A 453,956-nucleotide genomic window follows, 5' to 3' on the forward strand; every position below is an offset into this window, starting at 1 on the left:
TGCGTTCAGGTGTTATTGCACAGAAGCTGGGCATGACCCGCGTCTATAACGACGCTGGCGAACATGTACCAGTGACAGTTCTCCGCATGGAAGACTGCCACGTGGTAGCTCAGCGTACAGTTGAAAAAAACGGTTATACGGCTGTTCAGCTTGGCGTTGGACTTGCCAAGGTAAAGAACACAACTAAGGCTCTGCGCGGTCATTTCGCGAAGGCTGAAGTTGAGCCTAAGGCGAAAGTAGCGGAATTCCGCGTTTCGCCGGATAACCTTCTCGAAGTAGGCTCGGAGATTCTTGCCGAGCATTTCGTCGCCGGCCAGAAGGTCGATGTGACGGGCACTTCTATCGGTAAAGGTTTTGCCGGTGTTATGAAGCGCCACAACTTTGCTGGTCATCGTGCTTCGCACGGTAACTCAGTTACCCACCGCGCTCACGGCTCGACCGGTCAGCGTCAGGATCCGGGTAAGGTGTTCAAGGGCAAGAAGATGGCTGGTCACATGGGTCAAACCCGCGTGACGACGCAGAACATCGAAGTTGTCTCTACAGATAGCGATCGTGGCCTTATTCTGGTTCGCGGCGCGGTTCCTGGCTCCAAGGGCGCCTGGATCCTCGTTCGTGATGCAGTCAAGGTTTCGCTGCCTGAGAATGCACCTAAGCCGGCTGCCCTGCGTTCAAGCGCAAACAATGCAGCTGCGGATGCAGTCGCGACTGAGGGAGCCGAATAATGGATCTCACGATTACAACTCTTGAAGGCAAGGATGCCGGCAAGGTCAAGCTGAACGAAGAAATCTTCGGCCTCGACCCGCGCGACGACATTCTTCAGCGCGTCGTGCGCTGGCAGCTGGCTCGCCGCCAGCAGGGCTCTCATGATGCCAAGGGCCGCAGCGACATCAGCCGCACCGGTTCGAAGATGTATAAGCAGAAGGGTACGGGTCGCGCTCGTCACCATTCGGCTCGTGCACCGCAGTTCCGCGGCGGTGGTCAGGCTCACGGACCAGTAGTCCGTACGCATGATCATGATCTGCCAAAGAAGGTTCGCGCTCTCGGCTTGCGTCATGCTCTGTCGGCTAAGGCTAAGGCATCCGACCTGATCATCATCGATGATCTGGCTGCCTCTGAAGCCAAGACAAAGCAGCTTGTTTCGCAGTTCGCAAAGCTCGGTCTTGAAAATGCACTCCTCATCGGTGGTGCAGAGATCGACGTGAACTTCCAGCGCGCTGCTTCGAACATCCCGAACATCGATGTTCTGCCAGTACAGGGCATCAATGTTTACGACATCCTGCGTCGTGGCAAGCTCGTGCTTTCCAAGGCAGCTGTCGAAGCCCTCGAGGAGCGTTTTAAATGACCGATCTTCGCCATTATGACGTGATCGTCAGCCCAGTTATTACTGAGAAGTCGACCCTTGTTTCCGAACATAACCAGGTCGTCTTCAACGTAGCTCGCAAGGCGACGAAGCCGGAAATCAAGGCTGCAATCGAGGCGCTTTTCGGCGTCAAGGTAAAGGCCGTTAACACCACTGTGCGCAAAGGCAAGGTGAAGCGGTTCCGCGGCATTGTCGGGCGCCAGAGCGATGTCAAGAAAGCGATCGTTACTTTGGCTGAAGGCCAGAGCATCGACGTTTCGACAGGTCTCTGAGAGGCCATGGAGTAAAGACAATGGCACTCAAGCACTTTAATCCGACCACGCCAGGCCAGCGTCAGCTGGTCATCGTGGACCGTTCGGAACTCTACAAGGGCAAGCCGGTCAAGTCCCTGACCGAAGGTCTGTCCAAGAAGGGTGGCCGTAACAACACCGGTCGTATCACTGTTCGCTTTCAGGGCGGTGGTCACAAGCGTTCTTACCGTTTTGTTGACTTCAAGCGTCGTAAGCACGACGTCGTCGCTACGGTTGAACGCCTGGAATACGATCCAAACCGCACCGCGTTTATCGCGCTGATCCGCTATGAAGACGGCGAGCTGAGCTACATTCTGGCTCCGCAGCGTCTGGCAGCCGGCGACAAGGTCATTTCCGGCCAGTCCGTCGACGTTAAGCCAGGCAATGCAATGCCGCTTTCGTCGATGCCTGTTGGTACGATTATCCACAACGTGGAAATGAAGCCAGGCAAGGGCGGCCAGATTGCTCGTTCGGCTGGTGCATATGCACAGCTCGTCGGACGTGACCAGGGTATGGCTATCCTGCGTCTCAATTCTGGTGAACAGCGTCTGGTTCCAGGTGCATGTTTCGCAACGGTTGGCGCAGTTTCCAACCCAGAGCATAGCAACATCAATGACGGTAAGGCCGGTCGTTCGGTCTGGCGCGGTAAGCGTCCTCACGTTCGCGGTGTTGCAATGAACCCAGTTGACCACCCGCATGGTGGTGGTGAAGGCCGCACTTCCGGTGGTCGTCATCCGGTCACGCCTTGGGGCAAGCCTACGAAGGGTAAGAAGACCCGTTCGAATAAGGCGACCGATAAGTTCATCATGCGCTCGCGTCATCAGCGCAAGAAGTAAGAGAGGTAGTCTGAAGTGGCTCGTTCAGTTTGGAAAGGTCCGTTCGTCGATGGCTATCTTCTCAAGAAAGCTGAGAAGGTACGCGAGGGCGGTCGTAGTGAAGTCATCAAGATGTGGAGCCGTCGCTCCACTATCTTGCCGCAGTTCGTTGGCCTGACCTTCGGTGTTTATAACGGCAACAAGCATGTGCCGGTATCGATCTCCGAAGAAATGGTTGGACACAAGTTCGGTGAATTCGCGCCGACACGTACCTATTACGGTCACGGCGCGGACAAGAAGGCAAAGAGGAAGTAACGATGGGCAAGGCCAAGGCTCCCCGCCAGCTTAAGGATAACGAGGCGAAAGCCGTCGCCCGTACGCTTCGCGTCAGCCCGCAGAAGCTTAATCTTGTCGCGGCATTGATCCGCGGTAAGAAAGTAAATGCGGCACTTGCTGATCTGACGTTCTCGCGCAAGCGGATCGCGGAAACAGTGAAAAAGACGCTCGAATCGGCTATCGCCAACGCAGAGAACAATCATGATCTCGATGTTGACGCGCTGATCGTTGCTGAAGCTTATGTCGGCAAATCCATTGTCATGAAGCGTTTCCACGTTCGTGGACGTGGTAAGGCAAGCCGCATCGAAAAGCCGTTTTCGCATCTCACCATTGTTGTCCGCGAAGTTGCGGAAAAAGGGGAGGCCGCATAATGGGCCAGAAGATTAATCCAATCGGTCTTCGTCTCGGCATCAACCGCACCTGGGATTCGCGTTGGTACGCGAATACCGGTGAGTACGGCAAGCTTCTGCATGAAGACGTGAAGATTCGCGAATATCTTAAGAGCGAACTCAAGCAGGCTGCGATCTCCAAGATCGTAATCGAGCGTCCGCACAAGAAGTGCCGCGTGACGATTCACTCGGCTCGTCCGGGTATCATCATCGGCAAGAAGGGTGCAGACATCGAAAAGCTTCGTAAGAAGCTTTCCGAGATGACGAATTCCGATGCGTCGCTCAACATTGTTGAAGTTCGCAAGCCGGAAGTCGATGCTACGCTGATCGCTCAGTCGATCGCTCAGCAGCTCGAACGCCGTGTGGCATTCCGTCGCGCCATGAAGCGTGCTGTTCAGTCAGCAATGCGTCTGGGTGCGGAAGGTATTCGTATCAACTGCTCCGGCCGTCTGGGTGGCGCTGAAATCGCACGTATGGAATGGTACCGCGAAGGCCGCGTTCCTCTTCACACGCTGCGTGCTGATATCGACTACGGTACAGCAGAAGCGCAGACCGCTTACGGCATCTGCGGCGTGAAGGTTTGGGTATTCAAGGGCGAAATCCTTGAGCACGACCCAATGGCTTCTGAACGTCGTGCGGTTGAGGGTGACAATCAGGGTTCCCAGCAGAACCGCCGCCGCGAAAACGCTTAAAAAGCGGGCCGCGGGCGAGAAATTTGGAGTAGAGAACAATGATGCAGCCTAAGCGCACCAAGTTCCGTAAGCAGTTCAAGGGCCGTATCCACGGCAACTCGAAGGGCGGTACGGACCTTAATTTCGGTGCATTCGGTTTGAAGGCCGTTGAGCCTGACCGCGTCACAGCACGACAGATCGAAGCGGCTCGCCGCGCGATCACCCGTCACATGAAGCGTGCCGGTCGTGTATGGATCCGTATCTTCCCGGATCTGCCAGTAACATCGAAGCCTACCGAAGTCCGTATGGGTAAAGGTAAGGGTTCAGTTGACTACTGGGCATGCCGCGTAGCACCAGGTCGTATAATGTTTGAGCTTGACGGCGTACCCGAAGATGTGGCACGCGAAGCCCTGAGACTCGGCGCTGCAAAGTTGTCGGTCAAGACGCGCTTCATTCAGCGCATCGCAGAGTAAGAGAGGCAGTCATGAAAGCCGCAGACGTTCGGGCCAAAAGCCTCGATCAGATGAACGATGAGTTGGGCGCCCTGAAGAAAGAGCAGTTTAATCTGCGCTTTCAGAAGGCAACCGGCCAGCTCGAAAAAACCGCGCGCGTGAAGCAGGTTCGCCGTGACATTGCGCGTATTAAGACCATCGCCCGCCAGAAGGCGGCCGAAAGCAAGGCATAAGGAACAAGTATAATGCCTAAACGCGTTCTGCAGGGCGTTGTCGTCAGCGACAAAAACGATAAGACTGTTGTGGTTAAGGTTGAGCGTCGCTATTCGCACCCGCTCCTCCAGAAGACCGTTCGCCAGTCGAAGAAGTATAAGGCGCACGACGAAAACAACCAGTTCAAGATTGGTGATCAGGTTTCTATTGAAGAATCCAAGCCAATTTCGAAGGACAAACGCTGGGTCGTTCTTTCGAACGTAACAGCGGGCTAAATTACAAACACGCAGCTTAGGTAGGGCAGGAGCCCTTAACCAGCTGAAGGAAAAGAAGGCGGCCAGTCATGATTCAGATGCAAACAAACCTCGACGTGGCGGATAATTCCGGCGCACGTCGTGTCATGTGCATCAAGGTGCTGGGCGGCTCGAAGCGGCGTTATGCTTCCGTTGGCGACATCATTGTGGTGTCGATCAAGGAAGCTATTCCGCGCGGCCGCGTCAAAAAAGGTGACGTGATGAAGGCGGTGGTCGTACGGACCGCCAAGGACATCCGTCGCGCAGACGGTAGCGTTATTCGTTTCGATAATAACGCAGCTGTTCTCATCGATAACAAGAAAGAGCCTATCGGCACGCGTATCTTCGGACCGGTTCCGCGCGAACTTCGCGCAAAGAGCCACATGAAGATCATTTCGCTGGCTCCGGAAGTTCTGTAAGGAAGCAAGACGATGCAAAAGATTCGCAAAGGCGACAGCGTTGTCGTGCTGTCCGGTAAGGACAAGGGCCGTACAGGCGAAGTTCTTCAGGTTATGCCTAAGGACGACAAAGCCGTTGTTCGTGGCATTAATGTTGTGAAGCGTCATCAGCGCCAGACACAGACTCAGGAAGCCGGCATCATCTCGAAAGAGGCGCCGATTCATTTGTCGAACCTGGCAGTTGCTGATCCTAAGGACGGCAAGCCAACTCGCGTTGGTTTCCGCGTTGAGGACGGCAAGAAGGTTCGCGTCGCAAAGCGTTCGGGAGCAGTGATCTGATGGCTGAAGCTAAGGCACTTCCACGCTTCAAGAAAGTTTATCTGGATACGATCCGCAAGGCTCTTCTTGAAGAATTCAAATATGACAACGAGATGCAGATCCCACGCATCACCAAAGTTGTTCTCAATATGGGCGTAGGCGAAGCCACTTCTGATTCGAAGAAGCCAGCTGTTGCAGCAGAAGATCTGGGCTTGATTGCCGGTCAGAAGGCTGTCATTACTCGCGCCCGTAATTCGATCGCGACCTTCAAGTTGCGTGAAGACATGCCAATCGGTACGAAGGTAACTCTTCGTGCGGACCGCATGTACGAATTCCTTGATCGTCTGATCACGATTGCGCTTCCGCGCGTTCGAGATTTCCGCGGTCTGAATCCGAAGAGCTTTGATGGCCGCGGCAACTTCGCCATGGGTATTAAGGAACACATCGTGTTTCCAGAAATCAACTACGATAAAGTTGATCAGATCTGGGGCATGGACATCATCGTTTGCACGACCGCTAAGACGGATGATGAAGCCCGCGCTCTTCTGCGCGCCTTCAACTTCCCGTTCCGGCAGTAACGGCAAGCGTAGCGAGGTATATTAATATGGCCAAGACTAGCGCAGTCGAAAACAACAAGCGCCGCGAAAAGTTGGTTAAGCGTCATGCTGAAAAGCGTGCACGTCTGAAGGCGATCGTAATGGATCAGAGCCTTCCGCTGGATGAGCGTTTCCGCGCTACTATCCAGCTCGCCGAACTGCCGCGCAATTCTGCTAAGGTCCGTATTCGCAATCGTTGCGAAGTTTCGGGTCGCCCGCGTGGTTATTACCGTAAACTGAAGATGTCGCGTATTGCGCTTCGCCAGTTGGGTTCGCTTGGACAGATTCCAGGCATAGTTAAGTCGAGCTGGTAAGGAGTAGCATATGTCTGTGTCAGATCCTATCGGCGATATGCTGACCCGTATCCGCAACGCAGTTGGCCGCAAGAAGACCAAGGTTTCGACCCCGGCTTCGAAGCTGCGCGCTCGCGTACTGGATGTTCTTCAGTCTGAAGGTTACATCCGCGGATACACGCAGAGTGAATTCGTGAACGGCAAAGCCGAGATCGAAATCGAACTGAAGTATTATGAAGGCGTTCCAGTCATTCGTGAACTGACCCGCGTTTCGAAGCCTGGCCGTCGCGTTTACGTGTCGGTCAAGTCGATCCCGCAGGTTGCGAATGGCCTTGGCATCTCGATCCTGTCCACCCCTAAGGGTGTGATGGCTGATCATGAAGCTCGTGAACAAAACGTTGGTGGTGAGCTGCTCTGCCGCATCTTCTGATGCGGCCGACAGTGAACAGATAAAAGACAGGTATAAAAATGTCTCGTATCGGTAAAAAACCCGTGCCGGTCCCGGCGGGCGTGACCGCCAGCGTTGAAGGTCAGACCGTCAAGGCTAAGGGCGCGAAAGGCGAATTGTCTTTCGTAGTGCACGATGAAGTTCTGGTTAAGCTCGAAGACGGCGCTGTAAGCGTCGATCCTCGTGACCAGTCCAAAGAAGCTCGCTCCAAGTGGGGCATGTCGCGTTCGATGATCGTTAACATCTTCGAAGGCGTCGAAAAGGGCTTTGAAAAGAAGCTTGAGATTAGCGGCGTTGGTTACCGTGCTGCTATGCAGGGCAAGAATGTTCAGCTTTCGCTCGGCTTCAGCCACGAAGTGGTCTATGACGTGCCTGCTGGCATCACTGTTGCTGTTCCTAAGCCGACGGAAATCGTCGTCTCTGGTATCGACAAGCAACAGGTCGGTCAGGTCGCGGCTGAGATCCGCGAATATCGCGGCCCCGAGCCTTACAAGGGCAAGGGCGTCAAGTATGCTGGCGAGAAGATCGTCCGCAAAGAAGGCAAGAAGAAGTAAGGGAAGCGCGTCATGGCATCGCCAAAAGAAACTTTGCAGCGTCGCGCTGCTCGTGTACGCCGTCAGGTCAAGGCTGTCGCAAACGGCCGTCCACGTCTCAGCGTACACCGCTCTTCCAAGAACATCTACGTTCAGGTTATCGACGACGTTCGCGGTGTTACCATCGCAGCTGCTTCGACCCTGGATGGCGACCTGAAGGGCAAGCTCAAGACCGGCGCCGACTCCGCAGCAGCAGCTGCAGTTGGCAAGCTGGTTGCAGAGCGTGCTAAGAAAGCAGGCGTCAGTGAAGTAGTGTTCGACCGTGGTGCATTCATTTACCACGGCCGTGTGAAGGCTCTCGCCGAAGCTGCCCGCGAAGGCGGACTTAGCTTCTAATAATTTTGTGCTTCCGGAAAAAAATAAAGGAATAGGATATGGCACAGAAAGAACGTAACCGCGAAGATCGCGGTCGTGAGGAGCGCGACAGCGAATTCGTTGACAAGCTCGTTCACATTAATCGCGTCGCCAAGGTTGTTAAGGGTGGCCGTCGTTTTGGTTTCGCTGCGCTCGTCGTAGTTGGCGACCAGAAGGGCCGCGTTGGCTTCGGTCATGGTAAGGCACGCGAAGTGCCTGAAGCGATCCGTAAGGCAACTGAAGCTGCTAAGCGCGACATGATTTTCGTTCCGCTTCGTTCGGGCCGTACTCTGCATCACGATGTGCAGGGCCGTCACGGCGCTGGCAAGGTTCTCCTCCGTGCAGCTCCTGCCGGTAAGGGTATCATTGCTGGTGGTCCAATGCGTGCAGTGTTCGAAACGCTTGGCGTTCAGGACGTTGTTGCTAAGTCGCTCGGCTCCTCGAACCCTTACAACATGGTTCGTGCAACCTTTGACGCTCTGAAGCATCAGATGCATCCAAAGGACATCGCTGCACAGCGCGGTATCAAGTACTCGACCCTTCAGGCTCGCCGCCATGATGTGGTCGGTTCGGAAGAATAGCCGATAGTTTGTGCCAGTCCGGTGCACAAACACCGGATACGCCATAGACAAGGGATTTGAGTGATGGCTGAGAAGAAGGGTAAGACGGTTACGGTCGAACAGATCGGAAGCCCTATCCGTCGTCCAGCCGAACAGCGTGCAACGCTGATCGGACTCGGACTTAACAAAATGCACCGCCGCCGCACACTGGAGGATACTCCTTCGGTTCGTGGTATGATCGCCAAGGTTCAGCATCTCGTCCGCGTTGTGGACGAGGCCTGATAACGCAGGGGATAGAGACATGAAACTCAACGATCTGCGTGATAAGCCAGGTTCAGTAAAGGCGCGTAAGCGCGTCGGCCGTGGTATCGGCTCCGGCACCGGTAAGACCGCTGGCCGCGGCGTCAAGGGACAGAAGTCCCGTTCTGGCGTAGCGATCAACGGCTTTGAAGGCGGCCAGATGCCAATCTACCGCCGTCTGCCTAAGCGCGGCTTCACCAACATCTTTGCAAAGAGCTTCAACGTTGTTTCGCTCGGCCGTGTTCAGGCTGCGATCGACGCTGGCAAGCTGGATGCAAAGGCAGTTGTGAATAGCGATTCGCTTAAGGCTGCTGGCGTGATTCGTCGCGCTCTGGACGGTGTTCGCGTTCTTGCGGACGGCGAACTGAAGGCAAAGGTAGCCTTCGAGGTTGCTGGTGCTTCCAAGGCTGCGATCGAAAAGATCGAAAAGGCCGGTGGTAGCGTAAAGCTTCCTGAAGCTGCTGCCGAATAAGGCATCGACATAAAAATAAAAAGCGGCGGCCCTTGTGCCGCCGCTTGCACATTTATGCCAATGCGCATATCTGGGTAGGGTCTTCTTGTCCGAAGGGATGCGAGTTGGAAAAACGCGCGTCGATGGGAGTGGGGGACCGGAGACTTTTCACCGGAGAAATTTAATGGCATCGGCTGCTGAACAGCTAGTTTCCAATCTCAATTTTTCGGCTTTCTCTAAAGCTGAAGAACTCAAGAAGCGCATCTGGTTCACACTGGGCGCTTTGCTGGTGTACCGTTTCGGCACCTATATTCCGCTGCCCGGCATCAATCCTGATGCGCTTGCGCAGGCTTTCCAGCAGCATAGCCAGGGTGTGCTCGGACTTTTCAATATGTTCGCCGGTGGTGCGGTTGGCCGTATGGCTATCTTCGCTCTTGGCATCATGCCGTACATCTCTGCCTCGATCATCGTGCAGCTTATGACGTCGGTTGTTCCGACGCTTGAAGCGCTGAAGAAAGAAGGCGAGTCGGGTCGCAAAATTATCAATCAGTACACCCGCTATGGTACGGTGCTTCTTGCAATCGTACAGGCTTATGCCATTTCGGTGGGTCTGCAGTCGGGTAATGGGATTGTCACCAATCCTGGACCAATGTTCCTGATTTCGTCGGTGATTACGCTTGTTGGCGGTACCATGTTCCTGATGTGGCTTGGTGAGCAGATCACTGCTCGCGGCATCGGTAACGGTATTTCGCTCATTATCTTCGCCGGCATTGTTGCAAACCTTCCACATGCTATTTCCGGTACGCTGGAACTAGGTCGTACTGGCGCTCTGTCGACCGGTTTGATCCTCGGCGTTATCGTTCTGGCCATCGCGCTGATCGCTATCATCGTTTTCGTTGAGCGTGCGCAGCGTCGTCTTCTGATCCAGTATCCGAAGCGTCAGGTTGGCAATCGCATGTTCCAGGGCGATACTTCGCATCTGCCTCTCAAGCTCAACACGGCTGGCGTTATCCCTCCGATCTTCGCTTCGTCGCTGCTGCTTCTGCCTGCCACCGTTGCTGGCTTTGCAAATACAGCTGAAATGCCGGCTTGGGGAACAACTATTCTCAACGCTCTCGGTCATGGTCAGCCGCTTTATATGCTGTTCTATGCGGGCTTGATGGCATTCTTCTGCTTCTTCTACACGGCTATCGTGTTCAATCCCAAGGACACAGCTGACCAGCTTAAGAAGCACTCCGGCTTTATTCCGGGCATTCGTCCGGGTGAACGTACAGCTGAGTACATAGACTATGTGTTGACACGCATCACTGTTGTCGGCGCCATCTATATTGTGCTTGTCTGTCTTCTGCCGGAATTCCTGATTTCCGCGACCGGTGTACCATTCTATCTTGGCGGTACTTCGCTGTTGATCGTGGTCAGCGTAACGCTCGATACGGTTGCGCAAATTCAGGGACATCTTGTCGCTCATCAGTATGAAGGGCTGATCAAGAAGTCCAAACTCAGAGGTGGGAAACGTAATAAATGAGACTGATACTTCTTGGGCCGCCCGGAGCAGGTAAGGGGACGCAGGCTGGACTTCTTACCAAGAAGCATGGAATACCTCAGCTTTCGACTGGCGACATGCTGCGTGCAGCAGTCGCTCAGCAGAGCGAGATCGGGAAGCGCGCCAAGGCAGTGATGGATGCCGGGCAGCTGGTTTCTGATGAAATCGTCAACCAGATCGTTTCAGAGCGCATTGATGCGCCGGACTGCGCAAGCGGTTTCATTCTGGACGGTTATCCGCGTACTGTGCCTCAGGCGCAGGCCCTCGGCGAAATGCTGGTTGGCAAAGGTCTCAAGCTTGATGCGGTCATCGAGCTTAAGGTTGACGAGAATGCATTGGTCAAGCGGATGGAAAGCCGCGTGGCTGAAACGATTGCCAAGGGTGGTCAGGTTCGTTCCGACGATAACCCTGAAGCCTTCCGTAAGCGTCTCGTTGAATACCGTGAGAAGACTTCGCCTCTTTCCAGCTATTACGCTGGAACCGGTGAACTTCGCGTCATCAATGGTATGGCTCCGGTTGAAGAAGTTACTGCCGAAATTGAGAGAATTCTCGTTCCGGCTTGAGGCTTGAAAAAGTCGTTTAAAAATTGCGGACAGGAAGACGTTTAGCGTTTTTCTGTCCGCTTCTCGCTTTCAAGAGTTGCTTTTAATGTCTGTGCAGTTGCTTTGGCAGCTTTACGGACAGTTAAGAGTTGACTTTTTCGGGCGATTCCGTCAAAGACTGCCCCACTTCAATTGGTTTGAATGGTCGGTTCTGGCGGAAATAGTAAGAGGCCGGGACCGGTCAAACAATGCTGTCTGGTTGATCGCATCTGCCAGATCGATTTTTATGTAACTCAAGGAGAACAGACGTGGCACGTATCGCTGGCGTCAACATCCCGACGAACAAGCGCGTAATCATTGCGCTTCAGTACATCCACGGGATTGGACCTAAATTTGCTCGTCAAATCGTAACGAAGGTCGGCATTGCTGACGATCGTCGCGTAAACCAGCTGTCGGATGCTGAAGTACTTCAGATTCGTGAAGCTATCGATGCTGAATACCGCGTCGAAGGTGACCTGCGTCGTGAAGTTTCCATGAACATCAAGCGTCTGATGGACCTTGGCTGCTACCGCGGTCTGCGTCATCGTCGTTCGCTGCCAGTTCGTGGTCAGCGCACGCATACCAATGCACGTACCCGTAAGGGTCCTGCAAAGGCTATCGCAGGTAAGAAGAAGTAATTTTCGGCAGAACCAATCGTTCTGTCGGGCTTGCCCGATAATCGGGTGGGTTCGGTGCTGGTCCTTATCAAAGGGCCGGTGGAGCCGCTGGAATTACGGCGGTGTCGAGATCGAGTTTTGAGAGGACTATCATGGCTAAGGAAGCCCAGCGTATTCGCCGTCGCGAGCGCAAAAACATCTCGTCGGGCGTTGCCCACGTTAATTCGACGTTCAACAACACCATGATCACCATCACGGATGCACAGGGCAATGCGATTGCCTGGTCTTCTGCAGGTGCTCAGGGTTTCAAGGGTTCGCGTAAGTCGACCCCGTTTGCCGCACAGATCGCTGCTGAAGATTGCGCCAAGAAGGCTCAGGAACATGGCATGCGCTCCCTCGAAGTCGAGGTTTGCGGACCGGGTTCTGGTCGTGAATCTGCGCTGCGCGCCCTTCAGGCTGCCGGCTTTGTGATCACGTCGATCCGCGATGTTACGCCGATCCCGCACAACGGTTGCCGTCCGCGCAAGAAGCGCCGGGTCTAATTTCTTTTATATGCCGCATGAGCCTCGGACCATGTGTCCGAGGTTCCTCTGCGGTTCTTCACAAGATCGCTACGATTGGATGGTAGCGACGGTTGATAGAGGAAAATAAAATGATCCAGAAGAACTGGCAGGAACTGATTAAGCCGAACAAGGTGGATTTTATCACCAACGGCTCACGCACCCATGCAACCGTCGTTGCTGAACCGCTGGAACGCGGTTTTGGTCTGACGCTCGGTAACGCACTGCGTCGCGTGCTTCTGTCGTCGCTGCGCGGCGCTGCTGTAACCGCCATTCAGATCGATGGCGTTCTGCATGAATTCTCTTCCATTCCGGGCGTCCGCGAAGACACCACGGATATCGTTCTGAACGTCAAGGAAATCGCTATCCGTATGGAAGGCGAAGGCCCAAAGCGCATGGTTGTCCGTAAGGAAGGCCCTGGCGTTGTTACGGCTGGTGACATTCAGACTGTTGGCGATGTCGAGATCCTTAATCCGGATCACGTCATCTGCACGCTGGATGAAGGCGCTGAAATCCGCATGGAATTCACTGTCAACACCGGTAAGGGCTATGTGCCTGCCGACCGTAATCGTGCGGAAGATGCTCCAATCGGCCTTATTCCGGTTGATAGCCTTTATTCGCCGATCCGCAAGGTATCGTACAAGATCGAGAACACCCGTGAAGGTCAGGTTCTTGATTACGACAAGCTGACGCTCAACATCGAAACCAATGGTTCCGTGAGCGGTGAAGATGCAGTTGCTTATGCAGCTCGTATTCTTCAAGACCAGCTGGCGATCTTCGTCAACTTCGAAGAGCCGCAGAAGGAAGCTCCGCAGGAACAGGTTGCGGAACTGGCTTTCAATCCGGCTCTGCTCAAGAAGGTGGACGAGCTCGAACTGTCGGTACGTTCGGCAAACTGCCTGAAGAACGACAACATCGTCTATATCGGCGATCTGATCCAGAAGACGGAAGCCGAGATGCTGCGGACTCCGAATTTCGGCCGCAAGTCGCTCAACGAGATCAAGGAAGTTCTGGCGTCGATGGGTCTCCATCTTGGTATGGAAATCCCAGCCTGGCCGCCTGAAAACATCGAAGATCTCGCTAAGCGCTACGAAGACCAATATTAAGACCGGACGTTTCCGGCAGAACTGAGTTAAAAGGAGAAGGCCATGCGCCACGGTAATGGACAGCGTAAGCTGAACCGCACTGCCTCGCATCGCAAGGCAATGTTCGCCAACATGGCGGCTTCGCTCATCGAGCACGAACAGATTGTGACCACGCTTCCTAAGGCTAAGGAAATCCGTCCAATCGTAGAAAAGCTTGTCACTCTCGGCAAGCGTGGTGACCTGCATGCACGTCGTCAGGCGATTTCCGCCATCCGCGACGTCAAGCTGGTTGCTAAGCTGTTCGATACGCTGGCTGCACGTTATGCAACCCGCAACGGCGGCTACATCCGCATCATGAAGGCAGGCTTCCGCACTGGCGATAATGCGCCACTCGCAGTTGTCGAATTCGTTGAACGCGATGTTGATGCCAAGGGCAAAGCTGACCGCGCACGCGTTGAAGCTGAAGCTGCTGCAGAAGCTGACGCAGCGTAATCTACGCTTCGTACTTATTGAAAAGGGCTGCCTCGTGCGGCCCTTTTTTCGTTTGCAGATAGTTTTTATTGAATTGTTGCGAGGTTAGGAGAAGCGTAACGTAATTCATTACGAAGCTGTAATGCGCTTTGCCATATTCCAGCCCTTTATACTTGGCCTTGTTAGCTCCATATTGCCGATATTGGCTCCGAGGAATCGGATGCGAGATGAGGAAAACTGGAGTTTGCGAATGAATTGGCGGCGTTATGGAATTGCGGGTCTGCTTATCGCGTCGATCAGCACAGTCACTTTGCCTGCGATCGCGCAGGAAACAGCCGTTCCAGCTCAGGGCAAACAGATCCCTCTAAGCCGTGGCGATATGCAGCTTTCCTTCGCGCCTCTGGTGAAGGAAACAGCGCCTGCAGTCGTTAACGTCTACGCCGCGCGTCAGGTGCAGCAGCAGGCATCACCATTTGCAGGCGATCCGTTTTTTGAGCAGTTTTTCGGGAAGCAGTTTGGCGGCGGTGGCAAGTCGCGCACTGAGCAGTCGCTCGGTTCGGGCGTCATCGTTGATGCGTCTGGTATTGTTGTCACAAACAATCACGTCATTAAGGACGCCGACGAAATTAAGGTGGCGCTTTCAGATGGCCGCCAGTTCGAAAGCAAGGTGCTGCTGCGCGATGAAACGACCGATCTTGCGGTTTTAAAGATCGACGCGAATGACAAATTCCCGGTTCTGTCGCTGGGTGATTCCGATGGTGTTGAAGTTGGCGATCTTGTGCTGGCTATCGGCAATCCGTTTGGGGTAGGCCAGACCGTTACCAACGGTATTGTTTCCGCCCAATCTCGTACGCAGGTTGGCGTTTCAGATTTTGACTTCTTCATTCAGACTGATGCCGCTATCAATCCCGGAAATTCGGGCGGCGGTCTGATTGACATGCGTGGACGCCTGATTGGCATCAATACCGCAATTTATTCCCGCTCAGGTGGATCTGTCGGTATCGGATTCGCTATTCCTTCCAATATGGTACGCGCCGTTGTTGATGCCGCATTGAGCGGGAGCACGAGCTTTGAACGTCCATTTATCGGTGCGACCTTCCAGAACATCACGCCTGACGTTGCTGAAGGTCTCGGCATGGATAAGTCCTTTGGCGTGCTGGTGACAGCCGTCACCAAGGGCGGTCCTGCCGAACAAGCTAGCTTGAAAGTTGGCGATGTGGTGCTTTCGGTACAGGGTGTCAGGGCCGATAATATCGATGTGCTCGGTTATCGTCTTTCGACAGCTGGCATCGGCAATACAGTGACGCTGGATATTGTGCGTAACGGTAAGGACAGCAAACTGCCTGTTAAGCTTGCAAAAGAGCCTGAAGCCAAGCCGCAACAGAAGCAGACCATAGAGGGTGATAATCCCTTTGCAGGTGCCGTGGTTGAAGAATTAACACCACAAACGGCTTCAAAAATGCGTCTGCGTGATGGGGCGCGGGGCGTTATTGTGACTGATGTCGTCATTAATTCGCAGGCCGCACGACTTGGTTTGCGTCAACGTGATATTATCAGAGGTATCAATGGTAACCCGATCCGCACGATTAATGATCTGACTGCAGCGCTTAATGATGGCCGAGGTTTGGCCTGGAGACTGGAAGTTGAGCGTAATGGCGCGCTGATCCGACAGTTTGTTCGCTGACCTCATCGCCAAGCATTTAAAGTTGCATGTCGTTTCAGGCGGGACTATGCCTGAGACGACATCTGTTTTTCTGGCATTGAGCGAAGCGAAATGAGCGACCTTTTTTCAACTGCGGTTGATCCGAATGCGGACCGTAACAGGCCACTCGCTGATCGCTTGCGCCCGCGCCACCTTTCGGAAGTGACGGGGCAGGAACACCTGACAGGACCAGAAGGTGTGCTGACACGCATGATCGCGTCCGGCTCGCTCGGCTCGATGATCTTCTGGGGCCCTCCGGGCACTGGCAAGACAACAGTTGCCAGGCTGCTTGCCGGAGAGACTGATTTGGCTTTCGAGCAAATTTCAGCGATTTTCTCCGGTGTTGCTGACCTCAAGAAGGTTTTTGAATCAGCGCGCGCACGACGCATGTCGGGTCGCCAAACACTGCTCTTTGTAGACGAGATTCATCGTTTCAATCGCGCGCAACAGGATAGTTTTCTGCCAGTAATGGAAGACGGCACGGTCATCCTGATTGGCGCTACGACAGAAAACCCTTCGTTTGAACTCAACGCCGCTTTGTTGTCGCGGGCGAGGGTGCTGACTTTTCATCCGCATAATGGCGAAAGCATCGCTACGCTTCTCACGCGTGCAGAAGAACAGGAAGCACGTCCGCTGCCGCTGGACGAAGAAGCACGAGCAAGCCTGGTTCGCATGGCCGATGGTGACGGTCGTGCCGCGCTAACACTTGCAGAAGAAGTATGGCGTGCAGCACGGCCTGACGAGGTGTTTGACGCTGCAAAGCTTCAGGATGTTGTTCAGCGTCGCGCGCCAGTTTATGACAAGGGACAAGACGGCCACTACAATCTGATTTCCGCTTTGCATAAATCGGTGCGGGGATCTGATCCTGATGCCGCTCTTTATTATCTCAGCCGCATGTTCGATGCCGGTGAAGATCCGCTCTATCTTGGGCGTCGTCTTGTCCGCATGGCGGTTGAAGATATTGGCCTGGCTGATCCACAAGCGCTTGTTATCTGCAATGCCGCGAAAGATGCCTATGATTATCTGGGTTCACCGGAGGGGGAACTGGCGCTTGCCCAAGCCTGCGTCTATCTCGCGACAGCACCCAAATCCAATGCGGTTTACATGGCTTATAAGGCTTCGATGCGTGCCGCTAAAGAGAATGGCTCATTGTTGCCGCCGAAACACATTCTCAACGCGCCGACGAAGCTGATGAAGAATGAAGGCTATGGTGATGGTTATGCTTATGATCATGATCAACCTGACGCATTTTCGGGTCAGGATTACTTCCCGGAAGCCATGGGACGGCAGGTTTTCTATGATCCGCCGGAAAGAGGCTTTGAGCGCGATATTCGCAAGCGGCTTGATTATTGGTCACGCCTAAGGGCCGAACGTCAAACACGTCGTTGAACGGATGGTTTTTGCGTGACGTCAGAGTTGTGCTTCGATGCCTGCTTTATCGAGAACAGACCAGACCTTGCTGATTTTGTTGTCCGAAAACTCATAAAAGACGTTCTCGGAAAAACGGATATTCCTGCCATTTATGGGAAGGCCGAGAAATTGCCCGACAGGCGTGCAATCAAAATCAAATCTGCTTGCGACAACTGGTGGCTCAACAACCAACAAGCCTATCTTAAACTGTAGATCCGGTATCTGTTGATAACCTCGAATGAGCATGTCGCGATATCCGTGAACGCCCAATCTCTGACCATTATGCTGAGCATCTTCAGCCACATAAAGCTTTAACGATGGCCAATCCTGAGCATTAAGACAGGATATATATGCTTCGTAAACTTCACGCAGCTTTTGCACATTCATGAAAACTCCTCCGTTGTTGTATGCATGAACACACTCTGCAACAGACACGTTTTAACAGCGTTTTTGACTTTAGTCACAATTCGGCCTTCATCCTGCAAGCCGCAGTCAATGGGTAAGCAATCAAGGGTTGTATTCGGTGGCCGTGCTGAGATTGGTTTTACCAATGAATTCAAACGTTCAGCAACCAACGGAAGAGGCTGTAAACATTGTAGTAACCATAATGAAATCAATGCCTTAGTTTAAGTCCTCTTTAATTTTTACAATTTATCAATTTTTGTAATTGCAATGAGGTTTCCCATGACGCGCGTTTTGCTTCTCGTCGCGCTCGTTATTCTTGGCGGCTGCGCGACTGCCCCACGACAGGTCAGCAATGTTTGCGCAGTCTTTGATCAACGCGACGGTTGGATAAATAATTGGCAGAAAGACGCGACCCGCGCTTCGCGCGAGTTTGGCGTACCGGTCCATGTTCTAATGGCGACAATTTATACTGAATCCGGTTTCCGCCCTTATGCTCGTCCACCGCGTACCAAGCTGCTTGGATTTATCCCATGGAAACGCGCTTCGAGCGCCTATGGCTATTCGCAGGCACTGAACGGAACCTGGGATCGCTATAAGCGTGAGACTGGTCGCTGGACCGCTTCTCGCAGCAACTTCGGCGACGCGATCCACTTCATCGGCTGGTATCACAATCAGAGCTATCAGAAGAATGGTATCAATCGGGCTGACGCTTACAGTCTCTATCTCGCGTATTACTCGGGACATGGTGGATATTCCCGTGGAGTCTGGCGCGGCAATGCGACAGCGTTGAACGGTGCGAGACGCGCCCAATCCATGGCCAACCGTTACGCAACTCAGCTGCGTCAATGTGGGCGGATTGGCTAACGCGCGGCGATCAAATGTCGGCAAGCTGTTGTAAACAAGCCAAATTGCGTTCTAAAAGTCGCGGATGGGGATTTAAAGACACCATCCGGCCTTAATCGAAGCTATCATTCGCGACGAATCGACAATTGAGGATTACCAATACATGCTGAAGAAAATCGGGATTGCCCTAATTGGTGCCACATTTCTGGCAGGCTGCACCACCGATCCTTATACCGGTGAACAGAAGGTATCAAACACCGCCGGTGGCGCTGCAATCGGTGCCGCTGTTGGTGCGCTTGGCGGCCTCATGGTCGGCGGCTCCAGCCGCGCTCAGCGCAATGCAGTCCTGATCGGCGCCGGTATTGGTGCTTTGGGTGGCGGCGCAATCGGCAATTACATGGATCGTCAGGAATCCGAACTGCGCAATCAGCTGCAGGGCACTGGCGTTTCAGTTACGCGTAATGGCGACCAGATTATCCTGAACATGCCTTCAGCCATTACCTTCGATACAGATCAGGATCAGGTTAAGAGCCAGTTCTACCCAACGCTGAACTCGGTTGCGATTGTTCTGCGTAAGTTCAACCAGACTCTTGTTGACGTTCTCGGTCACACTGACTCGACCGGTAGTGCTAGCTACAATCAAGGTCTCTCGCAGCGCCGTGCGTCGTCTGTTGCAAGCTATCTGGGTTCGCAGGGTATCGATCCACGTCGCTTTGCGGTTATCGGTTACGGCGCTAGCCAGCCAGTTGCGACCAATGCGACGCCGGATGGCCGCGCGCAGAACCGCCGCGTTGAAATTCAGATTTCGCCGCTTCGTGGCGCAAGCTGATAAATCAAGAATCAGTCAGATTCTTTTTCAGCGCAGTCCTTCGGAAGAAGGGCTGCGTTTTGTATTTTGAAGAATCGTGTATCAAAAACTTCAGTTTTTCTTAACTAATGCGTGGATAGCGATTCACATTTGCCATTTCTAATATTATAGAACAATAATAGAACAAAAAAATTATACCTATCTAAATCAATTGCTTGACTAGGTTGCTAAATTGGAACAAAACGGATACAAATAGATATTGGCGATGAGCCCTATGGGCTTCTAGCGAGGCAAGAGGATGGTGTAAGATGTCTCAGAAATCATTGCGACTCGTTGAGGAAAATTCAGTGGACAAGACTAAGGCACTTGATGCGGCGCTGTCGCAAATTGAACGTGCGTTCGGCAAGGGCTCAATCATGCGGCTCGGTCAGAACGAGGTCGTCGATATTGAGACTGTGCCAACCGGCTCGCTTTCTCTCGATATCGCATTGGGCGTCGGCGGTCTGCCCAAGGGACGTATCGTAGAAATCTATGGCCCGGAAAGTTCGGGTAAAACCACTCTCGCACTGCATACGATTGCAGAAGCACAGAAGAAGGGTGGTATTTGCGCATTCGTGGATGCGGAACACGCACTTGATCCGGTATATGCCCGCAAGCTTGGCGTTGATCTTGAAAACCTGCTGATTTCTCAGCCTGATACTGGCGAACAGGCACTTGAAATCACGGATACGCTTGTGCGTTCCGGTGCTATCGATGTTCTGGTTGTCGACTCGGTTGCTGCTCTTACGCCGCGTGCTGAAATTGAAGGCGAAATGGGCGATTCTTTGCCGGGCCTTCAGGCGCGTCTGATGAGCCAGGCTCTGCGCAAGCTCACCGCTTCGATTTCGCGTTCAAACTGCATGGTCATCTTCATCAACCAGATTCGTATGAAGATCGGCGTTATGTTCGGTTCGCCTGAAACAACGACCGGCGGTAATGCACTGAAGTTCTATGCTTCTGTACGTCTTGATATTCGCCGTATTGGTTCGATCAAGGAACGTGACGAGGTCGTTGGTAACCAGACTCGCGTGAAGGTGGTCAAGAATAAGCTTGCCCCTCCATTCAAGCAAGTCGAGTTCGACATCATGTATGGTGCAGGTGTTTCCAAGACTGGTGAGCTGGTCGACCTTGGCGTTAAAGCCGGTGTGGTCGAGAAGTCCGGAGCATGGTTCTCCTATAATTCCCAGCGTCTCGGGCAGGGCCGCGAAAACGCCAAGCAGTACCTCAAGGATAATCCGGAAGTCGCGAAAGAAATCGAAACGACACTCCGTCAGAACGCCGGCTTGATCGCCGAGCAATTCCTTGAAGATGGTGGTCCGGAAGCAGATGACGGTCCAGACGCAGCCGAAGCATAAGTTTCCTGGCTCTATAATTTGACAAAAGCCCCGCACGAAAATGCGGGGCTTTTGTTTTTGAGCTGGGGCGCATCGCGTCAGACATTACGCGCAGCATTTACGGTGAAGCCGAATTATTGGCTCTCCTATGGTTCAACACTGTTGCATAGATGCCGTTTTCTAGGTTTCCGGGTGAAATTGCTTTTATAGCGCACACTGCTTATCTGGACAGAAAAGCAGCACGCCGCTAAAAGCGGACAACCGAAACTCTACCTTACGGACTTTCCATTATCGGGTAGTCGAAGCGTGGCGGCAAAATGTGCCGTATATCGCCGCATTCCTGCGGGTGGAGATTATATAATTGATGCGTATTGCGCATCTCATGCAGGGCAGAAAATGTCCAAGGGTGAATTATGGCTGGCGTCAACGAGATAAGGTCCACATTCCTCGACTATTTCCGCAAAAACGGACATGAAGTCGTTTCATCAAGCCCGCTCGTTCCTCGTAACGACCCGACGCTGATGTTTACCAATGCGGGTATGGTGCAGTTCAAGAACGTTTTTACTGGTCTTGAACAGCGCCCTTACAGCCGCGCGACTACTTCGCAGAAATGCGTACGCGCTGGCGGCAAGCATAACGATCTGGATAATGTGGGCTACACAGCACGCCACCACACTTTCTTTGAAATGCTCGGCAATTTCTCGTTTGGTGATTACTTCAAGGAAGAAGCGATCAGCCATGCCTGGAACCTGATCACCAAGGAATTTGGCCTTAACAAGGACAAGCTGCTCGTCACCGTCTATCACACGGATGATGATGCTGCGAATTTCTGGAAGAAGATTGCCGGTCTTTCGGATGATCGTATCATCCGCATTGCAACGAATGACAACTTCTGGGCTATGGGTGATACCGGGCCTTGCGGTCCTTGCTCGGAAATCTTCTATGATCATGGCGATCATATTTGGGGTGGACCTCCCGGATCAGCTGATGAAGACGGCGATCGTTTCATTGAAATCTGGAACCTCGTTTTCATGCAGTTCGAGCAGGTTACTCCTGATCAGCGCATTGATCTTCCACGCCCGTCGATTGACACAGGCATGGGCCTTGAGCGTGTTGCGGCCGTCCTTCAGGGCGTGCACGATAACTACGATATCGATCTGTTTAAGGCGCTTATCCGTGCTTCGGAAGAAGCAACAGGCGTTAAGGCTGAAGGCGATTTCCGCGCCAGCCATCGCGTGATTGCCGATCATCTGCGTGCATCGAGCTTCTTGATTGCCGACGGCGTTCTGCCGTCTAATGAAGGTCGCGGTTATGTTCTGCGCCGCATCATGCGTCGCGCTATGCGCCATGCGCAGCTGCTTGGCGCGAGCCAGCCATTGATGTGGCGTCTGCTGCCAGCGCTGATCCGCGAAATGGGCCAGGCCTACCCGGAACTCATCCGCGCAGAAGCGCTTATTTCCGAAACGCTCAAGCTGGAGGAAACCCGTTTCCGCAAGACGTTGGAACGCGGCCTCGGCCTGCTTTCCGATGCTTCGGAAAACTTGGTTGAAGGTGATCGTCTTGATGGCGAAACCGCGTTCAAACTTTACGATACCTATGGTTTCCCGCTTGATCTGACGCAGGACGCTTTGCGCCAGCGCGGCGTGACGGTCGATACTGATGGTTTCAATTCCGCTATGCAGCGCCAAAAGGCCGAAGCTCGTGCCAACTGGACCGGTTCGGGCGAGGCTGCAACCGAAACCATCTGGTTCGGCATCAAGGATAAGGTCGGCGCGACCGAGTTCCTCGGCTATGAAACCGAAAGTGCGGAAGGTGTTATTGCTGCCCTCGTGCGTGATGGCGCAGAAGTGGCATCGGCTGCCGAAGGCGAAACCGTGTCCGTCGTAGTCAACCAGACGCCATTCTACGGCGAATCTGGTGGTCAGCAGGGCGATACCGGAACAATCTCCGGCGAAGGCTTTGTCATCACGATCAAAGACACCCAGAAGAAGGGTGAAGGCCTCTTCGTTCATACCGGCGAAGTTACCAAGGGTTCGGCAAAGGTTGGCGAACCGGTTGAGCTGAAGGTGGATGGCGAGCGCCGCACGCGCATCCGTTCCAATCACTCGGCAACTCACCTCTTGCATGAAGCGCTGCGTGAAACTTTGGGTTCTCACGTTGCACAGAAGGGTTCGCTCGTCGCGCCTGATCGTCTGCGCTTTGACTTCTCGCACCCAAAGCCGATTTCGGCTGAGGAACTGACAGCTGTTGAAAATCTCGCCAACGAGATCATTCTGCAGAATGCGCAAGTCACCACGCGCTTGATGGCTGTGGATGATGCTATTGCCGAAGGTGCGATGGCGCTGTTCGGCGAAAAATACGGCGATGAAGTCCGCGTTGTTTCGATGGGCACGGCGAAGCACGGCGAAAAGGCTGGTAAGGCTTACTCGGTTGAGCTTTGCGGTGGTACGCATGTGCGCCAGACCGGCGATATCGGTCTCGTTCGCATTCTATCTGATAGCGGAGTTGCTGCCGGTGTTCGTCGTATGGAAGCCCTTACGGGTGAGGCGGCTCGTCTTTATCTCGAAGAACAGGACGAGCGCGTCAAGGCAATCGCCGGCGTGCTGAAAACCACGCCATCGGAAGCACTGGAGCGCGTCAATGCTCTGGTTGATGAGCGCAAGAAACTCGAACGAGAACTTACCGAAGCACGCAGACAGCTTGCGTTGAGCGGTGGTTCTTCGGACGGTGGCAGCGCTGTGGAAACCGTCAACGGTGTCAATTTCCTTGGCAAGGTTGTAACAGGTGTCTCGCCGCGTGATCTCAAGCCACTTGCCGACGAAGGCAAGAAGCAGGTTGGCTCTGGTGTTGTCCTCTTCATCGGTGTTGGTGAAGATGGAAAGGCAAGCGCAGTTGCTGCTGTGACCGAAGATCTGGTTGGTCGGTTCATTGCAGTTGATCTGGTTCGAGCTGCTTCTGGTGCGCTCGGTGGCGCGGGCGGCGGCGGTCGTCCGGATATGGCTCAGGCCGGTGGTCCCGATGGCACCAAGGCAAATGATGCAATCGCAGCGGTTAAAGCGCTGATCGTCTGATAAATTTCTTATAAGAATAAAAAGGCCGGGATTTTCCCGGCCTTTTTTTATGCTGCGTGAATCTTGCGGCTATCGTCAGGAGCTTCTTCGCGTTGATCGAGTCCGTAATCGCGAGCGACATTCGCAACACGTAGACGGTAGCTTTCAAACACACCTCCACGCCCTTTCGTCTGTGCGATCCGATGTGTTGGCAGATTACGCCACTGCTTTACGGCATCTTCGTCACGCCAGAAGGAGAGAGACAGCAGCTTTTCTGGCTCAACCAGGCTTTGAAAGCGTTCAATGGATATGAAGCCGTCAATTTTTGCCAAATCGGCGCGCAGGCTTGCGGCGATATCGAGATACTGCTCGCGCCTTTCATCATCTGCTGGCCAGACTTCAAAGATGACAGCGATCATGGCTTGATAAACTCCGCATGTGGAGCTGATTGAAGCTTAAGAAATATGCGTTCTTCAGACCGGATGAATTGCTCGCGCTTCGCGAATTCATAGTTTGCCCGGCCGATTGGGTCTGCGGCCAGACGTGCGCGAAACTGTTCATAGGCAGCAAGGTCTTCGACTGAATAAACGCCATAAGCGGTTGTGGTGGAGCCCTCATGCGGGCCGAAATAGCCAATCAGCTTCGCGCCACAACGGGGGCTTGCCTGGCCCCAGTTGCGTGCATATTCCGCGAAAGCATCGGCTTTGAACGGGTCGATTTGATAGCGGATGAAGCAGGTAATCATTCTTATCTCCTGAAATTGGCTGATTTGCTGGAGACGTTTTAGCGTATTGAACTTCATCCATGCTTCGGTTAGCATCGAAGTATGAGAGACGGACCGATCATAGCTTCTGTTGCAGCACTTTTGGGTGATCCGGCGCGCGCAAACATGCTGACTGCGCTGATGGACGGTCGTGCTTTGACGGTAAGCGAACTTGCAGCCGCCGCAGGCGTAACACTTCAGACAGCCAGTGGGCATCTTTCCAAGCTTGATGCTGCCAATTTGCTGGTGGCTGAGAAGCAGGGCAGGCATCGTTATTTCAGGCTGTCAGGTACGGATGTGGCGCAGGTGCTCGAAGGTCTGATGGGGCTTGCACAGCGAACCGGCGCCGTACGTGTTCGCACTGGCCCGAAAGATCATGCGCTGCGTAAGGCGCGGATTTGTTACGATCATCTGGCGGGCGAGCGCGGCGTGGAAATGCTTGATGCATCATATAAGCTCGGTTTGATCAATGATGCCAACGAGCCACTGCTTACTGATGAAGGAAAGTCATTCTTCTCTTGCATGGGCATCGATGTTGATACGCTGCAAAAGGGCAAACGGCCACTCTGCCGTCATTGTCTAGACTGGAGTGAGAGACGCAACCACTTGGGCGGTGCGCTCGGTGCAGCGCTTCTGAAAAACTTCATCGATAAAGGTTGGGCGCGTCGTGAGGAAGGTCGTGTTATTGCCTTCTCACTCAATGGCGCCCAGGCCTTTGCTAAGGCTTTTCAGCTTTAGAGCGGTTCCAGTTAATATTGAATCATTGAAACCGCTCTATCTATTTGTTTTTATAGCATTATCCCGCGCAAATCCGCTTCGCCCTTTTGCTGGAAATGCTTTAACTAATGTTTTGAAGCCGCTGCGGCTGCGGCGGCATCATCCAGTTCATTGGCACGTTTCATCGCAGGGCGATCTTTCAGACGATCCCAATAAGCCTTAAAGGCAGGCTTCGCTGGCAAGGTGCCAAAGCGCAAACCCCATCCGATATGTGAGCCGACATAGACATCGGCTGCATTAAAGCGTGATCCGGTAATGTAGGGATGGCGTGACACTGCATTTTCAAGCGTATTAACAACCGTATCGTAATTGCCATAGCCGACCATACCCTGCTTGTCGGCTGGCACTTCATAACCCAGCGCGTGGTTGGACAGAGCGGCTTCGACCGGGCCAGATGTGAAGAAAAGCCAGCGATAAAAATCGGCGCGCTCGTCCGGATGCGGTGCAAGGCCAGATTCAGGGAAGGTGGTCGCAAGATAGGCACAGATGGCTGCTACTTCCGTGACGATGTCGTTGCCATGACGAAGGGCAGGCACTTTGCCCATCGGATTGATGGCGCAATAGTCTGGCCCTTTCATGGGTGGGCCGTAATCCAGTATTTCAACATCATAGGGTTGCCCGATCTCTTCGAGCATCCAGCGCGCAATGCGTCCGCGTGACATGGGATTGGTGTAAAGCTTCAAATCGCTCATTGCTGATCCTCCCTGCAAGCTCTGAGCAAGGATGCTCTTTCTTGCAGCAAAAAGAAACGGGAAACCGGCTTTTTTAGAGCGCCTTGCGATATTGAATGAAACCAGACTCTTGCGCGATGCTGTCATAAAGACGACGCGCTTTCGCATTGCTTTCATGCGTAAGCCAATAGAGGCGGCCAGCACCTTCTTCACGAGCAAGATCGGCCACAGCCTCAATCAATGCGGCACCTGTGCCTTTTCCACGCTGAGAGTTTTCGACATAGAGATCCTGGAGATAGCAGGTCCATTTTGGCAACCAGCAGGAGCGGTGAAAAATCACATGGACGATGCCAACAAGGCGTCCATCGTCATCAAACGCGCCCAGTGCGTGCATGGGCTCAGACGCATCGTGAAAGCGACCCCATGTAATGTCAGTTGTCTCTACGGGAATGTCGACTTCGTAAAAGACCTGATAGGCTTTCCATAATGGCTCCCACGCAGTCCGGTCTTGTGGCGTTAACGCCCGAATTGTCGACATATCAGTTCTCCCTGTTTCTGAATCAACAGACTATCGGGGAGCACTTGCGCTTACGAGCGATAAATAGTGCGGTGCAAACAAAAAACGGCGGGAAAATCCCGCCGTTTTTATGTGACTTTGCTTGCGTTTAAGCAGCCATTGCCTTCTGAAGGTTTTCGTCGATCTTGTCGAGGAAGCCAGTGGTCGAGAGCCAAGGCTGATCTGGACCGATGAGCAGCGCCAGATCTTTGGTCATGTAGCCGCTTTCGACCGTATCGACGCAGACCTTTTCCAGCGTGTCGGCAAAGCGCTTCAGCTCAGCATTGTTGTCGAGCTTTGCACGATGTGCGAGGCCGCGGGTCCATGCGAAGATCGAAGCGATCGAGTTGGTCGAAGTTTCTTCGCCCTTCTGATGCTGGCGATAGTGACGGGTCACGGTGCCGTGTGCAGCTTCCGCTTCAACGGTCTTGCCATCTGGCGTCATCAGAACTGAGGTCATCAGACCGAGCGAGCCAAAGCCCTGTGCCACGATGTCGGACTGAACGTCGCCGTCGTAGTTCTTACAAGCCCAGACATAACCGCCCGACCACTTGAGGGCCGAAGCAACCATATCGTCGATCAGGCGATGTTCGTACCAGATCTTTGCTTCCTTGAACTTCTCAGCGAATTCAGCCTGATAAACTTCTTCGAAGATGTCCTTGAAGCGGCCGTCATAGGCCTTCAGAATGGTGTTCTTGGTCGAGAGATAGACCGGATAGTTGCGCTGCAGGCCGTAGTTCAGCGAAGCGCGTGCAAATTCGCGGATCGATTCGTCGAGATTGTACATGGCCATTGCCACGCCAGCAGCCGGAGCCTGATAGACTTCGTGCTCGATGGTTTCGCCGTCTTCACCGACGAACTTGATCGACAGCGTGCCCTTGCCAGGGAACTTGAAATCGGTCGCGCGGTACTGGTCACCAAAAGCGTGACGGCCAACGATGATTGGCTGGGTCCAGCCTGGAACCAGGCGAGGAACGTTCTTGCAGATGATTGGCTCGCGGAAGATAACGCCGCCGAGGATGTTACGGATGGTGCCGTTAGGCGACTTCCACATCTTCTTGAGCTTGAATTCTTCAACACGGGCTTCGTCCGGCGTGATGGTTGCGCACTTGACGCCAACGCCGTGTTCCTTGATGGCGTTTGCAGCATCAATGGTAACCTGGTCATTGGTAGCATCACGGTGCTCGACCGACAGATCGTAATATTTCAGATCGATGTCGAGGTATGGATGGATCAGCTTGTCCTTGATGAACTGCCAGATGATGCGGGTCATCTCATCGCCGTCGAGTTCAACGACCGGGTTTGCAACCTTGATTTTTGCCATTGATAATGCCTCTCATTTAATGCGTCGCGCTCGTATAGCATCGGTAAACGCGAAGGCAAAGCGTAAGAGGCTTATTCTTTGGCCTATAGGCACATTTTCAGGCGGCGTGATGGGTGGATTTTCGCCATTCTGAGCGCTGATCACGATAAGTTTCCTGCTCACGCAGCAGAATGGCATCTGCATCCAGCGTCGAGATCGCAGTCGATTTTTCTGTAGGTATCAAACCATTGACCTGTAGTGCCAGATAGCGCCCGCAGCAAACGCGCAGAAACGATGCGAAATTATCGAGGTCGTGGCCTTCCGTGCGGGATTCCTCATAGAGGCGACCGAGAAGGCGATTGACGGTCAGATCGTCATGCGTGGCTATATCTTCCAGCGTCCACCAGAAGAAATTTTCGAGCCGCACACTGGTTACGACGCCATCAATGCGCAGTGAGCGCGTGACGCTTTGCCAGAGTTCGGTATCCGCCCCAATGAACAATCTGCACATATGTTCCTCCCGAAATATCTCCCGTCCCAATGTCGCGCAGTTTGGAGCTGCCTGCAACCAGCTTAGCATTGCAGGCAGCTTACAATCAGGCGTGTGTGATTTTGGTGCCGAGAACGGCGAGGAATTGTGACAACCATTCCGGATGGGCCGGCCATGCGGGCGCTGTTACCAGATTGCCATCAGTGACTGCCTGATCCACCGGAATATCAGCATAAGTGCCGCCAGCCAGCTCTACCTCAGGGCGGCAGGCGGGATATGCCGAGCAGGTGCGACCTTCCAGAACGCGTGCAGCCGCGAGCAACTGTGCGCCGTGGCAGACGGCTGCAACGGGTTTGCCAGCTTCAAAGAAGTGTCTGACGATGGCGATGACCTTTTCATCAAGGCGCAGATACTCAGGGCCACGACCACCGGGAATGACGAGTGCGTCATAGCTGTCGGCTTTGACGTCCGCGAAAGTAGCGTTGAGCGTGAAATTATGGCCTGGCTTTTCGGTGTAGGTTTGATGGCCTTCAAAGTCGTGGATAGCGGTAGCAATGGCATCGCCTGCCTTTTTCCCGGGGCAGACGGCATGGACTTTGTGGCCCACAGCGAGCAGCGTCTGAAACGGAACCATGGTTTCGTAATCTTCGCAGAAGTCGCCGCAAATCATGAGAATCTTTTTGCCGGACATGATTTTCCTCCCTGTAAACGTCAATGTCGGTGCCGACAGTCTGACATGGATGGGAAGAAGACTGGTGTTATTCCGCTACTACACGCGATTTTCGATATGGAATGTAAGGGGAATCTTTGCGATTTTTCGTCAATTATGTCAGGGAAGCGCCGTGTTTATAAAGTAGTGACGGAAATTACCATGGCAGGAACAGACAAACAGCGCCCTTTGATCACCGAGGGACCGGCGATCATTCTGGTGAACCCGCAATTGCCGGAGAATATCGGCATGGTGGCGCGCGCTATGGCGAATTTTGGTCTTGCCGAATTGCGTCTGGTTGAGCCGCGCGAAGAATTTCCGAGTGAAAAGGCACGCGCAGCCGCAAGCAAGGCCGATCACATCATCGACAATGCCGTTGTTTATGACGATCTTCCATCAGCGCTTGCTGACCTCAATTTCGTTTATGCCACCACAGCACGCGAGCGCGATGGTTTTAAACAGGTACGCAGCCCTGTCGAAGCAAATGGCGAATTGCGTCGTCGTTTTACCGCTGGTGAAAAGACCGGCATCATGTTTGGGCGTGAGCGTTTTGGTCTCAGCAATGAGGAAGTTGGCCTCGCAGATGAACTGGTGACATTCCCGGTTAATCCGGCCTTTGCATCGCTCAACATCGCGCAGGCTGTACTGCTTATGTCTTATGAGTGGATGAAGTCGGGCCTTGAGAGCGATACTGACACGGTTTTCCGTGGTCCGGAAATGGAAGCAGCGCCCAAGCTGGAATTGCAGAGTCTTTTCAATCATCTGGAAGAAGCGCTTGATATTCGGGGTTATTTCCGCCCCGAGGCGAAGAAAGAAATCATGGTCAACAATCTGCGCTCGGTGCTGACGCGCGCGGGTTTTGCATCTGCAGAGCTTAAGCTTCTGCGTGGCGTCATCACTTCGCTCGATGTTTTCACACCAAAAAAGCCGCGCGGTTCAGGCGCACCGGAAAGTCGGGCCCGCAAGCCTGCAACAGAGGACAAAGCTGAATGAAACACGCGCCCGCAGCAGACGTTTCTGCCAAACCGCTGGTGACAGATGAAAGACCCGTTCTGGTCTTCGATAGCGGTATTGGCGGATTGACGGTTCTGCGCGAGTTGCGGGTGATGATGCCGGACCGGCGCTTTGTCTATATCGCCGACGATGCCGGTTTCCCTTACGGCGATTGGGAAGAGGAAGCACTGCGCGCACGCATCGTCGAGCTCTTTGGCAAGTTCATCGCCGAGTATGATCCTGAAATCGCGGTTATTGCGTGCAATACGGCCTCTACACTGGTGCTGGATGATTTGCGCCGCGCTTATCCTGCTGTGCCATTTGTTGGTACGGTGCCTGCGATCAAGCCTGCCGCTGAACGTACGTCGTCGGGGCTTGTTTCCGTTCTGGCAACGCCGGGCACAGTCAAACGCGCCTATACACGCGACCTTATCCAGTCATTCGCCACGCAATGCCATGTGCGACTGGTGGGAGCTGACAGGCTTGCAGGCGTTGCGGAAGCCCATATTCGCGGTGAAAAGATCGATGAGGCGCTGGTTGTTGAGCAGATCGCGCCATGTTTTGTCGAAAAAGATGGGGAACGGACGGATATCGTCGTGTTGGCCTGCACGCATTACCCATTCCTCGCAAATGTTTTCCGCAGGCTTGCGCCATGGCCGGTGGATTGGCTTGATCCGGCAGAAGCCATTGCGCGCCGTACTGTATCGCTATTGCAGCCAAGACAGATTGATGAGGAATTGCACCATCACGATGATCTGGCGGTGTTTACATCGCAGAATCCGGATTATGCCATTCGCCGCCTGATGCAAGGCTTTGGCTTGCAGTTCGCCTGATCTAGCCTATGTTTTTCGTAGTCGCGATTTTATGCGCTTACTGAAAGCATCATGAGGCGAACCATGACCGGACAAATCCCGCAGGTGAAACTGGCGTCGGGCACCCATGTGCCAGTGGTAGGGCAGGGCACATGGTATATGGGTGAGGATGCGCGGCAGCGGCGACTTGAAGTTGAGGCGCTGCAATGCGGTATAGAACTTGGCATGACCCTGATCGACACCGCAGAAATGTACGCAGACGGTGGAGCGGAAGAGGTGGTCGGCGACGCGATCGAAGGCCGTCGCGATGATGTATTTCTCGTCAGCAAAGTGCTTCCCTATAATGCATCTGCTCAGGGAACGATTGAAGCCTGTGAGCGCAGCCTGAAGCGCCTTGGCACAGAAAAGATCGATCTTTACCTGTTGCATTGGCGTGGCCGCTATCCATTGGAAGAAACCCTTTCTGCATTTGAAGAGCTAAAGCGGGCCGGCAAAATCGGCGCATGGGGTGTCAGCAATTTCGACACGGATGACATGCAGGAGCTGACCAATATTGCTGGCGGCAAGGCGGTCGCGACCAATCAGATTTTGTATAATCTTATCCGGCGCGGACCAGAATTCGATTTGTTGCCATGGTGTGCCGCTCGCGAAGTGCCATTGATGGCCTATTCTCCGATCGAACAGGGGAGGCTTTTGGGCAACAGCGTTCTTCATGAAGTTGCGGATGAAATCGGCGTATCGCCTGCTGCAGTCGCGCTTGCATGGACCATGCGAAATGGCAATGTCATTGCTATTCCAAAAACATCGAAGTTCAGTCATGTTCGCGAAAATCGAAATGCTGCAGATATCAGGTTAACGGAAGAACAGCTGACTTTGCTGGATCGAACTTTCGCGCCACCAACCCGGAAAACGGCATTGGAAATGCTGTAGGTAATTTTCCAAGAAAAGACTTCAATATATTGTTTTAATTGCCTCTCTCAATACGACTCCGCTCGAGAGAGGCATGGATAAGAACAGGATCAGCTGGCGGCTTCCTGTCTGGAATCGCGCTTAGCCTGAGCGACACTTGCAGCCTTTTTCAGACGGCCACGCTCCATGGGTCGGATCAAGCTATCGGTCTTTTCATTCGGTATGTTGCGCATCCCATGGCGCGCATGACGCGTGTTGAATGTCTTATCCGGCTTTTCATTGGCTTTCTTTGTTGCCAGTGCTTTTTGCGCATTTGCTATAAGTTCGTTGCTGGCTGACATGCTGCGTCGGCGATCAACTTCTGCATTGATGCGGCGCATTGCCATTGCCAGCACAGACACCTTCACATGCGAACCTTCATCAGCCTTGGATGCAGAAGCGCCTCTAGCGGCAGTTTTTCCACGCATTTCGCGACGCCGCTGGTGGGCCTGATCGCGCGCCTTGCTGCGACGGTCGCGCAATAGCTTTGCCAATTGTGATAGCTCGGAGTCTGGTACGTCCTGAAGGTGAGGGTGATGAGATTTCTCGACCAGCTCCTTCTCTTCAGCATTGAGGGCGCGGGCTTCTTCCTTTCTTGTAATGGCCATAAGACGTCCTTTCTGTTTTTGATTAATTCGTCCACATTTTGGATATAGGCACGAGTTGTTTCAGGAAAAGGCGGCTGCGTCGTTTCATTCATTCTCTTCCTGCACGGCGGCGGCAGTTGCGCGTTTTTCGCCTTCCTGTTCGAGATGTTTTAAGATCAACTTGAGCTTATCGAGTGGGAGATGCTCTGCACCAATCGTCTCGCTTCGTGTTTTGGAAACGAGGTTTAGGATTTCATCGAGCTTTGCCTGGGTGGCGCTGGCTTCGCGGTCCTGCGAATTTTGGATAAGAAACACCATCAGAAAAGTGATGATCGTGGTCGATGTGTTTATCACCAGCTGCCAGGTGTCAGAAAAATCGAAAAATGGCCCGCTGATACCCCAAACGACAATGAACAGTGTTGCCAGAATAAACGCAGCATAGTGCCCGGCAAGTTCTGCGGCTTTCTCACTCACCTGCGTGAAAAACTGAGACATCGCTTCCTCCCACAATTTGCCAGAAAACGTTTCAGCATGACACAGGTTCCTTTTCGGGAACTATCGTGGTCGTTTGCCGTTGTTTCAGCAGGTGAAACACGGAGGTAAAAGCCATGGATATCGTTGAAACCCGTGTCAGTTCGCTTGGCGGTTTCGCGACCTATATGGTCGAATTTGTAACCGAAAGCGAAGAACGCATTACCGTCAAGGTCGAGAACGACACAGGTGCCGAGCTTTCACGCGATGCTGTGATCCGCAAAGCAGCACTCAAGCTCGGTGAAGCGCTAAGCGTTGCCTGTATTGAATGCGGTATTGAACCGGCAAGCCAGATCACCATTCCAAGTGCGCGTCGCGCCGGTGATCGTACCGAGCTTGAACGACAGCTGGATGAGGGATTGGAAGATACTTTTCCGGCTAGTGACCCAGTGTCCGTGACAAGTTCTGCCATTGCAGGTTTCGCGGGACCGAAGAACTGATTGGATCTAGACAATGAGAAGCCGGACAATTCATCCGGCTTCTGAAACGGCTCATAAAATGAGTCTCATAGTGCTCGTATATTATTGATAATATTATAAATTGCGCCGCTTGCCTTCCATGAGGTCAAGCACGGCGCGCGCGCAATCAAGTACATTGCTGCCGGGGCCGAATACTGCTGATACGCCATGGTCGAAAAGATATTGATAGTCTTGGCGCGGTACGACCCCGCCACATACAACGATGATATTTTCGGCACCTTTTTTGCGAAGTGTTTCGACTAGCTGCGGCAACAGTGTCTTGTGTCCGGCTGCGAGCGAAGACACTCCAAGTACATGTACCTTGGCCTTGATTGCCATGTCTGCGGCTTCATCTGGCGTTTGGAACAGAGGTCCAGCCAGCACTTCAAAGCCGATATCGCCAAAGGCGGAAGCGATGATTTTCGCACCACGATCATGGCCGTCCTGACCGAGCTTGGCTACCATCAGACGGGGGTTGTCGCCGCTATGTCTGGAGAACTCTTCGAGACGCTCTACAAGGGTCAGATATTCCGGCTCATTTTCGTAGGCGGTGCCATAAACCTTGCTAACGACCTTCGGCACAGCTGCATGATCACCGAAGGCGCTACGCATGGCATCGGAGATTTCTCCAACGGTTGCGCGGGCACGCGATGCTTCAACTGCTGCTGCAAGGATATTGCCTTCGCCGGTTCTCGCGACCTTTTCAAGCTCAGAAAGCGCCGCTTCAACTTTCGGTTTGTTGCGGGTTTCCTTGATCCGGTTGAGGCGTGCGATCTGTGAATTGCGGACGGCGGTGTTATCGATTTCAAGAATGTCGATATTGTCTTCCTGTTCCAGACGGAACTTGTTTACGCCGACGATGACTTCCTCGCCCTTGTCGACTGCTGCCTGCCGGCGCGTGGCTGCTTCCTCAATCAGCCGCTTGGGCAAGCCGCTTTCAACGGCTTTGGTCATGCCGCCAAGACCTTCAACCTCTTCAATCAAAGCCCATGCTTTTTCGGCCAGTTCGTTAGTCAGGCTTTCGATGTAATAAGACCCTGCCAGTGGATCGACGACTTTGGTAACGCCGGTTTCGTTTTGTAGAATGAGCTGTGTGTTGCGAGCGATGCGGGCGGAAAATTCTGTCGGCAAAGCAATGGCTTCGTCAAAAGAATTGGTATGCAGCGATTGCGTGCCACCAAGTGCTGCCGACATGGCCTCAAAAGCTGTGCGGACGATGTTGTTATAAGGGTCCTGTTCCTGCAACGACACGCCGGAAGTCTGGCAATGGGTGCGCAGCATCAGCGAGCCGGGCTTCTTCGGGTCAAATTCCTTCATGATGCGCGACCAGAGCAGGCGCGCTGCACGAAGCTTGGCGATTTCCATGAAGAAATTCATGCCGATGGCGAAGAAGAACGACAGGCGCCCTGCGAACTCATCGACATTAAGGCCTTTGTTCAAAGCTGCACGCACATATTCGCGACCATCGGCCAACGTGAAAGCCAGTTCTTGGACCAGCGTCGCACCGGCTTCCTGCATGTGATAGCCGGAAATGGAAATCGAATTGAATTTCGGCATTTCTGTCGCTGTATAGGCGATAATATCCGCAATGATCCGCATTGATGGTTCCGGCGGATAGATATAGGTGTTGCGAACCATGAACTCTTTCAGAATATCATTCTGAATGGTGCCAGACAGCAGGTCGCGTGAAACGCCTTGCTCTTCACCAGCGACAATAAAATTGGCAAGGATCGGGATCACAGCGCCGTTCATCGTCATGGAGACGGAGATTTTCTCAAGTGGGATGCCGTCAAAGAGGATTTTCATATCCTCGACGGAGTCAATTGCCACGCCCGCCTTGCCGACATCGCCTTCAACGCGCGGATGATCGCTGTCATAACCGCGGTGGGTCGCAAGATCAAAGGCGACAGACACGCCCTGTTGACCAGCCGCAAGCGCCTTGCGGTAAAAGTTGTTGGACTCTTCGGCAGTCGAAAAGCCCGCATATTGGCGGATGGTCCACGGACGGCCCGCATACATGGTTGCACGCGGACCGCGCAGGAATGGCTCGAAGCCGGGCAGGGTGCCAAGGTGGTCTACCTGTTCCAAATCGTCGGCGGTATAGAGCGGCTTCACATCGATGCCTTCGGGCGTGTGCCAGACGAGGCTGTCGGCGGGACGCTTCAGTTCCTTCTCGGCCAACGCCTCCCAATCCGCGCGGGTTTTTTGCGTCATTGGCTTATTCTCCATCCCATAAAGCCTTTGTGTCCTTGAGAGGCACAAGCGCGCCTCCTCAAAGCTTATTCAAATTCCATGATCAGTTCATCGACTGCGAGGCTCGCACCTGCTTCCGTGGTAATTCGTTTGACGGTAGCGCGGCGTTCTGCACGCAGCACATTTTCCATTTTCATGGCTTCAACCGTTGCCAGTGGCTGACCGGCTTCGACGGTATCACCATCTTTGACGAGAACTGAGGTGATCACGCCCGGCATCGGGCAGAGCAGCATCTTCGACGTGTCGGGTGGCAGTTTGACGGGCATAAGCTTTGCCAGCTCCGCCACGCGTGGCCTGCGAACGTGAGCGATCACATCAATTCCGCGCCAGCGCAGACGCCAGCCCGTGCCGGAGCGCAAAACCTTGACAGCGATTGACTCGCCGTCAACCGTGAACGAGCCGAGCTGCTTCCCCGGATGCCAGTCACTGGCGACGGTGAGGCTGTTACCATCAGCGAAGTTGATTATCGTACCGCCTTCACCCTCAGCAATCCTGATAGGCAAATTGAAGCCGCCCAGGGTGACGACCCAATCGGCTGATACAGACTGAACCTGTGAAGAGATACGGTCGGAAATCAGACCATTGCGCTGTTCAATAGCCATGTTGATCTGTGCTGAAACCGCGGCCAGCACATGGGCGTCTTCTTCCGACACGGTAACGCCCGCAAAGCCGTCGGGATATTCCTCAGCGATGAAGGCTGTGGTAAGCGCGCCAGCACGAAAACGCGGATGCTCCATAACGGCGGAAAGGAATGGCAGGTTGTGACCGATGCCTTCCACTTCAAATGCATCCAATGCGTCGCCCATGGCTTCAACTGCGCTGGTCCGGTCGGGTCCCCAGCTGCAAAGTTTTGCAATCATGGGGTCATAATACATCGAGATTTCGCCCCCTTCAAAGACACCAGTGTCGTTGCGGATGACAGAGCCATTATCGCGCCGACCTTCGACCGGTGGACGATAACGGGTCAGCCTGCCAATAGAGGGCAGGAAGCTGCGATACGGGTCTTCGGCATAAAGACGGCTTTCGATGGCCCAGCCGTTGAGCGTTACATCGGCTTGGCCGATGCGCAGCTTTTCGCCCGATGCCACGCGGATCATCTCCTCGACCAGATCAATGCCGGTGATGAGTTCCGTCACTGGATGCTCGACCTGCAAGCGCGTGTTCATTTCAAGGAAGTAGAAATTGCGCTCGCCATCAACGATGAATTCCACCGTACCGGCAGAATAATAGCCGACAGCCTTGGCGAGAGCGACGGCTTGTTCGCCCATCGCCTTGCGGGTTGCTTCATCAAGAAACGGCGAGGGTGCTTCTTCAATCACCTTCTGATTGCGGCGCTGAATGGAACATTCGCGTTCGCCAAGATAAATGACATTGCCGTGCTGGTCACCGAGCACCTGAATTTCGATATGGCGCGGCTGGGTGACGAATTTTTCGATAAAAATGCGATCATCACCGAAAGAAGCTTTGGCTTCGTTGCGTGAAAGCCGGAAGCCCTCGCGGGCTTCATCATCATTCCATGCAATGCGCATTCCCTTGCCGCCGCCGCCAGCGGAAGCCTTGATCATCACCGGATAGCCGACTGTGCTTGCAATTTTTACCGCTTCGTCTGCATTCTCAATCAGCCCCATATGACCGGGAACGGTGGAGACACCAGCCTCGGAGGCGAGCTTCTTGGACGTGATCTTGTCACCCATGGCCTCAATGGCATTCACTGGCGGGCCGATGAAAGTGACATTGGCGGCTTTCAGTGCTTCGGCAAAACGAGGATTTTCTGACAGGAAGCCATAACCCGGATGTACGGCATCCGCACCAGTCTCTTTGATCGCCGCCAGTATCTTATCGATGACAATATAAGACTGGTTTGAGGGCGCTGGTCCAATATGCACGGCCTCGTCGGCCATTTTGACATGCAGCGCATTACGGTCCGCATCGGAATAGACCGCGACGGTCGCAATGCCCATTTTCTTGGCTGTTTTGATAACCCGACACGCGATTTCGCCGCGATTGGCAATGAGGATTTTCTTGATCATCTGTATCGTACCCGTGGCTATCAGAGCGGAATCGTGTCGTGTTTCTTCCATGGCGTGTTCTGGCTTTTGTTACGAAGCGCAGAGAACGCACGGGCGATACGGCGGCGGGAAGAATGCGGCATGATGACTTCGTCGATGAAGCCACGCTCGGCGGCAACGAAAGGATTGGCGAAACGCTCTTCGTATTCCTTGGTGCGGGCGGCGATCTTTTCCGTATCCCCCAGTTCTGAGCGGTAGAGAATTTCGGTCGCACCCTTAGCACCCATCACGGCGATTTCGGCTGTTGGCCATGCATAATTGATGTCGGCTCCGATATGCTTTGACGCCATCACGTCATAAGCGCCGCCATAGGCTTTGCGGGTGATGAGTGTGACCATTGGGACGGTCGCTTGTGAATATGCGAATAGCAGCTTCGCGCCGTGCTTGATGACGCCGCCATATTCCTGGCTTGTGCCAGGGAGGAAGCCAGGAACATCGACCAGCGTTAGGATCGGGATGCTGAAAGCATCGCAGAAACGCACGAACCGCGCGGCCTTGCGTGATGAATCAATATCGAGACAGCCGGCCAATACCATGGGCTGGTTTGCGACCACGCCAATAGTCTGACCATCCATTCGGATAAAGCCAGTGATGATGTTTTTAGCGAAAGCTTCCTGAATTTCAAAGAAATCGCCTTCATCCGCCAACGCGAGGATTAGTTCTTTCATGTCGTAAGGCTTGTTGGCGCTATCAGGGATGAGCGTATCAAGCCGCATTTCAAGACGCGCCGGGTCATCGAATACAGGACGAACTGGCGGCTTTTCGCGATTGTTGAGCGGCAAGAAGTCAAACAGGATGCGTACCTGTTCAAGCGTTTCGATGTCGTTTTCATATGCGCCATCGGCAACGGAAGATTTCTTCGTATGGGTCGAAGCGCCGCCGAGTTCTTCCGCCGTAACGATTTCATTGGTGACTGTTTTGACCACATCAGGGCCGGTCACGAACATGTAGGAGCTATCGCGCACCATGAAGATGAAGTCTGTCATGGCAGGCGAATAGACCGCGCCACCGGCGCATGGCCCCATGATCACGGAAATCTGCGGAATAACACCCGACGCATCGGCATTGCGTTTGAAAACATCGGCATAGCCTGCGAGCGAAGCAACGCCTTCCTGAATACGTGCACCGCCGGAATCGTTCAGACCAATGACTGGCGCACCGTTTTGCACGGCCATATCCATAATCTTACAGATTTTCTGCGCGTGCGTCTCAGACAGAGAGCCACCAAGAACAGTGAAGTCCTGACTGAAGACATAGACCTGCCGACCGTTGATCGTGCCCCAGCCAGTCACGACGCCGTCGCCTGCTACTTTCTGTTTTTCCATGCCGAAGTCGGTACAGCGATGCGTGACATACATATCGAACTCTTCGAACGAACCTTCGTCGAGAAGCACTTCGATTCTTTCGCGGGCGGTGAGCTTGCCTTTGCCGTGTTGCGCATCGATACGCTTTTGTCCGCCGCCAAGACGGGCTTCGGCGCGACGGGCTTCAAGCTGTTCGAGAAGTTCCTGCATTCGCTATAACCTTGAAAGCTATGAATTTGTCTAACTGCTTAGAGCCAGTATGCCGCATTCTGAAAGCTTGAAAAGGTGCGATTGTGTAATTTATAAATTTGCAAATAGCGAAATGCAAAGTTGCAAACATGGCACCGAAAAAACTCTATGTCGGCAGGAAGATCCGCGAAATACGTGAGCAGCATAAGACGACACAGTCGGGCTTTGCTGAACGTTTAGGTATTTCAACGAGTTATCTGAATCAAATCGAGAACAATCAGCGTCCGGTTTCGGCGGCTGTGCTGTTGGCATTGGCCGAAAACTATCAGATCGATATTGGTGCGATTTCGCTTGGCGATGATGACCGGCTGTTATCGGCAGTATCTGAGGCGCTGGCCGATCCGGTGTTCGATAATTACAAGCCGAATTTGCAGGAGCTGAAGCTCATCACGCAGAATGCGCCGGGTTTGGCTCATGCGCTGATTGCTTGTCATCAGGCCTATCGGCGTAACAGTGAGCAGCTTGCAAGTCTCGATAACCAGCTTGGGCGCGCGCCGTCAGCGGCCGAGCCAGCACCCTATGAAGAAGTGCGCGACTTCTTTCATTTTATCGATAACTATGTTCATGAACTTGATATTGCAGCGGAAAAGCTTGCCGATGAGCTGAAGATACCATCACGTGATATCGGTGTTGCCCTACCGCAATATATGGAGGAGCGCTATCGCGTTCGTGTTGCACGCGCCGATCCCGATGAAGCTATTCTGCGCCGCTTCGATCCAATTGCTCGCGTCCTTTATCTTAATCCCTATTCGCCTGCGTCCACCCGTAATTTCCAGATAGCGTTTCAGATTGCCGAACTGGAGATGGAAGAGCTTGTGACCGCAATTGCTAAGCGTGCGGATTTTCGTTCGGCGGAGGCGGTCGAGATTTGCAAAATCGGTCTGCGCAATTATTTCGCTGGTGCGCTGGTCTTGCCCTATCAGACGTTTCTTTCAGCCGCCAAAGAGCTGCGACATGATCTGGAATTGCTCGCCTCGCGCTTTGGGGCAAGTTTTGAGCAGGTTGCGCATCGTCTCAGCACATTGCAGCGTTCAGGCCAGCGCGGCGTGCCGGTGTTCTTCGCACGAATTGACCGTGCCGGAAACATCACCAAGCGGCATAGTGCGGCCAAGCTGCAATTTGCGCGTTATGGTGCGGCATGTCCGCTGTGGAATGTGCATCAGGCATTCGAGACGCCTGGGCGAATTATCCGGCAGTTGGCAGAGACACCGGACGGCGCACGTTATCTCTGCGTTGCGACCGAACTTACCAAGAGCGAGGGCGGGTTTCATGCGCCACAGCGTCGTTATGCTATCGCTTTGGGATGTGAAGTCACACACGCGCAGGATTTTGTCTATGCGGATGGGCTGGATATTGCGACACGCTCGGCATTCGATCCGATTGGTGTTTCTTGCCGTATCTGCGACCGGGCAGAATGTGTGCAGCGCGCGGTCCCGCCTTTGAAAAGCAGGCTGGCGGTCGATCACGACCGCCGTGGTATCCTGCCTTACAGACTGCTCTAAAAATCAGAAGCCGGAATGCTCTTTGAGGAATTCGGCTTCTTCCGCTGTTGTTTCGCGACCCAGAACCTTGTTACGGTGCGGGAAACGACCAAAACGCTCAATAATATCGTGATGCTGGCGGGCAAAGCCCAAAGAGAACTCATCACCCAGCTTTTCGTAAAGATCGACACAGCGTTTCTGATCGCTGAGATGCTCGCTATGCATGAATGGCAGGTAAAAGAACTGACGTTGCTCAGCTGACAGCTTGCGGTCGAAGTCATGATCGAGCGCCTGCGCTGCAACATCACGGGCGAGGCCGTCGCTTTCAAATGAGCGTGGAGAGCCGCGGAACATATTGCGTGGGAACTGGTCGAACAGGATGGTCAGCGCGAGTGCGCTTTCCGGCTGCTGTTTCCAGTCTTCCAGCTTGTCAGCGCATGCATCTTCATAAGCTGCCAGAAATTTTTCGCGAATTGCCGCATCGATTGCATCGCTTTTGATGAACCAGTTTTCGCGCATCTTTGCAGAAAACCAGAAATCGAGGACGTCTTGGGGTTGAATGGCCATTACTGCCTCTTTTCAGGTTATGGATTTTGGTTTGGACTGTCGGGCTGCGGGCAGGGCGTCTCGCCCTTCATGTTACGAGACATGCAAGCGAATCGATCAAAGCCTTTGCCTGCATCCATTGCCGCTTTTCCGGCACCACAGCCGGAAAGAACGGCCAGCGAGATCAGTAGGACGACTTTGTTCATCTGGAGCGTTTCCGGTTTCAAAATGATGCCAATCACAGGGCTTGATAATAAGCATCGTGACTTCTAGCGGCAATAGTTACAGAGATTTGTGATCAACCGCGACCGCGATAATTGGGTACAGACTGTTCAGGAATCCAGACATTCTTTGGTGTTTCGCCCGTCTGATAAAACACATCAATCGGGATGCCGCCACGCGGATACCAATAGCCGCCAATGCGCAGCCATTCCGGTTCCAGCAGTTCAACAAGCCGCTTGCCGATTGTAACCGTGCAATCCTCATGGAAAGCACCATGATTGCGGAATGAGAACAGGAAAAGCTTGAGCGACTTGCTTTCAACCAGCCACTTGCCCGGAACGTAATCTATCATCAGATGAGCGAAATCCGGCTGTCCGGTCATAGGACATAAAGAGGTGAATTCTGGTGCTGTGAAGCGAACGCAGTACGGCGTTCCTGCTTGCGGGTTTGCAACCCTTTCAAGGATGGCCTCTTCGGGAGATTGTGGTATCGTGCTGTTCGATCCAAGTTGCTTGAGATCGGAATATATCGTCTTTTCAGACATTTGCGTGCCTTTTTAAAAGCCACGGTGCAGTCTTCACGCTTGCATATCAAGCGTTTGTCCTTGTTTTGACCGGGTAGGCTGCGACCGGTGGCAGATTGCCAATGGCTTCGAGTAGCAGTCTTGTACAAGCAGGTAAAGCCCATAGAAAAACCCGCGCTGGGAGGGCGCGGGTTAGTCGGGAGGATTTTTTTTGATCAGCGGCGATCGGAGGAGATCACGCAACCAATTGCAACGCCGATCAAAATTCCGAGTACACCAGCGGTGCCGAAAAGCGTCGTTGCCGTGCCAGGGTTTTCCTTGACTGTTTCCGCGACAGCCTGACCACGCTCACGAACAACCTGTGCCGCGTGGCGAAAACGTCCGGATGCATCATCAAACGCATCTTCGGCAGAATCCCTCAGATCGCTTGAGCGGGATGCCAAGGATTTCGACAGGCGCTTCAGTTCACCACGAAGATCAGAAATCTGCTGTTCCAGAGCCTGTTGAACGTCGCTAGCAGTCTTATTGTCGGCCATTTGAAACCTCCATTGGAATTGATGCGGATAGAACGTACCGACAACCAATTGGTTCCATTAGAGGAAAGAGATTTTACCTCTTCAATTTGCTTTCAAAGAAAGGCAGGAGGCTCAAGCCTCGGCCTATACAAACGCCCGCAAGGGCACCAACCGCTTTGAAAAGGAAATCGGCAAATTCACCGTGCCGTCCGGGTGCGAGCCGCTGAAGCAGCTCAAACATGCCTGCGCAACCGACTGTCAGTAGCAGGACTGCCAGCCATTGGCGGGGGTAGGCCAGTGCAAAGAGAAAACCGACCAGAAAAAAAGCAGCAAAACGCTCCAGATCAGCAGGCTCGCCGGTGATCGGACGGAACTGGATTGGGCTGATCGTTACCACGAGGATTAAAACCAGAATCGACCAGGCAGCGATACGCAAAAGTCGCGTCATTAAGTAAAGGCCTTCTATTCTGCCGTGTAGTTGCCGACAGGTTCATCCTGACTAGGGTCACCGCAGCGCTGATACATGCGATCAGTTATTGCTTTTTTCAGCCCGTTCGCAAATGGCAATTCATAATGAGCGATGACATCGACGCCCATGCACCATTTTACGTTCTGCGGTGAGAGGCCGTAATTGGTTTCGAGGAAGCCAATGGCATAGTTTATTCCTTCTTCGCAATTCTCAGTTGTGCAGAAATTGCCATCTTTTGCCAGCTGACGGATTGAGCCTTCGCCGATCTTTTGGACGATTGGTTCGACGGCAAAGGGAGTTGCCCCGGCAAGCGCAACAATAACCAGTCCAATAAGGGTAAATTTGATAGAGCGCCGCATGAATCGCCGTCAGTTATTGATCCTATTGTCATTTCATAACGCATGGGTGGCACTATGATGGCAAGGTCATACGTTAAATGTAGTGGCTTGAATTAGCCAATGTGCGGGATTGTGACGGTTTAATATTGACTTTTACGTAAATGCGGTTGCACAACATTCGCCTGCATATTGCAAGATTGGAATATTGTGGTGCGCGAATATTATACGATCACAGAACTGACGCGGGAATTCGGGATATCGACCCGGACATTGCGTTTTTATGAGGATGAGGGGCTGATCTCGCCGGTAAGGCGTGGTCGCACACGCTTGTTCAGGCCTTCTGATCGGCATCTTCTGAAGCAGATTATGCGTGGAAAGCGTCTTGGTTTTTCAATCGCCGAGATACACGAAATCGTACAGATGTATCGCGAGCCGCCGGGTGAAACCGGCCAGCTCAAGCTATTGATGAAGCGCGTTGAGGAAAAGCGTGCCGATCTGCGCCAGAAGCGTCGCGACATTGACGAAACGCTTTCCGAACTCGATCAGGTTGAAGAAGCCTGCATTGAACGTCTTGCAGAACTTGGTGTTTCTACCTGATTTAAGGCTGATTATCCGGCACTGGTGAGCACATCTCGGCGATCTGCTGAACCGTGCTGTTATTGTTCTGGTCAGCCTTGCCGTTAAAGACGTCGTCGAACAGTTTTGCCTTGTCGAGTTCGCTCACAACACAGCCGCAGAACTGCGTGCATAGCGTTTCACTTCCATTCTGAATGCAGGATGCGACGCAGGATTGCGTAAAGGCTTGGCGTGGCGCTGGCTGTGCTGGCGGCATGATCTGCGAGAACAGATAGACAAGCGCAATCAGCACAGGCTGATGGATCAGATAGAATGCAAGACTGTGGCGACCGATAAAGGTGAGCGGCTTTTGCAGAAAGGCGGGCTTAATGCCGCCGGATAGGATCGGGAGCCAGTTAAAGCGCTTGAAAATATGTGCCGCCGCTATACCAATTAGCACAGCGCCAAACCATGGAAACAGCGGCACGTAATCGTTGGAGCGAGGCGGGACCGTCGAAAGTCCGATCCATGCAAGCCACATCTGGTTGAAAATATCTGACTGCGCATAAAACGGTGCGGTGATGACGAAAGCTGCCACGATCAGTGTAACAACAGGTGGCAGGCGCAAGAACAGTAGACCCAGCACGCTTGCCAGTGCAATCTGATGCAGAATGCCGAAGAAAATGAAGTTATCGGGCGACATATAGTATGTCACAGCGGAAATGGCTGCTGCTGCTGCTCCTATCTGCAACAGACGCTTTCCCATTGCTTCCCAGCGGATGGCTCTGTCATGCGCGAGAACAAGACTAAAACCGACCAGAAACAGGAAGCTTGATGCGATGCAGCGCGCAAAGAGCTTCCATCCGCCATGTGCTGTCGTTGCCGCTGCCATGTAGCCGAAGAACTCAAGATCCCAGCCGAAATGATAGATCGCCATCGCAATAAGCGCGACGCCGCGCGCAATATCAATGCGCGTCAGGCGCGGACGGCTTGCGGGCGTTACAGTCATTTCAGCATTGCTCTGCATGTTATTTCCTGAGCTGTGACACTAAGAGTCGAGCCGATTCCTATCACATGCGATTGCATGGCTATAGCACTGGCACGAAAATCAGAATGATTTTTGGAAAGCGCGATGCACCGAATTGAACTATGTCAAAGGACCGGATTCGTTCGGTTCGAGTTATATCGTGCAGCTTATCGGTGGAGATCGCGTTGTTTTTCAGTGTTTCCAAGCTTTTCTGGCTGTTTTTTCAGCCGCTGACAATCATCCTCGTATTTCTGTTGATCGCACTTTTGCTGATCTGGACCGGCTTTAGAAAACTCGGGCTTACAACGCTTATTGCCGCTGTATTGGTGTTGTTTATCAGCGCTTATACAACGCTTGGCACCGTGTTGCTTGCGCCGCTGGAAGATCGCTTTGCAAAACAGACCGAGCTCCCGCAACGTGTTGATGGCATTGTAGTTCTGGGCGGCTATATGAATGGTGACATCAATACAGGACGTCCCGGATTTGAATTGAATAGCGCTGCCGATCGAATTTTTGAGACGATGCGGCTTGCACGACTTTATCCCGACGCGAAAGTCATTGTGTCCGGTGGGGACGGTGCTTTTTTTGAAGACACCAAGCCCGAAGCCGATAGCACACGCACAATGTTGTCTGATCTGGGCTTTTCAGGTGATCGCTTCATTTTTGAGAACAAATCCCGCAATACAGTAGAAAATGCGGAGTTTTCCAAGGCGCTCGCTGAACCAAAGCCCGGTGAAACATGGCTTCTGGTGACGTCGGCCTATCATATGCCACGGTCTATCGGATGCTTCCGCAAAGCAGGCTTTGACGTTGTTGCATGGCCTGTCGATTATAAGACACCAGCAAAGCAGAGCCTTTCACTCTATCTTGAATCGCCGAACGAAGCCTTGTCGCGTTTTAGTGTGGCAATGCGTGAATGGGTGGGGCTTACAGCCTACTGGATGACCGGCAAGACAGATATGCTGCTGCCTCAACCCTGATGCCCCATTTCTGCCGTGACTTTAAAGCTTTTGTTAAGCATAGCTGTTGTTAAGGTTCTGATACTAAATCAGTTTTTGAATCGTGCTGTTGCGAGATGATGAAATGCGCCGCATTTCCGCCATTTTTCACAGTTGCGTTTCATCTGCGTCAGGATTATATCTCCGGTAACAGCGTTGTGAAGGACGCTGCTTATAAGAGTTGCACAACAAGGTTGTAAAAAAATCTCCATGGACGAAACCGTTCAAAAATCCTGCTGGGGCGTGACGCTCTGGGCAGTCGTTGGCCTCGCTACAATCATTCTCATGGCTTATCTTTTCTCCGCTTGATGCGGATGCATTCGGTCCCGAAAAGTTGAATGGCTTTTCGGATACGGCTTTGCATTGAAAATGGACAGAACGTGCGTTCGTATCTTAATTGAGGTTCGACGTGCTATGGAGTTGCGTAAACCGGAAATTTAATGCCGCATTTCGGCATTCTGTTGGCGTTGTTCCTCTCCTACACTATCTGTTAATGGTGTAATATTATTGCGCGTTGGCGCGTGACATTGCGCTGCCCGTTTGCGGGGTGAAATAGGTGTAGAATGTTTCTGTCGGTATTCGATCTGTATAAAATTGGTATTGGGCCTTCGAGTTCGCACACGATGGGTCCGATGACGGCTGCCCATATGTTCCTCGATGAGCTGGTCAGCGGCAATTGGCCGAAGCCCGCCAATGCGAAGGTTTATCGATTGAAGGCGAGCCTGCACGGCTCACTCGCCTATACCGGCATCGGCCACGCCACGGATCGCGCTGTGATTCTGGGCCTTTGTGGTTTCACACCTGATTCGATTGATCCGGATATTATGGATAGCGAAGTCGAAAAGGTTTCGCGTGCCAGGACGGTTCAGCCCGCTGGGCATCCGGCATATCAGTTTGATCCCAAGACCGATTTGGTTCTTGATCGTAAGACGCCTTTGCCCGGCCATGCGAATGGCATGGCTTTTGAGGCATACGACAAAAGCGACCGATTGCTCCTCCGCCGTGTGTATTTTTCGATTGGCGGCGGCTTTGTTGTGACTGCGGAAGAATTGAGTCGCGTGCAGACCAGTGGTGGAAAGCGCGAGGAAAAGGCCGATGTGCCTTATCCGTTCAACAATGCTGCTGAAATGCTCGCTATGGCACGTTCAAGTGGGCTTTCCATTGCCGACATGAAGCGCGCCAATGAAGAGTGCCATATGTCGTGTCTTGATCTCGACGAAGGTCTTGATCGCATCTGGGGTGCGATGCGCGGTTGTATCGAACGTGGCCTGAGCCGTGATGGTATCATGCCGGGGGGCTTGAAGGTCCGTCGCCGTGCGCGTCAGCTATTTGAGCGTCTGGAAGACGATTGGCGCAACAACAAGCTCAATCCGCTGCTCGCAAATGACTGGCTGTCCGTCTATGCTATGGCCGTCAACGAAGAGAATGCTTCGGGTGGGCGTGTTGTAACCGCACCGACCAATGGTGCGGCGGGTGTCGTGCCTGCTGTTCTGCGATATTACCTTCATTTCCACGACGATGCCGATGCAAAGGGCATTCGAGACTTTTTGCTGACGTCCGCGGCAATTGGTGGCGTGATCAAGCACAATGCTTCGATCTCAGGCGCAGAAGTCGGTTGTCAGGGTGAGGTCGGTTCTGCATCAGCTATGGCCGCTGCCGGTCTTGCGGCTGTTATGGGCGGCACGCCTGAGCAGATTGAAAATGCAGCTGAAATAGCCCTTGAGCATCATCTGGGCATGACCTGCGATCCGGTTGCCGGTCTCGTGCAGGTGCCTTGTATTGAACGCAATGCGCTTGGCGCTGTGAAGGCTGTTACGGCTGCATCGCTCGCTGTTAAGGGGGATGGTCAGCATTTCGTGCCGCTTGATGCCTGTATCGAAACCATGCGTCAGACGGGTCACGATATGAGCGAGCGCTACAAGGAAACCAGTCAGGGCGGACTGGCCGTCAATGTGGTTGCCTGCTGAGGATAACATTCTTATCACTTGAAGCCTGCATTCAGCTTGGCTAAATCAGCCTCATGGCACTTAATCTCGTCAAACTTTGCGTCGGCTGCGATAGCATCGAAGATCTCGCAGCCTGGATCGATTTCAGGCTTGCGGAGCAGCGCACTGCCGGGCTTGTCCCGGAACAGTTTCACACGACACGCATGGTTCCCAAACGTATTGATGAACTGCTTGAAGGCGGATCGCTTTACTGGGTGATCAAAGGCAATGTTCAATGCCGCCAGCGCTTGCTCGATATACGTCCGTTTACGGATGAGCAGGGCATCAATCGCTGCCATCTGGTGCTGGAACCGAAAATCCATCCGACTCAGTGGCAACCACGCCGCGCTTTTCAGGGCTGGCGCTATCTCAGTGAAAACGAGGTTCCGCTTGATGAAGCCGCTGGTAAGTCGGGCAGGGCAGCATTGCCGCCAGAGCTTCGACAGGAGCTTGCAGCGCTGGGATTGCTTTAGTTTATAAACAAAAAGGCCCGTCGAAATGACGGGCCTTTTTTGTTGGTGAGATATTTCAGCTCTCAATTGTGATGCGTACTGCCACTTTATCGGACGTAACCGGCAGGGTCATACGCATCATGGTGCGCGGCTGCACCATGCGGCGATTGCGAGCGGCGTGGCCAACCAGCAATCCAACCAGATCACGCGTATGGAAACCTTTTCCATGACGCACATCGGCAAGACGAATCGCAGCCTGCTTAAGAGCCTGAACGGAGAACAGTGAACCCAGTCCGGATGGGCGAGGCGCTTGTTCAGTCCATATGCTGGACTTCAGTGCATATTGTCCGATCGTTTCATTCATATTCGACATCTCGAAACCCTCTACGCAATACTATTTTCGGGTTTAAAGCGGTTACGAGAGAGCTTCCCCTCTCGCTCGGATTAATTTGCGACTGCGTAGCAGCCAAAGTTCTTCTTTTTGAGCGATGCGCATGCATCCCATGCAGCCTGCTTCGAGGAGAAGCCTACAAAGCGAGCACGGTAGAAAGTGGAGTTACCCTTCACGAATGTTTCCGTGTAAGGCGATGCGGAACGAAGTGGCGCACCGACTGATGAAGAGACCTTGGTCAACATATCGCGTGCCTGGCCTTCGCTTGGCAGCGAGCCGACCTGAATGGCCCAACCACCGGAAGCGGGTGCTGATGCTGTCGTTACAGGGTCGATATCGTGTGCTGGAGCCGATGGAACTGCGGCCTTTGGCGTTGGGCGCACAGCTGCCTGCGCTGCCATTGCAGCTGGGCGCTGTGTCGGTGCGGCGAGAGCCAGAACCTGTGGCTGGTCAATATCGCCTTCGCCGCTTTCGTTGTTGATGACATCAGCAACTTCAGTTGTCTGACGAGCAACTGGAACCGGTGCATTACGTGCCTTTGGCAGATCAACCGATGCGACAACCTGTGGAACTTCACCACGCATCGCAACAAGTGGTTCCGAAACGCGACCACGAGTGGCTGCAGGAAGATACTTGCGGATCAGCTGGGTCATGTGTGCATCGCGGCTGGCGCCGGTGTTGCCGCCCATGACAACGGCAACGAGACGACGACCGTCATAGTTGACCGATGAAGCGAGGTTGTAGCCCGATGCATTGGTGTAACCGGTTTTAATACCGTCAACGCCTTCAACACGACCGAGCAGGCGGTTGTGACCATTGATTGTCTGACCACGGAACACGAAGCTACGACGCGAGAAGTATGAAAACTCCTGCGGGAAGTGCTGACGAAGCGCAATGCTGAGGATTGCCATGTCGCGTGCAGTCGTAACCTGCGACATGTTCGGAAGGCCCGACGCGTTGCGGAAAGTGGTGTTTGCCATGCCCAGACGACGGGCTTTGGCCGTCATCATCTGTGCGAAACGCTCTTCTGAGCCGCCAAGGAATTCGCCCGAAGCAGTTGCAACGTCGTTGGCTGACTTGGTCACCATGGCGAGAATAGCATCTTCAACACGGATGGTCTGACCTGGCTTGAAGCCAATCTTTGTCGGTGGACGCGCTGCTGCATAAGAAGAGATAGGAATACGGGTATCTTTATTGATACGACCTGACTTCATGCCTTCAAATAGCATGTACATGGTCATCATCTTGGTCAGCGATGCCGGATAGCGTTTAGCGTCTGCGTTGGATGCAAACAGCGTTTTTCCGGTGTTCGCATCAATCACAATAGCGGCATATCTGTCATTTGCCACAGCAGGAACTGTCGTTGAGGCCGTAGAGCAGCCTGTTACAACAGCGAGAAGAAGTGTGGCTTGCGCCGCTCTTTTCAAGGCATATGCTACTTTGCTGAATGCGGTACGCACGATGATGACCTGCCTGTATTCCGGTTTTTTTGAACTGCGGCGCAAAGGGCACACAGCTGTCTAATTCCGTAACCTTACTGTCATCAGCGTTACCAATCCGTTTATGGTAACTACAATATTCATAAATTTCAAAAAATGTGCCCAGCGGTTTCGGGTGCTCATTCGTCTTATTGATAGCTATTTTTGATTTTGAACATCTTTCGATGGTTGCCTACTCGTAAAAGTGACTGAGATAACTGTGCCAATGCAGCACCTTGCAATAAGTCTCGGTTGCAAGTGTCGATGAAGGGCTTAAAATCAGATCATGACGCCCTACATATGAGGGCAGGCAGGCCAGATAGTTGGGCATTCGGGTGTTAGGTTTCATGAGGCATTTTAATCCAGTCATGCAGAGCAAGACCAACGGCGGGAACGGACCGGATAACGGTACGGTTGTGGTCACGCGCACGCAGCCTAAAACCAAGAAGCCAAGCCTCTATCGTGTCCTGCTTCTCAATGATGACTACACTCCTATGGAGTTTGTCATTCATGTCCTGCAGCGGTTTTTTCAAAAGAATATGGACGACGCAACGCGTATTATGTTGCATGTTCATAACCACGGTGTCGGTGAGTGCGGCGTATTCACTTACGAAGTTGCCGAAACCAAGGTTAGCCAGGTCATGGATTTTGCCCGCCAAAACCAGCATCCATTACAATGTGTAATGGAGAAAAAGTGAGGTCATATGCCATCGTTTTCTCCCAGCCTTGAAAGGGCGCTGCATCAAGCGCTTACCATCGCGAACGAGCGGCATCACGAATATGCGACGCTCGAACACCTCTTGCTTGCCCTGATCGACGATCAGGATGCGGGCGCAGTGATGCGCGCCTGTAACGTCGATCTCGAGCATCTCAAACGGATCGTGACCGATTATATCGACCGTGAACTGGACAATCTCGTCACCGGCTATGACGAGGATTCCAAGCCGACGGCAGCTTTCCAGCGCGTGATCCAGCGCGCCGTAATTCACGTCCAATCCTCCAACCGTGAAGAAGTTACCGGTGCGAATGTGCTGGTTGCCATCTTTGCAGAGCGCGAAAGCCATGCTGCCTACTTCCTGCAGGAGCAGCAGATGACGCGCTATGATGCCGTCAATTATATTTCGCACGGCATTTCAAAACGCACGCAGAGCAGCGAAACGCGTACGCCGCGTGGCGCTGAAAGCCCGAGCGAAGAACGTACGAGTGTGGAGCCGGAAGAAGGCGCAAAGAAAAAGCAGGATGCGCTTACTGCCTATTGCGTCAATCTGAACGAGAAAGCCAAGTCCGGTCGTATCGATCCGCTGATCGGTCGTGACAGCGAGATCAGCCGCACCATTCAGGTTCTCTGCCGTCGCTCCAAGAACAACCCGCTTTATGTGGGTGATCCGGGCGTTGGTAAAACCGCGATTGCTGAAGGTCTGGCAAAGCGAATCGTGGAAGGCGATGTGCCTGAAGCGCTTGCTGATGCCACGATCTTCTCGCTCGACATGGGTACGCTGCTTGCAGGTACACGTTATCGCGGTGATTTCGAAGAGCGTCTGAAGCAGGTCGTAAAAGAGCTCGAAGAATTTCCGGGTGCGGTTCTATTCATCGACGAAATTCACACCGTCATCGGTGCCGGCGCCACTTCGGGCGGTGCGATGGATGCATCGAACCTGCTAAAGCCAGCGCTTTCTTCGGGTGCAATCCGTTGCATTGGTTCGACGACATATAAAGAATATCGTCAGTTCTTCGAGAAGGACCGCGCTCTGGTGCGTCGTTTCCAGAAGATTGATGTCAATGAGCCGTCGATTCCGGATGCGATTGAGATCATGAAGGGTCTGAAGCCGTATTTTGAAGACTTCCATAAAGTCAAATATACGGTTGATGCCATCAAGTCGGCTGTGGAGCTTTCCGCACGCTATATCTCCGACCGCAAGTTGCCCGACAAAGCCATCGACGTGATCGATGAAACTGGTGCAAGCCAGATGCTTCTGCCGGAAAACAAGCGCAAGAAGACCATTGGCGTCAAGGAAATCGAAGCAACCATTGCCACCATGGCGCGGATACCGCCGAAATCTGTTTCGAAGGATGACGAGCAGGTGCTCGCACATCTTGAATCGGAACTGAAGCGCGTTGTGTATGGTCAGGATCTGGCGATTGAAGCGCTTTCCTCTGCAATCAAACTTGCCCGCGCAGGTTTGCGGGAAGCAGACAAGCCAATCGGCTCCTATCTGTTCTCCGGCCCAACAGGTGTCGGTAAGACGGAAGTCGCCAAGCAGCTTGCTTCTTCGCTGGGCGTCGAACTGCTTCGTTTCGACATGTCGGAATATATGGAGCGTCACACCGTATCGCGTTTGATCGGTGCCCCTCCAGGATATGTCGGCTTCGATCAGGGTGGCCTTCTGACCGATGGTGTCGATCAGCATCCGCATTGCGTGCTGTTGCTCGACGAAATCGAAAAGGCGCATCCAGACCTCTACAACATTCTGTTGCAGGTTATGGATCATGGCTCGCTCACCGATCACAACGGCAAGAAGATCGATTTCCGCAATGTGATTCTGATCATGACCACCAATGCCGGTGCCGCCGATATGGCAAAGGCTGCGATTGGTTTCGGTTCGACACGGCGCGAAGGCGACGACATGGAAGCGATCAACCGGCTATTCACGCCGGAGTTCCGCAACCGTCTCGACGCAATCGTTCCATTCGGTCCGCTGCCGGTTCCGGTCATTCATCAGGTCGTTCAGAAGTTCGTGCTGCAGCTCGAGGCACAGCTTGCAGAACGTGGCGTGACATTCGAACTGACCGAGCCTGCTATCGCATGGCTTGCTGACAAGGGTTATGACGAGCGCATGGGCGCGCGTCCGCTGGCTCGCGTGATTCAGGAACACATCAAGAAGCCATTGGCCAATGAAGTGCTGTTCGGCAAGCTCAAGCATGGCGGTACGGTTCGCGTCGATGTGACGACAAAGGACGACGGTAAGACCGATCTTGCTCTTGAGACTGTTTCCGACAAGCCGGTTACTCCGAAGAAGGATATTCCGGCAGAAAAGAAGCAGCCCGTGCGCAAGAAGGCAGCACCGAAGAAGGCTGAAAAGGAAAAGGTTCTGGCTGGCAAGGATGAGGCCGCGCCAAAACCTGCCACCAAGGCTTCGACGGCGAAATCGTCGGTTCCTAAAGTGCCGCGTAAGAAATAAGAGCTTAAAGAGGCCCTTCACATGAAGGGCCTTTTTTATTGACCGCATTTGCGGCTGAAAAACCGCTTCGCACTTTTGCTGGAAATGCTTTAGTTTGAAGCATGTCTTCGAGTCTTTCCCCCAGTTCCGACCAACAGTCAGCAGAGCAATCTGGCCATCTTGGCTGGTTTTTTCGCGGTACGCGTCGAATCGTGAGCGTACCTGCCATTTTGCTGATGAGTTCTTTTATTGGCTTTTCAGGGCTGGCAATTGAAAGTGGCATAACAGCCGGGCAGGCGGTGTTTATGACACTGACCATTTGGGCTCTCCCTGCAAAGGTGGTGCTCATTGGCGCGATCAGCGCCGGGGTATCAATCCCAGCAGCGGCCTTGGCTGTCGGATTGTCGTCTGTTCGCCTCATGCCGATGGTGGTGGCGCTTTTACCGGAATTGAAAGGCCCAAAGACACGCAAGCTGACGCTTGCGGCCCTATGCCATTTTGTGGCGGTGACGGCCTGGGTCATGGCAATGGAAGAGCTGCGTAATGTGCCGCGCAATATGCGGACCAGCTATTTTGCAGGCATCGGCACCGTTCTTGTCGGCACGAATGCGCTTGTGGTCGCCCTGGTTTATATGCTGTCGGCATCTTTTCCGCCTGTCGTGTTTGCAGCGCTTTTCATGCTCACGCCGATGTATTTTCTAACGTCGCTCTGGAGATCGGCGCGCGAACGGGCAGGGCAGATTGCGATGGTTTCGGGCATCGTGCTGTTCCCGATCTTCCACCAGTTTACACCGGGCTATGATCTGCTTCTGACTGGTATTTTCGGCGGGCTGATTTCATTCGCCTTTCACCGCTCGCGCAAGGCGAGCAAGGAGGCTCTGCAATGAATTGGGGCAGCTATTCCGATTGGTGGTGGCCGTTTGTATTCATCCTGCTTGCAGGAGCACTTCCAACATACATCTTCCGCGTTATGGGAGTGGTTGTCGGTGGCCGGGTACGTGAGGATTCGGAGGTTCTGGTGTTTGTGCGCTGTGTTGCGACGGCACTGGTTGCAGGCGTGATCGCACAGCTTATTCTGTATCCGAACGGGGAGCTCGCAAACTCCCCGATGTGGCTTCGTGTTGGATCGGCAGCCGCCGGATTCGTCGCTTATCTTATCGCGGGTAAGCGCTTGCTTGTCGGTATTGTGGTGGCAGAAGCGCTGCTGATTGCCGGATTGTTGAGCTTATAAAGACGATTCTTATCAAAGTGCTGCGCGGATTTTCTCAGCATTTGCTGTAAGAACGGCTGCGTCTTCCATTTTTCCGGTGTGAGGCTTCAGTTCTACGCCTTCAAAACGCGGAATGACGTGGAAGTGCAGGTGGTAAACTGTCTGGCCTGCTGCCGGTTCGTTAAACTGAATGACAGTAACGCCATCCGCGTCAAAAGCCTTCTTCACGGCATTTGCGATCTTCTGCACGGCTTTGATGGCTTCGGCGAGCGCTTCCGGCTTTGCATCAAGCAGGTTGCGTGAAGGGGCTTTTGGAACAACCAGTGTGTGGCCGGTTCCCTGCGGCATGACATCCATGAATGCCACAACATCATCCGTTTCATAAACGCGCGTTGACGGAATCTCGCCGCGCAGGATTTTTGCAAAGATGTTGTTGTCATCATAGGTGGCGGACATGCTGTTCTCTCCAGTTCAGTCTCTTATTCGGTTGTTATCGTCATGCCTGCTTGAAGGGCGTGTGCTCTTCCAGTGCTGCATGTATCTGATCGACTTCTCGCCGTTCACGTTCCAGATAATCGCTGACAGCGCGGCGGAAACCTTCATGCGCAATATAATGCGCGGAATGGGTCGTAACAGGCACATAGCCACGCGCAAGCTTGTGCTCGCCCTGTGCACCTGCTTCCACAACCCGTAATTTGCGATCAATCGCGAAGTCTATTGCCTGATGGTAGCAAACCTCAAAATGGAGGTATGGGTGATCCTCGATACAGCCCCAGTGACGTCCATAAAGTGTATCGCTACCGATGAAATTGATCGCACCGGCAATGTAACGACCATTACGTTTCGCCATGACCAGCAGGATATCCTGCGCCATTGTTTCGCCAATCAGCGAGAAAAACTTGCGGTTGAGATAGGGGCGTCCCCACTTGCGGCTGCCTGTATCAACATAGAATTCATAAAAGTCATCCCAGACCGCTTCCGTCAACTCCTTGCCGGTCAGCCAGTCGATTTCGATGCCTTCTGAAAGCGCCTCTCGGCGTTCTTTTTTGAGAGCTTTGCGTTTTCTTGACACAAGCTCATTTAGAAAATCATCATAATTAGAAAAGCCATTGTTTATAAAATGAAACTGCTGATCGGTTCGATGCAGAAAACCGGCTGCTTCGAGCGATGAAATCTCGATCTGAGGCGCGAATGTAACGTGAGCAGAAGAAGCGCCTGTTTGATCAGTGAGTTGCCGCAGCCCCGTCGCGAGAGCAACCTGGATGGCTTCGGGTTCAAACTCCCGATGGTGAAGCAGGCGCGGGCCAGTTGCGGGTGTGAACGGAACTGATGCCTGAAACTTGGGGTAGTAACGCCCGCCTGCGCGTTCAAAAGCATCTGCCCAGCCGTGGTCGAATACATATTCGCCCTGACTATGGCCTTTCAGGTAATTGGGAATTGCCCCGATAAGATACCCCTGATCGTCCTCGAGGCGGAGATAGTGAGGCAACCAGCCAGCCTGTTGTGACACGGAGCCTGATTGTTCCAGCGCCAGAAGAAATGCGCGGGAAATAAACGGATTATAATTGCCATCCTGCCGGGAAGTTCCGGCAAGATGGTTCCATTCGTCTTCCGAAAAGTCGCCAACGCTTTCAACGATGCGAAGAGCGAAGCTTTGCTCAGTCTGCTTCTCGTCGTCACTCATGGCGAAATGTCCTGTTAAGCGACTAATGTGCGCGGATCGAAGCCTTCAAAGGTGATCTGATCCACGTTGAGATCGCTATGCTTTTTCATTTCTGTATCGCGTACTGTCCAGCTGATGACCGGAAGGGCGAGCTTTTCACGAACGAAGCTGACGAATGGGTTCGGCAGGTGATGCACATTATAGGATACGAAGGAAATCTGATGCGCTAGCATTGAGAAATGCGCTTCGAAATCCTTTGTACGTGTGCCTTCTGCGGTCAGGCCTCCCGGGATGCCGGGAGCGTCGCTTGCAAACAGTCGAACCAGATGATGGTCGAAAGACATGATTGCAGCTTCGCCTTTATAAGAAGCGAGTTCTTTTGCAACAGCCGCCACGAGACCATCATCGCGGCCTTCAATGCCCTTCAGCTCAATCACGACAGGCACGCGGCCAGCAATCAGATCAAGCATCTGTTTGAGCGTTGGCGCGCGATCAGCAGTGCCGCCAATATGAAGCTCAGTAGCCTCTGCGAGCGTCAGATCGCTGATACGGCCTTCGCGCCCGGTAAGGCGCTTGAGGTCGTCATCATGAAACACGATGACGCCGCCGTCTTTGGTCAGATGCACGTCGCATTCAATTGCAAAGCCAGCTTTCGCTGCTGCATCAAAGGCTGCGAGTGTGTTTTCCCACCGCTCTTTATTGAGATCGTGGAGGCCACGATGCGCAATTGGCTGTTTCTTGAGCCATTCAGGAGATGACATTATGCAACCTCGATGATTGCTTCGATTTCAACCGGTGCATTCAACGGCAGGCTTGCAACGCCGACAGCTGAGCGGGCGTGTTTGCCAGCATCGCCGAGGACAGCGACGAGAAGATCTGATGCGCCATTGGCAACCAGATGCTGTTCAACAAAATCGGCTGTCGAGGAAACGAATACGGTGATCTTTACGATGCGCTTGATCTCGTTCAGATCGCCAAGAGCTGCCTTTGCCTGTGCGAGAATATTGACGGCGCAGGCGCGTGCTGCGGCCTGGCCGTGAGCAACCGTCAGCGCATCGCCGATCTGACCAGTGTGAATGAGCTTGCCGTTTTCCAATGGAAGCTGGCCCGAAGTCAGCAACAGAGGGCCGGTTTGCGCGAAAGGCACATAGTTTGCAGCCGGTGCTGCAGCTTCCGGTAAAGATATACCCAGATTTTTAAGACGGCTGTCGATTGTGTCGGTCATTCCATTAATCCTTGCTAACTTAATGCCTTTCGCACCCGATACATTAAATAGAATCGGTGAAGCTTTGGGGAGGGTGCGTTTTTTGCCTCGCTTCCGCCACGAGTTTTTTTATCATGCTCCTCAATAGATCGGGAGATTCATGTATGCGTTTTTTGAGAATGACATTTGTGGCGACTGGAGCGGCAGTTTGTGTTTGGGGTGGTTCGGCAACGATTGCCAATGCTGCTTCGACGGTAACGTTGGTTCCGCATCGCGCAGTGTATGATCTCACATTGGATCGTGCCGATGAGAAATCCGGGATTAGTGGCCTGACGGGGCGTATGGTCTATGAGTTCAATGGCTCGGCTTGCGAAGGCTATACGACGAATTTTCGCTTTGTGACGCGCATCGATATGGATGAGCAGCCGCAACGCGTGACCGATCAGCAGACGACAACGTTTGAAAGCGGCAACGGCAAGGATTTCCGTTTCGTCAACAAAACCTTCGTTGACAAGGAACTGGTCAAAGAAGTTCGTGGCGATGCCAAGGTTGCAGATGGCAAGACCCTTGTTGAACTGACCAAGCCGAAGGAGAACAAGCTCGATCTCAAGGCGACGCAGTTTCCGACGATGCATATGGAAGAGCTGATCGCCAAAGCGGCAGCTGGTGAAAAGTTCTATCAGACGTCTCTTTATGATGCGTCGGAAGATGCGGACCGCGTTGTCTCGACGACGGTTGTCGTTGGTAAGGAGCAGGAAGCCAAGAACGACGAAACCAAAGCCATGGGCAAGTTCACGAAGGACAATGTCTGGCCGGTGACGATCTCCTACTTTGACGACAAGGAAAAGCAGGACGGTCTTCCAATCTATCGCATCAACTTCAAGCTTTACAAAAACGGCATCACCCGCGACTTGACTATGGATTACGGTGATTTCGCCATGCGTGGAAAGCTGGTTAAGCTTGATGTCTATGATGACAAAGCACCCAAAGCGGATTGCAAATAGGTCGTTTGCCACAGCCTTTGGCGTTATAATGGTCGCAAGGCTTGCATTTATTGGCGTGTTGGTTTAACAGCGCGCCTATTCCACACACGGGATTGGGCTTTTGCAGGGAGAAATCCTGCCTCAGCCTCCGGTGGCGAGCAATCGCCTCAGCCCGTGGAGGTTCAACCGGAAAAGGAAAATACAGATGGCATTGCCTGAATTCAGCATGCGTCAGCTTCTGGAAGCTGGTGTTCACTTCGGTCACCAGACCCACCGCTGGAACCCAAAGATGGCTCCTTACATCTATGGCGACCGCAACAACATCCACATTCTTGATCTGTCCCAGACCGTTCCTCTGCTGCACAACGCGCTGAAGATCGTTTCGGACACCGTTGCTCGCGGCGGTCGCGTTCTGTTCGTTGGTACGAAGCGCCAGGCTTCGGACATCATCGCTGACGCAGCAGCTCGTTCGGCTCAGTACTACGTCAATGCACGCTGGCTCGGCGGCATGATGACCAACTGGAAGACGATCTCAAACTCGATCCAGCGTCTGCGCAAGCTCGACGAAATTCTCGCTGGCGACGCTCAGGGTTACTCGAAGAAGGAACGCCTGAACCTCGAACGCGAACGCGAAAAGCTTGACCGCGCTCTCGGCGGCATCAAGGACATGGGTTCGGTTCCTGACCTGATGTTCATCATTGACACCAACAAGGAAGCAATTGCTATCCAGGAAGCCAAGCGTCTTGGTATTCCAGTTGTTGCGGTTATCGATTCGAACTGCGATCCAGACCAGATCGACTTCCCAATCCCAGGCAACGACGACGCTGCACGCGCTATTTCGCTCTATTGCGATCTGGTTGCTCGCGCTGCTCTCGACGGTATTGCACGTCAGCAGGGCGCTCTCGGCATCGACGTTGGCGCACAGGCTGAAGCTCCTATCGAGCCAGCTCTCGAAGCTCCAGCTGAAGGCGCATAATCAGCGCTCATGAATTTCATCCATCCGTCACATGACGGGTGGATAACTTCATTCGTTCCGATGCAATGAGCGTCGGTTAAAAGTTGGCACACCCATTCGGTGTGCCTTCGCTTTCGTGAAAGGCGACACAATGAGCATTTCCGCATCACAGGTTAAAGAACTCCGCGAACTGACCGGCGCAGGCATGATGGACTGCAAGGCAGCGCTTGCTGAAACCAACGGCGACGTAGAAGCCGCTGTTGATTGGCTGCGCGCCAAGGGTATCGCTAAGGCTGACAAGAAGGCTGGCCGTACGGCTGCTGAAGGTCTGGTTGGCGTTGCTGCTTCCGGCAACAAGGCTGTTGTCGTTGAAGTCAACTCCGAAACCGACTTCGTTGCTCGTAACGACGCTTTCCAGGATCTCGTCCGCAAGATCGCTCAGGCTGCTCTTTCGACCGACGGTTCGTCTGAAGCTGTTGCTGAAGCAAACATCGACGGCAAGTCCGTTACGCAGGTTGCTAAGGACGCAGTTGCGACCATTGGTGAAAACATCAGCTTCCGTCGTTCGGCAGCTCTTGAAGTTTCCAAGGGTGCAGTTGCTACCTACATCCACAACGGTGTTTCGGATGGCCTCGGCAAGCTCGGCGTTCTCGTTGCAATCGAAACCGAAGGCAATGCAGAAGCTGCAACAGCGTTCGGTCGTCAGGTTGCGATGCACGTTGCTGCTATCAACCCACTCGCTCTGACCGCTGCTGACGTTGATCCAGCTGCTGCAGAACGCGAAAAGGCGATCTTCATCGAGCAGGCTCGTGAATCGGGCAAGCCAGATGCAATCATCGAAAAGATGATCGAAGGCCGTATGCGCAAGTTCTATGAAGAAGTTGTTCTTCTTTCGCAGGCTTTCGTTATCAATCCTGATCTGACTGTTGAAGCTGCCCTCAAGGAAGCTGAAAAGTCGATCGGCGCTCCTGCTAAGATCACTGGCTTTGCACGTATCGCTCTCGGTGAAGGCATCGAGAAGGAAGAAAGCGATTTCGCTGCTGAAGTTGCTGCTGCAGCCAAGGGCTAATTCGTCTTTTCATCTGAAAAGGCTTTTGATTATGAAGGGCATCGCGTGACAACGCGGTGCCCTTCGTGTATCGGAACCCCAATACTAACAGTTGATCACAATCTGCGGAGAACACTCCATGTCCGTTAAGTCCGCCTATAAACGCGTTCTTTTGAAAGCCTCGGGCGAGGCATTGATGGGCAGTCAGGGCTTTGGCATCGATGTTTCGGTTGCTGACCGCATTGCCAATGATATCAAACAAGCGCGGGAGCTTGGTGTTGAGGTGGGCGTCGTTATTGGCGGCGGAAATATTTTCCGTGGCGTAGCGGTTGCATCCAAGGGCGGCGATCGCGTGACAGGCGACCATATGGGGATGCTTGCCACCGTGATCAATTCGCTGGCGCTGCGTACTTCGCTTCACAAGATCGGCGTGGATGCGGTTGTTCTCTCCGCCATAGCAATGCCTGAAATTTGCGAGAGTTTCTCGCAGCGACAGGCAACTGCTTATATGGACGAGGGCAAGGTTGTGATCTTTGCAGGCGGCACGGGCAATCCTTTCTTCACGACAGATTCTGCGGCAGCTCTGCGTGCAGCTGAAGTGGGCGCCGATGCGCTTCTTAAAGGTACTCAGGTTGACGGCATCTATTCCGCCGATCCGAAGAAAGACCCAACCGCAACGCGATTTGACGCGCTTACGCACAAGGAAGTTCTTGATCGCGGGCTTGCCGTCATGGATACAACGGCGGTCGCCCTTGCACGCGAGAACAACATTCCGATAATAGTCTATTCCATCCATGAAAACGGCGGCTTGGCCGAAATTCTACAAGGCAAAGGACGCTGCACGATCGTTTCCGATAATTGATCGGCGTATTGATCGTTTGTCTTGTCGCGCACTGAAGGAGAACATGCATGAGCGATGTTTTTGACATCAACGACCTGAAGCGACGCATGGAAGGCGCTGTTAATGCCCTGAAGCATGACCTTGGTGGTCTGCGTACGGGTCGCGCTTCTGCAAGCTTGCTCGAACCAATCACGATTACGGCTTACGGATCTGAAATGCCGATCAATCAGGTTGCCAATATTACGGTACCTGAATCGCGTATGCTGTCAGTTTCCGTATGGGATAAGACCATGGTTGGCGCTGTAGAGCGTGCGATTCGTGATTCCGGTCTCGGCCTTAATCCGATTACTGACGGTATGACGTTGCGTATTCCTTTGCCGGAGCTCAACGAACAGCGCCGCAAGGAACTGGTCAAGATTGCGCATCAGTATGCTGAACAGGGTCGTATTGCAGTCCGTCACGTTCGTCGTGACGGTATGGATACGCTGAAGAAGCTCGAGAAAGACGGCGATATCAGCCAGGATGACAGTCGTGGTCTTTCTGAGAAGGTTCAGAAGCTCACCGATGATACGATCGCTGAAATGGATAAGATCGTTTCGGTCAAGGAAGGTGAGATCATGCAGGTCTAGTTTCCTGATTTTGGAGCGCGCGAATTCTTTTTTCAGAAAAGTGCGGCTTTGAAAGCATGGGCTACTAGAAACAAGTTGTTGCCAGTGTCTGGTAAGTTATGAAATTCTGATTGTGTTTTTCAAAGCGCTACAGATTTATGACGTTAGGCACTGGCTGTGCATGATTTACCAATGAGGAGAGCTTCGCCATGTCCGATCCGCGCCACATAGCCATTATTATGGATGGCAATGGCCGTTGGGCGAAGGCACGCGGTTTGCCGCGCAGCGCCGGTCACAGGGCCGGTGTCGAAGCTTTGCGTGAGACGGTGAGGGGCGCTGGCGACCGCGGCCTTGGCTATCTTACCCTCTTTGCATTCTCGTCAGAAAACTGGTCGCGCCCAAGCGGTGAAGTCGGCGATCTCATGGGATTGCTGAAGCTTTTTATCCGCCGCGATCTTGCCGAACTGCATCGTAATAATGTGCGCGTGCGCATTATTGGTGAGCGCGAAGGGCTGGCCGCAGACATTTGCAGCCTGCTTGGCGAAGCAGAATCTCTGACCCGCCATAATAGCGGCCTTAACCTCATTATCGCTTTCAACTATGGTTCTCGCGATGAAATCGTCCGCGCGGTGCAAAGCCTTGCGCGTGATGTGGCGGCTGGCCGTCTTGACCCATCATCGATTTCTGCGGAGCTGATCTCCGCCAATCTGGACACGGCCGGTATTCCCGATCCGGATTTGATTATCCGTACCAGTGGCGAAATGCGCCTGTCTAATTTTCTGCTTTGGCAGGCAGCCTATGCAGAATTTCTGTTCGTTCCTGGCCACTGGCCAGACTTCAAGCCTGCCGATCTTGATGCGGCTTATGAGGTCTTCCGTCAGCGCGAGCGCCGTTTTGGTGGTGTAGAGGTGCGTGACAAGCTCGAAGAGTGTTCACCTGCAATCGAATGCACTTCAGCAAAAGGTGCAGCGGTTTGATGCGGCCTGGCCGCATAGAGTGCCGTGCGGCCGGTGGGGCGCACAAAGGCCGCTCTAACAGTTTAGGTTAGCCGAAAGGTATCAATGTCAAATCTGCAAACTCGCATTCTGACCGCCATCGTTCTCGGCGCTGCAGCTCTCTGGCTGACCTGGGTAGGCGGACTGGGTTTCACGCTTTTTTCCATCGCGATCGGTTTGGCGATGTTTTATGAGTGGACGGAACTCAGTGCGACAAAGCAGACGTCCTTTTCCCGCCTCTTTGGCTGGGCTTGGCTTATTCTCACATTTATTCTTCTTGTGCTTGATCGTAGCGCGCTGCTGACTATCGGGGCGCTGCTTGCAGGTTCAATTCTTCTTCTCGTAACTCAGTGGAAGACCGGGCGTGGTTGGCCTGCTGCAGGCCTCTTTTACGCCGGTTTTTCTGCAATTTCGCTTTCGCTGCTTCGAGGCGATGAGCCGTTCGGTTTCACAGCTATCTGCTTTCTTTTTGCCGTCGTATGGTCCACCGACATCGCAGCCTATTTCAATGGGCGCGCTCTGGGCGGACCGAAACTGGCGCCGCGTTTTTCACCAAACAAGACATGGTCTGGTGCTTTAGGCGGAGCCGCTGCTGCAGTTGCGGGTGGTATTCTGGTTGCATCGCTCGTTGCACCTCCCGGAAGCTGGGTTGTGCCATTGCTGGCATTGCTGCTGTCGATTGTTTCGCAGATTGGCGATCTCGCAGAATCATGGGTGAAGCGTCAGTTCGGTGCAAAGGATTCGGGCCGCCTTCTGCCAGGACACGGCGGCGTTCTGGATCGGGTTGACGGACTTGTTGCGGCTGCTGCACTTTTGTACATCTTTGGTGCGATTATTGCCGAGCCAGATGTTCCGTCTGCAATTTTCTTTAGTTTCTGATGCGTGTGAATTCGTAGGAGTGGTGCTTTGCAGGAGGCTCTGGCCTTTTTTATCGGCAGCGAAAGTCTGCTTGTAGGAACGATAATTCCATTTCTATTTGTACTGACGGTTGTCGTCTTTGTGCATGAAATGGGCCACTATCTCGTTGGACGCTGGTGCGGCATCGGTGCGAGTGCCTTTTCCATCGGCTTCGGACCCGAACTGATCGGTTTCACCGACAAGCATGGCACGCGTTGGAAGCTTTCTGCGATTCCGCTCGGCGGCTACGTGAAGTTTTTGGGTGATGAAAGCGCCACAAGCTCACCTGTGGGTGTGGATAACTCCAATCTCAGTGCAGAAGAACAGAGCAGGGCATTTCATACCCAGCCGGTCTGGAAACGTGCCGCGACTGTTTTTGCAGGTCCCGCCTTCAACATCATTCTTACGGTTGTCATCTTCAGCGTGTTCTTTGCGCTTTATGGTCGGCAGATCGCTGATCCGCTTGTTGCTGGTGTTCAGCCCGGTAGCCCGGCTGCCGAAGCTGGTTTTGAGCCAGGCGACCGTTTTATCAGTGTTGAGGGACAGAAAATCACAACTTTCTCCGATGTTCAGCGGATAGTTTCTGGTCGCTCAGGTGATGAGTTGGACTTTACCGTTGAACGCGGCGGCAAGATGGTCGATTTGAAAGCGACACCTGCCCTTGTCGAACGCACTGATCCGCTGGGTAACAAGGTCAAGATGGGTGCTATCGGCGTGGAAACTACGCAGGCGGTCGGTAATTTTCGACGCATTGAGTATGGTCCGCTCGAATCAGTGGGGCAGGCGATTGTCGAAACCGGTCACATCATCAGCCGGACTGGTGAGTTTTTTCAACGCTTTGCCGTTGGCCGTGAAGATAAGTGCCAACTCGGCGGTCCAGTGAAAATTGCCAATATGGCTGGCAAAGCTGCAAGTCAGGGATTCGACTGGCTTATCCAGCTGACAGCCATGCTTTCCATTGGTATTGGGCTTTTGAACCTGTTTCCGTTGCCACCATTGGATGGCGGACATTTGGTTTTTTATGCTGTTGAAGCAATCAAAGGCAGCCCAGTGTCTGTTGGGGCACAGGAAATTTTTTATCGTGTTGGGTTCCTCGTTGTGATGGGATTCATGGGGTTCGTACTTTTCAACGACCTGTTTGCCTGCTAGATCACTGTCCGGCTGGCAAACGGGGAGCCGGGTCGCGCTGCTGATTGGCGAGACTCTCCACCGTAAGGAGCGCAACGTGTGGCGGAAGCCGTACGGAGGCGTTAATCAGAAATGAACATTGGGAGTGAGGACTGGAAAAGCGTAGTGATCTGTTTACCATAACAGTTAAATCGCGTGGCGCGGATGCCACGCCGGTTGTTTAAGTAAACAGTTTTTAACCGCGACGCTTGCTTGTATAGAAAAACCGGCTATTACGGTTGTATCTATACGTGCATTTCTGGGAAATTCGCCCCGGGGACAGAAAGAAACGAAGGTTCGGAAAGCCTATGACGGCAAGTTCTAAATTCTTTGGCGCCGCTTCAGCGCTCGCCATGTCGGTGGCTCTTGTAGCTTCGGGTACTGCTGCGCTCTCTCTGGCATCGATCAATGCTGCTGAGGCTGCGGTCGTCAATCGCATTGAAGTTCGCGGTAATACGCGCGTCGATGCTCAGACAATCCGTGACAACATCGACATTCGCCCGGGCAAAGCTTTCAACAGCAATGATATTGATGCTGCTGTTAAGCGCTTGTTCGCAATGGGGCTGTTCTCGGACGTGCGCATCAACCAGTCAGGTGGTTCGCTGATCGTTCAGGTGAACGAGCGCCAGGTTGTGAACAATGTTCTCTTTCAGGGCAACAAGAAGGTCAAAGATCCTGATCTGGCTCGTGCTGTTCAGCTTAAAGCCCGTTCGCCGTTTGATGCGGCAACGATGGAAGCTGATAAGGAAGCCATCAAGGGTGCATATGCTCATATCGGCCGCAGCGATGCGACTGTAAATGCTCGCACTGTTGATCTCGGTCAGGGTCGCGTGAACGTGGTTTATGAAATCACAGAAGGTTCGCGCACGAAGATCGCCAGCATCAATTTCGTTGGTAACAGTGCATACAGCGCCCGTCGTCTGCGTGACGTGATCTCCACAAAGCGTTCGAACCCGCTATCGTGGCTGACCCGTAATGACGTTTACGATGAAGGCCGTCTGCAGGCTGACGAAGAAACGCTACGCCGCTTCTACTACAATCGCGGTTATGCAGATTTCCGTGTACTGTCGTCTAATGCGGTTCTGAATCCATCGACCAACGAATACGACATCACCGTTACGGTTGATGAAGGTCAGCGCTATACCTTTGGTAATGTCAGCGTCGAAAGCACCGTTGATGGTGTTGATACGCAGTCGCTCGGTCATTTGGTCAAGACCCGCGAAGGTAAGCCTTACAGCGCCAAGGAAATCGAAGACTCCGTTCTTGCGGTTACCGAAAACGTTGCTGGTAGCGGTTACGCTTTCGCTAAGGTTGAGCCACGCGGCGACCGCGACTTCGACAATCACACAATCTCGGTTGTTTATAGCGTTGATCAGGGTCCACGCGCTTACGTTCAGCGCATTGAAATCCGCGGCAACGACAAGACGCGCGACTACGTGATTCGTCGTGAATTCGACATGAACGAAGGCGACGCCTTCAATCAGGTTATGGTTCAGCGCGCTAAGCGCCGTCTTGAAGCTCTCGACTTCTTCCAGACCGTCAATATTTCGACGGCTCCAGGCTCCGAGCCCGATCAGGTTATCCTGGTGGTTGATGTTGTCGAAAAGTCGACCGGTGAATTCTCGATCGGTGGTGGTTACACGACCGGCGGTGAATCGCCAGGTGCGCAGGTTGAAGCTGCGATTACCGAGCGTAACTTCCTCGGCCGTGGTCAGTTTATCCGAATCAGTGCTGGTGCAGGTCAGGACGAAATGCGTAACTACGCACTGTCGTTCACTGAGCCTTACTTCCTCGGTTATCGCATGTCGGCCGGTTTTGACGTATTCCGTCGTTCGTACCGCGTAGACAACGGTGGTCGTTATGACGTTCAGCAGACGGGTGGTACGATCCGCTTCGGCCTGCCGATTACTGACAACTTCTCGGCTGGTCTGGCCTATAACCTGGTTCAGGAAAAGTACGACCTGTACGTTTCTGACCAGAATGGCAATCCAGATCCTAACTATTATGCTCCAGCACTTATTGAAGCTGCTGAGCATAGCCCATGGCTGCGTTCGTCGATCAGCTACTCGCTGACGTATAACTCGATCGACGACATGAAGAACCCACATGAAGGTCTTTATGCCAAGTTCACGCAGGAATTCGCAGGTCTTGGTGGCGACGCGAAGTATCTGAAGACGACTTTCAAGGGTAACTACTACACCACGCTTATGCAGGAAGCTGACATTGTCGGTATGCTGGGTGTCGGCGGTGGTTACATCCACGAATTTGGTAGTGACGGCGTTCGTATCTTCGATCTGTTCAAGAACAACACCGACATTATCCGCGGCTTCAAGTTCAACGGTATTGGTCCTTATCAGGATGCTGCTAACGGCAATCGTTACTGGATGGGTGGCACCACCTACTTCAGCGGTACTGCTGAAGTTCAGTTCCCGATGCCGCTCGTTCCAGAAAGCCTTGGTATCCGTGGTGCTCTGTTCGCAGACGCTGCAACCTTGTACGGAAACGATACCCCGGGCGTCTTGGGCGATGACAAGAAACTCCGCGCTTCGGCTGGTGTGAGCTTGATGTGGGCTTCTCCATTCGGTCCGCTGCGCTTCGACTATGCGTTCCCGATTGCAAAGGCTGACACCGATAAGGTTCAGAATTTCAACTTTGGTGTTTCGACCAAGTTCTAATAGATTTGCCTTTTCCCGGGGCAGACATGCCCCGGGCAAGAAAGTGCTTTGATGGCAGATCCCATTTTCTTCAAGCCTTCTCGTGACCTCACGATTGGCGATATTGCTGATTTTACCGGTGCAAGCCTTCGCAACCCGAAGCTTGCACCGCGTTCTGTTGCGCGTCTGGCGTCATTGAATGACGCGAGTGATGATGCCCTCGTATTTGTCGATGGTAAGAAGAACGCACAGGCTCTTGCTGGTATAAAAGCCGCGGGTGTTTTGTGTTCTGAAGATGTTGCTGACAGCGTGCCTTCCAATGTTGCTACGCTTGTAACCAGAAATCCACAACGCGATTTTTCGTCCGTTGGGCGAATGCTGTTTCCTGTTTCTGTGCGGCCTGAAAGCTGGCTAGGTGAAACGGGCGTTTCGCCAGCTGCTTATGTGCATCCTACTGCATCGATTGAGGCGGGTGCTACGATTGAAGCAGGCGCAGTCATCGGCAAAGGTGTGAGCGTAGGCACAGGAACGCTTATTGCGGCGACAGCTGTGGTCGGTGAAGGCTGCCAGATCGGCCGCGATAGCTATATTGCGCCGGGCGTTGCTGTTCAGTTCGCTATGATCGGTAATCGCGTATCCCTGCATCCGGGTGTCCGTATAGGGCAGGACGGATTCGGCTATGTTCCCGGTCCTAGAGGCCTTGAAAAAGTCCCTCAACTTGGCCGCGTCATCCTTCAGGATGACGTTGAGATTGGTGCGAACACCACGATCGACCGTGGCGCTTTGAGCGACACTGTTATCGGTGAGGGCACCAAGATCGATAATCTGGTGCAAATCGCACACAATGTGCGTATTGGCCGGTTTTGTATCGTTGCCGCGCATTGCGGTATTTCGGGAAGTTGCGTGATCGGTGACCAGACGATGCTCGGAGGCCGCGTTGGTCTTGCGGATCATCTGGTTATTGGTTCGCGCGTGCAGATTGCCGCAGCAAGCGGTGTGATGAATGACATACCCGATGGCGAGCGTTGGGGGGGCTTCCCCGCTCGTCCTATTAAACAATGGTTCAGGGATATCGCAAATATCCGGAGCATCGGGAAACCAAAAAAGGAGCAATCCTCTGATGAGTGAAACTAATCAGAAGCTGGAAGTTGCAGATATTCAGGCTGTTCTGCGTGCGCTCCCGCATCGTTATCCATTTTTGCTGATTGATCGCATCATCAATATCAATGGTGATGAGTCTGCGACTGGCATCAAGAATGTCACGATCAATGAGCCACATTTTACCGGTCATTTTCCCGACAAGCCGATTATGCCAGGTGTTCTCATCATTGAGGCCATGGCGCAGACGGCAGGCGCGATCACTGTTCTCAATCAGGGCTCTGACGCGCCAAGCCTCGTCTATTTCATGACAATCGACAAAGCCAAGTTCCGCCGTCCAGTTGTTCCTGGTGATCAGCTTCACCTTCACGTGAAGAAGGTTAAACAACGCGGAAATATCTCTAAATTTGAGTGCGTGGCTGAAGTTGATGGCGTAAAGGTTGCCGAAGCTGAAGTCGCCGCAATGGTTGGCGTAGCCGAAGAGAAGGCATGAGTACTTCAATGAAGGAAACTTTTATCCACCCTACCGCTCTCGTGGAGCCGGGTGTGGAACTTGGACAGGGCGTTTCCGTCGGTCCTTTTTGTCACGTTCAGTCCGGCGCCGTCATCGGCGATAATTCTGAACTGATGAGCCATGTTGTTATTAGCGATGCTGTTCGTCTTGGCGCCAATGCCAAGGTTTATCCGCACGCTGTTTTGGGTTGCGATCCACAGAACGGTAAGCACAAGGGTGGCCCGACGACGCTAGTTGTTGGCGATAACTGCCTTGTCCGCGAAGGTGTTACTATGCACCGCGGTTCTGACAGTAGCCGTGGTTACACGAGCGTTGGCAACAATTGCCAGTTTCTCGCCTATGCACACGTCGCTCATGATTGCGATGTCGGCGATCACGTCACGTTTGCTAACAACGTTATGATTGGTGGCCACGTCGAAATCGGTCATCACGCCATTCTCGGCGGCGGTTCTGCTGTTCACCAGTTCACGCGTGTTGGCCATCATGCTTTTGTTGGCGGTATGGCGGCACTGGCCCATGATCTCATTCCTTACGGCAGTGCGATCGGCAACCATGCTTATCTCGGCGGTCTGAACATCATCGGAATGAAGCGTTCCGGTATGCAGCGCAAGGATATCCATAATCTGCGTCATGCAGTCCACATGCTCTTTGACCGCACCAAGCCGGTGCGTGAGCGTGCACAGGATGTGCTTAAGGCTATTCCTGATTCTGATGGTGTGGCTGATCTTATCTCCTTCATTCTGGTGGAAAATAAGCGCGCTTATTGCACGCCGCCGCTTGGCTCATCGGTAGGTGGAGCGATGGATGACGGCGACGACGATTGATAGCGCGGTAAAGCGTCAACGCACAGCCATTATTGCTGGCAATGGCCTTTTGCCGATAAAAGTGGCTGAAGCTCTGAAGGCGGATGGAAATCCGCCTTTTATGCTTCCACTGCGTGGTGAGGCTGATGCCTCGCTCTATGAATATGAACATCAGGAAATCGCAGCGATTGATTTTGGTATGCTCATCCGTGCCATGCGGTCGGCTGGCGTCACTCAAGTTGTCCTTGCCGGTGGCCTTCGTAACCGTCCGCATCTGAGTGACCTCAAACTCAATCTTCCGACGATAAGGGCTGTGCGCTATGTTCTGACCGCGCTCGGTCAAGGCGATGATGCGTTACTGCGTGCATTCATGCGCCTGCTTGAGCGCTATGGCTTCAAGATGGTCGGAGCGCATGAAGTTGTTCCTGATCTTCTCTCACCGACACCGCCGAGAGCGATCACGCGTCTGACGCCCGATTCCCGCGAACGCCGGAACGTTTTGCTCGCTATGGAAGCTGCGCTTCGTCTTGGCGAATTGGATGTCGGGCAGGGTGCAATTGCTGCAGGTGGCCGTGTTGTGGCGCTTGAAGGTGCAGAAGGCACCGATCAGATGATCGAGCGTGTTTACGCGCTTCGTCAGGCAGGTCGTATTCCCAAGCGTGGCGGCGTACTTGTCAAAATGGCCAAGCCAAGACAGGATGAGCGGGCAGATTTGCCGGCAATCGGCGTATCGACAGTGGAGAACGCAGCCCGTGCTGGCTTGTCCGGTATTGCGATTGAAGCTGGTCGCACTTTCATTCTCGGTCTTGGTGAAACCATGGCTGCGGCCAATGAAAAAGGTCTTTTCATTGAGACGATCAGTCGAAACCAAAGGGACTTAGCACGTTGAGCAAAACCAGCCGGCCATTGAAAATTGCGATCGTGGCCGGAGAGGAATCCGGCGATCTCCTCGGTGCTGATTTGGTTGATGCTCTTCGCGGCCAGACAGATCGGCTCGTCGATATCGTTGGTGTTGGTGGTGACCATCTTGCTGAACGTGGATTGAAAACCTTCTTTGACCCGCATGAAATAGCCTTGATGGGGCTTGGTGCTATTCTCAAGAATCTGCCTGGGCTTATTCTGCGTATAAATCAGACAGCAAAGCGGATCGTTACAGAAAAGCCTGATTGTGTTCTGCTCATCGACAGCCCGGAATTCACGCATCGTGTTGCGAAAAAAATCCGCGCGGCCAGCCCTTCAATTCCAATCGTGAAATATATCGCTCCGAGTGTCTGGGCCTGGCGTCCGCAGCGCGCCAAAGCGATGCGTGCCTATGTCGACCATGTGCTCACGGTATTACCGTTTGAAGTTGAGGTCATGAAGCGGCTTAACGGCCCGCAATCAACCTATGTCGGACATCGTCTCAGCAGCTACGCGCCGATTGTAAAAGTACAGGCTGCGCAGCGCGCCGCTGAAGCGCAACGCTGGCCTGATGGCTCACGCTGCCTGTTGTTGCTTCCCGGATCGCGCCGTGACGAAATCCAGACGCTTATGGAACCCTTCGGCAAGGCTGTAGAAGAGCTTTCAAAGCGGATCGAAAAGCTTGAGGTCATTTTACCTACATTGCCGCGCATTGAGGAAATGGTGCGTGAGCTTTCCAAGGATTGGGCCGTTAAGCCGCTTATCGTGACCGGTGATGAAGCCAAGTGGGATGCCTTTGCGCGTGCAGATGCAGCACTGGCTGCGTCGGGTACTGTCTCGCTGGAGCTTGCACTGTCGCGCATCCCGACCATTTTGTCATACAAGGCTGATTGGTTTGCACGCCAGTTTCTGCTGTCCAAGATCACGATCTGGAGTGCGGCTCTTCCGAACATTATCGCTGATGAACCCGTTGTGCCGGAGTTTTTCAATGAATCGGTAAGGCCAGGTAATCTTGCTCGTTATGTCGATAAACTTATGCAGAAAAGTGCGTCGCGTCAGGCGCAGCTTGATGGCTTTGATAAAGTGATATCAATAATGGCCACGGAGCGACCTTCCGGCGAGATCGGAGCAAAGGTCTTGCTCGATCTGGCCGAGAACGGCAGAAAAACGCTGAACTCAAATTGAGAACAAACAAAAACCCCGGCAAATGGCCGGGGTTTTCTGCATTCTGGGATAGGATTATTTGCGCTTTGCAACTGGCACGTAATCGCGTTCTGGAGCACCAGTATAGAGCTGGCGCGGACGACCGATCTTCTGCTGTGGATCTTCGATCATTTCCTTCCACTGAGCGACCCAGCCGACGGTGCGGGCGAGGGCGAACAGAACCGTAAACATTTCGGTTGGGAAGCCGAGAGCCTTCAGCGTGATGCCGGAGTAGAAGTCGATGTTTGGATAGAGCTTCTTTTCGATGAAATATTCATCGGTAAGAGCGATCTTTTCGAGTTCCAGAGCAACGTCGAGAAGCGGATCGTCCTTGATGCCGAGTTCGCCGAGAACTTCATGGCAGGTCTTCTGCATGATCTTGGCGCGCGGATCGTAGTTCTTGTAAACGCGATGGCCGAAGCCCATCAGACGGAACGGATCGTTCTTGTCCTTGGCGCGTGCAATGAATTCTGGAATGCGGTCGACAGAACCGATTTCAGCCAGCATGTTGAGCGCTGCTTCATTTGCGCCGCCATGTGCAGGGCCCCAGAGGCAGGCAACGCCAGCAGCGATACATGCAAATGGGTTTGCGCCTGACGAACCAGCGAGACGAACGGTCGATGTCGAAGCGTTCTGTTCGTGGTCAGCATGCAGGATGAAGATGCGGTCCATGGCGCGTGCCAGAACCGGATTGACCTTGTAATCTTCGCAAGGAACGCCAAAGCACATGTGCAGGAAGTTCGACGCGAAATCGAGGTCGTTCTTCGGATACATGAATGGCTGGCCGATGTGGTACTTATAGGCCATTGCAGCGAGCGTAGGCAGCTTGGCGATCAGACGGATCGAAGCAACCATGCGCTGATGCGGATCCGTGATGTCGGTCGAGTCGTGATAGAATGCTGACATTGCGCCGACACAGCCGACGATGACAGCCATTGGATGCGCGTCACGACGGAAGCCGGTGAAGAACTTCGTCATCTGCTCGTGGATCATCGTGTGACGGGTCACGCGGTAATCGAAATCGGCCTTCTGGGTTGCTGTAGGCAGTTCACCGTAAAGCAGCAGGTAGCAGGTTTCGAGGAAGTCGCCATGTTCAGCAAGCTGATCAATCGGATAGCCACGATACAGCAGCACGCCTTCATCGCCGTCGATATAGGTGATCTTGGATTCGCATGAAGCGGTCGAAGTGAAACCTGGATCGTAAGTGAAAGCGTGGGCGTTCTTGTAAAGTGGACCGATGTCGACGACGTCCGGCCCGACAGTGCCTTGTCGTACAGGCAGGTCGAACGTTTTGCCGTCGAGGGTAAAGCTAGCTGTCTTATCTGACATCGTGTTTCCTTTCGTGTCCACTTTGCCGCCCGTGTGGCGGCTGAATTTTAATCGTCGTTATAACTTGTCTCTTGTAACATCTATGTGTTTCCCGCCAACGCGGGAAACCGCATTATTTTTATGTGTTAGCCGTTCCCGTAGAAGAACGAATTTTCAACGCATTATCCAAACGATTTCGCCCGCCAAACTATCCCAATGATTTTGCGATGCAATGCGTAATTTGGTCTAATTAAGTCCGATTTGTCACGTCAGCGTGAATGCTAACAGTTCAAACGATTTGATCTTTTATGCGTGCAAGTGACTCTTCACGGCCGAGCACAAACAGTACGTCGAATACACCCGGAGATGTAGCCCGACCCGTAAGGGCAGCGCGCAGTGGTTGTGCTACCTTGCCAAGTTTGAGGCCTACTGTTTCTGCATGGGCCCGAACAGCCGCATCGAGCGCGTCTACGGTCCAATCGCTGACTGATTCCAAATGCGGAAGGACAGCTTTCAGAACTTCGCGACCTTCGTCGTTAAGCAGAGATGCGGCCTTCTCATCAAATGCAAGCGGGCGCTTTGCGAAGATAAACTTCGCACCATCAGCAAGCTCCACCAGTGTCTTTGCACGATCTTTAAGGCCCGGCATTGCGGTGAGAAGCTGAGCGCGACCCTTTTCATCAAGGGAGGCTTCCAGTTCTTTGCCGCCTTCGATTTCCGGCAATACGGCAATCAGCGCATCAAACAGAGCCTTGTCGTCGCTTGCGCGCATGTAAAGGCCGTTGATGGCTTCGAGCTTCTGGAAGTCAAAGCGCGCAGCACCTTTGTTGATGTCGGTGACGTCAAACCACTCGATCATTTGTTCGGTCGACATGATTTCGTCGTCGCCATGGCTCCAGCCAAGACGGACGAGATAGTTGCGAAGCGCTTCCGGCAGATAACCCATGGCGCGATAGGCATCGACGCCCAGCGCACCATGACGCTTGGAGAGCTTAGCTCCGTCTGCACCATGAATAAGCGGAATATGCGACATCTGAGGGACTTCCCAGCCCATCGCATCGTAGATCACGGTCTGGCGTGCCGCATTGGTCAGATGGTCGTCGCCACGAATGATGTGGGTGACGCCCATGTCGTGGTCGTCCACGACAACCGCGTGCATATAGGTCGGTGTGCCGTCGGAACGCAGGATGATGAAATCATCAAGGTCTTTGTTCGGGAAGCGAACATCGCCCTGAACAGCATCGCGTACAAGGGTTTCACCTTCGCGTGGTGCCTTGATTCTAATAACGGGCTTTACGCCTGCAGGTGCCTCCGAAGGATCGCGGTCACGCCAGCGGCCATCATAGCGCGGCGGACGACCTTCAGCGCGTGCCTTTTCGCGCATTTCTTCGAGCTCTTCCGGCGTTGCATAGCAATAATAGGCTTTGCCATCTGCAACCAGTTCTTCGGCCACTTCACGGTGGCGTGGAGCGCGCTCAAACTGAGAAATTGCATCGCCATCCCAATCGAGACCAAGCCAGTTCAGGCCGTCCAGAATTGCGGCTGTGGCTGCATCGGTGGAGCGTTCGCGATCGGTATCTTCGATGCGCAGCAGCATCTTGCCGCCGGTGTGCTTTGCGTAAAGCCAGTTAAAAAGAGCCGTGCGAGCTCCGCCAATATGCAGATAACCCGTGGGCGAAGGGGCAAAACGGGTGACGACCGGTTTCGACATGACAGCTCCACTGTGTCAGAGCCTCGTGGGACTGCGGCAGGACGCCGAGGGCGAGGCAGAATTAGAGTATATAGTGCCCGTTTGATTGTGTTCTACAGGCAATCGGGGTTCTCGACGCGAACCCTCTCGATTTTGGCTGGCGTTCATGTAGCATAGGTAGCACAGCGCGCAAGGGCTTGACGTCCCTTTCGCACCGATCCGCTATTCTTCTTTAGGTTAGCGGGGAGCACTTTTGCAGTCAGGCGGGGGCATGACGGGCACAAGGGAAGCACAGGAGATCAGCGAACGGGCATTTGTCAAAGACATGCCCGATGGTTTGGCTCGCGCTTTGATGCCCGCTCCGTGGGCTCCGGATGAACACGAAGAAATTTATCCTACTGCCCTGCCAGAGCGAGTTCTAACGCCTTCTGAACGCGCGCGCGTTCTACTAGACGCCGCGTGGTTGAACTTAAGCAGAGCGCTGAGTCGGGAAGTGGGTCGCGGGATATTCTTCCTTCTGTTTCCCGTGATGATGGGTGTGGGAGCAGTTGTCTATTTTACGCTTTCTTTCGAGCCTGACTGGGTGCCGCTCCTTTCGACCCTGACAACGGTCTTTATATTGCGTTTTTTTGTGCGCAAACGCTTCTTGCTATCGCAATTGCTGACGCTCGTCGTGGCTCTGCAGCTTGGCATGATAGCGGGGAAATTTGAGACTGAACGAAGAAGCACGCAATTGTTGGGTTCAGAGGTTGCAACGCGCGTTACCGGCCGAGTGGCTGGTCTCGAATATCGCGACAATGGCAGTTGGCGTGTGACGCTTGATCTGCTTGAAACGCAAAGGCCGAAACTTCGCTACGCACCGCAACGCATCCGCATTACTGCGCGCGACATACCGGCCAAGACGACGATTGGTAGCGGGCTAACCGGCTTTGCGCGCATGAGGGTGCCTTCGGGACCTGTGCGGCCGGGGAATTACGATTTTGCCTTCCATGCCTATTTCGGCGGTATCGGTGCCAACGGTTTCTTTCTTGGAACACCAAAGATTGCCGATGTGCCAGGACCGACCGACATGACGGCAAAAATTGCGAGTTCCATTGCTCAGTTACGCGTGCATGTTTCCGAACGTATTGCGGAAGTGCTCTCTGGTGAGGATGGCAGTGTTGCCGCTGCGCTCATAGCGGGTGAGCGAGCAGGGATCAGCGAAGAAACGAATGAGGATCTGCGCAAGGCAGGTCTGGCGCATATCCTGTCGATTTCCGGCCTGCATATGGTGCTGGCCGCTGGCGTTGTGATGATGTCGCTGAGGTCGATGTTTGCTCTGATGCCGGGGTTTAGCGCCCGATATCCGGTCAAAAAGTTTGCGGCTTTTCTCTCGCTTCTAAGCTGCACATTTTATCTCGCCATGTCGGGTGCGGATGTTGCAGCACAGCGCAGTTACGTCATGATTGTTGTGATGCTCTGCGCATTGCTGGCGGACCGTGCTGCCATCAGTATGCGCAATCTTGCGATTGCGTCTGTCGCGATGATTGCAATTTCTCCGCATGAAATTCTGGGTCCGAGTTTTCAAATGTCTTTTTCGGCGACTGCGGGATTGATTGCTGCATTTGCATGGTGGAGCGACAGGAAAGCACGCAATCAAACGGCCAATGAAAATCGACGTTCAAATCCACGCGGGTTTGTATCAAAAATGCTTATTCCTGCGGTGGCGACAGGAGCAACATCGATTGTTGCCGGTATAGCGAGCGGAATATTCGCCGCCTATCATTTCAACAACACCGCACCCTTAGGCCTTGTCGGAAACGTATTGGCCTTGCCGGTTATCTCGATCCTTGTGATGCCCTTTGCAGTGCTGAGCTTGGTGTTGATGCCATTGCAGCTTGATTGGCTGCCACTACAGATCATGGGATTTGGTGTCCTATTGGTCAGGCATATTGCAAGTCTGGTCGCTAGCTTTTCTCCTGACGGTAATCCCGGCGTCATGCCTGCAAGCACGCTTATCCTCTGGACTGTAGCGCTTGTTATCGCGGTTGTTTCCACGACCCGGTTGCGATGGCTGGCTTTACCTTTTGTCATTGCCGGGCTTATCGTTTTTATACGAACGCCATTGCCGGACATTCTCGTTAGTGAAGATGCAAAATTTGTGGCCGTGCGCCTGCCCGATGGCAATTTCGCAGCCAATCGCAGCAGGCCGCCAAAATTCACAGGTCAAAACTGGCAGACTGCCTATTTGATCGAAACGTTTATTCCGCCGCAGATTGTAAAAAAGCAGAAGCCGATATCCGACATTAATGCGTTTGTCTGCGAAGAGGGACTGTGCACGATTCCATTGCGGGACGGACGCATGTTTGCATATACCGCGCAGGAAGAGATGAAGGACATCGCCTGCAATATTGGCGATATTGTCGTTCTTGCGATAGCAGGCAAAAATCTGAGCTGCGAGCGCCCTGATGTGCTCGTGGTGGATCGTAAAGAGCTTGCCTTAAAAGGAACGCTTGAACTCAGGCTGGGGCAGAAGAATTCCTCGAAAGGTGAAGCTGCAACAGTTTCGGCTGTCCACCAAGTCGACAACGAAGATAAAATCTACCGCTTCGAACCGACAAAACCTCGTAAATTAGCCGGCTATGCAGATGATCTGAGCTTTGCCATTGATGCGCCCGCGAGGCCTTGGCACCTTCATCGTCTTTATTCGCGAGCAGCGCGGGGGCTAGCTGATCGCGAATATCAAAAGAAGGAGGCTCCTGACAAAAACTCCAAGCTCCATACGACTCCAGCTTTTACAGATAAATCAGAGCCACTCTAGTTCATGGTTTTCTGGCAGACTTACAGCCATTCCAGCTAAGAATGAATCGTTGGAACCGCTATAACTGATTGTTTTTACGCATTATCCGACGCATCGCAGCAGGAAAAGAAATCAGTCCGGCGAACTAATTTTCCCTGCGGAGACGTTTCGCACTTTTGTTGGAAATGTTATGAACGTCAACCGCCACATATCTCACGGAAGTGCAGCGGTTATGTGTAAGATTTAATAGCGTCGGATCAGACCAATAAGCTTGCCCTGAACGCGCACGCGGTCAGGTCCGAAGATGCGGGTTTCGTAAGCCGGGTTTGCTGCTTCCAATGCGATGGAAGCGCCTTTGCGGCGAAAACGCTTCAATGTCGCTTCTTCGTCGTCCACCAGTGCGACGACAATTTCACCCGGATTGGCTGTATCACCGCGTTTAATGATGACTGTGTCGCCGTCAAAAATACCGGCGTCGATCATCGAATCGCCTTTGACTTCCAAAGCGTAGTGTTCACCGGCGCCCAGCATTTCCGGAGGAAGGCTCAGTGAGTGTGTCTGATTCTGGATTGCCGAGATCGGCACACCGGCAGCGATGCGTCCCATCATAGGCACAGAGACCATTGTTGAGGAATCATTGTCCGCCATGACCGGAGCAGGGCGCGCCGGTGGAGGAGGGGGAGCTTTACCAAGGCTTCCTTCGATTACGCTCGGAGCGAACTTCTTTTGCGCGTTCAAGCCCGGTGCTATCGAATCTGGCAACCGCAGGACTTCCAGAGCGCGTGCTCTGTTAGGAAGTCTGCGGATAAAGCCACGTTCTTCCAATGCCGTGATGAGGCGATGAATGCCCGATTTCGAGGCTAGATCGAGAGCCTCTTTCATCTCGTCAAAAGACGGAGGGATGCCCGTCTCTTTAAGACGTTCATGAATGAACAGCAGAAGCTCGTGCTGCTTACGGGTCAACATGCGCTACACCCTCCAAACCAGAATCAAATAAAAACAAAACCAGAACGAACACTATATGTTCCAGTCTTGTTCTGCAATGGTTTTAAAATGATTAACGAGGGCGGGAATTGATGCCGCTCGTTACAGCATCAATATTGTGCAAGGATCTCCAAGCGCTGCAGCTGGCGCATTTTCTTCTCTGATCAGTAGTGCATTGGAACGCACAAGAGCAGAAAGCATCGAAGAATCCTGAACTGGAAATGGCTTTACAATCAATGTGCCGTCGATTGCCTTTTCTACCGTCGCACGAACAAAGTCCCTACGATGATCGTTTGCATTCATTGGCTGACCCAATTTCGCGGGACGAATATCTGCAGTTAAGTCAGTGCCCGATAGCTTTGCCACCAATGGGCGCAGAAATACGAGACTGCAGACGATGCTTGAAACCGGATTACCCGGCAGGCCGATGACATGCACGGTTTTACCCGAAACCGTCTTGCGGCCATACATCAGTGGTTTACCCGGGCGCATGGCGATCTTCCAGAAGTCGAGATCGACACCACAATTCTGCAAAGCCCCGTGAACGTAATCGCGATCTCCAACCGACGCGCCGCCAATCGTCACAAGAACATCGATGCCATCTTCGAGAACGGCACCAATTGCGGATTCGATCTTTTCGGGATCGTCGATAATAATGCCCATATCTTCAGGCCTGCCGCCTGCGCGGCGAACGATTTCGGCGATGCCGACGCTGTTGGAGGCGACAATCTGGTCCGGGCCGGGAACTGTACCGGGCGGGACGAGCTCGTCTCCGGTCGCGAGTATTGCAATGCGGGGCTGTTTGAAAACGGAGATGGCTGCGTTGCCACTGGCCGCAGCAAGGGAAAGTGCCGGGGCGTCGAGTGCTTTTCCAACTGGAAGAACAACATCGGCAGGTGCAAAATCGAGGCCCGCGCGACGAATGTGCCGACCTTTATCGAGGCCTTGCCGGATCGTCAGCTTGTCGTCGGAGCGCTCCGTGTCTTCCTGGATAACGATGCTATCTGCACCTGCTGGCATTGGTGCGCCGGTGAAAATGCGGACCGCCTGACCTTCGCCTAGCTGCCCATCGAAACGCTTACCGGCTGCTGATTCGCCAATTACGGTGAGTTCAAGCGGATAGCTGATATTTTCAGGTGAGATCAGCGCATAGCCATCCATAGCAGAGCAATCAAAGGGAGGTTGCAGAAGGTGAGCTTTCACAGGTTCAGCAACGACGCGTCCACCGGCTGAAGTCAAAGGAACCTGCTCAGAACCGTGTGGCTCTGCCGAGCTCAGGATACGTGCAAGGGCTTCATCGACCAGGAGAAGGGACATTGGCTTCCTCTCGTAGAAAATAATCTCGTTATTTCGCTTGTTCTGCGCATTATCTCACACAGGCTGCTAAATGCTCATGCCGGAAATGCTTCGCTGCTTAAAGCAGATTAACTGCGGCCATGAATTGATTTGCCGCAAGTACGTTTGAAAATCAGGCTTTCCAGTCGCCCGATTTGCCACCACTTTTTGCGGAAACGCGAATATCGGTAATTTCCATGTGGCGATCAACGGCCTTTGCCATGTCATAGATGGTCAGGCAGGTGACTGATACGGCAGTCAGCGCTTCCATCTCAACTCCCGTGCGACCTTTCAGCTTCGCAGTCGCAGAGACGCGAAGGCCGGGAAGTGATTGATCCGGTTCGATGTCCACCGAGACCTTTGTCAGCATCAATGGGTGGCAAAGCGGAATGAGATCGGCAGTCTTCTTCGCGGCCATAATGCCTGCCAGGCGGGCAGCACCGATAACGTCGCCTTTGGCAGCATTGCCTTCCAGAATGAGGGCCAGAGTTTCTGGCTTCATTTTGACTGCACCTTCAGCCGTTGCCTGGCGTTCAGTCTCAGCCTTATCGCCGACATCGACCATATGGGCGGCGCCAGTCTGGTCGATATGGGTGAGTTTGGCTGTCATGGCTTACACCTTGCCGGTCAGAAGTTCGCGGGTCGCCTGAGCAACGTCATCCTGGCGCATCAGGCTTTCGCCGATGAGGAATGTTCCGATATCCGACTTTTCAAGACGGAGGCAATCATCATGGGTGAAGATGCCGCTTTCGCCAACCAGAAGACGGTCCGAAGGCACCATCTTTGAGAGGCGTTCGGAAACAGCAAGATCGACTTCAAAAGTGCGCAGATTGCGATTGTTGACGCCAACGAGACGCGATGAAAGCTTCAGCGCGCGTTCGGTTTCTTCTTCGTCATGGACTTCAATGAGAGCATCCATACCGAGTTCGAAAGCGGTTTCTTCGAGCGCTTTGGCCAGATCATCATCGACGCTTGCCAGAATGATGAGGATACAATCTGCACCCCAGCTGCGCGCTTCATAGACCTGATAGGTGTCGAAAAGGAAATCCTTGCGCAAGGCGGGCAGCGAGCAGGCATTGCGTGCCGCTGTCAGAAATTCCGGTGCGCCCTGAAAAGATGGCGTATCCGTGAGAACGGACAGGCAGGCCGCGCCGCCGTCTTCATAAGCCTTGGCCAGCGCTGGCGGATCAAAATCAGGGCGGATAAGGCCTTTGGAAGGGCTCGCCTTCTTGATTTCAGCAATCAGCGCGAACTTGTTGGCTGCGCGCTTGGCTTCCAGTGCCTTGAGAAAACCGCGTGTTGCAGGCTGATCCTTGGCCTGCGCCTTCACTTCTTCGAGTGGAAGACGAGCCTTGGCAGCAGCGATTTCCTCGCGCTTGTAAGCTTCGATTTTCCGCAAAATGTCGGTGGACATGGTTTGATCCTCTCCGTCAGAGCGGGTTATCGTTTGACACAGCAATGACCTTTTGCAGAACGGCTAAAGCTGCTCCGCTGTCGATGGACTGCGCTGCAAGAGCAATGCCGTCCTTCAGGTCTTTCGCCTTGCCGGAAATCACCAGAGCTGCGGCAGAGTTCAAGAGCACAATATCGCGATATGCGTTCTGTGCACCTTCAAGAACACCAAGCAGCGCCTTTGCGTTAACTTCGGCCTCTCCGCCCTTGAGCTCCGACATATCGACGCGACGAAGGCCAACGTCTTCTGGTGTAATCTCAAAAGTACGAATAGTGCCGTTTTCAAGTGCTGCAACCTTTGTGGTGCCTGCTGTGGTCATCTCATCGAGTCCATCGCCATAGACCACCCAGGCGGTTTCAGAGCCCAGTTCTTTGAGAACCTGAGCCAAAGGCTCAACCCATTCCGCCGAGAACACGCCAACCAGCTGGCGCTTGACGCTTGCCGGGTTTGAAAGCGGACCGAGCAGATTGAAAATCGTTCGGGTGCCGAGTTCAACGCGCGATGGTCCGACATGACGCATCGCAGAATGGTGCATCGGCGCAAACATGAAGCCAAGACCAGCTTCATTGATGCTGCGGCCAATCGTGTTCGCATCGGCTTCGATGTTCACACCAAGGGCTGCCAGCGCATCTGCTGCACCTGATTTGGAAGAGAGAGCGCGATTACCATGCTTTGCAACCGGAACGCCTGCGCCGGCCACGACAAAGGCGGAACAGCTGGAAACGTTGTAGGAGCCGGACTGATCTCCGCCAGTGCCGACAATATCTACAGCGCCCGCCGGAGCGGAAACTGGAAGCATTCGTGAGCGCATAGATGATACAGCACCGGCTATTTCCGGCACAGTTTCACCACGAACACGCAGAGCCATCAGAAAGCCGCCGATCTGTGACGGCGTAGCCTGTCCGGACATCATGATGTCGAAAGCTGCCTTGGAATCCTCGAGCGACAACGGATTGCCGGAGGCAGCCTTGGCGATATAGGGTTTTAAGTCAGCCATTATTCCATGTCCGCCGCTGATCAGAAGGCCAATGCATTGTTGATGACGGTCTGGTTGATCCGCACCGGATACTGCTTCTGCAGTTCGCCAACCATCTGTTCAAGAACATCATCTGTGAGTGTCGTCGACAGATAGGTCTGCTGCTGTTCAGGAATTGCTTCCGGACCTGCAGCGGTTGGTTCGGTGACTTCAACAACCTTGAACAAGATCTGTGCATCGTCAGATGCCGCAGCCGCTGTACCGGTGTGGTCGTTTGCGCCACGGAATACCTGAGCGGTTGCAGCCGAGCCAAAATCCGCATCGTTAGTGTTGCGGGTGATGCCGCGCTTGGTCTGCTTTTCTAGACCAGCTTCAGCAGCAATCGCATCGAGCGTCTCACCGCCATCCAGGCGCTTCTTCAGCTCTTCCAGACGCTGGTTCAAACGCTTGACGGCTTCTTCGCCCTTCCATGCTGCAACGACCTTGTCCTTAACTTCATCAAGGGTGCGGTCGCGAGCAGGGGTGGTGCCATCAATCTGGTACCAGAGATAGCCGGTGTTACCCATGGTGAGCGCGTCGTTGTCGAAGCCCTGTTCTGCCTGGAATGCGGCAGCGAGAAGCGCTTCGGAGTTTGGCAGTTCAACCGCTTTTCCGGCTGGATCGTTGCCTTCGGCATCGACAGCGTCAATGGTTACGGTCTTGAGGCTGAGACCCTTGGCAACATCGGCCATGCTTGCGCCGTCCGAACGCTGCTGTTCATAGGAATCGTGAATGCCGTTGATGCTGCTGATTGCAATGTTGGTGGCAACGGTATCGCGAATTTCGCCTTCAACATCCGACAGCGACTTGGTGTTTGCCGGATTAACTTTGGTAACGCGGAGAATGACCGGGCCGAATGCGCCCTTAACAACGTCACTTACGCCGCCTTCATTAAGGCCAAATGCTGCTTCTGCGATAATTGCATCTGGAAGAGCGGTCTTTTCGAAGGTTCCGAGAACCAGATCAGCTTCGCTCTTGCCCTGTTCTTTGCCGATATCGACAAAGCTTGTGCCTGCTGCGATTTTCTGCTGTGCGGCCGTAGCAGCTGCTTCATCAGCAAAGTTCAGCTGTTCGATGGTGCGCGTTTCAGTGGTGCTGAAACGGCTCTGGTTCTTTTCGTAATATTCCTTGATCTCATCCTGCGTGACAGCAGTAGCATCGGCAATGTCCGACGGCTCAAGCTTCACATAGGTGATCTTGCGGTATTCCGGAGCCTTATATTCATCCTTGTGCTCTTCAAAGTAAGCCTTGAGAGCGTCATCGGAAGGCGCTGGAACAGCATCGGCCTTCTCAGCCGGGATTGTGATGTAATCCGCGCTGCGGCTTTCACCCTGATAAAGAGCAAGCGCCTTGAGCATGGTGTTCGGCATTTTCATGCCGTCGGTTGCTGCTTCAACGATCTGCTGGCGACGAGCAACTTTCGCGCGGTTATCGAGATAGTCCTGCGCACGAATGTTTGACTGGCGCAGAACTGCATCGAACTGGGCGCGGCTGAAGTTGCCGCTGGCATCCTGGAACGATGGATCTTCGCCGGTCAGACGCGCAATGCCATCCTTGGAAAGACCAAGCTGCATGTTGCGTGCTTCTTCATCCAGAACAACGCCAGCTGCGAGCTGTGCAAGAACCTGATTGTCGACGCCGAACTGTTGTGCCTGTTCGCGGGTCAGTCGCTGACGAAACTGCTGCGACAGACGCATCAGCTGCTGCTCGTAAGCAAAGCGATAATCTGTTGCGCTCACTTCCGACTTGCCAGCGCTCAGCGCTGCATTGCCAGACATGTCGCCTCGGAATGCATCAGCGATGCCCCAGACTGCAAAACTCAGAACGAGCAGACCGAGGAGAAGCTTAGCAACCCAGGATTTGGCGGCATCACGCATACTGTCGAGCATTGGAAACCCTTTAAGAACAAAACAAAGCCCGGCTATCGATAAAGATAACCCGTGTGAGGGGATAACCTTAAGCTAGGCCATGATGCAAGTTCTCATTGAGCGTCGACCACCAAGAACATTGCCAAGAACGTTGCATTGCGTGACGAATACGCTTAGTCAATGGCAAAATTTGGCGCCGCTCACGCAAAAATATGCGGCCCGGCGTTCTTTAAGGCGAGGAGAATGAAATGACTCCGGGAATCCGTCCTCTGGTTGCTGGCAACTGGAAAATGAATGGTACAGGAGAATCCCTCACGGAATTGCGCGCGATTTCTGCGGGCCTGAGTTCCGATCTGGGTCGTAAGCTTGATGCCGTGATCTGCGTTCCGGCGACATTGTTGTCGCGCGCTGCTGAAACGCTTGAAGGTGAAACAGTTGCGCTTGGCGGTCAGGATTGTCACCAGAAAGCGTCTGGCGCACATACCGGCGATGTTTCGGCAGAAATGCTGAAAGAAGCAGGCGCAAGCCACGTTATCCTCGGCCACTCGGAACGTCGTACCGATCATCGCGAAGCCAGCGAGCTGGTGCGCAGCAAGACTGAAGCCGCCTGGGCTGCTGGTCTTATTGCGATTGTCTGCGTTGGCGAAACCGCTGATGAGCGCAAGTCAGATCGCACACTTGATGTGATTGGCGACCAGCTTGCAGCTTCGCTTCCCGAAGGTGTGAAGGCTGAAAACACGATTGTTGCTTATGAGCCAGTTTGGGCCATTGGTACTGGTCTGACGCCAACTGTTCAGGATGTGCGCGCAGCCCACGCATTCATGCGTGACAAGCTCACCGAACGTTTTGGCACCAGCGGCGCGCATCTGCGACTCCTCTATGGTGGTTCGGTCAAACCGGCCAATGCCATTGAATTGTTGAGCGTGCCGGATGTCGATGGTGCATTGGTTGGCGGAGCCAGCTTGAAAGCAACAGACTTCCTCGCCATATGCGAAACCTATCGTAATCTGTGATGAGCATCTGCGTCCTTTAATCTATATCGGGTGCAGGGCTTGGATTATCATGCAATAGCGTGTAAAGAGCCGCTCTATCTATTTGTATCATCGCTATCCGGGGCGGAAATCGCTTGGTTTTTCCCGGTTATGCATTAGTCCAGAGATATAAAGACCGTAACCTATGCAGACCATAGTCATTGTCATTCATTTGTTGATCGTTCTGGCGCTTGTTGGCGTTGTGCTCATCCAGCGTTCCGAAGGCGGTGGCCTTGGTATCGGCGGTGGTTCGGGCTTCATGACGGCACGCGGCGCGGCTAACGCGCTGACCCGCACGACAGCTATTCTTGCGATTGGCTTCTTCGCCACTTCGCTCGTTCTCGGCATCATGGCCCGTTATGGCGAAAAGCCAACGGACATTCTGAACCGTATTCCTGCAGCTGGCAGCACGCAGAACCCTCCTGCTGGTGGAACTGGTACCGGTACCGGCGGTGGCATTCTCAATCAGCTGGGTGGTGAGTCTTCGCGCACCAATGAAGCTGAAACACCTGCTTCGGGCGAAGCTCCAGCAACTGCACCAGCGCAGCCTGACAGCACTCAGCCACAGGCTCCACAGGTTCCAAGCTCACAATAAGAGCTTTGTAATTGCTGAAAATTTGAAAACCGGCTCGAAAGGGCCGGTTTTCTTTTTGTTAAGCATCAGATTGCAAAGTGTTGCACACGGGCAATAGCCCCTCTCGAATCGTGAGGGATAGCTATTGTGGATAATTGAGTAGTGCTGCCCTTTGCAGTATGGAGAGCGAAAGCCTGAACGCGATACTGCGACAGGTGTTTTCCGCACTGCTTGGGTTTTCGGGAACAGATCATGTCTTCACGTTTTATTTTGATGGCTGGCATTGCAAGCCTTTGCATTGGACTTACGGGCCCAAGTTTTGCAGCTGGTGCTGAAGCTGAACTTACGGCTGCGGCAACGGGTGTTCAGCAGGTCGCTATGGCAAACGATGCCAAGGAAAAGCCTGCAAAGAAGAAAAAGAAGAGCGCTTCGAACGCAGGTGCTGCGAAGAAGGTTGCCCTCAACCGCTACAATATCGACCCGCGCTATCAGGCGCAGACCGTATCCTTTACCGGTTACGAAGCTGGCACGATCGTCATCGATCCTGCGAAGTATTTCCTTTATCTCGTCGAAAGCTCGACCACTGCGCGCCGTTACGGCATTGCGGTCGGTAAAGTAGGACTTGAGTTCAAGGGAACAGCAACTGTCAGCGCAAAGCGCGAATGGCCACGCTGGATTCCGACCAAGGAAATGATTGAACGCAATCCTGCTCAGTATGGTCGCTACAAGAACGGTATGGACGGCGGTCCAGGCAATCCACTTGGTTCGCGCGCCATGTATCTGTTCCAGGGCAACAAGGATACGTATATCCGTATTCACGGTACCACTCAGCCATGGACAATCGGCAGCCCGGCTTCGAACGGTTGCTTTCGTATGACCAATGACGACATTCTGGATCTCTATGATCGCGTCGGCATGGGCGCAAAAGTCGTCGTTCTCTAATTTTTTGTAGAAATACCCGAAAGGCCGGGATCTTCCCGGCCTTTTTTCGTGCGCGTGTAACAAACAACGCTACATGCTGCGAGCAGGACTGAACTTGGTGGAAGCATCCGGTTATCCCATATGGGAGGCTGAACGGGTGTGATTTTGATGGAAAAAACGCTGGTCACACTTTTTTTAGTGGCGGAATCAGCAAGAAGGGTCTAACGACATAAGCCCATGGCGCGATATGTATTCATCACAGGCGGCGTGGTTTCTTCCCTTGGAAAAGGCATTGCCGCAGCAGCATTGGCTGCACTCCTTCAGGCACGCGGTTACCGCGTGCGTATCCGTAAACTCGACCCTTATCTGAACGTCGACCCCGGCACGATGTCGCCTTACCAGCACGGTGAGGTGTTCGTCACTGACGATGGTGCCGAAACAGACCTTGATCTGGGCCATTACGAGCGGTTCACCGGTCGTCCTGCAAATCAGCGGGATAACATCACCACCGGTCGCATCTACCGCAACATCATCGAAAAAGAACGCCGCGGCGATTATCTCGGTGCGACGGTTCAGGTCATTCCTCACGTCACGGATGAAATCAAGAACTTCATTCTTGAAGGCAATGACGATTATGATTTCGTGCTGTGCGAAATCGGCGGTACGGTTGGCGATATCGAAGCCATGCCGTTCCTCGAAGCTATTCGTCAGCTCGGCAACGAACTGCCACGCAACAGCGCAGTCTATATCCATCTGACATTGATGCCGTATATTCCAGCGGCAGGTGAACTCAAGACCAAGCCGACGCAGCATTCGGTCAAGGAACTGCGTTCGATCGGTATTGCTCCGGATATTCTTCTGGTTCGTGCAGATCGCGAGATTCCGGCTTCCGAACGCCGCAAGCTGTCGCTGTTCTGTAATGTGCGGGAAAGCGCGGTTATTCAGGCGCTCGACGTCTCGACCATTTATGATGTGCCGATTGCCTATCATAAGGAAGGTCTCGACAACGAAGTGCTTGCAGCATTCGGTATCGAACCGGCACCGAAGCCACGTATGGAACGCTGGGAAGGTATTTCCCATCTTCTGCACAACCCTGAAGGTGAAGTTACCATTGCCGTTGTCGGCAAATATACCGAGCTGAAGGATGCTTATAAGTCGCTGATCGAAGCGCTGCAGCACGGTGGCATTGCCAACAAGGTCAAGGTCAATCTCGACTGGATCGAAGCTGAAGTCTTTGAAAGCGAAGACCCTTCGCCATATCTCGAAAAAGTCCATGGCATTCTGGTGCCAGGCGGCTTTGGTGAGCGTGGTGCGGAAGGCAAGATCCTTGCGGCCAAGTTCGCACGCGAACACAAGGTCCCTTATTTCGGCATCTGCTTCGGTATGCAGATGGCATGTCTCGAAGCCGCGCGTAATCTCGCCGGTATCGAAAATGCCTCTTCGACCGAGTTTGGCCCGACCAAGGAACCTGTTGTTGGTCTGATGACCGAGTGGCTCAAGGGCAATATGCTCGAAAAGCGCACGAAGTCGGGTGATCTGGGCGGCACGATGCGCCTTGGTGCATATGATTCCACGCTCAAGGCTGGAACACGTATTGCCGAGATTTACGGTTCGACCGAGATTTCTGAACGTCATCGTCACCGCTATGAAGTGAACGTTGATTATAAGGACCGCCTCGAAGCTAGCGGCTTGGTATTCTCGGGCATGTCACCTGACGGCGTTCTGCCGGAAACGGTTGAATACGCTGACCATCCTTGGTTCATCGGCGTTCAGTACCATCCGGAACTGAAGTCGCGTCCGTTTGAGCCACACCCACTATTCTCTTCCTTCATCGCAGCTGCGATGGAACAGGGCAGACTGGTTTGATGCATGACAAATGATCTTGCGCGCAAAGCTCGTTCAGTTGACCATCTGGTGCTTCCAGTTTCTCAACTGAGTGAGGCGCGCAGGAGACTTTCCCTTCTGGGATTTACAGTGGCGCCGGACGCACAACATCCGTTCGGCACCGCTAATGTCTGCAGTTTCTTTGCAGACGATACTTATCTCGAAATGTTGGCTGTAGACCGTTCGCCGCTTTATGAAGCCGCCGCACAGCGAAACAACAGCTTTATCCAGCGTGACTTATCTTACCGTTTTCGAAACGGTGATGATGGTTTTTCCGGCATAGCCTTCAAGACTGACGATTCGCGTGGCGATCATGCGGAGTTCAAGCGGCGCGGTATTTCCGGCGGTCGCATGGTCGAGTTTTCGCGCAGCTTCATCTCGTCGGAGGGAAAACGTGAGAAAGGCAGCTTCCGGCTGGCTTTTGCAGCGGACTTGCGCGCGCCCGACGCATTCTTCTTCACCTGTCAGCGTTTGGCATACCCCAAGACTGACCGTTCGCACCTGATCACACATGAAAATGGCGTATCAGGCTTACGCGAGATATTGCTGTGCGAAGAACAACCGGAAGACTTCTCCGATCTCTTGCAGGGTGTATTTCATGCAGCTGCTCGGAGACGTGAAGATGGCTCCCTGGCAATCACGGTTAAAAATTCCAATATAGAGGTCATGACGCCGACACAGTTTAATAGCTGTTTCGGCTGGTCGCCGGAACTGCATGGTCGTGGCTTGCGACTATCAGGACTGGTTTTCTCGGTTGCTTCGCTTTATGCCGTTGAGCAACTCCTCACTCGTAACGGAATCGCTTTTACAAAGAGCGATGGTCGTGTTCTCATCCATCCTGCCGTAGGTCAGGGGACATTGTTTGTATTTGAAGGTTCACAATCATGACGACCGCTAATTCTGCCGTGAAAATCGGCAATGTTACGATCTCCAACAGCGCGCCACTGGCTTTGATTGCCGGGCCTTGCCAGATGGAAAGCCGTGAACATGCGTTCGACATGGCCGGACGTCTGGTGGAGATCACCAACAAGCTCGGCATGGGCCTCGTCTATAAGTCGAGCTTCGACAAGGCCAACCGCACCTCGCTTGGCGCACAGCGCGGCATTGGTCTGGATAAGGCACTCGAAGTTTTTGCCGATCTCAAGAAAGGGTTCGGCTTTCCTGTTCTCACTGACATCCATACTGAAGAGCAATGCGCAACTGTTGCTGAAGTTGTCGATGTTCTGCAGATTCCAGCGTTCCTTTGCCGCCAGACTGACCTTTTGGTCGCCGCTGCAAAGACAGGCCGTGCGGTTAATGTGAAGAAGGGCCAGTTTCTGGCGCCCTGGGACATGAAAAACGTGCTGGCCAAGATCACTGAGAATGGCAATCCGAATGTTCTGGCCACTGAACGCGGCGCGTCTTTCGGTTATAACACACTTGTTTCCGACATGCGTTCGCTGCCTATCATGGCAGGCTTCGGCTCGCCGGTGATTTTCGATGCAACCCATTCCGTGCAGCAGCCTGGCGGGCAGGGTGGTTCGTCCGGTGGCCAGCGCGAATTCGTTGAAACGCTTGCAAGCGCTGCGGTTGCTGTGGGTGTAGCTGGTGTATTCATCGAAACGCATGAAGACCCGGATAATGCACCATCTGACGGTCCAAACATGGTTCAGATTGATAAAATGCCTGCACTTCTCGAAAAGCTCATGGCTTTCGACAGGATTTCTAAATCGATTTAAAATTTCATTAGAAATTCACAGGCGGGGGATGTTCCTCCGCCTTTTATTTCTGTAATGAAGTCTCACATCGGATTTCTTCAATGTGCCTCGCGGCAGGAGCGGGGCTATCTACAGGGAAGGACTTGCCCCTATGACTGCAATCATCGACATCGTTGGTCGCGAAATTCTCGACAGCCGCGGTAACCCGACTGTTGAAGTCGACGTCGTACTCGAAGACGGCTCTTTTGGCCGCGCAGCTGTGCCATCGGGCGCTTCTACTGGCGCACATGAGGCTGTTGAGCTTCGTGACGGCGGCAGCCGCTATCTCGGCAAGGGCGTTGAAAAGGCTGTTGAAGCAGTCAATGGCAAGATTTTCGACGCAATCGCCGGCATCGATGCTGAAAATCAGCTTCTCGTTGACCAGGCTCTGATTGAACTTGATGGCACGCCAAACAAGGGCAATCTCGGTGCAAACGCAATTCTCGGCGTTTCGCTTGCTGTTGCCAAGGCTGCTGCACAGTCGACCGGCCTGCCGCTTTATCGTTACGTTGGCGGTGCTAACGCCCATGTTCTGCCAGTTCCAATGATGAACATCATCAATGGTGGCGCTCATGCCGACAATCCAATCGACTTCCAGGAATTCATGATCCTGCCAGTTGGTGCTCCATCGCTGCGCGAAGCTGTTCGTTATGGCGCGGAAGTTTTCCACACGCTCAAGAAGCGTCTGAAAGATGCTGGCCACAACACCAATGTTGGTGATGAAGGCGGTTTTGCTCCGAACCTGCTGAGCGCAGAAGCTGCTCTCGATTTCGTTGTAGAATCGATCGAAAAGGCTGGCTTCAAGCCGGGCGAAGATATTGCTATCGGTCTCGATTGCGCTGCGACTGAGTTCTTCAAGGACGGTAACTACGTCTATGAAGGCGAGAACAAGACCCGGGATCCAAAGGCTCAGGCTGAGTATCTCGCGAAGCTTGCTGCTGATTACCCAATCGTTTCGATTGAAGACGGCATGGCTGAAGACGATTGGGAAGGCTGGAAGTATCTGACCGACCTGATTGGCAAGAAGTGCCAGCTCGTTGGCGACGATCTTTTCGTAACGAACTCGGCTCGTCTGCGCGATGGTATCAAGATGGGCGTTGCCAACTCGATCCTCGTCAAGGTCAACCAGATCGGTTCGCTCAGCGAAACGCTGGATGCCGTCGAAACCGCACACAAGGCTGGTTACACTTCGGTCATGTCGCACCGTTCGGGCGAAACCGAAGATTCGACCATTGCCGATCTCGCAGTTGCAACCAACTGCGGTCAGATCAAGACCGGCTCGCTGGCTCGTTCAGACCGTACTGCAAAGTACAACCAGCTCATCCGCATTGAAGAAGAACTTGGCAAGCAGGCTCGCTATGCAGGCCGCAGCGCATTGAAGTTCCTCTAAGATCGAATTGATATCTGAATTAAAAAAGGCGGGCTTCGGCTCGCCTTTTTCTTTGTGTCTTCGTGCGGACACATTTGCTTGTTCTCTAAGATTACAAACGGGGAGCAAAGTCATGTCGAACGATACGCTGGGTTTTTACGCCAATAACGCCGCGACTTATGCTGCGAGTTCCAGCATTAATCGCAAACTCGATAGCTTTCTCAAGCATGTTCGTCCAACTGGGCGCATTCTCGAACTTGGTACGGGAAGCGGGCAGGATGCGAAGGCAATGCTTTCGCGTGGCTTCGATGTCGATCCGACCGACGGTTCACCCGAACTTGCTCAGGAAGCCTCGGCGCTGTTGCAGCGTCCTGTTAGGCAGCTGCTTTTTCACGAGCTTGATGCAGTTGACCGCTACGATGGCATTTATGCTTCGGCGTCGCTCCTTCATGCAAAGCGTGCCGATTTACCGAATATCGTGAAACATATGCATCGTGCATTAAAACCCGGCGGCTGGCTGTGGGCCAGTTTCAAAGACGGCCCCGGTGAGGGCTATGACGCATTGGGACGTTACTATAATTATATGAGTGCTGAAGAGATCGCCCGCATCTGGAACGACAATGCAGCTTGGAATTTTTTGTCACTGGAGAGCTGGCAGGGCGGTGGGTACGATCAGAAGCCGACTTTGTGGCATTCGGTGCTTTCACAGCGCTGAGCTTCCTCGTAAACCATTCGAACTAAATCACGCAGAGCCTTTATCTTATAGTTGTCTTCCATTCCTCTTATGGCCTTTGCAGCCGTTATAGTCGATTTGACAAAACAAATTACATTGATATCAATATAAGTGCGGTTGCCCGTTTCATTCGGTGTCCTATTTCTAGGGAATGCTGACCGAGGGCAGACGCATCTAATCAAAAATGGGTGGGCCAAAATGGGAGAGAGAAATGGCTTACATAGAAGGATTTGTCGTCGCAGTTCCTAAGGCGAACAAGGAAACCTATCAGAAACACGCAGCCAAGGCTTCGGCCTTGTTCAAGGAATTCGGTGTGACGCGGATGGTGGAAGCCTGGGGCGACGATGTGCCTGATGGCAAAGTTACCGATTTCCGCCGTGCGGTACAGGCCAAGGACGACGAAGAGGTTGTCTTCTCGTGGTTCGAATATCCGGACAAAGCCACGCGCGATGCTGCCAATGAAAAAATGATGAGCGATCCGCGCATGAAGGACATGGGAGATACCATGCCATTTGATGGCAAGCGCATGATCATGGGGGGCTTCTCAACCATTCTTGATGTGTGATTTGCACAGGATTCGTTGATGAGATGGCGGCTTCGGCCGCCATTTCTGATTCAGACGAAAGCCATATGTCGTAAAAATTCTACGCCTGAAGTGTCCTGTCATCACTCCGCGGTAAAGCTCTGTTAAGCAAAATAATGCTTCATGGTGGAAATCGGATTGACGTGGTCAGAACGCGTGCGATCTGATTCTAACGGATCGGCACTCTGACTATCTTTATTAATGCGCAACCTGTTCCGAAGACTGGTTCCCGTTTTCCGGGGTGCGCTTTAATTCAGAATCAAAGCCGCTCTGAATGTCCGGGAAGGAAGTCGAAATGTGGACCAAGCAGAAACGTAAATCTATCCGCGGCCGTTTTGTGCTGCCTATTCTGACAGCTGCGTTTCTTAGCTATTTCGGCTTTCACGCCTATCATGGCGAATTCGGTCTTTATTCCCGCATCCAGCTTGAAGAACAGAAGAGCTTGCTGACGCAGCAGCTCGATAAGGTGACTGCCGACAGAGCAGCACTTGAAAAGCGAGTCACGCTTTTACGTGATGGTTCGATTGAAAAGGACATGCTTGACGAGCAGGCCCGCAGAGCGCTTAATCTCTCTCATCCCGATGAAATGACAATTATCGTTTCTCGGGAGGATCGATCGAATTAACTAAATCCTGGTTAATTGTCTTTTTGTGATATGTTTTTAAGGGCTTGGCGGCATAGCAGCTATGCTCTACGCGCATATTGTATCTTGTAAATTGCCCGTATAACGTCACAATAGAACGACAATCGTAGAGCGCCGCGCGTCCTTCGTGTGCGTGAATGTGCTCTGATAATTTGAATCGACGCATGTTGCTTTCAAAATCGATCCCGATTTTGGGTGCATGCTGTAGGGAGCGAGATATGGCACCGAAGGCTAATAAGGCGTCGGCTGGAAAATCGCAGGCGTCTTTTGGGAATGTTCCCAAGACTCCAGCGCCAGCTGATTTCACTAAAGAGCAGGAACTGAACGCTTACCGTGAAATGCTGTTGATCCGCCGTTTCGAAGAAAAGGCAGGACAGCTTTACGGTATGGGCTTTATTGGTGGCTTCTGTCACCTTTATATCGGTCAGGAAGCTGTCGTCGTTGGTATGCAGAGTGCGCTCAAGGAAGGTGATCAGATCATCACTTCCTATCGTGACCATGGTCACATGCTGGCAACCGGCATGGAAGCGCGTGGCGTTATGGCCGAGCTTACCGGCCGCCGTGGAGGTTACTCCAAGGGCAAGGGCGGCTCCATGCACATGTTCTCGAAGGAAAAGGGCTTTTACGGCGGTCATGGTATCGTCGGCGCTCAGGTTCCTCTTGGCACTGGTCTTGCCTTTGCGAACAAGTATCGCGGCAATGACAATATCTCCGTCACCTATTTCGGTGATGGCGCGGCCAATCAGGGCCAGGTCTATGAAGCTTTCAACATGGCATCGCTGTGGAAGCTTCCGGTGATCTACGTGATCGAAAACAACCGCTATGCAATGGGCACGTCGGTTTCGCGTTCTTCCGCTGAAACAGATTTCTCCAAGCGCGGCGTTTCGTTCAACGTTCCGGGCATCAAGGTTGACGGCATGGACGTTCGCGCCGTTGCTGCTGCTGCTGAAGCCGCTGCTGAATGGGCGCGTGCTGGCAAGGGTCCATTGATTCTTGAAATGGAAACCTATCGTTATCGCGGTCACTCGATGTCCGATCCTGCGAAGTATCGTTCGAAGGACGAAGTGCAGAAGATGCGCTCCGAGCACGATCCGATTGAACAGGTCAAACAGCGCCTGATTGAAAATAACTGGGCCACTGAAGAAGAGCTGAAGGAAATCGACAAGGAAGTCCGCGACATCGTCGCTGATTCGGCCGATTTCGCTCAAAACGATCCGGAGCCGGATGTTTCCGAGCTCTACACGGATATTCTGCTCTAATTCAGGAAAGGTATTGTCATGCCCGTAGAAATTCTCATGCCTGCCCTTTCCCCGACGATGGAAGAAGGCAAACTGTCCAAGTGGCTGAAAAAAGAAGGCGACAAGGTCACATCCGGTGACGTGATCGCTGAAATCGAAACCGATAAGGCGACGATGGAAGTCGAAGCTGTTGACGAAGGCACCGTCGGTAAAATTCTCATCGCAGAAGGAACCGAAGGCGTGAAGGTCAACACGCCAATTGCTGTTCTGCTCGGCGATGGCGAAAGCGCCTCCGACATCGGTTCTGCTCCTGCTGCAAAAGCAGAAGCACCGAAAGAAGAAGCAAAAGAAGCACCAAAGGCTGAAGAAAAGAAGGCCGATAGCGTGCCTGCTGCTCCGAAAGTTGAAGTTGCTTCCGATCCGGACATTCCAGCCGGTACAGAAATGGTTTCGATGACTGTGCGTGAAGCACTGCGCGACGCCATGGCTGAAGAAATGCGCCGCGACGAGAACGTCTTCATCATGGGTGAAGAAGTTGCCGAATATCAGGGCGCCTACAAGATCACGCAGGGCCTTCTCGACGAATTCGGCGCACGCCGCGTTGTCGATACCCCGATCACCGAGCATGGTTTTGCCGGCGTCGGCGTTGGTGCTGCAATGGCTGGCCTGAAGCCGATTGTCGAATTCATGACCTTCAACTTCGCCATGCAGGCGATTGACCAGATCATCAATTCGGCTGCGAAGACGCTTTATATGTCGGGTGGCCAGATGGGCGCACCGATGGTGTTCCGCGGTCCTTCGGGCGCTGCTGCCCGCGTTGCTGCCCAGCACTCCCAGTGCTATGCCGCTTGGTACAGCCAGATCCCAGGCCTGAAGGTCGTTATGCCTTACTCGGCTGCTGATGCGAAGGGTCTCCTCAAGGCTGCTATCCGCGATCCGAATCCGGTCATCTTCCTTGAAAACGAAATTCTCTACGGTCATCATTTCGATGTGCCGAAGCTTGACGATTTCGTTCTGCCAATCGGCAAGGCCCGCATTCACAAGCAGGGCAAGGACGCGACCATCGTTTCGTTCGGTATCGGCATGACTTATGCGGTCAAGGCTGCTGAAGAGCTGGCTGCACAGGGCATCGATGTCGAAATCATCGATCTGCGCACCATCCGCCCAATGGATATTCCAACGGTCGTTGAATCGGTAAAGAAGACCGGTCGTCTCGTCACCGTTGAAGAAGGCTACCCACAGTCTTCCGTTGGCACTGAAATTGCCACCCGCGTCATGCAGCAGGCTTTCGATTATCTCGATGCGCCGATCCTGACGATCGCTGGCAAGGACGTTCCGATGCCATATGCGGCAAATCTCGAAAAGCTGGCTCTGCCAACTGTTGCAGAAGTGGTGGAAGCGGTGAAAGCCGTGACCTACACCGCCTGAGGAGGTACTGGACATGCCGATTAAAATCACCATGCCAGCACTTTCACCAACCATGGAAGAGGGCAATCTCTCCAAGTGGCTGGTCAAAGAAGGCGACAAGGTTACGTCCGGCGATGTGATCGCTGAGATCGAAACCGACAAGGCGACGATGGAAGTCGAAGCTGTCGATGAAGGTGTTGTTGCCAAGCTCGTCGTTCCTGCTGGAACCGAAGGCGTCAAGGTCAATGCGCTGATCGCAATCCTCGCCGAAGACGGCGAGGATGTTGCAGAAGCAGCCAAAGGCGGCGATTCCGCTCCTGCACCAAAGGCAGTAGCTAAGGCTGAAACGCCTAAGGAAGAGCCAAAGAAGGAAGCTGCACCCGCAGCAACCCCGGCGCCTGCAAAGGCTGAAGCCCCAGCGGCTGCTCCTGCTACTAATAGTGGCGCCGAAAACAAGGGAGATCGCGTTTTCGCATCGCCGCTTGCTCGTCGTATCGCAAAGGATGCAGGCGTTGATGTTTCCGCTGTTAAAGGCACTGGTCCTCATGGCCGTGTCGTTCAGCGTGACGTTGAAGCTGCAATCAAGTCTGGCGGCACTAAGGCTGCTGCGGCTGCACCGCAGGCAGCTGCATCGGCACCAAAGCCTCAGTCGGATGATGCCATCCTCAAGCTCTTTGAAGAGGGCACATACGAAATCGTTCCTCACGACGGTATGCGCAAGACCATTGCCCGCCGTCTGGTTGAATCGAAGCAGACTGTTCCGCATTTCTATCTGACGATCGATTGCGAACTCGATGCGCTTCTGGCTCTGCGTTCGCAGATCAATTCGGCTGCACCACTGACCAAGACGGAGAAGGGCGAGGTTCCGGCCTACAAGCTTTCTGTCAACGATCTGGTGATCAAGGCTGTTGCTCTTGCGCTGCGTGACATTCCTGAAGCCAACGTCTCCTGGACTGAAGGCGGCATGATCAAGCACAAGCGTGCGGATGTCGGCGTTGCTGTGTCGATCCCTGGCGGTCTGATTACGCCAATCGTGCGTCAGTCGGAATCCAAAACGCTGTCCGCCATCTCCAACGAGATGAAGGACCTTGCCAAGCGTGCGCGTGATCGCAAGCTCAAGCCTGATGAATATCAGGGTGGTTCGACCTCTGTGTCCAACCTCGGCATGTTCGGCGTGAAGGACTTTGCAGCAATCATCAACCCACCTCATGCGACGATCTTCGCAATCGGTGCGGGCGAACAGCGCGCAGTGGTCAAGAACGGTGAAATCAAGGTTGCGACGGTTATGTCCGTAACCCTTTCCACCGATCACCGTGCTGTCGATGGTGCTCTGGCTGCTGAACTTGCACAGGCCTTCAAGCGTCACATCGAAAACCCGATGGGTATGCTGGTCTGATTGGATGGCCTTTAAATGCGCCGCATTCTCAGAATGCGGCGCTTGAGGTTTTGAATGGCAGGACTACTCAAGCTTCGCCCGGCTGAACGCCATGATGCTGCCGAGATAGCCATTTTGGTCGATATCTCTTCTCATGGCTTCGCACATTGGTTGTGGCAAAGTGTTATGCATGATTGCGACGCTGAGACCGTGATGGAGGCGGGCTTACGTCAGATGCAGGAAGCTGGCATGGAGGGCTGGCAAGGAACGACCATCGCCGAGTGGGATGGCGTTACAGCTGGATTATCCATCGGTTTTACTCTGGACGAAAGCTTGCATGAGCTAAAGCCACAGAACGAGGTTCTGGCTCAAATTATTGCACTTCAATGCAAGGTGATCGGCAGTCGTTTTATAGACAGCGTTGCCGTTTATCAGAAATTTCGTGGCAAGAGCATCGGTCGCGCACTCGTTGCAAATGAAATCGAGCAGGCAAAACTGAGCGGGAACGCCAGTCTCAGCCTGATAACAGAAAGCCATAATAGCGTAGCGCTTTCGCTTTATCGCGGTTATGGATTTGAAGAAATGGAACGGCTCGAAGCTGTGAAGCGTATCGGGCAGGACAAAGTTCATGACTGGGTATTGCTTACCCGGAATGTGAACTGAGCAAAGGCAGGAACAATATGGCCGACACTTACGACGTTATTGTTATCGGATCCGGTCCTGGAGGCTATGTTGCGGCGATCCGCGCAGCACAGCTCGGGCTCAAGACGGCTGTTGTAGAGCGCGAACATCTCGCTGGCATCTGCTCCAACTGGGGTTGTATCCCGACCAAAGCGCTTCTGCGTTCGGCTGAAGTGAAGCACCTCGCTGATCATGCCAAAAATTATGGTCTGAAGCTTGAAGGTTCAATCACTGCCGATATCAAGGCTGTTGTTTCCCGTTCGCGCGGCATTGCCGAGCGCATGAACGGTGGCGTCGGCTTCCTGATGAAGAAGAACAAGATCGATGTGATCTGGGGCGAAGCAAAGCTTTCCAAGCCGGGTGAAATCGTCGTTTCCAAGACTTCCAAGGCGCCGATGTTGCCACAGGCACCTCAGCCGAAGAACACACTTGGCGAGGGCACTTACAAGGCTAAGCACATCATCGTTGCAACAGGTGCGCGTCCGCGTGCGCTTCCAGGCATTGAGCCAGATGGCAAGCTGATCTGGACTTACTTTGAAGCGATGGTGCCGCAGGAACTGCCGAAAACCATGCTGGTCATGGGTTCGGGCGCAATCGGCATTGAGTTTGCCTCGTTCTATAACGACATGGGCGTTGATGTTACCGTCGTTGAACTGATGTCGCAGATCATGCCTGTTGAAGATGCGGAAATTTCGGCTTTCGCACGCAAGCAGCTGGAAAAGCGCGGTCTCAAGATCATCACCGAAGCCAAGGTTTCCAAAGTTGAGAAGGGCGCAAACAATGTGACCGCTCATATCGAAACCAAGGATGGCAAGGTTCAGACACTCACCGTTGATCGCATGATTTCGGCTGTTGGCGTTCAGGGCAATATCGAAAATATTGGCCTTGAAGCACTTGGCGTTAAGACTGATCGTGGTTGCATTGCCATCGACGCTTATTGCAAGACCAATGTTGACGGCATTTATGCGATTGGTGACGTTGCTGGTCCGCCGATGCTCGCTCACAAGGCTGAGCATGAAGCTGTGATCTGCGTTGAAAAGATTGCTGGTCTGCCAAATGTTCATCCGCTTGACCGCAATATGGTCCCAGGCTGCACCTATTGTAACCCACAGGTTGCATCGGTTGGTTTGACTGAAGCCAAGGCAAAGGAAAAAGGCCTCGACATTCGTGTCGGTCGTTTCCCATTTGTAGCAAACGGTAAAGCGATTGCACTTGGTGAAGATCAGGGACTGGTCAAGACGATCTTCGACAAGAAGACCGGACAGCTGCTGGGCGCGCATCTTGTTGGCGCCGAAGTGACCGAACTTATTCAGGGCTTCGTCGTTGCGATGAACCTTGAAACCACTGAAGAAGAACTGATGCACTCGGTCTTCCCGCATCCAACGATTTCCGAAACGATGAAGGAAAGCGTACTGGATGCATATGGCCGCGCGCTGAATATGTAATTCAGAGATCTGATTCCGACATTTGCACCTCTTCACAACAAGTGTTGTGCAAATGTCGGTTTTCAAACTTTGAATTCAATTCACGAGGAAACGCTCTTAAAGGAGTGAACTCATTCCGCTGATTGAAAATGGAGGGCCATGGCGGCGTGCCGCTTGGCCCATGATTAAATGGTGTACGACAGGCGGTCTTGCTTTAGGCTTTCTGGCAGGAAGCTTGAGCTTGCTCGGCGGAAACACCATATCGGTCAACGGAATGGCTATCGCTGGCTGGTACGGCGTCTGGATACTGACATTCGCTCTCGGATTAGGCGGCTTTCTGTTTGGCCTCATCTGGGCGTTGGTTTTCAGAGCATTAGGTATGGCAGCGAGACGGTAAGCCGCAGCAAATGCCATTGCATTGCAGCGTATCAAATTGTTAGGGCAAGCGTTAAGTCAGGGGTCTACCCATTATTGGAACAGATCAGCTCTCAGGCATTTGTTTCAGATAGGCAGGAAACAGCATGGTTACAGTTCTCGATACAGTGAACCAGAGACGTCAGCGGCACCCTGAAAAGGCTCACCGTCCAGACACCGAAATTCTGAAGAAGCCGGACTGGATCCGCGTCAAGGCCCCGGTTTCGCGCGGCTATAACGAGACGCGCGAGATCGTCCGCTCGAACAAGCTTGTGACCGTTTGCGAAGAAGCAGGTTGCCCGAACATTGGCGAGTGCTGGGAAAAGAAGCACGCGACCTTCATGATCATGGGCGAAATCTGCACCCGCGCCTGTGCTTTCTGTAACGTATCGACCGGTATCCCAACGGCTCTTGATCCAAATGAGCCGGAAAATGTCGCTAAGGCTGTCAAGCAGATGGGCCTTACGCACGTCGTTATTACCTCTGTTGACCGTGACGATCTGGCCGATGGCGGAGCACAGCATTTTGCCGAGGTTATTCGCGCGATCCGCGCGGCGACTCCGAAGACGACGATTGAAATCCTTACGCCAGACTTCCTGCGCAAGGAAGGCGCGCTTGAGATCGTGGTCAAGGCACGCCCTGACGTGTTTAATCACAATCTGGAAACGGTTCCGTCGAAGTATCTCAAGGTTCGCCCGGGCGCTCGTTATTTCCATTCGATCCGCCTGTTGCAGCGCGTGAAGGAACTCGACCCGACAATCTTCACGAAGTCCGGCATCATGGTTGGTCTTGGCGAAGAGCGGAACGAAATCCTTCAGCTGATGGACGACCTTCGTTCTGCTGAAGTGGATTTCATGACCATCGGTCAGTATCTCCAGCCAACCCGCAAGCACCATCCGGTGATCCGTTTCGTGACGCCAGACGAATTCAAGTCTTTCGAGACGATTGGTCGTACCAAGGGCTTTGCGCTCGTTGCGTCCAGCCCGCTGACGCGTTCATCGCACCATGCCGGTGACGATTTCGCAAAGCTTAAGGCTGCTCGCGAAGCGCAGGTTGCAGCACAGGCTTAAATTCGCATGCCGCAATTTACGAATGTCAGACGCGTTCATCACAGGGCAGACCAGATGTTTGCCCTGGTATCGGATGTTGAAAAATATCCGCAATTCCTGCCGATGTGCGAAGCACTCTCAATTCGCTCCCGAAAGGAGCGGGAAGGCAAGACGCTTCTGATCGCCGACATGACGGTTGGGTATAAGCTGATCCGCGAGACATTCACCAGTCAGGTGCTTCTGAAGCCAGACGAAAACGTCATCGACGTGAAATATGTCGATGGCCCGTTCCGCTATCTCGACAATAGCTGGACATTTAAGCCGGTGAGCGATGGTTATGAATGTGACGTCGAATTCTTCATCGACTATGAATTCAAAAGTCGCACGCTTGGGCTGTTGATGGGATCAATGTTCGATCTGGCTTTCCGCAAGTTCTCAGAAGCCTTTGAGAAGCGTGCTGACGCGATTTACGGTCTGGCTTAGGCTTTAGAGTTCAGCGCCTCAAGGACCAGTGCCAGCGCAGAAAGCACGGTTTCGTGCCGAATGTCTTCGCGTGACTTTTCACCAAAACGGCATTCTTTGTGTAGCGTGGCAAAACCTTTGCGCGCGCTGGCAATGTGCACAAGACCGACCGGCTTTTCTGCTGACCCGCCACCGGGGCCGGCAATACCGGTAACGGCAATGCTGATGCCGGCGCGTGAATTGTTCAGCGCGCCTTCTGCCATGGCTATTGCCACTTCTTTTGAAACCGCACCCACCTGGTTGATCAGCTCCATCGGGACGCCGATCATCTCATTCTTGGCTTCATTGGAGTAGGTGACAAAGCCGCGGTCCACAACATCAGACGAACCCGCAATATCGGTGAGTGCTGCCGCGATAAGCCCGCCTGTGCAGGATTCTGCTGTCGCAATCATGATGCCGTGTTTGCGGCAAGCGTTGAGTACGTCGATTGCCTGGGCTTCCGCAACAAGTGTCATTCTGGAACCTCACCGGGATAGATCACTGTTGCCGTAACGATAGCAGCAATGCCTTCGCCGCGACCAACAAAGCCCATTTTCTCGTTGGTGGTCGCTTTGACGGAAACACGGTCATGCGAAATGCCGAGCATATTGGCCATGGCTTCCATCATTGCGGGGCGATGCGGACCGATCTTAGGTTCTTCAGCGATGATTGTCACATCCGCGTTGGCGATACGACCACCGGCTTCACGCACGATCTTGACCGCATGTTCAACGAAGATATGCGATGCAGCGCCCTTCCACTGCGGATCGGAAGGCGGGAAATGTGTGCCAATATCGCCTGCGCCGCGTGTGGCAAGCAGGGCATCGGTCAGTGCGTGGAGGGCCACGTCGGCATCCGAATGACCGTTCAGTTTCCTGTTGTGCGGAATGGCCACGCCGCAAAGCGTGACATGATCGCCCGGCTCGAAACTGTGAACGTCATAGCCATTGCCGGTGCGGATATCTGGAAATGAAGTCATGCCATGCCTCAAGCGTTTGTCGGCCATTTCAATATCTTTGGCCCATGTGAGTTTGGTATTGTCTGCCGAACCCTCGATAATACGCACGGAAAGTCCATAAGCTTCCGCAATCGAGGCATCGTCGGTAAAATCCGACCGGCCGCTGAGATAAGCTTTTTCGTGGGCGTCCAGGATCGGATTAAATGGAAAGGCCTGTGGCGTCTGTGCTGCAAAAAGACCAGCACGAGGGACAGTTGTTCTGACAGTGCCATCACTGGCCGATTGCTTCAGCGTGTCCGAAACGGCAAGGGCAGGCAGCACGCCTTCCTGCGGTGTCAGATTGTCGAATATGCGTGCAAGCAATTCCTGCTCAATGAATGGACGCACACCATCATGGATGAGGACATAGTCAGGGGCGTTCTTGTTGAGCGCCAGCAATCCAAGTCGCGTGGATTCCTGTCGCGTCGGTCCACCGGTGACAACGCGCACATTCTCATAATATTCGGTAACGGCATTTTCATAAAGTGCCGCATCATCGGCATGGATGACCACGATGATCTGGTCGATCTCAGCGCAATGCGCAAAAGCACGCAGCGTGCGCGAAAGCACTGCTTCGCCGCCGATCCGCCGATATTGCTTCGGCCCTTCAGTGCTCTGTCCCGCCCGTTCGCCGCGTCCTGCGGCTACGATGACTGCTGCTGCCCGTGAAATGTCGGTCGCCTTCGCCAAAAGATTCATCTAGTTACATGCGGAATAATGCCTTGCGCAAATAATTGCCAGACGGCAATCGATTTATCATCGCAGCTACGCGCTTTTCCTTGCGTTCAATGCATTGAGTGATTAAAGTGTGTGCTAATTGCATCATGCACATCAAATGGGCATTTCTTGGTGGCTACCCTTGAACAACCTCTGAATATACGCGGTGTGACACTGCCAAACCGCGTATTTCTCGCGCCCATGTCAGGCGTTTCCGATCTTCCGTTCCGAAAGCGCGCCGCCGAGGCTGGCGCGGGCATGGTTGTTTCGGAAATGGTGGCAAGTGCTGAACTCTGCAATCGCCATAGGGAAAGCATGTTGCGCTTATCCGGCGAAGGGCTTGGCACGCATGTCGTGCAGCTTGCAGGCAGCGAAGCGCACTGGATGGGCGAAGCTGCCATCATCGCCGAAGGCGAGGGCGCGGATATTATCGACATCAATATGGGCTGCCCTGCCAAGAAAGTGACAGGCGGCTATTCGGGTTCAGCCCTTATGCGCGATCTTGATCATGCCATGACGTTGATTGAAGCAACCGTTAATGCCGTGAAAGTGCCTGTTACGCTGAAAATGCGTCTTGGCTGGGACGAAAACAGTATCAACGCACCGGAACTCGCAAAGCGTGCCGAAGATGCCGGTATTGCGATGGTGACGGTTCATGGACGCACACGCTGCCAGTTTTATGAAGGCACAGCCGACTGGGACGCCATTCATGCGGTACGCGATGTCGTGAAGATTCCACTTGTCGCCAATGGCGATGTGTCGTCACGCGAGGATGCGGAAGAATTGCTGCGTCGCTCAGGCGCTGATGCCGTGATGGTCGGACGCGCTTCCTATGGTCAGCCCTGGCTTGCAGGCTTGATCGCAGGCAGCGATTTCGCACCGCGGTCGCAGGGTGGCATTCTTTCTTATATTATAAGACATTACGAAGATATGCTCGACCATTATGGCAGCAAGACGGGTATTCGCCATTCAAGAAAGCATCTTGGCTGGTATCTGGATCGCCATGCAGTCGAAGCATTTTCTCCCGCAGACAAGGCTGAAATCATGACGCTCATCGACCCGGAAGCGGTTGTCGCGGCATTGACCCGCGTTTTTCTGCGTGAAGCAGACAGAAAGGTCGCGTGATGGGCGTTAGAGGTGAAACGAACGGCATTCCAGCAATCATTCTGGATGCAATCAATCAGCCTGTCATTATGGTCAGCGCCGACAATCATATTGTTTATGCCAATATGGATGCGGAGCAGTTTTTCCGCTCGGGTTCGTCCATTCTGGCGCGTAACCGTCTTGAATCTTTTTTGCCTTTCGGCAGTCCGTTGCTCGCTCTTGTCGATCAGGTTCGCACCGCTCAGGTTCCGGTGAACGAGTATCGCGTCGATATTTCATCGCCAAAACTCGGTGCCGAACGCATTGTCGATCTTTACGTGGCGCCGGTCATCGAAACGCCGGGTGCTGTGGTTATTCTGTTTAAAGAAAAGACCATGGCGGAGAAGATCGACCGTCAGATGACCCATCGCGGAGCCGCACGTTCGGTGACGGGGCTTGCTTCCATGCTGGCGCATGAGATCAAAAACCCGCTTTCAGGCATTCGCGGGGCCGCTCAACTGCTTGAACAGGTGGTTGGTGATGAAGATCGCGCATTGGCACGGTTGATTACCGATGAAACAGATCGCATCGTGAAGCTCGTTGATCGTATGGAAGTGTTTTCCGATGAGCGGCCTATCGAGCGCACGGCGGTCAATATCTATTCGGTGCTGGATCATGTGAAGACGTTGGCGCGAAACGGTTTCGCGCGGCATATCCGCTTTGTCGAGGAATATGATCCGTCGCTGCCGCCGGTTTATGCCAATCGCGATCAGCTTGTGCAGGTTTTCCTCAATCTGGTGAAAAATGCTGCCGAGGCGCTTGGCGACCGTGAAGGTGCCGAGATCACGCTCTCGACGGCTTATCGTCCGGGCATTCGCCTGCAAGTGCCGGGCGCCAGTGATCGTGTTGCGCTGCCACTTGAGTTCTGCGTCCATGATAATGGTCCGGGCGTGCCGGAAGATATGCTGCCGCACCTGTTTGATCCGTTTGTGACGACCAAGACCAACGGGTCAGGTCTCGGACTGGCGCTTGTGGCCAAAATCATTGGAGATCATGGCGGTGTGATCGAGTGCGACAGTCATCCATCGCGCACCACATTCCGCATTCTGATGCCTGCATGGAAAAGTTCTGCTGATAACACGGGCTCCAAGAGCCCAAGCATGTCTGCAAAGACAGGAGATAACGCATGATTGCCGGACGTCCGACAGGTACGATTCTCGTTGCGGATGACGATGCTGCAATTCGCACAGTGCTTAATCAGGCACTTTCGCGTGCTGGCTACGATGTTCGGGTTACATCCAACGCGACCTCGCTGTGGCGCTGGGTGGCGGCTGGCGATGGCGATCTGGTGATTACCGACGTCAATATGCCAGACGAAAATGCGTTTGATCTGCTGCCACGCATCAAGAAAATGCGCCCCGATCTGCCGATTGTGGTGATGAGCGCGCAAAATACATTCATGACCGCGATCCGGGCTTCGGAAGCGGGAGCTTATGAATATCTGCCAAAGCCGTTCGATCTGACAGAGCTCATCAATATTGTTGGCCGTGCGCTTTCAGAGCCAAAGCATAAGCCAGCTGCCGTGTTGCAGGATGAGCAGGCAGAAAATATGCCGCTCGTTGGCCGTTCGCCAGCCATGCAGGAAATCTATCGCGTCTTGGCCCGTATGATGCAAACCGACCTGACCATGATGGTCACAGGTGAGTCGGGCACAGGCAAGGAACTGGTCGCGCGTGCGCTGCACGAATATGGTCGCCGTCGCAAAGGACCGTTTGTTGCCATCAATATGGCTGCAATTCCGCGTGATCTGATCGAATCCGAACTGTTTGGTCATGAAAAGGGTGCCTTTACCGGCGCGCAGAACCGTTCAAGCGGACGTTTTGAGCAGGCCAATGGTGGTACGCTGTTCCTTGACGAAATCGGCGACATGCCGATGGAAGCGCAGACGCGCTTGCTGCGCGTGTTGCAGCAGGGCGAATATATGACGGTTGGTGGCCGCACGCCGATCAAGACTGATGTGCGCATCGTGGCCGCGACCAACAAGGATTTGCGCCAGCTCATCGCACAGGGTCTGTTCCGCGAAGACCTTTATTATCGTCTGAATGTGGTACCACTGCGCTTGCCACCACTTCGTGAGCGCAGCGAAGATGTGCCTGATCTGGTTCGTCATTTCTTCAAGCGCGCTGCCGAAGAAGGCCTGCCAGAGAAACGCATTACGCCCGCTGGCATTGAAATGATGCGTCGCTATCCGTGGCCGGGTAACGTGCGCGAACTCGAAAATCTCGTGCGCAGGCTTTCAGCGCTTTATCCGCAGGATGAGATTTCGCCGGAAATCATCGAGACCGAGCTGAAATCAGAGCTTTCAAAGCCTGATATTCCAATTGCGGTTGCGGGCGACATTGAAAACATCACCATATCGCAGGTGGTTGAGCAGAATATGCAGCGATACTTCGCATCGTTTGGTGCTGATTTGCCCCCACCAGGGCTTTATCATCGCGTGCTGGCGGAACTGGAATATCCGCTGATTCTTGCTTGTCTGACCGCAACGCGGGGTAATCAGATCAAGGCTGCTGAGATTCTTGGACTTAATCGCAATACGTTGCGTAAGAAGATCAGAGAGCTTGGCGTGAACATCTATCGGGGCACAAAGCAGTAGAAACCGGGCAGTAAGACCGCTCACAGTTTCGCGAAGTCTTATTTAAGCTGTAAACAATCGTTGCATTTTCGCCACAATGCGTTGCATAGATGCAACGCTATTGGGTAACATGGTTAACATGAATACAGCGAATCTGACGACGGATATGGATAAGGTGGGGCGATCATCGCAAGGCGGTGAGGGGCGCAGGCTTCTTGCATTGCCCGGTATTATTACCGTTGTGTTGGCGCTGGTTACAGCGTCAATTTCTTTTGCCATCCTTATCGGTATCACGCCAATCACGCCTGATCGCAACGTGACGATTGCGTTGGTTATCGTCAATGTTGCGCTAATTGTTTTTCTTATCCTGCTGATTTGCCGCGAGATTTTCCGTATCGTATCGGCTCGCAGATCGGGAAAAGCAGCTTCTCGTCTGCATGTCCGCATCGTCGCGCTGTTCTCATTGATTGCGGCCGTTCCGGCAATCGTGGTGGCAATTGTCGCTTCCGTGACGCTTAATCTCGGACTTGATCGGTGGTTTGATACGAATACACGCGATATCGTGAGTTCGTCCCAGAGTTTGGCCGACTCCTATCTCCGCGATACGGCACTTAACTTGCAGAGCACGTCTTTTTCGATGCTGCAGGAGCTGGATGCTCAACGCACGCTTTACAGTCTCGATAGGGGTGGGTTCATCCGCTATATGACGCTGCAAGCCGGTGGCCGCGGGCTGCTCGGTGCATTTCTGGTTCGTGAAGACGGCACTGTTATCGTTAAAAGCGAAACTGGTGTGGAAACACGACTTCCACCTCCTACCGAAGATGCTCTGCAAACAGCCTCTGACGGTAAGCCGGTTATCATCCCCCCGGGTGATCTGAACTTCGTCGGCGCTGTTATCAAGATGCGCGAAATACCGGATCTGTATCTTTATACGGTTCGGGCTATCGATCAGCAGATATTGGACGCAATGCGTCTGATGAAAGCCAATACAGAACGCTATCAGGAGATGGATGCTACGCGCATTCCGACCCAGATCGCTTTTGCTCTTCTCTATTTTGGTCTGACTCTCATTGTCCTGTTATCGGCTATTTGGACCGGTATTGCCGTTGCTGACCGTCTGGTTCGCCCGATCAGGCTTCTGATTGGTGCTGCTGATGATGTGGCTGCTGGCAATCTCGATATTTCTGTGCCGGTACGCTCGTCGGATGGTGACGTTGGTGCGCTTTCGGGCACCTTCAACAACATGGTCGCCGAGCTTAAGAGCCAGCGTAACGAACTTCTGTCGGCGAAAGACCAGATCGATGAACGCCGTCGCTTCTCCGAAGCCGTGCTTTCGGGCGTTACAGCCGGTGTTATCGGCATCGAAACGGATGGCTCGATTTCGATCCTCAATCGCTCTGCCGAGCATATGTTCGGGGTCAGCTCAGAGGATGCAATTGGCAAGAGTCTAAGCAGCATTGCTCCTGAAATCGGGCAGGCTTTTGAAGTTGCCCGCACGACGGGTCGCACTGTTCATCGCGAGCAGGTCAGCATGACTCGTGGTGGTGTTGCGCGTACCTTCAACGTGCAGGTAACTGTTGAGGATGCGGAATCCGATGATCACTCTTATGTCGTCACCGTTGATGACATTACCGATCTCGTTCAGGCACAGCGTTCGTCTGCATGGGCTGATGTTGCGCGCCGCATTGCACATGAGATCAAAAACCCGCTCACACCGATCCAGCTTTCGGCTGAACGCATTCGTCGTCGTTATGGCAAGGTGATTACCGAGGATCGCGAAGTCTTCGATCAATGCACCGATACGATCATTCGTCAGGTCGGCGATATTGGTCGTATGGTCGATGAATTCTCCGCTTTTGCGCGTATGCCCAAGCCTGAAATGAAGGCCATGGATATGCGCGAGGCGCTGCGGGAAGCATCGTTCCTCATTGAAGTCAGCCGTCAGGATATTCAGTTCGCCAATGAATATGGTTCTGAAAAGCTGATTGGTTCGTTTGATAGCCGCTTGCTCGGTCAGGCATTTGGCAACGTCATCAAGAATGCCAGTGAAGCAATTGATGCTGTGCCCAAGGAAGAGCGCGGCGAGGGGCATATTCTTGTGCGCTCAATGAAGGCGGACGGGAACCTGATCGTCGATGTCATCGATAACGGCAAAGGTCTGCCGGGTGATGATCGTCAGAAGCTCCTGGAGCCTTATATGACGACGCGAGAAAAAGGCACGGGTCTTGGCCTCGCTATCGTCCGCAAGATCGTGGAAGACCACGGCGGACATTTGGAATTGCATGATGCGCCAGCAGATTTCCACGGAGGACGTGGCGCAATGATACGTATGATCTTTCCTGAGGTTTCCGCCGGTCCATCCGGTGTGGAAGAGGGAAATCCCGGAAACGAGATAATTGGACAGGTGAACTGATATGGCAGCCGATATTCTTGTAGTTGATGACGAAGCGGATATTCGGGAACTCGTTGCAGGTATCCTCAGCGACGAAGGCTATGAAACCCGCACAGCCTTTGATGCCGATAGTGCGCTTGCGGCGATTGATGATCGCGTGCCACGTTTGGTGTTTCTCGATATCTGGTTGCAGGGCAGCCGTCTTGATGGTCTTGCACTGCTCGATGAAATCAAGAAGCAGCATCCCGATCTGCCAGTGGTGATGATTTCCGGTCACGGCAATATTGAAACGGCTGTGTCTGCGATCCGTCGCGGTGCTTATGATTTTATCGAAAAGCCTTTCAAGGCGGATCGTCTCATTCTGGTTGCCGAACGTGCGCTGGAAACGTCGAAGCTGAAGCGTGAGGTTTCAAATCTGCGCAAGCGCGGCGGCAACAGTATGGAACTCATTGGCGCGTCACTTGCGATCAACCAGCTGCGCCAGACCATCGAGCGCGTTGCACCAACCAATAGCCGCATCATGATCACCGGCCCTTCGGGTGCGGGTAAAGAGCTGGCGGCACGCGCCATTCATGCGCAATCGAGCCGCGCCAATGGCCCATTCGTGACCGTCAATGCTGCAACCATTACGCCGGAGCGTATGGAAATCGAGCTTTTCGGCACCGAAATGGATGGTGGTGAACGCAAGGTCGGTGCGCTTGAGGAAGCGCATGGCGGCATTCTTTATCTTGATGAAGTCGCCGACATGCCGCGCGAAACGCAGAACAAGATTTTGCGCGTTCTCGTCGATCAGCAGTTTGAACGCGTTGGCGGAACCAAGCGCGTGAAGGTGGATGTCCGCATCATTTCCTCTACGGCACAGAACCTTGAAGGCATGATTGCCGAGGGTACTTTCCGCGAAGACCTTTTCCATCGCCTTTCTGTGGTGCCTGTGCATGTGCCACCGCTTGCAGCGCGCCGCGAAGACATTCCATCGCTGGTCGAGTATTTCATGACGCAGATTGCCGAGCAGGCCGGTATCAAGCCGCGCAAGATCGGATCTGACGCCATGGCAGTTCTGCAGGCGCATAGCTGGCCGGGCAATATTCGCCAGCTGCGCAACAATGTTGAACGCCTGATGATTCTGGCGCGTGGCGATGATCCGGAAGCACCTGTAACCGCTGATCTTCTGCCTGCAGAAATTGGCGACACGCTGCCGCGCGCGCCGACTGAATCCGATCAGCACATCATGGCATTGCCGTTGCGTGAGGCGCGCGAGCGTTTCGAGAAGGAATATCTCATCGCGCAGATCAATCGCTTTGGTGGCAATATCTCGCGTACGGCTGAATTTGTCGGCATGGAACGCTCGGCATTGCATCGCAAGCTGAAGTCGCTCGGCGTTTAATATTCAAGTAGGCGGGATGATATGCGTGTAATCGTATGCGGAGCAGGGCAGGTCGGCTATGGTATTGCCGAGCGGCTTGCTGCCGAAGAAAATGACGTCTCCGTCATTGATACGTCCGCGCGCCATATCGAGATTGTCCGCGACACACTGGATGTGCGTGGCTTCGTCGGCCATGGCTCGCAACCAGATGTGCTCGCCGCCGCCGGTGCCAACGAAGCCGATATGATTATTGCGGTGACGCTGTCTGACGAAGTCAACATGGTGGCCTGTCAGGTGGCGCATTCGGTTTTCAATGTGCCGACCAAGATTGCGCGCATTCGCGCACAGTCTTATCTCAAGGCCGAATATCAGGACCTGTTCCTGCGCGAAAACCTGCCCATTGATGTGATTATCTCGCCGGAGCTTGAGGTCGGTGAAGTGGTTTTGCGGCGCATCGCCTTACAGGGCGCGACCGATGTGCTGCGATTTGCCGATGATAAGATCATCGGTCTCGCCATCGAATGTCTGGAAGAATGCCCGGTTATCAATACGCCGCTGAAACAGCTGTCCGACCTTTTTCCTGGACTGGCTGCGACAGTCGTGGGCGTTGTGCGCAATGGTAGCCTGTTTATTCCACGCTCCAACGATCAACTACATGCCGGTGATCTTGCCTATGTCGTCACGACCCGCGAGCAGGTCCGCAGAACGCTGTCATTGTTCGGGCATGAGAAGCCGGAAGCGCATCGTATTGTTATCGCAGGCGGTGGCAATATCGGGCTTTATGTCGCCAAGGCTATTGAAGAGCGTAAGTGGCAGACGCGTATCAAGATGATCGAGAGCGAGCACGAGCGCGCCTTCGCGATTGCCGACCAGCTCAACCGGACCATGGTTCTGCATGGCAGTGCGCTTGACCAGGCACTTTTGCAGGAAGCCGATATCGAGGACGCCGATCTTTTTGTGGCGCTGACCAATCAGGATCAGGTCAATATCCTCTCCAGTATCATGGCCAAGCGCCTTGGCTGTAAGGCCAATATGGCTTTGATCAATACGGTTGCGTATCAGGATTTCACCCACATGGTGGGGATTGACGCCTATATCAATCCGAAAGCCGTTACCGTATCGAAGATATTGCAGCATGTCCGGCGTGGTCGTATCCGTGCCGTCTATAGTGTCTATCGGGACATGGCGGAAATCATTGAGGCGGAAGCGCTTGAGACGTCGTCGCTGGTCGGTGCGCCTCTGCGCGATCTCGATCTGCCGGAAGGCCTGCGAATCGGCGCAATCTATCGCGACGGACAGGTTATCCAGCCCAATGGCAATGTTCGCATCAAGCCGAAAGACCGTGTTGTGATCTTTGCGACCGCTGATGCTATCAAGCATGTGGAGCAAATGTTCCGCGTAAGCCTCGAGTTCTTCTAGCTAGCAATTTGATGTATCTATTTTATTAGCTGATCTTTATATGATGCCGCAGTTCTTCTTCCTCGGTGTCATTCATGGATATCTGCACTTTCTGGTATGGGCCGCGGCTGCGCGATGTTGATCGCATCTGTCTGGCATCGATGGTGATGACCGGTCAGCGTGTGAAGCTGTTTTCATACGCGCCGATCGAGAACGTGCCAGCGGGCGTCGAACTACACGATGCCAGCAGCATTCTGCCTGAGCTGGTGTTTAAGCGTCTTGATCCCGGCTATCCGAATTTCCACAGCCGGACGACGATCGTTCAGTTCAGCGATATTTTCCGTATAATGCTGATGAAGCATCAGCAGGGTGTGTGGCTCGATACGGATGTTTACCTGCTCAAGCAGTTTCATCCCGACCCGTCAAAGCCATATCTCGCGCGCGAGAATCGATTCCGCGTTGGCGTGTCCGCGCTTTATCTGCCGCATGACCATCCGATTATCCGCGAATTTGAAGCTTATGTGGCTGCCAGCTATCCGTTGCCGCGTTGGCTTGGATTGCGACGTGGAAAGCTGCGCCCGCTTTATTATCGCGTGATCGGTAAGGAAGTTACGCCCGCCGCCATTGGAATCACTATTTTTGGAAATGACGGCATATCCCGGCTGGCGCGCAAGTATGGCATCTTCAGAAATGCAGCTCCGCAGGAGAATTTCTATTACTGGGTCGGTAAGGAAGCGACGCGGATTTACGATCCGGCTTATGGGATTGAACCTACCAAACATCCTGATTTCATTGGCTTTCATATCCATAAGAAGCATAAGGAAGTCGTCTCGATGCAACCGGGAAGCTTCTATATGTGGGCGATTGACCGCGTGAGACCGCTGCTTGGTGAGCCACTTTCTTTCGAGCAAAATCAGTGCTCATCCGTTGGTGCCTAGAAAGAATTGCTTGCCTGCATTTGAATTTGCTGGTTGCGCAAAGATTCCCATCCTGTTAACCGAAGCTAAAGAGCGAAGCAGTTGTCTTTCCACAGCAATTGCGATCAGTGCCAGGCTTTGCGCAATCCGGGTGCTTGATTTATGTGTGTGCGCGTGTTCGTCTGGCATTAAACGAACAAACTGCTGATCGATTAAAGGAATAAAAACAATGGCTGAACGATCGCAAAATCTTCAAGACCTTTTCCTCAATTCTGTACGCAAGCAGAAAATTTCACTGACCATCTTCCTTATTAATGGCGTGAAGCTCACGGGTATCGTGACGTCCTTTGACAATTTCTGCGTATTGCTGCGTCGCGATGGTCATTCGCAGCTTGTTTACAAGCATGCAATTTCGACCATCATGCCGAGCCAGCCGGTACAGATGTTCGAGGGTGAGGAAGTCTGACGCTTATCAGTTTATAACTGACCAGTTTTATACTGGAGCGTGGTGATCTCTTGAAACTGTCACACCGCTCCAGTTTTTTCGATTCCGATCCACGTCCGGTTTGGGCAATATGGATCATGATTTGATTAGCCGGGGCGTCTTCTGTTTGAAACCGCAAGTGCGGAGACCTATCTGCTGGATAGTTCGTTTCCGTATCCCGGAGTAAGTTTATTTGTCGAAATTCAAGGGTAAGAACGTATCGCCTGCCGATGAAAACAAGGGATTTGGTGTGTCTGAACCAGAACCCACAAGAGCGGCGGTTATCGTTCCAATTTTGCCAGAGCGGCACAATACAAGCACTGCAAGTGAAGAAGGCGAGAGACCCCAGTTCCAGCGCTCCAATGAAGCGCGGCTGGAAGAAGCCGTCGGTCTTGCGCGTGCGATCAATCTCGAAATTGCCCATGCCGAAAACGTGATCGTCAATCAGCCGAGGCCTGCGACCCTTCTGGGAACCGGCAAGGTTGAAGCTGTTGCTGAAGTCGTCAAAGAAAAGGCGATTGGCCTTGTTATCGTTGATCATGCGCTGACGCCTGTGCAGCAGCGCAATCTTGAAAAGGAGTGGAACGTCAAGGTTATTGACCGTACCGGCCTCATTCTCGAGATTTTCGGCGAGAGAGCGCGCACCAAGGAAGGTGCGTTGCAGGTAGAGCTTGCGCATCTGAACTATCAGAAGGGCCGTCTTGTACGAAGCTGGACCCACCTTGAGCGTCAGCGCGGCGGTAGCGGCTTCCTCGGTGGTCCGGGTGAAACGCAGATCGAAGCCGACAGACGTATGCTTCAAGACAAGATTTTGAAGATCAAGCGTGAGCTTGAAACGGTTGTGCGTACGCGTACGCTGCACCGGCAGAAGCGCCGCAAGGTGCCGCATCCGGTTGTCGCGCTCGTTGGTTATACGAATGCGGGCAAATCAACGCTGTTCAATCGTATGACGGGCGCGGATGTGCTGGCGGAAGATATGCTGTTCGCCACGCTCGACCCGACATTGCGTCGTATTCGTTTGCCGCATGGCGAGACGGTTATTCTGTCGGATACTGTGGGTTTCATTTCGAACCTTCCGCACCATCTGGTTGCTGCATTCCGTGCAACACTGGAAGAAGTGGTTGAGGCCGATCTGATTCTGCATGTCCGCGACATTTCTGACCCCGACAATGCAGCACAGGCCGAGGATGTCGAAAGCATTCTGGCTGGTCTCGACGTCGAGCCGCATGATCATAAGCGCGTGATCCAGATATGGAACAAGATCGACAATCTGGACGAAGCTGGCCGTGAAGCGGCTTCCCGTCTGGCTGCTGCAGGCAGCGAGGAGGGACGTCCGATCCCGCTTTCAGCCTGGACGGGTGAAGGCGTTGACAGGTTGCTTTCTTTGATCGAGACCCGCATTGCAGGCGCGCTTGGCACTGTTGATGTTGTGCTTTCTCCGTCCGAGCTTCGTATCCTCGACTGGATGTACCAGCATGGCAGCGACGTGAAGCGCGAAGATCTGGAAGATGGCTCTGTTCGTATTCAGGCACGCCTGACTGAAACGGCACGCAAAATGCTCGATGAGAAACGCGGCATTAAGCCTGTCGAACAGGATTCCGACTGGGATTGATCGGCATCTTGCGGAACAGGGCTGCAAAGCCCTATGTATGGAATATCCGTACGATTCATATTCGCCATAAATATGCAGAGGCCCATTATGAGAGATCCCATTGAAACCGTCATGAACCTCGTGCCGATGGTGGTCGAGCAGACCAACCGTGGCGAGCGGGCCTATGATATTTTCTCGCGCTTGCTGAAAGAACGCATCATCTTCGTCAACGGTCCTGTCGAAGATGGCATGTCGATGCTGATTTGCGCGCAGTTGCTCTTCCTCGAGTCTGAAAACCCGAAGAAAGAGATCAACATGTACATCAATTCGCCAGGTGGCGTTGTTACGTCCGGCATGGCGATCTACGACACGATGCAGTTCATCAAGCCTCCTGTTTCCACGCTCTGCATGGGCCAGGCTGCTTCCATGGGCTCGCTGCTTCTGACTGCAGGCGCCACTGGCCAGCGTTATGCGTTGCCAAATGCCCGCATCATGGTTCACCAGCCTTCGGGCGGCTTCCAGGGGCAGGCGTCGGATATCGAGCGTCATGCGCAGGACATCATCAAGATGAAGCGCCGTCTGAATGAAACCTACGTCAAGCACACCGGTCGCGATTATGAGACGATTGAGCGTACCCTTGATCGCGATCATTTCATGACCGCACAGGAAGCTCTCGAGTTCGGTTTGATCGATAAGGTGATCGAATCGCGCGACGCAGGCACTGAAGAAGCCAAGTAATTTTGAGGAGGCAGTTTGACTGCCTCTCCATATTTTGGCGCTCTTTGCCACAAAAGCGGCTTATTTGTTGTTCGTACCTGAAGGTTAACGAGTGGCGTTAAGCATCTGTTGGGGTTCAGGGCGCTAAAATCACTCAGATTGTGCAGAAACTGGCAGGAATGGCGATTTTTCAATTGTTCCCCGCCTAAGGTTCTGCAAAAGTCGCCAAAACAGGCTTCTTCGGTCGGGAAGCCTGCGGTGACTGGAATCCAGAGAATGTAAGCAGTGCGTTTTGACTGCTGATACGACCATTGAGGCGACGGTGTATTGTTCCCTCAATTGGATCCGAACCGGAAGAAACGATTGAAGTGGGCGCATCGCGGAATAGCGTTCAATTCAGTCAATTGAAAGGAAACTGCAATGAGCAAAGTCAGCAACAGCGGCGGCGATTCAAAGAATACGCTTTATTGCTCGTTCTGTGGCAAAAGCCAGCATGAAGTTCGTAAGCTGATTGCAGGCCCGACCGTATTTATCTGCGACGAGTGCGTCGAACTTTGCATGGACATCATCCGCGAGGAAAACAAAACCTCGATGGTGAAATCGCGCGAAGGTGTACCTACGCCGCAGGAAATTATGGACGTTCTTGACGATTATGTCATCGGCCAGAAGGGCGCCAAGCGCGTTCTCGCTGTAGCCGTGCACAATCACTACAAGCGTCTCGCGCATCAGACGAAGAGCAGCGACATCGAACTGGCGAAGTCCAACATTCTGTTGGTTGGCCCTACGGGTTGCGGCAAGACCTATCTTGCTCAGACACTCGCACGCATTATCGATGTTCCGTTCACCATGGCTGATGCCACGACGCTCACAGAAGCCGGCTATGTCGGTGAAGACGTCGAAAACATCATTCTAAAGCTGCTTCAGTCGGCTGATTACAACGTTGAACGCGCACAGCGCGGCATCGTTTATATCGACGAAGTCGATAAGATCAGCCGCAAGTCGGACAATCCTTCGATCACCCGCGACGTGTCGGGCGAAGGCGTTCAGCAGGCGCTTCTGAAGATCATGGAAGGCACCGTTGCTTCCGTACCGCCGCAGGGCGGTCGCAAGCATCCGCAGCAGGAATTCCTGCAGGTGGATACGACGAACATCCTGTTCATCTGCGGCGGCGCTTTTGCTGGTCTCGACAAGATCATCTCGGCACGCGGCGAGAAGACATCGATTGGTTTCGGTGCAAACGTGAAGTCGGTTGATGAGCGTCGTATCGGTGACGTGTTCAAGGAACTGGAACCCGAAGATCTGCTGAAATTCGGTCTCATTCCGGAATTCGTCGGTCGTCTGCCTGTTATCGCCACTCTGGAAGATCTGGATGTGGATGCGCTGGTACAGATCCTGACCGAGCCAAAGAACGCGCTCGTGAAGCAGTATCAGCGTCTGTTCGACATGGAAAGTGTCGAGCTGAGCTTCCACGACGACGCTCTGCGCGCGATTGCCAACAAGGCAGTTGAACGCAAGACCGGTGCTCGCGGCCTGCGCTCGATCATGGAAAAGATCCTGCTCGACACGATGTTCGAGCTTCCAACGCTGGAAGGCGTGCAGGAAGTGGTCATTTCCGGTGATGTTGTGGATGGCAGCGCTCGTCCGCTCTATATCTACGCTGAGCGGCAGGAAGAAAAGGGCAATGCGTCGGCCTGACGATTGCGAGAACTTTTGGAAAAGGCCGCGCAAGCGGCCTTTTTCTTGTCTATGTCTTGGCTGATGCTGAATACAACGAGCGCTTGTTATTGTACAAATTCCCGTGACGGCGCAGGATAGATGACGATTCTATGAATGCTGCCCCTTAAAGCAGCTTGAATTAAGGAGTTCGACACTCCAATTATGGACCGAAGCACTGGTTGTGGACTGCCTCATAATGAAAGGGGCCACAGCCTGTGGCAATCGGGTCGAATGACCTGAGAAAGGACTGAATAATGACGGGTATTGAACAGAAGACCCCAGCGGGTGGCGAAGACGGGCTGTATGCCGTTCTGCCGTTGCGCGATATCGTAGTCTTCCCCCATATGATTGTTCCGCTGTTTGTTGGACGTGAAAAGTCGATCAAAGCACTTGAAGAAGTGATGGGTGTCGACAAGCAGATTCTGCTCGCAACGCAGAAGAATGCGGCTGACGACGATCCGGCACCGGATGCAATCTATGAAATCGGCACGATCGCCAATGTGCTGCAGCTCCTCAAGCTGCCAGACGGTACCGTAAAGGTTCTCGTCGAAGGCACTGCGCGCGCCAAGGTTTCCAAGTTTACCGATCGTGAGGATTATCACGAAGCTTACGCAACGGCTCTGCCTGAGCCGGAAGAAGATGCTGTTGAAGTTGAGGCTCTGGCCCGCTCGGTGGTTTCCGACTTCGAAAACTACGTCAAGCTGAACAAGAAGATTTCGCCGGAAGTGGTTGGTGCTGCCAGCCAGATCGACGACTATTCCAAGCTCGCCGATACGGTTGCTTCGCATCTCGCTATCAAGATTCCTGAAAAGCAGGAAATGCTGTCGATTCTCTCGGTGCGTGAGCGTCTTGAGAAGGCACTTGCCTTCATGGAATCCGAGATTTCGGTTCTGCAGGTTGAGAAGCGCATCCGTGGCCGCGTTAAGCGCCAGATGGAAAAGACGCAGCGCGAATACTACCTCAACGAACAGATGAAGGCGATCCAGAAGGAACTTGGTGATGGTGAGGATGGTCGCGATGAAGCGGCTGAACTCGAAGAACGCATCAACAAGACCAAGCTTTCCAAGGAAGCTCGCGAAAAGGCACAGGCTGAGCTGAAGAAGCTGCGCAGCATGAGCCCGATGTCGGCAGAAGCGACTGTTGTTCGCAACTATCTCGACTGGCTGCTGTCTATTCCTTGGGGCAAGAAGTCGAAGATCAAGCAGGATCTGAACTTTGCCGAAGGCGTACTCGGTGACGATCACTTTGGTCTGGAAAAGGTCAAGGAGCGCATTGTCGAGTATCTCGCGGTGCAGGCTCGCTCGACCAAGATCAAGGGTCCGATCCTCTGTCTCGTTGGACCTCCCGGTGTTGGTAAGACCTCGCTTGCACGTTCGATTGCCAAGGCTACCGGCCGTGAATATGTCCGTATGTCGCTCGGCGGCGTGCGTGACGAGGCTGAAATCCGCGGTCATCGCCGCACCTATATCGGTTCGATGCCCGGCAAGGTCATCCAGTCGATGAAGAAGGCGAAGAAGTCCAACCCGCTCTTCCTGCTCGATGAAATCGACAAGATGGGCCAGGATTTCCGTGGCGATCCGTCATCGGCAATGCTTGAGGTACTGGACCCAGAACAGAACTCGACCTTCATGGATCATTACCTTGAGGTTGAATATGATCTGTCGAACGTCATGTTCGTAACGACTGCCAATACGCTGAACATTCCTGGTCCACTTCTGGACCGTATGGAAGTCATCCGTATTGCCGGTTACACCGAAGATGAAAAGCTCGAGATTGCCAAACGGCACCTGCTGCCAAAGGCGATCAAGGATCATGCTCTGCAGCCGAAGGAGTTTTCGGTCACGGACGATGCGCTGCGTAACGTTATCCGTCTTTACACGCGTGAAGCCGGTGTTCGTAGCCTTGAACGTGAGATGATGACTCTGGCACGTAAGGCCGTGACCGAGATTCTGAAGTCGAAGAAGAAGTCGGTGAAGATCACTGACAAGAACCTCTCCGATTATCTCGGTGTCGAGCGCTTCCGTTATGGTCAGATTGATGGCGAAGATCAGGTCGGTGTTGTCACAGGCCTGGCATGGACTGAAGTGGGCGGCGAATTGCTGACCATCGAAGGTGTCATGATGCCTGGTAAGGGTCGCATGACTGTCACGGGTAATCTCCGTGATGTGATGAAGGAATCGATTTCTGCGGCGGCATCTTATGTTCGCTCGCGTGCGGTTGATTTCGGCATCGAACCTCCGTTGTTCGACAAGCGCGACATCCACGTTCACGTACCGGAAGGTGCGACGCCAAAGGATGGCCCGTCGGCTGGTATCGCCATGGTCACGGCAATTGTCTCTGTTATGACCGGTATTCCGGTTCGTAAGGACGTTGCGATGACCGGTGAAGTGACGTTGCGTGGCCGTGTGCTTCCTATCGGCGGTCTCAAGGAAAAGCTGCTTGCTGCATTGCGTGGCGGCATCAAGAAGGTTCTGATCCCGGAAGAAAACGCCAAGGATCTGGCGGATATTCCGGACAATGTGAAGAACAATCTTGAGATCGTTCCAGTGTCGCGAGTCGGTGAAGTGCTGAAACATGCACTGGTTCGTGAGCCGCAGCCGATCGAGTGGACAGAGCCTGAAACGCCTGTTGCATCCGCTCCTGTGGACGACGATGCAGGTGTTTCAACAGCACATTAGTCATTGCTAGTGGCTAATAAGCATACAATGCCGGGCTAAATGCCCGGCATTTCTGTGTTTAACCCCGGTTTTCCGGGGTTTTTTCGTGTTGACAGGCTTGGTTTGTCAACCGATTTGAATAAACTGCACCCAATCCGGTCGCGTTATTCGTTCCGGTAGATAAAGAAAGGAAATGCCTATGAACAAGAACGAATTGGTCGCCGCAGTAGCGGAAAAGGGCGGTTTGACTAAGGCCGACGCAGGAACTGCTGTTGACGCTGTACTCGCAGCTGTCACCGGTGCTCTCAAGGCTGGCGAAGAAGTACGCCTGCCAGGCTTCGGCGTTTTCTCCGTTTCGCATCGCGCAGCTTCGACTGGCCGTAACCCTTCGACCGGTATGGAAGTTGCTATTCCTGCCCGCAACGTGCCGAAGTTCTCGGCTGGCAAGGGCCTGAAGGATGCCGTTAACGGCTAATCCTTATGAACTGGCGCGGCATGATCGCGATCAGTTATGCGAGAAGGCCCGGTTTGACCGGGCTTTTTTCATTTCTACGGTCTATGATTTCGATTGGGAGGTTTCGCGATGCGCTTTCGTAAAATGAGTATGGCTCTCCCGGTTATTGGCTTCGCAGGGCTCCTTTTCGGTATCCAATCCTCGCAAGCGGAAAGCTGTGGCGAGCAGGTCTTTCAGGACACCAAATTCATCATCTGTACGGTGAAGGCCAAAGAAAACCTGCGTCTGTTCTGGAAGGGCGCAGATGGCGAGCCTTATCGCAATTTCTCGAAAGTTGCGGATGCTGAGGCTGCACAAGGCAAAACGCTGTCGTTCGCGTTTAATGCGGGAATGTACAGGGAAGATTTCGCGCCTATGGGGCTCTATGTCGAGGACGGGCAGGAACTGGTTGCTGCCGATACGAAAGTGCCTCAGCGCGCGTCTGGCCCAGTTCCGAACTTCTATAAAAAGCCCAATGGTGTTTTCTATTTTGATAATGACAGCGCCGGCATTGTTTCGACTGACAGGTTTTTGAAACGTCGGCCGCAGGCGCGCTTTGCGACTCAATCCGGACCGATGCTGGTCATTCAGAACAAGCTCAATCCGATTCTGATCAAAGGATCGACGGACCGGACCCGCAGAAGCGGCGTTGGTGTTTGCGCCGATGAGACCATCCACTTTGCGATTAGCGAAGATGCGGTGAATTTCTATGACTTCGCGTCACTGTTTCGAGATGAGCTGAAATGCGCGAACGCACTGTTCCTCGACGGTGGTGGCGGTGCTGGAATTTACAATCCAGCCATGGGGAGAAACGATATCTCGTGGCATGGCGGATATGGCCCGATTGTGGGATTTGTTGAATAGCAAAGCGCTGCATAGTTCTGTCACGAATTTAACGCGCTGAGCTAGTGTAGAAAACATAAGTGCCTGTTGTCCGTCCATCAAAATCGAGAATGTATATAAGCTTTCATAGCTTCTCGCAAATTTAGACTACACAGCTTCGTATAGTTGGCATTTATCGTATATAAAAACGCGCAGTGAGTTTTTAAGGGGGAAACATGGCACGTAAACGAATGCCGACCGAGAGCGAAACAAACGCTTTGGTCGAAAGCAGAAGACGCTGTTGTCTCTGTTTTGCTCTTGAGAGAAAAACAGAGATGAATGCTGGTCAAATTGCGCACCTAGATGGCAATAGTTCCAATCACTCTCCCACAAACCTAGCGTTCTTGTGTTTGAAACACCATGATGAATACGATTCTTCAACTTCTCAAAGCAAAGGGTTTAAGATTCAAGAAGTTAAAGCCTACAAACAAGAACTTCTAGAGTGGTTAGGCTCAGCGCTTTCTCAAAAAGTTTATTACGGCATCTTGTCTCTTCCACCAGATGATCCATACGCGGGACAGTGGATTAGATTAGAAACTGATGAGTCTCCGGCAGAGGTTCGAATTATTCCTCTACCTGAAAGTCCTGAAGGACAAGCTCGATATTTCGTCTGTGGGGAAACTTATCACGGTGTATCTCGGGATCTTGGACCCAACTTGGGTTTTCTGGAATTTTACTCAGAAATAACAGAAGAAAATTCGCTTCATTACAGTCGACCTTCATTTAGTGGCAGTGCAGTTACCGAACTTACATTCACACAAGACGGATATATGAGGTTGCAAGAAGACGATGTATTTGGCCAGTACGGCGTGGGAGTGACTTTTGCAGGTGTTTACCAGCGAGTCTCGTAAGACATTTTTTAATGTAAGATAAATATAACCACTTACAGATCGATGTGATCAAATGATTAAGCCGGGCACTAGGGCCCGGCTCTGATATATACACTTACTCAGCAGCTTCTGCTTTGCCCTTTGGGCGCCGCTCCAGCAGTTCTTTCAGGAACTGGCCTGTATAAGAGCGCTTTTCCTTCACGATGTCTTCCGGACGTCCAACGGCCACGATCTCGCCGCCGCCATCACCACCTTCCGGACCAAGATCGATAACCCAGTCGGCAGTCTTGATGACTTCGAGATTGTGCTCGATGACCACAACCGTATTGCCCTGTTCGACCAGCTCGTGCAGCACTTCGAGAAGCTTTGCAACGTCGTGGAAATGCAGGCCGGTCGTCGGCTCGTCAAGAATATAGAGCGTGCGACCCGTTGCGCGGCGCGACAGTTCCTTGGCGAGTTTCACGCGCTGCGCTTCACCACCCGAAAGTGTCGTTGCCTGCTGACCGACCTTGATATAGCCGAGGCCAACCTTCACCAGCGTTTCAAGCTTGTCACGCACGGCTGGAACTGCGGAGAAGAACTCAGCGCCTTCCTCAACCGTCATGTCGAGAACATCGGCAATCGACTTGCCTTTGAACTGCACTTCCAGCGTTTCGCGGTTGTAGCGCTTGCCGTGACAGACATCACAGGTGACATAGACATCCGGCAGGAAGTGCATCTCAATCTTGATGACGCCATCGCCTTGGCAGGCCTCACAGCGTCCACCTTTCACGTTGAACGAGAAGCGTCCGGGCTGATAACCGCGAGCCTTGGCTTCCGGCAGGCCGGCGAACCAATCGCGCATCGGTGTAAACGCGCCGGTATAGGTCGCCGGGTTGGAACGCGGCGTGCGGCCAATCGGCGACTGATCGATGTCGATGACTTTATCGAGGAATTCCAGTCCTTCGATGCGGTCATGCTCCGCGGGATGTTCGCGCGAGCCCATGATACGGCGCGAAGCGGCCTTGAACAGCGTTTCGATCAGGAAGGTGGACTTGCCACCACCGGATACGCCTGTAACTGCCGTGAATGTGCCAAGCGGAATATCCGCTGAAACATCCTTCAGATTGTTGCCACGCGCGCCGACAACGCGGATGCGCTTGTTCTTGGTGAGCTTGCGGCGCTCAGCGGGAACAGCTACTTCCATCGCACCCGACAGATATTTGCCGGTGAGCGAATTCGGGTTGGACATAACGTCTTTCGGCGTGCCCTGCGCGATGATCTTGCCGCCATGAACACCAGCAGCCGGGCCGATATCGACCACATAGTCTGCTGTCAGGATCGCATCTTCATCGTGTTCGACGACGATAACGGTATTGCCGAGATCGCGTAGGTGACGGAGCGTGTCGAGAAGGCGGGCATTGTCGCGCTGATGCAAGCCAATGGACGGCTCATCGAGCACGTAAAGCACGCCAGTCAGACCGGAGCCGATTTGTGAGGCAAGGCGAATACGCTGGCTTTCACCACCCGACAGCGTGCCGGAATTGCGTGCCAGTGTCAGATAGTCGAGACCAACATCGTTGAGGAACTCCAGACGTTCGCGGATTTCCTTGAGAATACGGGCAGCAATTTCGCGCTGCTTGTCGTTGAATGTGCCATCGACATCGCGGAACCACTGATCCGCATTACGGATCGACATGCTGGTGATTTCACCGATATGTTTCATGCCAACCTTCACCGCCAGCGCTTCCGGCTTCAGGCGAAAGCCTTTACAGGCCGGGCAGGGCGTCGAAGACATAAAGCGTTCGATTTCCTCACGCGACCATGCCGAATCGGTTTCTTTCCAGCGGCGCTCGAGATTGGGAATCACACCTTCAAAAGCCTTGGTGGTCTGATAGGACCGCAGGCCATCATCATACTGGAAGGTGATTTCCTTGCCCTTGGTGCCATAGAGAATGGCGTCCTGTGCTTCATCGGAAAGATCCGACCACTTGGCACTGACCTTAAAACCATAGGCTTTGCCCAGCGCTTCGAGCGTCTGATTATAATAAGGCGAAGACGAGCGAGCCCAGGGCGCAATCGCTCCATCTTTCAGGGCTGCATTCACATCTGGAACGATCAGGTTTGGATCGATTGCCTGCTGGGTTCCCAGGCCGTCACAGGTCGGACAGGCGCCAAACGGATTGTTGAAGGAAAACAGGCGCGGCTCGATTTCCGGGATTGTAAAGCCGGAAACAGGGCAGGCGAATTTTTCCGAGAACATCACGCGTTCATGCGTCTCGTTGGCCGATTTGTTCGCGGCACCACCTCCGGCAGTTTCTTCAGGCGGCAGTGGCTTGTCGGCAAATTCGGCGATCGCCAGACCTTCAGCGAGCTTGAGGCAGGTTTCAAGGCTGTCGGCGAGGCGGGTCGAGAGATCAGCGCGTACCACAACACGGTCCACGACCACATCAATATCGTGCTTGTACTTCTTGTCGAGGGCCGGAACATCAGCGATTTCATAGAAGGTGCCATCGACCTTCACACGCTGAAACCCTTTTTTCTGAAGCTCGGCCAGCTCTTTCTTGTATTCGCCTTTACGACCGCGAACGATAGGCGCGAGGATATAAAGTCGCGTGCCTTCCTCAAATGCCAGAACCCGATCAACCATCTGGCTGACTGTCTGGCTCTCAATCGGCAGGCCGGTGGCTGGCGAATAAGGCACACCCACACGCGCGAAAAGCAGGCGCATATAGTCGTAGATTTCAGTAACGGTGCCGACAGTCGAGCGCGGATTGCGGCTTGTCGTCTTCTGTTCGATGGAGATGGCAGGGGACAGACCGTCGATCTGATCGACATCTGGCTTCTGCATCATCTCAAGGAACTGGCGCGCATAAGCCGAAAGGCTTTCGACATAGCGGCGCTGACCTTCCGCATAGATCGTATCGAAGGCCAGCGATGATTTGCCGGAGCCTGAAAGGCCTGTCATCACGATCAGCTTGTCGCGTGGCAGATCTAGGTCGACATTTTTCAGATTGTGTTCACGCGCGCCACGTATGGAAATGAATTTCTGATCGCTCATTCCGCGTCCTGCCTGTTTGGTCATGTCATGGAGTGTTCGGGCGCCGATATACGTCGCGCCGCTCCATAATATGGGGATGAACCCCTTCCAGGGAAAGGGGGCCGGTCAATCGTTCGGTGCAGATTTAGCACCAGAACAAAGATCGAACAACCAACCTTCTGATAGGCGATACGAAATGTGAACGCAAGAGCGTTGACTGTTACTCCTGACAGGAGCAGACTACATTTACTCGCTGAATGGGGAGATATCGGAAGGGATGAAACGATATCGACAAGAGGTCCCAGTCAGTCGAGCCAACGCAACAGGGAGGTAAAGGAGCATGAGTCCACCTGACTACGTTGCCTAGCTTTCATATTGATGAAAGCACAATTGCTTGCGGTCATAGCTGCCTCATCTGCAAGGAATGATGCATTTTTGATTGAAACAGGTAATTGCAGAAAATTTAAAACATGCGCGGAAATATGGTGTCGCACCTCAGATTTCCGATTAGATTTATCGGCGAAGTACTGTCGATATAAGAGCATTGCTCAACCTCAAGCCCTGCGCGCCTAATAAACAGTGAGCGGCAGGGCTTATCTCTGTTCTCTCAGGAATTATCTGCTGAAAATTGTCAGTAGTTATTGCATTTTGAACAAAACAAGAACATAACTTCTGTGGAACACTATTAAAATAGCCCCTCCAATGAGAGCGCATGGAGAGTGGCTGTTGTAGAGTGTTTGCTGAGTTTCTGGTGATGGCGCATGGTTGCGCCTGATCTTTATTTTGGAAAGCACCCCTTGTCTGGATAAATCTGGATGAAGTCTGGATGAAGACGTGCGGGAAGGCGTGCTTGCGAGACCCGGAGTAAGTTTTCGATGGCTGGTAGCGTCAACAAAGTCATTCTGGTCGGCAATCTTGGTGCCGATCCTGAAATTCGTCGCCTCAATTCAGGCGATCAGATCGCCAATCTGCGCATTGCAACTTCGGAAAGCTGGCGCGACCGTCAGACCGGCGAACGCAAGGATCGTACCGAATGGCACAGCGTTGTCATTTTCAACGAAAATCTTGCCAAGGTTGCCGAGCAGTATCTGAAAAAGGGTGCTAAGGTTTATATCGAAGGCGCACTGCAGACCCGCAAGTGGCAGGACCAGAACGGCAACGACCGCTACAGCACCGAAATCGTGTTGCAGAAGTTCCGCGGCGAGCTTCAGATGCTCGATGGCCGTGGTGAAGGCGGCGGTGAAGGTCGCTCATTCGGCGGTGGTGGCGGTGGCAATCGCAACCAGATGTCGGATTATTCCGGCGGCGGCGGTGATTTCGGTTCCTCCGGCCCATCCAATCAGGGTGGCGGCGGCGGTGGTTTCTCCCGCGATCTCGACGACGAAATTCCATTCTAAGAGCGGATATAATCTGCTTTATAAGATAAGCACGATAAGGCGCTGTTTTTACAGCGCCTTTTCTATTGGTTGTTAGCTGCTAAAATCAAAGAAAGCCAAACTAGGAGCGCATTTAAAGCGCATCCTCACAAATGCGAACCGGTTTTCGGAACAAGATGCGCGTACAAACAAAGAGATAGAGCAGTTCCAATGATTCGGTTTTAACAGAAACCGCACTAAGGAGGCTTATCAGCGTGGTCCATCCGGATATGTGATCTGCTCGCCGTCTTCTTTCGTGAATGAAGCAACGGGATTTTCCAGAAGAGGCAGAACCAGTTCTGAAGGGCGGCATAGTCTCGTGCCGAGCGGTGTTTCTACAATAGGCCGATTGATCAGGATTGGATGAGCCATCATGAAGTCGATCAGCGCGTCATCGCTCCATTTCGGGTCAGACAAGTTGAGTTCGACATAAGGTGTGCCTTTCTCGCGCAACAATTCCCGCGGCTTTACATTCATAGCCGCCAGAAGCCCTGTCAGACGTTCCCGTGTAGGCGGGTTTTGTACATATTCGATGATGACTGGTTCTTCACCGCTGGCACGGATGATTGCCAACGTATTGCGCGAAGTGCCGCATTTCGGGTTGTGAAAAATAGTCACTGTCATCGGCGTCTTCCTGCCTGAATTAGTTACAGAATAATTCCTTAAACTTGAATCAGTTTAAGGTAAAATTATGCTGTAAATATAAAGTGTTAGAGCGACTTTTGTGCGCCAAAAAGGGCGCACGGCGCACTCGTGGATTGAGTTTATCGTTTGAATCCCGGCTGACACTTATGCTGAGCAAATGTTAGAATCAGACCACCAGTGCGTGATTAAAGCCGCCTCTGGGCCGCTTTTAGCAGTATCTGAATTAGTATGATCTAGTTCATGTCATTCATCTGAGGATCGCCGGGATAAGTCTCGATTGAGAATTCCATATTGTCGGCAGAGAACCGGGTGAGCGAATATTGGATCGGTTCCCCATCCGTGTTCACATTGATAGCTTTGGCTGTCAGCACAATGGCGCCTGGCGAAAGTTTTAAATGTTTCAGATCATCAGAATCTGCATGTCGGGCGGATATGATTGTCGATTTGCGGAAATAATCCGTAAGACCTGCTTTTCTGAAAGCCACGGTGACAGAACCACTCTCTGCATAGTCCGTGGTGATTTCCGGAAATTTTTCGGCGCTGATCCAAAGTGTAGCGCGCGACACAGGGCGTCCGTCGGCACTGTGTAAGGTTTCCAGTTGCGTAACAGGTGAACCGATCTCAATCGCAAGAGCTTCGGCTATGTCTTGAGAAGCGGGCACTGTGTCGGAAGCGAGCAATGCGCCCTTCATGTCTCGTACCTGCGAAGCCAGCGATTGCGAAATACGCGTGCGGCGCCCGATCTGGTAGGTAAGGCGTTTTGCATTGGCGATAAAAGTGCCGCGTCCTTGTTCCGCGCGCAATACGCCTTCCTGCGTAAGAGCCGCAATTGCGCTGCGCACCGTATGGCGATTGACGCCAAATCGTTCTGCCAGGTCCATTTCGGCTGGCATACGCGCGCCCGTAGCAAGTTTCCCGGCCATGATGTCGCCGCGTATCTCGTCGGCAATCTGCCGCCAGATGGCTACACCGCTGTTTCTCTCAATCCGCCCGCTCTTTTTCATCTGCGCCTTTGTCATCAATTGTCATCGTCCTGTCATTGGCAGGGTGTATTCATTCTGGTATTGTATAGTTGTCTATATGAATAGACAATTAAGGCGATCAAGTCAACCGGATTAGATAGGGCGGATAAGCTCATGAACACTACGGGGCATACTACGCGGCACAGCACAGTTGAAAGTGGAGGTGGCTCCACCGCTGGAAGCAATTTGGCGCCGGATGCAACGCAAGCAGCACGTCAGGCCAGTATGGCGCTCCTCGCTCGCGCAAGCGGCGAAGAATTGAAAACGTTCTGGCAGAACTGGGCAGACAAGCCTGAATTTGAAGTTTTGCGTGGTCCGGAAACCGGACTTGTTATGATGCGCGGTCGTATTGGCGGTGGCGGTGCTCCGTTCAATGTTGGCGAGGCAACCGTCACCCGCGCAACTGTTCGTCTGGCGAATGGCTCGGTTGGGCACTCCTATGCGCTGGGACGTGATCAGGAAAAGGCGAAGCTGGCTGCACTGTTTGATGCGCTCTGGCTCGATGAGGCCACCCGCGATGCGATCGAAAGCAGCGTGCTCAATGCATTGCGTGGTCGTGTCGATACTGCGGATGCAAAACGGCGCGGCGAAGCTGCTGCCACGAAGGTCGATTTCTTCACAATGGTTCGGGGAGATAACTGATGCTCCATTCTTCTTCTGCATTTGAAGGCGGACTGGCTGATCCAGTCAATGAAGCGCAGTCGGCGTTTCATGCAGTCATGCACGCAATGGCCAATCCTGGTCGTATCCATTCGCTGCCTAGTGCGGCTGTGCCATCAAAGCCGCTTACGCCTGAGCTTGGCCTGATCGCAGCAACGCTTCTTGATCACGACGCAAGCGTCTGGGTCGATGCTGAAATAGCAGCCAATCAGGACGCAACGGCATGGCTGACATTCCATACCGGTGCACCAATCGTCGGCGATCAGTCGAAAGCGCAGTTCGCACTTGTAACTGATGCGCAATCGTTGCCGGCACTTGCTTCCTTCGCGCAGGGAGACCCTGAATTTCCGGATCGTTCGACGACTGTTGTTCTAGCAGTTTCGTCGTTGACGAGTGGGCAGGGTTTCAGCCTCAAAGGCCCGGGCATCAAGGATGAAACTGTGCTGACTGTTGATGGTTTGCCGCAGGATTTTGCTGCGCAGTGGCGTGAAAATGGCGTGTTGTTTCCGCTGGGTATCGATCTGGTGCTCGTCGCTGATGGCAAAGTCGCAGCGCTTCCCCGCACCACGCGTATAGCAAGTTTGGAGGATTGATCCATGTATGTTGCTGTAAAGGGCGGTGAAACCGCCATCCGCAATGCCCACCGTCTGCTTGATGATCGCCGTCGTGGTGACCGCTCGGTTCCAGCGTTGCGTCTTGACCAAATTGCCGAACAGCTGGGTCTCGCCGTTGATCGCGTCATGGCCGAAGGTTCGCTTTATGACCGCGAACTCGCAGCACTTGCCGTGCGCCAGTCGCGGGGCGATCTGATTGAGGCAATCTTTCTGGTTCGTGCCTACCGAACAACCTTGCCGCGTTTCGGCTATTCGCTACCACTTGAGACCGCGAATATGCATATCGAACGCCGCATTTCGGCTACCTATAAAGATCTGCCCGGCGGGCAGCTGCTGGGACCGACATTTGACTACACGCATCGTCTGCTTGATCCGGAACTGGCGGGTGATGTCAGTGTTCCCGAGCCGGAAGTGCGAGCGACTGAGCCTGAAGAAACGCCACGCGTGACCGATATTCTCGGTGTCAACGGCATGATCGAAGAAGATGGTGCGATGCCGGAAGGGCATGAGCCGGGCGATCTTACCCGCGAACCGTGGACGTTCCCGATGCCGCGCGATCTGCGCTTGCAGGCTTTGGCGCGCGGTGATGAAGGCTTCCTGCTGGCTCTGGGTTATTCCACGCAACGCGGTTATGGCAACACGCATCCATTTGTCGGTGAAATCCGCATTGGCGAGGTGGAGGTTGAGTTTGATGTGCCTGAGCTCGGCTTTTCCGTTTCGCTTGGCCGTGTTCAGCTGACCGAATGCCAGATGGTGAGCCAGTTCAAAGGCTCGTCCAAGCAGGCACCACAGTTCACCCGTGGCTACGGTCTGGTGTTCGGACAAAGCGAGCGCAAAGCCATGTCGATGTCGCTTTGCGACCGGGCGCTGCGTGTCCGCGAATTCGATGCGGATGTGACAGCACCCGCGCAGGACGAAGAATTCGTCATTTCCCATTCCGACAATGTGCAGTCGACAGGCTTCGTTGAGCATCTGAAATTGCCCCATTACGTGGACTTTCAGGCCGAGCTTGATCTCATCCGCCGTATGCGTGCGGAATATGAACAAGCGAACAACGAGACTGAAGTTTTGGCAACCGAAGCAGCAGCCAATATCGGCACAGGCAAGGAAGCAGCAGCCAATATTGCCGCAGGCAAGGAAGCAGCAGAATGAGCGATCTAGCCAATTACAATTTCGCCTATCTGGACGAGCAGACAAAGCGGATGATCCGTCGTGCTATCCTGAAAGCCATTGCTATTCCGGGCTATCAGGTTCCGTTCGCAAGCCGTGAAATGCCGATGCCTTATGGCTGGGGCACAGGCGGCGTCCAGGTGACGGCGGCAATTCTCGGTCAGGATGATGTGCTCAAAGTTATCGATCAGGGCGCTGATGATACGACCAATGCCGTTTCCATCCGGGCATTCTTCCAGAAAACTGCAGATGTTGCCGTGACCACCCATACGGGTGAGGCGACTATCATCCAGACACGTCACCGCATTCCGGAATATCCGCTGACTGAAGGGCAGGTGATTGTCTATCAAGTGCCAATTCCTGAGCCGCTGCGTTTTCTGGAACCGCGTGAAACCGAAACGCGCAAGATGCACGCGCTTGCCGAATATGGCCTCATGCATGTGAAGCTTTACGAAGATATCGCGCGCCACGGCCATATCGCCAAGACCTATGATTATCCGGTGATGATCGAAGGGCGCTATGTCATGGCACCGTCGCCGACGCCCAAGTTCGACAATCCAAAGATGCATATGTCGCCTGCTTTGCAGCTTTTTGGTGCTGGTCGTGAAAAGCGCATCTATGCCGTACCGCCTTATACGGATGTCGTGAGCCTCGATTTCGAGGATCATCCATTTGAGGTGCAGAAATTCAAACAGCCTTGCGCATTGTGTGGCGCACGCGGCGTCTATCTCGACGAAGTCGTGCTCGATGACCGTGGCGGCTCGATGTTTGTCTGCTCCGACACCGATTATTGTGAAGATCGTCAGGCGAATGGCCACTTTGGTCATCTGGCAGCGAACAATGAGGCCGCAGCCAAGGGAGCCCTGAAATGAGCATTGAAATGAGCATCGAACCTCTGCTGAAAGTCAGCAATCTCTCGAAGTTTTATGGCAGTCGTCGCGGTTGTGCAGATATCGATTTCTCGCTGTGGCCGGGCGAAGTGCTGGCCATCGTCGGCGAATCCGGTTCGGGCAAGACGACTTTGCTCAACTGTCTGGCGACACGTCTGGAACCAACATCGGGCAGCGTGGAATATCGAATGCGTGATGGCGAATTCCGCGATCTTTACAAGATCGGAGAGGCTGAACGCCGCTTCCTGATGCGTACCGACTGGGGCTTCGTGCATCAGAACCCTTCGGATGGCCTGCGCATGACCGTTTCGGCGGGTGCCAATGTCGGTGAGCGGCTGATGGCTGTTGGCGAGCGCCATTATGGCAATATTCGCAACACGGCAACTGAATGGCTCGGACGTGTCGAAATCGCTGCTGACCGCATCGACGACCAGCCCCGCGCTTTCTCCGGCGGTATGCGTCAGCGTCTGCAGATTGCGCGCAATCTCGTCACGGCTCCGCGTCTTGTTTTCATGGATGAACCGACTGGCGGTCTCGACGTGTCCGTGCAGGCACGTCTTCTCGACCTGCTGCGCGGTTTGGTGAGCGATCTCGGCCTTTCGGTTGTCATCGTGACCCACGACCTCGCAGTGGCGCGTCTTCTGTCCCATCGCATCATGGTCATGAAAGACGGCCATATTGTCGAACAGGGCCTGACAGACCGCGTTCTGGATGACCCGCAAGCGCCTTACACGCAGCTGCTCGTGTCGTCTATTCTGCAGGTTTAGTAAATTAAAACAGATGTTTGCAGCGTGTTGTTCGTAAATTAGCGAAACTTCATGCGTGAGGTGAGAAATGACACAAGTTAGAACATCCTCTCCGCTGGCCGTATCGGGTCTGGCGAAGACGTTCACGATGCATTTGCAGGGTGGCATTCAGTTGCCAGTCGTAAGTGGCGTGGACTTCAATCTGGAAGCAGGCGAATGCGCCGTGCTTGGCGGACCTTCCGGTGCCGGTAAAAGCTCCATTCTCAAGATGGTCTATGGCAATTACGCCGTGAATGCAGGTTCAATCCTCATTCGTCACGAAGACCGTATGGTGGATCTGGCAACAGCCGATCCGCGCGAAGTGCTGGCCGTTCGGCGTGATACGATTGGTTATGTCAGCCAGTTCCTGCGCACATTGCCACGCGTGGCGGCAATCGACGTCGTTGCGGAGCCATTGGTGGCTCGTGGTGTTGATCGCGATGCTGCTCGCAATCGTGCAAGCGAATTGCTCGCGCAGCTCAACCTGCCGGAACGGCTCTGGGTATTGCCACCAGCAACCTTCTCCGGCGGTGAGCAGCAGCGCGTGAATATTGCGCGTGGTTTCATCACGGATCATCCGGTGTTGCTTCTCGATGAGCCGACCGCTTCGCTCGATGCCAAAAACAGGGCAGTCGTTGTTGATCTCATCAAGGCCAAGAAGGCGCAAGGCGTCGCAATGCTTGGCATTTTCCATGATGAAGATGTGCGTGAACAGGTTGCCGATCGCATTATCGACGTAACCGCTTTCTCGCCGAGGGCGGCAGCATGACCAAGCTCTCGGTAGAACCACTGGTTCACGAAACGGCTGAAGTAAACGGTAGCAAGCTTGGTCGATATACCGAGATTGGCGCGCGCAGCCGTGTTTCGGAGACTGTGCTGGACGACTATTCCTATCTCGGTATCGATTGCGAAATCTGGTGTGCTGAGATCGGCAAGTTTTCCAATATCGCCAGCCATGTGCGTATCAACGCCACCAATCATCCGACATGGCGTCCGACGTTGCATCATTTCACCTATCGCGCCGGTGATTACTGGCCGGAAGAAAAGGATGAGACGGAGTTCTTTGATTGGCGTCGCGGCAATGCTGTGAAAATCGGTCACGACACATGGCTCGGGCATGGCTCTACCATCTTGCCGGGTGTGACGGTTGGCAACGGTGCGGTTGTCGGTGCCGGAGCTGTCGTGAGCAAGGACGTGGCGCCCTATACGATTGTTGGTGGTGTCCCGGCGCGTCTCATTCGCGAACGCTTCGACGCTGCGACCGGCAATCGGCTGGATCGACTGGCCTGGTGGGACTGGAGCCATGATCGTCTGCGTCAGGCGCTCGATGATTTCCGCGCGCTCGATATCGAAGCATTCCTCTCGAAATATGAAACGGCCGCCAATGCGAATGCGGTCATGAAAGAGCTATCCAATGGCTAATGAAACCGTTCTGAAAAATGCGCAGATCGTGCTTGCTGATGAGATTGTTACCGGTTCTATCCTGATCCGTGATGGCAAAATTGCCGCCATCGATCAGGGCAATACCAACGGCGGCGATGACATGGATGGCGATTATGTCATTCCGGGCCTTATCGAGCTGCATACCGATCAGCTGGAAAGCCATTACGCGCCGCGTCCAAAGGTGCGCTGGAATGTCGATGCAGCGGTTCAGGCGCATGATGCGCAGGTTGCAGCATCGGGCATCACGACAGTTTTCGATGCGATGCGCGTTGGTTCCGATTATGACCGTGACTTCGTGGGTAAGGATATGCGGATGCTTGCTGACGCCATCGAAAGCGGTGTTCGGGAAAATCGCCTGCGTGCAGACCACTTTCTGCACCTGCGCTGCGAAGTATCCTCAGCAGATTGCCTTGAAACATTCGAGCTTTTCGCAGGTGATGACCGCGTTAAACTCGCTTCGCTGATGGATCATGCACCGGGACAGCGTCAATTCGTTGATCTTAATACGTATCGCACTTATTACATGCGCAAGATGAAGCTCACGGATGAGGAGTTCCGGGTGCATTGTGAGAAGCGTATGGCGGATTCGGACGCCTATTCGGCCAAACATCGTCGCGCCATTGCCGAACTGGCAGCAGCGCGCAGCATCGTGCTGGCCAGCCATGATGATGCGACCAGCGCGCATGTCGATGAATCACTTGACCATGGTGTGCGGATCGCCGAGTTTCCGACCACGATGGAAGCAGCCAGTGCTTCAAAAGGTGCAGGCCTTTCCATTCTGATGGGCGCCCCCAATATTGTGCGTGGTGGCTCGCATTCCGGCAATATCGCTGCACGCGATCTCGTCGATAATGGCAGCCTCGACATTCTGTCATCGGATTACATTCCGTTCAGCCTCATTCAGTCGGCTTTCGGCCTTGCTTCGGGGGAGCGTCCGATTGCGCTGCCACAGGCTGTCCGCCTCGTAACCAAGAACCCGGCTGATGCCATGGCTATGGATGATCGCGGCGAAATCGCTATCGGAAAGCGTGCCGATCTGGTTCGCGTGCGTCCGAAAGGTGCAATTCCGGTTGTGCGCACTGTCTGGCGCGAAGGCGAACGGGTGCTTTGATGCAGATGCAATCCGATACGCCGAAAGGCTGTTTCGTTGCCGTTGTCGGCCCCAGTGGGGCCGGCAAAGACACGATTATGGATGCAGCGCGTGTGGCTCTTGCGGGCGACACGCGGTTTCATTTTGTGCGCCGGATCATCACGCGTCCGCAAATGCCGGGCACGGAAGATCACGACAGTCTGGATGAAGCAGCATTTACTAAAGCCGCAGGCGAGGGTGCTTTCGCGCTGCACTGGCAGGCACATGGCCTGAGCTATGGATTGCCGAAATCGCTTGATGATAAAATCGCCGACGGTATCGTCGTGATTGCGAATGTCTCGCGGCGTGTACTTGGCGATATCCGCAGGCTGTATTCGGAACGGTGCGTGGTCGTCATTTCGGCTAGGCCGGAAGTACTCGCAGAGCGGCTTGCATCGCGTGGACGTGAAAGTCGAGAAGAAATCGCTTTGCGACTTAAGCGCGAAGTGAGCTTCGATGACGGTGCAGACGATGTCGTCATAATAGACAATTCGGGTGAAGTGGCTGCTTCCACAGATGCCTTCCTGCGTCACCTGCAGGAAATGAGCATTAAAACAATTGTCTAAATTAAAATCTTAAAGCGGAATGTAAGTTTACACAAACGTCATGGTCCGTTCATTGCAGTGTCATTGAACGGATCAATAGTGAGCATGAATGGAGACGAATTCATGCTTCAACTAAAAAACGTAACGCGCCGCTATAATGATAAGGTGGCGGTTTCGGGTGTTGACCTCGAGATCGAGCCGGGCTCGTTTGTTGGAATTATTGGTCGCTCGGGCGCGGGGAAGTCGACGCTGCTGCGTATGATCAATCGCCTGGTTGAGCCTTCAGAGGGAACAATTCACTGGGATGGTCGCGACGTTACCGGGCTCAAGGGTTCGGGATTGCGCGATTGGCGCGCACAATGCGCGATGATTTTCCAGCATTTCAATCTGGTTGATCGTCTTGATGTTCTGACCAATGTTTTGATGGGGCGTCTCAACTATGTTTCGACGCCTAAGTCGCTCCTGCGTATCTGGAGCGATGAAGAGCGTTTGATCGCTCTTTCGGCGTTGCAGCAATTCGATATTGCGCATCTTGCAGCGCATCGCGCTGATGAGCTTTCGGGTGGTCAGCAGCAGCGCGTCGCCATTGCCCGTGCGCTTGTTCAGCAGCCGCGCATCATTCTCGCAGACGAGCCGATTGCATCGCTCGATCCGCGCAATACCCGCAGCGTCATGGACGCTCTGCGTCGCATCAATCGCGAATATGGCATCACGGTTCTCTGCAATCTGCACTCGCTCGATATTGCGCGCAGCTATTGCGACCGTCTCGTCGGCATGTCTGCCGGCAAGATCGTATTCCGCGGCACACCGTCGATGCTGACCGATATGGCATCACGCGACCTTTACGGCATGGAAGCCGATGACGTCATCGATGCCGATGAACAGGCTGAAACAATGCCAATGCCAGTTCCGCAGTCGGCCGAAGCCGTTCTGCGCCAGCTTTCCGCTTGAGCGCACAAAGCTCCGGAAAAAATTACGCTCCAAAATCAGGGATTAACAGGAGATACCTATGCTTAACCGTAGAAACTTTCTGGCGGCTGCTGCGCTTACCGCTACGCTGACCATGCCGATGATGGCTTCCACTGCACAGGCTGCAGACTGGAGCAAGGATTATCCAGAAATCGTTCTGGGCGTGATCCCAGCTGAAAACGCTTCGACCACTTCCGACCGTTATGCGCCTCTGGCAGCTTACCTCGGTAAGGAACTCGGCACGAAGGTTACGCTGCGCGTTGCTAACGACTATGCGGCTGTTATCGAAGGTCAGCGCGCTGGCAACATTCAGATCGCATTCTATGGCCCGGCTTCTTACGCCCGCGCTGTGATGACTGGCGTTGAAACCACTCCGCTCGTCAACCAGCGTCATGACACTGGTGTAAACGGCTATTATTCGGTTGTTTATGTTCGCGCCGACAGCCCGTACCAGAAGATGGATGACCTCAAGGGCAAAGCGATTGCTCTCGTCGATCCTAACTCGACATCGGGCAACAACGCACCACGCTTCTTCTTGAACCGCGATGGCTATAGCGTTGATACGTTCTTTGGTAAGAACTTCTTTGCTGGCAGCCACGAAAACGCAGTTCTTGCTCTCGCGCAGGGCACCGCAGACGCTGCTGCAAACTCCTGGAACTCGGAAGACGATTCCAACCTGACCCGCATGGTCAGCCGCGGCGTTCTCAAGGATGCAAACGGCAAGGCAATGACGAAGGATGATTTCCGCATCATCTTCAAGTCGGACTTCCTTCCAGAAGGCCCATTTGCGGTTCTCAGCACACTGCCAGATCAGCTCAAGGCTGACATCAAGCAGGCTTTCCTCGACATGCCAACCAAGGACAAGGCTGGCTTTGACGCTCTTTCCGACGGCAAGGATAAGGAATTCGTAGCGACCGAAGCCAAGGAATATGAGCCAATCATCGAGATGCTCAAGTTCAACGACAAGGCTCGCAAGTCTTAATCCGTAGAACAATTGAAGTGCCCGGAACGTAACCCGTTCCGGGCATTTTTATAGGAAAGATCGCATGACGGTATCCTCACTCGACGGCAACGGAGCAAAAAGCCTGCTTGCCGATTATCGGAGAGAAGTCGGCAAACGGCGTCTCTACGGTATCGCGCTCCTCCTTGCGCTCGTCGTTGTCGCCATTGCTGCCTCCGTCGTTGCCGATGTTCGGCCGGGCACTCTGGTCGAAAATCTCTTTCGCTTTACAAGCTATCTTGGCCGCATCCTGCCGGATCTGACGATTGCCAATTTCTGGGGCGATCTCGCTGCCTGGTACTGGAATCTCGGCGGCTGGCTCAAGATGCTGTTTGAGACGCTGCTCATTGCCTATCTGGCAACATTGATTGGCGGCATCATCGCTTTTGCCGCGTCATTTGCGGCGTCATCCAACATGGCTCCCAATTCGACGGTGCGTTTCGTCGTTCGCCGCGGGCTTGAGCTGCTGCGTACGGTTCCCGAAATCGTCTTCGCGCTGCTTTTCGTCATCGCTTTCGGTCTTGGGCCGATGGCCGGTGTGCTGGCGCTGATGCTTCATACAACGGGAGCGCTGGGCAAATTGTTCTCCGAAGTTGTTGAGAACATCGATATGCGTCCGGTGGAAGGCATTCGTGCATCGGGTGGTTCCGGCTTTCAGGTCATCCGCTTTGCCGTGCTTCCACAAGTGGCGGCAAATTTTGCGTCCTATGGCCTGCTGCGCTTTGAAATCAACGTGCGCGGTGCTTCGGTTATGGGCTTTGTGGGTGCGGGCGGTATCGGGCAGGAACTGCTGACTTCGATCCGCCAGTTCTATTACAGCGATGTCAGTGCCATTCTGCTTCTGATTATCGTGACCATTGTTGCCATCGATCTCATTACACAGCGTATTCGCCATGCGCTTCTGGGCCGTATTGGTTGAGGAGCGTGATCCCGAAAAGTGAGAACCGGTTTTCGGAAAAGATCATGCTCAAACAAAAGAGAGAATTATGACCGATATTGCACAAAGTCTCTCCCGTGAGGCGCACGCGCATGAAAAGGAACTTCGGGCAGAACATGCCGAATTGTTCGGAAACGCGCGTGCCTGGCGAAATCTGGCGATTTTAACCGTAGCGTTGATTGCTTCCGTCTGGTTCGCTTTCTACTGGCTCGATTTTTCGCTGCTGCGCATTCTCAATGGCCTGGGTCGCCTCGGCGATTTCACGCTTATGATGATGCCGCCTTCGTCCGGTGGGCGTTTCAGCCTTTATCTGTGGTCGATGATGGAAACGCTGGCAATCGCCTATCTCGGCACATTGCTCGCGGCAATTCTCGCTTTCCCATTCGGCTTTCTAGCTGCCAAGAACATCATCCCGAATGTGTTCCTGCATTTCGGCATCCGTCGCTTCCTCGATACCATTCGCGGCGTCGATACGCTGATCTGGGCACTGATCTGGGTGTCGGTTGTGGGTCTCGGACCGTTTGCCGGTATTCTCGCAATTGCCTGCTCGGATTTCGGAGCATTCGGCAAGCTGTTCTCGGAAGCCATTGAAGGCGCTGACAAGAAGCCGGTGGAGGGCGTTGTCTCATCAGGCGGCAGCAAACTGCACGGCTATCGCTTCGGCGTGCTGCCGCAGGTTTTGCCGCTGATCGGAAGTCAGGTGCTTTACTTCTTTGAGTCAAACACCCGTTCGGCAACCATCATCGGCATCGTTGGGGCAGGCGGCATCGGCGCGCATCTGGCTGAGCAGATCAAGGTTCTCAATCTTCAGGACGTTTCCTTCCTGATCATCATGATCCTGATCGCTGTCGCTGTTATCGACTGGTTCTCGTCCAAGCTTCGCCACGCGATGATTGGCAAGAAGGCGATGAAATCGGCCTAAAGCACATCCCGAAAACCGCTTCGCACTTTTCGGGATGTGCTCTAACCATTGATGAGCGTCTTAACGCCATCTGCCACAAACTGAACCGCAAGTGCTGCGAGGATCACACCGAGCAGACGGGTCAGAATAGAACGGCCGGTTTCGCCAAGAAACCGGTCGACGCGTTCTGCGAGCAGCAACACGAAATAGGTAATCAGCAAACAGACGGCTATGACGCCGAGAAGGGCGGCACGGGGACCAATGCCGTCAAAAGAATCTGATGTCAGTACGATAGCCGAAATAGCACCCGGACCTGCGATCAGCGGAATGGCCAGCGGGAATGCCGCGATATTACGGATATGGTCCTTGGTAATGGCAACTTCGGCGCTCTTTTCCTTACGCTCGGTTCGCTTTTCGAAAATCATCTCGAAAGCGATCCAGAAGAGAAGCAGGCCACCTGCAACACGGAAGGCGCCGATGCTGATGCCGAACATGCCGAGTATCTGCGCGCCAGCAATCGCAAACAGCGCCATAACGATGAAGCCGATGATGGATGCGCGCAGCGCGACCTGTCCGCGATGGTTGCGATCCATGCCGGGTGTGAGTGCCAGAAACAGTGGCGCGAGACCGGGCGGATCAATGGTGACGAGGAGGGTGACGAAGGCGCTGAAAACCGTATCGTAGAACCCCATGCTAAACTCGCCCCTTTTGTTGGTATTCTTTGCCTGATTTGCGAAACGGATTGTAGCCGATGAGTGGCGCTCGGTCGACGCAAAGCGCACGCTCAGGCAACATCATTGCGCGATCTTTATGTGAATATCTTTCAAGTTATTGATTCGATGAATGAAATTTGCCGGTTGAAATAGCCCCGAAATTGGCGTTTTGTGACGTTTTATTCTATAAAGTGACTTTATCGATTCTGTTGAGAAAGATATCTGAATAGTGTCAGATCAAACACCTCCACCCGGTTCCGAAGATATGGATGGCGGCCCAAGCGGCCCTACAGGTATCGAACCGATTTCCATTATTGAGGAGATGCAGCGCTCCTATCTCGATTACGCAATGAGCGTTATCGTGAGCCGTGCTCTGCCTGATGTGCGCGACGGCTTGAAGCCCGTACATCGCCGTATTCTCCACGCCATGAACGAGATGAACCTCGCTTACAATCGCCCCTACCGAAAGTCGGCAGGTGTGATCGGTGAAGTGATGGGTAAATACCATCCACACGGCGACTCTTCTATTTATGACGCCTTGGTGCGTATGGCGCAGGACTTCTCCTTGCGCGATCCACTTGTGGACGGACAGGGCAATTTCGGTTCCATCGATGGCGATCCGCCAGCGGCGATGCGTTATACCGAATGCCGTCTGGAAAAAGTCACCGAATCCCTTCTGTCGGATATCGACAAGGATACGGTTGATTTTCAGGACAACTATGATGGCCGCGAGCGGGAACCTATGGTTCTGCCTGCCCGCTTTCCAAACCTGCTTGTCAATGGTTCAGGCGGTATTGCGGTTGGTATGGCAACCAATATTCCGCCGCACAATCTTGGCGAAGTCATTGATGGCTGCGTAGCGCTGATCGACAATCCGGCTCTTGAGCTGGAAGAAGTCATGGAAATCATTCCTGGTCCGGATTTCCCGACCGGTGGTATTATCCTTGGGCGTGCCGGCATCAACTCGGCCTACAGCACGGGTCGTGGTTCCGTTATTATGCGTGGTCGCGTGGCGATTGAGCCAATGCGCGGCGACCGTGAAGCTATCATCATCACCGAGATACCGTATCAGGTGAACAAGGCTTCGATGATCGAGAAAATGGCCGAACTGGTGCGCGACAAGCGTATCGAGGGCATTTCTGATCTGCGCGATGAATCGGACCGCGATGGCTATCGCGTTGTGGTCGAGCTCAAGCGTGATGCTGTTGCCGATGTCGTACTGAACCAGCTTTATCGCTACACGCCGCTGCAGACCTCTTTCGGCTGCAACATGGTGGCGCTGAATGGCGGCAAGCCGGAACAGCTCAATCTTCTCGACATGCTGCGCGCTTTCGTGGCGTTCCGTGAAGAAGTGGTAACGCGCCGCACCAAGTTCCTGCTCAATAAGGCGCGTGATCGCGCGCATGTGTTGGTTGGTCTTGCGATTGCAGTTGCCAATATTGACGAGATTATCGCTCTCATTCGTCGTGCGCCGGATCCGGCAACCGCGCGTGAGCAGTTGATGGAACGTCGTTGGCCTGCCGCCGATGTGGCACCGCTGATCCGTCTTATCGATGATCCGCGTCATGCGATCAACGACGATAACACGTATAACCTCTCGGAAGAGCAGGCGCGTGCTATTCTTGATCTTCGCTTGCAGCGCCTGACAGCACTTGGACGCGATGAAGTTGCGGACGAGCTGAACAAGATCGGCGAAGAAATCCGCGATTATCTGGAGATTCTTGGCTCGCGCATTCGTGTCATGACAATCGTCAAGGAAGAGATGATTGCTGTTCGTGACGAGTTCGCCACGCCGCGCCGTACCGAGTTTGGTCTTGGCGGCGCTGAAATGGACGATGAAGACCTCATCGCTCGCGAAGATATGGTCGTCACCGTCAGCCATGCCGGTTATATCAAGCGTGTACCGCTGGCGACCTATCGTGCGCAGCGTCGTGGCGGCAAGGGTCGCTCCGGCATGGCAACGAAGGACGAGGATTTCGTAACCCGTCTGTTCGTCGCCAATACGCATACGCCGGTGCTGTTCTTCTCCTCGCGCGGCATCGTCTACAAGGAAAAGGTCTGGCGTCTGCCAGTCGGTAATCCGCAGTCGCGTGGCAAGGCACTCATCAATATGCTGCCATTGCAGCAGGGCGAGCGCATTACCACGATCATGCCGCTGCCGGAGGATGAAGAATCCTGGGCAAACCTCGACGTCATGTTCTCGACCACGCGCGGTACGGTTCGCCGTAACAAGCTGTCGGACTTCGTTCAGGTCAACCGCAACGGCAAGATCGCGATGAAGCTCGAAGACGAGGGCGATGAAATCCTCTCGGTCGATACCTGTACGGAATTCGACGACGTACTTCTGACCTGTGCTGGTGGCCAGTGCATTCGCTTCCCTGTCACGGATGTTCGCGTCTTTGCTGGTCGTAACTCGATCGGCGTACGCGGTATCAATCTGGCGGAAGGCGATAAGGTCATCTCGATGGCAATTCTGCATCACGTTGATGCAGACGCTTCGCAGCGCGCCGCTTATCTCAAGCGCTCGATTGCTGAACGTCGGGCACAGGGTGCAGACGACGCCGATGATATCGTTGTCGTCGGTGAAGAAGTTGCGGTGGAAGCCGAGCTGAATGAAGAACTCTATCAGGAGTTGAAGGCTCGCGAGCAGACCGTTCTCACGGTTAGTGAGTATGGTTACGGCAAGCGTTCCTCGTCTTATGAGTTCCGCGTTTCTGGCCGTGGCGGTAAGGGTATCCGTGCAACCGATACGTCGAAAACCGACGAAATCGGCAAGCTGGTAGCTCTGTTCCCGGTCGAGGCAAGCGATCAGATCCTGCTGGTTTCCGATGGTGGTCAGCTGATCCGCGTGCCGGTTGGCGGCATTCGTATCGCTGGACGCTCGACCAAGGGTGTCACGATCTTCAATACGGCTGACGGCGAAAAGGTCGTCTCGGTCGAGCGCATTTCGGAAACCGAAAGCGATGAAGAGAATGGCGCTGCCGAGGTTGATGAAACCGCAGCTGAAGGTGATGCACCTGCAGCTGGTGGCGAAGAATAAAGGAAATCCCCTGATGCAAGCAGTATCAGGGGATTTCACATTCCAAATAAAAAGGCCGATGGTTCACCATCGGCCTTTTTCAGATGCCAGGACTGGAGGGAACTGGCGATCTCTGGAAACTCAAAACTGTACTTAATGCGAACTCAGTTTACGCATGGCGCTTAGACTAAAAGCGGCGGGACGTACGCGTTGGCGCTTCGCTTCATTCTCTTCCAGAAGCAAAACAATCGCCGATGCAGCCATTGCTACCATCATGGATAATGCCAGAAGAAATATCATCATCGCGGTATCCTTTCGTTATAGATACGCTTCAGAAGCGAAAAGGTTGCACCAAACTTGCGCCTATCTTGGTAAATCGGTTGTGAACTTCTCGTGAAATCGTTGTTCATATCGCATTCATCTATTTTCTTGGTTTCTGATTTCTTTCAATTGTGGTTGTTGTTGAAAATCTGATTAGAAAAGGCTAGCTGGAAGAAATGACGATCGCGATTTATGCGGGTTCATTCGACCCGGTCACCAATGGCCATATGGATGTTCTGAAAGGCACGCTGCGTCTTGCCGATCAGGTTATCGTCGCTATTGGCGTGCATCCGGGCAAGAAGCCGCTGTTCAGTTTTGAAGAACGTGTCGAGCTTATCAATGCAAGCGCCAAGGCTTTGCTTGGGGCTGACGCGAAGCGCGTTTCCGTGATTTCGTTTGATGCCCTTGTCATTGATGCTGCGCGTAAGCATGGCGCCAAGCTCATGGTGCGTGGTCTGCGCGATGGCACCGATCTCGATTATGAAATGCAGATGGCGGGCATGAATGGAACGATGGCGCCGGAATTGCAAACCGTCTTTCTGCCAGCCGATCCTGCTGTGCGCACGATTACTGCCACATTGGTTCGCCAGATTGCCTCAATGGGAGGCGATATAAAGCCCTTCGTTCCTGCAGCTGTTGCGGCTGCGCTGGAAGCAAAATTCAAATCCTGATTCAGGGAGTTTCTCGATTATGTCATTCGTTCGTTCGGCGCTTGTCGCAGCCAGCATTGTTGCGTTTTCTCAAGGTGCGGCCTTTGCTGCTGACATCCTCAATCTGCAGCTTAAAGACGGCAATGTCGCTATTGAGCTGAGTCCAAACCTTGCGCCAAAGCATGTCGCACAGATTGAAAAGCTGGCTCAGGAAGGCGCTTACAACGGCGTGGCTTTCCATCGCGTGATTCCCGGCTTCATGGCTCAGACCGGTGATGTGAAGTTCGGTAACGTTGACAAGGGCTTCAATGCATCGCGCGTTGGTACCGGTGGTTCTGAACTGCCGAACATTCCGGCTGAATTTTCGCAGGAACCATTTGTGCGTGGCACGGTTGGTATGGCGCGCAGCCAGGACCCGAATTCCGCCAACTCGCAGTTCTTCATCATGTTCAATGACGGCGCATTCCTGAACGGCCAGTACACGGTTGTTGGTAAGGTTGTCAGTGGCATGGACGTGGTTGATAAGATCAAAAAGGGAAGTGAATCCGATAATGGTTCGGTCGAAAGCCCTGACAAGATCATCAAAGCCACGATCGAAAAGAAATGAGTTTTAGAGCGCTTTTCGATCTGATTGAAACAGATCGGCGCTCTAAATATCTGTTCTAACGCGCATCTTATCCGAAAACCGTTTCACACTTTTCGGGATGCGCTCTAAATTCAACACGTATCCCTGTCCCAAAAAATGATTCAAACTTTTGGGGATACGCTCAATAGGAGAGGCCCGATGGCTTACAAAGACCCGGAAAACACGCTCGTTCTTGAAACCACCAAGGGCAATGTCGTTCTCGAACTCTTCCCTGATCTGGCTCCTGGCCATGTCGAACGCATCAAGGAACTGGCACGCGAAGGCGCTTATGACGGCGTTGTGTTCCACCGCGTTATCGACGGCTTCATGGCGCAGACCGGCGACGTGAAGTTCGGCAAGACGGGCGGCGCGCATTTCAATGGCTCGCGTGCTGGTATGGGCGGTTCGGACAAGCCTGACCTCAAGGCTGAATTCTCGAACACCTCGCACAAGCGCGGCACTGCTTCGATGGCTCGTTCGCAGAACCCGAACTCGGCTAATTCGCAGTTCTTCATCTGCTTCACCGACGCTCCATGGCTTGACCGTCAGTACTCCGTATGGGGTCAGGTTATCGAAGGCATGGACAATGTCGACAAGATCAAGCGCGGCGAACCTGTTACCGATCCAGACGTGATCGTAACTGCACGCATCGCTGCAGACATCTAATTCAGTCGTTTCTATAGAAATATAGCGGCTCCGGTTTTGCCGGGGCCGCTCTTGCTTTGATGCATTTCTGAAATTTGAAATGCTCTGATGAGGTTTATGATGCGTGTTGATCTTTTCGATTTCGATTTGCCGGAAGAGAGCATTGCTCTGCGTCCAGCCGAACCGCGCGACCACGCCAAGCTTTTGCGCGTGCGTCCCGGTCAGCCATTCGAAGATCGACAGGTATTCGAGCTGCCTGATCTGTTGCAGCCGGGCGATGCGCTCGTTTTCAACGATACAAAAGTCATTCCTGCACAACTTGAAGGTATGCGCGAGCGCGATGGCAATATTTCGCAGGTGAGTGCGACGCTTCACATGCGTACCGGCCCTGATCGCTGGAAGGCATTCCTGCGTCCTGCCAAGCGCGTGAAGGAAGGCGACCGCATCCGTTTCGGTCATTCCGGTTCAAGCTGCTTCCTCGGAACACTCGACGCAACCGTTGCCGAAAAGGGTGACGCTGGCGAAGTTCTGCTGGTGTTCGACCTCTCTGGCGCAATGCTGGATGAAGCAATTGCTTCGGTCGGCCATATTCCTTTGCCGCCTTATATCGCATCCAAGCGCGCAGAAGATGAGCGCGACCGCAGCGATTATCAGACTGTTTATGCGCGTGAGGAAGGGGCTGTTGCAGCCCCGACTGCAGGGCTGCATTTCACACCCGATCTGCTCAAAAAAATCCGTGATCGTGGCATCGAAGAACATTTCGTGACGTTGCATGTAGGGGCGGGCACATTTCTGCCCGTCAAAGCCGACGATACGACGGACCACAAGATGCATTCGGAGATCGGATACGTTTCCCAGGAAACTGCGGATGCGTTGAATGCCGTTCATGCCCGAGGTGGCCGGGTGATCTGTGTCGGCACAACATCGCTGCGCCTGATTGAGAGCGCTGCCGGTGAAGATGGCATCATTCGCCCATGGGCGGGTCCGACCGATATTTTCATCACACCGGGCTATAAGTTCCGTGCAGTCGATCTGCTGATGACTAATTTCCATCTGCCGCGCTCGACGCTCTTCATGCTTGTTTCGGCCTTTAGTGGCTTTGAGACGATGCAGGACGCTTATAAACGCGCCATTGAAACCGGGTATCGCTTCTATTCCTATGGAGATTCCAGTCTTCTTGAGAGGAAATGAAACGGTTCCCTTTTTCGGCATAATTCATTAGAGACACGGCATGACCAGCGAAAATTTTGAATTCAAAGTGCTTGCGCGTGATGGCGCAGCCCGTCAGGGCGAAATCTCCATGCCGCGCGGCGTGGTGCGTACGCCTGCCTTCATGCCAGTTGGCACAGCCGGAACCGTCAAGGCCATGTATATGGATCAGGTGAAGGATTTGGGAGCCGACATCATTCTCGGCAACACCTATCATCTGATGCTGCGTCCGGGTGCGGAACGCGTTGCTCGTCTTGGTGGTCTGCATGAATTCGGCGGCTGGAAAGGCCCAATTCTGACCGATTCCGGCGGCTTTCAGGTCATGTCGCTCGCGCAGCTCCGCAAGCTTAACGAAAACGGTGTGACTTTCCGCTCGCATATCGACGGCAAGCCTTATGAAATGACGCCGGAGCGCTCCATCGAAATTCAGGGGCTGCTTGATAGCGATATTCAGATGCAGCTCGATGAATGCGTAGCGCTGCCATCGCCTGAAAAGAACACCGAGCGCGCAATGGAATTGTCGCTGCGCTGGGCAGAACGCTGCAAGGTGGCGTTCGGCACACAGGCTGGAAAGGCGATGTTCGGCATCGTGCAGGGCGGTGACAATGCGCGCCTGCGTGAGCGCTCGGCTGAAGCATTGAAGGCGATGGACCTCAAAGGCTATTCCGTTGGTGGTCTGGCGGTTGGTGAACCGCAGAATGTCATGCTCGAGATGCTCGAAGTGGTTTGCCCCATTCTGCCTACAGAAAAGCCACGCTATCTGATGGGCGTTGGCACGCCGGATGACATTCTGAAATCGGTCGCCCGCGGTATCGACATGTTTGATTGTGTGATGCCGACGCGTGCTGGTCGTCATGGTCTGGCGTTCACGCGCTTTGGCAAGGTGAACCTGCGCAATGCGCGTCATGCCGATGATCATCGTCCGCTTGATCCAGAATCAAACTGCCCGGCGACGCGTGATTACAGCCGCGCTTATCTGCATCATCTGGTCAAATCGGGTGAAGCACTGGGCGGGATGCTGCTGACATGGAACAATCTGGCCTATTACCAGTATCTCATGCAGGGCATTCGGGCGGCAATCGCTGAAGGTCGTTTTGAAGACTTCGCGGCTGAAACAACAGCCGGATGGGAGAGGGGCGACATACCAGTCCTTTGATTTTCATCTCTGTTAGAGTTGTAAAGCGCGCCTCTAAGGCGCGTTTTTTGTATCTATTACAGCGGTTTCAGTTAAAAATGAATCGTTGAAACCGCTGTAACTGTTTGTTTTTACGCATTATCCGACGCAAAACTACTTCGGACTTTTGCTGGAAATGCTATAAACCTATCCAGCTTCGAGCAGCTTTTCCAGACGACAGATAACGGAATGACGCTCTTCTTCGCTTACGATGTCACAATCAAGCAAGCGGCCGCATTCAAGTCCGGAAAGCGCAAGATAAGTAATCAAAACGAGATTGGAGTCGGAAGCGTCTTTTAGCATCCGATCAAGTACGGCCCGGTGATAATGTCTGACCGGGATCATGAAATCCGGGTTCTCGACCAGCGCAGCAAGAATTCCGCTGGCTGGGGGCTCATCGTCAGCCTGAACGCGATAAACATCAAAAAAAGCACGTGCGACACGGTTTTTATCTCCGCTCTGCAGGCGTTCCTGAACCTCCATCGCACGTTCATGCTCTTTCATATACTCTTCGACCACGCCCTCAAGCAGCTTTGCTTTCGTTGGAAACGAGTAAAGCAATCCTCCTTTTGAGAGGCCCGCGCGGGCGGCAACCGCGTCGAGAGATATATGTGCTGGTCCGACCTCTTGGGCGAGTTCCACTGCTGCGCGCAAAATGCGCTCTCGCGAAGAGACCTTATTCTTTGTGTGCAATTCCTATGGTCTCCTGACAGTTCGATAGTTGACAATACCGTCCAGACGGTACAGTTATTTTCATCTGATATTCAAGTAAAATACGTGCGACCAAATTGTGAGGAACATAAAGGAAGCACGCCAACGACACCCTGGAGTGCATCCGCAATGATCAAACGCCTCATTCTGGCAATAATTTTTCTCGTGATCGTCGTGGGGGGGCTCGTTGGTTTCAACCTGTTCAGAACGCAGGCGATCAAGGATTTCTTCGCGAATATGCAGCAGCCTGCCAAGACGGTTTCGACTGTCACGCTTGAGCCGGGCGTCTGGACTCCAGGCATTGAAGCGATTGGTTCTGCCAATGCAATCAATGGTGTCGATCTGACAGTTCAGGTCAATGGTATCGTTGATAAAATCGAATTCACCGCCAATCAGGAAGTAAAGAAGGGCACTGTCCTTCTTCAGCTGGAAAACAGCATTGAGACTGCCGATCTGGTGGCTGCTCAGGCTGAAGCTGTGCTTGCTGATCAGAACCTGAAGCGCGCTGAAACCTTGCGCACGCGTGGCGTGGGTGCAGTTTCTGACGTTGACACAACAGCTGCTGCTGCCAGCGCCAAGAAGGCCGCTGTTGCCAAGATGCAGGCAGTGCTTGATCAGAAGACCGTAACGGCGCCATTTGACGGTGTTATCGGTATTTCCAAGGTCGATCTCGGTCAGTACCTGACGCCGGGCACGGTTATCGGCACTTTGCAGGAAACCGACAAGATGCGTATCGACTTCTCTGTACCGGAGCAGTCGCTTTCTTCCCTGAAGCTTGGACAGCCTGTGAAGGTTGGCCCAAACATGGACGCATTGAAATATAACGGCACGATTGTTGGTATTGATCCAAAGATCGACCCTGCAAGCCGTCTGGTCTCCGTGCGTGCCGAAGTGCAGAATGATGAACCACGCCTGACACCAGGTCAGTTTGTTCAGGTTCGCGTTGAGCTTCCACAGGAAGACAATATTCTGGCTTTGCCACAAACGACAATCGTGACAAGCCTTTACGGTGACTATGTTTATGCTGTTCGTCCCGAGCAGCCAAAAGAAGGCGAAAAAGCTCCTGAAGGAAAGGCTGCAAAGCAGGTCGCGCAGCAGGTTTTCGTCAAGGTCGGTCGTCGTTATGGCGGCGTTGCTGAAATCACCGATGGCCTGAAGGCTGGTGATATCGTGATCACTGCAGGTCAGAACCGGCTTTCGCCGGGTGCTGCTGTTACGATCGACAACACAGTCAATCCGCTGCCTGCGGCTGACAAGTAATAGGCGAGCAAGATGAGTTTTTCCGATATTTTCATCCGGCGACCCGTACTTGCTACAGTGGTCGCTCTCATGATCATTCTCCTTGGCCTTCAGGGTATCGCGCAGCTTTCGGTGCGTGAATATCCAAAGGTCGATGAAACCGTTATTACCGTCACCACTGCTTATGCGGGTGCGAGTGCGGAGCTTATTCAGGGCTTTATCACATCGCCAATCGCGGAATCCGTGGCGACCACTGAAAACATCGATTACGTCACTTCATCCAGCCGTCCATCGTCGAGCACGGTGACGGTGCAGATGAAACTTGGGGCAAATCCTGATGCGGCACTGACCGAGGTGATTGCAAAGGTTAATCAGGTTCGCGGCAATCTGCCGTCTGAATCCGATGACCCTGTTATCGTCAAGGGAACGGGCCAGAGCTTTGCTACCATGTATCTGGCAGCACAGAACCCGAACATGACGAGCGAGCAGATCACTGAATATCTGGAACGCGTCATGCAGCCGCGCATCTCCACGGTGCAGGGTGTGGCCAAGGCCGAAATTCTGGGTGGTCAGGTCTATTCGATGCGCGTGTGGCTTGATCCAATTCAGCTCGCCGCACGCCAGATCACCGCACCGGAAGTTCTGGCTGCGATCAATGCGTCGAACTTCCTGTCGGCACCGGGTACGACAAAAAACCAGTTTGTTGCCTCTTCGATTACGCTTGAATCGACCTTGCAGACACCGGAAGCTTTCGGTGCGATGCCGATCAAGACTTCCGGCGATGAAGTTGTTCGTCTGCGCGATGTTGCCAAGGTGGAACTGGCGGCGAAAAGCAAGGACACGATCGTTTCGTTCAATGGTTCTGCGGGTACATTCCTTGCAATCTACCCAACGCCTTCAGCGAACCCTATCGATGTTGCGACAGCGTTCAGGAAAGAACTCCCGGCCATTCAGGCATCCTTGCCTGAAGGCATGACGCTTGATCTGGTCTATGATGCGACCGAACAGATCAGCTCATCGATCAACGAAGTGTTCACGACCATCGGCGAAGCAGTCGCTATCGTTATTCTGGTCATTATCGTGTTCCTGGGTTCGTTCCGGTCGGTGCTTATCCCGATTGTAACAATCCCGATTTCGCTGATTGGCGTCTGTTTCTTCCTGTATATTCTGGGCTTCTCAATCAACCTTCTGTCACTTCTGGCAATGGTTCTGGCGATTGGTCTGGTGGTGGATGACGCCATCGTGGTTCTGGAGAACATTCACCGACATATCGAAGAGGGATTGCGTCCTATGGATGCGGCCTTCAAGGGTATGAAGGAAATCACAGGCTCCATTATCGCGATGACGATCACGCTGGCTGCGGTGTTTGCGCCTCTCGGATTTACGGGTGGTTTGACCGGATCGCTGTTCCGCGAGTTTGCCTTCACGCTTGCAGGTGCGGTTATCATTTCCGGCGTTGCCGCTTTGACAATCTCGCCGATGATGTGCGCGCGTATGTTGAAACATGGCGAGGCATCGCGCTTCCAGAAGTTCATTGATACGAACTTCAAGAAGCTCGAAAAGGGATATCATCGTCTGGTATCGGGGTCGCTCAATTATCGCCCGATTACGCTGATGATCGTTATTGCTCTGGTTGGTCTCACAGGCTTCTTGTTTGTGAACACATCGAGCGAACTGGCACCGGAAGAAGATTCAGGCGCATTGTTCTCGATGTTCCAGGCTCCGCAATATGCAACCTCTGCCTATACCAACCTCTATGCCGAGCAGATCGATGGTCTGACCAAGGATCTGCCGGAACTCGACACACGCTTCCAGATCGTCGGCATGGATGGTGGTACAACCTCCGGTATCGCCCTTTGGGTGCTGAAGGACTGGTCTGAGCGTACGCGTTCGCAGAAGCAGATTCAGGAAGACCTGACTGCCCGACTGACCAAGGTTGCCGGCGTTGACGCATTCATCTTTGCGCCTCCGTCGCTGCCGGGTGCTGGTGGTGGCTTGCCAATTTCGATTGCTCTTCAGTCGACGGGGCCATCAAGTCAGGTGTTCGAGCTTGCTGAGGAAATCAAAAACGAAGCACAGGCGACCGGCCAGTTCATTATCGTTCAGAACTCCATGTCCTATAATGCGCCGCAGACCACCATCACAATTGATCGTGACCGGGCTGCAACGCTTGGTGTGCAGGTGAGTGATATTGGCTCGACGCTCGGTCTTCTGACCGGTGGTGCAAAGATTGCTCAGTTCGACCGCGATTCAAACAGCTATGACATCATCAGTCAGGTGCCGGACATCTATCGTTCCAATCCTGAAAAGCTCGGTGATTTCTATGTTCGCAGTGTTTCGGGCGAGATGGTTCCTCTGTCTTCTGTCATCCAGATCAAGACGAACTCTTCGCCTGCCGCTATCGAGCAGTTCAACCAGCTGAATTCGGCAACGATTTCCGCTCTGCCAATGCCGAGTGTCACCACAGGTCAGGGCCTGCAAACACTCGTCAATCTGGCGCAGCAGAAGATGCCGGAAGGCTTCTTCCTTGACTATTCCGGTCAGTCGCGTCTGGAAGTCGAGCAGGGCAACACGATCATGATCGCCTTCGGCCTTGCCGTTATCGTGATCTATCTGGTGCTTGCGGCGCAGTTCGAAAGCTTCCGCGATCCGTTCATCATCATGATGTCGGTTCCGCTTTCGATCTTCGGTGCTATCGTTCCGCTGAACCTGGGACTTGGCACGCTCAACATCTATACGCAGGTTGGTATGATTACCCTTGTCGGGTTGATAACCAAGCACGGTATTCTGATGGTGGAGTTTGCCAATCAGCAGCGTCGCCTGCATGGTCATTCGCGTCGTGAGGCCATCATCCTCTCGGCAGAAACCCGCCTGCGTCCGATTCTGATGACCACGGCTGCAATGGCGCTTGGCGTTGTTCCCCTGATCATCGCAAGTGGTGCGGGTGCGGCGGCTCGTTACTCGATGGGTCTGGTGATCTTCACCGGTATCACGATCGGTACAGTCTTCACGCTCTTCGTGGTTCCGATGTTCTATACGTTCATTGCCAAGAAAGACGTGGAAGGTGAGTTCGTACCATCGCAGGAAGATGGCAAGGAGCCAGCAACGGTAGCCCATCACTGAAACTTGTATTGAATAATCAGATTAAGGGCGGCCACATGTGGGCCGCCCTTTTTGTTGGGAATTAATCGCTTTTCGATCTGATTTTATCAGATCGGCGCTCTGATTTCTTTCCAGCATAATCTTGTCGATCCTCGTTTCACTCCGGTCGGATTACGCTCTGTTGCATTCCAACCGTTCCACACCATATGAGCAGGCATGATACCTTTATCCGTACTCGATCTTTCACCCGTCCCTGAAGGCAGCGATGCAGGACAGTCTCTGCGCAACACGCTAGAATTGGCCCAGCAGGCCGAAAAACTGGGCTTTACGCGCTATTGGCTGGCGGAGCATCACAACATGCCCGGTATTGCCAGTGCGGCTACCTCGGTCGTCATCGGCCATGTGGCAGCGGGCACGTCCACCATTCGCGTTGGTGCGGGCGGCATCATGTTGCCGAACCATTCGCCATTGGTGATCGCCGAACAGTTCGGCACGCTGGCTTCGCTGTTTCCGGGCCGTATCGATCTGGGCCTTGGTCGTGCGCCCGGCACCGATCAGTTGACGGCTCATGCGCTTCGCCGGAATCTTGAAAGCAGCGCCAATGATTTTCCGCGCGATGTCGTAGAGCTTCTCAATTATTTCAAGCCGGGCGATCCTGCACAGCGCGTTCAGGCTGTGCCGGGCGCGGGGCTGAATGTCCCGGTCTGGATTCTCGGTTCGAGCCTGTTTGGCGCGCAACTGGCTGCGATGTTGGGACTGCCTTATGGCTTCGCCTCCCATTTCGCACCTGCTGACATGGAACGCGCTGTAGAGCTTTATCGCGAACGATTTGAGCCGTCCGAATATCTGCAGAAGCCTTATGTCATGCTTGGGCTTAATGTCATTGCAGCGGATACGGATGAAGAAGCACATCATCTGTTCACGTCGCAATTGCAGGCATTTGTGAACTTGCGCAGCGGCCGTCCGGGCAAGTTGCCTGCGCCCGTTGTGGGCTATCAGGAGCAGCTTGATCCTTCCGCACAGGCACTGGTTCGCCAGATGCTATCATGTCGTGTGGTGGGCGGTCCTGAAACCGTCGACAAGGGCATTCGCGAATTTGCCGAACGCACTGGTGCGGACGAATTGATGGTGACGGGCATGATCTATGACCATCAGAAGCGTCTTCGCTCTTATGAGATCGTCAGCAACTCGATGGCGTGAGGATCGAACTCGCGATTGACCTCAGTAAGAAGCCAATCGCGGAAAGCTTTGACTGCAGGCGTATTTGCACGCGCCTGCGGTGTCACAAAGTAATAGCTGCTCGGACTTTTGACTGTGTGCTGATAGGCCACCACAAGCTGCCCGCTTTCAATTTCCGCACTGATCAAAAATAGCGGCATCAGTGCAATCCCAAGACCTGCGACACAAGCCTGAGAAACATTTGAGAACTGCTCAAAGCGCATTCCGCCCGCAACAGGTGCTGCAATGTCGAGGCTTTTGAACCAGTGGCTCCATGCGCCGGGGCGTGATGCCATGTTGAAAAGCGGCAGGCGCAACAGGTCATTCGGCTCGGTGATGGCGTGCTGTTTCAGAAAAACTGGACTGCAAACAGGCGCAACCGTTTCCTCCATCAGAAATGTGCAATCGGCATTCGACCAGTCCGGTTGGCCAATATGGATTGCCGCATCAAGGCCCTCGCGTTCAAAGTCGAACTGGCCAATGCGGGTGGCAAAATTCAGAATAATATCCGGATATTGCGCGACGAAACGCGGGATTCTCGGGATCAGCCAGCGGGTGCCGAAGGTCGGCAGAAATGCAAGATTGAGCGTTGTCCCACGCATTTGGGACATGACCTGCAATGAGGCCGCGCGAATGGAGGCAAGGGCAGGGCTGATCCCACTCAGATAGGCACGTCCGGCATCGGTCAGTAAAACATGGCGGCTGGTGCGGTCAAACAGAGCAGCGCCAAGCTGTTCTTCCAATGCTGCTATTTGACGGCTGACAGCCCCTTGCGTCAGAGACAGCTCTTCCGCCGCACTCGAAAAGCTCTCGTGTCGCGCCACTGCATCAAAGGCAGCAAGCGCGCTTGTCGAAGGAAGCAGGCGTCTCGATAGTGATGTCATCATCTATTACTAAACGGAATAGATCGATGAGTAAACGTTCATTGCATGATTCCGCTTTTCCAGTCACATTTGGGCACCTGAATTTGAGGAGATTATTCATGTCGCGTGCCGCATTTAACTGGGAAGATCCGTTTCTGCTTGATGAGCAGCTGACCGAAGACGAGCGGATGATCCGCGACTCGGCGCAGGCTTTCGCGAGCGATGTCCTGCTGCCGCGCATTGAAAAAGCTTATCTTGATGAAACGACCGATCCGGACCTGTTTCGTCTGATGGGGCAGGCTGGCCTTCTTGGTGTAACGCTTCCCGAAGAATACGGCGCAGCCAATGCTGGCTATGTTTCCTATGGTCTGGTGGCACGCGAAGTCGAGCGCATCGATTCCGGCTATCGTTCGATGATGAGCGTTCAGTCGTCGCTCGTCATGTATCCGATCTATGCTTATGGCTCGGACGAACAGCGCAAGAAATATCTGCCGGGTCTTGTTTCCGGCGAATTGATCGGCTGCTTTGGCCTCACTGAGCCTGATGCCGGTTCCGATCCTGCTGGCATGAAAACCCGCGCCGATAAGATCGATGGCGGCTATCGCATCAGCGGTTCCAAAATGTGGATTTCCAATTCGCCGATTGCCGACGTTTTCGTGGTCTGGGCCAAGTCGACTGCCCATGACGGTGCGATCCGTGGCTTTGTGCTTGAAAAGGGCATGAAGGGTCTTTCTGCCCCCAAGATTGGCGGAAAGCTTTCGTTGCGTGCTTCGATCACTGGCGAAATCGTCATGGATGGCGTGGAAGTATCGGAAGATGCATTGTTGCCGAATGTATCGGGTCTCAAGGGTCCGTTCGGCTGTCTCAACCGTGCGCGCTATGGCATTTCATGGGGTGTGCTGGGCGCGGCAGAGGATTGCTGGTTCCGTGCGCGTCAGTATGGTCTTGATCGCAAGCAGTTCGACAAGCCGCTGGCTGGAACACAGCTTTATCAGAAGAAGCTTGCCGATATGCAGACAGAAATAGCGCTGGGCTTGCAGGCAAGCTTACGCGTTGGTCGTCTGTTTGACGAAGGCAAAATGGCGCCCGAAATGATTTCCATCGTCAAGCGCAACAATTGCGGTAAGGCGCTCGATATTGCGCGTCAGGCTCGCGACATGCATGGCGGCAACGGCATTCAAATCGAATATCACGTTATGCGCCACGCTCAGAATCTTGAAACCGTCAACACCTATGAAGGTACGCATGATGTTCATGCGCTGATTCTCGGACGTGCGCAGACCGGCATTCAGGCGTTCTTCTGATCGCCGGAAAGGTTTTGAGAAATGCAGAATACACCGCTTGCGGGTCTTAAAGTCATTGAGCTGGCCCGCATTCTGGCAGGTCCATGGGTCGGACAGACACTGTCCGACCTTGGTGCCGACGTCATTAAGGTCGAAAGCCCTGAAGGTGACGATACCCGCACATGGGGCCCGCCCTTTATCGAGGTCGAAGGCGAAAAGTCGGCCGCCTATTTCCATGCCTGCAATCGCGGCAAGCAATCCATCATTGCCGACTTTCGTACTGACGAGGGCAGAGAGCTTGTGCGCAAGCTGGTTGCCGATGCGGATGTGGTGATTGAGAATTTCAAGCTCGGCGGTCTTGATAAATACGGTCTCGACTATGAAAGCCTGAAAGCGATCAATCCGCGGCTGATCTATTGCTCAATTACGGGTTTTGGCCACACCGGGCCTTATGCAGAGCGTGCGGGTTATGATTTCATGATCCAGGGCATGGGCGGTATTATGGACCTGACCGGCGAGCCGGACGGACAACCGCAAAAGATTGGTGTCGCCTTCGCAGACATATTTACCGGGCTTTACAGCGTGGTCGCCATTCAATCGGCTCTCATCATGCGTGAGCGCACGGGCAAAGGTCAGCACATTGATATGGCACTGTTTGATTGCATGTCGGCGGTTCTTGCCAATCAGGCGATGAATTATCTAGCATCCGGCGTTTCGCCCAAGCGTATGGGCAATGCGCATCCCAATATCGCGCCTTATCAGACGCTGCCTGTATCGGACGGTTATTTCATTATCGCCTGCGGCAATGACGGGCAGTTTGCAAAACTGACGGCGTTGCTGGGAATCGGTGAAATCGCGCGCGATTCCCGCTTCCTCACCAATGCATCGCGCGTCGCCAATCGCGATGCACTGACAGCAATGCTTGAAGAGCGTACAACGCAATGGTTACGGGATGATCTTCTGGCAGCGCTTGCTAAAGCAGGGGTGCCCGCCGGGCCTATCAACACGGTTGAAGATGTGTTTGCTGATCCGCAATTCATCGCGCGGCAGATGAGAATCGATCCCGATGGTGTGCCGGGCTTGCGTACGCCAATCCGATTCTCGGACGCCGAACTGAAGCTCGACAGGCGATCACCGAAACTGGGCGAGCATAAGAATGATATGTAACAAAAACCCCGCTTTAAGCGGGGTTTTTAGTAGGTCAGTCGTCGGTGGCGACCATCACGTCTGATGCTTTCACCACTGCATAGGCTGTCTTGCCAACCTTGAGGTCAAGTTCATCCACGGCTTCATTGGTGATGGATGAGGTAACAACGACACCGTTTCCGATATCAATGCGGATATGCGCCGTAGTTGCACCTTTGGTGACATCGACGATTGTGCCTTTGAGGCGATTGCGTGCGCTGATTTTCATAGTTTCTTCCCGTCGTTGATTGGCGTCTGCACGATGCAATAAAGCATTTTAGCACGTTGGATAACATCCCAAATTCGAGAAGCTATTCATTGCTGCAGCACAAAAAAATCAAATTTTTTAAGGGAAGAGAATGGTGCGGTCGAGAAGACTCGAACTTCCACGGGTTGCCCCACAGCGACCTCAACGCTGCGCGTCTACCAATTCCGCCACGACCGCACTGTGTGGTAGAAGCTGAACAATGTCAGCGAGAGGGCATTTAGCAAATCAATCTGGACTGCACAAGGCCATTCTTCCAGTTGAGCACAATTGAATGAAATTATTTTATGTTGGGCTTAAATATCTGATTTTAAAACGCAAAAAATCCCTGCTTCATCTGGTGTTTAACCAGATCGCAGAGCTGCGTCTAAAAAGAAATCATAACTCTTGAGAGAGAATGGTGCGGTCGAGAAGACTCGAACTTCCACGGGTTGCCCCACAGCGACCTCAACGCTGCGCGTCTACCAATTCCGCCACGACCGCACTGTGTGGTAGAAGCTGAACTTGTCAGCGAGGAGGCATCTAGCAAATCGATCAGACAGGCACAAGCCCGATCTTGTGCTTCTGCCGATCTTTTTCAAAAAAGAGTGCCTAAAAGTCGTAATACTGCAATTTAAGGCGCTTAAAACTTCAGTTTTCGTGGCTTCTTGGTGTCAAGATTGTGGCCATTCTGCGGCTTTCGGCGTCAATCTATGCGGATTTGCCATAGATTGACGCCGAATCTGCTGCACCCATTAACCGCTTATTCCCTGCAATCTTTTAATGTCTTCCAGCCGCTTTACGGTTTCCGCATAGCCAATATCGATTGCTTCTGATGCCCGGTGAAAGTCGGCCAGGCCGATTTGCCCGACAGTGGGCATCAGCGAAACATCGGGTGGGTCGCCAGCCATGCGCGCGCGGGAAATACGGTCCTGAATGATGTTGAAGGCTTCCATCATCACGCCGGTAATACCGAGGCGGCTTTCCTTCTCGCCGTGAATCGTTTCGCTCAATGTGTCCTGACGAGACTGAGCGTGTTTGATGACGGCAGCACGTCCAAACTGGTCGTAATGCAGGTTTACAGCCAGAACGAGGCGTTGCTCATAGGCGCGGCAGACCGAGACCGGAACTGGATTGACCAGTGCACCATCGACCAGCACGCGCTCCTGCCAGCGAACGGGTTCAAACACGCCGGGCAGGGCGTAGGATGCCCGCATGGCTTCAACCAGTGGACCTGTAGAGAGCCAGATTTCATGGCCTGTGCGCAGTTCGGTACAAACGGCAACGAATGGGCGATCCAGATCTTCAAGACGCAAGCCGTCGAGGTGCTCGCGCATACGGCTATCAAGCTTCATGCCGCCAAACAGGCCGCTGCCGCGAAATGTGATGTCGAGAAGGTTGAACATGCGGCGGCGTGTGAGACTGCGCGCAAATTCTTCAAGCTGATCGAGCTTGCCCGCAAGATAGCAGCCACCAACCAGTGCGCCGATTGAGGTGCCGGCGATCATTTCGATTTCGATGCCTGCTTCATCAAGCGCACGTAGCACACCGATATGTGCCCAGCCACGCGCCGCACCGCCGCCAAGCGCAAGCGCAATGCGGCGTGGTTCATGCCGTACCTGCGGCAGTTCGATGACTTCTTCTTCCGGCTTCAAGGGTTGCGTATTGGCTGCCTTGCGCCTTTGACCCCATGCGAGCATATCGACCAAGCACCTTTCATTTCGGTGAGTGTATCAAAACACTGTATCGAAACAATAAATGCTGCAAATTGAAGGCGCGAGAGAAAATCACGCCTTCACATCGATTTGAGAGGGGTCACAGACCGTGAGAGAATTTAGTGATCGTGGTCGCAGGAACCATTCAGAGACAGGCTAACCTGACCATCTTCTGACTGAACCTGCCGGTAAAAACATGAGCGCCGACCGGTGTGGCAAGTTGGACCATCACCAGCAACACGGACTTTCAGCCAAAGCGCATCCTGGTCGCAGTCTGTACGCAGCTCGATCACGCTTTGCAGATTGCCAGAGGTTTCGCCCTTTTTCCAAAGCGTATTGCGGGAGCGCGACCAGTAATGCGCGATCCCGGTTTCGAGCGTCAGGCGCAGTGCTTCCTCGTTCATATGAGCGACCATCAACAACTCGCCATCACGTTCGTCGGTGACGACTGCCGTGATCAAACCTGATGCGTCAAAGCGCGGCATGAAAACCGCGCCTTCTTCAATCGCCTTCTTGTCAGAAGGCTGGACGGGAAAAATGCTCATTGTTGCGCCTGGATGTCTTTTTACTGACGGATAAGGCTCATGAAGCGAACCTGTTCGTTCACTTCTTCCTGAAACGTGCCGGTAAAGGTCGTCGTGATTGTGCTTGAACCCTGCTTGCGAATGCCACGCATCGCCATGCACATATGTTCTGCATCAATCATTACTGCAACGCCGCGCGGTTTCAGAATGCGCTGAATGCTTTCAGCGATCTGGGCAGTGATGCTTTCCTGCGTTTGTAGACGGCGCGCAAAAATATCGACAACGCGTGCAATCTTCGACAGGCCAAGCACCTTGCCATCTGGCAGATAAGCGACATGCGCCTTGCCGATGATCGGAACCATATGGTGTTCACAATGCGAGAAGAAGGAAATGTCCTTCACCAACACCATGTCATTATAGCCGGATACTTCTTCAAAAGTGGTGCCGAGCACATCCTCAGGGCTTTCGGCATAGCCGCCGAAAAGTTCGCTGTAGGATTTGGCAACGCGTTTTGGTGTATCCAGCAGGCCTTCGCGGTCAGGATTGTCTCCTGCCCAAAGAAGAAGCGTGCGCACAGCAGCTTCTGCTTCGGCCTGAGTTGGCCGTGACAGGTCTGCAGACGGATTGGATTCGTCATCAATCTTGAGGATGCGAGCGTCCATCAGTATTCTCCAGTAGTCTCCTTCAAGGAGGAGACGAGTTAAACGGACAATACAACGATGCGCCCCATAGTCTGATTTGCGAGCGTGCGATGTATTGATCCGGCAACACCAAGCTGCCGGACGGGCATTTCCGCGGCTACTCATCACCATGTGATAATCTACCCATGGCGCAGTCGCTACTTGCCTATTATATAGACAGGAAATTGCAACTTCAAACCGTAACCGGACGACAATTTTACATTTTTCTCCGGAAAGGCGGAAGGTTTCCCTCAATGATCGACGATGTTTATAACAAACGTATCCTTGAATTTGCAGGGAATATTGAAAGACTCGGACGAATTGCTGACCCCGATGCGGTCGCAACTGTTCACTCCAAATTATGTGGGTCCAAAGTTACCGTCTATCTGCGCATGTCAGACGGCGTGGTTACAGACTTCGCGCATGAGGTGAAGGCCTGCGCATTGGGGCAGGCGTCATCGTCGGTCATGGCGCGCAATGTGGTTGGCTGCACGTCGGAAGACCTGCGCGCCGTGCGCGATTCGATGTATAAGATGCTCAAGGAAAACGGCCCCGCGCCGGAAGGCCGTTTTGAGGATCTCAAATATTTTGAACCGGTTCGTGAATATAAAGCCCGTCACGCATCGACGCTTCTGACATTCGACGCGGTTATCGATTGCATTCGCCAGATCGAAGAAAAGGTGCAGGCGGCTTAGGATAGCATATGTGCAGTTGCGGGAAAGATCATTCGGGCGGTGCGACGGCAACCGGAAAGCGCCAGACCCGCAATTTTACCGATCCATGGCGCAAAACGCCGGGCAGGTTGCTCGGCACCAGTCTGATAAGGCTTTATCAGCTCACGCTGTCCTCCTTTATAGGCAATTCCTGCCGACATATGCCGACCTGTTCTGAATATACCTACGAATCTGTGGCCCGTTACGGATTGTGGAACGGCAGCTGGATGGGACTGTTCCGGATCATGCGTTGCGGCCCCATGGGAACTCACGGATTCGATCCTGTTCCGCAAGAATTGTCGGCCTATTATCGCTGGTATTTGCCTTGGCGCTACTGGCGGGTCTCGTCACCCACAAGCTAAGTGTTTGTTTTTAAAAGATTGCAACAAATCTGTTAGTTTATTGCCCGTTGATTAGAATTCGTTAATGATAATTCTGTTTTATCGGGAAAAGGAAATCAGGTCGGCCCGGCGTCTTTTTCGCGCCGCAATTCGGCTTCATTTGCATCTAGTTTTCTTTTCATGTGAGCCAATATGCATAAATCGTTGTCCCGCACCTCCCAGCTGATTGCCGGTGTTGCGCTTGGTGCCAGCATCTTCTGCGCTACCAACGCCATGGCGAATGTTTCATGGGTGGTTTTTGATGCCGATACTGGCGTCGTTTTGGGACAAGACGATGCAACCGAGCAGCACGCGCCTGCTTCATTGGCCAAGATGATGACGCTCTATCTGACCTTTGAGGCTCTCAAGACTGGCAGGCTGAATTGGGATGATCAAATGCCGATCTCCAAGAACGCATCTGCCAAAGTCAGAATGAAGCTGTATCTGAAAGCTGGCGAAACAATTTCTGTTCGTGATGCCGTCATGGGTATGGTTATCGTTTCGGCAAATGATGCCGCAACGGTTGTTGGCGAATATCTCGGTGGATCGGAAGCGGGCTTTGGCCGCCTGATGACGCAAAGAGCCCGAAACCTCGGCATGAAAAGCACTTATTTCGCTAATCCATCGGGTTTGACGGCGAAGATGACCCAGCTGACAACTGCGCGCGATATGGCTGTGCTTGGCATGTCGCTGCGTCGCGATTTTCCAAAAGAGTATGCGCTGTTTTCGGAGCGCTCCTTTACCTATAAGGGCCGTCCGTTCAACGGCCACAACAATCTGATGTATCGCTATCAGGGAGTAGACGGCATCAAGACCGGCTATACAGATGTTTCCGGCTATAACCTCGTTTCGTCAGCAATCATCAATGACAAGCATCTCGTGGGCGTTGTGCTTGGCGCTGGCTCATCGCGCGAGCGTGATGACCGCATGGCGAAACTCCTGACGCGCTTCGGCACGGAAGGCGCTGGAAAGTCCACAGACGAAATCGTTACAGCTTCGGTTCAGACACCTTTGCCCGTTATCTCGCCGCTCAAGCCACAGAAGCCAAAGGTTGATGCTGTTGCCGATATGATCGACGACAACAAGATCGAGCAGGGTGACGGCGGCTTTCTGGTGAAGTCTGCCATGTCTGCATGGCGTGTTCAGGTTGGTGTAACGCCATCCCGCAAGGGTGCAGACGAGCTGCAAGCCAAGTATTTGCCGGTTGTAAGCAGCCTGGTGCCGGGTACAAAGGCTGAAATTTCGACCGCTCCGCGTGGTCGCAAGATGTACCGCGTTCGCTTCTCCGGATTCAAGGATTCGGATGCAGCTGAAAAGACTTGTGCGAAGCTCAAGCAGCAGGGCGTTCCCTGCCTCGCCATCCGCAACTGAGTTCATCCAGTTTCCAGAATGCTGAAGACGCCGTGATGCAGTTTGCCACGGCGCTTTTGCTTTACCTATTAATCAAAAAAGATTAATACCCAACCGTTACAGCGGGTCCAGTTAAGACTGAATCTTTGGAGCCGCTGTAACTGTTTGTTTTTACGCATTATCCGACGCAGAACCGCTCGCGCTTTTGCTGGAATGCTATAATTCCTGTTGTGGAAGCAACATATAGGCGGTTCTGACAGCTTGAGCAGGATCGTTTCATGCAAAACCACCCGCAATCGTTGGCGGGACTGGATAAGGAAGAAAATGATGTCGAATGTATCTATGCAGTTTCCTGATGGCTCGGTGCGCGAATATGATGCCGCAACAACCGGTGCCGAATTAGCTGAATCAATCTCCAAATCACTTGCAAAGAAGGCCGTGGCTTACGCCGTTGACGGTACCGTGCGCGATCTCTCCGATCCGCTTGGCGCTTCCGGTGCAATCGAAATTCTGACCCGCGAAGACCCGCGCGCGCTGGAACTGATCCGTCACGATACGGCTCACGTTCTCGCTGAAGCTGTGCAGGAACTCTTTCCGGGAACGCAGGTAACGATCGGTCCAGTCATCGAGAACGGTTTCTATTACGACTTTGCACGTAATGAGCCTTTTACGCCCGATGATCTGCCGGTGATCGAAAAGAAGATGCGCGAAATCATTCAGCGCAACAAGCCGTTCACCAAGCAGGTGTGGTCGCGCGAGAAGGCCAAGCAGGTTTTTGCCGATAAGGGCGAGAGCTACAAGGTCGAACTTGTTGATGCGATCCCTGAAGGTCAGGATCTGAAGATCTACAATCAGGGCGAATGGTTCGATCTTTGCCGTGGCCCGCATATGGCATCCACTGGCCAGATCGGCAATTCATTCAAGCTGATGAAGGTTGCCGGCGCTTACTGGCGCGGTGATGCCAACAACCCGATGCTGACCCGCATTTACGGTACGGCATTCGCCAATGACGCCGATCTCAATGCTTATCTTCATATGCTTGAAGAAGCTGAGAAGCGCGATCACCGCCGTTTGGGTCGTGAAATGGACCTGTTCCATTTTCAGGAAGAAGGTCCGGGCGTTGTGTTCTGGCACGCCAAAGGCTGGCGCATGTTCCAGACGCTGGTCGCCTATATGCGTCGTCGTCTCGACAGCCACGGCTATCAGGAAGTCAATGCACCACAGGTTCTGGACAAGTCCCTTTGGGAGACATCCGGTCACTGGGGCTGGTATCGCGACAACATGTTCAAGGTGACTGTTGCCGGTGACGATACCGACGATGATCGCGTGTTCGCGTTGAAGCCGATGAACTGCCCAGGTCACGTTCAGATATTTAAGCATGGTCTTAAGTCTTACCGCGATCTGCCTATAAAGCTTGCAGAATTTGGTAATGTGCATCGCTACGAACCATCGGGCGCATTGCATGGCCTGATGCGTGTGCGTGGCTTCACGCAGGACGACGCGCATGTGTTCTGCACCGAAGAGCAGATGGCTGCCGAATGCCTTCGCATCAACGATCTCATTCTGTCAGTCTATAAGGACTTCGGCTTTAAAGGGATCACGATCAAGCTTTCGACACGCCCTGAAAAGCGTGTGGGTTCGGATGAATTGTGGGATCGCGCTGAAAGCGTGATGATGACGGTTCTGGAACAAATCGCGGAACAGTCGGAAGACATCAAGACCGGAATTCTGCCGGGCGAAGGTGCTTTCTACGGACCTAAGTTCGAATACACGTTGAAGGATGCGATCGGCCGTGAATGGCAGTGCGGAACGACACAGGTTGACTTTAACCTGCCGGAACGTTTTGGCGCATTCTATATCGACAGCAATTCGGAAAAGACGCAGCCGGTGATGATCCATCGCGCGATCTGCGGTTCGATGGAACGCTTCCTTGGCATTCTGATCGAAAACTTCGCCGGTCACATGCCACTTTGGTTTGCACCGATTCAGGTTGTCGTTGCGACGATTACCTCGGAAGCCGATGGCTATGCTGCTGAAGTTGCGGCAAAGCTCAAGGCTGCTGGCCTCCAGGTCGTGACTGACGTTCGTAACGAGAAGATCAACTACAAGGTTCGCGAACATTCGTTACAGAAGGTTCCGGTCATTCTCGTCTGCGGTATGCGTGAAGCGGAAGAAAAGACGGTCAATATGCGCCGTCTCGGATCGCGCGATCAGGAAGCCATGACGCTGGACGAAGCTATTGCTCGTCTGACGGAAGAGGCGACACCGCCAGATCTTCTTCGTCTGAAGAAATAATCAAATAAAACCGCGCTTAGGCGCGGTTTTTTTATGCATCCATACGCAGAACGATAATTCTTACGGGCTGAATTTGACAGGCGTAGCGAAGCCTTGCGCTATAGATGGGTGAGAAATCAATCTACAGTGTCGTCGGATGCTTCGAATTCCTTGCTTGTGACGACCTCGACATCTTCATTCTTGCCCGATGAAACCTTGAAATCACGCTGATAAATCCGGTCCTTGTTCTTGGCAACGGCGACATAGTCCCCCTCGATGAGAACGAGTGAAGAATAGGCGCCGGCGCTTTCGCGAACGACGTCACCGGAAGCGTTCAAGATTGACCAAGAGGTATCGGCGAGCGCTTCGCCACCTTTTTCGCGAACAAGCTTCAGCACAACTTCGGCCGCACGATGCTGAACGGTGGCTTCCGTCAGCTTGCCTGCTTCGACGCGAATATCTGCGCGAATGATGGCATTTGCAGAACCGTAGTTGGAAACGACATGATAGGTGCCGCTGTTCAGACGGATGATCGTGTCTGGTTTTACATCCGGCACGATGAGCGAGCGGTCATTGTTGTCTTCGTCGGCATAAATCGAGAATCGCACCAGGTCGCTTTTGATTTTGCCTTCATCTGGCAGAACTGCACTGAGCTTCATGCCGCCTGCATCGAGCGTCATTATTTCATGGCGGCTGGCATTGGTCAGTGTGATGCGCTTGGTTGCTCCCGCACGGCCATAGGCGGCGTGTACGAGATAACTACCTTCAGGAAGATTGAAAACTGTGCTGCCGCCCTTTGAAGAAGCGATGAGCGCGAGTTGTCCGTCTGCCCCAACCTCCGGTGCGAAGACGCGCCAGACAAGTCCGGTCGAAATATCCGGACCGTCTTGTTTGAGACGTGCCTTGAGATCCAGTTCGCTTGTTTTCACAAGAGGATTGTTTTCAGGGCTTATTGGGCTTGCGTAGGGGCTGAGCGTTGGCAAATTAAGCTTTGGCTCTGGAAAATTTGGCAAGCCGCTAGTGCTGTTGGTCTGAACTGATCCATTTCCGCCGGAAGGGGCCTGCATGGCAGGTGGGGCAGCTGGTGCCGGTGCTGGTGGCTCAAGCTGGAAATTCGGTAATTTGAAGCCGCCGCCGGGACCTCCCTGCGGACCGCCGCCAAATCCACCGCCCATTCCGCCGCCGGGACCGCCCGGGCCACCGGGGCCTTGAGCTAAAGCAGACGAAGCAATCAGGACAAAAGAAAGGGTCGCGGCAAGTGTCTTGCTGCGCGATGATTTTGCACTGTTTGCTCGAAACAGACCCATAGTATCTGACATGGACATGTTTTGACCCCAAGCGGGTGGCGAATTCAAGGCCAAATCGACCATAGACATGGCAATTTATATGGGCGCTCCATGCGTTGTCACAGATTCTTGGCTTTACAGGCCAACAATGACAGGTGAGAAGCAGTCACATTCCATTTCCAGCATAATCTTGGCGATCTCCATTTCACTCTGGTCGCATTATGCTTTAAGTGGAATGACATATGCAGATTTTAGCGATGAGGTTTCCTCCCGTGACACATCCGGTGTTTGATTTTCTGGCTCAGCGCAGCTCCACACCTATTTCGGCTATTTCAGAACCAGCACCCGAAGGCGCTGAACTGGACGAATTGCTGAAAGTGGCAGCACGCGTGCCGGATCATGGTCGTCTGACACCTTGGCGTTTCATTCTTTATCGTGGTGATGTTCGTCACAAGGTTGGTGAATATCTTGCCAAGCGCGCAGAAGAGCGGGAAGGCCCATTGCCGGACAGTCGGAAGGATCAGGAGAGGGCGCGTTTTGCGCGCGCACCACTGGTAATCGGTGTGGTTTCTTCGCCGGTCGCTCACGAGCGCATTCCGGAATGGGAGCAGTTTCTGTCGGCAGGCGCTGCTGCAATGAACCTTTGCACCGCAGCAAATGCGCTTGGTTATGCCACCAACTGGATCACCAATTGGTATTCCGACGATGCGCCTGCACGCGCTCATCTGGGGATTGCTCCGAATGAACGGGTTGCCGGTTTCGTGCATATCGGGACAGCAGAAAACAAGATGCCTGAGCGTCCGCGCGCCGATATGGAAAAGATCGTTTCCGACTATAGTGGACCTTGGACTGAATAAACTAGGTTAGTTTTCTCTGATAAACTACGGAAAACAAGATGTTTTATAAGCCAGAAGATGGTCACGGACTGCCTCACAATCCGTTCAAGGCAATTGTTGCTCCGCGTCCGATTGGCTGGATTGGTACGCGTTCGGCATCAGGAAGCGTCAATCTGGCTCCGTATTCGTTTTTCAATGCCATCTGCGATACGCCACCTATGGTGATGTTTTCGTCTTCAGGTGTGAAAGACAGCGTTACATTCATCGAGGAAACAGGTGAGTTTACCGCCAGTCTGGTCAGTGACCATCTGAAAGAGAAGATGAATGCTTCTTCGGTCAATGCGCCACGCAGTGTGAGCGAGTTTGAATATGCAGGCCTTGGTATTGCCCACAGCAAGGTCATTGCAGCACCATATGTAAAAGAAGCTTATGCAGCACTCGAATGCGTTGCAGTCGAGACCAAACGTCTACAGGACAAAGAGGGCAGGCCGACCGACAATTATATGGTCATCGGTGAAGTTGTCGGCGTTCACATTGATGAAAGCGTGCTGACTGATGGACTGTTTGACATAAGAAAAGCCAAACCCGTCACACGGCTTGGCTATATGGATTATGCGACGACCGAGGACGTCTATCAAATGTTCCGACCGAAGTGGGACGATTAGAGCGCCGTGCACCCTTCCGGGCGCGCAATTGCCGCTATAAAATTTTGATTTTAAAGCATAATTTCATTTTAAGCTGATTCAAGTTTTAGAAATTATGCTGTAGATTTGAAGGGCTGATTACAGCCCCTTTTTCTTTGCTTCGATCCAGATATTTTCCATCTCGTCGAGTTCTGCGGCCTCAAGACTACTGCCTGTATCCTTCAATGATTTCTCAATGAAATCAAAGCGGCGCTTGAATTTGTCATTCGCCGCGATCAGGGCTGTTTCGGCATCTATTTCCAGATGTCGACCCAGATTGACCATCGCGAAAAGCAGATCACCGTATTCTTCGGCGATATTAGCTTTGTCTTCAGCGGCCATTGCTTCTTTGAGTTCGGCAGTTTCTTCAGCGATCTTGTCGAGAATCGGCGCTGCTTCCGACCAGTCGAACCCCACCTTGGCGGCTTTCTGCTGGAGTTTCAGCGCGCGTAGAAGGGCAGGGAAGGCATTTGGAATATCATCGAGATAACGTGTTTTCTCAACGGTTTCCAAACCAAGTTTAGCGCGTCGTTCTGCACGCTCGGCCTTCTCTTCCGCCTTGATGCGATTCCACGAGCCCTTCGCCATGCCAGCGCTTCTGGCCTCAGTATCGCCAAAGACATGCGGATGACGGCGGATCATTTTGTGTGTGATGGCTTCCACGACATCACCGAAACCGAACTTTCCCTGTTCTTCCGACATGCGTGCGTGAAATACGACTTGTAGCAACAGATCGCCAAGCTCTTCGCGCAGATCATCCACATCGTCACGTTCAATGGCATCCAGTACCTCATAGACTTCCTCCAGCGTGTAAGGTGCGATGGATTTTGAAGTCTGCTCGACATCCCATGGGCAGCCAGTTTCAGGATCGCGCAGAGCGACCATGATTTCGAGAAGACGGTCGATATTGCGGGAGGGTTCCATCTTCGCTCCATTAAATTGATGTCGCATTGTTGAGGCAATCTGCGAGAATCGAAGGGTTTGGGTTGCAGTCCGCTATGGTTTTTGCATAGTCAGCCAATAAACGCCTTTGGGGGATCGCACATTGGGGCAGTATGTTCAACAAGCAGGTATTTAAAGAATGACGATTCTTGTAACTGGTGGTGCCGGATATATCGGTTCTCATACATGCGTACAGCTGATTGAGGCTGGCCACGACGTGGTTGTGGTCGATAATTTTGATAATAGTAATCCGGAAGCTCTCCATCGTGTGGAAAAGATCACGGGGCGCGCGCCAATTCGCGAACCTGGTGATATTCGCGACCGTACCCTGCTGGAACAGATCATTACACGTCACAAATGCACGGCTGTTATTCATTTTGCCGGGCTGAAAGCCGTAGGTGAGTCGAGCGAAAAGCCGCTGCATTACTATGATTGCAATGTGCTAGGTACGCTACGCTTGTTGCAGGCGATGGAAACTACAGGCATCAAAACGCTGGTTTTCAGCTCTTCGGCTACGGTTTATGGCGATCCGGAAAAACTCCCCATCACCGAAGACCAGCCACTGTCCGCAACAAATCCTTATGGACGCACGAAGCTCGTCATCGAAGATATGCTGCGCGATCTCTATAACAGCGATAACAGCTGGAAAATTGCGATCCTGCGCTATTTCAATCCAGTTGGCGCACATGAAAGCGGTCTGATTGGGGAAGATCCAAAGGGTATCCCAAACAATCTGATGCCAATCATCGCGCAGGTTGCGACGGGCCGTCGCGAGAAGCTCAACATCTGGGGCAATGATTATGATACGCCGGATGGCACAGGTGTCCGCGATTATATCCATGTTGTTGATCTTGCAGCCGGGCATCTGAAAGCGCTTAAAAAGCTTGATGAACCGAAGTGCTTTTCAGTCAATCTGGGTACAGGGCAGGGCTACAGCGTTCTTGATGTGGTCAAGGCTTTCGAGCATGTGTCAAACCGTGAGATCAAATACGAGATCGCGCCGCGCCGCCCAGGTGATATTGCCGAATGCTATGCCGATCCTGCTTTCGCGCGTGATTTTCTGGGCTGGACCGCTGAAAAAGACCTTCGTGAAATGTGTCAGGACATGTGGAACTGGCAGTCTAAAAATCCAAACGGATATGAATAAAGCGGCAGAGTAGGGCTGTTGTATTTCAGTCCTGTTCTCCCGGAAAAGTGAACCGGCTATATGCGCCACCTATCCTTAAGTATTGTACCAAAGTCTGATTGGACTATTACAACTGGAGGGATGGCTGGCCGGTTTACGGCCCGAAGTAATGAAGGACTACCGAGATAATGCGTTTTCTGCCCGATAAGTTCACTTGCATGTTGATTGCAACCATTTTGCTTGCGTCATTCCTTCCGGTGCAGGGCGATTTCGCTGAGTGGTTCGGGATTGCTACTAAAATCGCGGTTGGACTTCTGTTCTTCCTGCATGGCGCACGTTTGTCGCGTGAAGCGGTTGTTGCGGGTGTTACGCACTGGCGACTGCATTTGGCGGTCGTATGCTCGACATTCGTCTTGTTCCCGATTTTGGGACTTGCCGCAGGCTGGACAATTCCGGGACTGGCACAATCGCCGTTCTATCTCGGCATTCTCTATCTCTGCGTTCTGCCTTCTACGGTTCAATCGTCAATCGCCTTTACCTCGATGGCAGGCGGTAATGTTTCCGCTGCCATTGTTTCGGCCTCTGCATCCAACATTTTCGGTATGTTCCTAACGCCATTGCTTGTCGGCCTGCTTTTCGCAGTGAAAGGTGGCGGCGGTATTTCTGTCGATGCGCTTGAATCTATTCTGCTTCAATTGCTTGCACCGTTTGTTCTTGGGCAAATTTTGCAGCCGTGGATCGGCAATTTCATGCGTCGTCACAACAAATCGCTCGGATTTGTCGATCGGGGCTCGATCCTGATGGTTGTCTATCTGGCGTTCAGTGAAGCGATTGTCGAAGGTCTATGGCATACAGTTTCCTGGAATGATCTCGGTGTAATGATCGGCGTGAATATTCTGCTTCTGGCGATTGTCATGCTGGCGACTTGGTATGGCAGCAAGGCGCTGGGCTTTAATCACGCCGACCGTATCACGATCATGTTCTGTGGCTCCAAGAAGAGCCTTGCCAGTGGTGCGCCGATGGCCAGTGCTATATTTGCAGGCGCAAATGTCGGTAGCGTGGTGTTGCCGCTGATGCTTTTCCACCAAATCCAGCTGATGGCTTGCGCAGTGATTGCGCGTAAACTTGCCGATCATAAGCCTGCTGCAAATACGGCGACTGCAGCAGCTGAATAGAACTGGTTCTTGCTGTGATCCTCATATGAGGGTAGGAGGGTAGGCGAGTGGTTTCGCCTCGCCCTCTCCTTTTATGGAGCAGACGGCCCTAACCCAGTTATTTGCTTTCTAGTGGCTATCCGCGTTCACTAAGGGCTCAAGAAAAGGCAATTGATATGTCCAAGCAGAACGGCAAATCCGGCAAGACGGATTCATTTGATCAGGAGGCTTTGGCCGAGGCTTATAACCATGCGCTTGCGCTGGAAAAAGCCGGTGATCTGGATGCTGCTGAAAAGGCATATCAGGCCGTTCTGGAACTCGACCCGGAAGACCATGGTGGCGCTGCGGTGCGCCTTGCCAGCATGGGGCGCGGAAACGTGCCGCCAAAAGCGCCAGACGCTTATGTTGCAACGCTGTTTGATCAACACGCCGAGATGTTTGACACGATCCTTGTCGATCAGCTTGGTTACGATGTGCCATTGCAGCTGCGCGAAATGCTTCTTGAAATGGACGAAGAGTTTCAGGCTGAGCGTATGCTTGATCTTGGCTGCGGTACTGGCCTTTCTGCCGATGCGCTGGACGATATGGCAGACCACAAAACGGGCGTCGACATTTCTGAAAACATGATCGAAGTGTCGTATGAAAAAGGCGATTACGACGCGCTGTTCGTTGGAGAAGCTGTTCGCTTTCTTGAGACCACTGAAGAAGACAATTGGGATCTGATCGTCGCGACCGACGTGCTGCCTTATATGGGCGGGCTGGATGAGTTCTTTTCAGGCGTAGCCAATCATCTGCAAGCCGGAGGCTATTTCGGCTTCTCCAGTGAAACGCAGCCTGACGAGCGTTTTGCCGGACGTGATTTCATGGTGGGTGATTATCAGCGCTTTGCCCATGCACAATCCTATGTGCGTGCGCTTTTATCTGCGCATGGCATGGAATGCATACGTTGTGAGGATATTGTCGTCCGTAGCGAGCAAGGTTCGCCAGTTCCAGGACATTTATATATCGCTCAGCGCCGATAATATCGGCGTATGCTGGCTCCAAATCACAGAGTTACGTTCCATAATCTATCTTATGCGATCGATGTGCTGGGTTTAGGTTGGGTCCGTTGTGCGTGCTGTAACCGACTGACGATTGCGACGCCTGCTCTCTTTTGAAGAGCCAACCGATGTTTACGCTGGCTCATAAACGAAACCGGATGAAACAGTGCTCATCCGGTTTCAGCCTAAGCTTTAGATCTTCTGCCCGACATCGATACGATTGCCGTCCGGATCTTCAAACACAAAAGCCCGCAAGCCGTAATCCTTGTCTTGCAAGCCTTTTATGATCCGCATACCGTTCTGTTTGCAGATTGTATGCAGAGCATCAACATTATCGACCAGCATATGTGCAATGTTGAAGTTTGCAGCTTTGTGATCTTTCTGCAGTGAAAGATGCAGTTCACCTTTCTCATTTCGCAAGATCATAAAGCCAACAGGATTTCCGTTTTCGAAGACTTTTTCGAAACCAAGAATTTCACCGTAAAAATGATAGGCTCGGGCCATGTCTTTAACAGGAATCATAGCCGCAATTCGTCCAAAACCGACATTCTGATTAGCGATATCGTTCATCGCATAACCTCTGTTTGCGAAGGCTCAATCTCCAGCCAGACGGTGCTTCTGAAAGAAATGCGCTTCAGTGTTTTTGTGAGAAGGACGGTGCCAACACATCTACATTTATGCTGTTTTTATCGGGATGGGAACTGTTTCCGTTTGATTGTAATCATTTCCCTGATGCTCCATTTCAATGTAGCTGCTGATTGTCGATCTAAGATCACGATGTAAGACCCCAATCTAAGACCAAAGCATGCGTGTAATAGTTGTCTGCTTAGGCTATTACCTCCATGCGCCGACTCCGATCGTCAGCCTAAGCGCTTCACGTACTGGAGAGCGTTGTTTCCGGCCTAAAGCCGGTCTGCAAGGAAGGTAGATACCATGTTGGAAGCACGTATCAGGAACACGTCTCTGCGTGATAAGATCATCACTGCGGAAGAAGCTGCAAGCCTGATAAAAGATGGCATGATTGTCGGCATGAGTGGATTTACCCGCGCTGGTGATGCGAAAGCTGTCCCACTCGCAATGGCCGCACGCGCTGCCGATGATCCATTTCAGATTACGCTGATTACCGGTGCCTCCCTTGGCCATGATGTCGATAAGCTGCTGACTGAAGCGCATGTTCTGGCGCGCCGTATGCCTTTTCAGGTGGATCGCACATTGCGTGCAGCGATCAACCGCGGCGAAGTCATGTTCATTGATCAGCACCTGTCCGAGACTGTCGAACAACTGCGCTCCAATCAGATCGGCCCTATCGATTATGCTGTGGTCGAAGCGCTGGCCATCACAGAGAATGGCGGCATTATCCCGACAACGTCGATTGGAAATTCAGCGAGCTTCGCAATTCTGGCCGAGAAGGTCATTGTCGAGGTCAACCTGAACCAGCCATTGGCGCTGGAAGGGCTTCACGACATCTATATTCCAACCAAGCGCCCTTCCCGTGATCCAATCCCGGTGACGGCTTCCGACAGCCGTGTCGGCCTGCCCTATATTCCGATTCCACCTGAAAAAATCGCCGGCATTGTTATTACGCATGAGAACGACAGCGCCTCAACGGTCGAACCTGCTGATGGCGAAACCGTTGCGATTGCGTCGCACCTTATCAAGTTCCTGTTGAATGAGGTCGAGGCTGGTCGTCTCGATCTGACGCTTAACCCGCTGCAAGCTGGTATTGGTACTATTGCAAATGCAGTTCTGAACGGTTTTGCCGAAAGCCCGTTCCATAATCTTCGCATGTATAGCGAAGTGCTGCAGGACAGCACCTTCGATCTGTTCGATGCGGGCAAACTTGATTATGCGTCCGGCTCGTCGATCACACTCAGTCCTGCCTGCGGCGAGCGCGTTTTCAACAATATCGACCGTTATCGTGACAAGCTGATCCTGCGTCCGCAGGAAATCAGCAATCACCCCGAGGTCATTCGCCGCCTGGGCATTATTGGCATCAATACCGCGCTTGAGTTCGACATTTACGGCAACGTGAATTCGACCCATGTCGATGGCACCCATATGATGAACGGAATTGGCGGTTCCGGTGATTTTGCGCGCAACGCCTATATCTCGATCTTCGTGAGCAAGTCCGAAGCCAAAAACGGTGCCATATCGTCAATCGTGCCGATGGTGACGCATGTTGATCATACTGAGCACGATGTTGATATTCTGGTCACTGAACAAGGCCTCGCCGATTTGCGCGGCCTCGCGCCGCGTGAGCGCGCAAGCCTGATTATCAACAATTGCGCGCATCCGGATTACCGGGATCAGTTGAACGACTATTATGAACGTGCCTGTGAGCGCGGAGGTCACACCCCTCACCTGCTGGAAGAAGCATTCAGCTGGCATAGCCGCCGCAAGCAGACAGGCACGATGCTGAAATAGTGGCTTGCTTGAAATTAGATGTATGAAACGGCGGCGGAAGCCGCCGTTTTGCTTTGCAATTAAGTGGAACCTTATTCTCATTGGAACGTTAACCGGCACATCATTTCTGCAAAGAAACGATGGAGATCGGGGACAGTCTCTGGCTTTATCGAGCCGTGCTTCCCAAGGTTTTGAAGACTGAATTCGGTGCAGCGATGGAACAGCCGCCGAGTGACACAAATAACAGCCGTTCCGGGAAGGGTCCGACTGCCTATGTCTATCCTCATTAGTCTGCTGATAACAATTCTGGTTATCTTCCTCGTTCTTTACCTTATCAACATGCTGCCGCTTGATGGGAAAGTGAAACAGATTGCCCAGATCATCGTCATTATTATCGGTATCATATCGCTTCTGAAGTACCTGGCAGTCTTCTAATCGCCCGCGATATCTAGGTTTCAAAGCTGAAGGACGCCCAAAAGGCGTCCTTCAGTTGTTTTACGTTGTTGATCTCCAACATTGTAAATTAGTAACGTGTTAAAAATTTCATCGAGTGTTATTTCTTTTAAAGATAGTTGTCGTAGAGCTAATCTATGAGTAATATATTTTGGCTGCACTACTTTAGATTGTGTCAATAATGGCACGCATATATAAAAAATTGCATAAGTGCAGGAACATGCCTTTAATCGCTAAAATGTTCGGCCTATAAGGCCCACGGCGATCAGGCCTGTTCACAGAGGGTTCAGAGACAGGCACCTAAAAACATCTTCATCGGGGTTTGGGGGAGTTCATCGGCATGAAGGCAGCTTTATGGAAGGCAGCGTTGATAACGTTGTCTGTTGTGCTGTTTTCCGTTGGCTCCAGTTTAGCCGTCGGATTCTTTTCCGGATCGAAGCCGGGCGTTATTGCTATCAGCCTTAGCGCCGCTATCCCATTGGCCACGGCCTTCCCTTCACTTCTCTATATTTTTCTGCAGCATAGCAAACTTGGTGAAGCCTATACGCAGCTTGAAAAAGCGCATAGTGAGCTGCAGGCGCGCTCGCGCGTCGATCACATGACCGGGCTGCTCAACCGCGAAGCATTGTTTGATGCAATGAAGATTAGCCGTTCACGTATTGAAAGCGGGACGCTTCTCGTTATTGACGCTGATCACTTCAAAGCGATCAATGATACGTTTGGGCATAGCGTTGGTGATCGCGCACTCAAGCTGATTGCTTTCGCACTGCAGAATGTGACGCGTAAAGGCGATCTCGTGGGGCGTATTGGCGGCGAAGAATTCTGCGTTTTTCTTCCGGGTGCAACGGGGGAAACCGGTATTCGTGTCGCACAGAGAATACGCGCGGAAGTAGAGAACACACCATTCCACGCTACTGAATATCAGGTATATCCGCTGACGATCAGTATCGGCGTGGCATCTGCACCGAAGAATGAAACCAACTCGCAGGTGTTAAGCCGCGCTGATCGTTGCCTTTATATGGCCAAGCAGCGCGGTCGAAACTGCGTCGTCTTTGATGAAGAAAGCGGTCGTATTACGAGTGCGTCCGTCGTTTCGATCACCAACGGACGCGAAGTCGCGCGCGGATAATTTAGTCCCAGGGCGTGACTTCTTCTTCGGACCAGCCGACAGGCACAAATCCCATCCTTTGATAAAGCTGTAATGCACGCGGGCTATCGAGCGTGTTGGTGTGGATAGCCACTTTCTGCGGGCTATGGGACCAGGCCGTGGAAATTGCTTCATTGAGGAAGAACTTACCCAATCCCCTGCCCTGATAGTCGGGAATCAGGCCGAAATAGAGAATTTCAGCCGTTTCAGGCAATGCAGACAGGTCGAGTTCGAGAAGGCCAGCCGGGTTGCCGTCAGCGTAGAGAACGTGAATCTCGGCGGTTTCAGCGTGAATGGCCTCGGCCACTTCCGCATCGCTCTGCACGCGACGCATCATCCAGTGATGCTGGCGTCCAACCTGTTCATAGAGATAACGATAGAAATGCACCGGCATTTCGGTCGAGCGCATTATGGCAAGGCGCAGGCTGGAGGGAACCGGAACCGACAGCGCAGGACGCGCTGTCATTTCCAGATGGGTCACTCTGGCCATCATTTTTTCAGTCATGCTTAGTCTGCTTCGCCGGTCACTACAGGCGTATCCTGCCTGCTGCCCCATTCGCTCCATGAGCCATCATAAAGCCGATTGTCTTCATGGCCAAGCGAGGTCAATGCCAGTGTGATAACGGCAGCGGTTACGCCGGAACCGCAGCTGGTGACGACTGGTTTATTGAGGTCTACACCAGCACTTGCGAAGATTTCGCGAAGGCTGTCGAGGCTTTTTAGCTGACCGTTTTCAGACAGAGAACCGACCGGAACGTTGCGAGCGCCCGGCATGTGACCGGAGCGCATACCTTCACGCGGTTCTGCATCGCGGCCTGTGAAACGGCCAGCTGCACGAGCATCAGCAATCTGAGAGCTGCGTCCATCCACGATTTTGCTCATTTCGGCAAAATCAACGACCTTTGCCGCATTGAATGAAGGCGTGAAAAGTGTTGCAGCAATTTTTGTGACTTCATCCGTGACGGGGAAGTTTGCTGCCTTCCAACCATCAAAACCGCCATCGAGAACCAGAACGTTCTTCACGCCCATCACGCGGAACATCCACCAGACGCGCGGTGCTGAGAACATGCCGGGGCCATCATAGACGACAATGGTTTCATTGGCCGTAATACCCATTGCGCCAACATGGCGTGCAAAAAGCTCCGGCGATGGCAAAGTATGCGGGAGACCCGAATCCTTATCTGCAATCACATCCTGATCAAAGAAGACTGCGCCCGGAATGTGCGCTGCATCATATTCATCGCGTCCATTGCGACCGGCCGCGGGCAAATACCAGGATGCATCCACGATTGCGAGACCCGGCTCGCCCAGACGAGCTTTCAGATCATCGCGGGAGATAACAAATGCGCTTTTGTCGGACATGATTGCTCCTGAACTTAAACTAATGGTGCATTGCCAAATCGAATGCGGAAGCGGCGGTTTTCCTTGCCCTTCTTTTCGATTTTGCCGATGTGGATTTCACCCACTTCCTGCGTTTCAGAAACGTGTGTTCCGCCGCAAGGTTGCGAATCCACCGAACCATTTTCGCCGATAACCACCAGACGAAGACGGCCTGCACCCACAGGTGGGCGCACGTTCTTCGACTTGACAATATCCGGATTGGCCAGAAACTCTTCGTCGCTGATCCAGCGAAGTGTAACTGGATCATTGGCTTTCACCATTTCCATGAGTTTTTCGGTCACGGATTCCTTAGTGTAGCTCGCATCTGGAAGATCAAAATCGACGCGACTTTCCTCTTCACCAACCGCAGCACCGGTGATTGGAAACGGGCACGCGACAGAAAGAAGATGGCAGGCTGTATGCATACGCATCAGCTTGTAGCGGCGCTCCCAATTGATATGCAGAACCAGCTTCTCACCAATAGCAGGGAGCGCCTGCCCTTCGGCTGGCACATGGACGATTTCGTTTTTGCTTTCGCCGGTAACGGTTGCAGCAATTTCAATACGAGAGCCATCGGCGCGCTCAAAAAAGCCGGTATCTCCCGGCTGACCGCCGGAAGTGGCATAAAAATTTGTCTGATTAAGAATAATCCCGCCGGTATCTGTCAGGGCAATGACCGAACCCTCCGCGGTTGAAAGATATGCATCTTCGCGGAACAGAGCTTCAGTCTCGTATGCCATGATTATCCCTCGTACGGTATGTGAACATCAGTTTTCGTTTCCAACCAACCCGGCACAGGCAAATCTTTGCCGCGCAGGAAAGCAGGATTGAACAGCTTGGACTGGTAACGATTACCATAGTCGCAAAGCACGGTCACGATTGTGTGGCCCGGCCCGAGATCTTTTGCAAGGCGGATTGCACCGGCAATATTGATGCCCGAAGAACCGCCCAAGCAGAGTCCTTCCTCCTGAACCAAATCAAACAGAATATCGAGTGCATCGGCATCGCCAACACGGTAGGAAAAATCGGGTGTGAAGCCTTCGAGATTGGCCGTGATGCGCCCCTGCCCGATGCCTTCAGTGATGGAATCACCTTCTGATTTCAACTCGCCTGTCGTGTAGAAGGAATGAAGTGCTGCGCCATGCGGATCAGCGAGAGCGATCTTGATATCCGCATTCTTATCCTTGAGGCCAAATGCCGTGCCTGCGAGCGTGCCACCTGAACCTACAGCCGAGACGAAACCATCGACCTTGCCATTGGTATCACGCCAGATTTCCTGCGCTGTGGTTTCAATATGCGCGATGCGATTGGCGACATTATCGAACTGATTGGCCCAGATTGCGCCGTTTGGTTCGCTTTTGGCCAGTTGCTCGGCCAGACGCCCGGAAAGACGCACATAATTATTCGGATTGCGATAAGGCGCGGCAGGAACCTCAATCAGTTCAGCACCAAGAAGACGCAGCGCATCCTTCTTTTCCTGGCTTTGGGTTTCCGGAATAACAATAACGGTGCGATAGCCAAGCGCCTTGGCAACAAAGGTAAGGCCGATGCCGGTGTTTCCTGCTGTACCTTCAACGATAACGCCGCCGGGCTTGAGCAGTCCGCGTTTTTCGGCATCACGGATGATGTAAAGCGCTGCGCGGTCCTTGACCGACTGTCCGGGATTGAGAAATTCGGCTTTGCCATAGATTTCGCAACCGGTGATTTCAGAAGCCTTTTTCAAGCGGATCAGTGGTGTATTGCCGATTGCATCGAGTGCCGAATTGAGCATGGCTTCCGTTCCTTCTGGTTGACAGGAAACTATGTGGAAGCACGACGTTCTTCAAGCAAGCGGGGAATAATTTTCCAACTGAAATTGCAAGCACTAACTCACCAATCCAGCTAAAACGAAAAAACCGCCCCGTTAAGGGCGGCTTTTAGAAAAAGTAGTGCTGCGATTAAGCAGCGCGTTGGCCGCCACCGCCGCCACCTGGACGACGCTTGCGATGGAATGGACGCTTTGGCTTTGCTGTGCCTTCTGCACCTGCAGGCTTTGAACCTTGGGAACCCTGGCCCGAACGATGTTCGCCAGACTTTGCCATCTTGTTTGCAGGACGGCGATGCTTCTGCGGCACGGAATGCGAACCTGGCTTGCGGTCCGAACGTGGACGGTCTTCTGCATCATCGAACTTTGGAGCCGGTGCTGGTGCAAGCTTAACCGGAGCTTCCTTGATGGTCAGCTTGTTGCGTGTAACGCGTTCAACGGCGCGCAGCTTTGAATCTTCCGTTGCTGCATCGTAAAGCGTGATCGAAGCGCCGCTTGCACCGTTACGACCGGTACGGCCAATACGGTGCACATAGGTTTCAGGCTCATCCGGCAGATCGTAGTTGACGACGTGGCTGATGCCCGGAACGTCAATGCCGCGTGCGGCGATGTCGGTTGCAACCAGAATGCGCAATGTACCATCTCGGAAGCCGTTCAGCGCGCGCTGACGAGCATTCTGCGATTTATTGCCGTGGATCGCAGCAACGTCAAAGCCATCACGTTCGAGATGACGAACGACCGCATCCGCTCCATGCTTGGTACGGGTGAAGACGATGACCGACTTCATGCCCTTGTCGCCTAAAAGGCCGGAGAGCAGACGGCGCTTTTCCTTGGTTGGAACAGGATGCACGACCTGCGTGATTTCAGCAGCCGTCGTGCCCTGTGGAGCAACTTCAACGCGAATTGGATCGCGCAGCAGGCTCTGAGCGAGTGCCGCGATTTCCTTTGGCATGGTTGCCGAGAAAAGTGCTGTCTGACGGTTCTTGTGCGTGCCCTTGGCAATGCGCTTCACATCGTTGATGAAACCCATGTCGAGCATACGATCAGCTTCATCGAGAACCAGCCAGCGGGTTTCCGACAGATCGACGCAGTTTTCGCGGACCAGATCGGTCAGACGACCCGGCGTTGCAATAAGAACGTCCACACCACCCTGCATACGCTTGATCTGGCTCAGACGCGAAACGCCGCCGAGAACAAGTGCGGTGGAGATATGGGCCTGCTTGGCAACGGTGCGGATTGTTTCTTCAATCTGCACGGCCAGTTCGCGGGTTGGCGCGAGGATCAGCGCGCGTGCGGTCTTGCCCTTGCGCTTGTCACCAAGTGCGATGATTTTCTGCAGGATCGGCAGGCTGAATGCAGCGGTTTTGCCAGAGCCGGTCTGTGCGATACCCAGAATGTCGCGGCCTTCCAGCTGGTGCGGAATAGCCTGTGTCTGGATTGGCTTTGGCTCAGTCATGCCAGCAGCTTCAACGCCTTTGAGCAGCACACCGGTAACGCCAAGAGCGGCAAAGCCGCCAGTGTGTTCAATATTCTCAGTAGTCAATTTAAACTCTTTCGGCGGCACCGCAAAGTTGCGGTCCGCTTTAAAACTTCGGACAAGCGCAACTTGCCGAACGGGAATATCTTGGATGTACGACGGGACGCCGGAATACTCCGGTCGACTTGCGCTGCCGTGCCCGAAACCAGTCGGGTCTCCCCTGCTATCAGACCATTCTGACTGCAAGAGGCGAGACGCAACAAGTCCGATTCCGGGAAGACTGAAATTGTTCAGCCCATGCGCCTAAGCCGCCATATGGGGTATTGTGCCCCAAAAAGCAAATGAATTTTGCCTTTGGTTCTATCAGATAATGAAGTCTGCCAGCACCTGATTGTCGGTAATATCCTGATAGGCCCAGCCTGCTTCCGCAAATTTCTTTTCGAGAATTTTGAAGTTTGCAGCGTCCTTGGTTTCAATACCGATCAGAACGGAACCAAAATTGCGTGCGGATTTCTTCAGATATTCAAAGCGTGCAACGTCATCTTCCGGACCGAGCAGATCAAGGAATGAGCGCAGCGCACCGGGACGCTGCGGGAAGCGGAAAATGAAATATTTCTTTAGACCTTCATAGCGAAGCGCGCGTTCTTTAACGTCTGGCAGACGTTCAAAATCGAAATTACCGCCGGATACGACGATAACAATACGCTTGCCTTTGAGTTCGCTTTTTTTGAAATCCTTAAGCGCATCAATACCGAGTGCACCGGCAGGCTCAAGGACGACGCCCTCAATATTCAGCATCTCGACGATGGTTGAACAGAGGCGATTTTCCGGAATCGTGATGACAATATTCTTGTCGAAGCCCTTGAGAAGTTTGAAGTTTTCCTTGCCGATTTCTGCGACGGCTGCGCCGTCGACAAAATTATCGACTTGGCTAAGCTTGATACGCTTGCCTGCTTCAAGGCTGCCCTTGAGGCTTGCAGCGCCCTGTGGCTCAATGAAGCGATAGGCAGTCTTCCAGCCCAGGGCAGTGAAATATTGCGTGACACCGCCCGAAAGGCCGCCGCCGCCAACTGGAAGGAAGACAAAATCCGGCTTCTTGCCATCCGGCAGCTGGCGTTCGATTTCGAGTGCAACAGTCGCCTGCCCTTCGATAATGCCAGCATGGTCAAATGGCGGCACCATCACGCCCTTGTTTGCCTCTGCATATTCTTGCGATGCAGCATAGCAAACATCGAAAATATCGCCGACGAGCTTGATCTCGATAAATTCCGCACCGAAAGCACGGGTCTTGTCGATTTTTTGCTGTGGCGTTGTTACAGGCATGAACACCACACCCTTGCGGCCAAAGTGGCGACAGGCGAAGGCAAAACCCTGCGCGTGATTGCCAGCCGATGCGCAAACGAAGACCGCATTTTCGTCAGCAGTTTTTACCGCGCGCGAAATGAAGTTGAAGGCGCCACGTATTTTATAAGAGCGAACTGGTGTCAGATCTTCGCGCTTGAGCCAAATTTCCGCGCCGTATTTCCGTGAAAGATAGTCATTGAGCTGCAAAGGTGTCTCTGGAAAGAGCGCGCGCATGGCAGTTTCAGCTTGAGCTACGGCTTTAACGAAGGCGTTCATCGGTCAGCTTTCTGCATTCATAACAATATTTGCGCATGGCTACATGGCTTTGAGAGCGCAAACAAGCTTGAAACGATAAACTTGAGTAAAATCGTAATGTTTTATCTAGGAGAATGGGTGGTGCGGTCGGCGGGACTTGAACCCGCAAGCCTAAAAGGCGACGGATTTTAAGTCCGTTGCGTATACCAATTTCGCCACGACCGCAGCTGAGGAATTCTATGTCATGATTTGTGAAGCAAATTCAAGCTGTTTCCGGCGTTTTAATAACTGGATTTAATGACAGTGGAAATTGTCGCGAGAGTGCCGCCAAAAATAATCAACAAATTACCCGCAACGATTTCGGAGAATGAAAGTTATAGTGAAAACAATCAGTCGCATGCGGGGTCTCCAGTTTGAAAAACACAGAAAACCAGTTGCAGCATTCTTCTGCCGGGGATTAACTGTGCGTACACAGAATGGAGTCTGAGCATGACGAATACCCCGCAGCAGGCCGTTACGGCTGCAATGCTTGCCATCGGCGATGAACTTCTCTCAGGACGAACGAAAGACAAGAATATCGGCCACTTGGCTGATGTTTTGACAGCTGCCGGCATTGATCTCAAAGAGGTCCGGATTGTGCCTGACGACGAAGATGCGATCGTTTCTGCACTCAATGCGTTGCGGCCGGGCTATGACTATGTTTTCACGTCCGGCGGCATCGGTCCAACCCATGATGACATCACTGCAGACGCCGTATCACGCGCTTTTGAAGTGCCATGCATTTATGATGAAAAGGCGATGAAGCTGCTGGGTGACAATTACGCCAAGCGTGATCTGGAGTTTACGGACTCACGCAAGCGCATGGCGCGTATGCCGCAGGGCTCGGAACATATCGACAATCCGGTATCCGCTGCGCCAGGCTTTCATATCGGCAATGTCTATGTGATGGCTGGCGTGCCGTCTGTGTTTCAGGCGATGCTCGACAATGTTCTCCCAACCTTGAAAACTGGCCGCAAGCTTTTGTCGAAGGCCGTGCGCTGCCCGTTTGGTGAAGGCGTCATTGGAGCACCGCTCACCGCGATCCAGAAAGAGAATCCTGAAACGATCATCGGGTCTTATCCGAAGTTTGAAAATGGCCGGTTCAGTACGGAACTGGTGGTGCGCGGCAGTGATGTTGCCAAGATCGATATTGCTGTTGCTGCAATCGAAGCGATGATTACAACGTTGCAAAATCAGGGAGCCGCTTGAAATAGGGTGGTTTTGCCTGCTCGCGCAATCGCATTATATGCTAAAATAGAAGTATAGCCGGAAGGAGATCTGATATGTCCTACAAGACGGTGGTAGCCTATTCCCGCAGTGAAGCCGAGTTGAAGCGGGTTCTGTCTGCAGTTGGGCTTTTGATGCGAAAGTTTCCCGACATTCACGTCATCGGACTTTACTCTATTCCCTCTCCTATTGTGTATGCGGACCCGAACGGATTTATCGATCCGGGCATGTTTGAGCTGCACGACAAGCAGCACAAGGAAATCTCCGAGAGGCTACAAGAACGCTTTGAGGAAGAAATGCGCCGTCAGGGTGCAAATCATGAGTTCCGCATAACTCGTTCGGAAACCGGAACGGCAGCTGATGGCGTTCTCACATCCTGTCTTGGTGCAGAACTTCTTGTGGCTGGGCAGCCAGATCCTGAAGATGCGGCAACCAATGACGAAACTGCTGATACGCTGGTGTTTAATTCCAGCTGCCCGGTTCTTCTCGTTCCGCACACACCCGTTATTGCAATGGAAGCGCTGGACCGCATTGTTGTGGCATTTAATGGCAAACGAGAAGCGGCACGCGCCACTTTCGACGCGCTTCCTTTGATGAGGAATGCAAGCCGAACTGAAATTGTCTGGATTGATCCGCCTGAGCGCGAAGGTGAGGATGAAGCACTTGCAGGGAGCGATCTTGCTGAATCCATTTCTCGTCATGGACTTGCTGTAAGCGTAACGCCATTGGCATCCCATAATCGTTATGCGCAGGATGTCTTGCGAGAACACATCATAGCGCAGCGTGCCGACCTGTTGGTCATGGGCGCCTATAGCCACTCAAGGCTCCGTGAGCTGGTTTTCGGCGGTGTAACCCGCGCGATGCTCAATGACCTCCCTATCCTCACGCTTTTCTCGCGTTAGAGCGGTTCTAGTTAATATTGAATCATTGGAGCCGTTCTATTTTTTGTTTTATCGCATTATCCCACGCAAAACCGCTTCGCACTTTTGCTGGAAATGCTCTGAACAGTTGCTTGATACGCCGATTTTGATCGGCGTATCATTTTTTTGCTTCTAATTTAGCGATCTATAGGCGTGCGATCTCACGCCGCTCTTGCACAATAGGCATTTTTGCGGTTATCAGCATCACCCGGCGCTGACTGTGCCGGGATAAAGCCTTTCTGCATTGTGCTGCATGTGAAAACTTCACTGTGCGCGAATAAAGAAAGCCTAAACAGTTCAGCGCGAATGGCACCCGTCATCGCGCATTTTTGGTTTGATAGGTCCGGCATATCTCGACCGGACTCTCCATGGAGCGTTTCGATGTCGTTGCCCGATAAAGCCTTTCCCGTTTCCTGGGATCAGTTCCACCGTGATGCCCGCGCGCTTGCCTGGCGTATTGCAGATATGGACCGCGAATGGCGTGCCATCGTTGCAATCACCCGCGGTGGTCTGGTTCCTGCTGCCATCGTTTGCCGTGAACTCGGCATCCGCCTCATCGAAACGGTCTGCGTTGCGTCCTATCACGATTATACATCGCAGGGCGAAATGGAAATTCTGAAAGGAATCAGCGCTCCGCTTCTCGAAAATGGCGGCGAAGGCGTAATCGTGGTCGATGATCTGACCGATACTGGCAAAACCGCAGCCATCGTTCGTGAAATGATGCCAAAGGCACATTTTGCAACTGTTTATGCAAAGCCAAAAGGCCGCCCGCTGGTCGATACATTCGTAACGGAAGTCTCTCAGGACACCTGGATCTACTTCCCATGGGATATGGGCTTCACATATCAGGAACCGATCGCTGGCGGAAAACGCGGATAAACGAAAATAAATGAAAGACGATTGCGGTGGTAAATTCGCCGCAATCGCACTATATTGAAAGTCAGCCGAAATGAGATGGAGGCATGTCACCAAGCTTTTGAGTTAAAGCGATGTGGCTGCTAATTTCAGCAAAACCTTAAAAATAAAAGCATTTTCAGCTTCTTATTCTGAGGCTCTGTTAAACAAATCCATTGTCATTTTGGCGAATCAATCCATTCTGTTTGGAAAATGGTGGGACTTTCGCGGTGAAAACACAGGCCAAAAAATTTGTTGCGACAGAGAAGCGTATTTTGACGCCTTCTGGTCGTTTGCAACAAGTTGCGGCACTGGTGTACCGCTATGAAGCTCATGAATTGCAGATACTTGTGATCACCAGTCGTGGAACGGGTCGCTGGATTATCCCAAAGGGATGGCCGCAGGTCGGTCGCACGCTTGCAGATACTGCCGCTCGTGAAGCTTATGAAGAAGCTGGCGTTCGCGGTGAGATATCGTCTCAGCCAATCGGCAGCTTTGATTATTGTAAAAATGATCTGCCACCTGAGTGCATCAACCAGTTTACGGTTGCAGTCTATGCGTTGCACTTTGTCGAACGCGCGAAAGATTGGCCGGAACGCGAACAGCGCGTTTGCGAATGGGTCTCACCCCGTGAAGCTGCTGCGCGTGTGGATGAAGTCGACCTGAAACGCATTCTTCTCGACTTTGGCGACTCGCCTATCGCGATTGCTGCCGAGTAACCTTCTGCTTATAAACGATTTTTGAACCGTCATGCATCAGTCGTGAGTGGCTTTTGCGATGTCCGGTGTTCTGTATTTTGTTTTTCCGGCTAATTTTTTTGTCTTTCACATAACCGTCATTCTCCCCGTTATCCACATTTGCCCCCAGAGCTTTCCCACAATATCTAGCGTCTGCGGCCTTATGGTAAACCAATGCTTGACGCTCATGTCCGAGTCGTTTTTTATGAGCCTGTCGTTGCGTGAGTGGCGTGGCCGAGCGTAGTCAATTTAGTCGGTCTTTTCTTCAAACTAGTTGAATTCCTAGCGGGCGTTGCGTCGAAAAGACGTGTATCGCGCGGGGTTTTTTGCGTCTGAAACTCAGGCCGACTAGGTGTGACGGAAAGCTGGATTTATTGATGGCGGCGTCGCATTAATACTAGATTTAGTATTTTCAATCATGGTAACATACCAGATGGGGAAATCCTGATCTGAAAGCTTGCTCGACTTCGAATAAGTTCGGCCACTGGCCGGAGCGCTGATACGCCTCTCATGAGGATGTTTGGCCAGATGAATTTCCGAGGAGTTCGCTCCTCAATACGATTGCCCTCTCACCTGTTGGGAGGACGTTCGAAACAAATCGACGCGATGCGTACCGTGGCTGGCAGGCCGAGGCTGAAATTTATCGGTCTGGCCACTATATATAGAACGTTTGGATGGGACAGATGAAGATCGAACGCCGTTTCACGAAAGAGAATCAGTCGGCCTATGCCGATATTGAGTTCCGCACAGCGACCAGCGAGATCAAGAATCCCGATGGCTCTGTGGTGTTCCGCCTTGAGAACATCCATGTTCCTGCGCAGTTCAGTCAGGTTGCTGCTGATATTCTCGCGCAGAAGTATTTCCGCAAGGCTGGCGTTCCCGCCAATCTCAAGAAGGTTGAGGAAAACGACGTTCCTTCCTGGCTTTGGCGTTCGGTAGCGGACGAAGACAAGCTTGCGAAGCTCCCTGAAGGTGAGCGCTTCGGTTCCGAAATGGATGCGCGTCAGGTTTTTGATCGTCTCGCCGGCACCTGGACCTATTGGGGCTGGAAGGGCGGCTATTTCGATACGGAAGAAGATGCGAGTGCTTTCCGCGATGAACTCGCTTACATGCTGGCGACGCAGCGCGTGGCGCCAAACAGCCCGCAATGGTTTAACACCGGCCTGCATTGGGCCTATGGTATCGACGGTCCTGGTCAGGGCCACTTCTATGTTGACTGGCAGACCGGCAAGTTGACGAAATCAAAGTCCGCTTACGAACATCCGCAGCCACATGCCTGCTTCATTCAGTCCGTCGGCGATGATCTCGTCAATGAAGGCGGCATCATGGATCTCTGGGTTCGTGAAGCGCGTCTCTTCAAATATGGCTCGGGCACCGGCTCGAATTTCTCCTATCTGCGTGGCGAAGGTGAAAAACTTTCGGGCGGCGGCAAGTCGTCAGGTCTGATGAGCTTCCTCAAGATCGGCGACCGTGCAGCGGGTGCGATCAAGTCCGGCGGCACGACCCGTCGCGCGGCCAAGATGGTTGTCGTCGACGTCGATCATCCAGATATCGAAGAATATATCGACTGGAAGGTAAAGGAAGAGCAGAAGGTTGCTGCTCTCGTAACGGGTTCCAAGATCGTCAAGCAGCATCTGGCTGCCATCATGAAGGCTTGCGTCAATTGCGAAGCCGGCTCGGCAGAAACCCGGGATGATTGCTTCGATCCATCAAAGAACCCTGCCCTCAAGCGCGAAGTTCGTGCTGCCAAGAAGAATCAGGTTCCTGAAAACTACATCAAGCGCGTTATCCAGTTCGCACGTCAGGGCTACACGGACATTCAGTTCAAGACCTATGACACCGACTGGGATTCGGAAGCCTATCTGACAGTCGCAGGTCAGAATTCGAACAATTCGGTATCGCTCAAGGATGAATTCCTGCGCGCCGTTGAAGAAGATGGCGACTGGAACCTGACTGCACGCCGCGATGGTCGCGTCATGAAGACGCTCAAGGCGCGCGATCTTTGGGAAAAGATTGGTTATGCTGCCTGGGCTTCGGCTGATCCGGGCCTGCACTTCAACACCACGATGAATGATTGGCACACCTGCCCGACCGCAGGCCCAATCCGTGCATCCAATCCGTGCTCGGAATACATGTTCCTTGATGACACGGCTTGTAATCTGGCATCGATCAACCTGCTGACCTATCGCAATAAGGACGGCTCGTTCGACATTAACGCATATGAGCATACTGCTCGTCTGTGGACGATGGTTCTCGAAATCTCGGTGATGATGGCGCAGTTCCCTTCGAAGGAAATTGCCCGTCTCTCCTACGAATACCGTACGCTCGGCCTCGGCTATGCCAATATTGGCGGCCTGCTGATGACCAATGGTATTCCTTATGACTCTGATGAAGGTCGCGCCATCGGCGGCGCCCTCACCGCGATCATGACCGGTGTTGCCTATGCCACGTCAGCTGAAATGGCGCGTGAACTTGGCGCGTTCCCAAGCTATGAGCCAAACGCTGAGCATATGCTGCGCGTTATCCGCAACCATCGTCGCGCCGCTCATGGTGAAACTGAAGGTTACGAAGGCCTTGCCGTCAATCCGGTTGCACTGATTGCTGAGGATTGCCCAGATCAGGACATGATTACCCACGCACGCGCTGCATGGGACAAGGCACTGGAGCTCGGTGAAAAGCACGGCTACCGCAATGCACAGGCAACCGTTATCGCGCCAACCGGCACGATCGGCCTTGTCATGGATTGCGACACAACCGGTATTGAACCAGATTTCGCGCTGGTAAAGTTCAAGAAGCTTGCCGGCGGTGGTTACTTCAAGATCATCAACCGCGCAGTTCCTGAAGCGCTTCGCACACTTGGTTACGCTGAAAGCCAGATCGCTGAAATCGAAGCTTATGCAGTCGGTCACGGCAACATCAATCAGGCTCCAGGCGTCAATCCATCATCGCTGAAGTCGAAGGGCTTTACCGATGAGAAGATTGAAGCGCTGAATGCTGCTCTGAAGAGCGCATTCGACATCAAGTTTGCTTTCAATAAGTGGACGCTGGGCGAAGATTTCTGCAAGGACGTGTTGAAGCTTACCGATGAGCAGCTCAACGACTTCTCGTTTGAAATGCTGCCAGCACTTGGCTTTGCCAAGAAGGACATCGAAGCAGCCAACGTTCACGTTTGCGGTGCAATGACCCTTGAAGGTGCGCCTTTCCTGAAGGAAGAGCATTACGCAGTGTTCGATTGCGCCAATCCTTGCGGCAAGATCGGCAAGCGTTACCTCTCGGTCGACAGCCACATCCGCATGATGGCCGCTGCCCAGCCGTTTATTTCGGGTGCGATCTCCAAGACGATCAACATGCCGAACGAAGCAACGGTTGAAGATTGCAAGAGCGCTTACCTCCTTTCCTGGAAGCTGGCCCTCAAGGCGAATGCACTTTATCGCGATGGTTCCAAGCTTTCGCAGCCGCTCAATGCGTCGCTCATCTCCGACGATGAAGACGAGGATGATGCAGTTGAAGCGCTGATCGAAGCACCAGCTGCAGCGCGCGCCGTTCAGATTACCGAACGCGTTGTCGAGAAGGTCATCGAAAAGATCGTTCACGAGCGTGAAAAACTGCCGAACCGTCGTCAGGGTTACACGCAGAAGGCAGTCGTTGGTGGCCACAAGGTTTACCTGCGCACCGGTGAATTTGGTGATGGTCGTCTCGGCGAAATCTTCATCGATATGCACAAGGAAGGCGCTGCTTTCCGTGCGATGATGAACAACTTTGCCATCGCTGTGTCGCTTGGCCTGCAATATGGTGTGCCGCTCGAAGAATATGTCGAGGCTTTCACCTTCACGAAGTTCGAGCCTGCCGGCATGGTTATCGGTAACGATGCCATCAAGACGGCAACGTCGATCATCGATTATGTATTCCGCGAACTGGCAGTGTCTTACCTTGGCCGCAACGATCTCGCTCATGTTGATACGAGCGATTTCTCCAACACGGCACTCGGCAAGGGTATCAAGGAAGGCAAGACCAACCTCGTTTCCACTGGCTGGACCCGTGGCTACAAGCCAACGCTGGTTTCAAACAGCCCTTCGGGTAACGAATCCAAGGGTTCGGCACAAACGGCTCCATCGGTTTCGAATGTAACGACACTCAAGTCTTCGTCCCCGCGCCCCGCGACTGTTGGTCTCGTGACGGATGGTGCAACTGCATTCAAGCGCGAGTTTGAAGAGCAGCCAGCAGCAGCGCCACAGCAGGACAATGTTGCTGCGACTGAACTGTTCTCGGATAAGGCGGCGTCTGACGCGGCATCTGCCCGTGCAGAAACTGCTAATGCTGCGAAGAAGCTTGAAGCTGACCGTCGCATCAAGTCGATGATGCAGGGCTATACCGGCGACAGCTGCACGGAGTGTCAGAACTTCACGATGGTTCGCAACGGCACATGCCTTAAGTGCGACACCTGCGGCGCGACAAGCGGCTGCAGCTGATCTTTAGAGCGCTACCTGTTTTGATTGAATCATAGGTAACGCTCGAATTATTCGTCTATTCGTATTATTCTACGCAAAACCGCTACAAACATTTGCTGAAAATACTTTAAAGATCAGAGATGATATAAAAGACAGGCCGGATTTTTCCGGCCTGTCTTATTTTATATTAGAGATTATTAGCCGGTTGTCGGTTAAATTAGTTAGTGTTCTTTCTAAGAAGAAAATTAAAAATATTGGAACTCAATTGTCTTCTCTACGTTCAACTAATGCAACCGAGCGTATAAAGGAGATAATTATGCTTAGAACAGCACTTCTGACAACGACGTGTGCATTGTTTATTGGTGGCACAGCCTTCGCGCAGACTGCGACACCCGCCCCCACGGATGCGCCCGCCGCAGCACCGGAAATGCCGGTTTCGTCCCAGAACATGTTTGGCAGCCCGCCAGCGGAAAATGCTGATCAGGTTGGCTTTATGGAAGCCAAGGATGGCCAGATGCTCGTTTCGAGCTTCATCGGACAGAGTGTTTATGAGAGTGATGCACCTGACGCAGCCTCAGTCGGTAAGTTGAACGATCTGATTGCAAGTCCGGAAGGTGAGATTGAAGCAGCCGTGATCGGCGTCGGTGGTTTCCTTGGCGTCGGTGAAAAGGATGTCGCGGTAAGCCCGGATCAGCTTCAGCTTGCAACGCGTAGTGATGGTAAAAAGTGGCTTGTCATCAAGGCTTCAAAGGAGCAGCTGACAGAAGCTCCTGCTTTTGATCGATCCGCCCTCTTTGCGGACGGTGTTGCTGATAAAACAGCGACTGGCGAAACCAATGCGCCTGCAGCAGATACACCAGCAGCTGACCCTGCACCGGCACCAGCCACACCTGCCCCCGCGCAGTAACTTAAAAATCCTTGTGTCCTGTATGGTAAAAGTCCTGGCCTTTGGCCGGGGCTTTTATTTGAAATGAGGCTCGAAGGTTGATTTCAGAAACTCATCCACGTACCAGTGTTTCACAATCACCAGATCATTTGGCTTAGTTTATTCGGGAAAGTCTATTGTCGGAATTCTTTATTGCCCATCCCTGGGCGCAAACGGTTGCATCCCTTGGCGGTCTTTTTCTTGCGGCGTTTGTCGCAAACTTCCTTATCAAAGCGATACTACTGAAGGTTCTCGACAGGATCGTTCAACGGACGGCATTTGGTCAGGATGAAGAGCTTAAGCAGAATGGCGTGATTGGCCATCTGGCTAATATCGTTCCGGCGTTGATTATTTCGTCGGGCATCGCCGCTGTACCTGAACTGCCGCAGACTGCACTGACAGTAATCAGCAATGTGGCGACGGCATTCATTATTCTGACACTGGCTTTCACGGTAAGCGCTGTTCTGAGCGTGGTTGATACGCTTTACAGCCGCCGCGAAGAGTCCAAAGATCGCCCGATCAAAGGTTATATTCAGGTCAGCAAGCTCGTAATCTACATTATTGCGATCGTGTTGATCATCGCGACGCTTCTTGATCGATCACCTGTGATCTTGCTGTCTGGTGTGGGTGCCATGGCTGCGGTTCTTATTCTGGTGTTTCAGGATACGCTGCTCTCGCTCGTTGCCAGTATGCAGATTGCTTCATCGAACATGGTTCGCGTCGGCGACTGGATCGAGATGAAAAATCTCGACGCCAATGGCGATGTGGTCGAGATCGCGCTTTATACGGTCAAGGTGCAGAATTTCGATAAGACAATCACCACGATTCCGATCCGCAAGCTCATCACTGAGCCAATGAAAAATTATCGCGGAATGCAGCAATCCGGTGGCCGACGCATTAAACGCGCGCTGTTTATCGATCAGGCGACCATCCGCTTTCTGAACGAAAATGAACTCCAGAGCCTTGCCTCGATCGATCAGCTCACAGGCTATCTTTCAAAGAAGGAAAAGGAAATCGCCGACTGGAATGCAAAGCTGGGCGACAAGGCAAAGAACCCGGTCAATACGCGCCGCTTCACCAATATCGGAACGTTCCGCGCCTATGTGGAAACCTATTTGCGAAACCATCCTGGCGTTCATAAAGGCATGACGCTTCTCGTGCGCCAGATGGACCCGACACCGGATGGTTTGCCGCTCGAAATCTACTGCTTCACCAATACGACCGTCTGGGCGTCTTATGAACAGATCCAGTCCGATATTTTCGACCATCTCTATGCAGTGATGCCGGAATTCGGCCTCTATCCGTTCCAGAACCCAAGCGGCGGTGATTTCCGCAAGCTCAGTCTTGCGGATTTGCCTGCCGTCACTGCAAAGCCTTGATGATAGCGGCCTGAAGTTCGGGAACCTTGTAACCCGTGCGCGACGGTGTAAGACCAAGGCGAATAATGGCCAGGTTCATCGAAGGTACAATGATCAGGCTCTGGCCATCGTGGCCCGACATCCAGAAGGCGTCCGCCGGGATGCCTTCTGTACCCGCTTGAATGCCAGCACTTTGCAGCCATGTTTGAGCTGATCCGTAACGCCCCTGCGATGCTGTGGCTGGCGTCTGCATCAGACGCACAAAATCCTCGCTCAAGAGCTGCTTGTCTCCGACCTTACCCTTATCGAGCAGAAGGCGGGCGATGGAGAGCCAGTCGTGCGCATTGGCATAAAGATAAGAAGAGCCGACGAATATGCCGCTCGCATCTGCTTCCAGCGTGGCACTTGCAATGCCCAATGGTTCAAAGAGCACTTTCTGTGCGTAGGTAAATGCTTCTTCAGGAGTGTCGAAGCTTTCCATATAGAGCTTTGACAGGATATTGGCCGTGCCGCTCGAATAGTTGAATTTGGCGCCGGGCTGCGCTTCCAGTGGCAGGGAAGCTGCAAATTCGGTCATGTTGTTTTCGAGGAAAAGCATACGGGTAACGTCTGTGACATTGCCATAGTCTTCATCGAATTTAAGGCCGCTTTGCATCCCAAGAAGATCGGCAAGCTTGATCTTCGAGCGGTCGTCACCTTCCCACTCTGGCAGAAGATGGTCGCGCTGCAGGTCCATTTTGGCCTCCGAAATGCGCATACCGATCAGTGTTGCCATTACGGATTTCGTCATGGACCAGCCCAAGAGAGGCGTATCGGCGTCAAAGCCCTGCGCATAGGTTTCGGCGATGATCTGGCCGTCTTTCAGCACAGCGACAGCACGCATACCGGGGCCTGCTAATGCGGGGTTTTCGATGATGCTTTGAACGGCCGGGTTAATATTGATGTCGGCTATAAGAGCGGCTGCATCCATGGGCATCGTCAGTTGAGGACGCAAATCTTCATCATGCACGTTGGCGCAGCCAAGGCCCGGACGATAGACAGCCTTGCTAGGCGCGAAAAAGCCAAAGATATGCGCAGTGACTGTTTCACTTCCGTTATCGACTGACACATCGACAAATTTTAAAAGCGGGTGGCCCGGCGCCTGCACATCAAACGCCAGAACCTCCTGCGGGTTGCGGTTTGCCAGAAATACATTGGAGCAGACGATTTTTGCGGCATAGCCGGTGCCGACTTTGAGAAGCTCCGGTGGCCTAAAGCCGAGCCACAAAACGACACCCAGCAGGATTAAGAGGACAATGGAACCGGCAATTTTCAAAAAGCGTAACATATTCCCTCCCATGAGCCTGAATAGTGAGGCGTCTAACTGCCTCTCGAGAGCCAGTAATCCATGCCTTCTGCTGCGGCCTTCGCAATCGCAAAACATGCGGTGAGAAGATAGCCGCCTGTCGGCGCTTCCCAGTCAATCATTTCACCAGCGACAAACACGCCGGGTAGTTTTGTGAGCATATAATGCTCATCGATTTCGCTCCATTCTATGCCGCCTGCGGAAGATATGGCTTCCTCAATGGGGCGTGGACGAAGGAGCGGAACTTCCAGTGCCTTGATGGTTTGCGCCAGTTTGGTGGAGTCTTTTTCGCGCTGAAACTCGAGCACAAGTGCAGCCTTTACACCAGTAAGGCCCGCACCCTTTCGCAAGATATTACTAATACTTAGCTTCTTATCCTGACGCGAAAGATCAAGTGTCAATCGTTCAAGCGTACGTCCCGGTGCAAGATCGAGAATGAGGTTGGCATGGCCGTCGCATTCAAGGTCATCACGCAAAGCAGCTGAATGTGCATAGACAAGACTGCCTTCCACGCCGCCACGCGTGATCACGAATTCGCCCTGCGTTACACCGGCCTTGCTGGAGATCGTTACAGACTTGACCGGTTCTCCCGCGAAGCGTTCTGCAAAGAGATCGCTCCAGCTGACATCAAAGCCGCAATTGGCCGGACGCATGGGAGCAATTTGAATACCCTGCTCGGTGAAAGGTTCAAGCCATGCACTGTTGGAGCCTAGCTTGGGCCAGCTTGCGCCACCAAACGCGAACAATGCTGCATCGCAGGATATGGGCTCGATACCCGCCGGAGATTCAATGAGTGGCTTTCCGGACTGAAATCCGATCCATTTATGGCGGGGCAGTATTTTGACGCCCTGCGCTTCCAGTTTTCGCACCCATGCGCGAAGAAGCGGTGATGCTTTCATGGCCTTGGGGAACACGCGTCCTGAAGAACCCACAAAGGTTTCAGCGCCGAGCGCATCCGCCCATTCGCGCAAATTCTGCGGTGTGAATTGCTGCAATGCAGGCCAGAGGCGATCATTGCTCGCACCATAGCGCCGGGCAAATTGCGCAAAAACTTCCGAATGGGTGATGTTGAGACCGGATTTTCCCGCCAGAAGAAACTTGCGCCCGACCGTCGGCATCTGCTCGTAAATTGTGACCGAATATCCAAGCGCAGACAAATGCTCGGCGGCGAACAGTCCTGCTGGTCCGCCACCGAAAATCGCAATCACGCGCTCACGCATCGCTGTCTGCACCGCACTCACACATCAATCTTCTTTCTCCAGCATTTCTTTAACAGCAGTTGCTAACTGTTTGAGAGAGAAAGGCTTTGGTAGGAATCCAAACTTGGCATCGGCCGGCAGATTGCGTGCAAAAGCGTCTTCCGCATAACCCGAAACAAAGATGAACTTGATGTCTGGATGCGTCTTGCGCAATTCGCGCAACAGAGTCGGACCGTCCATTTCCGGCATCACAACGTCGGAGACGACGATGTCCACCTGACCGTTCAGCTCTTCAAGCACCTCGAGCGCTTCGACACCGGATGCTGCTTCGTGCACGGTATAGCCGCGAGATTGCAGCGCACGCACGCCACCCATGCGCACCGCGTCTTCGTCTTCGACGAGAAGCACAGTTGCAGAACCGGAAAGATCGGCAGCCTTTTCGACCTTCTTTTCCTTGACCGCCACAGGCGCATTGTCTGCGCCCTTTTCTTCAATATGGCGTGGCAGGAAGATTTTGAACGTCGTGCCTTTTCCAACCTCGGAATCGCAATAGATGAAGCCGCCGGTCTGCTTGATGATGCCATAGACCATCGAGAGGCCAAGACCGGTGCCCTTACCGACTTCCTTTGTTGTGAAGAATGGCTCGAAGATTTTTTCGAGCACATCGGCTGGGATACCCGTGCCGGTATCTTCAACTTCAAAGACTACATAGTCGGCTTCAGGCAGATCACGATAGTTGAGCTTTGCTGCTTCGTTCGCTTTGACATTGCGTGTGCGCAGTGTGATCTCGCCGCCCTCTGGCATTGCGTCGCGGGCGTTTACGGCGAGATTGACGGCAACCTGTTCGAACTGGCCAAGATCGGCCTTAACAGGCCATACATCGCGTCCGTGTTCGATCTTGAGGCCAATATCCTTGCCAACAAGGCGCGCCAGAAGCATACGCAAATCGGCCAGAACATCTGTAAGATCGAGAACCTCCGGGCGGAGCGTCTGACGGCGCGAGAACGCAAGCAACTGCCGCACGAGCGAGGCGGCACGATTGGCGTTCTGCTTGATGTTCATGATGTCCGGGAAGGACGGATCGGAAGCGCGGTAGTTGCTCAGCAGCAAATCCGAAGACATGATGATCGCGGTCAGCACATTGTTGAAGTCGTGCGCGATACCACCAGCAAGCTGACCGACAGCCTGCATCTTCTGGCTCTGCGCCATCTGATTTTCAAGCGCCTTCTGCTCGGTGGTTTCAACTGCAGAAATGATCGCTGCTTCTTCGCTTGTTTCACCAAGATCGGTGACAGCACTCATATAGAAGCGAATGTGGCGGTCTTCATTACCCGGCAGAACCGTATCGACAGGCGAGATACTGGCCTGCCCTGCAAAGGCTGCAGCCAGCGCCTTGTTGAAGGTTTCACGGTCGCGTTCATGAACGACATTTTCAAGCTTCACGCGATTATCGACCGCATCGCGATCAACCACAGGGGCGAAAATATCGAGGAAGCGCGCATTGGTCCGCAACGTATGACCTTCAGCATCCACTGCCGCAATGGCCATTGGAGCCGAATTGAAGAAGCGCGTGAAGCGCACTTCAGCGGAACGCAATGCTGCCGATGAATCCTCGCCCTCGGCGCGATCCAGCACGATTGTACGACTTGTACCACGCGTGCCATCACGGGCGGCCTGAACGCGGTGATAAAAGCGAACAGCGAGGCTCTGGCCATTGCGCTTGATAAGATCAAGATCGATGACTGTGTTACGGCTGGTGCCTGGCTCTGCTTTGACGGCTTTAATCAATGCCATGCCACTGCCCGCAACAATGTCATTGAGCGTAAGCGAGCCGGGCGTGAACTGTGTCAGGTCAACGCCAAGCCATTCGGCGAGCGTTGCATTGAGATAGATGATCCGGCCTGAAGGATCAGCCGAGAAAAAGCCTGCTGGTGCATGATCAAGGTGGTTGATCGCTTCCTGCAGTTCCTGAAAAAAGCGCTCCTGCTCGGCGCGTTCATCGGAAATATCAGCAATCTGCCAGGCGACGAGTTGTCCCTTGAAATCCTGTCCGCCATCAACCGGGCGCGCCTTGATCCGATACCAGACAGGCGCTGCCGAACTTTGACCTTCACGCGAGAGGCCGCCGGAAATGCGTACTTCTTCCTGCGCCGAATGACCGTCGCGAACTGCATTTGTGAGACGATAAATAGCGTCAGACGCGGCTGGCTCACTGGTCAGAATATTATCGAGCGACCGGATACCATCAGCGCTCGCAATACCAGTCATGCCCGCATAGGCGTGGTTTGCATAAACGATCTGGCCGCGAGCATCCGAAATAACAGTGCCTTCAGGCAACGTATCCATGAAAGTGTGTGCGAGATCCTGCTCACCATGCCGCTGGCTGAAATGGATGAGCCCAGTTGCTGCGCCAAAGAGATAGAAAACGCCGATCATGGACAGAATGCCCATGAGTATGATGGCGAAGCCATCACCAAGCTGGTCGCGGAATACAAAATAGACGAGCGCTGCAACCGTCAACACGACGCCGATTATCAAAAGCCGCAGAGCTGCACTTGAGCCACGCTTCGGCATGACGAGCGGTTTCGGATAATTATTGTCCGTCTGTCGCGACATCAGGCCCACTGCCCTTTCATGCTATTTGGCTGAACTGCATGGACGATAAACCGTCCGTTCGCCGTTTCTTCCAGCTCAAGCGCTATCTTATTCATCAAGCAAAACCAATCACGTTCCCTGCTTTATGTCTTGTGCCAGATTTTGACGCATATTGCAGGGTATATCCGATTCGCAGAATGCGTTAATTGCCTGACAGCACAAGCATCCCGACCTCAAAACAGCATGAACCAATGCGTTTTGCACTGTTTTGGCTGGGGATCATATGTTTCTCGTAAATTGATGGAACATTCCCAAGTCAGGCAAATTGAACTAGTGTTCTGCGAGATATGTGTTGTCGCAGTAGATGGAGCGCGGGGAAGTGTGGCTTCATCGGCTGGACATTATTCGTTTTTAGTATGAGAGGGTTACCCGCATGAAGGAATGGCTCAGCGGTCTTGTTGGAGAAAGTGCCGCAAATATTGTCGGCTTTATCCTTATTTTTGCGATCATTCTTGGCGGAATTTTCGTTGTTCTTAGTATTATCCGTCGCTTTGGCGGCGGAACTTTTGCCACGAACGGTCGAACAGGACGCCAGCCACGACTTTCAGTGATGGATGCAGCGGCGGTCGACAGCCGCCGTAAACTCGTTCTTATTCGTCGCGACGATGTTGAACACCTTCTACTCATCGGTGGTCCGACAGATGTCGTTGTTGAACAGAACATCGTTATGGAATCGCGCGCCAACGCACGGTCACAAGCGTCACGTATCGAACCGGAACATATCGAACGTTTTCGCCAGCACGAAGCCAGCATCACAACTGAGGTAAGCGAGCGCCCGGCCCTTTCCCAGCAGAGCCAGCAGACGATTCAAAAAGACGAAGCCATTCAGCTCAATTCTCCAATTGATACGTCTGTTCAACGCAAGCCCGAGCCAGTCCGTGAAACGCCTGTGCAACAAGCTGCACCCGAAGCGCCGCAATTCCGTGCGCCTCCGCGCCCTCCTGTGCCTCCAGTAACGCCTCAGGCGCCAAAGGTTGCTGAAACGCCAGTTGCTCCAGCCCGTCCTCAGCAGCCGCCCCGTCCGGCGCCAAACTATCCCCCACAGCCACGCACCGTTCTTCCTGCTGCACGCCCGGCAGAGCAGCCGCAGGCACCGCGTTTGCATCCTGCCTATCCGCTTAGCCAGGTTTCGCGTGGTGTTTTGAGTTCGACATCAGGTCTTGGTGCCAGTGCAGCCGCAGCAGCAACGGTTGCTGCAGCTGATCTTGGTAGCGTGACGCCTGAGCGTGAAGTGACGCCAAGCGCGAAAACCCCGGCACCAGAGATTGGCGACATTCTCCAGAGCCCTGCAGTCACAACCTCATCCGCGCCTGATTTCACGCCTGCAGCCCCGAAATTGGAACCTGTAGCTGTTGTTTCTGATCAAGAACCAGAAACAGACGACGGTCTCGAAGATCTGGGCGGAGCACTGCATGACGCGATCATGGCAGATCTCGAAACCGATACGTCTTCCGCATCTGGCAACAAAGAGCCGGAAATGCTGGAAGTCGATATTTTTGAAGAAGAACTTCTAGGATCTCTCGATATTTCGCCGAACGGTGGCAAGCCAAGCGACGATATCGAGGATGAAATGGAAAAGCTGCTTGGTGAACTGACCAAGGACGAAACACGCAAATTCTGATTTGCGGATAATACCAAACTCCTGAGCATGACTCAGGAGTTTGGTTAAGCCCGAGTGGCGATTTTGATCGCGAGTGGTATCTATGTTGAGAGTTTGCAAGGTAGAACTGGCTTAGCGGGAACGCTGGCCGTTTTAGGCTTTGTGATGGCCCGTCTTCGGTCTCTTGGTATTATTCAAAACGTATGCGGCTTTCAGCACCGGCAATCTACACGTATCCCCTGATACAAATCTGTGTCGGAGTGACGAGAATTTAGCGGAGCAGCATATATGAAAAGAATAACAATCCTTATTTGCCTAATCGCGTTTACGGCTGTCGTTACTGGCTGCGCCAATCGATCATGCCGCGATTGGCCGGGTACGTGCATTATTCAGTAATCGAAGCGCAGTTGCCGGATTAATCCGCATTTTCTCCCGAAGAGATTGAACGGATAAGGGCTGACAAGTGAGCGATGATGAAAAGTAAAATCGGAAAGCAGTTAGCACTGCTGGCGCCTTAATTGATGGCATCCGAGCTAGGTTCAAGAATGACGACAATCCCTCGAATAGACCGGTGACTTTTTCTTTTCAGCAGTAGAGCCAACCAATAAAAAAGGCTGCGGTAAACCGCAGCCCTGAAATTTCTTATTCGACTGGATGAAGATCAATCGTCGCGATAGACCTTTTCGCGGCGCTCGTGGCGCTCTTGTGCTTCAATAGAAAGCGTTGCGATTGGTCGTGCATCAAGTCGTTTTAAACTGATAGGATCGCCGGTCTCCTCACAAAAACCATAGGTCCCCTCGTCAATACGGCCGAGAGCTGCATCGATTTTGGAAATCAGTTTGCGCTGTCTGTCGCGAGCGCGAAGTTCAATTGCCCGATCCGTTTCGGAGGATGCCCTATCCGCCAGGTCCGGGTGATTTGCATTTTCCTGCTGCAGCGCTTCTAATGTTTCGCGCGCTTCGCGCAGAATATCATTCTTCCATGCAACAAGTTTTGCACGGAAGTAAGACTTCTGCCGCTCATTCATGAACGGCTCGTCTTCAGTGGGCCTATAGTCAAGGTCAATCAATTCACTCATTCTGAATTACCCCACATCTAGGAGACGCGAGCGGTTATATAAGTCGATCGCAACAAGGACACAACATCAAACACACGCGTCTCACTACTTTTTAATTCATCAAAATTGTGTGATTTTGATGAAAAAATAAGCATTTTTTAAAACACAGATAATTAATTCAATTTTGTTTTCGTAAAAAACTTCAATATTTTAGATCGGTTGCTGCTTAAGAAATATAATTGCCGAATTAGCATAGCCTATGCTCTCGTTTTTGCCCATTATTGCAGCAAAACTACCTGTGTATATTGTGAGTGTTCGTCGAAAAATCGTCTGAAACTGCAGGTGGTGGGAGCAATCTTGCAGAAATTGTGGCATGGATTACGCTTCAGAAGCCTCAAAATGTTGTTTGGAGCCTTTCATGAGTCGCCTTTTTCTACTCCGTCATGCCAAGGCAATTTGGGCCAAGCCCGCGATGAAAGACTTCGACAGGCCGCTGGATGAGGAAGGTATTTCCTCACTGGACCAGTTGGCACAAGCTATGAAGATGTCTGGTATTTTGCCTGACAGGGTTGTGCTCTCCGCCTCCTGTCGGACACGCGAAACGGCGTTTGGGCTTATTGAGCGGCTTGGTATTGATGTTGAAACCGTTGTCGATGAAACAATCTATAGCGGTGGCGCAGGTGAATACATGAAGGCCATCAAGAACAATGCCGCCTCCGATCAACTCATGCTTGTTGGGCATAATCCCAGCATAGAAGATTTGGCTTTGGCGCTATGTGGCGACGGTGAACCTTCGAGCCTTTCGCGTCTTGAAGCTGGCTTTCCTACCGCTGCTCTTGCGACAATAACCTTCGATGGGCCGCTATCGGAAATCGCGCGTGATCGTGGTTTTCTGGAGAATTTTCCTTTGCCGCGTTAAGAGGCTTCATCATTCTATCTGCGGCCTCCTTGTTGATACGGCTCATGAATTCCTATCTATGGCTGTGACAGGACGTAATTCTCACGAGGAAACAATTGGCAAAACTGACCAGTTTCGGCGATGAAGCAAGGATCGCGCTCGACACGCTGACAGACCGAGCCACAGGCTTGATGTCTCCGTCGCTGAGATTGGGGGTAACAGGGCTTTCTCGCGCTGGTAAAACGGTTTTCATCACGGCTCTGGTGCATAATATGGTGCATGGCGGTCGCCTGCCCCTGTTTGAAGCTTACAAATCGGGACGCATCTCGCGTTCCATGCTTGAGCCGCAGCCCGATGATGCAGTTCCGCGTTTTCAATATGAAGAGCATCTTTCGGCACTGCTTGATGAACGTATCTGGCCAGATTCTACGCGCGCCATTTCACAGCTACGTCTGACAATCGAATATGAAACAGCTTCTGCCTGGGGACGCTGGCTATCACCGGGGCGACTTTCGGTAGATATTGTCGACTATCCCGGCGAATGGCTGCTTGATCTGCCATTGCTGGGCAAAACCTATAGTGAGTTCAGTACAGACTCCTTCGCTCTGGCTCATGAGCCGACGCATATCGATCTTGCTCAAGCTTGGATTAATGAAGCAAAAGCAATTGTTCCCTCTGAAAACGCAGATGAGCTGACAGCGCAAAGGCTGGCCAAAAGCTTCACTGCCTATCTGCGCGCAGGCAAAGCTGATGAGCGTGCGCTCTCCACTCTCCCTCCGGGGCGCTTTTTGATGCCTGGCGATCTTGAAGGTTCGCCAGCACTTACTTTTGCCCCTCTGCCCGACCTTAAACCTGAAGATTTTAAAACCGGCAGTCTGGCCGCAATGATGGAGCGTCGCTATGAGGCCTATAAGACGCATGTGATCAAACCATTTTTTCGGGAACATATCGCGCGGCTTGATCGACAGATTATCCTGATCGATGCCATGCAGGCCATGAATGCCGGTGGCGCTGTGGTTGCCGATCTTGAGCGTGCGCTGACCGATATTCTCTCCTGCTTCCGGCCTGGGCGGGCAAGTCTGCTGACCGGGCTCATTCAGCGGCGTATCGGACGCATCCTGGTTGCTGCTACAAAGGCCGATCATCTTCACCACGAAAGCCACGACCGGTTGCAGGCAATCGTTCGCCGCCTTGTCGAGCGGGCGATTGAACGCGCTGATTTTTCGGGTGCCGATATCGACGTATTGGCTATGGCGGCTGTCCGCGCCACGCGTGAGGCGACAGTAAAGGAAGGCAAGGATACCTTGCCTGTCATTATCGGAACACCGCTGAAAGGCGAGCGTATTGACGCTGAAATATTCGACGGTGAAACAGAAACAGCTATATTTCCCGGTGATTTACCAAAAAATCCTAATGTAATATTCGAACCATCGCTTTCGAGTGATGAACCAGCCATTCGATTTGTTCGTTTCCGGCCTCCGCGGCTGGAGCGCACGGCGGAAGGCATAACGCTTTCGTTGCCGCATATTCGGCTTGATCGTGCATTGCAGTTTCTAATCGGGGATCGTCTGGCATGAGTGAACAGCCTCCACGCAAACCCGCAGCATTTACCGTTCAAAAGCCGACGGAGACAATTTCGCCCTCTGGAGCACCGAATGATGCGCCGCGCCGCCCGCGTGCGGTTACCGATCTTGAGAAGGTCATTCCCGAGGTCGATGTCTTCGCCCTGACTGATGAAGAGGCTGCAGAGCTGGAAGTTCTGGACCCTTCATTTGAAGCTCCGCCTCGCCGGCGTTGGTCGTTGAGCAAAATATTGTTTGGTGCGTTGGGCATCCTTGTTTCATTTGCGATCGGCATCTGGACCGAAGATCTCATTCAGGCGCTTTTTACGCGCGCAGACTGGCTCGGCTGGACAGCGCTTGGCGTTGCAATGATTGCGCTTGCTTCTTTCATCGCCATCATCGTGCGCGAGCTTATCGCATTAAGACGGCTCGCCTCTGTTCAACATTTGCGCAAAGATGCGGCCGATGCAGCGGAACGTGATGATATGGCCGCTGCGCGAAAGGCGGTCGATGAATTACGGACAATAGCGGCCAGCTTGCCGGAAACCGCTCGCGGCCGTCAGATGCTTGATGGACTGACTGATGAAATCATCGATGGCCGTAATCTTATTCGTCTTGCCGAAACGGAAATTTTGAAACCACTTGATCGCGAGGCACGCGCACTCATTCTCAATGCTTCCAAGCGTGTTTCCATCGTAACAGCTATCAGCCCGCGGGCTCTTGTCGATATTGGCTATGTGATCTTTGAATCTGCACGCCTTATACGCCGCTTGTCACAGCTCTATGGTGGCCGTCCCGGCACTTTGGGCTTTCTCAAGCTTGCGCGACGTGTCGTAGCGCATTTGGCCGTTACCGGTACGATTGCCATGGGAGATAGCGTTATCCAGCAGCTGATAGGTCATGGTCTGGCATCGCGTCTTTCGGCAAAACTGGGTGAAGGCGTGGTCAATGGCCTAATGACTGCGCGTATCGGGATTGCAGCGATGGACGTTGTACGCCCCTTCCCGTTCAATGCTGAAAAACGTCCCGGCGTAGGCGACTTTATTGGTGATATTGCCCGCATCAATGGTGAAAAGGTCAACAAGCCGACTGACCGAAAATAATGAGCTCTTCCCAATAATCTCTGTGACTTCAGCCGCCATGAAAACGAAGCGTTAACCATTCGAAACGATTATAAGCTTCACTATCAGGTGCTCGAATCTGTGATCCTTGCGCCAACAAAACACCCTGACGTTCGGTTGCGGAGTGTTTGTAGATCATCTATTGGAATGGTGCCTAGCGGTCGAGATTCCGGGACAGAGCTGAATATGAAAAACTACATCGCTGCATGCCTTACGCTACTGCCCGCATCGCTTTTTGCTGCGCCAGCTCTGGCTGCAGACAAGGATGAACAGTTTTTTCAGACGATTGAAGGCCAATGGTCCGGTCCGGGCGAAATTGTTGCCGGAAAATACAAGGGCACAAAATTTGTCTGCACTCTCGCAGGCACTACCCCTGACAATGCAGTTGGTATGACGCTTGATGGTTCTTGCCGCGTTGGTGTTTTCTCTCAGCCTATGAAGGCAACCGTGACGCGCGTCGGCTCCAACTATTCGGGCAAGTTTAATGACGGCGCTGAAGGTAAAGGCCTCAACGTTACCTCTGGCTCCGTAACCGGCAACAAGGTAGTTCTCGGTCTTAACCGAAAAGAGCTCAATGGCGCGATGCTTGCTCGCGTTGCCGACAAGAACACTATGAATGTGACTGTTTCGGTCCGCGTAGAGAAGGAACTTGTTCCGGTCATCGGTATGAGCCTCAAGCGTATCGATAATATCGCTGTTGGCAGCATCGCCAAAAATTAAGCGGCTCTGTGTAAAAATAAGGGATTAGAGCGGTTACAATCTAATCCAGCCACCAGCCCGCATCAGTGCGGGCTTTTTCTATTTCAAAAGTGGCACAGGCCTTTTCCCACTCCGAAACAGTTTTACCCGCAATCTGAAGTGACGGCGCAATATCATTGAGCGGCACGAGCACAAATGCGCGCTCCTGAATACGCGGGTGTGGAAGCTCCAGTGCAGGTTCGTTCATGATAATCGCCTCGCCTGCATCATCCTGCATCGCGAGAATATCAATGTCGATGATGCGCGGCCCCCATCGCTCCAGCCGAACGCGTTTGAGCGAGCGCTCTACATCAAGACAGGTATCGATGAGCTGAAGTGGCGCAAGTGCGGTTTCGATCTGTGCACAGGCATTGTGAAACCAGGCCTGATCGGTCTTTCCCCATGGCGGTGTGCGATAGACCTGAGAAACCGCGATAACATTCGTATCGGTGCGCGCATCAAGGAGTTTCAGCGCCTTGGCCATCGAAGCGACAGGATCATCGATATTGCCGCCAAGCCCAAGCCAGGCGCGATAAGGCAAAGCAATGCTCATCAGCGTGGATAAACCACCGTTACTTCAACATGATCAAGCACGCCTGGAACTGGTGCGTTAGGCTTGCGAATGGTGATTTCAGCACGTTTGATCTGCGGGAAACGCGCAGTCAGTGCCTTGCCGACATCAAGTGCCAATGTTTCAATGAGATAGCGCTGGCTGCCGGTGATGATGTCCTGAATGACTGTGAAGGCGATGCCGTAGTGGACCGTGCCTTCAATGTCGTCATTTTCAAGCGAGTCACCCGGATCGACATCCAGGATAGCATCAACGTAGAAACGCTGACCAAGTTTATGTTCTTCGTCAAAGACGCCGTGATGCGCGAAAAATGCGCAGTTCATGATGCGGATGGTGTACACGGCTCTGTTTCCTATTAATTCTTTAATCTGCTTTGCAGGATAGCATCGGCAACTGCAAGTGCGTCCCTATTAAAAGCGACATTGTGAACACGGAAGATGTCGGCTCCTGCCAATCGCATTGCAACCGACGTTGCAGCCGTTCCGATATCCCGCATCAATGGATCAGCCTGTTCTGTGATCGCACCAATGAAACGTTTGCGCGACGTTCCCACCAATAGAGGATAGCTGAAACGCTGCAATTCTTCCATGCGTGCCATCAAAGCGATGTCTTCATCCTTGTTTTTGCCAAAACCAAAGCCCGGATCAAGCACGATACTGCCAGCATCAATACCTGCCCTGCTCGCAATTTCCAGAGATACATCGAGAAAGGCGAACTGATCGGCAATCACATCGGGGTCGGTATTTCTATCGCGGCTCGTATGCATGATGACCAGTCCGGCACCTGTATCTTTCGCAACCTGAGCGATTTCCGGTTCTCGCTGAAGCCCCCATACATCATTGACGATATGGGCGCCCGCCTCTACCGCAAGCCTAGCTGTTGATGCGCGATAGGTATCGATCGAGATTATGCAGCCAAACTCTTTCGCAAGCGCACGTATGACTGGAACAACGCGTGCGGCTTCTGTTTCGGCATCAACTAAAGCAGCACCAGGGCGAGTCGATTCCCCTCCGACGTCGATAATCGTTGCGCCATCGTCCAGCATGGTTTTCGCAACAATCAATGCCTTATCCAGATCATTGTGATGTCCACCATCGGAAAATGAATCCGGTGTGACGTTTAAAATGCCCATAATGACAGATTTTGCGCCCAATTGGAGGTTACGACCATGGGCAAGTTGCCATTGTTTTATCATTGAAGAATATTCCAATTGTCTTTTCTGTCGGACTTTATGCAGCCAAACGGGCGATATGGCGTTTATTGATGGTCGTTATAGTTCTCTTGACGATTGCATGCCATGTTGCACATCAGTGAATGTACGAGTTTCTTTCTGGTTTTATGAAGAGGTGCCAGAACATGTCCTTTAAAAAACGAGTTCTGGCTTTGGGCTTAGCCCTCGCTGTTGTTGCTCCACAGGCAGAAGCTGCCTCCATTTTCCGGACGTTCAGCTATTATAATGTCAACGGGAAGACAGCTGCAAATCTCGACAAGGCACTGTCGCGCAGTGGCCCGTTTCTCAAGAAGACCGGTCAGCATCATCCTGGCGCTGCAGAAATCCGCTTCGATGCGAAGGTACGCTATGGGCGTGCTACGGGTGATCGCGCCTGCAAGGTTCAGGGCGTTTATGTGAATGTTCATGCAAAAGTCATGCTGCCGCGCTGGAAACAGCGCCGCAAGGCTGGCCCTGAACTCGCATTAATCTGGGATACTTTGTATCAGGATATTCGTCGTCACGAGGAAAGCCATATCGTTATCGCGCGCAGCCATGCGAGTGAAATGGAGCGTCAGATACGCTCATTGCGGAGCCGAACAGACTGCGCCACGTTGCGTGCAGACATCGATAAGGTGACGGAACGGCTTATGGCAGCGCATGATAAAGCGCAGGAGCGTTTTGATCGTGTTGAGACGATCAACTTTGAACGACGCTTTGAGCGTCTTTTGACTTATCGACTTGAGAAAATGACCCAGTAACGCCGGGGTCTATTTAGCTTGTTGCAAATTTTTCCTGATGGCTTGTGTCATCAGGGCAGCCTCGTGGAAACCTGAAAGAATGAGTTTCAGTTTTCCGGGGTAGTGGCAAACATCGCCAATCGCATAGATTTTTGGCTGCGACGTGCGAAACGTTTCAGTATTCACGACAATTGAATTGCCGAAACGCTGAAGATCCAATGCGGCAAGCGGATCGGGGCGAACGATCTGGCCTTCTGAGGTAAATGCCCCAAGGCCCGAAGCAATCACCAGGCATTTTGAACTGAATATTGTTCCGGTGGCCGTTTTGAGCTGAATACCGTTTTCACTAGCTGAAACGTCGATCACAAGCTGATCGAATTCAAAGGCAGGCTTGTAAGGCGCTATTTGGGTCAATAGTCGCTCAATAAGCTCTTCACCCATGATCTTTGCAAAAGCTGGAACATCGAAAATGGGCTTTTCAGCATAAAGCGCCGTACACTGACCGCCTGCTCGGCTCGCTGAATCAAACAAACGGCACGTAAGGCCAAACAGGCCCAACTGAAAAACTGAAAAAAGAGCGACAGGCCCGGTGCCGATGATAGCGATGTCTGAATGACGTTCGACTTCCATCTGCGCTCCCTAATGTATCGCCGCTCTTTCCTTTTATTCTAGTTCTGGCGCTCAGGCACCTTAACGACAAGGCCGTCGATCTCATCGCTTACACGGATCTGGCACGAAAGACGTGAGTTTGGCTGCACTTCATAAGCGAAATCCAGCATGTCTTCTTCCATCGCATCCGGACCGCCAACAGTTTCAGTCCAGTCTTCATCCACATAGACATGGCATGTGGCACAGGCGCAGGCACCGCCGCATTCAGCATCAATGCCGGGAATGCCGTTGCGAATGGCTGCTTCCATCACGCTCGATCCATTATCGGCTTCGACTTCAGTTCGCGAAGCGCCGTCAGCGGACACGAAGATAATTTTTGTCATTGTCAGTTCCTGCGCACCTTACACGGCGCTATTGATAGCTTTTGTTCCGACTTCCTTGAAGGAAACAACAGGCTTCTTGAATATCTTGCTGAGGCAGATACGGTGTAATGGGTTCAAGTTCAACCATTGCAGCGCTTTGGACGGAAAACTGCGCCAAAATGCCGTTCCTTTTCAACGTTCCTGCCCTAGATCACCTATTTGGACAAGAGCTCTTGCTGCATGGGTGATATAGGCATTATCATCAAGTTGGAATTATCAGTCCGTGTAGCGTTATTTTTTTGCCGCATGAATCAAACTATTGGTAGAATAAAAATAACAGCTCTCTTTTAACGTGCATTTTTGTTAACGATTTGTAGCAGATGCATTATAGTGGTTTGTCGTTTCGGTTTGATTTCCACAGAATGATCGTTAACTTGAAAACGCCGGAAAACCGGCATTTTTTTAAACTGAACCCTTTTTTGTTAACCTTGTATTTAAAGTTTTAGACATCCGGCGCGGGCGCCTATTTCCTTAACAAGCCTGAGCCGATACGATGAAAAATGGCGGAGTAAGTTTTGTAACGGCTCTATGTTGATCCGGCCGTCGCAGTAATGAGTACGAGGTAGGCAAGGCTATGGCTTCTAAATCCAAGGCGCAAAAGCTCGACCACGAGGTTGAACAGGCACTTGAACAGGCACTCGACATCGATTTCGGTGACGATTTCGATATTGATATGGACCTGAGTGCAATTGACGAAGAATTCTCCGTCGATGACCTTGAAGAGCAGATTTCGCGTGCGGCCGAAGAACTGGTCGCAGAGCAGAACACGAAAGTGGTCGAAGCCGCGAAAGTCTCTCCTGTAAACATTACCACCGAAGGAACAGCGAAGGCGGAAACGATTTCTACCGTTTCAGTCATTGCAAGCCCTGCTGCGCCACCTGTGCCTCCAGTCGTCAGTGCAGTACTTCCATCCGCCACGCCGGAAGCCGCTAACACTGCATCAAAGCCAGTCAACAAAGCCAAGGCGCCAGTTCAGGACGCAGCACCAAAAGCTGCAACAGCTCCTGTTTCTCCTGCGCCATCCGTTGTAGCCGCCACGCCTGCCGCCGCTCTTACGCCTGCCAACGACGATTCGCGCAATGGCAGAGCCGTTGCTGCAGCACCGCGTCGCATTACCGAACGCTCGTCCAAGCTTTTCTGGACAACGACTGCCATAAGCGTCCTTTGGGCCGCCGGCGGCGTTGCGATCAGCAAGGCAATCAGCCCTGATGTGTTCTCCAGCCTTCAGGCAACCAAAGACTTTTTCACATCCCCTGCCGGTCTCGGCGTAACAGCTGGCGTGGCGCTGCCCGTCATCATGTTCTGGGGCTTTGCGCATCTGGTGCGTCGTGCGCAGGAAATGCACGTTGCAGCACGTAGCATGTCGGAAGCAGCGCTCAAGCTTTTGCAGCCTGAAGCCGCTGCAGGCGACCGCGTTTCCACGCTGAGCCAGGCTGTTCGCCGCGAAGTTGCAGCGATGAACGAAGGCATCGAGCGCACGCTCGCACGCGCTGTCGAACTTGAAACACTCGTTCAATCCGAAGTTAATCAGCTTGAACGCGCTTATAGCGACAACGAAGTGCGCATTCGCTCGCTTGTCAGCGATCTGGGCAATGAGCGCGAAGCTGTTGTCAGCCATGCCGAACGCGTTCGCTCTTCCATTACTGGCGCTCATGAGCAGCTCAAGGAAGAATTGTCGAGCGCTGCCAATATCATACGCGATAATGTTGTATCTGCATCTCAGCAGCTCAGCTCGCTTCTCGGCGATTCTGGCGAACGTCTGATCGGCAGCATCAACGAAAGCGGCGGCGCAATTGCTGACGCCATTGAAAAGCGTACCGGCGATATTGCAACACGCATCACGACTTCCGGCGAAGCTTTTGCAAGCGAACTGGATACACGTATTGCGACGCTCGATCAGCAGTCGCGTGAAATTTCGGAACGCGTAAGCTCGGCGCTTGATGAGCGTACGGCTGGCATCGCAACTCTGCTTGGCGGCGCCACGCAGTCGATGGTCAGCGAGTTCGACGCACGTCTGACCCAGCTCGACACAACGCTGAACGAACGTGGCCGCTCGCTCCTTTCCGAGTTTGAAACACGCGCCCATGCACTTGATAGCAGCACTGAAAAGCTGAACGCGGCTCTTGAAACCCGTTCGCGTCAGATCAACGAAAATCTCATTGCACGTACTCGTGAAATTGCAGAAACCTTCTCTGGTGGCCGCAATGCACTGAGCGCCATGATCGATGAAACGAAGACCAAGATCAGCGATGATCTGACTTCGATCAGCGAAAGCGTTGGTAACGTTCTCAACGAGAAGGCTTCGGCTTTTGCTGGCAAGCTTGCAGAAAGCCGCGATGTTCTGGCGTCTTCGCTTGAAGGTGAAACTGAACGCGTTTCAGCGGTTATCCGTGGCCATGCTGATACGCTTGCCGCACGCACAAGCGATATCGAAAACGCAATTAACAACAGCGCTTCGGCTCTGGATTCGGCTGCTGAGCGGCACGCGGCTATTCTTGCTGACAGAACAAGTGTTCTTCAGGAAGAAATGGCAAACAGCGCTTCGCGCCTCGATGCGACCTTCGCAGATCACTCGCGTTCGCTGGAAGAGCGTGCAGCCTCTCTGCAGGGTGTCATCGCTGGCAATCAGGCAATGCTTGCTCAGCTGATGGATGAACGTACAAGTGTATTGCGTGATAATTTCAACGAAAATCGTGAACTGATCGCTCGTACATTTGATGAACGGGTCAATTCGCTGCAGTCCCTTATTGCTGACAATCAGCAGGAGCTGGCACGCGTATTCGACGAACGCTCGCAGACGCTTAGCGAAACAATCGGCGCAAGCCGTTCTGCCTTTGAAGCAACGTTCAATGATCACGTTCAGCACGTCGAAGAACGCACGAGTGGACTGCGCTCGGTTCTCAACGATCACAACAGCGCCCTCGTCCATATCCTTGATGGGCATGAACAGACGATTGAAGGCCGCACCGCTGCAATCCGCGAAACTCTGACTGAAAGCACTGCGTCGCTCAGCCAGACCCTTCAGGATCATGGCGATATCCTTTCGCAGCGCACGACCAATCTGCACAACGCGATTGAGAACAGCAGCGATGCGATCAGCCGCGCTTTCGAAGGCCAGACCGGCATTATCGAAGAACGCACACAGACCATGGAAAAGGCGCTTTCGATTGGCGTCGACAATGTTCGTCGCGCACTCGAACAGAGTGCTGGTGTCGTCGCAGGCTCGCTGCGTGAGAAGATCACGGAAGCAGCCAGCACGCTTTCTGCTGAAGCAGCGAAGGCTGGTCAGGCTCTCGACGGCTTTGGTCAGAGCTTCAGCGCCGATCTCATTGCGAACCTCTCCGGCACTGAAGAACGCCTCGGCGAACGCGCAAATGCGATTGCAGAACGTCTGTCGCAGATCGAAAGCAGCATTGCTGATACCGCAACCAAGACAAGCGATACGCTTGCTGGTCACAGTGAAGCATTTGCCGCAAGCGTTGCCGATAATCTGGCTGGCACAGAAGCTCGCCTGAATGAACGTGCAAGCGCGATTGCCGGCGGTCTCGAAGCCATTGAAAGCCGCCTCACCGGTGAACTTTCGGCGATTGAAGCCCGTATCGCAGACACTGCTACCAAAACCAGTGAAACACTGGCCGGTCATAGCGAAGCATTCTCTTCAAGTGTTACGGAAAATCTTTCCGGCACTGAAGCGCGCCTTGCTGAACGCGCAGATGCCATTGCAACGCGCCTCGGCGACATCGGTTCGCGCATCACGATGGAACTTGGTTCGGTTGAAGCCCGTATCGCTCAAGTTACCGATACGACTGCCGTTACGCTTGAAGAACGTACCCGTGAGCTGAATGCTGTCCTCGCTGCACGTTCACAGGAAATCACGCAGATCCTCAATGATACTGCTGAACCGCTTGTACAGCGTCTTGCAGATAGCGGTCGCGGCCTTGCTCAGCAGCTTGAAGAAGCAACCCATGCAGCAACTGACCGTCTTCGTTCGGAAAATGCAGCACTGGTCAACGCATTGGCCAGCCGTACGGCTGAGACAATTGCTGCTGTTCAGCAGGCGAAGTCTGGCCTTTCGGACAATGTCAGCGAACTGATCGACCGCCTCGCCGCTTCAAACGGTGAACTCGGCAAGCTGATCGACGCTGCTGCCCGCAACCTGACAGACATTGATGGTCGTCTCGTTGAAACAACCAGCAGCTTCGTTGAAAACGCAAACCGCGCTGCACAGATGTTCCAGGCTTCGACCGGTCTCATCGACAACAACATCGGAACGCTGCGTGCGCTTTCGGATGGTACCCTGTCGCAGATCGCTGATATTGCGGAACGCTTTGAAGAACACGGCAAGGTTCTCTCGTCTGCTTCAGACATGATCAACTCGGCTCAGAATGGCCTTGCAGGTACTCTTGAAGATCGTCACCTGGCGCTCGACAAGCTAGCTTCCGGTCTGGTTGAAAAGTCGGAAGGCATCGAGAAGCTGATGCAGTCGTTTGAAACGGTTGTTGCATCTGCCTTCCAGCGTGCTGAAGGACAGACTCGCGTTTCTGCTGAAAAGATGCGCGAAAGCGTTTCCGAGATCGTGGAACAGGCTTCGCAGAAGTTCTCGGCTGCCACCGACGATATCCGTCGCACAGCTTCGGAAATTCGCAGCGAACTCGACACAACCCGTGGCGAGCTCAAGCGTGGCGTTCTCGACATGCCTGCAGAAGCGAAAGAAACGACGAGTGCCATGCGCAAAGCGGTTGGCGAGCAGATCAATGCTCTCAAGGAGCTTGCTGAAATCGTCAACAAGTCAGGACGTCTGGTCGATGTTGGCGAAAGCCGTGCAGGCCGCTCGGTTTCCCGCCCGGTTCAGACCCAGCGCGCTGCTCCAGCTCCGACACCAGTCCAAGCTCCTGTCGCACCACGCCCACAGGCTCAGGCACCACAGGCTGATGTTGCAGTCCGTAGCCGCCCTGTAGAGGCACCAAAGGCCGCTCAGCCTGCGCAATCGGCTGAAAAGCCACGCGGTTGGGTTTCGGACCTTCTGGCTCGCGCCTCCCGTGACGATGAAGCTGCAGCGCCATCGCAGCCGCAGTCGACACAGGCTCCGCGTTCACCGAGCCACGTCGTTGAATCGCTCAACTCGCTTTCGGTCGATATTGCTCGTGCAATCGATCATGAAGCATCGGTTGAGCTCTGGGACCGCTACCGCCGTGGCGAACGCAATGTCTTCACCCGTCGTCTTTACACGCTGAAGGGTCAGCAGACATTTGACGACATCAAGCGTAAGTATCAGACAGATGGTGAATTCCGCCGCGCCGTAGACCGTTACATGGACGACTTCCAGCGCCTGCTTGAAGACGTTGCACGCAACGATCGCGATAACATGGTCACACAGACCTATCTCACGTCGGATACCGGCAAGGTTTACACCATGCTCGCTCACGCAAGCGGACGTCTGCGCTAATCGCGGACCATATAGTATGAAAGAAAAACGCGGCTCTCGGGCCGCGTTTTTTGTTTTGGAATGAAGACGGATTATCGAAGCTGCACGTCGCGAACTATCGAAACCGAGCAACAGAGTGAAACGAGTTCAAGGTGGAGCAAACCGGGATGAATAATCAGTTCATTGGACTGATTACACGCAAATCCCCGGCTCCGACGTTTCCGCGTCATGCACTAGAGCGTGTCGCGCTTAGTCGCACCCATGGCGCTCGCTCCAGATACTGTTAGTTGTCGCATGTTCGCGAACGCTAAATGAATCCATTTAGCTGCAACATGCTTTAGGCTGGCACGAAAAAAGCAGGCCGGAGATTATCCGACCTGCTTTGGAGTGTGTTTCGATTTGATTTGATTGGATTAGATCGACGCCCTAAGCCTTTTTATTTGAAGCATAATCTTATCGATCCTCGATTCACCCCGATAGGATTATGCTTTGACTTTAGACGCGTTCTGAAATGATTAGAGCGACGATATCGTCCAGCCCACGACCTCGCTTACAGTCCGATCAAACGCAGCGTCCAGTGCTTTGACATAGGCGCTGTTTGTCGCGCCACTGACCGGAACGGATGAGCGGAACACGCGCGTTGAGCGTACTTCACCATTCTTGTCATTCATCAGCTTCACGGCAAGCTCTACGACTGCAACACGCTGTCCACCGTAGACCTGAACGCCGAACATGCGCAGATCGGTGAGTATCTGATAATTGATTGCCAAGCCGTCGCCAGGACGGCCTACACCACCAAAGACACCCGTATTTTCATAGGCCTGCACAATTCGCGACTGAACGATATTCGTCAGGCGGTCGCCCCATTGTGCGCCCTTCAGATATTCGATTGAGCCCGGTGAAGAGCTGATAACGATATTTTCGCTGTCGAGGGCTTTCAACGCCGTAGGAGTCGGTATCAGCAATTGAATGCTCTTCCGGCTAGGGGAAGAAACATTGGGCTGCGGTGCCGAAAGGTTGAAAGTGTCGAGAGGCGTTGTCGTTCCACAGCCTGCGAGAAGGCCCACAACGAGTGCAGACACAGCAGAAGCTTTGATGAGCGAGCGGCGTGATTTCATATCAACGGAACCGATTCTGGAAATCAATGACGCGCCCTCCCGTTATACTGCGGTACGTTACCTTGTCCGCCGAAAATCAGACGCTGCGGATTGCGTTCGAGATCTGTAATTGCCTGTTCAATACGCTGGATCGAACGACGGCTGTCAACCACAACCGACTGAACATCGCGCAGACCTTGGCCTGAAAAACGCTGCAGATTGTCTGCAATCGGTCCGAGACGCTTGTCGAGATTGGTTGAGGTCTGACGGATTGATTCAAGCGTGGCTTTTGCCTGCGCTACAACGCCATCCTTGTCGTCGCTAGACAGAAGCTTATCAGCCTTGGCCATAATACCTTCAACGCGCACGGATGCTGCATTCAAGCGGGCCATCATATCTTTTGCATCTGTGATGATCTGATTGATGTTGCCAGTATTGGAACCAAGTTCTTCAATCACATCGGCATTCTTCGCCAGCGCGTCTGTGAAAGTCTTGGTGTTCTTGATCGTGTCAGTCAGAGGGCCGCGCGCATCTTTTGCAAAGCCTTCCAATTCGCCCAAAACACTGTTCGCACGGGCAAAGATGTCCTGTGCAGTGGCGAGTAGATTGTTGATTGAGGACGGATCGGCGTCGATACGCGCAACCGTGTCTTCCTTTGCAGCTTCGGTCAGTAGATTGGGTTCATCCAGACGCCCGCCCTTCAATTCGATGTAAGCCTGGCCTGTAAGACCCTGAAAACCGAGCGTAGCGGCAGTTGAGCGTGTGATCGGCGTTGTAGCATTAACGCGCGTCTGCACGATCACCATGCCGGGATTGGTCTCATCGAGATGCAGGCGGCGCACATCACCAACCTTGATACCGTTAAACAACACCTGACTACCGATGCTGAGGCCCGTTACCGAACCCGGAATGCGCACATCAAGAGCAACCGAATCCCTCGCTTCACCGAAGCGGGCGATCCAGTACACGAAACCGAACGCCAGTAGACTGACGATCAGCGTGAACACTCCTACCAGTACGTAATTGGCTCTCGTTTCCATACCTTATCCAGTCTGCAAGCGGCTACCCGGCCGCCGTCTGCTTGGCGCCGAAGTGTCAATCTGGCGCGCGCGCTTGCCTTGAAAATAGGATTTAACCCATGGATCGTCTACAGTCAGCATGTCTTCAATGGAACCGCTAACCAACACTTTTTTGTTGCCCAAAACTGCAATGCGATCGCAAATCGCAAACAGACTGTCGAGGTCGTGGGTGACCATATAGACAGTCAGTCCCATTGTATCGCGAAGGTTCGCAATCAGCTCGTCAAAGTCTGCTGCACCGATTGGATCAAGACCCGAAGTCGGCTCATCAAGGAAGACGATATCGGGATCAAGAGCCAGTGCGCGGGCTAGAGCTGCGCGCTTGATCATGCCGCCTGAAAGCTCTGACGGGAATTTCTCAGCTGTATCCGGTTTCAGTCCCACCAGATCGATCTTCAAACGCGCAAGCTCATCCATAAGCTTTGGTGAAAGATCGAGATATTCACGCATCGGCACCTGAATGTTTTCCAGGACATTCAGCGCTGAGAAAAGCGCACCATGCTGGAAGAGAACACCCATGCGCATATCGATGGCCATTTTCTCGACGTCGCCCAGACGATCGATGTTTTTGCCCAATATCTCTATATCTCCAGACTGCTTCTTATTCAGTCCGAGAATTGTGCGCATAAGCACCGACTTACCGGAACCGGACGGTCCGATGAAGCCCAGCACCTCGCCCTTGTATATATCAAGCGACAGCTTATCGAGAACAGGAGCACGACCGCCGAAAGAAACAGTAACATCACGCACCGATATGATCGGCACGGGCGCCTGATTGCTTTCCTCGTCGTGTGATTGTGGCTGCTGATCGATACTGCTCTCCATACCTATTCTTTATCCGAGCTTGCTCTGAGACTGAACCGCAAGCGAGAATCTCAAGTCTGATTTATCTCTGACTGTGTCCGAAATAGCCCATAAAAACAACGGATCGTCACACTTTTAAAAATCAATAGCGGCATAGAACATGGCAAACATGCCATCTACTACGATTACGACAAAGATCGCTTTGACCACAGAAGCAGTAACGCGACGCCCAAGCGATTCTGCGCTGCCGCCGACCTTCATGCCTTCAACCGAGGCGAGAATGCCAATGATCATTGCCATAAACGGCGCTTTAATGAGGCCAGCGAAATATGTATTGAGCGCCACTGCATCATGCAGACGGCTGATAAAAGCTTCCGGTGAAATATTTGAGTAAAACCAGGCAACGCCTGCAGCACCAATCAAAGCCGCAAGATCGGCGATGATTGTCAGCAGCGGCAGAACGACGACGAGTGCCACAAGACGCGGAAACACCAAAACGCCGACCGGATTAAGACCGATAACCGTAAGCGCGTCTGTTTCCTCGCGCATTTTCATCGAACCAATTTCAGCGGTAATCGCACTTCCTGAGCGGCCAGCAATCATGATGGCGGTCAACAAGACACCCAGTTCGCGCAGTACAAGAATACCGACCAGATCGACAACAAAGATTTCAGCGCCAAAATAGCGGAGCTGAAAGGCACCCTGCTGTGCGATAATCGCACCAACAATCGTCGACATAAGTATAATGATCGGAATAGCACCAACGCCCATACGATCCATCTGTGTGACGATAGCCGGGATAGGAATACCACTGCCGCGACCAGCTTTCAGCTGAGCTCCACGGATGGTAGCGCCAAGAATATGCATGGCCATTTTGAAATCGTCATAGATCGAGACGACGCCTCGGCCCAGCGATTCCAGCATACGAATAATGACGAATGGCTTTTTGACTTGCGGCACATCAAGCGTACGCTCGACGGCATTACCGACCTCTTCCATAAGCGGAAGCCAGGCGGGCTTAACACCCTCAAGACGAACATCGATATTTTGTGACTTCAGCCTCTGACGCAGACGCTCTATGAGCCATGCACCAGCCGTGTCGAGGCCCGCCACGTCAGTCGCATCTATGATGACTGCCTGCGAACCGCCAACTTTTTCAAGCTCGCGCATTTTCTTGTCAACGAAGTTGACGCTTTGGGAAACCCAGCGTCCACTCAGGCTAACAAGACGCGCGCCATCGTGCTCGGCCAAATCAATCTTTGGCGCGACATTGGCAGCAGTACTTGCTTTGTCGGCAGTGTCGGTCAACATGGCCTAACCTCATACACGAGTCGTTGCACGACCGAAATACTGCGTCCTAAAGGGCATATCCATGCACAATAGCTTGAAAATCATTCATGAACGCTATCCCATCGCCGGGAAATTCACAATCTCCCGCGGCTCGAAGACTGAAGCCGCAGTGATCGTATGCGAGATCGGGCATAATGGCCTATTGGGGCGCGGCGAATGCGTTCCATACGCACGTTATGGCGAATCAATTGAGAGCGTAAGCGAACAGATTGAAGCCGTGCGCTCCGCTATTGAAAGCGGTGCCACACGTCAGGATATTCAGACGATCATGCCGGCAGGTGCAGCCCGCAATGCGGTTGATTGTGCAATGTGGGATTTGGAAGCCAAACTCTCTGGCAAGAGTGTCGCCAATACACTTGGCACACCGACGCGGGCGCTGGAAACCGCCATTACAGTGTCGCTCGGAACGCCCGAAGAAATGGCAGAATCGACCGCGAAGGTCGCGCATTACCCTCTAATCAAAGTGAAAATGGGCGGCGACAACGATATCGAGCGTATTCACGCAGTTGCCAATGCGGCGCCAAACAGCCGCATCATTATCGATGCAAATGAAGGCTGGACTGAAGATAATATCGAAGAAAATATGGCTGCCGCAGCCAAAGCAGGCGTGGTTCTGATTGAACAGCCCCTGCCCGCCGGTAAAGATGATATTCTAAGCCGCATCGAACGCCCGGTGATTATATGCGCCGATGAAAGCGTTCATACGTCTGTCGGGTTGGAGGATCTCGCCAAGCGCTATGATGCCGTGAATATCAAGCTCGATAAGGCTGGTGGCCTGACCGAAGGTTTGATTATGCGCGAAAAGGCTACGTCGCTCGGACTTCAAATCATGGTTGGCTGTATGGTTGGTACATCGCTTGGCATGGCGCCTGCCGTTTTGCTTGCGCAGAAAGCCGATGTCGTTGATCTGGACGGTCCGCTGTTATTGGCACAGGACCGTGATCCGGGACTGCGCTATGACGGGGCATTGGTTTATCCGCCAGAGGCGACTGTCTGGGGTTGATTCTCGGTTCTGCTGAAAGGTTGTGCGACACTCTTCGTTGACGACAGAACGTTTTCGAAGATGTCCGCACAGGCTTCCCATGTGAAAGGCTTGAGCACTTCAGCGGGATCAAAGGCTGGCATTTCAAGTGCCGCAATGCATGCTTCATGCAAATCTTCGGACAAAACCCCCGCTCCTGTTGCGCCCACAACATCGGATGATCCCGGTACGGGAAATGCCGCCACAGGCAGGCCCGACGAAATGGCTTCCAGCAGAACGAGGCCAAACGTGTCGGTTCTGCTCGGAAACACAAACACATCCGCCGATGCATAGACACGCGCGAGGTCTTTGCCCTCTTTCTTGCCAATGAAAACGGTTTCAGGAAAACGGGTTTTCAAATCGTCGAGTGCCGGACCGTCACCGACGATCAATTTCGTTCCCGGCAGTTTCAACTCCAGAAATGCTGGCAGGTTCTTTTCTGTAGCGACGCGTCCGACGCAGATAAAGACCGGCTGCGGCAGGTCCCTTTTAACATCGTCGCGTGGATGAAAAAGCGTGCGATCAACACCGCGGGTCCAAAGCTCCAGCCCTGTAAAACCACGTCCATGCAAATCGTCGAGGATTGATTGGGTTGGAACAAGTGTATGCGACGCCGCATTATGAAAGCGGCGCAAGAACGCATAAGTCCACTTTGGCGGAATTGGAAACCTGTCCTGAAGATATTCAGGAAAGCGGGTGTGAAAGCTTGTTGTAAAGCTCCAACCCATTTTAAGACATGCACGCCGCGCCATGAAGCCCAGCGGACCTTCGGTGGCGATATGCACATAGTCCGGCTGCAATTTCACGAGCCGTCGGCGGAAGGCTGATGGGGTCGTCATGGCCAGACGAATTTCGGGATATGTCGGACAAGGTACCGAGCGGTAATCCTGTGGAGAGATGACAATCACCTCATAGCCACGTTCGGTCATCAGTTCACAGCATTTCGCCAGCGTTCTCACAACGCCATTTACTTGTGGATGCCAGGCGTCTGTTACGATGACCAGTTTCTTCATCTGCTGCCATTCACCGCTTTGCGGGCTGCTCTCGGAAGCCTGATTATTCTTCCACCTGCATTTGCGTCTTGCACAGCAGGGAGTGATGGTTTCTGGCCCAGACGCTCAGTCCATTCGAGCAATTCCATACGTCCATCGAAATGCTCGACAACCGCTGTGCAGCTTTCTACCCAATCGCCGGTGTTGATATATTCAACGCCATTCATCTTCTCGATGGTCGCATGATGGATGTGGCCGCAGATAACACCATCGACGCCGATGCGTTGCGCTTCTTCTGAAACCACGTCTTCAAACTTGCCGATGAAGTTGACCGCTTTCTTGACGCGGAATTTTGCCCAAGCCGAAAACGACCAGTAACGCAGACCAAACATTGCACGCACGCGGCTCATGATCGTGTTGATCCAGATGGCCGTATCGTAAGCCCAGTCACCAAGATATGCGATGAAACGAGCATTGCGCACCACAACATCGAACTGATCGCCGTGAATGACGAGGAATTTACGTCCGTCCGCCGCTTCATGAATAGCGCGGTTCATCACTTCGATGCCGCCAAAATGCGTACCCTGAAAATTGCGCAGGAACTCATCGTGGTTGCCGGCAATATAAATGATTGTCGCGCCCTTGCGGCTTTTGCGCAGAAGCTTCTGCACAACATCGTTGTGCTCCTGTGGCCAATGCCAGTTGCGTCGCAGACGCCAGCCATCAACGATATCACCAACCAGATAGATCGTTTCAGCATCATGGCAACGCAGGAAGTCCAGCAAAAGTTCGGCCTGAGCCGCTTTGGAGCCAAGATGCACGTCAGAAATAAACAGAGTGCGGTATTTCTTTGACTCAGTCTGTTCATCGCTCATTTGGTTGTCCTTCCGATGGCAACCCGGATTTGAGCGCAGAAAACCCGATTCATGTCACAGACATATGACGGTTAAAAAAGAGACGCAAAGCCAATAACTTCGCGTCTCTCAAATAGAATTTTCAATATATCTGAATGTTTATCTCAGGGGCTGAGATCAAATATGTCGAAGTAAAACTAAGTGACTGTATCAATTTTGGGACCAACATAGATCGACTGTGGACGAATAAGTTTGTTCTCTTTTATTTGTTCACGGCAGTGTGCAACCCAACCCAATGTTCGCCCCATGGCAAATACGGAGGTGAAAGCTGCGCGAGGGATATCAAGCTGTTCAAGCAGTAAAGCCGTATAATATTCGACATTGGTTGACAGCATTCGTTCCGGCTTATGCTTATTCAGCACAGCGATTGCTGCAGTTTCCACCGCTTCAGCCAAATGCAGCCTGTCTTTGTTAGCGTTTTTGCTCTCTATAATGCGATGAAGCGCAGCTTTGATTACATCGGCCCGGGGATCACGAATGCGGTAAATCCGATGACCAAAACCCATTATGCGCTCACCTTTGGAAACAGTCCTATCCAGCCAAACTTCTGCATTCTTGGCATTTCCAATCGCGTCCAACATATCAAGCACAGGAGCAGGTGCTCCGCCGTGAAGTGGGCCTTTCAAAGCGCCGATTGCGGCCAGAATTGATGACGTCATCCCCGCTTGTGTCGAAGCAACCACACGGGCAGCGAAGGTCGATGCATTCAAACCGTGATCAGAAACAGATACGAGGTAGCTGTTGAGGGCCTGAACATCAATTTCCTCCGGCATCCTGACATTCATCATACGCAGAAAATCGACGCTATGCGGAAGAGAAGGATCGGGAGACAGCATCTGTCGTCCACGTTTCATACGCATAATGGCAGGAGTGAAAACAGCCGGAGCTGCAACCATATAAAGAGCGGCTGTAAGGTCATCTCCGTCGGGGATTCTGGCCATCAGCGCACGCACGACTTCTATCGGCGGCAGTTCAAGCAACACATCGTCTATTGCATCGGTGTGATGAAAAATCTGAGCACGAGCCTCACCGAGCGCACGCTGAAGTTCCTCCCCCTTGGGAAGATCATCAAACAAGCCATCCCATAGAAGCTCAATACAATCCTCAAAACTGGTATGAGGAACAAGATTATCGAGCGATCGCCCACGAATGATGAGTTTTCCCGAAAGACCATCGACATCCGACAAGACGGTTTCGGCGACGACAATATTTTCAAGGCCACTGCGCATGACACATATATCCTAGTCTGTTTACTGAATTTTACTAAGTATAAGCCTCCAAAAATTAAACGAAACAGTGCTATATAGTTAGCTATTAAAGTAATTTCTTATATAAATTATCCCAGATAATGAGGGACACAAATTTTCAAAATCGAAGCGATATTCCCGGTAAAATTAAGGTCGCAATTATTTGAGTGGTAAAAAAGCGCGGAACAGGTGGACATTTCCGCGCGTCAACCAAAATCCGGTTGATTGCGACATTGGCTTGGTGGCATGTCTGTTGCCATAAAAGAAGCTGTTTCACTCGAAATACCATTCAACTGCGGAATAACTGCTTCTCGAAATCGGGCCTATAGTGATTTGATAGTTTGAGATAAGAACGATAATGGCTCAAAAGACGCAAATAAGCGTCCCTGCGCGGTTTCCTCCCCCAGCTGCGCGCATGAACCGGAAAGCGATGCGATAATGACGAATAAAAAGACCCCCTCCACTTCCACGCGTTCGGATTTTGACGAAGCGGCCCTGTTCTTTCACCGCTACCCGAAGCCGGGTAAGCTGGAAATTCAAGCCACCAAGCCGCTCGGCAATCAGCGCGACCTTGCGCTTGCTTATTCGCCAGGCGTCGCCGCCCCCTGCCTCGCCATCCATGAAGATCCCGCTGCTGCTGCCGAATATACGGCGCGCGGCAATCTGGTCGCAGTTATTTCAAACGGCACCGCGGTTCTTGGCCTTGGCAATATCGGCGCACTTGCATCCAAGCCAGTGATGGAAGGCAAGGCCGTTCTCTTTAAGAAATTCGCGGATATCGATGTTTTCGACATTGAAGTCGATGCACATGAAATCAACCGTATCGTTGATGTTGTATCCGCACTCGAACCGACCTTTGGCGGTATCAACCTCGAAGACATCAAGGCACCTGAATGCTTTGAAGTTGAAGAGCAACTGCGCGCCAAAATGAATATTCCGGTCTTCCATGACGATCAGCATGGAACGGCAATTATTGTCGCCGCCGCAGTGCTCAATGGACTGGAATTGGCTGGAAAAGAAATTGGCACTGCCAAGATTGTAACTTCAGGCGCCGGTGCTGCGGCACTTGCCTGCCTTAACCTGCTGGTTAATCTTGGTGCCAAGCGCGAAAACATCTTTGTCTGCGATATAGAAGGCGTGGTCTATGAAGGCCGCAATACGCTTATGGATCGCTGGAAGGAAGTGTACGCACAGAAGACCGACGCACGCGTGCTGGCCGATGTTATCGGCGGCGCAGACGTTTTCCTCGGCTTGTCGGCGGCTGGTGTTCTGAAGCCTGAGCTTCTCAAACAGATGGCTGAAAAGCCATTGATCATGGCACTGGCTAATCCAAATCCAGAAATTATGCCGGAAGCTGCGCGCGAAGCACGCGCCGATGCTATGATCTGCACCGGACGTTCAGACTATCCGAACCAGGTCAACAACGTCCTCTGCTTCCCTTACATCTTCCGTGGCGCACTTGATGTGGGTGCGACTGCAATCAATGAAGAAATGAAGCTCGCAGCGGTTCGTGCTATTGCGGCATTGGCTCGCGAAGAACCTTCTGATGTTGCTGCCCGGGCCTATTCGGGTGATACACCGACTTTCGGACCAGATCACATTATCCCGTCGCCATTCGATCAGCGTTTGATCCTGCGTATCGCTCCTGCGGTTGCCAAGGCTGCGATGGAAAGCGGCGTTGCAACGCGTCCAATCGAAGACTGGGAAGCTTATACCGACAGGCTGAACCGCTTCGTCTTCCGTTCCGGCCTCATCATGAAGCCAGTCTTCGCGGCAGCCCGCGCGCAGAGCAAGCCGATGCGCGTCATCTATGCTGACGGTGAAGATGAACGTGTATTGCGTGCTGCTCAGGTGGTTATCGAAGAACGTATTGCTGCACCAATCCTCGTTGGTCGTCCACACGTTATCGAAACACGCCTTCAGCGCTATGGTCTAAAGATTCGTCCAGGCACGGATTTCGATCTTATCAATCCGGAAGATGATCCACGTTACCGTGATTATGTCGACCTTTATCTGTCCTATACGGGCCGTCAGGGTGTGACCCCTGAGGCGGCACGTACAATCGTACGTACCAACTCGACGGCAATTGCAGCGCTGGCTGTGATGCGCGATGAAGCAGATGCCATGATCTGTGGTCTGGAAGGACGCTTTGAGCGCCATATGCGCGTCGTGAAGCAGATTATCGGCAAGCTTCCAGGTATCAGCGATTATTCTGCCCTCAGCCTGCTAATTTCGCAGCGCGGCGCACTGTTCCTCACCGACACTTATGTCAGCGTAGAACCGGAAGCCGAAGAAATCGCTGAAATGGCAATTCTGGCTGCCAAGGAAATCAGCCGTTTCGGAATTGAACCAAAGGCTGCACTCGTTTCACATTCCAACTTCGGATCGAAAGAATCCGCAAGTGCAGAGAAGATGCGTCGGGCCGCAGCGTTGCTGGCAGAAAAAGCTCCAGAGCTTGAATCTGATGGTGAAATGCATGGCGACTCTGCGCTTTCGCAAGCTTTGCGGGATCGCGTATTCCCGAACTCGCGCCTCAAGGGCGAAGCAAACCTTCTGGTTTTCCCGAACCTTGACGCGGCAAACATCACGCTAAACGTGGTCAAGACGGTGACTGATGCACTGCATGTTGGGCCAATTCTGCTCGGCACAGCGCGCCCTGCCCACATCCTTACGCCGTCAGTTACATCGCGTGGCGTTGTGAATATGACCGCTCTGGCAGTTGTTGAAGCACTTCAGCGCTCGGGAGAATTGAAGAAGTAAAATAGAATAAGAACTTGCTATAATATATATTATCAATGTATAATAAACGCCAAGTATGAATAATCGTACTTGGCGTTTATGCTTTCTTAAATACAATACATAACAATCGATACGTACGAACAAACAGGACGGGCTTGTTCTATGAAGATTGCTTGTAGACGTTTTTTTCGCCTGGCATCGCCAGCGATGGTGTTAACGACCGCATTATTGATAGCCGGCTGTACAACCACCCAACCGGTGCAGCAATGCTCTCCAAAAGAGAAAGCGCGATTGTCGAGCAATGTTGCATCGACGAAAGCAAAACTTGAACAAAGCAAAGCTCAGCTTGCACGGACTCGTACTGAACTATCAAAGCAAAGCTGTTTCAGTGCGGGCAAATCCACATCGTGCACGCGCCTTAAGACGCGAGCCGATAAACTGCAGTCGGACGTTAAAACTCTTGAAAACCAGCTCTCTGAGCTAAATGCCACGATAGCTGGCAGATCGCACGCTGGTCGATATGTTCAGGCATGTTCGGCGACTTGGGCACCCGCTCGAAAAGCGCAGAAGGCTGCTCCCAGAAAAACAGCCTCAAACAAAATATCTAAAAACGACCAGACTAAAGTCGCGAAAACCGTAAGTGAACCGGTCGAAGATTTCGTTGTTCCACCATACGAAGCAACGGAATCGAGTTACGCGCCGACATCACAACCAAAAGTTCAACCAACTGACTATATCGCTCCGACAGCAACCACACCGCCAGCGGAGCGCACCTATACGGAAAGCTCGAAAGTTAGAGTAGTCGGATCTTCGTTCTATCCGGACCAATCAAAACCAGTAGGTCCGCAAGCTCCGGACCATGCGCCTGCCCCGTAAGTGCGATACGCAGGGGCATGAATAATGTCTTGCCCTTGCGTCCCGTCGCGATCTTCACAGCATCGGTCCATGTTTTCCAGGTCTGCTTATCCCAAGGAGCAGCAGGTAGCAGTTTAAAGGCTTCCTGCACAAACACCTGATCTTCTTCGGCTAGCTCCGGCTTTTCCGGCAGATCGCCATTGATGATCTGCCACCAATGAGCCGCATCGTTGAAACGCTCAAGGTTACCACGAACAGTTGCCCAAAAAGCCTCTGCCTGATCGCCTGAAATGCCGAGTGCTTCGAGACGCTCTTTCGCTTTCTCAAAAGGCATATCATGCAGCAAAGCGCGGTTAAGCGTATCAAGTTCTGCTGGGTCAAACTTTGCCGATGATTTTGAAATCGCAGCCAGATCAAAACGTTCTGCCAAGGCATCCATATCGATCGCAGCCGAAACGGACTCGGATGTTCCGATCAGAATGGCCAGCGAAGCGACAGACATCGGCTCATAACCGCTTTCACGTAAGCTACCGACCGAAAGAGCGCCAGAGCGCTTGGAAAGCCCTTCGCCCGAAACCGTGGTGAGCAGGTTGTGGTGGCCAAAGACCGGCGGTTCGGCACCGAGCGCCTTGAAGATTGCAATCTGCACGCCCGAATTAGTGACATGGTCGTCGCCACGGATGATGTGGGTGATGCCAAGATCGATATCATCAACAACTGATGGCAGCGTGTAGAGATAAGTGCCATCTTCGCGAACCAGAACCGGATCGGACATGGAAGCCAGATCGACAGTCTGTGGTCCACGCACCAGATCATCCCAATGGACTTCAGTGCGCGTGGTTGCGAAAGGATCGCTTTCAAAGTTTGGTAGAAGGAAGCGCCAGTGCGGCTTGCGGCCCTCAGCTTCGAAAGCTGCCTTTTCATCATTGGTCAGCTTCAGAGCTTCGCGGCCATAGACTGGCGGCAAACGACGCGCGAGACGAAGCTTGCGACGGCGTTCGAGTTCGTCGGCTGTTTCATAGCAGGCATAGAGAAGACCGGCCTGCTTCAGCTTCTCGACAGCCTTGGCATACACATCAAAGCGCTTTGACTGATATTCGACCCGGTCAGGCGTGACACCCAACCATGCGAGATCAATGGCAATAGCATCGGCATATTCCTGCCTGGAGCGTTCAACGTCTGTATCGTCGTAACGCAGAATGAAATTGCCGCCGTTCTTCTTGGCGTAAAGCCAGTTTGAAAGTGCGGTACGTGTATTGCCAATATGAATATACCCCGTCGGCGACGGTGCAAAACGAACTGTTACGGTCATTATGAAATCTCTCAGCGGTCGCGGAAGCGGTTCGTTATTGGATAACGACGATCACGTCCGAAATTCTTCTTGGTAATTTTGACACCAGGCGCAGATTGGCGGCGCTTGTATTCTGCCAGATTAAGCAGGTGCTCGATGCGTTGCACCGTCTCAAGTTGATGGCCACGCGCGACGATCTCGGCATTGCTCATTTCGTTTTCAACGAGGCATTCGAGAATGTCGTCCAGCACCGGATAAGGTGGCAAACTGTCCTGATCTGTCTGGTTTTCACGCAATTCTGCGGATGGCGCTTTTGTGATGATGTTTGTCGGGATAATCTCGCCAGAAGGGCCAAGGCTGCCAACCGGAACATTGTTGTTGCGCCATTCGGACAGAGCAAAAACCTGCATCTTATAGACGTCCTTGATGGGGTTGAAGCCACCATTCATGTCGCCATAAAGCGTTGCATAGCCCACCGACATTTCCGACTTGTTGCCTGTGGTCACAACCATCGAACCGAACTTGTTGGAAATTGCCATAAGGATGGTGCCGCGTGCGCGGCTTTGCAGGTTTTCCTCAGTAACGCCGCTCTCAGTACCTTCAAACATTGGCTTCAATGCAGACAGGAAGCCTTCGACAGGCTCAGCGATAGGCACAATATCGTAACGCACGCCGAGCGCCTTCGCGCAATCAGCAGCGTCTTTCAACGACTCTTCCGAGGTGTAGCGATATGGCAGCATCACGCAGCGCACGCGATCCTTGCCAAGCGCATCGACACCTAACGCCGCGCAGATTGCGGAGTCGATACCACCTGACAGACCAAGCACGACATCCTTGAAGCCGTTCTTGTTCACATAATCACGCAGACCCAGCATACAGGCCGCATAATCAGCTTCCAAACCTTCTGGCAGCTTTGCCTTTTCGGCTGCTTCGCAATGCCAGCCCTCGCCGTCCCGCTTCCAGACAGTTAGCGTAATCGCTTCCGCAAATTGCGGCATCTGCAGGCTAAGAGTCTTGTCGGTATTGAACACAAAGGAACCACCATCGAAAACCAGTTCATCCTGCCCGCCAACCTGATTGGCGTAGAGCATCGGAAGTTCGGTTTCGATAACCTGTTTCAGAACAACCTGATAGCGGCGTTCGATCTTGGCGCGGTGATAAGGCGAACCGTTTGGCACCAAGAGAAATTCAGCGCCGCTTTCAGCTAGCGTTTCGGCTACTCCGAGGTCGCCCCAGATATCTTCGCAAATCGGAATACCAATGCGCACACCGCGGAAATTAACCGGACCTGGCATTGGACCCGGCTGGAAGACGCGCTTTTCGTCAAATTCGCCGTAATTCGGCAAATCGACCTTAAAACGCTCGGCAATAATTTCGCCGCCATCCAGTACAGCAATCGAATTATGCAAACCGCTATTGCGTTGCATAGGCGTGCCGATAATAACGCCCGGGCCGCCGTCAGCGGTGTCTTTGGCTAGCTCACCAACAGCCTTTTCACAGGCCGCGACAAAGGCAGTCTTCAGCACAAGATCTTCCGGCGGATAACCTGCAATGAACAACTCGGTGAACATCACAAGGTCGGCGTTCATTTTGGCTGCTTCTGCGCGGGCTGCACGAGCCTTGGCAAGATTTCCGGCGATGTCGCCCATAACAGGATTGAGCTGTGCAACGGCAATACGAAGCATATCGAGATTCTCGCTGGTGCTGATCATGCCCAAGCTTTAGCGCGCTTGTGCAATTAATTGCAACGGATGGAGTTCAAGAACGGCTGTTCTTTGTCAGATCATATAGGTCGTAATAAGAATATAGCCCCATGTGGCAGCTACAAACACAATCGCGATCAGGACGGCGAGCGACCCGCAATCCTTGGCAATCTGAATTTCTTTATGAAAATCACGCGAGACTGCATCGCAAGTGGCCTCAATACCCGTGTTGAGCACTTCAACCAGAATGAGGAACAGGATCGATCCCGTCATCAGCAGAAATGCCAGCGCACTAGGAGCCAGGAAAAATGCGATTGGCAGCGAAAGCAGAAACAGGACAAGCTCCTGCTGAACCGCTTTCTCGTGCTTGGCCAAATGCCGGAGAGCACGCATTGAATTGAGAAACGCCAGAATAATCCGCTTCATCGATGCCCCCAAGTGAGTTTTCGCCAAAATCAATAAGCGAATTCAGCCGAAACACAACAGGGCGGAGGATAAATCCTCCGCCCTGTGTTGAATTGATGTGGCTTGATCCGACTAGGCGTTAACGGCCTGCTTTTCCGCGCCCGAGTCACGTTCCTTCTTGAGCAATTCTGCCAAAAGGAAGGCCAGTTCCAGCGCCTGATCCGCGTTGAGACGTGGATCGCAATGCGTGTGGTAACGGTCGTGCAGGTCTTCCGCCGAAATTGCGCGAGCGCCGCCGGTGCATTCGGTGACGTTCTTGCCAGTCATTTCGACATGAATACCGCCCGGATGCGAACCTTCGGCACGATGAATCGCGAAGAAGGATTCCACTTCCTTGAGGATGCGGTCGAACGGGCGCGTCTTGTAACCGCCTGCGGTGATCGTGTTGCCGTGCATCGGGTCACAAGACCAGACGACCTTGCGGCCTTCACGCTCAACAGCACGGATGAGCTGTGGCAGATGATCGCCGACCTTGTCGTAACCGAAACGAGCAATGAGCGTCAGACGACCTGCTTCGTTTTCTGGGTTGAGAAGATCTATCAGACGGATGAGATCATCCGGCTGCAGCGATGGGCCACATTTCAGACCGAGCGGGTTCTTGATGCCACGGCAATATTCGATATGCGCATGATCGGCCTGACGTGTGCGGTCGCCAATCCAGATCATGTGACCTGAAGTGCCGTACCAGTCGCCAGAAGTCGAATCGACGCGTGTGAGCGCTTCTTCATAGCCAAGCAGCAATGCTTCATGGCTGGTGTAGAAATCGGTTTCACGGAGCGAATGATTGCTATCGGAAGTGATCCCAATGGCACGCATGAAGTTCATCGTTTCCGAAATGCGCTGTGCGAGAGCTGCATAACGCTCTGCCTGCGGGCTTTTGCCAACAAAGCCGAGCATCCACTGATGCACGTTCTCAAGGTTAGCGTAACCACCCTGCGCGAATGCACGCAGCAGGTTCAGCGTTGCAGCAGACTGGCGGTAAGCCATGTCCTGACGTTGCGGATCAGGGATACGCGAAGCTTCATCGAAATCGATGCCGTTGATGATGTCGCCACGGTATGATGGCAGCTCGACGCCATTGAGCGTTTCCATGTCGGAAGAACGCGGCTTGGCGAACTGACCAGCAATACGGCCAACCTTAACAACAGGCTTGGAGGCACCAAACGTCAGTACAACGGCCATCTGCAAAAAGACGCGGAAAAAGTCGCGGATATTATCCGCGCCATGTTCTGCGAAACTCTCCGCACAATCGCCGCCCTGAAGCAGAAATGCCTTGCCTTCGGCAACATCCGCGAGCTGGTTCTTCAGCTTGCGGGCTTCACCTGCAAATACGAGCGGTGGATAGGTACGAAGGCGAGCTTCAACATCGGTCAGAGCCTGTGCGTCTGGATAAAACGGCACTTGCTTGATCGGTTTGTCTCTCCAGGAATTCGGGGTCCAGTTCTTCGTCATTTCACACCTGTTTTAATTATCCGCGCGATTTCTCTCGGATTTTGTCCTCCTTAACACGAAAGCCGGCATCCGTTTCTATTGGACAACTCAATGCCCAAACACGGAAACCGGCATACGTGATCGCGTTGATATAATGTAGTCGCTCGCTTTATACCAGCAAGAATCGTTAACAGGATCAGCGTGCGACGAAAGATTTAGCCGTCGACCTTTTCTCCGTTCACAACGCGGTAGGTCGGCTTGTACATCGTGACCAGTTCTTCAGCCGCGGTGGGGTGAACGGCCATGGTGCGGTCGAAGTCTTCCTTCGTTGCGCCAGCCTTGAGCGAGATACCCAGAAGCTGTGCCATTTCACCTGCATCCGGACCCATGATGTGAGCGCCGACAACCCTGCGGCTCTTGGCGTCAACGATGAGTTTCATCAGCATCTTTTCGTTACGGCCAGACAGCGTGTTCTTCATCGGGCGGAACAAGGCGCGATAGACTTCCAATTCTTGATACTTCTTGGCAGCTTCATCCTCCGGCAATCCAACGGTTCCGATTTCAGGCTGCGAGAAGACTGCCGTGGCGATCAGCTCATGATCCGGCTTAGTTGGATTGTCCTTGAAGGCGGTCTCAAGGAAGCACATCGCCTCATGGATTGCCACCGGCGTCAGCTGAACACGATTGATGACGTCACCGACGGCCCAGATATTGGAAACACTGGTGCGCGAATAGTCGTCGACTTCGATAGCACCCTGCGCGTCGGTTTTAACGCCAGCCTTTTCGAGACCAAGGCCCTTCGTGTTAGGCTTGCGGCCGATAGCCATCATGACCTGACCGACATTGAGTGTCTCGCCATTGGTCAGAGAAACTTTCAGTTCGCCATCAGACTGCTTTTCGACCTTTTCAAAAACTGCACCACAGATGATACGGATGCCTTTTGCTTCCATCGTTTCATGGAGCAGATGACGGATATCGGGATCAAAGCGCGACAGGATTTCTTTGCCGCGGTAGACAATCGTGGTTTCAACGCCCAGACCATGGAAAATATTGGCAAACTCGACCGCGATATAACCGCCGCCTGCAATCACGATTGCTTTCGGCAGTTCTTCCAAATGAAATGCTTCGTTGGAAGTGATGCAATATTCTGCGCCTGGAAGGGATTCGTGCACACTTGGGTGCCCACCGGTTGCAATCAGAATCTGGTCAGCGGTTACGCGACGACCATCTGCTTTTAGCTCAATAGTATGTTCATCGATAAGCTCGGCGCGGCTTGCAAAAATATCGACCTTGGAATTTTCCAGACCTTTTCGATAAAGGCCCTCAAGGCGGGTAATTTCGTTGTCTTTGGCTTCGATCAGCTTCTTCCAGTCAAAGCTCGATTTGCCAACTTCCCAGCCATAGCCAACGGCGTCTTCAAAATGCTCAGGAAATTGCGAAGCGTAGACAAAGAGCTTCTTGGGAACACAACCACGGATAACGCATGTTCCGCCCATGCGATACTCTTCGGCCAGACCAACCTTCTTGCCCATGGCACCGGCCAGACGCCCTGCCCGGACACCGCCGGAACCACCGCCGATAACAAAAAGATCATAATCGTAGCTGGCCATGGTGCTCTCCATTCAAAATCAACACTGCGCTTTATGTAAGCAAAAGAAAAAGCCCGGCCAAGTCGCCGGGCTTCTAAATTTTAGTTTACTGCAAGCAATTACTGCTGCGCTGGCTGCTCAGGGGTAGCTGGGGCAGCAGTTGCGCCAGCCTGCGCTGCGAGAACTTCTGCAACACCGGTTGCGAGGTCACGAGCAATGCCGTTCTGCCAGATATTTGCAGCCTTAACGACTTCACGAGTCACGATTGGGCCTTCAGCGAGAAGCTTCTTGCCTGCTTCCGAGGTGTAGAAAGCCGAAATTGCCTTGAGTTCATCTTCGCTGAATGCGTTTGCATAAGCGCGGGCAGATTCGGTTTCGAGGTCTGCGCGACGCGACGCAAGAGCGAGAGCCTTGTCATCAACGGTCTTGGTGATGAGAGCTTCGAGATTCGGATCTTTCTGGATGAGTTCGCCCTTCAGAGCGCGAGCTGCACTTGGCAGGATCTCATCAAACTGCTCCGTCGCATTGATAGAAGCGATTGCTGCGCGTGCAGCTTCCAGATGCGAAGCGGAAATTTCCTGTGCAGAAGCCGCATGAACGCCTGACATCAGGACAAGTGCGGAAAACGGTGCAATCAGACGGCGGAAGCCAGTTGCCGGGATCATATGGTCGGTACTCCGTTCAAACAATTCGTGTCGGCGCTTCAAGGCCGGTTCATGGTTCGGATACCGTCAGCGCCTGCGATAATCGCGGCCCGTGCCAGTCCGATGAAAAGTCCATGCTCAACAACGCCCGGTATGGCGAAGAGAGCGTCAGATAGAATCTTTGGATCGGGAATGCGGCCAAAAGATGCATCCACGATATAATGTCCACCATCCGTTACAAACGGCGAGCCATCTTTTAACCGCAGGACCAGTGGACCTGCAAGGCCACATTGCGATGCTGCCAACTCAATGCTGCGCAAAGTTGCGCCAAGACCGAAACGATTAACCTCAATCGGCAGCGGAAAGCGTCCAAGCGCTTCAACAACCTTCGATCCGTCCGCAATAACAATCATTGAGTCGGATGCAGCCGCGACAATCTTTTCACGAAGAAGCGCACCACCGCCGCCCTTTATAAGAGACAGATCGGCATCGACTTCGTCCGCACCGTCAATGGTCAGATCGAGATGCGGCGTTTCTTCGAGTGTCGTCAGTGGAACACCGAGTTCAGCGCAAAGAGCAGCAGTCCTCTCAGAGGTCGGCACACCGATGATCTTGAAACCACCGTTTACCTTTTCGGCCAGCAGACGCACGAATTCTTCGGCAGTTGAGCCTGTTCCAATTCCCAGACGCATTCCGTCCTTGACGTGCGTCAGTGCCTCTGCAGCGGCGGCGATTTTCAGCTTGCGTGCTTCATCCATGCCTGAATTCCTATATTCCCAGCGGATTCTCACCCGGCTCCGTGAACGCCTCTAGCATGTGCGTGCAGCGCAACAAAGCGCTCAATACAAAATATCGCGATTTTTGCGATAGGCTCTCGTTTCTGCGAGCAATTTGGCCTATTTGAGAAAGCGTTTAGCAATGCGCTCGCAAGTATCATTCCTGAAGGAAGTCACATGTCTGCTGTCAATTCCAAGCCCATTATCGTTTTCGATCTCGACGGAACCCTGGTCGAAACGGCTCCGGACCTTTTGGACAGTCTGAATCATTGCCTTGCTATTTCAGGCCTGCGGACCGCTGATAGTGAATCTCTGCGCCGCTTTGTTGGACAAGGCGGCCGCGTCATGATCGAGCGCGCTTTTGCAGCACAGCAGAAGCAGGTCGATGACGTGAAGCTTGATCACCTTGTCGAAGAGTTCCGCGAACATTATGCAGCGCATATGCCGGGTCACTCGATATTTTATCCTGGCGTTCTTGAAGCGATGGATCGCTTCAGCGCTAATGGTTACACCTTAGCTGTCTGCACAAACAAGTTTGAGGCTCTGGCCGTCAAATTGCTGACTTCTATGGGTGAAGCAAACCGTTTTGCAGCAATTTGTGGTGCAGATACCTTTGCTTATCGCAAGCCTGACCCACGCCACCTGACAGATACGATTGCCAAAGCGGGCGGAAATCGCGACCGCGCCATCATGGTTGGCGACAGCCGTACAGACATCGACACCGCCAAAGCAGCTGGTATCCCTGTGGTTGCCGTCGATTTCGGTTATACTGACTTGCCGGTACAGCACTATGAACCGAGCCGCGTCATCTCTCACTATGATGAGTTCACGCTCAATATGGCTGAACAGCTTCTGGAAGCAGTTGCAGATCAGGTCTGAAATAAGGATTGAGAATATGAAGCGATTTCTAATATTTACTGCTGTTTCCTCAACAGTATTATCAGCTAGCGCTTTTGCTCAAGACCAAGCACCGACAGGGTTACCAGGCGTAGAACCGCAGAAGCCTATTGTATCTGCGCCTCCGCCTGCCCCGGAACCCAATTCGCAACCCGCCGGAAGCTGGAAAAACTTCCGCGTTGGCAATACCGATGTTTCGATTTCCGGCAGTGTTTCCGTCGATGTCGGAACCGGTGGTAGCCGCAGCTCAGGGCGCTAATCGTTCAAGTGCAGACCAGACAGCGGGCAGTTGGTTCGGCAAATCCTCTGCAATAAGCCCGTGACCGAAGCGTCGTCCAGCGTCAGCGTGTATCCACACAGCTGCACTTGCCGCCTCAAGGGCTGGCATCCCCTGTGAAAGCAGTCCGCAAACAATACCCGCCAGTACATCGCCGGATCCAGCTGTTGCGAGAAACGCTGTACCGTTTGCGTTGATAATGGCACGACCGTCAGGCGCAGCAATCACCGTATCCGGGCCTTTATAGATCACGACGGCATTGGCGCGGCTTGCGGCTTGACGCGCTTTATCCGTCTTTGAACTATCTGCTTCCGCAGCAATATCCGGGAAAAGACGTCTGAACTCGCCTTCATGTGGCGTGAGCACAAGAGCCGTATGCGCGCTACGCTTGGCCTTAAAAAGCTGATCTGGCTTATTTTCAAATGCCGTTATGCCATCCGCATCGAGCACCAGCCCTTTCAGATATTCTGCCTGCCCATCAACGGCGGAAAGGAGCAACAAAGCATGATCTCGCGCAAATGACGGGCTGCCACATCCCGGACCGAGCACACAGGCAGCTACTTTGCGATCCTTCACAAATGTCTCTACATCTTTGATATTGCGGGTTTCGCGTACCATGATGCTCGTCAGATGCGCGGCATTTGTCAGAAGTGCATCAGGCGGCGATAAAAGTGTAACTGCCCCGGCACCACTCCGAGCCACAGCCATTGCTGACAGTCGCGCGGCACCCGTTGAATGCGCAGGTCCGGAAAAGACGACCGCGTGACCACGACTATATTTGTGCGTGTTGATTGAAAGCTGCGGCAGCTGACCTCGCCAAAGCTCAGGTGAGTTTTCAAATGTCTGGGGTTTGATAGTGGTCAGAACGTCATCAGCAATGCCAATATCTGCAACATGAAGAATTCCGCAATGTGCCCTGCCCGGTTGTAGCAAATGGCCCGGTTTTTTGCGGAAAAACGTCACCGTTGCGCGCGCATCGACGGCTCCACCCAATATTTGACCGCTCGCACCGGAAATGCCGCTCGGTAAATCGACAGCTATAACCGGAATGCCGGATGCGTTTAATTCTCCAATAACGGAAGCTTCGACACCCCCGATGCTACGCGTGAGGCCTGCACCGTATAGCGCATCAATAACGCCTGCAAAATCGACCGGCGAAAACGCACTGAGCCGACGCACTTCTCCTTTATAAAACAGCAATGCCCGCATAGCGTCGGAACCCTGCCGGGGCTGTGCAGTTCCAAAGCACATGACATTCATGCCAGCCTCAAGCAGAAACTGCGCGGCTACATAACCATCGCCACCATTATTTCCGGGTCCGCAAAGAACGGCTATCGGCCCCTTACCTGCAAACATGCCCAGAGCCACATGCGCGACCGCATGACCGGCGGCGAGCATCAGTGAAAAACCATCGCGCGTGCCAGATTCGATAGTCAGTCTATCCGCACTGGACATTTCCGCTGGCGTCAGCAGTTCAAACATGGCTTCCACTTCCCCTTATTATCGAAGTGATTAATTACGCGGCACTTGCGCTCCATCAAGATTGATTAACTTCTGCGCAATTTGTCTATTTTTTATGCATCGCTAACAAGCTCGAAACCTTGTTGAATATCTTTCATACGGACAGCCTTGTCTCAATGACAATAATAATGCCACTCTGGGCCAAAGAAAGTTGCACTTCTGAAATTACTGAAAATGCGCTAGCCTTGACTTTGGTGCCATTTTCTCTGGGAGTGACAGGGCAACTTCGGGAATTTTTGCTTGAAAAAGCAAGGAACTTAAAAAATTTGATCGGCATAGATCGAGTTGGCACAGTTCATGCTTCTATATTTACGAAACGGGCACAATGTCCATTTCCGAACAAGAGCGGAGACAATTCTCTGATGAAAAAGATCGAAGCCATCATTAAGCCTTTCAAGCTCGATGAAGTGAAGGAAGCCCTTCAGGAAGTTGGTTTGCAGGGTATTACTGTAATTGAAGCCAAGGGTTTCGGCCGACAGAAGGGCCATACCGAGCTTTACCGTGGCGCGGAATATGTCGTCGATTTTCTTCCAAAAGTGAAAGTCGAAGTCATCGTCGCCGACGAAACCGTCGATGGCGCCATTGAAGCTATCCGCAAGGCAGCCCAGACGGGCCGCATTGGTGACGGTAAGATTTTCGTCTCCAATATCGAAGAAGTTATCCGTATCCGTACCGGCGAATCCGGCGTGGACGCGATCTAACGAAACCAAGTCTACCGACCATCGTCGTGCAAACAGGATACCAAAATGACGACTGCCAATGACATTCTGAAACAGATCAAAGACAACGACGTCAAGTTTGTTGACCTCCGCTTCACAGACCCAAAAGGCAAACTGCATCACGTTACGATGGATGTCGGCCTGATCGATGAAGAGATGTTTGAAGATGGCGTCATGTTCGACGGCTCTTCGATTGGTGGCTGGAAGGCTATTAATGAATCCGACATGGTTCTCATGCCAGATCCGGAAACCGCTCACATTGATCCGTTCTTTGCTCAGTCCACGCTGGTAATTCTCTGCGACATTCTTGATCCGATTTCGGGTGAAGCTTATGGCCGCGATCCACGCACGACTGCAAAGAAGGCTGAGTCCTACATGAAGTCGCTCGGCATTGGCGACACTGTTTACGTCGGCCCGGAAGCTGAATTCTTCGTATTCGATGACGTCAAGTACAAGGTCGATCCGTTCAACACCGGCTTCAAGCTCGATTCGACCGAACTGCCATCGAACGATGATACCGATTACGAAACCGGCAATATGGGCCATCGCCCACGCGTCAAGGGTGGTTACTTCCCTGTTCCACCAGTGGACAGTCTTCAGGACATGCGCTCCGAAATGCTCACCGTTCTGACGGAAATGGGCGTAACGGTTGAAAAGCATCACCACGAAGTGGCTTCAGCTCAGCACGAGCTGGGTACAAAATTCGACACGCTCGTCCGCAACGCCGACAAGATGCAGATCCAGAAATATGTCGTGCATCAGGTAGCCAATGCCTACGGCAAGACTGCAACCTTCATGCCAAAGCCAGTTTTCGGCGACAACGGCTCGGGTATGCACGTTCACTTCTCGATCTGGAAAGACGGCAAGCCAACCTTCGCTGGCAATGAATATGCCGGTCTGTCAGAAAACTGCCTGTACTTCATCGGCGGCGTTATCAAGCACGCCAAGGCTGTGAACGCATTCACCAACCCATCGACCAACTCCTACAAGCGTCTGGTCCCTGGCTATGAAGCTCCGGTTCTACTGGCTTACTCGGCTCGCAACCGTTCTGCTTCTTGCCGTATCCCATTCGGCTCGTCGCCGAAGTCGAAGCGTCTTGAAGTTCGCTTCCCGGATCCATCAGCAAATCCATATCTCTGCTTCTCAGCGCTGCTGATGGCTGGTCTTGACGGTATCAAGAACAAGATTCATCCAGGCCAGGCCATGGACAAGGATCTCTACGATCTGCCTGCAAAGGAACTGAAGAAGATCCCAACCGTTTGCGGTTCGCTTCGTGAAGCCCTGCAGGCGCTCGACAAGGATCGCGAATTCCTCAAGGCTGGTGGCGTATTCGAGGACGACCAGATCGATAGCTTCATCGAACTCAAGATGGCTGAAGTGCTGCGTTATGAAACAACGCCGCATCCGGTTGAGTTCGATATGTACTACTCGGTTTAATCGGGATTGCGCGTGGCAATCAGAGATTGCCACGCGCTCCGGTTACTTCTTTAAAGCGCCTCTTATGCGAAAACCGTTTTACGATTTTGGGGATGCGCTTGAGTTACCGAGGGGAACGACGTGCCAGAAGGCGCGCGAAAGAAAATCCGGCGAAAGCCGGGTTTTCTCTTTTTATACAGTTTGTTACAGCTATTAGATAAATAATAACTAGAGCGCTTGAAGTACGCGGGCTGCGACCATCATTTCGCCTAGACGTGTCTTACGACGTGCCTGCGCTTCAGCATCTTCGCCCCAATGTTCGACAGTCCAGTCTTCATCGAGATGGGCACGGTTCCAACCGTCTTCGACAGAGACTTCGCCTTTGGCAATTGCCAATGCAATCAGTGCGGAGCCGGTCAGCGTCGTCATCGTATGGAGCGATGCCAGCGCAATAGGATTCTTGAATTCCGACAGATGAATGCCGAAAGCTGAAATCGCTTCGCGTGACTGTTCGACATGCATAACACCTTCTGCAAGTGCAAAACGTGCGCCAAGGCTTTCTGCCCAGTCGATCAATGGGTCCCATTGTTCGGTCTGACGCGCAACCAGCTCTTTCGGGCTCGCGGCGCGGTAACAGATCATGTCCGTTCCGGCAAAACGCAGAATGTCTTCGAAAACCGCCTGCGGGTCTTGAGCAATGCCATCAATCGCCGTGTTCACCAAACGCGTTGCAGGCATTTTGGAAGGATCTATAACTTCCACCTGTGCACGGAATTCTTCCGCAATGATTTCCGCAGCTTCGCTTGTTGGGAGAAGCAGAACAGCCCGTGCCGGTGTTTTGACCGGACGACCATCGAGATGCACGGTGAACCCGCCTTCGGTTTCGGCAACTTCAGCTTTTTCATAAAAGCGCTTCGGCAACGGTGTGCGCATCAATTCCTGAGAGCGCTTTACCGGGTCGGTTTGCGAAATCGGCATTTCAGCTTGGGGATCGCTCAGAGTGTCGCGCATAATAATATCCAATTATTGTAGGTCAGGATGCGAAAGCATCCATTTCATGCAGAATCGCATGGAGCTCTTCAGGCTTGTTCATGACATAATGGGCGCCTGCATCTTTCAGTGCGTTGGGCTTATGATAGCCCCACGAAACACCAGCGGCACGCGCACCCGCTGAACGAGCCATTTGCATATCGTAAATCGCATCGCCGATCACGATTGTTCGCTCTGGTTCTATCCCCATTTCGGCACAGGATTCAAGCACCATAGCCGGATGAGGCTTGGACGGGCAATCATCGGCGGTACGAACGGTCATGAAATGCTGTCCAATGCCATGACGTTCGAAAATCGAACGCACGCCACGCTGCGACTTACCGGTAACGATGCCCAACAACAAATCATCGCGACTGCCAAGCTCAGTCAGAAGTGGCAGAATACCGTCATAAAGCGGCTCTGCAAAATCAGGGTTTTGACGGTACTTTACAAAGTTTTCCTTGTAACGCTGCGTGAGCCAGTGCGCCTGTTCGTCAACTTCGCTACCGAGCAACTGCGCAATAGCGATTGGAAGAGAAAGACCGATGATTGAGTGGGTCTGCTCGATTTCAGGCGGAACAAGTCCAGCGTCATTAAAACTGGCGACCATGCAATGGTGAATAGTGTCACCACTATCGACAAGCGTGCCATCACAATCAAAGAGAACGAGTTTCATCGGGCGGCTCCGGCTTTTGCTGGTCGATTGATGATAATGAGGCCTAGCCCGATCAGACCGAGTGCGGCAAAGATTTTCCAACCCAGTGGTTCATTGAGCAGCAATCCACTGAGGAGTACGCCGAAAGCTGGCGTTAGGAATGCAAAGTTGGACAATTTGGACGCCGGATACCGACGCACCATCCAGAACCACAATGGATATGTCACAGCTACCACGAACATTGACTGAAATAGAAATGACAGAACTGAGAGCATATCGGGATCGCGGATCAATGGTCCGCTCAAAGACATGAATGGCAACGGCACGAGTGCTGCTACGGCAAGCTGATAAAGCAACGTCTTCTCAGGCGCAGCACTTGCAAGCTTAGACCGCTTAATGACGAGCGTGGTCATTCCCCAAAGCATACCGGAAATCAGCGCAAGCAGATCGCCGTAGACCGCATTGGGGCCGGGACGGCTGATATGATCTGAAAAGACCACGAAAACACCAAGAAACGCCACGCACATGCCTATGAAGGCACGCATGGACATTCGTTCGCCCAAAAGAAAATGACTGCCGATAGCGACCCAGAACGGCATGACATTCATCATCAGCGTGACACGTCCCACACTGGTCAGTTCCATCGCCAGAAAGATCAGAACAAATTCGACACCAAAAAGAAGACCGGCCAGAATACCTGGCTTCAGTGTGCCATCACGGCCAAACAGCGGAATGCGCTTCCAGTAACACCAGAGAAAAACGCAAAGGCCGCCCAAAGCTGCACGACCTGCGGCCATGAGCATGGGATTAAAGCCGCGATTGCCGATCTTGATGGCAACCTGGTTAAGCCCCCAGGTGAACATGATGAACATGACGAGGGCAATTGCCAGCCCGTCGAACGACACCCGGCCCTGAACCGATCCTCCCCCCGTAGCCGACATCTTTACTCTTCCGCGTCTGCCTCATCAAAGCCAAGCAAGTTCCACGACTGCACCATATGCGGTGGCAGCGGTGCGGTGACATCAATAGTGCCACCCGATGGATTTGGGATGCGAATGCGGCGGGCGTGAAGATGCAATTTCTTCTGAATGCCGCCCGGGAATTCCCAGTTCTGGTCAGCTTCAAAGTATTTAGGATCGCCGATGATTGGATGACCAATATGCGCTGCATGAACACGCAGCTGATGGGTGCGGCCCGTGTAAGGCTCCATTTCCAACCACGTCAGGTTGTTACCGACCTTCTCGATGATCCTATAATAAGAGACGGCATGATCGGAATCCGGTTCACCATGCTGGCAAACACGCATCTTATCGCCATCCGGCGTTTGTTCTTTGACCAACCAAGTTGAAATCTTGTCTTCGCGTTTGCGTGGAACGCCCTTCACAAGTGCCCAGTAGGTTTTCTTGGTGTCACGCTCGCGGAATGCAGCGGTCAGAGCCTGTGCAGCACCGCGTGTCTTTGCAACAACAAGGCAGCCTGACGTATCGCGGTCAATACGATGTACGAGGCGAGGCTTTTCACCCTTCTTATTGCGCCATGCTTCAAGCATACCGTCCACATGCCGGACAAGGCCGGAACCGCCCTGCACTGCCAGACCCGCAGGCTTATTGAAAACAAAGACCTTGGCGTCTTCATAAATCAACATCTGCTTGAGGACATCACCATCTTCCTGACTGCGAATAGTGCGCGCAGTTACAGGACCGGTGGCCTTCTCATCAACGCCTAATGGCGGAATGCGGACCGACTGGCCTGCCTGCAGACGTGTATCTGCCTTTACGCGACCGCCATCCACGCGAACCTGTCCGGAACGCAGCAGTTTCTGCAGGTGTCCGAACCCAAGTCCGGGAAAATGAACCTTGAACCAGCGATCAAGACGCATACCCGTCTCGTCTGCAGCCACATTCTTTTGTTCAACGCCTGCCATGGAAAACCCGATCAATACTTCTTAGGGGCACGAGCTTCGCGTGCCTGTCTCTGGTGCGTCTTACAGGCCGTAACCGTGAGCCGGTCGCCGGAATGCGCTTTAAATCTGTCAATAGACGCGCCAAGGCCGGATTGCTAGGCATAATCGACGAAAACAACAATCTGCCACTGTAACAAAACTGCCTTAGACTCTTCACGGTCGGTTACATCTATTTTTAATTTATGGTCAACCTTGACACCCAATCGCCACTTCTTGCCGTCATTGCATATTGATAGAACAACGGGACTGCACCATTTAGTCCAGTGAAATAGAACGAGCGGGAGTCCGAAGGTGTCATTGCTCAAAATCTACTGGCGTGCCATGGAATATCTTGCGGCTGAGAAAGCCGCAACCATAACCATGTGTATAGCAAGCGTATTGGTTGCCCTTGTCATGCTGGCCGAACCGATCCTTTTCGGTCGGGTAATTCAGGCTATCTCCGACAAGGGAGATATCGTTACGCAGCTCGCCATGTGGGCCGCTCTTGGCGGGTTTAACATCATTGCAGCAGTCTTCGTTGCGCGTGGGGCTGACCGCCTCGCCCATCGTCGCCGTCTGGGCGTGATGATAGACTCCTATGAGCGCATCATCACCATGCCTCTTGCATGGCACCAGAAGCGCGGTACGTCGAATGCACTGCATACGCTGATCCGCGCGACAGACTCGCTCTTCACTCTCTGGCTTGAATTCATGCGTCAGCACCTGACCACGATTGTGGCTCTGGGCGCGCTTATTCCGGTTGCAATGAGCATGGACCTTCGCATGTCCATGGTTCTTATCGTGCTCGGTGTCATCTATGTGATGATTGGCCAGCTCGTCATGCGTAAGACCAAAGATGGCCAGACCGCGGTTGAAAAGCATCACCATAAGCTCTTCGAGCATGTGAGCGACACGATCAGCAACGTTTCTGTCGTGCAGAGCTATAACCGCATTGCCTCTGAAACGCAGGCGCTGCGTACCTATGCCAAAAACCTCGAAAACGTCCAGTTCCCGGTTCTCAACTGGTGGGCGCTCGCCAGCGGTCTTAACCGTATGGCCTCGACCTTCTCGATGGTTATCGTGCTTCTGCTTGGCGCATATTTTGTGACCAAGGGTCAGATGCGCGTTGGTGACGTGATTGCCTTTATCGGCTTTGCGCAGCTGATGATCGGTCGTCTTGACCAGATCAGCGCCTTCATCAACCAGACTGTGACCGCCCGTGCCAAGCTTGAAGAATTCTTCGAGATGGAAGACGCGACGGCCGACCGTCAGGAACCGCAAGGCGCAACCGATCTTGAAAATGTCAAGGGTGGCATTGTGTTCGACAATGTGACCTTCGAATTCCCGAATTCGGGTCAGGGCGTCTATGACGTTTCGTTTGAAGTGAAACCGGGACAGACCGTCGCTATTGTTGGTCCGACAGGTGCCGGTAAGACCACGCTGATCAATATCCTTCAGCGCGTGTTCGATCCTGCCGCTGGTCGCATTCTGATTGATGGCACCGATACGCGTACTGTCAGCCGTCGTTCGCTACGCCATGCCATTGCAACCGTGTTTCAGGATGCCGGTCTGTTTAATCGTTCGGTTGAAGAAAACATCCGCGTCGGTAATGAAGATGCGTCTCATGAAATGGTTCATGCTGCTGCCAAGGCTGCTGCTGCCCACGACTTCATTCTCGCAAAGGGCAATGGTTACGATACGGTTGTCGGTGAACGTGGTTCGCAGCTTTCAGGTGGTGAACGTCAGCGTCTGGCGATTGCCCGCGCTATCCTGAAAGATTCACCAATCCTCGTACTCGACGAGGCGACCAGTGCGCTTGACGTTGAGACCGAAGAAAAGGTCAAGCAGGCTGTTGATGATCTAAGCCAGAACCGCACGACCTTCATCATCGCGCACCGTCTGTCGACCGTCCGTTCTGCCGATATTGTCTTGTTCATGGACAAAGGTCATCTGGTCGAACGCGGCAGCTTCGATGAACTGGCTGCGCGTGGTGGCCGCTTCTCTGACCTGCTTCGTGCTGGCGGTCTGCAGCTTGAAGACAAATCTGAAAAGGCTCAGAACGAAGAAGCTGAAGCCAGCAATGTGATGCCATTCCCGGTTAAGGGCTCTGTTGCCTGATACCGTTGCGTATCAATGAAAAAAGCCCGCTGCGAAATTCGCAGCGGGCTTTTTCTTTCTAAAGAGGCACTTCAAATCGCAAGCCGTCATAGCCGGGTTCTACGTGATCAGGCGTGTCCTGCATAACCGTATCGTAATCGAGCGGCACATGCATATGCGTCAGGATTGCGCGTTTTGGTCCGAAGAATTCGATCCATTCCAACGCTTGCTCCAGTGAGAAATGGCTTGGATGCGGGCGATATTGCAGCGCACCAATAATCAGCACATCGGCATGGCGGATATATTTCAGGCTCTCATCCGGAAACGCGCTGACATCCGTGCAGTAAGCGACATTGCCAATGCGGAAGCCAAGCGATTCAATATCGCCATGCACCTGCATAAATGGCTCAAAGCGGATCGACCCGCCCGCACCCGTGATCGAGAATGCTGTTTCTGCCATGATATCATGCATCGAAAGGATCGGCGGATAGCTCGATCCCACTGGCGTCTCAAAACAATAGCCGAAGGCTTCAAACAGGCGGTTGCGTGTCAACCGGTTGGCATACACATCCATCAGTCGCCGGTTTTCAACGACATAGGTTCGTAAGTCATCGATGCCGTGGATATGGTCGGCATGTGGATGAGTATAAACAGCAGCGTCAAGCGACGGCACGTTGGCATCAATCATCTGGTCCCGGAAATCCGGGCCCGTGTCGATAACAACGACCGTGCTGTTCCCGTCGGCGTCGAACCGTTCAACAAGCAAAGCCGCGCGGCGGCGCTTGTTCTTTGGATTCTTAGGATCGCAATTGCCCCAATCACCGTTGATGCGTGGCACACCGGGAGACGAACCGCACCCGAGAATTGTGAAACGCAGACAATTGCGAGGCGATACCACGATGATTATTCCTCGGCAGGCTTTGGCATTTTGGAGAAAAGCCGGAAGACATTTTCGCTGGTAATGTCAGCGATTTCTTCGCGGCTTACACCAATCGTTTCAGCCAACACGGCTGCTGTGTGCTGCACGAATGATGGCTCATTGCGCTGGCCGCGATGCGGCATAGGCGCGAGATAAGGCGCATCAGTCTCAACCAGCAAACGATCACGCGGAACTATCTGTGCAATTTCGCGAATATCAGCCGAATTCTTAAAAGTAAGAATGCCCGAGAATGACACATAGCCGCCCAGCTCGACACCCTTTTCGGCCAGAGCGCGCCCTGACGAAAAGCAATGCAGGATGAAGGGAAATGCACCCTTCGCAGTCTCAGATTCCAGAATAACAGCCATGTCCTGATCCGCGCTGCGTGCGTGGATCACAAGCGGCAACTGCGTACGACGTGCAGCTTCAATATGCACGAGGAAGCCCTGACGTTGGGCTTCTGGCGGCGCATAATCATAATGATAATCAAGCCCCGCCTCGCCTATGGCGACAACTTTCGGATGCTCTGCCAGCCGCACGAGATCATCGGCAGTAACATCCAGCTCTTCATGTGCGTTGTTCGGATGCGTACCAACCGAACAATAGACTGAATCATATTTCTTGGTCAGTGCGAGGATCGTATCGAACTTGCGTACTCGCGTCGAAATCGTGACCATGCGTTTGATGCCAGCCTCGAGCGCGCGGTTTACAATAGCGTCGCGCTCGGGCTCGAAGTCCGCAAAGTCGAGATGGCAGTGACTATCAACCAGCATATTCAGCTCAGTTCTGTTCTTCCGCTTCCACATAGCGCGGGAAAACCGGCTGCGGTGCAGGCAGTTCTGCGCCACCGACAAGCGGATGTGCGCTTACGTCAGAGAACTGACGCTGATCTGCCGGGATTGCCAGAGTATCGAGCAGCTTTTCTGCCGACTGCGGAATGAAAGGCTGAACCATGATGCCAACGCGGCGGATCACTTCTGCCGTCACATAGAGCACTGTGCCCATGCGTTCCATGTCAGTCTTGCGCAGCGCCCAAGGCTCCTGCCCCGCAAAATAGCGGTTTGCTTCCGCAACAACGGCAAAGATAGCCCCGAGGGCGATATGCAATGCCTGATCGCCGACAGCTTTCCGCGCGGTTTCCAATGCAGCATCAGCCTGATCGAGAATGGCCTTATCGGCATCCGAGAATGCAGCCGGAACTGGAACCTTGCCTTCGCAGTTCTTTGCAATCATCGATAGCGAACGCTGTGCGAGGTTGCCAAGATCATTGGCGAGATCGGCATTGGTGCGGTTGACGATTGCATCGTGGCTATAGCTGCCATCCTGACCGAACGGCACTTCACGCATCAGGAAATAACGCAGCTGATCAAGGCCGTAGCGTTCGACCAGTTCAAACGGATCGATGACATTGCCGAGAGACTTCGACATTTTTTCGCCGCGGTTGAACAGGAAGCCATGCGCGAATACGCGCTTTGGCAGGGGAACGCCCGCCGACATCAGGAATGCAGGCCAGTAAACCGCGTGGAAACGCGAAATATCCTTGCCGATAATATGCGCATCCGCAGGCCAGTAAGCCCACTTCTCGTCAGTCGTATCAGGATAGCCGAGTGCTGTGATGTAATTGGTCAGCGCATCGACCCACACATACATGACATGCTTTTCATCGCCCGGAACAGGAATACCCCAGTCGAACGTCGTGCGCGAAATTGACAGATCCTTCAGGCCCGACTTTACGAAGCTAACGATCTCGTTGCGACGCTCCGCAGGCATGATGAAGCCGGGATTGTTTTCATAGAGTTCAAGGAGCTTGTCCTGATAATTCGACAGGCGGAAGAAATAGCTTTCTTCTTCAACCCATTCGACCGGCGTGCCCTGTGGACCGTAGCGAACATTGTCCGCACGCACCTCAGTTTCTTCTTCGCCGTAATAGGCTTCATCGCGCACCGAATACCAGCCCGCATAACCGCCCTTATAAATATCGCCATTGGCCGACATTGCCTGCCAGATTGCCTGGCTGGCCTTGTAGTGGCGTTCTTCCGAGGTGCGGATATAATCGTCGTGCGAGCTGTTCAGAAACTCACCCATGCGCTGGAAAGCAGCCGTGTTGCGATCTGCGAGTTCGCGGGGCGTGATGCCTTCCTTGCGCGCGCTCTGCAACATCTTGATGCCGTGTTCATCCGAGCCGGTCAGGAAGTGAACGTCCTTGCCATCCAGACGCTGAAAACGCGCCATAGCATCGGTCGCAATCAACTCATAAGCATGGCCGATATGCGGCTTGCCATTCGGGTAAGCAATCGCGGTGGTGATGTAGAATTTTTCGCGGCTCATCAGAAATCCGGCTTCTTCAAGTGTGATGTTTAAAAAACGTTAGCGGTGACATAACGCAACTAAGTCGGCATGTCACGTAAGCGGAGGCACGCCAGATCGAAAAGCGCGATGCGTTTTTTCCAAAAGGATCATAACGGCCTGCTTGCGGTCGAGATTATAGGTCTCGGCATTGAAAATTTCGCGTGTCAGTTCGCTCCAGTAGCGTGACCACTGATCGGCTTCACGCAGTTGGCCCGAATCTGCATAGCGGCGAGCTTCATCGGCGATGCGGCTCATGAGATAATCGCGGAACAGCTCATATTGAACCTCCGCCTCGCGGCCATTGAGAACACCTGATAGCGCCTGTGCTTTCGGCAGGTCGAAATTCTGCCCCTGCAAGATTGCATCAACCGTATCGGATACTTCCAGACCACCGTGTGCTACAAGCAGCAGCGCCTTGCGCACGCTGCCTTCTGAACGCGTGAGCAACGCTGGCGTGATGTCACCCGCATCAAGGCCAACACTTGGCCCGATATGTTCCAATGCATTAGTGAGTGGCTCATCCGCAAGTGGCTTGAACTGGATGCTCTGGCAGCGTGAACGGATCGTCGGCAATAACCGTCCCGACGAATGCGAAATCAGAATGAAGATTGCGCGGGCTGGCGGCTCTTCCAGCGTTTTGAGAAGCGCATTGGCAGCGTTGCGGTTCATGTCGTCGGCGGGGTCGACAATCACAATACGCCATGCGCCGTCAGATGCCGTGCGGGTCAGAAAATGGGTAACACGGCGAATTTCTTCAACGGGAATACCGGTTTTAAACTTGCCCGTCTTCTGATCAAAGGGGCGGTTGATATGCAGCACAGCTGGATGCATACCGCCTGCGATCTGCCGCCAGAGTGGCTTACTGAAATCAGGTACGCCTATAGTTTCAGGGGCAAGTGCTTGGTCTGCATGAGCCAGCATATGGCCTGCCAGATGAAAGCCCAGAGTCGCCTTGCCAATACCCTGCTCGCCCTCAAAAAGCAGCGCATGATGCATACGGTCTTCGCGATAGGCCTGTGCGAGAAAAGCCGCGATTTCACTATGGCCGGTGAGAAAGTCGCTTGCCGACGGTTCGGCGACACCCTCAATGGAATCATGGGCTTTTGGGACATCGAGTTCTTCGATCACAGAAGACCTCTTTTCTTCAAAATTTCATCAGCGATGGCGATGATGTCGGCAGAAATTACATCTTGAGCGCGGTCCGCATCGACGATCCTGCAGCGGTCAGGTTCAGCTTTTGCAATGGCAAGAAAAGCCTGACGGCGCGCTTCATGCACGGCAATCGCTTCTTTCTCGAAACGATCCGCCTCGTCAGCCCCTCGCCGCTTGTTGGCTCGTGAAAGACCTTTTTCCGCAGGAATATCGAGAATGATTGTGAGATCAGGCATGGCGCCGTCAATGGCGATACGCTCGATCGCCGCCATATAGGTGGCATTGAGATTGCCTGTAACCCCCTGATAGGCGCGGCTCGAATCGATAAAGCGGTCGCAAAGCACGATGCGATTTTCAGCAAGGGCAGGACGGATCAGCTGATCAACATGATCGGCACGCGCGGCGGCAAACAGCAATGCTTCCATGGCCGGACCATAGCTTTCGGCATTCCCGCTCAGAATCACATGGCGAACAGCCTCTGCACCCGCAGAACCACCGGGTTCGCGTGTTATCAATGGATCAAGCCCAAGAGCGCGCAAATGCTCTGCCAGCAAGGCGATCTGGGTCGATTTACCCGCGCCTTCCCCACCCTCGAATGTAATGAATAATCCGGTCAAATCGACTTCCGCAAACTGAATTATCGCCTGTTCAGGCTCTTAATCTATTTAGCCGCGTTTGTTCGCAAGGTCGAGTATCTGGACCGCTTTTCGATCTGATTACATCAGTTCGGCACGTCGGATATCTCTTCTAACGCGCATCACATCCGAAAACCGCTGCGCACTTTTCAGGATGCGCGTTAAAGATACTTCCTCAACCAACCGGTGGAGAGTTCCATGACTGCGCCCATCGCTCGCTGCGATAGCGTACCAACAGGTACTTCCTGCGCCGTGTAAAGTGGCATTTGCTGAACGACATTGCCATTCAGTTCAAACCGCAGCGTACCGACTTCAGTATTGGCTAAAACAGGTGCACTGAGCGGTCCCTGATATGTAATACGCGCTTTCAGCTTGTCGCGCCCTTCCTTGGGGAGCAACAATTCAACGTCAGCATTCACTTTCAGCGGAACACTGGACGCCGAACCACCAAAAACCTGCGCTGTGCCGACCTCTTCATTAGCCGCATAAATATCGACCGTATCGAATGAAGTCATACCCCACTGAATGAGCTTTTTGGCCTCTTCTTCACGCTCTTTAATGCTTGTTAGACCACTCATCGCCAGGAAAAGCCGACGCCCATTCTGTTCTGCAGATCCAACAAGCGCATAACCGGACGCTTCAGTGTAACCCGTTCCCATGCCATCAGCACCGATATCGAGCCGCAAAAGCGGGTTTCGATTGCGCTGCATGATCTTGTTCCAGGTAAACGCTTCTTGCGCGTAATATTTATAGCGTTCCGGATGAGCGCTGTGGATGTGGCGCGCGAGTTTTATCAGGTCCGACAGCGTCACCGTTTGTCCGGGAGCGGGCAATCCGGTGGAGTTCACGAAATTCGAGCTAGTCAAGCCAAGCTCTTTCGCGCGCTCATTCATTGCTTGAGCAAAAGCACCTTCACTACCAGACAGGCCTTCGGCGAGAATGATGGCACCATCATTGGCCGCCTGCACGATCATGCCCTGAAGAAGATCAGCAACGGTCGGGGTGGATTTGATGGCAGCAAACATGGTCGATGTGCCGGACGGCGCCCCGCCGGTACGCCAGGCATATTCAGTAACCGGATAGGTGGTTTCGAGTGTCGTTTTGCCTTTTTCAAGCGCCTCAAAGACAACTTCCGCTGTCATCAGCTTGGCAAGCGATGCCGGTGGGACTTTCATATCCGGATTTTTTGAAAGAAGAACTGTGCCGCTCTTGTCGTCTAACAAAAGCACCTGTGGCGCTTTAGTTGCAAAGCCTGCCTGCACCGTCTGCGCATAGCTCGGTGCAGCTATTAAAACGGCAGCGGCAACCGCCGATGCAAGCTTTATGCTTATCGAGAAACGCCCCATCTTACACCCGTCATGCTTCTTCTTTGACGAAGCTAAGCGGCGTTTCTGGCCGAAATCAGTCCGCACGAACGACAAAGGCGTCGGTCGCTCCAGCCTTCCATGCAGCGCGAAGCAGATCGTCGTTATTGCCCTTTTCGGCAAAAGCTGTCAGCTCGTAAATATCACCCTGCTCTGTCGGTATTTTTGTGCGCGTAACGCGCGCAGAGCGAGGCAGAGATTTTTCTAGCTTCATCGCATCTTCCAGCGAATTAAACATGCCGATTTCGACATATTCACGCTGTTCTTCCGTATTGCGACGCTTCCATGCATCTGAAACAGCGTTTGCTGTCAGGATGCTGCCATAGGTACGCTCTTCTGCATAGGCTGATGCAGCCAGGCGATCCGACGCATATCCAAGACCGCCAATACGCGCTGCTGTGGCGACGCCAAAGCTGCCAGCCGGACGCTGCGATGGAACTGGAACGTTGGCAGGAAGCAACGGCATTTCGCCATCGCCATAAGCGGGATTAACTTCAAATGGCGAAGACTGTGGAACCGGCATGGCTGCGATACCCGCAGGAGTTGGTGTCGGCGCATTCATGGCCATCATGACGCCCGTGGCTGGCTGTCCGATAGGATCGCCATTGCCTGAACGGTAAGACGCCATCAGATAAGCATCATCCTGCCCATCAAGTGGCGCACGCCCAACATATTCAACCTTCACATCAGCGGTACCATGATGCTGATAATCCAGCATTTCGGCAGCCTTCTGCGACAGATCGATAACGCGATCACGCTCGAATGGCCCACGATCATTCACGCGAACGATGATGGAGCTGCCATTAAAAGTGTTTGTGACACGCGCATAACTTGGCAGCGGCATTGTTGGATGCGCTGCCGTCAGATGCGTCATGTCATAGATTTCGCCATTGGCGGTCAAACGGCCATGAAAGGCGCTGCCATACCAAGAGGCGCGGCCTGTCGAGGCGTAGTTCTTGTTTTCTTTTGGATAATACCAACGGCCTTTAACCTGATAAGGTTGACCGATCTGGTTGCGCCCACCGCCGCGAGGCAGAGGCTTCCCTTGAACATTGGTAACTCGGGGGCTGGCTTTGACGCCATATTTGGATTCGGCAAAATATTCTTTGGGGTGTTTTTTCTTCGATGACTTCGGTTGAGGAGCGCTTGCACAACCCGCGAGAGCCACGGCTAATGCCATGAATGTCAACATTGCAGTCGATCCGCGTTTTTCACGCTTAATCGATAGCCCTACGTTTCCAGCACGGTTTTGCCACCGGTTCGAACTCATACGCCACACGCCCGCAACTCTACACACGACCAGTCGATCGAAAATATCTATTAGGAATTAGTGATGTCACCGAATTATTGACGGATCATTAAAGCTTTTGCAAATCCCACAATTGAGTCGTTGTGGATGGTTAAATATCTGTCTCAACGAACAGGGAACTTTGGTGCTTCTAGCGCGTTGATTTTTCAACATGAAGGAGAAACAAAATGTTCCGTGCACTTATCCTTTGGCTTCTTGGCGTGCCTTTTATTGTAGTGCTGTTTATCTGGTACTTTTTCTTCTAGTCCGGGAACAATCCCGGAGTTGAGCCGTTACTTATACGGCTCTTATGACCTCCGAGCCAGTCACCTAACGTCATGAATTGGGCCCGTTCAATGAGAGCGGGCCATTTTTTGTCTTATCTCAGAATGATGCTGGCCGGTATGCTTGGATTGCTTTGCGGTGCAGACGGAAATGAGCCGGCGTCCAGGTCGAGAGCTCGCCATCGGTATTCACTGGGCGTGGTTTTTTGGTGCGTATGATGACTTCCGTCGTAGGGAATGCACGCACATCATCCCATTTGGACTGGGTACCCTGTCGAAGACTTGGCAGAAGCCGCAACAGCTTCCACCAATGATCGACTTCGAGGCTATAAAAATCGAGCTTTCCATCGTCAATGGCTGCATCTTTTTCGACAGCCATGCCGCCGCCGTAAAACTTGCCATTTCCAACCGACACCTGAAGCGTCTTTATCTTTTCGGTTATGCCGTCATGTTCAAGATAGGCCGTGAAAAGCTCGGATCTCATCAGAATACGGCTAGCGGCGATGGCATAGCCAAGCTTGCCCCATTTCTTCTTGGCATCGGCACTGAGTTTTTGCGCCAATTCAGCACTAAAACCGATGCTTGCAACATTGAAATAGAGATGACCGTTGACCTCACCCAGATCGATGGGGAGTTGCTGATAATTCAGTAATTGGCGCGTGGCTTCCGTTGGGTCTGCGGGGATGCCAATCGTACGAGCAAAGTCATTCGCGGTACCTAAGGGCAGGATAGCCAGTGGCAGTTTCGTTTCCATAAGTCCTTTTGCGGCTGCATTGAGTGTACCGTCGCCTCCGCCGACAATCACCAAATCAACATCGCGATTGCCAAGAATGACATCTGAAATTGTTTCGTCGCTTTTTGCAGTCTTCTCTACCAGCGATATCCCGCCTTGCTCCAGAATCGCGCGCATATCAGCGCTGAACCCTTTACCATTTCGGGCTTTCGGGTTGACGATCAGCAATGCTCGGCGCTTGGAAGCTATGGCCATAAACTACCCATTGAATATTCAAGTTGAATTATCGAACACCGCAAATGGCGATGGATTCTCGGATATCAATGGGGAAACGAGATGAATTCTTTTTACGGCTTTTAATGAATGCACCAGGATCAAACTGAGTGTCGCGAATACCATCAATTTCAATTATGAAAACGCTCTGACTTGATGTTACCTTATCACCACGGCGGGCGGGTATGATGTAATGGTAGCTTGTCAGCTTCCCAAGCTGAATGCGCGGGTTCGATTCCCGCTACCCGCTCCAATGTAACTCACTTGCTATTGGATGGAGATTGCAATGGCACGGTTAACACTCATGCTCGGCGCAGTTTCGCTATTGGCTGCGACCCATGTATCCTATGCGGCGCTTGCACCAAATTATCAGCGCGCAAAAGAACTGAACGCTGTTATTGAAGCGGTTGCGCAAGCCATTCCGAATTACCCGATCAACAAGGTCATCTATCAAAAAGAAGATCAGTATCAGGTGATTGCTGGCCCTTGTTCCGTAAGAGCGACGATCGTTTCAAAGTCTATGAAAAATGGGATGGTCGGTCCGCGCCAGTTTGATGTGAAGTTGGGACAATCTCGTTGTCGCTGACATCAACCGCTATTCCTAATTAGCAATTGCTTGCATTTCTTCCTGTTTCCGGCTTCATGGGTTTGTTGAATTTTAAACTCATGTTTGGAGAAACTAATGGCAGAAACTAGCTCGCTCAACAAATATCAACCTCATGCCATTGGCATCCTTCGTATTGTGACGGCATTGCTTTATATCGAGCATGGCACGCAGAAAGCATTCAGTTTTCCTATTGCCGGCCCTGATAGCCTGTCTGCATTGCAAATCGCATCAGCCTTGCTGGAGGTTGTTGGCGGCGCGTTGATCTTGCTGGGCTGGTTCACCCGTCCTGTCGCCTTCATCCTATCGGGTCATATGGCTTTTGCCTATTTCATGGCGCATTTTCCGAAAAGCTTCTTCCCAGTTGCGAATGGTGGCGATGCGGCAATTCTGTTCTGCTTCGTATTCCTGACGCTTGTCGCAACCGGCGCTGGCGCATTTTCAGTCGACAATCGTAACCGTTGATCGAAATCATTTCCTTAAGGTGGTCTATCTGACAGGTTCAGATCACATACAGTTTTCTTGTATGTGATCTGAACAATGCGGATGATCAAAAAATGAAAATACTCTTGATCGCCCTGGCCATAGCGGCCTTCCTCGTGTTTGGCTGCTTTTTGCAGACACACTTCGGCTCGTGGCAATAAGAGATCCAGCGAAGCGTATCCTTGATTAGTGAATTTGCGGCCTTACCTAGAGGTTGTAACGATCAAAGGAGTTCTTCATGCGCACCATGCTTGCAGCCATTCTTCTCACTGCGACTTCCGTCGGCGCTTTTGCAGCCGCGCCAGAAGGCGCAAAGTTATCCGAGATAATCGCCAAAATCGAGCAAACAGCCGATGTTCAATATATTGATGAAGTCGATTGGAATGATCGCGGTTATTATGAAATCGAATATTTTATGAAGAATGGGGCAAAGGTCGAAATCAAGATCGATCCCAAAACGGGCGAATCTGTTCGATAAAACGAATCTCCAGCAGGCGGCACATTAGTCAGATGTGCCGCTTCTTAGTGAAACCGCCATTTTATACGCTTTTTTAGCCGCTGAAATGCTCCCATTCCCCCATCTTTTCCACAAGATCAGCCTTAAATTAGAATTATCCGAATTTTTTTATGGTCTTACGCATAGAAACGATTGACGCTGATCCCGTTCCCGCATACATGAGCACCGTTCCTGATCGAAAGCATCGGAACAATGCGCGGGTGTAGCTCAGTTGGTTAGAGTGCCGGCCTGTCACGCCGGAGGTCGCGGGTTCGAGCCCCGTCACTCGCGCCATTCCTCTCTTAGATAGAGGAATGTTCAGGGACAAAGTTTCCTACCCTATCAAGTAGATAGTTAAATTAGATAATGTAAACGCAGAGCGGAAGCTTTGCGCGTTTCTTTGTTTTCGGACGAACGAAAAATGGCGAGCCTCGCGACCCGCCATTTAATCAAAACGTCTTATTCCTGCGTAAGGTTCAACATCGGAATGGCGCCGTTCGGCAGCATTGTCGTGGGAAGTTGTCCGTTCCACTTTTCGGCCTGTGTGAGCGAAACCAGACCTGGGTTATCGCGCAATGCATCACCACGCGCCTTGATGGCCTGAGCCTCAGCGTCACCCTTCAGACGAATAGCTTCTGCATCAGCTTGTGCCTGAAGCCTCACAGAATCAGCCTGCGCCTGCGCATCTGCACGGCGGGCGTCAGCCTGCGCATTAGCCTGCGTCACGGTAATTTCCGCCTGCACCTTTTCACGTTCTGCATTCTGACGCAGACGCTGAACTTCGACCTCAGCAAGCATACGCTGCTCAATACTAGCCTCGTAGGCATCAGAGAAATCAATATTCTCGATCTGCACGCTATCGATGATGACCGGACCGCTTACGCTTTTCTGGATAGCGTCTGCGATTTCCTGATTAAGGCGACCGCGCTCCTGAATGGCTGTTACAGCTGCGAAGCGACCGAATACAGTCTTACTTTCCTCGAACACGCGACGTTCAACCAAACGCGACAGAAGTCCATCTTCACCGCCATAGGTGGCATAAACTTCTTCAACGCGGTCCGGCGGAATACGATAGTTGACCGAGAGGTTCATCGTTGCTGGTTGCTGGTCCCGGCTATAGGCCTCCATGCCGTTATAGATAGCTGCCTTGGATTGGACCGAAACGCGAACGACGGAATCTATCAATGGAATTTTGAAACCAAGCCCCGGCTGTGCAACGCCGGCCACGGCTCCATAACGCAGAATGACGCCACGTTCCCCCTCGTCGACAGTATACCAGGACCCCAGAACGACACTCAAAATGGCTAAGCCGATAAATGCGGCAATAGCAGTTGGAATATGACGCATATCATCTCCTGTTACGCTTAATTAATAAGTGCTCAATAAGCGCAAAACTCAGAGAATTGAAAACAAAACGAAGCTTAATGTTCGAGTATCGACAACTATTTTGATCTTACTAGATCTATTCTAATCAAGCAGAACCGATATTAACAAAATTATCAGAAATGCGGCGCGGAAGCACGTCGTACATAATGCTCTGGAATATTGTTAAATCTGTACACACTATGTGATTCAAATATTATTTCCCTCTTATATTCAGCCGGTTATAGGGAGTTGTCTAATATAACTATGACTAGTCACGAGGAAAGAACAATGAAAGCATACCTTCTCGCAATCGCTGTTGTGATGGCCGCTGCTTCACCTTCGCTCGCCTGCACAGCTGAAGACGTTACTGCAAAAGCGACAGAATTTTCTACAAAGATGCAGGAACTGGCAGCAAAGGACCCTCAGAAAGCAGCTGAAGTTGCTCAGAAGCTTTCCGGCGCGCAGTCGCAGCTCGCTTCTGATCCAACGAGCGCCTGCAAAGTCTATGATGATATGATTGCTGAACTAAAGTAATTATCTGAATGGCGGCGTTCGAAATATGGATGCCGCCATTATACTGAAAGCTAGAAAGTTAACTGCACATCCAGTGCCTTTTCGCACTCGGTCAAATCCGCGCCAAACTTGGTCAAAGTGGCTTCGTAGTCAGGCTCTTGCGTGCTGTCGCTTTTAATGTAGCCAGCAATTGTATCAATAATATCTTGAAGCGAGCTGGCTGCCGTATCGCACATTTTATAGGTTTGATAGCCAGCCTGGTCTGTACTGTTCTGCGCTATTTCCCGCCATTCCGATTGCGCTTTTGCAACAGGTACTTTTACCTTGTCTTCCATCTCGACACCGAGAGCTTTTGATCGCCCTTCAGAATTTTCGCCCAGTTCGATATAGGTATAAAGCCCATCAACCACAGTTTTTCTGAGTTGAAGCGAATCCGTTTTTGCATCGGCAAGCGCCGCAGAAACCATCAGAAAAGGGATCACGCTGGTTAAGGCTGCCTTGCTGGATAAGCGCACGTCGAACTCCTGCTAAAATACGTTGGGCTTCTTAAAGCATACTAGATTGGAAGCCGGAACCCGTTTTGCAGGATGCATTCGCAGTTCTTCTCATCACCTACTTTCAGATCTTTACGGAAAATAGCGACATAATCGGCTGATTCAGCCGATTTCAAAGATGTGAATTATTCCATATTCGTTGTTTAATGCCAGCTGCAGAGAGCTGGTATTAAACGGTGGCTTCAACCACGCTTTTTGGCGCGAGACAGGCCAAAAAGCCCTGAAATAAGCAGTGCTACGCCCACACCCATGATACCGTAACCAAGAGCGCCAGAGCCGATCTCGGACTGGTTGGCCGACGCAATGGCCGTGGCTGTATCAGACGCACCAGAGCCATTTACCCGTGCATCAATCATCGCAACGACGCCCGGTTCATTGCATTTGGATATAAATGTTTGTTGGGCTTCGGCGCTATCTTTGTAGAGGTTCTTGACGTTTTCCTCACAGCGCGACTGATCGGCCGGTGAAACACCCGATCCGCTGGACTGGAGATAAAACCCGCCACCCAAGAGTATTACTCCTACTACAGCCATAACGGCTGGTGCACCCGCCACACTTTTCTTAGCCATATTACCTTACCCTCTTAAAGTTGGGCGTAATAAAACCTGAGTCTTCTAATGAGACAAGGCGCGAGCGCTCTTGGAGCAACAATAAGAATTAGGAAAGTTAAAAGTAACGGCGTCAGCGCAACGAAACCCGTAACGAATCTTTGTAGGCTAGATCCAAATGCGAATTTCGCATGTGACCAGAAGGTTCAATGAACCTGTGAGCATCACCTAAATTTACGCTAAGTCATTGATTATATGGCGCACCCGACAGGATTCGAACCTGTGACCTCTGCCTTCGGAGAGCATACGGAAACGATTTCTCTTAGTTTCGCAAAATTTCTTTATTCCGCTTTATTCCATCGTTTTCAATAACTTGCAACCGTACCCTGCCGTAACGTGTTTCCGGGCATCTTCACGTTTTTCCATTTTCGTGGTGAGTATTTGGTGAGTAGAATCGCTAAGGCAGGGGTGAAATGGCGAAGCTTACAAAAACGATTGTGGATCGCGCAGATCCGCGTGAGAAGCAATATACGGTCTGGGATAGCGATCTTAAAGGCTTCGGTTTATTCGTCAATCCGGCTGGCTCAAAGACATATTTCGTCGATTATCGCACTCCTGAAGGCAAACGCCGCCGTATGACAATTGGTCGGCACGGAAGTATCACGACCGAGCAAGCCCGCAAACTTGCCATCGAAACTCTTGGCGGGATTGTTTTGCAAAAAGAAGATCCACTGCTTGAGCGACAAACACGCCGCAGTTCGCTGACGGTGACAGATTTATGCGACAACTATCTGAAGGCTGCGAAGAAGGGCTTAATTCTTGGTCGCTCCGGTAAACCCAAAAAGTCATCGACCTTAGATACGGACACAGGCCGGATCGAGCGCCACATCAAACCGCTTCTCGGTAAATCCCTCGTCATTGACTTGAAGAGATCTGACATATCGAAATTCATCAGAGACGTGACCGCAGGCAAGACAGCCTTCGAAGGGAAATCTGATAAAGCGAGAGGGAAAATAGTGGTTTCAGGCGGCGCAGGAACCGCCGCTCGCACAGTAGGTCTATTAGGCGGCATCCTGTCTTATGCCGTCTCAGAAGGGATCATTGAATTTAATCCAGCGCAGGGCGTTAAAAGACCAGCCGACAAACGCCGAGAAAGGCGACTGGTCGGCAGTGAGTTCAAAGCCATCGGAAAGGCGCTGAGCAACGCCGACACTGTTGCATGGCAGGGCATAATCGGAACTAAGCTGCTCTTGTTCACAGGCTGTCGCCTGGGCGAAATCGTCAAGCTCCGATGGGAAGAAGTCAGCCTTGATGAGCAGTGCTTTCGGCTTGGCGACAGTAAAACCGGGGCGTCTATCAGACCCATCGGAAAGGCCGCTGTTGAAGTGTTGAAAGAAATTCGGTCTGACCGGGCAACGGGATGGGTACTGCCCGGTATAAGAAATCCATTAGACCATATCGGCTCACTAGATGATTTGATCGAAAAAATTATTGCTATGGCCGGCTTAAATGGCGTCACGGCACATACGCTTCGGCACAGTTATGCATCGGTCGCTGCTGATCTAAATTACTCCGATAACACTATCGGAGCTATTATCGGTCATGCAGGTAGCGGCACAACAAGCAGGTACACTCACCGCCTCGATACCGTTCTTGTGGCAGCCGCTGACATCATATCAGAAGAAATAAAGCGTCAGATGAGCTAAGCGCGTGCCCGTTGAGTAAGGTGCGGTCGGCGTGCAACCGCACCGCCTAGCAAGCGCAAGATTTCAATTAGATAACAGTAATATTCTGGGCGGCCGCAACACACAATGTCACCCAGAAAATCACTCTTTTCATGCACAACCGAACGTAACCGCACATATCCCTTTGCAACAATTACGAGCGATGCCTACCGTGTTAACATACCTGCATTGTGGCGGTCAGCGAGTACTTGTCATTGGTTAAGCAAAAATGCTAATCGACAAGCCGTTTTAGGAGGCATCGTGCAGGCAGTTTTACTTAATAGCAAGATTGTGAGATTTGGGCTGGTAGGAGGCGGCGCGACTTTTGTCCACGTGATAGTAGCAGCGATTGCGCTCTACTTTAGTCCGACACTTCCAATCGTTCTAGTCAATATGACTGCGTTTTCATTTGCGGTAATTGTTTCGTATGTAGGACATATGTTCTTTACCTTCCAAACACGAGGAAGCCTTTTAAAATTCATCATCACATCGCTAATCGGTCTACTTAGTAATAACATTGTGGCTTATTCATCATATGAAATGACGGGATTTAAGTTTTTTTCAGTTTTGCTGGGAACCTTGATCGCGCCCTTTGTAGTCTACGTACTCTCGACATTCTGGGTGTTTTCAAATCGGATTAAGCATCAATGACAATTCGACCTAAAATAACTGTTGTTATTCCCGTAAAGAACGAAGAAGAAAGCATCGATCACTTTCTGGAAGAGTTTTATTCCAGGACTGCGGGTGCAGAGGCGGATTTTTGTTTCTTGTTTATTGACGATGGATCAACGGACACTACGATCAAAGTTCTGGAAACAGTTAGTAAAAAAAATCCAGCCGTTTCCTACATTAAACTATCGAGAAATTTTGGCAAAGAAGCAGCCATGACTGCCGGACTTGATAATGTACATACCGACGCCGCTTTGGTGATGGATGTCGATTTACAGGATCCTCCCGAATTAATCTCGGAGATGGTGAGGCTCTGGCAATCTGGATATGATACTGTTTTCGGAATGCGCATTTCACGTTCAGAAGACACGCCTTTGAAGCGCTTCACAGCCCGCACATTCTACAAGCTTTTTAATGCATCATCTCACGTAAACATACCACCCGATGTAGGAGATTTTCGGCTGATTAGCCGACGGGTCATTGAATCATTGAAAATGTTGCCGGAGCGCAATCGTTTCATGAAGGGACTATTTGCATGGCCAGGCTATTCCTCAATAGGAGTACCTTACGAACGGCCAGCACGGGCAAAAGGCACCACCAAATTCAATTTTTGGAAACTTTGGAATTTCGCACTCGATGGCATTACAAGCTTCTCAACATGGCCACTTCGCGTATGGACATATCTAGGCGCAGCCATAGCTGCATTAAGCCTGATTTACATGAGTGTTATCGTTCTGAAGACGATTTTATTTGGAGCCGACTGGCCTGGCTACGCCTCAATTATGTCAGCCGTACTCTTCTTTGGTGCTTTACAATTGATATCAGTCGGAATTCTCGGTGAATATATTGGAAGGCTCTATATCGAGTCCAAAAATCGTCCGACATATTTGATTGAAGAAAAAGTAAATTTCAATGAATAATATATTCGCCCACAAGCACCACAGAAAAACGACAATCTTTTCTTTAGCAACAATTATAATATTTATCTCCTTGTTTGCGGGGCTTATTCCGCTCGGATATTGGAGACCAGATGAATTTAGTACGGCTGTACTATTTCGAGATGGCGGGTTAGAAGGGCTGAAACATCGTTTATTCTATTGGAGTCCGAGGCCATTTTCAGAAATTTTACTTTACGGTTATTTCTGGATAGTTGTTAAACTGAATGATCAATTTATAACTGCTACACTTTCGATCCTTTGGATGATGATGTTCATCGCGATTTTGGTGCCGTCGGTAGTTGGTCGTCCAAGATCGCGATTGCTAGCGTTTTTCTGTTTTACAGTGCTGCTATTTCTTATTATTGCAGGACAAAAAAACAGCGAAGCTTTATACTGGATTCAAGGATCCGGTGCGTACATTCCAACAATTGTTGGCTTATTGATAGCCTTTGGAGTTCTGGTTACGAGTAGTATGGAAGAAAGCGCAGCAAGGTTTTTGCTCGCTGCAGGCCTTTCCATAGCGGCGTTAAGTTCAGAAACCGGAGCATTTCTCGTTGGAGGCTTTACAGCCTTAACGATAATAGTACTGCTGTTTGAGAAACTTTTTCTCAATCATAAAATGCTCCCTAACGGTTTACGTACGACCGGTTTACTTTTCCCGTTCGTTTGCTCAATTTTCGTTGGTTGCTTCCTTTTGGTCAATCGAACAGGCAGTCAACTCGAAGTATTTGGTGACACTTCTATAGCGCATAGTGTTCTCGGGTCCGGCACGGAGATGCTTAGAACATTACCAAATCGTCTATTTAAATTTGGCGATAACGTGATTTTCGAAGGTATGAGATGGGCCGGCATACCTGTCAAATTACTGTTTGGCTTAGGATGCTATCTAATTTTCCAAACTTTTAGTATCGATAAAAGGTCTGGAAATTTATTACTATTGTTCGGAATTGCGAGCGTCTCAGCAATTGCGGTATCATCATTTGCAAGTTATTTTCAGTTTGGATTGCATTGTTGCGAACGTCACTCAACAATGGAACAAGTCTTTGCATGGATGGCAATTGGAAGTGTTTCAGCTTTTTTTGCTTCTCACTTTATCCTCGGAAAAGATTATTCAAAACTCGGAATATCGTTCTTAATGTGCGCATGTTTTATAACGATGGCGATCCTCTTCAAAGGAATCATTAAAAACTACCAAGATTTCCGAACAATTGAAGCCAATAACTTTATAACGTGGTCATCTGGTAACGAAAAAAGCGATACGGTAATCCTGCGTAAATTTCCCCCAGCGAGTATAACACAAGGTGGAAATGATTATGCCTCTCCTGGTGTGTATAACTTGAGTGATAGTGATTTAGCTTGGCACAACAAATACATTCTTGATTTCTTCAAGAAGGATAAACTGATCGTTGAATGACCCGCTAAAGGCGCCTTGTATTGGACGACCTTCAGTTGAAAAGACAATCTGAACGATGATTACGGTCTTTGCGGAAGTGGTAACCACTACCATATCAAATAACCCCGCCGAAGCGGGGCTATTTTTTGTCTTGTGCTAGAACGGCCAACACCTGATCGAGGCGCTTGTTCGTCTCTTTCAAGCCTTCGCGGGTTTCGTCTCGCATTTCCTTCATGCCATCTCGTAATTGCCTGACATGGTCATCAAGATCGACACGGCGCACATATTCGTCGCGCACGCGGTTCACACGCTCGTGCAACTGATCGTCGCCTGATTTGATCGATGCTGACAATGAGCGAAAGGCCGTCAGAAGTGCGCCGCCAAAGAAAAGGCTTAGCGTGATCGCCGTTCCGATCAACCACTTGATATCATCGCCCATTTACCAGCAGCCTCGCCGTTTTCCGTTTTCATCGTTGCCCTCGACCCGCTCAGCCGCAAGCCGATCCGTTCGTGTCAGCGCTACCAATCCAGCCGCGCTGAGATTATTTTGACGCCATCCCCCGCAGCTGCTCACAGTCTGCGGATTGCAGGCCGCGACGGCGAAGAGACACGACACAAAAATCATAGTCCGACAGAGAACGTAGCTTCGCATCGTCCTTCACCCTTTCGCGTTCAGCCTTAATGTCAGATTGCAGTTGCTCGGCTTTTGCTTGCTGGCGACCTTCGCGCTTGCCTAGCAGATAGCCGCCGCCCGCAATGATGCAGGCAGTGACGATTCCGGCGAGAAGGTATTTCAGCCAGGCCGGAATGAGTTTCCAGATGATCGCCATCAGACGAACTCTCTGGAAAGCTCTTTGACGGCCTTATACAAATCGAAGCGGCGTTTGATTGCGTAGGCAGCAAACCCGCCAACCATTGCGCAGATGAAAAGCTGCGCACGCCAATCCAGACCGCCGAGGAAGGTGCCGACAGCTGTAACGGCCATTCCGATGCCGGTGAGAAAGTTTGTGATCACCGTCTTTGACTTCACGGGACTTTCGCCCAGTTCGCCTGGATCTGCTACAATAGGAACCTTTTCAACGACCACAGCTTGATCCGCTGATTGCGGAGCGGATCCCGCCGCTTTCACCTTATCGAGGATCGCTTCCATCCGCTCCGGTGCTACCAAAGCCTTATTGAGCTTGTCTCCTGCATAAAAGGTTTCGCCGCGCTGCAATGCGCGACTGGCACCCTTCGTCGGTGCAAGGACTGGAAAGGATGCCCATTCCTGCGCCAACCGTCGCCCGAACTCAGTACGGCTGATCTTGCCCGCAATGAAATCATTATAACCGCGACGGATCGCAAGATGATATCCGAGGCGATCTTGCAAGTCCGGATCCATGATCTGGGTTCCGCGCAAGCGTAGCTCAGTTTTCAGATTGCGCAGCGTGTTCCGCATGAACTGATATCCACCGGCAGCTGACGACTTAAACCGCTTGGTGAATGTAGGCTGAGTGGCGATCAGTTCATCGATCGTCATCGAGGTGACTTTCTTCGATATCTTTCCTTCATTGTGACCGTAGATCACATCGTAAGAGGAGCGGTCGGTTTTGCCGGTCTCGATGAGACGCGTGAAATCAAGCAAAAGCGCCGCGCCTGCTGGCACGGTTTTGTCCATTGTCTTTTCCTGAGATTGTGAGATTATTTACTTTCCGCGCCTGCCAAAACCCATAAGCCCAAGGTGCGCTACCCCGGTTCATGGCTGCCCGCCTGCCGGGGTTTTGTTCTTTTATAAGCTGCGATAAAAGTGCGTGAACTGAAGGGAGGAATGAGTGTTTCTGATCGACGTTTTGAACGAACAAATCATCCCGATCATCGTATTAACTGTCGCCGTGCTGATTCTTTGTATTTTGATATGGCGATCAGTATGAAAATCGCCGCAAGGGCGTCTCTCATAGGTTGATTTGTTAACTTTAGGTGATGGGTGTACAGATCAGAAAATTTAAGTGAGGCGACTGAATATGAATGGTCCAATTGCATTTAATTTGTTCGGCTTTCACATTACCCTTGGGCGAGAAAACACTGATTGGCGAGATGTGCGCGCCGGAAAGAACGTTCGTTTAAATGATGGAAGCTGTAGCGATGGCCTGATTATGCGCCGGACCTTGAACGGCAAATACGAATATCGCATGATGACCGATCAAGAAGTTTCTGCGTTCCATATGCGGACAGCTTGGTAAAAGAGTACCCTGCGCTAGTCTTTCATAGCGCAGGGTTAGTACATTTCGTTTAAAACAAACTATGCCCTAGCGGCCATTTTTGACGCTATTTTCCTGCCCCAGTCATTCGACGGCTTTTCAAGTAGGCGGTAGGTTATGCTTGCCACACAAATTACGATGACTGCCGTAACTAGCAGACAGGCCACGTAGGTCGCGACATGCCCAAAATCCCACTCTCGCATCTTTGCGTAAAATGGAAATAAGGCGGCAACAATTGGTCCGTGAACAAGGTAAACAGAGTAGCTAATCTTCCCCAACCATGACGTGCATCGGTTAACAATGAAGCTAGGCTGTATCTGGCTCATACCAACCACGAGACACGCGAACATCAGTCCCTGCCAGTAGTAAGCAGGCACAAACGCAACTTGTCCTTTGACTATCGCAAAAAACAGAACTGGCACCGAACCTAACAGGATGAGCGCGATACCTCTAGAGTTCTTAGAATTACGCAGGAGTGGGACGGCGTAAAAAGCTACCAAACCAAACATAAAAATCGGAGCTCTATAGAAGATCGAGTACATATTGTAAGTGCCGGGGTCGGCAACGAAAATATGTATCACACTATAAAAAATCGCTGAAATCGTTAAAGCGACTGCAACCGCAAAAATGCTTTTATAAATATCCCTCGTCCGATGGTACACAAACGGGAAGATGGCGTAGAAGGCCATTTCAACACCGATGGTCCAGCCAGCAATTACAAGAGAAGTCTGGTAGCTATGCCCCGGTATGAAGTTGAATATGAAAAAGACATTAGCAAGCAGGGTGTTGAAATTGAACGTAAATCCAGCAGGATTGAAAAAATAAGTTACTACGATCATCAAATAGAAAAGCGGCGCGATGCGAAAAAAACGTCGTAGAGCGAAACCTAGTAGAGGACGTTCTTCTTTTGCGTGACCAGGCATACTCAGGCATAGAGAGAAGGCACTCAGGACGAAGAATAATTCAACGCCCATAACACCATTTGTCACGTAGACGCCAAACCACTCCGGCAAATAAAACGCAGGCTGAGGCATATTCGCAACGTGAACCATAACGACCCAGAGCGCAGCAAAACCACGCAGCGCATCAAGGTACTGAATTCTATCTTTTGTGAGCATAATAAAATTTCACCGATCACTGCATTGAAAAAACTCAAAAGTGATCACTCTGTTATCAAGCGTCCTTGAGAATGGGAACAGAGATCGGTGAAATTTCTTCACATTTTATCGTAAGGTACTTAGCTTGTTCACACTTAGCAGCCCGTTTCCGCTTTTTCTGATGCCGAAAAACCCACCCAAAAATGGCACTGAGACTGTTGCCCCCACCGACCCGACTCCATCCACCCACACCTGAAGGCTGGATGGTGAACCCGCCGCAAGGTAGACCCGGAAGTCTTTGGACTGGCCGGATATATCAGCGGAACCGATAGCTGTCTTGCTGTAAGCGCCTTCACCGTTTGCCTGGAATATTGTTAGATAGCCAGTTGTTTCATCGCAACCAACTCCAAGCCCCATTACAGCAACACCGTCTGTCGCGTTAGCAGCCCATTGTCCAAATATGCAGACAGCATCCCCTTTATTAAACGCGGCGGTAAATCCAATATCGAGCGGGCCTGAAAAACGATCAAGGTGAATCTGGTCTGTGATTTCAATGGCATCAGAATTGCCATTCGAAACAGATAGCAGCGCCTTTCCCAAAATTTCAGTGTAAGTTAAAAGCGCATGTGGGCCAGCATTCTTAAATCGTAGTTCTTGGGAAGTGGAGTTACGGACCCTCAAGTAATTGGCACCGATGGACCAAGTGGACGCATCGGCAGAAATAGACACCATATGAAGGCCGGGCGGAACGTTTCTAGCGACACAAATTTCATGATCTTGGATATAGCGACCACCATAGCCGGCTGAATGGCGCTGAGAAATTCCGCCGACATAGACCTGATCAAGCCCCACTCCTGCAGCTTCTACGCCACCAATCCAAATCGGATACGCTAAGAACAGATCCAGACCGGGTTTTTCGATCTTAATCAGCATTTTTATACTCTTCGCAACGTTATCTGTACTGCTTATGAGTTGCATACCTGTTCGGCTATTGACCGCAGCCGATACTGGGTTGTAGGGGGTGATTAGCACGGTGGGCGATGCCACTGAAACGATCTCTCCATCTGTGGAAACACCTTGCTGAGGATGCATAAATGGTGCCGCCATCAGCTGGCCGATATAATTATAAGCCAGCTGCGTAGGATGGACGCCATCTGGAAGGATTTGCTGTACCTTGTAACGGCCACAAGTGAGCAGCTGCCAAGTCTGTTGAAATGCATCAACTAAGGCCACCCTATCCGTCCTACATACTTCACGCACAACTTCAGCGTAAGATTTGAGACGTTCCGATTTATCGATCACACCAAGCGAAGGCACCGGCGCTAAAACATTCGGTGTCATTAGGACAGGTATTTTCCCAGCTGCTCTTATGATACGAACGATTTCAAAGAGGTTGGCTTTATAATCGCCAATTGGCGTTGGTGGTGTGTTCTGGCAGTCGTTAATCCCGTGGTTGCAGAATACTATATCTGCATCACTTTCAGAGATGCGCTCTCGGAATGTTTTTCCACTCCCGTCCGTTCCTGCAAGCATACTTACAGTACGCGTTCCACTAATGGCTTTATTGTTAACATCAATACTGCCGTTGGAATAATAGTCGCGAAGAAACATCTGAAGTTTTGCCGGAGCAGGAATGGCGGCAATGTAATCTGGAGGATTAGTTACGTCCACACCAACCATTGTGCTATCACCAAAGCAGTCGATCTTTACAGGCTGGGCATTAAACATGCTGACAGCAAAGCTCCGCAGGCGGTCATCCTCTTCTACTGCTTGAAACCAGCGTCCCTCCCCGTCTTGGACCTTACTGAAATGTGCTGGTTCGGTAGAGCTTTCTAGATAAAGTGAAAGCGCCTTATCTCCAGCCGCACTATAACCATTTGTGCGAAATGCATTTATTGCTACAGGAACTACTAACGTTTCAATTGCATCGCGAGACGAGTAGATTGGCACATTGCTCTGTGAGACAGCATCGGAAGCTGCGTTTTGAGCTTGATCTCTCGCTAATTCAGCGGCTGCTTTAGCGGCTTCAGCACTAACAACCATTTCTTCAACAATGCTTTCGACATTGCCATAAGAAAGCATACGGAGCGTTGAGCCTGTATCAATACACAAAACAGCCATGCCAGGCTTAAGATATCCATTCGGAACTGGCTGGCTCGTATTCGTCACCAAGGCACGGTTGATAGCACCGGAAACTGTTACAGCTCCGGTGTTTGCTTGCGTTACGTTCAGGACATATAGGACCTGATAAGCTGCTGATGGGATCGCAACTGACGACGAGACAACAATGTTATTGGCCGTTCCCTCGTTCGCATTGTTAAGGCGAATTACTCGATTGTCAGGAAATGTCGACAAGCCCTCAAGCAGCTTTTTGAGGGTATCGCGAATATCTGGCTTGTACGGATTGAACGGTCCTGATGCGGGCATTCCTTCAATCACGAAATCGCGGAAGATATCGTCAATAGTGCGAACGGTCATGCGATTGCTCCATGGCAATTAGCCCCGCCAGAGCAGGGAGGAATTATCTAGTTTGCTTTGATGATCAGGGGGTCGTTTTGATTGTGCTGGCCGAGTAAGTTCCAATTCGTCCCTTTTCCGTCCGCATTGCTAACTGAAATTCATATTCTGCTGCTGCGGAAAGGCCCGGCGTCGTGTAGGTCTCGGCATTGTTTGCAAGTGGACCGAACGTTGTCCACTCAGTGTCTGAGGTCTTTTTCCATCGAACCATATAGCTCAGAAGAAGGTTTCCCGTTGGCGGAAAACTTAGTTCAGCAACGGGTCCCGACTGAATTATTACATCAGGTGCGGATGGGATCGGCAGATCGTCATCAACGGTGCTGCTGTCCGATACCGGCGCAGTCCCCTCTTGGCTAACATCCCATTGGTATGCCGTCTGTGGCATTGATTGAACCTGAATGGTCGCTCCCAACAAAATACCGCCTTCTCCAAGAATGAACTTGAAATCAATCACCTCAAAGACGCTGTTGATCCCAAAAAGAGGGTACTGTATGCGCACAAACCGTTCGCCAAACGCTGCAAGGCCCATAAGATTAGTGTTGAACGTTCCGACCCAATTCGGATTTGCTCGGAACCATTCGAGTTTCATCAAGCGCCGTGCCTGACTGTGTGAAGGGGCCATATTGAACTGAACATCTTTGGCTTCTTCACCACGCTCAGACACATCGTTTTCGTCAGCCCAAGGGTCTGCATCAGTGGACTGATAATCCTGATTTGGATCAAGAAATGTCGCACGGATGGTGTTCGCTGACGTCATCACATCGCGGCCACGACCAACCTCAGAAAAGCCCGTGATCGAGTCGGTCGTTAAAATAACTGAAGGCTCGGCCCATGCGCCCACATCAAGGGTCAAGCCTCCGTCTGGCGTAGGAACCAAACGACCGTCACAACAAGCAAGCATCCGACCCAGAACGTCCGCTGGACGCTCATTAAGCTGATAAGATCCCCAGAGACGATAGCGCGGTTCGGTGCCTCCGGCAGATATCGCAACGCCCTCGTTTGAACGATTGTATGCGGCCACCCACCCCGCCTGTGCCAATGGTGTGGTGAAGAGACTTTCAGGCAAGCGCATACCGTCCCGATGCGTCATGTAATCACGGATGACCGCAGCTGCCTTGTCGTTCCACTCAGTCACGCCAGTTACAGGGTTTTTGACCAACGAGGTGCGGGCGACAACACGATAATTGGTATTGATGCCGTTTGAAAAAAGGCTGAGATAATACTCCTGCCCGACTGCGTACTGACATGCGAGAAGTGAAGCCACACCATCACCTCGATGGTCGTATGTCCATTCCGGAAAGTTTACCAGTAGCTCGTCATAGGAGGTTTCAGTAGGCTGGCCCAATCGGCTTAGGATGCGCAGAAGTGGCGCGCCGGTTCCGCCTTGTCTGTAAGGCGTCGGTCCAATCGGGTATCCATCACCGTCGAGCGGTAGATAATTGTCATCAATCCAAAAGCTTTCGATCCCATCGAACGGCCCCTGCCCCAGCGCCAACACCTTATAGAAATTGCCGCTTTTCGTTTCAGCAAAGGCCCATGTGCCTGACATTTTCACACGTCCGTAATGCCGGATACGCGGTGCAGTCGGCTGGCGCACCTGCTGTTGAACATCTTCCGGCTTGGGTTGTGATGGCCTGAATATGGATGATGCCAAGTATGACAGACCAAGAGACAGTGCCAAGCCGCCAAGGGTTGTAGATGCGAACATCGTGATTGCAGCAAGACCGGTTTGTAAAGCTGCACCAATAGCACCTGTGCCGATAATGCTTGCAATTATGCCGGAAAGAGCTACTGGCATTGAATTCTCCAAGCTTTCCAGAGAGCATCAAGAGGCGCGCCGATGAGGCCGCTTTCATCCCGTGAGAACCAGAATGTTTCAGCGTGAATGGCGAGGCATAGTTTTCGATTGTGCATGATCAGCCCGGCATCGCCGATCTGTGGCGCATCCGTTTTTTCAAAGCCGACCAGCTTCATTGCCCGGTTGACGATGACCGGGAACCCGCCGCGCTCGATCAGAAGCGCCGTTGCGTCATACTCATCGCGATAAATCAGCCCAGCCTGCACTAGAGGTGATTTGCCTGTCTGAAGATTGATCCAGCGATCAGCCGTTGAAGCACAATCGGTCTCGCCCCACCGAAAAGGCTTTAACGCCTCGGCTGCTACAAAATCAGCGATGTGCATGGCTTGACCTTAGTAGTCTGGGTACTTGAAGGATTTGAACAGCAAAGAACCGACGAACTGAAAAAACTTGTCTCCGTTCGATCTGGCTTGCTGGTCGCGGTCGGTATATCGGCCATAAGCTGGACGGGATCGGTTGAAAAAAGCATTCTCAGCAGTCATCGATATTGACTGGATTGCACCTTCAGTTCCTTGCATTTCCGTTCGGCTGATACGCGGCGGCTGCATAAATCCCCACCAGATCGGCGCAGGATTGCCGAGCGGCTGCCATTCGGTATCGAACAGTTGGATCAAGATAACCACGATGCGCTGATCAACCTCATCGTTGGCATCAAGTGCCATAGCGAGAAAGTTCAGTGTTACATCTGGCAAACCGCTCAATTGGAATGAAACGCTCTGTGCAGCAGTCGTAGATGACATTCCGATGCCATCGATCGAACCGTATCCATACATAGGCTCATAGATATTACCACCAGCTAGCAGCTTGGTATTGCCGTTCCATACCCGCATTGTCTCAGACGCAAAGCGGAACTCGACAAGCATATCCAGCCTGACTTCACCCTTTGAGAACTCGGCGAGTTGAGCTGATGTGAAGAATGACATCACACATCCTCAATGAAGTTAACAGTTGGATACGACCACGGCGAAACAAGATCCAAGTCCAGATCCATCTCAGCGTCCGTTGCAAGGCGCATCCGACAGACAGGCCGGTCAAATTCCATCTCAGCCCCCGCAGAAACAGCTTCACGCGCTGGAGGCCTGAAAGTGATGGTTGCCGTGTTTGAACCTGTCATCTGGACGGTACGGATACGGTACATACGTTCACCAATGGAGAAGTCTTGGCCAGGCTGTAACTGTCCAGCTGCAATCAAAGAGATGTTAGCTGTCGTTCCACGCAAAGGGATATTACCGGTCAGACGGATATCTATTGCGCGCGATCGATACAGTCCGCCGTCACTGAATGGGCTCGTGTCAGAGTGAGGCACCTTTTCAAGTGCCTTGCCCCAATCTGGATCGAACGGCTGATAAGCGCAGCATCTCGGAACAAGAATTGGATGCAGCCTACCCTCAAGCATAGTGGAAATGGCGCGGAAGGCTAAAACAGAAGCCGTCCCGCGCTTGATGATGATATCGGCAAATGTTGCCTTCCAGATGCCAGCATCGGAAGCTGAAACCTGCGTCACGCCCGATACGCTCGACGGCCCCGCCAGAGTGCGAGGTGCAATGTTAAAAGGATCGCGCTTAGGCTTCAGAACCGAACGAGGCCAAAGAATAGTCGCCATTACATTTTTCTCGCTTGTGCATCGGCCATCATTGACGGCAGCGACTGCTGGACGGTTCGGGTGCTTTGTTGAACAGAAACCTGCACAATTGCACCAGACGCTGTCTGGATGCGCTGATCGGCAATCTGGGCCATTCGACCACTGTCATCGTGGAGCATCACGCGAATAGTCTCGGTTGGCCCTTGGCTACGCATGCCTTTGATGCCAGGCGCGGTTGGTGCGTTCGAAGTTGGCAATGGACCAACATATCCGCCATTCGCATAACCTTTGAGACCACGGCGCATGGCGTCGAGTGCGGCAGGACCACCAGCTGCGCGGACAGCATCTTGATCAAAGACATACTCGCCTTTGTGCACGACACCCGCTGGCTCATATTTGCCGCCAGAACCTGTGTAGCCGCCTTTATCGAATCCCAGCAATTTACCAAGCCCGCTGAATATCCCGCCGCCTCCGCCGCCGAAGATCCCAGCAAGCGGCCCTTTGCCCAGCAAGCTTGCCTGCAATACCGCTTCGATCAAAGTATTCAGGAATTTATCGAGGGCCGAATTGCCAGTTTCAATCGCCGGTATCATCGACTGGAAAGCATCCATCATGCTTCCCTTGAAAAAATCAGCGGCTTCGCGTGCTTGATCCTGACTTTCTGCAAGCTTGTTTGCCTGCACGGTGGCGTTAGCGTATCCCTCGGCCAGTCCTTCAATCTGCTCTTTCAAAGCAGGAGTGATTTCAATCCCGGCTTTTTTGGCAGCATTCAGTAACTCTTGTGTGGCGCGGGCCTTAGTGATCGCATAGTCGTAATCATCAATCAGCGGATTGATGCCAGCCTGCGCCTCGGTTTCGGCCTGAATAGCAGCAGTACGCTCTTTGATCTGCTCGATCTCTCGCTTGAATTCATCGGGTCGGTCTTTTTTGGATCGCCCACCGCCACCCTTACGGCCTCTGCCACCGCCAGATGCTTTTTTCGCAGCGTCCTCTATTGCCTTGGCCTGTGCTTCGAGGCTCTTTTTTGTTTCAGCGAAGTCGCCGAAACGTTGGTTGAAGTTCACCTGAGATTGCCGAACACCCGCTTCTCTCGCTTCGCGTTCAGCATCGGTTTCCTTGCCGACGCGACCGCCCTTGCCGCCAATGGAGTTAAGGGCAACGCTCAGCGCATTGACCTCGCCGCGAGCAGCTGCGGCTTCTGATGCAATTTGCTGCATACGTGCAACAACGGATGTTACGTTCGGATCAATGCCAGACAGGCGATCAAGCTCCGAATTGAAATCCTCAACCGATATCTCGCCGTCTTTAAATCGGCTGACGAGATCACCCATCTCACCATACACCGACGATAGATAGGTACTCAGACCTGCAATGCCACGACCGGCAGAGTTGAAAGCCTCTTCCAGTGCCGCAATCGACTTCTCAACATTTGCAGTTGCATCATCAAGGCGGATTGCCTTCTGTGCCTCAGTCAAGCTGCTGGCTAGGGTGAACAGTTTCTGGGCAGTTTTTTCGATGCCAAGACCTGCAAAGTCGGTGTCGTCTCCAGCCTTTCTGATTGCTTCACCATAGCGATTGGCGCGCTCCTCGGCTTCCTGCGAGCGTGTCGATATCGCGTACATGATGCCGGTGAGCGCCAAGAGACCAACGCCCACGGGACCACCAAGAGCTGTCATTGCAGTAGAAAAGCCCCGAATTGCAGCAGCTGATGCAGTTGCTATCGGCCCCGTTGCCGAAACTTGCGCGTTGGCAGCACTCATTGCCATACGAGCAGCCAGCAACTCGCGGGTCACATTCCGCAGTGAGTTGGTGACAAGTCCGTTGGCCTGGACACCAGCCATAGCAGCTTCAGCGCTACGCAGACGGGCAGCGGCCATCGCCTGCTCTTCCAAAGCCGCAGCGCGCGCTGCGGCGGCGGCTGAAATAGTTGTTCTTGCATATCCACCTAGGCTTGTGGTTGCTGCACCGATCTGACGTGCACCGAAAACAGCAGCCATCGCCACACCAGAAGCAGCAACGGTATCCATATTCTTTGCAACGCCGCCAAGGATACCGGAAAGTGTTTCAGAAACCTTGCCCGCCTGATCCAGTGCACCAACGGATTTCAGCGCTGCATTCTGGATCTGCTGGAATGCGTCACCGATTGTTGCAGGCATGGCGCCAGCCTGATCGGCCAACTCTTCCATGCGCTTAGTCAGCGCGCTGTAAATAACCTGCGAAGTGATCTTGCCCTGTGCTCCCACGTCGCGCAGTGCATTAACGCCCACGCCAAGCTCAGCCGCAAGAACCTCGGCAACGCGTCCGCCTGTCTCGATGATGGTGTTGAGGCCATCGCCAGACAGCTTACCGGCTGCCATCGCCTTCGAAAGCGCGTTTGTAACACTGGTTGCGCGATCACCCTTAGCGCCCGAGACAACCAGAGCATTGTTCAACGCTTCTGTGTAATTGAGCTGCTGATTGGTATTGTAGCCAAGCTCTTTGAGAGCGGTGCTATTGGCGATGAAGCTTTCGGCAGTCTGCTGAAAACCTGAATAGGTATTCTGGGCCAGATCATACAGACGCTCCATAACAGCCGGAGCTTCTGCCATTTCACCAACAGCGATACCGACGCGGGCGGAAACATCAGACCATGTATCGGCCATCGTGACCAATTCTCGGGCTGCAAATATGCCCGCCAAGCCAGTCAACATTCCTTTCATGGATGATGTCGACTGGCTGAGCTTTGCTTCTGCCGATGAGACGGCAGCAACAGAAGCTTCGAGGTCTTTCTTCAGGGCTTGACTGATGCCACCGCGCGCAAAAACATCTTCTATGTTTTTGTTCATGTCACGGAAGCGCCGTTCAATCTGGGTGGATTGCTTTGCCGCCTGGTTGTATGAGCGGTTGAGCGCCTTTTCAAAAGCAGCAGTCCGCGCTTCCATCGCCACGACAAGGCGTTCAACGTCAGTTGCCATCAGAAACCCTCGATACCAAGTGCAGATAGTTGATCGTCGCTCATGCCCGGAGCGGCTTTCTCATCGGTCGCGTTAGCGGCCTTGAAACCCTCAGTGGCGCAACGGAACTCCCAAAGCGTCATCTTGCCGATGTCGCGATGAACTATTCCGGCCCATTGGTAGAAGCGGTTAAACTTCCACTTGCCGCGCGGGAGCGGGTTCGGGTCTTCGCCTTCACCCCCGCTTTCGGCTCCCCCGGCTGATCGTCTACATCTCCAAAGAGTGCGACCATCAACACAGCTTGTGCAGTCAGAACCGACAATGTGAGCGGACGATCTTCAACGAATTTTTGGACCAGCTTCCGAGCCGCTTCCTTTTCCATGCCACCGCCTTCAAGACCTAGACGGATGGGCTGGATCACGTCATCAATGAACCATTGTTTGGAAGTAAGCCGCATTAGTATCCATTGCGGCCCTGCATCGCATTTGTCTTGCAGGGCGCGCAGATGCTCAAGGCGGAGTTCAAAATCATGCTCTCCGCCAGCCCAAGTGAGAACTTTCGCCATTACGCAGCCTTAGCTGTACGCGTTGGCAAGCCATCAAACTGGATTTCGATTTCAGCCGATACCTTCTGGCCTTTTTCGACCGCGTTGTTGAGGTTAACCAGAATGGCCGATCCAGTTTCATATTCGGTATCACCAATTTTCGCATTCACATGTTGAACACGAATTGTCTTCTTGCCGCCGGAATACCACCAATCAAGCATCATTTGATGGCTCTGACCGGCCCAAACGCCAGTACCAGAAATTGTGACTTCCGAGGACTGAACAGCTCGTTCAACAACAGCTGGCAGGCTCTCATCTTCACAATCGGCAGGAACTTCGGTCGTCTGCATGTTATGCTGACGGTTGATACCGCGCTGTGTGATGCCGCAAATCTTCGAGAAAGTTCCCTCGACATCTGTTTCAATTTCAACAACCAGATGCTGAAATTCTGCGGTGGTTGGCTTAACGGCCATGATATGCCTCCATTCGAAAACGGGCCAGCAAAATGCCAGCCTTGATAGGGCTTGTGGCCCGGTTTCAGGTGATTGGGCTATTCTGCCCGTTTACGGCCTTTCAAGGCGCGTTTCTCATCGCGTGACGGGCTTGCGACCGCTTCGGCCCAGCCTTTCGATACGCAGTAATCAATGAAATCTTGTGGGCGTTCTTGCGGCTCCGGCGAAGCTTTAGCATTGAAGGAATAGCGGCTACTAGGACGCGACCAGTTGCTCTCAACTTTAAAAATTGCCCAAGCCATCAGTTCACCTCGACCATAATTTCAACTTGAATTATTCCGTGCGTCGTCAATCCGTCTGGATCTCGGACGATTTGTGAAATTGGTATGTTCACTCCAACCACAGCGTTTTCATCCAACTCTGGTTGTGAGCGGTTCAATGACTTACGGATGCCATCAACAATATTCTTGCACTCACCCTGCCCGACCGCTCGCGACCACACATCAAGCTGAATGGTGTGGGTTTCGCCATCAACACAATCAGCGTAATCGTCAATCATATTGACAGGACCGAATGACACATAAGGAAATTGCGCAGTAACCTGCCCGTTTGTGCTAGGCACTCGGTCATAAACGCGACCACCAGCAAGGTTCGTTACCTCGGGAACGGTTCGTAGCGCGGCATAAAGATATCGCTGAAGCTCTTCGGAAATGTTCACTTTGCAGCATCCCTCACGGCTTTTCGCATTTGTCTTGTCACGCGGCTCCCAACCCGCTTCCGCAATGTTCTCCACGATGGAAAGAAGTAGGGGTGAGCTTGCATGTGCTGGGTTCCAAACTCTTGCAGTCTGGCAAGCTGAAACTGCTCGCGCACACCGACCATAGTGGATTGGTCGCCTGCGTAGATTGTGATCACCAATCCGTCACGGGTTGGTGCTGACTTACCCAGCACCATTGCGCCCTTCGGCGCATCTCCCCAAGTCCAGTTGATGGACTGAGCAAGCTTGCCGCTGTCTTTGGGAGCAAGTCTTCGCATCATGCCAACAACATCGTTAGCGCCCTGCTCCATAGCCTTGATCGTAACGTCGAAAACAGATTGGGGAATTATCTTGGTTAACTTCCGCTTCAGGCGATCCAGACCCTCAACCATGACATCACCCCGTAGCAACGCCGCTTTCGCATGTAAGCGAAATAAACTGGCGGTTGGTTTCCCACTCGATATCGCGAATGTTGAAAGCGATGTTTCTACGAGTGTCACGAACCCGGAAATCTGTGGTTATCAGCCTTGTATTGCTGGAAATACGAACCCGGATAACCTGTGTGTGCTTCCCCTGAAGGCGACCGGCCATAACGGCTTCAGACCCGCGGAGATGGATAAACTCGGCGCGTGTCTGGAACTGCTCTTGCCAGCCAGAAACCGTGTTGCCCATGCCATCGACAACATCTTCACGCTTATCGAGAGCGACTTTCGAATGAAGTGATCCAGCGGAGTTTTTGTCAGCCATGATCACCTCACCGATATATGCGATAAGGCTGCAATAGCGCTTCGACCGAGAATGGCATTTTATTGACAGCCCCTTCAGTCGTCGCAGCTTCGCGAACAGCGTACCATTGAGCCACCAACATCATGATCGCAGTTCGTATGGCCTGCGGAACATCAGACACCAGCTTCGAAGGATCAGCCGGATCCGGCTTCTGCCAGCCGACCTTATAACGGATATGCACGGAGTCTGCCGTGCCTTCCGCTGAAGGCCAACCGTCATGCAATGGCCGAACGCCACCTAATGTTACCTCATACCCATCGGAGGGCATAACAACCGAAACGCCGCCTGAATCGCGATAGGTGATTGAGATAACTTCGAGGACCGGCGGATATGGCAACGGAATGACGTCACGCTGACAGGGTAGCGAATAGAAATCAGCGACGCGGAGTTCCAATGTCTGAACCCCAAGCGCGCAGCCAAGCCAGCCTGTCGGGCCATCAATCCACGATGTGGCGGCGAGCAGAAGCGACTTGATGAGTTCGTCATCATCATTAAAATCGACAATCAGATGACGCTTTGCCTCCTCAAGCGTAACGATGGGCTGGGGAGGCTCTATAACGCGGACTTGGCTATCCATTACACCTGACCGTTATTTTTCCGACTTGCCCTTGGACTTGTCGTTTTCTGTCGTTTCCGATTGCGATGCAGACTTCTGAAGATCGTCTATTGCAGCCTTCAGACCGGCAATTTCATCAGCAGCCGCAGTAAGCTGCCCTTCGGTTTCAGACTTGTATGCGGTAAATTCCGCTTTGGCCTCGTCGGTTGCTTTGTTGGCATCCGCGAGCTCCGCCTCAGCCTCGACTTTGAAATCTGCCAGTTCTTTAACTGCCGTTTCAGTTTCAGCCTTCGATACAGTCAGGGCTTGTTCCGCGGCTTCAATTTCCGCAAGCAAAGTGTCGATATCGGCAGTATCGCCTTTCGGAGCCGCCGCAATTTTCTTGGCATCGAGAATGCCGAGTTCTTTGCGGTTTTCTGCATCCTTGATGTCCTGCGCCGAAGCTTCGGAGTAAGCGCCATTCTTGATCAGCTTTTCAGCTAGCTTCTTATCCACATCCTTTAGGATCTGGCCTTTGCGGACGCGACCAAAGTCGCCAAAACTTCCACGTGTTGCTTTGAGGTGCATTGTTCGTCTCCTTTGGTTCATAGAGCGGGCGGCAAAACCGCCCGCCTTGATGAGCCAAAAGCCAATGATTATGGCTGAAGTGCAGTAGCAAAATCGCCAGTGACCAGTGCTGCACGGCGCTTGACTGCGAGAGCCAGGCGGCGTTCTGCACGAACTGTCAGCATGTTCTTGATGAAGTTGTCGCGATCTTCAGACGAGATCAGGACTTCCGTTTCCATGCGATCCCAAATCTTTGCAGCCATCCGGAACGCACCAACAAGGAACTCATCCAGATCCATCGCCTGAGTGGAGATAACCGGACGTCCCCAGAGCTGCGGACCGGCAAGCTGGATCACGTTGGCAAAAATGTAGCGGTTCTCACCGTCCTTGGTCAGTTCGATATCTGCCCAGTCGGTAGGGTTGAGAACGATTCCGTCAGCTGGATATTCAGCAAGCGAAGCCTGAAGGATTGCCAAACGAAGAATATCAATCTTTGTCGGATTGACCACCGTAACACCGGGATTTGCATATGGTGTCGCCTGCGGAACAAGGCCGTGGATATGCTGCCCCGTGCCGTCGCCTTTGAGGATTTCAGCCTCTTCCACAAAGTCGAGACCGTAACGCAGCTCACCGTCGATTTCGCTCTGAAGCTGCGGAATATCATCCATGGCCTGACGCGAGACCGGCACCCAGTGGGCGATGGTGCGGACAGGAGCGTCGTCCATTTCCCAAATGTAATTGGATTCCGGTTTCTGCGCAGTTTCAGCGACGACACTCGCTTTGTTATCGCGAGTGACCAGACGCGCATACTCGATAGAGTTGCTCGTGGTTTCGCCAACAGAGAGAAGCTGACGGATTGTCATCTGACGGCGAGGAATGCCGACAATTTCTGTGTCCCGTTGTGGCGTGATCAATGCGCCACCGGAACCGGTTGCCGAAGTGATGGCATTCTGGATGACGATACGAACAGCACCCTTTGCGCCACTCTTACTGACGAAGTTCTTCAGATCTTCGGATTCACCGACCATCTGGCCCAGAGACTTCACCGCCTGATCATTGCCGCCACCGCGACGAGACGCAACACGCTGCTCAATGTCGGTGGATTTGGTTTCGAGCGCTTCAAGACGCTCAGTGAGTTTATCCTGAGCAGCAGAAAGCTTGCCCTGCGCCATCAGAAGTTCATCGGCCTTCTGCTTAACTTCAGCAGTCAAACCGCCCGATTCTTTGGCCTGCTTTAGAGCATCCTCAGCGGTCTGCTTGACATCGCTACCAACGCGAGCAAGTTCGCTCTTAACTTCGCCCAGCAACTTTTCGATGTTCTGTGCGTCATTACGAACGGAACCGACGATACCAGCAGGACGTGCGGCCATGAGTGCCGCCAGTGCTACTGACGGCATGAAAAACTTGGACATGATTGCCTCCTTGGCTGTCCTAGATAGATTTTATGGATGCGAGGAGGTCTGAGACCTCAGCTAATACGGCAGCGTCCTGCATGCCGGTTACGGTAGCGCCGGGCATACCGCCTTTCAGCGCCTGAAGCAGTTCGCGCCGCTCGGATCGCGGTACGTTCGCTCTGGCGAGAAGAGTGTCGAACTTGTGAGCCGCAGCTTGCTGTCGGCTCGCAATCGAATTGTTGGCCTTGCTCTCAATCTCATCAGCAGAGAGCAGGCTGTCTGCAAAACCTTTATCGACAGCGTCAGCGCCACCAATCCAAGTTTCACGGTCAAGCATCCGGCCGATCTCTTTCTCATCGAGACCAGTGCGAGCGGCATAAATATCGGTGGCAGTCACGTCGAACGGCTCAAGCCAGTCAGCGACATCCCGAAGTGCATGACGGTCGCCAACCGCCACAACCCACGTATTGTGGATCATGATGAAACCCGCACGCGCGATCTGCACTTCATCTGCGGCCATTGCGATAACGGATGCTGCAGAAGCCGCAATGCCGACGATCTTGACTGTCACCTTCGCAGGATGTTCGCGAAGGAGGTTGTAGATCGCCAGCCCTTCGAAATAATCGCCACCCGGCGAATTGATTGAGACGACAACGTCTTTCTTGCCAATATTGCGCAAAGCCGCAGAAATGCGCTTGGCGGTAACGCCATCCCCAAACCAGTCCTCTCCAATTGGATCGAGAATGGAAATGGTATTGTCTGCATCATCAGCTGCCGACTTGACCGAACTATTCCAACGGTCAAGTGCAGCTGGCGCAAGTTCCGACCGCAAACCCGGACGGACATTGACCTTTGCGGAGGGAAGATCACGCATCGTCATTGGAATGCCTTTCTTCGGAAGAAACGCCAAGCCAGGCACGCATAGCCGCCCGTGCAGAGTTGTTGTCTGTGGCGACGCCAAGCTGACTTAATGGGGCAAGGTTTGTTTGCGCTGTGAGCTCGTCACCGCCATCCTTGCGAGGGAGATTGAGTTTCGCCCTGCCCTCATTCCGGGTCATCAGACCGTTTTGCGTCATGGTTGACAGGAATGCAGCCTTGGATTTGCTGTCCATCTGCAAGAGTGCTTCGCGATTGAACTCAGCATACCTGCGGCGATTGCCGGTTGGACGAATAAGCTGCTTTTTGATGCGGGCTTCGATGCGATCACAAAGCGGGTCGATGCCGAGGGTAAGCCACGCCAGCAGAATCTGTTCGACACCAGATCCCCACATTGTCTGGCCTTGCGCAGCGTGACCTATGATGATCGGCGGCACGCCCCACCAACGGCAAATTTCCTCAACGCTGAAGCGCTTGTTTTCAAGCATCTGCGCATCAACCGGGGAAAGCGCCAGCCGGTCATATTTGAGACCGGCTTCCAGAACCATCAACTTGCCTGCGTTACGAGAGCCGACAAACTTTTCCATGATCGTCTGGAGCTGCTCACGTTGATCTTTCTCCAGCGTTTTGTCTGACGAAAGAACGCCACTTGCCTGCAACCCATTGCCATAAAGCTTGCCGGTCGCCTCATCGAGAGCGATTGCAGATCCAAATGCCTGCGCGCCGAACTGAATAGGCGACAATCCCATATCGCCGCCAAATCCAAAGCCCCGCAGATGAAACACCTTGCCTCGTGGAAGAACCTCGGCCTTTCCTCTGTCGTTGACCCGATAATGCAACTCACCGTCACTATCGCGAAACGGCGCACAGTGCGTACTGGCCAGAGGCTGGAGAGACACCAGACGATTGCCGCTTTGCACCTTCTCGGAATAGGCATTTCCGGTGGCCGCCATCCATGCAACCATCGACTCCCAATATTCTAGCGCCGTCTGATCTTCGTTCGGGTTGTCGCAAATGACCTCCGCAAGATCGTCATCAGAGACGCGAACCCGGTCATCATTGCCGCGCTTCTCGTACATTGCGAGCGGCAGACATGAGACGGCCTGCGCTGTCAGTCGGATACAAGCCCATGCCGTTGCAAGTTGCAGAACAGAATGAAGGTGGACACTTTTGCCAGCATGATTGCTTGTGCCGAATGCACCGGCCCAGCCAGAACCATTCTTAAGAGACAACCGCCGATCCTTGGCGATGATCTCATCACGCGTCATGTTTGCCGGTAAGCTGGACTTCCGGTTTCGCGTCTTTTTGCGAGTTGCCATTAGACTCCAACCATTACCGGGTTTGAGAGGAAATCATCAAGACGGTTGCCAGAAGGTTCCGGGTTCCAGCTCATCAGCACGGCCGCATGAAGAGCGGCAATCAGCGGATCAATCTTGGCTTTGCCTGCGGCCTGCTTGGTAATCATGTCAGCGTTTCCCTTCCGCTCGACCTTGGCGTTGCTGACACACCATTTCATCAGATCACTGCCATCATGGGTGATCGTTCCGTTTTCAAGCTTGCGCTCTAATCCCCAGACAGCCGAGGCAAGCCATGTGCCTTGCCTAAGGCGCGCCATTTCTTTGTCGGTATCAATCCCTGCGAGCGCCAGTTCATCGACCAGCTCTGCGATATTGTTCGGATCGATGCCGATAAAGTTCTTTTCAGGCGCAAGCCCAGCATTCTTGATGCGAACGAGGATGCCGACGATATCACGCAGATGCCCAGTGGAATCCTTGCAGATCGTAAGCGAGCCCTCTTTCTCGAAGTCGAGCAAGCGGGACGCGATATCTTTGCGGCGCTCAAGTGCTATCGGATGCACCCAGGCATGAAACCATCCATACCAACGCCGCGTAACTTTCTCGCGACCAATGATGCCAAGCCCGAAAAGATCGTCGAGCGAGCCACCATCTGCGCCAGCAACACACACGTCGCATCGCTCAAGTATGAAATCGAGTGTGACATCAGGCTCAGCTGCATTCAGCCAGAAGTCAGCACCGCCCCACCGATCACCATGCAAAGCCATGCCGACTTGGATGTTGAGATGCTGCGATGCCCAGATGATTTCGGATTCAGCGCCCTTGTGCTGTTCTGCCTCGAAATCGGCGATCATCGTGTCGATATCGAGCGACAGGCCAAGGTTTGGCATTACGAGATGCCAATTCCGGGGATCGGCCCACGGCTTGTTCTTTTCGTCTACCTGCCACGCTTCGGGGAACTCATAGAGGATCGGCAGCATGCGAACGTTGCCGGTGATTTTTCCGTCGCGAACGCCGCGCGCATATTCGAGTTCTGTCTTAAACGCGCCTGCTGGCTGTTCGTCGCTCTGCGTAGAGATGATAATAAGGAGGCTATCTTTGCGGCGAACCAAAGCGCCACGGATCTGACGAATGACGCGGCTCGCGTAATGGATAGAGCCCATAATGTGCAGCTCATCGATCAGCACGATAACTGGCTTCGAGCCGGTCATGACCTTCATGTCAAAGGTCTTAATCTTGATGAAGGCCTTCGTCACGCGGTCGCGGATTGTCTTCTTGTGCTCCATGACGTGAAAACGCTTTTGGAGATACCCTTCCTCATCCTCTTCGATCATGCCCACGGCAGCCTGAAACGCGGTATCGGCGATTTCCTGTGTCGGACCGACGAACAGAATTTCAGCACGTGGCGTCTTGTTGGCGAGCAACAACGTCAGGATGAGACCGCCCGAATATGTTGTCTTCGAGTTCTTCTTGCCAACGAGCGCGAATATCTCAGACACGTGCCGGACGTTGTCGTCATCGACCGATCCCATGACGACGCGGACGATATCCTTGAACCACTGTCCGCAGGAATCACGAAGTAGCGGTTTGTCGTCCACGTCAGGGAGGCGCAGCTTGCTGAAAATGCGTTCACCGCGATCCGCCTTCTCCTTATCAAGCGGAAGATCAGCGATAGGCGATTTCCCAGCCTGAAGGCGCTCAAACCAGTCCGGACAGGCAAAGTCCCAGCGAGCGCCGGACGAACGCAACTCATCAAGTGTTTTCGTCATTGCAGGAGTTTACCCCAGTCGCCGTCTTCATGAGCGGTTTGCGCATCCCGAATAGCCTGCTCTTTCTTGCCAAGCTTTTCCTCTTCAGGTGTAGCTTTCGGCTTAGGTGGCGGCTGTACGAGATTGGCCTTTTCGGTGATATCGAGGATACGTCCTGTCGCGACGGAATTACCTTGTCGCATTTTCTGAAGCGTGACTTGCAAGGCCATCGCTTCGATTATGTCCGCACCTTGTTCAAGCTCACGGGAAAAATGTTTTCGTAAAGTCTTCTCATCGCAGCCAAGATGGCGGGCAATTCGTGAGACTGACCAACTCGCAGCCTTGAGAAGCGCTACAAGCTCTTGGTTTTCTTTGCTTTTTGCGAATGATGGTCGGCCCCACCGTTCTTTGATCTGCCCAACAGGTGCGCCAAAGAGATCGGTGTCTGACTTGTCATCGCCCGACTTGCCGGAAAAATCACTCATCTCAGGAAAAAAACCTCTGCATGAGGGGGACGCGGGTCTAGGAGGCAGACCCGATTTCAAGTTTCATACCCCCCACCCTCATCGAGAGGCAAAGGGCATGTGCCTTTCTCGCCATTCCGATGCGGCTCTCGACGCTTCTTCTGCTGTTTTGAACATGCCGAGCCGGTGAGAAACGCTGTTGAGGTAAACTACGGCTCGAAAGGTCTTACCGATCTGCTTAACGCCACGAAGTCCCAAGGGATTGTTTCGATGTGCATCTCGGTTCTGTGCGCTCTGCGCCATTGTCAGCCAACGAAGGTTGGAAGATCGGTTATCCAACTTGTTTCTATTTACGTGATCGCGAACCATTGAAGGATAACGATCTCCCGGCAAGACGACGTGATGAAGGTAGATGCGACGCCCCTTCGCCTTTCGCATCACGTATCCGTTTTTATCCAATCTCCACCGGTAATGTCGCAGATTTGAATAGCCGTCATCTACAAGTGCAGGAGCATCCGCGCCCACGACAGTCAGTTCGATCATATTGTCACCAGATTTAGAAATGGAAGGAGTTTAGATTAGTCCCAAACGCCACGATGATGCAGGCTGGCCTGCTCTTGCTTCTGCTTTTCGCTGTCGTGATAGGCTTTGCTCAAAGCCTGAAGATTGTTCATATCCCAGAAGAGTTCGGCATTGCCGCGATGCTCTTGGATGTGATCGACAACAGGACTATTCGGAGCTGGATGCTTGCCGATCAGGAGAACGCCGGTTTGCTGGCAGGTGAAGAGGTCACGCTTGAGAACATCCTCTCGAAGCTTTTGCCAACGGGCAGTCTTATACCACTTGCGCCATGGTGCAGCTGCATCACGTTCGCGCTCGATACGTTGGCTCACGTCAGCCTCATATACATATGGAAAGAGCGCCACGAAGGGCGCTCAGTGTGATTGGTTAATTTCAGACATAGCTTACGCTCTGGCCCTGAATCGATGTCTCGTGATTGAGACCGTCAAGGCGGGGTCCGAGCGCGACCACCTCAGCAACTTGTGCCCACGTGCTACCGTGTATTGAGGCTCACTATTCTCTACCGGATCATCCCGTGGCTGGATTACGCTCACAATGGGGTTAGAAATGCAAGAGGCATAATCATCGATCGAGGTTGGCCGAAAAGTACCAGTTCGACAACAGCCACACCTTTGCCTTTTGCAGGTCCCGATATGAATTTTGCTTCTATGCCCGCAAATACACCTTCACGAATAGCCACCCTCTTAACGCCGGTAAATGCTGATTGCGGGACTTCGTGATCAAATTCACCTTTTTGGGCCTTCTCATTGAATTTGCTTACTTTATCAGCATCCACCAAATAGGGTTTCTCGCAGCCACCGAGCACCGTGACTACGTGATCGAATGTAAGTAGACCTGCCATTGAAGTATTGTTCAAGGCACACCTGACCAAGATATAGCCAACCATTACAGGCTGCTCCTTAGCCGGTATTTCCTTGTGAAAACGACGAAGCTTTGGCCCCATTTTCATGGGGACAATCACTTCTATATTGGCGGCGATCAATTCATCACGAACTGAAAGTTCACGCCCAGTCATAACGTTTAGAACCAACCAAGGAGAATTATCACCCGCGCGAATCGCTGCTGCTGCCCTCATCCGAGCGATACGACGGCGCTCAGCGAGCACCTTATCAATCGCCCTGCACTGCTCATCAGTGGGTGCAGATGCCATTGCGATATCGATCTGACGTTGATCAATTGCCATCATTATCACCCAATCCCCTCAAAGCTGTTTCATAATCGACTAAGGCCGACGGACCACCGCGCGGGCAGAACACGACTTGCATGCGGTCAAACTCAGAAGGCCATGGCCAAGCACGCCGCTTGAACTCATCCTTCCAGGCAGAGAGAATGATTGTTCCCTGCGGTACCGGCTCCATCAGATCGCCAGCCGTGTGCCAGATCTTCTGAAACACCGCACCGCTGCGCTGCTGCTGGACATCACGGAAGCGCGTTAGCTCCGGCCACGCCTTGGCAAGCAACGCACGCGGCAAGAAGGAACCCTTCGCAAGTTGATGATCGGCTGGCCCGTCCAGCAAATGACCAAAGAAGCGAGCCATACCAACAGGACCGTAACCGGCTGCCCAACCATCGGGCTTGGCTTCCTCGGCTCTTGCAGCTTGCGCCTTCACACTCTCAGCCTTTTTCAGGATTTCTGGATCAAGAGCATTCCAGAGGCGGTCGCGGAAGAAAGCGCCAACAGGCTGTGGCTTCACTTTCCGCTGGACAGCATCCAAAAGGTAGCCATCACGCCAACGTTCCGCTTCCCTGCGTTCTGCAACCGACAATCCGGCGAACTGGCGCTTGATCCAGTCCAGCGTTGTACTGTGATCCCACCTTGGCCAGATACCGGAGTGGAAACCCACGCCGTTCACGAAATGGATAACCCGCTTCTCGAATGCTGCCGTTTTCGGATCATCATCCGCCGAACTGGAATCCTGCTTCTCATTCCCATTCATACTTTCGCTTGCGCGCTCTTTTTCTTCTTCGTTTGAAGGGGAAGTTAAATAAGGGTCGTTAATAGGTGCCGGTCCAGAGGCGGCAGGGGGTGCCGGTTCTGGACCGGCAGGGGGTGCCGATATACCGGCAGGGGTGCCGACATACCGGCAGGGGGTATCAGCGTCTTGAACCGATGAAATATCATGATGCTTCGGATCAAGAATGACACGGTAGAAATGAGCGCTATCGCGCCCACTGTCGCTTTCCTGCTCATGACGTTCGAGATAGCCCGCACTGATGAGGCGGTTGATGGCGTCAAACACGGTCGCACGGCCACAGTTCATCTCAGCAGCCATTTTAACCTGACTACGACGACACCAACCGTATTCATCTGTATGACGCCCCAGCACGCAAAGCACCTGCAAGTCGCGCGGCTTCAATGCCGGATCAGTAGCAGCCCTTGCAGGGATGATTGATAGACGAGGATTACTCACCCGAATCCCCTTTCCCACGCGCCCACACGCCGCCGTAATCGACGACGAATGAACGCATGATATTTTCGCTTCCGACAAACACAGGTGGCTGCGTAGTGCCGGAAAGCACCGTCAGAAACACCCTGCCAGTGCGGGTCACTTCAGCAAGTTCGTCCTGTGTCAATTCCCAACAGGAAACTGAGCACATGCCGTTTGTGTAGGTGTGCAGCGCCTCGACATTCTCAGCACCTTGCGGCGGCAACAGCTTTCTATTTGAGCCTGCAAAATCAATAGCATTTGCCATTATAGAACCACCCTCTTCCATGCTTCGAAAGCAGCGCGGAAATCCTGCCAGCGTTCAGCGGCAGCACTGTTTTCGTTCAATTCTTTTCTGGATTTGATATTAAGGATCGAGCGCAGCCGTTGCGCCGCTCGATCCGATGTCAAAGGCTTCTCTAAGCCGTGCATTTCTTCGAGGAACACCTTGAACGCAGGCTCATCGCACTTCATTGCAGCTTCTGCCGCGAAATCCTTTTCGCGCCTCGGTGCTCGCCGCACCTGATACTGTTGTGGCCTCTGAGTGCCGCGCGCCGACTGAATAGCCCGATCGACAAGCCGCAGCAGGAATGAGACCATCTCAGGCGCACTTGCAACGAAGTCTGTTTCCTCTGGCAAAGCACCGGGATGAAGCCGTGCAATCACGTTAAGCTCACCGTGGCGGGTTTTCGCTTCGATAAAATCACCGCGCTCATCGGTCGAGCGGAACCATTGAGCGCCGTCCAGAGCTGCTAATTTAGATCTGATCCGGCGGAGCTCATCCGCCTCCGCACTCAAAGCACACCTCGCCATTCGATGATTGCTATGCTGCAGTTGAGCGCTAGCTGTCGCTCAGCAAGAGCGCCTTTCGAGTTCTCCCATCCGGGCAACAAGACAATCGTGTCAGCTTCCAGACAGATGAAATTGCAATATGATGCGAACGCCTTCCGAATAGGAAAACCCTTCGGATCACCATCATGCGGGAACTCAGCTGGATTATAGACGCGGTGCCCTGATTGCCTAAGCTGGGCCGTAACCCGATGAAATGTGGGATAATTGAAATCAGGAAGCCCGGTCATCGGCCCGGAGAGGTAAATGTTACGCTTGCGCGCGCCGCCGATCGTCATTCCGCAGCCCTCCCCGCAGCTTCAAAGCCCCAGGCATCCCAACCCGGACGCGGATCACGGCAGAATAGTTCAAGCTTCGGGAGATCGGGCCAGATGCGCTCTATCGTTTCTGCGAAGAAAGCAGGCTTGACCGAATGTCTGCCTTTAGCTTCCTGATAAACCGTGCGCGGTTGAGTGCCTTTTTCCGGCGCTACAACATCACCACGCCGCCCGATCAGAAGGCATTCATGACAATCAAAGCCCCAATGACCATTGCCTTGATGAACCTTGTCCCAAACCCAATGGTGCACGTACTCAAATCCGCATTCTTCAAGCACGCGAATGCCCTGCTTGCGCAAACCTGCATTGGTGCACCACAAGAATATGATTGCTGGAAAATCTGGATCTGCTATGCCAAGCCGATGGAACAAGGCAATGATCTCTTCAACGTCCATCGTCGGATAATGATTTTCAGCACTGCGATCCATGCCGCTTTCTTCCGACCAGACCTCATATTTCCAAGGCGGATCAGCATAGTAAATTGCGTATCGCTTCCCCAGTTCTGCCGGGGCGGTCGCAGCACCTTTTTCGACGATATGCGCCATACGCGCTATGCGAACCGCACGCTTCACCTTTTGCGAATGCGCCCGAACCTGCTTATTCTCAGCCGCAACGCGCCGATCTTCCGCAAGTAATCCCTCGACAAGCGCGATCTGGGCAACGTCACTCGGAAGCTTTTTGAGCTTGTCGAGCGTAGTGCCGTTATCAAAGCGAGATCCGCGCAACAGGCGAAGCGCAGCTTCACAAATCTTTTCGCCGCGATCAGCATCTCGCCTAATCGCGCGCTCTGATTTCCCGGATAATTCCGCCGTTGCCGCAACGAAGCTTTTACGCTCTTGCCTGTCGATCAACTGGCCAACTTGGCCACTTGATTTCCTGTCACCGCCATGCGCGGTTTCAGGATATTTGAGCAAATACAGTTCCTTGCGACGGAATGTGAACACCGCCCTGTCAGCAGGCGACAATTCAGAACGGGCAAGATTTTCATCAATCTCCCACAGTTCCGCATCCAGCTTGCTTTCATCTCTGACAAACGCTGGAATTTCGCTCCAACCCAGCTGCCGTGCGGCTTCCAAACGGTGTGCACCAGCCGATAGCGAATATGGCAATGCATCGTCAGTAGTCAGGCGCACCGTGATGGGTGTCCGCATACCCAATTCCGCAAAGGAAGTTTTGAGCGCCTCGACCTTTGACGCTTCAACATCACGCAAACGGTCGCGCACTTCGATATCTGCGATCTTGATCACAAGTTCATGCATCTCAGCGCCTTTCCGCGAGCCAAACGACAATGAAAAATGGAGAGGCCGCAGCCAGTGTGACGATGACCGCGATAATGACAGGGACAAGGAAATCGTGAGCCAGAAGACGCTTGATCATTGACGCACCTGAAAAGGCTGCTTTCCCTCAGCAATCCGCATTTCATCGACAATCTTCAGGACTTGCTGCCAAGTGGTAAGCCTGCGTTGTCCGTTGCGGACGATGCGCCACTTGTTCGCCTGCGAGCTGATATGAATGCCGCGCTGCGCCAGATAATCCCGCGCCCAGTCGGGCGTACAACGGACACCGCACTCAAACTGGCGAGGCGGTCCATTCTTCGCGATATGCTCTGCTACGAGTAATTGTTCTGCCAGCATATCGAACCTCACGACATGCCAAGAGCGTCCATGTAGAGTTGAAGCATTGCTTCCTCTTCATGGCGCTCATGGTCTTCTTTTTTGCGAAGGCGGATGATGGCTCTGACGGTTTTGGCGTCGAAACCGGAGCCTTTCAACTCGCCATAAACATCCTTGATATCGTCGGCGACGGTCTGCTTTTCTTCCTCAAGCCGCTCAATGCGCTCGATAAAGGATCTCAGCTGCCCTACCGCGATCACATTCGAAGAAACCTCTTCGGCCTTGTCGACCTTCGATTTCTTCGGGCCCCGCATAAATCCAGCGACATTTTCAGCCGCAGTTGAAAGTTCACTTAACGGAATTTCCGGCGTGCTCGGCCCGTCCGGAACGCTGATACTTACAGTCGGCTCATCAGGTGAAGGTTTCGCTTTGGCCTTAGCCTTCTGCTTTCCGACAGGCTTAGTTGTCCATGGATCATAATCAGACATGGCGGACGGCCTTTCCTGCACGCAACGTCGAACCTGCCTCGATGACAAGGCGGGCGATGCGGTCAACTTTTTCGGGATTGTGAGAAAAGCGATCGACAACACGACGTGATCGGTCGCATCCGTAGCGGCTTTTCGGGTGGCGCTGATACTTGAGCGACTTCAAGGAGATCATGGCTCGACCTCCAAAGAGTGCTTCACATCTTCTAGGGCTTGAATGGCCTCATTGATTTCTTTGAGGATATTCTTTCGATCAGCAACGTCGATCCGGTCGTCTTTCCGGGCTTCAATGATCGCCTGGGCAACATCCATCGTTTCTTTCATGACGCGGGTGGCGTCTGATTCAGTAACCTGAGCACTACGGAATGCTTTGCCGGCAGACGTCTGGGAAGGTATCAACTTGTAGCCGAGCAGTTCCGCCGCAACTTTGATGATCAGGGGGGATTTCAATCTGCGATCAACTTCAATCGCCACATCAAGCGGGATGAAATGTTTGCGGAACTCATCGTTTTCGGACGCATATTTTGACAGCGTAGAGGTACTCACCCGCGTGAAAGGCAGTAGGCAGGTAATCCCACCTGCGAGCGTGTATCCGCCGTCAGTTGCCTTCTTAAGAGAAAGGCGCTCTTGCTCGGAAATTGTGCGCACGAAAACACCCCCGAAAAATCAAGGAAAAAATATCGACAAAGGATTCAGTGAAACTCGAAAGCGCCGCCGTTATAGACGGAACAACGCAAATCTACGGAGGGCTAAATGCTCGAAAGCGACCCGCATCTAGTGACTGGATTTCCCGTGTTGCGATTAGCTCGCCAATCAGGGCGAGAACAAACTCATCAGCAGCATCGCGGCGTTGCGCAGCTTCCCATGCCTCAAACAGCTTGGACATGGCGGAGCCAGACCCACTACCCGTCAGCGCAGATTTGATATAGCCATTTACAAGTTTGGTTTTTTCCCGGGGGTCAATCATGGGACAACTCGTCACTACCTGCCCGCATTGCAACGCGGTTGATATTGCTCTTGAGCTTTTTGGTGCAAAACCAATTGGACAAGATCAGAAAACGGGCGAATGGCGGGCGGCGGGAGGAGCTGTTTGCCGCCGATGCCGTAATGCAATAGGCGTATCTATTGTAGCGCCACCAGCAGCTTTCGGCACGCTTAGTGATTTTGATAGCGCGCTCGCAGAACTCTACGACGATCCGGTGGTCACTCTGACTGATATCAACTGCAACGGTTTTGTTGTGAGGACCCCTGAGCAAACTACTGAAACACCAACCTCGTTGCCTGACGCAACCCTTAGATCGTTCAGCGCAGCTGAAAAGAACTTTCATCTTGAAGGGTGCGAAGATGCATCCGCGATCATGTATCGCCGGGCAATCGAAACTGCCATTCATACCAAGCATCCAGATGTTACGGGTAACTTGCTTCAACGCATAGACAAGCTGGCTGCCAAAAACCTTATTCCAGAAGCCATGAAAGACTGGGCCCACGAAATAAGACTCATTGGAAACGACGGCGCGCACGGCATCGACGGTGTTACCCGTGAAGAGCTTACGGCATCTCGGGGGTTCACCGATGCGTTTCTGCGATATCTCATTTCCTTGCCTGAAGAGGTACGTCTTAGACGTGAGGCGCGAAACGCGCCAACAATTGGAAACGTGTGATGGCAAACAGTTCATCGCGCGCCCTCCCCGGAAACAGACGCTGGAGCGCAGACAGCCGGAGAGCGCTGCGCCCCAGCTTCGCCCGGCGGGAGGTTGCCGAGCGAATTAGAACTGGTTGCCGGAGCGCCCGGTTGGGCGGGGGGCTGCTTGATGGGCGCCCCGGCATCATCACCCGCCGAGGAACTGGCGGGGGAATCAGACTTCCTTGAAACGGACTTGGCGAGAGCCTCATAAGTGACTCCAATTAGACCCCGCGCCTGTGCCGATAAGACAACCGCTTCCCAGTACTGAGAAGGTATAACGCCACGTCTTTTCATCGCTTTGGCGGTGCCATAGGCGACGCAAAGATCGTCAGCAAAATCGGCCAGTGACGGCCACTTTTCGATGAAAGGAATATGTGTCATGTGTGAATGGGTACTATTAATACCCTTTCGCGTCAAGCGCGATAGTTATTACTTATACCCGATATCGTGGGTACAAATTACACCATGACTAAAAATGCTGAAAAAAAAGAGCGTGAGGACAGGGCCGTCAGGCTTCAGAACGCGCGAAGGAAAGCAAGCCTCGGCGGAGCAAAAGCTCTATCCGATAAATTTGGCTGGAGCGAAAACAATTACAAAGCACATGAATCCGGTCGAAATGGATTTGGTCTTTCAGACGCTCGAAAATATGCAAAAGCTTTCAATGTTTCAGTAGCTTGGCTGTACCTTGGAGAGGGTGCCGAAACCGACGAATATGCGGAAGTAGACGACATCAGGTCGGAGGTAATAGACCTCTTCGACAGACTTCCAGCAAAGGTTCAAGCGGTTGTCCTTGATCATATTCGCGCACTAGCAGCGATAGACAAGAACGACAGTCCCTCATCTGACTAACAGAAAGCGAGCAGATAAGGCTGCAAAATTCAGCCCTAAGTTCACTATTATTTTCACCCTCACTCATCTCCCACCCGCAATGTTCTCATTTCGTTCATGAAAGCACTGCGGGCGAAGCGGGTCAAGGGTAAGTTTGCATCGCGGCATTTTTCATACCCATAATTCATAGTGGGTATTTTTTGTATCTTTTTAGCTTGACAGTTTGTGGGTACATATAATACCTCTTTCCTGCCCCACCTAAAACCGGCTGCGCTGGATTGGGTAAGAGTAGAAAGCGCAGTCGGTTCTCCGGGGTTAAGCGGAGAGACCAATGTCAAACATCATTTTTATGGCCAGACTGAAAGGCGGTAATTACCGCTCGAACGCCAATCGCGCTGAAAAACTTTTAAAAGCTCACGGCTTTTCCGTTGGACGCATGCAGGCCCATCAGCCGCGTGGCCTTCTCTATGGCGAGTTCGACATTCAGAAATGGCGAAATCTAAGCCAACGGGATCGCGAGCAATTGGATGGTCTGCTGTCCGGTCGTCATGTGCATCACGGTGACATTTCCATTGAAATACTTGATTCAGCGCCTTCGGAAGCAGTGCAGAAACTCGCTCAGGCATTTGCCCTTGAAGATGGTGCGACCATCATTGTCGCACCGTTGACCACAGCCGCATCCAACGCGGCAGAGAACTCAATTAGCGAGAGAAGCCAGCACGCCGCAAGCATGGGAGTCGCTCCTCATGCATAAACCAACAAAAACTGACGGCTTCAACCTCACGTCTGCATATCGATGTCATGATAACAAACTCAGCCATAAGGTTGTTTTATTTGTCTTTTTCATCTGCACCACATGCGCTGCCGTTTTGGGCAGCCAAATGATCTGGGGCTGATAGATGCAGACAAGCCAGCCCATCATAATTGATTCATTCGCAGGCGGCGGCGGCGCAAGCACCGGGATTGAAATGGCCCTTGGCCGTTCACCTGACATCGCCATTAATCATAACGCGGCAGCGCTGGCTTTGCATGAAGCGAACCACCCGCAGACACTTCATATCTCGCAGAACGTCTACAAAGTTGATCCACTGGATTACTTGCAACGGGCGCATGTCGGTCTTGCGTGGTTTTCACCTGACTGCAAACACTTTTCCAAGGCGAAGGGCGGCAAGCCTGTCGAGCGCAACATTCGGGATCTGGCTTGGATCATTCCCGGCTGGATCGAACGCATCCAGAAAAGCGGCGGCAAAGTGGATGTTGCTATTCTCGAAAACGTCGAGGAGTTTCGCGACTGGGGACCGCTGATGGAAACATCAGCCGGCCAAATGCCAGATCCAGATCGTAAGGGCGAAGATTTCCAGCGTTGGTGCAAAAAGCTCAAAAGGCTTGGCGCGAAGATCGAATGGCGCGAAATCCGCGCTTGCGACTTTGGTGCACCGACAATCCGGAAGCGGCTATTTGTCATCATCCGCTTTGACGGCCAACCTATCGTTTGGCCAGAACCAACCCATGGCGCACCGAATGATAAGGACGTGATTGCAGGCAAGAAATTGCCATGGCGCACCGCAGCAGAAATCATCGACTGGTCGCTGCCCTGCCCTTCGATCTTCGACACAAGCGCAGACATAATGGACAAGCATGGCCTTCGCGCCATTCGCCCGCTTGCCCACAACACGATGGCGCGCGTTGCGCGCGGGATGAAACGCTATGTCATAGACGCCGAGAAGCCCTTTATTGTGGATCTATCGGCACCATCGATCATCCGATTCAACACTGGCGCAACAGGTCAGGATCTCCGCGAGCCGTTATCGACCATCACCGCGAATAGCTACATCAAAAGACCGGGAGGGGCCGCACCACTTGGCATTATCTCGCCGCACGTCATGACGATGCGCAATGCTGGCAAGCCATTTAACGGCGTTGATGAGCCAACGCATACAATAACAGCTGGCGGTGCAGGGTTGTCTGTGGTGGCGCCGATACTTACGGCTGCCCAACATGGCGGATCTAACCGGCCCATTGAGACGCCAACCCACACCATCACTGCCAGCCGCAAAGATCAGAACAGCGTCATTGCGCCTACATTGGTGCAGATCGGCTATGGCGAGCGCAAAGGCCAAGCACCGCGCTCACTCGATATACAGCAACCATTAGGCACAGCTGTTGCAGGCGGCATCAAACACGCCGTTGCATCTGCTTTCATTGCTCGCCAGTTCGGAACATCGACCGGCCACAGCATCGAAGAGCCGACGCACACGGTTATGGCAGACGGCGCAGGTAAGTCGCAGCTTATCGCAGCCTATGTGGCGCAGCACAACAACGACAGTCGTCGTGACGGCGGCGTTAATCCGGGCAGATCAGCCAGCGAACCGCTATCGACCATCACCCAGACTGGCAGTCAGCAAGGCATCGTCGCGCCCTTCCTCCAGGCATATTACGGCACAGGTGACGGCGGCGCTGAAAACGAGCCAATGCGCACGGTAACAACCAAAGATCGTCACGGCCATGTGGAGGCATCATTGGAAGTGCCGCCATTCACGCCAGAGCAGGCCCAGCGCGCCCGCGCTGTTGCAGATTTTCTCAGATCATTCGGCTTCTGGGATCACCGCGAGTTCGTCACCATCGAAGCCCACGGCGTCACGTACGTGATTGTCGATATCGGCATGCGCATGCTTGTGCCGCGAGAATTGTACCTCGCCCAAGGCTTTCCAGCTGACTACGAGATCGAGCGCGGCGCAGACGGCCAGACATTTTCCAAATCAGTGCAGGTTTCATGCTGCGGCAACAGTGTTTGTCCGCCAGTCGCCTGCGCACTCGTATCCGCAAATTGCGGCAACCTCATCGCCCGAAAGGAAGCGGCATGACCATAACAAATTGGAAATGGTACGCAGGCAATAACGACGAGAGTTATTCATGCGGACCGTTCGACACCCGCGAAGAAGCCATTGAAGAGGCGCGCGGTCAGTTTGGTGACGATGCTGGAATTTATGTAATTGAGGCAATCAAAGACGAAGTTCGCTTGTGTGACTACATCGGAGCAAGCAGCATCTTAGAGGAAGCCGAGGAGCGCGCCTACGATCTGCGCAACGAAGACAGCGACGACAACATCTTTGATGTGTCTGCGGAGATGGAAAAGGACCTCGTCGTAATGCTGCGCACCGCCTGCGATGCATGGCAGATCAAGCACGATCTTCGATTTATCCCTTGGTGCTTCACGAGCACTCGCAATTCCGAGTTCATTGCATCGGAGGTTGATAATGGTTGACCGCCCTATCCTTTTCAGCGCCCCTATGGTGCGCGCCCTGCTTGAAGGCAGAAAGACACAGACCCGCCGCGCGATTAAACCGCAACCGACAGGCCGGATTGATCCGTTAGTTAGTTTTAATCATGGCAGAATGGAAATCGCCTTCGGCCCTGACATGCGCGATAAAGACGGCGGCCCGAAATGGTGGCGCCCACTCGCACAAGCAGGAGATCGCCTATGGGTACGCGAGGCTTGCGCTATTGTCGGTACGGTAGATCCGGGCTTCGTGTTGTATCGCGCGGACGGTTATGAATCCGAATGCATTCGCCATGGCTTCGACAAACCATTCCCTCCTGAAGCGGAAGCCCGCTGGCGTCCATCGATCCACATGCCACGCTGGGCTTCACGCATCACGTTGGAAGTGATCGACGTTCGTGTTGAGCGCCTGCAAGACATCAGCGAGGCGGATGCGATTGCTGAAGGCTGCACTCAAGCCCTCGCAGATGAAATTATGCAGGTTGAAGAGTTGGCAGTTTACGCTTCGACGCACATCCTTTGCCCCGAGGCTCGCGCCCGCATTTTGTTTGAAACTTTATGGGATCAGGTTAACGGTCCCAGTTCATGGGAAGCCAACCCATGGGTTGCCGCTTACACGTTCAACGTCATCAGCCGCAATATCGATCAGATCGAGGTGGCAGCATGACCCCTTGGACATGGTTTGCAGGCAATCTTGGCGATGATGTCTACGATCTTGCCGAGGCGGACACCCGCGAAAAGGTGATCGCAGCAGCTCTTGATGCCTCCACCGGATGGCTAAAGCCCGGCGATCAGTTCCGCATTGTCGAAGCACGATCCAGCACCGCGAAGAAGTATGAAGGATCGGACTTCGTACCGTTTCTTCGGACGCGGAATGCGGAAATCATCACAGTGCAAGGATCTGATCGATGAAGCCAATCCTTGATATGTGCTGCGGCTCTCGCATGTTCTGGTTTGACAAGAAGGATGACCGGGCTGTGTTCGGAGATATACGCGCAGAAAGCCACGTTCTATGCGACGGCCGCCAGCTAATCATTTCGCCAGATCGCATTATCGACTTCCGCAGCCTGCCTTTTGACGATGAGACATTCAGCCTTGCTGTTTTTGATCCGCCGCATCTGGTCAATGCTGGGGAGAGAAGCTGGTTGCGCGCAAAGTATGGTGCGTTGAACCGCGAGACATGGCGGGAGGATCTGCGGCAAGGATTTGCAGAGGCTTTCCGCGTCTTGAAACCCCACGGCACACTAATTTTCAAATGGAACGAAACGCAGATCAAAGTGCGGGAAATTCTCGCGCTTACTGATGTTCAACCTGTCGTCGGGCATGTGTCTGGCAAGCAGGCGAACACACACTGGATTTGCTTCCTTAAGCCCCTACGCCCGTCAGGAGGCAGTCTGCTATGAGTATGGCGTGGATCCGGACGAACTATCGTGTCCCTGCCAAGCGCGGCGGCCGTGTCAAATACACAGGCGGAAGGCAGCCTCAATATGGAACGATTGTAGGCGCTCGCAATCAGTACCTAATCATTCGCCTTGACGGTGAGAGCCATGAACCCGGATCGTACCACCCAACGTGGGAAATCACCTACTTGGACGGCGGTAGATCATGATCGCCATCGCCCAGCATGTTCAGATAGTTGGTTATTTCCTGCGCTTCATCTCTCCGAAGATTGCAACAAAATTGGCCGTTCAGCTTGGCAGGCTCGCCTGTCAAAAGCCTAACAACGGTCCATGTTCCATCCGGCTCTTGCCGTTTGTTGAAGTGAATTTTCGTCATGGCGGTGTCAGTTCGTTGCTCTGCCAGACAGATAAGACAGTGAAGCCTGCATTCAAGCCTTGGAGATATCAAAATGATTGATAGACCACGTTTACGCCGCAAGGACGTTCCTGAATATCTTCGCACAACTCACGGGATCGATATATCGCGCTCGACGCTTGAAAAGCTCGCCACTAACGGCGGCGGCCCGTCAATGCAGTATCAAGGGCGCTTTCCGCTATATCATAAGTCGGATCTAGACAGATGGGCCGAGCAAAAAATATCGCCGTCGGTCAGTTCAACCGCCGAGCGCTAGATGGAGCGAATAATCAGAATCAAACAGCCCCTTTCAAAGGGGCTTTTTCTTTAAAAGCATTACTCACCAAACCATCAACGCCGTGTGAGTATTTGGTGAGTGCATCATTAGGAAGTTAGTCGAAAGACATCTAAGTGATTGATTTTATGGCGCACCCGACAGGATTCGAACCTGTGACCTCTGCCTTCGGAGGGCAAATTCGGATGACTTTCCCGATTCTACCCATCTTTCTTTTTATTGAATAAGCTTCTGTTTTCACTTCTGTTTTCGTAATTGCCATCTGCGCGAAATTATCTGGCATCTTCCCTCTTTAACGATTTTATGGTGACACTGTGGTGACACTAAATCAAAAGGCAGGGGTAATGGCGAAGCTTACAAAGACGATATTGGACGCTGCAGAACTGCGTGACAAGCCATATTTTATATGGTGCACAGACCTAGCAGGTTTCGGCGCGCGCGTGTTCTCGTCGGGCAAAAAGACTTTTTATGTCGACTATTATACGAAGACTGGCGACCGCAAAAGAATGTCGCTCGGAGCTTTTGGCAAGCTGACCGTTGATGAGGCCCGGAAGATGGCCCGCATCACGCTTGGTGACACATTGCGTGGTGAAGATCCCCTGCTTGAAAGACAAACGCGTCGCGGTTCAATTACAATCTCGGAGCTATGCGACGATTATGTAAAGGCTGCTGAAAAGGGCTTAATCATCGGGCGCAATGGCAAACCGAAGAAGATGTCTACGCTTGACACCGACAAGGGCCGGATAGAACGACACATCAAGCCATTACTTGGCAAAAAGCTGGTCATCGAAATGAGCCGCGCAGACGTGGCGAAATTCATACGCGATGTTACTGCGGGCAAGACAGCGTTCACTGGCCAGTCAGATAAGCTCCGGGGAAAGATTGTCGTGTCTGGCGGTGCAGGTACAGCGTCTCGTACGACAGGTTTGCTGGGAGGGATTCTTACCTACGCAGTCTCGGAAGGGATCATCGAACACAATCCAGCACAGGGTGTGAAGCGCCCCGCCGATGGCAAGCGAGAGCGCCGTCTAACAGCGGACGAGTTTAAAGCTCTTGGGAAAGTTTTGGCTAATGCCGACGAAATGACGTGGCAAGCGGTCAAAGGCACACTGCTCCTGATTTATACAGGGAGCCGCCTAGGGGAGATTGTCAATCTTCGTTGGGAAGAGGTCAGCCTGGAGGACAGATGCTTGCGGTTTGGAGATACGAAAACTGGCGCATCGATACGGCCGCTGGGGTCTCCTGCGATCAAAATACTCGAAGGCATAAGGCCGCCAAACGCAAAAGGCTGGGTGCTTCCAGGACCGCGCAATCCGGAAAATCCGGTGGGTTCACTTGATGATATGATTGATAGTATAACTAAGGCTGCCGGCTTAACCGGAGTAACAGCTCATACATTTCGTCACAGCTTCGCGTCAGTTGGCGCTGATCTCAACTATTCGGATAATACCATTGGGGCTATTATCGGCCATTCATCAGGCACGACCACAAGTCGCTATACTCACCGGTTAGACAGCGTTTTGATCGCCGCAGCGGATTCCATATCAGAAGAGGTGGACCGTCAGCTTATGGGAAAGCCCGCTAAGAAGCCCGCGTAGTGGCTGGACGTGGCGAGCCTGTACGCTATTCTCTTCATACTGATACAATGGAGGGTGTGCTTAAAATGTTCGGGCCAAAGCAAGAAGGTGACTATCCAGATCGGGATCTCGACTGCCAAGAGGCGGTTTCGCAAGGCATCGCTGATCTAGTCGAGCAGGGTGTGGTGTCTGGCGGCACCGAGGCGGAAGTGACGGCTGCATTAGCGGGCGCAAAAGTGCTCGGTATTCGCGAGTTAATCCACGATGCTGTTGAGGCCGGTTGGTCTGAAGAAGAAGCGGCTACAGCGATTAGGATAGTAGCTGAGGGCATGCATCGAGGCGCGACCGGAACAGAAATTGACGAATAAACGCGAAAAAGGCCCCATGCACCATCCCGAAGGACAGCGCATGGGGCTTTGTTTATCAACTATTGCATCGGGCTACATACGCGGCACCAACTTCCTTAGTCCATGCTTGGGCTAAAAGGTTGGCGGTCATTGGCGATATTTGCAGCAATTCTTCACCACTCTTGATGTAGATAGCATCACCTGCGCGTATCGGATGCAGGTTTCGGATTTCTTCGTATGTAGCCAGACGAGATGCAGTTGCGATTGAGCCAGGCGATGTTTTCACACGCTTCCTGAAAAGCCGCTTCAACGTCGCCACTGTGTTTTTCCAGCAAGTACTGAGAATATTCATAGGGCGTCATCTCAACTTTCCACTACATCACCATCTCAGGTGTTTTGACCTCTTCACCCACCTTCCCGTAATCGGAATGATAAGTGATCACTTTAGCCGACCGGCCCGAGATCCATCCGCCAGCCGCTTCGTATGAGGAAGGCGCTGCCAGTGTCTCGTGCCGTTCAACTTTCATGAGGTTGGTTGTTTTCAGCTCATCTGAATGAAGATGGCCAACATGAGCATAGGAATACTTAGTCCGGCCGTAGACTTCACGAAACTTGCCGGCAAAGACGCTGTCGACGTCCTTCACGTTGCGGCGATGCCCGTGGTGATAGAAGAGCGAAACGTTGCCGAACTCGTGGTAATAATACGTCGTAGCAGACGTATCGACTTCGATGCGCGGCTCTTCATCGTAATGCGCAGCCATCCATTCACGCATGAGAGTGGCGGATACCGGATCATGGTTTGCGTCAGCCATTACGACTTTGACGAACTCATGCTTCTCCAAAAGCATCGCGATTATCTTGCGGACGATGCGAACGGCAACACGTGCGATCTTCTGGAACCGGCTATCGCTGTCCAGAACATGGCCGCTCGTGGGCGTTTTGGCCTCCATGCTGTCGTAGTGCATAAAATCGCCAAGTTGCGCCAGAACGGCGAATTTGGCTGGAGGAGAGCCATCAATGGAAGCTCTGAACCATTTGAGGATTAGATCCTCCGCGATTTTGAGATCGTAGTCGGCTCCGGACTCGTCTTTCCATGACAAAAGACCAAGATGGAGATCCGTGACCGTATACTGGCAAAGCAGCTTTTCGTTTAAGCCACGAGGAGAAATTACCGGCTCAGCGCGTGGCAGAGCGTCGGTAAGACCGAGTGCCATGGCTTTGAGTCGAGCCTGGGCTGCTTCAGCATCGATGTCGTGCCGAATCCAGCTCTGAACTTCAATGCCGTCCTTCACGTGAGAGGTGATCTTCTTAATCACCCTGCCCTCGCCGACATCGAATGGCTTTTCCTCCGGTTCGCCCAGCTTCTGGGTTACGGTCTCGCTAAGCGTGGCGCCATTCTTGCCCGTTGTCGTTTTGACCGATGAGATGTGATAGCCAGGCATAGCGGGATCAGAGAGAAGAAAGCCACGCTTGCTGGCCACACGAAGGCGACTGTCAAATGTGTTGCGGTTCAGTCCAACTGATTTCGCCGCGGCCGACACGTTTCGGCCTGATGCTAGATATGCATCTACGGCGATGCGACAAAGTTCGTCCGATAATGGCGGCGTCGGCATTATTCACCATCCTTTGGCTTGCGGCCTGTGCGGCGGGTGAACCAGTCGAAAACCGCATCGGAGATCCACATCGCGCTTGTGCCGACAAGGAAAGCTGCTGCATGGATCGCCACGTTTGAACCATCGTCGGGTGGCAACGGGAAATTCACGGTACGGAGGTAGTGAAGGATTGGAGTGGTCAAATAACCCGCAGCCAGAGCGCCACAGATTGGTGAAGCCACGATTTCACGTATCGTATAGCGGCCGCGCGAGAGAGCGCGGATAACGCCCCCTGCAAAGCCAGCCAAAAGAACGGAATCTTTCAGGCCGAGCTGGTCGAGAAGATTGCTCAACGTGGTGCCCCTTAAAGAGTTTTGCGTGCGGGAGGCTTCCAACCGCACAGGGCCGCGCCCTTTTCGTTGTGAGCTAAGGCCGCGGCGACTTCACTGTCCGTCATTGATTTGATTGTGCGCTCGCTTAACGAGATCGGCGAAGCGATCGAACAGAACGAACCGGTAACTGAGCTGCAGCCGACCAAGATGGCGAACAATGCGGCAAGGATCATCTTCCCCATTTGCTCAACCTTTTTCTATTAGTTTCAGCGTCTTGTGAGGCAATCTTTCTATCTATCTCATCTGAAATAGTTTTTGCCGCATTTTCAGCTTCTGCTGCACGCTCTTTTTCAACTGTTTTCCCATCGGCTTTGCCTTTGAAATAAACGCTAACCGCTCCGATAAGAGCCAAGCCGATATAGGTTAGCCAGCCACCGGTTACTGTGTTCAGGAACACTAAAGCTTCAAACATGGCTACGTTCTCCAGCCAAAACGCTTCGCCATCACGTACAGGCTCTCTGAGAGAACGGCGCCAATGAACGCGAGACATAAGGACACGAGTTGGACCACGTCTGGATCTGTCGAGATCCGATGAGCGACATCGTCCGATAGTAGGAAGATGGCGGCCATTGCTCCGGCGCCGTAGCGCAATAGAATGCGGGCTAGAACTGACGAGATCATTTGGATGCCCCTTTCCAACGATCAAAGAGCTTGCCGAGAAGCGAGGCGATCAATGCAACCAGATTACTTGGCTGGGCTTCTGGAACTGTCTCAGGCGTAGCGGGAGCATCGGGTTCCCGCATGCTGCCAGCGACATAACCTTTCCATTTGCCCGCGCGTAGCTGGTCGGATGCTTTCTGCATCTTTCGTGCATACTCGCCGTTCAAGCCGCCACCGTTGTAGACTTCCTCGACTTTAGCGAAGTCTCTGGCTTCGATGGCCGGGATCAGCTTTTTCGATTTCAAGAACGCTGCAAAGGCACTTAGCTGGTTGACTTCACTGTCAACAAACTGCTCGAACATCAACTTGGCCGTAGCAAATCCGCAGATGGCATGATTGAAGCCCATGATCTGGTATCGGCCGATGCTGATTGACTGATAAGCCGCGTCCTCGTTGAAGCGGATTGCCTTTGCCAGCAAATCATATCGTGCTGCGGTCGTGTTCTGCTCTTTGTACCCACCCTTAGCAGGAGAGATCCAATCCTTGCGGGCAATCCTGGCCTTTACGGCTTCAGACCGCTTGGCCGTTGGGATCAGCTTATAGAACCAATGTTTCTCGAAAAGGATCTTGATGCGCCCGTCTGGATACCAGCCAAAGCCATTACTCTCGACTTCCGAGATTGCTTCGATATCTGCGGGGTGAACTCCGAGCTGATCTGCGAGCGTCGCTATATGGCGATCAGTGATCGCTTCAGCTCTACCGGTGCCAAGCATAGGCGCCTCCATAAAAAAACCGCCTCAAGGGCGGCGGATCAATCAAAAATGGGGAATGTTGCTAGGCTCGTCCGTCTTTGCCGGCGCCGGCTTGTGGCTGGCGAACCTGAATAGATGTGCGGAAACCTCCGCGCTTCGTAAGGCGGTGATCGATATCGTGGATGCGATATGTTCCGTCCACACCGGTACGAACGCCAGAGACATCGATATTGGCTTCAGGCTCTGCGAGTGCGTTGCCCACAATCTCAATCGACCCTTGGCCGGATTGGCGCATGGATTCTTTCTTCAACGCTTCGGCACGGCTTCGAGCGTGTTTCTCCGTAGCAGTGGAAAGATGCTGCCTGAGAATTGCGTCGACATCGGTATCATCGACGTCTGCATCCACATCAACGCGCTTGCCCTTATCCTTGTCGAAATAGGAAACACGCACCTTGCTGTATTTAGGCTTCGTCGTGATCACCTTGATGCTGGCAGAGATTAGATTGTCGCCCCATGCCGCTGAGATTGAGGTTAGCGGCTTGCCGGATGCCGAAACGCCTTCGTTTCTGGCAACAAAGATGGCTTTTGTTCCCTGCGCTTTGAAGGTAGCACCCATCTCACGAGCCATTCTCTGGCCCCAAGAAATGAAGCTTTCATTCTGCTGCAGCCAATAATCACGTTCTTCATCACCGATCGTTCCGACGGTCTTAACTGTGAACCCGGCTTTTTCACCAAACTCTGCAGCGGTTTCCGAGAACTTTGCCTTATCCTTGTGACGAAGGCTGCGCTGCTTCGCCCTTCCACCTTCATCAACGGAACTGGCAGACAGTTTAACTGTTCGGCCCTCATCCTTCGTGATGTCGCATGTGACGTCAGTGACGAAGCCGTCAAAGATCGTTGTTCCAGAAACGGAGACGTGAACTGTCGAGCGCTTGTTGGGTAATGCGATGCGACCGTCGGCATCTGCAAGCGTCATATCCAGATTATCGGCCGCCTGGCCAGCTGAGCGCTGCACCCTCAATTCTAGAAGCAAAGGATCTAGGATCGATGTGACGTTTCGGCCATCAATGGTGACAACAAAACTATTCTTGATGAAAGCCATGGCTTAATCCCAGAGACTGATAACTTCGGCCTTCGAGGTTTCCAGATCTGCGGAAGGAATTGCATCCAGCGGAATTCGCACAACCGTACCAACGGGAAGCTGATAACCTTGATCTGCCAATTCCGGATTGAATGCGAGTACGGCCTCGACAAAGCCTTTGGGCTGGCGTCGCAGAAGACGCCAAATGATTTGTGACAGTGTGAAGCCTTCGGCCTTCACCACCTCTTCGAGAACTGCTTGGGTCATAGAAGTAAGCTCACAATCGAGGTCGCCATGGACATAATCGGTGTGTCAACACGGGTTAGCTTCAACGAAAAGGTAACTTCCTGACCAACGCCGCCCGTTGAGATTTCACCATGCTTCTCATCAATTTCATTGATGATGTGCCAGCCGAGTGGCACGCCGTCGCCTCTAAGCAGCGACAGCGGGATTTGAGCCTGCATCGCAAGGTGCAATGCTTCTAACCGCCCCAGCCCGCCGAAGTGAAACGGATGAAGGACGCATTCGAGGTTTGCCGTGGCTTCATCCGCTCCCATTGCTTCATAGACCGGTGCCGCCCCAATGACGTCGTGTTTGGCGAAAGCCATTCGAGCGTTGCGCGAGCGGCCAGTGATATTATTCCGTAGATCGAAGATCACGGGGCCAAGTATCATCAGCGCCATCGGGTAGCGTCCTTATGGTGTAAGTTGGTGATCAGAAAAGGACCGGTTCAACTGGTTATTTAGATCCGCAACAGTGGATGGGATGCCCACTTTCAACTGCTGAAGAGTGGCCACGCATGCCTGCAGTTTCGCCTGAAGCGCGTTGAGCCCAACGAGATCGACGGTCGGCCCAACGGTGACGTTCAGAGCATTGCGGATATCTTCTGCGGTGCTGTGAGCCTGCTGGAGAGCTTGTTCGCCATCGACTTGAGGCGTTATCGAATCTTCACGGTTGCTGGCGAATGTGCCTCCCGTATCGATTTTTAGCTTGTCGCGAATGCTGGTCGAGCTGTCACCAAGCCAAAAGTCACGATTTCCCGCCCACCCGAAATAACGAGACAGATCTCTCTTTAAGCCGTCTTTGCGTTTTGCCTGAATGGCGACTTGCTCTTCAAACGTGTCACCTGGGCTGTCGGATAATAAGCTGGTCGCAGTGGTTAGAGCTGCCCCAACAGTCGCGGCCTTTCCCAAAGCCGCCGTGATAGCTGACCACGTTCCATTTCCTTTGGTCGCTTTCTTACCGTCCGTCCCACCGGGCATCCCTCCTGCGGCGCCCAGCTTAGCTGCGGCTGCATCAAGGGCGGCTGCAGATCCCTTCAAGGCAGTGCCTGCGGTAATCAAATCCCAACCGGCCTTGAGGAGCAATGCTACTGGTCCGCCTACAACAGCTGTGCCGCCGAGTGCTAAACCGCCCCATGCGGCAGGATTGCCATCACGAAGTGACTGCTGGAAGTTATTGATCACGCTCGCCATAGTGTTCAAGCCAGACGAAATCGTATCCATCGGCATAACGGCCGCTGAAAGGTTTGACATGGCATCTTTGAACGCATCGAAAGCGGCAAAGGGGTTTTCAGCCTGAATGGTGTCTGCTGCCTTCAAACCAAAGGCGTTGTCACCACGGTTTTCTTTCTGGCGCTTGTACTGGTCAAATTGCTCCAGCGCGCCAAACAACATGTCGCCTGCAAGTCGATTTCCCACGATCTTGCCGACATAGGCCGCCATATCGCCGGAATTGTTTACATCGATGCCTTGTTTGACCAGTGCCGGCTTTAAGACACCATCCATCCATTCCAGCGGGTTCGCATAGAAGCGATCAGATTCGGTGAGCGTTCCCGGATCAACGATTTTCCCCTTGTTGTTGCGAACAACACCCTGACGAAGCCCGAGCTCAATCTGGCGCTCCAACTGAGCCAAAGGAGTGCGCCCGGTTGCGAGATTGTCGAAAGCTGCTCGGATCTTACCACCGGCATCAGAGCCGCCCGTTTCCGCTGCCATGTAAGGTAGCCAGGTGGAAATAAAATCTTTGCCGTAAGCTTTACCCGGCGCACGTGCGAACTTGATCGCCTGAGCATAGCTCTCTGGCGAAATATCGCGTCCAATCACCTGCTGCGAGCGAACATAACCATCGAGCATCTTGGTGTAGAGCTCAGGATCTTGCACGCCCATGTTGTCCATGGCCTTATTGAAAGCGCGGAGGCCGTCAACGGCTCCTTCTTTTCCAAATAGGTTTTTCAGAACAAGCATCGCCTTCATCATGGGATCAGCCATGCTCAAAGCGGTATCGGTGTCGATGGCGTTGAGAGACGAGTCCTTCAGAACTTCCAGGACTTCGGCCTTATTCAAATTGTATTTTGAGACGAATTTATCTGCGGAAGAATCGATCTTCCCGCGCTCGCCTTCGCTAAGCCCAGCATACTTCATTTCGGCTTGCTGGACGCGTTCCTGAGATGCAGCCGTCAACGCGGCCCGAGTGCCTGTCGACGCCATGTATAGGCCGGTGTAACCACCACCCATCAGGTAGCCGAACTTTTTCATATTCTCGAACTGAGCGTGCAGTCTGCCTGCAGAGCGCTCTGTTTCGTTAAGCCGGGCACGAACCGCTGTAAGGTGCGAGACGGTCGCCTGGCGCCAAGCAGCGATGTCGTTTTTCCGCATCGCATCAGTGAGATTGCGAGACTGGAAGCCTTGATTTAGCCGCTCCCAGCTCCGTAAAACCAGATCAAACTCACGCGGGGTGGCCTTGAGCTTATCAAGCTGCTTCTGCATTCCCAGACCCCAAGGGGCTGCATTCAGCCTCTTGGAATCCTGTTCGATCTTATGAAGCGCCTTACTGACGGTTTCGGCCTCTTTGGTATCAGCCTTTACCCTTAGCAGCAGCTCGCCAATAAGCGTTCGCGCCATAGATCACCTTTTGAATTTAGCCCCAGCAATCTTCGCCTGAAGCAATATTTCTTCCCGGCGAAGATTTAATGCGTCACAGTAGAAGGCCAGCATGTCGAGCCAGTCCATCTCAATGACTGTTGGGAGGGGCGTATTGAAAACGTTCGCGACTAATCCGACGCATTCTCGCCAGTTGGCAGGGTAAATTCGGCCGATGCGTCGCGAACAGAACGGGGCAAAAAATCCAGACCCGCCTCATCGAGTGCGTCGGCGTCGTCTGCATCGAGTGCGTCATAGACTTCGAATGGGATATCGAAGACTGGCGGTGCAAGCTTTTTGCCAGCGCGAGAATTAGCAACATACTCGCGAATTTCTGTACCAGTCACGCGGCGGACACGTACTTCCGTATAGCGCACGCCGTTCACAGTAAGCGGCCACTCGAGCGGAATAATCTTTTCGCGTGGTTTGTCGCTGTCGAAATGGATGACATTGCTGTCAACCTGCTCGGCGACTCCACTATTGATGATGGTAGTTGGAGCGTCCATCGTTTTCGTACCCATTAGGAAATACCGATATTAGCCGCCACAGGAGCCAACGGCGCTCTGCCATCGAAACGAACACCGGCCGGGCCAGCGAAGTAGTCGAAGTAGATCTTCTCTTCGTTTTTGATTGTGAGCTCGTAATAAACGATCTCATTGACGGCATAGGCAGTTGAGACGCCCTGATCTGGGCTATACTCGCCTGGATCAAGTTCCGTCATTTTGCCTTCGATCACACCGATGAGAGGCATATCCTCCTGTGTTTGTGTATCGTAAAGATTGGCTCGGAAGGTGTACTTGATGCGGGTGTTTGCCATAAACCGCTTCATCAGATGCGGCTGGACGCCTTCAAGAGAGAACGTAAGAGCGTCAATCTTGAAGCTGTTCAATCCAATCGTCAGACTTGCAGCAGCACCACCGCCCAAGTGTTCCTTGGTGTTGCGGGTGAGCTTTGGCAGCTTCACAGACTTCATCGACAGGAATTCCGAGCTGGTCGGATCATCATCGCCGATGAAAAGGTTTGCTGCATTGAGGTTTGTAATAGTAGCGGACATTTATTGCTCCGTATCCTAAATGGGCAACGATCACTGCGAGGTGATCGTGCCGTCCGAACCGATTGCCACGGCAATGCTCGCCACAAGCGACTCCAGCGCCGCTTCATAGCGGCGGGAACGCAGAGTGAGCTTACGGAACACAGGTGGTTCTTCTGCCTGGAAAGTGATGTTGAGGAAGCCAAGCCGGAGCTGTGACGTCGAGTTGTCCGCTGGGGTGAAGTAGATCTTGTATCCCAACAGATAGTCGCGGTTGCTCATATCCCGAAGCTTGGATTCGATCGTATTCACCACGGCCTGCACAAGCGCCAAGGTGATGTTGTACTTGCCCAGATAACCGCGGATCGTCTTGACCTGGTAAAGCTCAAGGAAATCACGCAGTCGATTGACGTGAGCAAACTGCCAAGCGCTTTCTGCAGAGAGCGTATCGGTTCCCCAGAACGTGTATCCGCCGTCAGTCAAAGAGCCATCCACGCCAACTTCACCACGGAAGATAATGCCGAAACCGCGGCTGATATCGAGCTGGCCCTGATTTGAGGCGTCAGTAATGGAGAATGGAATGCGCGGCGCAACGCCTGAGATACCGTAGAGCTGCTGGTTCGCAATCGAGAACGCAGGAACGCCACCGGCTTCAGCATCGCGACGCGCATAAAGCGCAATCACATATGGCGAGAGCGGCTTTTCCACGATACTCCCATCTGCGTCGACAATCTTTGCCACCTGACGGAGAGGATGCAGGATATGCGCTGACCGTGGAAGCGTTTCCAGCCATGTCAGTGCTTGTTCTGGAGATCCGGTTGGACCTTCTGGAAGGAAGCGTGCGCGCGTGCGTTCCGCAACAGTCACGATGTTTGCGCAGACAGCATTCGCCATAATCTCAATCGTCGCTGTCGCGGCCGGCATGACCTTGTCTTCTGCAGCGCCACCGCCGCTAAAGGTCACATTCACTGAACCAGAGAGATTTGCGCCAGGCTTATCGATCACAATCGACACAACTTTGTCAGCATTCGCGCCTGTACCAAGCACTGCGTGGGCCGTCGGCAAAACCTTCCCTGAACCGCTGCCACCACCAGTAAAGGCGACAGTTGGCACTTCAGTTAGGCCAGAGCCCGCATTGGTGATAACAACATTCGGGCCGGCCATTTGCTGGTGTGTATGGCCCGGTGCGATCAGAAGGCGAGCGGTTACGCCAAGAAGTTCTGGTGCATCTAAGAAGGCCCAAATACCCGTCGCATCCGCCTCGCTGCCAACGATGTTTGCGATTGTGGCGTTGTCGTCTGCACCCTTTTGGACACGTACGATGACTACGCTTGCAGCCGCGCTAGAAGCGGCCAGCTGAGCCGAAATGCCTACGAGCGCATCTTCGAGCGTGCCACCACCGAGCTTGCTACGCTTCGTGATATCGTTCGTGAACAGATGAACTGGCGTATTGAGCGGAAATACTGTTTCGTCTGCATCGGGCGCCGTTCCAATAACGCCGATGACGCTCATGTCGGCATTCAAAGCAGTCGACGCCTCGATGCCGTCTCGAATATGCTGGATGCCAACTACAAGTTCGGCCATCTTTAATTCTCCGTAGGTGAAGCCCAATTGCGGGCAAAAAGAAAGCCCGGCGCGATGGCCAGGCTTGGAGACAAAAAAACCGCCTCAACGGCGGCGGTTGTTAGAGTTTGAAGGCTTCTCGCCAGAAGTCGTCTTTTTGCTCGACCGTCCATTCCAGCGCGAGGCGAACCGTATCGCTTAAAGGATGCAGACGGTTGAAGTTCTGCGCACCGATAATAAACATTTGCGCTTCAAACTGATCATCTTCCGATGGTAGCTGGTCGATAATCGCTTGCAGTGGTGCCGGGATAGCGCCGCTTTGTAGTGCCGCCAACGCTTCCTGACGGCTGATGATCCCAAGCACCGCGAGATACTGGAAGAACTGGCGGCGGCTAATTTCATCAGGAACCAGCTCGGTAACGGGTGGCTCAATAATGGCCTTTCCGTTCCAGATTTTCCCATAGACCGTTCCGCCCGGCCCGAAGGTAAATCCAAAGTCATTATCAATCCCGATAATGTCGGCTCCTTCGATCTGCGATTGCTCAATGTCATCTGTCATCGAGAAAACCGCGCCATCTCGATCAACAGCGATATAGAACTTGTGCGGATCGTCTTTCGCAATGTCGCAAATGTCTGTTCCATCCTCGTTTCGGAAGAAGAAGACATTCACATATCGCTTAGGCCCGTACTCGAACTCGCCGTCATCCTTCTGGCCTATAACCTCGGGAGGAAGCTCTACCGGAGTAAGAACCCTTTTGAATTTTCCAAAGTTTCTCATTTTACCAGCCTCCGAAAGCTCGCCAACCGACGTTAGGGATATGAATTTGCAATTGCCGGGTGGATAGTCCGGTAACGGCTCCCTGTCCGCTGATAGATTGAAAACGATACCCGGTGCATACGTAGCCACTGTCAAATTCTTGAAACAAGTTCGCGGTGCCTGCGGCTGCCCGCGTAATGTATCCGGCGAACCGCGTGTCAGTAACGCGCCAATTGAGCTGGCCCTGAACATCGGCAAGCGTCCAGCCGCCCGCGCCCAAGCGATCCGCATATGTCGCGCCGTTCGCCCAGTTGGCCGAATTGGCGTAATTTACGCTGAAATTGGCCGGATTGTATGCGTAGACATTTGCCCCGTCGCTTCCGCCCAAAACCCAAGACGGCATGCCTGACTGACCGCTCCATATGATGTTCAGTGCACCGCCGTCTGACCTGCGCGGATAAGCACGACCGCCCATATTGCCTGCAATGATATTGTTGACTTCAGTTTTGACGTAGAAAATCGAGCGCAGCCAAGTGACAATGTTTCCCCACGTCCATCGGACGAGAGTTCCAGAACCCGCCAATACACCTGTAAGGCTATCACCATCTGCGATTGACTGTTGTCCATTCGCCCCCGCCACAGCGGCACCCACGGTGCCGGTCGTGGTCAGCGCGGGCAGATAGACACCTGCAATCTTGCTATCGGCGCCAAGTGGTGCAACGCCGCCTGCGGCTCCCTTGTCGACAACGCCGACGGCTTCAATGTTGTCGCGTGCGCGCTTCTTCTGCGCGAGGGTGAATTCCTGCGCATCATCTACGCGGACGCGAAGCCCAAGCGCTTTACCAATGGTGTCGGTCAGATTGGAGAGCGCCTGGGTGAACGATTGGCTTAGACTGCTGCCCGATTCCGTGATGGCACTTTCAACCTGCGCGGATGTCATCGCATCCTTAATGCCATATCCTTCAAGCGTCGTCGGCGTCTGCTCAATATCGCCGAACTTGTGTTTGTGCTCGTTATAGGCGTCCACGAACGTCTTGAAAGTGGCGTCGATCTCGCTGATCGTATCACCGATCTGCTTGATTTCGACAATCTGATTGCCTTGCGGCAGTGGCAGAGGCCAGTGGTAGTTCGGTGTGAGTGTGCGTTCTTCTGCCATGTCATGCCACCTTCGAAATCCACATGCGCAGGTTCGATATTTCCGGGCGCGCAGCTGGCGTGCCGTTCAAAACAATGCGCGTGCGGGCATCCAGATTTGCTTCGGGATAGTCAGGCCGCTGATAGGTCTGCTCTGCGAGCCCATCACCAAGCGGGATCGCTTCAACCGGCGCGGCCTGGACGAAATCACCTTGCACACCAATCGACACTTGTGCGGATGAACCGCTCGGAAGCTTTGCTTCGATCGTGGTGACAACCTTGCTCGCATCCTTGAACTCAACAGAGCGGGTTTCATAAGTTGCGGTTGGCTGAAGCTCTCCCTCACGCACCTGTACACCGGGAAAGACGAAAGGCGTCACCCGATCCGATCCGCGCAAATGAGCGAACACCTGAATATCCTCGTTGACGATATATTCGGTGAGCATATGTGCCTGCGTCGGCGACGACACGATTTCACTGCCATCCGGACGTTTGAGGATGATCGCAACATCAGTTCCCGTTTCGGGATATTCGACACCGGCTGACACCAGAATATCTGACATCTTCGCCGCCTTGAACGTGCCGACATAGGCGCGCTTCTCGGTTTCGGTAAATCGTGCGCCGCGCAGCTTGCAGACCAGATATGTGCCGTCGAGCGTTGTAACGGTTGCACCGTTCGAAGAAATCTGAAGCGAGCCAACAGTAAAGGGCTGCTGGCTGATCAGCTGGCCGGTTTTGTCCACGTCGCCCAGCCTGCCAACCGCCACAGTACGGGTTGGATCGTCCGTCATCAGCACGATGGCAAGGTTGCGGGCCTTGTCGGAATAGACCGGATAACGGAAGTTGGCATCAAAGAACTCGCCTGCCTTCAGGGCCGATCCGGGGACATATGCTTCCGCCAGCACAGTTTTAGGATCGGCTGCGCCATATTCCATCGGCCTGATCTGCACCAGAACCGGCTTCGCGGGATCGCCTGCGCGGGTGCATTTGACCGATACGCCAGTAAGGCAACGCGATTCAGTCAGCACGAAAGGCTGCGAGATCGGGTTAGTCATGGTGTCCGCTCCTTGGTCCGCGTTCTTTGATAACGATCGAGTTGTTTTGATTGCCGGTCGGCTGAGTGACGTTGGTCACGTTGGTGACGTTGTTAATCACTGTGTTGTTGACGACAGGCTTCGGCATTGTCGCGGTTGTTGTCTGGACGGAAGTGGCAAGGCGATACTCTTCTGTGCTGATCTCACCGCGCGCCGCATAGGTGCATGAGGCTTCAGTGAACGCGCCCTGGAACACAACAATCTTGGTGCCGGTCGGAACTTTGGGCGGGATTTCCAGCGTGCCGGTAATAACGCCATCGTTTCCGGCAGGACCGGAAAGGGTGGCTGGCGCGATCTCGATCTCGTCAAAGAATATCTTCGCCAGTGTTTCGTTGGGCCGGAAACCTTCGATCCGGAAGGCAAGCGGACGCTGCCGGATGAACTCTGCCGCTTTCACATCCGTCCGGACTTTCTCCACGTTGGCCGTGATGTCTATGCCAGTGATGTAGTCCGGCAAATACTCGCCCATCGAGGAATCGAAGCTCTGTGTTTCGCTCGATGACCAGACCGTGTTCTTGTCCGTCCACGTATCTGTCGCGGGATTGAGCGTTGCGCGGCCCGGTACTGCGGTAAAGACGGCATTCGGATTGATCTCGATCTCGCCGCTTTCGCGCAACTGGCTCAGAACAATTTCCTCGGAGAATGGCAGCATCAACGGATCTGTCATTGCCGGGAACTCGTGGGCCGTTGTCTTGATCGGCAGGCGCAGCTTTCCGCCATAGCTTGCAGCCGTCTGCGCCACGCCCTGATCACGCATGGCATCGTTGACGAAGGAATCCACAAACATGCCGCGCCGGGCTGATACGTCCCGTGCGTTGACATCGAAGCGCAAGCGGAGCTGCGCCACCAGATCGGCCAGATTGACAACCGTCTCCTTCAGGTTGCGCATTTCCGAATAGTCCATATTCGGAACGGCAGTCTGCTCGATGCCTGGAAGCAAGCCCCAGTTATTGGTCACGCGGGCAAGTTCAAGATGCGTTGCAGGAACCGAAGGTGCTCTGGGCCGGGTGGCGGACGATGTTCCCTTGATATGAGCCAGATAGCCTCCTGGGATCAGCGCGATCACATCGATGCGCGGCAGCTTGTAATCATAATCAAGGAATACGTCTGTTTCCTTTGCCGCGCCGCTGATCTTCAGGAAGTTGCGCCCGATCGCTTCCGGTGCCAGCGTGATGTTCTCGTAATATTGATAGTGGATTTCATACGAGGCACCGGGTGCAGGTTCAGGTCCGGAAGGCGACCAGTCTAGCGAGCCGCCAGAATTGATCCATGACGTGGTTGCCGGATATTCGCGCGTTGTATCCCACACCTTGAAAATCTGCTTGATGGATGAATGCGGCAGCTGATCAGTCACGCCGCTGTAAGAACCGTGCACGATCGTCTGCGTTGTCTCTTTAACAATGGTGACGCGGCGAACCCTGGCAATCGGTGATTTGGTGAGCTGGATCGTCTGTTCACCGCCTGTCGCGGCGGTGAAGCGGTGCGTTTCATTATCGACGGGTGCAAGGTCCGGTTCTTCAGGAATGACGAAACGCAACCCTTGAGAACGTGCGGTACGCCATCCATTGAGCCATGCAACGCCTTCGGAAACGGAAAACACCTGATTTCCGCTTCCATCAGCGCCGTTCGCAAAAACTTCGAAACCGCTCGTTACAAAGCTGCCGTTGCTTTCGTCCGACTGGCGGGCGAGTGCCTTGTAGATCTCCGAGAATTCGGTGTTGGTGTCCGACATCAGGATCGTGCCGTCGAGAACGGTATAGACGTTGACGAGGGGACTTTCGTTGAGGATGCGCGAGTGCGACCAGGAGACGGAAATTTCAATCCGGCTTGCGCCTGCCTGCATGTATGCCTGCGTGTCCGGAATACTTCCTTTAAGCGATGGATCAATTACATCGTCAATGGTCTTCTCGGTAACGATCACACCGATAAAGGCGGTACCAGCTTTATTCAGGACGAACTCGGCGGCAGGAACATCGTGGAAGTAGCCACCAACATAGACCGTGCAATCGCCAAGTTTGACGCGGATGCGATCCTCGTCGACTTCCTCCACAACCGGAGCCGGTCCAGCCGTAACGCGACCGTCCTGAAACAAGACGTCAAAACCGCGCCGCATCTTGTCGTCGCCCATAGACTGAAGCTCGTTCAAGTCTGTCGATTGCAGATAGAGCTTCTTCCTGAAGGCAAGCGCGAAGCGTTTTGCGCCTCGGCTATAGCGGTCAAGAAATCCATGTCGAATGAAAATGCTCATAGGGTTCAGACCTCAAGAATAGGCGTCATCGACTGGCTCAACGAACCGTCGCGAACGATCGGAGGAAAGCGGGTGAGCTGGATCAGCGTGCCCGGCGAAGTCACGTCCGCAAGTGGCACGTACATTTGACCGGCTGGAACGCTGGCTGCGAATTGCGTGCCGACATAAATACCGTTTTCACGCAAAGAGACGCCGGTCGCGTCTTCAAGCTCCAGCAGATATTCGAGCATAAATGCCGGAACCGGATCATTGGTTTTCGACCATTTGGAGCCATCCAGCATGACGATCGTTCCTGCCTCATCGGGCATGACGAAAGACTTTGATCGGATGCGCGTGAAGCCGACGCAGTTCTTCAGCGATGTCTCTTTTGAAAGAGCCGCCATTTCGAGCGCTTCTTCCTCTGGAGTGGCGGGCGGCGGAATGTCGTCCCACGCGGGATCGCCACTTCCAACCGCGAGAAATAGCGGCTGCTGCATTAACAACTGCGCGACAATGGTGCGGGAGCCAATGGTAAAAACTGGAGAAGCCATTTTATGAAAGCCCTAAATGCGCCCGGAAGGCTGGCTTGCCGAACGATGCGGAGACAAAAGGCGCGTTTTGAAACGGCTGGATGGCCGGTTCGCTATAGCGCGTGAGGCGGGTTGATATTGCTGCGAACATGCCTTGACGTTGGCGCATCGGAAGGTCGTAGCGGATACGATAGGGCTGAGTTAAATGGGCGGCGTACCGAGCCTTAACGATATCCTGCCGCCAGAAACGAACGCGGTCACGGTGATGGAAGCGCAGTGACAAAACCGGCTCGTCGGGTGTTCGACGAATACCGGACCAGTCATCAAGATATGCGCCGCCGTCGAGCTGATGCGTGTCGAGACGAAAAGCCCGCACATCCCATCCCGCCGTGACGCGTATGAAATCCGATCGCAAGGGCTTTGAAGCTTTAACGAGCCGCGTCATCGGCTTCACAAAGCCGGTGTTGCGAACCTCGAACGGCAAATGGATTTGGAACTGCCACCATTTTGCATCATCGAAGCTGGATTCCTCGATATCGCCGTCATGATTGATCCAGCGCAACGCTGTGTGAACTGCAGATGGAGTGCCAATAATTCGCTGCCACGCGACGCCGCGTGATAACAGCAATCGTAAATCTGGAATGAAATCGGCGATCTCTTGCAGGCCGTATTCTGCCACCAGGTAAGGGACGATCTCATCAGAAGGATTGTATTTAAAACCGCGCAGCGCAACCACACCGGGCCCGATTTCAGGTGTCCGGTCCATGGACTCGGAAATAGCTGTTTCGAGCGCCGTGGCATTGCTGGGCAGCAATGCGGAACGGTCAACCATCAGTAATCCCGGCCTTTATTGGTGAGTGTGATAGTTCCGAGGGCCGTTGCCGAGCCTTCGGAGTTGATGATCGATGCAGATGGAGAGGTGACGACTACCTTTTTAACACCCTCAATATGGAGACGAGATTCCAGCCACGAGATCTCAAGATCAAAGCCGACGCCAGATTCCTCCTGCCATGCTTTTCTGAGGATACCCTCCAACTCCGTGACTAAATTGGAGCTTGCGTCTGGCAACAGCCAAATATCCGCTGCGACGTCGACGGTCTGCGTTACTGCGGCCTCAACAATAATGGTGTCGTTCAGCAGGCGGACGCGATCACTCATGATCTCTGCTGTGACGGCGTCGAGCATTGCCTTATCAGGAACGCCGCCATCTTGCGAAGATAATACAGCCACATGGATAATCGGCCAGAACATCTCGCGATAAACGACGACATCTTTGATGCGCGTATCAGCGCGCAAAGCGGCCTGCTTATACCAGTATGAAGACCCTCCAGGTGAGCGTGCCTGAATTGCGAGAACGACTCGAGCGCGAAGCTGGATGTCATTCTCTCCCGCCAGTCTTGTCACATCATAAAATGCTGCGAGATGGTCAAGATCGCTTCCCGATGCATAGGCAATGAGGTTCGCCTTTGCTGCATCGTTGATGCGCTGTCGAATGATGATCTCACGAGCCGATGAAACTTCGACAAGGATCTTGGCGGGATCAGTCTCGAGATTTCCGACATCATATGTGATGCCGGATTTAAGAAACCGCTCCTTCAGATCCGCAAGTGCTTGATCTAAAATGCTCGCATAGCTGACCGTCTCGATCACTCTAGGAGTGGCCAAGGTTGTTAAATCAATAGTCATGGACTTATTCCTCAGTCAGCTAGGGAAAGCCTTACAGTGCCGCCTGAAACGCTCACGAACGCCTTTGCCTGCGTCCAATCGAGGTGGGCGAACGGGCGGTACTGCCCGAACATGCTAAATTCTCCGAGGCCATCACGATGAATTCCGTCCAAATCGAAGCGCTCGATTTTGAATCGTGGCTCGTACAAATCGACAAGCATCCAGATTGTGTTTATCCAAAGAAGAACGTTGGGCTCATTGGCATTTTGGCCTAGAAGGCGGAGACCGGGATTGCCGAACCATTCGTGCATCCAGCGTTCGCCTAGCCGTGTCGTAATAATCTTAGCGAGGCTCTGCTCGACGTGATCGTACCCGCCGAGAACAAGCCCGGTATCAGCGCTCATGCCTGGCATGGTGACCTCTTATGGAATTCGGAAGAACGAACGGCCGGATGTGGTGTGACCACACGTGGCGGCATGGCCTTCGCGGCAAACCGGAATGCCTGAGACGCGGAACTTGGAAGTTCCTTGCGCCATTACCGGGCTGGTGTGTGGTGGTTCGCCATGTCCTGCGACACGGTCTCCAACCACTACAAGAGCTTGCCCTCGGATCTTAAACTTAGCCGCCTGCATGCCCAGCTGTACGCCACCTGCAAAATCGACACCTACGCAAGCGACACCTGGCATGAAACACCTCAGTCAAATTGATAATCGTTTGCGACCGCTTTCAGGCCGCCTCCAGATAGTTCAAAGGTTGTGCTTCCACTCTCGACCAGTAGCCGAGGAAGCTTCAGCACAAGCTCTCCGTTGCGCAGCTCAATACGGACATTGCCGAACGTGATGACATGCTCGTCTCCCTTCTCAGAGGGCGATTGATTGTCATCGGACCAGTGAAGCGAGCGTGCTGTCCCCTGCTCCACATCGCCACTGTCTGACGAGATTTCCATCGTCTGGCCGCCAGACGGCGCCGAATGGACTTTCAAAGCCCCAGCCGTCTGCGCATATGGAACCCATGGCGACAGAACGTCTTTTCCGTCGTCATCCTGACCAATAATCAAGCGAACCTTGCCGGCTTTGGGATCGATATGATCCGGCGAGACTTTGCCTTTCATCGATACACCGCCCATGCGGCGCTGGACGTCGACAAGCTGCTCCATCAGGGACTGGAGAAATTCAAGTGCCATGGTCAGCCCCCGTCTTGATCGGGCCTTTGCTCCACGAGATTAACGCCTTGCAAAACAGGCGTTTCCTCAATCATTACGGGCGCAAAGCCGGTGGTTTCGAGCTCAGAGTATGTCAGCGCATGATTTGCGCGGAACTTTTGATAATCCAGCACATCATCCGGAGATTCGATTGCTGCTTTGATATAATCAGCGACAATCGCACCATCAGGAGTGGCGCGTAGTAAAGTGTCGAGCTGAAGCCATGCGGCATACAGCGGCTTGCCAAACATTGGCTCTTCAACGGCCATAAGTTCGTAAGTCAGCTCAAGTGTCGGGATGCGTACGCCGGTTTCGATTTCAAGCAATACAAACCGAGACTTTTTCGAAGTGATCCTTGGAACGAGACGGCGCCAGAGAGCAATCCAGTCATCGTGGCCGTAGTGCATCGACGCGTCGATCTGCCTGCCTAGCAAGTTTAGGGCAAAACCAGCCTGTGCGGCCCCGAGCTCTGCGCTTCCGTCAGGAACGAGAATACCAGCCGGTGGCAGATAAGCGAAAACGTTCATGGAAACGCTCTGCATTCCACTTTGGGTTTCGCGTCCCGATGGGTTCCCGGCGACCTCATCACAGTAGACCGCAATGACCGGTAAAGGTGGGCGCCCGTCAGCACGGAGCACGTCTGCCAGCGGATCGACTGGCTGCTCAGAAACTCGATCAGCGGCCCATGTCCGGTCGGTCACCATCTTCCGAAACGATGTAACGAGCGCTTGGGAGAGAATGCTCATTTCTTTACCTCGCAAACACAGACGATGCGTCCAAGTTCGTCCGGATCGGCTCGTGTGACGCGAAGTCTAAAGTTTTGTGGGCGATCCATCGTTTCGATGACAGTGCCATCTACGGGACGATCGGAGGGGTTTTTGAATGCGTACTGATCGTAAGAGACAATAATCTTGTCGCCAGCGAGCGACGGAATGAACCCGTCGTATCTTCCGCGATCCTGCATTTGTGGAATCGTTGGCGTGAAATCAACCACGCCAACGACTTCAAGGGGCTCACGTTCAGGGTCCGGCGCTGCAGCGACAAATTCCGCTTTTTTATAGTGGGTTACGAGCGTGCGCTCACCCATGACGTCATCGACGCGGTCGGAAATTAGCCGCTCGAATTCGGCGAACTTACTGAACATGTGAGATCCTTAGAGCTTGCCCTTCAGCAGAACGCGCGGACGGGTGCAGACGTGAAGACTGTTGGTCTGCACTTCGAGGTGCACACCCTTGTCATTCAGCATTCGGTACTGCTTGGCATAAACGCGGCGACCCGGCGTATTCACGGTTTCGATGTAGTCGGCCGGCGAACGGATCGACTTGAAGAGGCCACGCACACCCATTGGGAAGAGCTGGACCTTGTCCTTCTCAATGAAGTCGGTTCCATTTACGGAGCCACGGTAGTTTTCGAAGACGATATTACCAAACTCGAAAATTCCGTAAGTGGAGCGATTTGGCCCGAGATAACCTTCGCGCAGAATTTGAGCGTCAGACCAGCCCTTATATGTTTCACGCACTTCGACGTTTTTCAAAAGCGCGTCAAAGAAGTCATCACCGCAAAGAGCGTGGATTCCGGTGAAGCGCAGGGCTCCAAGTTCATCCGAAACAGTGCGGACAAGCTTGGAGCAAGTCGCGCGTAGTGCACCATCCTTCGCGGTCCCCAACGCGAAATTGATTTCAGGAATGCGCGTAACGCCAAATTCCTTAAACAAGTCCGTTGAGCTGCCATCGGCATAAACGATAGTGCCCTTAACAGCGCCCATGCGTGCATGTTCTTCCGTCGCAGCTACACTGTCGTTGTGCTCGCTCAGGCGGCCAGCGACCTTATCGGAGAGCTGTTCAAGCTCGCTCGTGGTGCCAAACTTGCGAATGCCCTGCACTTCTTCCGCATAGATTGCGTCGTCAATCTGGAAATGAGGCACTTCAAGGGCGCGCATTTCGCGCTTCTTCTTATCTGTAGTGACGCCTGGACCACCGCGCGGAGTCGGCTGGATAAGCGTCAGCTGTGTGCCTCGCTTTTCAAAGCTTGCCAACGTGGTTGAGATCGAATCTTCAGCGAAGATGCCCAGCTCGCCAAGGCGGCCAGGGACAAATTGCAGATCTTCGATAGTGTCGGTGAGCGAATGAAGCGAGAACGCGTCGTCGTTGAAGGCGTCAAGTGTAAGTTCAGCCATGTCTAGCGTACTCCTTAGCGTACAACGATGCCGACACCAGCGAGCTGCGCCTTTTTGGCGGCCTTCGCTGCGTCATCCGCAACCGTCGTATCGTACTGAATGATGTGGGAATTGACGGTTGAGCCGCGCACGAGAGCCGAAACGGCTACGTCAGCTTCTGTTGCATCAACGCCGTAGATGTTGATTGCGGAAGCCACTTCGGCGCCTTCCTTGCCTTCGACCGCACTGGCCGGGGAAGGAATAAACTTTCCTGACGTGGTAACAGCGCCCAACACGGTGCCTGGTTCAACCTTGCCAGTCCCTGCCGGAATTACGATATTGTCACGAGAAAAGCTTACGCCAAGCTCTTCCATGATGAATTCGGCCGCGTGACGGCCTTCTGTTAGAACTCTCGCCATTGGTTCCTCACTTGTTACGCTTGGCGTTGATTTTTGCGGCTGATGCTCGCATAGGGTTCGGCCGCTCTTGGCTGGCCTCTGGCTGTCCGAAGCCGAGCGCGCCTGCGTCTTGCTTCCGCTGCTGGTAGCTCTCTTTACCCGGAGTGGACTGTGCAGCCGCTGGCGCTTTGTCCTCCGCCACAGCTGCAAGAACGGCCGCTGCAGCTTCAGCGCCAAGATCGGTGTCGAAAGCGAGCGCTGATGCGGTTGCAGGGAACTGCTTGCCCAGATCAGAAGTCACGATCGCCCGGATACGATCTTTCTGGTCTACGGCCGCAGGCGCCTGCGATTCCGGCACCTGCTCGGTGCCAGTCTTGTTTTCTGTTGCTACAGGGGCCTTATCAGCCATTGAAGCTTCTCCCTTGATGGAAATTTTAGTGGAGGTGTTTGGGGTGGACTTCTGAAGGTCAGCTAGAACCTGTTCGAACTGTCCGACTTTATCAGCCATGCCGAGGGCTACGGCTTTTGCGCCGATCTCGACCCCGCCAGAACCGAATTTCTGCTTAACGGTGTCTTCAGACACCCCGCGGTTACGCGCTACGGCCGAGATGAAGACCGTTTCTAGGTCGTCAACCATTTGCTGGATACGCGCGCGACCTTCATCAGTTTCTACGTCCGGACGCTTTGCAGGCGCGTTTGAAGAGACAATTTCAGTTGCCTTCTCGCCGGTCTTTGGAATGGTCATAACCACGCCAATCGAACCAACCATTGAGCTTTCGCTGATCACAATTTTGTCTGCTGCTGACGCGATCCAGTATCCAGCGGAGCAAGCCGCGCCGGAAACGTAGGCAGTGATCGGCTTTTTCCCGCGAGCGTCAAAAACGGATTGCGCAAACTCATCGCAGCCAGAAGCGACTCCGCCTGGCGTGTCCATATACAAGGCGATACCCTTGATCGAAGGGTCATCCAGCGCCGCCTGAAAGTCGCGGTTCAATATCTCGTATGACATCGCACCGCAGACATCTACGAACAGATTACCCCGTTTGAACAACGCGCCATGAATATTGAGAATGGCAACATCACCACGACGCGCCGCACGTTCGGTTCGCTCCAGGGGACGGGAACGGTATTTTTCCAGAACTTCGGGCGTCCATTCCTTCTCTCGCGCCGCAATGCCGAGGATATCTTCCAGGTTTTGCTGCACAATGAGCCATGGCGCCGAAAGCGCAGCTTCCAATACTTTCATTGGATTTGTCCTTGTCAGTAGCGAGAGCCGGCCGTGATCGCGCGTCTTGGACCGCGACGGCCGTGGATCGCTGCGCATTCGCTCTCAAGTTGGTTGACGAGGGATTCCAGCGACGAAAGATCCGCCGCCTTCATCTCAACGGATCGGTCTCGAAAGGAGACGCGCGTTGTTTGCCCTTCGACCTTCAATTTGATCAATGCGGGCCGAAGCACTTTCAGCGCCGCACATGGATCATAGGTCTCCTCACCGAAGAGGGCGTTATAGTCGATCGCCATTAGTCGTCCTCTTCCTTGTCGGGATCATTTTCCGGCCGGCCAGCGCCTTTACGAGATCGGCCGGGGATCTTACTTCGATCACGTTTTTCGCCGGGTGGTTGGCCGGGGTCTTTCAATCCGAGCTCGGTATCGTCCCTGCCCTGATCGAATGCCTCCTGCTCCGTGTTACGCCACGGCTCTGGAAGGCCAAGATCACGGTAGTAAGCATTTTCTTCGGACTGCTGGCGCGCTACATCATCCCAGTCTTCGCCATATGCTGAGCTGATGGCGGAAAGGGTCGTGACGCCCATTTCTTTGAGAACTTGGTACGCACGGGCAGTTTTGAACTCATCTGCCTGTGGACGGGCTGGTCCGCTCCAATTCGCGGTGCAAGCGGCATCTTTGTTTTCGAGAAACTTATCGATACCACCGGGGAATTCGAGTTTCCCCGTCATTACCATTTCCTCTAGCCAAGCCTCATAAACAGCCTGACAGAAAGGAATAATGATGTTGTTGCGACGGCGCATGACAGTTAGCCATTCATTGGCACCCGCCATGCGAACTGAAGAGTATGTCGCGCCGCGATAGTCGCCGGTGAGCGATTCATAGGAAATGTTGAAGCCAGCAGCGATTTCTCGCAGTAGCCATCCCATAAACGAGTCGTATTGCTGCCCAGGCTGCTTTGCTTCAGTGAATTGAAGCTCGTCATTCGGGAAAAGATGAGCGATGCGGCCGTGTTGCGTAAGGTCGATCTGCGAACCGTCGTACCATTCACCTCGAGCGGCGCCAAAATCTCTGATGTCAAAATCAGTGCTCTTCTGAGCGTCTCGATCCGTAAACAAGCCATCAAAAGCCGCGATACCTTTGATATCGGTCTTTAGCGTTGCGGCAAAAATTGTCTGGATTAACGCGCTTGTGAGCGTAGCATCGGCATATTGATCGACCTGACGAGTCACTTTCAGGACATTCGCGATAGGAGATATACCGCGAGTAGTACTGATAGCCGGATCGAAATAGTGAAGTACATTTCGCCGACCGTCTCCGTCGCAAGCTTGGATTTCAACAGCATCTTCCGTCCCAACGCCCGCAGGCTTGCGACGAATGAGATAAGATTGCGGACAACCCCAGCCATCGACTTTGACGCCTTGATAAAGGCCGCCCTCCATATCATTACGGTTTTCGAGACGAGACGGAGGCAGCAAGGCTACCTTCGTCATGGTTTTTGTATGCGGACGATCAATAAGAGGCAGAAGCCCAAGGATCTCCCCATAGGCGAGATATGAGGCGTACGCCGCTTGCTGCTGCATGTAGAAGTTCATGCGTCCACCCGCGTCGCATTCACGCGGATTGATCGCCCAGAGATAGAACTTGGAACCGACCTTACGGCTCCATTTATTCGCCTGCTTTGCCGTCCAACCGAGAGTCACAGCATCCGGCCGGGGCGCCAGCTTGAGACCATCCCCGACAACACCGCCTGTACTGACTGCAACACCATTCCCGATGAAACCGGAATTCTGGATACTATCGATCGCGCGGGCAGCGGCCTTTTCCCACGAGTTTTGGATGTCGACGTAGCCTTCACGCAACGCCGGCCGCCATGAAAACATGAGCGGATTTTTCTCACCCTTGAAGTAAGCCGCCTGTGGCTGCGGATATGGCAGCGGCGCGCGCGATACAGCGGGCACGCGGTATCGCGGCTTCTCAATGCTTGCTTCAGCCATGAACACCTACCCATGAAGTCTTTTGGAGAGCTCACGCAGGCTCGGACGGGCCGATGCATTGCTGCCTTTGAGCTGTTCGTATCGTTTTTCGTACTCGAAACGGCAAAGGTTCTTGGCGGCCAAGGCATAGACAGTGCAGTCTAATGCTTCAGCACGCTTCTTTCCGATGCGTTCGAACGAGATGACCGGTCGGCCTTTGACGTACTTGATCTCGCGTCGCTCCGACGTGAACTGGTCAAACCATTCAGGCTGGAGCGTATTCGAGTACCGAAACGACTGCTGATCGCCCTTTTCCAAGGGCAAATTGACCAAAATGTCGGTTTTTACGGTATCAACACCCACGATATAGAGAGTGGCAGTACGGTTTCGCCGTTTGTTGCGGCTTGCCCGAAGAACCGGATGTGGTCCGGCCTGACCTTTAATGGCGACGATGCGTCGTGCCATCGTGTATTCGCAAAAGTCATAGACGCGTTGCGTCATATTACCGTCGCCGGAGTCGACGCATGCCGCTTCGACACCAATTTCACCGCCGAGCGGATGCTTCCATCTCGTGGAAAGCAGTGCATCGAGCTCGTCCCAAGTCGATTGCAGTGTAGCGTTACCGCGAATGACGTAGTGGCCAAGAATGTAGCGATTATCTGGGCTATGCCCGATGAAAACCACTTCCAGACGGTCAGGCTGAACGTCGACGCCGGCTGTGATGTACGCAACCGCTTCGGGTATATCTTCCCGCCACTGGTTTGCCTCGTGATCCCAATCAAGGCCGAAGTCCTCAAGTCGGGTCAGAAGTTCGTTTGCGCTGACATAGTTGATCGCGGTGGACCAAACACGGCCGAGCACGGTGTTGTAAAACACCTGCATATCCGAAGGACCATTTTTGACGGCCTTTTCGTATTCTTCGGCCAGTTTTGCCCATGACGCGTTCGCAAACTGCGAAACCAGCGCATTTAGACGGAAGCCAGCATGGTTTTTGACTTCCGGCCGCATAGCCCGCCATTCACCATCCTCGACCATTTGCGGCTTGTACCGCTCCTCGATCTCGGAACCGCAGTGCGGGCAGATGCAGACGGCCTTTTCGGGCTCCCCTCGTGGCCAATCGATGTGCTGCCAGAGCATTTCGAATGGCGTATCGCAGTGGATACAGGGCACTTCAAAGATTCGCTGATCAGACTCGTCGTACCTTTTGAGGACGATAGATTTCGCTTCGTCAGTAGGCGTAGAGCCAATTACGATCTTGCGATCAGCGAAAGACGTGGTGCGCTTTTCCGCCAGCTTGATTGGATCACCTTCATTGGTGATTTCCATGCCGTCGACCTCATCCGCCAGCAGCACTTTGGCTGTGTGACGGCGAAGGTTACGCGGAGCGCGCGCCGATAGGATTTTCAGCGATCCACCACCTTGCATGGAGCGCTGAGTAAGTGTGTTACGGCCGTCGAACCGACCAATTCGCATCACCTCTCGGAGCGCTGGGCTCTCACGGAAAGCGGGATCGATTTCGTCAACAGCGATACCGCGGGCGTCGTCGTCCGTCGGCATAAGAAGAATGATCGGGCACGGGTCATTAACCGCGATGGCGCCGATTGCAGCAACCAAACCGACGGTGTAGCCGGTTCGGGCAGATTTGATCACGGAAACCCGCTCAATTGTCGGGTCACCAATCGCGTCGAGAATGCCTCTCTGGTACTTCCATGGGCGAAAACGACCAGGCGCCGAAGACGACGCCTTACTTAATCGGAAATTTTCAGCAGCCCATTGCGAGTACGATAGCTTATCTGGCGGGCGCAAAGCCTTCGCCAAGCCACGTGCAAGCACGTGGACTGCGTTACTTGCCACTTTTGAAAGACCTCTTGTCGCCGGCAATCACGCTCGCTTCGACTTCATCAGAGAGGTCGAGCAGCATGTCGCGAACCATATCGCGCAGGACTTCGCCATCGTGGGCGGTGAGATGGGGGATGCTGGTGCGCGCCTTGCTAGGCATCGTCAAAAGCATTCCTTTGATCACGCCTGCGAAAGCGGACCAGCTTGCTGAAACCTCATCAAGCGTTAGAATTTCGCCTTTGAGCTGGGCAAGCTTGATGGCTTTGATCTCTTTATCGATCCGAGTTTCTTCAGCTCGTTCGTCTGCGAGATTGTTGCCGCCTTTTGTAGCCCTACCCGCTGCCTGCTCACGCAAGCGGCTGAGGTAGTTCTGAATGGACGGGAGCGTTTCGTACCGCCCTCTTCCTGCAGCTGGCACAAGGACGCCGGTGACCTCCAGATCCCGGATAGATCGGATAGATATCCCTAGAAGGGTCGAAAGGTCAGCCTTGCTGCAAGTTTCGGGAATCCATACGCCGCCGACACTTGCTGCCTTAGCCATGACACATCCTAAATTCCGAGAGATAAGGTGACGTGGCGCGTCACTCGCTTTTCGAGATCCAGCGCAGCGAAGGATTCCGCTTGCGCAACGTTCGGTCGTGAGGGCTTCGCAAGTTCGTTTGCGAGCACAGCCATGTGGAGCTTCTTGAGGGGCTTCCGCTTCTTTGTTGTCCGGACGTAAACGTCGCTTCCGATCATGAAGGACTTGCGGAAGATCCTGCGGACGTTCCAGCCCGTTGCCTCTGTGCCTGGCATCGAGCGGTTCCACGACGGTCGACCGTAACGGCCGAGCGAAATAGCCTCATCCGCGGTGCGAACGGTTGCAGTCAGATTCATCGAGGACGCGCGGATGACCTTAGTTTTGGTATTAATCCGGCTTTTCGGAACGCCAGTTGTGGCAGCGATCCGGGTAACCGACTGACGTTTTTGCTCATCAGCGTGCTCGGAAACACCTCGCGCCATCGCAGAACGAAGCTCAGGGGACTGAATAGTCCTGATCATCTTATCGAATGCGCTCGAGCCATTGTATTTGACGTCAAGACGGTAATGAGGACCTGCCATCGTTGATGCGTCCCTAAATCAATGATACTTGGATACGCACCGCCACAAACATCAAAGAAACTTCGATGTCGCCACAAGATTTCCAAGCTTGGATTGATGAAATGAAAGCCGCCGCCCTTGCGCGCTCTGATGCAGAGTGCGCGAGGCTGCTAGACATCTCTGCAAATGCCCTCATCGCTATTAAAAAGCGCGGCGGAGACCGTAGAACGGCTCTGGCCTGTCGGGCGCTTTTGCATCGGATGGAGCCATATGGCGGCGGCTAAGGCTCAAACTACGCCATTGCTGGCGGTGAGCCTGCCTTCCGCAATCTGTTTAAGACGGCGGGAGACCTCGCGGGGGCCGTTTGGAGTGTACCGGCGACGGCCGCCAGTTCGAACTCGCCTGCTTACGCCACGCGAACCTTTACGGGGCAAAGTGGACCAGAAGGGCTGCAACGGGACCAAAAAGCCTGCGATGCTGGAAAATGCAGATAGCATGACGCTCGCCATTGGTTTGAAACCAAAACGCATAATTCTCTCCAAATTTTAAGGTTGATGCCGGGATTACCCGCTTAACACCGTTATATGAGCCTGCTTCGCAGCAGACAGGGGCGGCGGCGTTGCTTCTTCAGCGCGAACGTAGTCTTGGTCCTAGCTCCCGGCCGGCCAAGTCGGAAATTTCCCGCCCCTCGTGCACATCCGCCACGGCGGATTTGGTTGCAGCGACCGGACTCGAACCGGTGATTTCCAGGGTATGAACCTAGCGGGATGACCACTTCCCTACGCTGCTAAACTCTTGTGATTAAATGTTTCCCGGCGCGTACTGGCGTGGGTTATTGGGATCGATCTTACGCGGCATTGGCTCGCCAATCGGGAACAGACCGACCTGACCAAACCATGCAAAGCACCAGCTTACGGTTTCAAAACGAGCCGCACGTTCTTCATCTGGCGTCATAGCTGGGAAACCTTCGGCATCACATGGGCCGATAACCTTGCCGATGTATGGAAGGATGGTTCCAAAGATGCGCATTGAGATCTCCCTAAAAAGAAAACCTCGCCCGATGGCGGGGCTAAAAGACCGGATTATCCGGTTTTTTGAAACTGGAGCGGATAGCCGGGATCGAACCGGCGCAGACTGAGTGGAAATCAGGAATGCAACCTCTACATCATACCCGCTTAGTTCAGAACGGGCCGGACGCTACACCGGCTGCACTTAGGATCAAGGGCTTAGTTAACGTCTCTTATCCAGACTGTCTCTAGACATTGCCGTGTTCAGCAACCCGATGAACCTTGATCCCCATCGATTAGCGTGTCTGCTTTCCACGCCGCCGATCTGATTGGTGCCGACAGCAGGAATTGAACCCGCACCCCCCGGTTTACAAAACCATTGCTCTACCAATTGAGCTATGTCGGCGTGAAACTTCGGCTTCAGCAAAGGCATCCTGTGCCACCGGCTTGCGCCGTCATCCACCTGTCAGCGTAACTTTCCGCCGTGTCATCACGGGCCGTGCCGTGCCACCTACTAACGCTCTCCACCTCCAGCCTTACCTTCGGTTTCAACGAGACGCCTTCGCTCAGGATCTTTCAGGGACCACGTATGCGCCGGACACATCTTCTTTGGTATTCTGGCGGAGGTGCCCGCTATCCCTAATTGACGAACACCCATGGGTTTTGCGGGCCGATTGACGTCTTTTCAGCGCGTCCCGTGCTGCCACAAACATTAAATTTCAATCATTTAACAGATGTTCCTCAACCCCAAAGGGAGGAACCCCCTTTAAAAAAATAACTTCGCCGATTATTTGGGGTGCTGCGCCCCGCAGGCCATGCAAGACATATACGGTCCCTAAAGCTTTCTCGATGCATCGCATTTGCCGCAGCGCAGGCCATGGGTGCGCATTTGTATGTCATCATGTGGGCATACCCCACTCACAACAGACGCCTCTCTATGGGCTTCTATGTGGCTTTACATGGGACGGCTTCTAGCCTGGCTGTCATGCTACGCATCACCTCATCTATTGCCCCCTCATACCATGGGCCATGGCTTAGACTGGCATGGCTTGCAAGTGTGGGTGCACAGGTAGCGGCAAGGCGTGCTTAGTGCTGATCGGTAAAGCGTATGGTCTAAGCCTTTGGGCCTTGCATTGGCTTGCTTATGCTGCAGTGCGCATATGTCCCCATGCTATCGGTATGAACGGACATATACGCGGGGAGTGCTCACTCTGGCAACTAACATCATGAGTCGCGATTTAGTGTTAGGTAACATGGGGTTGACATTATGGGCCTATTGTTACCCCCTGCAGGCCCTACCCTAGACCGCAACTATTTAGCTGTTTTTGTGCTTTTTTTCGTATTACCTGCATTTTGTGCTTGCATCATACGTAACTATAGATTACCTTTAGATCATGGAAAGCGAAACGAAGCGCTAACCACCGACCGCAAGGAAAACAGGCAGAGGGCATGGTCTCTAGACCACGGCTGAACAGGCAAGCCCATAACGCCACGACCGAAAAGGCAAACTGAAATGCTCAAGTGCATCAAGTTCCAGAATTATGACCATGCCGCTGAAATGATGGGCTTTGCCATTGAAGATGGTCATGCCACAGCTTGGAATGTGAATGATAATGGCTTGGTTCGCTATCTCTGTGCAAAGTCTGGCTTCTGGCTTGATCTCACCAAGGGCACGTTCGCCGCATGGCAGTATGCGTATTGAAAGGTAACCAACATGAGCAAAACGAAAGGCCAACTTGATTATGAGAACGCAGTGGCAAAGCGCCCCTTTTACGAGGACGGCACGCCGCGCAAGACGTGGGACGAGTTGCCAGACTATGCCAAATGGTCATGGGAAAGTCGTGCTTAAGCCTTTTGGTTACCCGCTCACGGGCGGGCTTCCTGAATGCTTAACCAAGGGAAAGGGGTTTTACTATGAAACACGCAAACGATAACAGCCGCCGCAACCGTGTCGTTACCATGGGCAACATGGGCCGCGTTCGCCGCGATGACCGCCGCCAGGCTATAGCAGCCAAGGCCGCGTATCTAAACGACGCCCTACGGGGCGCATGACTAGAAACTGACTTTCTACCGGCGCTAGACGCCACGACCGCAAGGACAACCGAAAATGAAAACCTTTATACTTCTGGCCTTTGTTTGGGGTGCTTCGCCCTCTCCTGACGTCTATGTCATTGACCACGGCCTTACAGGCGAAGATTGCATAGCCGGCCTCATAAACCCGCCGAAAGTGGGTTATGATGAAGATGGTAAGGCTTTTGACGTCTCCACGGCAGAGATTGCTTGTGAACTGGATATCGACCCCGAGGAGCCTTGCAACTGCATTCTTGATGAGGATGATTAAGCATGGCGGAACAGTTTGACACAATGCTGTTTGCTAAAGCGCTGGTAAAGCGCGGCATGTCCTCAAAGGACGCTATAGCCCTTGCGATTGAAGCTAAGGCGCATATAGTGGATAGCATGGCAACGAAAACCGACCTTAGAACAGAGATTGCAAACAGTGAAATGCGGATGACTATTCGCATCGGCGGAATGTTTATCGTTGCCGTAACTGTAATCTTGGCGGTTTTGCCCTTTCTCCTGAAGTGAACGGCGCGGCCTTCAGGCCGCCCACTATCAAGCCTCTTTGCCATGGGCGCGGATGTGCCCCTGTCATGGCGCCTTGACGCCTTCAACCGGGCTATATGCCCACGACCGCAAGGAAAATACGATGTCTACTGTTTCCGTTAATGCCCGCCTGTTTCGTGCCGTTGCCGCTTTCGTCTCGTCGGATGAAGCGCGCTATTACCTGCAAGGCGTTCATATCGAACCCCATGCGAAAGGCGGCGTCATCATGGTCGCGACAGACGGGCAGAAGCTCATGTGCGTATGGGACAAAGACGGCGCGATGAAGGGCGAAAATCCAATCGTGAAACTTGACAAGGCCGCGCTGAATGCCTGCAAAGCGGTTCGCGGCGAACAGGGAGACCGCCGAATTCTCATTGAAGGCAAGACCGCGACAATTCAGGACCACGAACACAATCCGGTTGCGACCGCTTACAACGTTCTGATTGACGGAACTTATCCATCATGGCGGCGAGTAATGCCTAACGTTCAAAACCCAGCGCCGTCAGCCTATGACGCCAAGTATCTTTCAATGTTCGGAGACGCTTGCGGCGTTCTGCGCGATGATAAATGTAGCCAGATTTCACTTTATGGCGATGCAGACGGAGCGGCAATTGTGCGTTTTTCTAACATTGATTTTGCGTTCGGCCTACTGATGCCGCTGCGGTTCAACGGCGGCACGGGCTTGCCTGCCTTCATGAACGACCCCGAAGTCGAAAAGCCCGCTCAAGCCGCATAACGCAAGCCGCTTTTATCATAGGCGGGCAACCGTTCCGCCTATGCCATGGCCGCTTGTGGCTCAATTTGGGGCTTGCCCCACGACTGAACAGGAAAACGACCATGCACATTGATGCAACTTATTCCCCTGAAGATGACAAAATCCGCCTCTACGCCACGTCACGACTGGACGCGGAAACATATGCAAGAGTGAAGGCGGCGGGCTTCAAGTGGGCACCGAAACAAGAATTATTCGTAGCTCCCAAATGGACTCCAGCCCGAGAAGATTTGGCCGTCGAGTTGGCTGGCGATATCCAAGCGGAAGAAATGACGCTTGCTGAACGGGCGGAGATCAAGGCCGAACGGCTGGAGGAATTGGCGCAAAAGCGGAACCGTGAAGCGGCGTCGATGAGCCGTTACGCTGACGAACTTTCACAAGCTTTCTATATGGGGCAACCTATCCTCATTGGGCACCATAGCGAGCGCAAAGCCCGTAAGACGCAAGAACGTATGCACGCGGCACAAGGAAAATCCGTGAAGGCGGAAAAGGCCGCAAACTATTGGCTTTATCGTGCAACAGGCGTTGAATGTTTCGCCAATATGAAGAATGACCCGCGAACCCGCGCCAATCGAATCAAGACTCTACTCGCTGAATTGCGAGACCTGCAGCGCGACATTAACAGGGCACATAATACGCTAGATATTTGGGCAAAGTTCACGACTGACGAACAGATTCGCCACGCGCTAGGCTGGTTGGACTCCCGCGATACAATGTCGGGTTGGGAAACCTTTTCAAAGGTTGATAAAGGTGAACTGGCACCATCTGAAGCCCGTTTGAAATGCATTGCCAATGCTGAGAACCTTATCAATGGCCCTAACCGCAAACGTTGCATTGAACACATTCTGAATCGTCTTGCGTTTGAACGTTCTATGCTTGGTGACGTTCCAAGATTTAACGGTGAATTGACGCCTGTCATCATTCAGGCGTTCGCCCGTGAACACGGCGCGGAAAAGCCGAAATGCACCATTGCCGATGAAGGTTTTTATTTGCTGGAGTCGCCGGTCCCATTGCCAGCTCACATCAGTGAGAATTCATGGCTTGAGCTGAGCGGCGATGAGTGGCGCGATGTTATGCAGGCGTGCGGTTATACCGTGCCAACGCCAAAGCCGCGCCGTGTATCCAGCAAGCCCGCGCCTGTTAGCTTGATCAATCCAACGCCGGAACAAGCGGAACAATTGCAGCGCATTTGGAACCTGCACATGCGTGCAGCGTGTCAGGGGCAATCATTTGTTACGCCGAAAGAGAATGCAGTCAGGGGGATTACACAAGACATTTATTCACGCAATTCGAAGGGCGCATATTCGAAATATGAAACTGTCGAGATTGGCGCGGACGGTCGCCGCATTGAATGGAAATGGTTGCGTATGGAACGTGTTTTGTCCGGTACGCCGGTTGCACGCATCCGCATTTATAGCGGCGGTTATGAAACCCATAAGCCGCGTGCGGTTGTGCAAATTACTGACAAGCCGTCAAAGGCGCTTCCAATTGACCTTGACGCTATTGAGCGTGAAGCGCTCGCAGCTATCACGGAAAAGGAGTCGGCGGCATGAACCCAAATGTTTACAAGCGCCCCAATAAACCAAGGTTTGTTTCTGTCAAACAGCGCGACGATTTTGCGCCAATTGCCAAAGCTGAACCTATCGAGATTATCGCTGTAGACAAGGCTACTGAGTGCCATGTCACGCCTGATGATGTAGCTGACCGCATGGTCGGCTACTTAGGGCCGACGGGCGATTACCTGACGCTCGAACCAAGCGCCGGAACCGGTCAGCTCACAAAGGCGCTTTTACGGTCTGGACATAGTCAGTTCGAAATAACCCAGATCGAACGGCACATTAAGCTCGCGGCGGGCCTGCACAAATTTGGCCCCGTAATTAACCGCTGCTTTCTCGAATATGCGTCTGAAGCCAATGGGAAAGTTGAATTCCCGCGGGTGATAATGAACCCGCCTTTTCGGGAAGTCAGAAAACACATCGCCGCAGCCTTGAGTCTAATGGGTCGCAATGGGCACGAGTGCGCGCCATGCTTGGTGGCACTTGTACCGGTCACGTTTGAGCACTCGGGCGCCGAACTATTGGAAGTTCTTTCACCTGACACGTTTGCGACGGCGAAGGTTAACACCAAGATAATTCGTATCGTGAAAGGCTGATTCAATGCTGAATTTCACAAGCGACCAACTTTTCAACTGTTGCACGCGCTTTGCTCCTCCTGACTGGTCCGAGTTGGTAAGTCTGGAATTGGGCGCTTGCCGCACTGAAAGCCAAGAGAACGGCGACGAATTCACAATCGGCGGTCTGGATCGCGACAAAGCGGAATTCTTCACTGTCTACGCTCGTGACAAGGAAGGCTATGCAGACGCAATAACCGATATCCCGAAATTCTTCGCCGGTTGCCTCATCATGGCGGAACTATCCCGCATAAGCGGCCTTCCCGCCTCTGTAGTCTGCTGAATTAACCCGCGCTCTAGCGCACGACTGAAAAGAGAAAAACAATGATCCGTGATTTTATCAGCCTTTGCGCTGTTGTTTCCTTCGTGACCGTTTTCACGCTCTGGGCTTCCGTTGCCACAAGCTCCAACGTCACTGAACAGCGCCCACAGTTTGCACAGGTGGAGGACTCGAAATGAAAATTTATTCAGTAGGCGTCACGATTTACGCCACCGTTTACGTGCGAGGCGAGTCTGCCGAGTCCGCGCACGAGACAGCCGGCGAGTTGCGCAATTTGGCTGTGGAGGTTGAAGGCGATGACCACAACCTGTTCTGCGGCTTTGAATTCAACAATCCGGAACTGCCTGCACTCAGTATTAGTCCTTGCGTCACCATTGGTGACTTGGAGCCAGTTGCCAGCGTTGAAGAGGTGGCAGAATGAGACAGAATCGCGTGCCTGTTATGATGTCAGATGTCGAGTTGGCGTCGATAGATGAATGGCGCTGGCAGAACCGTATATCGACCCGCTCCGAAGCGATCCGCCAGCTGTGCACCAAAAGCCTTGATGCTGACGATTTACTCGAAGCAATGCTGAATGCTGAGCGCTTTATTCGCGGCTTCGAAGACGACGAATTGCAGGAAGGCGTTACCGAACTGCTGGAACAATTGCGGTCAGTAATAGCCGATGCGGGAGGTAAGCCGACATGAGACGCCAAAAGCTGTCCGTGGGCGACCGGATCACCTTTAAGGCTGCAACTCGCGCAGGTAAGCCAAAACTGACGAGGGTAGTAAACGGATTTTGGGGCGATGGCCGGCCTACTGTGAGGGCTCACGGATATGCTGACTTTGTCGTTAGCTGGAAAGAGATCCCAGCAATTCAACCTGTTGCCCAACGTTGATTGCTCTTAATGACGTTCAATATCTGCTATTGAGAATGTAAAATGCATTGAATCGAAATAGCCAACCGAAAGGAAACGGGATGGCATACAAAGTCTATAAAAAGAACATGAGCCCGCAGGATTTCAGCGAGGCTCTAAACGACGCAGGCATTACGCTTGACGACTTCGTAAAGCTGACAGGCAGGCATAGAGCACAGGCTCATCGGTATCTAACCGGAGAAGATGAGTCAGGCCCAACGCTAGCTGAAATTGTGATCGTTGAATTTCTAGCCGATAACCCCGGCCTCGTTCAGCCGATGCTAGAAATTGCGGCAGAATGGACAGACGCCGAACGGGAAAACAGTGTTCCCAGAACTGAAGCTAGAAGAGCCAAGTTCGATAATAACTAATCCGGCGCGTGCGCCACGACCGAAAGGAAAAACCAAATGCATATCAATATCGGACAAACCAGCCTCAATCAGTTCGTCTCCCTGCCCCTCAAATTGGCCAACCGTCATGGCGTCATTGCTGGAGCCACTGGCACCGGCAAGACCGTGACAATGCAGGCAATGATTGAACAGTTTTCCCGCGCTGGCGTGCCAGTCTTTGCCGCCGACATCAAAGGCGATCTCTCTGGAATCGCTGTAAAAGGCCAGCCAGGTGTCATTGCTGAGCGCTATGCCGAAATGGTCGGTTCTTACACTCCAGACGCGTGCCCGGTTCAATTCTGGGATATCTATGGTGACCATGGTGCTCCGATCCGCACATCCGTACAGGAAATGGGAACACAACTGCTTTCCACAATGCTGCAGTTAAATAATACGCAGTCCGGTGCGCTCGAAATAGCCTTTCGGATTGCAGAAGATGACAGAAGTTATCTTCTCACACTTAATGATTTGCGCTGGACGCTAAACGCCATGCTTGAGGAGCGCGAAGATGTAAGCCAGCGTTATGGCAATGTCACGGCTTCATCGATATCCGCAATTCAGCGCAATATTCTTACACTGGAAGCACAGGGCTGCGACAAGCTGTTTGGCGAGCCGCCCTTTGAGATTGCCGATTTTCTGCGTATCGATGACAGCGGCCGTGGAGTGGTTAATCTTCTTGACGCGACGCAGCTAATTGAAGCGCCGCGAGCATATGCAATGCTGTTGCTGTTCTTGCTCACCAAACTGTTCAGGGAATTGCCGGAAGTCGGAGATTTGGACAAGCCAAAACTGGTTTTCTTCTTCGATGAGGCTCATCTGCTGTTCAAAGACGCGCCTAAGCCGCTTCTCGAAAGCATCGAACGGCTTGTGCGTCTGGTCCGATCGAAAGGCGTCGGCGTATTTTTTGCCTCTCAGGCCGCTTCCGACATTCCGGAGACAGTTCTGGCACAGCTCGGCACCCGAATTCAGCATGCCTTGCGGGCATACACACCTTCGGCTCAGCGGATGGTGAAAGCAACTGTAGCAGCTTTCCGGGTCAATTCGGCTCTCGACACATCCGCTGCTATTACTTCGATGGGAATTGGCGAAGCGCTCGTCTCCGTCATGAGTGAAGGCAATATCCCCTCGCCAGTTGAACGCGTCCGCATCTTACCACCGCGCGCGCAGGTCGGGCCGATCAGCAGCGAGCTACGTTCTGACTTGCTCCAGAAATCCGAGGAATATCTCAAGTTCTCCGAAGACTTACCCGACTTTGAACAGGCAGGGGTGTTTCGCAATCGGATGCTTGTGAAGAGAGGATTCCAACCAATGGAAGTGGACGTGAAATCCCCGCCCGCACCAGCGAATTGGCAGGAAATCTACGCTCCATTAGAGGAAATCAGCGACTTCCGCCCTCCTCGCAAACCAAGGTATGCTCTTCGGTTCTTTGTGGTATGTGGAATGTTGTCGTTAACGCTAATCACTTTATCCTTTTGGATTCAGTAAATTAGTTGATAAGAATTCTTAACAATGCCCATCACAAGCCACCCATCACGAAGTGTAAATTGACTTTAATATGTCGTCATGAAATGACCGTTACGGGTGCTGAACACAGGTATGTAGGCGGACAACGAACCTGAGATGGTGGTGTTAATACAGCAGTGATTGCTTCGGTTTATCCCGAAGTGAGATCTGCACCGGGTGGTGTATTAAATTACAATATTCGGGTTGGGATAAGTCGAGGGCGTGCCTACGCCGTGTTCAGAAATCCGGTCAGTATTGGCCGTTTTTGAATAAATGTAGGAAAAATTCATGTCTGACGTAAATCATCGTCCGGCGTTGTCGTCACACGCCCTCGCCTTTGATGAATTCTTAAAACTGCCGTTCGTTCGTAGTCGCCCTAACGATGGAGCTCCGATTAATCGTTGGGTGCCGCCTGCAGGTTTGTCGTACGTCGATGCAAGCCGAACCGGCAAAACGTTCGCAGATGAATTCATGAACTATCTGCAGGATCATCCGAGTGAGATCGGAAGCAATAAATTAGGACTGATCGCATCGGATATCGATTACAGCAACCCTTATACAAAGGGGTTCTGGGTCGGGTTCTTTGCAAGGATTGAAGTTTTAGCGACCAAGGTTTCTTCGAGAAATAAGCGGGCCGACGAGTAATCGGCATAAGAAAAGGGGCGGTTTCCCGCCCCTGTTCACCATGCCTCAATTCCAGCTTCGTTGAGAATGCCTGCAATTTTGTCGGCGCCGTTATCCCTTTGTCGGCGAAACGTCGAATAAGGTATCTTCACTCTGTTGCATGCCGTTTTAGCTTGCACCTTGCGAACATCCCACATCACCGACAACATCAGGCACCGTTTAAATCCCGGCTGTGCATTGAGAAGTCTGGGCCAAGCCTCAATGTGTTCGTTGCCATACAAAACCAGATCTTTCTGACTGACCTCATGTGGCTTCCAGCGCTTTGGCCGTTTCTCGTCCGATTTAGCACTTGGCTGCGCCCATATTGGCCAATCATCGAACATTTCAGGCCAAAACCCTTTGCCGCCTTTTGGCTTCCAGCTTCCGCCAATGGCTTCCTCAATGGTCCAAGCCTTGACGAGCGCGGCTCGTACTGATTTTCCATCCCAGATGAGATCCCTCATTTACTGAACCTCCCATCTGTTACTGCTTGGTACAAATCATCTTGTGCGGCCGAGATTACCACTCGCCGAATGAATTCTTCTGGCGGGATTCCGATACGCAACGCTCTCCTGCTTATGAGCCTCCGCTCCTGGTACGACATCGGCACATTGATGAAGACAAGCTTCTGAGCTCGCCCGTGGCTGGGTAAGCGCCAGTTATACCACTGGCGCCGTATAGTATGGGAAGTCGTGCCGTCAGCTAGGATCTCAGCAATTTCCCTAGATGAGCGGCCCTTACCCGTCCAGAAGCCGACATGAGCCGATTTGGCATTGTTCCATCGTTTCCGCTTTGGGGCCTTCATCGTGCCGATCCTTGTTTTTCGGCTGGTTTAAACAGCGCCTCTGCTTTCTTTCTGTGCGAGAGAATGACCTCACCGCCTCGTTTGTAATCCCCGTTGAGATACTTCAACAGGCTAGCAACAGCGGCCTCTAACGCCGCATCCTTGCTAGGATAAATGATGGGTTTTGCACCCTTCCCTAAGATTGGCTTTGGGCGGCCGTCACGCGGCATGCGCGTCATTGCCCAATAGCAGCCGCCTGGCAGCGGCCGTGCGTAACATGCAAACTGATTCACGACAGGAACCCCGCAAGCTCGGCCTGGTCGTGACGTTCAGGCGAGGAAAACATTGTATATTCGGCTTCGAAGATGATTTCGCGTGACTGACCCGGCGTGCCTCGACGCCGTTTGTGGTTGATTAGCCATCCTTTGCCGACGCTCTTTTCATATCTTTGAATGAGCTCATCTCGTTTGTTCTCACGAGTTTCGACTGACATGAGCTCTTTGTAGAGCGGCTCTGGCCGAAAAAGAGAAAACCAAACATCAAGGTTTTGCTTCACGCTACCGCCACCATAGGCGTCACCATTGATCGGACGGATCGACCCGCCGACTTTCCACCGGCCTTTCCATTCTTCATTTCGCTGAATGAGAATGACAATCGCGATATCCAATGATTTGGCGATCGCTTTGAGACCGCGATACAGCGCATTGACACGTTCAGCGAAGAGCTCACCCGGCTTGCCGGGCAGATTGATCATTTTCGCATGGTCAATGACGATGAGATCCAAGCCTTTTGATTTTTTAATCGCCTCAGCCTTAATCCGGATATCGGAGAGCGTGCAGTCAGAGAACGAAACGATATCGAATTCCATGTTTCGGGAATTCATCATTTCGGATTCGATGCGCTGCAGCTCACGTGTATCCATGCTGTAGGAATCGATACGATCTAAGCTAATTCGGCTTGCCTGTGCAGCCGCTTGAAGCGCCGCTTCTTCATCCGTGATCTCAATCGAAAAGAACGCGGATTTGAAACCTTGGAGGGCCGCATGACGGCACTGCTGCAAGCTGAAGCTAGTTTTACCGCCGCCAGAGTCCGACATAAACCCGACCAGGTTGCCGTGACGCAAATCGCCACAGACTTCGGTGATCTCAGGCAGAAACCACGGAATCGAAGCCCTTGTGCCCAAACTTTCCTTGGCTACACGGTCCAAAGCTTTAGGCAACAGGACGCCATATTTGGCGGCGCCTGCTCGCTCATCCCCTTCTCGGGAAATGCTAGTCAGCTCATCGGCAAAAGCTGCGATCAGCTTCATCGGAGAGACGTCAACAGGCAGACAAGTTGCACGTTGTGCAATTTCGCCGGCGACAGCAACGATCTGACGTCTGGTCCAGAGTTCCAGAATGCCCCGGCCGTAGTCGTATGCACCTCCGAATGTCACCGCCTCTGTCGCGAGCCGTGCGACGTATTTCGTGACACTCATGTCCTTGTTGATGTTCTTGGTCGGTAGGTATGGCAGCATATTAGCTGGAGTCGCTGGGCGGTTTTCTGCGATCAGCTTCCCCATAGTGTCGAAAAGCTCCTGATGAAGCGGTTCAATGAAGTGGTGCGGCTTCAGAAAGCCAGCAACCTGCCAATAGTTCGAGTTGTTGACCAGAAGGGAACCGAGCAAGGCTTGCTCGGTTTCGATACCGTCTGGCATCTGTGGCTGAATATTTCTCTCGTGCATAACCATCACCACCCCCTCGTGAGGATGAAAACTACAGTGCCCAGCCAAACTGCGAACGAGCAGGCGGAAACGATAAGGGACACTTCGCGAACGCGATCCCAGAACTCTCTGTTCTTCATCGGACGATCTCCACTCGCTGAGCCGCACGCGTCACAGCGGTATAAAGCCAGCGCGCCGCGTCATCTCGGAAACAACGGCTTTCATCAAAAACTATGACGTTATCCCACTGGCTGCCTTGAGATTTGTGGCATGTGAGAGCATACGCGTAGTCGAACGGCTCATATTTCCGCTGTTCGCTCCAAGGCAGCTCTTTCTCGGTTCCAAGCGTCCAGGCGTGATGGGTATGAACCTTAATCGGGATCTTTTTCACGCCGTCATCCTGCGAAGAGACCAGCATGGAGGTGTCGTCTGGTTTCTGCTTGAGAATTTTGGAAACCTCGAAGATCCCGCCGTTAAACAGACCCTTTTCCTTCACGTTTTTCAGGCAAACCACACGATCACCCGGCTGGAAATGCCCCTCCATTCCCTTCAATTCACGGAGCCGTTGGTTGTAGATGCGACGGGTCTTATTGAGACCAACCAGGATTTGATCTGCGGCAAGGACACGATCTGAATCGATATCGCTGCGGCGTAAAACTTCGCTGTCTCCGTAACGACCGTATTCCAGCTTCTTGCCCTGTCTGATCTGCATAGACATCGCGACGATTGGGTTATCTTCTGCTTGGCGATGCACTTCAGTCAGCATGAAATCGGGTTTGCCGGCCGTGAAGTAGCCTTCGCCACTAACCGGTGGAAGCTGTGCCGGATCTCCAAGGACGAGAACAGGAACGCCAAACGAAAGCAGATCCCGGCCCGTCTCTTCATTCACCATCGACACCTCATCGATGATGACCAGTTTGGATTTACGGATATCGCTATCGTAATTGATCGAGAATTTGGGCTCGTCGCTATCTTCGTCTGCAGGCTTGTAGATCAGACTATGAATCGTCTGAGCTCCGCGGCATCCCTTTGAACGAAGGACCAGTGAAGCCTTGCCGGTGAAGGCTGCGAAACTCACATTGCCGACGCTCTCAGCGAAGTGTTTCGCCAGTGTCGTTTTGCCAGAACCCGCATATCCACCGAGATAGAAGAATGGTTTTCCGCGTGGATTTTTAACCCAATTATGAACGGCCATAAGCGCGTCGTCTTGCTGTGGTGCCCACTTCATTCTGCTGCCTCCAGGTAGGATGAGCGGCCAACATCGGAACCCGATGGCGCATCATCTGCCATGATCGCCGCAACACACGCCTGCATTTTTCTGCGAGAGACAGCGTTGCCGATCTGCTTAATTTTCTGAGTTTTGTTTCCCGCGAACTTGTAATCGTCCAAGCCCATTGCGCCGGCTAATTCGTGCGGCTCCAGCATCCGAAAGAGAATATCGACCCCCCCCGCATTGTGTTCGGGCTCGACCAAATCCACATGACCAGACGCCGTAATCGTCGGAACTGGATTCCCCAAACTGTGCACCCTTGGGGCTTGCCCAGCACGCTCACCGTGCTGTGCGGTGACGAATGCGAGTTCGCCTCGGATCGCTCCCGTAATTGTAGGAAGCGGGTCATCACTCGGGTTTAGGAACCGCTGTAAACCACCTTCGTGTGTCACAGGCAGAACGACTGCAAATTCGCCGCCTTTTGCAGTAGTGAGTGTGGGCAATGGCTCCGCCAACACTCTTGGGGACGCACCGCCGCTCGATTGCGTAACAGGAACGACCATTCCGAACCGGCCTTTTGATGTGATTGTTGGTAGTGGCTGGCTTGGAGGCGTGCACGTCTCACCTGATCCAGAGCCGTAGTAAGGCGAGATAAGGGCGTGCGATCCGCCGTTCCCGCCAGTTGTGGATGTTGGCAGCGGATTGCTGACAGATCTTGGCGCACCACATGTGGCCTGCGAGAGAACAAAAGGCTCTACTAGCATCGGTCTTGCGCAACCTGGTCTATCCGCCCCGGCTCCGCCAGTCAGGATAGTAGGTAACGGCTCAGAAGCGGGGCGTGCTGCGCCACCGGTGCTTTGAGAAAGAACAACCGCTTCGCCAACATAAAGATGAGGCGCATGGGCAGTCTGAGTTGGGAGTGGATTGTTAGTCGAAGAGGCCGTCGACTGCCCTTTCATGTTCACTACGACAGGCTCTGCGATTGCAATGTGCGTGCCGCTTGCTGCGATCGTCGGCAGCGGAACGTCGATGCCTTGCGCAGTCATATGATTGCGAAGGACCACAATAAACGGCTCCGGCCAGTGATGTTTGATAGCTCCGGCATAAATGCGCGAGAGTGTCTTCGCGGCGAGTGGCTTTTTCCTGTTAAAGATTGACCTGCCTTTGATCGACCAATCGATAATCTCGCTAGCTGGTCTCCAGTTCTGTTCAACAGAGAACAAACCTTGCTCCGATTTTGCCGTCTTCTTGTGCGACGGCATCGGCCAGCGGACTTTCTTTCCATCTGAACGAGCCATTAGAATGAAACGTTGGCGAGTAGTTGCATCACCATAGTCGGCGGCATTAAGTTTCCGCCACTCCGGTTCAAAGCCAAGCCGCTTTAGGGTTTCAATCCAGGCATGGAAGTATTCGCCTTTACGCGACGGGATAGGTCGGCCGGTCTCAGGATCTACTGGCCCCCAGCTGATGAACTCCCAAACGTTCTCAATGATAATTCGCTTCACATTAAGTTCGGTGAGCCAAGTGATGATATGCCAAGGATCTGACCGTTGCTGGTCGCTCGTTGGCTTGCCGCCACGCGCATTCGAATGGTGCGTGCACGTCGGTGAAGCCATCAGCAGATCAAGATAGCCTTCTGGAACCAACAGGTGCGGACGAACGGTTGCAATATCCTGAACGAAATGGCGCGCGTTTGGATGGTTCAGCTGATGCGTTTCGATCGCTAGAGGCCAATGGTTGACGCAAACTAGCTCCATTTCCATCCCTAAATCACGAAAAGCATAGGCTGCGCCGGTCGAAGAACCACCGGCACCACAGAGCAGATCCGCTACCAAAAACTTCTTGGTCATCGCAAAACCCCCATCATCATAGCTTTGACAATCTGGCTGGACGACGCGCCGACAGCGACGCCTACTGCGTCCGATTGGTCGTTGTTGGTGACTTTGATTTTCAAGGCTGTACACCGGGCGCGGGTTGCCCCTTTCCAGTCATCACGCTCCCAACCCGGACGTGTTCCGAAGCCAAGGAACGTCTTGCGCCATGTTACCGGTGCGATTGTCATGAACGGGATGCGAAATGCCCCTACGATAGCGGCTGCAGCCCCTGTCATCTGATTTGAGGAAATAACGGCGTTCATGCCGCCGCCTACCGCCTTTTCGACAACCTGCTCTTCGCCCATGAATTTGACTTTAGCCTTCACCTTCCCGCCGCCACCTGGCATCGTGCGGATTGGTTGCTCAAGGGCGACAAAATCAGGGCGTTCGACCTTCAGAAGCTTCATCAGCTCTAGGCCCAAACGCGCACTCATATCCTCGTACTTGTCAGATTTTTCTTCTTTGGCGCGAATGACACCTACGCGAATGGCGCTGAGCGGCGCATTTGTATCGTAGATCGCGAAACCGCAATTCTGCGCTTGATCGAGTCCTAAAATGATCAATGTTTGATCTCCCCGAGACGCCAAATCTGCGCCTCGCTATCTTTGACGAGCGCAAAACCGTGCGGCCTCAGCACCTCGTTGCATCTGATAATTGTGTTGTGAAATTCGATTGAGAGCGGATCTTGCTCGACACTCTCGCACCCGACGGATCGGATGATTGTATCTTTGGTAAAGCCTACGCCGTGACTTCGTTCGAAGAGGGCGATGGTCTGATCAACCAGATAACTTTGGTGCTCAGACCATCTGGGATGGGTTGGAAGCCGAGTTATTGGCCGCCACATTCCGCCCTGCCCTTGTAGTAAATGACTGGATCGCGATGCATGCGATCTATTACCGGGCGCCAGATGTACCAGGCGTGGTCCTCTGTCCCGGTTTTGCCGTTGCCTTCCCAGCTGATCCGGTCCGTCAGAATGATTTTCGCAGCCCACCGACTATTGTTCTGGAAGAGGTGTTTTCGAGAACTTCCGGAATCGAACTTCGCAGTGAGAAGAAGCGCAACGTAACCATCGCATCGTGCTAAAGCCTTCTCAGCAAACTTGACGGCTTCCCGGTTTTGCTTTCCGTAGGGCGGATTTGTGATGATGACGTCAGGCACAAGGAACGGCGTGTTATCCGACAGAAAATCGAAGTCGAAGTCATGTTCCCGGCCGTATGAAGCGATATCGCTAGTCACCACCTCAGCACCAGTTTCGGCGATCACATCGGCCATCTGGTGGTCGCCAGCGGCACATTCCCAGACGACTAGACGAGATCCGATCTGGAGAACCTGCAAAACGGCACGCGTTGCCCAAGCCTCAGTAGGATAGAAGCTGTTTTGCTTGAGCTCATAATTAGAAGCTACGACGGTCAATTTATGCCTCCGAAATGAGCCAAAAGGCCGGGCAAGAAAGGTAATACGGGCATGGTCAGTGAGATGGCCCAAAAAAAGCGGGGTGCAAATTTACCGATCATTGTGTGCCCCACGTTGGTCGAGTGCTGAACGGCCGGGAGGAGGATCACCGCAAAGTGCACGCGTTGTTGCCTGAGATCTTTGCTGCGTGAAGTTCTGCCGAGTGACCGGCTTTTTGAACGCGTTTAGTGGCGTCATATCTGGCGCAGCGGGTTGTCGCTTCTGAACTGCTTTGAGCGGCGCTTCCGGCTGAACGATCACGTTTCGCTTTGGAAGTGACTGAGCTTTTGGCTTTTCCTCGATACGAACGTTGAGATGACGGGCTACCGCTTCAGAAGGCTGACGCTTCTCTTTTTCAATGCTTCGTACAGATGGAATTCTTGGCCCGGTCTCAGCTGCCCAACGAGGCAGTTTGAGCTCAATGAATCCGTCTTCAACCTTTTTCCAGTTGCAGGTTTGAGGCGCTTCAGTCCTTGCTACAAAACGAGCCTGTCGGCCAAGGCGGATCTGGAAATGACCATTACCGCGTGATGAGACATCCTCGACATATGCGACGCCAGCGTCATGCTTACGGATTCGGATCAGGCCGTGGTGCTCGCCCTCTCCGATGAGGACTTCGATTGGTGTGCCATCGATTAGGCCAAGGTTAGCTCCAACGGAGCGGGCGATTTTGATGAAGAGACGCGGGGTAACTCTACCCCGAATCCCTACCTTGATACCTGACCCCTGGTCGCGCTCTGACTTGCCAGAATGGTCAATTACCGCAGCAATAAACGACATGGATGTTATTCCTCGTCGTCGTCTTCGTTTGCACCATCGTCGTCCGCCGCAGCATTGAGCTTTTCCATAGCGCTACGGAGGTTTTCACGGGCTTCGCTCTGGCCTTCGTCGTAGCCGCGCAGCCACGCCTGGTCTTCATCCGATCCGTCCATGAATTCACTGACGCGATCTTTTGCGGCCAGACCGGCAACCTTGCCCTGATCGAACACTTGATCGAGATATGGGCGATTGTCGGTGAATAGGTCGCCTTGGGCGGGCGCAAGCTTGAGAAGCGAGAGGATGTTGTTTCGGCGGCGATGCGCGTCGAGAACCTTATCTTTGTCTTCGGCCTGAAGGGTTTTACATGCGAAATCGAGTTCACCCAGCGTGATACCGTAGCTCTGGGTCTGTTTACGATCCGCTTTGCGCTTGACGTTGATGGCTTCGATTTCAGCCTGGTAAGAAAGCTCTTTACGGACACGGTCCATCAATAGAGCATCATATTCGCCTGCGGTAAGTTTCGAATTGTCACCGATACTTGACATAGCAATACCTATAGTCGGTCTGTCACCACCCACGTCGAAGGGCGGATGAGTTGATTTTCATGGTTGAGAAATCATGAGGACCGGCTAGAACTGCCTTGGCCCTCTGGGGCTCGATCCCGCGCCTGTCGTGTGGAAATGCTGGGCGTTGGATCGGTATTCGGTCGACCATCGAGAGGTTGGCGCCTTTCGGTGGTCGATTTTTTAGGTGGGTTGTGAATTAGGGCTCTGTTGAAACAGATGCGGCGGATAAAGGATTGGATCGATTTCGCTCGCTGGTTTTGCCGTGATCTCCGCAATTTTCAGAACGTACTCAGGGGGAACCCGTTTCCATCCATAAAGCGTTTGGTGGTGTTTGATATCGAGTTCACGTGCAAGCGCCATTACGCCTCCCGCCATCTCGCATGCTTCTTTGACAATGGTAATCATGCATTAATAGGGGTAACCCATAATTACCCTACATGTCAACAGTAAATGCAGATTGCGCAATTAAAATTGACACTACCGTAATTCTGATTTACTTATCGCGCATGACAAATAGAGCTAAAGAAATCGGTGAACGCATTAAGATCGCTCGCGAAATTGCTGGTGTGAGCCAGAAGTCGCTTGGTGATCATGTCGGCACGACACGGAATGCTGTGTCGCGATGGGAGTCGGGCGATGCGTCGCCAGCCTCAGAACGCTTTCCAGCTATTGCAGAACACCTGAATACAACCGTCGATTGGCTAATGCTTGGAAACGGCGAGCGTGAACGCACCTCCCCTCATCCTGAGCCATCGAACGGATCTGTCATTAATGCTCCTTTAGGTCAAAATGGCCTACTCCCTGTGTACGGCCAAGCGGTCGCAGGAGTTGAAGGGCAGTTTCCCATGAACGGGAATATTCTATTTTTCGTCGTTGCACCCCCACAGATCGCACGGATCGATGGGGCATATGCTGTTGGTATCTCAGGCGACTCGATGTTCCCTCGGTATGAGGATGGCGAGATTGCATTTGTGAATCCAACGCGACGGGTAAAAAAGGGCGATTACGTTGTTGCTCAAGTCCAGGTGGACGAACACGAACCGCCGCAGGCGTATGTAAAACGGTTTGTGCGACACAATGACGAGGAACTAGTCCTGTCGCAATTCAATCCGGCCAAAGACCTGACTTTTGACCACGAGAAGGTAGTGTCTGTGCACTACATCGAGTTGGCCGGGACGCCAGACAAAGAATAACGGAAGAAAGTGGGGGCGTATGATTTTTCTGTTCGTTTTATTTATGACGGTGGTTTCATATCTGGCCGCCGTTCGAGTCAAGAAAACCACTACGAACACCGGGCTTATCGGAATGACTGCCCTAATTTTGTCACCTGCGGTGTTTGGCTATGCTGTTGTCCGATACTTTCAATCGAAGAAAGAAGGTTCCGGACAAGCAACGCCCGCTGTTGCCGCAATGCTGGTGGCCTACGCTGTTATCGCAGTGGCAGGTATAGGATTTGTTGCTCACGACAGTCAGGCCGAAGCTGTAAAGGGCACAATAAACAGCCTTTTGGAAACCGAGCTGACGAAAAAGGGCGTCACCGCAAAGTTTGTTAGCATCCCACACCTTGCTGGCGTGCCCTTCATCGGTCCAAGCGCATACGACGGGTATTTCTCGGCAGATGGCCTAACTGGAAAACAATGCGAATTTGCAACCTTTGCATTTAAAGTTCAGACCGTTTCCGATGATGGGTCATGGGTATTAAACATTCCAGGCGATGATTTTTCACTGATTAAAGCCTGCACTAACTAATTTAATAAACTAGCAGAATATATATTATTATGTATTCTAAGGTTTTGATTTCCCAAGGGTCTTAGACTGTAGGAAAGATGCAGTAATCCCTTTAGGCCGATAAAACAGCCGTGGATTACTGCATCCGAAACTTCCCAATGGGCATGAGCCGTGAGGTTTCGAAGCATCCCCGGTACACCATATGACGGTGCATAGCCGACCCGGTTCATGGTGATTTTTCTATTGGCTTCGGAGCCTCACTGACCGGGTAATCACTCCCGTTGTGCTTGTCAGTCCCTCTGGTTTTTAACACTGTCCAGCCAGCTACACCGTCCGAGTCCTAGCACAGCACTATGGAGCGGACTTCACGGCTCCCAACTACTACACGATCATCACAGAAGCGGCTTCAGGGGCCGGCAACCATTCCGTCGTGAGACCATATCTTTCGATGTAGGTGATCCATAATGCGCCGGTACGCAGAACATTTGGCCGGCTTCCATCAGATAGCAATCTATAGTTACCCCCGTCAATATCACAAAAGGAATTTTTAGTTACCTTTTTCACTTGACGAGGGGGTAATATGCAGTTACCTATTGAGCATCGAAGGCACGAAGAGGTGAAATAATCCAATCTGCCTTTCAATGGAGAACTGCCAAATGTCTAATCCGCAAGACATAACAAGCCCATCGATAGACGGAGCTCATCGTTACACGTGGGGCATACTTTCAGACGTTGGTGACGTCTTGACCGAACAAAACCATCCAGATCGAGAATTCTTTCAACAACACGTCCTCAAGCATTTTTCGATCAAGGGGATGGGTACTTACGTCAGCTCTGCACGATACGCAGCAAACCGCGTCATTTCCTCTGTGAAATCAAAGCCTGACGCAGTGAAAGACAGCGAGCGCTTCCTGAAACTATTGGAACAGTTCGCCTGATAACCCCGCCCTAACGGGCAATTTCAAAAAACTCACTCATCCAAGCCAGTGGCAATCGCTTCTGGCAACAGGAGAACTTTGCCGTGAGCAAGCAAATCGAAAAAACTGAAGAGCAAATCGCTAAGGACAAGGAAGCTGTCAAGGCGATGACTGGCGCAAAAGCCGCCATGGAAGCATCACTCCGCCGTATAACCGTTCTCGAAAACGCGCTGGAGTCTGTGCAACGTCAGTCTGAGACATTGAGCAAAGCTTTTGGGAAGGATGTCTTTCTCAATGTCTGGCAACGCGGCGGTGACTATAAGCCCGAACGTATCAGCACCCTTTTTGAAAATATCAACAATACAATCAAGGCGGCGCTGTGAGCTACGACCATCTCCTCGACTACCTCGGGGATTTGAGAGCTCCAGACGCTCCTGAAATCCCTCCAGGTGGGTCAACCGGCGACGAAAAAGCAGATGCTCGCCTCTGCGCTTACGCCTTTAAAGCCAAGAGCAACGCCGACCCTATCGCATATCTGAGAAAGAAGGCGGCCGATCTTTATCAGATTGTGACGCCCGAACCATGGCCGACACTGACGCTTAAGCGTCTAGCCCAATGGTGCTCAGAACATCAAGAAAGCACAAAGCATGACTGAAACCATCTCTAATGATCTTGTGATTAGCCTTCCCAAGACCATCACAGCCGAACTCTTCACCAACGAATCCGAATTCGACAAGCTTGTGAATAAAATCGAAGCTGCTGTGAAGAACCATGTAGCGGATGTCACGACCAAAAAGGGCCGTGAAGCCATTGGATCTCTGGCGCGCAAAGTCTCCAGTACGAAGGTTGTGCTCGATAATGCGGGCAAGGATCTGACCGAGGGTTGGCGCACGCAGACGAAGTCCGTGAACGATGCACGTAATCGGATCAAGGACAAGCTTGACGCTCTTCGCGACCAGGTACGCCAGCCGCTTACAGATTGGGAGAATGCAGAAAAGGCACGACTGGAAGGTCATGAACAGCGCCTGCAGCGTCTCCAGGCGATCGCGAGCACGGGTTTTGGACAGACGACAGCACAGTTGAATGCTCTCAAAGACGAACTGACTGCACAAGACATGTCCGCTGACGCATGGGATGAGTTCCACGGCAAGGCGTCCATTATGCACGGTGCCGCCGTCGATACTATTAGTCGCCTCATAACTGATGCTGAGAAACGTGAAGCCGAAAAGGCAGAACTTGAGGCGCTACGAGCTGAGAAGGAAGAGCGCGACCGTATCGATCGGGAGAAGGCGGAATTAGAGCGCCTAGATCGCGAAGCAAAAGAAAACGAGGAGCGCGAGCGGCTGGCCGAAGAAAAGCGGCTGAAGGACATCGCAGACGCGGAAGCGCGGGCTCGGGAACAAGCCGAGATCGAGGCAAAGGAACGCGCAGAGAAAGCCGAACGTGACGCGAAGGAAGCCATTGAAAAGGCAGAACGCGAAAAGCAGGAAGCAATCGAAAAAGCTGAGCGTGAGAAGCAGGAGGCAATCGAAGCATCAGCTCGGGCTGAAGAAGAGCGCAAGCGCAATGAGGAAGATGAGCGACGTCTCCGCGAGTCAGACGAAAAAAACCGCAAAGCCATCATTGGGGACGTGCTTGAGGACGTGATTCAAGCCGCTCAGATCTCGCTGGAAACTGCGGAAATCATTGTCACTGCTATCGCCACTCAACGCGTCCGTCATACGCAAATCAATTTCTGAGGCTGCGATGTTTGATGCTTCTCCAATTTCACAGGAACGCGAATGGGATGGGCTTCCGATAACGGAGCCCGGCCTATACCGCAATGTTCCAATCGAACGCTATCACAGCGATCCGGGCTTGTTTAATGGCGAGTTTTCCATCTCGTCCACCGGCCTTAAAGCTATCGCCCGGCGCCCGCTCGAATACTGGCGGACGTCTCATTACAACCCGTTTCGTAAAGAGCCGAAATCCACGGATGCCTTTGAATTCGGTAAAGCTGCTCACATGCTCGTTCTGGGTGAAGAAGGCTTTACCGAGCGTTACGCACTGCAGCCAGACACTTACATTAACAGCAAGGGCTTGGAGTCCGCTTGGAATTACAATTCCAACGTATGCCGTGGTTGGCGCGATGAGATGCGTATGTCAGGACGCTCCATCATCACGAATAGCGAAATTGAAGCAATTCGCGAAATTGCCAATTCGCTGAGACAAAAAACGCTTGTCCAGGAAGGCATTCTGAACGGGCTAATCGAACGCTCTGTTTTCTATAAGATCGGCTCGATTTGGGTGCGTGTGCGGCCCGACGTCTGGCCAAGATATGGCGGCGATTTTGTCGACTTCAAAACCGCTGCATCGGTTGATGATGAGAGCCTGTCGAAAGCTCTGTACGAAACAGGCAACTACATCCAGGCCGGTCTGACACGCTGGGTTGTACGTGAGCTTTTCGGAAACGATGCATTTTCGTCTTTCACCTTTGCCTACGCCGAGAAGTCAGAGCCTTTTGATGTCCGCTTCAAGCAGCTTGACCAAGAGGATCTCGATCTAGGCGAACTCCAGGCCAGGCGTGCATTCGCGCTTTTAGAGCACTGCATCCAAACCGGTGAATGGCCCGGATACGACGGTCACGACGAGGACGTCACTTGGACGCGCATGAGCGAGTTCAACCGGAAACGAATTCGCAAACAGCTGGGGATTTCAGATGAGTGAGCACGTAACAGGCGGCCCAGCCTTCCCTTTTCAGTTTGATCAGACCTACGAACAGAACTTTGGGCATGAGGAAGGAATGACCGTCCGTCAATATGCGGCAATTCATTTGCGCGTACCAGAAAGCGGCGACGACTGGCTCGATCTAATGATCCGCAAGGCGAATTTGCGGGATACGGCGGTTCAGGCGATGGCGGGAATGCTTGGCGGTGAAACTGAAGACTCGGCGTTCTCCGAGGATGTAGCAGCGGATCGCGCACGGAGAATGGCTGAAGCAGTCTTGAGAGAAACAGATGAGGATTTCAATGAAATCGTCTGATTTTTACCAAGGCTCAGCAATCGAAGACCCGATGATTGTGATGCGCATGATCGCTATGGGCCGAAACATCTTTTGGAAGGGACGCGTCTACTCGAACGCGTTCATGCGCGGGCAGCGCATCCAAACAATCATCTCACATACCGAAAAAGGCGCGTTCTCTTTCGCGCATGAGAGGAATCCGAAATGAGCAATAGTATAGCTCTTCACGACGAAACCGGTGTTCAGGCCACTGCGGAGATCCGCGCGCCGCAGTCCGGTTTGAATAAGGAAAAGTTTGCCGAGTGCATGCAGTGGGCGACCATGCTCGCCAACTCTTCACTGCTTCCTCAAGCACTCACACATGAAAAACCCGGCAAGGATGAAACCAAGCTCCCGCATGAGCGCGTCGTTGCCAACTGTTTCTACGTCGCGACTATCGCTGATGCTTGGGGAGTGATGCCAACCGCACTCGCACAAGGCGTCTCCCTTGTTCACGGCCGTATCTGCTTTGAAGGCAAGATTGTGGCCAGCGCGATCGAAAAGCATCTTGGTTTTGTTCTCAGCCATTATGTCCAGGGTGATGGCGATGACATGCGGATTTGGATCAGCGACGTTCCATTTACTGACGAGGTAGTTGCACATTTGGTGCCCAATTACCGTCGTACCGACATGCGTATCATGGATGGCACAGTTAAAGACTGGAAAACCACCGGCAATAACAGCCCATGGCGCCCGAATACTTATGCGAAAATGCTTTTCTATCGCGGCTGTCGTGAATGGGCCCGTGTCTACGCGCCTGGCCTTATCAGCGGAATCTATACGCCGGACGAGTTCGATGATGCGGTCTCGGATGCTCGTGCCCAACGAGCTCGCGACGTCACGCCATTGAAGCCAACTGTTGGCGGCCATCTGCGCCTGCGTCCAGCTGATGACGACGATATCGAAGGGTTCACAGCGGACGGGATCGAGAAAGAGACGACTGCACTGCGTGACAATGCCGAGAAGGCTGCAGAAGTCAGCGTCCCTGAACTTGATGATGCGGAACGTACGAGCCTCACCCAACTCATCCGACAGTGTAAGGCTGCAAGCACAAAGTCAGCCGACCAGGCAAAGCTAGATCCGGCTGTCGTGGTCGATATCGCCAAGGGCTTCAACTCCACCGGCAATCTCACAACAAAGCTTGCAAGAGACAAGGCTGGCACCATCACACGCTCGTTCAAATCGGTCTGCGAAGGCAAGACAAGCCTGGAAGCCGCAGTTCAATACACCTGCGGAATCGTCGGCGTCGAACCGGCTTCACTTGATGAGGTGAAATAATGGCTGCTCGATTCAAAAGCCCTGACACTGCGTTTTCTCTGGCCCCATCAGCGGGCCAGAAGCAACCGCGTGTAATGGATGATGCCCACCTCAAGTGGATACGCACCCTGCCCTGCATTTTAACCGGCCGGCATCCTGTTGACGCCTGCCACGTCCGGTACTCCGACCCGAAGTTCTACAAGCGAGAAACCGGACGCGGTGAAAAGCCTGACGACAAATGGGTGGTCCCGATGTGCCGAGATATGCACGACACTCAGCACTCGATGAACGAACGTGCCTTTTGGGCTCGCCACAAAATCGACCCTGTCGCCGTCGCAGCCGCACTGTTTCTGCATTCTGGAAATGATGCAGCGGCCGAGACCATCTTCCGAAATGCGAGGAAGCCATGACCATCCCAGATGAAGCAGTACAAGCTATGCCAGAGCGCATTTACGCGGTGAAGCAGACGGAAGGCTCAAACTGCGTTGTCAGCTTCGACACACCAAGCCTTGATTACAATGTTGAATACGTGCGTGCGGATCTTGCCCTTCCTTTCCTGCAAGGGGTGAAGGTGAAGGGTCTGGAGTGGTCCGCTGCAAAGTTTCCAGAAAGCTATGTGAGCAAAAACAGCTCCATTCAATATTCCATTACATGGGACGATGACGCGGAATGGTCGGAGCTTCCTAAGCCATACGATCTTTGCCGAGGCGATAGCGATGGTGAGGCTTTGGGTAGCTACGAAACGGCAAACGACGCCAAAGCCGCAGCACAGTCCGACTATGAGGCTCGCATCCTGTCCGCGATCGAGGTGTCAGTATGTCAGACTTGCAAAGGTCACGGCATTATCGGCGGCCTGTATCGTGTTGGTGACGGTGATGTAGATGGATGGGAAGAAGCTTGTCCAGATTGCGCCCCATCCCCGCGCGCGCAGGCGTTGGAGGAAGCGGCGAAGCTTTGCGAGAAGTACGCACAAAGCTACCAGAGCGGCTTATGCCATTACGGTTCTATTGATAAGGACGCGGGGCGAGGTCGCCAAGAAGGTCATATCAATGCCGGGAATGAACTTGCCGCAGCAATCCGCGCCCTCTCGTCTCAGCCTGTAGCGGATGGGTGGCGCTCAATGGATAGTGCTCCAACGAACGGGAAGCACTGCATTCTCTGCATCAAGGATGGTTCGTTTTACTATTCGGTTCAGGGAGCATTCCAAAACGGCAAGTGGAACTGCGTTTATCGAGACGATGTTCAACCTCTGTGCTGGATGCCAAACGTCAGAGTACCTGCTCAATTCCTCCCAGCCTCACCGGGAGCGTCGGACACCCACCCGACAGGAGGTAGCGATGACTGATCGGATCACACAGAAATATTTGCGCCGTTGGCCTGACAGTAAGCGCGCAAAGTCATGGGCCGGTCGCTTGGTTCATATCCAGACCGAAAACGGCGTTTGGCGCATCAATGGCAAAGGCTACACATACTCTGGGAAAGAGGACGCGTGGGTTTTACCGTTCGAGGATGCTCAGAAAGAGGTTGCACATTGTGGGCCAGAAAAGCAGGCCACATTTATCTTAGCCACCCGCCCCGCCGCGCCGGTCGAGGGGTTGGAGACGGTTGGGCACATGGCTAAAACCCGCGTGGGTTGGGTACCTTCGTTTCACGGTACCGGCCAGCCTGTCGTCACCCGCTCGCAGGCCGAGGCCATCATTGTGGCGAGGGATGCGGAGATTGAGCGCTGGAAGGACCTGTATGGCAATTCGGCTAATGCCAACAGTGATCTGCACGACAAGGCAGCCAGACTCCAAGCCAACAACGCTGCGCTGACTGTGCGGGTTAAGGCACAAGCCGAGCATATCGCGACATTGGATAGCAATCTTGAGGCAATGGAAAAGCGTGCTCAGGAAGGCGAAACCCAACTCGCGGCGGCAAGGAAGGAGATCGAAGTATACGGACCTTATACGCCTACTTGGTTAGGGCCATGCGTATGGGCTGGCATCAAGGAAGAGTTACCACCTCAACTGGTAGACAGAGAAGTTTGGATTTCGACGTCAAATCCTAATGAGGTGAAGCAATGAAGCTTCCAGACTTAACCCCGCTATTCTATCTCGCAGGCTTCGGATTGTTCTGTGCTGCTATTTTAATCATCGGCGGTGGCGGCTGGCTTGGTTATCACCTCATTCGTGCAATTCTTTTCTATGTAGGTGCTGCATGACCCTCATTGACAGACTATCCAAGCTGGACGGGCATCGCCATGGAGTTCGAATTACTCGGGAAAACTGCATGTTCAATATTCCCGATCTAAAGCGCTTCAATATTGGCGATGAAGTTATCTGTGATGCATCGGCGGAATGCGACCGCTTCGAAGGCGTGATTATCGGTCTCGAATTGAGACGGGCTTACGGTTCCGAACGCCTTGAGCCATGTATCACCCTTCTGCATGACGGTTACATCACGGATGGGTTCAAGCCGGGAGACTTGCGCGCAAAGGAGGCATCGAATGGCAACGATTAAGCTTGTGAACGTTGATGAGCATGATTTGGCCTATGCGGCCAACTTAGCGGTTCATTTCGTACGTCAATATCCGGATCGAATGGGGCTTAGGAATGGCGTGGCCTTCACCAAGGACTGCGTTGATTATTCGCTCTATATCTATCGCACCAAAACGCAAATCGTTGTTCGCGGGAGGTCCAGCCATGGCGAGTAAGGAACGCGCCGAACTGATTGAGGAAGTGAAAGAACTTATCTTGGATGGGAATTTGTACAGCAGAACCCTTCAGGAAACGTCAGAACGCATCCTATCAACCATCCTCGCCGCACTAGGCGATGCGACAGGGGAGATGTGCAAAGCTGGACGAAACGAAACCATTGGCGTCGGTCATATTTACGCATCCGACATCTGGCGGGCCATGCTCAACGCCAGCCCACTAGGGGAGCAGAGCGAATGAAGCTGACCCGCACCCAACGGTTAATGCTTTCAAATATTGCCGACTTCGAAAATGGCAGAGGGCTTAGCTTTAACGCCATTTCGTGGGCCCCGATTAAGAGGCTGATCAAAAAGAGAGCAATAGTCAAAAATGGATCACGAAAAGGCTTCGTGTTCTACAAAATCACGCCAGAAGGTCGCCAAGCCCTGAAAGGCGGGGAGTGATGGCCCTACCGCGTCGGATACTTCGGAAACTTGGCCATGCCTTCAACCTCGGCACTCTCGTGGGTCAGGATAATGCCGATGTTCTTACCTCTGCATTCAACGCAGCGAAGCTTTGGAACAAGATCATTGTGCAACGCGCCATGGTCCTCGCCAAGCTTTTCAGCAAGTGCGGGCAAGTCAAGCGCAACGTTGTGATGACAGCCGTTACAGTAAGCCGTGATCCTGTATCCGTACTTGATGCACTCACCAATCGTCCTGTTAGTGCTGATATATGCCATGCCGCTCTCCTGTCAGGCGGCAGGTATTACACCGTGAACACAAACAGAACAAATCACAAATTTCGAGGCGGACGACTATCATCCAAAGACTAATCGATTGCGCTGTATATTTTTGGAGGCGTTGGATAAATGACCAAAAAACGAGCGCATACCCAACGATTTCGGTCGGTCGCTGAAGGATACGAAACCACCTCCGGCAAGAGACGCATACCCTTAACACTCGATACCGACTTGCTGGCGAGAATAAATGAAATAGCTAAGGCGAACGATCGGTCGGTTTCATCGACAATCGCGGACATGATCCGGAGCCAATTCGAAAGCCGTGACACGGCAGCGCTTCAACTTACACCACAAGAAATTCAGTTGCTCAGATCTCATCGCGCAATCTTTGGACATGCCAGAGAGCGAGCGTCTACTGATAGGAGAGAAAGCCATGAATAGCGAAACAGCACATACCAACAGCATCCTTTCAACGTCTCAGTTACACCTGCGCCCACGGCTGCGGAGAAAAGACGTCCCGGAATATCTGTTGACCGTTCACGGGATTGATATCGCTTACTCGACACTTGGAAAGCTCGCCAGCATTGGCGGCGGGCCAGCCATGCAATACAGCGGACGCATTCCGCTTTACCATAAAAAGGATCTGGATGCCTGGGCGAGCGAACGGCTTTCAGAATCCGTCAGATCGACTTCTGACAAGTGAACACAAAGAGCCCCGCCTATAGCGGGGTTTTCTTTTAATCCGATTCGGGATGCAGGCTAGTGTCACCATCTGATCGAACTAGTGACACCGTAGTGACACTAATTTCTAGAACATCTTCCAATAACCGCTAAGTCATTGATTTTATGGCGCACCCGGTTGGATTCGAACCAACGGCCTCTGCCTTCGGAGGGCAGCACTCTATCCAGCTGAGCTACGGGTGCATCGCCGGGAGGCGTGATCGCCTCAATCTAGGCGTTTCTAGCTGAACCACGTCTCTGCATCAATGGTCTATTTGGCAAAATGACCACTAAAAACCGCATGTTCCACCAGAGATCAGATGCAAGCGCTCTACGCACTTTAACGCGGGAACGAAACCATATCGCCATAGAGCTCCTGCAGCTTTGCTTTAACAGCGGGTGAGTTCTGATAAATCTCGATGAACTTCTTCAATCGAACATCATCTCGCAATTCCGGACGCGTGACGAACTGAAAGGCGTAGATCGGTTCGTTCTCGAAGATCAGTCCTGATGACGCTTCCAGCCCTGCGAGTTTTGCAAAAGTGGGATAGGTCGCCGCAGCATCCACCTCGTCCAGTAATCGCGCGACTTGTGGTCCGTCCAGTTGCACGATCTTGAGCGGTTTCTTCCAGATAACAACATCCTCGAGGCTCGCACGATGATCTGTGTCTGGCTTCAACTCCAGAAAGCCCGCCTTCTGCAGAAGAAGAAGCGACCGGCCGGTATTGATCACATCGCCTGAAAACGCGATCTGTGCATTATCCGGAAGATCTTCGAGCTTTGAATATTTCTTCGAGTAAAGCCCAAATGGCGTGCTGAAAGCAGGTGCTATCGGCACGAGCCCGTTTCCGGTCTTGGAGTTGGTGTAATCCAGATAGGGAATATGTTGAAAAAGATTGGCGTCAACAGTCTTATCGGCAACTGCCGTATTCGGCGTATTCCAATCACTGAATTCGATCAGTTCGACATCGAGCCCCTGCTCTTTTGCTTCAGTAGCTGCCACCTCCGCAGCTTGGTTGGAAACACTAGTTGCAAGCGCAATACGTAGAGATTGCCTCTCTTCGGCATAGAGCATCGATGGCAGCAAGCTTGTAGCGAAAGCCATCGCTGATATCGCGAGAAAACGACGGCGTTGTAGTTCAATTTTTGAGGATGTTTTTCTGTCGTCGGAACGGAAGCGCATGGCACATTCTAAAAGTTGATAAATTTAATCCACTATACTGCTTACCAATCTAATTAAGAAGCTGTTTCTGATTGTCACATCAATAATTTAGCGCGCACTTGATTGTGATCAATGAACAGAAAGCACGGCGTTCTACAGTCTTGTGCATGTCATCTGGCAATGCCAGCTTGAACAACAGCAGTTCTCCCGACTGCTTATCAGCTTAACAGCAGAAAAGGATAAATCATGTCAAACACAGCTAAAGTTGCATTGGTCACAGGTGCAGCACAGGGCATTGGTCGCGGTATTGCTCTGCGCCTTGCAAAAGACGGCTTTGATATTGCACTGGTCGACCTGAAAGCAGACAAGCTAGAATCCGTAAAAAAGGAAGTTGAAGCACTGGGTCGCAAGGCCTCTACGTTCTCAGCAGATGTAAGCAAACGCGATGATGTCTACGCGGCAATTGACCATGCAGAAAAGGAACTCGGCGGTTTCGACGTCATCGTCAACAATGCGGGCATCGCACAGGTTCAGCCTATTTCCGATGTTAAGCCCGAAGAAGTCGACCGTATCCTGAAAATCAATATCGAAGGTGTTCTGTGGGGCATTCAGGCAGCAGCAGCCAAATTCAAAGCGCGCGGACATAAGGGCAAGATTATTAATGCCTCGTCGATTGCTGGCCATGATGGCTTCGCAATGCTGGGTGTTTATTCGGCTACGAAATTCGCTGTGCGTGCGCTGACTCAAGCCGCCGCTAAAGAATATGCGAGCGCAGGCATAACGGTGAATGCCTATTGCCCGGGCATCGTCGGCACCGATATGTGGGTTGAGATCGATGAGCGCTTCTCGGAAATCACTGGCGCGCCAAAGGGCGAAACCTACAAGAAGTATGTGGAAGGCATTGCTCTTGGCCGCGCCCAGACCCCGGAAGACGTTGCATCGCTGGTATCGTTCCTCTCGAGTCCAGATTCAGATTATATTACCGGACAGGCTATCCTGACTGATGGCGGCATTGTTTACCGCTAAGCATATGACAAAAGAAAAGGCGGGAAATTTCCCGCCTTTTCTTAACCAACGTGTAAGCCCGGCGCTTCCTGGCCTGTGCTTTCAACATATTCCGTATAGCCGCCACCATATTGGTGAATGCCGTCCGGCGTGAGTTCCAATACGCGATTGGAAAGCGCCGACAAAAAGCGACGATCGTGCGATACGAAAAGCATTGTGCCTTCGTAAGCGGAAAGGGCCCGAATGAGCATTTCCTTGGTGTCGAGATCCAGATGGTTAGTCGGCTCATCGAGTACAAGGAAATTTGGCGGATCAAACAGCATTGCTGCCATGACCAATCGCGCTTTCTCACCGCCAGAAAGCACACGGCATTTCTTTTCGATATCATCGCCAGAAAAGCCGAAGCAGCCTGCGAGTGCACGCAAAGGCGCCTGCCCCGCCTTTGGAAAGCGCTGTTCCAGCCATTCAAGAATGGTGCTGTCACCGTCGAGAATATCCATGGCGTGCTGTGCGAAATAGCCAAGCTTCACACTCGCACCGAGATTGACGATACCCTGATCAGGCTCCGTTGTGCCGGTGACAAGCTTGAGCAATGTCGACTTGCCTGCACCATTGACGCCCATGATGCACCACCGCTCACGACGGCGAACCATGAAATCCAGCCCGTCATAAATCGTGCGGCTTCCATAGCTTTTGTTGACACCCTTGAGACTCACGACATCTTCGCCAGATCGTGGCGCTGGTGCGAAGTCGAAAGCCACTGTCTGGCGACGACGTGGCGGTTCCACGCGATCAATCTTTTCAAGCTTCTTCACACGGCTCTGTACCTGAGATGCGTGTGATGCGCGTGCCTTGAAGCGTTCGATGAATTTGATTTCCTTGGCAAGCATTGCTTGCTGGCGTTCAAACTGCGCTTGCTGCTGCTTTTCGTTCAGTGCACGCTGGCCTTCATAAAAGGCATAATCGCCGGAATAGCTCGTGAGCGAGCCGCCGTCGATTTCGATAATCTTGGTCACGATGCGGTTCATAAACTCGCGGTCGTGCGAGGTCATCAGCAATGCGCCATCATAGTTTTTAAGGAAAGCTTCAAGCCAGATAAGGCTTTCAAGATCGAGATGGTTGCTCGGTTCGTCGAGAAGCATAACGTCGGGGCGCATGAGAAGAATGCGAGCGAGAGCCACGCGCATTTTCCAGCCGCCGGACAATTTGCCGACATCGCCATCCATCATTTCCTGGCTGAAACTCAGACCCGCAAGCACTTCGCGCGCACGGCCATCCAAACCATAGCCGTCGAGTTCTTCGTAACGGGCCTGCACTTCGCCATAGCGTTCGATAATCGCGTCCATTTCGTCAAGACGATCAGGATCGCACATCGCGGCTTCAAGTTCGCGCAACTCTGCGGCCACAACACTGACCGGACCTGCGCCTTCCATAACTTCCGCGACAGCCGAACGACCACCCATTTCACCAACATTCTGGTTGAAATAGCCGATCGTCACGCCCTTTTCGACATTCACCTGCCCTTCATCGGGCAGTTCTTCGCCGGTAATCATGCGGAAAAGCGTAGTTTTACCGGCACCGTTCGGGCCGACGAGACCTATTTTTTCCCCACGATTCAACGCGGCAGAAGCTTCGATAAAGAGAATACGGTGGCTGTTGGACTTGCTGATGCTGTCGATGCGGATCATGTGCGTGGGAGGCCTTGTGATAACTTGGCCTCCCTATGACATGGCTTGCCCCCGCTGTCACGCGGCGCGATGACATTGCGAGCTATGTTTGCTTACGGAATGTGATGCAGCCATTCCTTCGTGGCAAATTTTTCTTCAATGAGCTTCTCGGCTGCTGCGTATTCTTCCGGTGTTATCGTCCCGGTGACACCGCCATTCAACGAAACGAACATCTCTTTCATGCGATCAATGACTTCGCGGCGCGGCAACCCCGTCTGGCTGCGGACAGGATCGACGCGTTTGACCGCACTGGCCGTACCCTTGTCAGACAGCTTTTCCCGGCCAATGCGCAACACCTTCACCATTTTCTCGGCGTCCATGTCATAAGCCATGGTGACGTGATGCAGAACAGTTCCGCCTGAATAGCGCTTCTGGGCCGCTCCACCGATCTTGCCTTTCGAGCTCGAAATATCATTGAGCGGCTTATAAAACGCGTCGATGCCAAGCGAATTAAGCGACTTCAGGACCCATTCGTCGAGGAATGCGTAGGAATCGGCGAAACTCATATCACGCACGAGTTCACCCGGCGCATAAAGAGAATAGGTAATCGAGTTGCCCGGCTCCACAAACATTGCGCCGCCGCCTGTTACGCGACGAACTGTTTCGACGCCGAGCTCAGCAGTCGCTTCCATATCCACTTCATTACGCAGCGACTGAAACGCTCCGATGATAATGGATGGACGCTCCCACTCCCAAAAGCGCAAAGTCGGCGCGCGGCGTCCAGCGGCCACTTCACGCGCCAGAACTTCGTCAAGCGCGAGATGCATCGTTGGCGTCAGCGGCGGAATATCGATGATCTGCCATTCGTAGTCGCGCCAGGTACGTGCAACGCCAAGAGCGCGACGCACAGCAATAGCGACAGCTTCAGGGCTGAAACCGATCATGAAAGCGTCTGGGCGAAGTCCTTTGCGGACCGCATTAGCAATTTCTTCCGATGAGGCAGTCGCAGGCAAACCGTTCAATGCATCACGAATGTCATCAAGGGCTTCTGCAGGCTCGAGGAAAAAGTCCCCCGCGACCTGAACCTGGCTCAGTTTGTTATCCTGAACTTCGAGATCGATAACAACCAGCTTGCCACCGTGGACCTTGTATTCACCATGCATTTTCTTACGACCTTGCTGACGAGAAACATCTATTCGCACTCTTGCGGATTCAGCAAAAAAAGGGAACTATCTATCTGGAATTTTTACACGATTTGCGTTCAAATATTTACAATCATTCGCGATATTGACCAGTTGAAACGTAAGTCGCCGTTCATTCTATGTTCAAGAACTGAAATCTATAAGAACTCATCAGACATTCAAACAATGGTGTTAGCCATGGCAGCTCTTCTGTCTAATAAACTTAGCCTCGTCGCAGGCATGTCAGCTTTTATTGCATCTATGTACGTAATTGCTCCTGCACCCGCTGAAGCTGCGCAATTGCAGCGTTGCGCCGGTGAAAATGAAACCTGCAGACTTCCGTATCCAACTGAAGTGATCTATGGCGCGAATGGCCGGGGCACGTCTCAGTTTATCGATGGTCCGAATGTGCGCTGCTCAAATCAAGTTTTCGGTGATCCGGCCCCTGGCGCACAGAAAAGCTGCTCATTCGTTGTCCGTGATCGTTATGAAGATCGACGCGATGATCATCGCAACGATTGGCGCGACAATCGTCGTGATGATCGCCGAAATGATTGGCGTGACGATCGCCGTGATGATTGGCGTGATAACAGACGCGATGATCGTCGTCGTGGCGAGTGGCAGCAATGCGCAAAAGAAAAAGGCTTCTGCGATTTCTATGGTCGTAAGGTCGTTCGTTACGGAGCGAAAGGGCGTTTTGTAGAGCGCGTATTCCGTGATGGCGTACGATGTGACAACCGTGCTTTCGGTGATCCAGCACGCGGTGTCGGAAAAGCCTGTTTCATTCAGAATTAAGAACGAAAAGAGGGGTAGAGCGGTTCCAGTTAATACCGAATCTTTGGAACCGCTCTATCTATTTGTTTTTATGGCAGTATCCGACGCATCGCAGCAGGAAAAGAAATCAGTCCGACGAACTGATTTCCCTGCGGAGACGCTTCGCGCTTTTGCTGGAAATGCTCTAAGTCCGCTTTTTTCTTGATGTTATTTGTCTATGCAAGCAGCACTGTTCGTTAAAAACATTCTTTAGCCGAGTTACCGCCGACCGCTCAAAGAGCGGCCATGCGTGACTCTGCCGTCTTATCGAAAGCTTTCTGCATACCCGCGTCACGGTCGTAAACATCGCTGAAGTATCGAACGTTGCCATTGGCATCAGGCCAAGCCGTGAAGTAAGCGATATAGACCGGAACCGGATTAGCAACCTTCAAGCCGCGTTCGTCCTTACCGAAATATTTGCTCAGCTCTTCAACCGGCTTACCAAGTACTGCGGCTGCCATATCGCGCGGGCGCTCCAGACGGATGCAGCCATGACTCAAGGCACGCATATCGCGGCTGAAATAGGATTTCGCCGGAGTGTCATGCATGTAAATGTCATGAGCGTTCGGGAAAAGAATTTTCAGTTCGCCCAGAGCATTATCGAGACTTGGCTTCTGGCGGATGCCGACATGTGCCTTGCCTGCAGCAACTGCACTCCAGTTTACAGCGCTCGCCGAAACCTTCTTGCCGCCGACATAAACTTCGTAGCCGTTGCGATCGAGATAGCTCGTATCACGCATCACCTTTGGCAGCATTTCGTTCAGAATAATCGAACGCGGCACGCCCCAGGATGGATTGAAAACAACCGTCTGGACCTTGTTATAGAAGAAATAGGTCTGATGGGTTGGCGAACCGATGACCACATTCATGGCCAGCTTTTCTTTGCCGTCTTCAAAATATTCGGCGCGGTAGGATGGCTGATTGACCATCACGTAACGCGAGCCGAAATCATGTGGCAGCCAGCGCAGGCGTTCCATCGAATAGAGAATGCGATCACGCTTCACCGAATCCTGCTCGCCTTGAAGGGCTGCAATCGTGTTCTTACCAATGATGCCATCGGGCGTGCTGCCTGAAAGCTTCTGGTAATCCTTGATGGCAGCGGCCAGTTCCGGATCATAGATGCTTCCATCTGCGTGAGCCTGCAGAACATTGCGATGCTGTTCCAGATAGCTAGCTGGAGCATGTCTCGTGATGAGCGCGACAACATTTGCAAGCTGATCGCTGGAATCACCCGGACGAATAGCTTTATCAAGCGAAATGCGAATAGGTTCGCCAGCTGGCGCTTCCGTATTAGCCAGTTCACGCTTCAATGAAGCATAGGCTTGGTTATTCGGCTGGAAGCTTTTCAGATAAGTAACCGGGTCGGTTTCAGATGCCAGACGGGCCAGAACGGCTTTAGGATCGACGCGATTACGCGGCAGATCATAAAAACCACTGAGGCGGTCTGCAATCACACGGCCCTCGCCCGCATCAATTGCATAGCGCAATGCACGCGCAGACATGCGAATTTCAAAGTCAGCAAGTTTTTGCTGACGTTCGGCAAGCTGTGCTTCTTCGAAATGATCGCCAGGAATAGCGACGGCATATTCTTCCGGGTTCAGACCATCATCGTCAGCCTGAGCAAAAAAGGCTGCAACATTGCGGGCTTTATCAAGCGCCTTGTTGTCTGCTGACCAAAGAAAGGTGCGTTTTTCGGAATAGAAGCTGACGATAGCTTCAGCAATTTGCTTTTCCGCTTTGACATCGACGGTCTTCAGATAATCCGTTGCGGCATCGAAAGCGAGCTCACCCTGGGATTCGTCAGTCTTTTTTACCGGACCAATCGGCGACATTCCCGATGTCAGAGGATCGACGCGCGCGGGATCAACTGCCGCTGTCACCTGCATATCAAGAGCGCTGAAATCGACCTTGATCAAAGCATCCGGCTTATAATTGTAGATCTGCGGTCCTTTAACCGTGACGCGCTGTGCTGGCGGCACGGCAGCTCTCGGCACGGAAACTGGCTTAGCAGTATTTGGTGCTGGCGCGACCTGCACAGGCGGCTGAACCGGCTGCGCCTGTTGCTGACGACGCTGCTGGAACAGCTCAAGCAGAGAGTTAGCTGCCTGCGCCTGCGCTGTCGAGAAAAGTGTCGATGCTGCCAGTGCGAAAGCCATCGCGTTACGGACATAAGGACCGCGCTTGCGATTATCTTTAATGTTCCGATTCAAATTTCTGGAGAACTGCATTCCAACCGCCAATTCAATGCAACCGCTATTAAGCGAAGCCGCGTCAATCTTTGCCCATAGAATTGATGAATCTCGTATAGAATCTTTTAACGTTAACGCATCCTCCTATTATTTTGCGTCCAACTCTATCAATTTTTCTTGAAAAGCGATTTTGCGGACACACTCGAGCTCCGTTCGTGTCGAACAGAACAATGTGCCGCAGTGGATTCCGCCCTGCATCGCGCTAAAAGCCCCGCAGAATATGCCCCTGACTTTGTCAGGGCTGAATCACGGAGCGCATCCGTTGGGCCGAAGGCGGCACTTGGATGCGGCAGGCAAGCAAGCGAGGTACCACAATGGCAGAAGCAAGCGCCGCCGATCTATTCCCACTTGGCGAAGACAAAACCCCTTACCGCAAACTGACTTCCGATCATGTATCGGTCGATACGTTTAAGGGACAGGAAATTCTGAGCGTCGACGCTGAAGGGCTGCGCATCCTTTCGGAAGCTGCCTTTGCTGCCATCAATCACCTTCTGCGCCCAGGCCATTTGCAACAGCTCGCAAATATCATGAAGGACCCCGAAGCAACCGATAACGACCGCTTCGTGGCTTATGATCTCTTGAAGAACGCAAATATTGCAGCGGGCGGCGTTCTACCTATGTGTCAGGATACGGGCACAGCGATCATCATGGGCAAGAAGGGCCGTCGCGTCTGGACCGAAGGTGGCGATGCCGATGCTTTGGGTGCTGGCGTGCTCGATGCCTATAATAAGAAGAATCTACGCTATTCGCAGCTCGCTCCACTGTCGATGTTCGAGGAAAAGAACACCAAGAACAATCTGCCTGCGCAGATAGACATCTACGAAGAAGGCGAAGACGCCTACAAATTCCTGTTTGTTGCCAAGGGCGGCGGTTCGGCTAACAAGACGTTCCTGTTTCAAGGAACGCCATCGCTGTTGACGCATGACCGCATGATCGACTTCCTTAAGGATAAGATCCTCAGTCTCGGAACAGCCGCCTGCCCGCCTTATCATCTGGCGATTGTCATTGGTGGCACTTCGGCTGAAATGAACCTGAAGACGGTGAAGCTCGCTTCCACCCGCTATCTCGATGAGCTTCCAACCGAAGGCTCCGATAACGGCCATGCGTTCCGTGATCTGGAAATGGAAGCTGAAATCCACAAACTGACGCAGTCGCTCGGCGTTGGTGCGCAGTTTGGTGGCAAGTATTTCTGCCATGATGTGCGCGTTATCCGTCTGCCACGTCACGGCGCATCGCTGCCGATTGGCCTCGGTGTTTCCTGCTCGGCTGATCGTCAGGCCAAAGGAAAGATCACCAAGGAAGGTATTTTCCTAGAGCAGCTTGAAACCAATCCAGCACAATATATGCCGGAAATCGACGAAGAAAAGTTGTCGTCACATGTGGTCAAGATAGACCTCAATCAACCGATGGAAGACATTCTCAAGGAATTGTCGAAGCATCCGGTAAAGACGCAGCTTTCCTTGACCGGATCGATTATTGTTGCGCGCGATCTCGCGCATGCGAAAATCCGCGAACGTCTGGAAAACGGCGAAGCTATGCCGGATTATTTCAAGAACCATCCGATCTATTATGCAGGCCCGGCCAAGACACCAACCGGCTACGCATCTGGTTCGTTCGGCCCAACCACTGCTGGTCGTATGGATTCTTATGTCGATCAGTTCCAGTCGTTCGGTGGCTCGATGGTGATGCTGGCCAAGGGCAATCGTTCGCGTCAGGTTCGCGAAGCCTGTGGCACGCATGGCGGCTTCTATCTTGGCTCGATTGGTGGCCCAGCCGCTCGTCTTGCGCAAGACTGTATCAAGAAGGTCGAGGTTGTCGAATATCCAGAGCTAGGCATGGAAGCCATCTGGCGTATTGAAGTCGTCGACTTCCCAGCCTTTATCGTCATCGATGATAAGGGCAACGACTTCTTCAAGGAACTCAATCTCGGTTAAAGAATAAAGAGCGGCTTAAGCGCATCCCGAAAACTGTGCAGCGGTTTTCGGGATGCGCAAAAAATAAAGTCCGCCGTTTTCCTCATCGCGGATCGCGTTTCAGACCTTTTTCCGCAAGCTCGTCCAGATAAGTCTGCCAAAGCGTGTCTTTCTCGGTGCCCAGCTTATGAAGATAGGTCCATGAGAACAGCCCGGTATCGTGCATGTCGTCAAAGGTGATGCGGACGGCATAATTGCCAATCGGGTCCATGCGCATGATTTCGACTTCGCGCTTGCCACCGACCGTCACGCGTTGTTCAGGTGAATGCCCCTGCACTTCCGCTGAAGGTGACAGAACCCGCAAAAGTTCTGCAGTCAGCTCAAAACGTTCACCGCTTTCAAAAGCCACCGTCAAAAGCTTGCGATCCTTAGAGACCCGCAATTCGGTAGGCCAGACATCACTCATAATTGTTCTCCGTCATTCCAGCGGCGTTTCATTCTGCAATATATGACGGCTTGCATATAAATACTGCAGTAGCCGCTTCGAATTGCGTCAAATCAAAGAGATATTGATCTTTATCCATTATGAGAAGTGCCAAGGGTTCGATCTGTTTGATTAATGTGCTCTTGCTTGAAGCTGCTATACCAAGGTGTAAACTGGACAAAGCGCTTCGCGGAACCTATCTCTAGGACTAAGATGCAGACAGGCTCTGCAGCATGTGGAAACAATGGCTTACTCTATGCAACGTTCTCAAACACTGCCTGTTGTTTCCCCGACCGGACAAATGATTGATCCGTTCGGGCGTGCCATCACCTATTTGCGCGTTTCCGTTACAGACCGTTGCGATTTCCGCTGCACATACTGCATGGCGGAACACATGACTTTCCTGCCGAAAAAAGATCTGCTGACACTGGAAGAACTCGACCGCATCTGCAGCGCATTTATCGAGAAGGGCGTTCGTAAACTGCGTCTGACAGGCGGTGAACCGCTTGTTCGCAAGAATATCATGCATCTCATTCGCGAGCTTTCGCGGCATCTGAAGACAGGTGCGCTGGACGAGCTGACGCTAACTACCAATGGTTCACAGCTTGCGCGCTATGCCGACGAACTCGCAGATTGCGGCGTACGGCGCATCAATGTCTCTATGGACACGCTTGATCCTGAAAAATTTCGCACGATTACCCGCTGGGGCGATCTTAACCGCGTCATCGAAGGCATCGAGGCCGCGCAAAAGGCTGGCATTCGCGTCAAAATCAACGCGGTAGCACTCAAGAATTTCAATGAATTTGAAATTCCTGAACTGATCCGCTGGGCGCATGGCCGCGACATGGACATGACCCTGATCGAAACCATGCCGATGGGCGAAATCGAATTTGATCGTACCGATCAGTATCTCCCGCTTTCGCAGCTCCGCGACGACCTCGGCCAACAGTTCACCCTGTCCGATATCCCGTATCGCACCGGCGGCCCTGCCCGCTATGTCACGATTGCAGAAACGGGTGGGCGTCTCGGTTTCATCACGCCACTTACGCATAATTTCTGCGAGAGCTGCAATCGCGTGCGCCTCACCTGCACAGGTATGCTTTATATGTGCCTTGGCCAGAATGATGATGCAGACTTGCGTGCCGCAGTGCGTGCAAGTGAAGGTGACAGCGTTCTCAACGATGCGATTGACGAAGCCATTTCAAGAAAGCCCAAGGGCCACGATTTCATTATTGATCGCGACCATAATCGCCCGGCAGTCGCACGCCATATGAGCCTTACCGGCGGATAAATAATTTAGATGGATTTGCAACAAGTATAAATTGGACCGAATCCAAATGATACGATAGCGATATACAATCCTAAACCGGATTTCATATCGTGCCGCAGTCAGCAAACTTCCGTGCAAGTATTTTTATGCTTCTCGCTATGGGTACATTCACCATCGGCGATACTATGACGAAATATCTGCTGACCCAGATGAATAGCGGTCAGTATATGTTCATCCGGGGCATATTCGCGACAATTGCAATTGGCTTACTCGCCTGGCGCAACGGCGCCCTTCGCAACCTCTCTTTGGATTTAATGACCGTTCTTCGCGTTCTCGGCGAGGTTTTAGCGACAGTCACCTATATCTTTTCTCTTGGTCACCTTTCGCAGGCTTTCTGCTCTGCAGTTTTTCAGGCAACCCCTTTGGTCGTAACCCTTGGCGCTGTTCTTTTCCTCAACGAAAAAGTCGGCTGGCGGCGCTGGATGTGTATTTCCTTTGGCCTTGTGGGGGTTATCATCATCATCCGCCCCGGCACCGATAGTTCCGCCAGTCTCGCAGCCGTCGGAATTTTGCTATCCAGCGTTTGCTTCGCGGCTATGCGGGATATCGCAACGCGTCGCGTGCCAGCGCATGTCCCTACCCTTTATCTCTCAACGCTGACTGCTGGCGCCATAGCATTGACAGGCGGAGGGCTCATTCACCCGATGGGCGGATGGCAACCGGTTGGTATTGGACCAGTGCTGATTATGGCGCTGGCCGCCGGGCTATTGCTGGTAGGTTATCATTTTATCATCATGGCGATGCGTGAAGGCGAAATCTCTTTCGTATCGCCATTCCGTTATTCGAGCCTGTTATGGGCCATTTTGTTGAGCACCGTCGTTTTCAACGAAGCCCCGGACTCCTACACAATTGCCGGCTCAATCCTTGTCGTTGGCAGCGGTATCTATATGGTTTACCGCGAGAACATTCGCAAAAGACGCGAACAGAACAAGAGCACCTTGGCCACAACACCGACAGGAGTAGAGCCGTCGTGACACCAGACGGGATCAGACTTGCAGGGGTTATCATCGCAGGCGGCTTATCCAGCCGTATGCAGGAAGGTGGCATCGCAGGCGACAAGTTTCTCCTATCACTTGATTCCCAAACGATAATTGAACACGTCGCTTCAAGGCTTTCGCCACAGGTGAGCAACCCCTTTGTCAATGCGAATGGCGACCCTAACCGTCTAGCAAAGCTCAATACTCCAATTGTCTCAGATTTGCCCTCCGCTCATGGTGGGCCGCTTGTCGGTCTTCGAACAGCATTCGAATATGCATCTGGGTTCCCGTTTCTGTTGAGCGTCGCAGCTGACAGCCCCTTTCTTCCACTCGATCTTGCGACTCAACTTTGTGAAAGACAAAAGAAAACAGGGGCTTCTATCGTGCTGGCGAGTTCAGGCGGACGTGTTCATCCAATCTTCGGGCTATGGAAAACTGATTTGGCGCAGCCGCTCAATGACTGGTTGGCACAGGCTGAAAAAGCCAGTGTCTTTGCTTTCGCACGGCATATCGGTTTTGAAGAGGTAGAATTCCCTTTGGTACAACTTGCCAATGGCGAAACATTTGATCCGTTCTTCAACATCAACACACCAGACGATCTTGCTGAAGCAAAACGGCTGAATGAGGCTCTGAGATGACCCATAAACTATTCGGTATCACCGGCTGGAAAAACTCGGGCAAGACCACCATGACCGAACGGCTGGTTCAGGAACTGACCAAGCGCGGTTATAAAATTTCGACCGTGAAACACGCTCACCATAACTTCGATATTGATCACGTCGGTACGGATTCGTGGCGACACAGAAATGCCGGGGCTTCCGAAGTCGCCATAGTCTCATCAGCTCGCTACGCGATTATGCATGAAAACATGGGTGAAGAAGAACCTTCGCTACAAGCCATCGTTCGCAAGCTGGCCCCATGCGATCTCGTTTTGATCGAGGGCTATAAGCGCGAATCTCATAGGAAGATCGAGCTGAGGCGTAGCGGCGGGCATGATGGACCACCGCTTTCTGACGATGATCCGAGCATCGTTGCACTGGCCAGTGACCATCTCTCCAATGATGAAAGATTGCCCGTTTTCCATATCGATAAAATTGAAGAAATTGCCGATTTCATCGTAGAGCTGATGGAGCTTTGAGAATTTCCCCGTATAAACGTTAAACGATAGGGTAAAATTCTACCAAGCGCAGATATGGCACGGATATCCTTTTAAATCAGCCTTTTTGCATGCACAATTAAATTACTCTAGCCGTATTGCCATGACATGGAAAATGGTGGGAATATCAGATTACGGGCGGATGATTGGGCATAAGTGCGAAAAAATATTGCGCGTTGTCAGCTCTAGCATCTAATTGTAGACAACAAGGGATTCACTGTCAGAATTGCTACTTAAAGTTTAGAATGACAGTGTACCTTGAAGCGGCTGAACCAGAAGAATAATCAGGGAACCAGCCTTAACAAACGAGAGGACTTAGAATGCGCGTATTAAAGCGTATCGCCGCAGCAGCATCAGTTGCAGCACTTGCAATTACCATTGGCTCCATGACCGCAGGCACTGCGACCGCTCAGGAACCACTGAAGCTCAAGATCGGCACGGAAGGTGCGTATCCTCCGTTTAACTTTATCAAGCCAGATGGCACGCTGTCGGGCTTCGACGTCGATATCGCCAGAGCGCTCTGCGAAGAAATGAAGGCTGAATGCGAGTTCGTCACCCAGGAGTGGGACGGCGCTATTCCAGCCCTTCAGTCCGGCAAATTCGATGCCTTCATCGCATCCATGTCCATTACGGATGAGCGCAAGAAGCAGGTCGACTTCTCGAACAAGTATTACAACACACCTCCAGGTATCGCCGCACCTAAGGACACGGACATCAAGGGCGTGACCAAGGAAGATCTCGCTGGCAAGACGATTGGTGTTCAGGTTTCGACCACGCACGCAAACTATTCGGAAAAGACCTTCACCGACAGCACCATCAAGGCTTATCCGACAGCCGAAGAATATCGTCTTGATCTCGCGAACGGTCGCCTCGATGCCGTCAACGATGATAGCGTGACTTTGGCTGAATGGCTGAAGACGCCAGATGGCGCTTGCTGTAAGATGGTTGGCACCTTCCCTCCAGTGATCGAGATTCACGGTCCTGGTGCTGGCGTTGCCTTCAAAAAGGGTCGCCCTGAGCTGATTGAAAAGTTCAACGAAGCAATCAAAGCGATCCGCGCAAACGGTAAGTACAAGGAAGTCAACGACAAGTACTTTGATTTCGACGCTTACGGTGCAGAAAACTAAGATATTTTAACATCAAAACGCCGGTTTACTCCCAAGTAAGCCGGCGTAACTATTTGGGCTATAAAGAGAAACTTCAAAAGTTATCGGGCTTTGCTACTCGCAGACCTGAGAAGCCCTAGGAAGAGATTAGGCGCATGGAACACTACGCCACCTTGTTAAGTTTCGGTCCCGACGGTTGGGGGATGAGTATTGCCTGGGGCCTTCTGGTCACGATATCTTTGGCAATAGCAACTCTGCCAGTCGGCCTCGCGCTCGGATTTCTTGTTGCCTTGGGCAAACAATCACAAGAACCATCCATCCGACTCGCCAGCAATATCTACACCACCATTTTCCGCGGACTGCCTGAGCTTCTGACGCTCTTCCTGGTTTATTTTGGTGCATCTTTGGGCTTGCAGCGCCTACTTAGTCTGTTTGGCGTTGATGCAAATGTTGAAATCAATGCTTTTGCCGCCGGTATGGTGGCGCTTGGTTTCGTGTTTTCATCCTATTCGAGTGAAGTCTTCCTGTCCGCATTTCGTGCGATCCCGCGCGGTCAATATGAGGGCGGCTATGCTGTCGGTCTTTCCCATTGGCAGACCATGCGCAAAGTCGTGCTTCCACAGCTGATCCGTATCGCCCTTCCGGGTCTCGCCAATCTCTGGCTCGTTCTGCTGAAGGATACGTCTCTGGTATCCGTGATCACTTTGTCAGACATCTTGCGCCAGACTTCGATTGCAGCACGCGTTACGAAAGAGCCATTCCTGTTCTTCGGCGTGGCTTGTCTTCTCTATCTCGGCCTTGCGATCATTTCGTCCTACTTCATCAACCGCATCGCTCGTTGGGCTGATGCCGGCAACAATGCGTCGCGGGGTGCATGATCATGAGTGAGATCACATCACGAGGCGCAGCAGAAGTTCTCGCACCGCCGCCAGTCGTTAAAAGCTGGACAGGCATCCGCATCGCTGGCCACCTCATCGTAGCCTTCTGGGCTCTGCTTTTCGCAGGACTTGCCATTTATCTTTATAATACGTGGCGCATCGATCTTTTTGAAACCTATGCGCCGCGTTATTGGTCGGGTCTGCTGACGACGCTGCAACTGGTTGCAGTGTCTATCGTCATCGGTGCGCTGCTTTCCCTGCCAATTACCGCAGCGCGTATGTCCAATAATCGCTGGTTGCGTGGCATTGCGTTTGGCTATGTCTACTTCTTCCGCGGCACGCCACTGCTCGCGCAGACATTCTTGATCTATTACGGCTTCGGTACGTTCCGTCCGTTTCTTGAAAGCATTGGTCTCTGGGTGTTTTTCCGGGACGCTTGGAATTGCGCTATCCTCGCATTCTCGCTCAATACAGCTGCCTATCAGGCCGAAATTCTTCGCGGTGCGATTCAGAGTGTGGCTCTCGGGCAATGGGAAGGTGCAGCAGCGCTTGGTATTTCCAAACGCGTAACATTCTGGAAGGTCATTCTGCCTCAGGCACTGATCGTGGCTCTGCGTCCTTACGGCAATGAAATCATTCTGATGATTAAAGGTTCTGCGATTGTCTCGATCATCACGATCCTCGATCTGATGGGTGAAACGCGCCGTGCTTATTCGCGCACATTCGACTTCCAGACCTACCTCTGGGCGGCAGTTATTTATCTGCTGATCGTCGAGTGTTTGCGACATATATGGGATTTCATTGAACGGCGACTGACAAGACATTTGGTCCGCTAATCATCGAAACAAAAGAAAATTTATCGCCCCCGTTAGCCTTGCAGCTACCGGGGGCGATCTGCTTTAAATGCATACTTATTCAAATGCGCTGCCCGCGCGTTTTCATAGCAATGCGATAGGCTACATCATGCTGAAAATCTGGGGTCGAATTAATTCCACCAATGTAAGAAAAGCGCTTTGGGCGGCTGAAGAGCTTGGCCTTGAATATGAACAGGTCAACATTGGCGGTCCATTTGGCGGCTTACAGGATGCCGACTTTCTTGCGCTAAACCCCAACGGCCTCATTCCACTTCTACAGGATGGTGACACAACACTTTGGGAATCCAACGTCATTGTACGCTATCTTGCAGCTAGCCGCGCCAATGGCAGCTTATGGATCGAAAATCCTGCCAAGCGCGCCCAAGCTGAAAAGTGGATGGATTGGTCGTCGACCACCCTGTTTGGCGATTTCCGAGATGTGATGATGCATCTGATCCGTTTACCTGAAGACAAGCGCGATCCAGCGATTTTGCAGCGCGGCATTGAAGGCATGACTCGATCGCTCCAAATTGCGGAAGAAGCACTTGCCGTACAACCGTGGTTTTCCGGCGATAATTTCGGCATAGGTGATATTCCACTTGGTTGCTATGCCTATGCTTGGTTCGAATTACCCATCACACGCCCCTCAATGCCGCGCCTTGAAGGCTGGTATCAGCGTCTTACGCAGCGTGCAGCCTATCGCAAGGCAGTGATGACACCCCTCACCTAATCGATGTTTCTACGCATTCCCTCCGGAGGTATCTGACAATGACAGCAATTAAAGTGGCCTTCCTCGGCCTCGGCGTGATGGGCTATCCAATGGCTGGTCACCTGAAAACCAAGGGCGGCTACGACGTTACCGTTTATAATCGAACAAGTGCAAAAGCTTCCAAGTGGGCAGAACAGTTTGGTGGAAATCATGCGGCCACCCCGGCGGAAGCAGCTCGTGATGCAGATTTTGTTTTCAGCTGCGTGGGCAACGACGACGATCTGCGTGAAGTGACAACCGGGCCGAACGGCGCCTTTGCAACAATGAAAAAGAATGCCGTGTTCATCGATAACACGACAGCTTCAGCCGAAGTTGCACGCGAGCTTGACGCGGAAGCGCAAAAGCGCGGTTTTCACTTCATAGATGCGCCAGTTTCCGGCGGTCAAGCTGGAGCTGAAAACGGCGTCCTTACGGTTATGGTCGGCGCATCAGAGGCGGTCTTTGAAAAAGCAAAGCCGATCATTGAATCCTATGCGCGCTCGGTCGGGCTTATGGGGCCTGTTGGCTCTGGACAACTTGCCAAGATGGTCAATCAGATTTGCATCGCAGGTCTGGTGCAAGGACTGGCGGAAGGTATTCACTTTGGCAAAAAAGCTGGTCTCGATATCGAGAAACTGGTTGCCGTTATTTCCAAAGGAGCTGCAGGCTCCTGGCAGATGGAAAATCGTCATAACACGATGAACCAAGGCAAATATGAGTTTGGATTCGCCGTTGACTGGATGCGCAAGGATCTTGGGATTTGCCTTGAGGAAGCCAACCGCAACGGCGCGCTTCTTCCGGTAACAGCCCTTGTTGATCAGTTCTATAAGGAAGTGCAGAAGATCGGCGGCGGTCGCTGGGATACCTCCTCTCTGCTCGCTCGACTTGAGCAATAAGATACTAAGCTTGAAACAAAAAAGCCCGGCTCGAAGCCGGGCTTTTCATTGTGGTGTTCAGACGATCAGAACTTAACTTTGGCCGTCAGCGACAGACCGCCGACGAAATCATTACCAAACTCACCCTTCGAGCCGGTAGCGTTTGGCTTACCGTTCACGATGGTATCGTCCATTTCGCCCGACGTGAGCCAGCCAGCAGCGCCAGCGAGACGGATTTCAAAGTTTTCCGTTGCCTTGTAGTTTGTGCCCAGACCAAAGAGCCAGAGGTCGGTCTGCGATGTCAAACCGGTTGTCGTTCCGCGATCCCAGGTAACGGTTGCAGCAGCAGACCACTGTTCGTTGAACTTGTGACCAACACCGCCACTGACAGTCCAGCCATCCTGATAGTAGAGGTTCAGGTTTGTGATGTTCGTTCCCTTAGGAACAATTACACCAGGCGCCAGCTGAAGATTGGCAGAAGAGTCGAACGCAACAGTTTCAACACTCGACCAATCGGTCCACTTGACCGAACCGAATGCGAGCCAGTCAGGAGCAATACCCGTCTGGAACTTGAACTCTACAGACTGCGGCGTAGCAACATCACCTGCGACAGCGATTGGAAGCGAGCGCCCAGTGAGCGGGCTCAGAGCCAGGTTATCAATAGTGCCTTCCAGATTGTACTTGACTTCAGACTGATACACGACGCTTGCACGAATTGCGTATTCAGGAAGTTCGTAGGCAGCACCGATACGCCAGCCAAAAGCTTTATCTTCAACATCAAGCGAAGCGACACGGAACGTACCACCGAAAGCTGAACCCGGAGGGATCATACGGGTCTGCTCACCCTTCAGCTCCTGATAGCTAACGCCACCGAGAAGGCGGAAGTAACCCTTTTCCCCCGCATTGAACCGATAAGAACAGTTCAGGCCGTAATCGTTGGAGGAAATCTTCTGCTCGATAGCCGTAAACATACGAAGGTTGTCTGTACCTACATCCGTATGAATACCCCAAGGCTGACGGTACTGGGCCGCACAAGCGAGATCGTCAGTAAGATCAACCTTTGCCGAAAACTTCGGAACCCAATAGCTCTTGGCCTCATCGACGTCAGAGGAATAAGGACGACCGCTCAACGGGTTGATGTTGCCGGTTCTGTCGCCAATTGGACCACGAATGTTCTTCAGCTTACGCTGTGGCGAAACGAAAGTCCCCGTCGTGTCGATCACGGTTCCCTGCTCAAACAGGATATCAAAATCCTGCGAGCTACGTTCCAAACCGCCTGCATGTGCACTTACGGCACTCCCCAACAGACCGGCTGCGATTCCGACAGCTTTCATGCGCTGCAGTTTCATAAAGTGTCCTCCCAAACAGAATGCAATGAACTTCAGCAATTTACTTTGACGCAAACGTAAATCAGGAAGGATTCAGCCCGCAAGATAGATAAATTGGGAGAACAGCGAGTAGCGAAGATGTGTTTTAGCGAAAAGCACAAAATTAGCATGCTAATTGCGAATTCTTCTAAATTTCTTGGTTCTAACCTGCTTTAAAACGCCAATTCTAGCCACTTTTCGGCCCAAATCACGCCTTGTTGCTAAAGCGCAACAGCGCGGAAAAACAATCGAAACGGCGGTTCGATGAACTTTAGAGCGCCTTGAAACAAGCTAATTGTGACCCACCGACACAGAAAAGCCCGGCAATGTGAAATTGCCGGGCTTGTGATTCGAGGTAAAGCTGTTGCTAACTGCCGAAATCAGCCTGCTTCACGGATACGTGCTTCGGCGGTTGCAACGCGTGCAGCCGCATCTTTGAGTTCAGCGAGCCGCTCGCGTTCTGCCTGAACAACTTCTTCCTTGGCGTTCTCCACGAACTTTTCGTTTGAGAGCTTCTTCTCGATTTTTTCCATTTCGGCCGCGATCTTACCTGCTTCCTTCGCCATGCGAGCGGCTTCAGCTTTCAGATCAATCAGACTGCCCAAAGGAAGGCAAATCGTGGCTTCGCCATGCACCAGCTGAGCAGAGCCTTTTGGTGCTTCATTAGCAAAGGAAACCGATTCCACACGCGCAAGACGCTTGATAGCAGCATCATGACGCGCGAAACGATCAATGGTTGTTTCATTCGCTTCGAGAACAACAATCGGTGCAACAGCACCTGCCGGAACATTCATCTCCGCACGAACAGAACGAATGCCCATGACAAGATCAACCAGCCAGTTGATATCTGCGGCGGACTCTTCATCCTCAAACGACAGTTCTGGCCATTCTGCCAAAGCAAGAACTGTATCGCGCTTTGCATCTTCGCCTGCGGTCAACGTCCAAAGCTCTTCGGTCATGAACGGCATGAATGGATGCAGGATTTTATAGATCTCATCCAGACAGTAAGCAGCCGTTGCCTGTGCTTCTGCCTTGGCAGCCTTATCATCGCCCATAAAGATCGGCTTGAGCAGTTCCAGATACCAATCGCAGAACTGGTTCCAGACAAAACGGTAGGCAGCGCTGGCTGCTTCGTTGAAACGATAGTTCGCAATGCCTTCAGTAACTGCACTTGTTGCTTTCGTAAGCTCAGTCAGAATCCAGCGATTAACAGCGAGTTTCGCATCATCAGGCTTGAAGTTCGGGTCGAGCTTAACACCATTCATCTGTGCGAAACGTGTTGCATTCCAGAGCTTGGTGCCGAAGTTACGATAGCCAGCAATACGCGCTGGATCGAGCTTCACGTCGCGTCCCTGAGCCGCCATGATCGCAAGTGTGAAGCGCAGAGCATCTGCGCCATACTCATCCATCAGCTCAAGCGGATCGATAACATTGCCCTTGGACTTCGACATCTTTGCGCCGTGCTTATCGCGCACGAGTGCGTGGAGATAAACCGTGTGGAACGGAATCTCCTCCATGAAGTGCATGCCCATCATCATCATGCGGGCAACCCAGAAGAACAGAATATCGAAACCAGTTACCAGAACGCTGGTTGGATAATAGGCCGCGAGTTCAGGTGTCTTGTCAGGCCAGCCGAGTGTGGAGAACGGCCAGAGACCTGATGAGAACCAGGTATCCAGAACGTCCGTATCGCGTTCCAGAGCAACGTCTTCGCCGTAATGTGCGAGAGCCGCAGCTTTGGCTTCCTCTTCACTCTTCTCGACGAACCACTTTCCATCTGGTCCATACCATGCCGGGATCTGATGGCCCCACCAGAGCTGACGCGAAACACACCATGGCTGAATGTTTTCCATCCAGTCAAAGTAGGTCTTTTCCCAGTTCTTCGGCACAATCTGCGTGCGCCCATCACGAACCGCAGCCATAGCTGGCTTTGCAAGTTCAGCCGCATTCACATACCACTGGTCGGTCAGGTAAGGCTCAATCGGTACGCCACCGCGATCACCATGCGGAACCGCATGCGTGTGATCCTCGATCTTTTCGAGATAACCCCGCTCTTCAAGCGTTTCGACAAGACGTTTGCGCGCAGCAAAACGGTCTAGTCCTTCAAACTCGTTGATAAGCGCATTGAGTTCAGGCGTTACTTCCAGACCTTCAAGGAAATCAACGTTGCCCTTGAGAGTGACCGCAGCAGAAGGCGTGAGAATATTGATGACGCGCAGATCATTACGCTTGCCTACTTCAAAGTCGTTGAAGTCATGAGCAGGCGTGATTTTAACCGCACCGGAACCTGCTTCCGGGTCAGCATAATCATCCGCAACAATCGGAATACGACGGCCAACGAGTGGCAGTACGATATTGTTGCCAATTGAAGCGTGATAACGCTCATCCTTCGGATTAACAGCAACACCCGTATCACCAAGCATTGTTTCAGGCCGCGTGGTGGCGACAACAATGAATGTATGGGGGTTTTCTGGATCGAAAGGAATGTTTTCCAGCGGATAACGCAAATGCCACAGATGGCCTTTGATCTCGCGGGATTCGACTTCAATATCGGAAATTGCGGTAAGCAACTTCGGATCCCAGTTGACCAAGCGCTTGTCGCGATAAATCAGTCCCTGCTTGTAAAGAGAGACAAACACTTCAAGAACAGCGCGTGACAGCCCCTCGTCCATCGTAAAACGTTCACGCGACCAATCGCATGATGCGCCGAGGCGACGAAGCTGATTGGAAATCAAGCCTCCGGATTCCGACTTCCACTGCCAGATGCGTTCAATGAATTTTTCGCGGCCCATGGCATGGCGGTTTGGTTCCTGACGCTCAGCGAGCTGGCGCTCAACAACCATCTGCGTGGCAATACCCGCATGGTCCATACCTGGCTGCCAAAGAACGTTCTTGCCGCGCATACGTTCAAAGCGGACCATGATGTCCTGAATCGTATTGTTGAGCGCGTGGCCCATGTGAAGCGACCCCGTCACATTCGGCGGAGGAATAACCACAGCAAATGGATCGGCGCCAGGCTTTGAACCTGCACCCGCCTTGAATGCGCCAGCTTCTTCCCAGCGTTCAGCGATTTTCGGCTCTACGGCCGCGGCGTCATAAGTCTTCTCAAGCATGGAAACGTCCGGTCTTTATGCGGAATGAATTGATTGACGGGTGAATAGCAACTAACAGCCGACAAATCACCCTAAAAGTGAAAACCCGCCTGCATGACAGACGGGTCAAAGAGTCCAATCTGACGTGCGACGGTTAGCGTTCGCCTCTCACCACACGTTCGATTTCTTCGCGAACAAGTCGCTCGACAAGCGGAGGCAGATTGGTATCGAGCCAATTCTGTAGCATTGGACGCAAAAGATCTGATGCGATTTCATCAAAGGAACGGCGCGGTTCGGAATGAACAGCGTGGTTCAAATCCTGAAATGCTGCAGCTACTTTACGTCCTGTGCCTTCCGACAAAATATGTGCTGCGCCCTGCGCTTTCAAGTCAGCAGGCTGCGCCTCAGCAACCGGAGCCACTTCAGCCTCTGGTTCTGACACGTCTTCGGTCCATGACGCACTGATCTTATCGTCAACTTGAGCTTCAGCCGACACGGTATTGTCTATCTCGCCAGTAGTTTCGACGATTCCGCTACGATTGTCATCGTTTTGCGCGTCAGGAATGAAGTCAGCCTCTTCTTCGTCGGCATCGACAGTTTCGTCAGCAACAGCAACCTCTTTTGCAGGTTCGACAATCGGGCCGCGCAGGATTGGTTCCTCAGAGAAAATCGGGGCTTTTGCCACCGGCTTCTCCACTGCTTCAGGCTGTTGCTCTTCTATCGTTGCAGGTCGGCGGAATTTGGCGACCTCACCACGAGAAGGAAATGCGGATGCGGCAGGCGCCGGATGACGCGTAACATCGCTATCTTCGATAATCCGGCGAATGGAAGCCAAGATTTCTTCCATCGACGGTTCGCGTGCTGCGCTGGATGTTTGTGCCATAGCTGTCCGTCTTTCCCTTTTTGCCAATTACTCACACAGGCAGAGAATCAATGGATTAAGGGTATCGGACATGCAGCGATTTGAGAATCCCTGCACAGGTATGTGTGATCCGAACCCACAGCTTTATCATTTTATTAAGATTTACGAACCGAAAGACGAATCATACAAAAACGGCGCCGATGAGGGCGCCGTTTTTATTAATGCTTATGATAGGGCTCAGCGACCATCTGGTGTACGCAAACCGAACCATTTGTCCTTGACTGCATTGTAATGTTCTTCAGGCTTGTACTGAGCGACCTGCAACTGCATGTCCTGTGCCGTCATACGTCCACTGGCATTCAGAAGCGCATAGCTTGCAACAATCGAGTCGTGTTCAGCCTGAACGAGTGCGATCTGTACGCTGACGAGATCATTCTGAGCATTCAATACGTCTAGCGTCGTGCGCTGGCCAACTTTACGTTCTTCAATCACACCATCAAGAGCAAGCTGAGCTGCAGCGATGCCATCGCGGTTCGCTTTCACGGATGCACGAGCTGCTTCAAGCTGCGACCAAGCAGAGCTGATTGCCTGACGAACTTTATCCTGAACGATATCGACTTCGATACGTGCCTGACCGAGCTGTTCCTTAGCCTGGCGTACCTGTGCAGAAGTGCGGCCACCGGTATAGATTGGAATGCTTACACCAACGCCAACCGAAGCTGAGTTACCGTCGCCGACACTCGTACCGGCATAGGTGTCGAGGTGGCTGGCACTTGCCGTCAGACCGACAGTCGGCAGCAAAGCGCCTTCCTTGGCCTTGACGTTAAAGCCCTGCGCATTAACTGCATATTGAGTGGCAAGAATACCAGGATGCACGGTCACTGCATTCGCGTAGGCTTGGTCTGGTGAACGTGGCAGATTTTTTGCAGCTGGTGCCGTAGAAAGGCGATCTGGCTGTGAGCCGATAACCTGAACATAGGTCGCTTCGGCAGACTTAACGTCTGCACGAGCAGAGTTGAGTTGCGCGATTGCAGTAGAACGCTGCGATTCTGACTGAGCAACATCGGTACGAGTGCCTTCACCTACGTCAAGGCGAGCACGCGAGGCGCGTACCTGCTCATTCATAGCGGCCAGATTTTTCTCGCGCAAAGCCGCAATCTGGCGAAGCTGATACACGTTCATATAGGCCTGAACGGCCTCTAGGAGCGTGTTCTGTTCGTCATTTCGGAGATTCTCGCGCTGAGCAAAAACTGTGGTTTCTGCTGAAGCAACGTTGTTCTTGGTCTGAAAACCATCGAACAACATCTGGTTAAGCTCAATGCCGTAAGTGCCGGTCGTTCTATAATCAGAGGTAGGCGACTTGCCACGAGCTACGTTATAGCTACCGGTGATCTGTGGACGATAGCCGGATTTTGCAATCGCAACATTTTCGTCCTGAATACGCACACCTGCCCGCGATGAGTTCAGGGTAGCATTGTTCTTATACGCCTTCATGAGAGCGCCGTTCAGCGTCTCTGACAAAGCGGCCTGGCCCGATAAAACGGTGCCCGACAGGAGTATTGCCGCCGCCATAAGTCCTTTGCACGCTTTGAACACCGTATACCTCATATAAGAACAAACGAATCTATAATCGAACCGATCGGTTCGGGAAGACTTAATAACGTGTAAATTCCGCTATTTCCATCTTTCCCGCCAGTGCTTTCACAAACAATTTCCGCATCGTTGCAGAATTGCCCCATGCTCTGGATTAGAACTCGAACTGCTCAACACGCTCAAAACCTGGAAGCGGACGAACTGCAGTGTTGAAAACGCTACGACCAGAAGCCACGCCGTTTTCTTTCACGTAAATCCTTGCAACTCCGGCGTTTCCACGGCCTTCGACGGCGATCAAACGACCACCTTCCTTTAGCTGATTGAAAAGTACTTCCGGTACAAAATCAACTGCACCCTCGATGAAAATCACATCGTAAGGCGCTTCAGAAGGGTAGCCTGCTTTCAAATCGCCTGAAACGATCACAACATTGTCATGGCCCAATTCCTGCAAACGAGCCGCTGCAATAGCTGACAAAGAGGAATCACTTTCAAGACCAATAACCGAACCTGCCAGCTCAGAAAGGATGGCCGAAGAGTAACCAGTGCCACAGCCGATATCGAGAACGACGTCGTTCTTATTTACCTTTGCGAGCTGAATAAGCTTTGCAAAAGGTGACGGCTCCATCAGATAGCGTGGCGCAGTGCCCTCGCCTTCGAGAAGCTGGTCTTCGTCGATATAGGCAAGCACCTGACGGTTTGCCGGAACAAAAACTTCGCGCGGAACGGTCAGAAAAGCGTCGATGACCCGAAGGTCCGTTACATCCGTGGTACGGATCTGGTTATCGACCATCTTCGTGCGAAGATCCTGGAAATCGGCTGCCATAGCCATGCCCTACATCCTTCTATATCGCGATAACGCGATGATTATGCCTTCTGGCACCCTTTATGAACAGAGCCTGGATAACGCATCCAATGCTATCATCTCAGTTCGCTGTCGTTACGGGGCACCATAAACGAGATTTGCCGCTGATGTGGCAAAAATCGGCCTTCCAGTCAATCAAACACAAGTTTTGCAGGCCTAGCTGCAGCACTTGGTCGCCTCTCCGCACCGTATATCATTCTATCAAAACAAAAATGCCGGGCGCATCTGCGTCCGGCACTTAGGCTTTGGATAAGCGTCTTACAAGTCATGCATTATCAAAACGCTTGTGAGGTTGATCACATTATTGCGTGATCGTTGCTGGATAGCCCGCTGCAGCAAGTGCGTTGAGTGCATCGTCATTTGAAGCATTGCTTACGAATTTGACCTCTTTCTTATCGAGATCAATATCCACCGTGGATGCTCCATCGATCTTGTGCAGTGCATTTGTAACGCTCTCAGCACAACCGCCACATTTCATCTTGGGAATTGAAAACGTAACCATTTAAATCACTCCTTGCTTTCACTATACCCACAATGCAGCTTCCCATCGTGGTAAGGTCAAGCAACATCTTTCATTATGGCGCTTCGCAGCTTTCCGGAACGCTTTTCTCAATTTCAAGCGGCGACTTGGTGAGCGAACCGGTCATAATCTGCATAGGCTTATATGGTGGCTCTTCCTGCATACCGGGATTGGTAAGGCGAATTGTATAGCAGCCGGTATAAACTTCCTTCTTGCCATCATCGCTTTCGGATTCGATTGCAATCGGAAGACTCCAGTAAATCTGCCCTGCCCCCGGATCTGGATCAGTCTTACGAACTGCAACCTTCACGCTCTTGGTTTTTTCATAACCTTTAACGAAGACCTTAAAGTCCGGTTCACGTCCTTCTTCCGAGTAATAGCTATAAGCGCGAGCATATTCCTTGCGGTTGATCGCATTATAATAGGATTCCATTAGCGCCTGCGGCGTGGACCTATCATCGCGATAATCAGGCACCGTAATGCCATCAGACGCGTCCTGCGTCTGCTCAGACGGTTTTGTCTCTTCGACCGGCTTGGTCTGTTCCTGCTCAGAAGCTGCTTTCTTAGGCGCTTCCTGCGCTTGCGTGCCAGAGACCAAAATCATCGTGCTGAAAACGCCAGCAATCCCGGCAAGCATCAAAGGCTTCATGCGTTCAATCAACATACGCGTCTCCTCTTCCAGCAATTCTTTGGTTGCAGCACACCAAGATGTGTTTGCCAGCCAGGACAACGACTGATTTGGTGTCTTGCAGTAATGATGTTACAACACTAACTATAGTAAAAACGTGGCAATCGCGCAGAAAAGCGCAACGTTGCGAACAGACTGGATGATTCTTCAGTCACAAACCAGCATAACACCGGAAGAGATGAACATGGGCCGTTTCTCAGTCTTGACGCTTACCGATGCAGCCGCAGCGCGCGTTAATGAAATCATGGCTTCCCGTGACGGTGCCCTCGGTATCCGCGTAGGCGTAAAAAAAGGCGGCTGCGCTGGCATGGAATATACGATTGATCTCGTCACTGAGCCAAAGGCCGGTGATGATTCCGTCGAAAAGAACGGAGCTAAGGTCTATATCGCTCCAGAAGCCGTGTTATTCCTGCTTGGCACTCAAATGGATTTCGAAGTGACCACGTTGCGCACTGGCTTTGTTTTCAACAATCCAAACCAGACATCGGCTTGCGGTTGCGGTGAGTCTGTTGAGCTCACAGCAGCGTCACCAGAAAGCCTTCGCCAGATGCAGGGCGCTGCTTAACCGTTCAGGATTACCCATTCCATGGATGATCAATCTCTACGAGACCTTTTTGAAGGCTTAGGGACGATTAGCATCCGCCGCATGTTTGGCGGCAAAGGTATCTACCATCAGGGTTTGATCGTAGCGCTTGTTGTTCAGGATGAGTTGCTTTTAAAGGCAGATCAGGAAAGCGCACCGGCTTTCATCGCTGCGGGATCAACACAGTGGACTTACGACGGCCGCAAGAACGGAAAAACCATTGCAATGCCCTATTGGAGTGTGCCGGACGAAGCTTATGATGATCCAGAAATCATGACCGAATGGGCGCGACTTGCATTTGCAGCCAGCCTCAGATCAGAAGCCAAAAAATAAAAGCCGCTCACTGAAAGAGCGGCTTTTTGTTTCTTCTAAGCCTTACGCCAGTATCCCTGTCGGGATCAGCATGAATGCTGGAATGTCGTTACCGAAGCCAATCGGCACTGGACCATCATCATCATCGCGATCACGGCGACGCTTATGATTATCGTGCTGCGGCTTGCCGCGACGGTCGTCATTTGAATGACGGATTGCATCGCGGCGATCTTTTATTTCATTGATAACTGGTTGCGGTTCATCGGCCTGAACGATCACAGGTGCCTCGACCTTCTGTTTGTCTTTCGACTTACCCTTGGCATCTTTGCCTTTACCTCGGGCATTCTTGCCCTTGCGTGACGTATCTTCAGATTCGTCAGCCGCTGGCAATGTAGAAAGATCACCGTCCACCCATTCGATCTTTTCACCAATCATGGATTCGATTGCGGTCAGATACTTCGTGTCCGCAGTGGTTACCAGCGTAAATGCTTTGCCTGAACGACCGGCACGACCAGTACGACCAATACGATGGACATAGTCCTCCGAATGAATCGGAATATCGTAATTGAAGACGTGGCTCACATCAGGGATATCAAGGCCGCGTGCAGCAACATCAGAGGCAACCAGCAACTGCAACTTGCCTTCCTTGAAGTTTGCCAACATCGTCATGCGTGCGCGCTGATCCATATCACCATGCAAAGCGCCTGCATTGAACTCATGACGAACAAGCGAACGGAACAGCTCGGACACATCTTTCTTACGATTACAGAAGATGATCGCGTTCTTGAGCGAATCTTGTTCGCTGCGGATCAGATCACGCAGAGCTGCGCGCTTGTCCCAGTCCTTCTTACCCGACTTGACCAGACGCTGCGTCACAGTCTTTGCGGTTGAAGAAGCCTTGGCAACTTCGATACGCGTTGGCGAATGCAGGAACTGTTCGGTCAACTTGGTAATTTCTGGCGGCATGGTTGCCGAGAAAAACAGCGTCTGACGGGTAAACGGGATCAGCTTGCAGATACGCTCGATGTCGGGAATGAAACCCATGTCGAGCATACGGTCAGCTTCGTCGATGACGAGAATTTCAACACCAGTCAGGAGCAGTTTGCCGCGCTCAAAATGGTCGAGAAGACGACCAGGCGTGGCGATCAGCACATCTGCGCCGCGTTCAAGCTTGCGTTCCTGCTCGTCAAACGAAACACCGCCGATGAGCAGAGCAACATTCAAACGTTGATTAATGCCATATTTCACAAAGTTTTCTTCGACCTGCGCTGCGAGTTCGCGCGTTGGTTCGAGAATGAGTGTGCGAGGCATACGAGCGCGAGCACGGCCTTTTTCCAAAAGCGTGAGCATAGGCAGAACGAAAGATGCAGTCTTTCCGGTGCCCGTCTGTGCAATACCAAGCACATCCTTACGCTCAAGCGCTGGAGGAATTGCTCCCGCTTGGATAGGCGTAGGCGCGGTGTATCCCGCAGCTTCAACAGCAGCGAGCACTTTCGGGGAAAGACCGAGTTCGGCAAATGTTGTCAATGGAGGCGCAGCTCTCTGTTTGGAAGTGAGTTCCACCCATCCTGTCATTGCAGCCGCGTCATCCGGCGCAGGAACCAAGGCAGAAAAGGCATCTGCAACGCTATACGCGTTTTCTTGCAGCATCGCCTACGTCCAGAACGTGCAAAAGTCAACTAAAATACCCGGAGAGAATATAAAAATGCTTATTTATTTGTATTTTATTATGTTTCACCGAACACTAAAGCGTGAAACTACTAAATTCATAGCCAACTAATGTCTAAACTGTTCTGTCAGAATGCGCTCATCCCATGAATGATTTTGATCAAACAAGATAGCAACCCGACTATCCGGGTCTTCACGCACAGTAACTGCCTTCACGGATTTAACTTCGTTATTGTCAGCAACTGCATTCACTGGTCGCTTTTCAGTTTCAAGCAAGTCCATGCGCAGGGTTACATGCTTTGGCAAAAGTGCCCCACCCCATCGCCTTGGTCGAAAAGGGCTTACGGGTGTCAAAGCTAGAAGTGGCGCTTCCAGCGGAAGGATTGGCCCCTGCGCCGAAAGATTATAGGCGGTAGACCCTGCAGGCGTCGCGACCATCACACCGTCACAAACGAGCTCCTCCAGCCGAACCTTACCATCAATGGTGATCCGCACCTTGGCGGCCTGATAGGACTGCCTGAAAAGCGAAACCTCATTTATTGCCAAAGCCTTGAATGGCGGAGCAGATTCCGTTTCCGCAATCATTTCCAGAGGGCGAATTGTTTCTTTCTGCGCTGCATGAATGCGCGCAGGCAAATCTTCGACGCTGAACTCGTTCATCAGAAAGCCCACTGAACCACGGTTCATACCGTAAACGGGAATGCCGCTGTTCATGAAATCCCGCAAGGCCTGCAGCATTGTACCATCGCCACCCAGCGCGACAACTGTGTCGGCGTCTTCTGCAGCAACATGACCATAACGCTTCACCAGCTCTTTCTGAGCTGCGAGTGATTCTTCTGTCCCTGAAGAAACGAAGTGAAGCGCCAAGGATGTATCGTTCATTTTTATCCGTTCCAGCGAGCCAAAGCGTGCATTTTCCACAGACATGATGGCTATCATATGCAAAACCTGCTTACCATCACCCGCTGAATGTGAATTTTCGCTTTACACGGCTGAAAATTATGCTAATTCCACGCCTGTGCTGCCCTTATAGCTCAGTTGGTAGAGCACCTGATTTGTAATCAGGGGGTCGGGAGTTCGAGTCTCTCTGGGGGCACCACTAGCGCATTTATCATGTGCTCGTTTTTTTCCCTTACAAATTCAAATAGCTGCAAGAATAAGAGACTGCTTTCTCTTTCCTGCGGTTGCAACGTTGCTTTTTTTACAACTATTGCATTCATAACAAATACATATTAAGCTTGCATAATATCGCAAATAAACTTTTTTGGTTTAATATATCATGTGTCAACGGCGCATTTGTGTTTCCGTCGTAACTCGCAGCAGACCGAAAATGCTCTGCAACCTTTTTTCATCACTTGCTTCCATTCAGAAGCCTAACAACGTCAACGTTTCATTTCTCATTGTCGAGAATAACTCTTTACCGACGCTTGATGAGACCGTCGAAACGTTTCGCGCGCAAATGCCAGGCGATCATATCGATTATATCGTGGAAGGTGTTTTAGGCATTTCTTCGGCACGAAATCGAGCGTTGAATCACGCAATCGAACAGGGTTTTGACTTTCTAGTCTACGTTGATGACGATGAATTTGTTGAGCCAAACTGGCTTGTGACATTGCTCGCAGAACGAGATCGACTGGAGCTCGATATTATAGGCTCCCCGGTAAGACCAAAACCTTTTGATGAGAACCTGACAATTCTTCAAAAGCTTGTCTGGTCGGGTATTAAACGCAGTGGTTATAACGCTGAGAAAAGATGCCGCCGCAAATGTGCTGCAGGTCGCGGTGACTCCATCAAAGTTGCCACAGGCAGCTGGATGGGACGACTAGATTTCTTCCGCAACACCGGACTGCGTTTCGATTCCCATTTCGGGCTGACCGGGGGTGAAGACTGGAACCTCTGGGCGAAAGCAAAATCGCTTGGCGCAAGAACCGGCTGGGCTTGCGATGCGATCGTCTATGAAACAGTGCCGTCGTCTCGACTGACGCTGAGCTATCATTATCGTCGCAACCGTGACCACAACATCACAGAGTTCGGCGCTCGTTATCGCGAAAACCCGAACAAGACATTGAAAAAATTGCCAATGAAGATCGTAGGCCGTGCACTCAAATTTATGGGTGCCGTACTGTCTATATCTTTCCGAGGCGGCCAAGGGCTCGTATCGGCGGCCACGGCGCTAGGCGGGCTAGTTGGCCTCATACAGGGAAGTATCGGAAAGAATTCCCTGCACTACGCGAACACGACAGGCTTCTGACCAAATAAAAAGCCCCGCATTTTGCGGGGCTTCTTAGTTCTTAGTACCAACCGACAGCGACCTGCGCTTCTTCCGACATGCGGTCAGCAGACCATGGCGGATCAAATGTCATGGTTACTTCGACCATCGAAACACCTTCAACTGCACCAACGGCATTCTCGACCCAGCCCGGCATTTCGCCAGCAACAGGGCAACCAGGGGCAGTCAGCGTCATTTCGATTTTGACCGTGCGATCATCTTCGATGTCGATCTTGTAAATCAGACCGAGCTCGTAAATATCCGCTGGTATTTCAGGATCATAAACAGTCTTCAACGCGCTGATGATATCATCGGTCAGCCGAAGCAGCTCTTCCTGCGGAATAGCAGAGGCGGAGAAAACAGACTTTCCATCTGCCGATGCGCTTGCATCGTCCGTCTTGGTTTCAGTCTGTTCCTGAACTTTTTGTTCGATCTCGGTCATCCGAAAAACTTCCTTGCCTTTTCCAAGGCTTCTGCCAGCGCGTCCACTTCAGCACGGGTGTTATACATCCCAAAAGATGCACGGCATGTAGAGGTGACACCAAAGCGTTTCAAGAGCGGTTGTGCGCAATGCGTGCCGGCACGCACCGCAACCCCTGCCCGGTCAATGACCATTGACACGTCATGCGCGTGAATTCCATCAAGCGCAAACGAGATGATCGCCCCCTTGTCCGGAGCATTGCCATAAATGCGCAAGCTATTGATCTTGCCCAGTTGTTCATGCGCATAAATACGCAAGTCTTCTTCGTGGGCTGCGATCGCATGACGGCCGATTTTTTCCATATATTCAAGCGCAGCGCCAAGGCCAATCGCTTGAACGATCGGCGGTGTGCCAGCTTCGAAACGATGCGGCGGGTGATTGTAAGTGACGTTTTCTTCTGTCACTTCCTCGATCATTTCGCCACCACCCTGAAACGGGCGCATCTTTTCGAGCATTTCAGCGCGACCATAAAGAACGCCGATACCTGACGGGCCATAGACTTTATGGCCGGTAAAGACATACCAGTCACAACCGAGATCCTGCACGTCGACCGGCAGGTGGACAGCGCCCTGGCTACCATCGACCAGCACGGGAATGCCGCGCGCATGAGCAAGTTCAACGATCTTCTTGATCGGAGTGACTGTGCCAAGTGCGTTGGACATGTGGGTGATTGCAACAAGCTTCGTACGCTCGGTCAGACGCTTTTCAAATTCCTCGATATGGAACACGCCTTCGTCATCGACCGGTGTAAAGACAAGCTTTGCGCCCTGCCGCTCGCGGATGAAGTGCCATGGAACGATATTGGAGTGATGCTCCATGATCGACAGAAGGATTTCATCACCCTCGCCGATATTGGGCATACCATAACCGTAAGCGACCGTATTGATCGCTTCAGTCGCATTCTTGGTGAAGACGATTTCGTCTACAGAACCGGCATTCAGAAAGCGACGAACCGTTTCGCGCGACTTTTCGTAAGCATCGGTCGCGGCATTGGAAAGAAAATGCAGGCCGCGATGCACATTGGCATATTCATTCGCATAGGCATGCGTAACAGCGTCGATGACGCTTTGCGGCTTTTGCGCAGACGCGCCATTATCGAGATAAACGAGCGGCTTGCCATGAACCTGTCGTGACAGGATGGGGAAGTCTCTGCGGATCGCTTCGACATCGTAAGCCGCAACAATTGGATTCTTCTGATCCATGATCGCTCCTTCTACCCTTCAGGCAGAAAAGGCGGAGCAATTATTACTCCGCCTTATTTACTCAAGCGTGGGCTGCAAGCCAGTTCGAGAGCACTTCTTCCAGTGCTTCAACGAGAGCTTCGTTTTCCAGCTCTTCAATAATCTCGGCGATGAAAGCCTTGATCAGCAGGCCGCGGGCTTCGTTTTCAGGAACACCGCGTGCCATCAGATAGAAGAGATAGTCTTTCGACAGCTCAGTGACCGTTGCACCGTGGCCGCAAGCCACGTCATCCGCAAAGATTTCCAGCTCCGGCTTCGCATCAAACTCGCCATCGTCAGACAGCAGCAGCGTGTTGCAGGCCATGCGGGCGTCGGTCTTCTGGGCGATCTGTGCGACACGGATCATCCCCTGGAATACACCACGCGCACGATCCTTGACGACGTTGCGGATGATCTGGGTCGAACGTGTATTTTCGACCAGATGCGCCACTGTCATGGTGATGTCGGTGTGGGAATCGTCAGACAGAAGATTGAGGCCACGAAGTTCGAAGTCCGAATCTTCACCTGCAACAGTCAGATGCACTTCCTGGCGAACCAGCTTGCCACCAGCATTGACGATGTAAAGCGTAAGCTTCGATCCTGCGCCAATCGTTGCGTTGAACTGGGCAAGCTGCGTTGCCTGACCAAAATCACGCAGAATAACCCAGATGACATCAGCGCCATCGCCAACGCTCACATGGCTTACAGAGGTCGAGAAAGCATCGCCTTCACCGCCCGACTGACGCTCAATGATCGTTGCCTTGACGTTCGAACCGATTTCGACTGGGAAGCGCGTGTGGCCCTGCCCGGTCTTCTGGATGTTCTGCAGCTCAAGCGGTGCTTCAAGCTCAACGTCATCGGCAATCGACAACGCCCAGCCATCGCTTACATAAGCAGCGTTGATCTGGCCGATCGTGTCATCGGTTCCCCTAACGGTAAGCTGCGGAACGAGCGAGCCATCAGCAAGTGCGTCGCGCACAGCAGTCAGGGTCACACCTTCCGGAGCCTTTGCGTCAAGTGCTGCACCATTGCTTGCAGCAATGATGGACGAGCCTGCGAGCAGTGCAGGAAGCGCATTGGTTCCAGCAGTCGGATTGAAGTCAGCAACGCCTTTAAGCAGCGTACGGAAATCCGTGTAGTGCCAGCTTTCAATGCGGCGCGACGGAAGACCGTGCACTTTCAGCGATTCCAGCGCGTTGTCGCGTGCAACGACGACATCGCCACTGCCCGGCAGTTCGCCCATACGAGTGGCGAAGCTGTCGATCAGCGCGCTTTCAGCTGGTGTCCTTGGTTTAGAGGTCTGGATGTTCATAATCCGCTCCTCAGGCTACTTCGCCGATAATGTCGGCATAGCCATTTTCTTCAAGGTGGTTTGCGAGGGTCTTATCACCCGACTTGATGACCTGTCCCTTGTAAAGAACATGGACGCTATCCGGCACGATGTAATCGAGCAGACGCTGATAGTGGGTAATCACGATCACGGCGCGGTCTGGCGAACGAAGAGCATTCACGCCATCCGAAACGATCTTCAGCGCGTCAATATCGAGGCCAGAGTCGGTTTCATCGAGAACGCAAAGGCTTGGTTCGAGAAGCTGCATCTGAAGAATTTCAGCACGCTTCTTTTCGCCGCCCGAGAAGCCAACATTGAGTGGACGCTTCAACATGTCCATGTCGATGTTAAGGCCGCCAGCGGCTTCCTTCACGCGCTTGATGAATTCAGGAATCTTCAGTTCCGCTTCGCCACGCGCCTTGCGCTGGCTGTTCATCGCAACCTTCAGGAACTCCATCGTGGCAACGCCTGGAATTTCCATCGGATACTGGAACGCAAGGAAGATGCCCTTGGCAGCGCGTTCAGCCGGATCGAGCTCGAGGATCGACTCGCCGTTGTAAAGAATGTCGCCTTCGGTCACTTCATAATCATCGCGACCTGCAAGAATGTAGGACAGTGTCGACTTGCCCGAGCCGTTCGGGCCCATGATGGCGGCAACTTCGCCCTTGTTCACAGTGAGGTTCAGACCACGGATGATTTCTGTATCCGTGTCAGCGATCTTTGCATGAAGGTTCTTGATCTCAAGCATGGGTATAAACCTTGTCTCTCAGCGCAGACTCACGAAGAGCTGCTTATGCCAGTTAAAGGGCTGGCCAGAAAATCGGATGTTTTAAGGCAGTAAAGCGCGCCGGATTAACCGACGCTGCCTTCAAGCGAAATGCCAATGAGCTTCTGCGCCTCGACGGCGAATTCCATTGGCAGTTCCTGAATAACTTCCTTCACAAAACCATTGACGATGAGGGCGATAGCCTCCTCTTCCGGAATGCCGCGCTGCATAACGTAGAACAGCTGGTCTTCGGAAATCTTGGAGGTGGTTGCCTCGTGCTCAAACTGTGCAGTGGCGTTCTTTGCCTCGATATATGGCACGGTATGCGCACCGCAATCGTTGCCGATCAGGAGCGAGTCGCACTGGGTGAAGTTGCGGGCATTTTCAGCCTTACGATGGGCTGAAACCTGACCGCGATAGGTATTGTTGGAATTGCCTGCCGAAATACCCTTGGAGATGATGCGGCTCGACGTGTTTTTGCCGAGGTGGATCATCTTGGTGCCGCTGTCGATCTGCTGATAGCCGTTGGAAACGGCAATCGAGTAGAATTCGCCACGCGAATTGTCACCGCGCAGAATGCAGGAAGGATATTTCCACGTTACAGCGGAGCCGGTTTCAACCTGCGTCCACGAAATCTTGGAATTATCACCACGGCAATCGCCACGCTTGGTAACGAAGTTATAGATACCGCCCTTGCCGCTACTATCGCCCGGATACCAGTTCTGAACGGTCGAATACTTGATCTCGGCATTATCGAGCGCGATCAGTTCAACGACTGCTGCGTGGAGCTGGTTTTCGTCGCGCTGTGGTGCGGTGCAGCCTTCGAGATAGGAGACGTAAGCGCCTTCTTCCGCGATGATCAGCGTGCGCTCGAACTGGCCCGTATTCTTTTCATTGATACGGAAATAGGTCGAAAGCTCCATCGGGCAGCGAACGCCCTTTGGTACATAGACGAACGAACCATCGGTGAAGACAGCCGAGTTCAGCGTCGCATAATAATTGTCCGAAACCGGAACAACCGAAGCGAGATACTTCTGAACCAGTTCAGGATGCTCGCGAATGGCTTCCGAAATCGAGCAGAAGATCACGCCCGCTTTGGCAAGCTCTGCCTTAAAAGTCGTCACAACGGAAACACTGTCGAACACGGCATCAACAGCCACGCGGCCCGATGCATAGACGTTGTCCGATGGATTGCCGTCAATTTCGCTTGGATCGCCCTGCTTGCGCACGCCAGCGAGGATTTCCTGCTCACGCAGGGGAATACCAAGCTTTTCATATGTGCGGAGCAATTCCGGATCGACTTCATCCAGCGATTTTGGGCCGGTCTGATTCTTCGGGGCTGCGTAATAATACGCATCCTGGAAATCGATCTTTGGATAATCCACGCGCGCCCATGATGGCTCTTCCATGGTGAGCCAGCGTTCATAGGCCTTCAGACGCCACTCAAGCATCCATTCCGGCTCTTCTTTTTTAGCGGAAATGAAGCGAATGATATCTTCATTAAGACCCTTTGGGGCCTTCTCGGATTCGATCGTTGTTTCGAAGCCGTACTTATACTGGTCCACGTCCAAGCCGCGAACCTGATCAATGGTCTCCTGCACTGCAGGCATTGGCGTTCTCCATCCTCGTCGAATTCAAGGTTCGACAGTTGCAAACGTCAGGGCGATGATAGTCGCTATCCTCGCCACAATATAGTGTGCGTGACGCTTCTTTAAAACCTCTCTAAACTAAATTTCAAGCCCGGCTTTAAATTTGCTGGTAAAATTCAAGAATAATTTACGAGGTTAGGCCCGATTAGGCGTTTAACTGGCCTTTGAGCGCTCGTGACGGGCAACGATTTTGCGCAAAACGTCAAGAAACTGATCAACAGATTCTATTTGAGCATTTGGTTCGAGCGAAACACGGATCGCGCCCGGCCCTTCCTCAAGGCCCATTGCAGCCAGCACATGACTTGGTCCGACCTTTCCCGAAGAACAGGCTGATCCTGCCGACAGAGCTATTCCGCCAAGGTCAAATGCGATTTGAACGGTTTCAGCCTTTTGTCCGTCAAGCGAGAAGAAGGTCGTGTTCGGGAGACGATCAACGGATTTACCGTGGATCGTGGTACTTGGTGCAATCTCCATGAGACCGGTTTCAAGCCGGTCACGCGCTTCGAAAGACCAGCCATTGCCATTCAGTCGGGTGGCTGCAACATCCGCAGCCGCACCAAAGCCTGCAATCAATGGAAGCGCTTCTGTGCCTGCGCGATGTCCCTTTTCCTGACCGCCACCCCGGACCAGCGCCTTCGGCATCATGAGATCAGAGATTGCGATCACGGCACCAACACCCTTCGGGCCACCGATCTTATGTGAAGAGATTATGAGATAATCGCCACAACCCTCTGTAATATCTATCTTAATACGTCCAGCGGCTTGTACCGCATCGACAACGAAGATACCGCCTGCCGTTTTGACGAGTGCTGCGATCTCGCGAATGGGCTGGATTACTCCGGTTTCATTATTGCCGGCCTGCACAGCAACTAGCGGCAAGCCTGCGCTCTTGTCGTGCGCTTTCAGCGCTTGTTCAAGCGCATCCAGACGAAGGATACCATTTCCATCGACCGGAAGAACCGTGATGTTGTCTGGAGCAAATTGTCCGCCCGCCAACATACAGGGGTGCTCGGTTGCACTTACATAAAGATGCGACAGACGTACCGGCGAACGCCCCATCATATAGATCGGCGTCAACAAGGTGGATGCGGCTTCGGTGGCGCCAGATGTGAAAAAGACATGCTCAGGCTTGGCGTTCACGAGTGCTGCCACACTACGGCGAGCCGATTCGACCAGCGCGCGGGCAGCCCTGCCCTCGCGATGCACGGATGAAGGGTTGCCGGTTATGCCTAATGCCTCGATGACTGCATTGCGCGCTTCATCAAGCAAAGGCGCACTGGCATTATAGTCCAGATAGAGCCTCTTGCCGGTTCCGATCACCGATACTATCTCCTAAGCGACACCATAAAGTGGCCAGAAGCGCAATTTTCTTGAATTTTCAATCAGGAAAAGCCTATTAAGCCACATTAGGTACTGAACTACGGTCCAGTCTAACGAAATTTCAAATCGGTTCTAGAAGCGGCGCACCCCCACGTCAAGTTCGCCACCCTGAAGCCGATCTTCCGATCACCAGCGGAGTACACATGCCAGAAGTCATTTTCAACGGCCCTGCCGGACGCCTTGAAGGCCGCTATCAGCCTTCACGGGAAAAGAATGCGCCTATAGCCCTTATCCTGCATCCGCACCCGCAGTTCGGTGGAACGATGAACAACAAGATCGTCTATGATCTGTTCTACATGTTCCAGCAGCGCGGTTTTACAACGCTTCGCTTCAACTTCCGTGGCATTGGCCGCAGTCAGGGCGAGTTCGACCACGGCGCAGGTGAATTGTCGGATGCGGCAAGCGCGCTCGACTGGGTGCAGGCTCTGCATCCGGATTCGAAGAATTGCTGGGTCGCCGGTTATTCGTTTGGTTCGTGGATCGGTATGCAGCTTCTCATGCGCCGCCCGGAAATCGAAGGCTTTATCTCGGTCGCGCCGCAGCCAAACACCTACGACTTTGCGTTCCTCGCGCCCTGCCCGTCCTCGGGCCTGATCATTCATGGCGATCAGGATAAGGTTGCACCGCCAAAGGATGTTCAGGGGCTCGTTGATAAGCTCAAGACGCAGAAGGGTATCACCATTACCCAGAACACCATTCCGGGTGCGAACCACTTCTTCACCGGCATGGGCGATCAGCTGATCGACGAATGCTCGGAATATCTGGAGCGCCGTCTTGCTGGCGAACTAGTTGAAGTCCGCCAGAAGCGTCTGCGCTAAAAGCCTTAAAAGGTTAATCCTACTGAAGCCCGGTGATTGTTCTCACCGGGCTTTTATTTTGGCGGAAGTGCAAGACCACCACCGGAAACAGGCTTATCGCAGCCCGTTGTCGTCGGATAGGTGAGCGGTAGCCCACGCATTGAACGCACAGCCAGATAGCCCCATGCTTCCGCTTCCATGGCATCGCCATCAAAACCCGCATTATCAGCATCCAAAACGCGTGCGCCTTCACGCTCTGCAAGCGCACTCAGTTCAGCCATGATCGCTGCATTCTTACGTCCGCCGCCACTGACGACATAGGTTCGAGGCTTCGACGGCAGATGCGAAGCCGACCGCAGAATGGCGGCCGCACTGACATAAGCAAGCGTGCGTGCGCCTGTTGCCAAGTTCGCCTCATCTTTCGCAGGAACGACAAAATCACCCCGATCCAAAGAACGACGATGATTCCCTTTGAAAAACTCGTGATCGAGATATTTCAAAGCCAAGGTCTCATCCACAGTGCCACTCATCGCCGTGATGCCGCCTGGATCAAAGCTTCCCTGTTCATGCAGCTCCATCCACTGATCGATCAGCATATTGCCTGGCCCACTGTCATAGGCCATCAGCGCACCGCCCTCACCAACATAGGTCAGGTTGGATATGCCACCGATATTGACGAAGACCACCGGCCCATCGAGGCCAAACGGAAGATTGGCCGCTAAAGCTGCATGATAGGCCGGAATCAGAGGGGCACCCTCGCCGCCGTGCCGCATATCTTCGGCACGCATATCATAGACGACGGGAATGCCCGTCTCTTCAGCCAGCAGCTGTCCATCGCCTATCTGCACAGTCAGCGCCTCACGCGGACGATGCAGCACGGTTTGACCATGGAAACCGATCACATCGATCTCATCAGGCCTTAACGAATGCGCGTATAGGAAATCCTGGATCGCTATCGCATGAAGAAGGGTCTGGTCGTGTTCAAGCTGTTTAAGGACACCGGGGCGTTCACTGCGTTTGTTGATACTGCGCGCATCAACCAGCGCTGCCTTCAAGCGCCCACGAAACCCCTCCGAATAAGACACAGCACTGGATGGTCCACGCTCGACCCAATTTTCACCATCGGTGGTCAGAAGCGCAATATCGATACCATCCATCGAAGTACCGCTCATCAGTCCTATTGCGCGTTTCAAATCGGCCATACCGGACTTTCCTTGTTATTCCCGCTTGAATGATGCTAAAGGCAAAATATCATAAGGCGGTAAGCACTTGATTACTGTTGTTTCCATTCTCGCCTAATCAGTCAGGAAAAGGGCATGTCCGGTTTTAAATCCGATTTTCTTCGCACACTTTCCGAGCGCGGCTTTATTCATCAGATTTCCGATGAAAGCGGCCTCGACGAATTGTTGGCCAAGGAAACCGTGACGGCCTATATTGGCTTCGATCCTACAGCGCCAAGCCTTCACGTTGGCAGTCTGATCCAGATCATGATGCTGCACTGGTTCCAGCAGACCGGCCACAAGGCCATAGCCCTTATGGGCGGCGGTACAGGCATGGTTGGCGATCCATCCTTCAAGGATGAAGCACGCAAGCTGATGACCGAAGACACGATTGCCGAGAACATTGCTGGCATCAAACGCGTTTTCGCAAATTACCTGACCTTCGGTGACGGTCCAAACGACGCCATGATGGTCAACAATGCCGACTGGTTGCGCAACATCAACTACCTCGAATTCCTGCGCGATGTCGGCCGTCATTTCTCGGTCAACCGCATGTTGTCGTTTGATTCGGTAAAGACACGTCTTGATCGCGAGCAGTCGCTGTCGTTCCTCGAATTCAACTACATGATCCTTCAGGCCTACGACTTCGTAGAACTGAACAAGCGTCATGGCATTCGCCTGCAGATGGGCGGATCGGATCAATGGGGCAATATCATCAACGGTATTGACCTCGGACATCGTATGGGCACACCACAGCTTTACGCTCTCACCTCGCCTTTGCTCACCACGGCTTCCGGCCAGAAGATGGGTAAGTCGCTGGGTGGTGCAATCTGGCTTAACGCCGATATGCTCAGCGCCTACGATTTCTGGCAGTACTGGCGCAATACGGAAGATGCTGACGTAGAACGCTTCCTGAAGCTCTACACGACGCTGCCTATGGATGAGATTGCAAAGCTTGCAGCACTGGGTGGTTCGGAAATCAACGAAGCAAAGAAGATCCTTGCAACCGAGATTACCGCAATTCTGCATGGCCGTACCGCTGCCGAAGAAGCTGCGGAAACCGCGCGCAAGACCTTTGAAGACGGTGAACTGTCGGAAAATCTGCCAACGGTTGGCGTCCACAAAGCAACGCTAAATGACGGTATTGGTGTGTTGGCGCTCATGGTTCTTGCAGAACTCTGCGCAACCAACGGCGAAGCACGTCGTCACATTGAAGGCGGTGCAGTTCGCATCAATGACGAGCCTGTTACCGATCCGCGCCTGACGATCAACGCTTCCGCTCTCAACGATCAGGGCGTTATCAAGGTATCGCTCGGCAAGAAGCGTCACGTTTTGATCCGCCCAGCTTAAGGGCTTATCGCATAACGAAAAAGCCGGGCTAAGCCCGGCTTTTTTTATGCTCTGATTTGGTCTCTCTTAGAGCATTTCCTGTTTTGATTGAGTCATTGGAAATGCTCTATACATTTGTCTTTACGCGCATCTTGTTCCGAAAACCGCTTAGCACTTTTCGGGATGCGCTCTAGAACTCGAAAATCGAGCGGAAAATGCCCGGCGCGATAATCGAGATCGGATTGACCATTACCTGTGGCTGTTTAGCGCTGCCTTCAAGCTTGAAGGTAATGCCGAGAAGTCCACGATCACGGCCATTGCCAAGCAGCGCGCCGAAGATTGGAACCTCACCAAAAATACGATTCACGCCATAAGCGGGCATGAATGTGCCTGTGATCGACATATTGCCACGTTGATCATAAAGCGTGCCTTGGAAGGTCGTCCCTACAGATGGGCCGCGTACCACACCCTTGGAAAGCTTGAGATAACCCTCACCTTTTTCGATCAGAGAGAACCCACGTTCAACGTCAACCCGTGAGACGTCGATATCCCGCTTAACTGCCTGATTGAGGCTGGTGCCACCGCTTGAAGGAGAGCTGGAAACGATCTTGGCCAATCGCGGCTCATTGATAATCGCGAAATTACGCGCATCAATCTGCCCACTCAATGGTCCATTCCCCTGACCGGCAAGACCAACGGTAATTTTCCCGCCGCGCATTTTGTCATAAAAATCGAAAAAGCGCAAAACTGCACCGGCATCATTGGATTGCAGCGAGACCGAACGGGCATCACCCTGATCGTTGTTTGTCGCAACGAAAGCTGCACCAGATGAGGTAACGGCATTCACGGAAACGCCGGAAATCTTGTTGCCTGCATTCTCATAAGAAACAGCCACGTTGCGGAGTTTTTCATCGTTGAACCCGCTCACTTCATCAACCTGGGCGCTGACGACAATGCGTGGGCTTTTACCCCCCGAACTTTCGCTCTTCTTCTGGATATCAGATATCTGTTTGATGATTGAACGAGCATCGAACTGCGAGCCGCGAACGGTCACACGATAGCCGCCGGAGCTTTTGGTGGCTTTTACACTCATTCGGTCCGAACGCGTCAGTCGAATTTCGCTGAAGTCAGCCGACTGGAAATCGCCGCCCAATATCGAAAGATTGCCCTTCGCGCCGAATGCATCGCCCGTCAGAACCAAATTGCGGATATCAAGCTTGCCGTCAGTGCCGCTGGCTTTTACCAGATCGAATGTCGCCTTAGCCGGAACGCCGCTACCTTTGCGCCAACCAAGCCAGGGCAAGCTTATCTGTGTCTTGTCCAAATCCGCAGAAACGCGTCTTTGGCCGTTATTCTCCATACCGAGATCAACGGATATCGGGCCAGAGAAGAGATCTTTTAATCCGGGCAAAAGCTTGTCCCGAGAGCTATCATCGAGCTCAAGCTTAATCTTCTGCTCGCGCTTGACGGGGCCAGAACGATCCACCGGCTCGGTCATCGATATCTTGGCAGGGACGCCATCAAGCTTTGCATCTGCGGTTATTAGCGCAGCAGATTGATCAACTTTGATGCTGCCTGTCGCATCGCTCACATTGGAGCCGCCAACGGGCTTGGCAATCGCAAGATCGGTGAAACCTATATCGGCATTCCATGTCAATGTTCCAGGAGGAGCGCCCTTGGAAACAGCAAACCCGACTTTCACCTTTGCCTTGACATCGCCGGTCACATCTTCTGGCACAAACGGCACGCTTTTCAGCACATCAATCGGTTTCTTGCCTGCAATCTCAGCAATTGCCGCTGCATCCCCAGATACCAACAGATCAAGATCCGCAATAACCGGGCGCTGCGGCCCCCATGGGATAATCAGCGTGCCGTCCGAAACGGATGCCTTCCGATTATCCGGTGTGTAGGCCACACCCTTTTCCAGCTTGATCGTCGTATGCGCACCGCGCACTGAGATGTTCCCCGTAACATCGCGAACGGGCGGCAATTCACCGATCACATCAAAGCGCGTATCCGACACATTGAAGTCTGCTTTGATCTCTTCACCGGTCAATGGAGGCGGTAAGCCTGGACCGTTAAAACGTCCACCCGCCAGAGAAATATCAATGCGGCTGTCTTTCAGAATGCCGCCGTAGAGGTTCTTCAGTACCCATTCGCGCGCGCCGTCAGCGACATCAATCGGCCAGAGATGTTTTGCGTCCGCTACAGGCATTTCTGGAATGCGCAGCATGAAAATCATCTCGGGCGAACCATTGCCGAAGGCCATGCTGCCCTGCCCGTAAAGTTCCCCTGTTTCAGTCTTAACATCCAGATTGGAGAACTGCAGTCGTTGCTGATTGGCAAGAAACCGACCCGCAATTTTAACACCAAACGGCAATTCAGGATCGCTCGATTCGGCTGGCATACTGGTGGCTGAACTTGTCACGACTTCAAAACGATAGCTCGGACCACCCGCATTGTTTTCAGAATCAGGGTCTGGTCCAAACGCTCCGTTAAACGCCGCGTTCATTCCGCCAAGCTGGATTCGGGACGGCTTGATTTCAAGTTTGCCACTCCCAACAGAATGCTCAATGCGGAGAGCCGCTTTACCGAGCACATCATTAACGCGACCAATTTCCATCTCGATGCCATCAACGGCCAGATCGGCGGTTACGCGTTCTGGATTCTCACCATTCGCTGCCTTGCCTGACAGGGCGAGGCTCGCCTTACCCTGCAAATCGAAATGAGCTGGATTAACCCGATTTCCATCAATTATTGGCGCCACTTCTTCGGGCGAACCAAGGTCAATCGGCAGGTTGCTGACCTTGATCTGGAAAGCGTCAAGATCATTTTCCTGCCCTTTGCGATCAATATTCCCATCAATTGCTATGGTTTTATTTTGCCAGACAACACTGCCTTCGATTGAAATCTTGCCATTGTTTTCGACCAGTCGAAGCTTCTTAACTTCAACACTTTGCTGCGTGTCGCCTGTCTTAAATCGGATTGTTGTATTCAGAAGGCCAATTGCCTGAGTATTCTGGTCCCTCAGCAATTCGAGATTGCGGCGCATTGTCGAGAACAACTCGTTTGAAACCGCATCAAAATCTATATAGCCGTTGTTGTCGTAAGGCAGGGACTTCCAGAAACCTGCGCCCTTCTGCTCAGGCAGGTCGAAACTCGCACCGTCGATTTCAAGCTCTGCAACGCGGACCTTGCCCGTCAACAGCGGCAGTGGGGCCAGTCCCAATCTTACCGATCTGATATCTTTGATTTCCAGCCCCTGCTTTGGCTCAGAAATCGACACGCCCCGCGCTTCAAGTGCAACCAGACTGTTTTGGTCAAGCGACAAACCCGCACTCGCAATGGAAGCCGATGCTTCTTCACCGAGAATTCCGCTAAGGCTCTTTTGCGCTTCGTCGCGCAAGAGATCGCTGTTTACGCCGCCACGTAAAATGACAAATCCTGCGCCACCGATGAGGACGAGCACGATGCACAAAGAAAGAAAAGCGTGAGAACACCAGGTGACAAACGAGCGCCGAGGCCGCGTTAGTCCAAGCGCAGCACAATCCTCGCCTTCAGCTGCGAGGCGTTCGATTCTTTTCATCTCCCGCTTTGTAAAGCGGATCTGGCGCGGTTTATCTGTCAATATTCCAGCCGAACTATATATTTCCGCAAATGGAAGACCTCACGAGATGGTTTATAAGAGCTCAATAACTTTCTGTTTTTATTTCACTTCCTCATCGCATCCGAAACATTCTTGATCGAATCCGATGAATTATCAACACCCGTCAAAGGTCTCTGCAAGCTGCACTTGAACGGTTGCATGAGCTTACCCTGAATGCGATAGATTTGAGTGTAACAGGCAGTTTCCCCGTTTATCCATAAAAGAAAGGCCTAGATATGGCTCGTCCCCAAGTTGGAGATCTGGCACCGGATTTTTCATTGCCATCCGATAATGGTGCAATCTCGTTGTCTTCACTTAAAGGCGGACCAGTCGTCGTTTATTTCTATCCGAAAGACGACACATCCGGCTGCACCAAAGAGGCGATTGCGTTTTCGCAGCTAAAGCCTGAATTCGACAAAATCGGCGCTCGCATCATTGGCCTGTCGCCCGACAGCGCGGAAAAACATGCCAAATTTCGCAAAAAGCATGACCTGACGGTCGAGCTTGCAGCAGATGAAGACCGAACCACTTTGGAAGCCTACGGTGTTTGGGTAGAAAAGAGCATGTATGGCCGTAAATACATGGGCGTTGAACGCGCCACTTTTCTTATTGATGCAGATGGCCGCGTCGCCCACGTCTGGGAAAAAGTAAAAGTCGCAGGTCACGCTGAAGCCGTTCTTGAGGCAGCACGCGCACTCTGAAATGCAAACATCTGAACAGTTCCTGCGCGGAAATGCCATCAGGGCAATTTCCGCGAGTGACCTCAAGCCAGCGTTCAATGAACTGGCGCACGCATTTATCGCAACTAATCACCTGTTTCGATCTGACCACAAAAGCTTCGGATAAGCTTTGTTTACCATGATAGGATTTCGTTGATTCGAAAGCATAGAAAGCAAAGCAATCGGCATGTTCGGAATTCGATCTAAAGTTCTTGGATTTAGCGCTGTTACGGTCGCCCTTTGCTTTGGCGTTGGTATCTATCTCAATACTGATGGTGGCAATTCGGATAAACCGCAGAACAGCAAGCTCGCGTCGCTGTTAAAAGGTTCTTCGGCGATGCAGCCGTTGCCAGAAATGCCATCTGAGCCCATGCCGAATATTTCTGCGCAGCAAGAGCTGCTTATTCCCGATAATGCGCCAAATGTTCAGGGCATTGATCCCATTATCACTGGTCCGCGGGCCTATAAGCCAAGAGCTGAGATCAAGCGCACGGCGTCAAAAGATTCCTGACGCTTAGTAAGGGCCGCAAATTTCTCCGGCATAATCTGACATGCATATGCAAAAAACCCGGCACAAGGCCGGGTTTTCTATTTAGCGTCATCGGGAACCGATCAATCAATATCTTCGATTGCTTCGCCACCGCCCTGAATGCGATGTGCGAGGGCTGCTTCCATGAACGGTGTGACCGCGCCATCAAGCACTTCTTGCGGGTTTGTGCTTTCAACGCCCGTACGAAGGTCTTTAACGAGCTGATACGGCTGAAGCACGTAAGAGCGGATCTGATGCCCCCAACCGATATCGGTTTTGGTGGCGTTGGCCGCGTCAGTTGCTTCTTCGCGCTTCTTGAGTTCTTCCTCGTAAAGACGCGCACGCAACATCGACCAAGCCTTTTCGCGGTTCTTGTGCTGCGAACGTTCGGCCTGACACTGCACCACGATACCCGACGCAATGTGCGTAATACGCACGGCCGAGTCAGTCGTATTGACGTGCTGACCACCGGCACCCGATGCACGGTAGGTATCGATACGGACATCCGCTTCCGTTACCTGCACATCGATGTTGTCATCAATGACCGGATAAACCCAGATACTCGCAAACGACGTGTGACGACGGGCATTCGAATCGTAAGGCGAAATACGAACCAGACGATGCACGCCGGATTCCGTCTTCGCCATACCGTATGAATTATGGCCCTTGATCAGGATCGTTGCAGACTTGATGCCTGCTTCTTCGCCGTAATGTACTTCCATCACTTCGACTTTACGCCCGCTGCGTTCGGCCCAGCGTGTGTACATGCGCAGAAGCATCGACGCCCAATCCTGACTCTCCGTGCCGCCTGCGCCAGCATGGACTTCAAGATAGGTGTCGTTGGCATCCGCTTCACCTGAAAGCAGCATGTCGATCTGTCGGCTGTCGACTTCCTTCTTCAGATCGCGAATGGTGTTTTCAGCATCCGCAATAATCGACTTGTCATCTTCTTCTTCGCCCATGGCGATGAGTTCGACACTGTCGTTAAGCGTCTGCTTCAGAGCGTTGATGCCATTGATGCTATCTTCCAACTGCTGGCGCTCACGCATCAGCTTCTGGGCTTCCTGTGCATCATTCCAAAGAGTCGGATCTTCAGCTCTCTGATTCAGATAGCCCAGACGTTTGATTGCCTGATCCCAGTCAAAGATGCCTCCTCAGCAGGCTTATGGCCTGCTGGATTTCGTCAACCAGCGTCTCGATTTCCGCGCGCATGGGCAAATCGTTCCTTCAATAATTCAGTCGTGGATGGAGAGAACAGAGGCTCGAGGCGAGCCGCTTTGTTCTGAAGCGCATCCCACCAAAGCGATGCGCTCTGCCTCAACGCAGAATGGCTAAAGTTAAAACCATTCAAGCGCCGCGGACCATAATTAGCACGCGGCGCAGTGTAAAGAGGCTGACGTCAGTAAAGTCCGCCTGAACCCGAATTGATAGCGCGGGTTGCCTGTGGCGACTGCGGCTGAACCGGTGACCCTTCGCGGAACTGATCCATACCAATGACCGAATAGGTATCAGACGGTCCGGTCCCAGGCTTGAAGGCTTCCATGATCAGGTTCGGATCGCCCTTATTCGTGCGCATACCGGTTTTACGGTTGATCGCAATCAGCGTCATACCTTCAGGGACACGGAAATCAACCTTCGGCGTTCCAGCCAGAGCCTGCCCCATAAACTCCTTGAAGACCGGAGCAGCGAGACCGCCACCAGTACCCCCGCGACCAAGCGGAGTTGGCGTGTCATAACCCATGAATACGCCGACAACCAGGTCAGGCGTGAAGCCGACAAACCAGGCGTCTTTTTCGTCGTTGGTCGTACCGGTCTTACCGGCAAGTGGACGATCAAGGCTCTTAAGAAGCTGAGCAGTACCGCGCTGAACGACACCTTCCATCATGGATGTAATTTGGTAAGCGGTCATCGGATCAAGCACCTGATCGCGATTATCGATCAGAGTTGGCTCTTCCTGATTGGACCATTGCTGGGCATTGCAGCCTTCGCACTGGCGTCCATCGTGCTTGAACACCGTCTTGCCGTAGCGATCCTGAATACGGTCAATCATCGAAGGTGTGATGCTCTGTCCGCCGTTTGCGATCACGGAATAGGCCGTAACCATCCGCAGAACCGTTGTTTCACCAGCACCGAGCGACATCGACAGAACCGGCAACATCTTGTCGTAAACACCGAAGCGTTCTGCATATTCTGCAACCGTCTTCATGCCCATGTCCTGCGCGAGGCGCACGGTCATGACGTTACGCGACTGTTCAATACCGTAGCGGAGCGTTGAGGGGCCGGAGAACTTACCGGAGTAGTTTTTCGGAGCCCACACACCGAGTGCGCCACCCTGATTAACTTCCAACGGACCATCGAGCACAACGGAGGCTGGGGTATAACCATTGTCGAGTGCAGCAGCATAGACGAACGGCTTGAACGATGAACCTGGCTGGCGATAGGCCTGTGTCGCGCGGTTGAATTCAGATTCACCAAAAGAGAATCCGCCAACCATCGACAACACGCGACCGGTATGAGGGTCCATCGCGACAAGCGCGCCCTGTAGCTTTGGCGGCTGTTGCAGACGGAAACGCGAACCGCCGTCACCAACCTTAGAGACATAGATAATATCGCCAGTGTTCAACACACCTTCCGGCGACTTGGCGCTGCTGCGCTTACCACCGATATTGGTGACGCGCATTGCCCATTTCATGTCATCAGCCGCAATAAAGGCACGCGTGCGCTCTTTGCTGCGGGAACCAGAACCTTCGACTTCAGGCTGAAGCCCGATATCAGCGCCTGCAGCGGATACATTGAGTACAACTGCGAGCTGCCATTCAGGCACATCAGGATACGCCTGCAAATCACCGAAGGCAGAAGCCCAGTCGCTACCAAGCTCGGCGTGCTTTACAGGACCGCGCCAGCCGCGCGCTTCGTCGTAACGGAGCAGAGCTGCCTGCAGCGCCTTTCGCGCTTCGACCTGCATGGTTGGGTTAAGAGTTGTACGAACCGAAAGACCACCCTCATAAAGGGCATCAACGCCATATTTCTGGATGATCTGGCGGCGCACTTCTTCACTGAAGTATTCCGAAGCAAACAGATAATGGGTAGCAGTACGGGTCTTTACGCCGAGCGGTTCTTTCTTCGCTTCATCAGCTTCCTGCATCGTGATGTAGCCGTTTTCGGCCATACGATCGATAACCCAGTTGCGGCGTTCAATCGCGCGATCTGGATAGCGGAACGGATGATAGTTGTTTGGACCTTTTGGCAGAGCGGCGAGATACGCGCTATCAGCAATGCTCAACTCACCAACAGACTTGTCGAAATAAGTGAGTGCAGCGCTGGCGATGCCGTAGGAACCGAGACCAAAAAAGATTTCATTGAGATAGAGCTCGAGAATACGATCTTTGGAATAGGCCTGCTCAATGCGCATCGCAAGAATCGCTTCTTTGATCTTGCGGTCATAGGTCTGGTTAGAGCTTAGAAGGAAGTTCTTTGCGACCTGCTGCGTGATGGTCGATGCGCCAACCGGGCGACGGCCAGAACCCATGTTCTTAACATTCGTCAGCACTGCCCGCGCGAGACCACCAAAATCGAGACCATGGTGTTCGTAGAATGTTTTGTCTTCAGCAGAAATGAAAGCAGCTTTGACGCGATTTGGCACGGCCTGAATCGGCAAATACATGCGGCGTTCGCGCGCAAATTCCGACATCAGACTACCGTCAGATGCATGAACACGCGTCATAACAGGAGGCTCGTACTTTGCGAGCACTTCGTAATCAGGCAGTTCTTTTGTGACGCTACCGATATAGACGGCAACGCCGCCAGCAACCAAAAGCGCCAGAACCGTACCAATTCCGAAGAAATATCCGATAAGCCTTACCATAAATCCGGGATCCTGCCTTCAGATCATTCGCATATATTTAGGGGCAATCAAAACGAGCACCCGTCGACCTATGCCGCATTGGCAACAAGCTGGTTTAGTGACCATCAAATGCGTCAAAGGCAAGATCGTTTCTATGTTTTTACCAATTTAACGCATGCAAATGCCGGGCAGCGACAAAAATCCAAGAAACTGTTGCAACCATGCATCTTATCATCAGGGATGAATATGAGCCCCCCACTAAACATTACATAATTCTAGCCTTTTGACAAAGTGTCCGGGTGTTTTTGGATTTCGAACGCTTTTACCGCCCGGGCAATACGGTCAGCCAATTTGCGACGCCACTCAGGATTACTGATCAGTTTTTCGTCTTCAGCATTGGAGAGATATCCGATTTCGATAAGCACTGATGGCACATCAGGCGCGCGCAGAACCTGAAAACCGGCAAAGCGATGCGGATTATTGATGAGGTTTACCTCACCCTGCAGGGAACTGATGACCTTCTCGGCAAAGCTCAACGAAAATGTATGTGTTTCCCGGCGAGTCAGGTCGAGCAGAATATCGGCAACTTCCGGGAGTTCTTCTGGAACGGCGCCCGCAACGCTATCCGACTTGTTTTCACGTTCAGCCATGGCTCGCGCAACGGAGTCAGAGGCTTTGTCGGAAATTGTATATACCGTCGCCCCGCGTATATCGCCCTGATTGATCGTATCGGCATGGATGGAAATGAAAAGATCAGCCTCGTACTGGCGAGCCAGTCGCACGCGCTCTGAGAGACGCAGGAATGTGTCGTCATCTCGCGTCATCATGACTTTGATATTCTTCTCCTTACCCAGCCGATCACGCAGCTCCTGACCAAAGGCAAGTGTCAGATCTTTTTCTTTAATACCACTCAGACTCTCAGCACCGCTATCGATACCGCCATGGCCGGGATCTAACATCACGATGAATGGCCGCGCCCCGCCGGATTCAGATGCAAGTGCCTTAGCCGCAGTTGCGGACTTACGCTCAGTTGAGCCAGTAACCTCATGCTGCGACTTGAGCCTTTCAGAAAACTCGCGATCAGAGGACGCAATGATATCCGCGACAAGCCGATAACCCGACGTTGTTTCGTTTTGGATCACCTGAACGTTTTCGACGTTGAATGGTCCACGCAAGGTGAGAATAAGACGTGACCGGCTTTTTCCAACCAGACCATAGCGCACGCGCGATACAATCCCCCTCGCCTCCAGGCTTTTTTCATCAAAGCCGAAACGCGTTTCTGGAAGATCAAAGACCAGGCGATGCGGATTGTCGAGCAGCAGCGTCGAAACTTCGGGCTTACGATCAAACATCACAACGACCCGCATTCGCAGATCGTCCCCCGCCATACGATATGTAAGAGCAGAAAGTGGCGCTTCGTCAGCAGCAACGGCCGAACCTACATGGAAAATAGCGGCAAAAACCATCGCCAGAAGCGCGAGCGTGCTTCGAACTGCCGAAATTTTGTTTGCTGCGTTTTTAAAGCTCAGACAATGCATCCGTAATCGCGATCCAGATATTATCGAATAATCTCAAATCCTGACATTTCAGCCAAGGCCTATGATTGCGCGCACTTCATAAATCTACCCGTACAAAATTATAGTTAATGAACACTTTTCCGCTCGCATCTGATAGCTCTATTGGATTGAATTTGACGCTTGAATCCCAACTGAATGAGATGCTGTTTCAAACGTCAAATGCGAAAAATCCAGTAGATGCTTAAAGTTACTAGTGGTCTTTGCGATTCCGACATTTGCTCGGCGCCTGTATCAGAGGGACGCAAATGTCGAAATCAGACCACTAGCAGGGCATTTTGAGCCCTATAATCATCTTTCGGCAAAATTACGATGAAGGTGTCAACTGATATTCGTACTTGTCATAGTTCAATTGACGCCATAAAAGCTTAGTTAGGTTATGGAGCAACTGCCAGAATCGTTTGCCGGTTCTCAATTTGGACCGTTACTAAAAGCAGCGAAAACAGTGGCATATACGTTTGTTGCTCCAATAGCCCGCACAGAATTCAACGGAATACGGCTCCCCTGCCGCCTCCGTTTTTTAATCGGCCGACTGCGTACTGATACGCGCTGTCGCCAGTGCTCTGAAAAGAGCAAAGAGGTCGGCCCGGCTTTTTCGGGTCATATATGAGGTCGTTTCGTTCGGAACAGCTATGGGTCAAGCAAGACTGACCATCGCAAGCCTGAAGACCGTGATCGCCATGAGGCCATCGCGCGCAAGGACAGCAGCTTTTATTCCGACGAACCCATTATCATCCGGCAGACGCATCCCAGCCAGGACGACAGCCTTCAGGGTTTCGTCCGGCGCACGCGGCTTGCGTCTTAGCGCCGGCAGGAAAGACAATAATGTCCAACAAAATGCTTATAGATGCCTCCCACCCGGAGGAGACGCGCGTTATCGTAACGCGTGGGAACAAAATTGAAGAATTCGACTTCGAGTCGGAACATAAGAAGCAGCTGAAGGGTAATATCTATCTCGCACGCGTTACCCGCGTCGAACCATCTCTTCAGGCTGCGTTCGTGGAATATGGCGGCAATCGCCACGGCTTCCTCGCATTCTCTGAAATTCATCCGGATTATTACCAGATCCCGGTTGCTGATCGTCTGGCCCTGCTCGAAGCGGAAGCAAAAGCTGCGCGCGCAGAAGATGAAGATGAAGAGCCAAAGGCAAAGAACGACCGTTCGCGCCGTCATCGCCGTCGCGGACGTCGTGATGGCCAGAACGGTGATTCGCATTCAGGCAGTTCGAATAGCGGCTTGCCTGCAGCTGAACCTGTCGGACCGGCTTTTGAAAATTACGTTCCTGGCACTCCTGCCATCGTATTGATGAAGCAGGCTGGACATGTCATTTCCGAAGCAATTGACACCGACAATGGTGACGATGATGACGACAATGATGTCGAGAACGAAGAAGACATCGTTGAATCGGTAGGCTCGGAAGATGCGATGGAAGAACTTCCTTCGCATGGCCGCACCAGCCGTCGTCAGTACAATATTCAGGAAGTCATCAAGCGCCGACAGATCATTCTGGTTCAGGTCGTTAAGGAAGAGCGCGGCAATAAGGGCGCAGCTCTCACCACGTATCTGTCGCTTGCTGGCCGTTACTCGGTTCTGATGCCAAACACCGCGCGCGGTGGCGGCATTTCGCGCAAGATCACCAATCCGCAGGATCGCAAGCGCCTGAAGGAAATCGTCAAGGAACTCGAAGTGCCGCAGGGCATGGGCGTGATCCTTCGTACCGCTGGCGCAAACCGCACCAAGGCGGAAGTCAAGCGCGACTACGAATATCTGATGCGCATGTGGGAAAATGTCCGCACGCTGACATTGCAGTCGACAGCGCCTTCCCTCGTCTACGAAGAAGGCAGCCTGATCAAGCGCTCGATCCGCGATCTTTATAACAAAGACATCACCGAGATTCTCGTATCGGGTGAAACCGGTTATCGCGAAGCAAAAGACTTCATGCGTATGCTCATGCCGAGCCACGCCAAGGTCGTTCAGCCTTACCGCGAACAGGTGCCAGTCTTCACGCGCTATGGTCTGGAAGCACAGCTTGATCGTATGCTTCTGCCACAGGTAACGCTGAAATCCGGCGGTTATCTCATCATCAACCAGACCGAAGCTCTGGTTGCAATCGACGTGAACTCCGGGCGTTCGACCCGTGAGCATTCGATTGAAGACACTGCACTGCAGACAAATCTGGAAGCAGCTGAAGAAGTTGCGCGCCAGCTGCGTCTGCGCGACCTTGCAGGTCTTATCGTCGTTGACTTCATCGACATGGAAGAAAAGCGCAACAATCGCGCTGTCGAAAAGAAGATGAAGGATTGCCTGAAGGACGACCGTGCCCGCATTCAGGTCGGCCGTATCTCGCATTTCGGCCTTCTGGAAATGTCGCGTCAGCGTATTCGCGCATCCGTTCTCGAAAGCACGATGCAGGTTTGCCAGCATTGCGGCGGCACCGGTCATATCCGTTCCGACTCGTCCATGGCGCTCCATATCATCCGTGGCATCGAAGACTATCTGCTGCGTCATTCGGGCTACGACATTGTCGTTCGCACGCCTGCAGCGTCGGCTCTCTATGTCCTCAATCACAAGCGCCAGCTGCTTGCTGATCTGGAAGGCCGTTTCGGCGCCAATATCAGCATCGATGCCGATGAAAGCGTCGGACATCAGCATTTTGTCATCGACAAGGGTGCGCCTTCGACACGTCCAGTAACCATCCAGCCTGTACAGCCGATGATTTACGAAGACGATATCGAAGATCCTGAGATTCCACTTGAGGACGACGACGCCGAAGAAGAAATCAAGGCAGAAGCCCCTGCTCGCGAAGAAAGCAGCGAAGAAGGCGATCGCAAGCGCCGTCGTCGCCGTCGCCGTCGTGGTGGTCGTGATCGCGACAATCGCGAACAGACTGAGCAGGTTGAAGCAGGCTCTGACGATTCAGACGAAGACGATGAAGAAGACAACGCATCTTCGAGCAATGCCTCGCAGAGCGATGAAGATCGTCGCAAGAAGCGTCGTCGTGGTCGTCGTGGCGGTCGCAAGAACCGTCGTGAAGACGATATTCAGTTCAACAAAGTACCTGATCCTGAGTTCGTCGGTTACACGCCTGTCATTCCTGCGAAGGTAGAAAAACAGCCTGTTGATGTGGTTGTTGCTGAGGCCGTTGCGGTTGAAACCGTCACTGTTGAAGCGACTGAAGCTGCTCCGGCTGCTGAAACAGTTGCAGACGAAAAGCCTGCGAAGCCAGCGCGCAAGCCACGCGGTCGTAAGACTGCAAAGAGCGAAGAAGCGGCGAATGACGATGTCGTCGTTGCAGAGCCAGCAGAAGAACCTGCAAAGCCTGCTCGCAAGACACGTTCGCGCAAGAAGGCTGTTGAGGAAGAAGTTGCAGCTCCTGCTGAAGAAGCAGAAGCCGCAAAGCCTAAGCGTCGTACACGCAAGACTGCTGCAAAGCCGGAAGTTGAGGAAGTTGCGGTGGAACCAGAGGTAGCCCCTGTTGCAGAAGCGCAGAAGGTTACCGAGCCTGTCGTCACCTCCAGCGATACGGAAGAGCAGAAGCCGAAGCGCGGCGGCTGGTGGCAGAAGAAGGGCTTCTTCTAAGCCCTGCTCACTTCTGATGTAGAATATAAGAAAACCGGCGGAAACGCCGGTTTTCTTTTTGTTTTAGTAATTAAAGCATTTCCAGCAAGAGTGCGAAGCGGTTCTGCGCAAGGATAATGCTTAAAACAGAAAGATAGTGCGGTTCCACGATTCAATATTAACTGGGACCGCTCTAGAGCGCATCCCGAAAAGTGCGAAGCGGTTTTCGGAACAAGATGCGCGCAAAAACAAATAGATAGAGCATTTCCAATGACTCAATCAAAACAGGAAATGCTCTAGCTATCAGGCGCGCTGTTGTGGAAGCCACTCTTCAAGACGGCGAACCGCTTCCTCAATTTCTTCTATGCTGCCTGCATAAGAAAAGCGCATGGTGCGGTGCCCGTCGATCGGATCAAAATCCAGTCCCGGAGTAGCCGCAATGTTGGTTTCGGCAATCATGCGTCGCGCAAATTCCATGCTGTCATTGGTAAAGCGCGAAACATCGCAATAGGCATAGAATGCGCCGTCCATGGGCGCGGCGAGGCTTAGCCCCATGCGCGGCAGGTGTTCGAGCAGGATTTGTCGGTTCTGCCGATAGCGGTCTTTCACGCGTTCCAGCTCTGCGGTGGCGTGAAACGCTTCAATTGCCGCGCGCTGCGAAAGTTCAGGCGCGGAAATATAAAGGCTCTGGCCGAGGCGTTCGATGGCACGCACATCAGCACTTGGCAGAACCATCCAGCCAATACGCCAGCCGGTCATGCAGTAGTATTTTGAGAATGAATTGATGATGGTGACATCGTCCGAGATCTGCAGTGCCGTCACATCTTCGCTCTCATATGAAAGACGGTGATAGATTTCGTCAGAAATTACGCGGATACCAAGATCGCGCGCAGTTTCAATGATGGCCTTGAGTTCCGGCTTGTCAATCACAGCGCCGGTTGGATTGGCGGGACTTGCAAAAAGTACGCCCTTCAACGGTTTTTCTGCATGAGCGGCAGCCAATGCCTGAGCGGTCAGTGCACCTGATGCGCCGCCTTCATTGGCGATTTCAACCACTTCGAGGCCAAGCGCTGTCAGAATATTGCGATAGGCTGGATAGCCCGGGCGCGTGATTGCAACGCGATCGCCTGGATCGAAATAGACAAGAAACGCCAGATTGAACGCGGCCGATGACCCTGTCGTAATCGCAATGCGTTCCGGCGAGACGGTTACGCCATAGTTGTCAGCATAATGCGCGGCAATTGCTTCGCGCAGCTCTATCAGCCCTAGAGCATCGGTATAACCGATACGGCCATCTTTCAGGGCGCGTTCCGCAGCCAGCCGCACGATTTGCGGTGCCGGGTCTGCCGGTTGCCCGACTGCCATCGAAATGATTGGATGGCCCGCAGCGCGACGACGATTGGCCTCTGCCAGAACATCCATGGCGTGAAACGGTTCGACTGCGCTACGGTTGGAAAGAGTATTCAACTTAGCCTCCAGAAAAGCGGGGAATGCAATGCAACTCACCCGCCCTATAATCGCCGGATTGGTAAAGCAACAGCGCTGTAGTAAAAACAGCGATGAAGATTGATATAAAGCCCTTAAACTAGGCCGGATTTGTAAGATTCGCTTTTGTTTCGTTTGAGCAGGATGAGGAGCACTATGGGGAGCATGACTGCAACTTTCACGACCAAAGCGTTTTCTTTTCAGAATGTGATGCGCCGTTCAGTTGCTGCCTTTGCAGCCCTAGCTGTTGCCGTTACAGGCGTCCTGCCTGCACAGGCGCAATCGCGTGGCGGTGGCGGCGTTCCAATCGTACGCGATGCTGAAATCGAAGCGCTTGTCGCCGATTATGCAGCTCCGATCCTCAAAGTCGCCGGATTAGGCGGACGTGGTGTCCGCGTTATTCTCGTCAATTCCCAGAGCTTCAACGCCTTTGTCGATGGCCGTCGTATTTTCATTAATACAGGCGCCATCATGCAGGCAGAAACACCGAACGAAATCATCGGCGTCATTGCGCATGAAGCCGGTCATATCGCTGGCGGGCATCAGGATCGCTTGCGTGAACAGTTGAGCCGCGCACGCACCATGGCAGTTATTGGTATGCTTCTGGGCGTCGGCGCAGGCGTTGCCGGTGCAGCTTCAGGCAGCGGTGCTGCTGCGGGTGCAGGTGGCGGCATTGCAATGGGCAGTACGGAAATGGCAATGCGCAGCCTGCTCAGCTATCAGCGTACCGAAGAAATGACCGCCGACCGTCTGGCTGTTAATTATCTCAATGCCACTGGCCAGTCGACAAAAGGAATGCTTGATACGTTCCAGCGCTTCGCGTCGGCACTTTCACTGTCCGGCACCCAGATCGATCAGTATCGTATCAGCCATCCGTTGCCCCGCGAGCGAATTTCCAACCTTGAAGAACTGGCCAAAAAAAGCCCGAACTATAACAAGACGGATTCCGCAGCGCTGCAACTCCGACATGATATGGCACGCGCCAAGATCGCAGCCTACTCCAACAATATGGGCGCTTTGCAGCGCATGTTCCGCGGTAATCCCGGTGGCCTACCGGCCCGTTATGGCAGCGCAATCACCACTTATCTGAATGGCTCGGCCCGTGCCGCACTGCCGAAGTTTGAGGCACTCATCAAAGAACAGCCAAAGAATCCATATTTCCAGGAAATGATGGGCGAAGTGCTGATTAAGGCTAACAACCCACAAGGTGCAGCAAAAGCTTTCCAACGTGCAGTTTCTCTTGATACGCGCAAGTCTCCACTGCTGCGCATGAGCTACGGCCGCGCCTTGATGCTTACTGGCACCAAGGCCAATATGCCCAATGCTATCAAGGAGCTGAAAGCAGGTATTGCGGCCGACCCAGAGTTTCCCGGCGGATATGGATATCTAGCGCAAGCCTATGGCCAGTCTGGCGATATGGCCCGCGCTGACCTTGCCACAGCCGACATGAACTACTATTCCGGAAAGCTGCAGCAGGCCCAGATATTTGCCATTCGCGCGCAAAAGCAAATGAAGTCAGGAACTCCCGACTGGCTGCGTGCGCAGGACATCATCAACGCCAAAGCTAAAAAGTAAGCCACTTAAGAGGCCACCCAAGCCGCACTTTAAGTGAGATTTCAGAACGTATGAAAGTGATTGCTATGAAGAACGTCATTCTTGGTTCAATCGGTGGTGCCGTCGTCGGTGCAGCTGCGCTTGCACTCGGCTATTATGCCGGCACCGCACATCAGCCAGCGCCCGTAGCCCCAGCAGTTGCACCTGTGGAAATGGCTGCAGCGCCGCAATTGGACCAGCAGGCGGTAGAGACAATCGTTCGCAATTATCTGCTGAAGAACCCAGAGATCATGGTTGAGGTGCAGACCGCACTTGAAACCAAACAGGCGGAAGCTGCTCAAGAACAGGTCAAGCAGGTTCTGGCATCAAGTCAGGATCAGCTTTTCAATCCGTCACACGATGCTGTCTTCGGCAATCCAAACGGCGATGTCACCGTTTACGAGTTCTTCGATTACAATTGCGGCTACTGCAAGCGCGCGCTTCCAGACATGGAAGCAATCCTGAAGAACGATCCAAACGTCCGTTTCGTTATGAAGGAATTCCCGATCCTCGGACCGGACTCCATGCGCGCCCACATTGTAGCGCAGGCGTTTAAAGCCCTTATGCCGGAGAAATATGCCGAGTATCATGAAGTTCTTCTCGGTGCGCAGGAACGCGCAACAGAAGCTTCGGCTATTGCTGATGCGGTCAAGCTCGGCGCAGATGAAGCACAACTTCGCGAGAAGATGAAAGACCCGGCAATCACCAATGCCTTCCAGGAAACCTATCAGCTCGCCCAGAAGCTCAACATCACCGGCACGCCGTCCTACATCATCGGAAACGACCTCGTTCCCGGTGCAATCGGCGCAGAAGGCCTGATTGAAAGAATCGCTGCAGCGCGCTCAGCCAAAAAAAGCTGATCTGATTGAGATCGCGTCTTGTTGATTATTGGCAAGGTACATTCAATAAATCAGAAGTGATAAATGACTATTTTTGCCACAAATAGCGTTCATTCCACAAAGAATAGCGGGAAAAACGCTGTGGTGAAACATTAGCTTTAATTTAGAGGGTTTCGACTTGCGTCCAAGCCCTCTATATGAAATGCGAAGTGTAATTGAATTTTCGTAATAGGCCCGTTATCGATCACGGACGAATATGGTGAAAACGGTTTTTGTTCTGAACGGCCCCAATCTCAATCTTCTTGGGAAGCGCGAGCCGGGCATCTACGGTGTGGCAACGCTCGAAGATATCGAAGCGGGCTGCAAGCGCGAGGCTGAACAATTGGGCCTTGCTGTCGATTTTCGCCAGACTAATTACGAAGGTGATCTGGTTAGCTGGATTCAGGAAGCGGGCGATAAAAACGCCTATGTTCTGATCAATCCCGCAGCTTACAGCCACACTTCGGTTGCTATTCATGATGCCATCCGTTCGGCCAAAGTTACGGTCGTGGAAGTGCATCTGTCGAACATTCATGCGCGTGAAGCTTTCCGGCATCACTCCTATGTCTCCGCAGTCGCCAAAGGCGTCATCTGCGGCTTTGGCGCGGAAGGATACCTGCTCGGCCTGCGCGCACTCGCGGCAATTGCCAAAGAAGAAGAAAACAACGGGCAAGCGTAAAGGGGCCTTTATATGTCCAGCAAAAATTCCGTCATCGACAAAGAAACCATTCGCGATCTAGCGAACATTCTCAATGAAACCGACCTGACCGACATCGAAGTCGAACATGGTGAATTGCGCATCCGCGTTTCGCGCAATGTAACGGTTCAGGCTGCGGCTACTGTGATGCAGGCTGCACCAGCCGCAGTTGCAGCCCCGGTGTCTGCTGCTGTTGCAGCAGAACCAACCAAGGCAGAACTCAGCAAGAATGCTGTTCCTTCGCCAATGGTCGGTACCGCCTATCTCGCCCCTGCTCCTGGCGCACGCAACTTCATCGAAGTTGGCACACAGGTCAAGGAAGGCCAGACCCTTCTCATCATCGAAGCCATGAAGACCATGAACCAGATTTCTGCGCCTCGCGCCGGTACGGTCAAGGCTATTCTGGTTGAAGATGCAGCGCCTGTTGAATTCGGCGAACCGCTTGTCGTCATTGAATAAGACGACCCATTGGTCAGTAGAATTCAGGCTTATTCAATGAACGGGCAGCAAAGCGCAATGTTTCAAAAGATACTCATAGCCAATCGTGGCGAAATCGCTCTTCGTGTGCTCAGGGCTTGTAAAGAACTGGGCATCAAGACGGTCGCTGTTCATTCCACAGCTGACGCCGATGCGATGCATGTTCGCCTTGCGGACGAAAGCGTTTGCATTGGACCGCCTCCATCACGCGACAGCTATCTGAATATTCATCAAATCGTTGCTGCTTGCGAAATCACCGGCGCGGATGCAATCCATCCGGGCTATGGCTTCCTTTCGGAAAATGCCAAGTTTGCTGAAATTCTTGAAGCACACGGCATTACTTTCATCGGACCGACCTCTTCGCATATCCGCACCATGGGCGACAAGATTGAAGCCAAGCGCACTGCAAAGCGCCTTGGCATTCCAGTCGTTCCGGGTTCGGACGGTGGCGTAACCGATGAAAACGAAGCCAAGCGCATCGCAAAAGAAATCGGCTATCCGGTCATCATCAAGGCATCCGCCGGTGGTGGTGGTCGCGGCATGAAGGTTGCCCGCACTGAAGACGATCTGGCAGTAGCTCTTGCAACTGCGCGTACCGAGGCTGGTGCAGCATTTGGTGATGATGCCGTTTACATCGAGAAATATCTCGAAAAGCCGCGCCACATCGAAGTGCAGGTCATGGGCGATGGTGCAGGTAATGCAATCCATCTGGGTGAACGCGATTGCTCGTTGCAGCGCCGTCACCAGAAGGTCTGGGAAGAAGCCAACTCTCCAGCATTGAATGCCGAAGCACGCGACAAGATCGGCATGATTTGTGCCAATGCTGTTGCTGATATGGGCTATCGCGGTGCAGGCACGATCGAGTTCCTTTATGAAAACGGCGAGTTCTATTTCATCGAAATGAACACCCGTCTTCAGGTGGAGCATCCAGTTACCGAAGCAATCACCGGCATCGATCTCGTTCACGAGCAGATCCGTGTGGCAGCAGGCCTGGGCCTGTCCGTCAAGCAGGAAGATGTACGCTTCCATGGCCATGCCATTGAATGCCGCATCAATGCGGAAGATCCGCGCAACTTCACGCCTTCACCGGGCCTGATCACCCATTACCATACGCCAGGTGGCCTTGGTATCCGCGTGGATTCGGGCGTCTATTCCGGCTACCGTATTCCGCCATATTATGACAGCCTCATCGGCAAGCTGATCGTACATGGCCGGAACCGCGTTGAATGCATGATGCGTCTGCGTCGTGCGCTTGATGAGTTCGTGGTCGATGGCGTCAAGACGACCCTGCCCCTGTTCCAGGACCTGATTTCCAATCAGGACATTGCCAATGGTGATTACGACATCCATTGGCTGGAAAAGTATCTGGCCAAGCAGTCAGAAACTCCAAATACATAAGAACATGGGTGCATAAATAAAGTGACCGCAGGAGCCTCACCGGACGACTATACAATCGAACCGGAGCTGCTCCTGCGGGCCTATGCCACCGGGGTTTTCCCGATGGCCGAAGAAGCAGACGATCCTGAGATTTTCTGGGTTCGTCCTGAAAAGCGCGGTATCATCCCGCTTGATGGCTTTCACATTCCGAAAAGCCTGCAGAAAACCATCAGACAAGCAGTTTTTGAAATTCGGCTCGATAGTGACTTTGAGGGCGTTATCGACGGCTGCGCAAGCGGTACCGGCGAACGAGCGCGGACATGGATCAACGCGCCGATCCGCGAAGCCTATCAGAAACTCTTTGACGCTGGTCATTGCCACACAGTCGAAGCATGGCATGACGGCCAGCTCGTGGGTGGACTTTATGGCGTCACGCTCGGACGCGCCTTCTTTGGCGAGAGCATGTTTACACGCAAGCGCGACGCGTCAAAAGTCTGCCTCGCCTATCTGGTCGAGCATCTGAAACGACAGGGGTTTGTACTGCTTGATACGCAGTTCACGACAGCCCATCTGGAGCGCTTCGGTGCAATCGAAGTTCGGCGCAAAAAATATGAAGGGCTTCTCGATGAAGCACTTCAGGGCGTCGCCATTTTCTGAAATGAAAGATTATTTGCGCTGATCTGGCGGCGGAACGTCGGACTTCTGCTTGCAGTCTTTAAGCCACACGTCATAAATCGGATGTTCAACAGCGTTGAGACCCGGACTATCGGCAAACATCCATCCGGTAAAGATACGGCGAATCTTGCGGTCGAGGGTAATTTCATCAACTTCGACAAAACCGTCTGTGCGCGGCGCTTCGTTCTCGGTACGCGAATAGCAAACCTTCGGCGTTACCTGAAGCGCGCCGAACTGCACAGTTTCATTGATGTAAACATCGAAACTGGTGATGCGGCCGGTGATCTTGTCGAGACCCGAAAACTCTGCAACAGGATTGGAAATACGTTCAGCATAAGCTGCATTAAAGCTTGAAGTGCCGGCGAGCAGAGTGAGCAAAGCCACCTTTGCTGCCTGCTTGAACCAGTTCTTTCCGTTAATAGCCGTGCCGGTGGAATGCTTCGTCAAAACGGATATCCGTATTAATCTGGTTAAATAATGAGCCGGAACAACTCCTAATCGTCAATTGTGACGATTCGTGGCCCAGCTGCAAGCAGCAATGCTTTGCTACCGTATGTGTGATCCAACTATCCTCAAACCTTTTGCGTTAGACAGGCTTTAGATCTGAATGAATCAAATCGGCGCTCTAAAATTTTTGATGTTGAGCATAATCTTATCGACCCCGATTCACGCCGGTCGAATTGTGCTCTCATACCGCAAAAGAGAAAAAACCGGCATGAAATCCATGCCGGTTTAAAGATTCAAATCAGCTGCCCGGTGTCCAGGCATCGTATTCGCCGGTTACGCGTGGACGTTCGGCAGGAGTGGTTCCCGGAATCGCGATCGATCCCTTCGGACGATAAGCCAGCGACGAACCAGTCAGGTTCTGCAGGTGTGGCTTCTGCCAGTCACGCGGCTTGTAGTCTTCCTTGCTTGGCGGCGTATCAACGCGGTGATGCATCCAGCCATGCCAGCCCGGAGGAATAGCGCTTGCTTCCGCATAGCCATTGAAAATGACCCAGCGGCGGGTGCGACCTTCAGAGTCCTTGCCACCCTGATAGTAGACATTGCCGAACTCATCTTCGCCGACCCGTTCGCCTTTGCGCCAGGTGTGAAGGCGGGTGCCAAGCGTTTGGCCATTCCACCAGGTGAAGACTTGCGTAAGAAATTTCTTCATGACCTATCCAGATCCGTTATTGCCACAGGCAGATTAACTGCCGGGTTTTCAACGCTTATGGCCCTATCAAAGGCCCAAGGCAAGGGGCAAGTTGCCGCTGTCACAAGAGTATGAAGCGCATCCCGAAAAGTGTGAAGTGGTTTTCGGATATGATGCGCGTTAAAGCAAAAGACTACATACTCCAGCCTTCGAGAGACTTTTCCATAATCAGCACGGGCTCCTTGCAATTGGGATCGCCCCAATCTTCACTGCGGCCCACGCGGGCATAGCCTTTGCGCTCGTAAAAGCGCACCGACTTCTCATTGCGTTCGATCACTTCAAGCCGCATCGTGTTTACGCCCGGAAAAGCCATTTCGACTTCCGCCAGAAGCATTGTGCCGATGCCCTGCACCTGCGATTCAGGACGCACATAGAGTTGATGGAGCGAGGCCTTGCCCTCTCCGGTCTGGCTCGCAAAAGCCATGCCGTCGATACCGCCCTCGCCGTTATCTGCAACGATGAATTCAGAATACGGCTTCTTGAGATTGGCTTTCAGCGCCGCAACCGAGTGCCATTTGCCGGTGACGGCATTCACCGTTTCCCGGCCAAGAATATCGTCGAAAGTCGCGTGCCAGGTCGAGACCAGCAATTCGTGCACGGCCTTAAGATCTGCCTCACTGGCGCTGCGAACCCACATTATTCTTCAATCCCGAGCTTGGACTTGACCAGATCATTAACGGCCTGCGGGTTGGCCTTGCCACCCGTTGCCTTCATCACCTGACCGACAAACCAGCCAGCCATGCTTGGCTTGGCTTTGGCCTGTTCGACCTTATCCGGGTTGGCTGCGATAATATCGTCAACGGCCTTTTCAATCGCACCGGTATCCGTAACCTGCTTCATGCCGCGTTCTTCAACGAGGCTTTTCGGGTCGCCACCTTCATTCCAGACGATTTCAAACAGTTCCTTAGCGATCTTGCCGGAAATCGTACCATCTTTGATCAGATCGATGATCGCGCCGAGCTGAACCGGTGAAACAGGTGATGTTTCAATGTCCTTGCCCGTCTTGTTCAGCGCACCAAGTAGATCGTTGATGACCCAGTTTGCAGCCAGCTTGCCATCACGACCATCGGATACTGCTTCGTAATAGTCCGCAATGGCCTTTTCCGAGACCAGAATCGACGCGTCATAAACCGAGATACCGAGTTTTTCGACCAGACGGTCTTTCTTGACATCCGGTAGCTCAGGAAGATCTGCGGCAAGCGCATCAACGAAGGCCTGATCGAATTCGAGTGGCAGAAGATCCGGATCAGGGAAATAGCGATAGTCGTGCGCTTCTTCCTTGGAGCGCATCGAACGGGTTTCGCCCTTCACAGGATCAAACAGGCGCGTTTCCTGATCAATAGAGCCACCGTCTTCCAGAATAGCGATCTGACGACGTGCCTCATATTCAATCGCCTGACCGACGAAGCGGATCGAGTTGACGTTCTTGATTTCGCAACGGGTGCCGAATTCGCCGCCCGGACGACGAACGGAAACGTTCACGTCTGCGCGCATCGAACCTTCGTCCATGTTGCCATCACAAGTGCCGAGATAACGGACAATCGTGCGCAGCTTGGTCAGATAAGCGCGGGCTTCGTCGGACGAACGCAGGTCTGGCTTGGAAACGATTTCCATAAGCGCCACACCGGAACGGTTGAGATCGACATAGGACATCGTTGGATGCTGGTCGTGCAGCGACTTGCCCGCATCCTGCTCCAGATGCAAACGCTCAATACCAATCTCTACGTCTTCGAACTGGCCCTTATTGTCAGGACCAACGGAGATCATGATCTTGCCTTCACCGACGATCGGCTGCTTGAACTGCGAAATCTGATAGCCCTGCGGCAAATCGGGGTAGAAATAGTTCTTGCGATCAAAAACCGACTTCAGATTGATCTGAGCATTCAGGCCAATGCCGGTACGCACAGCCTGTTTGACGCATTCAATATTAATGACAGGCAACATGCCCGGCATCGCGGCATCCACCAGAGACACATTCGCATTCGGGTCTGCACCGAAGGATGTGGAAGCGCCGGAAAATAGCTTGGACTCGGACGTGACCTGAGCGTGGACTTCCATGCCAATGACGATTTCCCAGTCGCCGGTGGCGCCAGAGATGAAACGTTTTGGTTCAGGCGTACGCGTATCAATAAGGGTCATAGTAACTCGTCTATCTCTTCCTGTGCGACGCAATGCGCAGCAAAAATTCTATCTGACTTTGGCTAAAACAAACGGCGAGGACTGGCAAGCCTTCTCTGCCCTTCAGGGTGATTTGCTCAAGGTTTCATAGGCAGTTTCGTCACTGAAACTTCGCTAAAGCCTATACGCCTGTAAAGCTTTTCAGCACCAGAGGGGTTATTCTGCTCAACTTTCAAACTAATCGTTGTCTGATTACGTTGAAAGAAAAGCCGAAGAACACAAAGCAAAAGCGCTTCGCCGAGCCCTTCCCGCCGCCTGCTTTGATCGACAACCAAATCCTTTACGAAAGCACTATTCCAACACTGCACAAATGCTACAGGGCGACGGACCTGATCGAGAACCAGAACGGCCAGTTCCGGATCATATTCGCTATCGGCTATCAAACCATTGTACCAGCTGTCGAAATCAGTGACCAAACCGCCGCCGCTGGCATAGCCCCGAAGCAGCAAATCATGGGCAGCTCGTGCATATTCATCAGAGAAGGTAACTACACTGACATCGGCTGGCCATGCGGGTTGGCGTGGCTCTTCCTGCATCGTCAGCTCCAAATGGAGATATGGCAATCCATTCATGTCACACCTTCAACGGACGAACTAAGCTTCAAATGAAAAGGCCGCGCAGTGCGCGGCCTTCTCGAATAGTTCAGACTTGGAAGAATTAAGCCTCGTCGGACTTTTCTTCTGCCTTCTTCTTAGGAGCGGCCTTCTTCTTCGCAGCAGCCTTCTTGGCTGGCTTTGCTTCCGAAGCTGCATCTTCGTCTTCTGCAGTCAGCTCTTCCTTCGAGACCTTCTTGTCGGTCACGTTGATGTTTGCGAGCAGATGGTCAACGACCTTTTCTTCGAAGATAGGTGCGCGAAGGTTAGCAACTGCATCCGGCGTCTTGCGCAGGAATTCGTAGATTTCCTTTTCCTGACCTGGGTAGCGACGTACCTGGTCGTAAACAGCGCGCTGCAGTTCTTCTTCAGAAACTTCTACGCCTGCCTTTTCACCGATTTCGGAGAGAACCAGACCGAGGCGAACGCGGCGCTCAGCAAGCTTGCGGTATTCTTCGCGAGCAGCTTCTTCAGTGGTTTCTTCGTCTTCGAATGTGCGGCCAGCCTGCTGCAGATCGAAGTTGATCTGCTGCCAGATGTTGTTGAATTCTGCTTCAACGAGCTTTTCTGGCGTTTCGAACTGGTAATCGCCATCGAGTGCGTCGAGAATCTGACGCTTTACCTTCTGACGGGTGATCTGGCCGTACTGGCTTTCGATCTGTTCGCGGACAACCTGACGCAGACGCTCAAGCGACTCGATGCCGAGCTTCTTAGCGGTTTCGTCGTCGAGAACGAGTTCGCCAGCCTTTTCAACGCCCTTAACGGTGATGTCGAAGGTTGCTTCCTTACCTGCGAGGTGCGCAGCACCGTATTCAGCAGGGAAAGTTACGTTGATAACCTTTTCGTCGCCAGCCTTGAGGCCAATGAGCTGCTCTTCAAAGCCTGGGATGAACTGACCCGAACCGAGAACGAGCTGCGCATCGGTGTCTGCGCCGCCTTCAAATGGTTCGCCGTCGAGCTTGCCGAGATAGTCGATCGTTACGCGATCTTCATTTTCGGCCTTGCCCTTCTTGGCTTCAAAAGTGCGGGTCGAAGCAGCAACGCGCTTAACCTGTTCGTCAACTTCTTCGTCCGAGATGTCTACGACTTCGCGGGTGACAGCAATCTTCGAGAAGTCCTTGACTTCGATCGCTGGCAGAACTTCGTAAGTCAGCGAGAAAACGAAATCGGCCTTGCCGTCCAGAACCTGTTCAGCTTCTTTTTCGTCTTCCGACATCGAAACGACAGGCTGTGTTGCCGACTTTTCGTTGCGGTCAGCAAGAATCGAACGCGACGAATCATTGAGGATTTCGTTCACGATTTCAGCCATGAAGGACTTGCCGTAGGTCTTGCGCAGGTGTGCCGTTGGCACCTTGCCTGGACGGAAGCCATTGATCTTGGCGCGACCACGGGCAGTTTCGAGCCGCTCAGAGAGCTTGGCTTCGAGATCTCCGGCCGGAACCACGACTTTAATCTCGCGCTTCAGCCCTTCATTGAGCGTTTCGGTAACCTGCATGTTCAAACCTTCACTTCTTGTCATTGTCCCGCCGTTTCCGGCGTTTGTGCCTCGTCGCGGGAGAGAAATTCTTTTGCCTTAAGGCAGTTGGTGCGGATAGAGGGACTCGAACCCCCACGGTCTCCCGCCAGAACCTAAATCTGGTGCGTCTACCAATTTCGCCATATCCGCCTCTGAACCGAAGTGCATTCCACCGAACGCACTACATTCGCCTCAGATATTGAACCGCCTCTCGAAAGCGCGCGTCTCTATATCATTCAATTTTCCCGGTTCAAAGGAAAAAAGCCGTTTTACCGGCATAGATTTGCCAGCTCTTTCAAGCCGAAGCGCTTTCGTGCTTTCCGCCCCTATATAGCGATCTTGTCGTCTTAGCCAAGCCCCTTTTCGTTCAGAAGCCGATTAATAGAGCGGTTCCTGATAAAGTTGCTCGCCATTATCACGTAAAGCTTTCATGACAGCCGTGCCTGTATCGTCAACGGCAACCACGGCAGTGATCTGTAAATCACGCTGGCTATCCTCAATTGCACGCCCCTCACCCTCCGGCACGTAATAGCGTTCTATGCCGTAACGCATACTGATGGTCGCATCAGGATAATCAGAAATCGCATAAACCGAATGGCCGCGAATCTGCTTCTCGTCAGAAGCAAGATCAGTGAACGGCTCAAAGGACGCACGCGAAAGATGCCACAAGCCCTGCACGTCGGGCTTCAGCGCTACATAGACTGTGCGGGCACCGTCCTCAGGCTTGCCCTGAATGATGTTGCGGTTGATCGATGTGATGTCATAGCCGAGGATAACGTAATCACCACGCAACAGATCACGCGGATCAATCGGTCGTGTCTGCAGCACGATCTCATTGCCAGACCGAAGCACTGAGGCGCGTTTCTCAATACTTGCATAAAGAATGCCCGTCTGGAGCACTGCAGCGACAACGGCACCGGCATAAAGCCACTTACTCTTGAATAAGCTCATGGCTTTGCCTCCACTTGGCGCTTTCGCCCGAACCGGCTCTCCATACGTCGCACGAAGGCTGCAAGGAGCAGCACCAGCACACCTGCCGTGAGGAAGAAACCTGATGTACCGATCATCGAACCCACCGTCGAGAAGGCGAGATAAAGCACTTCAAACGAGAAAGCTGCATAGGCAATGGAACGCAAACTGCCATTGTCTCGCCCGCACACGGCTAACGAACCAATCGATAGCGCCAGAATGAGAATGCCATAGACGACATCCTGCGTGATGTTCTTATCAAAGATGATGGAAAGCATCTTGTCGACTTGCAGAATGCCAAGCGCCAATAGCGCAAGCAGCAGGCCGTAGGATGCCAGCGGATGCGCAAAGCGTGTGAGCTTCTGAAGCGCATCATGGGCAAAGGCGTCGGCGAGCATGAAAGCAATACCGATAACCAGCATCATGCCAAGAATCGCCCGGCTTTCGTTTTCCGAATAAAGAAGCACCGCCCAGCCGAGAACGAACAGGCACCATAAATGGGCTGCGTGGCGGGATTGCGTGAAACGCGCGGCAACTGCTCCAACAAGAACCAGCAACGGGCCTATCCAGCGGTAGTCCAGGTCGCCATATTCGTTGCTGAACGCATAGGTCCCCAAATAAAAGCAGGCGACGGCTGCACCAAACACAGCCAGAACCGGAGAGCGCAGCAGAAACGCTGCTACAAGAACACCGCCCGCCCAGACCACAGCCGCCGAATGAACATCGCCTGACAGGTGATACATCTGACCAACAAGTGCGATGCCTGCGCCGAATGATGCCGCCGCTATTATATAGAGCACCTGCGGTAACAGCTTGTCGCCGCGCAGCTCACGCCATGCACCGCCGATATAGCACACCCAGATCAATGCGAAGATAAGACCGATACGCATGATGCGCGGCATATCCTGCCAGTTGGCTGCAACCAGCATGATGACCGCAGCGCCAAGCAACAGCCCGCCAAGTGTTGCGAGAACCGAGCCGAGACTGAACCGGGGGCCACGTTTTTCAAGATCGGCATTCAGCCGCGAAGCCGTGTCGGCATCGATAAGGCCATCATGCTGCCATCGCTCGATCAGGCGCTCTACTGAAACTGAAAACGACAAAACAACTCCCGAACAATCTATCCGTTGATACGAAGCTTAATCCAAGTGGCTGGTGGTTAGATTCCGATATTTGTAACCGGACGAGACTCGCGTTGAACAAATATCGGAACCTAAAAACCACCAGCAATATTATGAATCTAGTGGATTTTTCGAATTTGACGTTTGGAGCAGCATGTATGTCGGTCCGTGTCCAAACGTCAAATTCAATCCACTAGGGAACATATAAGAAACTCGCCAGCCGGCAAATAGTTAGGTCGAGGTCCTTTACGGCAATTTTGTGCCTGAACAGTCTAATCGATTTAGTCCGTCGTGCAGAACCCGCAGAGCAGCTATGCAAACTCGGGCCTGCAAGTAGCGAAAACAATGAGTTATATAATGGGCAACACAACGAGATGAATTGAACCACAGTTCCTCAAAGATGAAGGAATAAAACGATGAACCTGCTTCGCTCATACAACAACTGGCGCCGTTACCGCGATACTGTCAACGAGCTTAACCAGCTTTCGACTCGCGAACTTAACGATCTTGGCATTTCCCGCGCAGACATTCCGTTTGTCGCACGTCAGTCCAAGGGACGCTAATCAGATTTGACTTTGCTGGGCCTGAATCCTCCTCCCATCAGGCCCGGTTCGTCGCAAAGCACTCCTCCTCCCATGCTTTGCGATACCAAGACCGGTCTCTCCTCCTCCCAATTCCGGTCTGACAATAATGGCATCCGTCGCACCTCCTCCCGCGCCGGATGCCATTTGTTTTTGTGGTATAGGTTCCCTGCTCTGATGCGCTTCTCCCATTGAAGGCGACATTCAAAGGAGGTAAGGGATTTGCCATGTCAAAAGATACCAATCTCTCCCCCGTACATGTCGTTGGCGGCGGCCTCGCAGGCTCCGAAGCCGCGTGGCAAATTGCGCAGGCTGGCGTTCCTGTGGTTTTGCATGAAATGCGCCCCGTTCGCGGCACAGACGCGCATAAGACGGAGCAGCTTGCAGAGCTGGTCTGCTCGAATTCTTTCCGCTCGGACGACGCTGAGACCAATGCCGTCGGCGTACTTCATGCCGAAATGCGCCTTGCAGGCTCGCTGATTATGGCTTGTGCCGACGCACATCAGGTCCCAGCTGGTGGCGCACTCGCGGTCGATCGCGAAGGCTTTTCGCAGGCAGTGACTGCAAAACTAGAAGCGCACCCGCTGATTACAATCGAGCGCGGAGAAGTCACCGGCCTACCGCCCGAAGACTGGGGCACGACGATTGTTGCGACCGGCCCACTGACTGCGCCGACTCTTGCAGAAGCGATTCAAGCACAAACAGGTGCTGATGCGCTCGCTTTCTTTGATGCCATCGCGCCGATCATTCATTTTGATTCGATCAATATGGATGTGTGCTGGTTCCAGTCGCGCTATGACAAGGTTGGGCCGGGCGGCACCGGTAAGGACTACATCAACTGCCCTATGGACAAGGAGCAGTATGAGGCTTTCGTTGCTGCCCTCATCGAAGGCGACACGACCGATTTCAAGGAATGGGAAGGCACGCCCTATTTCGATGGCTGTCTGCCTATCGAAGTGATGGCCGAACGCGGCCCGGAAACCTTGCGCCATGGCCCGATGAAGCCAATGGGCCTCACCAATGAGCACAATCCGACGGTCAAGGCCTATGCGGTCGTGCAGTTGCGTCAGGATAATGCGCTTGGCACACTCTACAATATGGTAGGTTTCCAGACGAAATTGAAATACGGCTCGCAGACCGGCATCTTCAAAATGATCCCCGGCCTTGAGAATGCAGAATTTGCGCGTCTTGGCGGCCTGCACCGCAACACCTATCTCAATTCGCCAGTGCTGCTCGATAATGTGCTGCGGTTGAAGTCTCGCGAAAACCTGCGCTTCGCTGGCCAGATTACCGGCTGTGAAGGTTACGTCGAATCATCGGCAATCGGACTGCTGGCCGGACGTTTCACCGCTGCTGAAAAGCTTGGCAAGACACCGGTGGCACCGCCGCAGACCACAGCTTTTGGTGCGCTGCTCGGCCATATCACTGGCGGCCACATTGTTGCTGACGACGATGAACCGGGTAAACGCTCATTCCAGCCAATGAACGTGAATTTTGGTCTGTTCCCACCAATCGACGTGCCTAAACCAGAAGGCAAGCGGCTGCGCGGCAAGGAAAAGACGCTTGCAAAAAAGCGTGCGCTATCTGCACGCGCACTCGCCGATTTCCAGGAATGGCTCGGCAACAACGCGTAAGTTTCGAAAGAAATTTACAGTTTTAATTCAAAAAGATAAGGCGGTTTTCTTATTCAGGAAAACCGCCTTATCTGTTTTAAAAATTAGAGCGAAACATCAGCCATTGTTTGCGTATGGCTGACAGGTCAGCCACCTGATCAGCAGCTTTACTACCAAGCCGTTCAACAGAGCTGAGATAGGCCGGAACAAGCGCCAGCGGCAGAAATGCAGGGCTGAGGCTTTTGGGCAGATCTTTCTTGGCCTTATCAAAGATTGCCAGATGTTCACGCGCGAGAGCCATCATCACAGTGATGACGCGCTCATGAGCGGATTTGTCGTCGTTGCCGAGGAAGGCTTCGCGCGTCACGCCAACCGCCTGCAGCATATCGGCAGGCACATAAAGCTGCCCGCGACGACGATGAATCGGCATAAGGCGCAAGAGGCCAGTCACGGCCTGTGCAACTCCGGCATGGCCGACTGTCTCGGTATGGGCCTGCGCCGCATCACGATCAAGAATGAAACCGGCTAGCTGGATAAGTGCCGACGCGGTTTCGCCGCAATAGCCTTCCAGATCGTTCCGGCTTGGCATTGGGTCGTCATAGAGATCGAAAATGCGGGCATCGCAATAATTGTCGAAAGCCACGCGCGGCAGATCATATTTGGTAATCGTATCGATCAGCGCTGCAGCAACAGGGTGGGCATCTGCACTGCCCCGTTCCTCACCATTGATGAGATCGCGCCACCATTGAAGACGGACTTCACCGGGTAGTGGCTCGTGTACCAGATCGCGAATCCGAGCAATTTCTGCATTAAACGCATAAAGCGCCGCAAGCGCGCCGCGTTTTTCTTCCGGCGCATAGAGCACCGAAAGATAACGATCCCGGTCAGCTTCGCGCAGAAGCGCCAGGCAATGTGCCTCATTCTGGTTCATGGAAATCAGTCTACCGCAATCAGCGCCGCTGCTACTGCACGATCTTCGGCGAGCAGCACATTATATGTGCGCACCGCAGCGCCCGTACTCATTGGATCAGAGGAAATACGATGCTCACGCAGCATAGCGCGCACATCTTCCGGAATGCGGCGAAGATCCATTCCCGTTCCCACCAACAGGATTTCAATGTCACTCGCCTGTTCAAGAATGGCGCCCAGATCACGGCGTGACAGGATTGGCGGCGTCTGCGGTTCCCAGCCATGAATGCCGGATGGCAGGCACAGAATAGAGCCAATATGCGACATATCGGCGAAGCGGAAACCGCCATTGCCATATGCATCAATTGGTGCGCGGCCCGGAAAGTGGGCCTCACGAATTTCTATACCCTTAGCCATGTCTAATTATCCAGATTGAGCGACTGTGCAAGATCATCGCCCATTGCATCGTCACCATCAGCAGCGCGCGGCTTGAGGCCGAACTGTACGAGCAAAGGTGCTGCGATAAAGATCGAAGAATAGGTTGCCACGATGATGCCCACGCTCAATGCCAGTGCAAACATGCGGATATCTGCTCCACCAAACATATAGAGCGGAATATGCGCAATGAAAGTCACAAAGGCTGTCGGCAATGTACGCGACAAGGTCTGATTGATGGAGGCGTCAATAATCGCGGGCAGCGGCGCACTGTTATAGCGCTTCAAGTTTTCACGCACTCGGTCATAAATCACGATGGTATCATTCAGCGAGTAACCGATGATTGTCAGAACCGCCGCAACACTCCAAAGATTGAATTCCATGCGGAAGACAATGAAGACGCCCGCCAGAATGATGACGTCGTGCAGCGTCGAAAGAACAGCGCCAAGCGCCAACTGCCAACGGAACCTGATCCAGACATAGACGAAGATACCGGCAAGCGACAGGAACAGCGCGAGAAGACCGGCCTGTGACAGCTGCTCCGAAACGGTTGGGCCGACAACCTCAACACGCTGGAACGAGTAGTCCTGCTCGAATTCACCACGCAGTTTCACCGCTACGGTCTGTTCTGCATCGTCGCCCACTTCCTGGCTGCCAATAAGGACAAGCGCAGAACGTGGGGATTTGACAGGCAGCACGCGCGCGCTCTCAATATTGAGCTCGCTCATGCGTTCTTCAATGTCAGCCAGATTGGCGTCACCGCTGCGAGCCTGCAATTCGACCATCGAACCACCACGGAAATCGATGCCGTAATTGATGCCGATATTGACGAAGAGAGCGACAACGATTGCTGAAGCCAGAACGGAAATGCCGAGGGTCACGAACTGAAGACGCATGAACGGAATATGCGTAACGGTCGGAACGAGCTTCAGGCGACGCTTCGGGATTTCTTTCGGCTTTGCCGTGCGCACCCATTGGGCGATCAGCAAACGCGTGAAGGTCAGCGTCGTGAATAGTGTTGTAAGGATACCGATTGTAACAGTGAGCGCAAAGCCATGTACCGGACCTGAGCCAAGCAGGAACAGAACGAGAGCTGCAATCATCGTTGTGAGGTTGGCGTCAACGATGGTCGAAAGCGCGCGATAGAAACCAGATTCCATCGCCTGAACAACGGAATAGCCTTTTCGGCGATCTTCCCGCACACGTTCGTAAATCAGAATATTGGCATCAACGGCCATACCGATGATCAGCACCAGACCCGCAACGCTGGCAAGCGTTATCGATGCTCCAATCAGTGATATGATCGCTATCAGAATGATCATGTTGACGACAAGCGCCACCATGGCGATCACGCCGAGGATGCCATAGGACAGGATCATGAAGAGGCCGACTAGCAGCGCCGCCAGAAGTGCTGCGGATACCGCTGCACTTGCATAATCGTCACCCAGAGCCGAAGCGATGGTACGTTCTTCAAGAACTGAAACAGCCTTTGGCAATGCGCCCGAACGCAGAACGACGGCCATATTATTGGCAGCCTGCAGATCAAAGCCGCCAGAAATTTCAAGCTCATTCGTGTCAAGCTGTCCGTCTACGACAGGCGCTGAAACAACCTGATTATCGATGACAATTGCGAAGCTCTTGCCAGCGGCCTGAGCGGTCGCAGCAGCGAGACTGCTGCGCCCCTTCTCGTCCAGCGTCAGCGTAATGACTGGTTCGTTATCGTCTTCGGCAAGGGTTGCTTTTGCATCGGTGACATCTTCACCAGTAAAAATAGGCTCGTTTTTGACGAGATAGCCGACTGGTGGATCGTCATAGGAATAGACAACCGCGCTGTCAGCTGGTGGTTCTCCGCGGATCGCATCGTCGGGAGACATGCTGTCATCAACCGAACGGAACGAGAGATTGCCACGAATACTGAGAATATCTTTCAGAAGCTGGGCGTCATAAAGGCCCGGGACTTCAACGCGAATCCGATTACGGCCCTCTTCCTCGACGATAGGGCTGCCGTAGCCAAGTTCTTCCAGACGCTGCCGCATAATGTCTTTAGTGCGATCAAGATCGCCACTGGCAGCATTCTGCACCTGAAGGACGAGCCGAGAACCACCCGAAAGATCAAGGCCAAGTGCGACCTGCTTTGTGGGCAAAAATCCGGGCAGATTTGCCAGTGTTTCACGCGAGAAAAAATTAGGCGACGCAATGATGAAGCTGGCAATGATTGCCAACCAGATCAGAGCCGATTTCCAACGTGAAAAATAAAGCATCGAGCAGCAAATCCGTTTCGGCTTGGGTAGATCGTGCTGGAGGAGTGCATTCGCGAACTGCCCTCCGGCTTTGTGAACGCGCCATATCCAAAGACAAGGCACATGCACGATAATGATCGAGCCCCGGTTATGGAAACCTTACCGGGGCTCGATTAGTCTGGTAAAAATTACTTGTTCTTGTTGTCGGCGACTGGTTCGCCCTTAACGCGCACTTCAGAAAGAGCGCTGCGCAGAACGCGGATCTTAACGCCTTCAGCGATTTCAACATCGAGCTCGCCGTCGTCATGGACCTTCTGGACCTTACCGACGATGCCGCCACCGGTCACAACCGTGTCGCCGCGACGAACTGCTGCCAGCATTTCCTGACGCTTCTTCATCTGGGTACGCTGAGGGCGGATGATGAGGAAATACATGATTACGAAAATCAGGACGAAAGGCAGGATGCTCATGAGCATGTCTGGTCCAGCGGCGCCGCCGGAGGCTTGTGCAAAAGCCGGTGTTACGAACATTAGGAACTCCTCTGAAGTCTCGAAGACAAATTCTTTACGGCATTACAATGGTTAGCGCGACAATTGCAACCGGCGAAGGCCCTACTGCGCCAAGGTCACACACTTTTCCCGCCCGCTGTGGCATGTTAAGCCCTGATCCTCACTATTTGAGGGCTTGGAATGACCACCGAAAATATACTCAGCCAGAAACTAGACCGCCTGATTGCTGCTTTGGAGCGCATTGCACCACCGCAACCAGGCATACCTGATCTTGAAGCCGCTGACTGCTTCGTCTGGGCACCGGAGCGACTGACACTTGATCCGGTCAAACGTGTTAATCGCGTCGATATAGCGCTCATTCGTGGCGTTGATTTGGTGCGTGACCAGCTTGTCGACAATACCCGCCGTTTTGCCAAAGGTTATCCGGCAAACAATGTCCTGCTCTGGGGCGCGCGCGGTATGGGCAAATCATCGCTCGTCAAGGCTGCTCAAGCCAGCGTCAACGCCGAACAGGCCGACAAACTGCCGCTCAAGCTCGTTGAAATCCACCGCGAAGATATCGACAGCCTGCCTGCCCTGATGAATATCATCAAGGAAACGGACTATCGCTTCATTCTGTTCTGCGATGATCTTTCGTTCGATCACGATGATACGTCCTATAAGTCGCTGAAAGCTGCACTTGAAGGTGGCGTTGAAGGCCGTCCAGACAACGTAATTTTCTATGCGACGTCCAATCGCCGTCATCTGATGCCGCGTGATATGATTGATAACGAGCGCTCGACTGCCGTTAATCCATCGGAAGCGATTGAAGAAAAGGTTTCGCTGTCCGATCGTTTCGGCCTGTGGCTTGGTTTCCATAAATGCAGTCAGGATGACTACCTGGCGATGGTTGACGGCTATGCCGCGCATTATAAGCTGGATTACGATCCGCAGGCGATGCACGCAGAGGCGCTAACCTGGTCAACCACGCGTGGCAATCGCTCAGGCCGTGTTGCCTGGCAGTATATTCAGGATCTCGCTGGCCGGCTCGGCAAAGCGATTTAAGCGTTTCCAGCAACATTGCGAAGCGGCTGTGTGTCGGATGATGCGTAAAAACAGACAGTTAAAGCGGGTCCAGGGATTCATTCTTAACTGGAACCGCAGTAACTGAAAGCATAAAGAAAATGGCGGGTCCGAGACCCGCCTTTCTTATTTACATTATCCAATTCCGATCAGGATTCCAGATACTTGGATGGATTGACCGGCGAAGAGTTCTTGCGCACTTCAAAGTGTAGCTTTGGCGACTTTGCGTTGCCGCTCATGCCAGACTTGGCGATATCTTCACCGCGACGAACCTTCTGACCGCGCTGCACGAGAATCTGGCTGTTGTGGCCGTAAACCGTAACCAGACCATTGTCGTGGCGGATAAGAACTGTCTGGCCGAATTCTTTCAGACCGTCACCTGCATAAATAACGACGCCGTTTTCAGCAGCCTTAACAGCGGTACCTTCCGGCACCATAATGTCGATGCCATCATTCACGGAAGTGCCGTCACGCTGACCGAAGCTTGCGAGAACGCGACCGCGAACTGGCCATCGCATCTGCGAGATACCGGTTGAAGATGGCGCAGCGGACTGATCCTTTTCCGCATCTTCAATGACCTTGTTGCTCGCCTGAGGCGGCGTGTAAGGCTTGACGTTCGATGCTGCGTCAGGTGCAACTGAAGCGGTCTGCACAGGTGCAGGAGCTGCAGGTTTCACTGGCTGAGGTGCAGCGGCTGCAACCTGCGTTGCCGCACCTGCTGCCGATGGGATAGCCAGATTCTGACCAACGCGGATTGCTCCGTTTGTCAGGCCATTTGCCTGCTTCAACTGTTCAACCGGAACGTTGTGCTTCTGCGCAATCGAGAAGAGCGAATCACCTGACTTAACCGTGTAACCACCACCAGCTGCGGCAGGTTGTGGAGCAGCGTTCGCGACTGGAGCAGGAGAAACAGTATGATTTGCGGCAGGCAGGGGAACGCCATTTGCGGTGGCTGGCAGCTGACCCAGAACCTGCGACTTCGCATTGGCAGCTGCATTATTTGCAGCACCGGCAGCACTGGCGACCTGAGTTCCGGCATTGTTAACGGCGCCATTCACGCGATTGGCGGCATTATTTTGTGCCTGATAAACCTGATTCTGTGCCTGCGTTGCAGCAGCAGCGACCGGTGCAGACGACACAGGAGGCAGGCTGTTACGCTGTACGGACCCACTCGAAACCGGCTGAGCCGCCGCCACTGGCGCAGATGAGTAAACATCGCCAGCAGGCTGTTGTTGCACAACACGCTGATTAGACGTGGAGCCTGTGTAAAGACCATCCGTGAAGCGCATTGTATCGGCGCTACACCCTGCACCAAAACCGGCAATGAGAACGATCGCTGCATTCCGCAGAAGACGTTCGGACGTATGCTGCAATATTGGAAAACGCATGTTCAACTCGCCCAACTCTAAAACTCACTTGGACTCATTAAAACGCGTTAATGTTACTCGCTGGTTAAGAATCGAGATTTCTTCGAAAAAATATTCACCAATTAAACACCATAAGCACACAAAAGTGCCACGGCATTGCCCGCAATGCTCCACAAACCCTGAGCTTTTAAAGGATAAATACGCGGGCCACTTCCTCACAAAACGGAGGAAATGCCCTCGATAAACGGCTGATAACGAACAGGCATAATGTTTTCCTGCTCGAAACGGCTACCCACTTTTGCGATGCGCGTTACCATCTGCATACCATCGCCCGGCCCCACTGGCGCAACGAGAACGCCATGCGTTGCCAGAAGCTCCACAAAATGGCGCGGAATATCCTCACAGGCCAGCCAGATCACGATACGATCGAATGGCCCACCCGGCATTCCGTGGCGACCATCCGCGTGCTTCACCATGATATTTTCGCGCTTGAGCGTCACGAATTGCTGCAAGGCTCGGTCGCAGAGTTTGCGATAACGTTCAACCGTCGTCACGCGGCCAGAAAGCATAGACATAACGGCGGCTGTAAAGCCCGAACCTGTACCGATTTCCAGAACACGGTGTCCCGTTTCCAGATTGAGAGCAGAGATAACCCGCGCCTGATCGTCGATACCTTCAATATACTCACCGCAATCAAGCGGTGCGGTGCGCTGGCTGAAAGCAAGATGCGCCCATGAAGAGCCCATGAAGCTCTGTCGCGGGGTCGCTTCAATTGCCGCAAAGAGGCGGGCATCATTGATGCCACGCGCTCTCATACGCATTACGAAGGATGCAAATCCTTCCCTGTCCGAAAGCTGCGGGCGTTCAGACACAGCCTGATTCATGCTTCAACCCCAAGAGTCTTGCTCAATTCAGCGCGAACCTTCTGAGCTGTCAGGTCGAGATGCAGCGGCGTCACCGAGATGTAATCAGCGCGGATTGCGGCAATGTCGCTATCGCTGGCGACTTCTGCCTTGGTACGACCAAACTGCAGCCAGAAATAAGGGAAACCGCGACCGTCGCGACGCTCATCGAGCCGTGCATCGTGGCTCAACTTGCCCTGTGCAGTGACGCGTGTGCCTTTGACTTTATCCGGTGCGCAATTCGGGAAATTCAGATTGAGCAGGACGCCTTCTGGCCAACCAGCTTCAACCAGCTTCTTGATAAGCCCAGGTGCGTGAGCCTCTGCTGTTTCCCAAGGCAGAATACGGCGACCATCTTCGTAGTCATATTCCTGCGACAGCGCGATTGCCTTTACACCGAGAAGCGTGCCTTCCATCGCACCGGCGACCGTGCCTGAATAGGTCACGTCATCAGCCATATTGGCACCCGAATTTACACCCGACAGGATGAGGTCCGGTGCTTCTGGCAAAACATGGCGAACGCCCATGATGACGCAATCAGTCGGCGTGCCACGCAGTGCAAAATGACGATCATCAATCTTGCGCAGGCGCAGAGGCTCTGACAGCGTCAACGAGTGTGCAAGGCCGCTTTGGTCAGTTTCAGGAGCGACGACCCAGACATCATCGGAGAGCTGGCGTGCGATACGCTCCAGAACTGCGAGGCCTTCAGCGTGGATACCATCATCGTTCGTCAGCAGAATTCGCACGTCATCACTCCTTCATCTATCAATGATTCTGATTCACGCAGCTTTCTCGATCCGCGTGAGGCCGCCCATGTATGGCTGCAATGCTTCAGGAATATGAATGCTGCCGTCTTCCTGCTGATAATTTTCCATCACAGCAATCAGAGCGCGACCAACAGCAACACCTGAACCGTTGAGGGTATGAACAAAACGCGTGGCTTTCTCACCTTCCGGGCGATAGCGCGCGTTCATACGGCGGCCCTGGAAGTCGCCGCAGACCGAGCAGCTGGAAATTTCGCGATAAGCGTTCTGTCCAGGCATCCATACTTCGATGTCGTAAGTCTTCTGCGCGCCAAAGCCCATATCACCCGTACACAGAACAACAGTACGGAACGGAAGACCAAGACGCTTGAGAACTTCTTCCGCACAGGCTGTCATGCGTTCATGTTCAGCAGCCGAGCTGTCTGCGTCAGTGACAGAAACCATCTCGACCTTCATGAACTGATGCTGGCGCAGCATTCCGCGGGTGTCACGGCCTGCAGAACCCGCTTCCGAACGGAAGCACGGTGTCAGCGCGGTATAACGCTGAGGCAGCGACTTGAGATCGACAATCTCGTCCGCAACCAGATTGGTCAACGGCACTTCTGCTGTTGGAATCAACCAACGGCCATCCGTGGTGCGGAACAGGTCTTCCGAAAATTTCGGCAGCTGGCCTGTGCCATAAACGGCTTCGTCGCGCACCATCAGCGGCGGCATGGTTTCAGTATAGCCGTTTTCGGTGGTGTGCAGATCAAGCATGAACTGGCCAAGCGCACGTTCAAGACGGGCGAGCGGGCCTTTGAGAATCGTAAACCGCGCACCGGCGATCTTTGCCGCGCGTTCGAAATCCATGTAGCCAAGCGCTTCGCCCAGCTCATAATGTTCTTTTGGCTGGAACGAGAAATTGCGCTGATTGCCAATGCGGCGGACTTCGACATTATCTGCCTCGTCCTTACCAAGCGGCACATCATCTGCTGGCACATTTGGCAGGCTCGAAAGCGCGTCGTTCAGTTCCTTGACCAGACGGCGTTCTGCTTCCTCAGCTTCAGCCAGAAAGGTCTTCAGCTCACCAACTTCAGCCTTGAGCTTTTCAGCGGTTGCCGCGTCCTTCTCGGCCATGGCTTTGCCGATTTCCTTGGAAGCCGCGTTGCGGCGTTCCTGCGCGGCCTGAACTTTACCGACGTGCTCACGACGCTTCTCGTCCAGCGCGATCAGTTCGGACGAGAGTGCCCCTGCTCCGCGCTTTGCAAGCGCCTTATCGAGAGCTTCAGGGTTTTCGCGAATCCATTTGATATCGAGCATGGGAAAAGCCGTTTCATGAAATTTAACAAGAAGAGAGGCTGCGATCCCGCAGCCTCTGTTTAACATATGTCCGGATCAGGAAGTCGGAGCGCTATCTTCAGCATCAGGATCGCCTTCGGCTTCATCCTTAGCTTCTTCGCGCTGCTTCTCAATCATTCGAGCCAATATGATGGAAATCTCGTAGAGAAGGATCGTCGGTATGGCAAGACCGATCTGGCTTGCCGGATCCGGCGGTGTCAGAACCGCTGCCACCACAAAGGCAATGACGATTGCATACTTGCGTTTGTCTTTCAGGCCCGCTGATGTAATCAAGCCAACGCGTGCCATAAGGCTTGTAACGACCGGAAGCTGGAAAACGAGACCGAAAGCGAAAATGAGCGTCATGATGAGGCTCAGATATTCGGAAACCTTCGGCAGCAGCGAAATCTGCACTTCACCATTGCCGCCACTTTGCTGCATGGCCAGGAAGAACCACATCACCATCGGCGTGAAGAAGAAATAGACGAGCGCGCCGCCAATCAGAAACAGGATCGGCGAAGCAATAAGGAACGGCAAAAATGCCATACGCTCGTGCTTATACAGGCCCGGCGCCACAAACTTGTAGATCTGTGCGGCGATGATCGGGAAAGCCAGCACAAGACCGCCAAACATCGCGACCTTGACCTGCGTGAAGAAGAATTCCTGCGGCGCGGTATAAATCAGCTCAGCCTTCGAGCGATCCATACCAGCCCAGTCGATAGCCCACTGGTAAGGCACGACGAGCATATTGAAGAGATGCTTTGCAAAGGCGAAGCAGATAACAAAAGCGACAAAAAACGCCAGAATCGCCCAAATCAGGCGGCGGCGCAGTTCGATCAGGTGTTCGAGCAGAGGAGCGGCGCTCTGTTCAATTTCGTCCTCGTCCCGTTTCACGCTTTGGTTCCTGTCTTTTCAGTCGTCTTTTTGGTGGTCTTTTTAGCAGCAGGCACTGCTGCTTTTGGCGTTGCTGGCTTTGCCGAAGCAGTTTTCTTCGAAGCCACTGCTTTTGCAACAGGCTCAACCTTGGCGGCAGCTCTAGGTTTTGCAGCCACTGCCTTAGCTTTGACAGGCTTGGATGCAGCCGGAACCTCTGCTTCAACAGCTGGAGCGGCCTTCTTGCGCGGGGCTTTAGGCTTGGCTGCCTGTGCTTTTGGCGCAGGCTTTTCTGCAGGAGCTTCGACCGGGACCGTCGTACCATTCGCTTCGACAGGTGTCGTCACCTCGGCAACCTTTGCAGGCTCGGCAGGAGACATTGATGTCGTGGACTGGAGACCGGAACGAATATCTTCACCGGCGCTGCGAATCGGATCGAAAACCTGAGTAAGCTTAGAACGCGGATCAAGCTTGCGAGCTTCATCAACGATGTTTTTCACATCTTCAAGTTCAGCTTCCTTCAAAGCTTCGTTGAACTGATGCCGGAACTCGTTGGCGGTGCTGCGCATACGCGCTGTCGCCTTACCGAAAGCTCTGAGCATCTTCGGCAAATCCTTGGGACCAACGACCACAATCATCACGATTGCGATTATCAGCAGTTCAGACCAACCGATATCGAACATAATTTGATACTCCGCGCTTCTGACGCGCGCGTCCCGTCTTTCGGCGGAAAACCGCAATCCAGATTACAAATGCATCTCTGGTGAGAAAGCCCTGCAATCAACCTGTTATTATTGCGCATGATGGGCCCCGAAAACCGGCGTTCAACTCACGGGATCATGCTGTCATGACAAAACATGCTGCGCACTATATTGCACGCAGCAGCATCTAGATCACATCAGGACTTTGTCGTCTTCTTGACATCGTTGACGGTTTCATCCGCCCGCGCATCAATTGTACGTGCATCTGCCTTGGCGTCTTCCTTAGCAGCATCTTCTTCAGACATGCCCTGCTTGAAGTTCTTGATGCCCTTGGCGACGTCGCCCATCAGTTCTGGAATTTTGCCACGGCCAAAAAGAAGCAGCACAACCGCGAGAACGATCAGCCAGTGCCAAATAGAAAAGCTACCCATTTCATTCCTCTCATCGCCGTTAGAGCACGGCCTATTCCTGTATTGCTGATTACGATTTAAGCGCTTTCAACAAATCTTTCAAACAGAAGTATGACTGTGAACCAAGATACAACGAATTTATTTGTTGTAGCTCAATTTTCTTATCAATCTCCGCGTGGTGCTAACAGTCCGAGCCCTTCAAGATCGATATCTTCGAGTGGCTCTTCCTCATCCGTCAATTCATCCGGATCAACATTTGGAACCGGAACCGAGAAACTGGATGGGATGCGGGCAGACAACAGCCCTGCCCCACGCAGTTCTTCCAATCCAGGCAGATCACGGATTTCCGGCAGACCGAAATGATCCAGAAACGTGTCCGTCGTGCCGTAAGTCACAGGGCGGCCAGGCGTGCGCCGACGTCCGCGCAATTTGATCCAGCCCGTCTCCATCAGCACATCAAGCGTGCCTTTGGAGGTTTCCACACCGCGAATATCTTCAAGTTCCGCGCGCGTCACCGGCTGATGATATGCAATGATTGCAAGCACTTCCATGGCAGCGCGCGAAAGTTTGCGCTGCTGCACCCTCTCGCGGCTCATAAGAAAGCCGAGATCAGGAGCGGTGCGAAAAGCCCATGCCGTGCCAACCTGAACGAGATGCACACCACGTCCCTCATACACCTTCTGCAGATGAGTAAGTGCTGCAGAAAGATCAGTCGCATTCGGCAGTCTCTCGGCTAAAGCACGCTCGGATACGGGCTCGGATGATGCAAAGATTATTGCTTCAACCATGCGAGCCAGCTCGGCCAAAGTCAGCGACGAAGCCGGATGCTGTGCATCGTCTTCATATTCATCCATTGCCGCTTCCGCTTCAGACATTGTCGCCCTCATCCAGTTCATTCAGTTCGCCCGACGCCCGCATATAGATTGGCGCGAAAGGCGCGTTCTGTCGCACCTCCAGCTTACCCTCACGAACAAGCTCCAGACTTGCGGCAAATGAGCTTGCCAAGGCTGACGCTCTCTCCTGTGGAGACAACGTATAATCAATAAGAAAGCGATCGAGGGAAACCCAGTCCCCGCTCACTCCCATCAATCTTACAAGAGCAACACGCGCCTCTCTCAACGACCATACCGCGCGCTTTTCAATCTGCACATGAGATACGGCTTGTCGCTGGCGTTGCGATGTATAAGCCGTCAACAGATCATAAAGTGAAGCAGCAAACTGGCTTGATCGATCCACGACGACCAGTTCAGGCATACCGCGGGCGAAAACGTCACGGCCCAAGCGGTTGCGATTTACAAGCTTTGCGGAAGCATCCCGCATCGCTTCGAGGCGCTTCAGACGAAATTGCAGCGAAGCAACCAGTTCTTCGCCTGTGGCACCATCATCATCCTGTTGCTTGGGAATAAGCAATCTGGATTTAAGGTAAGCCAGCCATGCGGCCATAACCAGATAGTCTGCTGCCAGCTCGAGCCGAAGCGCCTGTGCCTGTTCCACAAAACCGAGATACTGCTCGGCAAGTGCGAGAACAGAAATCCGTGAAAGATCGACACGCTGATTTCGGGCCAGATGCAGCAGAAGATCAAGCGGGCCTTCAAACCCCTGCACGTCGATCAGCAGCGATGGTTCGCTTTCTGCACGCTCGGCTTCACCTTGCCACAAAGCATCCATCGGCACGTTAGCACCGTCTTTTCCGCCTGTGTTCGCTTCAGATTCAGCCACCCGCTCGTCCTGTTTGTAGATTCTGTCCGGCGCGTGAACAGCGCCGGCGTTTATAGTCTACCAAGTTTTGGCGGTTACGCCATCAGTTCGAACATTTGTCCAAACTCTTCGCGCAATTCCGCTTCATCGGAAAGATCAGGGTCGCCTGCATAAACTTCTGCAAGATCAGCACGTTTGCGCGACTTTCCGTCAAGGACGGGAACGCGAGCAGCAACTTTCACCAGCTCCTCCATAACGCCCGCGCAATAAAGAACGATGTCGCAACCGGCTTTTGTGATGCCTTCAACGATATCGCCCAGATCGCCTGAAAGCGCCTTCATCGAAATGTCGTCGCTAATCACCAGACCATCGAACTGGATAACGTCACGGATAACCGTGTTGATGACCGTAGGCGACATAGTCGAAGGGCGTTCAGGATCGAGACTGTCAAAGATCACATGCGCCGTCATCGCCATTGGCAAGTCATTCAATGCCTTAAACGGCACAAAGTCGTGGGCTACCAGCTCGCTCAACGGCACACTAACGCGCGCCAGCTCCTTGTGCGTATCGCTGAATGCACGGCCATGCCCCGGCATATGTTTCACCACAGGCAACACGCCACCAGCGAGAAGACCTTCTGCGGCAGCTCTTCCCATGGCCGCAACATTGTGCGGATTCTTGGAATATGCGCGCGCGCCGATGACATCATGAGCGCCCTCGATTGGAACGTCGAGAACCGGCAGGCAATCGGCATTCACGCCGACCTTCAAAAGATCGAAAGCATGAAGGCGTGCATGAAGCCAAGCAGCACGAAGTCCTGCTTCGGGATCACGATCATAGATCGCACCAATTTGAGCTGCGGCTGGATAGTTAGGAACCAGTGGCGGACGAAGACGCTGAACACGACCACCTTCCTGATCAATGAAAACAGGCGTCTGAGGCCTGTCTGTCACTTCGCGCAACTGCGCAGTCAGCTCAGCAACCTGTTCAAGGCTTTCAACATTGCGCGCAAAGAGAATAAAGCCCCAAGGCTTTTCATCCCGGAAAAAGGCCACCTCGTCCGGCGTCAACTTCGTTCCGGCTACACCAGCAATCCACGCCTTGCACTCTTTCATGCAGCATTCCTTCGATCTGTTCGTCGCCTTCAAATCAGCGGTAACGGTTTAACCCAAAAACAGTGAGCATGATAGTCACACGAAAAAGGGCGACTGGTGTCGCCCTTCTCTCAATTCACAATCTTGAAGCGTTTACTGCGTCACGAAGCAGCTACCGCCAGCAGTCTTGAGACGACCACATAGTGCGGATGCATCATCCTTCGAACCAGCCTGAACTCGAACGCGGTAATAAGTGCCCTTGTTCGGAATGTCAGCACGCTTGATATCGACTGCACGGCCACCAATCAAGCTGCCATAACGCTGCGCCATGTTGGCATAAGACTTCTGTGCCAGTTCAGCAGATGGCTGCGAAGCGATCTGAATGAAGTAACCGCCTGCACCGGCTGCAGAAGCAACCTGAGGTGCTGCAGCAGGAGCCTGTGCCTGAGTACGCTGCGGAACATTTCCCACGATAGTGGTTGGCTGTTCAGCCGGGCGTGAAGGCACGACAGGTGCCCGCACCTGAGGCGCTGGAGCCTGAGTTGCAGGTGTCGGCTGCGTTACAGGCGTGTTTGCAACTGGTTCCTGAGGCGCATTACCTGCAGCAAGAGCTGCAATCTCATCAGTTTCCGTTGGCGGCGCGATTGGTGCTGAATTGTTTGCAGTGTTTACTGGAGCGGCCTGTGGAGGTGTCTGCGCAGGCTGCTGGGCCTGAACAATGGTGCCATCAGGACGAACGATCATCGTTTCAACTTCACGAGGCTGGATCAACGGTGATTCCTGACCGGATTCAGCGGAGTTTCCGGCAGCCTGATTAGGCTCAGGTGCATCATCCGTGCCAACTTCATTGTCCTGTGTTGCACCAAGATCAACAGGCTCTTCGCCGGCAGAAATCAATGACTTCTGCTCAGGATTGTTTGGCAATGTACCAGCGACACGGTCATAGACAGCCTTGTCCTGATTAGGAACCGTAGCGCCACCCGGATTTTCCGGCTGAACCTTGATCGGCTGATTATCAGCGCGAATCACAACCGGCTCACCCGATCCGCTACCGCCGAGGAAATGGTAGCCAATACCGCCGATAAGAACAGCGATACCAGCAACACTTGCGAGGATAAGACCACGGCGGCCGCGCACCGGACGATTGCGATAGGCTTCCGCAGCGCTACCGAGATCATCTTCGGGCTGCATTGCAGCACGAGTGCCGAACTCACCACTTTCCATAGTCTGCGCACCCTGAGCAGCCCAATGATTATAGAAATCATCGCTGCTACCGCTTGGGTTCTGCGGTGATGCTGGTTGTGCCGTAGGGTTGGCACGTCCATAAGCCATTGTTGCAGCAGCTGCAGCCGCGCCAACGCCTAGCGCGGTACCAGCTGCAACACCTGCGTTTGGCATGTAGGACGAAGCGCTTTCGCGGAAAATATCTTCAAACGCCTTGTCAGCTTCGCTCTGAGCATCTGTTTTTGCAGCGGTCTCATCAACTCCAATCGTGTTGAAAACTTCTGCAAACTCAGTCTCAAGATCAGTCAGACCTGCATTATTTTCTTCTTCTCCATAGCTGACTTCCGGCAAATCGAGCGAATGGGTCTGCTCCACCTTGCTGTCAGCAACACTCAGCGTTTCGATTTCGGGTGCTGGTGCTGCAAACGAAGAACGCGGGTCGGCGTAGTTCGTGAAGGACGGAGCGGCAGGATGCTGCTCTTCCTCGGAATAGGTAGCGTGAGCGTAAGGTGTTTCCACCGGTTCACTCTCGGCTTCCACGCTCAGATCGAGATCATCTGCTGTGAAGAAGTCTTCTTCAGTGAAGAGGTTCGCATCGTCAGCCGCAACTGGCGAAGATGCATCGCCCGAGGCTTCGAAACCGAAATCGTCTTCATTGAACGAGATTTCATCAAGGCCGGAAAGTTCATCGCCGGTTGCTTCAACCGCTACAGGAGCAAACGACTGTTCGGTCTCAAGCGTGAAGTCGTCGTCGAAAGAGAAATCATCGTCGAGTTCGACTTGTTCTGATTCGTATTCTGCAGCAGCCTGCGTAGGTTCTGGCGACAAGACGCCAGCCGTTGCGGCACCCGCCGCAAAGTTGCTGAGTGCGTAATGCGGATAGATCGGTGTCTGTGCAGATTGCGAAGCAGCCTGTGGCTCTTCTAATGATTCCGGCGCATAGTTTGCAGCGGCCTCGACTGGTTCATAAGCCTCTGGCTCATCCAGCTGGAAGTCATCAAACACAGGGTCAGATTCTTCACGATAAGCGGGCTCTGCATAAGCCAAAGTTGGGGCTTCTGCTGCAGGTTCAGCATAACGTGGCGTATAGGTCGAAAACGGCTCAGGTTGCTCATCGTAAGCCGTCTCGGTGACCTGAGCAGACTGAGGCTCGTCGCTGAACAGCAGGTTTTCCAGCTCGTCTTCTAACGAAAGCGGCTGATGCGATGGCTCCGCGGCGTAGCTGGCCTCGAATGGCTTGGCGGATTGGAATTCCCAATCACTGCCATCGGACGGCAGCGGTGCAGGTTCCGTCGCATAAGTATTGTCGTAAGGATCTTCCGACGGCTGATAAGCAGACGGATTATAGTTCGAATAGTTCTGCTCCAGCGGCTCTACAGGCGCTTGTGCAGCATAGGCATCCGGATGAGTTTCTTCATAAGCCGTGCGGGCTTCTGAATAGTCGTTGTAATCGAACTGAGGCACAGGCTCGGAACGATCAGCTTCAACAAATTCAAAAGATTCAGCAGGAGCAAGCGGCTCGTTTGCATCGAGATGAAGATCGAACTCTTCTTCAAGCGCAGACGCCAGCGCGTCCTCCTGCACCGCAGGTTCTGCGTCCTGATAGGAATGCGGCTCGTAAGCTGGCGTCACATATGGAGCTGAATGCTGTTCCGGTTCGATTGAATTACCGAAATCACCAAGCAACTCTCGCTCGAGATCGAACGAAAGGTCATTGTCGCCAGAATCAAAATTTGGTTCGGGTCTATATTCGCTTCGAGCAACGTTATTATCTGCAGACGCGCCGAAATCCATGATCCGTGAAAGTTCCATCAGCGGATCGTCTTCGTGCAGCGGACGCTCGCCGTAACTACGGGGATTAGCACTGCTGTCCGTCATGGTGTGTTCCTAACTCAAACCCTGGACGCCGCAAGACGTCTCGATACATTACGTTGTAGCGAGGCAATGTGGGCAAAAGTTGACGGAAGTTTCCTGCGCCTGAAGGAAGATCGACGACTTGGATACTCGCTGATCTTCCATCATTTTGACTTATCTATACCCGCTCAACACTCTGGTTGAACTTGCGCGTATAGAAACCGTCCTAGCGCATTTCCGTTGGAGCATCCGCACCGATTATAGTCAAACCGGAAGTCAGCACATCGGAAACGACCTGTACTAGCCCTAGCCTTGCTAGAGACAATTCTGGATCGTTAACCTTAATAAAACGTAAGTCTGGGTTCTCAGTGCCCTTATTCCATTGCGAATGGAACGCGCTGGCCAGGTCATAGAGGTAAAAAGCCAGGCGATGTGGCTCCTGATGCGTGGCTGCAGATTCGATCAGACGCGGATATTCTGCAAGCTTACGAACGAGTGCGATTTCGCTTTCGTCGGTCAGTTTGCCGAAATGTTCAGCCATAGAAACGCGATCAAGACCCGACAGACCAAGCTGGTCGACTGCCTGACGGAAAACCGAGTGGCAACGCGCGGACGCATACTGCACGTAGAACACCGGATTGTCTTTCGACTGCTCAGTCACTTTCGCAAAGTCGAAGTCGAGCGGCGCATCGTTCTTCCGGTAAAGCATCATGAAGCGGACCGGATCACGACCAACCTCATCGACCACATCACGCAGAGTGATGAATTCGCCAGAGCGCTTGGACATACGAACTGGTTCGCCGTCACGGAACAGCTTGACGAGCTGGCACAGCAGAACTGTCAGCTTGGCCTTACCGTCGGAAACGGCACGAGCGACAGCTTCCAGACGCTTGACATAGCCACCGTGGTCGGCGCCCAGCACATAAATCATCTCGTTGAAGCCACGGTCATACTTGTCTTTGAAATAAGCAACGTCAGCCGCAAAGTAAGTGAAAGTGCCATCAGACTTCATCAGCGGACGATCAATATCGTCACCGACTTCTGTCGAACGGAACAAGGTCTGCTCGCGGTCTTCCCATTCTTCAGGCAGCTGCCCCTTTGGCGGCGGCAGCTTGCCCTTGTAAACATGGCCCTTGAGCGTCAGATCGTTGATTGCGGCGCGAATGACGCGTGCATGATCAACATGGAGCGTGCGCTCGGAGTAGAAAACGTCATGATGAACGTTCAGCGCTTCCAGATCGGCGCGGATCATGCCCATCATGGCATCGATCGTGCGATCTTTAACGATAACGAGCGCTTCATCTTCCGGCATTTCAAGAAGCTTGTTGCCAAACTCTTTGGCAAGCGCCTCACCAACCGGCACCAGATAATCGCCCGGATAAAGACCCGCTGGGATCTCGCCAATGTTCTCACCTAGCGCTTCGCGGTAGCGAAGGATCGCCGAACGGGCAAGAACATCAATCTGCGCACCAGCATCATTGATGTAATATTCTTTGGTAACGTCGAAGCCTGCGAACTTCAGCAGATTTGCCAGCACGTCACCAACCACTGCACCGCGGCAATGACCAACATGCATCGGTCCTGTCGGGTTGGCGGAAACATACTCGACATTGACCTTCGTACCAGCACCAAGCTTGGAGCGGCCGAAGTCGGTTGCTTCATTGAGCATCGCAAACAGTTCGCGCTGCCAATAAACATCTTTCAGACGGAGATTAATGAAGCCGGGGCCAGCCACATCGACCGTTGCAACATCGGCATCAGCCTTCAGCGCATCAGCAATAATTGTCGCAAGCTCACGCGGGTTCTGACCGACAGCCTTGGAAAGCACCATCGCGGCATTGGTGGCGATGTCACCATGCGTTGCATCGCGCGGAGGCTCAACGGTGATACGAGATAAATCGAGATCGCCACCGTCCTTTGCTTTAAGATCAATATCTTGCAACGTTTTTTTGATACGCGCGTCGAAATCTGCAAAGATATTCATGGTTCGTCCTGTGAGGCTTCCGTCCGGTTAATTTCTGCTGTCCGGCTTCTGTTCGTCATAAAAATAGCGGCGATCCCGGAGGCATTTGCGTTTCGAGACCCGCTTCGTCCCGCCCCGATTAAGCTAAATCGGGTGTATGGTCAAACAATCGTCGGTGTTCTCGCAATGCATAATTGTCAGTCATCCCCGCAAGATAGTCGGCGACGCGGCGCGCGCGCCCTGCATCATCAAGCGTTTCGCAGCCTGATTGCCATTCTGACGGCATGATTGATGGATCACTGAAGCAGATATCGAACAGGTCCTGAACGATCTTGTCTGCAGCGTGCCTGCGAACAACGACGCTGTCATGAAAATAGAGGTTCTTGAACAAAAAGCGTTTCAGGACTTTTTCTTCATCCCGCATCTTATCTGAAAAGCCAACAAGCGCACGCGGTTGTGCCTGCACATCCTCAACGCTTTGCGGATTGGCTACCGCAATACGGCGCTGCGATTCAGCGATCACGTCCTCAACCATGATGGTGATCTGGCGGCGGACCAGTTCGTGACCGGTGCGCACCGCATCAAGCGCCGGATAGCGCGTCCTCACGATATCCAGAAGGCGTTTTGTGAGCGGCACCTCATCAAGCCCCTCCAGCTTAAGCAAACCCGACCGAAGACCATCGTCAATGTCATGAGCGTTATAGGCAATATCGTCGGCAATCGCGGCACATTGCGCTTCAAGGCTGGCAAATCGCGATAATTCGAGATCATAACGTTCGTTGAAATCAAGGATCGGTTGCGGAACCGGCTCATCTGAATGCGTGGCGAATGGACCAACAAGGGGGCCGTTATGTTTGACCAGTCCCTCAAGCGTTTCCCAAGAAAGGTTTAATCCGTCAAAATCTGCATAGCGATGTTCAAGCTTGGTCACGATACGCAAAGACTGCGCATTATGATCGAAGCCGCCATAGGCTTTCATACGCTCATTCAGCGCATCTTCGCCGGTATGCCCAAAAGGCGTGTGACCAAAGTCATGCACGAGTGCTACGGCTTCGGCGAGATCTTCATCAAGCCTCAGAGCGCGCGCCAAAGCACGGGCAATCTGCGCCACTTCAATCGTGTGGGTCAGGCGGGTTCGATAATGATCCCCCTCATGGGCAATAAACACCTGTGTCTTATGCTTGAGACGGCGAAAAGCGGTGGAATGGATGATTCTATCGCGATCCCGCTGGAAAGGCGTTCGTGTAGCGCTTTCAGGCTCCGGCACCAGCCGACCTCGGCTCAGCGCAGGATTACTGGCATAGGGCGCTCTTTCGCGATAGCCGAAGCCAATTCCTTCCAGTTGCCCTATTTCTTCAGCGGACATTGCGATGCATTCCTCACTGTAATATGATTACGCAAATATCGTGCGGACATTGACTTCCACACGTTGCGTTCATAGCTATCAGCTAAACATGAAGGCAAGTATGCGTTTGTCGTAAATCCAGACAATTCCAACTCGACACTCGCAATTGCAAGCGGAACAAGGCAGATGACAGACATTACCGTTTCCGAATCCGCAGCCAAGCGGATTGCAAAAATTATCGGTTCTGAACCGGGCAAAACTGCGCTCCGCGTTTCGGTCGAAGGCGGCGGCTGCTCCGGATTTTCTTACAAGTACGACCTCGTAGACGATCAATCCGACGATGACATCGTTATTGAAAAGCTCGGCGCCAAGGTGCTGATTGATTCAATCTCTGTGCCGTACATGGATGGATCGGAAATCGACTTCGTTGATGATCTGATGGGACAATCGTTCCAGATACGCAATCCAAACGCAACTGCATCGTGCGGTTGCGGCACGAGCTTCGCGATCTGATCAGACTTTGGAGCGCGTTTCGATCTGATTGAATCAGATTGTCGTTCTAAGTCCTTGTTTTAACGCGCATCTTTATCCGAAAACCGTTACACATTTTTCGGTATGCGCTCTAATTCCTAAGTAATATTCAGCTGTATAAAGCGGCTCCAGTTGGACTGGAGCCGCTTTATTTTATCAGGCTTTTACCGATGAAACGGTCGCATCAATATGATCGACAAGCGCATCCGGTAGGCCAAGACGACCAGCCAGCATATCGAGATAACCACGCTCCGCACGGGTGTCCGGATCAATCGTCAGACGGGAAGCAGTATAAAGCTCGACCTTCTGTTCTTCGGTCTGTGCTGCAGCGACCAGCGCATCAATATCAATCGGATCAGCCAATTCTTTCTCGAAGAAGGCTTCAGCCTCATTGTCGAGACCCGAAATCTGCACCTTCTCCATGATATGTGCGCGTTCAGCGTCATCGATATGGCCATCCGCCTTTGCAGCAGCAATCATTGCCTGAATGAGTGTAAGCGCGAAGCTATTGCTCATCGTCGGGGACTGCGGATGAAATGGAGAATCCGCTGGCGGCGGCGGCAGCAGCTCTGGCTCTTTTGCTACAGGCTGTTCAGCGGTCTGTGGCGACTGGCCGGATTTGTAATTTTTGTAGGCGAGATAACCAAGGCCCGCGATTGCAGCGATACCGCCCGCAGTTGCCACATTACCTGCAAGCTTACGTCCGGTTTTTGTGCCCAAGATTGCAGCCGCAATCGCCCCCGTAGCCAATGGGTTTTTTTTCGCGAGATCAGTGGCCTGCCCTGCCTTGTCACGAACGCTTCCTGACATGCCCGGTATTTGCGATCCCAGAAACTGATCGAGAAGCTTTTTGGCGTCGAACATTAAAATCTCCTGTTTGGCTACGGTTTCATGGAGATAGGAACGCAAAAGCGGCAATACAAATGGCATTTGAATAATTATCAGACCGAGGCGAAATTCTGTGATGGAGAGTGAGCAGCGCTTGCCCTCGCCTCGTCTTCCGCCTAATCATTTACAGATGAAAATCGCGACATGGAACATTAATGGCGTCAAGGCGCGTATCGAAAACCTCCAGCATTGGCTGAAGGAATCGTCGCCTGACATTGCTTGCCTTCAGGAAATCAAGTCGGTGGACGAACTGTTCCCACGGCTGGAGATTGAAGCGCTCGGCTATCATGTGGAAACGCACGGCCAGAAAGGCTTCAACGGCGTTGCGATTCTGTCCAAGAAGTCGCCTGACGAGGTTAATCGTGGCTTGCCGGGCGACGAT

463 protein-coding genes, 12 tRNA genes and 4 pseudogenes are annotated in these 453,956 nt (G+C 52.9%); 240 read left to right on the top strand and 239 right to left on the bottom strand.

Features of this window, described 5'->3' with window-relative positions:
* The 28 genes from rplC to RT142_RS00140 form a co-directional block, all read left to right on the top strand.
* The coding region (rplC, locus tag RT142_RS00005) for a 50S ribosomal protein L3 (protein WP_313026410.1) at nucleotides 1-722 on the top strand (722 nt) is incomplete at its 5' end.
* Complete coding sequence (rplD, locus tag RT142_RS00010; RefSeq protein WP_007875344.1) at nucleotides 722-1,342, top strand: 50S ribosomal protein L4; 621 nt, start codon at nucleotides 722-724, stop codon at nucleotides 1,340-1,342. The genes rplC and rplD, both read left to right, overlap by 1 nt.
* Nucleotides 1,339-1,632, top strand: a complete 294-nt coding sequence (locus tag RT142_RS00015; protein ID WP_007875343.1) for a 50S ribosomal protein L23 — start codon at nucleotides 1,339-1,341, stop codon at nucleotides 1,630-1,632. The genes rplD and RT142_RS00015 overlap by 4 nt, the downstream gene beginning before the upstream one ends.
* A gap of 20 nt (nucleotides 1,633-1,652) precedes the next feature.
* Nucleotides 1,653-2,486, top strand: a complete 834-nt coding sequence (gene rplB / locus RT142_RS00020; protein WP_007875341.1) for a 50S ribosomal protein L2 — start codon at nucleotides 1,653-1,655, stop codon at nucleotides 2,484-2,486.
* 15 nt (nucleotides 2,487-2,501) lie between these two features.
* Nucleotides 2,502-2,780 (top strand): 30S ribosomal protein S19, encoded by a 279-nt coding sequence (gene rpsS, locus RT142_RS00025; RefSeq protein WP_007875339.1) that lies wholly within the window; start codon nucleotides 2,502-2,504, stop codon nucleotides 2,778-2,780.
* A 2-nt stretch (nucleotides 2,781-2,782) separates the two neighbouring features.
* A complete protein-coding gene (gene rplV, locus RT142_RS00030; RefSeq protein ID WP_007875336.1) occupies nucleotides 2,783-3,172 on the top strand; it encodes a 50S ribosomal protein L22 in 390 nt (129 codons plus the stop codon).
* On the top strand, nucleotides 3,172-3,882 hold the full coding sequence (gene rpsC / locus RT142_RS00035; protein WP_007875334.1) for a 30S ribosomal protein S3: 711 nt from the start codon (nucleotides 3,172-3,174) through the stop codon (nucleotides 3,880-3,882). The genes rplV and rpsC overlap by 1 nt, the downstream gene beginning before the upstream one ends.
* Before the next feature lie 38 nt (nucleotides 3,883-3,920).
* Nucleotides 3,921-4,334: a 50S ribosomal protein L16 gene (gene rplP, locus RT142_RS00040; protein ID WP_007875332.1), complete on the top strand. Its 414-nt coding sequence runs from the start codon at nucleotides 3,921-3,923 to the stop codon at nucleotides 4,332-4,334.
* 11 nt (nucleotides 4,335-4,345) lie between these two features.
* A complete protein-coding gene (rpmC, locus tag RT142_RS00045) occupies nucleotides 4,346-4,546 on the top strand; it encodes a 50S ribosomal protein L29 (RefSeq protein ID WP_007875331.1) in 201 nt (66 codons plus the stop codon).
* A 12-nt stretch (nucleotides 4,547-4,558) separates the two neighbouring features.
* Entirely contained in the window at nucleotides 4,559-4,801 is a 243-nt protein-coding gene (gene rpsQ, locus RT142_RS00050; RefSeq protein WP_007875330.1) for a 30S ribosomal protein S17, read from the top strand.
* A 68-nt stretch (nucleotides 4,802-4,869) separates the two neighbouring features.
* Nucleotides 4,870-5,238 (top strand): 50S ribosomal protein L14, encoded by a 369-nt coding sequence (rplN, locus tag RT142_RS00055; RefSeq protein ID WP_007875329.1) that lies wholly within the window; start codon nucleotides 4,870-4,872, stop codon nucleotides 5,236-5,238.
* Between the two features lie 12 nt (nucleotides 5,239-5,250).
* Nucleotides 5,251-5,556 (top strand): 50S ribosomal protein L24, encoded by a 306-nt coding sequence (rplX, locus tag RT142_RS00060; protein WP_007875328.1) that lies wholly within the window; start codon nucleotides 5,251-5,253, stop codon nucleotides 5,554-5,556.
* Nucleotides 5,556-6,113: a 50S ribosomal protein L5 gene (rplE, locus tag RT142_RS00065; protein WP_007875327.1), complete on the top strand. Its 558-nt coding sequence runs from the start codon at nucleotides 5,556-5,558 to the stop codon at nucleotides 6,111-6,113. Before rplX ends, rplE begins: the two co-directional genes overlap by 1 nt.
* Nucleotides 6,114-6,139: 26 nt before the next feature.
* On the top strand, nucleotides 6,140-6,445 hold the full coding sequence (rpsN, locus tag RT142_RS00070) for a 30S ribosomal protein S14 (protein ID WP_007875326.1): 306 nt from the start codon (nucleotides 6,140-6,142) through the stop codon (nucleotides 6,443-6,445).
* A 10-nt stretch (nucleotides 6,446-6,455) separates the two neighbouring features.
* Entirely contained in the window at nucleotides 6,456-6,854 is a 399-nt protein-coding gene (gene rpsH, locus RT142_RS00075; RefSeq protein ID WP_007875325.1) for a 30S ribosomal protein S8, read from the top strand.
* A gap of 38 nt (nucleotides 6,855-6,892) precedes the next feature.
* Nucleotides 6,893-7,426 (top strand): 50S ribosomal protein L6, encoded by a 534-nt coding sequence (gene rplF, locus RT142_RS00080; RefSeq protein ID WP_313026420.1) that lies wholly within the window; start codon nucleotides 6,893-6,895, stop codon nucleotides 7,424-7,426.
* A gap of 12 nt (nucleotides 7,427-7,438) precedes the next feature.
* Nucleotides 7,439-7,801, top strand: coding sequence for a 50S ribosomal protein L18 (gene rplR / locus RT142_RS00085; protein ID WP_064320721.1), 363 nt, complete (start codon nucleotides 7,439-7,441; stop codon nucleotides 7,799-7,801).
* Between the two features lie 38 nt (nucleotides 7,802-7,839).
* Complete coding sequence (gene rpsE / locus RT142_RS00090) at nucleotides 7,840-8,400, top strand: 30S ribosomal protein S5 (protein WP_007875318.1); 561 nt, start codon at nucleotides 7,840-7,842, stop codon at nucleotides 8,398-8,400.
* A 63-nt stretch (nucleotides 8,401-8,463) separates the two neighbouring features.
* Nucleotides 8,464-8,661, top strand: a complete 198-nt coding sequence (gene rpmD, locus RT142_RS00095; protein WP_007875314.1) for a 50S ribosomal protein L30 — start codon at nucleotides 8,464-8,466, stop codon at nucleotides 8,659-8,661.
* A gap of 19 nt (nucleotides 8,662-8,680) precedes the next feature.
* The gene (rplO, locus tag RT142_RS00100) at nucleotides 8,681-9,151 is read left to right on the top strand and encodes a 50S ribosomal protein L15 (protein ID WP_064320720.1); all 471 of its coding nucleotides are present in this window, start codon (nucleotides 8,681-8,683) and stop codon (nucleotides 9,149-9,151) included.
* Between the two features lie 163 nt (nucleotides 9,152-9,314).
* A complete protein-coding gene (gene secY, locus RT142_RS00105) occupies nucleotides 9,315-10,655 on the top strand; it encodes a preprotein translocase subunit SecY (RefSeq protein ID WP_007875310.1) in 1,341 nt (446 codons plus the stop codon).
* The gene (locus tag RT142_RS00110; RefSeq protein WP_007875309.1) at nucleotides 10,652-11,236 is read left to right on the top strand and encodes an adenylate kinase; all 585 of its coding nucleotides are present in this window, start codon (nucleotides 10,652-10,654) and stop codon (nucleotides 11,234-11,236) included. The genes secY and RT142_RS00110 overlap by 4 nt, the downstream gene beginning before the upstream one ends.
* A 287-nt stretch (nucleotides 11,237-11,523) precedes the next feature.
* Nucleotides 11,524-11,892: a 30S ribosomal protein S13 gene (rpsM, locus tag RT142_RS00115; RefSeq protein ID WP_064320719.1), complete on the top strand. Its 369-nt coding sequence runs from the start codon at nucleotides 11,524-11,526 to the stop codon at nucleotides 11,890-11,892.
* A gap of 131 nt (nucleotides 11,893-12,023) precedes the next feature.
* Nucleotides 12,024-12,413 carry a 30S ribosomal protein S11 gene (gene rpsK / locus RT142_RS00120; RefSeq protein WP_024897028.1) on the top strand — a complete coding sequence of 130 codons (390 nt, stop codon included), beginning with the start codon at nucleotides 12,024-12,026 and terminating at the stop codon, nucleotides 12,411-12,413.
* A gap of 110 nt (nucleotides 12,414-12,523) precedes the next feature.
* Nucleotides 12,524-13,537, top strand: a complete 1,014-nt coding sequence (locus RT142_RS00125) for a DNA-directed RNA polymerase subunit alpha (RefSeq protein ID WP_007875304.1) — start codon at nucleotides 12,524-12,526, stop codon at nucleotides 13,535-13,537.
* Nucleotides 13,538-13,579: 42 nt separating this feature from the next.
* A complete protein-coding gene (gene rplQ, locus RT142_RS00130) occupies nucleotides 13,580-14,008 on the top strand; it encodes a 50S ribosomal protein L17 (RefSeq protein WP_007875302.1) in 429 nt (142 codons plus the stop codon).
* 229 nt (nucleotides 14,009-14,237) lie between these two features.
* On the top strand, nucleotides 14,238-15,671 hold the full coding sequence (locus RT142_RS00135; protein WP_313026427.1) for a DegQ family serine endoprotease: 1,434 nt from the start codon (nucleotides 14,238-14,240) through the stop codon (nucleotides 15,669-15,671).
* A 90-nt stretch (nucleotides 15,672-15,761) separates the two neighbouring features.
* A complete protein-coding gene (locus RT142_RS00140; RefSeq protein WP_105518646.1) occupies nucleotides 15,762-17,078 on the top strand; it encodes a replication-associated recombination protein A in 1,317 nt (438 codons plus the stop codon).
* Between the two features lie 21 nt (nucleotides 17,079-17,099).
* On the opposite strand, the gene RT142_RS00145 is transcribed toward RT142_RS00140, so the two are convergent.
* Nucleotides 17,100-17,486, bottom strand: coding sequence for an ester cyclase (locus tag RT142_RS00145; protein ID WP_313026430.1), 387 nt, complete (start codon nucleotides 17,484-17,486; stop codon nucleotides 17,100-17,102).
* A 297-nt stretch (nucleotides 17,487-17,783) separates the two neighbouring features.
* On the opposite strand from RT142_RS00145, the gene RT142_RS00150 reads away from it, so the two are divergent.
* From RT142_RS00150 to alaS, 4 genes are all read left to right on the top strand, one after another.
* Nucleotides 17,784-18,368, top strand: coding sequence for a transglycosylase SLT domain-containing protein (locus tag RT142_RS00150; protein WP_007875296.1), 585 nt, complete (start codon nucleotides 17,784-17,786; stop codon nucleotides 18,366-18,368).
* A gap of 142 nt (nucleotides 18,369-18,510) precedes the next feature.
* The gene (locus tag RT142_RS00155) at nucleotides 18,511-19,176 is read left to right on the top strand and encodes an OmpA family protein (protein WP_064320715.1); all 666 of its coding nucleotides are present in this window, start codon (nucleotides 18,511-18,513) and stop codon (nucleotides 19,174-19,176) included.
* Between the two features lie 287 nt (nucleotides 19,177-19,463).
* Complete coding sequence (gene recA, locus RT142_RS00160; RefSeq protein WP_064320714.1) at nucleotides 19,464-20,549, top strand: recombinase RecA; 1,086 nt, start codon at nucleotides 19,464-19,466, stop codon at nucleotides 20,547-20,549.
* Between the two features lie 392 nt (nucleotides 20,550-20,941).
* The gene (alaS, locus tag RT142_RS00165; RefSeq protein ID WP_112806634.1) at nucleotides 20,942-23,599 is read left to right on the top strand and encodes an alanine--tRNA ligase; all 2,658 of its coding nucleotides are present in this window, start codon (nucleotides 20,942-20,944) and stop codon (nucleotides 23,597-23,599) included.
* A gap of 47 nt (nucleotides 23,600-23,646) precedes the next feature.
* Here alaS and RT142_RS00170 read toward each other — a convergent pair whose 3' ends face one another.
* Complete coding sequence (locus RT142_RS00170; protein WP_112806632.1) at nucleotides 23,647-23,997, bottom strand: antibiotic biosynthesis monooxygenase family protein; 351 nt, start codon at nucleotides 23,995-23,997, stop codon at nucleotides 23,647-23,649.
* Nucleotides 23,994-24,323 carry an NIPSNAP family protein gene (locus RT142_RS00175; RefSeq protein ID WP_079211981.1) on the bottom strand — a complete coding sequence of 110 codons (330 nt, stop codon included), beginning with the start codon at nucleotides 24,321-24,323 and terminating at the stop codon, nucleotides 23,994-23,996. Before RT142_RS00175 ends, RT142_RS00170 begins: the two co-directional genes overlap by 4 nt.
* Nucleotides 24,324-24,404: 81 nt before the next feature.
* Between RT142_RS00175 and RT142_RS00180 the strand changes: the two genes are divergently transcribed.
* A complete protein-coding gene (locus tag RT142_RS00180) occupies nucleotides 24,405-25,079 on the top strand; it encodes an ArsR/SmtB family transcription factor (RefSeq protein ID WP_112806630.1) in 675 nt (224 codons plus the stop codon).
* Between the two features lie 104 nt (nucleotides 25,080-25,183).
* Here RT142_RS00180 and RT142_RS00185 read toward each other — a convergent pair whose 3' ends face one another.
* The 5 genes from RT142_RS00185 to RT142_RS00205 form a co-directional block, all read right to left on the bottom strand.
* Entirely contained in the window at nucleotides 25,184-25,810 is a 627-nt protein-coding gene (locus RT142_RS00185; protein ID WP_112806628.1) for a glutathione S-transferase family protein, read from the bottom strand.
* Between the two features lie 73 nt (nucleotides 25,811-25,883).
* The gene (locus RT142_RS00190) at nucleotides 25,884-26,327 is read right to left on the bottom strand and encodes a GNAT family N-acetyltransferase (RefSeq protein WP_007875283.1); all 444 of its coding nucleotides are present in this window, start codon (nucleotides 26,325-26,327) and stop codon (nucleotides 25,884-25,886) included.
* A 127-nt stretch (nucleotides 26,328-26,454) separates the two neighbouring features.
* Nucleotides 26,455-27,669 (bottom strand): NADP-dependent isocitrate dehydrogenase, encoded by a 1,215-nt coding sequence (locus RT142_RS00195; protein ID WP_007875282.1) that lies wholly within the window; start codon nucleotides 27,667-27,669, stop codon nucleotides 26,455-26,457.
* 97 nt (nucleotides 27,670-27,766) lie between these two features.
* A complete protein-coding gene (locus RT142_RS00200; protein WP_079211977.1) occupies nucleotides 27,767-28,159 on the bottom strand; it encodes a ribbon-helix-helix domain-containing protein in 393 nt (130 codons plus the stop codon).
* Between the two features lie 85 nt (nucleotides 28,160-28,244).
* On the bottom strand, nucleotides 28,245-28,829 hold the full coding sequence (locus tag RT142_RS00205) for a DJ-1/PfpI family protein (protein ID WP_007875279.1): 585 nt from the start codon (nucleotides 28,827-28,829) through the stop codon (nucleotides 28,245-28,247).
* A gap of 180 nt (nucleotides 28,830-29,009) precedes the next feature.
* Between RT142_RS00205 and RT142_RS00210 the strand changes: the two genes are divergently transcribed.
* The 3 genes from RT142_RS00210 to RT142_RS00220 all read left to right on the top strand — a co-directional run bounded on the left by RT142_RS00210 (nucleotide 29,010) and on the right by RT142_RS00220 (nucleotide 31,582).
* Nucleotides 29,010-29,840, top strand: a complete 831-nt coding sequence (locus tag RT142_RS00210) for an RNA methyltransferase (RefSeq protein ID WP_007875278.1) — start codon at nucleotides 29,010-29,012, stop codon at nucleotides 29,838-29,840.
* Nucleotides 29,837-30,673 carry a glutamate racemase gene (gene murI / locus RT142_RS00215; protein ID WP_113160163.1) on the top strand — a complete coding sequence of 279 codons (837 nt, stop codon included), beginning with the start codon at nucleotides 29,837-29,839 and terminating at the stop codon, nucleotides 30,671-30,673. Before RT142_RS00210 ends, murI begins: the two co-directional genes overlap by 4 nt.
* A 63-nt stretch (nucleotides 30,674-30,736) precedes the next feature.
* Complete coding sequence (locus tag RT142_RS00220; RefSeq protein ID WP_313026439.1) at nucleotides 30,737-31,582, top strand: aldo/keto reductase; 846 nt, start codon at nucleotides 30,737-30,739, stop codon at nucleotides 31,580-31,582.
* Between the two features lie 89 nt (nucleotides 31,583-31,671).
* Here RT142_RS00220 and RT142_RS00225 read toward each other — a convergent pair whose 3' ends face one another.
* Both RT142_RS00225 and RT142_RS00230 read right to left on the bottom strand, forming a co-directional pair.
* A complete protein-coding gene (locus tag RT142_RS00225; RefSeq protein ID WP_112806614.1) occupies nucleotides 31,672-32,208 on the bottom strand; it encodes a hypothetical protein in 537 nt (178 codons plus the stop codon).
* 84 nt (nucleotides 32,209-32,292) lie between these two features.
* Nucleotides 32,293-32,682 (bottom strand): low affinity iron permease family protein, encoded by a 390-nt coding sequence (locus tag RT142_RS00230; protein WP_007875274.1) that lies wholly within the window; start codon nucleotides 32,680-32,682, stop codon nucleotides 32,293-32,295.
* 113 nt (nucleotides 32,683-32,795) lie between these two features.
* Here RT142_RS00230 and RT142_RS00235 point away from each other — a divergent pair, with 113 nt between their 5' ends.
* Nucleotides 32,796-33,158 (top strand): hypothetical protein, encoded by a 363-nt coding sequence (locus tag RT142_RS00235; RefSeq protein ID WP_007875272.1) that lies wholly within the window; start codon nucleotides 32,796-32,798, stop codon nucleotides 33,156-33,158.
* 93 nt (nucleotides 33,159-33,251) lie between these two features.
* Here RT142_RS00235 and scpA read toward each other — a convergent pair whose 3' ends face one another.
* From scpA to RT142_RS00250, 3 genes are all read right to left on the bottom strand, one after another.
* On the bottom strand, nucleotides 33,252-35,390 hold the full coding sequence (scpA, locus tag RT142_RS00240; protein ID WP_112806612.1) for a methylmalonyl-CoA mutase: 2,139 nt from the start codon (nucleotides 35,388-35,390) through the stop codon (nucleotides 33,252-33,254).
* 65 nt (nucleotides 35,391-35,455) lie between these two features.
* Entirely contained in the window at nucleotides 35,456-37,459 is a 2,004-nt protein-coding gene (locus RT142_RS00245; RefSeq protein WP_112806645.1) for an acetyl/propionyl/methylcrotonyl-CoA carboxylase subunit alpha, read from the bottom strand.
* 20 nt (nucleotides 37,460-37,479) lie between these two features.
* Nucleotides 37,480-39,012 carry an acyl-CoA carboxylase subunit beta gene (locus RT142_RS00250; RefSeq protein WP_112806610.1) on the bottom strand — a complete coding sequence of 511 codons (1,533 nt, stop codon included), beginning with the start codon at nucleotides 39,010-39,012 and terminating at the stop codon, nucleotides 37,480-37,482.
* Nucleotides 39,013-39,140: 128 nt separating this feature from the next.
* On the opposite strand from RT142_RS00250, the gene RT142_RS00255 reads away from it, so the two are divergent.
* Nucleotides 39,141-40,553, top strand: coding sequence for an XRE family transcriptional regulator (locus tag RT142_RS00255; protein WP_313026443.1), 1,413 nt, complete (start codon nucleotides 39,141-39,143; stop codon nucleotides 40,551-40,553).
* A gap of 3 nt (nucleotides 40,554-40,556) precedes the next feature.
* Here RT142_RS00255 and RT142_RS00260 read toward each other — a convergent pair whose 3' ends face one another.
* The 6 genes from RT142_RS00260 to RT142_RS00285 form a co-directional block, all read right to left on the bottom strand.
* Entirely contained in the window at nucleotides 40,557-41,099 is a 543-nt protein-coding gene (locus RT142_RS00260; RefSeq protein WP_313026445.1) for a DUF924 family protein, read from the bottom strand.
* A 17-nt stretch (nucleotides 41,100-41,116) separates the two neighbouring features.
* The gene (locus RT142_RS00265; protein WP_200635142.1) at nucleotides 41,117-41,284 is read right to left on the bottom strand and encodes a hypothetical protein; all 168 of its coding nucleotides are present in this window, start codon (nucleotides 41,282-41,284) and stop codon (nucleotides 41,117-41,119) included.
* 92 nt (nucleotides 41,285-41,376) lie between these two features.
* Nucleotides 41,377-41,844 (bottom strand): preQ(1) synthase, encoded by a 468-nt coding sequence (gene queF / locus RT142_RS00270; RefSeq protein WP_313026448.1) that lies wholly within the window; start codon nucleotides 41,842-41,844, stop codon nucleotides 41,377-41,379.
* A gap of 194 nt (nucleotides 41,845-42,038) precedes the next feature.
* A complete protein-coding gene (locus RT142_RS00275; RefSeq protein ID WP_007875256.1) occupies nucleotides 42,039-42,359 on the bottom strand; it encodes a YqjD family protein in 321 nt (106 codons plus the stop codon).
* Nucleotides 42,360-42,432: 73 nt separating this feature from the next.
* Nucleotides 42,433-42,786: a VanZ family protein gene (locus RT142_RS00280; RefSeq protein WP_064320696.1), complete on the bottom strand. Its 354-nt coding sequence runs from the start codon at nucleotides 42,784-42,786 to the stop codon at nucleotides 42,433-42,435.
* A gap of 14 nt (nucleotides 42,787-42,800) precedes the next feature.
* Nucleotides 42,801-43,166 (bottom strand): hypothetical protein, encoded by a 366-nt coding sequence (locus tag RT142_RS00285; protein WP_007875254.1) that lies wholly within the window; start codon nucleotides 43,164-43,166, stop codon nucleotides 42,801-42,803.
* Nucleotides 43,167-43,355: 189 nt separating this feature from the next.
* Here RT142_RS00285 and RT142_RS00290 point away from each other — a divergent pair, with 189 nt between their 5' ends.
* Nucleotides 43,356-43,742 carry a MerR family transcriptional regulator gene (locus RT142_RS00290; RefSeq protein ID WP_007875253.1) on the top strand — a complete coding sequence of 129 codons (387 nt, stop codon included), beginning with the start codon at nucleotides 43,356-43,358 and terminating at the stop codon, nucleotides 43,740-43,742.
* A gap of 1 nt (nucleotide 43,743) precedes the next feature.
* On the opposite strand, the gene RT142_RS00295 is transcribed toward RT142_RS00290, so the two are convergent.
* A complete protein-coding gene (locus RT142_RS00295; RefSeq protein ID WP_313027060.1) occupies nucleotides 43,744-44,709 on the bottom strand; it encodes a DUF1624 domain-containing protein in 966 nt (321 codons plus the stop codon).
* Between the two features lie 203 nt (nucleotides 44,710-44,912).
* Here RT142_RS00295 and RT142_RS00300 point away from each other — a divergent pair, with 203 nt between their 5' ends.
* The 3 genes from RT142_RS00300 (at nucleotide 44,913) to RT142_RS00310 (ending at nucleotide 48,183) form a co-directional block, all read left to right on the top strand.
* Entirely contained in the window at nucleotides 44,913-45,707 is a 795-nt protein-coding gene (locus tag RT142_RS00300; protein WP_313026451.1) for a YdcF family protein, read from the top strand.
* A gap of 581 nt (nucleotides 45,708-46,288) precedes the next feature.
* Nucleotides 46,289-47,692, top strand: a complete 1,404-nt coding sequence (locus tag RT142_RS00305; RefSeq protein ID WP_313026453.1) for an L-serine ammonia-lyase — start codon at nucleotides 46,289-46,291, stop codon at nucleotides 47,690-47,692.
* 53 nt (nucleotides 47,693-47,745) lie between these two features.
* Entirely contained in the window at nucleotides 47,746-48,183 is a 438-nt protein-coding gene (locus tag RT142_RS00310) for a DUF1489 family protein (protein ID WP_079211964.1), read from the top strand.
* Between the two features lie 55 nt (nucleotides 48,184-48,238).
* Here RT142_RS00310 and RT142_RS00315 read toward each other — a convergent pair whose 3' ends face one another.
* On the bottom strand, nucleotides 48,239-48,535 hold the full coding sequence (locus RT142_RS00315; RefSeq protein WP_007875237.1) for a hypothetical protein: 297 nt from the start codon (nucleotides 48,533-48,535) through the stop codon (nucleotides 48,239-48,241).
* Between the two features lie 71 nt (nucleotides 48,536-48,606).
* Nucleotides 48,607-50,013: a D-alanyl-D-alanine carboxypeptidase gene (locus RT142_RS00320; protein WP_007875235.1), complete on the bottom strand. Its 1,407-nt coding sequence runs from the start codon at nucleotides 50,011-50,013 to the stop codon at nucleotides 48,607-48,609.
* Between the two features lie 365 nt (nucleotides 50,014-50,378).
* Between RT142_RS00320 and clpS the strand changes: the two genes are divergently transcribed.
* Together clpS and clpA are read left to right on the top strand one after the other, a co-directional pair.
* A complete protein-coding gene (gene clpS, locus RT142_RS00325; RefSeq protein WP_171380119.1) occupies nucleotides 50,379-50,729 on the top strand; it encodes an ATP-dependent Clp protease adapter ClpS in 351 nt (116 codons plus the stop codon).
* Between the two features lie 6 nt (nucleotides 50,730-50,735).
* On the top strand, nucleotides 50,736-53,210 hold the full coding sequence (gene clpA / locus RT142_RS00330; RefSeq protein ID WP_313026456.1) for an ATP-dependent Clp protease ATP-binding subunit ClpA: 2,475 nt from the start codon (nucleotides 50,736-50,738) through the stop codon (nucleotides 53,208-53,210).
* A 4-nt stretch (nucleotides 53,211-53,214) separates the two neighbouring features.
* On the opposite strand, the gene RT142_RS00335 is transcribed toward clpA, so the two are convergent.
* Complete coding sequence (locus RT142_RS00335; protein ID WP_313027087.1) at nucleotides 53,215-53,508, bottom strand: hypothetical protein; 294 nt, start codon at nucleotides 53,506-53,508, stop codon at nucleotides 53,215-53,217.
* On the opposite strand from RT142_RS00335, the gene RT142_RS00340 reads away from it, so the two are divergent.
* Nucleotides 53,426-54,076 (top strand): AzlC family ABC transporter permease, encoded by a 651-nt coding sequence (locus tag RT142_RS00340; protein WP_313026458.1) that lies wholly within the window; start codon nucleotides 53,426-53,428, stop codon nucleotides 54,074-54,076. The two genes, RT142_RS00335 and RT142_RS00340, sit on opposite strands and share 83 nt — an antisense overlap.
* A complete protein-coding gene (locus RT142_RS00345) occupies nucleotides 54,073-54,420 on the top strand; it encodes an AzlD domain-containing protein (RefSeq protein WP_105518627.1) in 348 nt (115 codons plus the stop codon). Before RT142_RS00340 ends, RT142_RS00345 begins: the two co-directional genes overlap by 4 nt.
* Nucleotides 54,421-54,432: 12 nt before the next feature.
* Here RT142_RS00345 and RT142_RS00350 read toward each other — a convergent pair whose 3' ends face one another.
* From RT142_RS00350 to RT142_RS00365, 4 genes are read right to left on the bottom strand one after another with little or no spacing between them, the layout of a single operon-like run.
* Nucleotides 54,433-54,855 (bottom strand): HIT family protein, encoded by a 423-nt coding sequence (locus tag RT142_RS00350; protein ID WP_064320689.1) that lies wholly within the window; start codon nucleotides 54,853-54,855, stop codon nucleotides 54,433-54,435.
* A gap of 40 nt (nucleotides 54,856-54,895) precedes the next feature.
* Nucleotides 54,896-56,083, bottom strand: a complete 1,188-nt coding sequence (locus RT142_RS00355) for a GNAT family N-acetyltransferase (protein WP_313026462.1) — start codon at nucleotides 56,081-56,083, stop codon at nucleotides 54,896-54,898.
* 14 nt (nucleotides 56,084-56,097) lie between these two features.
* Complete coding sequence (locus RT142_RS00360) at nucleotides 56,098-56,823, bottom strand: glycerophosphodiester phosphodiesterase (RefSeq protein WP_113160155.1); 726 nt, start codon at nucleotides 56,821-56,823, stop codon at nucleotides 56,098-56,100.
* Nucleotides 56,823-57,287 (bottom strand): RidA family protein, encoded by a 465-nt coding sequence (locus tag RT142_RS00365; protein ID WP_113160154.1) that lies wholly within the window; start codon nucleotides 57,285-57,287, stop codon nucleotides 56,823-56,825. Before RT142_RS00365 ends, RT142_RS00360 begins: the two co-directional genes overlap by 1 nt.
* A gap of 143 nt (nucleotides 57,288-57,430) precedes the next feature.
* Here RT142_RS00365 and eipB point away from each other — a divergent pair, with 143 nt between their 5' ends.
* From eipB to lpxB, 14 genes and pseudogenes are all read left to right on the top strand, one after another.
* Nucleotides 57,431-58,270 carry a cell envelope integrity protein EipB gene (gene eipB / locus RT142_RS00370; RefSeq protein ID WP_313026466.1) on the top strand — a complete coding sequence of 280 codons (840 nt, stop codon included), beginning with the start codon at nucleotides 57,431-57,433 and terminating at the stop codon, nucleotides 58,268-58,270.
* A 184-nt stretch (nucleotides 58,271-58,454) separates the two neighbouring features.
* Entirely contained in the window at nucleotides 58,455-59,225 is a 771-nt protein-coding gene (rpsB, locus tag RT142_RS00375) for a 30S ribosomal protein S2 (RefSeq protein WP_007875213.1), read from the top strand.
* Between the two features lie 130 nt (nucleotides 59,226-59,355).
* Nucleotides 59,356-60,273: a translation elongation factor Ts gene (gene tsf, locus RT142_RS00380; protein ID WP_064320684.1), complete on the top strand. Its 918-nt coding sequence runs from the start codon at nucleotides 59,356-59,358 to the stop codon at nucleotides 60,271-60,273.
* A gap of 118 nt (nucleotides 60,274-60,391) precedes the next feature.
* Nucleotides 60,392-61,114, top strand: coding sequence for a UMP kinase (pyrH, locus tag RT142_RS00385; RefSeq protein WP_007875209.1), 723 nt, complete (start codon nucleotides 60,392-60,394; stop codon nucleotides 61,112-61,114).
* Between the two features lie 47 nt (nucleotides 61,115-61,161).
* Entirely contained in the window at nucleotides 61,162-61,722 is a 561-nt protein-coding gene (frr, locus tag RT142_RS00390) for a ribosome recycling factor (protein ID WP_007875208.1), read from the top strand.
* 173 nt (nucleotides 61,723-61,895) lie between these two features.
* Nucleotides 61,896-62,678, top strand: a pseudogene (locus RT142_RS00395) (isoprenyl transferase); the annotation flags it as partial.
* 84 nt (nucleotides 62,679-62,762) lie between these two features.
* Entirely contained in the window at nucleotides 62,763-63,575 is an 813-nt protein-coding gene (locus tag RT142_RS00400; protein WP_231194093.1) for a phosphatidate cytidylyltransferase, read from the top strand.
* Between the two features lie 27 nt (nucleotides 63,576-63,602).
* Nucleotides 63,603-64,742 (top strand): RIP metalloprotease RseP, encoded by a 1,140-nt coding sequence (gene rseP / locus RT142_RS00405; protein ID WP_064320682.1) that lies wholly within the window; start codon nucleotides 63,603-63,605, stop codon nucleotides 64,740-64,742.
* 326 nt (nucleotides 64,743-65,068) lie between these two features.
* A complete protein-coding gene (bamA, locus tag RT142_RS00410) occupies nucleotides 65,069-67,435 on the top strand; it encodes an outer membrane protein assembly factor BamA (RefSeq protein ID WP_105518621.1) in 2,367 nt (788 codons plus the stop codon).
* A gap of 51 nt (nucleotides 67,436-67,486) precedes the next feature.
* Nucleotides 67,487-68,542, top strand: a complete 1,056-nt coding sequence (gene lpxD, locus RT142_RS00415) for a UDP-3-O-(3-hydroxymyristoyl)glucosamine N-acyltransferase (protein WP_007875197.1) — start codon at nucleotides 67,487-67,489, stop codon at nucleotides 68,540-68,542.
* Nucleotides 68,535-69,005 carry a 3-hydroxyacyl-ACP dehydratase FabZ gene (gene fabZ, locus RT142_RS00420; RefSeq protein ID WP_007875195.1) on the top strand — a complete coding sequence of 157 codons (471 nt, stop codon included), beginning with the start codon at nucleotides 68,535-68,537 and terminating at the stop codon, nucleotides 69,003-69,005. Before lpxD ends, fabZ begins: the two co-directional genes overlap by 8 nt.
* An 8-nt stretch (nucleotides 69,006-69,013) precedes the next feature.
* Nucleotides 69,014-69,850, top strand: a complete 837-nt coding sequence (gene lpxA, locus RT142_RS00425; protein ID WP_007875193.1) for an acyl-ACP--UDP-N-acetylglucosamine O-acyltransferase — start codon at nucleotides 69,014-69,016, stop codon at nucleotides 69,848-69,850.
* The gene (locus RT142_RS00430) at nucleotides 69,831-70,718 is read left to right on the top strand and encodes an LpxI family protein (protein ID WP_007875185.1); all 888 of its coding nucleotides are present in this window, start codon (nucleotides 69,831-69,833) and stop codon (nucleotides 70,716-70,718) included. Before lpxA ends, RT142_RS00430 begins: the two co-directional genes overlap by 20 nt.
* Complete coding sequence (gene lpxB / locus RT142_RS00435) at nucleotides 70,715-71,914, top strand: lipid-A-disaccharide synthase (protein ID WP_313026473.1); 1,200 nt, start codon at nucleotides 70,715-70,717, stop codon at nucleotides 71,912-71,914. Before RT142_RS00430 ends, lpxB begins: the two co-directional genes overlap by 4 nt.
* A 54-nt stretch (nucleotides 71,915-71,968) precedes the next feature.
* Here lpxB and gltA read toward each other — a convergent pair whose 3' ends face one another.
* Nucleotides 71,969-73,261 carry a citrate synthase gene (gene gltA, locus RT142_RS00440; protein WP_007875170.1) on the bottom strand — a complete coding sequence of 431 codons (1,293 nt, stop codon included), beginning with the start codon at nucleotides 73,259-73,261 and terminating at the stop codon, nucleotides 71,969-71,971.
* A 268-nt stretch (nucleotides 73,262-73,529) separates the two neighbouring features.
* Nucleotides 73,530-74,951 carry a glutamate--tRNA ligase gene (gene gltX, locus RT142_RS00445; RefSeq protein ID WP_007875168.1) on the bottom strand — a complete coding sequence of 474 codons (1,422 nt, stop codon included), beginning with the start codon at nucleotides 74,949-74,951 and terminating at the stop codon, nucleotides 73,530-73,532.
* Between the two features lie 250 nt (nucleotides 74,952-75,201).
* Between gltX (RT142_RS00445) and RT142_RS00450 the strand changes: the two genes are divergently transcribed.
* A complete protein-coding gene (locus tag RT142_RS00450) occupies nucleotides 75,202-77,730 on the top strand; it encodes a ComEC/Rec2 family competence protein (RefSeq protein WP_113485270.1) in 2,529 nt (842 codons plus the stop codon).
* Nucleotides 77,731-77,952: 222 nt separating this feature from the next.
* On the opposite strand, the gene lexA is transcribed toward RT142_RS00450, so the two are convergent.
* The 6 genes from lexA to RT142_RS00480 form a co-directional block, all read right to left on the bottom strand.
* The gene (gene lexA, locus RT142_RS00455) at nucleotides 77,953-78,675 is read right to left on the bottom strand and encodes a transcriptional repressor LexA (protein WP_113485269.1); all 723 of its coding nucleotides are present in this window, start codon (nucleotides 78,673-78,675) and stop codon (nucleotides 77,953-77,955) included.
* A gap of 120 nt (nucleotides 78,676-78,795) precedes the next feature.
* Complete coding sequence (gene glp / locus RT142_RS00460; RefSeq protein ID WP_113485268.1) at nucleotides 78,796-80,010, bottom strand: gephyrin-like molybdotransferase Glp; 1,215 nt, start codon at nucleotides 80,008-80,010, stop codon at nucleotides 78,796-78,798.
* 151 nt (nucleotides 80,011-80,161) lie between these two features.
* Nucleotides 80,162-80,638 carry a cyclic pyranopterin monophosphate synthase MoaC gene (moaC, locus tag RT142_RS00465; RefSeq protein ID WP_007875160.1) on the bottom strand — a complete coding sequence of 159 codons (477 nt, stop codon included), beginning with the start codon at nucleotides 80,636-80,638 and terminating at the stop codon, nucleotides 80,162-80,164.
* Between the two features lie 3 nt (nucleotides 80,639-80,641).
* Complete coding sequence (gene trpC, locus RT142_RS00470) at nucleotides 80,642-81,442, bottom strand: indole-3-glycerol phosphate synthase TrpC (protein ID WP_113485267.1); 801 nt, start codon at nucleotides 81,440-81,442, stop codon at nucleotides 80,642-80,644.
* A gap of 16 nt (nucleotides 81,443-81,458) precedes the next feature.
* The gene (gene trpD, locus RT142_RS00475; protein ID WP_007875158.1) at nucleotides 81,459-82,478 is read right to left on the bottom strand and encodes an anthranilate phosphoribosyltransferase; all 1,020 of its coding nucleotides are present in this window, start codon (nucleotides 82,476-82,478) and stop codon (nucleotides 81,459-81,461) included.
* A 20-nt stretch (nucleotides 82,479-82,498) separates the two neighbouring features.
* Nucleotides 82,499-84,385 carry a peptidyl-prolyl cis-trans isomerase gene (locus RT142_RS00480; RefSeq protein ID WP_313026481.1) on the bottom strand — a complete coding sequence of 629 codons (1,887 nt, stop codon included), beginning with the start codon at nucleotides 84,383-84,385 and terminating at the stop codon, nucleotides 82,499-82,501.
* Nucleotides 84,386-84,612: 227 nt separating this feature from the next.
* Between RT142_RS00480 and tpiA the strand changes: the two genes are divergently transcribed.
* From tpiA to RT142_RS00570, 18 genes are all read left to right on the top strand, one after another.
* The gene (gene tpiA, locus RT142_RS00485; protein ID WP_313026483.1) at nucleotides 84,613-85,377 is read left to right on the top strand and encodes a triose-phosphate isomerase; all 765 of its coding nucleotides are present in this window, start codon (nucleotides 84,613-84,615) and stop codon (nucleotides 85,375-85,377) included.
* Between the two features lie 163 nt (nucleotides 85,378-85,540).
* Nucleotides 85,541-85,990, top strand: coding sequence for a preprotein translocase subunit SecG (secG, locus tag RT142_RS00490; RefSeq protein WP_007875153.1), 450 nt, complete (start codon nucleotides 85,541-85,543; stop codon nucleotides 85,988-85,990).
* A gap of 231 nt (nucleotides 85,991-86,221) precedes the next feature.
* Complete coding sequence (locus RT142_RS00495; RefSeq protein WP_007875152.1) at nucleotides 86,222-86,911, top strand: L,D-transpeptidase; 690 nt, start codon at nucleotides 86,222-86,224, stop codon at nucleotides 86,909-86,911.
* Between the two features lie 216 nt (nucleotides 86,912-87,127).
* Nucleotides 87,128-88,756: a CTP synthase gene (locus tag RT142_RS00500; RefSeq protein ID WP_007875151.1), complete on the top strand. Its 1,629-nt coding sequence runs from the start codon at nucleotides 87,128-87,130 to the stop codon at nucleotides 88,754-88,756.
* Between the two features lie 3 nt (nucleotides 88,757-88,759).
* A complete protein-coding gene (locus tag RT142_RS00505; RefSeq protein WP_313026486.1) occupies nucleotides 88,760-89,662 on the top strand; it encodes a VOC family protein in 903 nt (300 codons plus the stop codon).
* Entirely contained in the window at nucleotides 89,659-90,492 is an 834-nt protein-coding gene (kdsA, locus tag RT142_RS00510) for a 3-deoxy-8-phosphooctulonate synthase (protein ID WP_313026489.1), read from the top strand. Before RT142_RS00505 ends, kdsA begins: the two co-directional genes overlap by 4 nt.
* A 130-nt stretch (nucleotides 90,493-90,622) precedes the next feature.
* Nucleotides 90,623-91,900 carry a phosphopyruvate hydratase gene (eno, locus tag RT142_RS00515; RefSeq protein ID WP_007875148.1) on the top strand — a complete coding sequence of 426 codons (1,278 nt, stop codon included), beginning with the start codon at nucleotides 90,623-90,625 and terminating at the stop codon, nucleotides 91,898-91,900.
* Nucleotides 91,901-92,012: 112 nt separating this feature from the next.
* Complete coding sequence (locus RT142_RS00520) at nucleotides 92,013-92,594, top strand: class I SAM-dependent methyltransferase (RefSeq protein ID WP_313026492.1); 582 nt, start codon at nucleotides 92,013-92,015, stop codon at nucleotides 92,592-92,594.
* 229 nt (nucleotides 92,595-92,823) lie between these two features.
* A complete protein-coding gene (locus RT142_RS00525) occupies nucleotides 92,824-93,177 on the top strand; it encodes a DUF1428 domain-containing protein (RefSeq protein ID WP_007875146.1) in 354 nt (117 codons plus the stop codon).
* Nucleotides 93,178-93,490: 313 nt separating this feature from the next.
* Nucleotides 93,491-93,820: an FtsB family cell division protein gene (locus RT142_RS00530; protein WP_007875144.1), complete on the top strand. Its 330-nt coding sequence runs from the start codon at nucleotides 93,491-93,493 to the stop codon at nucleotides 93,818-93,820.
* Nucleotides 93,821-94,056: 236 nt separating this feature from the next.
* Nucleotides 94,057-95,097: a pyruvate dehydrogenase (acetyl-transferring) E1 component subunit alpha gene (pdhA, locus tag RT142_RS00535; RefSeq protein ID WP_007875142.1), complete on the top strand. Its 1,041-nt coding sequence runs from the start codon at nucleotides 94,057-94,059 to the stop codon at nucleotides 95,095-95,097.
* Between the two features lie 18 nt (nucleotides 95,098-95,115).
* Entirely contained in the window at nucleotides 95,116-96,504 is a 1,389-nt protein-coding gene (locus RT142_RS00540) for a pyruvate dehydrogenase complex E1 component subunit beta (RefSeq protein ID WP_112806570.1), read from the top strand.
* A 31-nt stretch (nucleotides 96,505-96,535) separates the two neighbouring features.
* Entirely contained in the window at nucleotides 96,536-97,879 is a 1,344-nt protein-coding gene (locus RT142_RS00545; protein ID WP_409558557.1) for a pyruvate dehydrogenase complex dihydrolipoamide acetyltransferase, read from the top strand.
* Nucleotides 97,880-97,933: 54 nt separating this feature from the next.
* Nucleotides 97,934-98,521, top strand: a complete 588-nt coding sequence (locus RT142_RS00550) for a GNAT family N-acetyltransferase (protein ID WP_007875139.1) — start codon at nucleotides 97,934-97,936, stop codon at nucleotides 98,519-98,521.
* A gap of 17 nt (nucleotides 98,522-98,538) precedes the next feature.
* Nucleotides 98,539-99,984 carry a dihydrolipoyl dehydrogenase gene (gene lpdA / locus RT142_RS00555; RefSeq protein WP_007875138.1) on the top strand — a complete coding sequence of 482 codons (1,446 nt, stop codon included), beginning with the start codon at nucleotides 98,539-98,541 and terminating at the stop codon, nucleotides 99,982-99,984.
* Between the two features lie 160 nt (nucleotides 99,985-100,144).
* A complete protein-coding gene (locus RT142_RS00560) occupies nucleotides 100,145-100,360 on the top strand; it encodes a hypothetical protein (RefSeq protein ID WP_039859805.1) in 216 nt (71 codons plus the stop codon).
* Nucleotides 100,361-100,484: 124 nt separating this feature from the next.
* Nucleotides 100,485-101,447, top strand: a complete 963-nt coding sequence (lipA, locus tag RT142_RS00565) for a lipoyl synthase (protein ID WP_112812785.1) — start codon at nucleotides 100,485-100,487, stop codon at nucleotides 101,445-101,447.
* 6 nt (nucleotides 101,448-101,453) lie between these two features.
* A complete protein-coding gene (locus RT142_RS00570; RefSeq protein ID WP_313026499.1) occupies nucleotides 101,454-101,909 on the top strand; it encodes a type II toxin-antitoxin system RatA family toxin in 456 nt (151 codons plus the stop codon).
* Here the strand turns inward: RT142_RS00570 and RT142_RS00575 are convergent.
* Nucleotides 101,906-102,403: a CinA family protein gene (locus RT142_RS00575; RefSeq protein WP_105518605.1), complete on the bottom strand. Its 498-nt coding sequence runs from the start codon at nucleotides 102,401-102,403 to the stop codon at nucleotides 101,906-101,908. The genes RT142_RS00570 and RT142_RS00575 overlap by 4 nt on opposite strands.
* On the bottom strand, nucleotides 102,400-103,623 hold the full coding sequence (locus tag RT142_RS00580; RefSeq protein WP_313026501.1) for a bifunctional 2-C-methyl-D-erythritol 4-phosphate cytidylyltransferase/2-C-methyl-D-erythritol 2,4-cyclodiphosphate synthase: 1,224 nt from the start codon (nucleotides 103,621-103,623) through the stop codon (nucleotides 102,400-102,402). Before RT142_RS00580 ends, RT142_RS00575 begins: the two co-directional genes overlap by 4 nt.
* Nucleotides 103,624-103,773: 150 nt before the next feature.
* Between RT142_RS00580 and dusB the strand changes: the two genes are divergently transcribed.
* From dusB to RT142_RS00660, 16 genes and pseudogenes are all read left to right on the top strand, one after another.
* On the top strand, nucleotides 103,774-104,766 hold the full coding sequence (dusB, locus tag RT142_RS00585) for a tRNA dihydrouridine synthase DusB (RefSeq protein WP_313026503.1): 993 nt from the start codon (nucleotides 103,774-103,776) through the stop codon (nucleotides 104,764-104,766).
* Nucleotides 104,766-105,914 carry a two-component system sensor histidine kinase NtrB gene (locus RT142_RS00590; RefSeq protein WP_064320663.1) on the top strand — a complete coding sequence of 383 codons (1,149 nt, stop codon included), beginning with the start codon at nucleotides 104,766-104,768 and terminating at the stop codon, nucleotides 105,912-105,914. Before dusB ends, RT142_RS00590 begins: the two co-directional genes overlap by 1 nt.
* On the top strand, nucleotides 105,911-107,380 hold the full coding sequence (gene ntrC / locus RT142_RS00595; RefSeq protein WP_007875118.1) for a nitrogen regulation protein NR(I): 1,470 nt from the start codon (nucleotides 105,911-105,913) through the stop codon (nucleotides 107,378-107,380). The genes RT142_RS00590 and ntrC overlap by 4 nt, the downstream gene beginning before the upstream one ends.
* 76 nt (nucleotides 107,381-107,456) lie before the next feature.
* The gene (locus RT142_RS00600; protein ID WP_064320662.1) at nucleotides 107,457-109,772 is read left to right on the top strand and encodes a sensor histidine kinase NtrY-like; all 2,316 of its coding nucleotides are present in this window, start codon (nucleotides 107,457-107,459) and stop codon (nucleotides 109,770-109,772) included.
* A gap of 1 nt (nucleotide 109,773) precedes the next feature.
* Nucleotides 109,774-111,135, top strand: coding sequence for a sigma-54-dependent transcriptional regulator (locus RT142_RS00605; protein WP_007875116.1), 1,362 nt, complete (start codon nucleotides 109,774-109,776; stop codon nucleotides 111,133-111,135).
* Nucleotides 111,136-111,156: 21 nt separating this feature from the next.
* Nucleotides 111,157-112,533, top strand: coding sequence for a Trk system potassium transporter TrkA (gene trkA / locus RT142_RS00610; protein WP_007875115.1), 1,377 nt, complete (start codon nucleotides 111,157-111,159; stop codon nucleotides 112,531-112,533).
* Between the two features lie 74 nt (nucleotides 112,534-112,607).
* Nucleotides 112,608-113,450, top strand: coding sequence for a hypothetical protein (locus tag RT142_RS00615; RefSeq protein WP_313026506.1), 843 nt, complete (start codon nucleotides 112,608-112,610; stop codon nucleotides 113,448-113,450).
* Nucleotides 113,425-113,653, top strand: a pseudogene (locus RT142_RS00620) (hypothetical protein). Before RT142_RS00615 ends, RT142_RS00620 begins: the two are co-directional and overlap by 26 nt.
* A 5-nt stretch (nucleotides 113,654-113,658) precedes the next feature.
* Entirely contained in the window at nucleotides 113,659-113,895 is a 237-nt protein-coding gene (gene hfq / locus RT142_RS00625; protein WP_007875113.1) for an RNA chaperone Hfq, read from the top strand.
* A gap of 211 nt (nucleotides 113,896-114,106) precedes the next feature.
* Entirely contained in the window at nucleotides 114,107-115,525 is a 1,419-nt protein-coding gene (gene hflX, locus RT142_RS00630) for a GTPase HflX (RefSeq protein ID WP_064320659.1), read from the top strand.
* An 87-nt stretch (nucleotides 115,526-115,612) separates the two neighbouring features.
* Complete coding sequence (gene clpP, locus RT142_RS00635; protein ID WP_007875110.1) at nucleotides 115,613-116,242, top strand: ATP-dependent Clp endopeptidase proteolytic subunit ClpP; 630 nt, start codon at nucleotides 115,613-115,615, stop codon at nucleotides 116,240-116,242.
* Between the two features lie 399 nt (nucleotides 116,243-116,641).
* The gene (gene clpX, locus RT142_RS00640) at nucleotides 116,642-117,916 is read left to right on the top strand and encodes an ATP-dependent Clp protease ATP-binding subunit ClpX (RefSeq protein WP_007875108.1); all 1,275 of its coding nucleotides are present in this window, start codon (nucleotides 116,642-116,644) and stop codon (nucleotides 117,914-117,916) included.
* 275 nt (nucleotides 117,917-118,191) lie between these two features.
* Nucleotides 118,192-120,615, top strand: coding sequence for an endopeptidase La (gene lon / locus RT142_RS00645; protein ID WP_007875107.1), 2,424 nt, complete (start codon nucleotides 118,192-118,194; stop codon nucleotides 120,613-120,615).
* Between the two features lie 178 nt (nucleotides 120,616-120,793).
* Complete coding sequence (locus RT142_RS00650) at nucleotides 120,794-121,069, top strand: HU family DNA-binding protein (protein ID WP_007875106.1); 276 nt, start codon at nucleotides 120,794-120,796, stop codon at nucleotides 121,067-121,069.
* A 108-nt stretch (nucleotides 121,070-121,177) separates the two neighbouring features.
* On the top strand, nucleotides 121,178-121,951 hold the full coding sequence (locus RT142_RS00655) for a phosphodiester glycosidase family protein (protein ID WP_409558554.1): 774 nt from the start codon (nucleotides 121,178-121,180) through the stop codon (nucleotides 121,949-121,951).
* A gap of 194 nt (nucleotides 121,952-122,145) precedes the next feature.
* Nucleotides 122,146-122,820, top strand: coding sequence for a hypothetical protein (locus RT142_RS00660; protein WP_313026511.1), 675 nt, complete (start codon nucleotides 122,146-122,148; stop codon nucleotides 122,818-122,820).
* A 94-nt stretch (nucleotides 122,821-122,914) separates the two neighbouring features.
* Here the strand turns inward: RT142_RS00660 and uvrA are convergent, their stop codons facing one another.
* Nucleotides 122,915-125,839: an excinuclease ABC subunit UvrA gene (gene uvrA / locus RT142_RS00665; protein ID WP_312470457.1), complete on the bottom strand. Its 2,925-nt coding sequence runs from the start codon at nucleotides 125,837-125,839 to the stop codon at nucleotides 122,915-122,917.
* An 854-nt stretch (nucleotides 125,840-126,693) separates the two neighbouring features.
* Here uvrA and ssb point away from each other — a divergent pair.
* Nucleotides 126,694-127,215 carry a single-stranded DNA-binding protein gene (gene ssb / locus RT142_RS00670; protein WP_079211933.1) on the top strand — a complete coding sequence of 174 codons (522 nt, stop codon included), beginning with the start codon at nucleotides 126,694-126,696 and terminating at the stop codon, nucleotides 127,213-127,215.
* Between the two features lie 228 nt (nucleotides 127,216-127,443).
* Here ssb and arsC read toward each other — a convergent pair whose 3' ends face one another.
* Both arsC and phnF read right to left on the bottom strand, forming a co-directional pair.
* Nucleotides 127,444-127,857, bottom strand: coding sequence for an arsenate reductase (glutaredoxin) (arsC, locus tag RT142_RS00675; RefSeq protein WP_285534693.1), 414 nt, complete (start codon nucleotides 127,855-127,857; stop codon nucleotides 127,444-127,446).
* A gap of 254 nt (nucleotides 127,858-128,111) precedes the next feature.
* Nucleotides 128,112-128,882 (bottom strand): phosphonate metabolism transcriptional regulator PhnF, encoded by a 771-nt coding sequence (gene phnF, locus RT142_RS00680; RefSeq protein WP_039859800.1) that lies wholly within the window; start codon nucleotides 128,880-128,882, stop codon nucleotides 128,112-128,114.
* 132 nt (nucleotides 128,883-129,014) lie between these two features.
* Here phnF and phnG point away from each other — a divergent pair, with 132 nt between their 5' ends.
* The 13 genes from phnG (at nucleotide 129,015) to phnE (RT142_RS00745) (ending at nucleotide 139,964) form a co-directional block, all read left to right on the top strand.
* Entirely contained in the window at nucleotides 129,015-129,542 is a 528-nt protein-coding gene (phnG, locus tag RT142_RS00685; RefSeq protein ID WP_079211931.1) for a phosphonate C-P lyase system protein PhnG, read from the top strand.
* Nucleotides 129,542-130,153, top strand: coding sequence for a phosphonate C-P lyase system protein PhnH (gene phnH, locus RT142_RS00690; RefSeq protein WP_079211930.1), 612 nt, complete (start codon nucleotides 129,542-129,544; stop codon nucleotides 130,151-130,153). Before phnG ends, phnH begins: the two co-directional genes overlap by 1 nt.
* A 3-nt stretch (nucleotides 130,154-130,156) precedes the next feature.
* Nucleotides 130,157-131,326: a carbon-phosphorus lyase complex subunit PhnI gene (locus RT142_RS00695; protein WP_313026516.1), complete on the top strand. Its 1,170-nt coding sequence runs from the start codon at nucleotides 130,157-130,159 to the stop codon at nucleotides 131,324-131,326.
* Complete coding sequence (locus tag RT142_RS00700) at nucleotides 131,323-132,216, top strand: alpha-D-ribose 1-methylphosphonate 5-phosphate C-P-lyase PhnJ (RefSeq protein WP_007875096.1); 894 nt, start codon at nucleotides 131,323-131,325, stop codon at nucleotides 132,214-132,216. Before RT142_RS00695 ends, RT142_RS00700 begins: the two co-directional genes overlap by 4 nt.
* A gap of 8 nt (nucleotides 132,217-132,224) precedes the next feature.
* Nucleotides 132,225-133,001 (top strand): phosphonate C-P lyase system protein PhnK, encoded by a 777-nt coding sequence (phnK, locus tag RT142_RS00705; protein WP_112812821.1) that lies wholly within the window; start codon nucleotides 132,225-132,227, stop codon nucleotides 132,999-133,001.
* Between the two features lie 67 nt (nucleotides 133,002-133,068).
* Nucleotides 133,069-133,788, top strand: a complete 720-nt coding sequence (gene phnL, locus RT142_RS00710; RefSeq protein ID WP_039859789.1) for a phosphonate C-P lyase system protein PhnL — start codon at nucleotides 133,069-133,071, stop codon at nucleotides 133,786-133,788.
* Nucleotides 133,785-134,441: a DapH/DapD/GlmU-related protein gene (locus RT142_RS00715; protein WP_313026520.1), complete on the top strand. Its 657-nt coding sequence runs from the start codon at nucleotides 133,785-133,787 to the stop codon at nucleotides 134,439-134,441. The genes phnL and RT142_RS00715 overlap by 4 nt, the downstream gene beginning before the upstream one ends.
* Nucleotides 134,434-135,573, top strand: a complete 1,140-nt coding sequence (locus tag RT142_RS00720; protein WP_112812774.1) for an alpha-D-ribose 1-methylphosphonate 5-triphosphate diphosphatase — start codon at nucleotides 134,434-134,436, stop codon at nucleotides 135,571-135,573. The genes RT142_RS00715 and RT142_RS00720 overlap by 8 nt, the downstream gene beginning before the upstream one ends.
* A gap of 5 nt (nucleotides 135,574-135,578) precedes the next feature.
* Entirely contained in the window at nucleotides 135,579-136,157 is a 579-nt protein-coding gene (phnN, locus tag RT142_RS00725; RefSeq protein ID WP_313027067.1) for a phosphonate metabolism protein/1,5-bisphosphokinase (PRPP-forming) PhnN, read from the top strand.
* Between the two features lie 102 nt (nucleotides 136,158-136,259).
* Nucleotides 136,260-137,087 (top strand): phosphonate ABC transporter ATP-binding protein, encoded by an 828-nt coding sequence (gene phnC / locus RT142_RS00730; RefSeq protein ID WP_064320649.1) that lies wholly within the window; start codon nucleotides 136,260-136,262, stop codon nucleotides 137,085-137,087.
* A 58-nt stretch (nucleotides 137,088-137,145) separates the two neighbouring features.
* Nucleotides 137,146-138,087: a phosphonate ABC transporter substrate-binding protein gene (phnD, locus tag RT142_RS00735; protein WP_007875077.1), complete on the top strand. Its 942-nt coding sequence runs from the start codon at nucleotides 137,146-137,148 to the stop codon at nucleotides 138,085-138,087.
* 64 nt (nucleotides 138,088-138,151) lie between these two features.
* Entirely contained in the window at nucleotides 138,152-139,024 is an 873-nt protein-coding gene (gene phnE, locus RT142_RS00740) for a phosphonate ABC transporter, permease protein PhnE (RefSeq protein WP_024897149.1), read from the top strand.
* A gap of 67 nt (nucleotides 139,025-139,091) precedes the next feature.
* Entirely contained in the window at nucleotides 139,092-139,964 is an 873-nt protein-coding gene (phnE, locus tag RT142_RS00745; RefSeq protein ID WP_064320648.1) for a phosphonate ABC transporter, permease protein PhnE, read from the top strand.
* A 41-nt stretch (nucleotides 139,965-140,005) separates the two neighbouring features.
* Here phnE (RT142_RS00745) and RT142_RS00750 read toward each other — a convergent pair whose 3' ends face one another.
* Nucleotides 140,006-140,635, bottom strand: coding sequence for a MarC family protein (locus RT142_RS00750; protein ID WP_007875070.1), 630 nt, complete (start codon nucleotides 140,633-140,635; stop codon nucleotides 140,006-140,008).
* 286 nt (nucleotides 140,636-140,921) lie between these two features.
* On the opposite strand from RT142_RS00750, the gene gyrA reads away from it, so the two are divergent.
* Nucleotides 140,922-143,696: a DNA gyrase subunit A gene (gene gyrA / locus RT142_RS00755; protein ID WP_113498441.1), complete on the top strand. Its 2,775-nt coding sequence runs from the start codon at nucleotides 140,922-140,924 to the stop codon at nucleotides 143,694-143,696.
* Between the two features lie 132 nt (nucleotides 143,697-143,828).
* On the opposite strand, the gene RT142_RS00760 is transcribed toward gyrA, so the two are convergent.
* Entirely contained in the window at nucleotides 143,829-143,978 is a 150-nt protein-coding gene (locus RT142_RS00760) for a hypothetical protein (RefSeq protein WP_007875068.1), read from the bottom strand.
* Between the two features lie 194 nt (nucleotides 143,979-144,172).
* Here RT142_RS00760 and coaD point away from each other — a divergent pair, with 194 nt between their 5' ends.
* From coaD to tgt, 5 genes are all read left to right on the top strand, one after another.
* Nucleotides 144,173-144,667: a pantetheine-phosphate adenylyltransferase gene (gene coaD, locus RT142_RS00765; protein WP_007875067.1), complete on the top strand. Its 495-nt coding sequence runs from the start codon at nucleotides 144,173-144,175 to the stop codon at nucleotides 144,665-144,667.
* A gap of 19 nt (nucleotides 144,668-144,686) precedes the next feature.
* Entirely contained in the window at nucleotides 144,687-145,253 is a 567-nt protein-coding gene (locus tag RT142_RS00770) for a peptidylprolyl isomerase (protein WP_007875066.1), read from the top strand.
* A gap of 177 nt (nucleotides 145,254-145,430) precedes the next feature.
* Nucleotides 145,431-145,937, top strand: a complete 507-nt coding sequence (locus tag RT142_RS00775; protein ID WP_007875065.1) for a peptidylprolyl isomerase — start codon at nucleotides 145,431-145,433, stop codon at nucleotides 145,935-145,937.
* A gap of 99 nt (nucleotides 145,938-146,036) precedes the next feature.
* Complete coding sequence (gene queA / locus RT142_RS00780; protein ID WP_079211926.1) at nucleotides 146,037-147,107, top strand: tRNA preQ1(34) S-adenosylmethionine ribosyltransferase-isomerase QueA; 1,071 nt, start codon at nucleotides 146,037-146,039, stop codon at nucleotides 147,105-147,107.
* A 40-nt stretch (nucleotides 147,108-147,147) separates the two neighbouring features.
* The gene (gene tgt, locus RT142_RS00785) at nucleotides 147,148-148,281 is read left to right on the top strand and encodes a tRNA guanosine(34) transglycosylase Tgt (protein ID WP_313026529.1); all 1,134 of its coding nucleotides are present in this window, start codon (nucleotides 147,148-147,150) and stop codon (nucleotides 148,279-148,281) included.
* Between the two features lie 165 nt (nucleotides 148,282-148,446).
* Here the strand turns inward: tgt and RT142_RS00790 are convergent, their stop codons facing one another.
* Entirely contained in the window at nucleotides 148,447-148,992 is a 546-nt protein-coding gene (locus tag RT142_RS00790) for a TetR/AcrR family transcriptional regulator (protein ID WP_007875056.1), read from the bottom strand.
* A 147-nt stretch (nucleotides 148,993-149,139) separates the two neighbouring features.
* Here RT142_RS00790 and RT142_RS00795 point away from each other — a divergent pair, with 147 nt between their 5' ends.
* The 3 genes from RT142_RS00795 (at nucleotide 149,140) to RT142_RS00805 (ending at nucleotide 154,551) form a co-directional block, all read left to right on the top strand.
* Nucleotides 149,140-150,270 (top strand): efflux RND transporter periplasmic adaptor subunit, encoded by a 1,131-nt coding sequence (locus tag RT142_RS00795; RefSeq protein WP_064320645.1) that lies wholly within the window; start codon nucleotides 149,140-149,142, stop codon nucleotides 150,268-150,270.
* Between the two features lie 12 nt (nucleotides 150,271-150,282).
* The gene (locus tag RT142_RS00800; RefSeq protein WP_113160094.1) at nucleotides 150,283-153,372 is read left to right on the top strand and encodes an efflux RND transporter permease subunit; all 3,090 of its coding nucleotides are present in this window, start codon (nucleotides 150,283-150,285) and stop codon (nucleotides 153,370-153,372) included.
* A 195-nt stretch (nucleotides 153,373-153,567) separates the two neighbouring features.
* On the top strand, nucleotides 153,568-154,551 hold the full coding sequence (locus tag RT142_RS00805) for an LLM class flavin-dependent oxidoreductase (protein WP_064320644.1): 984 nt from the start codon (nucleotides 153,568-153,570) through the stop codon (nucleotides 154,549-154,551).
* Here RT142_RS00805 and RT142_RS00810 read toward each other — a convergent pair.
* Entirely contained in the window at nucleotides 154,521-155,453 is a 933-nt protein-coding gene (locus RT142_RS00810) for a LysR family transcriptional regulator (RefSeq protein WP_313027072.1), read from the bottom strand. The two genes, RT142_RS00805 and RT142_RS00810, sit on opposite strands and share 31 nt — an antisense overlap.
* 98 nt (nucleotides 155,454-155,551) lie before the next feature.
* Here RT142_RS00810 and RT142_RS00815 point away from each other — a divergent pair, with 98 nt between their 5' ends.
* Both RT142_RS00815 and RT142_RS00820 read left to right on the top strand, forming a co-directional pair.
* Entirely contained in the window at nucleotides 155,552-156,736 is a 1,185-nt protein-coding gene (locus tag RT142_RS00815; protein ID WP_064320643.1) for an acyl-CoA dehydrogenase, read from the top strand.
* Nucleotides 156,737-156,757: 21 nt separating this feature from the next.
* Nucleotides 156,758-157,882, top strand: a complete 1,125-nt coding sequence (locus tag RT142_RS00820) for a CaiB/BaiF CoA-transferase family protein (RefSeq protein ID WP_313026534.1) — start codon at nucleotides 156,758-156,760, stop codon at nucleotides 157,880-157,882.
* Nucleotides 157,883-157,916: 34 nt separating this feature from the next.
* Here RT142_RS00820 and RT142_RS00825 read toward each other — a convergent pair whose 3' ends face one another.
* From RT142_RS00825 to folE, 6 genes are all read right to left on the bottom strand, one after another.
* The gene (locus tag RT142_RS00825) at nucleotides 157,917-158,129 is read right to left on the bottom strand and encodes a molybdopterin-binding protein (protein ID WP_064320641.1); all 213 of its coding nucleotides are present in this window, start codon (nucleotides 158,127-158,129) and stop codon (nucleotides 157,917-157,919) included.
* A 131-nt stretch (nucleotides 158,130-158,260) separates the two neighbouring features.
* A tRNA-Leu gene (locus tag RT142_RS00830) sits at nucleotides 158,261-158,345 on the bottom strand.
* 218 nt (nucleotides 158,346-158,563) lie between these two features.
* Nucleotides 158,564-158,648, bottom strand: a tRNA-Leu gene (locus tag RT142_RS00835).
* A gap of 251 nt (nucleotides 158,649-158,899) precedes the next feature.
* Nucleotides 158,900-159,844, bottom strand: coding sequence for a patatin-like phospholipase family protein (locus tag RT142_RS00840; protein WP_007875048.1), 945 nt, complete (start codon nucleotides 159,842-159,844; stop codon nucleotides 158,900-158,902).
* A gap of 134 nt (nucleotides 159,845-159,978) precedes the next feature.
* Entirely contained in the window at nucleotides 159,979-160,404 is a 426-nt protein-coding gene (gene hisI / locus RT142_RS00845) for a phosphoribosyl-AMP cyclohydrolase (RefSeq protein ID WP_007875047.1), read from the bottom strand.
* Nucleotides 160,405-160,424: 20 nt separating this feature from the next.
* Complete coding sequence (gene folE, locus RT142_RS00850; RefSeq protein ID WP_313026537.1) at nucleotides 160,425-161,045, bottom strand: GTP cyclohydrolase I FolE; 621 nt, start codon at nucleotides 161,043-161,045, stop codon at nucleotides 160,425-160,427.
* Between the two features lie 272 nt (nucleotides 161,046-161,317).
* On the opposite strand from folE, the gene RT142_RS00855 reads away from it, so the two are divergent.
* From RT142_RS00855 to thrS, 4 genes are all read left to right on the top strand, one after another.
* Complete coding sequence (locus RT142_RS00855) at nucleotides 161,318-161,758, top strand: iron-sulfur cluster assembly scaffold protein (protein WP_313026539.1); 441 nt, start codon at nucleotides 161,318-161,320, stop codon at nucleotides 161,756-161,758.
* A gap of 8 nt (nucleotides 161,759-161,766) precedes the next feature.
* On the top strand, nucleotides 161,767-162,138 hold the full coding sequence (gene yidD / locus RT142_RS00860) for a membrane protein insertion efficiency factor YidD (protein ID WP_113485247.1): 372 nt from the start codon (nucleotides 161,767-161,769) through the stop codon (nucleotides 162,136-162,138).
* Nucleotides 162,139-162,309: 171 nt separating this feature from the next.
* Nucleotides 162,310-163,527, top strand: a complete 1,218-nt coding sequence (locus RT142_RS00865) for a D-alanyl-D-alanine carboxypeptidase (protein ID WP_007875041.1) — start codon at nucleotides 162,310-162,312, stop codon at nucleotides 163,525-163,527.
* A gap of 303 nt (nucleotides 163,528-163,830) precedes the next feature.
* Nucleotides 163,831-165,801, top strand: coding sequence for a threonine--tRNA ligase (gene thrS, locus RT142_RS00870; RefSeq protein ID WP_039859776.1), 1,971 nt, complete (start codon nucleotides 163,831-163,833; stop codon nucleotides 165,799-165,801).
* 116 nt (nucleotides 165,802-165,917) lie between these two features.
* Here thrS and RT142_RS00875 read toward each other — a convergent pair whose 3' ends face one another.
* On the bottom strand, nucleotides 165,918-166,847 hold the full coding sequence (locus tag RT142_RS00875) for a hypothetical protein (protein WP_408913754.1): 930 nt from the start codon (nucleotides 166,845-166,847) through the stop codon (nucleotides 165,918-165,920).
* A gap of 491 nt (nucleotides 166,848-167,338) precedes the next feature.
* Here RT142_RS00875 and RT142_RS00880 point away from each other — a divergent pair, with 491 nt between their 5' ends.
* Nucleotides 167,339-167,923: a nitroreductase gene (locus tag RT142_RS00880; protein WP_064320635.1), complete on the top strand. Its 585-nt coding sequence runs from the start codon at nucleotides 167,339-167,341 to the stop codon at nucleotides 167,921-167,923.
* 38 nt (nucleotides 167,924-167,961) lie between these two features.
* Entirely contained in the window at nucleotides 167,962-168,567 is a 606-nt protein-coding gene (locus tag RT142_RS00885) for a flavin reductase family protein (RefSeq protein ID WP_313026545.1), read from the top strand.
* A gap of 117 nt (nucleotides 168,568-168,684) precedes the next feature.
* Here the strand turns inward: RT142_RS00885 and mazG are convergent, their stop codons facing one another.
* Nucleotides 168,685-169,509, bottom strand: a complete 825-nt coding sequence (mazG, locus tag RT142_RS00890; RefSeq protein ID WP_007875035.1) for a nucleoside triphosphate pyrophosphohydrolase — start codon at nucleotides 169,507-169,509, stop codon at nucleotides 168,685-168,687.
* Nucleotides 169,510-169,666: 157 nt separating this feature from the next.
* Between mazG and galE the strand changes: the two genes are divergently transcribed.
* The 3 genes from galE (at nucleotide 169,667) to RT142_RS00905 (ending at nucleotide 172,829) form a co-directional block, all read left to right on the top strand.
* A complete protein-coding gene (gene galE / locus RT142_RS00895) occupies nucleotides 169,667-170,674 on the top strand; it encodes a UDP-glucose 4-epimerase GalE (RefSeq protein ID WP_313026548.1) in 1,008 nt (335 codons plus the stop codon).
* 167 nt (nucleotides 170,675-170,841) lie between these two features.
* On the top strand, nucleotides 170,842-171,828 hold the full coding sequence (locus RT142_RS00900; RefSeq protein ID WP_112808802.1) for a bile acid:sodium symporter family protein: 987 nt from the start codon (nucleotides 170,842-170,844) through the stop codon (nucleotides 171,826-171,828).
* A gap of 155 nt (nucleotides 171,829-171,983) precedes the next feature.
* On the top strand, nucleotides 171,984-172,829 hold the full coding sequence (locus tag RT142_RS00905) for a class I SAM-dependent methyltransferase (RefSeq protein WP_313026551.1): 846 nt from the start codon (nucleotides 171,984-171,986) through the stop codon (nucleotides 172,827-172,829).
* Nucleotides 172,830-173,039: 210 nt separating this feature from the next.
* Here RT142_RS00905 and RT142_RS00910 read toward each other — a convergent pair whose 3' ends face one another.
* On the bottom strand, nucleotides 173,040-173,417 hold the full coding sequence (locus RT142_RS00910; protein WP_064320632.1) for a glyoxalase superfamily protein: 378 nt from the start codon (nucleotides 173,415-173,417) through the stop codon (nucleotides 173,040-173,042).
* Between the two features lie 363 nt (nucleotides 173,418-173,780).
* Here RT142_RS00910 and RT142_RS00915 point away from each other — a divergent pair, with 363 nt between their 5' ends.
* The 3 genes from RT142_RS00915 (at nucleotide 173,781) to RT142_RS00925 (ending at nucleotide 176,832) form a co-directional block, all read left to right on the top strand.
* Nucleotides 173,781-175,271: an acetyl-CoA hydrolase/transferase family protein gene (locus RT142_RS00915; protein WP_313026553.1), complete on the top strand. Its 1,491-nt coding sequence runs from the start codon at nucleotides 173,781-173,783 to the stop codon at nucleotides 175,269-175,271.
* A 252-nt stretch (nucleotides 175,272-175,523) separates the two neighbouring features.
* Nucleotides 175,524-175,685, top strand: coding sequence for a Thivi_2564 family membrane protein (locus RT142_RS00920; RefSeq protein WP_007875014.1), 162 nt, complete (start codon nucleotides 175,524-175,526; stop codon nucleotides 175,683-175,685).
* A 358-nt stretch (nucleotides 175,686-176,043) separates the two neighbouring features.
* Complete coding sequence (locus RT142_RS00925) at nucleotides 176,044-176,832, top strand: GGDEF domain-containing protein (RefSeq protein WP_079211913.1); 789 nt, start codon at nucleotides 176,044-176,046, stop codon at nucleotides 176,830-176,832.
* A gap of 1 nt (nucleotide 176,833) precedes the next feature.
* Here the strand turns inward: RT142_RS00925 and RT142_RS00930 are convergent, their stop codons facing one another.
* The 7 genes and pseudogenes from RT142_RS00930 to RT142_RS00960 form a co-directional block, all read right to left on the bottom strand.
* Nucleotides 176,834-177,355: a GNAT family N-acetyltransferase gene (locus RT142_RS00930; RefSeq protein WP_007875012.1), complete on the bottom strand. Its 522-nt coding sequence runs from the start codon at nucleotides 177,353-177,355 to the stop codon at nucleotides 176,834-176,836.
* A 2-nt stretch (nucleotides 177,356-177,357) separates the two neighbouring features.
* Entirely contained in the window at nucleotides 177,358-178,212 is an 855-nt protein-coding gene (gene sseA / locus RT142_RS00935) for a 3-mercaptopyruvate sulfurtransferase (protein ID WP_313026558.1), read from the bottom strand.
* A gap of 14 nt (nucleotides 178,213-178,226) precedes the next feature.
* On the bottom strand, nucleotides 178,227-178,970 hold the full coding sequence (locus tag RT142_RS00940) for an alanyl-tRNA editing protein (RefSeq protein ID WP_064320629.1): 744 nt from the start codon (nucleotides 178,968-178,970) through the stop codon (nucleotides 178,227-178,229).
* A 2-nt stretch (nucleotides 178,971-178,972) separates the two neighbouring features.
* Nucleotides 178,973-180,001, bottom strand: coding sequence for a cysteine synthase A (locus RT142_RS00945; protein ID WP_105518576.1), 1,029 nt, complete (start codon nucleotides 179,999-180,001; stop codon nucleotides 178,973-178,975).
* 166 nt (nucleotides 180,002-180,167) lie between these two features.
* Nucleotides 180,168-181,810, bottom strand: a pseudogene (locus RT142_RS00950) (DEAD/DEAH box helicase).
* 64 nt (nucleotides 181,811-181,874) lie between these two features.
* Nucleotides 181,875-183,131, bottom strand: a complete 1,257-nt coding sequence (gene ilvA, locus RT142_RS00955) for a threonine ammonia-lyase IlvA (RefSeq protein ID WP_313026561.1) — start codon at nucleotides 183,129-183,131, stop codon at nucleotides 181,875-181,877.
* A gap of 118 nt (nucleotides 183,132-183,249) precedes the next feature.
* Nucleotides 183,250-183,335: transfer RNA gene (locus tag RT142_RS00960), tRNA-Leu, on the bottom strand.
* A gap of 264 nt (nucleotides 183,336-183,599) precedes the next feature.
* Here RT142_RS00960 and RT142_RS00965 point away from each other — a divergent pair.
* From RT142_RS00965 to RT142_RS00995, 7 genes are all read left to right on the top strand, one after another.
* Nucleotides 183,600-184,358 carry a competence/damage-inducible protein A gene (locus RT142_RS00965; RefSeq protein WP_079211866.1) on the top strand — a complete coding sequence of 253 codons (759 nt, stop codon included), beginning with the start codon at nucleotides 183,600-183,602 and terminating at the stop codon, nucleotides 184,356-184,358.
* A gap of 74 nt (nucleotides 184,359-184,432) precedes the next feature.
* On the top strand, nucleotides 184,433-185,278 hold the full coding sequence (locus RT142_RS00970) for a universal stress protein (RefSeq protein WP_105518531.1): 846 nt from the start codon (nucleotides 184,433-184,435) through the stop codon (nucleotides 185,276-185,278).
* A 399-nt stretch (nucleotides 185,279-185,677) separates the two neighbouring features.
* A complete protein-coding gene (gpt, locus tag RT142_RS00975) occupies nucleotides 185,678-186,175 on the top strand; it encodes a xanthine phosphoribosyltransferase (RefSeq protein ID WP_007875001.1) in 498 nt (165 codons plus the stop codon).
* A gap of 245 nt (nucleotides 186,176-186,420) precedes the next feature.
* The gene (locus RT142_RS00980) at nucleotides 186,421-186,909 is read left to right on the top strand and encodes an NUDIX hydrolase (RefSeq protein WP_064322413.1); all 489 of its coding nucleotides are present in this window, start codon (nucleotides 186,421-186,423) and stop codon (nucleotides 186,907-186,909) included.
* A 701-nt stretch (nucleotides 186,910-187,610) separates the two neighbouring features.
* Nucleotides 187,611-191,396 carry a vitamin B12-dependent ribonucleotide reductase gene (locus RT142_RS00985; RefSeq protein ID WP_112812407.1) on the top strand — a complete coding sequence of 1,262 codons (3,786 nt, stop codon included), beginning with the start codon at nucleotides 187,611-187,613 and terminating at the stop codon, nucleotides 191,394-191,396.
* 295 nt (nucleotides 191,397-191,691) lie between these two features.
* Nucleotides 191,692-192,282: a PRC-barrel domain-containing protein gene (locus RT142_RS00990; protein ID WP_007874986.1), complete on the top strand. Its 591-nt coding sequence runs from the start codon at nucleotides 191,692-191,694 to the stop codon at nucleotides 192,280-192,282.
* Between the two features lie 155 nt (nucleotides 192,283-192,437).
* Entirely contained in the window at nucleotides 192,438-193,679 is a 1,242-nt protein-coding gene (locus RT142_RS00995; RefSeq protein ID WP_007874985.1) for a mechanosensitive ion channel family protein, read from the top strand.
* Here the strand turns inward: RT142_RS00995 and RT142_RS01000 are convergent.
* The 3 genes from RT142_RS01000 to cckA are packed head-to-tail and all read right to left on the bottom strand — an operon-like array spanning nucleotide 193,663 to nucleotide 198,818.
* Nucleotides 193,663-194,985 (bottom strand): serine hydrolase, encoded by a 1,323-nt coding sequence (locus RT142_RS01000; RefSeq protein ID WP_313026566.1) that lies wholly within the window; start codon nucleotides 194,983-194,985, stop codon nucleotides 193,663-193,665. The two genes, RT142_RS00995 and RT142_RS01000, sit on opposite strands and share 17 nt — an antisense overlap.
* A gap of 32 nt (nucleotides 194,986-195,017) precedes the next feature.
* On the bottom strand, nucleotides 195,018-196,223 hold the full coding sequence (locus RT142_RS01005) for a TIGR03862 family flavoprotein (RefSeq protein WP_313027076.1): 1,206 nt from the start codon (nucleotides 196,221-196,223) through the stop codon (nucleotides 195,018-195,020).
* Nucleotides 196,224-196,247: 24 nt separating this feature from the next.
* Nucleotides 196,248-198,818, bottom strand: a complete 2,571-nt coding sequence (gene cckA, locus RT142_RS01010) for a cell cycle histidine kinase CckA (RefSeq protein ID WP_064322411.1) — start codon at nucleotides 198,816-198,818, stop codon at nucleotides 196,248-196,250.
* 412 nt (nucleotides 198,819-199,230) lie between these two features.
* Here cckA and RT142_RS01015 point away from each other — a divergent pair, with 412 nt between their 5' ends.
* Nucleotides 199,231-200,478, top strand: coding sequence for a flagellar biosynthetic protein FliO (locus tag RT142_RS01015; RefSeq protein ID WP_194778884.1), 1,248 nt, complete (start codon nucleotides 199,231-199,233; stop codon nucleotides 200,476-200,478).
* A 640-nt stretch (nucleotides 200,479-201,118) separates the two neighbouring features.
* Here the strand turns inward: RT142_RS01015 and dksA are convergent.
* Nucleotides 201,119-201,535 carry an RNA polymerase-binding protein DksA gene (gene dksA / locus RT142_RS01020; protein WP_007874975.1) on the bottom strand — a complete coding sequence of 139 codons (417 nt, stop codon included), beginning with the start codon at nucleotides 201,533-201,535 and terminating at the stop codon, nucleotides 201,119-201,121.
* 397 nt (nucleotides 201,536-201,932) lie between these two features.
* Between dksA and RT142_RS01025 the strand changes: the two genes are divergently transcribed.
* The 4 genes from RT142_RS01025 (at nucleotide 201,933) to RT142_RS01040 (ending at nucleotide 205,815) form a co-directional block, all read left to right on the top strand.
* Nucleotides 201,933-202,433: a SixA phosphatase family protein gene (locus RT142_RS01025; RefSeq protein ID WP_007874974.1), complete on the top strand. Its 501-nt coding sequence runs from the start codon at nucleotides 201,933-201,935 to the stop codon at nucleotides 202,431-202,433.
* A 95-nt stretch (nucleotides 202,434-202,528) separates the two neighbouring features.
* Nucleotides 202,529-203,989 (top strand): YcjX family protein, encoded by a 1,461-nt coding sequence (locus RT142_RS01030; protein ID WP_112804781.1) that lies wholly within the window; start codon nucleotides 202,529-202,531, stop codon nucleotides 203,987-203,989.
* The gene (locus tag RT142_RS01035) at nucleotides 203,986-205,077 is read left to right on the top strand and encodes a YcjF family protein (protein ID WP_112804783.1); all 1,092 of its coding nucleotides are present in this window, start codon (nucleotides 203,986-203,988) and stop codon (nucleotides 205,075-205,077) included. Before RT142_RS01030 ends, RT142_RS01035 begins: the two co-directional genes overlap by 4 nt.
* A gap of 204 nt (nucleotides 205,078-205,281) precedes the next feature.
* On the top strand, nucleotides 205,282-205,815 hold the full coding sequence (locus tag RT142_RS01040; RefSeq protein ID WP_007874968.1) for a hypothetical protein: 534 nt from the start codon (nucleotides 205,282-205,284) through the stop codon (nucleotides 205,813-205,815).
* A 40-nt stretch (nucleotides 205,816-205,855) separates the two neighbouring features.
* Here the strand turns inward: RT142_RS01040 and folK are convergent, their stop codons facing one another.
* From folK to folP, 3 genes are read right to left on the bottom strand one after another with little or no spacing between them, the layout of a single operon-like run.
* Nucleotides 205,856-206,386: a 2-amino-4-hydroxy-6-hydroxymethyldihydropteridine diphosphokinase gene (folK, locus tag RT142_RS01045; protein WP_007874967.1), complete on the bottom strand. Its 531-nt coding sequence runs from the start codon at nucleotides 206,384-206,386 to the stop codon at nucleotides 205,856-205,858.
* Entirely contained in the window at nucleotides 206,386-206,745 is a 360-nt protein-coding gene (folB, locus tag RT142_RS01050) for a dihydroneopterin aldolase (protein ID WP_007874966.1), read from the bottom strand. The genes folK and folB overlap by 1 nt, the downstream gene beginning before the upstream one ends.
* A 14-nt stretch (nucleotides 206,746-206,759) precedes the next feature.
* Complete coding sequence (gene folP / locus RT142_RS01055) at nucleotides 206,760-207,599, bottom strand: dihydropteroate synthase (protein ID WP_112804786.1); 840 nt, start codon at nucleotides 207,597-207,599, stop codon at nucleotides 206,760-206,762.
* A 161-nt stretch (nucleotides 207,600-207,760) separates the two neighbouring features.
* On the opposite strand from folP, the gene RT142_RS01060 reads away from it, so the two are divergent.
* Complete coding sequence (locus tag RT142_RS01060; protein WP_313026574.1) at nucleotides 207,761-208,375, top strand: DUF922 domain-containing protein; 615 nt, start codon at nucleotides 207,761-207,763, stop codon at nucleotides 208,373-208,375.
* A 9-nt stretch (nucleotides 208,376-208,384) separates the two neighbouring features.
* Here the strand turns inward: RT142_RS01060 and RT142_RS01065 are convergent, their stop codons facing one another.
* Nucleotides 208,385-208,795 carry an FAD-dependent oxidoreductase gene (locus RT142_RS01065; RefSeq protein ID WP_313026576.1) on the bottom strand — a complete coding sequence of 137 codons (411 nt, stop codon included), beginning with the start codon at nucleotides 208,793-208,795 and terminating at the stop codon, nucleotides 208,385-208,387.
* A gap of 227 nt (nucleotides 208,796-209,022) precedes the next feature.
* On the bottom strand, nucleotides 209,023-209,346 hold the full coding sequence (locus RT142_RS01070) for a 2Fe-2S iron-sulfur cluster-binding protein (RefSeq protein ID WP_007874958.1): 324 nt from the start codon (nucleotides 209,344-209,346) through the stop codon (nucleotides 209,023-209,025).
* A 1,495-nt stretch (nucleotides 209,347-210,841) separates the two neighbouring features.
* Here RT142_RS01070 and RT142_RS01075 point away from each other — a divergent pair.
* On the top strand, nucleotides 210,842-214,831 hold the full coding sequence (locus RT142_RS01075) for a kinesin (RefSeq protein ID WP_409558558.1): 3,990 nt from the start codon (nucleotides 210,842-210,844) through the stop codon (nucleotides 214,829-214,831).
* A gap of 494 nt (nucleotides 214,832-215,325) precedes the next feature.
* Here the strand turns inward: RT142_RS01075 and RT142_RS01080 are convergent, their stop codons facing one another.
* From RT142_RS01080 to RT142_RS01095, 4 genes are all read right to left on the bottom strand, one after another.
* Complete coding sequence (locus RT142_RS01080) at nucleotides 215,326-215,928, bottom strand: ABC-type transport auxiliary lipoprotein family protein (RefSeq protein WP_407976340.1); 603 nt, start codon at nucleotides 215,926-215,928, stop codon at nucleotides 215,326-215,328.
* Nucleotides 215,929-215,951: 23 nt separating this feature from the next.
* Nucleotides 215,952-216,947: an MlaD family protein gene (locus RT142_RS01085; RefSeq protein WP_064320612.1), complete on the bottom strand. Its 996-nt coding sequence runs from the start codon at nucleotides 216,945-216,947 to the stop codon at nucleotides 215,952-215,954.
* A gap of 3 nt (nucleotides 216,948-216,950) precedes the next feature.
* Nucleotides 216,951-217,811: an ABC transporter ATP-binding protein gene (locus RT142_RS01090; protein WP_007874947.1), complete on the bottom strand. Its 861-nt coding sequence runs from the start codon at nucleotides 217,809-217,811 to the stop codon at nucleotides 216,951-216,953.
* 114 nt (nucleotides 217,812-217,925) lie between these two features.
* A complete protein-coding gene (locus tag RT142_RS01095) occupies nucleotides 217,926-219,101 on the bottom strand; it encodes an ABC transporter permease (protein ID WP_064320610.1) in 1,176 nt (391 codons plus the stop codon).
* A 61-nt stretch (nucleotides 219,102-219,162) separates the two neighbouring features.
* On the opposite strand from RT142_RS01095, the gene dgcA reads away from it, so the two are divergent.
* The gene (gene dgcA / locus RT142_RS01100; protein WP_313026583.1) at nucleotides 219,163-220,143 is read left to right on the top strand and encodes an N-acetyl-D-Glu racemase DgcA; all 981 of its coding nucleotides are present in this window, start codon (nucleotides 219,163-219,165) and stop codon (nucleotides 220,141-220,143) included.
* Here the strand turns inward: dgcA and RT142_RS01105 are convergent.
* The 3 genes from RT142_RS01105 to RT142_RS01115 form a co-directional block, all read right to left on the bottom strand.
* The gene (locus RT142_RS01105; protein ID WP_313026585.1) at nucleotides 220,113-221,174 is read right to left on the bottom strand and encodes a glycosyltransferase family 1 protein; all 1,062 of its coding nucleotides are present in this window, start codon (nucleotides 221,172-221,174) and stop codon (nucleotides 220,113-220,115) included. The genes dgcA and RT142_RS01105 overlap by 31 nt on opposite strands.
* Entirely contained in the window at nucleotides 221,171-222,028 is an 858-nt protein-coding gene (locus tag RT142_RS01110; RefSeq protein ID WP_105518513.1) for a UDP-2,3-diacylglucosamine diphosphatase, read from the bottom strand. Before RT142_RS01110 ends, RT142_RS01105 begins: the two co-directional genes overlap by 4 nt.
* Nucleotides 222,029-222,204: 176 nt before the next feature.
* Nucleotides 222,205-223,296 (bottom strand): citrate synthase/methylcitrate synthase, encoded by a 1,092-nt coding sequence (locus tag RT142_RS01115; protein ID WP_112804794.1) that lies wholly within the window; start codon nucleotides 223,294-223,296, stop codon nucleotides 222,205-222,207.
* A 456-nt stretch (nucleotides 223,297-223,752) separates the two neighbouring features.
* Between RT142_RS01115 and RT142_RS01120 the strand changes: the two genes are divergently transcribed.
* Nucleotides 223,753-226,074 (top strand): NADP-dependent malic enzyme, encoded by a 2,322-nt coding sequence (locus tag RT142_RS01120; RefSeq protein WP_007874938.1) that lies wholly within the window; start codon nucleotides 223,753-223,755, stop codon nucleotides 226,072-226,074.
* A gap of 772 nt (nucleotides 226,075-226,846) precedes the next feature.
* On the opposite strand, the gene gltX (RT142_RS01125) is transcribed toward RT142_RS01120, so the two are convergent.
* The 7 genes from gltX (RT142_RS01125) to rpiA form a co-directional block, all read right to left on the bottom strand.
* Nucleotides 226,847-228,220 carry a glutamate--tRNA ligase gene (gene gltX / locus RT142_RS01125; RefSeq protein WP_200635195.1) on the bottom strand — a complete coding sequence of 458 codons (1,374 nt, stop codon included), beginning with the start codon at nucleotides 228,218-228,220 and terminating at the stop codon, nucleotides 226,847-226,849.
* Between the two features lie 11 nt (nucleotides 228,221-228,231).
* Nucleotides 228,232-229,911, bottom strand: a complete 1,680-nt coding sequence (locus RT142_RS01130; RefSeq protein WP_112804800.1) for an NAD+ synthase — start codon at nucleotides 229,909-229,911, stop codon at nucleotides 228,232-228,234.
* A 66-nt stretch (nucleotides 229,912-229,977) separates the two neighbouring features.
* Nucleotides 229,978-230,328, bottom strand: a complete 351-nt coding sequence (locus RT142_RS01135) for a diacylglycerol kinase (RefSeq protein WP_007874929.1) — start codon at nucleotides 230,326-230,328, stop codon at nucleotides 229,978-229,980.
* Between the two features lie 111 nt (nucleotides 230,329-230,439).
* Nucleotides 230,440-231,819: a class II 3-deoxy-7-phosphoheptulonate synthase gene (locus RT142_RS01140; RefSeq protein WP_007874927.1), complete on the bottom strand. Its 1,380-nt coding sequence runs from the start codon at nucleotides 231,817-231,819 to the stop codon at nucleotides 230,440-230,442.
* 194 nt (nucleotides 231,820-232,013) lie between these two features.
* Nucleotides 232,014-233,408, bottom strand: coding sequence for a glutathione-disulfide reductase (gor, locus tag RT142_RS01145; RefSeq protein WP_079211845.1), 1,395 nt, complete (start codon nucleotides 233,406-233,408; stop codon nucleotides 232,014-232,016).
* A 98-nt stretch (nucleotides 233,409-233,506) separates the two neighbouring features.
* Nucleotides 233,507-234,052: a DUF2059 domain-containing protein gene (locus RT142_RS01150; protein ID WP_064320600.1), complete on the bottom strand. Its 546-nt coding sequence runs from the start codon at nucleotides 234,050-234,052 to the stop codon at nucleotides 233,507-233,509.
* 38 nt (nucleotides 234,053-234,090) lie between these two features.
* Entirely contained in the window at nucleotides 234,091-234,789 is a 699-nt protein-coding gene (gene rpiA, locus RT142_RS01155; protein ID WP_112804802.1) for a ribose-5-phosphate isomerase RpiA, read from the bottom strand.
* A 195-nt stretch (nucleotides 234,790-234,984) separates the two neighbouring features.
* Here rpiA and RT142_RS01160 point away from each other — a divergent pair, with 195 nt between their 5' ends.
* Entirely contained in the window at nucleotides 234,985-235,686 is a 702-nt protein-coding gene (locus RT142_RS01160) for an HAD family hydrolase (RefSeq protein ID WP_112804805.1), read from the top strand.
* A gap of 265 nt (nucleotides 235,687-235,951) precedes the next feature.
* Here RT142_RS01160 and RT142_RS01170 read toward each other — a convergent pair whose 3' ends face one another.
* Complete coding sequence (locus RT142_RS01170; protein WP_313026594.1) at nucleotides 235,952-237,463, bottom strand: NAD(P)H-hydrate dehydratase; 1,512 nt, start codon at nucleotides 237,461-237,463, stop codon at nucleotides 235,952-235,954.
* A 401-nt stretch (nucleotides 237,464-237,864) separates the two neighbouring features.
* Here RT142_RS01170 and RT142_RS01175 point away from each other — a divergent pair, with 401 nt between their 5' ends.
* Nucleotides 237,865-238,203, top strand: a complete 339-nt coding sequence (locus RT142_RS01175; RefSeq protein ID WP_007874909.1) for a P-II family nitrogen regulator — start codon at nucleotides 237,865-237,867, stop codon at nucleotides 238,201-238,203.
* Between the two features lie 45 nt (nucleotides 238,204-238,248).
* Nucleotides 238,249-239,658, top strand: a complete 1,410-nt coding sequence (glnA, locus tag RT142_RS01180) for a type I glutamate--ammonia ligase (protein WP_007874907.1) — start codon at nucleotides 238,249-238,251, stop codon at nucleotides 239,656-239,658.
* A 207-nt stretch (nucleotides 239,659-239,865) separates the two neighbouring features.
* Here glnA and RT142_RS01185 read toward each other — a convergent pair whose 3' ends face one another.
* Genes RT142_RS01185 through RT142_RS01200 form a run of 4 tightly spaced genes read right to left on the bottom strand, consistent with a single transcriptional unit; the run spans nucleotide 239,866 to nucleotide 243,245 of the window.
* A complete protein-coding gene (locus RT142_RS01185) occupies nucleotides 239,866-240,648 on the bottom strand; it encodes an ATP12 family chaperone protein (protein WP_064320597.1) in 783 nt (260 codons plus the stop codon).
* Between the two features lie 22 nt (nucleotides 240,649-240,670).
* Nucleotides 240,671-241,342: an HAD-IA family hydrolase gene (locus RT142_RS01190; protein ID WP_105518505.1), complete on the bottom strand. Its 672-nt coding sequence runs from the start codon at nucleotides 241,340-241,342 to the stop codon at nucleotides 240,671-240,673.
* Nucleotides 241,339-242,262, bottom strand: a complete 924-nt coding sequence (locus RT142_RS01195) for a DMT family transporter (RefSeq protein ID WP_079211840.1) — start codon at nucleotides 242,260-242,262, stop codon at nucleotides 241,339-241,341. The genes RT142_RS01190 and RT142_RS01195 overlap by 4 nt, the downstream gene beginning before the upstream one ends.
* A gap of 2 nt (nucleotides 242,263-242,264) precedes the next feature.
* Nucleotides 242,265-243,245: an RluA family pseudouridine synthase gene (locus RT142_RS01200; RefSeq protein ID WP_064320594.1), complete on the bottom strand. Its 981-nt coding sequence runs from the start codon at nucleotides 243,243-243,245 to the stop codon at nucleotides 242,265-242,267.
* Nucleotides 243,246-243,575: 330 nt separating this feature from the next.
* On the opposite strand from RT142_RS01200, the gene RT142_RS01205 reads away from it, so the two are divergent.
* Complete coding sequence (locus RT142_RS01205; RefSeq protein ID WP_079211839.1) at nucleotides 243,576-245,381, top strand: glucan ABC transporter ATP-binding protein/ permease; 1,806 nt, start codon at nucleotides 243,576-243,578, stop codon at nucleotides 245,379-245,381.
* A gap of 58 nt (nucleotides 245,382-245,439) precedes the next feature.
* On the opposite strand, the gene RT142_RS01210 is transcribed toward RT142_RS01205, so the two are convergent.
* From RT142_RS01210 to RT142_RS01245, 8 genes are all read right to left on the bottom strand, one after another.
* The gene (locus RT142_RS01210; RefSeq protein WP_112804811.1) at nucleotides 245,440-246,258 is read right to left on the bottom strand and encodes an MBL fold metallo-hydrolase; all 819 of its coding nucleotides are present in this window, start codon (nucleotides 246,256-246,258) and stop codon (nucleotides 245,440-245,442) included.
* Between the two features lie 5 nt (nucleotides 246,259-246,263).
* Entirely contained in the window at nucleotides 246,264-247,052 is a 789-nt protein-coding gene (locus RT142_RS01215) for a TatD family hydrolase (protein WP_112804813.1), read from the bottom strand.
* Between the two features lie 7 nt (nucleotides 247,053-247,059).
* On the bottom strand, nucleotides 247,060-248,607 hold the full coding sequence (metG, locus tag RT142_RS01220; RefSeq protein ID WP_079211836.1) for a methionine--tRNA ligase: 1,548 nt from the start codon (nucleotides 248,605-248,607) through the stop codon (nucleotides 247,060-247,062).
* 72 nt (nucleotides 248,608-248,679) lie between these two features.
* Nucleotides 248,680-249,756: a DNA polymerase III subunit delta' gene (locus RT142_RS01225; protein ID WP_112804815.1), complete on the bottom strand. Its 1,077-nt coding sequence runs from the start codon at nucleotides 249,754-249,756 to the stop codon at nucleotides 248,680-248,682.
* A complete protein-coding gene (tmk, locus tag RT142_RS01230) occupies nucleotides 249,753-250,397 on the bottom strand; it encodes a dTMP kinase (RefSeq protein WP_112804817.1) in 645 nt (214 codons plus the stop codon). The genes RT142_RS01225 and tmk overlap by 4 nt, the downstream gene beginning before the upstream one ends.
* A gap of 179 nt (nucleotides 250,398-250,576) precedes the next feature.
* Nucleotides 250,577-251,761 (bottom strand): D-alanyl-D-alanine carboxypeptidase family protein, encoded by a 1,185-nt coding sequence (locus tag RT142_RS01235; protein WP_112804819.1) that lies wholly within the window; start codon nucleotides 251,759-251,761, stop codon nucleotides 250,577-250,579.
* A 55-nt stretch (nucleotides 251,762-251,816) separates the two neighbouring features.
* A complete protein-coding gene (locus RT142_RS01240) occupies nucleotides 251,817-253,049 on the bottom strand; it encodes a septal ring lytic transglycosylase RlpA family protein (protein WP_313026606.1) in 1,233 nt (410 codons plus the stop codon).
* A 402-nt stretch (nucleotides 253,050-253,451) separates the two neighbouring features.
* Nucleotides 253,452-254,339, bottom strand: a complete 888-nt coding sequence (locus RT142_RS01245) for a lipid kinase (protein WP_313026608.1) — start codon at nucleotides 254,337-254,339, stop codon at nucleotides 253,452-253,454.
* A 197-nt stretch (nucleotides 254,340-254,536) separates the two neighbouring features.
* Between RT142_RS01245 and RT142_RS01250 the strand changes: the two genes are divergently transcribed.
* The 5 genes from RT142_RS01250 to RT142_RS01270 all read left to right on the top strand — a co-directional run bounded on the left by RT142_RS01250 (nucleotide 254,537) and on the right by RT142_RS01270 (nucleotide 256,234).
* Nucleotides 254,537-254,610: transfer RNA gene (locus RT142_RS01250), tRNA-Gly, on the top strand.
* A gap of 33 nt (nucleotides 254,611-254,643) precedes the next feature.
* Nucleotides 254,644-254,943, top strand: coding sequence for a hypothetical protein (locus tag RT142_RS01255; RefSeq protein WP_112804823.1), 300 nt, complete (start codon nucleotides 254,644-254,646; stop codon nucleotides 254,941-254,943).
* A gap of 96 nt (nucleotides 254,944-255,039) precedes the next feature.
* The gene (locus RT142_RS01260) at nucleotides 255,040-255,426 is read left to right on the top strand and encodes a DoxX family protein (RefSeq protein WP_007874863.1); all 387 of its coding nucleotides are present in this window, start codon (nucleotides 255,040-255,042) and stop codon (nucleotides 255,424-255,426) included.
* Between the two features lie 256 nt (nucleotides 255,427-255,682).
* Nucleotides 255,683-255,922 carry a PepSY domain-containing protein gene (locus tag RT142_RS01265; protein ID WP_007874862.1) on the top strand — a complete coding sequence of 80 codons (240 nt, stop codon included), beginning with the start codon at nucleotides 255,683-255,685 and terminating at the stop codon, nucleotides 255,920-255,922.
* Between the two features lie 235 nt (nucleotides 255,923-256,157).
* Nucleotides 256,158-256,234: transfer RNA gene (locus RT142_RS01270), tRNA-Asp, on the top strand.
* A gap of 165 nt (nucleotides 256,235-256,399) precedes the next feature.
* On the opposite strand, the gene RT142_RS01275 is transcribed toward RT142_RS01270, so the two are convergent.
* Complete coding sequence (locus RT142_RS01275) at nucleotides 256,400-257,287, bottom strand: prohibitin family protein (RefSeq protein ID WP_007874859.1); 888 nt, start codon at nucleotides 257,285-257,287, stop codon at nucleotides 256,400-256,402.
* A gap of 306 nt (nucleotides 257,288-257,593) precedes the next feature.
* Here RT142_RS01275 and RT142_RS01280 point away from each other — a divergent pair, with 306 nt between their 5' ends.
* Nucleotides 257,594-257,839, top strand: a complete 246-nt coding sequence (locus tag RT142_RS01280) for a hypothetical protein (protein WP_007874857.1) — start codon at nucleotides 257,594-257,596, stop codon at nucleotides 257,837-257,839.
* A gap of 50 nt (nucleotides 257,840-257,889) precedes the next feature.
* On the opposite strand, the gene RT142_RS01285 is transcribed toward RT142_RS01280, so the two are convergent.
* The gene (locus tag RT142_RS01285) at nucleotides 257,890-258,333 is read right to left on the bottom strand and encodes a hypothetical protein (protein ID WP_105518498.1); all 444 of its coding nucleotides are present in this window, start codon (nucleotides 258,331-258,333) and stop codon (nucleotides 257,890-257,892) included.
* A gap of 221 nt (nucleotides 258,334-258,554) precedes the next feature.
* Complete coding sequence (locus RT142_RS01290) at nucleotides 258,555-258,941, bottom strand: hypothetical protein (protein ID WP_235820832.1); 387 nt, start codon at nucleotides 258,939-258,941, stop codon at nucleotides 258,555-258,557.
* Nucleotides 258,942-259,393: 452 nt separating this feature from the next.
* Here RT142_RS01290 and RT142_RS01295 point away from each other — a divergent pair, with 452 nt between their 5' ends.
* The 4 genes from RT142_RS01295 to RT142_RS01305 all read left to right on the top strand — a co-directional run bounded on the left by RT142_RS01295 (nucleotide 259,394) and on the right by RT142_RS01305 (nucleotide 263,665).
* Complete coding sequence (locus RT142_RS01295; protein WP_313026614.1) at nucleotides 259,394-260,626, top strand: tyrosine-type recombinase/integrase; 1,233 nt, start codon at nucleotides 259,394-259,396, stop codon at nucleotides 260,624-260,626.
* Between the two features lie 105 nt (nucleotides 260,627-260,731).
* A complete protein-coding gene (locus RT142_RS24345) occupies nucleotides 260,732-261,295 on the top strand; it encodes a GtrA family protein (protein WP_409558555.1) in 564 nt (187 codons plus the stop codon).
* Nucleotides 261,292-262,233, top strand: coding sequence for a glycosyltransferase family 2 protein (locus tag RT142_RS01300; RefSeq protein WP_313026616.1), 942 nt, complete (start codon nucleotides 261,292-261,294; stop codon nucleotides 262,231-262,233). The genes RT142_RS24345 and RT142_RS01300 overlap by 4 nt, the downstream gene beginning before the upstream one ends.
* Nucleotides 262,226-263,665: a hypothetical protein gene (locus RT142_RS01305; protein ID WP_313026618.1), complete on the top strand. Its 1,440-nt coding sequence runs from the start codon at nucleotides 262,226-262,228 to the stop codon at nucleotides 263,663-263,665. Before RT142_RS01300 ends, RT142_RS01305 begins: the two co-directional genes overlap by 8 nt.
* 118 nt (nucleotides 263,666-263,783) lie before the next feature.
* Here RT142_RS01305 and RT142_RS01310 read toward each other — a convergent pair whose 3' ends face one another.
* The 3 genes from RT142_RS01310 to RT142_RS01320 all read right to left on the bottom strand — a co-directional run bounded on the left by RT142_RS01310 (nucleotide 263,784) and on the right by RT142_RS01320 (nucleotide 265,301).
* Nucleotides 263,784-264,083, bottom strand: a complete 300-nt coding sequence (locus RT142_RS01310; protein ID WP_313026620.1) for a hypothetical protein — start codon at nucleotides 264,081-264,083, stop codon at nucleotides 263,784-263,786.
* A gap of 103 nt (nucleotides 264,084-264,186) precedes the next feature.
* Nucleotides 264,187-264,474: a hypothetical protein gene (locus RT142_RS01315; protein WP_313026622.1), complete on the bottom strand. Its 288-nt coding sequence runs from the start codon at nucleotides 264,472-264,474 to the stop codon at nucleotides 264,187-264,189.
* A complete protein-coding gene (locus tag RT142_RS01320) occupies nucleotides 264,474-265,301 on the bottom strand; it encodes a hypothetical protein (protein WP_313026624.1) in 828 nt (275 codons plus the stop codon). Before RT142_RS01320 ends, RT142_RS01315 begins: the two co-directional genes overlap by 1 nt.
* 343 nt (nucleotides 265,302-265,644) lie before the next feature.
* Here RT142_RS01320 and RT142_RS01325 point away from each other — a divergent pair, with 343 nt between their 5' ends.
* Complete coding sequence (locus RT142_RS01325) at nucleotides 265,645-265,863, top strand: hypothetical protein (protein WP_313026626.1); 219 nt, start codon at nucleotides 265,645-265,647, stop codon at nucleotides 265,861-265,863.
* A gap of 59 nt (nucleotides 265,864-265,922) precedes the next feature.
* Here the strand turns inward: RT142_RS01325 and RT142_RS01330 are convergent, their stop codons facing one another.
* The 33 genes and pseudogenes from RT142_RS01330 to RT142_RS01490 all read right to left on the bottom strand — a co-directional run bounded on the left by RT142_RS01330 (nucleotide 265,923) and on the right by RT142_RS01490 (nucleotide 292,525).
* Nucleotides 265,923-266,999, bottom strand: a complete 1,077-nt coding sequence (locus RT142_RS01330) for an acyltransferase (protein ID WP_313026628.1) — start codon at nucleotides 266,997-266,999, stop codon at nucleotides 265,923-265,925.
* Between the two features lie 1,101 nt (nucleotides 267,000-268,100).
* A pseudogene (locus tag RT142_RS01335) lies at nucleotides 268,101-269,456 on the bottom strand (SGNH/GDSL hydrolase family protein); the annotation flags it as partial.
* Between the two features lie 64 nt (nucleotides 269,457-269,520).
* The gene (locus RT142_RS01340) at nucleotides 269,521-271,293 is read right to left on the bottom strand and encodes a phage tail protein (RefSeq protein WP_313026631.1); all 1,773 of its coding nucleotides are present in this window, start codon (nucleotides 271,291-271,293) and stop codon (nucleotides 269,521-269,523) included.
* Nucleotides 271,284-271,676 (bottom strand): DUF6950 family protein, encoded by a 393-nt coding sequence (locus tag RT142_RS01345; RefSeq protein WP_313026633.1) that lies wholly within the window; start codon nucleotides 271,674-271,676, stop codon nucleotides 271,284-271,286. Before RT142_RS01345 ends, RT142_RS01340 begins: the two co-directional genes overlap by 10 nt.
* A 9-nt stretch (nucleotides 271,677-271,685) precedes the next feature.
* Complete coding sequence (locus tag RT142_RS01350) at nucleotides 271,686-272,276, bottom strand: hypothetical protein (protein ID WP_313026635.1); 591 nt, start codon at nucleotides 272,274-272,276, stop codon at nucleotides 271,686-271,688.
* Nucleotides 272,276-272,956: a hypothetical protein gene (locus RT142_RS01355; RefSeq protein ID WP_313026637.1), complete on the bottom strand. Its 681-nt coding sequence runs from the start codon at nucleotides 272,954-272,956 to the stop codon at nucleotides 272,276-272,278. Before RT142_RS01355 ends, RT142_RS01350 begins: the two co-directional genes overlap by 1 nt.
* On the bottom strand, nucleotides 272,956-275,889 hold the full coding sequence (locus tag RT142_RS01360) for a tape measure protein (RefSeq protein WP_313026639.1): 2,934 nt from the start codon (nucleotides 275,887-275,889) through the stop codon (nucleotides 272,956-272,958). Before RT142_RS01360 ends, RT142_RS01355 begins: the two co-directional genes overlap by 1 nt.
* Nucleotides 275,890-276,031: 142 nt before the next feature.
* A complete protein-coding gene (locus tag RT142_RS01365) occupies nucleotides 276,032-276,433 on the bottom strand; it encodes a gene transfer agent family protein (RefSeq protein WP_313026641.1) in 402 nt (133 codons plus the stop codon).
* Complete coding sequence (locus RT142_RS01370; protein WP_313026645.1) at nucleotides 276,433-276,885, bottom strand: phage tail tube protein; 453 nt, start codon at nucleotides 276,883-276,885, stop codon at nucleotides 276,433-276,435. The genes RT142_RS01365 and RT142_RS01370 overlap by 1 nt, the downstream gene beginning before the upstream one ends.
* Before the next feature lie 77 nt (nucleotides 276,886-276,962).
* Complete coding sequence (locus RT142_RS01375; protein ID WP_313026647.1) at nucleotides 276,963-277,166, bottom strand: hypothetical protein; 204 nt, start codon at nucleotides 277,164-277,166, stop codon at nucleotides 276,963-276,965.
* Nucleotides 277,166-277,582 (bottom strand): DUF3168 domain-containing protein, encoded by a 417-nt coding sequence (locus RT142_RS01380; protein WP_313026649.1) that lies wholly within the window; start codon nucleotides 277,580-277,582, stop codon nucleotides 277,166-277,168. The genes RT142_RS01375 and RT142_RS01380 overlap by 1 nt, the downstream gene beginning before the upstream one ends.
* The gene (locus RT142_RS01385) at nucleotides 277,579-278,013 is read right to left on the bottom strand and encodes an HK97-gp10 family putative phage morphogenesis protein (protein WP_313026651.1); all 435 of its coding nucleotides are present in this window, start codon (nucleotides 278,011-278,013) and stop codon (nucleotides 277,579-277,581) included. Before RT142_RS01385 ends, RT142_RS01380 begins: the two co-directional genes overlap by 4 nt.
* A 4-nt stretch (nucleotides 278,014-278,017) precedes the next feature.
* The gene (locus RT142_RS01390) at nucleotides 278,018-278,368 is read right to left on the bottom strand and encodes a phage head closure protein (RefSeq protein WP_313026653.1); all 351 of its coding nucleotides are present in this window, start codon (nucleotides 278,366-278,368) and stop codon (nucleotides 278,018-278,020) included.
* 7 nt (nucleotides 278,369-278,375) lie between these two features.
* Nucleotides 278,376-278,984 (bottom strand): head-tail connector protein, encoded by a 609-nt coding sequence (locus RT142_RS01395; RefSeq protein ID WP_313026655.1) that lies wholly within the window; start codon nucleotides 278,982-278,984, stop codon nucleotides 278,376-278,378.
* Nucleotides 278,985-278,996: 12 nt separating this feature from the next.
* On the bottom strand, nucleotides 278,997-279,530 hold the full coding sequence (locus RT142_RS01400; RefSeq protein WP_313026658.1) for a hypothetical protein: 534 nt from the start codon (nucleotides 279,528-279,530) through the stop codon (nucleotides 278,997-278,999).
* A 68-nt stretch (nucleotides 279,531-279,598) separates the two neighbouring features.
* Nucleotides 279,599-280,921, bottom strand: coding sequence for a phage major capsid protein (locus RT142_RS01405; RefSeq protein WP_313026660.1), 1,323 nt, complete (start codon nucleotides 280,919-280,921; stop codon nucleotides 279,599-279,601).
* Between the two features lie 19 nt (nucleotides 280,922-280,940).
* Nucleotides 280,941-281,783, bottom strand: coding sequence for a head maturation protease, ClpP-related (locus RT142_RS01410; RefSeq protein WP_112813476.1), 843 nt, complete (start codon nucleotides 281,781-281,783; stop codon nucleotides 280,941-280,943).
* Entirely contained in the window at nucleotides 281,770-283,098 is a 1,329-nt protein-coding gene (locus tag RT142_RS01415) for a phage portal protein (RefSeq protein WP_313026665.1), read from the bottom strand. Before RT142_RS01415 ends, RT142_RS01410 begins: the two co-directional genes overlap by 14 nt.
* Nucleotides 283,098-284,843 (bottom strand): terminase large subunit, encoded by a 1,746-nt coding sequence (locus RT142_RS01420; protein ID WP_313026667.1) that lies wholly within the window; start codon nucleotides 284,841-284,843, stop codon nucleotides 283,098-283,100. The genes RT142_RS01415 and RT142_RS01420 overlap by 1 nt, the downstream gene beginning before the upstream one ends.
* Nucleotides 284,840-285,367 (bottom strand): hypothetical protein, encoded by a 528-nt coding sequence (locus RT142_RS01425; protein ID WP_313026670.1) that lies wholly within the window; start codon nucleotides 285,365-285,367, stop codon nucleotides 284,840-284,842. The genes RT142_RS01420 and RT142_RS01425 overlap by 4 nt, the downstream gene beginning before the upstream one ends.
* Before the next feature lie 18 nt (nucleotides 285,368-285,385).
* Nucleotides 285,386-285,829, bottom strand: coding sequence for an HNH endonuclease (locus RT142_RS01430; RefSeq protein WP_313026672.1), 444 nt, complete (start codon nucleotides 285,827-285,829; stop codon nucleotides 285,386-285,388).
* Between the two features lie 35 nt (nucleotides 285,830-285,864).
* On the bottom strand, nucleotides 285,865-286,179 hold the full coding sequence (locus RT142_RS01435) for an HNH endonuclease (RefSeq protein ID WP_313026675.1): 315 nt from the start codon (nucleotides 286,177-286,179) through the stop codon (nucleotides 285,865-285,867).
* Between the two features lie 218 nt (nucleotides 286,180-286,397).
* Nucleotides 286,398-287,054: a transcription termination/antitermination NusG family protein gene (locus tag RT142_RS01440; protein ID WP_313026678.1), complete on the bottom strand. Its 657-nt coding sequence runs from the start codon at nucleotides 287,052-287,054 to the stop codon at nucleotides 286,398-286,400.
* Nucleotides 287,041-288,279 (bottom strand): helix-turn-helix domain-containing protein, encoded by a 1,239-nt coding sequence (locus RT142_RS01445; protein ID WP_313026680.1) that lies wholly within the window; start codon nucleotides 288,277-288,279, stop codon nucleotides 287,041-287,043. Before RT142_RS01445 ends, RT142_RS01440 begins: the two co-directional genes overlap by 14 nt.
* Nucleotides 288,272-288,562 carry a hypothetical protein gene (locus tag RT142_RS01450; protein ID WP_313026683.1) on the bottom strand — a complete coding sequence of 97 codons (291 nt, stop codon included), beginning with the start codon at nucleotides 288,560-288,562 and terminating at the stop codon, nucleotides 288,272-288,274. The genes RT142_RS01445 and RT142_RS01450 overlap by 8 nt, the downstream gene beginning before the upstream one ends.
* Nucleotides 288,562-289,092, bottom strand: a complete 531-nt coding sequence (locus RT142_RS01455; protein ID WP_313026685.1) for a hypothetical protein — start codon at nucleotides 289,090-289,092, stop codon at nucleotides 288,562-288,564. Before RT142_RS01455 ends, RT142_RS01450 begins: the two co-directional genes overlap by 1 nt.
* Nucleotides 289,089-289,421, bottom strand: a complete 333-nt coding sequence (locus tag RT142_RS01460) for a DUF4406 domain-containing protein (protein ID WP_313026688.1) — start codon at nucleotides 289,419-289,421, stop codon at nucleotides 289,089-289,091. The genes RT142_RS01455 and RT142_RS01460 overlap by 4 nt, the downstream gene beginning before the upstream one ends.
* The gene (locus tag RT142_RS01465) at nucleotides 289,418-290,719 is read right to left on the bottom strand and encodes an MT-A70 family methyltransferase (RefSeq protein WP_313026690.1); all 1,302 of its coding nucleotides are present in this window, start codon (nucleotides 290,717-290,719) and stop codon (nucleotides 289,418-289,420) included. The genes RT142_RS01460 and RT142_RS01465 overlap by 4 nt, the downstream gene beginning before the upstream one ends.
* A gap of 114 nt (nucleotides 290,720-290,833) precedes the next feature.
* A complete protein-coding gene (locus RT142_RS01470) occupies nucleotides 290,834-291,094 on the bottom strand; it encodes a hypothetical protein (RefSeq protein ID WP_313026693.1) in 261 nt (86 codons plus the stop codon).
* Nucleotides 291,095-291,102: 8 nt separating this feature from the next.
* The gene (locus RT142_RS01475; protein ID WP_313027079.1) at nucleotides 291,103-291,387 is read right to left on the bottom strand and encodes a DUF2312 domain-containing protein; all 285 of its coding nucleotides are present in this window, start codon (nucleotides 291,385-291,387) and stop codon (nucleotides 291,103-291,105) included.
* 166 nt (nucleotides 291,388-291,553) lie between these two features.
* Complete coding sequence (locus tag RT142_RS01480) at nucleotides 291,554-291,733, bottom strand: hypothetical protein (RefSeq protein WP_313026695.1); 180 nt, start codon at nucleotides 291,731-291,733, stop codon at nucleotides 291,554-291,556.
* Nucleotides 291,730-292,206, bottom strand: a complete 477-nt coding sequence (locus RT142_RS01485; RefSeq protein ID WP_313026698.1) for a phage regulatory CII family protein — start codon at nucleotides 292,204-292,206, stop codon at nucleotides 291,730-291,732. The genes RT142_RS01480 and RT142_RS01485 overlap by 4 nt, the downstream gene beginning before the upstream one ends.
* Before the next feature lie 91 nt (nucleotides 292,207-292,297).
* Complete coding sequence (locus RT142_RS01490) at nucleotides 292,298-292,525, bottom strand: hypothetical protein (RefSeq protein ID WP_313026700.1); 228 nt, start codon at nucleotides 292,523-292,525, stop codon at nucleotides 292,298-292,300.
* Between RT142_RS01490 and RT142_RS01495 the strand changes: the two genes are divergently transcribed.
* The 9 genes from RT142_RS01495 (at nucleotide 292,524) to RT142_RS01535 (ending at nucleotide 299,207) form a co-directional block, all read left to right on the top strand.
* Complete coding sequence (locus RT142_RS01495; protein WP_313026703.1) at nucleotides 292,524-293,219, top strand: DUF4145 domain-containing protein; 696 nt, start codon at nucleotides 292,524-292,526, stop codon at nucleotides 293,217-293,219. The genes RT142_RS01490 and RT142_RS01495 overlap by 2 nt on opposite strands.
* A gap of 488 nt (nucleotides 293,220-293,707) precedes the next feature.
* On the top strand, nucleotides 293,708-294,091 hold the full coding sequence (locus tag RT142_RS01500; protein ID WP_313026705.1) for a helix-turn-helix transcriptional regulator: 384 nt from the start codon (nucleotides 293,708-293,710) through the stop codon (nucleotides 294,089-294,091).
* Nucleotides 294,092-294,401: 310 nt separating this feature from the next.
* Complete coding sequence (locus tag RT142_RS01505; RefSeq protein WP_313026707.1) at nucleotides 294,402-294,824, top strand: hypothetical protein; 423 nt, start codon at nucleotides 294,402-294,404, stop codon at nucleotides 294,822-294,824.
* 145 nt (nucleotides 294,825-294,969) lie between these two features.
* Nucleotides 294,970-296,934, top strand: a complete 1,965-nt coding sequence (locus tag RT142_RS01510) for a DNA cytosine methyltransferase (RefSeq protein ID WP_313026709.1) — start codon at nucleotides 294,970-294,972, stop codon at nucleotides 296,932-296,934.
* The gene (locus RT142_RS01515) at nucleotides 296,931-297,335 is read left to right on the top strand and encodes a hypothetical protein (protein WP_313026712.1); all 405 of its coding nucleotides are present in this window, start codon (nucleotides 296,931-296,933) and stop codon (nucleotides 297,333-297,335) included. The genes RT142_RS01510 and RT142_RS01515 overlap by 4 nt, the downstream gene beginning before the upstream one ends.
* A complete protein-coding gene (locus tag RT142_RS01520) occupies nucleotides 297,328-298,017 on the top strand; it encodes a hypothetical protein (protein WP_313026714.1) in 690 nt (229 codons plus the stop codon). Before RT142_RS01515 ends, RT142_RS01520 begins: the two co-directional genes overlap by 8 nt.
* On the top strand, nucleotides 298,014-298,262 hold the full coding sequence (locus tag RT142_RS01525; RefSeq protein WP_313026717.1) for a hypothetical protein: 249 nt from the start codon (nucleotides 298,014-298,016) through the stop codon (nucleotides 298,260-298,262). The genes RT142_RS01520 and RT142_RS01525 overlap by 4 nt, the downstream gene beginning before the upstream one ends.
* Entirely contained in the window at nucleotides 298,259-298,753 is a 495-nt protein-coding gene (locus RT142_RS01530; protein WP_313026719.1) for a class I SAM-dependent methyltransferase, read from the top strand. The genes RT142_RS01525 and RT142_RS01530 overlap by 4 nt, the downstream gene beginning before the upstream one ends.
* 202 nt (nucleotides 298,754-298,955) lie before the next feature.
* Nucleotides 298,956-299,207, top strand: a complete 252-nt coding sequence (locus RT142_RS01535; protein WP_313026722.1) for a hypothetical protein — start codon at nucleotides 298,956-298,958, stop codon at nucleotides 299,205-299,207.
* A 361-nt stretch (nucleotides 299,208-299,568) separates the two neighbouring features.
* Here the strand turns inward: RT142_RS01535 and RT142_RS01540 are convergent.
* A tRNA-OTHER gene (locus RT142_RS01540) sits at nucleotides 299,569-299,643 on the bottom strand.
* A gap of 110 nt (nucleotides 299,644-299,753) precedes the next feature.
* Between RT142_RS01540 and RT142_RS01545 the strand changes: the two genes are divergently transcribed.
* Nucleotides 299,754-301,037, top strand: coding sequence for a site-specific integrase (locus RT142_RS01545; RefSeq protein WP_313026725.1), 1,284 nt, complete (start codon nucleotides 299,754-299,756; stop codon nucleotides 301,035-301,037).
* Nucleotides 301,037-301,384, top strand: a complete 348-nt coding sequence (locus tag RT142_RS01550) for a hypothetical protein (protein WP_313026729.1) — start codon at nucleotides 301,037-301,039, stop codon at nucleotides 301,382-301,384. The genes RT142_RS01545 and RT142_RS01550 overlap by 1 nt, the downstream gene beginning before the upstream one ends.
* A gap of 176 nt (nucleotides 301,385-301,560) precedes the next feature.
* Here the strand turns inward: RT142_RS01550 and RT142_RS01555 are convergent, their stop codons facing one another.
* The 37 genes from RT142_RS01555 to RT142_RS01735 form a co-directional block, all read right to left on the bottom strand.
* Nucleotides 301,561-301,725, bottom strand: a complete 165-nt coding sequence (locus RT142_RS01555) for a hypothetical protein (protein ID WP_313026731.1) — start codon at nucleotides 301,723-301,725, stop codon at nucleotides 301,561-301,563.
* Nucleotides 301,726-301,737: 12 nt separating this feature from the next.
* Nucleotides 301,738-302,976 (bottom strand): oxidoreductase, encoded by a 1,239-nt coding sequence (locus tag RT142_RS01560; RefSeq protein ID WP_313026734.1) that lies wholly within the window; start codon nucleotides 302,974-302,976, stop codon nucleotides 301,738-301,740.
* A complete protein-coding gene (locus RT142_RS01565; RefSeq protein ID WP_313026736.1) occupies nucleotides 302,976-303,308 on the bottom strand; it encodes a hypothetical protein in 333 nt (110 codons plus the stop codon). Before RT142_RS01565 ends, RT142_RS01560 begins: the two co-directional genes overlap by 1 nt.
* An 11-nt stretch (nucleotides 303,309-303,319) precedes the next feature.
* Nucleotides 303,320-303,529, bottom strand: coding sequence for a hypothetical protein (locus RT142_RS01570; RefSeq protein WP_313026739.1), 210 nt, complete (start codon nucleotides 303,527-303,529; stop codon nucleotides 303,320-303,322).
* Nucleotides 303,517-303,759, bottom strand: a complete 243-nt coding sequence (locus RT142_RS01575; protein ID WP_313026741.1) for a hypothetical protein — start codon at nucleotides 303,757-303,759, stop codon at nucleotides 303,517-303,519. Before RT142_RS01575 ends, RT142_RS01570 begins: the two co-directional genes overlap by 13 nt.
* A gap of 205 nt (nucleotides 303,760-303,964) precedes the next feature.
* Nucleotides 303,965-304,720 carry an N-acetylmuramidase domain-containing protein gene (locus tag RT142_RS01580; protein WP_313026744.1) on the bottom strand — a complete coding sequence of 252 codons (756 nt, stop codon included), beginning with the start codon at nucleotides 304,718-304,720 and terminating at the stop codon, nucleotides 303,965-303,967.
* Nucleotides 304,721-304,781: 61 nt separating this feature from the next.
* Nucleotides 304,782-305,801 (bottom strand): hypothetical protein, encoded by a 1,020-nt coding sequence (locus tag RT142_RS01585; protein ID WP_313026746.1) that lies wholly within the window; start codon nucleotides 305,799-305,801, stop codon nucleotides 304,782-304,784.
* A 3-nt stretch (nucleotides 305,802-305,804) separates the two neighbouring features.
* Nucleotides 305,805-306,047: a tail protein X gene (locus RT142_RS01590; protein WP_313026749.1), complete on the bottom strand. Its 243-nt coding sequence runs from the start codon at nucleotides 306,045-306,047 to the stop codon at nucleotides 305,805-305,807.
* Entirely contained in the window at nucleotides 306,044-306,463 is a 420-nt protein-coding gene (locus RT142_RS01595) for a phage tail protein (protein ID WP_313026751.1), read from the bottom strand. Before RT142_RS01595 ends, RT142_RS01590 begins: the two co-directional genes overlap by 4 nt.
* A gap of 12 nt (nucleotides 306,464-306,475) precedes the next feature.
* Nucleotides 306,476-308,548: a hypothetical protein gene (locus RT142_RS01600; protein ID WP_313026753.1), complete on the bottom strand. Its 2,073-nt coding sequence runs from the start codon at nucleotides 308,546-308,548 to the stop codon at nucleotides 306,476-306,478.
* 284 nt (nucleotides 308,549-308,832) lie between these two features.
* The gene (locus RT142_RS01605) at nucleotides 308,833-309,207 is read right to left on the bottom strand and encodes a hypothetical protein (RefSeq protein ID WP_313026756.1); all 375 of its coding nucleotides are present in this window, start codon (nucleotides 309,205-309,207) and stop codon (nucleotides 308,833-308,835) included.
* A gap of 14 nt (nucleotides 309,208-309,221) precedes the next feature.
* Nucleotides 309,222-309,755, bottom strand: a complete 534-nt coding sequence (locus RT142_RS01610; RefSeq protein ID WP_313026758.1) for a phage major tail tube protein — start codon at nucleotides 309,753-309,755, stop codon at nucleotides 309,222-309,224.
* Between the two features lie 30 nt (nucleotides 309,756-309,785).
* The gene (locus tag RT142_RS01615; protein WP_313026761.1) at nucleotides 309,786-311,315 is read right to left on the bottom strand and encodes a phage tail protein; all 1,530 of its coding nucleotides are present in this window, start codon (nucleotides 311,313-311,315) and stop codon (nucleotides 309,786-309,788) included.
* Between the two features lie 100 nt (nucleotides 311,316-311,415).
* Nucleotides 311,416-312,072, bottom strand: coding sequence for a hypothetical protein (locus tag RT142_RS01620; RefSeq protein WP_313026763.1), 657 nt, complete (start codon nucleotides 312,070-312,072; stop codon nucleotides 311,416-311,418).
* A 1-nt stretch (nucleotide 312,073) separates the two neighbouring features.
* On the bottom strand, nucleotides 312,074-313,207 hold the full coding sequence (locus RT142_RS01625; protein ID WP_313026766.1) for a hypothetical protein: 1,134 nt from the start codon (nucleotides 313,205-313,207) through the stop codon (nucleotides 312,074-312,076).
* 1 nt (nucleotide 313,208) lies between these two features.
* Entirely contained in the window at nucleotides 313,209-314,240 is a 1,032-nt protein-coding gene (locus RT142_RS01630; protein WP_313026768.1) for a hypothetical protein, read from the bottom strand.
* Complete coding sequence (locus tag RT142_RS01635; protein ID WP_313026771.1) at nucleotides 314,233-316,527, bottom strand: DUF4815 domain-containing protein; 2,295 nt, start codon at nucleotides 316,525-316,527, stop codon at nucleotides 314,233-314,235. The genes RT142_RS01630 and RT142_RS01635 overlap by 8 nt, the downstream gene beginning before the upstream one ends.
* 5 nt (nucleotides 316,528-316,532) lie before the next feature.
* On the bottom strand, nucleotides 316,533-317,057 hold the full coding sequence (locus RT142_RS01640) for a hypothetical protein (protein WP_313026773.1): 525 nt from the start codon (nucleotides 317,055-317,057) through the stop codon (nucleotides 316,533-316,535).
* Between the two features lies 1 nt (nucleotide 317,058).
* On the bottom strand, nucleotides 317,059-317,868 hold the full coding sequence (locus RT142_RS01645; RefSeq protein ID WP_313026776.1) for a phage tail protein: 810 nt from the start codon (nucleotides 317,866-317,868) through the stop codon (nucleotides 317,059-317,061).
* On the bottom strand, nucleotides 317,868-318,722 hold the full coding sequence (locus RT142_RS01650) for a baseplate J/gp47 family protein (RefSeq protein ID WP_313026779.1): 855 nt from the start codon (nucleotides 318,720-318,722) through the stop codon (nucleotides 317,868-317,870). Before RT142_RS01650 ends, RT142_RS01645 begins: the two co-directional genes overlap by 1 nt.
* 11 nt (nucleotides 318,723-318,733) lie before the next feature.
* The gene (locus RT142_RS01655) at nucleotides 318,734-319,114 is read right to left on the bottom strand and encodes a GPW/gp25 family protein (RefSeq protein ID WP_313026781.1); all 381 of its coding nucleotides are present in this window, start codon (nucleotides 319,112-319,114) and stop codon (nucleotides 318,734-318,736) included.
* 9 nt (nucleotides 319,115-319,123) lie between these two features.
* The gene (locus tag RT142_RS01660) at nucleotides 319,124-319,387 is read right to left on the bottom strand and encodes a PAAR domain-containing protein (protein ID WP_313026783.1); all 264 of its coding nucleotides are present in this window, start codon (nucleotides 319,385-319,387) and stop codon (nucleotides 319,124-319,126) included.
* 8 nt (nucleotides 319,388-319,395) lie between these two features.
* Nucleotides 319,396-319,884 (bottom strand): hypothetical protein, encoded by a 489-nt coding sequence (locus RT142_RS01665; protein WP_313026784.1) that lies wholly within the window; start codon nucleotides 319,882-319,884, stop codon nucleotides 319,396-319,398.
* 2 nt (nucleotides 319,885-319,886) lie between these two features.
* Nucleotides 319,887-320,648 (bottom strand): hypothetical protein, encoded by a 762-nt coding sequence (locus RT142_RS01670; protein ID WP_313026787.1) that lies wholly within the window; start codon nucleotides 320,646-320,648, stop codon nucleotides 319,887-319,889.
* The gene (locus tag RT142_RS01675; protein ID WP_313026790.1) at nucleotides 320,645-321,046 is read right to left on the bottom strand and encodes a hypothetical protein; all 402 of its coding nucleotides are present in this window, start codon (nucleotides 321,044-321,046) and stop codon (nucleotides 320,645-320,647) included. Before RT142_RS01675 ends, RT142_RS01670 begins: the two co-directional genes overlap by 4 nt.
* 9 nt (nucleotides 321,047-321,055) lie before the next feature.
* The gene (locus RT142_RS01680) at nucleotides 321,056-322,078 is read right to left on the bottom strand and encodes a major capsid protein (protein ID WP_313026793.1); all 1,023 of its coding nucleotides are present in this window, start codon (nucleotides 322,076-322,078) and stop codon (nucleotides 321,056-321,058) included.
* 14 nt (nucleotides 322,079-322,092) lie between these two features.
* Complete coding sequence (locus RT142_RS01685; RefSeq protein WP_313026797.1) at nucleotides 322,093-322,476, bottom strand: head decoration protein; 384 nt, start codon at nucleotides 322,474-322,476, stop codon at nucleotides 322,093-322,095.
* A gap of 7 nt (nucleotides 322,477-322,483) precedes the next feature.
* Nucleotides 322,484-323,701, bottom strand: a complete 1,218-nt coding sequence (locus RT142_RS01690; RefSeq protein WP_313026801.1) for a S49 family peptidase — start codon at nucleotides 323,699-323,701, stop codon at nucleotides 322,484-322,486.
* Nucleotides 323,702-323,715: 14 nt separating this feature from the next.
* Entirely contained in the window at nucleotides 323,716-323,976 is a 261-nt protein-coding gene (locus RT142_RS01695; RefSeq protein WP_313026803.1) for a gpW family head-tail joining protein, read from the bottom strand.
* Complete coding sequence (locus RT142_RS01700) at nucleotides 323,976-325,676, bottom strand: phage portal protein (protein ID WP_313026805.1); 1,701 nt, start codon at nucleotides 325,674-325,676, stop codon at nucleotides 323,976-323,978. The genes RT142_RS01695 and RT142_RS01700 overlap by 1 nt, the downstream gene beginning before the upstream one ends.
* 6 nt (nucleotides 325,677-325,682) lie before the next feature.
* Complete coding sequence (locus tag RT142_RS01705; RefSeq protein WP_313026807.1) at nucleotides 325,683-327,509, bottom strand: phage terminase large subunit family protein; 1,827 nt, start codon at nucleotides 327,507-327,509, stop codon at nucleotides 325,683-325,685.
* The gene (locus RT142_RS01710) at nucleotides 327,499-328,035 is read right to left on the bottom strand and encodes a hypothetical protein (protein ID WP_313026809.1); all 537 of its coding nucleotides are present in this window, start codon (nucleotides 328,033-328,035) and stop codon (nucleotides 327,499-327,501) included. Before RT142_RS01710 ends, RT142_RS01705 begins: the two co-directional genes overlap by 11 nt.
* A gap of 8 nt (nucleotides 328,036-328,043) precedes the next feature.
* Nucleotides 328,044-328,595, bottom strand: a complete 552-nt coding sequence (locus tag RT142_RS01715; protein WP_313026812.1) for a hypothetical protein — start codon at nucleotides 328,593-328,595, stop codon at nucleotides 328,044-328,046.
* Nucleotides 328,596-329,287: 692 nt separating this feature from the next.
* Nucleotides 329,288-329,363, bottom strand: a tRNA-Met gene (locus RT142_RS01720).
* 12 nt (nucleotides 329,364-329,375) lie between these two features.
* Entirely contained in the window at nucleotides 329,376-329,603 is a 228-nt protein-coding gene (locus tag RT142_RS01725; protein WP_313026814.1) for a hypothetical protein, read from the bottom strand.
* Nucleotides 329,604-329,675: 72 nt separating this feature from the next.
* Nucleotides 329,676-329,749, bottom strand: a tRNA-Gly gene (locus RT142_RS01730).
* 162 nt (nucleotides 329,750-329,911) lie between these two features.
* Nucleotides 329,912-329,987, bottom strand: a tRNA-Thr gene (locus RT142_RS01735).
* A 1,107-nt stretch (nucleotides 329,988-331,094) separates the two neighbouring features.
* Between RT142_RS01735 and RT142_RS01740 the strand changes: the two genes are divergently transcribed.
* The 15 genes from RT142_RS01740 (at nucleotide 331,095) to RT142_RS01810 (ending at nucleotide 338,840) form a co-directional block, all read left to right on the top strand.
* Nucleotides 331,095-331,283 (top strand): hypothetical protein, encoded by a 189-nt coding sequence (locus tag RT142_RS01740; RefSeq protein ID WP_313026816.1) that lies wholly within the window; start codon nucleotides 331,095-331,097, stop codon nucleotides 331,281-331,283.
* Nucleotides 331,284-331,295: 12 nt separating this feature from the next.
* Complete coding sequence (locus RT142_RS01745) at nucleotides 331,296-331,430, top strand: hypothetical protein (RefSeq protein ID WP_313026819.1); 135 nt, start codon at nucleotides 331,296-331,298, stop codon at nucleotides 331,428-331,430.
* Nucleotides 331,431-331,495: 65 nt separating this feature from the next.
* The gene (locus RT142_RS01750; RefSeq protein ID WP_313026821.1) at nucleotides 331,496-331,633 is read left to right on the top strand and encodes a hypothetical protein; all 138 of its coding nucleotides are present in this window, start codon (nucleotides 331,496-331,498) and stop codon (nucleotides 331,631-331,633) included.
* 55 nt (nucleotides 331,634-331,688) lie between these two features.
* Nucleotides 331,689-331,922, top strand: a complete 234-nt coding sequence (locus tag RT142_RS01755; protein ID WP_313026824.1) for a hypothetical protein — start codon at nucleotides 331,689-331,691, stop codon at nucleotides 331,920-331,922.
* Between the two features lie 2 nt (nucleotides 331,923-331,924).
* A complete protein-coding gene (locus tag RT142_RS01760; RefSeq protein ID WP_313026826.1) occupies nucleotides 331,925-332,167 on the top strand; it encodes a hypothetical protein in 243 nt (80 codons plus the stop codon).
* A 121-nt stretch (nucleotides 332,168-332,288) separates the two neighbouring features.
* On the top strand, nucleotides 332,289-332,921 hold the full coding sequence (locus tag RT142_RS01765; protein ID WP_313026829.1) for a hypothetical protein: 633 nt from the start codon (nucleotides 332,289-332,291) through the stop codon (nucleotides 332,919-332,921).
* A gap of 101 nt (nucleotides 332,922-333,022) precedes the next feature.
* Nucleotides 333,023-334,510 carry a DUF3560 domain-containing protein gene (locus RT142_RS01770; protein ID WP_313026831.1) on the top strand — a complete coding sequence of 496 codons (1,488 nt, stop codon included), beginning with the start codon at nucleotides 333,023-333,025 and terminating at the stop codon, nucleotides 334,508-334,510.
* Entirely contained in the window at nucleotides 334,507-335,109 is a 603-nt protein-coding gene (locus tag RT142_RS01775) for a methyltransferase type 11 (protein WP_313026833.1), read from the top strand. The genes RT142_RS01770 and RT142_RS01775 overlap by 4 nt, the downstream gene beginning before the upstream one ends.
* Before the next feature lie 4 nt (nucleotides 335,110-335,113).
* A complete protein-coding gene (locus RT142_RS01780; RefSeq protein WP_313026836.1) occupies nucleotides 335,114-335,410 on the top strand; it encodes a hypothetical protein in 297 nt (98 codons plus the stop codon).
* Between the two features lie 41 nt (nucleotides 335,411-335,451).
* Nucleotides 335,452-335,586, top strand: coding sequence for a hypothetical protein (locus RT142_RS01785; RefSeq protein WP_313026838.1), 135 nt, complete (start codon nucleotides 335,452-335,454; stop codon nucleotides 335,584-335,586).
* Entirely contained in the window at nucleotides 335,583-335,828 is a 246-nt protein-coding gene (locus tag RT142_RS01790) for a hypothetical protein (protein ID WP_313026841.1), read from the top strand. Before RT142_RS01785 ends, RT142_RS01790 begins: the two co-directional genes overlap by 4 nt.
* Entirely contained in the window at nucleotides 335,825-336,094 is a 270-nt protein-coding gene (locus RT142_RS01795; protein WP_313026843.1) for a hypothetical protein, read from the top strand. The genes RT142_RS01790 and RT142_RS01795 overlap by 4 nt, the downstream gene beginning before the upstream one ends.
* Before the next feature lie 271 nt (nucleotides 336,095-336,365).
* Nucleotides 336,366-336,674 carry a hypothetical protein gene (locus tag RT142_RS01800; RefSeq protein ID WP_313026846.1) on the top strand — a complete coding sequence of 103 codons (309 nt, stop codon included), beginning with the start codon at nucleotides 336,366-336,368 and terminating at the stop codon, nucleotides 336,672-336,674.
* A gap of 36 nt (nucleotides 336,675-336,710) precedes the next feature.
* Nucleotides 336,711-338,177: a helicase HerA-like domain-containing protein gene (locus tag RT142_RS01805; protein WP_313026848.1), complete on the top strand. Its 1,467-nt coding sequence runs from the start codon at nucleotides 336,711-336,713 to the stop codon at nucleotides 338,175-338,177.
* A 306-nt stretch (nucleotides 338,178-338,483) separates the two neighbouring features.
* Complete coding sequence (locus tag RT142_RS01810; RefSeq protein ID WP_313026851.1) at nucleotides 338,484-338,840, top strand: hypothetical protein; 357 nt, start codon at nucleotides 338,484-338,486, stop codon at nucleotides 338,838-338,840.
* 35 nt (nucleotides 338,841-338,875) lie between these two features.
* On the opposite strand, the gene RT142_RS01815 is transcribed toward RT142_RS01810, so the two are convergent.
* The 10 genes from RT142_RS01815 to RT142_RS01860 all read right to left on the bottom strand — a co-directional run bounded on the left by RT142_RS01815 (nucleotide 338,876) and on the right by RT142_RS01860 (nucleotide 347,610).
* Entirely contained in the window at nucleotides 338,876-339,322 is a 447-nt protein-coding gene (locus RT142_RS01815) for a hypothetical protein (protein WP_313026854.1), read from the bottom strand.
* Nucleotides 339,323-339,659: 337 nt separating this feature from the next.
* Nucleotides 339,660-339,881 (bottom strand): hypothetical protein, encoded by a 222-nt coding sequence (locus RT142_RS01820; RefSeq protein ID WP_313026857.1) that lies wholly within the window; start codon nucleotides 339,879-339,881, stop codon nucleotides 339,660-339,662.
* Nucleotides 339,882-339,931: 50 nt separating this feature from the next.
* Nucleotides 339,932-341,371 carry a DnaB-like helicase C-terminal domain-containing protein gene (locus RT142_RS01825; RefSeq protein ID WP_313026860.1) on the bottom strand — a complete coding sequence of 480 codons (1,440 nt, stop codon included), beginning with the start codon at nucleotides 341,369-341,371 and terminating at the stop codon, nucleotides 339,932-339,934.
* Between the two features lie 109 nt (nucleotides 341,372-341,480).
* A complete protein-coding gene (locus tag RT142_RS01830) occupies nucleotides 341,481-342,572 on the bottom strand; it encodes an ATP-dependent RecD-like DNA helicase (protein ID WP_313026862.1) in 1,092 nt (363 codons plus the stop codon).
* On the bottom strand, nucleotides 342,569-344,404 hold the full coding sequence (locus RT142_RS01835) for a DNA cytosine methyltransferase (RefSeq protein ID WP_313026864.1): 1,836 nt from the start codon (nucleotides 344,402-344,404) through the stop codon (nucleotides 342,569-342,571). The genes RT142_RS01830 and RT142_RS01835 overlap by 4 nt, the downstream gene beginning before the upstream one ends.
* Nucleotides 344,401-344,991, bottom strand: a complete 591-nt coding sequence (locus RT142_RS01840; RefSeq protein WP_313026866.1) for a hypothetical protein — start codon at nucleotides 344,989-344,991, stop codon at nucleotides 344,401-344,403. The genes RT142_RS01835 and RT142_RS01840 overlap by 4 nt, the downstream gene beginning before the upstream one ends.
* A gap of 265 nt (nucleotides 344,992-345,256) precedes the next feature.
* Complete coding sequence (locus RT142_RS01845; RefSeq protein WP_313026868.1) at nucleotides 345,257-345,841, bottom strand: hypothetical protein; 585 nt, start codon at nucleotides 345,839-345,841, stop codon at nucleotides 345,257-345,259.
* Between the two features lie 90 nt (nucleotides 345,842-345,931).
* On the bottom strand, nucleotides 345,932-346,660 hold the full coding sequence (locus RT142_RS01850; RefSeq protein ID WP_313026871.1) for a hypothetical protein: 729 nt from the start codon (nucleotides 346,658-346,660) through the stop codon (nucleotides 345,932-345,934).
* A gap of 5 nt (nucleotides 346,661-346,665) precedes the next feature.
* Nucleotides 346,666-347,184 carry a hypothetical protein gene (locus RT142_RS01855; RefSeq protein ID WP_313026873.1) on the bottom strand — a complete coding sequence of 173 codons (519 nt, stop codon included), beginning with the start codon at nucleotides 347,182-347,184 and terminating at the stop codon, nucleotides 346,666-346,668.
* A 201-nt stretch (nucleotides 347,185-347,385) separates the two neighbouring features.
* Nucleotides 347,386-347,610 carry a YdaS family helix-turn-helix protein gene (locus RT142_RS01860; protein ID WP_409558556.1) on the bottom strand — a complete coding sequence of 75 codons (225 nt, stop codon included), beginning with the start codon at nucleotides 347,608-347,610 and terminating at the stop codon, nucleotides 347,386-347,388.
* 32 nt (nucleotides 347,611-347,642) lie between these two features.
* Between RT142_RS01860 and RT142_RS01865 the strand changes: the two genes are divergently transcribed.
* The 18 genes from RT142_RS01865 (at nucleotide 347,643) to RT142_RS01950 (ending at nucleotide 357,286) form a co-directional block, all read left to right on the top strand.
* Nucleotides 347,643-348,398: a helix-turn-helix transcriptional regulator gene (locus RT142_RS01865; protein WP_313026879.1), complete on the top strand. Its 756-nt coding sequence runs from the start codon at nucleotides 347,643-347,645 to the stop codon at nucleotides 348,396-348,398.
* A gap of 19 nt (nucleotides 348,399-348,417) precedes the next feature.
* Nucleotides 348,418-348,954, top strand: coding sequence for a hypothetical protein (locus tag RT142_RS01870; protein ID WP_313026881.1), 537 nt, complete (start codon nucleotides 348,418-348,420; stop codon nucleotides 348,952-348,954).
* Between the two features lie 635 nt (nucleotides 348,955-349,589).
* Nucleotides 349,590-349,871, top strand: a complete 282-nt coding sequence (locus RT142_RS01875; RefSeq protein ID WP_313026884.1) for a hypothetical protein — start codon at nucleotides 349,590-349,592, stop codon at nucleotides 349,869-349,871.
* Between the two features lie 83 nt (nucleotides 349,872-349,954).
* Nucleotides 349,955-350,233: a hypothetical protein gene (locus tag RT142_RS01880; protein WP_313026886.1), complete on the top strand. Its 279-nt coding sequence runs from the start codon at nucleotides 349,955-349,957 to the stop codon at nucleotides 350,231-350,233.
* Complete coding sequence (locus RT142_RS01885) at nucleotides 350,230-350,505, top strand: hypothetical protein (protein ID WP_313026889.1); 276 nt, start codon at nucleotides 350,230-350,232, stop codon at nucleotides 350,503-350,505. The genes RT142_RS01880 and RT142_RS01885 overlap by 4 nt, the downstream gene beginning before the upstream one ends.
* On the top strand, nucleotides 350,498-351,589 hold the full coding sequence (locus RT142_RS01890; RefSeq protein WP_313026891.1) for a hypothetical protein: 1,092 nt from the start codon (nucleotides 350,498-350,500) through the stop codon (nucleotides 351,587-351,589). Before RT142_RS01885 ends, RT142_RS01890 begins: the two co-directional genes overlap by 8 nt.
* A 7-nt stretch (nucleotides 351,590-351,596) precedes the next feature.
* Complete coding sequence (locus tag RT142_RS01895; protein ID WP_313026894.1) at nucleotides 351,597-352,556, top strand: PD-(D/E)XK nuclease-like domain-containing protein; 960 nt, start codon at nucleotides 351,597-351,599, stop codon at nucleotides 352,554-352,556.
* On the top strand, nucleotides 352,549-352,872 hold the full coding sequence (locus tag RT142_RS01900) for a hypothetical protein (RefSeq protein WP_313026896.1): 324 nt from the start codon (nucleotides 352,549-352,551) through the stop codon (nucleotides 352,870-352,872). The genes RT142_RS01895 and RT142_RS01900 overlap by 8 nt, the downstream gene beginning before the upstream one ends.
* On the top strand, nucleotides 352,859-353,059 hold the full coding sequence (locus tag RT142_RS01905) for a hypothetical protein (RefSeq protein ID WP_313026899.1): 201 nt from the start codon (nucleotides 352,859-352,861) through the stop codon (nucleotides 353,057-353,059). Before RT142_RS01900 ends, RT142_RS01905 begins: the two co-directional genes overlap by 14 nt.
* Complete coding sequence (locus tag RT142_RS01910) at nucleotides 353,056-354,168, top strand: hypothetical protein (RefSeq protein ID WP_313026901.1); 1,113 nt, start codon at nucleotides 353,056-353,058, stop codon at nucleotides 354,166-354,168. The genes RT142_RS01905 and RT142_RS01910 overlap by 4 nt, the downstream gene beginning before the upstream one ends.
* On the top strand, nucleotides 354,168-354,557 hold the full coding sequence (locus RT142_RS01915) for a hypothetical protein (protein ID WP_313026904.1): 390 nt from the start codon (nucleotides 354,168-354,170) through the stop codon (nucleotides 354,555-354,557). Before RT142_RS01910 ends, RT142_RS01915 begins: the two co-directional genes overlap by 1 nt.
* Nucleotides 354,554-355,492 carry a hypothetical protein gene (locus tag RT142_RS01920; protein WP_313026906.1) on the top strand — a complete coding sequence of 313 codons (939 nt, stop codon included), beginning with the start codon at nucleotides 354,554-354,556 and terminating at the stop codon, nucleotides 355,490-355,492. The genes RT142_RS01915 and RT142_RS01920 overlap by 4 nt, the downstream gene beginning before the upstream one ends.
* Nucleotides 355,485-356,213, top strand: coding sequence for a hypothetical protein (locus RT142_RS01925; protein ID WP_313026909.1), 729 nt, complete (start codon nucleotides 355,485-355,487; stop codon nucleotides 356,211-356,213). The genes RT142_RS01920 and RT142_RS01925 overlap by 8 nt, the downstream gene beginning before the upstream one ends.
* Nucleotides 356,210-356,350 (top strand): hypothetical protein, encoded by a 141-nt coding sequence (locus RT142_RS01930; protein WP_313026912.1) that lies wholly within the window; start codon nucleotides 356,210-356,212, stop codon nucleotides 356,348-356,350. The genes RT142_RS01925 and RT142_RS01930 overlap by 4 nt, the downstream gene beginning before the upstream one ends.
* Before the next feature lie 68 nt (nucleotides 356,351-356,418).
* Entirely contained in the window at nucleotides 356,419-356,649 is a 231-nt protein-coding gene (locus tag RT142_RS01935; RefSeq protein ID WP_313026914.1) for a hypothetical protein, read from the top strand.
* A complete protein-coding gene (locus RT142_RS01940; protein ID WP_313026917.1) occupies nucleotides 356,636-356,842 on the top strand; it encodes a hypothetical protein in 207 nt (68 codons plus the stop codon). Before RT142_RS01935 ends, RT142_RS01940 begins: the two co-directional genes overlap by 14 nt.
* On the top strand, nucleotides 356,832-357,083 hold the full coding sequence (locus RT142_RS01945; RefSeq protein WP_313026919.1) for a hypothetical protein: 252 nt from the start codon (nucleotides 356,832-356,834) through the stop codon (nucleotides 357,081-357,083). The genes RT142_RS01940 and RT142_RS01945 overlap by 11 nt, the downstream gene beginning before the upstream one ends.
* The gene (locus tag RT142_RS01950) at nucleotides 357,080-357,286 is read left to right on the top strand and encodes a hypothetical protein (protein ID WP_313026922.1); all 207 of its coding nucleotides are present in this window, start codon (nucleotides 357,080-357,082) and stop codon (nucleotides 357,284-357,286) included. Before RT142_RS01945 ends, RT142_RS01950 begins: the two co-directional genes overlap by 4 nt.
* Before the next feature lie 5 nt (nucleotides 357,287-357,291).
* Here RT142_RS01950 and RT142_RS01955 read toward each other — a convergent pair whose 3' ends face one another.
* Nucleotides 357,292-357,564, bottom strand: coding sequence for a hypothetical protein (locus tag RT142_RS01955; RefSeq protein WP_313026923.1), 273 nt, complete (start codon nucleotides 357,562-357,564; stop codon nucleotides 357,292-357,294).
* Between the two features lie 433 nt (nucleotides 357,565-357,997).
* Here RT142_RS01955 and RT142_RS01960 point away from each other — a divergent pair, with 433 nt between their 5' ends.
* Complete coding sequence (locus tag RT142_RS01960) at nucleotides 357,998-358,267, top strand: hypothetical protein (RefSeq protein ID WP_313026926.1); 270 nt, start codon at nucleotides 357,998-358,000, stop codon at nucleotides 358,265-358,267.
* 144 nt (nucleotides 358,268-358,411) lie between these two features.
* Here the strand turns inward: RT142_RS01960 and RT142_RS01965 are convergent.
* Nucleotides 358,412-358,488: transfer RNA gene (locus RT142_RS01965), tRNA-Arg, on the bottom strand.
* Between the two features lie 136 nt (nucleotides 358,489-358,624).
* A complete protein-coding gene (locus RT142_RS01970) occupies nucleotides 358,625-359,389 on the bottom strand; it encodes a MetQ/NlpA family ABC transporter substrate-binding protein (protein ID WP_313026928.1) in 765 nt (254 codons plus the stop codon).
* Between the two features lie 303 nt (nucleotides 359,390-359,692).
* Between RT142_RS01970 and RT142_RS01975 the strand changes: the two genes are divergently transcribed.
* The gene (locus tag RT142_RS01975) at nucleotides 359,693-360,472 is read left to right on the top strand and encodes an acetoin reductase (RefSeq protein WP_113498784.1); all 780 of its coding nucleotides are present in this window, start codon (nucleotides 359,693-359,695) and stop codon (nucleotides 360,470-360,472) included.
* 41 nt (nucleotides 360,473-360,513) lie between these two features.
* On the opposite strand, the gene abc-f is transcribed toward RT142_RS01975, so the two are convergent.
* A complete protein-coding gene (gene abc-f, locus RT142_RS01980; RefSeq protein WP_064320548.1) occupies nucleotides 360,514-362,139 on the bottom strand; it encodes a ribosomal protection-like ABC-F family protein in 1,626 nt (541 codons plus the stop codon).
* A gap of 92 nt (nucleotides 362,140-362,231) precedes the next feature.
* On the bottom strand, nucleotides 362,232-363,281 hold the full coding sequence (locus tag RT142_RS01985; RefSeq protein WP_007874843.1) for a biotin/lipoate A/B protein ligase family protein: 1,050 nt from the start codon (nucleotides 363,279-363,281) through the stop codon (nucleotides 362,232-362,234).
* Between RT142_RS01985 and RT142_RS01990 the strand changes: the two genes are divergently transcribed.
* On the top strand, nucleotides 363,276-364,094 hold the full coding sequence (locus RT142_RS01990; RefSeq protein WP_313026939.1) for a hypothetical protein: 819 nt from the start codon (nucleotides 363,276-363,278) through the stop codon (nucleotides 364,092-364,094). The two genes, RT142_RS01985 and RT142_RS01990, sit on opposite strands and share 6 nt — an antisense overlap.
* A gap of 251 nt (nucleotides 364,095-364,345) precedes the next feature.
* On the opposite strand, the gene RT142_RS01995 is transcribed toward RT142_RS01990, so the two are convergent.
* Nucleotides 364,346-366,340, bottom strand: coding sequence for a murein L,D-transpeptidase (locus RT142_RS01995; RefSeq protein ID WP_313026942.1), 1,995 nt, complete (start codon nucleotides 366,338-366,340; stop codon nucleotides 364,346-364,348).
* Nucleotides 366,341-366,675: 335 nt separating this feature from the next.
* On the opposite strand from RT142_RS01995, the gene RT142_RS02000 reads away from it, so the two are divergent.
* A complete protein-coding gene (locus tag RT142_RS02000) occupies nucleotides 366,676-368,295 on the top strand; it encodes a fumarate hydratase (protein ID WP_313026944.1) in 1,620 nt (539 codons plus the stop codon).
* Nucleotides 368,296-368,377: 82 nt separating this feature from the next.
* On the opposite strand, the gene RT142_RS02005 is transcribed toward RT142_RS02000, so the two are convergent.
* Entirely contained in the window at nucleotides 368,378-368,740 is a 363-nt protein-coding gene (locus RT142_RS02005; RefSeq protein WP_064320546.1) for a gamma-butyrobetaine hydroxylase-like domain-containing protein, read from the bottom strand.
* Nucleotides 368,741-369,014: 274 nt separating this feature from the next.
* Between RT142_RS02005 and moaA the strand changes: the two genes are divergently transcribed.
* The 9 genes from moaA (at nucleotide 369,015) to RT142_RS02050 (ending at nucleotide 376,703) form a co-directional block, all read left to right on the top strand.
* Nucleotides 369,015-370,049, top strand: coding sequence for a GTP 3',8-cyclase MoaA (gene moaA / locus RT142_RS02010; protein ID WP_079211824.1), 1,035 nt, complete (start codon nucleotides 369,015-369,017; stop codon nucleotides 370,047-370,049).
* A 125-nt stretch (nucleotides 370,050-370,174) separates the two neighbouring features.
* Nucleotides 370,175-371,062 carry a DMT family transporter gene (locus RT142_RS02015; RefSeq protein ID WP_051063913.1) on the top strand — a complete coding sequence of 296 codons (888 nt, stop codon included), beginning with the start codon at nucleotides 370,175-370,177 and terminating at the stop codon, nucleotides 371,060-371,062.
* Nucleotides 371,059-371,703 (top strand): molybdenum cofactor guanylyltransferase MobA, encoded by a 645-nt coding sequence (gene mobA, locus RT142_RS02020; RefSeq protein WP_112804835.1) that lies wholly within the window; start codon nucleotides 371,059-371,061, stop codon nucleotides 371,701-371,703. The genes RT142_RS02015 and mobA overlap by 4 nt, the downstream gene beginning before the upstream one ends.
* Nucleotides 371,700-372,203 (top strand): molybdopterin-guanine dinucleotide biosynthesis protein B, encoded by a 504-nt coding sequence (gene mobB, locus RT142_RS02025; protein WP_313026951.1) that lies wholly within the window; start codon nucleotides 371,700-371,702, stop codon nucleotides 372,201-372,203. The genes mobA and mobB overlap by 4 nt, the downstream gene beginning before the upstream one ends.
* 338 nt (nucleotides 372,204-372,541) lie before the next feature.
* Nucleotides 372,542-373,348: an ABC transporter substrate-binding protein gene (locus tag RT142_RS02030; protein ID WP_007874831.1), complete on the top strand. Its 807-nt coding sequence runs from the start codon at nucleotides 372,542-372,544 to the stop codon at nucleotides 373,346-373,348.
* Nucleotides 373,349-373,482: 134 nt separating this feature from the next.
* Entirely contained in the window at nucleotides 373,483-374,205 is a 723-nt protein-coding gene (locus RT142_RS02035; RefSeq protein WP_039859731.1) for an ABC transporter permease, read from the top strand.
* 2 nt (nucleotides 374,206-374,207) lie between these two features.
* Nucleotides 374,208-375,041 carry an ABC transporter permease gene (locus RT142_RS02040; protein ID WP_007874829.1) on the top strand — a complete coding sequence of 278 codons (834 nt, stop codon included), beginning with the start codon at nucleotides 374,208-374,210 and terminating at the stop codon, nucleotides 375,039-375,041.
* A gap of 127 nt (nucleotides 375,042-375,168) precedes the next feature.
* The gene (locus RT142_RS02045; RefSeq protein ID WP_200635752.1) at nucleotides 375,169-375,789 is read left to right on the top strand and encodes a glutathione S-transferase family protein; all 621 of its coding nucleotides are present in this window, start codon (nucleotides 375,169-375,171) and stop codon (nucleotides 375,787-375,789) included.
* Nucleotides 375,790-375,827: 38 nt separating this feature from the next.
* Nucleotides 375,828-376,703: an NAD(P)-dependent oxidoreductase gene (locus tag RT142_RS02050; RefSeq protein ID WP_064320542.1), complete on the top strand. Its 876-nt coding sequence runs from the start codon at nucleotides 375,828-375,830 to the stop codon at nucleotides 376,701-376,703.
* Between the two features lie 65 nt (nucleotides 376,704-376,768).
* Here the strand turns inward: RT142_RS02050 and RT142_RS02055 are convergent, their stop codons facing one another.
* The 7 genes from RT142_RS02055 to RT142_RS02085 form a co-directional block, all read right to left on the bottom strand.
* On the bottom strand, nucleotides 376,769-378,031 hold the full coding sequence (locus tag RT142_RS02055; RefSeq protein ID WP_312470122.1) for an OmpP1/FadL family transporter: 1,263 nt from the start codon (nucleotides 378,029-378,031) through the stop codon (nucleotides 376,769-376,771).
* A gap of 398 nt (nucleotides 378,032-378,429) precedes the next feature.
* Nucleotides 378,430-381,162, bottom strand: coding sequence for a valine--tRNA ligase (locus RT142_RS02060; RefSeq protein ID WP_313026958.1), 2,733 nt, complete (start codon nucleotides 381,160-381,162; stop codon nucleotides 378,430-378,432).
* 133 nt (nucleotides 381,163-381,295) lie between these two features.
* The gene (locus RT142_RS02065) at nucleotides 381,296-382,024 is read right to left on the bottom strand and encodes a PopZ family protein (protein WP_112804843.1); all 729 of its coding nucleotides are present in this window, start codon (nucleotides 382,022-382,024) and stop codon (nucleotides 381,296-381,298) included.
* A gap of 216 nt (nucleotides 382,025-382,240) precedes the next feature.
* The gene (locus RT142_RS02070; RefSeq protein ID WP_079211819.1) at nucleotides 382,241-383,611 is read right to left on the bottom strand and encodes a TolC family outer membrane protein; all 1,371 of its coding nucleotides are present in this window, start codon (nucleotides 383,609-383,611) and stop codon (nucleotides 382,241-382,243) included.
* 139 nt (nucleotides 383,612-383,750) lie between these two features.
* Entirely contained in the window at nucleotides 383,751-384,419 is a 669-nt protein-coding gene (locus tag RT142_RS02075; protein WP_064322403.1) for a protein-L-isoaspartate O-methyltransferase family protein, read from the bottom strand.
* 340 nt (nucleotides 384,420-384,759) lie between these two features.
* Complete coding sequence (locus tag RT142_RS02080; protein ID WP_064320538.1) at nucleotides 384,760-384,960, bottom strand: heavy-metal-associated domain-containing protein; 201 nt, start codon at nucleotides 384,958-384,960, stop codon at nucleotides 384,760-384,762.
* Nucleotides 384,961-385,033: 73 nt separating this feature from the next.
* Nucleotides 385,034-385,642, bottom strand: a complete 609-nt coding sequence (locus RT142_RS02085) for a hypothetical protein (protein WP_313026963.1) — start codon at nucleotides 385,640-385,642, stop codon at nucleotides 385,034-385,036.
* Between the two features lie 208 nt (nucleotides 385,643-385,850).
* Between RT142_RS02085 and sufA the strand changes: the two genes are divergently transcribed.
* Both sufA and RT142_RS02095 read left to right on the top strand, forming a co-directional pair.
* Nucleotides 385,851-386,231: a Fe-S cluster assembly scaffold SufA gene (gene sufA, locus RT142_RS02090; protein ID WP_007874803.1), complete on the top strand. Its 381-nt coding sequence runs from the start codon at nucleotides 385,851-385,853 to the stop codon at nucleotides 386,229-386,231.
* A 21-nt stretch (nucleotides 386,232-386,252) separates the two neighbouring features.
* Nucleotides 386,253-386,582 carry a TfoX/Sxy family protein gene (locus RT142_RS02095; protein WP_079211818.1) on the top strand — a complete coding sequence of 110 codons (330 nt, stop codon included), beginning with the start codon at nucleotides 386,253-386,255 and terminating at the stop codon, nucleotides 386,580-386,582.
* A gap of 42 nt (nucleotides 386,583-386,624) precedes the next feature.
* Here RT142_RS02095 and RT142_RS02100 read toward each other — a convergent pair whose 3' ends face one another.
* Nucleotides 386,625-388,088 carry a DEAD/DEAH box helicase gene (locus RT142_RS02100; RefSeq protein WP_007874799.1) on the bottom strand — a complete coding sequence of 488 codons (1,464 nt, stop codon included), beginning with the start codon at nucleotides 388,086-388,088 and terminating at the stop codon, nucleotides 386,625-386,627.
* A 249-nt stretch (nucleotides 388,089-388,337) separates the two neighbouring features.
* On the bottom strand, nucleotides 388,338-389,111 hold the full coding sequence (locus RT142_RS02105) for an NAD kinase (protein ID WP_007874798.1): 774 nt from the start codon (nucleotides 389,109-389,111) through the stop codon (nucleotides 388,338-388,340).
* A 141-nt stretch (nucleotides 389,112-389,252) separates the two neighbouring features.
* Here RT142_RS02105 and RT142_RS02110 point away from each other — a divergent pair.
* Together RT142_RS02110 and RT142_RS02115 are read left to right on the top strand one after the other, a co-directional pair.
* Nucleotides 389,253-389,328: transfer RNA gene (locus tag RT142_RS02110), tRNA-Thr, on the top strand.
* A 180-nt stretch (nucleotides 389,329-389,508) separates the two neighbouring features.
* Nucleotides 389,509-390,480 (top strand): glycosyltransferase family 2 protein, encoded by a 972-nt coding sequence (locus RT142_RS02115; RefSeq protein ID WP_079211817.1) that lies wholly within the window; start codon nucleotides 389,509-389,511, stop codon nucleotides 390,478-390,480.
* Between the two features lie 40 nt (nucleotides 390,481-390,520).
* Here RT142_RS02115 and RT142_RS02120 read toward each other — a convergent pair whose 3' ends face one another.
* From RT142_RS02120 to RT142_RS02145, 6 genes are all read right to left on the bottom strand, one after another.
* Nucleotides 390,521-390,940, bottom strand: a complete 420-nt coding sequence (locus RT142_RS02120) for an SUF system Fe-S cluster assembly protein (RefSeq protein WP_007874794.1) — start codon at nucleotides 390,938-390,940, stop codon at nucleotides 390,521-390,523.
* Nucleotides 390,937-392,181, bottom strand: a complete 1,245-nt coding sequence (locus RT142_RS02125) for a cysteine desulfurase (RefSeq protein ID WP_112804845.1) — start codon at nucleotides 392,179-392,181, stop codon at nucleotides 390,937-390,939. Before RT142_RS02125 ends, RT142_RS02120 begins: the two co-directional genes overlap by 4 nt.
* 61 nt (nucleotides 392,182-392,242) lie before the next feature.
* Nucleotides 392,243-393,511, bottom strand: a complete 1,269-nt coding sequence (sufD, locus tag RT142_RS02130) for a Fe-S cluster assembly protein SufD (protein ID WP_113158538.1) — start codon at nucleotides 393,509-393,511, stop codon at nucleotides 392,243-392,245.
* A gap of 10 nt (nucleotides 393,512-393,521) precedes the next feature.
* Nucleotides 393,522-394,277, bottom strand: a complete 756-nt coding sequence (gene sufC / locus RT142_RS02135) for a Fe-S cluster assembly ATPase SufC (RefSeq protein ID WP_007874788.1) — start codon at nucleotides 394,275-394,277, stop codon at nucleotides 393,522-393,524.
* A 104-nt stretch (nucleotides 394,278-394,381) separates the two neighbouring features.
* Entirely contained in the window at nucleotides 394,382-395,905 is a 1,524-nt protein-coding gene (gene sufB / locus RT142_RS02140) for a Fe-S cluster assembly protein SufB (protein WP_007874786.1), read from the bottom strand.
* A 192-nt stretch (nucleotides 395,906-396,097) separates the two neighbouring features.
* Nucleotides 396,098-397,264 (bottom strand): cysteine desulfurase family protein, encoded by a 1,167-nt coding sequence (locus RT142_RS02145; protein WP_313026970.1) that lies wholly within the window; start codon nucleotides 397,262-397,264, stop codon nucleotides 396,098-396,100.
* 203 nt (nucleotides 397,265-397,467) lie between these two features.
* Here RT142_RS02145 and RT142_RS02150 point away from each other — a divergent pair, with 203 nt between their 5' ends.
* A complete protein-coding gene (locus RT142_RS02150) occupies nucleotides 397,468-398,142 on the top strand; it encodes an alpha/beta hydrolase (RefSeq protein ID WP_007874783.1) in 675 nt (224 codons plus the stop codon).
* Between the two features lie 53 nt (nucleotides 398,143-398,195).
* Here RT142_RS02150 and RT142_RS02155 read toward each other — a convergent pair whose 3' ends face one another.
* Entirely contained in the window at nucleotides 398,196-399,323 is a 1,128-nt protein-coding gene (locus tag RT142_RS02155; protein ID WP_313026973.1) for an anhydro-N-acetylmuramic acid kinase, read from the bottom strand.
* Between the two features lie 114 nt (nucleotides 399,324-399,437).
* Here RT142_RS02155 and tyrS point away from each other — a divergent pair, with 114 nt between their 5' ends.
* Nucleotides 399,438-400,691 carry a tyrosine--tRNA ligase gene (gene tyrS / locus RT142_RS02160; protein WP_007874779.1) on the top strand — a complete coding sequence of 418 codons (1,254 nt, stop codon included), beginning with the start codon at nucleotides 399,438-399,440 and terminating at the stop codon, nucleotides 400,689-400,691.
* Between the two features lie 169 nt (nucleotides 400,692-400,860).
* Here tyrS and RT142_RS02165 read toward each other — a convergent pair whose 3' ends face one another.
* The gene (locus RT142_RS02165) at nucleotides 400,861-404,256 is read right to left on the bottom strand and encodes an RNA-binding protein (protein ID WP_313026976.1); all 3,396 of its coding nucleotides are present in this window, start codon (nucleotides 404,254-404,256) and stop codon (nucleotides 400,861-400,863) included.
* Between the two features lie 296 nt (nucleotides 404,257-404,552).
* Between RT142_RS02165 and RT142_RS02170 the strand changes: the two genes are divergently transcribed.
* The gene (locus RT142_RS02170) at nucleotides 404,553-405,017 is read left to right on the top strand and encodes a peroxiredoxin (RefSeq protein ID WP_105518439.1); all 465 of its coding nucleotides are present in this window, start codon (nucleotides 404,553-404,555) and stop codon (nucleotides 405,015-405,017) included.
* 205 nt (nucleotides 405,018-405,222) lie between these two features.
* Nucleotides 405,223-405,546: a hypothetical protein gene (locus RT142_RS02175; protein WP_007874773.1), complete on the top strand. Its 324-nt coding sequence runs from the start codon at nucleotides 405,223-405,225 to the stop codon at nucleotides 405,544-405,546.
* A gap of 101 nt (nucleotides 405,547-405,647) precedes the next feature.
* On the opposite strand, the gene prfB is transcribed toward RT142_RS02175, so the two are convergent.
* The 4 genes from prfB to RT142_RS02195 all read right to left on the bottom strand — a co-directional run bounded on the left by prfB (nucleotide 405,648) and on the right by RT142_RS02195 (nucleotide 411,805).
* A protein-coding gene (gene prfB, locus RT142_RS02180; protein ID WP_113158534.1) for a peptide chain release factor 2 occupies nucleotides 405,648-406,776 on the bottom strand; the annotation gives its coding sequence in 2 pieces (ribosomal slippage) (nucleotides 405,648-406,706 and nucleotides 406,708-406,776; 1,128 coding nt in all).
* A gap of 187 nt (nucleotides 406,777-406,963) precedes the next feature.
* A complete protein-coding gene (locus tag RT142_RS02185) occupies nucleotides 406,964-409,429 on the bottom strand; it encodes a penicillin-binding protein 1A (RefSeq protein ID WP_064320527.1) in 2,466 nt (821 codons plus the stop codon).
* 254 nt (nucleotides 409,430-409,683) lie between these two features.
* Entirely contained in the window at nucleotides 409,684-410,874 is a 1,191-nt protein-coding gene (locus RT142_RS02190) for an N-acetylmuramoyl-L-alanine amidase (RefSeq protein ID WP_113485305.1), read from the bottom strand.
* Nucleotides 410,875-411,619: 745 nt separating this feature from the next.
* Nucleotides 411,620-411,805, bottom strand: coding sequence for a hypothetical protein (locus RT142_RS02195; RefSeq protein ID WP_007874769.1), 186 nt, complete (start codon nucleotides 411,803-411,805; stop codon nucleotides 411,620-411,622).
* A 2-nt stretch (nucleotides 411,806-411,807) separates the two neighbouring features.
* Here RT142_RS02195 and RT142_RS02200 point away from each other — a divergent pair, with 2 nt between their 5' ends.
* Nucleotides 411,808-414,561, top strand: a complete 2,754-nt coding sequence (locus tag RT142_RS02200) for a ribonuclease E/G (protein ID WP_313026985.1) — start codon at nucleotides 411,808-411,810, stop codon at nucleotides 414,559-414,561.
* A 282-nt stretch (nucleotides 414,562-414,843) separates the two neighbouring features.
* Here RT142_RS02200 and RT142_RS02205 read toward each other — a convergent pair whose 3' ends face one another.
* Entirely contained in the window at nucleotides 414,844-416,007 is a 1,164-nt protein-coding gene (locus RT142_RS02205) for an aminotransferase class I/II-fold pyridoxal phosphate-dependent enzyme (RefSeq protein ID WP_313026988.1), read from the bottom strand.
* A gap of 174 nt (nucleotides 416,008-416,181) precedes the next feature.
* On the opposite strand from RT142_RS02205, the gene RT142_RS02210 reads away from it, so the two are divergent.
* The 6 genes from RT142_RS02210 (at nucleotide 416,182) to aat (ending at nucleotide 421,704) form a co-directional block, all read left to right on the top strand.
* The gene (locus RT142_RS02210; RefSeq protein ID WP_039859719.1) at nucleotides 416,182-417,600 is read left to right on the top strand and encodes a M48 family metalloprotease; all 1,419 of its coding nucleotides are present in this window, start codon (nucleotides 416,182-416,184) and stop codon (nucleotides 417,598-417,600) included.
* 65 nt (nucleotides 417,601-417,665) lie between these two features.
* Nucleotides 417,666-418,478 carry a DsbA family protein gene (locus RT142_RS02215; protein ID WP_112805164.1) on the top strand — a complete coding sequence of 271 codons (813 nt, stop codon included), beginning with the start codon at nucleotides 417,666-417,668 and terminating at the stop codon, nucleotides 418,476-418,478.
* A gap of 235 nt (nucleotides 418,479-418,713) precedes the next feature.
* A complete protein-coding gene (aroQ, locus tag RT142_RS02220) occupies nucleotides 418,714-419,175 on the top strand; it encodes a type II 3-dehydroquinate dehydratase (protein ID WP_007874746.1) in 462 nt (153 codons plus the stop codon).
* A 12-nt stretch (nucleotides 419,176-419,187) separates the two neighbouring features.
* Nucleotides 419,188-419,652: an acetyl-CoA carboxylase biotin carboxyl carrier protein gene (gene accB / locus RT142_RS02225; protein WP_064320524.1), complete on the top strand. Its 465-nt coding sequence runs from the start codon at nucleotides 419,188-419,190 to the stop codon at nucleotides 419,650-419,652.
* A 57-nt stretch (nucleotides 419,653-419,709) separates the two neighbouring features.
* Nucleotides 419,710-421,068, top strand: coding sequence for an acetyl-CoA carboxylase biotin carboxylase subunit (accC, locus tag RT142_RS02230; RefSeq protein ID WP_064320523.1), 1,359 nt, complete (start codon nucleotides 419,710-419,712; stop codon nucleotides 421,066-421,068).
* A gap of 66 nt (nucleotides 421,069-421,134) precedes the next feature.
* Nucleotides 421,135-421,704 carry a leucyl/phenylalanyl-tRNA--protein transferase gene (gene aat / locus RT142_RS02235; RefSeq protein ID WP_112805166.1) on the top strand — a complete coding sequence of 190 codons (570 nt, stop codon included), beginning with the start codon at nucleotides 421,135-421,137 and terminating at the stop codon, nucleotides 421,702-421,704.
* A 9-nt stretch (nucleotides 421,705-421,713) separates the two neighbouring features.
* Here the strand turns inward: aat and RT142_RS02240 are convergent, their stop codons facing one another.
* From RT142_RS02240 to RT142_RS02280, 9 genes are all read right to left on the bottom strand, one after another.
* The gene (locus tag RT142_RS02240) at nucleotides 421,714-422,184 is read right to left on the bottom strand and encodes a DUF2155 domain-containing protein (RefSeq protein ID WP_039859697.1); all 471 of its coding nucleotides are present in this window, start codon (nucleotides 422,182-422,184) and stop codon (nucleotides 421,714-421,716) included.
* 283 nt (nucleotides 422,185-422,467) lie between these two features.
* A complete protein-coding gene (locus RT142_RS02245; RefSeq protein WP_064320522.1) occupies nucleotides 422,468-422,878 on the bottom strand; it encodes an NADH:ubiquinone oxidoreductase subunit NDUFA12 in 411 nt (136 codons plus the stop codon).
* 172 nt (nucleotides 422,879-423,050) lie between these two features.
* Nucleotides 423,051-423,554, bottom strand: coding sequence for a GNAT family N-acetyltransferase (locus RT142_RS02250; RefSeq protein ID WP_064320521.1), 504 nt, complete (start codon nucleotides 423,552-423,554; stop codon nucleotides 423,051-423,053).
* Nucleotides 423,554-425,056, bottom strand: coding sequence for an Asp-tRNA(Asn)/Glu-tRNA(Gln) amidotransferase subunit GatB (gene gatB / locus RT142_RS02255; protein WP_007874716.1), 1,503 nt, complete (start codon nucleotides 425,054-425,056; stop codon nucleotides 423,554-423,556). The genes RT142_RS02250 and gatB overlap by 1 nt, the downstream gene beginning before the upstream one ends.
* A 116-nt stretch (nucleotides 425,057-425,172) precedes the next feature.
* Nucleotides 425,173-425,643 (bottom strand): GNAT family N-acetyltransferase, encoded by a 471-nt coding sequence (locus tag RT142_RS02260; RefSeq protein ID WP_313026995.1) that lies wholly within the window; start codon nucleotides 425,641-425,643, stop codon nucleotides 425,173-425,175.
* 109 nt (nucleotides 425,644-425,752) lie between these two features.
* Nucleotides 425,753-427,183, bottom strand: coding sequence for a trigger factor (gene tig / locus RT142_RS02265; protein ID WP_268877849.1), 1,431 nt, complete (start codon nucleotides 427,181-427,183; stop codon nucleotides 425,753-425,755).
* Between the two features lie 88 nt (nucleotides 427,184-427,271).
* Nucleotides 427,272-427,354 (bottom strand) — tRNA-Leu (locus RT142_RS02270).
* A gap of 228 nt (nucleotides 427,355-427,582) precedes the next feature.
* Entirely contained in the window at nucleotides 427,583-428,155 is a 573-nt protein-coding gene (locus tag RT142_RS02275; RefSeq protein ID WP_112804867.1) for a GDYXXLXY domain-containing protein, read from the bottom strand.
* On the bottom strand, nucleotides 428,152-429,276 hold the full coding sequence (locus tag RT142_RS02280; RefSeq protein ID WP_112804869.1) for a DUF2157 domain-containing protein: 1,125 nt from the start codon (nucleotides 429,274-429,276) through the stop codon (nucleotides 428,152-428,154). The genes RT142_RS02275 and RT142_RS02280 overlap by 4 nt, the downstream gene beginning before the upstream one ends.
* A 434-nt stretch (nucleotides 429,277-429,710) precedes the next feature.
* On the opposite strand from RT142_RS02280, the gene RT142_RS02285 reads away from it, so the two are divergent.
* Nucleotides 429,711-429,857 carry a DUF1127 domain-containing protein gene (locus RT142_RS02285; protein WP_007874707.1) on the top strand — a complete coding sequence of 49 codons (147 nt, stop codon included), beginning with the start codon at nucleotides 429,711-429,713 and terminating at the stop codon, nucleotides 429,855-429,857.
* 245 nt (nucleotides 429,858-430,102) lie between these two features.
* On the top strand, nucleotides 430,103-431,509 hold the full coding sequence (gene trmFO, locus RT142_RS02290; protein ID WP_313027000.1) for a methylenetetrahydrofolate--tRNA-(uracil(54)-C(5))-methyltransferase (FADH(2)-oxidizing) TrmFO: 1,407 nt from the start codon (nucleotides 430,103-430,105) through the stop codon (nucleotides 431,507-431,509).
* A gap of 76 nt (nucleotides 431,510-431,585) precedes the next feature.
* Here the strand turns inward: trmFO and RT142_RS02295 are convergent, their stop codons facing one another.
* From RT142_RS02295 to yajC, 4 genes are all read right to left on the bottom strand, one after another.
* Nucleotides 431,586-432,419 carry a phytoene/squalene synthase family protein gene (locus RT142_RS02295; protein ID WP_007874705.1) on the bottom strand — a complete coding sequence of 278 codons (834 nt, stop codon included), beginning with the start codon at nucleotides 432,417-432,419 and terminating at the stop codon, nucleotides 431,586-431,588.
* A 5-nt stretch (nucleotides 432,420-432,424) separates the two neighbouring features.
* Complete coding sequence (locus RT142_RS02300; RefSeq protein WP_007874704.1) at nucleotides 432,425-432,814, bottom strand: Mth938-like domain-containing protein; 390 nt, start codon at nucleotides 432,812-432,814, stop codon at nucleotides 432,425-432,427.
* A gap of 2 nt (nucleotides 432,815-432,816) precedes the next feature.
* Nucleotides 432,817-435,093 (bottom strand): protein translocase subunit SecDF, encoded by a 2,277-nt coding sequence (gene secDF, locus RT142_RS02305; RefSeq protein ID WP_007874696.1) that lies wholly within the window; start codon nucleotides 435,091-435,093, stop codon nucleotides 432,817-432,819.
* A gap of 167 nt (nucleotides 435,094-435,260) precedes the next feature.
* Nucleotides 435,261-435,602 carry a preprotein translocase subunit YajC gene (yajC, locus tag RT142_RS02310; protein ID WP_007874694.1) on the bottom strand — a complete coding sequence of 114 codons (342 nt, stop codon included), beginning with the start codon at nucleotides 435,600-435,602 and terminating at the stop codon, nucleotides 435,261-435,263.
* Nucleotides 435,603-435,761: 159 nt separating this feature from the next.
* Between yajC and RT142_RS02315 the strand changes: the two genes are divergently transcribed.
* Nucleotides 435,762-436,625 (top strand): ATP-binding protein, encoded by an 864-nt coding sequence (locus RT142_RS02315; RefSeq protein ID WP_105518428.1) that lies wholly within the window; start codon nucleotides 435,762-435,764, stop codon nucleotides 436,623-436,625.
* A gap of 167 nt (nucleotides 436,626-436,792) precedes the next feature.
* Here RT142_RS02315 and dipM read toward each other — a convergent pair whose 3' ends face one another.
* From dipM to RT142_RS02380, 13 genes are all read right to left on the bottom strand, one after another.
* Complete coding sequence (gene dipM / locus RT142_RS02320; RefSeq protein ID WP_313027011.1) at nucleotides 436,793-438,046, bottom strand: cell division endopeptidase DipM; 1,254 nt, start codon at nucleotides 438,044-438,046, stop codon at nucleotides 436,793-436,795.
* A 179-nt stretch (nucleotides 438,047-438,225) separates the two neighbouring features.
* Nucleotides 438,226-438,894 (bottom strand): protein-L-isoaspartate(D-aspartate) O-methyltransferase, encoded by a 669-nt coding sequence (locus RT142_RS02325; protein WP_064320513.1) that lies wholly within the window; start codon nucleotides 438,892-438,894, stop codon nucleotides 438,226-438,228.
* On the bottom strand, nucleotides 438,891-439,658 hold the full coding sequence (gene surE / locus RT142_RS02330; protein ID WP_007874687.1) for a 5'/3'-nucleotidase SurE: 768 nt from the start codon (nucleotides 439,656-439,658) through the stop codon (nucleotides 438,891-438,893). The genes RT142_RS02325 and surE overlap by 4 nt, the downstream gene beginning before the upstream one ends.
* Nucleotides 439,659-439,691: 33 nt before the next feature.
* A complete protein-coding gene (serS, locus tag RT142_RS02335) occupies nucleotides 439,692-440,975 on the bottom strand; it encodes a serine--tRNA ligase (protein WP_112805170.1) in 1,284 nt (427 codons plus the stop codon).
* A 75-nt stretch (nucleotides 440,976-441,050) separates the two neighbouring features.
* Complete coding sequence (tatC, locus tag RT142_RS02340; protein ID WP_007874680.1) at nucleotides 441,051-441,887, bottom strand: twin-arginine translocase subunit TatC; 837 nt, start codon at nucleotides 441,885-441,887, stop codon at nucleotides 441,051-441,053.
* On the bottom strand, nucleotides 441,884-442,549 hold the full coding sequence (gene tatB / locus RT142_RS02345; protein ID WP_112804883.1) for a Sec-independent protein translocase protein TatB: 666 nt from the start codon (nucleotides 442,547-442,549) through the stop codon (nucleotides 441,884-441,886). The genes tatC and tatB overlap by 4 nt, the downstream gene beginning before the upstream one ends.
* A gap of 215 nt (nucleotides 442,550-442,764) precedes the next feature.
* Complete coding sequence (locus tag RT142_RS02350; RefSeq protein WP_064320511.1) at nucleotides 442,765-442,998, bottom strand: twin-arginine translocase TatA/TatE family subunit; 234 nt, start codon at nucleotides 442,996-442,998, stop codon at nucleotides 442,765-442,767.
* A gap of 143 nt (nucleotides 442,999-443,141) precedes the next feature.
* The gene (gene scpB, locus RT142_RS02355; protein ID WP_007874677.1) at nucleotides 443,142-443,852 is read right to left on the bottom strand and encodes an SMC-Scp complex subunit ScpB; all 711 of its coding nucleotides are present in this window, start codon (nucleotides 443,850-443,852) and stop codon (nucleotides 443,142-443,144) included.
* Entirely contained in the window at nucleotides 443,845-444,696 is an 852-nt protein-coding gene (locus RT142_RS02360; RefSeq protein WP_064320510.1) for a segregation and condensation protein A, read from the bottom strand. Before RT142_RS02360 ends, scpB begins: the two co-directional genes overlap by 8 nt.
* A 74-nt stretch (nucleotides 444,697-444,770) precedes the next feature.
* Nucleotides 444,771-445,790: a beta-N-acetylhexosaminidase gene (nagZ, locus tag RT142_RS02365; protein ID WP_112804885.1), complete on the bottom strand. Its 1,020-nt coding sequence runs from the start codon at nucleotides 445,788-445,790 to the stop codon at nucleotides 444,771-444,773.
* 132 nt (nucleotides 445,791-445,922) lie between these two features.
* Entirely contained in the window at nucleotides 445,923-448,871 is a 2,949-nt protein-coding gene (locus RT142_RS02370) for an SPOR domain-containing protein (RefSeq protein ID WP_313027020.1), read from the bottom strand.
* 202 nt (nucleotides 448,872-449,073) lie between these two features.
* The gene (gene argS / locus RT142_RS02375; protein WP_064320508.1) at nucleotides 449,074-450,831 is read right to left on the bottom strand and encodes an arginine--tRNA ligase; all 1,758 of its coding nucleotides are present in this window, start codon (nucleotides 450,829-450,831) and stop codon (nucleotides 449,074-449,076) included.
* A 118-nt stretch (nucleotides 450,832-450,949) separates the two neighbouring features.
* Nucleotides 450,950-452,176: a deoxyguanosinetriphosphate triphosphohydrolase gene (locus RT142_RS02380; RefSeq protein WP_313027023.1), complete on the bottom strand. Its 1,227-nt coding sequence runs from the start codon at nucleotides 452,174-452,176 to the stop codon at nucleotides 450,950-450,952.
* A gap of 165 nt (nucleotides 452,177-452,341) precedes the next feature.
* Between RT142_RS02380 and erpA the strand changes: the two genes are divergently transcribed.
* Nucleotides 452,342-452,668 carry an iron-sulfur cluster insertion protein ErpA gene (erpA, locus tag RT142_RS02385; protein ID WP_007874671.1) on the top strand — a complete coding sequence of 109 codons (327 nt, stop codon included), beginning with the start codon at nucleotides 452,342-452,344 and terminating at the stop codon, nucleotides 452,666-452,668.
* Between the two features lie 174 nt (nucleotides 452,669-452,842).
* Here the strand turns inward: erpA and RT142_RS02390 are convergent, their stop codons facing one another.
* Entirely contained in the window at nucleotides 452,843-453,550 is a 708-nt protein-coding gene (locus RT142_RS02390) for a tellurite resistance TerB family protein (RefSeq protein WP_007874669.1), read from the bottom strand.
* A 154-nt stretch (nucleotides 453,551-453,704) separates the two neighbouring features.
* Between RT142_RS02390 and RT142_RS02395 the strand changes: the two genes are divergently transcribed.
* The coding region (locus RT142_RS02395; RefSeq protein ID WP_313027027.1) for an endonuclease/exonuclease/phosphatase family protein at nucleotides 453,705-453,956 on the top strand (252 nt) is incomplete at its 3' end.

Origin of the sequence: Brucella sp. (assembly GCF_032066345.1) — a bacterium.
Taxonomy (GTDB): Bacteria; Pseudomonadota; Alphaproteobacteria; order Rhizobiales; family Rhizobiaceae; genus Brucella; species Brucella pseudogrignonensis.

Coding starts and splice junctions, on each gene's coding strand:
- rplD (WP_007875344.1), top strand. CDS start 722: ATGGATCTCACGATTACAACTCTTGAAGGCAAGGATGCCGGCAAGGTC.
- RT142_RS00015 (WP_007875343.1), top strand. CDS start 1,339: ATGACCGATCTTCGCCATTATGACGTGATCGTCAGCCCAGTTATTACT.
- rplB (WP_007875341.1), top strand. CDS start 1,653: ATGGCACTCAAGCACTTTAATCCGACCACGCCAGGCCAGCGTCAGCTG.
- rplV (WP_007875336.1), top strand. CDS start 2,783: ATGGGCAAGGCCAAGGCTCCCCGCCAGCTTAAGGATAACGAGGCGAAA.
- rpsC (WP_007875334.1), top strand. CDS start 3,172: ATGGGCCAGAAGATTAATCCAATCGGTCTTCGTCTCGGCATCAACCGC.
- rplP (WP_007875332.1), top strand. CDS start 3,921: ATGATGCAGCCTAAGCGCACCAAGTTCCGTAAGCAGTTCAAGGGCCGT.
- rpmC (WP_007875331.1), top strand. CDS start 4,346: ATGAAAGCCGCAGACGTTCGGGCCAAAAGCCTCGATCAGATGAACGAT.
- rpsQ (WP_007875330.1), top strand. CDS start 4,559: ATGCCTAAACGCGTTCTGCAGGGCGTTGTCGTCAGCGACAAAAACGAT.
- rplN (WP_007875329.1), top strand. CDS start 4,870: ATGATTCAGATGCAAACAAACCTCGACGTGGCGGATAATTCCGGCGCA.
- rplX (WP_007875328.1), top strand. CDS start 5,251: ATGCAAAAGATTCGCAAAGGCGACAGCGTTGTCGTGCTGTCCGGTAAG.
- rplE (WP_007875327.1), top strand. CDS start 5,556: ATGGCTGAAGCTAAGGCACTTCCACGCTTCAAGAAAGTTTATCTGGAT.
- rpsN (WP_007875326.1), top strand. CDS start 6,140: ATGGCCAAGACTAGCGCAGTCGAAAACAACAAGCGCCGCGAAAAGTTG.
- rpsH (WP_007875325.1), top strand. CDS start 6,456: ATGTCTGTGTCAGATCCTATCGGCGATATGCTGACCCGTATCCGCAAC.
- rplF (WP_313026420.1), top strand. CDS start 6,893: ATGTCTCGTATCGGTAAAAAACCCGTGCCGGTCCCGGCGGGCGTGACC.
- rplR (WP_064320721.1), top strand. CDS start 7,439: ATGGCATCGCCAAAAGAAACTTTGCAGCGTCGCGCTGCTCGTGTACGC.
- rpsE (WP_007875318.1), top strand. CDS start 7,840: ATGGCACAGAAAGAACGTAACCGCGAAGATCGCGGTCGTGAGGAGCGC.
- rpmD (WP_007875314.1), top strand. CDS start 8,464: ATGGCTGAGAAGAAGGGTAAGACGGTTACGGTCGAACAGATCGGAAGC.
- rplO (WP_064320720.1), top strand. CDS start 8,681: ATGAAACTCAACGATCTGCGTGATAAGCCAGGTTCAGTAAAGGCGCGT.
- secY (WP_007875310.1), top strand. CDS start 9,315: ATGGCATCGGCTGCTGAACAGCTAGTTTCCAATCTCAATTTTTCGGCT.
- RT142_RS00110 (WP_007875309.1), top strand. CDS start 10,652: ATGAGACTGATACTTCTTGGGCCGCCCGGAGCAGGTAAGGGGACGCAG.
- rpsK (WP_024897028.1), top strand. CDS start 12,024: ATGGCTAAGGAAGCCCAGCGTATTCGCCGTCGCGAGCGCAAAAACATC.
- RT142_RS00125 (WP_007875304.1), top strand. CDS start 12,524: ATGATCCAGAAGAACTGGCAGGAACTGATTAAGCCGAACAAGGTGGAT.
- rplQ (WP_007875302.1), top strand. CDS start 13,580: ATGCGCCACGGTAATGGACAGCGTAAGCTGAACCGCACTGCCTCGCAT.
- RT142_RS00135 (WP_313026427.1), top strand. CDS start 14,238: ATGAATTGGCGGCGTTATGGAATTGCGGGTCTGCTTATCGCGTCGATC.
- RT142_RS00140 (WP_105518646.1), top strand. CDS start 15,762: ATGAGCGACCTTTTTTCAACTGCGGTTGATCCGAATGCGGACCGTAAC.
- RT142_RS00145 (WP_313026430.1), bottom strand. CDS start 17,486: ATGAATGTGCAAAAGCTGCGTGAAGTTTACGAAGCATATATATCCTGT.
- RT142_RS00150 (WP_007875296.1), top strand. CDS start 17,784: ATGACGCGCGTTTTGCTTCTCGTCGCGCTCGTTATTCTTGGCGGCTGC.
- RT142_RS00155 (WP_064320715.1), top strand. CDS start 18,511: ATGCTGAAGAAAATCGGGATTGCCCTAATTGGTGCCACATTTCTGGCA.
- recA (WP_064320714.1), top strand. CDS start 19,464: ATGTCTCAGAAATCATTGCGACTCGTTGAGGAAAATTCAGTGGACAAG.
- alaS (WP_112806634.1), top strand. CDS start 20,942: ATGGCTGGCGTCAACGAGATAAGGTCCACATTCCTCGACTATTTCCGC.
- RT142_RS00170 (WP_112806632.1), bottom strand. CDS start 23,997: ATGATCGCTGTCATCTTTGAAGTCTGGCCAGCAGATGATGAAAGGCGC.
- RT142_RS00175 (WP_079211981.1), bottom strand. CDS start 24,323: ATGATTACCTGCTTCATCCGCTATCAAATCGACCCGTTCAAAGCCGAT.
- RT142_RS00180 (WP_112806630.1), top strand. CDS start 24,405: ATGAGAGACGGACCGATCATAGCTTCTGTTGCAGCACTTTTGGGTGAT.
- RT142_RS00185 (WP_112806628.1), bottom strand. CDS start 25,810: ATGAGCGATTTGAAGCTTTACACCAATCCCATGTCACGCGGACGCATT.
- RT142_RS00190 (WP_007875283.1), bottom strand. CDS start 26,327: ATGTCGACAATTCGGGCGTTAACGCCACAAGACCGGACTGCGTGGGAG.
- RT142_RS00195 (WP_007875282.1), bottom strand. CDS start 27,669: ATGGCAAAAATCAAGGTTGCAAACCCGGTCGTTGAACTCGACGGCGAT.
- RT142_RS00200 (WP_079211977.1), bottom strand. CDS start 28,159: ATGTGCAGATTGTTCATTGGGGCGGATACCGAACTCTGGCAAAGCGTC.
- RT142_RS00205 (WP_007875279.1), bottom strand. CDS start 28,829: ATGTCCGGCAAAAAGATTCTCATGATTTGCGGCGACTTCTGCGAAGAT.
- RT142_RS00210 (WP_007875278.1), top strand. CDS start 29,010: ATGGCAGGAACAGACAAACAGCGCCCTTTGATCACCGAGGGACCGGCG.
- murI (WP_113160163.1), top strand. CDS start 29,837: ATGAAACACGCGCCCGCAGCAGACGTTTCTGCCAAACCGCTGGTGACA.
- RT142_RS00220 (WP_313026439.1), top strand. CDS start 30,737: ATGACCGGACAAATCCCGCAGGTGAAACTGGCGTCGGGCACCCATGTG.
- RT142_RS00225 (WP_112806614.1), bottom strand. CDS start 32,208: ATGGCCATTACAAGAAAGGAAGAAGCCCGCGCCCTCAATGCTGAAGAG.
- RT142_RS00230 (WP_007875274.1), bottom strand. CDS start 32,682: ATGTCTCAGTTTTTCACGCAGGTGAGTGAGAAAGCCGCAGAACTTGCC.
- RT142_RS00235 (WP_007875272.1), top strand. CDS start 32,796: ATGGATATCGTTGAAACCCGTGTCAGTTCGCTTGGCGGTTTCGCGACC.
- scpA (WP_112806612.1), bottom strand. CDS start 35,390: ATGACGCAAAAAACCCGCGCGGATTGGGAGGCGTTGGCCGAGAAGGAA.
- RT142_RS00245 (WP_112806645.1), bottom strand. CDS start 37,459: ATGATCAAGAAAATCCTCATTGCCAATCGCGGCGAAATCGCGTGTCGG.
- RT142_RS00250 (WP_112806610.1), bottom strand. CDS start 39,012: ATGCAGGAACTTCTCGAACAGCTTGAAGCCCGTCGCGCCGAAGCCCGT.
- RT142_RS00255 (WP_313026443.1), top strand. CDS start 39,141: ATGGCACCGAAAAAACTCTATGTCGGCAGGAAGATCCGCGAAATACGT.
- RT142_RS00260 (WP_313026445.1), bottom strand. CDS start 41,099: ATGGCCATTCAACCCCAAGACGTCCTCGATTTCTGGTTTTCTGCAAAG.
- RT142_RS00265 (WP_200635142.1), bottom strand. CDS start 41,284: ATGAACAAAGTCGTCCTACTGATCTCGCTGGCCGTTCTTTCCGGCTGT.
- queF (WP_313026448.1), bottom strand. CDS start 41,844: ATGTCTGAAAAGACGATATATTCCGATCTCAAGCAACTTGGATCGAAC.
- RT142_RS00275 (WP_007875256.1), bottom strand. CDS start 42,359: ATGGCCGACAATAAGACTGCTAGCGACGTTCAACAGGCTCTGGAACAG.
- RT142_RS00280 (WP_064320696.1), bottom strand. CDS start 42,786: ATGACGCGACTTTTGCGTATCGCTGCCTGGTCGATTCTGGTTTTAATC.
- RT142_RS00285 (WP_007875254.1), bottom strand. CDS start 43,166: ATGCGGCGCTCTATCAAATTTACCCTTATTGGACTGGTTATTGTTGCG.
- RT142_RS00295 (WP_313027060.1), bottom strand. CDS start 44,709: ATGACTGTAACGCCCGCAAGCCGTCCGCGCCTGACGCGCATTGATATT.
- RT142_RS00305 (WP_313026453.1), top strand. CDS start 46,289: ATGTTTCTGTCGGTATTCGATCTGTATAAAATTGGTATTGGGCCTTCG.
- RT142_RS00310 (WP_079211964.1), top strand. CDS start 47,746: ATGGCACTTAATCTCGTCAAACTTTGCGTCGGCTGCGATAGCATCGAA.
- RT142_RS00315 (WP_007875237.1), bottom strand. CDS start 48,535: ATGTCGAATATGAATGAAACGATCGGACAATATGCACTGAAGTCCAGC.
- clpS (WP_171380119.1), top strand. CDS start 50,379: ATGAGGCATTTTAATCCAGTCATGCAGAGCAAGACCAACGGCGGGAAC.
- clpA (WP_313026456.1), top strand. CDS start 50,736: ATGCCATCGTTTTCTCCCAGCCTTGAAAGGGCGCTGCATCAAGCGCTT.
- RT142_RS00340 (WP_313026458.1), top strand. CDS start 53,426: ATGAGTTCTTTTATTGGCTTTTCAGGGCTGGCAATTGAAAGTGGCATA.
- RT142_RS00335 (WP_313027087.1), bottom strand. CDS start 53,508: ATGGTCAGTGTCATAAACACCGCCTGCCCGGCTGTTATGCCACTTTCA.
- RT142_RS00345 (WP_105518627.1), top strand. CDS start 54,073: ATGAATTGGGGCAGCTATTCCGATTGGTGGTGGCCGTTTGTATTCATC.
- RT142_RS00350 (WP_064320689.1), bottom strand. CDS start 54,855: ATGTCCGCCACCTATGATGACAACAACATCTTTGCAAAAATCCTGCGC.
- RT142_RS00355 (WP_313026462.1), bottom strand. CDS start 56,083: ATGAGTGACGACGAGAAGCAGACTGAGCAAAGCTTCGCTCTTCGCATC.
- RT142_RS00360 (WP_113160155.1), bottom strand. CDS start 56,823: ATGTCATCTCCTGAATGGCTCAAGAAACAGCCAATTGCGCATCGTGGC.
- RT142_RS00365 (WP_113160154.1), bottom strand. CDS start 57,287: ATGACCGACACAATCGACAGCCGTCTTAAAAATCTGGGTATATCTTTA.
- eipB (WP_313026466.1), top strand. CDS start 57,431: ATGCGTTTTTTGAGAATGACATTTGTGGCGACTGGAGCGGCAGTTTGT.
- rpsB (WP_007875213.1), top strand. CDS start 58,455: ATGGCATTGCCTGAATTCAGCATGCGTCAGCTTCTGGAAGCTGGTGTT.
- tsf (WP_064320684.1), top strand. CDS start 59,356: ATGAGCATTTCCGCATCACAGGTTAAAGAACTCCGCGAACTGACCGGC.
- pyrH (WP_007875209.1), top strand. CDS start 60,392: ATGTCCGTTAAGTCCGCCTATAAACGCGTTCTTTTGAAAGCCTCGGGC.
- frr (WP_007875208.1), top strand. CDS start 61,162: ATGAGCGATGTTTTTGACATCAACGACCTGAAGCGACGCATGGAAGGC.
- RT142_RS00400 (WP_231194093.1), top strand. CDS start 62,763: ATGTCAAATCTGCAAACTCGCATTCTGACCGCCATCGTTCTCGGCGCT.
- bamA (WP_105518621.1), top strand. CDS start 65,069: ATGACGGCAAGTTCTAAATTCTTTGGCGCCGCTTCAGCGCTCGCCATG.
- lpxD (WP_007875197.1), top strand. CDS start 67,487: ATGGCAGATCCCATTTTCTTCAAGCCTTCTCGTGACCTCACGATTGGC.
- fabZ (WP_007875195.1), top strand. CDS start 68,535: ATGAGTGAAACTAATCAGAAGCTGGAAGTTGCAGATATTCAGGCTGTT.
- lpxA (WP_007875193.1), top strand. CDS start 69,014: ATGAAGGAAACTTTTATCCACCCTACCGCTCTCGTGGAGCCGGGTGTG.
- RT142_RS00430 (WP_007875185.1), top strand. CDS start 69,831: ATGACGGCGACGACGATTGATAGCGCGGTAAAGCGTCAACGCACAGCC.
- gltA (WP_007875170.1), bottom strand. CDS start 73,261: ATGTCAGATAAGACAGCTAGCTTTACCCTCGACGGCAAAACGTTCGAC.
- gltX (WP_007875168.1), bottom strand. CDS start 74,951: ATGTCGAAACCGGTCGTCACCCGTTTTGCCCCTTCGCCCACGGGTTAT.
- RT142_RS00450 (WP_113485270.1), top strand. CDS start 75,202: ATGACGGGCACAAGGGAAGCACAGGAGATCAGCGAACGGGCATTTGTC.
- lexA (WP_113485269.1), bottom strand. CDS start 78,675: ATGTTGACCCGTAAGCAGCACGAGCTTCTGCTGTTCATTCATGAACGT.
- glp (WP_113485268.1), bottom strand. CDS start 80,010: ATGTCCCTTCTCCTGGTCGATGAAGCCCTTGCACGTATCCTGAGCTCG.
- moaC (WP_007875160.1), bottom strand. CDS start 80,638: ATGACAGCCAAACTCACCCATATCGACCAGACTGGCGCCGCCCATATG.
- trpC (WP_113485267.1), bottom strand. CDS start 81,442: ATGTCCACCGACATTTTGCGGAAAATCGAAGCTTACAAGCGCGAGGAA.
- trpD (WP_007875158.1), bottom strand. CDS start 82,478: ATGGCTGACTTAAAACCCTATATCGCCAAGGCTGCCTCCGGCAATCCG.
- RT142_RS00480 (WP_313026481.1), bottom strand. CDS start 84,385: ATGCTCGACAGTATGCGTGATGCCGCCAAATCCTGGGTTGCTAAGCTT.
- tpiA (WP_313026483.1), top strand. CDS start 84,613: ATGACTCCGGGAATCCGTCCTCTGGTTGCTGGCAACTGGAAAATGAAT.
- secG (WP_007875153.1), top strand. CDS start 85,541: ATGCAGACCATAGTCATTGTCATTCATTTGTTGATCGTTCTGGCGCTT.
- RT142_RS00495 (WP_007875152.1), top strand. CDS start 86,222: ATGTCTTCACGTTTTATTTTGATGGCTGGCATTGCAAGCCTTTGCATT.
- RT142_RS00500 (WP_007875151.1), top strand. CDS start 87,128: ATGGCGCGATATGTATTCATCACAGGCGGCGTGGTTTCTTCCCTTGGA.
- RT142_RS00505 (WP_313026486.1), top strand. CDS start 88,760: ATGACAAATGATCTTGCGCGCAAAGCTCGTTCAGTTGACCATCTGGTG.
- kdsA (WP_313026489.1), top strand. CDS start 89,659: ATGACGACCGCTAATTCTGCCGTGAAAATCGGCAATGTTACGATCTCC.
- eno (WP_007875148.1), top strand. CDS start 90,623: ATGACTGCAATCATCGACATCGTTGGTCGCGAAATTCTCGACAGCCGC.
- RT142_RS00520 (WP_313026492.1), top strand. CDS start 92,013: ATGTCGAACGATACGCTGGGTTTTTACGCCAATAACGCCGCGACTTAT.
- RT142_RS00525 (WP_007875146.1), top strand. CDS start 92,824: ATGGCTTACATAGAAGGATTTGTCGTCGCAGTTCCTAAGGCGAACAAG.
- RT142_RS00530 (WP_007875144.1), top strand. CDS start 93,491: ATGTGGACCAAGCAGAAACGTAAATCTATCCGCGGCCGTTTTGTGCTG.
- pdhA (WP_007875142.1), top strand. CDS start 94,057: ATGGCACCGAAGGCTAATAAGGCGTCGGCTGGAAAATCGCAGGCGTCT.
- RT142_RS00540 (WP_112806570.1), top strand. CDS start 95,116: ATGCCCGTAGAAATTCTCATGCCTGCCCTTTCCCCGACGATGGAAGAA.
- RT142_RS00545 (WP_409558557.1), top strand. CDS start 96,536: ATGCCAGCACTTTCACCAACCATGGAAGAGGGCAATCTCTCCAAGTGG.
- RT142_RS00550 (WP_007875139.1), top strand. CDS start 97,934: ATGGCAGGACTACTCAAGCTTCGCCCGGCTGAACGCCATGATGCTGCC.
- lpdA (WP_007875138.1), top strand. CDS start 98,539: ATGGCCGACACTTACGACGTTATTGTTATCGGATCCGGTCCTGGAGGC.
- RT142_RS00560 (WP_039859805.1), top strand. CDS start 100,145: ATGATTAAATGGTGTACGACAGGCGGTCTTGCTTTAGGCTTTCTGGCA.
- lipA (WP_112812785.1), top strand. CDS start 100,485: ATGGTTACAGTTCTCGATACAGTGAACCAGAGACGTCAGCGGCACCCT.
- RT142_RS00570 (WP_313026499.1), top strand. CDS start 101,454: ATGCCGCAATTTACGAATGTCAGACGCGTTCATCACAGGGCAGACCAG.
- RT142_RS00575 (WP_105518605.1), bottom strand. CDS start 102,403: ATGACACTTGTTGCGGAAGCCCAGGCAATCGACGTACTCAACGCTTGC.
- RT142_RS00580 (WP_313026501.1), bottom strand. CDS start 103,623: ATGAATCTTTTGGCGAAGGCGACCGACATTTCACGGGCAGCAGCAGTC.
- RT142_RS00590 (WP_064320663.1), top strand. CDS start 104,766: ATGGGCGTTAGAGGTGAAACGAACGGCATTCCAGCAATCATTCTGGAT.
- ntrC (WP_007875118.1), top strand. CDS start 105,911: ATGATTGCCGGACGTCCGACAGGTACGATTCTCGTTGCGGATGACGAT.
- RT142_RS00600 (WP_064320662.1), top strand. CDS start 107,457: ATGCGTTGCATAGATGCAACGCTATTGGGTAACATGGTTAACATGAAT.
- RT142_RS00605 (WP_007875116.1), top strand. CDS start 109,774: ATGGCAGCCGATATTCTTGTAGTTGATGACGAAGCGGATATTCGGGAA.
- trkA (WP_007875115.1), top strand. CDS start 111,157: ATGCGTGTAATCGTATGCGGAGCAGGGCAGGTCGGCTATGGTATTGCC.
- RT142_RS00615 (WP_313026506.1), top strand. CDS start 112,608: ATGGATATCTGCACTTTCTGGTATGGGCCGCGGCTGCGCGATGTTGAT.
- hfq (WP_007875113.1), top strand. CDS start 113,659: ATGGCTGAACGATCGCAAAATCTTCAAGACCTTTTCCTCAATTCTGTA.
- clpP (WP_007875110.1), top strand. CDS start 115,613: ATGAGAGATCCCATTGAAACCGTCATGAACCTCGTGCCGATGGTGGTC.
- clpX (WP_007875108.1), top strand. CDS start 116,642: ATGAGCAAAGTCAGCAACAGCGGCGGCGATTCAAAGAATACGCTTTAT.
- lon (WP_007875107.1), top strand. CDS start 118,192: ATGACGGGTATTGAACAGAAGACCCCAGCGGGTGGCGAAGACGGGCTG.
- RT142_RS00650 (WP_007875106.1), top strand. CDS start 120,794: ATGAACAAGAACGAATTGGTCGCCGCAGTAGCGGAAAAGGGCGGTTTG.
- RT142_RS00655 (WP_409558554.1), top strand. CDS start 121,178: ATGCGCTTTCGTAAAATGAGTATGGCTCTCCCGGTTATTGGCTTCGCA.
- RT142_RS00660 (WP_313026511.1), top strand. CDS start 122,146: ATGGCACGTAAACGAATGCCGACCGAGAGCGAAACAAACGCTTTGGTC.
- uvrA (WP_312470457.1), bottom strand. CDS start 125,839: ATGAGCGATCAGAAATTCATTTCCATACGTGGCGCGCGTGAACACAAT.
- ssb (WP_079211933.1), top strand. CDS start 126,694: ATGGCTGGTAGCGTCAACAAAGTCATTCTGGTCGGCAATCTTGGTGCC.
- arsC (WP_285534693.1), bottom strand. CDS start 127,857: ATGACAGTGACTATTTTTCACAACCCGAAATGCGGCACTTCGCGCAAT.
- phnF (WP_039859800.1), bottom strand. CDS start 128,882: ATGAAAAAGAGCGGGCGGATTGAGAGAAACAGCGGTGTAGCCATCTGG.
- phnG (WP_079211931.1), top strand. CDS start 129,015: ATGAACACTACGGGGCATACTACGCGGCACAGCACAGTTGAAAGTGGA.
- phnH (WP_079211930.1), top strand. CDS start 129,542: ATGCTCCATTCTTCTTCTGCATTTGAAGGCGGACTGGCTGATCCAGTC.
- RT142_RS00695 (WP_313026516.1), top strand. CDS start 130,157: ATGTATGTTGCTGTAAAGGGCGGTGAAACCGCCATCCGCAATGCCCAC.
- RT142_RS00700 (WP_007875096.1), top strand. CDS start 131,323: ATGAGCGATCTAGCCAATTACAATTTCGCCTATCTGGACGAGCAGACA.
- phnK (WP_112812821.1), top strand. CDS start 132,225: ATGAGCATCGAACCTCTGCTGAAAGTCAGCAATCTCTCGAAGTTTTAT.
- phnL (WP_039859789.1), top strand. CDS start 133,069: ATGACACAAGTTAGAACATCCTCTCCGCTGGCCGTATCGGGTCTGGCG.
- RT142_RS00715 (WP_313026520.1), top strand. CDS start 133,785: ATGACCAAGCTCTCGGTAGAACCACTGGTTCACGAAACGGCTGAAGTA.
- RT142_RS00720 (WP_112812774.1), top strand. CDS start 134,434: ATGGCTAATGAAACCGTTCTGAAAAATGCGCAGATCGTGCTTGCTGAT.
- phnN (WP_313027067.1), top strand. CDS start 135,579: ATGCAATCCGATACGCCGAAAGGCTGTTTCGTTGCCGTTGTCGGCCCC.
- phnC (WP_064320649.1), top strand. CDS start 136,260: ATGCTTCAACTAAAAAACGTAACGCGCCGCTATAATGATAAGGTGGCG.
- phnD (WP_007875077.1), top strand. CDS start 137,146: ATGCTTAACCGTAGAAACTTTCTGGCGGCTGCTGCGCTTACCGCTACG.
- phnE (WP_024897149.1), top strand. CDS start 138,152: ATGACGGTATCCTCACTCGACGGCAACGGAGCAAAAAGCCTGCTTGCC.
- phnE (WP_064320648.1), top strand. CDS start 139,092: ATGACCGATATTGCACAAAGTCTCTCCCGTGAGGCGCACGCGCATGAA.
- RT142_RS00750 (WP_007875070.1), bottom strand. CDS start 140,635: ATGGGGTTCTACGATACGGTTTTCAGCGCCTTCGTCACCCTCCTCGTC.
- gyrA (WP_113498441.1), top strand. CDS start 140,922: ATGGATGGCGGCCCAAGCGGCCCTACAGGTATCGAACCGATTTCCATT.
- RT142_RS00760 (WP_007875068.1), bottom strand. CDS start 143,978: ATGATGATATTTCTTCTGGCATTATCCATGATGGTAGCAATGGCTGCA.
- coaD (WP_007875067.1), top strand. CDS start 144,173: ATGACGATCGCGATTTATGCGGGTTCATTCGACCCGGTCACCAATGGC.
- RT142_RS00770 (WP_007875066.1), top strand. CDS start 144,687: ATGTCATTCGTTCGTTCGGCGCTTGTCGCAGCCAGCATTGTTGCGTTT.
- RT142_RS00775 (WP_007875065.1), top strand. CDS start 145,431: ATGGCTTACAAAGACCCGGAAAACACGCTCGTTCTTGAAACCACCAAG.
- queA (WP_079211926.1), top strand. CDS start 146,037: ATGCGTGTTGATCTTTTCGATTTCGATTTGCCGGAAGAGAGCATTGCT.
- tgt (WP_313026529.1), top strand. CDS start 147,148: ATGACCAGCGAAAATTTTGAATTCAAAGTGCTTGCGCGTGATGGCGCA.
- RT142_RS00795 (WP_064320645.1), top strand. CDS start 149,140: ATGATCAAACGCCTCATTCTGGCAATAATTTTTCTCGTGATCGTCGTG.
- RT142_RS00800 (WP_113160094.1), top strand. CDS start 150,283: ATGAGTTTTTCCGATATTTTCATCCGGCGACCCGTACTTGCTACAGTG.
- RT142_RS00805 (WP_064320644.1), top strand. CDS start 153,568: ATGATACCTTTATCCGTACTCGATCTTTCACCCGTCCCTGAAGGCAGC.
- RT142_RS00810 (WP_313027072.1), bottom strand. CDS start 155,453: ATGACATCACTATCGAGACGCCTGCTTCCTTCGACAAGCGCGCTTGCT.
- RT142_RS00815 (WP_064320643.1), top strand. CDS start 155,552: ATGTCGCGTGCCGCATTTAACTGGGAAGATCCGTTTCTGCTTGATGAG.
- RT142_RS00820 (WP_313026534.1), top strand. CDS start 156,758: ATGCAGAATACACCGCTTGCGGGTCTTAAAGTCATTGAGCTGGCCCGC.
- RT142_RS00825 (WP_064320641.1), bottom strand. CDS start 158,129: ATGAAAATCAGCGCACGCAATCGCCTCAAAGGCACAATCGTCGATGTC.
- RT142_RS00840 (WP_007875048.1), bottom strand. CDS start 159,844: ATGCTCGCATGGGGTCAAAGGCGCAAGGCAGCCAATACGCAACCCTTG.
- hisI (WP_007875047.1), bottom strand. CDS start 160,404: ATGAGCATTTTTCCCGTCCAGCCTTCTGACAAGAAGGCGATTGAAGAA.
- folE (WP_313026537.1), bottom strand. CDS start 161,045: ATGGACGCTCGCATCCTCAAGATTGATGACGAATCCAATCCGTCTGCA.
- RT142_RS00855 (WP_313026539.1), top strand. CDS start 161,318: ATGATCGACGATGTTTATAACAAACGTATCCTTGAATTTGCAGGGAAT.
- yidD (WP_113485247.1), top strand. CDS start 161,767: ATGTGCAGTTGCGGGAAAGATCATTCGGGCGGTGCGACGGCAACCGGA.
- RT142_RS00865 (WP_007875041.1), top strand. CDS start 162,310: ATGCATAAATCGTTGTCCCGCACCTCCCAGCTGATTGCCGGTGTTGCG.
- thrS (WP_039859776.1), top strand. CDS start 163,831: ATGATGTCGAATGTATCTATGCAGTTTCCTGATGGCTCGGTGCGCGAA.
- RT142_RS00875 (WP_408913754.1), bottom strand. CDS start 166,847: ATGCAGGCCCCTTCCGGCGGAAATGGATCAGTTCAGACCAACAGCACT.
- RT142_RS00885 (WP_313026545.1), top strand. CDS start 167,962: ATGTTTTATAAGCCAGAAGATGGTCACGGACTGCCTCACAATCCGTTC.
- mazG (WP_007875035.1), bottom strand. CDS start 169,509: ATGGAACCCTCCCGCAATATCGACCGTCTTCTCGAAATCATGGTCGCT.
- galE (WP_313026548.1), top strand. CDS start 169,667: ATGACGATTCTTGTAACTGGTGGTGCCGGATATATCGGTTCTCATACA.
- RT142_RS00900 (WP_112808802.1), top strand. CDS start 170,842: ATGCGTTTTCTGCCCGATAAGTTCACTTGCATGTTGATTGCAACCATT.
- RT142_RS00905 (WP_313026551.1), top strand. CDS start 171,984: ATGTCCAAGCAGAACGGCAAATCCGGCAAGACGGATTCATTTGATCAG.
- RT142_RS00910 (WP_064320632.1), bottom strand. CDS start 173,417: ATGAACGATATCGCTAATCAGAATGTCGGTTTTGGACGAATTGCGGCT.
- RT142_RS00915 (WP_313026553.1), top strand. CDS start 173,781: ATGTTGGAAGCACGTATCAGGAACACGTCTCTGCGTGATAAGATCATC.
- RT142_RS00920 (WP_007875014.1), top strand. CDS start 175,524: ATGTCTATCCTCATTAGTCTGCTGATAACAATTCTGGTTATCTTCCTC.
- RT142_RS00925 (WP_079211913.1), top strand. CDS start 176,044: ATGAAGGCAGCTTTATGGAAGGCAGCGTTGATAACGTTGTCTGTTGTG.
- RT142_RS00930 (WP_007875012.1), bottom strand. CDS start 177,355: ATGACTGAAAAAATGATGGCCAGAGTGACCCATCTGGAAATGACAGCG.
- sseA (WP_313026558.1), bottom strand. CDS start 178,212: ATGTCCGACAAAAGCGCATTTGTTATCTCCCGCGATGATCTGAAAGCT.
- RT142_RS00940 (WP_064320629.1), bottom strand. CDS start 178,970: ATGGCATACGAGACTGAAGCTCTGTTCCGCGAAGATGCATATCTTTCA.
- RT142_RS00945 (WP_105518576.1), bottom strand. CDS start 180,001: ATGCTCAATTCGGCACTCGATGCAATCGGCAATACACCACTGATCCGC.
- ilvA (WP_313026561.1), bottom strand. CDS start 183,131: ATGAACGCCTTCGTTAAAGCCGTAGCTCAAGCTGAAACTGCCATGCGC.
- RT142_RS00965 (WP_079211866.1), top strand. CDS start 183,600: ATGACGAATACCCCGCAGCAGGCCGTTACGGCTGCAATGCTTGCCATC.
- RT142_RS00970 (WP_105518531.1), top strand. CDS start 184,433: ATGTCCTACAAGACGGTGGTAGCCTATTCCCGCAGTGAAGCCGAGTTG.
- gpt (WP_007875001.1), top strand. CDS start 185,678: ATGTCGTTGCCCGATAAAGCCTTTCCCGTTTCCTGGGATCAGTTCCAC.
- RT142_RS00985 (WP_112812407.1), top strand. CDS start 187,611: ATGAAGATCGAACGCCGTTTCACGAAAGAGAATCAGTCGGCCTATGCC.
- RT142_RS00990 (WP_007874986.1), top strand. CDS start 191,692: ATGCTTAGAACAGCACTTCTGACAACGACGTGTGCATTGTTTATTGGT.
- RT142_RS01000 (WP_313026566.1), bottom strand. CDS start 194,985: ATGTTACGCTTTTTGAAAATTGCCGGTTCCATTGTCCTCTTAATCCTG.
- RT142_RS01005 (WP_313027076.1), bottom strand. CDS start 196,223: ATGCGTGAGCGCGTGATTGCGATTTTCGGTGGCGGACCAGCAGGACTG.
- cckA (WP_064322411.1), bottom strand. CDS start 198,818: ATGTCGCGACAGACGGACAATAATTATCCGAAACCGCTCGTCATGCCG.
- RT142_RS01015 (WP_194778884.1), top strand. CDS start 199,231: ATGAAGGAATGGCTCAGCGGTCTTGTTGGAGAAAGTGCCGCAAATATT.
- dksA (WP_007874975.1), bottom strand. CDS start 201,535: ATGAGTGAATTGATTGACCTTGACTATAGGCCCACTGAAGACGAGCCG.
- RT142_RS01025 (WP_007874974.1), top strand. CDS start 201,933: ATGAGTCGCCTTTTTCTACTCCGTCATGCCAAGGCAATTTGGGCCAAG.
- RT142_RS01035 (WP_112804783.1), top strand. CDS start 203,986: ATGAGTGAACAGCCTCCACGCAAACCCGCAGCATTTACCGTTCAAAAG.
- RT142_RS01040 (WP_007874968.1), top strand. CDS start 205,282: ATGAAAAACTACATCGCTGCATGCCTTACGCTACTGCCCGCATCGCTT.
- folK (WP_007874967.1), bottom strand. CDS start 206,386: ATGAGCATTGCTTTGCCTTATCGCGCCTGGCTTGGGCTTGGCGGCAAT.
- folP (WP_112804786.1), bottom strand. CDS start 207,599: ATGATAAAACAATGGCAACTTGCCCATGGTCGTAACCTCCAATTGGGC.
- RT142_RS01060 (WP_313026574.1), top strand. CDS start 207,761: ATGTCCTTTAAAAAACGAGTTCTGGCTTTGGGCTTAGCCCTCGCTGTT.
- RT142_RS01065 (WP_313026576.1), bottom strand. CDS start 208,795: ATGGGTGAAGAGCTTATTGAGCGACTATTGACCCAAATAGCGCCTTAC.
- RT142_RS01070 (WP_007874958.1), bottom strand. CDS start 209,346: ATGACAAAAATTATCTTCGTGTCCGCTGACGGCGCTTCGCGAACTGAA.
- RT142_RS01075 (WP_409558558.1), top strand. CDS start 210,842: ATGAACGAAGGCATCGAGCGCACGCTCGCACGCGCTGTCGAACTTGAA.
- RT142_RS01080 (WP_407976340.1), bottom strand. CDS start 215,928: ATGAAATCACGCCGCTCGCTCATCAAAGCTTCTGCTGTGTCTGCACTC.
- RT142_RS01085 (WP_064320612.1), bottom strand. CDS start 216,947: ATGGAAACGAGAGCCAATTACGTACTGGTAGGAGTGTTCACGCTGATC.
- RT142_RS01090 (WP_007874947.1), bottom strand. CDS start 217,811: ATGGAGAGCAGTATCGATCAGCAGCCACAATCACACGACGAGGAAAGC.
- RT142_RS01095 (WP_064320610.1), bottom strand. CDS start 219,101: ATGTTGACCGACACTGCCGACAAAGCAAGTACTGCTGCCAATGTCGCG.
- dgcA (WP_313026583.1), top strand. CDS start 219,163: ATGCACAATAGCTTGAAAATCATTCATGAACGCTATCCCATCGCCGGG.
- RT142_RS01105 (WP_313026585.1), bottom strand. CDS start 221,174: ATGAAGAAACTGGTCATCGTAACAGACGCCTGGCATCCACAAGTAAAT.
- RT142_RS01110 (WP_105518513.1), bottom strand. CDS start 222,028: ATGAGCGATGAACAGACTGAGTCAAAGAAATACCGCACTCTGTTTATT.
- RT142_RS01115 (WP_112804794.1), bottom strand. CDS start 223,296: ATGCGCAGTGGCCTTGAAAATATTGTCGTCGCCGAAACCGTCTTGTCG.
- RT142_RS01120 (WP_007874938.1), top strand. CDS start 223,753: ATGACGAATAAAAAGACCCCCTCCACTTCCACGCGTTCGGATTTTGAC.
- gltX (WP_200635195.1), bottom strand. CDS start 228,220: ATGACCGTAACAGTTCGTTTTGCACCGTCGCCGACGGGGTATATTCAT.
- RT142_RS01130 (WP_112804800.1), bottom strand. CDS start 229,911: ATGATCAGCACCAGCGAGAATCTCGATATGCTTCGTATTGCCGTTGCA.
- RT142_RS01135 (WP_007874929.1), bottom strand. CDS start 230,328: ATGAAGCGGATTATTCTGGCGTTTCTCAATTCAATGCGTGCTCTCCGG.
- RT142_RS01140 (WP_007874927.1), bottom strand. CDS start 231,819: ATGACGAAGAACTGGACCCCGAATTCCTGGAGAGACAAACCGATCAAG.
- gor (WP_079211845.1), bottom strand. CDS start 233,408: ATGGCCAGCTACGATTATGATCTTTTTGTTATCGGCGGTGGTTCCGGC.
- RT142_RS01150 (WP_064320600.1), bottom strand. CDS start 234,052: ATGATCCCGGCAACTGGCTTCCGCCGTCTGATTGCACCGTTTTCCGCA.
- rpiA (WP_112804802.1), bottom strand. CDS start 234,789: ATGGATGAAGCACGCAAGCTGAAAATCGCCGCCGCTGCAGAGGCACTG.
- RT142_RS01160 (WP_112804805.1), top strand. CDS start 234,985: ATGTCTGCTGTCAATTCCAAGCCCATTATCGTTTTCGATCTCGACGGA.
- RT142_RS01170 (WP_313026594.1), bottom strand. CDS start 237,463: ATGTTTGAACTGCTGACGCCAGCGGAAATGTCCAGTGCGGATAGACTG.
- RT142_RS01175 (WP_007874909.1), top strand. CDS start 237,865: ATGAAAAAGATCGAAGCCATCATTAAGCCTTTCAAGCTCGATGAAGTG.
- glnA (WP_007874907.1), top strand. CDS start 238,249: ATGACGACTGCCAATGACATTCTGAAACAGATCAAAGACAACGACGTC.
- RT142_RS01185 (WP_064320597.1), bottom strand. CDS start 240,648: ATGCGCGACACTCTGAGCGATCCCCAAGCTGAAATGCCGATTTCGCAA.
- RT142_RS01190 (WP_105518505.1), bottom strand. CDS start 241,342: ATGAAACTCGTTCTCTTTGATTGTGATGGCACGCTTGTCGATAGTGGT.
- RT142_RS01195 (WP_079211840.1), bottom strand. CDS start 242,262: ATGTCGGCTACGGGGGGAGGATCGGTTCAGGGCCGGGTGTCGTTCGAC.
- RT142_RS01200 (WP_064320594.1), bottom strand. CDS start 243,245: ATGGCAGGCGTTGAACAAAAGAATGTGGCTGCAGACGAGACGGGTATG.
- RT142_RS01215 (WP_112804813.1), bottom strand. CDS start 247,052: ATGCTGGTTGATAGTCACTGCCATCTCGACTTTGCGGACTTCGAGCCC.
- metG (WP_079211836.1), bottom strand. CDS start 248,607: ATGAGCCGCGAAAAATTCTACATCACCACCGCGATTGCTTACCCGAAT.
- RT142_RS01235 (WP_112804819.1), bottom strand. CDS start 251,761: ATGGGGCGTTTCTCGATAAGCATAAAGCTTGCATCGGCGGTTGCCGCT.
- RT142_RS01240 (WP_313026606.1), bottom strand. CDS start 253,049: ATGAGTTCGAACCGGTGGCAAAACCGTGCTGGAAACGTAGGGCTATCG.
- RT142_RS01245 (WP_313026608.1), bottom strand. CDS start 254,339: ATGGCCATAGCTTCCAAGCGCCGAGCATTGCTGATCGTCAACCCGAAA.
- RT142_RS01255 (WP_112804823.1), top strand. CDS start 254,644: ATGGCACGGTTAACACTCATGCTCGGCGCAGTTTCGCTATTGGCTGCG.
- RT142_RS01260 (WP_007874863.1), top strand. CDS start 255,040: ATGGCAGAAACTAGCTCGCTCAACAAATATCAACCTCATGCCATTGGC.
- RT142_RS01265 (WP_007874862.1), top strand. CDS start 255,683: ATGCGCACCATGCTTGCAGCCATTCTTCTCACTGCGACTTCCGTCGGC.
- RT142_RS01275 (WP_007874859.1), bottom strand. CDS start 257,287: ATGCGTCATATTCCAACTGCTATTGCCGCATTTATCGGCTTAGCCATT.
- RT142_RS01280 (WP_007874857.1), top strand. CDS start 257,594: ATGAAAGCATACCTTCTCGCAATCGCTGTTGTGATGGCCGCTGCTTCA.
- RT142_RS01290 (WP_235820832.1), bottom strand. CDS start 258,941: ATGGCTAAGAAAAGTGTGGCGGGTGCACCAGCCGTTATGGCTGTAGTA.
- RT142_RS01295 (WP_313026614.1), top strand. CDS start 259,394: ATGGCGAAGCTTACAAAAACGATTGTGGATCGCGCAGATCCGCGTGAG.
- RT142_RS24345 (WP_409558555.1), top strand. CDS start 260,732: ATGTCACCCAGAAAATCACTCTTTTCATGCACAACCGAACGTAACCGC.
- RT142_RS01300 (WP_313026616.1), top strand. CDS start 261,292: ATGACAATTCGACCTAAAATAACTGTTGTTATTCCCGTAAAGAACGAA.
- RT142_RS01305 (WP_313026618.1), top strand. CDS start 262,226: ATGAATAATATATTCGCCCACAAGCACCACAGAAAAACGACAATCTTT.
- RT142_RS01310 (WP_313026620.1), bottom strand. CDS start 264,083: ATGGGCGATGATATCAAGTGGTTGATCGGAACGGCGATCACGCTAAGC.
- RT142_RS01315 (WP_313026622.1), bottom strand. CDS start 264,474: ATGGCGATCATCTGGAAACTCATTCCGGCCTGGCTGAAATACCTTCTC.
- RT142_RS01320 (WP_313026624.1), bottom strand. CDS start 265,301: ATGGACAAAACCGTGCCAGCAGGCGCGGCGCTTTTGCTTGATTTCACG.
- RT142_RS01325 (WP_313026626.1), top strand. CDS start 265,645: ATGAATGGTCCAATTGCATTTAATTTGTTCGGCTTTCACATTACCCTT.
- RT142_RS01330 (WP_313026628.1), bottom strand. CDS start 266,999: ATGCTCACAAAAGATAGAATTCAGTACCTTGATGCGCTGCGTGGTTTT.
- RT142_RS01340 (WP_313026631.1), bottom strand. CDS start 271,293: ATGCCAGTAGCTCTTTCCGGCATAATTGCAAGCATTATCGGCACAGGT.
- RT142_RS01345 (WP_313026633.1), bottom strand. CDS start 271,676: ATGCACATCGCTGATTTTGTAGCAGCCGAGGCGTTAAAGCCTTTTCGG.
- RT142_RS01350 (WP_313026635.1), bottom strand. CDS start 272,276: ATGTCATTCTTCACATCAGCTCAACTCGCCGAGTTCTCAAAGGGTGAA.
- RT142_RS01355 (WP_313026637.1), bottom strand. CDS start 272,956: ATGGCGACTATTCTTTGGCCTCGTTCGGTTCTGAAGCCTAAGCGCGAT.
- RT142_RS01360 (WP_313026639.1), bottom strand. CDS start 275,889: ATGGCAACTGACGTTGAACGCCTTGTCGTGGCGATGGAAGCGCGGACT.
- RT142_RS01365 (WP_313026641.1), bottom strand. CDS start 276,433: ATGGCGAAAGTTCTCACTTGGGCTGGCGGAGAGCATGATTTTGAACTC.
- RT142_RS01370 (WP_313026645.1), bottom strand. CDS start 276,885: ATGGCCGTTAAGCCAACCACCGCAGAATTTCAGCATCTGGTTGTTGAA.
- RT142_RS01375 (WP_313026647.1), bottom strand. CDS start 277,166: ATGGCTTGGGCAATTTTTAAAGTTGAGAGCAACTGGTCGCGTCCTAGT.
- RT142_RS01385 (WP_313026651.1), bottom strand. CDS start 278,013: ATGGTTGAGGGTCTGGATCGCCTGAAGCGGAAGTTAACCAAGATAATT.
- RT142_RS01390 (WP_313026653.1), bottom strand. CDS start 278,368: ATGGCTGACAAAAACTCCGCTGGATCACTTCATTCGAAAGTCGCTCTC.
- RT142_RS01395 (WP_313026655.1), bottom strand. CDS start 278,984: ATGGATAGCCAAGTCCGCGTTATAGAGCCTCCCCAGCCCATCGTTACG.
- RT142_RS01400 (WP_313026658.1), bottom strand. CDS start 279,530: ATGCACCTCAAAGCAACACGTGGAAGTTTTGGCGACTTTGGTCGCGTC.
- RT142_RS01405 (WP_313026660.1), bottom strand. CDS start 280,921: ATGTCCAAGTTTTTCATGCCGTCAGTAGCACTGGCGGCACTCATGGCC.
- RT142_RS01410 (WP_112813476.1), bottom strand. CDS start 281,783: ATGACGATGCGTGATCTTCCCTCCGCAAAGGTCAATGTCCGTCCGGGT.
- RT142_RS01415 (WP_313026665.1), bottom strand. CDS start 283,098: ATGGCAACTCGCAAAAAGACGCGAAACCGGAAGTCCAGCTTACCGGCA.
- RT142_RS01420 (WP_313026667.1), bottom strand. CDS start 284,843: ATGACGAAAACACTTGATGAGTTGCGTTCGTCCGGCGCTCGCTGGGAC.
- RT142_RS01430 (WP_313026672.1), bottom strand. CDS start 285,829: ATGATCGAACTGACTGTCGTGGGCGCGGATGCTCCTGCACTTGTAGAT.
- RT142_RS01440 (WP_313026678.1), bottom strand. CDS start 287,054: ATGATGGCAATTGATCAACGTCAGATCGATATCGCAATGGCATCTGCA.
- RT142_RS01450 (WP_313026683.1), bottom strand. CDS start 288,562: ATGGCAAATGCTATTGATTTTGCAGGCTCAAATAGAAAGCTGTTGCCG.
- RT142_RS01460 (WP_313026688.1), bottom strand. CDS start 289,421: ATGACGATCGGCGGCGCGCGCAAGCGTAACATTTACCTCTCCGGGCCG.
- RT142_RS01465 (WP_313026690.1), bottom strand. CDS start 290,719: ATGCATGAACTTGTGATCAAGATCGCAGATATCGAAGTGCGCGACCGT.
- RT142_RS01470 (WP_313026693.1), bottom strand. CDS start 291,094: ATGCTGGCAGAACAATTACTCGTAGCAGAGCATATCGCGAAGAATGGA.
- RT142_RS01475 (WP_313027079.1), bottom strand. CDS start 291,387: ATGCGGGGCCCGAAGAAATCGAAGGTCGACAAGGCCGAAGAGGTTTCT.
- RT142_RS01480 (WP_313026695.1), bottom strand. CDS start 291,733: ATGATCTCCTTGAAGTCGCTCAAGTATCAGCGCCACCCGAAAAGCCGC.
- RT142_RS01495 (WP_313026703.1), top strand. CDS start 292,524: ATGGGACAACTCGTCACTACCTGCCCGCATTGCAACGCGGTTGATATT.
- RT142_RS01490 (WP_313026700.1), bottom strand. CDS start 292,525: ATGATTGACCCCCGGGAAAAAACCAAACTTGTAAATGGCTATATCAAA.
- RT142_RS01500 (WP_313026705.1), top strand. CDS start 293,708: ATGACTAAAAATGCTGAAAAAAAAGAGCGTGAGGACAGGGCCGTCAGG.
- RT142_RS01505 (WP_313026707.1), top strand. CDS start 294,402: ATGTCAAACATCATTTTTATGGCCAGACTGAAAGGCGGTAATTACCGC.
- RT142_RS01510 (WP_313026709.1), top strand. CDS start 294,970: ATGCAGACAAGCCAGCCCATCATAATTGATTCATTCGCAGGCGGCGGC.
- RT142_RS01515 (WP_313026712.1), top strand. CDS start 296,931: ATGACCATAACAAATTGGAAATGGTACGCAGGCAATAACGACGAGAGT.
- RT142_RS01520 (WP_313026714.1), top strand. CDS start 297,328: ATGGTTGACCGCCCTATCCTTTTCAGCGCCCCTATGGTGCGCGCCCTG.
- RT142_RS01525 (WP_313026717.1), top strand. CDS start 298,014: ATGACCCCTTGGACATGGTTTGCAGGCAATCTTGGCGATGATGTCTAC.
- RT142_RS01530 (WP_313026719.1), top strand. CDS start 298,259: ATGAAGCCAATCCTTGATATGTGCTGCGGCTCTCGCATGTTCTGGTTT.
- RT142_RS01535 (WP_313026722.1), top strand. CDS start 298,956: ATGATCGCCATCGCCCAGCATGTTCAGATAGTTGGTTATTTCCTGCGC.
- RT142_RS01555 (WP_313026731.1), bottom strand. CDS start 301,725: ATGACGCCCTATGAATATTCTCAGTACTTGCTGGAAAAACACAGTGGC.
- RT142_RS01560 (WP_313026734.1), bottom strand. CDS start 302,976: ATGCCGACGCCGCCATTATCGGACGAACTTTGTCGCATCGCCGTAGAT.
- RT142_RS01570 (WP_313026739.1), bottom strand. CDS start 303,529: ATGGGGAAGATGATCCTTGCCGCATTGTTCGCCATCTTGGTCGGCTGC.
- RT142_RS01575 (WP_313026741.1), bottom strand. CDS start 303,759: ATGTTTGAAGCTTTAGTGTTCCTGAACACAGTAACCGGTGGCTGGCTA.
- RT142_RS01580 (WP_313026744.1), bottom strand. CDS start 304,720: ATGCTTGGCACCGGTAGAGCTGAAGCGATCACTGATCGCCATATAGCG.
- RT142_RS01585 (WP_313026746.1), bottom strand. CDS start 305,801: ATGGCTTTCATCAAGAATAGTTTTGTTGTCACCATTGATGGCCGAAAC.
- RT142_RS01590 (WP_313026749.1), bottom strand. CDS start 306,047: ATGACCCAAGCAGTTCTCGAAGAGGTGGTGAAGGCCGAAGGCTTCACA.
- RT142_RS01595 (WP_313026751.1), bottom strand. CDS start 306,463: ATGGCGCTGATGATACTTGGCCCCGTGATCTTCGATCTACGGAATAAT.
- RT142_RS01600 (WP_313026753.1), bottom strand. CDS start 308,548: ATGCAGAAGCAGCTTGATAAGCTCAAGGCCACCCCGCGTGAGTTTGAT.
- RT142_RS01605 (WP_313026756.1), bottom strand. CDS start 309,207: ATGGACGCTCCAACTACCATCATCAATAGTGGAGTCGCCGAGCAGGTT.
- RT142_RS01610 (WP_313026758.1), bottom strand. CDS start 309,755: ATGTCCGCTACTATTACAAACCTCAATGCAGCAAACCTTTTCATCGGC.
- RT142_RS01615 (WP_313026761.1), bottom strand. CDS start 311,315: ATGGCCGAACTTGTAGTTGGCATCCAGCATATTCGAGACGGCATCGAG.
- RT142_RS01620 (WP_313026763.1), bottom strand. CDS start 312,072: ATGAGAAACTTTGGAAAATTCAAAAGGGTTCTTACTCCGGTAGAGCTT.
- RT142_RS01625 (WP_313026766.1), bottom strand. CDS start 313,207: ATGGCAGAAGAACGCACACTCACACCGAACTACCACTGGCCTCTGCCA.
- RT142_RS01630 (WP_313026768.1), bottom strand. CDS start 314,240: ATGACTAACCCGATCTCGCAGCCTTTCGTGCTGACTGAATCGCGTTGC.
- RT142_RS01635 (WP_313026771.1), bottom strand. CDS start 316,527: ATGAGCATTTTCATTCGACATGGATTTCTTGACCGCTATAGCCGAGGC.
- RT142_RS01640 (WP_313026773.1), bottom strand. CDS start 317,057: ATGGCTTCTCCAGTTTTTACCATTGGCTCCCGCACCATTGTCGCGCAG.
- RT142_RS01645 (WP_313026776.1), bottom strand. CDS start 317,868: ATGGTTGACCGTTCCGCATTGCTGCCCAGCAATGCCACGGCGCTCGAA.
- RT142_RS01650 (WP_313026779.1), bottom strand. CDS start 318,722: ATGACTATTGATTTAACAACCTTGGCCACTCCTAGAGTGATCGAGACG.
- RT142_RS01655 (WP_313026781.1), bottom strand. CDS start 319,114: ATGCCAGGCATGAGCGCTGATACCGGGCTTGTTCTCGGCGGGTACGAT.
- RT142_RS01660 (WP_313026783.1), bottom strand. CDS start 319,387: ATGCCAGGTGTCGCTTGCGTAGGTGTCGATTTTGCAGGTGGCGTACAG.
- RT142_RS01665 (WP_313026784.1), bottom strand. CDS start 319,884: ATGGCACTTGAATTTCTCCAGTCCCTGATGGAGCAGCTTGTCGACGTC.
- RT142_RS01670 (WP_313026787.1), bottom strand. CDS start 320,648: ATGAGCATTCTCTCCCAAGCGCTCGTTACATCGTTTCGGAAGATGGTG.
- RT142_RS01675 (WP_313026790.1), bottom strand. CDS start 321,046: ATGTTCAGTAAGTTCGCCGAATTCGAGCGGCTAATTTCCGACCGCGTC.
- RT142_RS01680 (WP_313026793.1), bottom strand. CDS start 322,078: ATGGCTGAACTTACACTTGACGCCTTCAACGACGACGCGTTCTCGCTT.
- RT142_RS01685 (WP_313026797.1), bottom strand. CDS start 322,476: ATGGCGAGAGTTCTAACAGAAGGCCGTCACGCGGCCGAATTCATCATG.
- RT142_RS01690 (WP_313026801.1), bottom strand. CDS start 323,701: ATGAAAGTATTGGAAGCTGCGCTTTCGGCGCCATGGCTCATTGTGCAG.
- RT142_RS01695 (WP_313026803.1), bottom strand. CDS start 323,976: ATGGCGATCGACTATAACGCCCTCTTCGGTGAGGAGACCTATGATCCA.
- RT142_RS01700 (WP_313026805.1), bottom strand. CDS start 325,676: ATGGCTGAAGCAAGCATTGAGAAGCCGCGATACCGCGTGCCCGCTGTA.
- RT142_RS01710 (WP_313026809.1), bottom strand. CDS start 328,035: ATGGCTAAGGCAGCAAGTGTCGGCGGCGTATGGATTCCCGAAACTTGC.
- RT142_RS01715 (WP_313026812.1), bottom strand. CDS start 328,595: ATGGCAGGTCCTCATTACCGTCTTGACGTCAAATACAATGGCTCGAGC.
- RT142_RS01725 (WP_313026814.1), bottom strand. CDS start 329,603: ATGCGCATCTTTGGAACCATCCTTCCATACATCGGCAAGGTTATCGGC.
- RT142_RS01740 (WP_313026816.1), top strand. CDS start 331,095: ATGCTCAAGTGCATCAAGTTCCAGAATTATGACCATGCCGCTGAAATG.
- RT142_RS01745 (WP_313026819.1), top strand. CDS start 331,296: ATGAGCAAAACGAAAGGCCAACTTGATTATGAGAACGCAGTGGCAAAG.
- RT142_RS01750 (WP_313026821.1), top strand. CDS start 331,496: ATGAAACACGCAAACGATAACAGCCGCCGCAACCGTGTCGTTACCATG.
- RT142_RS01755 (WP_313026824.1), top strand. CDS start 331,689: ATGAAAACCTTTATACTTCTGGCCTTTGTTTGGGGTGCTTCGCCCTCT.
- RT142_RS01760 (WP_313026826.1), top strand. CDS start 331,925: ATGGCGGAACAGTTTGACACAATGCTGTTTGCTAAAGCGCTGGTAAAG.
- RT142_RS01765 (WP_313026829.1), top strand. CDS start 332,289: ATGTCTACTGTTTCCGTTAATGCCCGCCTGTTTCGTGCCGTTGCCGCT.
- RT142_RS01770 (WP_313026831.1), top strand. CDS start 333,023: ATGCACATTGATGCAACTTATTCCCCTGAAGATGACAAAATCCGCCTC.
- RT142_RS01775 (WP_313026833.1), top strand. CDS start 334,507: ATGAACCCAAATGTTTACAAGCGCCCCAATAAACCAAGGTTTGTTTCT.
- RT142_RS01780 (WP_313026836.1), top strand. CDS start 335,114: ATGCTGAATTTCACAAGCGACCAACTTTTCAACTGTTGCACGCGCTTT.
- RT142_RS01785 (WP_313026838.1), top strand. CDS start 335,452: ATGATCCGTGATTTTATCAGCCTTTGCGCTGTTGTTTCCTTCGTGACC.
- RT142_RS01790 (WP_313026841.1), top strand. CDS start 335,583: ATGAAAATTTATTCAGTAGGCGTCACGATTTACGCCACCGTTTACGTG.
- RT142_RS01795 (WP_313026843.1), top strand. CDS start 335,825: ATGAGACAGAATCGCGTGCCTGTTATGATGTCAGATGTCGAGTTGGCG.
- RT142_RS01800 (WP_313026846.1), top strand. CDS start 336,366: ATGGCATACAAAGTCTATAAAAAGAACATGAGCCCGCAGGATTTCAGC.
- RT142_RS01805 (WP_313026848.1), top strand. CDS start 336,711: ATGCATATCAATATCGGACAAACCAGCCTCAATCAGTTCGTCTCCCTG.
- RT142_RS01810 (WP_313026851.1), top strand. CDS start 338,484: ATGTCTGACGTAAATCATCGTCCGGCGTTGTCGTCACACGCCCTCGCC.
- RT142_RS01815 (WP_313026854.1), bottom strand. CDS start 339,322: ATGAGGGATCTCATCTGGGATGGAAAATCAGTACGAGCCGCGCTCGTC.
- RT142_RS01820 (WP_313026857.1), bottom strand. CDS start 339,881: ATGACGCGCATGCCGCGTGACGGCCGCCCAAAGCCAATCTTAGGGAAG.
- RT142_RS01825 (WP_313026860.1), bottom strand. CDS start 341,371: ATGGTTATGCACGAGAGAAATATTCAGCCACAGATGCCAGACGGTATC.
- RT142_RS01830 (WP_313026862.1), bottom strand. CDS start 342,572: ATGAAGTGGGCACCACAGCAAGACGACGCGCTTATGGCCGTTCATAAT.
- RT142_RS01835 (WP_313026864.1), bottom strand. CDS start 344,404: ATGACCAAGAAGTTTTTGGTAGCGGATCTGCTCTGTGGTGCCGGTGGT.
- RT142_RS01850 (WP_313026871.1), bottom strand. CDS start 346,660: ATGTCGTTTATTGCTGCGGTAATTGACCATTCTGGCAAGTCAGAGCGC.
- RT142_RS01855 (WP_313026873.1), bottom strand. CDS start 347,184: ATGTCAAGTATCGGTGACAATTCGAAACTTACCGCAGGCGAATATGAT.
- RT142_RS01860 (WP_409558556.1), bottom strand. CDS start 347,610: ATGATTACCATTGTCAAAGAAGCATGCGAGATGGCGGGAGGCGTAATG.
- RT142_RS01865 (WP_313026879.1), top strand. CDS start 347,643: ATGTCAACAGTAAATGCAGATTGCGCAATTAAAATTGACACTACCGTA.
- RT142_RS01870 (WP_313026881.1), top strand. CDS start 348,418: ATGATTTTTCTGTTCGTTTTATTTATGACGGTGGTTTCATATCTGGCC.
- RT142_RS01875 (WP_313026884.1), top strand. CDS start 349,590: ATGTCTAATCCGCAAGACATAACAAGCCCATCGATAGACGGAGCTCAT.
- RT142_RS01890 (WP_313026891.1), top strand. CDS start 350,498: ATGACTGAAACCATCTCTAATGATCTTGTGATTAGCCTTCCCAAGACC.
- RT142_RS01895 (WP_313026894.1), top strand. CDS start 351,597: ATGTTTGATGCTTCTCCAATTTCACAGGAACGCGAATGGGATGGGCTT.
- RT142_RS01900 (WP_313026896.1), top strand. CDS start 352,549: ATGAGTGAGCACGTAACAGGCGGCCCAGCCTTCCCTTTTCAGTTTGAT.
- RT142_RS01905 (WP_313026899.1), top strand. CDS start 352,859: ATGAAATCGTCTGATTTTTACCAAGGCTCAGCAATCGAAGACCCGATG.
- RT142_RS01910 (WP_313026901.1), top strand. CDS start 353,056: ATGAGCAATAGTATAGCTCTTCACGACGAAACCGGTGTTCAGGCCACT.
- RT142_RS01915 (WP_313026904.1), top strand. CDS start 354,168: ATGGCTGCTCGATTCAAAAGCCCTGACACTGCGTTTTCTCTGGCCCCA.
- RT142_RS01920 (WP_313026906.1), top strand. CDS start 354,554: ATGACCATCCCAGATGAAGCAGTACAAGCTATGCCAGAGCGCATTTAC.
- RT142_RS01925 (WP_313026909.1), top strand. CDS start 355,485: ATGACTGATCGGATCACACAGAAATATTTGCGCCGTTGGCCTGACAGT.
- RT142_RS01930 (WP_313026912.1), top strand. CDS start 356,210: ATGAAGCTTCCAGACTTAACCCCGCTATTCTATCTCGCAGGCTTCGGA.
- RT142_RS01935 (WP_313026914.1), top strand. CDS start 356,419: ATGTTCAATATTCCCGATCTAAAGCGCTTCAATATTGGCGATGAAGTT.
- RT142_RS01940 (WP_313026917.1), top strand. CDS start 356,636: ATGGCAACGATTAAGCTTGTGAACGTTGATGAGCATGATTTGGCCTAT.
- RT142_RS01945 (WP_313026919.1), top strand. CDS start 356,832: ATGGCGAGTAAGGAACGCGCCGAACTGATTGAGGAAGTGAAAGAACTT.
- RT142_RS01950 (WP_313026922.1), top strand. CDS start 357,080: ATGAAGCTGACCCGCACCCAACGGTTAATGCTTTCAAATATTGCCGAC.
- RT142_RS01955 (WP_313026923.1), bottom strand. CDS start 357,564: ATGGCATATATCAGCACTAACAGGACGATTGGTGAGTGCATCAAGTAC.
- RT142_RS01960 (WP_313026926.1), top strand. CDS start 357,998: ATGAATAGCGAAACAGCACATACCAACAGCATCCTTTCAACGTCTCAG.
- RT142_RS01970 (WP_313026928.1), bottom strand. CDS start 359,389: ATGGCTTTCGCTACAAGCTTGCTGCCATCGATGCTCTATGCCGAAGAG.
- RT142_RS01975 (WP_113498784.1), top strand. CDS start 359,693: ATGTCAAACACAGCTAAAGTTGCATTGGTCACAGGTGCAGCACAGGGC.
- abc-f (WP_064320548.1), bottom strand. CDS start 362,139: ATGATCCGCATCGACAGCATCAGCAAGTCCAACAGCCACCGTATTCTC.
- RT142_RS01990 (WP_313026939.1), top strand. CDS start 363,276: ATGCATTTTCTTACGACCTTGCTGACGAGAAACATCTATTCGCACTCT.
- RT142_RS01985 (WP_007874843.1), bottom strand. CDS start 363,281: ATGCATGGTGAATACAAGGTCCACGGTGGCAAGCTGGTTGTTATCGAT.
- RT142_RS01995 (WP_313026942.1), bottom strand. CDS start 366,340: ATGCAGTTCTCCAGAAATTTGAATCGGAACATTAAAGATAATCGCAAG.
- RT142_RS02000 (WP_313026944.1), top strand. CDS start 366,676: ATGGCAGAAGCAAGCGCCGCCGATCTATTCCCACTTGGCGAAGACAAA.
- RT142_RS02005 (WP_064320546.1), bottom strand. CDS start 368,740: ATGAGTGATGTCTGGCCTACCGAATTGCGGGTCTCTAAGGATCGCAAG.
- moaA (WP_079211824.1), top strand. CDS start 369,015: ATGCAACGTTCTCAAACACTGCCTGTTGTTTCCCCGACCGGACAAATG.
- RT142_RS02015 (WP_051063913.1), top strand. CDS start 370,175: ATGCTTCTCGCTATGGGTACATTCACCATCGGCGATACTATGACGAAA.
- mobB (WP_313026951.1), top strand. CDS start 371,700: ATGACCCATAAACTATTCGGTATCACCGGCTGGAAAAACTCGGGCAAG.
- RT142_RS02030 (WP_007874831.1), top strand. CDS start 372,542: ATGCGCGTATTAAAGCGTATCGCCGCAGCAGCATCAGTTGCAGCACTT.
- RT142_RS02035 (WP_039859731.1), top strand. CDS start 373,483: ATGGAACACTACGCCACCTTGTTAAGTTTCGGTCCCGACGGTTGGGGG.
- RT142_RS02040 (WP_007874829.1), top strand. CDS start 374,208: ATGAGTGAGATCACATCACGAGGCGCAGCAGAAGTTCTCGCACCGCCG.
- RT142_RS02045 (WP_200635752.1), top strand. CDS start 375,169: ATGCTGAAAATCTGGGGTCGAATTAATTCCACCAATGTAAGAAAAGCG.
- RT142_RS02050 (WP_064320542.1), top strand. CDS start 375,828: ATGACAGCAATTAAAGTGGCCTTCCTCGGCCTCGGCGTGATGGGCTAT.
- RT142_RS02055 (WP_312470122.1), bottom strand. CDS start 378,031: ATGAAACTGCAGCGCATGAAAGCTGTCGGAATCGCAGCCGGTCTGTTG.
- RT142_RS02060 (WP_313026958.1), bottom strand. CDS start 381,162: ATGCTTGAGAAGACTTATGACGCCGCGGCCGTAGAGCCGAAAATCGCT.
- RT142_RS02065 (WP_112804843.1), bottom strand. CDS start 382,024: ATGGCACAAACATCCAGCGCAGCACGCGAACCGTCGATGGAAGAAATC.
- RT142_RS02070 (WP_079211819.1), bottom strand. CDS start 383,611: ATGAGGTATACGGTGTTCAAAGCGTGCAAAGGACTTATGGCGGCGGCA.
- RT142_RS02075 (WP_064322403.1), bottom strand. CDS start 384,419: ATGGCAGCCGATTTCCAGGATCTTCGCACGAAGATGGTCGATAACCAG.
- RT142_RS02080 (WP_064320538.1), bottom strand. CDS start 384,960: ATGGTTACGTTTTCAATTCCCAAGATGAAATGTGGCGGTTGTGCTGAG.
- RT142_RS02085 (WP_313026963.1), bottom strand. CDS start 385,642: ATGTTGATTGAACGCATGAAGCCTTTGATGCTTGCCGGGATTGCTGGC.
- sufA (WP_007874803.1), top strand. CDS start 385,851: ATGGGCCGTTTCTCAGTCTTGACGCTTACCGATGCAGCCGCAGCGCGC.
- RT142_RS02095 (WP_079211818.1), top strand. CDS start 386,253: ATGGATGATCAATCTCTACGAGACCTTTTTGAAGGCTTAGGGACGATT.
- RT142_RS02105 (WP_007874798.1), bottom strand. CDS start 389,111: ATGAACGATACATCCTTGGCGCTTCACTTCGTTTCTTCAGGGACAGAA.
- RT142_RS02115 (WP_079211817.1), top strand. CDS start 389,509: ATGTGTCAACGGCGCATTTGTGTTTCCGTCGTAACTCGCAGCAGACCG.
- RT142_RS02120 (WP_007874794.1), bottom strand. CDS start 390,940: ATGACCGAGATCGAACAAAAAGTTCAGGAACAGACTGAAACCAAGACG.
- RT142_RS02125 (WP_112804845.1), bottom strand. CDS start 392,181: ATGGATCAGAAGAATCCAATTGTTGCGGCTTACGATGTCGAAGCGATC.
- sufD (WP_113158538.1), bottom strand. CDS start 393,511: ATGAACATCCAGACCTCTAAACCAAGGACACCAGCTGAAAGCGCGCTG.
- sufC (WP_007874788.1), bottom strand. CDS start 394,277: ATGCTTGAGATCAAGAACCTTCATGCAAAGATCGCTGACACGGATACA.
- sufB (WP_007874786.1), bottom strand. CDS start 395,905: ATGCCTGCAGTGCAGGAGACCATTGATCAGGTTCGCGGCTTGGACGTG.
- RT142_RS02150 (WP_007874783.1), top strand. CDS start 397,468: ATGCCAGAAGTCATTTTCAACGGCCCTGCCGGACGCCTTGAAGGCCGC.
- RT142_RS02155 (WP_313026973.1), bottom strand. CDS start 399,323: ATGGCCGATTTGAAACGCGCAATAGGACTGATGAGCGGTACTTCGATG.
- tyrS (WP_007874779.1), top strand. CDS start 399,438: ATGTCCGGTTTTAAATCCGATTTTCTTCGCACACTTTCCGAGCGCGGC.
- RT142_RS02165 (WP_313026976.1), bottom strand. CDS start 404,256: ATGAAAAGAATCGAACGCCTCGCAGCTGAAGGCGAGGATTGTGCTGCG.
- RT142_RS02170 (WP_105518439.1), top strand. CDS start 404,553: ATGGCTCGTCCCCAAGTTGGAGATCTGGCACCGGATTTTTCATTGCCA.
- RT142_RS02175 (WP_007874773.1), top strand. CDS start 405,223: ATGTTCGGAATTCGATCTAAAGTTCTTGGATTTAGCGCTGTTACGGTC.
- RT142_RS02185 (WP_064320527.1), bottom strand. CDS start 409,429: ATGGTAAGGCTTATCGGATATTTCTTCGGAATTGGTACGGTTCTGGCG.
- RT142_RS02190 (WP_113485305.1), bottom strand. CDS start 410,874: ATGGTTTTTGCCGCTATTTTCCATGTAGGTTCGGCCGTTGCTGCTGAC.
- RT142_RS02200 (WP_313026985.1), top strand. CDS start 411,808: ATGTCCAACAAAATGCTTATAGATGCCTCCCACCCGGAGGAGACGCGC.
- RT142_RS02210 (WP_039859719.1), top strand. CDS start 416,182: ATGGGGAGCATGACTGCAACTTTCACGACCAAAGCGTTTTCTTTTCAG.
- RT142_RS02215 (WP_112805164.1), top strand. CDS start 417,666: ATGAAGAACGTCATTCTTGGTTCAATCGGTGGTGCCGTCGTCGGTGCA.
- aroQ (WP_007874746.1), top strand. CDS start 418,714: ATGGTGAAAACGGTTTTTGTTCTGAACGGCCCCAATCTCAATCTTCTT.
- accB (WP_064320524.1), top strand. CDS start 419,188: ATGTCCAGCAAAAATTCCGTCATCGACAAAGAAACCATTCGCGATCTA.
- accC (WP_064320523.1), top strand. CDS start 419,710: ATGTTTCAAAAGATACTCATAGCCAATCGTGGCGAAATCGCTCTTCGT.
- RT142_RS02245 (WP_064320522.1), bottom strand. CDS start 422,878: ATGAAGAAATTTCTTACGCAAGTCTTCACCTGGTGGAATGGCCAAACG.
- RT142_RS02250 (WP_064320521.1), bottom strand. CDS start 423,554: ATGTGGGTTCGCAGCGCCAGTGAGGCAGATCTTAAGGCCGTGCACGAA.
- gatB (WP_007874716.1), bottom strand. CDS start 425,056: ATGACCCTTATTGATACGCGTACGCCTGAACCAAAACGTTTCATCTCT.
- tig (WP_268877849.1), bottom strand. CDS start 427,183: ATGCAGGTTACCGAAACGCTCAATGAAGGGCTGAAGCGCGAGATTAAA.
- RT142_RS02275 (WP_112804867.1), bottom strand. CDS start 428,155: ATGAGCTTATTCAAGAGTAAGTGGCTTTATGCCGGTGCCGTTGTCGCT.
- RT142_RS02285 (WP_007874707.1), top strand. CDS start 429,711: ATGAACCTGCTTCGCTCATACAACAACTGGCGCCGTTACCGCGATACT.
- trmFO (WP_313027000.1), top strand. CDS start 430,103: ATGTCAAAAGATACCAATCTCTCCCCCGTACATGTCGTTGGCGGCGGC.
- RT142_RS02295 (WP_007874705.1), bottom strand. CDS start 432,419: ATGAACCAGAATGAGGCACATTGCCTGGCGCTTCTGCGCGAAGCTGAC.
- RT142_RS02300 (WP_007874704.1), bottom strand. CDS start 432,814: ATGGCTAAGGGTATAGAAATTCGTGAGGCCCACTTTCCGGGCCGCGCA.
- secDF (WP_007874696.1), bottom strand. CDS start 435,093: ATGCTTTATTTTTCACGTTGGAAATCGGCTCTGATCTGGTTGGCAATC.
- yajC (WP_007874694.1), bottom strand. CDS start 435,602: ATGTTCGTAACACCGGCTTTTGCACAAGCCTCCGGCGGCGCCGCTGGA.
- RT142_RS02315 (WP_105518428.1), top strand. CDS start 435,762: ATGACCACCGAAAATATACTCAGCCAGAAACTAGACCGCCTGATTGCT.
- RT142_RS02325 (WP_064320513.1), bottom strand. CDS start 438,894: ATGAATCAGGCTGTGTCTGAACGCCCGCAGCTTTCGGACAGGGAAGGA.
- serS (WP_112805170.1), bottom strand. CDS start 440,975: ATGCTCGATATCAAATGGATTCGCGAAAACCCTGAAGCTCTCGATAAG.
- tatB (WP_112804883.1), bottom strand. CDS start 442,549: ATGTTCGATATCGGTTGGTCTGAACTGCTGATAATCGCAATCGTGATG.
- RT142_RS02350 (WP_064320511.1), bottom strand. CDS start 442,998: ATGGGTAGCTTTTCTATTTGGCACTGGCTGATCGTTCTCGCGGTTGTG.
- scpB (WP_007874677.1), bottom strand. CDS start 443,852: ATGTCTGAAGCGGAAGCGGCAATGGATGAATATGAAGACGATGCACAG.
- nagZ (WP_112804885.1), bottom strand. CDS start 445,790: ATGAAAGAGTGCAAGGCGTGGATTGCTGGTGTAGCCGGAACGAAGTTG.
- RT142_RS02370 (WP_313027020.1), bottom strand. CDS start 448,871: ATGACGGACAGCAGTGCTAATCCCCGTAGTTACGGCGAGCGTCCGCTG.
- argS (WP_064320508.1), bottom strand. CDS start 450,831: ATGAATATCTTTGCAGATTTCGACGCGCGTATCAAAAAAACGTTGCAA.
- RT142_RS02380 (WP_313027023.1), bottom strand. CDS start 452,176: ATGTCCGCTGAAGAAATAGGGCAACTGGAAGGAATTGGCTTCGGCTAT.
- erpA (WP_007874671.1), top strand. CDS start 452,342: ATGACAGACATTACCGTTTCCGAATCCGCAGCCAAGCGGATTGCAAAA.
- RT142_RS02390 (WP_007874669.1), bottom strand. CDS start 453,550: ATGTTCGACGCCAAAAAGCTTCTCGATCAGTTTCTGGGATCGCAAATA.